Annotated in this window: 414 protein-coding genes, 1 other RNA gene, 6 pseudogenes and 3 riboswitches (2 of these 424 running past the window's edge); of the genes and pseudogenes, 236 read left to right on the forward strand and 185 right to left on the reverse strand. The window is 71.7% G+C overall.

Features of this window, described 5'->3' with window-relative positions; translation table 11 throughout:
• Positions 1–105, reverse strand: the 5' end (the start) of a protein-coding gene (locus tag ACWG52_RS25645; RefSeq protein ID WP_453126038.1) for a hypothetical protein. Its footprint begins 225 nt before the window's first position; the window shows 105 of its 330 coding nt (coding positions 1–105); it begins with the start codon at positions 103–105; its stop codon lies beyond the left edge, outside the window.
• Positions 106–116: 11 nt separating this feature from the next.
• The gene (locus tag ACWG52_RS25650; protein ID WP_453126039.1) at positions 117–389 is read right to left on the reverse strand and encodes a DUF6284 family protein; all 273 of its coding nucleotides are present in this window, start codon (positions 387–389) and stop codon (positions 117–119) included.
• 441 nt (positions 390–830) lie between these two features.
• Between ACWG52_RS25650 and ACWG52_RS25655 the strand changes: the two genes are divergently transcribed.
• The 4 genes from ACWG52_RS25655 to ACWG52_RS25670 all read left to right on the forward strand — a co-directional run bounded on the left by ACWG52_RS25655 (position 831) and on the right by ACWG52_RS25670 (position 4,797).
• Positions 831–1,697, forward strand: coding sequence for a GntR family transcriptional regulator (locus ACWG52_RS25655; protein WP_453126041.1), 867 nt, complete (start codon positions 831–833; stop codon positions 1,695–1,697).
• Positions 1,687–2,379: an HAD family hydrolase gene (locus tag ACWG52_RS25660; RefSeq protein WP_453126043.1), complete on the forward strand. Its 693-nt coding sequence runs from the start codon at positions 1,687–1,689 to the stop codon at positions 2,377–2,379. Before ACWG52_RS25655 ends, ACWG52_RS25660 begins: the two co-directional genes overlap by 11 nt.
• 70 nt (positions 2,380–2,449) lie before the next feature.
• A complete protein-coding gene (locus tag ACWG52_RS25665) occupies positions 2,450–3,235 on the forward strand; it encodes a hypothetical protein (protein ID WP_453126045.1) in 786 nt (261 codons plus the stop codon).
• A 119-nt stretch (positions 3,236–3,354) separates the two neighbouring features.
• Positions 3,355–4,797, forward strand: a complete 1,443-nt coding sequence (locus tag ACWG52_RS25670; protein ID WP_453126047.1) for a restriction endonuclease — start codon at positions 3,355–3,357, stop codon at positions 4,795–4,797.
• A gap of 243 nt (positions 4,798–5,040) precedes the next feature.
• Here ACWG52_RS25670 and ACWG52_RS25675 read toward each other — a convergent pair whose 3' ends face one another.
• Together ACWG52_RS25675 and ACWG52_RS25680 are read right to left on the reverse strand one after the other, a co-directional pair.
• On the reverse strand, positions 5,041–6,648 hold the full coding sequence (locus tag ACWG52_RS25675; RefSeq protein WP_453126049.1) for an ApeA N-terminal domain 1-containing protein: 1,608 nt from the start codon (positions 6,646–6,648) through the stop codon (positions 5,041–5,043).
• A gap of 204 nt (positions 6,649–6,852) precedes the next feature.
• The gene (locus ACWG52_RS25680) at positions 6,853–7,410 is read right to left on the reverse strand and encodes an HIRAN domain-containing protein (protein WP_453126051.1); all 558 of its coding nucleotides are present in this window, start codon (positions 7,408–7,410) and stop codon (positions 6,853–6,855) included.
• A gap of 614 nt (positions 7,411–8,024) precedes the next feature.
• Between ACWG52_RS25680 and ACWG52_RS25685 the strand changes: the two genes are divergently transcribed.
• Positions 8,025–8,321, forward strand: a complete 297-nt coding sequence (locus ACWG52_RS25685) for a hypothetical protein (RefSeq protein ID WP_453126052.1) — start codon at positions 8,025–8,027, stop codon at positions 8,319–8,321.
• A 221-nt stretch (positions 8,322–8,542) separates the two neighbouring features.
• Here ACWG52_RS25685 and ACWG52_RS25690 read toward each other — a convergent pair whose 3' ends face one another.
• Both ACWG52_RS25690 and ACWG52_RS25695 read right to left on the reverse strand, forming a co-directional pair.
• Complete coding sequence (locus tag ACWG52_RS25690; protein ID WP_453126054.1) at positions 8,543–10,660, reverse strand: tetratricopeptide repeat protein; 2,118 nt, start codon at positions 10,658–10,660, stop codon at positions 8,543–8,545.
• Positions 10,657–11,010, reverse strand: a complete 354-nt coding sequence (locus ACWG52_RS25695; RefSeq protein WP_389816644.1) for a hypothetical protein — start codon at positions 11,008–11,010, stop codon at positions 10,657–10,659. The genes ACWG52_RS25690 and ACWG52_RS25695 overlap by 4 nt, the downstream gene beginning before the upstream one ends.
• 284 nt (positions 11,011–11,294) lie before the next feature.
• Here ACWG52_RS25695 and ACWG52_RS25700 point away from each other — a divergent pair, with 284 nt between their 5' ends.
• The 5 genes from ACWG52_RS25700 to ACWG52_RS25720 all read left to right on the forward strand — a co-directional run bounded on the left by ACWG52_RS25700 (position 11,295) and on the right by ACWG52_RS25720 (position 14,469).
• On the forward strand, positions 11,295–11,564 hold the full coding sequence (locus ACWG52_RS25700) for a hypothetical protein (protein WP_389816642.1): 270 nt from the start codon (positions 11,295–11,297) through the stop codon (positions 11,562–11,564).
• Positions 11,557–12,168, forward strand: a complete 612-nt coding sequence (locus ACWG52_RS25705; RefSeq protein ID WP_389816639.1) for a DUF6879 family protein — start codon at positions 11,557–11,559, stop codon at positions 12,166–12,168. The genes ACWG52_RS25700 and ACWG52_RS25705 overlap by 8 nt, the downstream gene beginning before the upstream one ends.
• A gap of 345 nt (positions 12,169–12,513) precedes the next feature.
• On the forward strand, positions 12,514–12,993 hold the full coding sequence (locus ACWG52_RS25710) for a diadenosine tetraphosphate hydrolase (protein ID WP_453126056.1): 480 nt from the start codon (positions 12,514–12,516) through the stop codon (positions 12,991–12,993).
• A 60-nt stretch (positions 12,994–13,053) separates the two neighbouring features.
• Positions 13,054–13,530, forward strand: coding sequence for a hypothetical protein (locus ACWG52_RS25715; RefSeq protein ID WP_453126058.1), 477 nt, complete (start codon positions 13,054–13,056; stop codon positions 13,528–13,530).
• Positions 13,531–13,851: 321 nt separating this feature from the next.
• Positions 13,852–14,469, forward strand: a complete 618-nt coding sequence (locus ACWG52_RS25720) for a DUF4352 domain-containing protein (protein ID WP_389816631.1) — start codon at positions 13,852–13,854, stop codon at positions 14,467–14,469.
• A gap of 42 nt (positions 14,470–14,511) precedes the next feature.
• Here ACWG52_RS25720 and ACWG52_RS25725 read toward each other — a convergent pair whose 3' ends face one another.
• Positions 14,512–14,586: a 50S ribosomal protein bL37 gene (locus tag ACWG52_RS25725; protein ID WP_100661309.1), complete on the reverse strand. Its 75-nt coding sequence runs from the start codon at positions 14,584–14,586 to the stop codon at positions 14,512–14,514.
• A gap of 126 nt (positions 14,587–14,712) precedes the next feature.
• Here ACWG52_RS25725 and ACWG52_RS25730 point away from each other — a divergent pair, with 126 nt between their 5' ends.
• Together ACWG52_RS25730 and ACWG52_RS25735 are read left to right on the forward strand one after the other, a co-directional pair.
• Complete coding sequence (locus tag ACWG52_RS25730; RefSeq protein WP_389816628.1) at positions 14,713–15,351, forward strand: TRADD-N-associated membrane domain-containing protein; 639 nt, start codon at positions 14,713–14,715, stop codon at positions 15,349–15,351.
• A 15-nt stretch (positions 15,352–15,366) separates the two neighbouring features.
• A complete protein-coding gene (locus tag ACWG52_RS25735) occupies positions 15,367–15,591 on the forward strand; it encodes a DUF2277 domain-containing protein (RefSeq protein WP_390140160.1) in 225 nt (74 codons plus the stop codon).
• A 12-nt stretch (positions 15,592–15,603) separates the two neighbouring features.
• On the opposite strand, the gene ACWG52_RS25740 is transcribed toward ACWG52_RS25735, so the two are convergent.
• The 4 genes from ACWG52_RS25740 to ACWG52_RS25755 form a co-directional block, all read right to left on the reverse strand.
• Complete coding sequence (locus ACWG52_RS25740; protein WP_389816623.1) at positions 15,604–16,110, reverse strand: hypothetical protein; 507 nt, start codon at positions 16,108–16,110, stop codon at positions 15,604–15,606.
• Between the two features lie 174 nt (positions 16,111–16,284).
• Positions 16,285–16,920, reverse strand: coding sequence for a DedA family protein (locus ACWG52_RS25745; protein ID WP_030757731.1), 636 nt, complete (start codon positions 16,918–16,920; stop codon positions 16,285–16,287).
• A gap of 285 nt (positions 16,921–17,205) precedes the next feature.
• Positions 17,206–18,867, reverse strand: coding sequence for an alkaline phosphatase D family protein (locus ACWG52_RS25750; RefSeq protein WP_389816620.1), 1,662 nt, complete (start codon positions 18,865–18,867; stop codon positions 17,206–17,208).
• 94 nt (positions 18,868–18,961) lie between these two features.
• Positions 18,962–19,606, reverse strand: coding sequence for an HNH endonuclease family protein (locus ACWG52_RS25755; RefSeq protein ID WP_389816762.1), 645 nt, complete (start codon positions 19,604–19,606; stop codon positions 18,962–18,964).
• Between the two features lie 731 nt (positions 19,607–20,337).
• Here ACWG52_RS25755 and ACWG52_RS25760 point away from each other — a divergent pair.
• Positions 20,338–20,865 (forward strand): DinB family protein, encoded by a 528-nt coding sequence (locus ACWG52_RS25760; RefSeq protein ID WP_389816759.1) that lies wholly within the window; start codon positions 20,338–20,340, stop codon positions 20,863–20,865.
• A gap of 1,381 nt (positions 20,866–22,246) precedes the next feature.
• On the opposite strand, the gene ACWG52_RS25765 is transcribed toward ACWG52_RS25760, so the two are convergent.
• Together ACWG52_RS25765 and ACWG52_RS25770 are read right to left on the reverse strand one after the other, a co-directional pair.
• Positions 22,247–22,930 (reverse strand): HAD-IA family hydrolase, encoded by a 684-nt coding sequence (locus ACWG52_RS25765; RefSeq protein ID WP_161292714.1) that lies wholly within the window; start codon positions 22,928–22,930, stop codon positions 22,247–22,249.
• A 134-nt stretch (positions 22,931–23,064) separates the two neighbouring features.
• Positions 23,065–23,913: a peptidoglycan-binding domain-containing protein gene (locus ACWG52_RS25770; protein ID WP_453126062.1), complete on the reverse strand. Its 849-nt coding sequence runs from the start codon at positions 23,911–23,913 to the stop codon at positions 23,065–23,067.
• Positions 23,914–24,135: 222 nt separating this feature from the next.
• Here ACWG52_RS25770 and ACWG52_RS25775 point away from each other — a divergent pair, with 222 nt between their 5' ends.
• Positions 24,136–26,205, forward strand: a complete 2,070-nt coding sequence (locus ACWG52_RS25775) for a DHA2 family efflux MFS transporter permease subunit (RefSeq protein ID WP_453126064.1) — start codon at positions 24,136–24,138, stop codon at positions 26,203–26,205.
• Positions 26,206–26,212: 7 nt separating this feature from the next.
• Here the strand turns inward: ACWG52_RS25775 and ACWG52_RS25780 are convergent, their stop codons facing one another.
• Entirely contained in the window at positions 26,213–26,725 is a 513-nt protein-coding gene (locus ACWG52_RS25780) for a GNAT family N-acetyltransferase (RefSeq protein ID WP_389816609.1), read from the reverse strand.
• A gap of 108 nt (positions 26,726–26,833) precedes the next feature.
• Here ACWG52_RS25780 and ACWG52_RS25785 point away from each other — a divergent pair, with 108 nt between their 5' ends.
• Entirely contained in the window at positions 26,834–27,229 is a 396-nt protein-coding gene (locus ACWG52_RS25785; RefSeq protein WP_390166941.1) for a nuclear transport factor 2 family protein, read from the forward strand.
• Between the two features lie 96 nt (positions 27,230–27,325).
• On the opposite strand, the gene ACWG52_RS25790 is transcribed toward ACWG52_RS25785, so the two are convergent.
• Complete coding sequence (locus tag ACWG52_RS25790) at positions 27,326–27,658, reverse strand: antibiotic biosynthesis monooxygenase family protein (protein ID WP_030715302.1); 333 nt, start codon at positions 27,656–27,658, stop codon at positions 27,326–27,328.
• Between the two features lie 156 nt (positions 27,659–27,814).
• Entirely contained in the window at positions 27,815–28,018 is a 204-nt protein-coding gene (locus ACWG52_RS25795) for an antitoxin (protein ID WP_030757755.1), read from the reverse strand.
• Between the two features lie 277 nt (positions 28,019–28,295).
• On the opposite strand from ACWG52_RS25795, the gene ACWG52_RS25800 reads away from it, so the two are divergent.
• The gene (locus ACWG52_RS25800) at positions 28,296–30,329 is read left to right on the forward strand and encodes a bifunctional glycosyltransferase 87/phosphatase PAP2 family protein (RefSeq protein ID WP_453126066.1); all 2,034 of its coding nucleotides are present in this window, start codon (positions 28,296–28,298) and stop codon (positions 30,327–30,329) included.
• 183 nt (positions 30,330–30,512) lie between these two features.
• Positions 30,513–31,580: a hypothetical protein gene (locus ACWG52_RS25805; RefSeq protein WP_453126068.1), complete on the forward strand. Its 1,068-nt coding sequence runs from the start codon at positions 30,513–30,515 to the stop codon at positions 31,578–31,580.
• On the opposite strand, the gene ACWG52_RS25810 is transcribed toward ACWG52_RS25805, so the two are convergent.
• Entirely contained in the window at positions 31,543–32,811 is a 1,269-nt protein-coding gene (locus ACWG52_RS25810) for a cytochrome P450 (protein ID WP_389816596.1), read from the reverse strand. The two genes, ACWG52_RS25805 and ACWG52_RS25810, sit on opposite strands and share 38 nt — an antisense overlap.
• A 242-nt stretch (positions 32,812–33,053) precedes the next feature.
• On the opposite strand from ACWG52_RS25810, the gene ACWG52_RS25815 reads away from it, so the two are divergent.
• Positions 33,054–34,223, forward strand: coding sequence for a steroid 3-ketoacyl-CoA thiolase (locus tag ACWG52_RS25815; RefSeq protein ID WP_030390693.1), 1,170 nt, complete (start codon positions 33,054–33,056; stop codon positions 34,221–34,223).
• A 138-nt stretch (positions 34,224–34,361) separates the two neighbouring features.
• On the opposite strand, the gene ACWG52_RS25820 is transcribed toward ACWG52_RS25815, so the two are convergent.
• The 7 genes and pseudogenes from ACWG52_RS25820 to ACWG52_RS25850 all read right to left on the reverse strand — a co-directional run bounded on the left by ACWG52_RS25820 (position 34,362) and on the right by ACWG52_RS25850 (position 42,409).
• Positions 34,362–34,766, reverse strand: coding sequence for an aggregation-promoting factor C-terminal-like domain-containing protein (locus ACWG52_RS25820; RefSeq protein WP_453126071.1), 405 nt, complete (start codon positions 34,764–34,766; stop codon positions 34,362–34,364).
• A gap of 309 nt (positions 34,767–35,075) precedes the next feature.
• The gene (locus ACWG52_RS25825; RefSeq protein WP_389816589.1) at positions 35,076–35,975 is read right to left on the reverse strand and encodes an ECF transporter S component; all 900 of its coding nucleotides are present in this window, start codon (positions 35,973–35,975) and stop codon (positions 35,076–35,078) included.
• An 8-nt stretch (positions 35,976–35,983) separates the two neighbouring features.
• Positions 35,984–37,770, reverse strand: a pseudogene (locus ACWG52_RS25830) (ABC transporter ATP-binding protein); the annotation flags it as partial.
• On the reverse strand, positions 37,767–39,068 hold the full coding sequence (locus tag ACWG52_RS25835) for an energy-coupling factor transporter transmembrane component T (protein WP_389816583.1): 1,302 nt from the start codon (positions 39,066–39,068) through the stop codon (positions 37,767–37,769). The pseudogene ACWG52_RS25830 and the gene ACWG52_RS25835, both read right to left, overlap by 4 nt.
• Positions 39,065–39,730 (reverse strand): SCO2322 family protein, encoded by a 666-nt coding sequence (locus ACWG52_RS25840; RefSeq protein ID WP_389816580.1) that lies wholly within the window; start codon positions 39,728–39,730, stop codon positions 39,065–39,067. Before ACWG52_RS25840 ends, ACWG52_RS25835 begins: the two co-directional genes overlap by 4 nt.
• Positions 39,730–40,983: a prenyltransferase/squalene oxidase repeat-containing protein gene (locus tag ACWG52_RS25845; protein WP_389816578.1), complete on the reverse strand. Its 1,254-nt coding sequence runs from the start codon at positions 40,981–40,983 to the stop codon at positions 39,730–39,732. The genes ACWG52_RS25840 and ACWG52_RS25845 overlap by 1 nt, the downstream gene beginning before the upstream one ends.
• Positions 40,984–41,123: 140 nt before the next feature.
• Positions 41,124–41,193: riboswitch (cobalamin riboswitch) on the reverse strand.
• Positions 41,194–41,287: 94 nt separating this feature from the next.
• The gene (locus ACWG52_RS25850; protein ID WP_389816575.1) at positions 41,288–42,409 is read right to left on the reverse strand and encodes an MBL fold metallo-hydrolase; all 1,122 of its coding nucleotides are present in this window, start codon (positions 42,407–42,409) and stop codon (positions 41,288–41,290) included.
• 198 nt (positions 42,410–42,607) lie between these two features.
• Between ACWG52_RS25850 and ACWG52_RS25855 the strand changes: the two genes are divergently transcribed.
• Positions 42,608–44,071: an aldehyde dehydrogenase gene (locus tag ACWG52_RS25855; protein WP_375945304.1), complete on the forward strand. Its 1,464-nt coding sequence runs from the start codon at positions 42,608–42,610 to the stop codon at positions 44,069–44,071.
• Positions 44,071–44,304 carry a ferredoxin gene (locus ACWG52_RS25860; RefSeq protein ID WP_389816571.1) on the forward strand — a complete coding sequence of 78 codons (234 nt, stop codon included), beginning with the start codon at positions 44,071–44,073 and terminating at the stop codon, positions 44,302–44,304. Before ACWG52_RS25855 ends, ACWG52_RS25860 begins: the two co-directional genes overlap by 1 nt.
• 163 nt (positions 44,305–44,467) lie before the next feature.
• On the opposite strand, the gene ACWG52_RS25865 is transcribed toward ACWG52_RS25860, so the two are convergent.
• Entirely contained in the window at positions 44,468–45,091 is a 624-nt protein-coding gene (locus ACWG52_RS25865) for a TetR family transcriptional regulator (protein WP_389816569.1), read from the reverse strand.
• Positions 45,092–45,309: 218 nt separating this feature from the next.
• On the opposite strand from ACWG52_RS25865, the gene ACWG52_RS25870 reads away from it, so the two are divergent.
• From ACWG52_RS25870 to ACWG52_RS25880, 3 genes are all read left to right on the forward strand, one after another.
• The gene (locus ACWG52_RS25870) at positions 45,310–46,629 is read left to right on the forward strand and encodes a glycosyltransferase family 4 protein (RefSeq protein WP_389816566.1); all 1,320 of its coding nucleotides are present in this window, start codon (positions 45,310–45,312) and stop codon (positions 46,627–46,629) included.
• Between the two features lie 65 nt (positions 46,630–46,694).
• Positions 46,695–47,429, forward strand: a complete 735-nt coding sequence (locus ACWG52_RS25875; protein WP_030757795.1) for a class I SAM-dependent methyltransferase — start codon at positions 46,695–46,697, stop codon at positions 47,427–47,429.
• Complete coding sequence (locus ACWG52_RS25880; protein ID WP_033227192.1) at positions 47,426–48,508, forward strand: prenyltransferase/squalene oxidase repeat-containing protein; 1,083 nt, start codon at positions 47,426–47,428, stop codon at positions 48,506–48,508. Before ACWG52_RS25875 ends, ACWG52_RS25880 begins: the two co-directional genes overlap by 4 nt.
• Positions 48,509–48,521: 13 nt before the next feature.
• Here ACWG52_RS25880 and ACWG52_RS25885 read toward each other — a convergent pair whose 3' ends face one another.
• Positions 48,522–48,824, reverse strand: a complete 303-nt coding sequence (locus tag ACWG52_RS25885; RefSeq protein WP_033227191.1) for a hypothetical protein — start codon at positions 48,822–48,824, stop codon at positions 48,522–48,524.
• Positions 48,825–49,002: 178 nt separating this feature from the next.
• Here ACWG52_RS25885 and ACWG52_RS25890 point away from each other — a divergent pair, with 178 nt between their 5' ends.
• Complete coding sequence (locus ACWG52_RS25890; protein WP_389816756.1) at positions 49,003–49,572, forward strand: hypothetical protein; 570 nt, start codon at positions 49,003–49,005, stop codon at positions 49,570–49,572.
• A 487-nt stretch (positions 49,573–50,059) separates the two neighbouring features.
• Positions 50,060–50,446 (forward strand): hypothetical protein, encoded by a 387-nt coding sequence (locus tag ACWG52_RS25895; protein WP_389818099.1) that lies wholly within the window; start codon positions 50,060–50,062, stop codon positions 50,444–50,446.
• Between the two features lie 16 nt (positions 50,447–50,462).
• Here ACWG52_RS25895 and ACWG52_RS25900 read toward each other — a convergent pair whose 3' ends face one another.
• The 6 genes from ACWG52_RS25900 to ACWG52_RS25925 all read right to left on the reverse strand — a co-directional run bounded on the left by ACWG52_RS25900 (position 50,463) and on the right by ACWG52_RS25925 (position 57,076).
• Positions 50,463–51,473 (reverse strand): LLM class F420-dependent oxidoreductase, encoded by a 1,011-nt coding sequence (locus ACWG52_RS25900; RefSeq protein ID WP_389818102.1) that lies wholly within the window; start codon positions 51,471–51,473, stop codon positions 50,463–50,465.
• Between the two features lie 100 nt (positions 51,474–51,573).
• Complete coding sequence (locus ACWG52_RS25905) at positions 51,574–52,398, reverse strand: hypothetical protein (RefSeq protein WP_390166933.1); 825 nt, start codon at positions 52,396–52,398, stop codon at positions 51,574–51,576.
• Positions 52,399–52,551: 153 nt separating this feature from the next.
• Complete coding sequence (locus ACWG52_RS25910) at positions 52,552–53,556, reverse strand: N-acetylmuramoyl-L-alanine amidase (protein ID WP_389818107.1); 1,005 nt, start codon at positions 53,554–53,556, stop codon at positions 52,552–52,554.
• A gap of 107 nt (positions 53,557–53,663) precedes the next feature.
• Positions 53,664–54,281, reverse strand: a complete 618-nt coding sequence (locus ACWG52_RS25915; protein WP_389818110.1) for a hypothetical protein — start codon at positions 54,279–54,281, stop codon at positions 53,664–53,666.
• Between the two features lie 212 nt (positions 54,282–54,493).
• A complete protein-coding gene (locus ACWG52_RS25920; protein WP_389818113.1) occupies positions 54,494–55,138 on the reverse strand; it encodes a class I SAM-dependent methyltransferase in 645 nt (214 codons plus the stop codon).
• A gap of 96 nt (positions 55,139–55,234) precedes the next feature.
• The gene (locus tag ACWG52_RS25925; protein ID WP_453126078.1) at positions 55,235–57,076 is read right to left on the reverse strand and encodes a protein kinase domain-containing protein; all 1,842 of its coding nucleotides are present in this window, start codon (positions 57,074–57,076) and stop codon (positions 55,235–55,237) included.
• A 194-nt stretch (positions 57,077–57,270) separates the two neighbouring features.
• On the opposite strand from ACWG52_RS25925, the gene ACWG52_RS25930 reads away from it, so the two are divergent.
• From ACWG52_RS25930 to ACWG52_RS25940, 3 genes are read left to right on the forward strand one after another with little or no spacing between them, the layout of a single operon-like run.
• Positions 57,271–58,119, forward strand: a complete 849-nt coding sequence (locus ACWG52_RS25930; protein ID WP_390166931.1) for a helix-turn-helix domain-containing protein — start codon at positions 57,271–57,273, stop codon at positions 58,117–58,119.
• Positions 58,079–58,345 (forward strand): DUF397 domain-containing protein, encoded by a 267-nt coding sequence (locus ACWG52_RS25935; RefSeq protein ID WP_389818122.1) that lies wholly within the window; start codon positions 58,079–58,081, stop codon positions 58,343–58,345. Before ACWG52_RS25930 ends, ACWG52_RS25935 begins: the two co-directional genes overlap by 41 nt.
• Positions 58,346–58,379: 34 nt before the next feature.
• Positions 58,380–60,008, forward strand: a complete 1,629-nt coding sequence (locus tag ACWG52_RS25940; protein ID WP_389818125.1) for a serine/threonine-protein kinase — start codon at positions 58,380–58,382, stop codon at positions 60,006–60,008.
• Positions 60,009–60,015: 7 nt separating this feature from the next.
• Here ACWG52_RS25940 and ACWG52_RS25945 read toward each other — a convergent pair whose 3' ends face one another.
• The 5 genes from ACWG52_RS25945 to ACWG52_RS25965 form a co-directional block, all read right to left on the reverse strand.
• The gene (locus ACWG52_RS25945; protein WP_389818128.1) at positions 60,016–60,690 is read right to left on the reverse strand and encodes a DNA alkylation repair protein; all 675 of its coding nucleotides are present in this window, start codon (positions 60,688–60,690) and stop codon (positions 60,016–60,018) included.
• A gap of 102 nt (positions 60,691–60,792) precedes the next feature.
• Positions 60,793–61,146 carry a hypothetical protein gene (locus tag ACWG52_RS25950; protein WP_453126081.1) on the reverse strand — a complete coding sequence of 118 codons (354 nt, stop codon included), beginning with the start codon at positions 61,144–61,146 and terminating at the stop codon, positions 60,793–60,795.
• Positions 61,147–61,268: 122 nt separating this feature from the next.
• Positions 61,269–62,138 carry a hypothetical protein gene (locus ACWG52_RS25955; RefSeq protein ID WP_390140176.1) on the reverse strand — a complete coding sequence of 290 codons (870 nt, stop codon included), beginning with the start codon at positions 62,136–62,138 and terminating at the stop codon, positions 61,269–61,271.
• 118 nt (positions 62,139–62,256) lie between these two features.
• The gene (locus tag ACWG52_RS25960) at positions 62,257–62,634 is read right to left on the reverse strand and encodes a peptidase inhibitor family I36 protein (protein WP_389818136.1); all 378 of its coding nucleotides are present in this window, start codon (positions 62,632–62,634) and stop codon (positions 62,257–62,259) included.
• Between the two features lie 206 nt (positions 62,635–62,840).
• Positions 62,841–63,464 carry a histidine phosphatase family protein gene (locus ACWG52_RS25965; protein ID WP_389818139.1) on the reverse strand — a complete coding sequence of 208 codons (624 nt, stop codon included), beginning with the start codon at positions 63,462–63,464 and terminating at the stop codon, positions 62,841–62,843.
• A gap of 132 nt (positions 63,465–63,596) precedes the next feature.
• Between ACWG52_RS25965 and ACWG52_RS25970 the strand changes: the two genes are divergently transcribed.
• From ACWG52_RS25970 to ACWG52_RS25980, 3 genes are all read left to right on the forward strand, one after another.
• Positions 63,597–65,729 (forward strand): acyl-CoA dehydrogenase, encoded by a 2,133-nt coding sequence (locus tag ACWG52_RS25970; protein ID WP_389818142.1) that lies wholly within the window; start codon positions 63,597–63,599, stop codon positions 65,727–65,729.
• A 171-nt stretch (positions 65,730–65,900) separates the two neighbouring features.
• Positions 65,901–67,091: a lipid-transfer protein gene (locus ACWG52_RS25975; protein ID WP_389818145.1), complete on the forward strand. Its 1,191-nt coding sequence runs from the start codon at positions 65,901–65,903 to the stop codon at positions 67,089–67,091.
• A 44-nt stretch (positions 67,092–67,135) separates the two neighbouring features.
• A complete protein-coding gene (locus tag ACWG52_RS25980) occupies positions 67,136–67,651 on the forward strand; it encodes a YcxB family protein (protein ID WP_390140180.1) in 516 nt (171 codons plus the stop codon).
• A 126-nt stretch (positions 67,652–67,777) separates the two neighbouring features.
• Here ACWG52_RS25980 and ACWG52_RS25985 read toward each other — a convergent pair whose 3' ends face one another.
• From ACWG52_RS25985 to ACWG52_RS26000, 4 genes are all read right to left on the reverse strand, one after another.
• Positions 67,778–68,209, reverse strand: a complete 432-nt coding sequence (locus ACWG52_RS25985; RefSeq protein WP_389818150.1) for a hypothetical protein — start codon at positions 68,207–68,209, stop codon at positions 67,778–67,780.
• Between the two features lie 129 nt (positions 68,210–68,338).
• Positions 68,339–68,608 carry a hypothetical protein gene (locus ACWG52_RS25990; RefSeq protein ID WP_033227011.1) on the reverse strand — a complete coding sequence of 90 codons (270 nt, stop codon included), beginning with the start codon at positions 68,606–68,608 and terminating at the stop codon, positions 68,339–68,341.
• Complete coding sequence (locus tag ACWG52_RS25995; RefSeq protein ID WP_389818153.1) at positions 68,595–69,155, reverse strand: RNA polymerase sigma factor; 561 nt, start codon at positions 69,153–69,155, stop codon at positions 68,595–68,597. The genes ACWG52_RS25990 and ACWG52_RS25995 overlap by 14 nt, the downstream gene beginning before the upstream one ends.
• 179 nt (positions 69,156–69,334) lie before the next feature.
• A complete protein-coding gene (locus ACWG52_RS26000; RefSeq protein ID WP_078909768.1) occupies positions 69,335–69,688 on the reverse strand; it encodes a response regulator transcription factor in 354 nt (117 codons plus the stop codon).
• A 286-nt stretch (positions 69,689–69,974) separates the two neighbouring features.
• Between ACWG52_RS26000 and ACWG52_RS26005 the strand changes: the two genes are divergently transcribed.
• The 3 genes from ACWG52_RS26005 (at position 69,975) to ACWG52_RS26015 (ending at position 72,965) form a co-directional block, all read left to right on the forward strand.
• Entirely contained in the window at positions 69,975–70,829 is an 855-nt protein-coding gene (locus ACWG52_RS26005; protein ID WP_389818156.1) for a MaoC/PaaZ C-terminal domain-containing protein, read from the forward strand.
• Between the two features lie 84 nt (positions 70,830–70,913).
• Positions 70,914–71,990 carry a Zn-dependent alcohol dehydrogenase gene (locus ACWG52_RS26010; protein WP_389818159.1) on the forward strand — a complete coding sequence of 359 codons (1,077 nt, stop codon included), beginning with the start codon at positions 70,914–70,916 and terminating at the stop codon, positions 71,988–71,990.
• A gap of 33 nt (positions 71,991–72,023) precedes the next feature.
• The gene (locus ACWG52_RS26015) at positions 72,024–72,965 is read left to right on the forward strand and encodes a 3-oxoacyl-ACP reductase (RefSeq protein ID WP_389818160.1); all 942 of its coding nucleotides are present in this window, start codon (positions 72,024–72,026) and stop codon (positions 72,963–72,965) included.
• Between the two features lie 91 nt (positions 72,966–73,056).
• On the opposite strand, the gene ACWG52_RS26020 is transcribed toward ACWG52_RS26015, so the two are convergent.
• Positions 73,057–74,133, reverse strand: a complete 1,077-nt coding sequence (locus ACWG52_RS26020; RefSeq protein ID WP_389818163.1) for a hypothetical protein — start codon at positions 74,131–74,133, stop codon at positions 73,057–73,059.
• Between the two features lie 292 nt (positions 74,134–74,425).
• On the opposite strand from ACWG52_RS26020, the gene ACWG52_RS26025 reads away from it, so the two are divergent.
• The 3 genes from ACWG52_RS26025 to ACWG52_RS26035 are packed head-to-tail and all read left to right on the forward strand — an operon-like array spanning position 74,426 to position 77,360.
• Positions 74,426–75,286, forward strand: a complete 861-nt coding sequence (locus ACWG52_RS26025) for a Nif3-like dinuclear metal center hexameric protein (protein ID WP_375944166.1) — start codon at positions 74,426–74,428, stop codon at positions 75,284–75,286.
• The gene (locus tag ACWG52_RS26030) at positions 75,283–76,026 is read left to right on the forward strand and encodes a zinc ribbon domain-containing protein (protein ID WP_375944191.1); all 744 of its coding nucleotides are present in this window, start codon (positions 75,283–75,285) and stop codon (positions 76,024–76,026) included. The genes ACWG52_RS26025 and ACWG52_RS26030 overlap by 4 nt, the downstream gene beginning before the upstream one ends.
• Positions 76,026–77,360 (forward strand): bifunctional RNase H/acid phosphatase, encoded by a 1,335-nt coding sequence (locus tag ACWG52_RS26035; protein WP_390166922.1) that lies wholly within the window; start codon positions 76,026–76,028, stop codon positions 77,358–77,360. The genes ACWG52_RS26030 and ACWG52_RS26035 overlap by 1 nt, the downstream gene beginning before the upstream one ends.
• A 455-nt stretch (positions 77,361–77,815) precedes the next feature.
• On the opposite strand, the gene rnpB is transcribed toward ACWG52_RS26035, so the two are convergent.
• An RNA gene (gene rnpB / locus ACWG52_RS26040) (RNase P RNA component class A) lies at positions 77,816–78,217 on the reverse strand.
• Between the two features lie 88 nt (positions 78,218–78,305).
• Between rnpB and ACWG52_RS26045 the strand changes: the two genes are divergently transcribed.
• Both ACWG52_RS26045 and ACWG52_RS26050 read left to right on the forward strand, forming a co-directional pair.
• The gene (locus ACWG52_RS26045) at positions 78,306–79,040 is read left to right on the forward strand and encodes a MerR family transcriptional regulator (protein WP_389812530.1); all 735 of its coding nucleotides are present in this window, start codon (positions 78,306–78,308) and stop codon (positions 79,038–79,040) included.
• Positions 79,037–79,873 carry a hypothetical protein gene (locus ACWG52_RS26050; RefSeq protein WP_390168719.1) on the forward strand — a complete coding sequence of 279 codons (837 nt, stop codon included), beginning with the start codon at positions 79,037–79,039 and terminating at the stop codon, positions 79,871–79,873. Before ACWG52_RS26045 ends, ACWG52_RS26050 begins: the two co-directional genes overlap by 4 nt.
• A 6-nt stretch (positions 79,874–79,879) precedes the next feature.
• Here ACWG52_RS26050 and ACWG52_RS26055 read toward each other — a convergent pair whose 3' ends face one another.
• Positions 79,880–81,322 carry an RNB domain-containing ribonuclease gene (locus ACWG52_RS26055; RefSeq protein WP_389812525.1) on the reverse strand — a complete coding sequence of 481 codons (1,443 nt, stop codon included), beginning with the start codon at positions 81,320–81,322 and terminating at the stop codon, positions 79,880–79,882.
• A 112-nt stretch (positions 81,323–81,434) separates the two neighbouring features.
• Between ACWG52_RS26055 and yaaA the strand changes: the two genes are divergently transcribed.
• Positions 81,435–82,238, forward strand: coding sequence for a peroxide stress protein YaaA (gene yaaA, locus ACWG52_RS26060; RefSeq protein WP_389812522.1), 804 nt, complete (start codon positions 81,435–81,437; stop codon positions 82,236–82,238).
• Positions 82,239–82,305: 67 nt separating this feature from the next.
• Here yaaA and ACWG52_RS26065 read toward each other — a convergent pair whose 3' ends face one another.
• Both ACWG52_RS26065 and ACWG52_RS26070 read right to left on the reverse strand, forming a co-directional pair.
• On the reverse strand, positions 82,306–83,055 hold the full coding sequence (locus tag ACWG52_RS26065) for a bifunctional DNA primase/polymerase (RefSeq protein ID WP_389812520.1): 750 nt from the start codon (positions 83,053–83,055) through the stop codon (positions 82,306–82,308).
• Between the two features lie 170 nt (positions 83,056–83,225).
• Complete coding sequence (locus ACWG52_RS26070; protein WP_389812518.1) at positions 83,226–83,837, reverse strand: TetR/AcrR family transcriptional regulator; 612 nt, start codon at positions 83,835–83,837, stop codon at positions 83,226–83,228.
• Between the two features lie 81 nt (positions 83,838–83,918).
• On the opposite strand from ACWG52_RS26070, the gene ddaH reads away from it, so the two are divergent.
• Positions 83,919–84,791 (forward strand): dimethylargininase, encoded by an 873-nt coding sequence (gene ddaH, locus ACWG52_RS26075; RefSeq protein WP_371592743.1) that lies wholly within the window; start codon positions 83,919–83,921, stop codon positions 84,789–84,791.
• Positions 84,792–84,839: 48 nt separating this feature from the next.
• Here the strand turns inward: ddaH and ACWG52_RS26080 are convergent, their stop codons facing one another.
• Both ACWG52_RS26080 and ACWG52_RS26085 read right to left on the reverse strand, forming a co-directional pair.
• The gene (locus ACWG52_RS26080) at positions 84,840–85,844 is read right to left on the reverse strand and encodes a small ribosomal subunit Rsm22 family protein (protein WP_389812514.1); all 1,005 of its coding nucleotides are present in this window, start codon (positions 85,842–85,844) and stop codon (positions 84,840–84,842) included.
• Between the two features lie 65 nt (positions 85,845–85,909).
• A complete protein-coding gene (locus tag ACWG52_RS26085; protein WP_389812512.1) occupies positions 85,910–87,229 on the reverse strand; it encodes a Bcr/CflA family multidrug efflux MFS transporter in 1,320 nt (439 codons plus the stop codon).
• Positions 87,230–87,338: 109 nt separating this feature from the next.
• On the opposite strand from ACWG52_RS26085, the gene ACWG52_RS26090 reads away from it, so the two are divergent.
• From ACWG52_RS26090 to ACWG52_RS26100, 3 genes are all read left to right on the forward strand, one after another.
• Positions 87,339–88,100, forward strand: a complete 762-nt coding sequence (locus tag ACWG52_RS26090) for an SDR family oxidoreductase (protein ID WP_389812510.1) — start codon at positions 87,339–87,341, stop codon at positions 88,098–88,100.
• Positions 88,101–88,218: 118 nt separating this feature from the next.
• Entirely contained in the window at positions 88,219–89,082 is an 864-nt protein-coding gene (locus tag ACWG52_RS26095; protein ID WP_389812508.1) for a PhzF family phenazine biosynthesis protein, read from the forward strand.
• 10 nt (positions 89,083–89,092) lie between these two features.
• The gene (locus ACWG52_RS26100) at positions 89,093–89,656 is read left to right on the forward strand and encodes a GNAT family N-acetyltransferase (RefSeq protein WP_389812505.1); all 564 of its coding nucleotides are present in this window, start codon (positions 89,093–89,095) and stop codon (positions 89,654–89,656) included.
• A gap of 57 nt (positions 89,657–89,713) precedes the next feature.
• Here the strand turns inward: ACWG52_RS26100 and efeU are convergent, their stop codons facing one another.
• From efeU to ACWG52_RS26130, 6 genes are all read right to left on the reverse strand, one after another.
• Complete coding sequence (efeU, locus tag ACWG52_RS26105) at positions 89,714–90,568, reverse strand: iron uptake transporter permease EfeU (protein WP_389812503.1); 855 nt, start codon at positions 90,566–90,568, stop codon at positions 89,714–89,716.
• A gap of 25 nt (positions 90,569–90,593) precedes the next feature.
• The gene (gene efeB / locus ACWG52_RS26110) at positions 90,594–91,898 is read right to left on the reverse strand and encodes an iron uptake transporter deferrochelatase/peroxidase subunit (RefSeq protein ID WP_390139991.1); all 1,305 of its coding nucleotides are present in this window, start codon (positions 91,896–91,898) and stop codon (positions 90,594–90,596) included.
• Positions 91,899–91,929: 31 nt separating this feature from the next.
• Positions 91,930–93,084: an iron uptake system protein EfeO gene (gene efeO, locus ACWG52_RS26115; protein ID WP_389812499.1), complete on the reverse strand. Its 1,155-nt coding sequence runs from the start codon at positions 93,082–93,084 to the stop codon at positions 91,930–91,932.
• A 189-nt stretch (positions 93,085–93,273) separates the two neighbouring features.
• Positions 93,274–94,101: a heme ABC transporter ATP-binding protein gene (locus ACWG52_RS26120; protein WP_389812568.1), complete on the reverse strand. Its 828-nt coding sequence runs from the start codon at positions 94,099–94,101 to the stop codon at positions 93,274–93,276.
• 80 nt (positions 94,102–94,181) lie between these two features.
• Entirely contained in the window at positions 94,182–95,432 is a 1,251-nt protein-coding gene (locus tag ACWG52_RS26125) for a FecCD family ABC transporter permease (protein ID WP_390168729.1), read from the reverse strand.
• Between the two features lie 172 nt (positions 95,433–95,604).
• Positions 95,605–96,618 (reverse strand): heme/hemin ABC transporter substrate-binding protein, encoded by a 1,014-nt coding sequence (locus ACWG52_RS26130; protein WP_389812493.1) that lies wholly within the window; start codon positions 96,616–96,618, stop codon positions 95,605–95,607.
• Between the two features lie 115 nt (positions 96,619–96,733).
• Between ACWG52_RS26130 and ACWG52_RS26135 the strand changes: the two genes are divergently transcribed.
• The 4 genes from ACWG52_RS26135 to ACWG52_RS26150 all read left to right on the forward strand — a co-directional run bounded on the left by ACWG52_RS26135 (position 96,734) and on the right by ACWG52_RS26150 (position 101,313).
• Positions 96,734–98,146 (forward strand): HtaA domain-containing protein, encoded by a 1,413-nt coding sequence (locus ACWG52_RS26135; protein ID WP_389812491.1) that lies wholly within the window; start codon positions 96,734–96,736, stop codon positions 98,144–98,146.
• A 49-nt stretch (positions 98,147–98,195) separates the two neighbouring features.
• Positions 98,196–99,635 carry an HtaA domain-containing protein gene (locus ACWG52_RS26140; protein WP_390168735.1) on the forward strand — a complete coding sequence of 480 codons (1,440 nt, stop codon included), beginning with the start codon at positions 98,196–98,198 and terminating at the stop codon, positions 99,633–99,635.
• A 19-nt stretch (positions 99,636–99,654) separates the two neighbouring features.
• Positions 99,655–100,314, forward strand: a complete 660-nt coding sequence (locus tag ACWG52_RS26145) for a PhzF family phenazine biosynthesis protein (protein WP_390139983.1) — start codon at positions 99,655–99,657, stop codon at positions 100,312–100,314.
• Positions 100,315–100,665: 351 nt separating this feature from the next.
• Positions 100,666–101,313, forward strand: coding sequence for a biliverdin-producing heme oxygenase (locus ACWG52_RS26150; RefSeq protein ID WP_453126097.1), 648 nt, complete (start codon positions 100,666–100,668; stop codon positions 101,311–101,313).
• Positions 101,314–101,407: 94 nt separating this feature from the next.
• On the opposite strand, the gene map is transcribed toward ACWG52_RS26150, so the two are convergent.
• Positions 101,408–102,265 (reverse strand): type I methionyl aminopeptidase, encoded by an 858-nt coding sequence (gene map / locus ACWG52_RS26155; RefSeq protein WP_030733083.1) that lies wholly within the window; start codon positions 102,263–102,265, stop codon positions 101,408–101,410.
• Positions 102,266–102,334: 69 nt separating this feature from the next.
• Between map and ACWG52_RS26160 the strand changes: the two genes are divergently transcribed.
• Complete coding sequence (locus ACWG52_RS26160) at positions 102,335–102,583, forward strand: hypothetical protein (protein ID WP_030733080.1); 249 nt, start codon at positions 102,335–102,337, stop codon at positions 102,581–102,583.
• Positions 102,584–102,586: 3 nt separating this feature from the next.
• Here ACWG52_RS26160 and ACWG52_RS26165 read toward each other — a convergent pair whose 3' ends face one another.
• On the reverse strand, positions 102,587–103,192 hold the full coding sequence (locus ACWG52_RS26165) for a hypothetical protein (RefSeq protein ID WP_453126100.1): 606 nt from the start codon (positions 103,190–103,192) through the stop codon (positions 102,587–102,589).
• Positions 103,193–103,286: 94 nt separating this feature from the next.
• On the opposite strand from ACWG52_RS26165, the gene npdG reads away from it, so the two are divergent.
• The gene (gene npdG, locus ACWG52_RS26170; protein ID WP_389812474.1) at positions 103,287–103,991 is read left to right on the forward strand and encodes an NADPH-dependent F420 reductase; all 705 of its coding nucleotides are present in this window, start codon (positions 103,287–103,289) and stop codon (positions 103,989–103,991) included.
• A gap of 355 nt (positions 103,992–104,346) precedes the next feature.
• Positions 104,347–104,538 carry a hypothetical protein gene (locus tag ACWG52_RS26175; RefSeq protein WP_030733071.1) on the forward strand — a complete coding sequence of 64 codons (192 nt, stop codon included), beginning with the start codon at positions 104,347–104,349 and terminating at the stop codon, positions 104,536–104,538.
• Between the two features lie 203 nt (positions 104,539–104,741).
• On the opposite strand, the gene ACWG52_RS26180 is transcribed toward ACWG52_RS26175, so the two are convergent.
• Positions 104,742–105,542, reverse strand: coding sequence for a site-2 protease family protein (locus tag ACWG52_RS26180; protein WP_352164312.1), 801 nt, complete (start codon positions 105,540–105,542; stop codon positions 104,742–104,744).
• 72 nt (positions 105,543–105,614) lie between these two features.
• Between ACWG52_RS26180 and ACWG52_RS26185 the strand changes: the two genes are divergently transcribed.
• Positions 105,615–108,974, forward strand: coding sequence for an AfsR/SARP family transcriptional regulator (locus tag ACWG52_RS26185; protein WP_390168740.1), 3,360 nt, complete (start codon positions 105,615–105,617; stop codon positions 108,972–108,974).
• Between the two features lie 56 nt (positions 108,975–109,030).
• Here the strand turns inward: ACWG52_RS26185 and ACWG52_RS26190 are convergent, their stop codons facing one another.
• The 3 genes from ACWG52_RS26190 to panB all read right to left on the reverse strand — a co-directional run bounded on the left by ACWG52_RS26190 (position 109,031) and on the right by panB (position 111,893).
• Positions 109,031–109,882 (reverse strand): ABC transporter permease, encoded by an 852-nt coding sequence (locus ACWG52_RS26190; protein WP_389812467.1) that lies wholly within the window; start codon positions 109,880–109,882, stop codon positions 109,031–109,033.
• Positions 109,879–110,904: an ATP-binding cassette domain-containing protein gene (locus ACWG52_RS26195; protein ID WP_389812465.1), complete on the reverse strand. Its 1,026-nt coding sequence runs from the start codon at positions 110,902–110,904 to the stop codon at positions 109,879–109,881. The genes ACWG52_RS26190 and ACWG52_RS26195 overlap by 4 nt, the downstream gene beginning before the upstream one ends.
• A gap of 119 nt (positions 110,905–111,023) precedes the next feature.
• A complete protein-coding gene (gene panB / locus ACWG52_RS26200) occupies positions 111,024–111,893 on the reverse strand; it encodes a 3-methyl-2-oxobutanoate hydroxymethyltransferase (RefSeq protein WP_030730758.1) in 870 nt (289 codons plus the stop codon).
• 288 nt (positions 111,894–112,181) lie between these two features.
• On the opposite strand from panB, the gene ACWG52_RS26205 reads away from it, so the two are divergent.
• Entirely contained in the window at positions 112,182–113,210 is a 1,029-nt protein-coding gene (locus ACWG52_RS26205) for an endonuclease/exonuclease/phosphatase family protein (RefSeq protein ID WP_389812462.1), read from the forward strand.
• 90 nt (positions 113,211–113,300) lie between these two features.
• Here the strand turns inward: ACWG52_RS26205 and ACWG52_RS26210 are convergent, their stop codons facing one another.
• The 4 genes from ACWG52_RS26210 to ACWG52_RS26225 all read right to left on the reverse strand — a co-directional run bounded on the left by ACWG52_RS26210 (position 113,301) and on the right by ACWG52_RS26225 (position 118,592).
• Positions 113,301–115,055, reverse strand: a complete 1,755-nt coding sequence (locus ACWG52_RS26210; RefSeq protein ID WP_453126104.1) for an NAD+ synthase — start codon at positions 115,053–115,055, stop codon at positions 113,301–113,303.
• Between the two features lie 70 nt (positions 115,056–115,125).
• Positions 115,126–116,316, reverse strand: coding sequence for a DUF4352 domain-containing protein (locus ACWG52_RS26215; RefSeq protein ID WP_389812456.1), 1,191 nt, complete (start codon positions 116,314–116,316; stop codon positions 115,126–115,128).
• Positions 116,317–116,441: 125 nt separating this feature from the next.
• A complete protein-coding gene (locus ACWG52_RS26220; RefSeq protein ID WP_390139975.1) occupies positions 116,442–118,052 on the reverse strand; it encodes a multicopper oxidase family protein in 1,611 nt (536 codons plus the stop codon).
• Between the two features lie 93 nt (positions 118,053–118,145).
• Positions 118,146–118,592 carry a hypothetical protein gene (locus ACWG52_RS26225; protein ID WP_389812450.1) on the reverse strand — a complete coding sequence of 149 codons (447 nt, stop codon included), beginning with the start codon at positions 118,590–118,592 and terminating at the stop codon, positions 118,146–118,148.
• A 72-nt stretch (positions 118,593–118,664) separates the two neighbouring features.
• On the opposite strand from ACWG52_RS26225, the gene ACWG52_RS26230 reads away from it, so the two are divergent.
• Positions 118,665–119,366 carry a DUF998 domain-containing protein gene (locus ACWG52_RS26230; protein ID WP_051763920.1) on the forward strand — a complete coding sequence of 234 codons (702 nt, stop codon included), beginning with the start codon at positions 118,665–118,667 and terminating at the stop codon, positions 119,364–119,366.
• Positions 119,367–119,452: 86 nt separating this feature from the next.
• Complete coding sequence (locus ACWG52_RS26235; RefSeq protein WP_389812565.1) at positions 119,453–120,292, forward strand: alpha/beta fold hydrolase; 840 nt, start codon at positions 119,453–119,455, stop codon at positions 120,290–120,292.
• Here the strand turns inward: ACWG52_RS26235 and ACWG52_RS26240 are convergent.
• From ACWG52_RS26240 to ACWG52_RS26255, 4 genes are all read right to left on the reverse strand, one after another.
• Positions 120,277–120,696 carry a CBS domain-containing protein gene (locus tag ACWG52_RS26240; protein ID WP_389812447.1) on the reverse strand — a complete coding sequence of 140 codons (420 nt, stop codon included), beginning with the start codon at positions 120,694–120,696 and terminating at the stop codon, positions 120,277–120,279. The genes ACWG52_RS26235 and ACWG52_RS26240 overlap by 16 nt on opposite strands.
• Positions 120,697–120,822: 126 nt before the next feature.
• On the reverse strand, positions 120,823–121,533 hold the full coding sequence (locus ACWG52_RS26245) for a DUF305 domain-containing protein (RefSeq protein ID WP_389812444.1): 711 nt from the start codon (positions 121,531–121,533) through the stop codon (positions 120,823–120,825).
• Positions 121,530–122,231 carry a DUF3105 domain-containing protein gene (locus tag ACWG52_RS26250; RefSeq protein WP_389812441.1) on the reverse strand — a complete coding sequence of 234 codons (702 nt, stop codon included), beginning with the start codon at positions 122,229–122,231 and terminating at the stop codon, positions 121,530–121,532. Before ACWG52_RS26250 ends, ACWG52_RS26245 begins: the two co-directional genes overlap by 4 nt.
• 57 nt (positions 122,232–122,288) lie before the next feature.
• The gene (locus tag ACWG52_RS26255) at positions 122,289–122,684 is read right to left on the reverse strand and encodes a hypothetical protein (protein ID WP_389812438.1); all 396 of its coding nucleotides are present in this window, start codon (positions 122,682–122,684) and stop codon (positions 122,289–122,291) included.
• Positions 122,685–122,856: 172 nt separating this feature from the next.
• Here ACWG52_RS26255 and ACWG52_RS26260 point away from each other — a divergent pair, with 172 nt between their 5' ends.
• Positions 122,857–124,218, forward strand: coding sequence for a glutamine synthetase family protein (locus ACWG52_RS26260; RefSeq protein ID WP_030772013.1), 1,362 nt, complete (start codon positions 122,857–122,859; stop codon positions 124,216–124,218).
• A gap of 108 nt (positions 124,219–124,326) precedes the next feature.
• Positions 124,327–124,797 (forward strand): hypothetical protein, encoded by a 471-nt coding sequence (locus ACWG52_RS26265; RefSeq protein WP_389812434.1) that lies wholly within the window; start codon positions 124,327–124,329, stop codon positions 124,795–124,797.
• Positions 124,798–124,817: 20 nt separating this feature from the next.
• On the opposite strand, the gene ACWG52_RS26270 is transcribed toward ACWG52_RS26265, so the two are convergent.
• Positions 124,818–125,084 carry an HIT family protein gene (locus tag ACWG52_RS26270; RefSeq protein ID WP_453126109.1) on the reverse strand — a complete coding sequence of 89 codons (267 nt, stop codon included), beginning with the start codon at positions 125,082–125,084 and terminating at the stop codon, positions 124,818–124,820.
• Positions 125,085–125,117: 33 nt separating this feature from the next.
• Here ACWG52_RS26270 and ACWG52_RS26275 point away from each other — a divergent pair, with 33 nt between their 5' ends.
• The 3 genes from ACWG52_RS26275 to ACWG52_RS26285 are packed head-to-tail and all read left to right on the forward strand — an operon-like array spanning position 125,118 to position 126,887.
• Entirely contained in the window at positions 125,118–125,525 is a 408-nt protein-coding gene (locus ACWG52_RS26275; protein ID WP_453126111.1) for a hypothetical protein, read from the forward strand.
• A 34-nt stretch (positions 125,526–125,559) separates the two neighbouring features.
• Positions 125,560–126,534, forward strand: a complete 975-nt coding sequence (locus tag ACWG52_RS26280; protein WP_453126113.1) for a MerR family transcriptional regulator — start codon at positions 125,560–125,562, stop codon at positions 126,532–126,534.
• Positions 126,531–126,887, forward strand: a complete 357-nt coding sequence (locus ACWG52_RS26285; protein ID WP_390139933.1) for a hypothetical protein — start codon at positions 126,531–126,533, stop codon at positions 126,885–126,887. Before ACWG52_RS26280 ends, ACWG52_RS26285 begins: the two co-directional genes overlap by 4 nt.
• An 18-nt stretch (positions 126,888–126,905) precedes the next feature.
• Here the strand turns inward: ACWG52_RS26285 and ACWG52_RS26290 are convergent, their stop codons facing one another.
• On the reverse strand, positions 126,906–128,969 hold the full coding sequence (locus tag ACWG52_RS26290; protein ID WP_389812424.1) for a PIG-L family deacetylase: 2,064 nt from the start codon (positions 128,967–128,969) through the stop codon (positions 126,906–126,908).
• Between the two features lie 143 nt (positions 128,970–129,112).
• Positions 129,113–131,785 (reverse strand): PIG-L family deacetylase, encoded by a 2,673-nt coding sequence (locus tag ACWG52_RS26295; RefSeq protein ID WP_453126114.1) that lies wholly within the window; start codon positions 131,783–131,785, stop codon positions 129,113–129,115.
• A gap of 222 nt (positions 131,786–132,007) precedes the next feature.
• On the opposite strand from ACWG52_RS26295, the gene ACWG52_RS26300 reads away from it, so the two are divergent.
• From ACWG52_RS26300 to ACWG52_RS26320, 5 genes are all read left to right on the forward strand, one after another.
• Entirely contained in the window at positions 132,008–134,995 is a 2,988-nt protein-coding gene (locus ACWG52_RS26300; protein WP_453126115.1) for a bifunctional [glutamine synthetase] adenylyltransferase/[glutamine synthetase]-adenylyl-L-tyrosine phosphorylase, read from the forward strand.
• Positions 134,996–135,076: 81 nt separating this feature from the next.
• Complete coding sequence (locus tag ACWG52_RS26305; protein ID WP_390139928.1) at positions 135,077–135,577, forward strand: hypothetical protein; 501 nt, start codon at positions 135,077–135,079, stop codon at positions 135,575–135,577.
• Between the two features lie 29 nt (positions 135,578–135,606).
• Complete coding sequence (locus ACWG52_RS26310) at positions 135,607–136,914, forward strand: hypothetical protein (protein WP_389812412.1); 1,308 nt, start codon at positions 135,607–135,609, stop codon at positions 136,912–136,914.
• A gap of 29 nt (positions 136,915–136,943) precedes the next feature.
• Positions 136,944–137,441 (forward strand): hypothetical protein, encoded by a 498-nt coding sequence (locus ACWG52_RS26315; protein WP_389812409.1) that lies wholly within the window; start codon positions 136,944–136,946, stop codon positions 137,439–137,441.
• A gap of 53 nt (positions 137,442–137,494) precedes the next feature.
• Positions 137,495–137,908, forward strand: coding sequence for a hypothetical protein (locus ACWG52_RS26320; protein WP_453126119.1), 414 nt, complete (start codon positions 137,495–137,497; stop codon positions 137,906–137,908).
• Between the two features lie 70 nt (positions 137,909–137,978).
• On the opposite strand, the gene ACWG52_RS26325 is transcribed toward ACWG52_RS26320, so the two are convergent.
• The 8 genes from ACWG52_RS26325 to ACWG52_RS26360 all read right to left on the reverse strand — a co-directional run bounded on the left by ACWG52_RS26325 (position 137,979) and on the right by ACWG52_RS26360 (position 144,770).
• Entirely contained in the window at positions 137,979–138,746 is a 768-nt protein-coding gene (locus ACWG52_RS26325; RefSeq protein ID WP_453126120.1) for a CAP domain-containing protein, read from the reverse strand.
• A gap of 471 nt (positions 138,747–139,217) precedes the next feature.
• Positions 139,218–139,514 carry a hypothetical protein gene (locus ACWG52_RS26330; RefSeq protein ID WP_390168751.1) on the reverse strand — a complete coding sequence of 99 codons (297 nt, stop codon included), beginning with the start codon at positions 139,512–139,514 and terminating at the stop codon, positions 139,218–139,220.
• 82 nt (positions 139,515–139,596) lie between these two features.
• Positions 139,597–139,869 carry a hypothetical protein gene (locus ACWG52_RS26335; RefSeq protein WP_375934854.1) on the reverse strand — a complete coding sequence of 91 codons (273 nt, stop codon included), beginning with the start codon at positions 139,867–139,869 and terminating at the stop codon, positions 139,597–139,599.
• 60 nt (positions 139,870–139,929) lie between these two features.
• Entirely contained in the window at positions 139,930–140,451 is a 522-nt protein-coding gene (locus tag ACWG52_RS26340) for a CAP domain-containing protein (RefSeq protein WP_390139922.1), read from the reverse strand.
• 207 nt (positions 140,452–140,658) lie between these two features.
• The gene (locus tag ACWG52_RS26345; RefSeq protein ID WP_389812398.1) at positions 140,659–141,573 is read right to left on the reverse strand and encodes a LysR substrate-binding domain-containing protein; all 915 of its coding nucleotides are present in this window, start codon (positions 141,571–141,573) and stop codon (positions 140,659–140,661) included.
• A gap of 252 nt (positions 141,574–141,825) precedes the next feature.
• Positions 141,826–143,163, reverse strand: coding sequence for a hypothetical protein (locus ACWG52_RS26350; RefSeq protein WP_389812396.1), 1,338 nt, complete (start codon positions 143,161–143,163; stop codon positions 141,826–141,828).
• 73 nt (positions 143,164–143,236) lie between these two features.
• Positions 143,237–144,082, reverse strand: coding sequence for a helix-turn-helix domain-containing protein (locus ACWG52_RS26355; protein WP_453126123.1), 846 nt, complete (start codon positions 144,080–144,082; stop codon positions 143,237–143,239).
• A 205-nt stretch (positions 144,083–144,287) separates the two neighbouring features.
• Positions 144,288–144,770 carry an ATP-binding protein gene (locus tag ACWG52_RS26360; RefSeq protein ID WP_389812391.1) on the reverse strand — a complete coding sequence of 161 codons (483 nt, stop codon included), beginning with the start codon at positions 144,768–144,770 and terminating at the stop codon, positions 144,288–144,290.
• A 91-nt stretch (positions 144,771–144,861) separates the two neighbouring features.
• On the opposite strand from ACWG52_RS26360, the gene ACWG52_RS26365 reads away from it, so the two are divergent.
• The 6 genes from ACWG52_RS26365 to ACWG52_RS26390 all read left to right on the forward strand — a co-directional run bounded on the left by ACWG52_RS26365 (position 144,862) and on the right by ACWG52_RS26390 (position 149,081).
• Positions 144,862–145,710, forward strand: coding sequence for a helix-turn-helix domain-containing protein (locus ACWG52_RS26365; RefSeq protein WP_389812389.1), 849 nt, complete (start codon positions 144,862–144,864; stop codon positions 145,708–145,710).
• Positions 145,707–145,964, forward strand: coding sequence for a DUF397 domain-containing protein (locus ACWG52_RS26370; protein ID WP_389812387.1), 258 nt, complete (start codon positions 145,707–145,709; stop codon positions 145,962–145,964). Before ACWG52_RS26365 ends, ACWG52_RS26370 begins: the two co-directional genes overlap by 4 nt.
• Positions 145,961–147,157: a hypothetical protein gene (locus tag ACWG52_RS26375; protein WP_453126125.1), complete on the forward strand. Its 1,197-nt coding sequence runs from the start codon at positions 145,961–145,963 to the stop codon at positions 147,155–147,157. Before ACWG52_RS26370 ends, ACWG52_RS26375 begins: the two co-directional genes overlap by 4 nt.
• Before the next feature lie 42 nt (positions 147,158–147,199).
• Positions 147,200–148,054, forward strand: a complete 855-nt coding sequence (locus ACWG52_RS26380) for an SMI1/KNR4 family protein (RefSeq protein ID WP_389812381.1) — start codon at positions 147,200–147,202, stop codon at positions 148,052–148,054.
• Positions 148,055–148,063: 9 nt separating this feature from the next.
• Positions 148,064–148,561: a GNAT family N-acetyltransferase gene (locus ACWG52_RS26385; RefSeq protein ID WP_386018432.1), complete on the forward strand. Its 498-nt coding sequence runs from the start codon at positions 148,064–148,066 to the stop codon at positions 148,559–148,561.
• Between the two features lie 88 nt (positions 148,562–148,649).
• On the forward strand, positions 148,650–149,081 hold the full coding sequence (locus ACWG52_RS26390) for a GNAT family N-acetyltransferase (RefSeq protein ID WP_033226029.1): 432 nt from the start codon (positions 148,650–148,652) through the stop codon (positions 149,079–149,081).
• Between the two features lie 19 nt (positions 149,082–149,100).
• On the opposite strand, the gene ACWG52_RS26395 is transcribed toward ACWG52_RS26390, so the two are convergent.
• From ACWG52_RS26395 to ACWG52_RS26410, 4 genes are all read right to left on the reverse strand, one after another.
• Complete coding sequence (locus ACWG52_RS26395; RefSeq protein WP_078909682.1) at positions 149,101–149,991, reverse strand: phosphatase PAP2 family protein; 891 nt, start codon at positions 149,989–149,991, stop codon at positions 149,101–149,103.
• Between the two features lie 94 nt (positions 149,992–150,085).
• Entirely contained in the window at positions 150,086–151,096 is a 1,011-nt protein-coding gene (locus tag ACWG52_RS26400) for a DUF389 domain-containing protein (protein WP_326747931.1), read from the reverse strand.
• A gap of 108 nt (positions 151,097–151,204) precedes the next feature.
• The gene (locus ACWG52_RS26405) at positions 151,205–152,239 is read right to left on the reverse strand and encodes a LacI family DNA-binding transcriptional regulator (protein WP_453126128.1); all 1,035 of its coding nucleotides are present in this window, start codon (positions 152,237–152,239) and stop codon (positions 151,205–151,207) included.
• A gap of 26 nt (positions 152,240–152,265) precedes the next feature.
• Positions 152,266–153,951, reverse strand: a complete 1,686-nt coding sequence (locus tag ACWG52_RS26410) for a glycoside hydrolase family 13 protein (RefSeq protein WP_453126129.1) — start codon at positions 153,949–153,951, stop codon at positions 152,266–152,268.
• Positions 153,952–154,173: 222 nt separating this feature from the next.
• Between ACWG52_RS26410 and ACWG52_RS26415 the strand changes: the two genes are divergently transcribed.
• The 7 genes from ACWG52_RS26415 (at position 154,174) to pulA (ending at position 167,879) form a co-directional block, all read left to right on the forward strand.
• A complete protein-coding gene (locus tag ACWG52_RS26415) occupies positions 154,174–155,448 on the forward strand; it encodes an extracellular solute-binding protein (RefSeq protein ID WP_389812372.1) in 1,275 nt (424 codons plus the stop codon).
• A 7-nt stretch (positions 155,449–155,455) separates the two neighbouring features.
• Positions 155,456–156,517, forward strand: coding sequence for a carbohydrate ABC transporter permease (locus tag ACWG52_RS26420; protein ID WP_389812370.1), 1,062 nt, complete (start codon positions 155,456–155,458; stop codon positions 156,515–156,517).
• A 2-nt stretch (positions 156,518–156,519) separates the two neighbouring features.
• The gene (locus ACWG52_RS26425; RefSeq protein ID WP_389812367.1) at positions 156,520–157,371 is read left to right on the forward strand and encodes a sugar ABC transporter permease; all 852 of its coding nucleotides are present in this window, start codon (positions 156,520–156,522) and stop codon (positions 157,369–157,371) included.
• A gap of 51 nt (positions 157,372–157,422) precedes the next feature.
• Positions 157,423–159,012, forward strand: a complete 1,590-nt coding sequence (locus tag ACWG52_RS26430) for a glycoside hydrolase family 13 protein (RefSeq protein WP_389812364.1) — start codon at positions 157,423–157,425, stop codon at positions 159,010–159,012.
• Positions 159,000–160,010 (forward strand): LacI family DNA-binding transcriptional regulator, encoded by a 1,011-nt coding sequence (locus ACWG52_RS26435; RefSeq protein ID WP_266390899.1) that lies wholly within the window; start codon positions 159,000–159,002, stop codon positions 160,008–160,010. The genes ACWG52_RS26430 and ACWG52_RS26435 overlap by 13 nt, the downstream gene beginning before the upstream one ends.
• A gap of 689 nt (positions 160,011–160,699) precedes the next feature.
• The gene (locus ACWG52_RS26440; protein ID WP_453126134.1) at positions 160,700–162,427 is read left to right on the forward strand and encodes a carbohydrate-binding module family 20 domain-containing protein; all 1,728 of its coding nucleotides are present in this window, start codon (positions 160,700–160,702) and stop codon (positions 162,425–162,427) included.
• A 94-nt stretch (positions 162,428–162,521) separates the two neighbouring features.
• A complete protein-coding gene (gene pulA / locus ACWG52_RS26445) occupies positions 162,522–167,879 on the forward strand; it encodes a pullulanase-type alpha-1,6-glucosidase (RefSeq protein WP_453126136.1) in 5,358 nt (1,785 codons plus the stop codon).
• Here pulA and ACWG52_RS26450 read toward each other — a convergent pair.
• The 8 genes from ACWG52_RS26450 to ACWG52_RS26485 form a co-directional block, all read right to left on the reverse strand.
• Positions 167,866–168,402 (reverse strand): GNAT family N-acetyltransferase, encoded by a 537-nt coding sequence (locus ACWG52_RS26450; RefSeq protein WP_037865019.1) that lies wholly within the window; start codon positions 168,400–168,402, stop codon positions 167,866–167,868. The genes pulA and ACWG52_RS26450 overlap by 14 nt on opposite strands.
• Positions 168,403–168,497: 95 nt before the next feature.
• Positions 168,498–169,217: a TetR/AcrR family transcriptional regulator gene (locus tag ACWG52_RS26455; RefSeq protein WP_389812354.1), complete on the reverse strand. Its 720-nt coding sequence runs from the start codon at positions 169,215–169,217 to the stop codon at positions 168,498–168,500.
• A 23-nt stretch (positions 169,218–169,240) separates the two neighbouring features.
• Positions 169,241–170,287: a PDR/VanB family oxidoreductase gene (locus tag ACWG52_RS26460; RefSeq protein WP_390139909.1), complete on the reverse strand. Its 1,047-nt coding sequence runs from the start codon at positions 170,285–170,287 to the stop codon at positions 169,241–169,243.
• Positions 170,284–171,180, reverse strand: coding sequence for a metal-dependent hydrolase (locus ACWG52_RS26465; protein ID WP_386131804.1), 897 nt, complete (start codon positions 171,178–171,180; stop codon positions 170,284–170,286). Before ACWG52_RS26465 ends, ACWG52_RS26460 begins: the two co-directional genes overlap by 4 nt.
• A 137-nt stretch (positions 171,181–171,317) precedes the next feature.
• Positions 171,318–172,754 carry a hypothetical protein gene (locus ACWG52_RS26470; protein ID WP_453126139.1) on the reverse strand — a complete coding sequence of 479 codons (1,437 nt, stop codon included), beginning with the start codon at positions 172,752–172,754 and terminating at the stop codon, positions 171,318–171,320.
• Positions 172,755–172,933: 179 nt separating this feature from the next.
• On the reverse strand, positions 172,934–174,844 hold the full coding sequence (locus ACWG52_RS26475) for a hypothetical protein (RefSeq protein WP_389812346.1): 1,911 nt from the start codon (positions 174,842–174,844) through the stop codon (positions 172,934–172,936).
• 120 nt (positions 174,845–174,964) lie between these two features.
• On the reverse strand, positions 174,965–175,759 hold the full coding sequence (locus ACWG52_RS26480) for a tyrosine-protein phosphatase (RefSeq protein WP_389812343.1): 795 nt from the start codon (positions 175,757–175,759) through the stop codon (positions 174,965–174,967).
• Positions 175,760–175,784: 25 nt separating this feature from the next.
• Positions 175,785–176,372 (reverse strand): rhomboid-like protein, encoded by a 588-nt coding sequence (locus ACWG52_RS26485; RefSeq protein WP_389812340.1) that lies wholly within the window; start codon positions 176,370–176,372, stop codon positions 175,785–175,787.
• Between the two features lie 153 nt (positions 176,373–176,525).
• Here ACWG52_RS26485 and ACWG52_RS26490 point away from each other — a divergent pair, with 153 nt between their 5' ends.
• Entirely contained in the window at positions 176,526–177,188 is a 663-nt protein-coding gene (locus ACWG52_RS26490; protein WP_390168766.1) for a hypothetical protein, read from the forward strand.
• 63 nt (positions 177,189–177,251) lie between these two features.
• Positions 177,252–178,694 carry a PepSY-associated TM helix domain-containing protein gene (locus ACWG52_RS26495; protein WP_389812334.1) on the forward strand — a complete coding sequence of 481 codons (1,443 nt, stop codon included), beginning with the start codon at positions 177,252–177,254 and terminating at the stop codon, positions 178,692–178,694.
• 105 nt (positions 178,695–178,799) lie between these two features.
• Here the strand turns inward: ACWG52_RS26495 and ACWG52_RS26500 are convergent, their stop codons facing one another.
• From ACWG52_RS26500 to ACWG52_RS26510, 3 genes are all read right to left on the reverse strand, one after another.
• Entirely contained in the window at positions 178,800–179,396 is a 597-nt protein-coding gene (locus ACWG52_RS26500) for a winged helix-turn-helix domain-containing protein (RefSeq protein WP_389812332.1), read from the reverse strand.
• A gap of 345 nt (positions 179,397–179,741) precedes the next feature.
• On the reverse strand, positions 179,742–180,071 hold the full coding sequence (locus ACWG52_RS26505) for a hypothetical protein (RefSeq protein WP_375941306.1): 330 nt from the start codon (positions 180,069–180,071) through the stop codon (positions 179,742–179,744).
• 99 nt (positions 180,072–180,170) lie between these two features.
• Entirely contained in the window at positions 180,171–184,436 is a 4,266-nt protein-coding gene (locus ACWG52_RS26510) for a ricin-type beta-trefoil lectin domain protein (protein ID WP_390139899.1), read from the reverse strand.
• A 239-nt stretch (positions 184,437–184,675) separates the two neighbouring features.
• On the opposite strand from ACWG52_RS26510, the gene ACWG52_RS26515 reads away from it, so the two are divergent.
• From ACWG52_RS26515 to ACWG52_RS26535, 5 genes and pseudogenes are all read left to right on the forward strand, one after another.
• Positions 184,676–191,710, forward strand: coding sequence for a polymorphic toxin-type HINT domain-containing protein (locus tag ACWG52_RS26515; protein ID WP_453126144.1), 7,035 nt, complete (start codon positions 184,676–184,678; stop codon positions 191,708–191,710).
• A gap of 11 nt (positions 191,711–191,721) precedes the next feature.
• Entirely contained in the window at positions 191,722–192,297 is a 576-nt protein-coding gene (locus tag ACWG52_RS26520; protein ID WP_389812320.1) for a hypothetical protein, read from the forward strand.
• Between the two features lie 185 nt (positions 192,298–192,482).
• Positions 192,483–192,641: a hypothetical protein gene (locus ACWG52_RS26525; RefSeq protein ID WP_389812317.1), complete on the forward strand. Its 159-nt coding sequence runs from the start codon at positions 192,483–192,485 to the stop codon at positions 192,639–192,641.
• 65 nt (positions 192,642–192,706) lie between these two features.
• Positions 192,707–193,087 (forward strand): annotated as a pseudogene (locus tag ACWG52_RS26530) (Scr1 family TA system antitoxin-like transcriptional regulator); the annotation flags it as partial.
• 108 nt (positions 193,088–193,195) lie between these two features.
• Positions 193,196–193,347: pseudogene (locus tag ACWG52_RS26535) on the forward strand (DUF397 domain-containing protein); the annotation flags it as partial.
• A gap of 105 nt (positions 193,348–193,452) precedes the next feature.
• On the opposite strand, the gene glnII reads toward ACWG52_RS26535, so the two are convergent.
• On the reverse strand, positions 193,453–194,472 hold the full coding sequence (gene glnII / locus ACWG52_RS26540; protein WP_389812315.1) for a glutamine synthetase: 1,020 nt from the start codon (positions 194,470–194,472) through the stop codon (positions 193,453–193,455).
• A 195-nt stretch (positions 194,473–194,667) separates the two neighbouring features.
• On the opposite strand from glnII, the gene ACWG52_RS26545 reads away from it, so the two are divergent.
• A complete protein-coding gene (locus ACWG52_RS26545) occupies positions 194,668–195,651 on the forward strand; it encodes a Gfo/Idh/MocA family protein (protein WP_389812313.1) in 984 nt (327 codons plus the stop codon).
• Here ACWG52_RS26545 and ACWG52_RS26550 read toward each other — a convergent pair.
• A complete protein-coding gene (locus tag ACWG52_RS26550) occupies positions 195,644–196,099 on the reverse strand; it encodes a hypothetical protein (protein WP_389812310.1) in 456 nt (151 codons plus the stop codon). The genes ACWG52_RS26545 and ACWG52_RS26550 overlap by 8 nt on opposite strands.
• Positions 196,100–196,393: 294 nt before the next feature.
• Between ACWG52_RS26550 and ACWG52_RS26555 the strand changes: the two genes are divergently transcribed.
• Positions 196,394–197,599, forward strand: coding sequence for an enoyl-[acyl-carrier-protein] reductase FabV (locus tag ACWG52_RS26555; RefSeq protein ID WP_390139889.1), 1,206 nt, complete (start codon positions 196,394–196,396; stop codon positions 197,597–197,599).
• A gap of 11 nt (positions 197,600–197,610) precedes the next feature.
• Here ACWG52_RS26555 and pdxR read toward each other — a convergent pair whose 3' ends face one another.
• Both pdxR and ACWG52_RS26565 read right to left on the reverse strand, forming a co-directional pair.
• Positions 197,611–199,011 (reverse strand): MocR-like pyridoxine biosynthesis transcription factor PdxR, encoded by a 1,401-nt coding sequence (pdxR, locus tag ACWG52_RS26560; protein ID WP_390139887.1) that lies wholly within the window; start codon positions 199,009–199,011, stop codon positions 197,611–197,613.
• On the reverse strand, positions 199,008–199,436 hold the full coding sequence (locus ACWG52_RS26565; RefSeq protein ID WP_389812559.1) for a MarR family transcriptional regulator: 429 nt from the start codon (positions 199,434–199,436) through the stop codon (positions 199,008–199,010). Before ACWG52_RS26565 ends, pdxR begins: the two co-directional genes overlap by 4 nt.
• Before the next feature lie 219 nt (positions 199,437–199,655).
• Between ACWG52_RS26565 and ACWG52_RS26570 the strand changes: the two genes are divergently transcribed.
• Complete coding sequence (locus tag ACWG52_RS26570; protein WP_389812303.1) at positions 199,656–200,504, forward strand: alpha/beta fold hydrolase; 849 nt, start codon at positions 199,656–199,658, stop codon at positions 200,502–200,504.
• Positions 200,505–200,561: 57 nt separating this feature from the next.
• Here the strand turns inward: ACWG52_RS26570 and ACWG52_RS26575 are convergent, their stop codons facing one another.
• Positions 200,562–200,933: an ArsC/Spx/MgsR family protein gene (locus tag ACWG52_RS26575; protein WP_030730995.1), complete on the reverse strand. Its 372-nt coding sequence runs from the start codon at positions 200,931–200,933 to the stop codon at positions 200,562–200,564.
• Between the two features lie 106 nt (positions 200,934–201,039).
• Between ACWG52_RS26575 and ACWG52_RS26580 the strand changes: the two genes are divergently transcribed.
• On the forward strand, positions 201,040–201,291 hold the full coding sequence (locus ACWG52_RS26580) for a hypothetical protein (protein WP_030012991.1): 252 nt from the start codon (positions 201,040–201,042) through the stop codon (positions 201,289–201,291).
• Between the two features lie 137 nt (positions 201,292–201,428).
• Here the strand turns inward: ACWG52_RS26580 and ACWG52_RS26585 are convergent, their stop codons facing one another.
• Positions 201,429–202,520, reverse strand: coding sequence for a PP2C family protein-serine/threonine phosphatase (locus ACWG52_RS26585; RefSeq protein ID WP_453126149.1), 1,092 nt, complete (start codon positions 202,518–202,520; stop codon positions 201,429–201,431).
• 89 nt (positions 202,521–202,609) lie between these two features.
• On the opposite strand from ACWG52_RS26585, the gene ACWG52_RS26590 reads away from it, so the two are divergent.
• The 3 genes from ACWG52_RS26590 to ACWG52_RS26600 all read left to right on the forward strand — a co-directional run bounded on the left by ACWG52_RS26590 (position 202,610) and on the right by ACWG52_RS26600 (position 205,896).
• Positions 202,610–203,365: a VIT1/CCC1 transporter family protein gene (locus tag ACWG52_RS26590; RefSeq protein WP_390139883.1), complete on the forward strand. Its 756-nt coding sequence runs from the start codon at positions 202,610–202,612 to the stop codon at positions 203,363–203,365.
• A 215-nt stretch (positions 203,366–203,580) separates the two neighbouring features.
• On the forward strand, positions 203,581–204,468 hold the full coding sequence (locus ACWG52_RS26595) for a TIGR01777 family oxidoreductase (RefSeq protein ID WP_389812293.1): 888 nt from the start codon (positions 203,581–203,583) through the stop codon (positions 204,466–204,468).
• Between the two features lie 156 nt (positions 204,469–204,624).
• Positions 204,625–205,896 (forward strand): NAD(P)/FAD-dependent oxidoreductase, encoded by a 1,272-nt coding sequence (locus ACWG52_RS26600; RefSeq protein WP_453126152.1) that lies wholly within the window; start codon positions 204,625–204,627, stop codon positions 205,894–205,896.
• Positions 205,897–205,984: 88 nt separating this feature from the next.
• Here the strand turns inward: ACWG52_RS26600 and ACWG52_RS26605 are convergent, their stop codons facing one another.
• The gene (locus ACWG52_RS26605) at positions 205,985–207,424 is read right to left on the reverse strand and encodes a regulator (RefSeq protein WP_389812288.1); all 1,440 of its coding nucleotides are present in this window, start codon (positions 207,422–207,424) and stop codon (positions 205,985–205,987) included.
• Positions 207,425–207,597: 173 nt separating this feature from the next.
• Between ACWG52_RS26605 and ACWG52_RS26610 the strand changes: the two genes are divergently transcribed.
• From ACWG52_RS26610 to ACWG52_RS26630, 5 genes are all read left to right on the forward strand, one after another.
• The gene (locus ACWG52_RS26610; protein ID WP_453126154.1) at positions 207,598–207,930 is read left to right on the forward strand and encodes a hypothetical protein; all 333 of its coding nucleotides are present in this window, start codon (positions 207,598–207,600) and stop codon (positions 207,928–207,930) included.
• A gap of 76 nt (positions 207,931–208,006) precedes the next feature.
• Positions 208,007–208,807, forward strand: coding sequence for a lipoyl(octanoyl) transferase LipB (lipB, locus tag ACWG52_RS26615; protein ID WP_389812282.1), 801 nt, complete (start codon positions 208,007–208,009; stop codon positions 208,805–208,807).
• A 108-nt stretch (positions 208,808–208,915) separates the two neighbouring features.
• A complete protein-coding gene (gene lipA / locus ACWG52_RS26620) occupies positions 208,916–209,869 on the forward strand; it encodes a lipoyl synthase (RefSeq protein ID WP_453126156.1) in 954 nt (317 codons plus the stop codon).
• Positions 209,870–210,316: 447 nt separating this feature from the next.
• A complete protein-coding gene (locus ACWG52_RS26625; RefSeq protein WP_030010916.1) occupies positions 210,317–210,514 on the forward strand; it encodes an SCO2195 family GlnR-regulated protein in 198 nt (65 codons plus the stop codon).
• 9 nt (positions 210,515–210,523) lie between these two features.
• Positions 210,524–211,222, forward strand: coding sequence for a DUF4191 domain-containing protein (locus tag ACWG52_RS26630; protein WP_389812280.1), 699 nt, complete (start codon positions 210,524–210,526; stop codon positions 211,220–211,222).
• A gap of 94 nt (positions 211,223–211,316) precedes the next feature.
• Here the strand turns inward: ACWG52_RS26630 and ACWG52_RS26635 are convergent, their stop codons facing one another.
• Complete coding sequence (locus tag ACWG52_RS26635) at positions 211,317–211,784, reverse strand: RDD family protein (protein ID WP_389812278.1); 468 nt, start codon at positions 211,782–211,784, stop codon at positions 211,317–211,319.
• 185 nt (positions 211,785–211,969) lie between these two features.
• Between ACWG52_RS26635 and glnA the strand changes: the two genes are divergently transcribed.
• Together glnA and ACWG52_RS26645 are read left to right on the forward strand one after the other, a co-directional pair.
• Positions 211,970–213,379 carry a type I glutamate--ammonia ligase gene (gene glnA / locus ACWG52_RS26640; RefSeq protein WP_365280185.1) on the forward strand — a complete coding sequence of 470 codons (1,410 nt, stop codon included), beginning with the start codon at positions 211,970–211,972 and terminating at the stop codon, positions 213,377–213,379.
• 141 nt (positions 213,380–213,520) lie between these two features.
• Positions 213,521–214,096, forward strand: coding sequence for a hypothetical protein (locus ACWG52_RS26645; RefSeq protein WP_389812275.1), 576 nt, complete (start codon positions 213,521–213,523; stop codon positions 214,094–214,096).
• A gap of 68 nt (positions 214,097–214,164) precedes the next feature.
• On the opposite strand, the gene ACWG52_RS26650 is transcribed toward ACWG52_RS26645, so the two are convergent.
• Positions 214,165–214,821: a TetR/AcrR family transcriptional regulator gene (locus ACWG52_RS26650; RefSeq protein WP_389812273.1), complete on the reverse strand. Its 657-nt coding sequence runs from the start codon at positions 214,819–214,821 to the stop codon at positions 214,165–214,167.
• An 86-nt stretch (positions 214,822–214,907) separates the two neighbouring features.
• Between ACWG52_RS26650 and ACWG52_RS26655 the strand changes: the two genes are divergently transcribed.
• Positions 214,908–215,678 (forward strand): SDR family NAD(P)-dependent oxidoreductase, encoded by a 771-nt coding sequence (locus ACWG52_RS26655; RefSeq protein ID WP_389812271.1) that lies wholly within the window; start codon positions 214,908–214,910, stop codon positions 215,676–215,678.
• Here the strand turns inward: ACWG52_RS26655 and ACWG52_RS26660 are convergent, their stop codons facing one another.
• From ACWG52_RS26660 to ACWG52_RS26695, 8 genes are all read right to left on the reverse strand, one after another.
• On the reverse strand, positions 215,679–216,197 hold the full coding sequence (locus tag ACWG52_RS26660; protein WP_389812268.1) for a DUF4240 domain-containing protein: 519 nt from the start codon (positions 216,195–216,197) through the stop codon (positions 215,679–215,681).
• Positions 216,198–216,311: 114 nt separating this feature from the next.
• Positions 216,312–219,008, reverse strand: a complete 2,697-nt coding sequence (gene aceE / locus ACWG52_RS26665) for a pyruvate dehydrogenase (acetyl-transferring), homodimeric type (RefSeq protein WP_453126161.1) — start codon at positions 219,006–219,008, stop codon at positions 216,312–216,314.
• A gap of 230 nt (positions 219,009–219,238) precedes the next feature.
• A complete protein-coding gene (locus ACWG52_RS26670) occupies positions 219,239–219,862 on the reverse strand; it encodes a GntR family transcriptional regulator (protein ID WP_030010631.1) in 624 nt (207 codons plus the stop codon).
• Positions 219,863–219,979: 117 nt separating this feature from the next.
• Positions 219,980–223,771 (reverse strand): caspase family protein, encoded by a 3,792-nt coding sequence (locus ACWG52_RS26675; protein ID WP_453126163.1) that lies wholly within the window; start codon positions 223,769–223,771, stop codon positions 219,980–219,982.
• Positions 223,755–225,170: an esterase/lipase family protein gene (locus tag ACWG52_RS26680; protein WP_389812260.1), complete on the reverse strand. Its 1,416-nt coding sequence runs from the start codon at positions 225,168–225,170 to the stop codon at positions 223,755–223,757. Before ACWG52_RS26680 ends, ACWG52_RS26675 begins: the two co-directional genes overlap by 17 nt.
• 88 nt (positions 225,171–225,258) lie before the next feature.
• Entirely contained in the window at positions 225,259–227,040 is a 1,782-nt protein-coding gene (gene sucB / locus ACWG52_RS26685; protein WP_390139873.1) for a 2-oxoglutarate dehydrogenase, E2 component, dihydrolipoamide succinyltransferase, read from the reverse strand.
• Positions 227,041–227,094: 54 nt separating this feature from the next.
• Positions 227,095–228,483, reverse strand: a complete 1,389-nt coding sequence (gene lpdA, locus ACWG52_RS26690; protein WP_030731050.1) for a dihydrolipoyl dehydrogenase — start codon at positions 228,481–228,483, stop codon at positions 227,095–227,097.
• Positions 228,484–228,814: 331 nt separating this feature from the next.
• Positions 228,815–230,353 (reverse strand): leucyl aminopeptidase, encoded by a 1,539-nt coding sequence (locus tag ACWG52_RS26695; RefSeq protein WP_375943957.1) that lies wholly within the window; start codon positions 230,351–230,353, stop codon positions 228,815–228,817.
• Positions 230,354–230,699: 346 nt separating this feature from the next.
• Between ACWG52_RS26695 and ACWG52_RS26700 the strand changes: the two genes are divergently transcribed.
• From ACWG52_RS26700 to ACWG52_RS26720, 5 genes are all read left to right on the forward strand, one after another.
• The gene (locus tag ACWG52_RS26700) at positions 230,700–232,736 is read left to right on the forward strand and encodes a hypothetical protein (protein ID WP_389812251.1); all 2,037 of its coding nucleotides are present in this window, start codon (positions 230,700–230,702) and stop codon (positions 232,734–232,736) included.
• A gap of 94 nt (positions 232,737–232,830) precedes the next feature.
• Complete coding sequence (gene pelF, locus ACWG52_RS26705) at positions 232,831–234,357, forward strand: GT4 family glycosyltransferase PelF (RefSeq protein ID WP_389812248.1); 1,527 nt, start codon at positions 232,831–232,833, stop codon at positions 234,355–234,357.
• Entirely contained in the window at positions 234,354–235,907 is a 1,554-nt protein-coding gene (locus ACWG52_RS26710) for a hypothetical protein (RefSeq protein ID WP_389812246.1), read from the forward strand. The genes pelF and ACWG52_RS26710 overlap by 4 nt, the downstream gene beginning before the upstream one ends.
• Positions 235,904–236,599, forward strand: a complete 696-nt coding sequence (locus ACWG52_RS26715; RefSeq protein WP_453126167.1) for a spherulation-specific family 4 protein — start codon at positions 235,904–235,906, stop codon at positions 236,597–236,599. The genes ACWG52_RS26710 and ACWG52_RS26715 overlap by 4 nt, the downstream gene beginning before the upstream one ends.
• The gene (locus ACWG52_RS26720; protein ID WP_389812240.1) at positions 236,596–237,408 is read left to right on the forward strand and encodes an endo alpha-1,4 polygalactosaminidase; all 813 of its coding nucleotides are present in this window, start codon (positions 236,596–236,598) and stop codon (positions 237,406–237,408) included. Before ACWG52_RS26715 ends, ACWG52_RS26720 begins: the two co-directional genes overlap by 4 nt.
• Before the next feature lie 319 nt (positions 237,409–237,727).
• Here ACWG52_RS26720 and ACWG52_RS26725 read toward each other — a convergent pair whose 3' ends face one another.
• From ACWG52_RS26725 to ACWG52_RS26745, 5 genes are all read right to left on the reverse strand, one after another.
• On the reverse strand, positions 237,728–238,951 hold the full coding sequence (locus ACWG52_RS26725; protein WP_390139869.1) for a sensor histidine kinase: 1,224 nt from the start codon (positions 238,949–238,951) through the stop codon (positions 237,728–237,730).
• Positions 238,952–238,985: 34 nt separating this feature from the next.
• Complete coding sequence (locus tag ACWG52_RS26730; RefSeq protein WP_033221916.1) at positions 238,986–239,630, reverse strand: hypothetical protein; 645 nt, start codon at positions 239,628–239,630, stop codon at positions 238,986–238,988.
• Positions 239,631–239,683: 53 nt separating this feature from the next.
• Entirely contained in the window at positions 239,684–241,549 is a 1,866-nt protein-coding gene (locus ACWG52_RS26735; protein WP_389812236.1) for a phosphatidylglycerol lysyltransferase domain-containing protein, read from the reverse strand.
• A gap of 83 nt (positions 241,550–241,632) precedes the next feature.
• Complete coding sequence (gene cobT, locus ACWG52_RS26740) at positions 241,633–242,697, reverse strand: nicotinate-nucleotide--dimethylbenzimidazole phosphoribosyltransferase (RefSeq protein WP_389812234.1); 1,065 nt, start codon at positions 242,695–242,697, stop codon at positions 241,633–241,635.
• Between the two features lie 161 nt (positions 242,698–242,858).
• Positions 242,859–244,064 (reverse strand): bifunctional adenosylcobinamide kinase/adenosylcobinamide-phosphate guanylyltransferase, encoded by a 1,206-nt coding sequence (locus ACWG52_RS26745; protein ID WP_389812231.1) that lies wholly within the window; start codon positions 244,062–244,064, stop codon positions 242,859–242,861.
• Between the two features lie 93 nt (positions 244,065–244,157).
• On the opposite strand from ACWG52_RS26745, the gene ACWG52_RS26750 reads away from it, so the two are divergent.
• The gene (locus tag ACWG52_RS26750; protein ID WP_030731088.1) at positions 244,158–244,370 is read left to right on the forward strand and encodes a hypothetical protein; all 213 of its coding nucleotides are present in this window, start codon (positions 244,158–244,160) and stop codon (positions 244,368–244,370) included.
• Positions 244,371–244,480: 110 nt separating this feature from the next.
• On the opposite strand, the gene ACWG52_RS26755 is transcribed toward ACWG52_RS26750, so the two are convergent.
• Positions 244,481–245,224, reverse strand: a complete 744-nt coding sequence (locus ACWG52_RS26755; RefSeq protein ID WP_371589802.1) for a class I SAM-dependent methyltransferase — start codon at positions 245,222–245,224, stop codon at positions 244,481–244,483.
• A 65-nt stretch (positions 245,225–245,289) separates the two neighbouring features.
• Positions 245,290–245,898 (reverse strand): DUF3043 domain-containing protein, encoded by a 609-nt coding sequence (locus ACWG52_RS26760; protein ID WP_106971430.1) that lies wholly within the window; start codon positions 245,896–245,898, stop codon positions 245,290–245,292.
• A 263-nt stretch (positions 245,899–246,161) separates the two neighbouring features.
• Between ACWG52_RS26760 and ACWG52_RS26765 the strand changes: the two genes are divergently transcribed.
• A complete protein-coding gene (locus tag ACWG52_RS26765; RefSeq protein WP_389812226.1) occupies positions 246,162–246,956 on the forward strand; it encodes a PspA/IM30 family protein in 795 nt (264 codons plus the stop codon).
• 13 nt (positions 246,957–246,969) lie between these two features.
• Positions 246,970–247,248: a PspA-associated protein PspAA gene (pspAA, locus tag ACWG52_RS26770; RefSeq protein ID WP_033221909.1), complete on the forward strand. Its 279-nt coding sequence runs from the start codon at positions 246,970–246,972 to the stop codon at positions 247,246–247,248.
• 77 nt (positions 247,249–247,325) lie between these two features.
• Here the strand turns inward: pspAA and ACWG52_RS26775 are convergent, their stop codons facing one another.
• Positions 247,326–248,099 (reverse strand): hypothetical protein, encoded by a 774-nt coding sequence (locus tag ACWG52_RS26775; protein ID WP_389812222.1) that lies wholly within the window; start codon positions 248,097–248,099, stop codon positions 247,326–247,328.
• A 70-nt stretch (positions 248,100–248,169) separates the two neighbouring features.
• Between ACWG52_RS26775 and ACWG52_RS26780 the strand changes: the two genes are divergently transcribed.
• The 3 genes from ACWG52_RS26780 to ACWG52_RS26790 all read left to right on the forward strand — a co-directional run bounded on the left by ACWG52_RS26780 (position 248,170) and on the right by ACWG52_RS26790 (position 253,028).
• Positions 248,170–248,991: an adenosylcobinamide-GDP ribazoletransferase gene (locus ACWG52_RS26780; protein WP_389812219.1), complete on the forward strand. Its 822-nt coding sequence runs from the start codon at positions 248,170–248,172 to the stop codon at positions 248,989–248,991.
• Between the two features lie 34 nt (positions 248,992–249,025).
• Entirely contained in the window at positions 249,026–249,751 is a 726-nt protein-coding gene (locus tag ACWG52_RS26785) for a response regulator (protein ID WP_389812216.1), read from the forward strand.
• A gap of 136 nt (positions 249,752–249,887) precedes the next feature.
• Complete coding sequence (locus tag ACWG52_RS26790; RefSeq protein WP_453126172.1) at positions 249,888–253,028, forward strand: efflux RND transporter permease subunit; 3,141 nt, start codon at positions 249,888–249,890, stop codon at positions 253,026–253,028.
• 79 nt (positions 253,029–253,107) lie between these two features.
• On the opposite strand, the gene nadA is transcribed toward ACWG52_RS26790, so the two are convergent.
• A complete protein-coding gene (nadA, locus tag ACWG52_RS26795; RefSeq protein ID WP_030731114.1) occupies positions 253,108–254,295 on the reverse strand; it encodes a quinolinate synthase NadA in 1,188 nt (395 codons plus the stop codon).
• Positions 254,296–254,587: 292 nt separating this feature from the next.
• Here nadA and erpA point away from each other — a divergent pair, with 292 nt between their 5' ends.
• Positions 254,588–254,944 (forward strand): iron-sulfur cluster insertion protein ErpA, encoded by a 357-nt coding sequence (gene erpA / locus ACWG52_RS26800; protein WP_030010511.1) that lies wholly within the window; start codon positions 254,588–254,590, stop codon positions 254,942–254,944.
• A gap of 96 nt (positions 254,945–255,040) precedes the next feature.
• Here erpA and ACWG52_RS26805 read toward each other — a convergent pair whose 3' ends face one another.
• A complete protein-coding gene (locus ACWG52_RS26805; protein ID WP_389812208.1) occupies positions 255,041–256,498 on the reverse strand; it encodes a hypothetical protein in 1,458 nt (485 codons plus the stop codon).
• Positions 256,499–256,569: 71 nt separating this feature from the next.
• Positions 256,570–256,809 (reverse strand): hypothetical protein, encoded by a 240-nt coding sequence (locus tag ACWG52_RS26810; RefSeq protein ID WP_033221891.1) that lies wholly within the window; start codon positions 256,807–256,809, stop codon positions 256,570–256,572.
• Between the two features lie 131 nt (positions 256,810–256,940).
• Between ACWG52_RS26810 and ACWG52_RS26815 the strand changes: the two genes are divergently transcribed.
• Positions 256,941–257,915, forward strand: a complete 975-nt coding sequence (locus tag ACWG52_RS26815) for a carbohydrate kinase family protein (RefSeq protein WP_030731124.1) — start codon at positions 256,941–256,943, stop codon at positions 257,913–257,915.
• Between the two features lie 190 nt (positions 257,916–258,105).
• Here the strand turns inward: ACWG52_RS26815 and ACWG52_RS26820 are convergent, their stop codons facing one another.
• Positions 258,106–259,485 carry a cysteine desulfurase/sulfurtransferase TusA family protein gene (locus tag ACWG52_RS26820; protein ID WP_389812204.1) on the reverse strand — a complete coding sequence of 460 codons (1,380 nt, stop codon included), beginning with the start codon at positions 259,483–259,485 and terminating at the stop codon, positions 258,106–258,108.
• Positions 259,486–259,768: 283 nt separating this feature from the next.
• Between ACWG52_RS26820 and ctaC the strand changes: the two genes are divergently transcribed.
• The 4 genes from ctaC (at position 259,769) to ACWG52_RS26840 (ending at position 264,238) form a co-directional block, all read left to right on the forward strand.
• On the forward strand, positions 259,769–260,743 hold the full coding sequence (gene ctaC, locus ACWG52_RS26825) for an aa3-type cytochrome oxidase subunit II (RefSeq protein ID WP_033221885.1): 975 nt from the start codon (positions 259,769–259,771) through the stop codon (positions 260,741–260,743).
• Positions 260,740–262,470 carry an aa3-type cytochrome oxidase subunit I gene (gene ctaD, locus ACWG52_RS26830; protein WP_389812202.1) on the forward strand — a complete coding sequence of 577 codons (1,731 nt, stop codon included), beginning with the start codon at positions 260,740–260,742 and terminating at the stop codon, positions 262,468–262,470. The genes ctaC and ctaD overlap by 4 nt, the downstream gene beginning before the upstream one ends.
• Entirely contained in the window at positions 262,467–262,865 is a 399-nt protein-coding gene (locus tag ACWG52_RS26835; RefSeq protein WP_033221882.1) for a cytochrome c oxidase subunit 4, read from the forward strand. Before ctaD ends, ACWG52_RS26835 begins: the two co-directional genes overlap by 4 nt.
• Before the next feature lie 125 nt (positions 262,866–262,990).
• Positions 262,991–264,238: a L,D-transpeptidase gene (locus ACWG52_RS26840; protein ID WP_375944398.1), complete on the forward strand. Its 1,248-nt coding sequence runs from the start codon at positions 262,991–262,993 to the stop codon at positions 264,236–264,238.
• A gap of 108 nt (positions 264,239–264,346) precedes the next feature.
• On the opposite strand, the gene ACWG52_RS26845 is transcribed toward ACWG52_RS26840, so the two are convergent.
• The gene (locus ACWG52_RS26845) at positions 264,347–264,748 is read right to left on the reverse strand and encodes a DNA-binding transcriptional response regulator (protein WP_389812199.1); all 402 of its coding nucleotides are present in this window, start codon (positions 264,746–264,748) and stop codon (positions 264,347–264,349) included.
• 199 nt (positions 264,749–264,947) lie between these two features.
• Between ACWG52_RS26845 and ctaE the strand changes: the two genes are divergently transcribed.
• The 6 genes from ctaE (at position 264,948) to ACWG52_RS26875 (ending at position 272,200) form a co-directional block, all read left to right on the forward strand.
• On the forward strand, positions 264,948–265,568 hold the full coding sequence (gene ctaE, locus ACWG52_RS26850) for an aa3-type cytochrome oxidase subunit III (protein WP_150257120.1): 621 nt from the start codon (positions 264,948–264,950) through the stop codon (positions 265,566–265,568).
• A 77-nt stretch (positions 265,569–265,645) separates the two neighbouring features.
• Positions 265,646–266,455 carry a cytochrome bc1 complex diheme cytochrome c subunit gene (gene qcrC / locus ACWG52_RS26855; RefSeq protein ID WP_266597481.1) on the forward strand — a complete coding sequence of 270 codons (810 nt, stop codon included), beginning with the start codon at positions 265,646–265,648 and terminating at the stop codon, positions 266,453–266,455.
• Positions 266,452–267,510 carry a cytochrome bc1 complex Rieske iron-sulfur subunit gene (gene qcrA / locus ACWG52_RS26860; protein WP_375944393.1) on the forward strand — a complete coding sequence of 353 codons (1,059 nt, stop codon included), beginning with the start codon at positions 266,452–266,454 and terminating at the stop codon, positions 267,508–267,510. Before qcrC ends, qcrA begins: the two co-directional genes overlap by 4 nt.
• Positions 267,507–269,132 carry a cytochrome bc1 complex cytochrome b subunit gene (gene qcrB, locus ACWG52_RS26865; RefSeq protein ID WP_033221866.1) on the forward strand — a complete coding sequence of 542 codons (1,626 nt, stop codon included), beginning with the start codon at positions 267,507–267,509 and terminating at the stop codon, positions 269,130–269,132. The genes qcrA and qcrB overlap by 4 nt, the downstream gene beginning before the upstream one ends.
• A 178-nt stretch (positions 269,133–269,310) precedes the next feature.
• Complete coding sequence (trpD, locus tag ACWG52_RS26870; protein ID WP_389812194.1) at positions 269,311–270,375, forward strand: anthranilate phosphoribosyltransferase; 1,065 nt, start codon at positions 269,311–269,313, stop codon at positions 270,373–270,375.
• 91 nt (positions 270,376–270,466) lie between these two features.
• Positions 270,467–270,583: riboswitch (SAM riboswitch) on the forward strand.
• A 222-nt stretch (positions 270,584–270,805) separates the two neighbouring features.
• The gene (locus ACWG52_RS26875) at positions 270,806–272,200 is read left to right on the forward strand and encodes an aminotransferase class V-fold PLP-dependent enzyme (RefSeq protein ID WP_389812191.1); all 1,395 of its coding nucleotides are present in this window, start codon (positions 270,806–270,808) and stop codon (positions 272,198–272,200) included.
• 486 nt (positions 272,201–272,686) lie between these two features.
• On the opposite strand, the gene ACWG52_RS26880 is transcribed toward ACWG52_RS26875, so the two are convergent.
• Positions 272,687–272,968 (reverse strand): Lrp/AsnC family transcriptional regulator, encoded by a 282-nt coding sequence (locus ACWG52_RS26880; protein ID WP_030013053.1) that lies wholly within the window; start codon positions 272,966–272,968, stop codon positions 272,687–272,689.
• Entirely contained in the window at positions 272,965–273,687 is a 723-nt protein-coding gene (locus tag ACWG52_RS26885; RefSeq protein ID WP_037864911.1) for a rhomboid family intramembrane serine protease, read from the reverse strand. The genes ACWG52_RS26880 and ACWG52_RS26885 overlap by 4 nt, the downstream gene beginning before the upstream one ends.
• A gap of 136 nt (positions 273,688–273,823) precedes the next feature.
• Here ACWG52_RS26885 and ACWG52_RS26890 point away from each other — a divergent pair, with 136 nt between their 5' ends.
• The 7 genes from ACWG52_RS26890 to ACWG52_RS26920 all read left to right on the forward strand — a co-directional run bounded on the left by ACWG52_RS26890 (position 273,824) and on the right by ACWG52_RS26920 (position 282,198).
• Complete coding sequence (locus ACWG52_RS26890) at positions 273,824–274,063, forward strand: hypothetical protein (RefSeq protein WP_008738811.1); 240 nt, start codon at positions 273,824–273,826, stop codon at positions 274,061–274,063.
• 40 nt (positions 274,064–274,103) lie between these two features.
• Positions 274,104–275,468 (forward strand): NYN domain-containing protein, encoded by a 1,365-nt coding sequence (locus tag ACWG52_RS26895; protein ID WP_375943813.1) that lies wholly within the window; start codon positions 274,104–274,106, stop codon positions 275,466–275,468.
• A 253-nt stretch (positions 275,469–275,721) separates the two neighbouring features.
• On the forward strand, positions 275,722–276,750 hold the full coding sequence (locus ACWG52_RS26900) for a C40 family peptidase (protein WP_389812185.1): 1,029 nt from the start codon (positions 275,722–275,724) through the stop codon (positions 276,748–276,750).
• A 245-nt stretch (positions 276,751–276,995) separates the two neighbouring features.
• Complete coding sequence (locus ACWG52_RS26905; RefSeq protein WP_389812183.1) at positions 276,996–278,051, forward strand: C40 family peptidase; 1,056 nt, start codon at positions 276,996–276,998, stop codon at positions 278,049–278,051.
• A gap of 25 nt (positions 278,052–278,076) precedes the next feature.
• Positions 278,077–279,192, forward strand: a complete 1,116-nt coding sequence (locus ACWG52_RS26910) for a hypothetical protein (RefSeq protein WP_389812180.1) — start codon at positions 278,077–278,079, stop codon at positions 279,190–279,192.
• Positions 279,193–279,215: 23 nt separating this feature from the next.
• Entirely contained in the window at positions 279,216–280,358 is a 1,143-nt protein-coding gene (locus ACWG52_RS26915; protein WP_328963659.1) for a glycosyltransferase family 4 protein, read from the forward strand.
• Positions 280,359–280,581: 223 nt separating this feature from the next.
• Complete coding sequence (locus tag ACWG52_RS26920; RefSeq protein WP_389812175.1) at positions 280,582–282,198, forward strand: GMC oxidoreductase; 1,617 nt, start codon at positions 280,582–280,584, stop codon at positions 282,196–282,198.
• 57 nt (positions 282,199–282,255) lie between these two features.
• Here ACWG52_RS26920 and ACWG52_RS26925 read toward each other — a convergent pair whose 3' ends face one another.
• Positions 282,256–284,052, reverse strand: a complete 1,797-nt coding sequence (locus ACWG52_RS26925; RefSeq protein ID WP_390141302.1) for an AMP-dependent synthetase/ligase — start codon at positions 284,050–284,052, stop codon at positions 282,256–282,258.
• 256 nt (positions 284,053–284,308) lie between these two features.
• Here ACWG52_RS26925 and ACWG52_RS26930 point away from each other — a divergent pair, with 256 nt between their 5' ends.
• The 6 genes from ACWG52_RS26930 (at position 284,309) to ACWG52_RS26955 (ending at position 289,423) form a co-directional block, all read left to right on the forward strand.
• Positions 284,309–285,160 carry a metallophosphoesterase family protein gene (locus ACWG52_RS26930; RefSeq protein WP_389812549.1) on the forward strand — a complete coding sequence of 284 codons (852 nt, stop codon included), beginning with the start codon at positions 284,309–284,311 and terminating at the stop codon, positions 285,158–285,160.
• Between the two features lie 174 nt (positions 285,161–285,334).
• Positions 285,335–285,775, forward strand: a complete 441-nt coding sequence (locus ACWG52_RS26935) for an SRPBCC family protein (protein ID WP_375943797.1) — start codon at positions 285,335–285,337, stop codon at positions 285,773–285,775.
• A gap of 109 nt (positions 285,776–285,884) precedes the next feature.
• A complete protein-coding gene (locus tag ACWG52_RS26940; protein WP_390169233.1) occupies positions 285,885–287,039 on the forward strand; it encodes an ArsA family ATPase in 1,155 nt (384 codons plus the stop codon).
• A gap of 77 nt (positions 287,040–287,116) precedes the next feature.
• Positions 287,117–287,581 (forward strand): DUF5304 domain-containing protein, encoded by a 465-nt coding sequence (locus ACWG52_RS26945; protein WP_389812163.1) that lies wholly within the window; start codon positions 287,117–287,119, stop codon positions 287,579–287,581.
• Between the two features lie 61 nt (positions 287,582–287,642).
• Positions 287,643–288,584: an ROK family glucokinase gene (locus tag ACWG52_RS26950; RefSeq protein ID WP_375943793.1), complete on the forward strand. Its 942-nt coding sequence runs from the start codon at positions 287,643–287,645 to the stop codon at positions 288,582–288,584.
• A 77-nt stretch (positions 288,585–288,661) separates the two neighbouring features.
• Entirely contained in the window at positions 288,662–289,423 is a 762-nt protein-coding gene (locus ACWG52_RS26955; protein WP_390141296.1) for an endonuclease/exonuclease/phosphatase family protein, read from the forward strand.
• Between the two features lie 84 nt (positions 289,424–289,507).
• Here ACWG52_RS26955 and ACWG52_RS26960 read toward each other — a convergent pair whose 3' ends face one another.
• Both ACWG52_RS26960 and ACWG52_RS26965 read right to left on the reverse strand, forming a co-directional pair.
• Complete coding sequence (locus tag ACWG52_RS26960; RefSeq protein WP_453126185.1) at positions 289,508–290,113, reverse strand: hypothetical protein; 606 nt, start codon at positions 290,111–290,113, stop codon at positions 289,508–289,510.
• Positions 290,106–290,885: an alpha/beta hydrolase gene (locus ACWG52_RS26965; RefSeq protein WP_389812156.1), complete on the reverse strand. Its 780-nt coding sequence runs from the start codon at positions 290,883–290,885 to the stop codon at positions 290,106–290,108. Before ACWG52_RS26965 ends, ACWG52_RS26960 begins: the two co-directional genes overlap by 8 nt.
• A 170-nt stretch (positions 290,886–291,055) precedes the next feature.
• Between ACWG52_RS26965 and ACWG52_RS26970 the strand changes: the two genes are divergently transcribed.
• From ACWG52_RS26970 to ACWG52_RS26995, 6 genes are all read left to right on the forward strand, one after another.
• Positions 291,056–291,796, forward strand: a complete 741-nt coding sequence (locus tag ACWG52_RS26970; protein WP_389812547.1) for a lysophospholipid acyltransferase family protein — start codon at positions 291,056–291,058, stop codon at positions 291,794–291,796.
• A 38-nt stretch (positions 291,797–291,834) separates the two neighbouring features.
• Entirely contained in the window at positions 291,835–293,052 is a 1,218-nt protein-coding gene (macS, locus tag ACWG52_RS26975; RefSeq protein ID WP_389812153.1) for a MacS family sensor histidine kinase, read from the forward strand.
• Positions 293,049–293,756 carry a response regulator gene (locus ACWG52_RS26980; protein ID WP_389812150.1) on the forward strand — a complete coding sequence of 236 codons (708 nt, stop codon included), beginning with the start codon at positions 293,049–293,051 and terminating at the stop codon, positions 293,754–293,756. The genes macS and ACWG52_RS26980 overlap by 4 nt, the downstream gene beginning before the upstream one ends.
• 166 nt (positions 293,757–293,922) lie before the next feature.
• Positions 293,923–294,951, forward strand: coding sequence for a 6-phosphofructokinase (locus tag ACWG52_RS26985; protein WP_389812544.1), 1,029 nt, complete (start codon positions 293,923–293,925; stop codon positions 294,949–294,951).
• Between the two features lie 66 nt (positions 294,952–295,017).
• A complete protein-coding gene (locus ACWG52_RS26990) occupies positions 295,018–296,013 on the forward strand; it encodes a 2-hydroxyacid dehydrogenase (protein ID WP_389812147.1) in 996 nt (331 codons plus the stop codon).
• A 241-nt stretch (positions 296,014–296,254) separates the two neighbouring features.
• Positions 296,255–296,548, forward strand: a complete 294-nt coding sequence (locus ACWG52_RS26995) for a hypothetical protein (RefSeq protein WP_390141290.1) — start codon at positions 296,255–296,257, stop codon at positions 296,546–296,548.
• A gap of 48 nt (positions 296,549–296,596) precedes the next feature.
• Here ACWG52_RS26995 and ACWG52_RS27000 read toward each other — a convergent pair whose 3' ends face one another.
• Positions 296,597–298,498, reverse strand: a complete 1,902-nt coding sequence (locus ACWG52_RS27000; protein WP_389812141.1) for an anthranilate synthase family protein — start codon at positions 298,496–298,498, stop codon at positions 296,597–296,599.
• 340 nt (positions 298,499–298,838) lie between these two features.
• Here ACWG52_RS27000 and ACWG52_RS27005 point away from each other — a divergent pair, with 340 nt between their 5' ends.
• On the forward strand, positions 298,839–300,194 hold the full coding sequence (locus ACWG52_RS27005; RefSeq protein WP_389812138.1) for a class II 3-deoxy-7-phosphoheptulonate synthase: 1,356 nt from the start codon (positions 298,839–298,841) through the stop codon (positions 300,192–300,194).
• Between the two features lie 174 nt (positions 300,195–300,368).
• Positions 300,369–300,626: a (2Fe-2S)-binding protein gene (locus ACWG52_RS27010; protein WP_389812135.1), complete on the forward strand. Its 258-nt coding sequence runs from the start codon at positions 300,369–300,371 to the stop codon at positions 300,624–300,626.
• A gap of 5 nt (positions 300,627–300,631) precedes the next feature.
• Here ACWG52_RS27010 and bfr read toward each other — a convergent pair whose 3' ends face one another.
• Positions 300,632–301,108, reverse strand: coding sequence for a bacterioferritin (gene bfr, locus ACWG52_RS27015; protein ID WP_030010525.1), 477 nt, complete (start codon positions 301,106–301,108; stop codon positions 300,632–300,634).
• Between the two features lie 173 nt (positions 301,109–301,281).
• On the opposite strand from bfr, the gene ACWG52_RS27020 reads away from it, so the two are divergent.
• A complete protein-coding gene (locus ACWG52_RS27020; protein ID WP_161292339.1) occupies positions 301,282–301,914 on the forward strand; it encodes a sulfite oxidase-like oxidoreductase in 633 nt (210 codons plus the stop codon).
• Between the two features lie 37 nt (positions 301,915–301,951).
• Here the strand turns inward: ACWG52_RS27020 and ACWG52_RS27025 are convergent, their stop codons facing one another.
• The 6 genes from ACWG52_RS27025 to thiO all read right to left on the reverse strand — a co-directional run bounded on the left by ACWG52_RS27025 (position 301,952) and on the right by thiO (position 307,895).
• Complete coding sequence (locus tag ACWG52_RS27025) at positions 301,952–302,494, reverse strand: DUF4396 domain-containing protein (RefSeq protein ID WP_389812130.1); 543 nt, start codon at positions 302,492–302,494, stop codon at positions 301,952–301,954.
• A 94-nt stretch (positions 302,495–302,588) separates the two neighbouring features.
• Positions 302,589–303,446 (reverse strand): deoxyribonuclease IV, encoded by an 858-nt coding sequence (locus ACWG52_RS27030; RefSeq protein ID WP_030731237.1) that lies wholly within the window; start codon positions 303,444–303,446, stop codon positions 302,589–302,591.
• Between the two features lie 9 nt (positions 303,447–303,455).
• Positions 303,456–305,378: a Stk1 family PASTA domain-containing Ser/Thr kinase gene (gene pknB / locus ACWG52_RS27035; RefSeq protein WP_389812125.1), complete on the reverse strand. Its 1,923-nt coding sequence runs from the start codon at positions 305,376–305,378 to the stop codon at positions 303,456–303,458.
• Positions 305,379–305,716: 338 nt separating this feature from the next.
• A complete protein-coding gene (locus tag ACWG52_RS27040) occupies positions 305,717–306,511 on the reverse strand; it encodes a thiazole synthase (RefSeq protein WP_389812122.1) in 795 nt (264 codons plus the stop codon).
• 5 nt (positions 306,512–306,516) lie between these two features.
• Positions 306,517–306,717 carry a sulfur carrier protein ThiS gene (gene thiS / locus ACWG52_RS27045; RefSeq protein ID WP_033221807.1) on the reverse strand — a complete coding sequence of 67 codons (201 nt, stop codon included), beginning with the start codon at positions 306,715–306,717 and terminating at the stop codon, positions 306,517–306,519.
• Positions 306,714–307,895: a glycine oxidase ThiO gene (gene thiO, locus ACWG52_RS27050; protein ID WP_389812117.1), complete on the reverse strand. Its 1,182-nt coding sequence runs from the start codon at positions 307,893–307,895 to the stop codon at positions 306,714–306,716. Before thiO ends, thiS begins: the two co-directional genes overlap by 4 nt.
• Positions 307,893–308,004, reverse strand: a riboswitch (TPP riboswitch). It overlaps the preceding gene by 3 nt.
• A gap of 81 nt (positions 308,005–308,085) precedes the next feature.
• On the opposite strand from thiO, the gene ACWG52_RS27055 reads away from it, so the two are divergent.
• From ACWG52_RS27055 to ACWG52_RS27075, 5 genes are all read left to right on the forward strand, one after another.
• Positions 308,086–309,306 (forward strand): NAD(P)/FAD-dependent oxidoreductase, encoded by a 1,221-nt coding sequence (locus ACWG52_RS27055; RefSeq protein ID WP_389812114.1) that lies wholly within the window; start codon positions 308,086–308,088, stop codon positions 309,304–309,306.
• 227 nt (positions 309,307–309,533) lie between these two features.
• Positions 309,534–309,899 (forward strand): Rv2175c family DNA-binding protein, encoded by a 366-nt coding sequence (locus ACWG52_RS27060; RefSeq protein WP_375943279.1) that lies wholly within the window; start codon positions 309,534–309,536, stop codon positions 309,897–309,899.
• 91 nt (positions 309,900–309,990) lie between these two features.
• Positions 309,991–310,626 carry a thiamine phosphate synthase gene (gene thiE, locus ACWG52_RS27065; protein ID WP_033221797.1) on the forward strand — a complete coding sequence of 212 codons (636 nt, stop codon included), beginning with the start codon at positions 309,991–309,993 and terminating at the stop codon, positions 310,624–310,626.
• A gap of 142 nt (positions 310,627–310,768) precedes the next feature.
• The gene (gene metF / locus ACWG52_RS27070; RefSeq protein ID WP_389812111.1) at positions 310,769–311,683 is read left to right on the forward strand and encodes a methylenetetrahydrofolate reductase [NAD(P)H]; all 915 of its coding nucleotides are present in this window, start codon (positions 310,769–310,771) and stop codon (positions 311,681–311,683) included.
• 49 nt (positions 311,684–311,732) lie between these two features.
• Complete coding sequence (locus tag ACWG52_RS27075; RefSeq protein WP_389812109.1) at positions 311,733–312,614, forward strand: hypothetical protein; 882 nt, start codon at positions 311,733–311,735, stop codon at positions 312,612–312,614.
• A 16-nt stretch (positions 312,615–312,630) separates the two neighbouring features.
• On the opposite strand, the gene ACWG52_RS27080 is transcribed toward ACWG52_RS27075, so the two are convergent.
• The 5 genes from ACWG52_RS27080 to ACWG52_RS27100 all read right to left on the reverse strand — a co-directional run bounded on the left by ACWG52_RS27080 (position 312,631) and on the right by ACWG52_RS27100 (position 316,817).
• Positions 312,631–314,049: a phytoene desaturase family protein gene (locus tag ACWG52_RS27080; RefSeq protein ID WP_453126191.1), complete on the reverse strand. Its 1,419-nt coding sequence runs from the start codon at positions 314,047–314,049 to the stop codon at positions 312,631–312,633.
• 37 nt (positions 314,050–314,086) lie between these two features.
• Entirely contained in the window at positions 314,087–314,713 is a 627-nt protein-coding gene (locus ACWG52_RS27085; RefSeq protein ID WP_266390660.1) for a DUF4126 domain-containing protein, read from the reverse strand.
• A gap of 82 nt (positions 314,714–314,795) precedes the next feature.
• On the reverse strand, positions 314,796–315,197 hold the full coding sequence (locus ACWG52_RS27090; RefSeq protein ID WP_301371672.1) for a DUF3040 domain-containing protein: 402 nt from the start codon (positions 315,195–315,197) through the stop codon (positions 314,796–314,798).
• A 293-nt stretch (positions 315,198–315,490) separates the two neighbouring features.
• Complete coding sequence (locus ACWG52_RS27095; protein ID WP_033221785.1) at positions 315,491–316,249, reverse strand: class I SAM-dependent methyltransferase; 759 nt, start codon at positions 316,247–316,249, stop codon at positions 315,491–315,493.
• A gap of 73 nt (positions 316,250–316,322) precedes the next feature.
• Entirely contained in the window at positions 316,323–316,817 is a 495-nt protein-coding gene (locus tag ACWG52_RS27100; RefSeq protein WP_389812101.1) for an SAV_6107 family HEPN domain-containing protein, read from the reverse strand.
• Between the two features lie 180 nt (positions 316,818–316,997).
• On the opposite strand from ACWG52_RS27100, the gene ACWG52_RS27105 reads away from it, so the two are divergent.
• From ACWG52_RS27105 to ACWG52_RS27115, 3 genes are read left to right on the forward strand one after another with little or no spacing between them, the layout of a single operon-like run.
• Positions 316,998–317,912 (forward strand): ATP-binding cassette domain-containing protein, encoded by a 915-nt coding sequence (locus ACWG52_RS27105; RefSeq protein ID WP_453126193.1) that lies wholly within the window; start codon positions 316,998–317,000, stop codon positions 317,910–317,912.
• Positions 317,884–319,980: a YhgE/Pip family protein gene (locus ACWG52_RS27110; protein WP_389812096.1), complete on the forward strand. Its 2,097-nt coding sequence runs from the start codon at positions 317,884–317,886 to the stop codon at positions 319,978–319,980. Before ACWG52_RS27105 ends, ACWG52_RS27110 begins: the two co-directional genes overlap by 29 nt.
• A 29-nt stretch (positions 319,981–320,009) precedes the next feature.
• Complete coding sequence (locus ACWG52_RS27115) at positions 320,010–320,642, forward strand: TetR/AcrR family transcriptional regulator (RefSeq protein ID WP_389812093.1); 633 nt, start codon at positions 320,010–320,012, stop codon at positions 320,640–320,642.
• A gap of 464 nt (positions 320,643–321,106) precedes the next feature.
• Here the strand turns inward: ACWG52_RS27115 and ACWG52_RS27120 are convergent, their stop codons facing one another.
• The 4 genes from ACWG52_RS27120 to ACWG52_RS27135 all read right to left on the reverse strand — a co-directional run bounded on the left by ACWG52_RS27120 (position 321,107) and on the right by ACWG52_RS27135 (position 326,666).
• Positions 321,107–323,533, reverse strand: a complete 2,427-nt coding sequence (locus ACWG52_RS27120) for a transglutaminase family protein (protein ID WP_390141280.1) — start codon at positions 323,531–323,533, stop codon at positions 321,107–321,109.
• The gene (locus ACWG52_RS27125) at positions 323,530–324,906 is read right to left on the reverse strand and encodes a DUF58 domain-containing protein (protein WP_389812087.1); all 1,377 of its coding nucleotides are present in this window, start codon (positions 324,904–324,906) and stop codon (positions 323,530–323,532) included. The genes ACWG52_RS27120 and ACWG52_RS27125 overlap by 4 nt, the downstream gene beginning before the upstream one ends.
• Positions 324,906–325,916, reverse strand: a complete 1,011-nt coding sequence (locus tag ACWG52_RS27130) for an AAA family ATPase (protein ID WP_161292362.1) — start codon at positions 325,914–325,916, stop codon at positions 324,906–324,908. The genes ACWG52_RS27125 and ACWG52_RS27130 overlap by 1 nt, the downstream gene beginning before the upstream one ends.
• Before the next feature lie 135 nt (positions 325,917–326,051).
• Positions 326,052–326,666 carry a beta-class carbonic anhydrase gene (locus tag ACWG52_RS27135; RefSeq protein WP_389812084.1) on the reverse strand — a complete coding sequence of 205 codons (615 nt, stop codon included), beginning with the start codon at positions 326,664–326,666 and terminating at the stop codon, positions 326,052–326,054.
• A 363-nt stretch (positions 326,667–327,029) separates the two neighbouring features.
• Between ACWG52_RS27135 and rsmH the strand changes: the two genes are divergently transcribed.
• The 16 genes from rsmH to ACWG52_RS27215 all read left to right on the forward strand — a co-directional run bounded on the left by rsmH (position 327,030) and on the right by ACWG52_RS27215 (position 345,179).
• Entirely contained in the window at positions 327,030–327,959 is a 930-nt protein-coding gene (gene rsmH / locus ACWG52_RS27140; protein WP_389812541.1) for a 16S rRNA (cytosine(1402)-N(4))-methyltransferase RsmH, read from the forward strand.
• A 23-nt stretch (positions 327,960–327,982) separates the two neighbouring features.
• Positions 327,983–328,495, forward strand: a complete 513-nt coding sequence (locus tag ACWG52_RS27145) for a hypothetical protein (protein WP_389812538.1) — start codon at positions 327,983–327,985, stop codon at positions 328,493–328,495.
• Between the two features lie 93 nt (positions 328,496–328,588).
• Positions 328,589–330,610 carry a peptidoglycan D,D-transpeptidase FtsI family protein gene (locus ACWG52_RS27150; RefSeq protein WP_453126198.1) on the forward strand — a complete coding sequence of 674 codons (2,022 nt, stop codon included), beginning with the start codon at positions 328,589–328,591 and terminating at the stop codon, positions 330,608–330,610.
• A gap of 45 nt (positions 330,611–330,655) precedes the next feature.
• A complete protein-coding gene (locus ACWG52_RS27155) occupies positions 330,656–332,380 on the forward strand; it encodes a UDP-N-acetylmuramoyl-L-alanyl-D-glutamate--2,6-diaminopimelate ligase (RefSeq protein ID WP_389812079.1) in 1,725 nt (574 codons plus the stop codon).
• Positions 332,377–333,807 carry a UDP-N-acetylmuramoyl-tripeptide--D-alanyl-D-alanine ligase gene (locus tag ACWG52_RS27160; RefSeq protein ID WP_033221769.1) on the forward strand — a complete coding sequence of 477 codons (1,431 nt, stop codon included), beginning with the start codon at positions 332,377–332,379 and terminating at the stop codon, positions 333,805–333,807. Before ACWG52_RS27155 ends, ACWG52_RS27160 begins: the two co-directional genes overlap by 4 nt.
• On the forward strand, positions 333,804–334,874 hold the full coding sequence (gene mraY / locus ACWG52_RS27165; protein WP_030724430.1) for a phospho-N-acetylmuramoyl-pentapeptide-transferase: 1,071 nt from the start codon (positions 333,804–333,806) through the stop codon (positions 334,872–334,874). The genes ACWG52_RS27160 and mraY overlap by 4 nt, the downstream gene beginning before the upstream one ends.
• On the forward strand, positions 334,856–336,373 hold the full coding sequence (murD, locus tag ACWG52_RS27170; protein ID WP_390141274.1) for a UDP-N-acetylmuramoyl-L-alanine--D-glutamate ligase: 1,518 nt from the start codon (positions 334,856–334,858) through the stop codon (positions 336,371–336,373). The genes mraY and murD overlap by 19 nt, the downstream gene beginning before the upstream one ends.
• Before the next feature lie 70 nt (positions 336,374–336,443).
• Positions 336,444–337,805, forward strand: a complete 1,362-nt coding sequence (ftsW, locus tag ACWG52_RS27175) for a putative lipid II flippase FtsW (RefSeq protein ID WP_375942718.1) — start codon at positions 336,444–336,446, stop codon at positions 337,803–337,805.
• Between the two features lie 6 nt (positions 337,806–337,811).
• A complete protein-coding gene (gene murG / locus ACWG52_RS27180; protein WP_375942720.1) occupies positions 337,812–338,906 on the forward strand; it encodes an undecaprenyldiphospho-muramoylpentapeptide beta-N-acetylglucosaminyltransferase in 1,095 nt (364 codons plus the stop codon).
• A gap of 31 nt (positions 338,907–338,937) precedes the next feature.
• Positions 338,938–339,813, forward strand: coding sequence for a cell division protein FtsQ/DivIB (locus tag ACWG52_RS27185; RefSeq protein ID WP_389812070.1), 876 nt, complete (start codon positions 338,938–338,940; stop codon positions 339,811–339,813).
• Positions 339,814–340,092: 279 nt separating this feature from the next.
• Positions 340,093–341,298: a cell division protein FtsZ gene (gene ftsZ, locus ACWG52_RS27190; protein ID WP_033221761.1), complete on the forward strand. Its 1,206-nt coding sequence runs from the start codon at positions 340,093–340,095 to the stop codon at positions 341,296–341,298.
• A 17-nt stretch (positions 341,299–341,315) separates the two neighbouring features.
• Positions 341,316–342,026, forward strand: a complete 711-nt coding sequence (pgeF, locus tag ACWG52_RS27195; RefSeq protein ID WP_033221759.1) for a peptidoglycan editing factor PgeF — start codon at positions 341,316–341,318, stop codon at positions 342,024–342,026.
• Between the two features lie 3 nt (positions 342,027–342,029).
• Positions 342,030–342,749: a YggS family pyridoxal phosphate-dependent enzyme gene (locus ACWG52_RS27200; protein ID WP_389812067.1), complete on the forward strand. Its 720-nt coding sequence runs from the start codon at positions 342,030–342,032 to the stop codon at positions 342,747–342,749.
• 149 nt (positions 342,750–342,898) lie between these two features.
• Positions 342,899–343,516, forward strand: a complete 618-nt coding sequence (locus tag ACWG52_RS27205; protein ID WP_266357885.1) for a cell division protein SepF — start codon at positions 342,899–342,901, stop codon at positions 343,514–343,516.
• A 60-nt stretch (positions 343,517–343,576) separates the two neighbouring features.
• Positions 343,577–343,873: a YggT family protein gene (locus ACWG52_RS27210; RefSeq protein WP_030012625.1), complete on the forward strand. Its 297-nt coding sequence runs from the start codon at positions 343,577–343,579 to the stop codon at positions 343,871–343,873.
• Between the two features lie 82 nt (positions 343,874–343,955).
• Positions 343,956–345,179, forward strand: a complete 1,224-nt coding sequence (locus ACWG52_RS27215) for a DivIVA domain-containing protein (protein ID WP_033221756.1) — start codon at positions 343,956–343,958, stop codon at positions 345,177–345,179.
• 666 nt (positions 345,180–345,845) lie between these two features.
• Here the strand turns inward: ACWG52_RS27215 and ileS are convergent.
• On the reverse strand, positions 345,846–348,992 hold the full coding sequence (ileS, locus tag ACWG52_RS27220) for an isoleucine--tRNA ligase (protein ID WP_389812004.1): 3,147 nt from the start codon (positions 348,990–348,992) through the stop codon (positions 345,846–345,848).
• 607 nt (positions 348,993–349,599) lie between these two features.
• Here ileS and ACWG52_RS27225 point away from each other — a divergent pair.
• From ACWG52_RS27225 to ACWG52_RS27245, 5 genes are all read left to right on the forward strand, one after another.
• Positions 349,600–350,346 carry a TraR/DksA family transcriptional regulator gene (locus ACWG52_RS27225; RefSeq protein WP_390141631.1) on the forward strand — a complete coding sequence of 249 codons (747 nt, stop codon included), beginning with the start codon at positions 349,600–349,602 and terminating at the stop codon, positions 350,344–350,346.
• A gap of 203 nt (positions 350,347–350,549) precedes the next feature.
• On the forward strand, positions 350,550–351,092 hold the full coding sequence (gene lspA, locus ACWG52_RS27230) for a signal peptidase II (RefSeq protein WP_258309950.1): 543 nt from the start codon (positions 350,550–350,552) through the stop codon (positions 351,090–351,092).
• Positions 351,093–351,144: 52 nt separating this feature from the next.
• Complete coding sequence (locus ACWG52_RS27235; RefSeq protein WP_033221721.1) at positions 351,145–352,086, forward strand: RluA family pseudouridine synthase; 942 nt, start codon at positions 351,145–351,147, stop codon at positions 352,084–352,086.
• Complete coding sequence (locus tag ACWG52_RS27240; protein WP_453126205.1) at positions 352,083–352,562, forward strand: GNAT family N-acetyltransferase; 480 nt, start codon at positions 352,083–352,085, stop codon at positions 352,560–352,562. The genes ACWG52_RS27235 and ACWG52_RS27240 overlap by 4 nt, the downstream gene beginning before the upstream one ends.
• 165 nt (positions 352,563–352,727) lie before the next feature.
• Positions 352,728–354,320 carry a Na+/H+ antiporter gene (locus tag ACWG52_RS27245; protein ID WP_389812013.1) on the forward strand — a complete coding sequence of 531 codons (1,593 nt, stop codon included), beginning with the start codon at positions 352,728–352,730 and terminating at the stop codon, positions 354,318–354,320.
• Between the two features lie 42 nt (positions 354,321–354,362).
• Here ACWG52_RS27245 and ACWG52_RS27250 read toward each other — a convergent pair whose 3' ends face one another.
• Positions 354,363–354,872: an SRPBCC family protein gene (locus tag ACWG52_RS27250; RefSeq protein ID WP_389812016.1), complete on the reverse strand. Its 510-nt coding sequence runs from the start codon at positions 354,870–354,872 to the stop codon at positions 354,363–354,365.
• Between the two features lie 66 nt (positions 354,873–354,938).
• Here ACWG52_RS27250 and ACWG52_RS27255 point away from each other — a divergent pair, with 66 nt between their 5' ends.
• Positions 354,939–355,517 carry a TetR/AcrR family transcriptional regulator gene (locus ACWG52_RS27255; RefSeq protein ID WP_453126207.1) on the forward strand — a complete coding sequence of 193 codons (579 nt, stop codon included), beginning with the start codon at positions 354,939–354,941 and terminating at the stop codon, positions 355,515–355,517.
• On the opposite strand, the gene ACWG52_RS27260 is transcribed toward ACWG52_RS27255, so the two are convergent.
• A complete protein-coding gene (locus ACWG52_RS27260; RefSeq protein ID WP_389812533.1) occupies positions 355,514–356,557 on the reverse strand; it encodes a mechanosensitive ion channel family protein in 1,044 nt (347 codons plus the stop codon). The genes ACWG52_RS27255 and ACWG52_RS27260 overlap by 4 nt on opposite strands.
• A gap of 71 nt (positions 356,558–356,628) precedes the next feature.
• On the opposite strand from ACWG52_RS27260, the gene ACWG52_RS27265 reads away from it, so the two are divergent.
• Positions 356,629–357,198, forward strand: coding sequence for a dienelactone hydrolase family protein (locus tag ACWG52_RS27265; RefSeq protein WP_389812022.1), 570 nt, complete (start codon positions 356,629–356,631; stop codon positions 357,196–357,198).
• 74 nt (positions 357,199–357,272) lie between these two features.
• Here the strand turns inward: ACWG52_RS27265 and ACWG52_RS27270 are convergent, their stop codons facing one another.
• The 5 genes from ACWG52_RS27270 to ACWG52_RS27290 form a co-directional block, all read right to left on the reverse strand.
• Positions 357,273–358,229 carry a zinc metalloprotease gene (locus ACWG52_RS27270; protein ID WP_389812536.1) on the reverse strand — a complete coding sequence of 319 codons (957 nt, stop codon included), beginning with the start codon at positions 358,227–358,229 and terminating at the stop codon, positions 357,273–357,275.
• Positions 358,230–358,461: 232 nt separating this feature from the next.
• The gene (locus ACWG52_RS27275; RefSeq protein WP_390141635.1) at positions 358,462–360,150 is read right to left on the reverse strand and encodes an alkaline phosphatase D family protein; all 1,689 of its coding nucleotides are present in this window, start codon (positions 360,148–360,150) and stop codon (positions 358,462–358,464) included.
• A gap of 103 nt (positions 360,151–360,253) precedes the next feature.
• Positions 360,254–361,048 carry a DsbA family protein gene (locus ACWG52_RS27280; RefSeq protein WP_389812027.1) on the reverse strand — a complete coding sequence of 265 codons (795 nt, stop codon included), beginning with the start codon at positions 361,046–361,048 and terminating at the stop codon, positions 360,254–360,256.
• Positions 361,049–361,096: 48 nt separating this feature from the next.
• Positions 361,097–361,783, reverse strand: coding sequence for a hypothetical protein (locus tag ACWG52_RS27285; RefSeq protein ID WP_389812029.1), 687 nt, complete (start codon positions 361,781–361,783; stop codon positions 361,097–361,099).
• Between the two features lie 38 nt (positions 361,784–361,821).
• Positions 361,822–363,147 carry a DUF2252 domain-containing protein gene (locus ACWG52_RS27290; protein ID WP_389812032.1) on the reverse strand — a complete coding sequence of 442 codons (1,326 nt, stop codon included), beginning with the start codon at positions 363,145–363,147 and terminating at the stop codon, positions 361,822–361,824.
• 174 nt (positions 363,148–363,321) lie between these two features.
• Between ACWG52_RS27290 and dnaE the strand changes: the two genes are divergently transcribed.
• Entirely contained in the window at positions 363,322–366,864 is a 3,543-nt protein-coding gene (gene dnaE / locus ACWG52_RS27295; RefSeq protein ID WP_389812034.1) for a DNA polymerase III subunit alpha, read from the forward strand.
• A 72-nt stretch (positions 366,865–366,936) separates the two neighbouring features.
• Here dnaE and ACWG52_RS27300 read toward each other — a convergent pair whose 3' ends face one another.
• Positions 366,937–367,098, reverse strand: a complete 162-nt coding sequence (locus ACWG52_RS27300; protein WP_389812036.1) for a hypothetical protein — start codon at positions 367,096–367,098, stop codon at positions 366,937–366,939.
• Between the two features lie 220 nt (positions 367,099–367,318).
• On the opposite strand from ACWG52_RS27300, the gene ACWG52_RS27305 reads away from it, so the two are divergent.
• From ACWG52_RS27305 to ACWG52_RS27315, 3 genes are read left to right on the forward strand one after another with little or no spacing between them, the layout of a single operon-like run.
• Positions 367,319–368,614: an NYN domain-containing protein gene (locus tag ACWG52_RS27305; protein WP_389812038.1), complete on the forward strand. Its 1,296-nt coding sequence runs from the start codon at positions 367,319–367,321 to the stop codon at positions 368,612–368,614.
• A gap of 28 nt (positions 368,615–368,642) precedes the next feature.
• Positions 368,643–369,680, forward strand: a complete 1,038-nt coding sequence (locus ACWG52_RS27310) for an ABC transporter ATP-binding protein (RefSeq protein WP_389812041.1) — start codon at positions 368,643–368,645, stop codon at positions 369,678–369,680.
• Positions 369,677–370,549: an ABC transporter permease gene (locus ACWG52_RS27315; protein WP_386132183.1), complete on the forward strand. Its 873-nt coding sequence runs from the start codon at positions 369,677–369,679 to the stop codon at positions 370,547–370,549. Before ACWG52_RS27310 ends, ACWG52_RS27315 begins: the two co-directional genes overlap by 4 nt.
• 857 nt (positions 370,550–371,406) lie before the next feature.
• On the opposite strand, the gene ybaK is transcribed toward ACWG52_RS27315, so the two are convergent.
• The 3 genes from ybaK to ACWG52_RS27330 form a co-directional block, all read right to left on the reverse strand.
• Positions 371,407–371,904 (reverse strand): Cys-tRNA(Pro) deacylase, encoded by a 498-nt coding sequence (gene ybaK, locus ACWG52_RS27320; protein ID WP_389812048.1) that lies wholly within the window; start codon positions 371,902–371,904, stop codon positions 371,407–371,409.
• A 10-nt stretch (positions 371,905–371,914) separates the two neighbouring features.
• Complete coding sequence (locus ACWG52_RS27325; RefSeq protein WP_389812051.1) at positions 371,915–372,652, reverse strand: LON peptidase substrate-binding domain-containing protein; 738 nt, start codon at positions 372,650–372,652, stop codon at positions 371,915–371,917.
• A 96-nt stretch (positions 372,653–372,748) separates the two neighbouring features.
• Positions 372,749–374,344, reverse strand: a complete 1,596-nt coding sequence (locus tag ACWG52_RS27330) for an oxidoreductase (RefSeq protein WP_389812053.1) — start codon at positions 374,342–374,344, stop codon at positions 372,749–372,751.
• Between the two features lie 125 nt (positions 374,345–374,469).
• Here ACWG52_RS27330 and hisD point away from each other — a divergent pair, with 125 nt between their 5' ends.
• Genes hisD through hisF form a run of 8 tightly spaced genes read left to right on the forward strand, consistent with a single transcriptional unit; the run spans position 374,470 to position 380,171 of the window.
• Complete coding sequence (gene hisD / locus ACWG52_RS27335) at positions 374,470–375,792, forward strand: histidinol dehydrogenase (protein ID WP_030724511.1); 1,323 nt, start codon at positions 374,470–374,472, stop codon at positions 375,790–375,792.
• Positions 375,789–376,898 carry a histidinol-phosphate transaminase gene (locus ACWG52_RS27340; protein WP_389812056.1) on the forward strand — a complete coding sequence of 370 codons (1,110 nt, stop codon included), beginning with the start codon at positions 375,789–375,791 and terminating at the stop codon, positions 376,896–376,898. The genes hisD and ACWG52_RS27340 overlap by 4 nt, the downstream gene beginning before the upstream one ends.
• Positions 376,895–377,488 (forward strand): imidazoleglycerol-phosphate dehydratase HisB, encoded by a 594-nt coding sequence (hisB, locus tag ACWG52_RS27345; protein ID WP_030009963.1) that lies wholly within the window; start codon positions 376,895–376,897, stop codon positions 377,486–377,488. The genes ACWG52_RS27340 and hisB overlap by 4 nt, the downstream gene beginning before the upstream one ends.
• A 2-nt stretch (positions 377,489–377,490) precedes the next feature.
• Positions 377,491–377,658 (forward strand): hypothetical protein, encoded by a 168-nt coding sequence (locus ACWG52_RS27350; protein ID WP_030009964.1) that lies wholly within the window; start codon positions 377,491–377,493, stop codon positions 377,656–377,658.
• The gene (gene hisH / locus ACWG52_RS27355; RefSeq protein WP_389812060.1) at positions 377,655–378,305 is read left to right on the forward strand and encodes an imidazole glycerol phosphate synthase subunit HisH; all 651 of its coding nucleotides are present in this window, start codon (positions 377,655–377,657) and stop codon (positions 378,303–378,305) included. The genes ACWG52_RS27350 and hisH overlap by 4 nt, the downstream gene beginning before the upstream one ends.
• On the forward strand, positions 378,305–379,036 hold the full coding sequence (gene priA / locus ACWG52_RS27360; protein WP_375945146.1) for a bifunctional 1-(5-phosphoribosyl)-5-((5-phosphoribosylamino)methylideneamino)imidazole-4-carboxamide isomerase/phosphoribosylanthranilate isomerase PriA: 732 nt from the start codon (positions 378,305–378,307) through the stop codon (positions 379,034–379,036). The genes hisH and priA overlap by 1 nt, the downstream gene beginning before the upstream one ends.
• Positions 379,033–379,419 (forward strand): RidA family protein, encoded by a 387-nt coding sequence (locus ACWG52_RS27365; RefSeq protein ID WP_389812063.1) that lies wholly within the window; start codon positions 379,033–379,035, stop codon positions 379,417–379,419. Before priA ends, ACWG52_RS27365 begins: the two co-directional genes overlap by 4 nt.
• Positions 379,416–380,171, forward strand: a complete 756-nt coding sequence (hisF, locus tag ACWG52_RS27370) for an imidazole glycerol phosphate synthase subunit HisF (RefSeq protein WP_161293725.1) — start codon at positions 379,416–379,418, stop codon at positions 380,169–380,171. The genes ACWG52_RS27365 and hisF overlap by 4 nt, the downstream gene beginning before the upstream one ends.
• Before the next feature lie 485 nt (positions 380,172–380,656).
• Here hisF and ACWG52_RS27375 read toward each other — a convergent pair whose 3' ends face one another.
• The gene (locus ACWG52_RS27375; RefSeq protein ID WP_389808582.1) at positions 380,657–381,289 is read right to left on the reverse strand and encodes a TIGR03085 family metal-binding protein; all 633 of its coding nucleotides are present in this window, start codon (positions 381,287–381,289) and stop codon (positions 380,657–380,659) included.
• Positions 381,290–381,380: 91 nt separating this feature from the next.
• Between ACWG52_RS27375 and hisI the strand changes: the two genes are divergently transcribed.
• The 11 genes from hisI to lgt all read left to right on the forward strand — a co-directional run bounded on the left by hisI (position 381,381) and on the right by lgt (position 390,576).
• Positions 381,381–381,749 (forward strand): phosphoribosyl-AMP cyclohydrolase, encoded by a 369-nt coding sequence (gene hisI / locus ACWG52_RS27380; RefSeq protein ID WP_030724538.1) that lies wholly within the window; start codon positions 381,381–381,383, stop codon positions 381,747–381,749.
• Between the two features lie 15 nt (positions 381,750–381,764).
• Positions 381,765–383,255 (forward strand): anthranilate synthase component I, encoded by a 1,491-nt coding sequence (locus ACWG52_RS27385; RefSeq protein WP_389808588.1) that lies wholly within the window; start codon positions 381,765–381,767, stop codon positions 383,253–383,255.
• Positions 383,256–383,269: 14 nt separating this feature from the next.
• A complete protein-coding gene (locus tag ACWG52_RS27390; RefSeq protein WP_389808591.1) occupies positions 383,270–383,944 on the forward strand; it encodes a TIGR02234 family membrane protein in 675 nt (224 codons plus the stop codon).
• 111 nt (positions 383,945–384,055) lie between these two features.
• Positions 384,056–384,307: an HGxxPAAW family protein gene (locus ACWG52_RS27395; protein WP_030773215.1), complete on the forward strand. Its 252-nt coding sequence runs from the start codon at positions 384,056–384,058 to the stop codon at positions 384,305–384,307.
• Between the two features lie 84 nt (positions 384,308–384,391).
• Positions 384,392–384,892 carry a DUF2752 domain-containing protein gene (locus ACWG52_RS27400; protein ID WP_453126216.1) on the forward strand — a complete coding sequence of 167 codons (501 nt, stop codon included), beginning with the start codon at positions 384,392–384,394 and terminating at the stop codon, positions 384,890–384,892.
• Positions 384,893–385,063: 171 nt separating this feature from the next.
• Positions 385,064–385,873 carry an indole-3-glycerol phosphate synthase TrpC gene (trpC, locus tag ACWG52_RS27405; protein ID WP_030012837.1) on the forward strand — a complete coding sequence of 270 codons (810 nt, stop codon included), beginning with the start codon at positions 385,064–385,066 and terminating at the stop codon, positions 385,871–385,873.
• Positions 385,874–385,882: 9 nt separating this feature from the next.
• Positions 385,883–386,092, forward strand: coding sequence for a tryptophan biosynthesis modulator TrpM (gene trpM, locus ACWG52_RS27410; protein ID WP_375945047.1), 210 nt, complete (start codon positions 385,883–385,885; stop codon positions 386,090–386,092).
• A 203-nt stretch (positions 386,093–386,295) separates the two neighbouring features.
• Positions 386,296–387,537 (forward strand): tryptophan synthase subunit beta, encoded by a 1,242-nt coding sequence (gene trpB / locus ACWG52_RS27415; RefSeq protein WP_389808599.1) that lies wholly within the window; start codon positions 386,296–386,298, stop codon positions 387,535–387,537.
• Positions 387,534–388,349: a tryptophan synthase subunit alpha gene (gene trpA / locus ACWG52_RS27420; protein ID WP_033222025.1), complete on the forward strand. Its 816-nt coding sequence runs from the start codon at positions 387,534–387,536 to the stop codon at positions 388,347–388,349. Before trpB ends, trpA begins: the two co-directional genes overlap by 4 nt.
• Before the next feature lie 108 nt (positions 388,350–388,457).
• Positions 388,458–389,480, forward strand: coding sequence for a DsbA family protein (locus ACWG52_RS27425; RefSeq protein ID WP_389808603.1), 1,023 nt, complete (start codon positions 388,458–388,460; stop codon positions 389,478–389,480).
• Between the two features lie 88 nt (positions 389,481–389,568).
• The gene (gene lgt / locus ACWG52_RS27430) at positions 389,569–390,576 is read left to right on the forward strand and encodes a prolipoprotein diacylglyceryl transferase (protein WP_389809089.1); all 1,008 of its coding nucleotides are present in this window, start codon (positions 389,569–389,571) and stop codon (positions 390,574–390,576) included.
• 249 nt (positions 390,577–390,825) lie between these two features.
• On the opposite strand, the gene ACWG52_RS27435 is transcribed toward lgt, so the two are convergent.
• The 7 genes from ACWG52_RS27435 to ACWG52_RS27465 all read right to left on the reverse strand — a co-directional run bounded on the left by ACWG52_RS27435 (position 390,826) and on the right by ACWG52_RS27465 (position 399,641).
• Entirely contained in the window at positions 390,826–391,641 is an 816-nt protein-coding gene (locus ACWG52_RS27435) for an HpcH/HpaI aldolase/citrate lyase family protein (protein WP_453126219.1), read from the reverse strand.
• Complete coding sequence (locus ACWG52_RS27440; protein ID WP_389809092.1) at positions 391,638–392,813, reverse strand: CaiB/BaiF CoA transferase family protein; 1,176 nt, start codon at positions 392,811–392,813, stop codon at positions 391,638–391,640. Before ACWG52_RS27440 ends, ACWG52_RS27435 begins: the two co-directional genes overlap by 4 nt.
• Before the next feature lie 203 nt (positions 392,814–393,016).
• Positions 393,017–393,928 (reverse strand): ribokinase, encoded by a 912-nt coding sequence (rbsK, locus tag ACWG52_RS27445; protein WP_389808609.1) that lies wholly within the window; start codon positions 393,926–393,928, stop codon positions 393,017–393,019.
• Positions 393,925–395,292, reverse strand: coding sequence for an ADP-ribosylglycohydrolase family protein (locus ACWG52_RS27450; RefSeq protein WP_453129080.1), 1,368 nt, complete (start codon positions 395,290–395,292; stop codon positions 393,925–393,927). The genes rbsK and ACWG52_RS27450 overlap by 4 nt, the downstream gene beginning before the upstream one ends.
• Before the next feature lie 443 nt (positions 395,293–395,735).
• A complete protein-coding gene (locus tag ACWG52_RS27455) occupies positions 395,736–396,881 on the reverse strand; it encodes an ADP-ribosylglycohydrolase family protein (protein WP_390168000.1) in 1,146 nt (381 codons plus the stop codon).
• A 7-nt stretch (positions 396,882–396,888) separates the two neighbouring features.
• A complete protein-coding gene (locus ACWG52_RS27460; protein ID WP_453126220.1) occupies positions 396,889–398,319 on the reverse strand; it encodes an ADP-ribosylglycohydrolase family protein in 1,431 nt (476 codons plus the stop codon).
• Between the two features lie 335 nt (positions 398,320–398,654).
• Positions 398,655–399,641 carry an ADP-ribosylglycohydrolase family protein gene (locus tag ACWG52_RS27465; protein ID WP_033222196.1) on the reverse strand — a complete coding sequence of 329 codons (987 nt, stop codon included), beginning with the start codon at positions 399,639–399,641 and terminating at the stop codon, positions 398,655–398,657.
• A gap of 259 nt (positions 399,642–399,900) precedes the next feature.
• Here ACWG52_RS27465 and ACWG52_RS27470 point away from each other — a divergent pair, with 259 nt between their 5' ends.
• The 6 genes from ACWG52_RS27470 to ACWG52_RS27495 all read left to right on the forward strand — a co-directional run bounded on the left by ACWG52_RS27470 (position 399,901) and on the right by ACWG52_RS27495 (position 409,631).
• Positions 399,901–400,632, forward strand: a complete 732-nt coding sequence (locus ACWG52_RS27470; protein ID WP_390139668.1) for a VIT1/CCC1 transporter family protein — start codon at positions 399,901–399,903, stop codon at positions 400,630–400,632.
• Positions 400,633–401,005: 373 nt separating this feature from the next.
• A complete protein-coding gene (gene gltB, locus ACWG52_RS27475) occupies positions 401,006–405,544 on the forward strand; it encodes a glutamate synthase large subunit (protein WP_389809098.1) in 4,539 nt (1,512 codons plus the stop codon).
• Positions 405,537–406,997 carry a glutamate synthase subunit beta gene (locus tag ACWG52_RS27480; RefSeq protein ID WP_328790855.1) on the forward strand — a complete coding sequence of 487 codons (1,461 nt, stop codon included), beginning with the start codon at positions 405,537–405,539 and terminating at the stop codon, positions 406,995–406,997. The genes gltB and ACWG52_RS27480 overlap by 8 nt, the downstream gene beginning before the upstream one ends.
• A gap of 219 nt (positions 406,998–407,216) precedes the next feature.
• The gene (locus ACWG52_RS27485) at positions 407,217–408,053 is read left to right on the forward strand and encodes a helix-turn-helix domain-containing protein (RefSeq protein WP_453126222.1); all 837 of its coding nucleotides are present in this window, start codon (positions 407,217–407,219) and stop codon (positions 408,051–408,053) included.
• Entirely contained in the window at positions 408,038–408,238 is a 201-nt protein-coding gene (locus ACWG52_RS27490; protein ID WP_389808624.1) for a DUF397 domain-containing protein, read from the forward strand. The genes ACWG52_RS27485 and ACWG52_RS27490 overlap by 16 nt, the downstream gene beginning before the upstream one ends.
• 382 nt (positions 408,239–408,620) lie before the next feature.
• Complete coding sequence (locus ACWG52_RS27495) at positions 408,621–409,631, forward strand: quinone oxidoreductase family protein (RefSeq protein WP_389808626.1); 1,011 nt, start codon at positions 408,621–408,623, stop codon at positions 409,629–409,631.
• 181 nt (positions 409,632–409,812) lie between these two features.
• On the opposite strand, the gene ACWG52_RS27500 is transcribed toward ACWG52_RS27495, so the two are convergent.
• Positions 409,813–410,229 (reverse strand): hypothetical protein, encoded by a 417-nt coding sequence (locus ACWG52_RS27500; protein ID WP_389808629.1) that lies wholly within the window; start codon positions 410,227–410,229, stop codon positions 409,813–409,815.
• A 207-nt stretch (positions 410,230–410,436) separates the two neighbouring features.
• On the opposite strand from ACWG52_RS27500, the gene ACWG52_RS27505 reads away from it, so the two are divergent.
• The 5 genes and pseudogenes from ACWG52_RS27505 (at position 410,437) to ACWG52_RS27525 (ending at position 414,315) form a co-directional block, all read left to right on the forward strand.
• On the forward strand, positions 410,437–410,856 hold the full coding sequence (locus ACWG52_RS27505) for a GntR family transcriptional regulator (protein WP_389808632.1): 420 nt from the start codon (positions 410,437–410,439) through the stop codon (positions 410,854–410,856).
• A pseudogene (locus ACWG52_RS27510) lies at positions 410,853–410,990 on the forward strand (ATP-binding cassette domain-containing protein); the annotation flags it as partial. The gene ACWG52_RS27505 and the pseudogene ACWG52_RS27510, both read left to right, overlap by 4 nt.
• Positions 410,991–411,127: 137 nt before the next feature.
• Entirely contained in the window at positions 411,128–411,745 is a 618-nt protein-coding gene (locus ACWG52_RS27515) for an ATP-binding cassette domain-containing protein (RefSeq protein ID WP_453129081.1), read from the forward strand.
• The gene (locus tag ACWG52_RS27520; RefSeq protein ID WP_453126223.1) at positions 411,742–412,776 is read left to right on the forward strand and encodes an ABC transporter permease; all 1,035 of its coding nucleotides are present in this window, start codon (positions 411,742–411,744) and stop codon (positions 412,774–412,776) included. The genes ACWG52_RS27515 and ACWG52_RS27520 overlap by 4 nt, the downstream gene beginning before the upstream one ends.
• A gap of 243 nt (positions 412,777–413,019) precedes the next feature.
• A complete protein-coding gene (locus tag ACWG52_RS27525) occupies positions 413,020–414,315 on the forward strand; it encodes a DUF1906 domain-containing protein (RefSeq protein WP_389808637.1) in 1,296 nt (431 codons plus the stop codon).
• Positions 414,316–414,333: 18 nt separating this feature from the next.
• Here the strand turns inward: ACWG52_RS27525 and ACWG52_RS27530 are convergent, their stop codons facing one another.
• From ACWG52_RS27530 to ACWG52_RS27540, 3 genes are all read right to left on the reverse strand, one after another.
• Complete coding sequence (locus ACWG52_RS27530) at positions 414,334–414,849, reverse strand: pyridoxamine 5'-phosphate oxidase family protein (protein WP_389808639.1); 516 nt, start codon at positions 414,847–414,849, stop codon at positions 414,334–414,336.
• Positions 414,850–414,884: 35 nt separating this feature from the next.
• Complete coding sequence (locus tag ACWG52_RS27535) at positions 414,885–415,613, reverse strand: VWA domain-containing protein (protein WP_389808642.1); 729 nt, start codon at positions 415,611–415,613, stop codon at positions 414,885–414,887.
• A gap of 65 nt (positions 415,614–415,678) precedes the next feature.
• Positions 415,679–416,284 (reverse strand): PadR family transcriptional regulator, encoded by a 606-nt coding sequence (locus tag ACWG52_RS27540; RefSeq protein WP_389808645.1) that lies wholly within the window; start codon positions 416,282–416,284, stop codon positions 415,679–415,681.
• A gap of 113 nt (positions 416,285–416,397) precedes the next feature.
• Here ACWG52_RS27540 and ACWG52_RS27545 point away from each other — a divergent pair, with 113 nt between their 5' ends.
• The 5 genes from ACWG52_RS27545 (at position 416,398) to ACWG52_RS27565 (ending at position 420,599) form a co-directional block, all read left to right on the forward strand.
• A complete protein-coding gene (locus ACWG52_RS27545) occupies positions 416,398–417,528 on the forward strand; it encodes an LLM class flavin-dependent oxidoreductase (RefSeq protein WP_389808648.1) in 1,131 nt (376 codons plus the stop codon).
• 3 nt (positions 417,529–417,531) lie between these two features.
• A complete protein-coding gene (locus ACWG52_RS27550; RefSeq protein ID WP_389808650.1) occupies positions 417,532–418,263 on the forward strand; it encodes an SDR family NAD(P)-dependent oxidoreductase in 732 nt (243 codons plus the stop codon).
• On the forward strand, positions 418,260–419,198 hold the full coding sequence (locus ACWG52_RS27555) for an alpha/beta hydrolase (protein WP_389808653.1): 939 nt from the start codon (positions 418,260–418,262) through the stop codon (positions 419,196–419,198). The genes ACWG52_RS27550 and ACWG52_RS27555 overlap by 4 nt, the downstream gene beginning before the upstream one ends.
• A 7-nt stretch (positions 419,199–419,205) precedes the next feature.
• Positions 419,206–419,754: a hypothetical protein gene (locus tag ACWG52_RS27560; RefSeq protein ID WP_390139648.1), complete on the forward strand. Its 549-nt coding sequence runs from the start codon at positions 419,206–419,208 to the stop codon at positions 419,752–419,754.
• A 119-nt stretch (positions 419,755–419,873) separates the two neighbouring features.
• Complete coding sequence (locus ACWG52_RS27565) at positions 419,874–420,599, forward strand: class I SAM-dependent methyltransferase (RefSeq protein ID WP_389808658.1); 726 nt, start codon at positions 419,874–419,876, stop codon at positions 420,597–420,599.
• Here the strand turns inward: ACWG52_RS27565 and ACWG52_RS27570 are convergent.
• Genes ACWG52_RS27570 through ACWG52_RS27580 form a run of 3 tightly spaced genes read right to left on the reverse strand, consistent with a single transcriptional unit; the run spans position 420,580 to position 423,577 of the window.
• Complete coding sequence (locus ACWG52_RS27570; RefSeq protein WP_453126227.1) at positions 420,580–421,575, reverse strand: acyl-CoA dehydrogenase family protein; 996 nt, start codon at positions 421,573–421,575, stop codon at positions 420,580–420,582. The genes ACWG52_RS27565 and ACWG52_RS27570 overlap by 20 nt on opposite strands.
• Entirely contained in the window at positions 421,575–422,720 is a 1,146-nt protein-coding gene (locus tag ACWG52_RS27575) for an acyl-CoA dehydrogenase family protein (protein ID WP_453126229.1), read from the reverse strand. Before ACWG52_RS27575 ends, ACWG52_RS27570 begins: the two co-directional genes overlap by 1 nt.
• Positions 422,720–423,577 (reverse strand): enoyl-CoA hydratase, encoded by an 858-nt coding sequence (locus ACWG52_RS27580; RefSeq protein ID WP_389808666.1) that lies wholly within the window; start codon positions 423,575–423,577, stop codon positions 422,720–422,722. The genes ACWG52_RS27575 and ACWG52_RS27580 overlap by 1 nt, the downstream gene beginning before the upstream one ends.
• Before the next feature lie 62 nt (positions 423,578–423,639).
• Here ACWG52_RS27580 and ACWG52_RS27585 point away from each other — a divergent pair, with 62 nt between their 5' ends.
• From ACWG52_RS27585 to ACWG52_RS27600, 4 genes are read left to right on the forward strand one after another with little or no spacing between them, the layout of a single operon-like run.
• Positions 423,640–424,788 carry an acyl-CoA dehydrogenase family protein gene (locus ACWG52_RS27585; protein ID WP_453126231.1) on the forward strand — a complete coding sequence of 383 codons (1,149 nt, stop codon included), beginning with the start codon at positions 423,640–423,642 and terminating at the stop codon, positions 424,786–424,788.
• Positions 424,785–425,567: an SDR family oxidoreductase gene (locus tag ACWG52_RS27590; protein WP_389808672.1), complete on the forward strand. Its 783-nt coding sequence runs from the start codon at positions 424,785–424,787 to the stop codon at positions 425,565–425,567. Before ACWG52_RS27585 ends, ACWG52_RS27590 begins: the two co-directional genes overlap by 4 nt.
• A gap of 15 nt (positions 425,568–425,582) precedes the next feature.
• Entirely contained in the window at positions 425,583–426,212 is a 630-nt protein-coding gene (locus ACWG52_RS27595; protein WP_161293438.1) for a TetR/AcrR family transcriptional regulator, read from the forward strand.
• 26 nt (positions 426,213–426,238) lie between these two features.
• Complete coding sequence (locus ACWG52_RS27600) at positions 426,239–427,396, forward strand: acetyl-CoA C-acetyltransferase (RefSeq protein WP_161293436.1); 1,158 nt, start codon at positions 426,239–426,241, stop codon at positions 427,394–427,396.
• A gap of 66 nt (positions 427,397–427,462) precedes the next feature.
• Here ACWG52_RS27600 and ACWG52_RS27605 read toward each other — a convergent pair whose 3' ends face one another.
• Positions 427,463–428,104 (reverse strand): SIMPL domain-containing protein, encoded by a 642-nt coding sequence (locus ACWG52_RS27605; RefSeq protein WP_389808676.1) that lies wholly within the window; start codon positions 428,102–428,104, stop codon positions 427,463–427,465.
• Between the two features lie 415 nt (positions 428,105–428,519).
• Here ACWG52_RS27605 and ACWG52_RS27610 point away from each other — a divergent pair, with 415 nt between their 5' ends.
• Together ACWG52_RS27610 and ACWG52_RS27615 are read left to right on the forward strand one after the other, a co-directional pair.
• Positions 428,520–428,723 (forward strand): cold-shock protein, encoded by a 204-nt coding sequence (locus tag ACWG52_RS27610; protein WP_030010141.1) that lies wholly within the window; start codon positions 428,520–428,522, stop codon positions 428,721–428,723.
• A 101-nt stretch (positions 428,724–428,824) separates the two neighbouring features.
• Positions 428,825–430,510 (forward strand): DEAD/DEAH box helicase, encoded by a 1,686-nt coding sequence (locus ACWG52_RS27615; RefSeq protein WP_389808679.1) that lies wholly within the window; start codon positions 428,825–428,827, stop codon positions 430,508–430,510.
• Positions 430,511–430,593: 83 nt separating this feature from the next.
• On the opposite strand, the gene ACWG52_RS27620 is transcribed toward ACWG52_RS27615, so the two are convergent.
• The 5 genes from ACWG52_RS27620 to ACWG52_RS27640 are packed head-to-tail and all read right to left on the reverse strand — an operon-like array spanning position 430,594 to position 435,023.
• Positions 430,594–431,529 carry a tyrosine-protein phosphatase gene (locus ACWG52_RS27620; protein ID WP_390167990.1) on the reverse strand — a complete coding sequence of 312 codons (936 nt, stop codon included), beginning with the start codon at positions 431,527–431,529 and terminating at the stop codon, positions 430,594–430,596.
• Between the two features lie 30 nt (positions 431,530–431,559).
• Entirely contained in the window at positions 431,560–432,642 is a 1,083-nt protein-coding gene (locus ACWG52_RS27625; RefSeq protein WP_389809103.1) for an NAD(P)H-dependent flavin oxidoreductase, read from the reverse strand.
• A 22-nt stretch (positions 432,643–432,664) separates the two neighbouring features.
• The gene (locus ACWG52_RS27630; RefSeq protein ID WP_389808685.1) at positions 432,665–433,420 is read right to left on the reverse strand and encodes a CoA-transferase subunit beta; all 756 of its coding nucleotides are present in this window, start codon (positions 433,418–433,420) and stop codon (positions 432,665–432,667) included.
• Entirely contained in the window at positions 433,417–434,253 is an 837-nt protein-coding gene (locus ACWG52_RS27635; protein WP_389809105.1) for a CoA transferase subunit A, read from the reverse strand. Before ACWG52_RS27635 ends, ACWG52_RS27630 begins: the two co-directional genes overlap by 4 nt.
• A 20-nt stretch (positions 434,254–434,273) precedes the next feature.
• Positions 434,274–435,023: an enoyl-CoA hydratase family protein gene (locus ACWG52_RS27640; protein WP_389808688.1), complete on the reverse strand. Its 750-nt coding sequence runs from the start codon at positions 435,021–435,023 to the stop codon at positions 434,274–434,276.
• A 56-nt stretch (positions 435,024–435,079) separates the two neighbouring features.
• Here ACWG52_RS27640 and ACWG52_RS27645 point away from each other — a divergent pair, with 56 nt between their 5' ends.
• The 4 genes and pseudogenes from ACWG52_RS27645 to ACWG52_RS27660 all read left to right on the forward strand — a co-directional run.
• On the forward strand, positions 435,080–435,844 hold the full coding sequence (locus ACWG52_RS27645) for an SDR family oxidoreductase (RefSeq protein ID WP_389808690.1): 765 nt from the start codon (positions 435,080–435,082) through the stop codon (positions 435,842–435,844).
• Position 435,845: 1 nt separating this feature from the next.
• Positions 435,846–436,757, forward strand: a complete 912-nt coding sequence (locus tag ACWG52_RS27650) for an SDR family oxidoreductase (protein WP_389808693.1) — start codon at positions 435,846–435,848, stop codon at positions 436,755–436,757.
• Positions 436,758–436,836: 79 nt separating this feature from the next.
• A complete protein-coding gene (locus tag ACWG52_RS27655; protein WP_389808695.1) occupies positions 436,837–437,283 on the forward strand; it encodes a VOC family protein in 447 nt (148 codons plus the stop codon).
• A 243-nt stretch (positions 437,284–437,526) separates the two neighbouring features.
• Positions 437,527–437,577: pseudogene (locus ACWG52_RS27660) on the forward strand (hypothetical protein); the annotation flags it as partial.
• Positions 437,578–438,150: 573 nt separating this feature from the next.
• On the opposite strand, the gene ACWG52_RS27665 reads toward ACWG52_RS27660, so the two are convergent.
• Both ACWG52_RS27665 and ACWG52_RS27670 read right to left on the reverse strand, forming a co-directional pair.
• Positions 438,151–438,837 carry an HAD family acid phosphatase gene (locus ACWG52_RS27665; RefSeq protein WP_266440946.1) on the reverse strand — a complete coding sequence of 229 codons (687 nt, stop codon included), beginning with the start codon at positions 438,835–438,837 and terminating at the stop codon, positions 438,151–438,153.
• 111 nt (positions 438,838–438,948) lie between these two features.
• Positions 438,949–439,875: a hypothetical protein gene (locus ACWG52_RS27670; RefSeq protein ID WP_389808699.1), complete on the reverse strand. Its 927-nt coding sequence runs from the start codon at positions 439,873–439,875 to the stop codon at positions 438,949–438,951.
• 176 nt (positions 439,876–440,051) lie between these two features.
• Here ACWG52_RS27670 and ACWG52_RS27675 point away from each other — a divergent pair, with 176 nt between their 5' ends.
• Positions 440,052–440,804, forward strand: a complete 753-nt coding sequence (locus tag ACWG52_RS27675) for a S1 family peptidase (protein ID WP_375941545.1) — start codon at positions 440,052–440,054, stop codon at positions 440,802–440,804.
• Between the two features lie 607 nt (positions 440,805–441,411).
• Here the strand turns inward: ACWG52_RS27675 and ACWG52_RS27680 are convergent.
• Together ACWG52_RS27680 and ACWG52_RS27685 are read right to left on the reverse strand one after the other, a co-directional pair.
• A complete protein-coding gene (locus tag ACWG52_RS27680; protein WP_389808701.1) occupies positions 441,412–441,750 on the reverse strand; it encodes a winged helix-turn-helix domain-containing protein in 339 nt (112 codons plus the stop codon).
• Complete coding sequence (locus ACWG52_RS27685) at positions 441,747–442,166, reverse strand: hypothetical protein (RefSeq protein WP_390167988.1); 420 nt, start codon at positions 442,164–442,166, stop codon at positions 441,747–441,749. The genes ACWG52_RS27680 and ACWG52_RS27685 overlap by 4 nt, the downstream gene beginning before the upstream one ends.
• A gap of 146 nt (positions 442,167–442,312) precedes the next feature.
• Between ACWG52_RS27685 and ACWG52_RS27690 the strand changes: the two genes are divergently transcribed.
• The 5 genes from ACWG52_RS27690 (at position 442,313) to ACWG52_RS27710 (ending at position 449,925) form a co-directional block, all read left to right on the forward strand.
• Positions 442,313–442,669, forward strand: coding sequence for a chorismate mutase (locus ACWG52_RS27690; RefSeq protein WP_030011627.1), 357 nt, complete (start codon positions 442,313–442,315; stop codon positions 442,667–442,669).
• A gap of 41 nt (positions 442,670–442,710) precedes the next feature.
• Positions 442,711–445,251 (forward strand): aminopeptidase N, encoded by a 2,541-nt coding sequence (gene pepN, locus ACWG52_RS27695; RefSeq protein ID WP_453126239.1) that lies wholly within the window; start codon positions 442,711–442,713, stop codon positions 445,249–445,251.
• Positions 445,252–445,807: 556 nt separating this feature from the next.
• Positions 445,808–447,214 carry a pyridoxal phosphate-dependent decarboxylase family protein gene (locus tag ACWG52_RS27700; protein WP_453126241.1) on the forward strand — a complete coding sequence of 469 codons (1,407 nt, stop codon included), beginning with the start codon at positions 445,808–445,810 and terminating at the stop codon, positions 447,212–447,214.
• Complete coding sequence (locus ACWG52_RS27705) at positions 447,211–448,620, forward strand: lysine N(6)-hydroxylase/L-ornithine N(5)-oxygenase family protein (RefSeq protein ID WP_389808710.1); 1,410 nt, start codon at positions 447,211–447,213, stop codon at positions 448,618–448,620. Before ACWG52_RS27700 ends, ACWG52_RS27705 begins: the two co-directional genes overlap by 4 nt.
• A gap of 141 nt (positions 448,621–448,761) precedes the next feature.
• Positions 448,762–449,925, forward strand: coding sequence for an ALF repeat-containing protein (locus tag ACWG52_RS27710; protein WP_453126243.1), 1,164 nt, complete (start codon positions 448,762–448,764; stop codon positions 449,923–449,925).
• 93 nt (positions 449,926–450,018) lie between these two features.
• On the opposite strand, the gene ACWG52_RS27715 is transcribed toward ACWG52_RS27710, so the two are convergent.
• Positions 450,019–451,827, reverse strand: coding sequence for a bifunctional metallophosphatase/5'-nucleotidase (locus ACWG52_RS27715; protein WP_390168016.1), 1,809 nt, complete (start codon positions 451,825–451,827; stop codon positions 450,019–450,021).
• A gap of 128 nt (positions 451,828–451,955) precedes the next feature.
• On the opposite strand from ACWG52_RS27715, the gene ACWG52_RS27720 reads away from it, so the two are divergent.
• Positions 451,956–452,657, forward strand: coding sequence for an SIMPL domain-containing protein (locus tag ACWG52_RS27720; RefSeq protein ID WP_389808716.1), 702 nt, complete (start codon positions 451,956–451,958; stop codon positions 452,655–452,657).
• Positions 452,658–452,802: 145 nt separating this feature from the next.
• A complete protein-coding gene (pyk, locus tag ACWG52_RS27725; RefSeq protein WP_389808718.1) occupies positions 452,803–454,230 on the forward strand; it encodes a pyruvate kinase in 1,428 nt (475 codons plus the stop codon).
• 62 nt (positions 454,231–454,292) lie between these two features.
• On the opposite strand, the pseudogene ACWG52_RS27730 reads toward pyk, so the two are convergent.
• Positions 454,293–454,385, reverse strand: a pseudogene (locus tag ACWG52_RS27730) (EF-hand domain-containing protein); the annotation flags it as partial.
• Between the two features lie 96 nt (positions 454,386–454,481).
• On the opposite strand from ACWG52_RS27730, the gene ACWG52_RS27735 reads away from it, so the two are divergent.
• The 3 genes in view from ACWG52_RS27735 to ACWG52_RS27745 are tightly spaced (at most 44 nt apart) and all read left to right on the forward strand, a layout consistent with a single transcriptional unit that may run on beyond the window.
• Positions 454,482–454,937, forward strand: coding sequence for a MarR family transcriptional regulator (locus tag ACWG52_RS27735; protein WP_453126245.1), 456 nt, complete (start codon positions 454,482–454,484; stop codon positions 454,935–454,937).
• A gap of 44 nt (positions 454,938–454,981) precedes the next feature.
• A complete protein-coding gene (locus ACWG52_RS27740; protein ID WP_453126246.1) occupies positions 454,982–455,500 on the forward strand; it encodes a hypothetical protein in 519 nt (172 codons plus the stop codon).
• A 40-nt stretch (positions 455,501–455,540) separates the two neighbouring features.
• Positions 455,541–455,833: the 5' portion of a MarR family winged helix-turn-helix transcriptional regulator gene (locus ACWG52_RS27745; RefSeq protein WP_389808725.1), read on the forward strand. It continues 220 nt past the right edge of the window; the window shows 293 of its 513 coding nt (coding positions 1–293); it begins with the start codon at positions 455,541–455,543; its stop codon lies off the right edge, out of view.

Here is a 455,833-nt window from a genome sequence, read left to right on the forward strand (position 1 = left end):
GGGGGAGATCGTGGAGATCGACACGCACGGCGCCGGCAGGTGCCGGAACTCGTCGGCGAAGATCCGCAACGCCATCAGCGGAGCGCCCATGGCAGACAGGGCCATCGTCGGAGTCTTCATGCGGCGCCGCCCGCCATGCCGGTGGCGGCCGCGGCCTGGTTGGTCAGGTCCCGCCGGGCGGCGAGGACCCGGTTGCGGGCCCGGCGGATCCGGCGCTCATCCAGCACGGACGGCGTCCGGTCCAGCACGGTGATCTGCGCGTCGAGCAACTCGACGCGCGCCTGGATGAGGGGCATCTCGCGCTCGATCGCGTCCAGCTCCGCGTCCGACGGCTCCAAACCGTCGGACCACGGGGTAACGAGGTCCTGAAGTGCAGCGATGGACTTCATGGGTCTTGCTCCTTCTACACAGGAACGGGACTCAGCAGCCCTCGGCGCGGGAACGCCGGGGGCTGCACTGCGTTGGGGTGAAGCAGGAAGATCTCCGGCTCCCCTCGACCCCGCCCGTACGAGACGGGCGGAGGAGGCAACCGGCCGCTGCTTGAAATCGCTGCGGAGGGTTGATCACGTGCAATTTGGTGTCTCGTTTCGGGAGCGCGCTCCCGTTTGTAGGCAGAGACTCGCCGTCCGGCTGACAAGGGTTTCCGGCACCCTCGGCCCGAAGGCCTCAGCGCCCCTGACCAGCACCGATGAAGGCACAGGCCACCCGTCCAGCCTGACCAACTTGGCTAGCCCGGTGGGCACAGGAACAACGTAGCCAGCCTGGCTAGTCACGTCAAGAGATGGCTAGCCAGGCTGCCCAAATAGTCAGGTTGGCCGTAACATCGAGCCATGACCTTCGCGCTTGAGCCCCTGGACCCGGACGACGATCGGCCGCCGTACGAACAGGTCGCGCGCAGCCTCGGTGCCGCGATCCGAACGAGGAAGCTGGCCCCTGGTGAGCGACTGCCGTCGCACAAGATGTTGACGGACCATTTCGGCTTCGCCCGCGCAACGATTCAGCGGGCCCTGCGGGACCTGGAGGACGAAGGCCTGGTCGTCTCCCGGAAGGGCAGTGGCGTGTTCGTCCGGAACCGCACTGAGCGGCCGGCCGGACTACGGCCGTACGTCGAGCAGGCCTTCGCCAGTCGCAACGTCACGATCGACTTCGCAGGCTTCTCCAGCGAGACGCTGCACGGAGCGCTGCAAGAGCCTCTCGACAAGATCCGCGTGGGGCGCCTGACCCCGTCGAGCATCCAGATCCGCATCCTGGTCCCCGACATGGCGGTACCTCAGGCAGCTCCCGTGCGCCGGGAGGACAGCGCCGATGACCCTCGGCTGCGCGCCCGCATGCACGACATCATGGTTGGCTACACGCGGAGCATCTCCGACGCCATAAGCGAGCTCAGCCACCTCGGACTCGTCCAGGAGAGCAGCGTGGACGTCCGCGTCCACAGCGGGACGCAGTTCTTCAAGCTGTACGTGATCAACAACGAGGACGCATTCTTCGGCTACTACCCGATCCGCCCGAACAAGGTGGTGGCTCAGGGCGAAGCCATCGAGATCTACGACCTCGTCGGCAAGGACACGATCCTCTTCCACCACTCGGTCAACGAGGGCGACTCCTCTAGTGGAGCGCAGCAGGTGGAGCAGGCTCGGATGTGGTTCGACAGCGTGTGGGAGACGATCGCGAGGGACGCCAATGCCGATGCAAGCTGACGCACTCAGTGCCGTGCTCGGCACGTCAAAGGCGATCCTCTTCGACTTCGACGGCCCGATCTGTGACGTGTTCCGAGGCCTGCCAGCGCCTGGCATCGCCGAGGAGCTGGCAGACCTGCTCTCCACGCTGGCACCAGCCCTAGCGGCTGCCGCACGAAGCACAGATGACCCGATGGAGGTTCATCGCCTCTCGGAACAGGGTGGCGGTTCAGTCCTCGCGGCCGTGGAAGGTGCCCTCACAGCGGCGGAGGTCAGGGCTGTGAAAGTAGCTGGGAGCCCCACCGTGGGGTCTGTTCAGGCCCTCCACGCAGCACGCGACGCCGGTCAGCATGTCGCCATCGTGAGTAACAACTCGACCGAGTGCGTGCGCGAGTACCTGGCTCTGCACGGGATCGTGGGCGTTGTAGACGAGATCATCGGTCGCCCCACCCTGCGACCTGACCTAATGAAGCCATCGCCGCACCTGCTGCGCACCGCCGCGTCGGCTTTCGGAGTGGCACCCGGCACCGCCGTGCTCGTGGGCGATTCGGTCACAGACATCGAAGCAGCACATGCGGCCGGCGCGAGGAGCGTCGGGTACGCGAACAAGGAAACCAAGCTGGTGTCACTGAAAGACGCCGGCGCGGACGTGGTGGTGCTAGGAATGCAGGAGGTCGCCAACGCCCTCAGCTCTCCTGCCTGACGCACATTCCCAACGCCGCGTTTTCGCGCGGTAACTCCTCCTACTTCTGGTGCAAGGCAGGATCAAGGTCGTGATGGATTTCCTCAAAGAGCACGCAACGATCCTGCTCGCCGTCTTTACGGGAGTGGTCGCCTTCGCTGGCACATGGCTCGGCGCTAAGGTCCAGGCGGGTGGCGGCGTTGCACAGGCCAAGGCCGCCAAGGAGGCCGCCGAGACAGCCGCCACGGCAACCCTCCAGGCTGTCCGGGAACAGACTGATCGGGCAGCTGCTGCTGCCCATGCCGCCGCCCTGCGAGACCAGAGGACCAGGGCAATAGCCGACCTGCTCCGCACCACGCGGGAGTTCACCCGAACTCTGGACCAGCTGTATAGGGAGCCAGGCACCGACGCTATTGACCGTGCCTACAACGACTTCTTCCACGCTCAGGGAGCCGTCGAGCTTGTTGCCCCTGCAGCCCTCACCGCCGCTTCAACCCATGTCGTGCAGACTGCACAACAACTCGCCGGTCTTGCCCGGAATCGAGCCGAAGCTGAGCGGGCCAGGGAGCACCTGGCGAACATGAACCCCTTGATGCCGGAATACGTGGGAGTCGGCCGGGCTCGGGAAGCGCTAGCTGCCTACCGCGCGGCGTGCCTAGCCCAAGCGGACGACATGGACATGGTGACTCTCTTCGGCGAAGCGGATTCAGCTGTCTCACAGCTCCCCGGGTTGACCTCGGACGAGCAATCAGCGTTGATCATCGACTGCATGCGTCCAGCACTGGGTCCGCTGCTCGATCGACACAGACGGGAACACAGTGAGGCTATGACCGCGTTCATCAACCAGGCCCGCGCCGTCTTGGGCGTAAACGACTAGGTTCTGCCTCTGCTGTCAGCGTTGGGGCACGTCACCCGCACCACTTGTGCACCACATCAGGCGGACACCTGCGGTGAACGACGGTCACAGACACCCTGTCAAGCAACCCGTCGATCACCATGAACGAGCAGGTCAAGGGGCGTGATCAGTGCGGCAGAGCGGGGATTCCCAAGCTTATGGCGCGAAGCTTCCGTCGCCTGTCAGCGCTGGCCGCTACTGTCGATGAAGATCGTCAGGCTGGTTGTGATGTGGGGGTATACGTGGGTGGTCAGTTGCATGTTGGTCAGGTGTATCGCTACGCGACCGGCAAGGATCCGAAGCCAGCGGTGCTGGACGGGTATCCCAACTTCCACCACGTGACTCACTCTCCGGAGCTCGCGCGAGCGTTGCTGGAAGCCGGGATCAACGGCATGGCGAAGGTTGCGGCGCCGGACGGCGCGCGACGGCCGGTGATTCTCATCCGATCGAGTCCTTGGAAGGCAGGTACCGAGCAGACTCCTTGGCATGACGTGTTCGACATGGACAACGGGCACGTGCGCTACTTCGGCGACCACAAGGCCACCACCACTGTCGCTCCTGGGACGACCAACGGCAATGCGGCCCTGCTTGATGCCTTCACCGGCCATCAAGGGCACACGCCGGAGGAGCGGGCAACCGCCATCCCGCTGCTGCTGTTCCGTGCGGTTTCACGCAGCGGCAAGGTCAAGGGGCATGTCGAGTTCTGCGGGCTGGGCATCATCGAGCGGGCTGAGCGACTGGTGCAGTGGGGCGGCATCGATCACAAGACGTTCACGAACTACGTCTACGACATCGCCCTCATCGACCTCACGGACGAGGACGACAAGGTCTCTTGGGCATGGATCGACTCCCGTAGGGATAAGGCCGTGACCGATGCAGCGACGCTCGAACTCGCTCCGAGGGCTTGGCGTGAGTGGGTCAAACACGGAAACTCGGCCCTGCCCAGGATCCGCCGGCGGGTTGCCCGGGCCAAGGTGACCAAGGTGCCCGAGCAGCGACCCAGGCCGGAGACCATCGAGGCCAAGGACCTGGAGCTGATCTATAGGTACTTCGACGGCCGCAAGCATGACTTCGAGGCCATAGCCTCCGCGGTCGCGGCACGCGTTCTGCGAGGGGCCGGGAACAGCTATGTCGAGGGGTGGCTGACCCGTAGGTCCGGTGACGGCGGAGCGGACTTCGTGGGCCGGCTCGACATCGGCAGCGGACTGGCTGGCACCAGCCTGGTCGTCCTCGGGCAAGCCAAGTGCGTCAAGCCCGACAGCCTGGTCGCTGCCGAGCAGATTGCTCGCGTCGTCGCCCGGCTCAGGCGCGGCTGGATCGGCGTGTACGTCACGACCGGCGCCTATTCTGTGCCCGCACAGACGGAGATGGTCGAGGACCAGTACCCGATCGTCCTGGTCAATGGACTCGACCTGGCTCGGGAGCTCAGAGGCATGGCCCGAGACGATCACGGCGGAGACCTCGAAGCCTGCATCGAGCACATACTGACCGGCCGAGAAACCGCGGTTACGAACCGGCGCCCTGAAGAGATCCTCCTGGAGTAGCCCTGATCCGGGTTCGGAGTCGTATGCATGACGGCGAGCTGTCTGACGGTAACCTTGCACGCCAACACCATCGGACGCGAGCGGATCAGCGCTGACCTTGGGAGTGTCTCCTGTGTCGGGGAGGACTCTGTTCCCGTGGTCATGTGCCCGGTTGGGTGAGCTGTAGGAGCTGCGGTCGTGCGCCTTGATGAGCCGTTCGTTCGCCAGTCGCGTCAGCACCTGCCGCAGGGCGGACCGGCCGACCTAGTTCGAATCGCCAGAGCCCGCTTTAAGTAGATTGACGACTGCGGCTTGCCCCGGAATCTCAGGCAGCAAATTGAAGCATTCGTCTACGATCTGCTTACGTTGCCAGGTGCCCGGATGCCCACTCTTTATCTTGTGTATTTGGTCGGGAGTGAAGCCTAGATGATAGAGGAAGGCGCACTCCAGAAGGTGAAGGAGGATCTCTGACCCGCATTCGAGCGCCCTCGTATCGCGCGAAAATTCCTTGGATGAATCTAGACCGTGGCTCGCAACGTTACGCAGTCGGGCCGTGCGACGTGCCCACGAAGGCTGATCGATCACCTCTTTCATGGCGGCTGGAGCTATATTAGCGAGCCTTTCCATTCGCTGATCCAGAGTCGCTTCCGTCGGACGCTTCAGGTCAGATAGAATCCGCTTCCTAACCTTCTTTTCAAGGTCAGTCTTCTGCAGCTCTTCTTTCACCCTCTCGATGAGTTGCTCATCTGGGGCATACGCTTTTGCGGGGGGATTTAGGATCCTATCCAGCGCCTCTACAGCTGACGCGGCCGTTGAGAACCGCGCGACCGGCCAGATGAAGCGCCCGTCGAGTAGGAGCGCCCATTGTTCGATGGCGTAAGCCCAGCCAGCCGAAACATCGAACACCGCAGGCGCTTGGGACTCCCAATCGAATAGCTCATACGGCAGCAGGAGGTCCCCCCAACGCTTGCGCGTCATGCTTTCGGGCGCCCGGAGACGCGCCGTGACCCAGTGTGGACGTGCGGACACCTCACCGTTAATTTCCCATGTCGAGTCAGTGAAATGCAGGCTTTCAATTCCGCATCGCTCACCTCGAATCATGGTCATGAGGACCTGTAGGCCACGCAGCTGAGTTTCGAAGAAATCCGCAAGCGGTATGGGATTTTCAAACAGGAAATGAAATTCAGTCTTCCTCGATATGGAAGCCTCGGCGCCGTTCGCGCTCCACTCGGTTGCGTCCCTGATTGTCGCGCACCCGCCGGTAACCCAGGAAACCTTCTCCTGGAGCCTCGGAATTGTCACAGTTTCCACGAATCCATCTGTACTCCGCTTCGTGATGATACCCGGAGAGAGAATCCAGTCATCTTGTCCCTGGATTCGAACCCTTGCCTCAGTTAGTCGCAGTTCGCCTTCGTCGAGCAGAAGGCCTTCAAGAGCCAGACGGGGGCGTAGTTCAATGTCCGCCTGAGTTCCCATACCCCAGCGCCATTTAGCAGTCCGCACATCGACAAGGGTTACAGGTTTCCCGAAAACCATGCCATGGACTATTGGATGCAGTGTGGCTGCGTCCGAGAAGAAGTCCTCTTCCCCACCCAGGGCGCGGTGAAGTCGAATCAAACTGCTCCCAGTCGGGAGGATCGAATAGGTGCCTGGGGTTCCGTCGCCAGGTTCACCTCCAGGGAGCCACCAGTCCGATACAACCGATTCGTGTTTTGCGTCTCTTGCCACGGTGCCCCCGCAGTTCTGATCGTGCCCGGTGGCCGATAGATTAGGGCCGAACCGACTAGTAGCGCTGCGGGTTCCCAGGTACTGATCGGAACCCGATGCCTTGCGGCATCCACTTGGCTGGCCGCTGTCCGTCGAGCAGCCCATGGCGGCGGCCAGCGCTGCCTCGTTATGCCCATATCTGAGGGGCAGCCTGCGAGCAGTGTCGGCTGGACGGCGCCCTCGGAGTGCTGCCCTGTTCGGGTGCCGGTTCCCGCGGCCGCGCCCACGTGGACGGATCGGCCGCCAGCTCGCCTTGCCCCATACCGTGTCGAACGATCTGCCGGTGAGACCGATACGCGCGGACAGGCCCTAGTGGAGGTAGGCGGGCTTAGGGAGATCAGCCGGCCGGGGAGACATGAGGTGGGCCACTACCTCCGGAGCAGCGGCCAAGACGGCAACAGCATCGCAATCCTTTCCCGGCCCCGTCCCGCGCAAGCTCACCGCTGTGAGGCGTGTGCCGTCGGCGATTACCTTGGACCAGTGACGAGCCTTCTGCCTGTTCACGTAGCCGATGGGTTCCTTGCCGTAGTTGGGATACACGGCCACGACGAACGGGTCATGGGGATTGTCCGGCTCGCGTACCAGCCGCAACGGGCGCCCCGGGCTCAGATCGGCCCGGTGCGCTGCCCCCGGGTAGTAGTTGACCCCTCGCACATTGGTCAAGTAGAGCCCAGCACGTTGAAGCCGTCGATCAGTCGGGCCAACCAGCAGCCCGGTCTCGTCTTCACAGAGCCGCAGACCACCTGCGTATTCGACGAGGTGCAGCCGATGAGGGCAGCCGGGCGCCGGCACGAATCGGTCTTCGGGCCCGTCCGACGGAACGTACATGGCTTCCCCCTTCAGTGCAGAGTCGCTCCACCCTTCCATGGCCGCGCGTTCCCTGTTGGGCGTTCGGTCTGGCGTGACGGCAATACCTGACGGCAACGTAGCCAAACGATCGCTGCCCTTGACCGACGTGAGACACGGCCGCCGCTCCGCGTATCGGTGACTCGCGTGCCCCACAGCGTGGTCCTAGACGAGCTTACAAAGCAGATGTCGGCGGTTCGAAACCGTCCGCGCCCACCGGTCAAAAGGCCCCCAACCGATCACGGTTGGGGGCCTTTGGCATTCGCATCCGACATCAACACCGTCGAAGGGGGAACGGTGGAGGACGTTTTCGACGTGACCGGCAGACCGCCGAAGGGATGGATGCACGCCCTCTTTCACGGTGGCCGTACGGAGAGGACGTGGGCCGCTGCGTTCCTGGTCCTCCCGCGCCGGACCTGGTCACGGTGTCGCCCGGGGAGGGAGACGTCCACGTCTACCGCCTGCGGACCGTCGGGTCGTGGTCCGCTCCAAACGACCCCATCGCCGTCTACGACCCCGAGGGGCCTCCCGTACCGCCGCTCCTGCTGACCGACCAGGAGCAGGAATGGCTTCGGGAAGGGCAGAGGCGGAGGGGGCTCGGGCCGATCAGGCTCGTCGCACTGGTCCACGGACGCATGGAGCGCGACCCCGATGCCGCCACCATCGAGGCGATGCTTGCCGGGCTGCGGAAGAGGGAGCACCTGCTTCTCCAGCGACTGACCGACCCCGACGAGGGCGACTCGTACATCCACGTCCTGCTCGATCAGGACGACACCTACGAGGTGGAACACCGAGCGGACACGGCCGCCGGGCGCGATCGGACACGGTCGGCTTCCCTGGCGGCGGTCCGTGATGCCGTCCTCCGCTGGGCAACCGATCGGCCGAGCCGGCGAACCGCACTCGAAGGACCTGAGCCCGGGGACGGCAGGTAAACAGCAGCCTCGCCCCGCGTGCCCTGGACGACGTGCGTGCAGACGCTCGCGGCTACGGCGATCTGCGAGTGCCGAGCAGGAACGAAACGCCGGCGACGGTCAGCAAAGCTGCGGCCCGCTGCCGCGCGTCGCACAGCCGGACCATCGGTCTCCCCCGCTCCTCGGCCGAACGCACCCTGCGATGACGTATGCCCACATACCGGTCGGACTCCGGTGGGATGTCATTGTCCTGACCTGAACGCCCCTAGAAGTTGGCGACTGGCAACGGTGAATGGATGGTCAACTCCCAAGCTTCGTTCCCGCTTTGCCGTGACCTCTCGCATGATCTCGATTCCTGCATTCACGTCGCCCCTGGCAGCCAGGATGCGGGAGAGCAGCTGCTGGGCCGACAGCAAGTTCGGATAGTCAGACCCGAAACGTCGCTGGTATGCCTCGACGACCAGGCGTATCTCCTGTTCGGCTTCGTCGAACCGGCCCAGGCCGAAAAGCGCCCAGGCGTGGTTGTGGCAGGCGCCCAAGGTCACTGTGTGATCGAGCCCCAGGTGTTGGATGCACTCCGAAGGAAGAGCCAACAGGGCGCCGTCTTCCTCCGCACGGATCTCAGGCGCGGACAGCAGGACCAGCAGGCTTGAGCGAGAGCGCAATGTGAGTGGGTGCGCAGAACCCAATGCCCTCTGTCTGCCGGCAACCGTCGACCGGAGGAGCGAGACGGCCTCCTCTCGCCTCCCCAAGTTTCCGAGGACGAGTTGAAGGCCGTGGCAGGTGTCCAACGTGTCAGGATCGTCGGCCCCGAACAGTCGCTCTTGCGCCTCGCGGATACGACTGAGCAGTAGTTCAGCCTCGTTGTACCTGCCTAGTCGAAAGAGTGCCCGGCCTGCCCTGGAGCGGGCGGCCAGTACGAGACGGTGGTCCTTACCGAGGCGCCGCTCGCCGAGGTCTGCAGCGGTCTGGGCTGTTTCCCAGGCAGACAGGTAGTCGCCCGTACGGTGCAAAGCGGTGCACAGTCTGACGGCTACAACCAGCGCGGTGGTCACTGTCGGCAGATCGCTGCCGCGTCGCAGCAGGACAAGCGTGTGAGGCACCAGCAGCCGATTCATCGGATCGTACGGGCCCGCATCCACAACGGTTGGCACGGTCGCCTCGAGCAGGCGGACTGCCGTGCCATCGAGGCCAGGCACCATCTCGGGCGGCGTCGCAGCCGCGACACTGTTGAGCAGCACCCCATGGCTCTGTGTGCAGCGCACACCGACGTCGACCAGTTCGGTCAGAGACTGGTCGAGTAGCGCTCTCAGCGCAATTTCGCAGCGAGCGCGGGGAAGGGCGCTGCTGACCTCCTCGCGGTTGAGCAGTGACAAGGGCAGTGGCTCGGGGGCGAAGCGCGACAGCAGCCTCAGCAGGGCCGCTGCTTCAGGCAGGCCGCGGCTCTCGAATGAGTCGAGTGTCAGTTGCCAGGTCAATCGGACCAGGTGCCGGGGATCCTCCAGCGACAAGGCATCGGCTCCCTGGTCGATGAGATCAAATCCTTCGTCTTCCTCGAGACGGCGCCTATAGGTTTCCATCGTCCAGGGATCGAGCACTTGCTGAGAAAGGAATCCGCCTGCCAGCGTGAGGGCAAGCGGCAGCCGACCCAGCCGTTCCGCGATCTGGTTTGCTTCGTCATGCGTACCGCTGTGCGGAGCGAGGTCACGCAACACCCGCGCTGCGTCCTCACGCGGCAGTACGTCGATGTGCTGCAGTTCCGCGCCCGGCCACCAGCGGGTGGCCGACCGGCGAGTGGTCACCACGACTGTTCCGCGTGGGCTTGTGCGCAGCCAGCTGCCGTCACGGAAGATCTCGGGCTCGTCGGCGTTGTCGAGGACCAGCAGCCAGGGATCGGTGGAGCGGTCGAGGTACTGCCAGACAAGATCGGCGGCGGGACGGAGCCCGTTCCGAGCAGCTAGGAGTTCGCCGTTTTCGGCACCGCGGTCTGCGGCGACGGCGAGCATGCCTGCACGCAGACTCGACCGGTCGGAGGCGCTGACCCACAGGCCCACTCTGCCGCATTCGTTGGTGGCCAACTGGAAGAAGGTGTAGGCGACAGCGGTCTTGCCGCAGCCACCCATGCCATAGAGCACGTAGAGTTCCCCGCTGCGCCCCGCCCGCAACCGTTCCAACACCTCATAGCGGTCGCGTAGAACGACCGGCGGTCGACCGACTGCCGGACGGCGAACAGAGTCGGGGCCGCCGCGCGCAGCCGCCTCTTCGCCGTAGTGGTGGTGGTGCTCGCTGATGTGCTGGTCGCCTGATGCCTGGTAGACGCGGCCGGAGTCCTCGGCGTGGCCGTCCATCGCGCCTGTCATCGCTCAGCGTTGTACTGGTCTCGTCCGGCCTGATAGATCCGAGCGTGGCCGGAAGCGCTGGCGTGCTGGGTGACAGCGGGCGTGGGTGGAGCCGCCGACCCAAGATCTTCGAGGAGGTTGCGCAGTTCCACCGCCGCACCTGGATGGACGGCCAGCAGGCGCCGGAGTCGTCCCTGCCACTCCCTGTGGAGTTCGTCGAGTGTTTCCTGGTCGTCGGCCTCGCCTGCCGTCAGGGCATCGGCACGGGTGGCTTCGAGTTCGGCGGTGACAGCCTCGGCTCGGTGTGGCTGCATTCGACGCCACAACTGAGCAATCCCCTCGCGCGTACGTTCCCAGGCATCGGTCGTCATCAATGTGACCAGTGTGACTCCAGCGCTCTGCGCCAGTAAGGCAGTCTCCGGATCCACAACTCTCCCCACCTAAGCGATCGGATTATCGAACTTTGTATCGAACCGTCCGCGTCTGCCCGCATTTGCTAATGTGCGCTCCATGCCCCTCGCGGTTGCACTCTCGTCGGACGGGGCAAGTGGGTGCCACTCCTGCAATCTGCACCATGTCCTGTTAGGGCATGGCTGGGCCGCTGCGTACGGCGCTACAGTACCCAAATGCTGGACCAGTCGAGGGGGCGATGGTGATGAGCAGGCCGTGGGAAGCCGACCCGACCACGACGTTCAAGAGACGCCTCGGGAAATCGCCGCAGGAGTTGGGAAACACAACCGATACCCCTGACTGCCCGGACATCTGGGAACTCGAAGACGGAGACGTCGCCGTGATCGGCCGCGACCTCACAGAGTCCTTGGGCAAGAAGCTGCCGGCTGGGGTTTCCGTCGGACCCGACGAACGGCTCGTCGTCATCCCGAGGAACATGTTGATCGCAGCGAAGCAGGATATCCCGAATGTTTGACTCGTTCCCACATGGGGTCTCCGAACGCATGGATCGCCCCGCGTACCATGCGGACTTCCGCCGGATTTATGAGAGCGGGATTTCGTACCTGAACAAGCTTGAGCGAGGGCAAGAGTTCAAGGAGCGCGGATTCTCCAGCTGGGAGGCTTTCGCTGTCGGAGACTGGGAGCGTTCGCTTTCTCTGATCGAGGAAAAGCGCGGCATCTACGCGCAGCAATTCCAGAAGGCGGATCGCCTGGGCATTCTGGAGCGTCGCCTTCGTGTGGTGGAGTTCCCGGTGACGCCGTACGTGCAATGGGAGCTCTTCGTCCTGCGCCTGCGCGTCGAACTAGGTGACAACATCAGGGTTCTCGATGCTCGGAAGATCTCAGAGATCGAGGAGAATCATCGTGTTCCCGAGGTGGTGATCCTCGGAGATGTTGCAATGTATGAGGTGCTCTATGATGACGATGGAAACGCGATGGGATCCAATCGCTTCGCTGATAGAGCGCTGATCCAGGAGACCACGAACGGCTTCAATGCGCTGTACGAGCGTGCGGATGACTTCGAAGAGTTCTTCAACAGGGAGATCAGAACTCTGGATCCACCCTCTGTCGATTACTGAGCAAGACGCTGGAGTGCCTCTCGGCTGACCGTGTGCCCATTCAGGCCCCAGCCGCACCGAAGGTGGCGTGCTGCTGACGCGTCGGTGAGTTCGCCGGCGCGTCAGCAGCGAGCCTGCCCGGCGCGGCTTCGGTGCCACCGCCTCACGGCTGCCGGTTCCACGGCAGCACCGGTCGAAGTCTGGAAAGAACAGCAGGTGGTCGAGGCTGCAGACGCTGCTCTTGAGCCTTGGTGGGTCAGTGGGATGTCAGGGCTCTCTTGAGTGCCGAGCTTGGACGGCAAGCTGTCGCATGCACAAGGGCGTGCCGTGGTGGGGTTCGTGATCACTGGCGGATAGGTTCTGGCCATGACTGGTGACTGGCGGAAGGACCGGATCGGAACCGCGCTGCGGGGGCAGAACCCCACGGTGCTCAGGCGCTTGGACGCCGGGTTCGCGGCGATCGGCGATGTGCAGTTCCTGCCGGGCTACTCGGTGTTGCTGGCGGACGACCCGGCCGTGGAGAGGCTGTCGGACCTGCCCCGGGACAGGCGGATGGCGTTCCTGTCCGACATGGAGCAACTCGGAGAAGCGGTCGAACGGGCCTGCCGCCGGCTGGACGGGGCCTTCCGCCGCGTGAACCTGGAGATCCTCGGCAACACCGACGGCTTCCTGCACGCGCATGTATGGCCGCGCTTCTCATGGGAACCGTCCGACCTGGTGCGCAAGCCCGTGTGGCTCTATCCCCGCACCCATTGGAGCGACGAGCAGCACGCGCTCGGCCCACAGCACGACCGACTGCGCGAGGCGATCGGAAGCGAGTTGGACCTGTTGCGCTCGAACCCCTGACGGGAACGGCCAGGAAACGGCCGACGCCTCACCGCACGTTCGCACTGAAGGAAGCCCGCTGTGTCCGCAGGAATCGCTCTGCACTTCGATCGCGTGTCCACCAAGGGCTCGCACAACGACCTCAGGCTGCGCATCGGCTCGTACCGGCAGAAATGCGACTCCTACTACATCGGCCTGGACGAAGAACCCACCGCGCGGGGCGGACTCGGGGCCAGGCTCGCCCGCCTGTTGGAACAGTGGAGTTCTCAGATCGCGGCGCTCAGGAAGGTCGGCGGCGTCGCCTACCTGCCTTTCGACTTCTCCGACCAGTGCACGGCCTGGTTGCGGGTCTCGTCGGAAGACGGGCAGGCCGCGGAGGTCCAGGCCGGTTGGAGCCGGATCGAGGGCTGGGGCATCGCCCCCTCCGACCACCTCGCCGCAGCGGCCCGGGTTCAGGACTTCGAACCGATTCCCAGGGCCCATGTCCACTGCTCACTGGACGACTTGGCGGCCCAGATCGACGCCAACCGTTCCGCACTCGCCGCGACCGGTCCCTAAGGGCTGTCCCGTAATCCCCGGCGGGCGCGCGGCGCCAGCTACGGCACCTCGCCGCGTTGTCGGGATCGCCCAAATACGCCCAGTATGAGGACGACCCTCCGCCTTGCGATGCACCGCATCTGACGCCGCGCGCTGACCCACCGGGGATTACGGGACAGCCCTTAGCGCGACCGCTTCGCCCCGGCCGAGGGGCTTTCGCCGCCGGCGCACCACCCTCGGCGGTGTGCCGGCCGCACGAGGCCGGTTTCGGGCTCGGAATGCCGGGAGAGCTCGGCGGCGGGACAATCGGGATCCGCCGCAAGGTTGAGCCCGGAGGTCGCCATGAGCCCTCAGTCGCCACCGCAGTGGGGGCCTGCCCCGGAGCGTCCGCCGGATCGGCGCGGGTGGTTCGCCCGGCATCGACTGCTCACCGTGCTGATGGCCGTCACCGCCGGGCTCGTGGTCCTGGGGATCGCCGGATCCTTCGCGGGCAAGGAGCCGGTCGCACCGCCGCCGCCCGCCCCGACCGGAGCCGAGGCCGTCACCGATGCCGCGCGTCCGCCCGGGGTGGGGACGCCGGTACGGGACGGGAAGTTCGAGTTCACCGTCACCAGGCTGCAGCCCGGGGTGCGCAACATCGGGGGTGCGTACGGTCAGGACGCGCAAGGGCATTTCTTCCTCGTCCACATGACCGTGAAGAACATCGGTGACAGGGCCCAGACCTTCGACGGCTCCGACCAGGAGCTCATCGACCGCAACGGCAACAAGTACAGCGCGGACACCGCCGCGGCGATCCATCTCGACGGCAGCGAGTCGTTCCTCGAACAGATCAACCCCGGCAACGTCGTCGACGGGATCGTCGTCTTCGACATCCCGAAGGACGCGCATCCCGCGCGCATCGAGTTGCACGACTCGATGTTCAGCGGCGGCACCACCGTCGATCTGACCCGCCGGAGTTGACGGGCGAAGACCCCCGGCCGGTGAGGTCGGGGGTCTTTCGGTTCAGGCGTTGGGGCGCTTGCCGTGGTTCGCCTTCTTCTTCTTGCGGGCCCGACGCTTGTTGCCTCGCTTGGCCATGGTCGTGATCTCCCTCGTCGGCGACAGGTGCATGCCTCGGTCATTCTAGGTTCGGGGTGGTTCATCCGCATTTGGGGAGATGGAGGCTCCCTTGGCCTCCGCTTCGGGGCGTGGGATCGTCGGGGGATGGGCGAGCTCGCGTGGGGTGGGTTGGTCGTGGCCGTGGTCGCCGGCGTGCTGGCGCTGATGGAGCGGTCCCGGGGGCTGGGGTTCGAGCGGAAGCGGGACGAGGAACGCACGCGACTGCTGGCGAGCCTCGCCGAGCCGGAGCAACGGCCCACCGCCCTGCCCGGCGGGGGAAAATTCCAGGACGTCGGGGGGATGCAGCACCCCGCGGCCGAGAGCGGCGAGCGGCGGGACGACTTCACACCGATCCTCGTCGAGTACTACGCCTACGGGCTGACCCAGGCGCGCAGCAGCTTCGCGACCAGCCAGCGGTTCGCCGCGGTCGGGGCGGCGATCCTGCTCTTCGGGGTCGGTCTGGCCGTCTGGAAGGCCGAGGGCGGCGGGGAACTCTACCTGGGGATCGTCACGAGCTCGGCGGGGCTGGTCATCACCCTGATCGGGCAGCTCTTCCACCGACGGGCCGACATCGCGCTCCGGCACATGGCCGACCAGACCGCCTCGCTGCGCGACGACCGGCGGGCAGCCGAGACGACCCAGCAGGCCATCGAGCTGCTGGACACCGTCGAGGACCCGGGGCTGAGGGCCCGCCTCCAAGCCGGTTTGATCATGAAACTTTCCGGGGCCGAGCTGCCCCGGTAGCGGGATAGTAGGGGTATGTGCCGTTCCATTAAGACTCTGCGCCCGCCCGCCATCCCCGAGAAGGCGACCGAGGAAGAGATCCGCGCCGCCGCCCTGCAGTACGTACGGAAGGTGTCCGGATTCCGGGTGCCCGCCGCACACAACCGTGAGGTGTTCGACGCGGCGGTGGACGCCGTCACCGAAGCCACCGCGGCGCTCCTCGACGGGGTGCACGTACGGGGCCAGGCCTCCCCGGCATGACCCGGGCCGAGCCTACGAGGCCGCGGCGCGGCGGCGCATCACCCACACCCCGGCGCCCAGCGCGCCCACGGTGAGGGCGCTGCCGAGGGCGATCTGCCCCGGGCTCATCGAACCGATGCTGCCGCCCGTCCCACCACGCGCCGCACCCGTGGTGACCTGCAGCGACAGGGTGACGCGCTCGCCGCCGGGGCCACCGCACTCGAAGACGACGCGGTGCGCGCCCGGGGTGGCGTTGTTGTAGACGGTGGCGTTGCCGATGAGGCTCGCGGCCGTCTGGTTGCCCGGGGTCAGCCGGGCCTCGCCGAAGGCGGTCGAGGTGACGCGGGCGACCTGCGTCCCACATCCGGCGACATTGAGCGCGACCCGGCCGCCCGGGGCGACGGCGGTGGGGGAGACGGTGGCGGACGGGATGGCGTACGCGACCGTGGCGGGGGCGGCGGCGGCGATGAGGGTCACGGCCGCGACGGTCATCAGGCGGCGTGCTGCTGTGGGCGGTGCGGCGGGCGGTTTGGCGGGCATGGAGAGGACTCCTCGGCTCGTCGAAACGGCGCGGCCGGGCCACGGATGTGACGCGCATTCGGTTGCGCACCGTCCTGAGGACGCTAGGAGCCCAACCCGGGCGCGGCGATCGGGGCCGGGTGAACGGGTGAGTCACTGCTCCGCCCGGGGGAGGGGCCGGGGAGCGGAGTCCGCCTACGCGGCCGTCGCCGCGGCCGGCGGCGGACGGCGGACCAGGAAGGCCGCCAGGGCGCCCGCGGCGAAGAGGGCGACCACCGAGAGGGCGGTACCGAGCCACTGGGTGCCCAGCCACTGCGTACCGAAGTACCCGAGGGCCACGCTGTAACCGGCCCAGGCCATACCCGCCAGTACCGACCAGGGCAGGAACTCCGCCACCTTGCGCTGGGTCTTGCCCGCACCCAAGGACACCACCGAGCGCCCCGCCGGGGCGAAGCGGGCGATGACCACCAAGGCGCCACCACCGCGGGCCAGGGCGGTGCCGAGCCGCTCATGGGCCCGGGTCAGCCGGCGGGAACGAGCGATGGCCCGGTCCAGCCGCGCTCCACCGCGCCGGCCCAGCCGGAACGCCGCCATGTCCCCCAAGACCGACGCGGTCGTCGCGATCACGAGCAGGAGCAGGATGTCCGGCACCTGCTCGGGCACCGGCACCGGCACCGGACCCGCCGCCCCGGCGGCCGCCGCGGCCGCCGCCGCGGTGATCACGAGGACCCCGCTCGGGAGCACCGGGAGGAAGACGTCGAGCACGATGGACAGCGCCACGAGGGCGTAGATCCATGGGCTCGCGGTCAGCGATCCCAGCGTCTCAAACAAAACGGGACTCCCCAGTCCGGTTGACGTGCTGCAACACGAAACGACATGAAGCGACACGAAGCGCCGCGACGTCGCGGGGGAGCGGCAGGAGCGGCTTGACAGCCAGACAGCGTACGCCCGGTGCCCACATCCCGGATGCCCGGGGCGCCCACCCGGTGGGCGCGCCCATGCGCCCGCCGGGACGGACACCGGCCGAGGCCGCCCGCCCGGGATGCCTTCCCGAGCCCCTTCCCCGGGTACGGCCCCGGAACGAAACCACCGCGCCGCCGGAGCCCGCCGCATCCCCTACTCGGCCGGCGCCGTCAGCTCCCGGTCCAACACCGTCACCAGCACGGCCCCCTCCCGCTTCTTGCGCGCCTGATCCAGCCGCAGCCGAGCCGTCCGCCCCGACAGAGCCAGCGTCATCAGCTGGTTCCCGAACCAGGGCCCACCCGTACGCCGCCAGTTCAGCGGCGGCCGCCCCGTACGCCCGTGCAGGGAGAAACCGCGCCCCAGCCACCGCCCCGTCCGCGACCAACCCAGCCGGAAACCCCACTTCACCGCGGTATGGATGGAATTGTGAACCGGCGAGCACGTCAGCTGGAACACCCGCGCCGTACTCGGTATTCGAGGCTCGGCCACATACGCGTGATGCACGTCCCCGGACAGCACGCACACCGTCGACGGCGCCCGAGGCCCCGTCCCGACCTCCTCGATCAGATCCGTCAACGCCGCGAACGAGGCCGGGAACGCCGCCCAGTGCTCCAGATCGCTGCGCCGGCGCAGATCCTCCCCGATCCGCGCCCACCGCGGCCCCCGCTCGCCGCGGCACAACGCGGCGTTCCACGTCTCGGCGTCATGGATCAGCGGCGGCATCAGCCAGGGCAGCGAGGACCCGATCAGCAGATGGTCGTAACCACCGTGCCCGGCCAAGGCGTTCTCCCGCAGCCACTCCTGCTCCACCGGATCGAGCATCGCCCGCCCGTCCTCGGCCAGCACCCGCGCGGCCCGCGTGTCCACCATCAGCAGCCGGGTCCTACCGAAGTCACGCCGGTAGCTCCAGCGCACCGTCCCCGGATCGGCATCCGCCGCGGACGCGAAGGCCTGCAGCACGTCCGTACCGTCAGGGGTCCCTCGTACCGCCTCGTACACCGCGTCGGCCGCCAGCTCGGCGGGGGAGAGATTGCCCAGGTGCTGGTACACCCAGTACGACATCAGTCCACCGAGGACACGCTCGCGCCACCACGGCGTCGCCCGCATCTCCGCCAGCCACGCCGCGCTCGTGTTCCAGTCGTCGATGACGTCGTGGTCGTCGAATATGTGCAGGCTGGGCACGGTCGACAGCAGCCAGCGGATCTCCGGGTCGAGCCAGGACTCGTAATAGAGCCGCGTGTACTCCTCGTAATCCGCGACCTGGGCGCCCGGCGGCTCCCGCAGATCCCGCCGGGCCGCGAGCCACGCCCGGGTCTCCCTCGACAGCGCGTCCGCGTACACCTGGTCTCCGAGCAGCAGCAGGACATCCGGGCGCACCGCCTCCGGGTCCGCGGCCAGCCGCGCCGCGAGGGTGTCGAGCGCGTCCGCGCCGTGCGGCCCGTGTCGGCCCGCGGGCGGCGCGGCCTGCCGGCAGGAGCCGAAGGTCACGCGCAGCCCGGGCCCGGGCCGGCCGGGTCCCGACACGGCCGGAGCGGTGATCGTGCTCGGCGGGAAGCCGCTCTTCGGCAGCGGCCACACCGGCCGGTCGTCGAGCAGCACCTCATAGGCCGTGGTCGCGCCCGGGGTCAGGCCGGTCACCGGCACCAGCGCATAGTGGTGACCGGCTATCTGAAAGGTGCGCGCACTACCGCCCGCCCCGTCCGCGCACCGCACCTCGGCCGTGCACGGGCGGTCCGCCTCGACCCATATCGTGGCCGACCGCCCCGTGTCCCAGTCGACGTGGCGCAGCAGCGGCCCCAGACGCAGTCCGGCCATGCAACTCCCCCTCCTCCGTAGCCCCATCGATCACGGTACGACGGGTGGGGGGAGCCACGCCTCCCCCTGGCGGGGGAAAGATCGGCCGGCTTGGTCAGCAGCCGTTCAGGATGGTGACCAGGGCCGTCTTCTCGCCGGAGTCCATGCTCAGGCCGTAGTACTGCTTCACGTTGACCCACATCCGTGCGTACGTACAACGGTAGGCCGTCCGCGAGGGCAGCCACTTGCCGGGGTCGAGGTCGCCCTTGGCCTGGTTGACGTTGTCGGTGACCGCGATGAGCTGCGGGCGGGTGAGGTCGTTGGCGAACTGCTGGCGCTTGCTCGTGGTCCAGGAATTGGCACCGGAACGCCAGGCCTCGGCGAGCGGGACGACGTGGTCGATGTCGAGGTCGGAGGCCGCGGTCCAGGTGGCGCCGTCGTACTCGGAGTACCAGCTTCCGCTCACGGCGGCGCAGGCGGAGTCCTGGACGACATTGACACCGTCCCGCTTGAGGACGGTCTCACGGGTGTTGCAGCTGCCGGAGACGGTGCTCCAGTGCGGGAAGAGGTCGCGGCTGTAGCCGCTGGTGGACCCCTCGGTCTTCGGGGTGACCGTCGCGAGGTAGGCGCGGGCGGCCGAGGCGCTGATGGGGGCGGGCGGCGCGGCCTGGGCGGCGGGGGCGTTGAGCAGGCCGGTCAGCGAGGCGAGGGCGGCTGCTGATGCGAGCACGCCAATTCGACGCGCGTAGATGCTGGGTATGAGTGCCATGAGGGGCTCCCTGGGTGCGGGGGGTGTGGCCGTGCGGCCCCGGCGGGGCGTGGCCATCGTGGCGGCGCCGGGTATCGCGGGGATGGGCGCCAGGTGACAGCCTGGCGACATGAGCACGTCACATCAAGTCACTCAACGCCCCTGATTTAATCGGAAGTTGACATTCCGCAATCGCGGGAGGGGTCGAAGGGGACCCCGGAGGCGGTTCAGGAGGGATCCAGGAGCGGTCGGGGAGGTTCCCGGCGCGACGCGACGGGGGCGGCCCGGGTCCAGGCAGGCCAGGACGGGCAAGGGTGGGCCGGGGGCAGGTCGGGCCAGGTCAGGGCAGGTCAGGGCAGGTCGGAGCGGCTCTGGGCAGGCCGGAGCGGGTCTGGGCAGGCCGGAGCGGGTCTGGGCGGGTCGGGATCGGGCAGGTGCAGGTGCAGGTGCAGGTGCAGGACCGGGGCCCGGTGCGGCTCACGCCGCGTTCTCGCTGTACGAGGCGATCGCGGGCTGAGCTGACGGTCGTGGCCGGGGCGGGTGAGGCGGATATTTCCTTGCGGGCGGAGAACGTACAGGTCAGGCTCATGCGCGTGACCGACACCGCATCCTCCGCCCGCCCTTCAGTCCGCCCCTCCATCAGCCCCTTCATCGAGCCCGCGCCTCGGGCGGAGCCGGCGCCCGCGCCGGCGCCGGTGACGACGGCTGTGTCCGCCGAGGACCGGCAGTTCGGCTGGTCCAACATGTTCGTCCACCCCGACGAGGACACCCGGACCGACGGCGGATTCCAGGGCGAGCGCGCCGTACTCGCCGGCTACCTGCGCGACCAGCGCCTGACGCTGGAACTCAAGTGCGCGGGCCTCGACGCGGATGCCCTGGCGCGCCGCTCGGTGGAACCGTCCAACCTGTCGCTACTGGGTCTCGTACGCCACCTCGCAGGCGTCGAGCAGTACTGGTTCCGGCAGGTCATGGCAGGCCAGGAGATACGTCGGCACTACCGCTCGGAGGAGGACCGTGCGGGGGATTTCACCGGCGCGGTGGCGGACCCGGCCGTGGTCGCGGACGCGTGGGCCACCTGGCGCGCCGAGGTCTCCTTCGCTGAACAACTCGTGGCGGAGGCACCCGACCTGGACGTCACAGGTAGGGGCGGACATGACGACGGGCCCATGGAACTCCGCGAGGTCCTGGTCCACATGATCGAGGAGTACGCCCGCCACAACGGCCACGCGGACTTCCTGCGCGAACGCATCGACGGGCGAGTGGGGCAGTAGAGGCGGGACGGGACCTGGGGCAACGACCTGCGGGCAGCGGAAGCGGGGCGGGCGGACCGGCGGACGGAGTCGGGTGGTGGGGCGGGGGCTTCGGGGGGCGGGTTCCACTCGGGCGGCATCAGGGTGGGGTATGGGGGTTTCCCGTCAGTCCCATCGTCCCTCCGGGTCGGGCCGGTCCCTCAAGGGCGCTCCTTCGTCGCGTCGCTTCGCGATGGCCTGCGGCCACCCTTGACCGACCGTCCCGCCCCGGAGAAACGAAAGACTGCCGAGAAGCCCCCAAAAGAACGAGCCGGTCGAAGCTTTCAGGGACGGGGAGATCACAGCCCCTCAGGGAGATCCGGGTGGGCACGGCCCCGAGGCGAGGCCCACAGGAAGCCGGCCGGGTTCGGGGGAAGCGCGCCCGATCGCTACACGCTCCCCACCTCTCAGCGTCTCCAGCCCGTCCTGGGCCGGACATAGGCCGCCCACTGCCACGCCCCGACCCTCGACCTGCGTCCGACGACCGCCTGGGGTGGGAGATAAGCCGCCCACGACATCGGTTCGTTCCTCGATATGCGTCCGACGACCGGCTGTGGCGGGCACAGGCCGCCTCAGATCGCCACGCGCCTCTCCATCACCGCGACCACCGGCCGTCAGGGGCTGACGAGGCGAGCTGGGAGGAGTGGACGGCCGACAGCGCGGCTGATCCGTCGTGGATCCAGGTCAGCGCGACGGCGACACCACAAACCCATGCCCGAACAGGGGCAATTGAGGCAAACTGTCGGCCCTTTCGGCCGCTCACCTCCACTGACCCCAATCCACCACGACATGGCCGCGTTCCCGTGCCTTTTCACCCCCGACAGCCTCCGGACGCCTCCCACGAGAAGCGCTTACGGGTTATGGGCGGCCTGTGCCCGGCGACAAACAGCCGTCGGACGCGGTGAGGGGGAAGGTGCGGGGTGGTGGGCGGCCTATGTCCAGCCCAAGGCGGTCGTCGGACGCTGAGACGTCAGGAGCGCGTAGCGATCGGGCGCGCCCGTCACCCCCGGTGGGCCTTCGGCGGGCGCCGTCTCGGGGCCGTGCCCACGGGGATCGGGTCGGGCATCTCCGACCACCGCGCCCCTCGTGCCTTGGACCGGCTCGTTCTTTTGGGGGCTTCTCGGCAGTCTTTCGTTTCTCCGGGGCGGGACGGTCGGTCAAGGGTGGCCGCAGGCCATCACGCAGTGACGCGACGAAGGAGCGCCCTTGAGGGACCGGCCCGACCCGGAGGGACGATGGGACTGACGGGAAACCCCCATACCCCACCCTGATGCCGGTCGAGTGGGCCCCGCTCTTCGGAGCCGCCGCCCAGCGTCACGGTGCTGTCCGGTCGGCTCCCGGGCCTTTCGGCTTCCGTTCGGGGTCAGGCTTCCGGGTGGAGCGTGATGGTGATCGAGCCGTCCGGGGTGGTCGTGACCTGGAGTGCCGTCAGGTCCGGGACGTGGGCGGTCGGGGCGTGGGCGGCTGCGCGGGGGCCTACGCCGATCACGCGCATGCCCGCCGCCCGGCCCGCGGTGATGCCTGCGGCCGAGTCCTCGAAGACGATGCAGTCGGCAGGGTCCACGCCCAGTGCGGCGGCGCCCATGAGGAAGCCCTCGGGGTCGGGCTTGCTGGCCTGGACGGACTCGGCCGTGACGCGTATCTCGGGCATGGGTAGGGCGGCGGCCGTCATCCGGGCCGTGGCGAGGGCGGTGTCCGCGGAGGTGACCAGGGCGTGCGGCAGGCCGTCGAGCGCCGCCATGAACTCCGGGGCGCCCGCGACCGGGACCACGCCGTCGGTGTCGGCCGTCTCGCGGGCCAGCATCACCGCGTTCTCGGCGTGGTTGAGCTCCATGGGGCGGTCCGGCAGCAGTACCGCCATGGTGGCGTAGCCCTGGCGACCGTGGACGATCTTCATGGCCGCCTGTGGGTCCAGCCCGTGGGAGACCGCCCATTCGCGCCAGCAGCGTTCGACCACCGCGTCGGAGTTGACGATCGTGCCGTCCATGTCCAGGAGCAGGGCCTTGGCGGTGAGGGCGACGGGTGCGGTGGTGGTGCTGGCCGGCATCGGCGGGGCTCCAGACGGGGCGGGAAAGAGAACAAGTGGTTCCGTCCACCGGTCAGGGAATGAGGACGGAACCACTTTGTTCCCTCACGATACAAAACAAAGGGCGGTCCGCGCCACCGACGGACATGTGACGCTCATCCCTCCAGAGCCTTGCGGGTCACCGGCCCGTAGAAGCCCCACTCCTGATCGTCGATGCCCTTGTCGTACTGGAACTCCGACACAGCTTCTTCCACCCGCCAGTCGAAGCGGCCGTTGATCCGGCCCCGGTACAGGCCCTGCGCCGCCAGCAGCCGCTGGAGCTTCTCCACCTCCGCACCCGAGTCCCCGCGGCGCAGGGTCGGTGCCTGCGCGGGCGGCGGGGCGGTGGAACGGCTCGCGCTCGGCGACGGGCTGGGGGACGGGGGCGCCGAGGTACGGGACGCGGACGGCGACGGGGACGGGGACGCCGACTTCGAGGCGCTCGGCGACGGGGAGGCCGAGCGGGACGGGCTGCCCTTGGTCGGGGACGGGCTCGCGGAGGGCGCGGCCGGGGCGGCGCTCGTCACGGGCGTCGAGGCCTTCGCCTCCAGCAGCGTGTTGTCGCTCTTGGGGGAACTCGGGAGCGCCCACACCGCCACGGCCGTCCCGCTGAGGGCGACCGCCGCCGCGGCGCCGATCAGCAGCGCGAGCGGCTTTCGGGCGGCCGGGCCGGTCCGCTTCTCCGGGCCCCCGCCCCCGCCCCCACCCCCTCCCGTTTCGCTGTCGTACGTGTGGCCCGCTGCCGGGATCGTCCGGAGCTGGACCGTCTCGTCCCGGTTGCGTGCGTAGGCGGGCCCGGCGGGCTCCGCGGGCCACGGCCCGGCCTGCGGAGGCACGGGTATCCCGTACGCCGGTGTGTCGTCCCGCGCCGGTACGGGCGCCGGATGCGGGTCCGGGGTCACCACGCCGGACACCTGCTGCGGGGACACCGGGGCGTCCGGCTCGCCGGGGTCGGGCAACGTCACGTACGGGCGGATGCGCAAAGGGTTGAAACCCACACCCGGCACGCACCCGCAGCCTGCGCCGGCGGCGCCGCATTCTGGACAGTGCTGACGGCTCACTGGACTCCCTCCCTGGCTATTGCCTGCGATTATGCAGACCCGCAGGAGCCCTCCCAACCGTCCGAGAGGCCATAACCGGACACACCGCTCAGGATGGAGATGTTGATCCGGCCTGAGGAGGTATCGATGGCTCAGGATGTGACCGCGAAGGGCCCGGGCCCCGTTCCCGACCCGGACAAGACCGGCCCCGCCACCGAGCACGCCTCCCGCGAGGTACTCGTCTCCATCGGAGCACTGCTGCTGGGCCTGCTGATCGCCGCGCTCGACCAGACCATCGTCTCCACCGCCCTGCCGACCATCGTCAGCGACCTCGGTGGCATGGCGCACCTGTCCTGGGTCGTCACCGCCTACATGCTCGCCTCCACCGCCGCCACCCCCCTGTGGGGCAAGCTCGGCGACCAGTACGGACGCAAGAAGCTCTTCCAGTACGCCATCGTCCTCTTCCTCATCGGGTCGGCACTGTGCGGGATCGCCCAGGACATGCCCCAGCTCATCGGCTTCCGCGCCTTGCAGGGCCTGGGCGGCGGAGGGCTGATCGTGCTGTCGATGGCGATCGTCGGAGACATCGTCCCGCCGCGCGAACGAGGCAAGTACCAGGGCCTCTTCGGTGGTGTCTTCGGTGCGACCAGCGTCCTCGGCCCGCTCCTGGGCGGCCTGTTCGTGGACAACCTGTCGTGGCGCTGGGTCTTCTACATCAATCTCCCCATCGGTCTCGTCGCGCTCGTCGTCATCGCCGCCGTCCTGCACATCCCGGCGCGCTCCTCGAAGCACACCATCGACTACCTCGGCACCTTCCTCATCGCTTGCGTCGCCACCTGTCTCGTGCTCATCGCCTCCCTCGGCGGTACCTGGGGCTGGGGCTCGGCCCGGATCATCGGCATCGCCGTCCTCGGTGCCTTCCTGCTCGCCTGCTTCCTCGTCGTGGAGCGCAGGGCCGCCGAACCCGTCCTGCCGCTCGGTCTGTTCCGTATCCGCACCTTCACCCTCTGTTCGGCGATCAGCTTCGTCGTCGGCTTCGCGATGTTCGGCGCGATGGTCTACCTGCCGACCTTCCTCCAGGTCGTCCAAGGCGTCTCACCGACCATGTCGGGCGTCCACATGCTGCCGATGGTGATCGGCATGCTGCTCACCTCCACCGTCTCCGGGCAGATCGTCAGTCGGACCGGGCGCTGGAAGGTCTTCCCGATCGCGGGCACGGCGGTGACCGCGCTCGGTCTGCTCCTCCTGCACCAGTTGCACCGCACCAGCTCCACCTGGGAGATGAGCGTCTACTTCTTCGTCTTCGGTGCCGGACTCGGTCTGGTCATGCAGGTGCTCGTCCTGGTGGTGCAGAACGCGGTCAGCTACGCCGACCTCGGTGTCGCCACCTCCGGTGCCACCTTCTTCCGCTCCATCGGCGCCTCCTTCGGCGTCGCCATCTTCGGCACGGTCTTCACCTATCAGCTCGACGACAAGCTGGCCGCCTCCCTCGCGGGCGCCACGCTGCCGGCCGGTGCGAGCGTCGCGCAGCTGGAGGCGGACCCGCGGGCCATCGCCGCGCTTCCCGCCGATCTGCAACCCCGGGTGCTCGACGCCTACGCCACCGCGATCACCGACGTGTTCCTCTACGCGGTGCCGATCGTGCTGATCGCCTTCGTGATCGCCTGGTTCCTGAAGGAGGACAAGCTCCGCGGCTCGGTCACGGCCCCCGACGTGACGGAGACCTTGGCCTCCAACCCCGTCCAACGCTCCTCCCACGACGAGGTCGCCCGTGCGCTGTCGGTCCTCGGTACCCGTGAGGGCCGCCGGCACGTCTACGAGAAGATCACCGAGAAGGCGGGCTACGACCTGCTGCCCGCCTCCAGCTGGCTGCTGCTGCGGATCAAGAGGTACGGCTCCGTGGAGCCCGCGATGCTCGCCGAGCGCACCAATGTGCCGTTGAAGGTCGTCACGGACGCCGCGCGCCAGATCGAGGAGCGCGGGCTCGCCGTCCGGGACGGGCTGCCGTTGGTCCTGACGGACCAGGGGCGTGTGAGCGCCGCGAAGCTGGCGCAGGCCCGGGAGGAGTCGCTCGCCGAGCTGCTCGGCGATTGGTGGGGCCCGGACCGTCCGACCGACCTGGTGAAGTTGGTGAAGCAGATCAACGCGGAGTTGTGCGGGTCCGATGCCGAGGAGCCCTACGACACCTTGCCGCGGCGGGACCACGCCGCTCCCTAGCCGTCCGCTAGGCCAGGTGCTTCTCGAACCAGTGCTCCGCGTACGGGCCGGAGTTGTAGGCCGGTATTTCCGCATACCCGTGGCGCGCGTACAACGTCCGGGCCTCGACGAGGTCGGACCGGGTGTCCAGGCGGACCCGCTCGGCGCCGAGCGCTCGGGCCTGCGTTTCCAGGGCCTGCAGCAGAGCCGCCCCGCCGCCGGTGCCGCGGGCGCGCCGGTCCACGTACACCTTGGTGAGCTCGGCGGTCAGGGGGTCGAGCAGCCGGATGCCGCCGCACGCCAGGGGCTCGCCGTCGAGTCTGCCGACGACGAACTGCCCCGTCGGCGGGACGAGCCCGTCGTCCGGGAAGTCCAGCAGCCCTTGGTCGATCTCGGTCTCGGTGACCTGCCGTTTCCAGTACCGGCCGGCGACCTCGGCGTAGTACGCGCGGCGCAGGGCGGTGGCGTCCCGGGTGGTGAACGATTCGGGGGTCACGGTCCACGACAGGGTGGGGGTGAGGTGTTCGCTGTGAGTGGTCATGGCGTCATTGTGGAGTGGGCGGGGGATCTCCCGCGTGGAATATCCACAAGGCCGGGCCGATGATAGGAAAAAGGACATTCCCTGCGTACCCCGGAGGGTGGGAACGCCATGTCAGAGCATCCCGACTGTGCCCTGGTCCGCCGCGGCTACGAGGCCTTCGGCAAGGGCGACATGGAGACGATGAGCACGTTGCTGACGGCCGACGTCATCCACCACGTGCCGGGCAGCAACCCGTTGTCCGGGCACCACAAGGGGCGGGAGAACGTCCTGGACCTCTTCCGTCGCCTCGGCACGGAGACGGACGGCACCTTCCAGGTGGATCTGGAATCGGTGTTGGCGGACGGGCGCGGGCACGTGATGAGTTTCCACACGGTGCGCGCCGACCGCGGTGACCGCGGCATCGAGATCCGCCAGGGGCTCTTCTTCACGATCATCGGCAACAAGATCACCGATATCGACCAGTGCACCGCGGACATCGACGAGGAAGACACCTTCTGGAGCTGAGCCGCCCCCTCGTGAGGTCGGGGCCGGCGCGCCACGGGCCCGGTTCGGGGCCCGGTCCGACACCCGGGCCGGGCCCCGACCCGGGCCCGAATCGCGTCAGGCCTGCTTCGGCGCCGCCTGCTGCACGACCTCGAACGACCACACCGTGGACGCGGAAGCCGCCGGCTTCGGCCGCTCGCCGCCACCCTCACCGCCGCCCTGGTGGGCGGCCTTCATCGGGCCCTCCATCCACGCCTGGAAGTCCTCCTCCGAACGCCAGCGCGTGTAGACGAGGTACTGGTCCGTGCCCTCCACGGGGCGCAGCAGCTCGAACCATTCGAAGCCGTCCGAGCTCTCCACCGCCCCGGCCCGGGAGGCGAAGCGCTTCTCCAGGATCTCCCGCTGCTCGGCGGGAACCGTCAGTGCGTTGATCTTTACGACGCTGGGCACAGGACACCTCTCATGGAACGCGGGCCGGGCGGTATGCCCGGCCTCGACGACATGCGTGCAGTTTCCTACATCAGCCCGCACATCCGCCCGGGGGACCGCACCGTGGTGCGGTCCCCCGGGCGTGGTCCTTGCGCCCCACCGGTCCGGAAGCCCGATTCAGGGCTGCGGCGGACGGGTCTGCCCAGGCGCGGGCGGCTCCTTGCCGATCTGCTCGTTGAGCTTCTGCTGCGCCGTGTCGACCTGGCTCTGGTACTTGTTACCGGTCTTCGCGTCGAAGGCGTCCCCGGCCTTCTCGACGCCTTGGCGGGCCTGGTCAGGGTGTCCCTTGATGAGGTCCTTGAGCTTGTCAAGCATGGACATGAGCCGTCCTCTCCACGGAATGCCTGTCCACCTCAGCTTCGCCATGAAGTCCGGTGTCCGCACCCGGAGAGCCCGTCGGGTCCCCGTCGGGTCCCCGGCTCGCCCCGGATGCCCGGGGCGAGGAACGGGCCGCGCGGGTCGGCGGGCCCGTCCTTCCGCGCGATGCCCGTGAGGGCCGTCCGACGCGTCCCGTGGGGGATATCGTCGTGCGGGTAATGGAGCGCGGCAGCCAGGCGAAGTCAGGGTTGCGGTCAACATGGCGGGAGGCCGGCGAGGCGTGGCTAACGCGGCAGAGCACAGCGGTGCGAACGGACATGCCGGAGTCATAGGCGATCACGGCAGGCTCGGGGCGGCCCGGCTCCTCCTGTGGGCGCTGGCCGGTGCTCTCGCCGTCAGACAGGCCGTCGTCGTGCTGCGGATGCCACCGGGCGAGTGGCTGAGCGGCTTCCACCTCCCCGGCGGCCTGCCCGGATCGGTCTACGACACCGGCCAGTTCTCCGGCACCCCCTTCGCCGGGCTCGTCCTCAAGCCGCTGGTCGGCCTCGCCGCCCCGTCGCTGGAGGTCGCCTGGACCTGCGTGACGCTGCTGTGCGTCGCCGTCATCGGTCTCGTCGCCGCCCGCGGCCTGCCCGACCCGGTGCCGCGGCGCACCGCGCTCCTCGCAGCGCCCGTGCTCACGGCGCTGATGATGGTCTCGCTGCCCGTCCGCGAGGCCGCCTCGCCCGGCGGGACCGCCGTCCTGCCCGTGCTGCTGGTGCTGCTCGCCGTGTTCCGTGTCCCGGGAGAGCGGCCCGCCGGCTTCCTCGTCGGCCTCGCCGCCGCGCTCCAGCCCGCACTGCTGCTGTTCGCCCCGCTGCTGTGGCTGACCGGACGCCGCCCCACCGCGCGCACCGCCGCCGTGACCTTCGCCGGAGCCACCGCGCTGTCCTGGGCGGCCATGCCGCGCGACTCGTGGACGTACTGGGTCGAGCACCTGGCCGGTACCGGCATCGGCGGCGCCCCCGCCGGCCTCGCCAACCAGTCCGTGCACGGCGCGCTGCTGCGCCTCGGCCTGACCGGACCCGCCGAGATCCTGCTCTACGGCGCCCTCGCGGCCGCCATCGTCTGGATCGGCCTGCGCCGCGCGGTCCGCTACGCCCGCGACGGCCAGCTGCTGCTCGCCGTCGCCGTCACCGGCTGCGTGGCCGTCGCCGTGTCCCCGACCGGCTGGCGCCACCAGCTGCTCTGGGTGCTCCTCGCCGTCGCCGGCAAGGTGGGCGAGCGGGCCGCCGACCGGCGCGTGTGGCCGGTGGCCGTGGTCCTCGCCATGACCCTGCCGAGCACGATGCTGCTGCCGAACCTGGCCGCGCTGGCCCCCGTACGCGACAACGTGCCGCTGCTCACCGCCGTGGCCGCGGCCTGCGCGGTACCGTTCCTGCACCGCTCGTCGGCGTACTGGCGCGAGCCCGTACCCACCGACCACGGGCAGCCCGCGGTGGCCCGCTGGGCGCGGGTTCCGCTGCTGCCGTTCTGGCGGCGCGTGCTGTCCCGCCCGAACCTGCTGCTGGAACTCCTGCTGATACGGGTCGGCTACTCGCTCTACTCGCACATCCGGGCCGCCGCGCCCACCAGCCGCAGCCTCGCCGAGGGCAACGGCGGCCAGATCCACGGCATCGAGAAGGCGCTCGGCATCGACATCGAGCACGCCGTGAACCACGCCGTGGTGAACACGCCCTGGCTGGAGGCGTTCTTCAACTTCTACTACACCTCCTTCCACTTCGTCGTCCCGCTGACGATCCTGGCGGTCCTGTACTGGCGGCGCCCCGGCGACTACCGCTGGGCCCGGGCCTCCCTGGGCCTGGCCACCGTCCTGGCGCTCGTCGGTTTCTGGCTCTACCCGCTCGCGCCGCCGCGCCTGATGCCGGGCCTCGACTTCATCGACACCGTGCACGGGCCGCAGGACCTGGCGAACCCCTCGTACGGGGCCATGACCGCGATCTCCAACCAGTACGCGGCGATGCCCTCGCTGCACTTCGGCTGGTCGCTGTGGTGCGGGATCGTGATCGTGGTGCTGGCGCCCAAGGGCTGGCAGAAGCTGCTCGGGGCGCTGCACCCGCTGATCACGGTGTGCGCGATCGTGGCCACCGCCAACCACTGGGTGCTGGACGCCGTGGGCGGGGCCGTGGTCGTGTCCGCCGGCTTCGGGCTCGTGTACGTGTTGTCCGGGCCGCGGGGGCTGCAGGTGAACCTGCCCGAGCAGCGGCAGGGCGCGGGGGCGGAGTCGAGCGAGGGGGAGATGAAGCTGCGGGCCGGGGCGCGGGCCTCCTCGTAGCGGCGCGCCGCGGCCGGTCAAGGGCCCGGTGCCGGTCCCGGTGCCGGGCCCGGTTCCTTCCGCCGGGCGCGCCGGCCGGGGCGGTGCCAGCATCGGGTCATGACTGCGAAGCCGATGCGGCCGACGGGAGGCGCGTACGGGGGCGGACCCGACGGGCGTGCCCGGACGCGGGCGGGCTGACACGTGGGCGACTGGTACCAGCGTCAGATCGTCGAGCCGGGCAAGCAGCCGCTGCTCTGCCTGCTGCTGGGCTTCCTCGGCGCGTTCCTCTTCATCCGGATCAGCGTGCGGTTGATCCGGGCGCAGGTCTCCTGGTGGCCGAAGAACGTCACGCCGGGCGGACTGCACATCCACCACGTGGTGTTCGGCGTGGTCCTGATGATCGTGGGTGGGTTGGGGCTGGCCTCCCCGACCGGGAACAAGCCTCCGTGGGCCGAGATCGACGCGGCGGTCTTCGGCATCGGGACGGCGCTGGTGCTCGACGAGTTCGCGCTGATCCTGCACCTGAAGGACGTGTACTGGTCCGAGGAGGGCCGGCTCTCCGTGGACGCGGTGGTGGTCGGGGCGGCGGCGTGCGGGCTGCTGTTGCTGGGGGCGTCGCCCTTCGGCGTCGACGACGCCTCGGAGGGCGGAGCGAGGGCCTCCGCCTGGACGTACATGGTGGTGGTCGCCGTGAACGCGGGCTTCGTGCTGGTGACGCTGGCCAAGGGGAAGATGTTCACCGGGCTGCTGGGGATCCTCGTACCGGTCTTCGCGCTGGTGGGGGCGGTGCGGCTGGCCCGGCCGGGGTCACCGTGGGCGCGGGCGCGGTATCCGCCGGCGGGCGGAAGGAACGGCGGGCGCGGGTACGGGAGGAGAGGGAGGGGTGGCAGCGGCGGGTGCGGGTGCGGGTGTACGACGCGGTTGCGGGGCGGCCGTCCCAGCCGTAGCCCTGGCCGGGCCGTAGCCCTGGCCGGGCGGTGGCGGTGGCGGTGTCGTTGGCCTTGGCCGGGCCGGGGCGGGGCGGGGAGGCCGAAGGGGCGCCGGGGCATACGCTGCCCCGGCGCCCCTTCGGCTGGATCGCCGCTGCTTGTGAGGATCACTCCGTTCGGGCCGGGCCGCCACTCGAACGGGTGCGGCGCCGTTGCCGGGGGCGCCGCCCCCTACCCCCGCGCCTCAAACGACGGCGGGGCTGAGAGAGCGCCTCAAGCGCCGGCGGGGCTGAAGGGGTGTCTCAGGCGCCGGTGGGGTTGGGGTGGGGGGAGTGGGTGACGCGGAGTTCCTTGATGCCGTTGAGCCAGGCCGCGCGGAGGCGGCGTGGGGGAGCGTCCGTGAGGTGGAGGTTCGGGAGGGCGTCGGCCAGGGCGTTGAAGATCAGGTCGATCTCCATCACGGCGAGGGACTTGCCGAGGCAGAAGTGCGGCCCGCCGCCGCCGAAGCCCAGGTGGGGGTTGGGGTCGCGGGTGATGTCGAAGACGTCCGGGTCGGTGAAGACCTCGGGGTCGTGGTTGGCGGAGGAGTAGAACATCCCCACCCGGTCGCCCGCCTTGATCTTCTGGCCGCCCAGCTCGGTGTCCTGGGTGGCGGTGCGCTGGAAGGACACCACCGGGGTGGCCCAGCGCACGATCTCCTCGGCGGCGGTCGACGGCCGCGTCGCCTTGTACAGCTCCCACTGCTCGGGGTGGGTGAGGAAGGCGTGCATGCCGTGGCTGATGGCGTTGCGCGTGGTCTCGTTGCCCGCGACCGCCAGCAGCAGGACGAAGAAGCCGAACTCGTCGGAGCCTAGGTTGCCCTGGCCCTCGGCGGCCACCAGCTGCGTGACGATGTCCTTGGCCGGACACTCCTTGCGCTGCGCGGAGAGGTTCATCGCGTAACCGATGAGCTCCATGGCCGCGTTGGAGCCGACCTCCTCGGTGATCGCGTACTCCGGGTCGTCGTAGGCGATCATCTTGTTCGACCAGTCGAAGATCTTCGCGCGGTCCTTCTGCGGTACGCCGATCAGCTCGGCGATGGCCTGCAGCGGGAGCTCGCACGCCACCTGCGTCACGAAGTCGAAGCTGCCGTCGGCGGCCGTGGCCGCGGCCTCCTCGACGATCTTCCGGGCGCGGTCGCGCAGGGCTTCCTCCAGGCCGCGGATGGCCCGCGGGGTGAAGCCGCGCTGCACGATCTGGCGTACGCGCGTGTGTTCCGGCGGATCCATGTTCAGCATGATCAGGCGCTGGGCATCTATCGCATCACGCTGGATGTGCTCGTTGAATCGGATGATCGCGGTGTTGGTCGTCGAGGAGAACAGTTCCGGGTGCGTGGAGACGTACTTGACGTCCGCGTGCCGGGTCACTGCCCAGTAGCCCTCGTCGTCGAAGCCGGTGACGCCCCGCCGCTGCGGGCACCACCACACGGGTGCGGTCTGCCGCAGCTGCGCGAACTCCGGGAAGGGGACGCGGCTTTGGAGCAGGTCTGGGTCGGTGGCGTCGAAGCCTTCGGGCAGTGCGGGGCAGGACATCGGGCAACTCCAAAGTCTGACGGACCATCAGAAGTTGGCTTGAAGGTAATAACGAGTTCTAGAAGTGACAAGGGTCGCGGCGCCAACTGTTGCGTGTGGAATCCGTGCAGGGCGCGTGCAAGACCCTTGCGTGCCGGGGCCTCAGGTCATAAGACTGCGGGGAGAACTAGAACGCGTACTAGTTCGGGGCGGGGCGCCGGGACGGCCCGCCGTGCTGACGCAGTGCAGGAGAGGACGAGCTCATGGCCGCGGAACCCGTCATTGTCGAAGCCGTACGCACCCCCATCGGTAAGCGCGGGGGCGCTCTCGCCAACCTCCATCCCGCCTACCTGCTCGGTGAGACCTACCGCGAGCTGCTGGCCCGTACCGGAATCCAGCCCGACTGCGTGGAACAGATCGTCGGCGGCACCGTGACGCACGCCGGCGAGCAGTCGATGAATCCGGCCCGCAACGCCTGGCTCGCCATGGGGCTCCCGTACGAGACCGCCGCGACGACGGTGGACTGTCAGTGCGGCAGCTCGCAGCAGGCCAACCACATGGTCGCCAACATGATCTCCGGCGGGGTCATGGACATCGGCATCGCCTGCGGCGTCGAGGCCATGAGCCGTGTGCCGCTCGGGTCCGGATCCAAGCACGGCCCCGGGAAGCCCTTCCCGGACGAGTGGAACGTCGACCTCCCCAACCAGTTCGAGGCCGCCGAGCGGATCGCCCGCCACCGGGGCCTGTCCCGCGAGGACGTCGACCGGCTCGGACTCCTCTCCCAGGAGCGGGCCGCGGCCGCCTGGGCCGAGGAGCGGTTCAAGCGCGAGACCTTCGCCGTGCAGGTGCCGACCACCGAGGAGGAGCAGGCCGCCGGGCAGGGCATGTGGCGCCTGGTCGACCGGGACGAGGGCCTGCGCGACACCAGCATGGAGGCGCTGGCCCGGCTCAAGCCGGTCATGCCCACCGCCGTGCACACCGCCGGGAACTCCTCGCAGATATCCGACGGCGCCGCCGCGGTGATGTGGGCCTCGCGCAAGATGGCCCGCGCCCTCAAGCTCAAGCCGCGCGCCCGGATCGTCGCCCAGACCCTCGTCGGCGCCGACCCCCACTACCACCTGGACGGGCCCATCGACGCGACGCGGGCCGTGCTCGGCAAGGCGGGGATGTCACTGCGGGACATCGACCTCGTCGAGATCAACGAGGCCTTCGCCTCCGTGGTCCTGTCCTGGGCGCAGGTCTTCGACCAGGACCTGGAGAAGGTCAACGTCAACGGCGGAGGGATCGCGCTCGGCCACCCCGTCGGCGCCACCGGCGCCCGGCTGATCACCACGGCGCTGCACGAGCTGGAGCGCCGTGACAAGGAGTTCGCGCTGATCACCATGTGCGCGGGAGGCGCGCTGGCGACCGGCACGATCATCCAGCGCCTGTGAGGCGCCCCTGAGTCCCGTGGGATGGGATGCAGAAGGCCCCGGCGGCCGGACCTGGGGAGGCCGGCCACCGGGGCCTTCGTACGTCTGCGTGCTGCGTGCTGCGTGCTGCGTGCCGCGTGCCGCGTGGTGCCTGCCGGCTCAGTACCAGTGGTTGGCGGACCAGAAGTTCCAGGCGCCGACGGGGCTGCCGTAGCGGTCGTTCATGTAGTCCAGGCCCCACTTGATCTGGGTGGCGGGGTTGGTCTTCCAGTCCGCGCCGGCGGAGGCCATCTTCGAGGCCGGGAGGGCCTGGGCCAGGCCGTACGCGCCGGAGGACGGGTTCGTCGCGGTGTGGTTCCAGCCGCTCTCGTGCGAGATGATCTTGTCGAAGGCGGCGAACTGGGCCGGGTCCTTGATCATCTGCTGCGCGATCGCCTTGGCGCTCGTCGGGGCCGCCTGGGCGGGAACCGTGGCGAGCATGGAACCGGCGACACCGAGGGCGACGACGGTGCCCGCGAGGGCCTTCTTGGAAGCGGCGATGCGGCGGATGACGGTGTTGGGCACGGAGGAAACCTTCCGACGGGGACAAGGGCGGTCGCACGCATGTCGAAGACACGCGTGAGCCACTCACGCAAAGGAGAGGGGTTCGTCGGCGGCGGTGAAGTACCTGAAGTACCCCTGCCGCCTTGCGACTCATCCAGTTCTACAGACGCCCCGACGGCCTGGCAAAGGTCGCTCCTACTAGCGCTCCTCGCAGCAAGGGGCCGGCCGTGGGCCCCGCACCCCGGCGGCGGGCCGGGCCGGAGGCCTACTAGCCGCCCTCGTATGTGACCTGGGCCCTATGGGGCGTGTCACCGGGGGAGGGCCCGAATGTCACCCTCCGCTCCCGTTCGTACCCCTTTCGAGGGCCGGTTCGGGCTCCGCTCCCGTCCCTGGAGCGAAGGCGACGGGGGCGTCGAAGGCGGCTTTACGGGTCGCCCGGCGCAGCGCCTTCAGCAAGGTCGCCCCGAGCGTGAGGGTCAGTACGACCGTCAGCACGGCCCGGCCCAGGTCCCAGCCCATCGAGGTCGCCAGGCAGTACGCGGCGAACCGCGCCAGGTTCGCGGTCACCGGCTCCCCCGGATGGAAGGAGATGCCCTGCCCCATGCCCTGCAGCAGCACCCAGCCCTGCAGATTCATGATCGTGCCGTACGCGAACGCGCCCACGCAGCCGTACGCCGCCAGCATCAGCAGCTCCGCCCGGCCCCGGATCCGCTCCGCGCCCGGCAGCAGCCCGGCCCCCAGCGCGAACCAGCCCATCGCCAGCATCTGGAACGGCATCCACGGCCCGACCCCGCCCGTCAGCAGGGCGGAGGCGAACATCGTCACCGAGCCCAGGACGAAGCCGAAGCCGGGACCGAGCACGCGCCCGCTCAGCACCAGCAGGAAGAACATCGGCTCCAGCCCGGCCGTACCCGCGCCCAGCGGTCTCAGCGCCGCCCCCACGGCGGCGAGGACACCGAGCATCGCCACCGCCTTCGCGTCCATGCCGTTGTCGGCGATGGTCGCGACGACCACCGCCACCAGCAGCGGAAGCAGCGCGGCGAAGAGCCAGGGGGCGTCCTGCGAGTGGGCGAGGCCCGACTGGCGGTCGGCGAGCAGCGGCCAGCCGAAGGCGGCGATGCCGATGAGGGTGACGAGGACCAGGGCGACGGCGGCGCGGGGACCGATACGGACAGGGCGCGTGGGGCGGGTGGAGCGGGTGCGGCGTACGGGGTGCGTGGGTCTGTTCACCGGGCCGCCTCCGCCGCGTCGAGCGCCTCGGCGACCTGGCGCACCGTGAGCCAGGGGGCCGGGGCCAGGACCTTCGCGACCTGCGGGGCGAAGGCGGGAGAGGAGACGACGACCTCGGCGGTCGGACCGTCCGCGACGACCTCCCCACCCGCCAGGATCACCACGCGGTGGGCCAGCTCGGCCGCCAGCTCCACGTCATGGGTGGCCAGGACGATGGCGTGGCCCTCGGCGGCCAGCCCGCGCAGGATCTCGATCAGGCGGACCTTGGCGGCGTAGTCCAGGCCGCGGGTGGGTTCGTCGAGGAGCAGCAGGGCGGGACGGCCGGTGAGGACCAGCGCCAGGGCGAGGGCCAGGCGCTGGCCCTCGGAGAGATCGCGCGGGTGGATGTCGTCGGGGACGTCCGGAAGCAACGCGGACACGAGGTCCCGGCAGGTGCCGGGGCGGGCGCCGGCGTCGGAGTCGGCGGCGGCGCACTCGGCGGCGACGGTGTCGGCGTAGAGGAGGTCGCGGGGTTCCTGCGGGACGAGGCCGACGCGCCGCACCATCTCGGGCGGTGCCGTGCGGTGGGGGATGCGCCCGCCGACGGTCACCTCGCCGGTGGTGGGGGCGACCGTACCGACGAGCGTGGACAGGAGGGTGGACTTGCCGGCGCCGTTGCGGCCCATGAGGGCGATGGTCTCGCCGGGGGCCACGGTGAGGGTGATGCCGTGCAGGGCCTGGACGCGGCCGCGGCGGACGCCGAGGTCGCGGACCGCGGCCGGGGCCGAGCCGGTGCCCGTGCCGGTGGCTGTGGCGAGGGCGGTGGCCGGGCCGGCTTGCCGCGGCGGAGCAGGCGCGCGAGCAGCCCGGGGGCTCCGGCGACGGGGGCTCCGCCCCCGGACCCCCGCGCCTCAAACGCCGGCGGGGCTGGAAGATCGGGGCTCCGCCCCGCGCCCCGCGCCTCAAACGCCGGCGAGGCTGGAAGATCGGAGCCCTGGGAAGTGGCGAGCCGGGCCAGCAGCGGCGCGGCGCGGCGGCGGGCGTCGCGGATCGACAGGGGGAGCGGGGACCAGCCCGCGAGGCGGCCCAGGGAGACCACCGGCGGGTGGACCGGGGAGACGGCCATGATCTCCGCCGGGGTGCCGATGACCGGAGCCGCGCCCGGCGAGGGCAGGAGCAGGACCTGGTCGGCGTACTGGACGACCCGCTCCAGCCGGTGCTCCGCCATCAGCACGGTCGTGCCCAGGTCGTGCACCAGGCGCTGGAGGACCGCGAGGACCTCCTCCGCAGCCGCCGGATCCAGCGCGGACGTCGGCTCGTCGAGCACCAGCACCTTGGGGTGCGGGGTGAGGACCGAGCCGATCGCGACCCGCTGCTGCTGGCCGCCCGACAGCGTCGCGATCGGCCGGTCGCGCAACTCGTTCAGGCCCAGCAGGTCCAGGGTCTCCTCCACCCGACGGCGCATCACCGCAGGTGGCAGGCCCAGGGACTCCATGCCGTAGGCGAGCTCGTCCTCCACCGTGTCCGTCACGAAGTGCGCGAGCGGGTCCTGGCCGACCGTGCCGACCACGTCCGCGAGCTCCCGCGGCTTGTGGGTGCGGGTGTCCCGGCCGGCGACCGTGACCCGGCCCCGCAGGGTGCCGCCCGTGAAGTGCGGGACCAATCCGGAGACCGCCCCCAGCAGGGTGGACTTGCCGACGCCCGACGGACCGACCAACAGCGTCAGCTCCCCCTCGGGGATCACCAGGTCGACGCCCTGCAGACAGGGGCCGGACGCGTCCTCGTAGGTGACCGACACCTGCTCGAAGCGGATCACTGCGACGCCTCCTCGGGCGGTACGGGTGCCACGAAGGCGGGCAGCAGGCCGATCAGGATCGCGGCCGCCGGCCACAGCGGGAGCGTGGGAGCCGTCAGCGGGACCACGCCCGGGTGCAACGCGGCGGGGTCGACGGAAGCGGCGTGGATCAGCAGCGCCGCGACGGCCGCGCCCGATCCGGAGACCAGCCAGGCCCGCGCACCCCAGCGGTCGGGCCGGTAGCGGGTCCGCACCGACCGGCGGCCGCCGAGGCGCAGGCCCGCGACGGCCAGGGCCGCGCCGGCGCCGAGCACGGGGAGCCCGTAGGCACCACCCTGCGCGGCGAGCAGGCCGTACGTGCCGGCGCACATGCCGAGCAGGCCGCCGAGGGTGAGGACGTTGGTGGTGTGCCGGACCGCCGGCGGGACCTCGGCCGTGCGGCCGTAGCCGCGGGCGTCCATCGACGCGGCGATCGCGACGGAGCGTTCCAGAGCGCCCTCCAGGACCGGCAGGCCGATCTGCAGGATCGCCTTCACCCCGCCGGTGGGGCGGCCGCGCAGGCGGCGGGCGGTCCGCAGCCGGACGACGTCGGCGACCATGTTCGGCGCGAAGGTCATGGCGACGACGACGGCGACCCCGGCCTCGTACAGGGCGGCCGGGAGGGACTTCAGCAGCCGCGCCGGATTCGCGAGGGCGTTCGCCGCGCCGACGCACACCAGGAGGGCGGCCAGCTTCAGGCCGTCGTAGAAGGCGAAGACGAGCTGCTCGGCGGTGACGCGGCCGCCGAACCGGATGCCCTGGGCCCAGTCCGGGAGCGGGACCTCCGGAAGGGTGAACAGGAGGTGCGAGCCGGGGATGGGGGAGCCGAGGAGCATGGAGAAGAGCAGGCGCAGGCCGATGACGAACAGGCCGAGCTTGAGGAAGGCGCCGTAGGAACGGGCCCAAGGGGCGTCGGTGCGGCGGGCCGCGACCACATATCCGGCGACGCCGATGATCAGCCCGAGCAGCAGCGGATTGGTGGTGCGGGAGGCGGCGGTGGCCAGCCCCAGGGCCCACAACCACCAGGCCCCCGCGTGCAGGGCGGTGGCGCGCACGGCCTGCGGGGGCCGCCACCTTTCGTACGTCGACCGGCGCGGGGCGTCCTGCGCCCCGGCCGGCCTCCGCCGGGCCGGGGGCACGCCGTCGGGTGCGGGTCCGGTGGGGGCGTGCCCCGTGGGGGAGTGCCCGGTGTGCCCGGTGTGCCCGGTGTGCCCGGTGTGCCGGCTCGGCCGGCGGGCCGCGGGCGCGCCGGCCGCCGGCCCGGTGTCGTGGTCCGTCATCGGGTGCGGCGGCGGGACTGCCAGATGCCGGCCGCGGCCAGCACGGCCACCGCGGCGATCCCCGCGAGCAGGCCCGCGGACGGGCCCCCGTCGGAATCCTGCGCGGCGGACGGCGCCGGGGTCGGGGCGGCGGACTGCGCCGCGCCGTCCGCGACCTGATCGCCGCACCCCTGCTTCGGATAGCCGGAGATCGCGCACAGCAGCGCCGCGCTGTTGTAGCGCAGCGGCTTGGCGACCGAGGCCAGCGCCTCGGCCGTCGTCGCCCCGGAGGCCACCTGCGCGCAGGCCGTGCGCGGGGCGGCATCGGGCGGGGTCTCGCCCGTCGGGGCGTCCTGCGGGACGCCGAAGTCGATGACGAGCGCCACCCGCTTGTTGCCCTCCGTCGGGGCGGTCGACCCGCAGACGGCCTCGAAGTCGGCCGCCGCACGGGGCTGGGCCGCCTGCGCCGCCGCGTCCTTGCTCACCGAGAAGCGGAAACCCTGGACGGAGCCGTCCGCGGGGCGTGCCAGCGACGGCCCCTGGGTGGCGTACGACCAGCCGCCGCCCGCCGAGCCGTCCCAGAACGACCAGTAGCGGTAGCCGGCCGCCAGCGCCGGGGTGGCGGCCAGCAGGGCCAAGGTGATCCCGAGAGCGAGGGCCACGGCGGGCAGGCGGCGGCGCATCAGGACCCGTTCTTCTTCCGGCGGCCGCTCAGCAGGATGCCGATGCCGATACCGGCCGCGGCGCCCGCGCCGACGATCCACCACACGTTCTGGCCGCCGGAGGACTTCTCCTTCTTGCCGTCCACCTCGGTCGCCTCGGTGTCCGCGCCCTGCGGGGCCGGGCCGGTCGCGTTCAGTGCGGCGACGAGGTCGGTGCCGCCGAAGGACTTCGGGTCGGCGCCGGTCGCGTGCGTGGCGAGGACGAGGGTGCCCAGGGCGGCCGGGCTGCCCTTGGCCCACTCGGCGGAGTTGGTCTCCAGCCACTTCAGCGCGCCCGCCGCCGACTCCTTGTGTCCGGCGGCGGCCAGGGCCAGTACCGCGTCGACGGTGTTGCCGGTGTCGGGAACGGGCTGGTCCGAGCCCGGGGTGACGGCCATGAGGTGGCCGTCCTTCTTCAGGGCCTCGGCCAGGTAGCCGGCCGCGCCCTGGGCGGCGGCCACCGGGTCGGCGGCGTTCGCGGCCGGGCAGGCCAGCGGGGCGGCCGGGGTGTTCTCGGCGGACGGGACGACGGCCGCGCCCTTGCCCAGGCCCGCCAGGGCCGCGGCGGCCGTGGCGTCGGCGTTGGCGACGAGCTTGCCGTCGGCCGGCTGGTACGCGAAGGCGCCCCGGTCGGCGGCCGGCTCGGCGGAGCAGCCCAGCTGGAACGGCAGCAGGCCGTCAAAGGCCGACTTGCCCGCCTTCGACCTGACCTCGGCCGGCTTCTCGCCCGCCACGGACAGGGCGCTGATCACCACGGCGGTGGAGTTGGCGTCGCTGGGGGAGCCGGGCACGTAGCTCCAGCCGCCGTCCTCGTTCTGGACGGACTTCAGCCAGTCCACGCTCTTGCGCACGGCCGCGTCGTGGCCGCCGAGCGCCTTCAGCGCCTGCACGGCCGCCGAGGTGGCGTTCGTGTCGTACATCGTGTTCGCGTCGCAGTCGACGGCGACGTTCGCGCGGAAGGAGGCGAAGCCGCCGGTCGAGCACTGCTGGCCGAGCAGCCAGGTCACGGCCTCCCGGGCGGGCTCGACGCCGACCGTGTGCTGGCCGAGCAGCGCGAAGGACTGCCGCCACACGCCGTCGTAGGTGGGGTCGGTCTTGCCGTACAGGCCGGAGGGGATGACCGGCGGCGCGGAGGGGGAGGCGGGCGGCGCGGTGTCGGCGAGGGCTGCGGGGGCGGCGCCCACGCAGAGCACGGCGGAGGCGGCGAGCGCGGCTGCGCTACGGCGGACGTTCATCAGGGGGCGGGTGCCTCTCGTACGGGGGAACCGGCAGCAGGCACGCACAGGCACCGGGCTCCGGCTCCGTTTACCTCGACGGTGCCGGCCGCCGGGGGCTCCGGCGGCACGAGCCGCGCACCTCGGGTACGGGGCATTCCGGCTCCCCGCCCGGGCGGTGCCGGGTGTGGGTCACGGTTGCGGGTCAGCGCCGGAGTTTCACCGGCTTCCCCCCGTACAGAGGTGTGGACGACAGGCTCACTCTACCGGCCCGTAACCGGCGGGCTCGGGGGCGCAGGGGCCGGGCGCCCCTTACCGGGCTCGGTCACAGGGCCCGGTAGGTGACCGGGTCCGTGCCCGGCACCGCCTCGGCGCGGCCCTGCTTGACCAGTCGCCGCACATGGGCCTCCGCTTCGGAGACGGCGATGTTGCGGGAACCGTAGGGGATCTGCGCCCAGGGCCGGTTCCATTCCATCCGCTCGGCCAGCCCCCACGGGGTCAGCGGCTCGGCCAGCAGCGTCCAGAGGCCGGTGAGCCGCTCCTCGTGGTGGTCGAGGAGTTCCCGTACGCGGGCGGGAGCGTCGGTGAAGGCGTGCTGGTGGGCCGGGAGCACCTCGGCGGGTCCGAGGCGGCCGATGCGTTCGAGGGAGTCGAGGTAGTCGCCGAGGGGGTCGGTGACGCGGGTGTCCTCCGGCGCCTCGTACAGGCCGATGTGGGGGGAGATCCCGGGCAGCAGGTGGTCACCGGAGAAGAGGCGGCCGTTGCCGGGGAGGTGGGCCGGGTGCTCCTCCTCCAGGTGCAGGCAGACGTGGCCGGGGGTGTGGCCGGGGGTCCAGATGGCGCGCAGCCGGCGGCCGGCGAGGGGGAGCAGCTCGGCGGGGACGATCTCCCGGTCGGGGACGGCGGCGCGCAGGCCGGGCAGGGTGCGCATGCGGCCGCTCGCGCGGGCGGCGCGCAGGGGGGCGATGTGCTCCTCGGGGGCTCCGGCGGCGGCGAGTTTGGCGCTCATGTAGTCGAACCAGACGCCGGGTTCGGAGGAGCGGGTGCGTACGACGACCTCGGTGTCGGCGGCGTGCATGGCGATCCAGGCGCCGGAGGCCTCGCGGACCTGGCCGGAGAGGCCGTGGTGGTCGGGGTGGTGGTGGGTGATGACCACGCCGTGGATGTCGGTGACGGCGGTGCCGAGCGCGGCGAGGCCGGCGACGAGGGTGTCCCAGGAGGCGGGGTCGTCCCAGCCGGTGTCGACGAGGACCGGGCCGCGGTCGGTGTCGAGGACGTGGACGAGGGTGTGCCCGAGGGGGTTGTCGGGGATGGGGACCTTGACGGCCCACACACCGCCGCCGTGATCGGTGACGTGCGGCGTCTCCCCGGTGGCCCCTGCCGTGCCGGCTTGCGTGGCCCCTGCCGTGCCGTCCTGTGCGGCCTGTGACGTGTCGTCCTCCGTCATGCGCCCTCGCCCTCCCCCTGTTGCCGCCCTCGGATGAGAACGTGTTCCAGTAGTAGCCCAAGTCGACCACTTTCCGGGCTCGCTGACCAGTCGTTCGATCATCTGCGTGGCGGCGGCGGAGGTTCCGTCCTGGCCGTGGACTCCTCTAACTAGAACTGGTATCAGTTCTGCAACGTCAAGCCGCAGGAGGCCTCAGCCATGACCGAGCTCGTGGAACACGGAAAGCTGTTCATCGGCGGGGAGTGGACGGATCCGCTGGGCACCGACACGATCCGGATCGTCTCCCCCCACACCGAGCAGGTCATCGGCTCCGTCCCGCACGCCTCGAAGGCGGACGTCGACCGCGCCGTCGCCGTCGCCCGCAAGGCGTTCGACGAGGGGCCTTGGCCGCGGATGACCCTGGACGAGCGGATAGCCGTCGTCTCCCGCATCAAGGACGCCATCGCCGTCCGGCACGAGGAGATCGCCCGCTCGATCAGCTCCCAGAACGGCTCCCCGTACTCCTGGAGCGTCCTCGCCCAGGCACTCGGCCCGATGATGGTCTACGACGCCGCGATCACGGTCGCCCGCGCCTACCCGTACGAGGAGCACCGCCAGGGCGTGCTCGGCCCGATCCTGGTGCGCCGGGAGCCGGTGGGCGTGGTCGCCGCCGTCATCCCGTGGAACGTCCCGCAGTTCGTGGCGGCGGCCAAGCTCGCCCCCGCCCTGCTGACCGGATCGACCGTCATCCTCAAGCCCTCGCCCGAGGCACCGCTCGACTCCTACATCCTCGCCGACATCGCGCGCGAGGCCGGACTCCCCGAGGGCGTGCTGTCGATCCTGCCCGCGGACCGCGAGGTCAGTGAGTACCTCGTCGGGCACCCCGGCATCGACAAGGTCTCCTTCACCGGCTCGGTCGCGGCCGGCAAGCGCGTGATGGAGGTCGCCGCGCGCAACCTCACCCGCGTCACCCTCGAACTCGGCGGCAAGTCCGCGGCCGTGGTCCTCCCGGACGCCGACGTGGCGACCGCCGTCGCCGGGATCGTGCCGGCGGCCTGGATGAACAACGGTCAGGCGTGCGTGGCCCAGACCCGCATCCTCGCCCCCCGCAGCCGGTACGAGGAGGTCGCCGAGGCCCTCGCGGAGGCGGCCGGCGCACTCGTCGTCGGCGACCCCCTCGACCCGGCGACCCAGCTCGGCCCGCTCGTGGCCGAGCGGCAGCGGCAGCGCTCGCTGGACTACATCCGGATCGGCCAGGAGGAAGGCGCGAAGGTCCTGGCGGGCGGCGGCCGCCCGGCGGACCTGGAACAGGGCTGGTACGTGGAGCCCACCCTCTTCGGTGACGTCGACAACTCCATGCGGATCGCACGCGAGGAGATCTTCGGCCCGGTCGTCTGCCTGATCCCCTACGGCGACGAGGCCGAAGCGGTACGCGTCGCCAACGACTCGGACTTCGGCCTCAGCGGCAGCGTTTGGACCGCCGACGTCGAGCGCGGCATCGACTTCGCCCGCCGCATCCGCACCGGCACCTTCAACGTGAACACCTTCAGCCTGGACATGCTGGGCCCCTTCGGTGGCTACAAGAACAGCGGCCTGGGCCGGGAGTTCGGCCCGGAGGGCCTGAGCGAGTACCTGGAGCACAAGATGATCCACCTCCCGGCCGGTTACGAAGGGGGTGCCTGATGGGTGACCGCTGGCAGGTCGAGGTGGACAGAGGCGTCTGCATCGGCTCGGGCATGTGCGTGAACCACGCCCCGGACGGCTTCGTCCTGGACTCGGCACGCCAGTCCCACCCGCGCGCACCCCAGTCGGACGCGAACGAACCCACCCTCACGGCGGCGGAGGGCTGCCCCGTGGAAGCCATCCTCATCACCCTCGCGTCGACGGGCGAACCGGTCTTCCCGCCGGAGGAGTAGGGGAGCAGGGGCAGAGGCGGCCGGTCGGCCGGGCGGGCGGGGTCGGTGAGGCGGCCTGCCGGCCGGGCGGCGCCTGATGCGGGGCGGGGGCTTCGGGGAGTCCGACCCCGCCCGACCCCCGACCCCGATCGCCCTCGACCCCGCCCCCCGGGCAGCGGCGGCTTCAGGACTTTTCCGGGGCCGTCAGGTCGATCAGGCGGCACACCGTTTCGATGTCGATCTTGACCTGGGCGATCGAGGCACGGCCGGAAAGCCACGTGATCAGAGCCGAGTGCCAGGTGTGCTCGATGACCCGGACCGCCGAGAGCTGCTCCGCCGTCGGGGGGTGCTCCAGACCCATCGCGTCCAGGATGATCGCCGTGGTCAGCCGGGACACCGTGTCCACCTCGGGGCTCACGCTCCGGTCCGCGAACGTCAGTGCCCGCACCATCGCGTCGGCCAGCTGCGGCTCCCGCTGGAGGGCGCGGAAGGCCCGCATCAAGGTCTCCGCGACCCGTGCCGCCGGGTCGTCCCCGGCCGGCGGGCGTTTGCGCAGCGTGGTGTGCATGTGCTGGAGCTGGTCCTGCATGGTGGCGACCAGCAGATGCACCTTGGAGGGGAAGTAGCGGTAGAGCGTGCCCAGGGCCACGCCCGCCGCCTCCGCGACCTCGCGCATCTGCACGGCGTCGAAACCGCCCCGGCTGGCCAGCTGGGCGCTGGCGTGCAGGATCCGGCGGCGGCGTGCCTCCTGGCGTTCCGTCAGGGGAGGCGACGCCGGTGTGGTGACGGCCTTCACTTCCGCTGTCATGTGTCCCGTTCCGTATCGTTGCGCGGGCTGAATCCGGGCTGGTCCGCGGCCAGCATCGCAGGCGCCGGAGCCGTGGCGCGAATCACCTGCTCCGCCTCTTACGGTGTGGTTTCCGGCCGGTAGATTCAATGGTCTTCGACGGATCAAGTCTGAAACTTGTTCTACATTATCCGAGCGGTTACGCTCCGGCGAAAGTTGCAGTGAGAAGGGGGCCGAGAGTGACCGCAGAGGCCATGGTGACGAGCCCTTTCGCGGGCTCCGCCGCCGACGGCGACCGCCCGCTGCGCATCGCACTCCTCACCTATAAGGGGAACCCGTTCTGCGGCGGCCAGGGCGTCTACGTCCGCCACCTCTCGCGTGAACTCGTCCAACTGGGTCACTCCGTAGAAGTCATCGGCGCGCAGCCCTACCCGGTCCTCGACACGGGCGCCTCGCTCACCGAGCTCCCGAGCCTGGACCTGTACCGCAGCCCGGACCCCTTCCGTACGCCGAAGCGTGACGAGTACCGGGACTGGATCGACGCCGTCGAGGTCGCCACCATGTGGACCGGCGGCTTTCCCGAGCCGCTGACGTTCTCGCTGCGCGCCCGCCGCCATCTGGCCGCGCGCGCGGGTGACTTCGACGTCATCCACGACAACCAGACCCTCGGCTACGGTCTCCTCGCCGACCTCGGCGCCCCGCTGGTCACCACGATCCACCACCCCATCACCGTCGACCGCAAGCTCGACCTCGACGCCGCGCAGGGCCGCATGAAGCGGGCCTCCGTGCGCCGCTGGTACGGCTTCACCCGCATGCAGGGCCGGGTGGCCCGCCGGCTGCCGTCCGTGCTCACCGTCTCCGGGTCCTCCAAGCAGGAGATCGCCCAGTACCTGGGCGTCCAGGACGGGCGCATCCACGTCGTGCACATCGGCGCCGACACCGACCTGTGGTCGCCGGACCCGTCCGTGGCCGAGGTGCCGGGCCGCATCGTCACCACCTCCAGCGCGGACGTACCGCTCAAGGGGCTCGTGTACCTCGTCGAGGCGCTCGCGAAGCTGCGTACCGAGCAGCCCGAGGCGCACCTCGTGGTCGTCGGCAAGCGCGCCGAGCAGGGCCCGGTCGCCCGCGCCATCGAGACGTACGGGCTCCAGGACGCCGTCCGCTTCGTCAAGGGCATCACCGACGCCGAGCTCGTCGACCTCTACCGCAGTGCCCAGATCGCCTGCGTGCCCTCCCTCTACGAAGGCTTCTCGCTCCCGGCGGCCGAGGCCATGGCCACCGGCACCCCGCTCGTCGCCACCACCGGGGGTGCGATCCCCGAGGTCGCCGGACCCGACGGCGAGACCTGCCTCGCGGTGCCCCCGGGCGACGCGGGCGCGCTGGCCGCCGCGCTGGGCCGGGTGCTGGGCGACCCCCAGCTGCGGGCCCGCCTCGGCGCCGCCGGGCGCGAACGGGTCCTGACCCGGTTCACGTGGGCCGCGGCCGCCAAGGGCACCGTCGCGCACTACCGCGCCGCGATCGAGCAGGCCGCCGCCGGCCGTACCCGCCGGGCGCGCTGACCTTCCGCCACCCCCGCTTCCTCCCCATCCCCCGAACACCCCCGCGACCGCGAAGGCAGGACCCCGTGCTGACCGTCGATTTCTCCCGGTTCCCGCTCGCCGCAGGCGACCGCGTACTCGACCTGGGCTGCGGCGCAGGCCGGCACGCCTTCGAGTGCTACCGGAGAGGCGCCCAGGTGGTCGCCGTCGACCGCAACGGCGAGGAGATCCGCGAGGTCGCCAAGTGGTTCGCCGCGATGAAGGAGGCCGGTGAGGCCCCCGCCGGGGCCACCGCCACGGCCATGGAGGGCGACGCGCTGGCGCTGCCCTTCCCCGACGACTCCTTCGACGTCGTCATCATCTCCGAGGTGATGGAGCACATCCACGACGACAAGGGCGTGCTCGCCGAGATGGTGCGCGTCCTCAAGCCCGGCGGGCGCATCGCCATCACCGTGCCGCGCTACGGCCCCGAGAAGATCTGCTGGGCGCTCTCCGACGCCTACCACGAGGTCGAGGGCGGCCACATCCGCATCTACAAAGCGGACGAGCTGCTCGGCAAGATGAAGGCCGCGGGCCTCAAGCCGTACGGCACGCACCACGCGCACGGGCTGCACTCCCCGTACTGGTGGCTCAAGTGCGCCTTCGGCGTCGACAACGACAAGGCGCTGCCCGTGAAGGCGTACCACAAGCTCCTGGTGTGGGACATCATGAAGAAGCCGATGGCGACGCGGCTCGCCGAGCAGGCCCTGAACCCGCTCATCGGCAAGAGCTTCGTGGCCTACGCGACCAAGCCCCACCTCCCCGTCGGCGCGACCCAGTGAGCTCGCCGGGGCGCACCGAACACCTGGTCCTGGACGGCGTACTGACGGCCGAGGAGGCCGCCCGTACCGTGGCGGGCATCCTCGCCGCGCAGCGCGCCGACGGCGCCATACCGTGGTTCCGCGGGCACCACCTCGACCCGTGGGACCACACCGAGGCCGCGATGGCGCTCGACGCGGCCGGTGAGCACGAGGCAGCGGAGCGGGCGTACACCTGGCTGGCCCGGCACCAGAACCAGGACGGTTCCTGGTACGCGGCCTACGCCGACCGGCCCGACGGTGTGGACACCGAGGAGCCGCAGGACGCGAGTCGCGAGAGCAACTTCACCGCGTACATAGCCGTCGGCGTGTGGCACCACTACCTGTCCACCGGCGACGACGCCTTCCTCGACCGGATGTGGCCGGCCGTGTACGCGGCCGTGGAGTGCGTCCTGACGCTCCAGCAGCCCGGCGGCGAGATCGGCTGGAAGCGGGAGGCGGACGGCACGGCCGTCACCGACGCGCTCCTCACCGGCTCCTCCTCCATCCACCAGGCGCTGCGCTGCGCGCTGGCCATCGCCGAGCACCGTGAGGAGCCGCAGCCCGACTGGGAGCTCGCGGCGGGCGCGCTGCGGCACGCCATCCGGCGTCACCCGGAGCGGTTCCTCGACAAGAACCACTACTCGATGGACTGGTACTACCCGGTCCTCGGCGGGGCCTTGACCGGTTCGGAGGCCAGGGCGCGCATCGAGGAGCGGTGGGACGAGTTCGTGGTCCCGGACCTGGGCGTGCGCTGCGTGCTGCCCAATCCGTGGGTGACGGGCGGCGAGTCCTGCGAGCTGGCGCTCGCGCTGTGGGCGACGGGGGAGTCGGACCGGGCGCTGGAGATCCTGCGCTCGATCACCCACCTGCGCGCGGACAACGGCATGTACTGGACGGGGTACGTGTTCCAGGACGAGGCCGTCTGGCCGGTGGAGCAGACCACCTGGACGGCCGGGTCGCTGCTGCTCGCCGTCGCGGCGCTCGGCGGGGACGAGGCCACGACCGAGGTGTTCGGCGGGGCCTCGCTCCCGGCCGGGCTGGAGCCCGACTGCTGCGGGTGAGCCGGGCTCCGGTTCAGCGGCGGTAGAGCCAGCCGGCGACGGCGTGGCCGACGAGCAGGTAGGCGACGGCGGCGATGCCGTAGCCGATGACGACCTGGACCCATTCGCGGCTGAAGGTGAACAGGTCGTAGGACCAGGCCGCCAGCCAGGACGCGATGTCGTGGACGAAGTCGACCAGGGCGTTGCCCTGGTTGGCCTCCAACAGGTACAGCAGGATCCAGAGCCCGATGACGAAGGCGAGCACGTCCGCCACCAGTGCGACGGCGCGGCCTGCCTGACTGCTTCCCCGGGTGCGTACTCGTGTGTGAGTGCTCATACGGCCCGTGTTGCCGCCTTGGCGTGTCGTAAACCCGAACGGGTTCCCCCGGTGGCGGGGCGCCGGGACCGGGGTGAGGCTGCGGAGGACGCCTCAGTCCCCGGAGGAAACCGTGTCCGTACCCACGACCGTCCGATTCCGTCGCGCCGTCACCGCCGTGGTGCTGTCCACCGCGCTGATGGTCGGAGCCACCGCATGCGGCAGTGGCGGCAACGGCCCGCGCGAGGAGCTGTCCGCCGCGTCGATGGGGGAGCTGGCCGCCCTCGCGGCGGCGGAGCCCGTCGCCGCCGAGGCCGACGAACTGGCCGCCGTGACGCCGTCGCCCAGTACGTCCGCGGAGAAGCAGAAGTTCGCCAAGACGCGGTTCGTCGCCAACGCGAGCCTCGCGGCCGGGGCGACGTACCAGTGGATCGTCAAGCCGTACCGGGCGGGCAAGTTCAAGAAGGGCGCCAAGGGGCGTACGTTCGCGCTGATCAAGGCGGGTCTCGCGGGTGCGTTCGCGTACAACCGGCTGAAGGCGGCGACCGAGAACGCCAAGGGCGACCCGCTGCTGGCGAAGGCGGTGGCTCCGCTGGCGGCGGGCATCGAGTCCCTGAAGGGGCTCGGCAGCAAGCTGCGCAAGGGGCAGGCGGGTGACGGTGACATCGATGCGTTCGACAGTGTCATCAACAGTGTGAAGGAAGCCGGTCAGAGTGCGGGGGCGACGGTGACGGACAAGGTCCCGAGCGCGTCCCAGCTCGGCGGCTGATCCCGCTTCCGGGGCTGCCGATCCCGCTTCCGGGTGCGGCCCGGTGGCCCTTGCCCTGGCCGGGCGATCATTCCGGGTGCGGTCCGGTGGTCGCGCCTCAAGCGCCGGCGGGGCTGGGGGTGGCTTCGGGTGGGGCGGGGCCCCTCCGGGGCTCTCCTCGGCTCGCGCGGCGCGGCGATGGTCGTGCTGCGAAGCCGGGTTGCGCGCTCGTCCTGCGGGGAGCCCCCGGAGTGTCCCCGCCCCACGGCCCGGTGCGAGAGGGGGCCGGGGGTGTGGGGACGGTGGGGGGTGTCCCCGCAGGACGAGCGCGCAACCCGGGCCGTACGGCCGAGACCTACCTGCGCCGCGCGAGCCGGGGAGACACCCCCCGGCGGCCCCGCACCCCACCTTCCGCCCCCGCCCAGGCGGCCCATCCCCAGCCCCGCCGGCGTTTGAGGTGCGGCCACCGGGCCGCACCCGGACCGCACCAGGGAGGGACAATGGGGCCGTGATCGAGATCGTGGTGGTCGTTCTGGGCGCCGTGGGAGCCGGGTGGCTGCTGCGGCGCAAGCATCGTGCGCGGACCGCCGCCGGGCCGGTGCCCGGGATTCCGTGCATGGTCCGGATCCCGGCCGGTGAGGGTCGTTGGCGGCCGGGCCGGGTGTACGGGGAGCAGGGCGTGGCCCGGTGGGTTCCGCAGCGGGGGGAGCCGGTGGCGCTGCCCGGTGGGCGGGCCACAGGGATCCGGGTGCCGTCGGTGAAGGAGGGGATCTCCATCAACCCCGGCTCGCGGATCGTCACCTGCTCCTACGACGGCGGCGGGAGCGCGGAGATCGCCGTCATGCCGCTGGACGTGCGGGAACTGCTGGAGTTCGTGCCGCAGGCCGAGTCCTGAGGTCCGGCTTGCCGTCTCAGGTGTTGAGTTCGGCGAGGACGCGCAGGGTGTGGGGGTCCGGGGCCGTCAGGAGGAGGTCGGTCACGGGGCCCTTGCGCCAGAGGTCGAGGCGTTCGGCGATCCGTTCCCTGGGGCCGATGAGGGAGATCTCGTCGGCGAAGGCGTCCGGTACGGCCAGGACCGCTTCTTCCTTGCGGCCCGCGAGGAACAGTTCCTGGATGCGGCGGGCCTCTTCCTCGTAGCCCATGCGGGCCATCAGGTCGGCGTGGAAGTTGCGGGCCGCGTGGCCCATGCCGCCGATGTAGAAGCCGAGCATCGCCTTGACCGGGAGCAGTCCCTCGGCGACGTCGTCGCAGACCTTGGCGCGGGCCATCGGCGCGATCATGAAGCCTTCGGGGAGGTCGGTGAGGGAGGCCTGGTAGACGTCGGTGCGGGTGGGGGACCAGTACAGGGGGAGCCAGCCGTCCGCGATGCGGGTGGTCTGGGCGATGTTCTTCGGGCCTTCCGCGCCGAGGAGGATCGGTAGGTCCGCCCGGAGCGGGTGGGTGATCGGCTTGAGCGGTTTGCCGATGCCGGTGCCGTCCTCGCCGCGGTACGGGTGGGTGTGGAAGCGGCCGTCGAGGGCGACCGGGCCTTCGCGGCGCAGCACCTGCCGGACGATGTCCACGTACTCGCGGGTGGCGGTGAGGGGTGAGGCGGGGAAGGGGCGTCCGTACCAGCCTTCGACGACCTGTGGTCCGGAGAGGCCGAGGCCGAGCGTCATGCGGCCGCCGGAGAGGTGGTCCAGGGTGAGGGCGTGCATGGCGGTGGCGGTCGGGGTGCGGGCGGCCATCTGCGCGATGGCGGTGCCGAGGCGGATCCGGGAGGTGTGCGCGGCGATCCAGGTGAGGGGGGTGAAGGCGTCCGAGCCCCAGGCTTCGGCGGTCCAGACCGAGTGGTAGCCGAGGTTCTCGGCCTCGGTGGCGAGGTCGAGGTGGTCGGGGTGGGGGCCGCGGCCCCAGTAGCCGAGTGCGAGTCCGAGGCGCATGTACGGTCCCTCCAGAATCTGACGAGGCGTCAGGTGACTGTAGGGCAACGGCCCCCCACCCGGAAGGGCGGGGGGCCGTCGGCCTGGGTCCGGGTGGCGGTCAGCCGCGCTGGATGCCCGAGGTGTCGTTCAGGACGCCGCGGCGGCCGTCCTGGGTCTGGGCGATCAGGGTGGCGGTGCCACGCTGCTCGACGGCCAGGTACCAGGTGCCCGGGGCGAGTTCGGCGATCGGGGTCGGCGAGCCGTCCTCCGCGTACAGGGGGCGGGCGACCGGCACCGCGAACCAGAACGGGGTGAAGTCCGCCGCCGGGGTCGGCGCCGGGGCCGGGGTGTGCTGCGCGTCCTGCGGGCCGGGACCCGGGTTCGGGGTCCCGCCGTACGGCGGGACCGGCTGCGGGGTGGCGCCGTACGGGGTCTGCTGCGCACCCGGGTAGCCGTAGCCGGCGCCCGGCTGGGGCTGGCCCGGCTGGCCGCCGTACGGCGGGACCGCGGCGGGGCGCGGTTCCGGGACGAGCTGGCCGGCCAGCGCCGGGATCTTCGCGCCGGCCAGGGCGACACCGGCCAGGGCGAGCGTGGCGATGAAGGCGAGGATGGCGCCGGCGCCCAGGTCGAGCACGTCAGGGCACGCGATGAGGCCCCACAGTGCCGACCAGGCGGCGGAGACGGCGAGGACCGTGCCCCACGCCGTGAGCGGCAGGCCGAGCACCTTGCGCTCCGGCTGGAAGCGGGCCCCGATGAGCAGACCGGCGGCGATGAAGCCGATCAGGAAGACGGTCGGGAGCGTCAGGTGGTTGGAATCGAGGTCCCACGCACTCGGCCGGTCGACACCGGTCGCGGAGTAGTAGTCGAGGAACGAGGCGATGAACAGCAGCGCCGCTGCTCCGATCACCACGCCGTCGCCTCGAGTGAGGGAGCGGATGTTCACGTCTCAGGTGTCCTTCTCGGTCTCGGTCGTCGTCTCGTGGTGCCACGGTCGCAGAGCGTGTCTGCAGCAGGGCGGGCGGCACCATGGTACGGAGGTTTCCGACGGCCGAGATGATCGGGTCGGCGGGTGGTCCCGCCGGACTCCCGGGAGGACCTACCCGCCGAGGAAGCCGACGATGCCGTCCGCGATGCCCTGGGCCGCCTTCTGCCGCCACTCCGGACTCGTCAGTTGCGCCGCGTCCTTGGCGTCACGCATGTTGCCGCATTCGATGAACACCTTGGGCTGGGTTGACAGGTTCAGTCCGCCCAGATCGTCGCGCACCACCAATCCGGTTCCGCCGCCGAGGTAGTTGGCGGGGGCGGAGCCGGTGGTGCGGGCGAAGTTCCCGGCGATCCGCTCCCCGAGCTGCCGGGACGGTTCGACGATCTTCGCGGTGTCGGCGGCGCCGCTCTTGACCTTGGCCGGGAGGATGATGTGGAAGCCGCGGTTGCCCGCCGAGACCCCGTCGGCGTGGACGGACACGACGGCGTCGGCCTTCGCCTCGTTGCCGATGCGGGCACGCTCGGTGATGCAGGGACCCCACGGGCGGTCGGCCTGGTGGGTGAGGACCACCTTGGCGCCCTGGGCCTCCAGGGCGGTCCGCAGACGCAGGGAGACGTCGAGGGTGAAGTCCGCCTCCTTGTAGCCGGCGTTGGTGGTGGTGCCGGTGGTGTCGCATTCCTTGCGGTTCGTACCGATGTCGACCTGCTGGTCGATCTCCTCGGTGTGCTCGAAGTTCCCGACGTTGTGGCCGGGGTCGACGACCACGGTCCTGCCGGCGAGCGGGCCCTTGGCGGGTGCGGGTGCCGGGGCGGCCGCGGGGCTGCTCGTACTCGCGCTGGGGCTCGTGGTCGCGCTCTCGCCGGCGGTGGAGCCCGGCTTCGCGTCCCGCTGGCCCGGCGAGAGGGTCGAGTGCGAGGCGGGCAGCGGCGCCGAGTGGGACGGCCCGTCGGACCCGGACCCGGCGGCGAACGCCTGGGTCAGCACCCAGCCCGCCAGAGCGGCCGGTGCCAGCGCGGCGACCCCGACGACGAGCGTGGAGCGTCGGGTGAACCAGGGCCGGTGCGGGTCGATGGACGAGCCGGACTCGGGGGGCGGGGGGCTGTTGTCGTTGCGCACGCCGCGATGCTAGACCCGCCTGCCGGCCTCCGTCCGGACCGTAGGCCATCCGAAGGCGTGGTGCGATTGTCTGCCTGGCGTTCATCGGGTCGGATGACCGGTCGCCCTCAGTTCGAGGTCTGGCTCTCGCGCCTGCGCGCCGAGCGCGCCCACTGCCACGCCGTGTGCCCCACGAGAGCCAGGGCGACGAGGACGGCGAGCACGCGGATCGTGCCCCAGGTCACGTCACCGAAGGCCGCGTTGCCCGCTTCCACTTTCAGGCGTTCGGATGTCTCGACAAAGGCGATCAGCGGAACAAGGAGACGGAAGGGAAGCCCACCGATCCCGGGGATCCGCGCCAGATTCCCGAAGAGACCCAGAGGGACGCCGAAAAGAAAAGCGGCCAATCCCCAGGCGAGCATTCCCGGCGAGACGCCTTCCGCTTCCAAGCCGTCGGCCGACATTCCGATCGGGGCGACGGGACTCAGCCACTTGAGCGTGTAGTAGACGACCACGCCGATGGCCAGTGCCGAAGAGGCCACCACAGCGGACTCGATCTTCGATCGCCGGGTGTACCCGACGAGGAAGGCCAGGCACGCCCACGACCACCCCCCGGCGAAGATCAGGCCCGTGATGTGGAAGACCGGGGTGTCGAACTTGCCCGAGATCGCGCCGAGCACGCCGATCAGCGCACCGGCGACAAGGGCTAAGAGTATGGAAATGGCGCGAGCGCGCGATGAATTCACGTCGGTCTTCCCTGTCTGCGAGCCGCCGGTGGACTGGTCGACAATCCCCCCGGGTTCCGTACCGGCGATCGCGCGGGAACCAGGGCGCCGAGATATCGGCGCTGGCAGCCTAAGGTCGCGCGCACGGTCGCGGGAAGCGGAAATCGAGCAATCCGGACCGGAACGGGCGCGACGAGCGACCGGGAGGACCCTCCCGTTCGCCGAACCGGACGTCAGACGCCGGCGCCCGTACGCCGCAGCACGCGCAGCGAGTCGGTGACGGAGACCTCCTCGAAGGCGCCGGAGGCCAGCGCCCGCAGATAGATGCGGTACGGCGCCTGGCCGCCGTCGGCCGGATCCGGGAAGACATCGTGGATCACGAGCGTGCCGCCCACCGCGACGTGCGGCGCCCACCCCTCGTAGTCGCCGGTCGCGTGCTCGTCGGTGTGACCACCGTCGATGAAGACGAAGCCGAGCTTGCCGCCCCAGGTGGCCGCGACCTGCGGGGACCGGCCGACGATCGCGATCACGTGGTCCTCCAGCCCGGCCTTGTGCAGGGTCCGGCGGAAGGTCGGCAGGGTGTCCATCAGCCCGACCTCCGGGTCCACGACCGTCGGGTCGTGGTACTCCCAGCCCGGCTGCTGCTCCTCGCTGCCCCGGTGGTGGTCGACGGTGATCGCCGCCACGCCGGCCTCACGGGCGGCGTCGGCGAGCAGGATGGTGGAGCGGCCGCAGTACGTGCCGACCTCCAGCAGCGGCAGCCCGAGCGCGCCGGCCGTGGTGGCCGCCTCGTACAGGGCGAGACCCTCCCGCACGGGCATGAACCCCTTGGCGGCCTCGAAGGCGGCGAGGGTCTCCGGCTTGGGCTGGGCGGCCATGCTGTTCCTCCTGCTGAGCGGGGTGTGGCGGCCCATGCTGCCTTACCCGCCGGTAGGGCGCTACGGCCGGGGCACGCTCGTACGCCGCCCCTCCGGTCAGCGGCCGAACAGCCGGGACAGACCACCCGCCCCGCCGGCCCCCTCCGCACGCCGCTGCTCCCGTACGGCACGCCGGAAGTCCGCCCGGGTGTCGGAGACCTCCTGGGCCAGGTCCTGCATGCCGGGGAGGAAGGGGAGACGGTGCAGCAACGCGTTCATGTGCGCCAGCGCGGCCGCCGGATCGCCCGCCTCGCCGATCGTGCGGAGCACGCGGTGGGCCACCTTCGGATCGCCGCGCTCGGCGAGTTCGGCGAGGTTCGGGAAGAGTCGCCAGTACAGGAGCGCGGCGCCGGCGATGTCACCGACCAGCCAGGCGTCGTGGGCCAGCCTGCGCCGCACGTCCAGCAGGACGGGACTGTCGGCGGTCAGGGCCCATTCCAGGTCGGGCAGCAGCGGCCCCAGCCAGGCCCGCTCGCTCAGCGCGCGCTCCCGGCCGCGCGCGTCCCACTGGCCGTCACGGGCGTGTGCGCCCCGGTGCATGGCCGACGCGAGGTGGTAGCGGGCGGTCAGCGTGACCAGGGCGTGCGTGCCGAACACCCGCGTCGCCTGCTCGACGAGCTCGCGCAGCTCACGCTCGTGCCGGCGACCGTCCCCGGACCCGAAGGCCGCCGCCTCACCGACCCAGGCGGCGCGCCCGGTGATCGTGTCCGGGTGCTCCAGTCCCAGGACCCGCACCATGCGCGGCAGCAGGCGCTCCAGATCGATCGTCCTGGACGGCCCGGCGACCCGCATCACGCGGTGGTAGGCGGCCCGCACCGTCAGCGGGTCCTGCGCGCCGAGTTCCTCGGTCAGGTCGTCGGTCAGCATGCGCAGCCGCTCCACGACGTCGGCCGGTTCGTCCTCCACCAGCTGCGTCAGCCTGCGCTCCAGCATCGCGCGGACCGGATCGGCGGCCGCGGTGTGCACGGTGGGGGCGTACGACGGCGGGGGCGGGAAGGAGACCGCCGGTGGAGCGGGTTCGGGCGCGGGCGAGGTTACGGGCTCGGGGGTCTCGCTCCGGGCGATCTCCGCCAGCCGCCGGGACACCTCGGCCGCGTCCGCCGGCCGGTCCGCCGGATCCTTCGCGAGCAGCTCCAGCACGAGGGAGTCCAGCGCGGCGGGCAGCTCCGCGCGCAGCGAACTCGGCGCGGGTGGCGCGGTCGTGAGGTGCTGGGCGAGCAGCTCGTGCATCTCGCGGGCGGCGAAGGGGCGGGTGCCGGTCAGCAGTTCCATCAGGACGCAGCCCAGGGCGTACAGGTCGGCCCGCCCGTCGACGGGCACGCCGTTCGCCCCTCCGGTCCACCGCTCGGGGGCCATGTACGGGAAGGAGCCGATGACCATGCCGGTGGCCGTCAGCCCCGTCGTGGTGGTGGCGCCGCCGCTGCCGCTCCCGGCCTTGGCGATACCGAAGTCGAGCACCTTCGTCAGCCCGCCGTCGGTGACCATCACATTGGCGGGCTTCACGTCCCGGTGGACGATCCCGGCGGCGTGGGCCGCCCCCAGCGCGTCCGCGATGCGCCCGGCCCACTCCAGGGCGTCCGCGAGCGGCGGTACGCCGGCTTCCAGCACGTCGGCCAGGCTGTGGCCCCGGAGCAGCTCCATGACGAGGTAGACGGCGTCGCGCCCCTCGCGCTCAGTGCGGCCGAAGTCGTGGATGGTGGCGATGTTGGGGTGCGCGAGGTTCCCGGCGAGGCTGGCCTCCCGCTCGAAGCGGCGGGTGTCCTCCGGCGTCTGCGGATATCCGATCTTGACCGCGACCTGTCGGCCCACCCGGCTGTCCTCGGCCCGCCACACCTCGCCGAAGCCTCCTCGACCGAGCAACTCGGCCAGCGCGTACCGGTCTTCGATCACTTCCCGCACGTGCCAGGCCCCCGTCACACAAGATCAGTTCGGCAGAGCATTATCCCCGCCCGTGGGGTGGACCGGCAGCCGATCGCTTCTGACCGACCGTGACCGAGTGCGTGATTCACCCCACCGGAAAGCACCCGGCTGACTACGCTCGGCTACAGGGCGAAACGAACGCCGAACAGCGTGAACTTGGGGGTGACCACCTCATGGTCAAGATTCGCGAGCTCGATCCCAGCGCCTCGCCGCTGGACTACTACGGGTACGAACTGCGGCGGCTGCGGGAGCAGGCGGGCCTGAAGCAGGCGCAGTTGGGCGAGATCATCTTCTGTACGGGCTCCCTGATCGGCCAGATCGAGACGACGAAGCGGGTCCCGACCCGGGACTTCTCGGAGCGGGTGGACGCGGCGCTGGGCACGGGCGGGGTGTTCTCGCGACTGGTGGGCCTGGTGTTGCGGAGTGTGCTGCCGACCTGGTTCCAGCCGTATGCGGAGATGGAGGCCCGTGCCACCTATCTCTCCACCTATCAAGCGCAGTTGGTGGATGGACTGCTACAGACGGAGGCGTACGCGCGGGCGGTGTTGGGGGTATGGAGCGAGAGCGACCTCGACGCAAAGGTGGCCGCCCGAATGGAGCGCCAGCGGGTCCTTGACCGCGAGATTCCGCCGCTGATGTGGGTGGTGATGAGCGAGGCCGTGCTGCACCAGGAGATCGGCGGTCGAGAGATTATGCGGAATCAACTCGCCCACTTGCTGGAGTTGCAGAGGAGGGAGTGGGTCCAGGTGCAGATCCTGCCTTTTGAGGCGGGTGCCCATGCTGGGCAGCCAGGCTCGTTCAGCCTCATGCGGTTCGACGGTGACCCCGACATCGTCTACACCGAGGACTTCGTGCAGGGCCATATGACGGCCAATCCTCAGGCTCTCAGGGAAGGTTCGCTCCGTTACGATCACTTGCAGGCAGCCGCGCTCTCCGTGGAGGCATCGGCGGCCCGGATCGCCCGAGTAATGGAGGAACGCTATGGAGATCATCCAGAACCTGACGGGCGCACGATGGCGTAAGTCCTCGTACAGCTCCGACACCGGCGGCCAGTGCGTCGAGTGCGCGCCGCTCGGTGACACCGGCTGGCTCAAGGCCTCGTACAGCGGGGACACCGGCGGCGACTGCGTCGAGATCGCCGCGCAGCCGTGCCGTGTCGCCGTCCGGGACTCCAAGAACCCCGAAGGGCCCGTATTCACCGTCCACCCGGCCGCGTTCGAGGTCTTCGTGAGGTCGGTCTCGGTATGATCCGCTCCCTGACGACGGGGAGGGAGTCGGGGGGATGGAGCGCGTAGGACCGGCCGGTCCGACGCACGTAGGGCCGTTCAAGGTGGCCGGCGTGCTCGGGCAGGGTGGCATGGGGCGGGTACTGCTGTGCGCGGGGCCCGACGGGCGGCTCGTCGCCGTCAAGCAGGTGCTCGCGCACTTCGCCGACGACGAGGGCTTCCGGGCCCGTTTCCGGCGTGAGGTCACGGCCTCGCGGAAGGTCTCCGGTGCCTACACGGCTGCTGTGATGGACGCCGATGCGGACGCGCCGACGCCTTGGCTGGCCTCGGTGTTCGTGGCCGGGCCCTCGCTGGGCGCCGTGGTCAAGGCGGACGGGGTGCTGCCCGAGGACGTCGTCCACCGGATCGCGGCGGGGCTGGCCTCGGCCTTGGCGGAGATCCACCGGGCGGGACTGATCCACCGGGACCTCAAGCCCGACAACGTGCTCCTCACCGAGGACGGCGTGCGCGTCATCGACCTCGGTATCGCTCGGGCCACCGAGGCCGAGGCGGAGGGGGACACCGGGCTGACGCGTACCGGGTGGGTGATCGGTTCGCCGTCGTTCATGTCGCCCGAGCAGGCCGAGAGCAAGGCGCTGACGCCGGCGAGCGACGTGTTCTCGCTGGGCTCGTTGCTGGTCATGGCGTTCACCGGCAGCAGCCCCTTCGCCGGGGCCTCGACCCTGCGGACGCTCTACGACGTGGTGCACTCCACCCCCGACCTGAGCGCGGTACCGGTCGCCCTGCGGGGGATCGTGGAACGCTGCCTGGCCAAGGATCCGGCCGCCCGGCCCACGCCGGCGCAGCTGCTCGAACTCCTCGGGCCGGTCGCACCGGCCGGTCGGCAGTGGCCGCCCGCCGTGGACCGGATGCTGGCCGAGCAACGGGCCGCCATCGAAGGTCTGTTGTCGGGTGGGACGGCGGACGTGGCGGTGCCGCCGGAGCCGGAGCCGGATTTCGCTCCCGAGCCCGAGTCCGCGGGCGAGCCCGACGAGGGAGTTGAGCCTGCGGTCGAGGTAGAAGAGTCCGCCCCGCATCCCGTTCCTCCCCGGCCGGCGAGCCCGCCGACCGAGCCGTCGCCCACGCCACCCCGCGGGCGGTCGCGGACCGTGGCGCTGGTGGCCGCCGGGGTGCTGCTGGCGACGGGGGTCGGTGTGGGGGCGTACGCCCTGGACCGGAAGACGGAAGGTGTCGGTTCCGGTCCCGCCGCCTACACCGATGCACCGGCCTGTCCGGAGGCGACCCGGCACATCCCGCTGACCGGGCGGGATCCCCAGAAGGACTTCCACAGCGCGAAGGGCATCGAGGCGAAGACGATGTGCTCGTGGTACGAACCCACCACCGACAAGTGGATCGCGATGGTCCGGTGGGAGGTCAAGCGGGGCGGTGACGATGCCGCCAACGCGAAGCTCCAGCAGGGCGAGTTCGCCACGGAGGCCGCAGCCGGGAAACGGGTGAACAACGTCGGGCTCGGCGACGGGGCGTACTGGAGGACCGTCGACACCGAGTGGACCTGTGAGCTCGCCGTCCGCCACGGCAATCTGATCGTCAAGGTCGGCCTCGCCCAGACCGGTGCCTGCGAGCAGAAGGCCAAGGAGGTCGCCAAGGCCGCGCTGGCGGCCGCCCCCGCCAAGAAATCCCGGTGAGCCCCTCCTACCGCTTCTCCTCCTGCCGTCGCACCATCTCGGCGATCCAGGCGGGCGCGAACGGGGACGTGCAGTTCGGGGGAGTCGGGTAGTCCTTGAGGACCTCCAGGCGCTCGCCGATGTCGATGGCGCGGGCGCGGTACTCGGGGTGCTCGATGCCGATCTGGGCCAGGCAGTGGTTCATCGCCCACTGCAGCCGTTCCGGGGCGTCCTTCATGTCCGCCTCGACGGCATCGAGGAGTCCCGGGAGGTCGAGGCCGGCGGGCTTCTTCGCGACCCGGTCGGTGGTCAGCGCCCACCCGGCACTCGCGATCACCGGGTCGGGATCCGCGAACCAGGCCAGTCGCAGTTCCTCGACGTGCGGGCTCTTCTTCACGACGTAGTTCACCAGCCAGTCGTGCACCTTGGGGGTGCGGGCCTCGCGCAGCATGGTGTCCAGCTCGTCGCGCTCGAATGCCTTCGGGCGGCAGATCAGCAGCGCCAGCAGCCTGGCCGCGGTGTCCTCGGTCCTCCACAGGTCGCGCGCGAGGTCCTGCTGCGTCTTGAGGCGCTTGGCGACCGCGCGGAGCTTGGTGAGGTTCACGCCGTGATCGTCACCGTGCCGCTCGTTGACCTCCCGCATCCGCGGGTCCTCCAGCGCCGCCAGCTCGGCCATGACCTCCTCGACCGTCGTCCCGGTCATCGCGGCCTCCTGCCCGTCGTGGATGGGTTCCGGCCAGCCTATGGCCCCGCGCACCGGACGTGCCGGTTCGCGGGGCCACGGCCGGCGGTTCGGTGACCCGCCTCAGCGGAATTCGTGGGTGACCTGGATCTCGCCGACGATGTGGGCGTTGAAGTCGTCCAGCTCCTCGGCCGGGACCCAGAGCTCCAGGATGGTGCGCCCGCCCGCCTGCTGGACGGGGTAGCGGCTCAGGAACTCCGTGTCGCCCTCGAAGCGGGTGACGAAGCCGACGCCGCTGTGCTTCACGTTCCAGTCCCGGGCGATCCTGATCGCGTAGTCCTCGTTGAGGACCGGGTAGAAGATCGGCTGCTCGGGCAGTCGGGGCGGCCACGCACGCCAGTTCAGCTCCCGCACCAGTGCCAGTTCCTCGGGGCCGGTCGGGCGCCACAGGGTCGTCGTGGTCCGGGGGCCGGTCATGTGCGTCGCTCTCTGTACGGGTCCGCCGGTACGGCGGGTCGGGGGACCGGACGATACCGGCACCGCGAACCGGGCGGCCACGCGATTTCCGCGCCGCCGGTCACGAGCTCCTGCTCCTACTCCTACTGTGCGGCCGCGGCTTTCGCGGCGGCCATGGTCTTCTGTTTGGCGGCCAGCGGCTCCGCCAGGACGCTCTTGTTGGTTTCGATCGCGAACCTCTGGTATTCGCCCTCGGCGTCGGACCAGATGCCGACCAGGTTCACCTTCTGCTTGCACAGGACGTCGGCGAGTGCCACTTCCTTCTCGTGGGTGCCGGCGGTCGCGGAGCTGAATTCCTTGTCGTTGATCGCGGCGAGCGGATCGGGGTAGGTGTGACCGGATTCCTTCATGCAGGCCGACCACGCCTCGGTCGCTTTCACCACAGCGGGAGCCTTCTGGGACTTCAGGTAGCTTTCCATGTTGAGCTTCTGGGGAAGGGCCAGGGCTCCCTGCAGATCTGCCTCGTGGAGTTCCCGCTGCGCCTGCCCCGCGCACCCGCCTTCCGGTACCGGGACGCCGTTGTGCGTGGTTGCTTCGCCCGTGACGAGCGGCATGATCGCCGATGGGTAGTCTTCGGCCGTTTTCGCCATGTCTGGCACGTGGTATCCGTGTTGCTTCGCGAGTTCCGCGTCGGCCAGGCCGTAGCGTCGCTCGTTCGTTTCGATATCGGCGTTCTCCCGCGCCCTGGGGGTGTACGGGGCGCCCAATCCGCCCAGGCATCGCCGCATGAGGGAATCGCGGGCGCGGGCGAGTTCGCCCGCGTCGGTCGTCGTCAGCAGGTAATCGTCCAGCGGCAGCCTGAGCGCCTTGCTGTCGGCGAGCCGGTGCGCCGAGGTCGGGCCCGGGGTCGCGGCGGGGGCAGCGGGGGCGGCGGGGTCGGCCGTGCACGCCGACAGGAGCGGGAGCAGGAGTACCGCCATGCCGGCGCACGCGCGGGAGGAAAGGGTGGTCACGTTCACTGGATTCCTCTACGGATTCCTCTACGGATGCCTCTATGGGCGGCAGGAAAGGGTGCTCCGCGGCCACGGAAGGTGGTTGCGGAACACCCTTTCCCGGTCCAGGTGGCGATGCTCAGCAGATCATGTCCCGGACGGAGGCGTTGTTGTTGTACGTGTTCACGAGGTTCCGGGACGTGTGTGCATGAACGGTGTCGTACGGGCCGGCATAGTTCGAGTTGTAGTAGACCCGGTAACAGTAGTTCGAGGCGTTCTGGGTCGACGCGGCATTGTTCTTCACCAGCTCGCCCTCACCATTGGCCCAGGTGGTGAATATCTCCCCGGCGAGATTGGGTACGTCGCCGTCCGTGAACCAGCGGGCTCCGCCCTGGTTGGAGTTGTAGTAGAGGCAGAAAAAGCCGGTCTGGCAGGCGTACGCGTTGGCCGGGGTGGCCATTCCGATCGTGACGCCGGCCGCGGCGGCCAAGAGTGCCAGGGTCCGCTTCATGCGCATGATTCATCCCCCTACGTCGTGGTGCTCTCGCCGACGCCGAAACGGGCGCGACGAAGGGGAGTCGATTCCCGAGAACGGCACGCTCGGACCCGGGCCGGCCGTGTCGGTGCCGACTATAGTGAACGGTCCATTGGTACTCAACAGCCTGCATATAAGCCCGAGTTGAGGTGATTGGGTTTGGCGGACCCTGCTACCGGGGGGTGCGCTCAGATGTGCAATTCGGGCGGAAAGCCGGTCCATCGCAGCTCATTCGGCAGATGCCGCATGTCGTTGGAGAACAGGACGGAGGCGGGCCGGTCGGGCGCGTACCGGATGACCGTCAGGGCGGCATTGGAATGATTCAAGCCGAGCCAGCGCCATTTCGGCGCGAACATGGCGTCCCGAACGAGCCAGGCGACCAGGAAGTTGTGCGTGACGACCAGCTCGTGCCGATCCTCGTCGCCGTCCACCGGCCCGGTGAACCGGTCCATCGCCCGGCGGGCCAGCCCGGGCCCTTGCTCCCGCTCCTCGGCGGAGGCGCCTGCGAGGAAGTTCAGGAACAAGTCCGCCGATCCCGCCGGGAGTTCCTCGCGGCTCGGCAGGTACGGGACGTAGTCGCCGGCCTCTTCCGAGCGGTGCAGGGGGACGCCCGTGAGCTGGTCGCCGATCAGGCGTGCCGTCTGCTCCGCCCGGGGCAGCGGGCCGTGGTGGACGGCCGTGAGCGGGACGCCTTGGAGGCGTCGGCCCAGCAGGACGGCCTGCCGGCGGCCGTTCTCGGTGAGCCCGCTCTCGTCCGGCAGCGCCTCGCCGTGGCGGACGAGGTAGAGGTATCGGGTGGCCGTGCCGGACATGCCTGACTCCTTCGAACCGGTGATCGATCTTGTGCATCGATGGACGTCGACCCTTCCGGCGCCGGTTCCCGCCTCCGACTCACCCATCATCTGACCTTCCGTCAGATTGGAACGTGTTCTAGTCTGCCGCGCATGGGCATCGGAATCACGCAGGAGCAGCGGGAGTTGGCCGAGGCGGTGCGCGGCTGGGTCGCGCGGGCCGTGCCTCCCGAAGAGGTCCGCAAGCTGCTCGACACCCCGCCGCAGACCGGGGCGCGGCCCGCCCACTGGGACGCGCTGACCGCACAGGGGCTCCTCGACCCGCACCTGGACGGCGGCACCCTCCTCGACCTGGCCGTCGTCGTCGAAGAGGCCGCCCGGGCCGCGCTGCCCGGGGCGTACCTGCCGAGCGCGCTGGCCTCCGTCCTGCTGGAGCGTGCCGGCGCCGCGCCCCTCGAAGGCCGGGTCGGGGCGGTCGCGCTCGGGCCCGGGACCGTGACCGCCGTCGCCGTCGAGGGCGGCGGGTACCTGCTCGACGGACTCGCCCCGCCCGTGCTCGGCGCCGGCGAGGCCGACCTGGTGCTGCTCGCCGCCGAGGCCGCGCACGGCACCCGCTGGTTCGCCGTGGACGCCGCCGCGCTGGACATCCGTACGCACGAGAGCGCCGACCCCACCCGCCCCACCGCCGAGGTGCGGGCGCGCGGGGTCACCACCGCCCCGGACCGGCTGCTGGACCTGGACGCGGCCCTGGTCCGCGACCTGGCCTGCACGCTCTTCGCCGCCGACGCCTGCGGCACGGCAGCCTGGGCCCTGCACACGGCCGCCGCCTACGCGAAGGTGCGCGAACAGTTCGGCCGGCCCATCGGGCAGTTCCAGGGCGTCAAGCACCTGTGCGCCGACATGCTCGTCCGGCTGGAACAGGCCCGGGCGCTGGCCTGGGACGCCGCGCAGGCCATGGACGAGCCCGCCGAGGTGCGCTCGATGGTGGCCGCGCTCGCCGCCGGGACCGCCCTGGACGCCGCCTACACCTGCGCCAAGGACTGCGTCCAGATCCTCGGCGGGATCGGCTTCACCTGGGAGCACGACGCCCACGTCTACCTGCGGCGGGCTCTCGTGGCCCGCCAGCTGCTCGGGCCCGGCGACGGGCACCGGGTCCGGGCCGTGCGCTGCGCGGCGGGCGGTGCGCGGCGCGAGCTGCGCCTGGAACTCCCGGTGGAAGCCGAGACGTACCGCGCGAAGGCCCGGACCGCCATCGCGGACGCGCGCGGACTCGATCCGGCCACCGCGCGCCGGATCCTGGCCCCCACCGGCTACGCGGCCCCCTACCTGCCGCCCCCGTACGGGCTCGGCGCGGGCCCCGTCGAGCAGCTCGTCGTCCAGCAGGAGCTGGCCGCGGCCGGGGTCAAGGTCGCCGACCTCGGGATCGCCACCTGGGTGGTGCCCTCGCTGCTCGCCTACGGGACACAGGCGCAGCGGGAGGCCTACCTCCTGCCGACCCTGCGCGGCGACGTCACCTGGTGCCAGCTCTTCTCGGAGCCGGGCGCGGGCTCCGACCTGGCCTCGCTGCGGACCCGGGCGGAGCGGCGGGAGGACGGCTCCTGGCGGGTCAACGGCCAGAAGGTGTGGACGAGTTCCGCGCACAGCGCCGACTTCGGGATCCTGCTGGCCCGTACCGACCCGGCCGCGCCCAAGCACAAGGGTCTCGGCTACTTCGTCGTCGACATGAAGAACACCCCCGGCATCGACATCCGGCCGCTGAAGGAGATCACCGGCGAGGCCCTCTTCAACGAGGTGTACTTCGACGACGTGGACCTCCCGGCGGACGCCCTGGTGGGCGCGGCCGACGGCGGCTGGAAGGTGGCCCGCAACACCCTCGGCAACGAACGCGTCCACATGGCCGACCAGATGACCTTCGACACCGGTCTGGAGGCCCTGATCGCGCGCGCCGACGACCTCGACGGCACCTACCGGGCGCGGATCGGCGCACTCGCCGCCGAGGCGCACGCCCTGGCCTGCATCGGGCTGCGCACCACGCTCCAGCAGGTGTCGGGGCTGGAGCCGGGCGCGGGCGCCTCCGTACGCAAGCTCGTCCAGACCCCGCACCAGCAACGGACCGCCGAGCTCGCGCTCGAACTGCTGGGACCGGCGGGCGCGGTGCGGGAGGGGGCGGGGGAGCGGGCGGTGCACGGGATGCTCATGTCCCGCTGCCTGACCATCGCCGGGGGCACCACGCAGGTCCAGCTCAACGTCGTCGCCGAGCGGATCCTCGGCCTACCCAGGGACTAGGGGGTGTCTTGTCGATCAGGGCGGGCTCGCGGCGCCCGGCACCGTGCCTCGCCGCGTTGTCCTCGGTCGGCGACGCTCCGCGTCGCCTCCCTCGTCCGCCTTGCGATCCACGGCACCGGCCACCGCTCCCTGATCCACCCTGATCGACAAGACACCCCCTAGGAGTCGGACATGAAGTCGTACATCGTGGGCGTCGGCATGACGAAGTTCGAGAAGCCGGAGTCACGGGACTGGCAGTACTGGGACATGGTGCGGGAGGCCGGATCGGCGGCGCTCGCGGACGCGGGCGTGGACTACGGGCTGGTCGAACAGGTCCCGGTGGGCTACTGCTTCCAGGCCTCCACCGCCGGCCAGCGGGCCGCGTACGAACTGGGGCTCTCCGGGGTGCCGGTCTACAACGTCAACAACAACTGCGCGACGGGCTCGACCGCCCTGATGATGGCGCGGCAGTTCGTGCAGGGCGGCATCAGCGACTGCGTGCTGGCGCTGGGCTTCGAGAAGATGAAGCGCGGCGCGCTGGGCGGGGGCGCCGACGGCGGTGACTTCACGACCTCACCGGTGGCCCGGCACTACGGGATCATGGCCGCGGGCCACGGCTTCGAGATGTCCCCGCCCACGGCGCAGATCTTCGGCAACGCGGCGCGCGAGCACATGGAGCGGTACGGGACCACGGCCGCGCAGCTCGCGGCGGTCGGCGCGAAGAACCACCGGCACTCGGCGAACAACCCGAACGCGCAGTTCCAGGACGTGTACTCGGTCGAGGAGATCCTGGCGGCGAAGGAGATCCACGCGCCGCTGACGAAGCTCCAGTGCTCGCCGACCTCGGACGGCGCCGCGGCGGCGCTGGTGGTGTCCGAGCGGTTCGTGGTGCGACACGGGCTGCACCACAAGGCCGTGGAGATCGTCGGCCAGGCGATGACGACGGACACCGAGGCCTCCTTCGCCTCGGGCTCCTGCATCGACGTGGTCGGCAAACCGATGACGGCGGCCGCGGCCCGGCAGGCGTACGAGGCCTCGGGGCTCGGCATCGAGGACGTGGACGTGGTGGAGCTGCACGACTGCTTCTCGATCAACGAGCTGCTGACCTACGAGGCGCTCGGCATGTGCGGGGACGGCTCGGCCGGGAAACTGGTGGAGTCGGGCGCGACCACCTACGGCGGGCGGTGGGTGGTGAACCCCTCCGGCGGGCTGATCTCCAAGGGCCATCCGCTGGGGGCGACCGGGCTGGCGCAGGCGGCGGAGCTGGTCTGGCAGCTACGGGGCGAGGCCGGGCCGCGGCAGGTCGCGGGGGCGCGGGTGGGGCTGGCGCACAACATCGGGTTGGGCGGCGCGGCGGTGGTGACGATGCTGCGGCGGGGCTGAAACGCGCTTTCGGCCGTGGGGGCGGAGCGTTAGGCTCCGCCCCCGTGAGCGAGATACGTGAGGTGTCCTTCAGCGCCACCGGCAGCGTGACCAGGGACGAGTACGACGAGGCCGCCAAGGCGGCGGGGCTGTTCCGGCGGGGCCGGATGGTGGGCGCCCTCGGTACGGTCCTGCTCGCCTCGGCGGGCCTGTCGCTGTCCTCGGACGGTCTCACCCTGCACCCCGTCCCCCTCGGGATCGCGGCGGCGTACGGCCTCCTCGCGCTGCTGGTGCTGCCGCGGTGGGCGGTGGCCCGGGGCTTCCGCAACGGCAGGGCCGCCGAGGAGAAGCGGGTCGTGGTGGACGGTACGGGCATCGAGGTGTTCCGGGGCGAGGAGTCGCAGCGGATCGTCTGGGACGAGATGCGCTACTACCACGAGACGCCCCGGCTGCACGTGTTCGTGGGCCGATCGCGCCGCCGGACGTGCCTCGTGGTGCTGCCCAAGCGGCTGTTCACCGCCCCGGGCGAGAGCGAACTCCTCGCCGCCTTCGGACACGAGCAGGCCGGCGACGGCTCCTAGGCAGTCTCTCCAGGATCCTGCCGCCCCGGCCCCGGCCCCGCCCCGGCCCCGCCCCCGCCCCGGCCCCGCCCCCGCCCCGGCCCCGCCCCCGCCCCGGCTCTCGGCCCCGGCCCGCCCCACGCCCGGTCAGAGCTTCTCGATGTCCTTGTGCTTCACCTCGGCCGAGTCGGAGTGGTAGGCGGCCAGGCGCACCTTGAGCGGGTGGCCGACCGGCGCCTTGACGATCCTGTCGGGGTACTCGCCCAGGCCGCCGCCGCTGCAGGAGGGCTCGCTGGTCAGGCTGCTCCAGCCGGTGGGGCTGTGCGGGTCGTTCCAGTCCAGCCAGGCGCAGTCGCGATCGTTGCCGGTGACGTGCACCGAGATGATCCTGACCGCGTTCACCGCGCCGTCGACGCGCTCGTAGGCCACCGACCCGGTGCTGTGGTGGAAGCCGTTGCCGGCGTCCAGGGGGACCACCAGGAGCGGCCCGGCCGGCGTGTCGGCGGTGGCCGGGACCGCTCCCGCGGCGAGGGTCGCGACCACGAGCGCGGCGGCGGTGGACAGGGCGGATACGCGCATGATTCCGTCTCCCCGGAAGTAGGTTGAGGGAGCCTCATCCTGCTCCGGTACGCGCTTGAGCGCTGCGGCGGATTCCGCCGAAATCGGTGGCCGGGACGGAATGCTCGCGCCCCTGTCCGCAGGCCCGGATCAGCGGGCCGCCACCTTCAGTTCGCAGCGGTCGTCCGTGCACTCCCGTTGCAGGCGGCCCCGGGAGAGCGTCTGGGCCAGCCCGATCGCCCAGCACATCGGGCAGCCGCGCAGCGCCAGCAGACCGACCGGGGCGAGGGCCAGGGTGATCGGGCCGTAGAGCGGGAGGAGGGCGACGGAGCCGGCCAGGGCGCCGAGGCCGATCGCGCCGCGGACCAGGTGTCGGGGCAGGGTGGAGCTCGCGAAGTCGGGGCCGTCAGTGATCGGCATCGTCGCCTCCAGGAGTCGGGTAAAGGGTGTGCCGAAGGGCCGCGCGGGCCCGATGCAGCCGTGATTTCATCGCGGCGGGGCTGAGCCCGAGCGCGTGCGCGGCCATGCGGCCGCTGTAGCCCTGGATGTCCCGCATGATCAGCACCCGCCGCTGGTCGACGGGGAGGGCGGCGATCGCCCGCGCCACCCGGGCGGCCTCCAGGCGTTCCAACACCTCGTCCTCGGCCGACATCACCGCTTCGCCGGTGTCCGGCAGCGGAGTGCGCTCGCGCGGCAGCAGCCGGGCCCGGCGCAGGCACTCGTTGCGGACGATGCGGAACATCCACGAGGCCAGGGCGCCGGACGCGCGCAGCATGCCGATCCGCCGGTAGAGGATGATCAGCGCCTCCTGGGCCGCGTCCTCGGCGTCCTCGGGGGAGGCGCACAGCGAGTACGCGAACTTCCGCACGTTCGGGTGCGATCCGGAGACCAGCGCGGTGACCGCGTCGAGGTCCCCGCGCTGCGCTGCGACGATCAGCGGCTCGGCCGGCCAGGTCGACTCAGCCACGGGAACGGCTCCGTCGGCGTGCCACGAGGACGGTGCAGGTGCAGAGCAGGAGCAGGACGACGGCGCCCACGGCGACAAGAGTGATCACGACAACCTCCAGGTCAGGTGCCGATCTCGGCGTCGGCACATGCATAAGAGGCATGGGCACCGCGAAAGGATTCGCAGGAATCCGATCGAGTTCATCCCAGGGCCGGGTCCACCACCGTCTCGCCCGTCGAGGCGCGCCGGACGCAGTCTGCCAGGTCCCCGATCGGGCCGTCCCGCAGCACCAGCCCCACCGCGCCGGCGGCGAGGGCGGCCTCCGCGAGGCCGGGGTGCGCCGAGCCCGTCAGGACCAGCACCCGGCACTCCGGATCGTCGGCCAGCAGGGCGGTGACGGCCGCGAGCTCCTCCACCAGGGCCACCGCGGGCCGGGCCATGGGGTCCCGGACCACCTCGATGTCCGGCTGGAGGCCGAGCTGGAGCGCCAGGGCCGGATTCGGCGGCTCCAGCAGGACGCGCAGGGCGCGGACCTCACGGTGGTCAACAGGCATTTCTTCCACGCGGGCAGGGTATTGCCCCGCCCCCGGTCGGGCGCGCAACACGCCCCGCACGCAGTGAATCTGACGTCAAGTCAAGACTCTTCCCAAGTGTGGGGGTGTGCGTTATACATTCCCTCACCGGCCGGGCCTAGAACGCGTTCTAGAACCGGCCCCCGCATGCGACCTCGGTGCGGCCGACGGTGCGGACGGCCGCACCGAGGTCTTCCACGGCTCTTCCACAGCTTCGCCCCGGCTCTTCCACGGCCCCGGTTCTCCAACGACAGGGAGCAGCATCCCCATGCCGATCGATGCCGCCAAGGCCCTCGCCGCCGACCCCCGCCTGGGGGACATCGGCTGGGACCACAAGGACATCCAGCTCTACCACCTCGGCCTCGGCGCGGGCCGGCCGGCCACCGACCCGGACGAGCTGCGCTACACCCTCGAATCCAAGCTCCACGTCCTGCCCAGCTTCGCGACCGTCGCCGGCGCCGGGATGGCGATGATGGGCGGCCTCGCCGCCCCCGGGATCGACATCAACCTCGCCCACGTGCTGCACGGCGGCCAGTCGATCGAGCTGCACCGGCCCATCCCGGTCAAGGGCCGGGCCACCTCGACCGCCAGGGTCGCGGCCCTCTACGACAAGGGCAAGGCCGCTGTCGTCGTCCTGCGCACCGAGGTCGCCGACGCCGACGGGCCCCTGTGGACGAGCGACGCGCAGATCTTCGTCCGGGGCGAGGGCGGGTTCGGCGGCGAGCGCGGTCCCTCCGTGCGGGAGGAACTGCCCGAGCGCGCCCCGGACCGCGTCGAGGAGCGGCACATCCGTGAGGACCAGGCGCTCCTCTACCGCCTCTCCGGCGACTGGAACCCGCTGCACGCCGATCCCGAGTTCGCCAAGACGGCCGGCTTCGACCAGCCGATCCTGCACGGCCTGTGCTCGTACGGGATGACCCTCAAGGCCGTCGTCGACACGGCCCTGGGTGGGGACGTCTCCCGGGTCCGCGCCTACCGCACGCGCTTCGCCGGGATCGTCTTCCCGGGCGAGACGCTGCGCATCCGGATGTGGCGGGAGCCCGGCCGGGTCCTGGTGTCGGTGACCGCCGTCGAACGGGACGACGCGCCGGTCCTCGCCGACACCGTCGTCGAGCACGCGTAGCCACGAGCACGCGTAGCCACGAGCACGCGCAACCGCGAGTACGAGAACCAGACCGTACGAGTACGAGACCCAAGGAGCCGCACCGTGCGCGCAGCACTGCAGAGCGAGATCGGCCAGGACAAGCTCGAAGTCGTCGACGACATGGAGGCCGTGGGCCTCGGCCCGGGCAAGGTGAAGATCCGGATCAAGGCCACCGGACTGTGCCACTCGGACCTCTCCGCGATGAGCGGCGTCCTGCCGCAGCCCGCCCCCTTCATCCCCGGCCACGAGGGCTCCGGGGTGATCTCCGACGTCGGTGACGGGGTCACCACCCTCAAGCAGGGCGACCGGGTCCTCGTCTGCTGGCTGCCGCCGTGCGGCCACTGTCCGTCCTGCAAGCGCGGCCAAGGCCACCTGTGCCTGGCGAGCCTGGTCAACGCGGGCACCCCCAACTTCCGTCGCGCGGGTGGTGACATCTTCGGCTTCGCCGCGACCGGCACCTTCGCCGAGGAGCTCGTGGTCGACGCCGCGTGCGCCGTCCCGATCCCCGACGACGTGCCCTTCGACATCGCCGCGCTGATCGGCTGCGGGGTCACCACCGGCCTCGGCGCGGCCATCAACACCGCCAAGGTGGAGGCCGGATCCTCGGTCGCCGTCATCGGGTGCGGGGGCGTCGGCATCTCCGTCATCCAGGGCGCCAAGGTCCAGGGCGCGGCCCAGATCATCGCCGTCGACCCGGTGGAGTCGCGGCGCGAGGCGGCCCTGCGGTTCGGGGCCACCGAGGCCGTGGCCCCCGAGGCCTTCGACGACGCCAAGAACCGGATCACCGGCGGCGAGGGCTTCGACTACGTCTTCGAGGTCGTCGGCAAGTCCACCACCGCGCAGACCGCCTACAAGATGACCCGCCGCGGCGGCAGCGTGGTGATCGTCGGCGCCGGCGCGATGGACGACAACTACCAGATCGACATGTTCTCGCTCTTCTTCGACGAGAAGAAGATCCTGCCGTCGATGTACGGCGGCGGAGACGTGCTCCGCTCCTACGAGCGCACCATCGCCCTGTGGCGGGCCGGCCGGGTGGACCTGGCGAGCCTCATCACGCACCGGGTGCAGCTCGCCGAGATCAACGACGCGCTCGACCAGATGCGTACGGGCGTGGCCCTGCGCACCTGCATCGAACTCTGACCCGCTCCGAGACCTGCGAGAGGAACGCTACGGATGTCACTCCCACTTGAGGGGCTCTCCGCCATCGTGACGGGCGCGGGCCGCGGGCTCGGCCGGGCCGAGGCGATCGAGCTCGCCCGGCTCGGCGCGAGCGTGGTCGTCAACGACTTCGGCCAGAGCGGCCGGGACGGCTCCGGGGAGGCCTCGGCCGCCCCGGCGGAGGAGGTCGCCGCGGAGATCCGCGCCGCGGGCGGTCGGGCCGTGGCGCACCTGGGTGACGTGGCCGACTTCGAACAGGCCCGGGAGCTGATCGAGCTGGCGGTGTCCCGCTTCGGGAAGCTGGACATCCTGGTCAACAACGCGGGCATCCTGCGCGACCGGATGGTCTTCTCGATGTCGGAGGAGGAGTGGGACTCGGTGATCCGGGTCCACCTCAAGGGCCACTTCAACACCACCCACTTCGCCTCCGTGCACTGGCGCGAGCGGTCGAAGGCGGCCGGCGGCCCGGTCTACGGCCGGATCGTCAACACCTCCTCCGAAGCCTTCCTCGGCGGCTCGGCCGGTCAGCCGAACTACGCGGCGGCCAAGGGCGGCATCGTCGGCCTGACCACCTCCACCGCCCTGGCGCTCGCCAAGTACGGGGTGACGGCCAACGCCATCTGCCCGCGGGCCCGTACCCGGATGACCGAGGACGTCTTCGCCGGCTTCGCCGTCCCGGAGGAGGGCAAGCTGGACGCCCTCGCCCCCGAGCACGTCTCACCGCTCGTCGGCTACCTGGCCTCGCCCGCCTCCGCCCAGGCCAACGGCCAACTGTTCGTCGTGCACGGCGGGATCGTGGCCGTCATGGAGCGCCCGAGGGTGGCCGCCAAGTTCGACACGGCCAAGGAGTCCTTCTCCTACGAGGAGCTCGACGAACTCCTGACCCCGCACTACGCGTCCCGCCCGGCGAACGAGACCTTCGCCGCGACGGAGGTCCTGGGCCTCAAGCACGCCTGAGCCCGCCCACGGCGACCGCCCCTTGCCCCCTGCCTCCTGCCCCTAGGGCCTGTCTTTCGGATCATGCCGGGCCCGATCCGAAAGACAGGCCCTAGCGCCCCGCCAGCGGTGCCTGCTGGAGCGGGACCGGGCGGGGGGCGGTCGGCGTGGGCGGTTCCAGGACCACCGGCGGGGGAGGCGAGGCCGGCAGGTCCAGGCCGACCATCCCGCAGGACACCTCGGGGGTCGCGTACGGGAGGTGCAGGCGGCCCTGCGCGCTCCACAGGCCGCTCCCGCCGAGCCAGCCCGTCGGGGCGGCGAGCCGGAAGACCTGCCGGTCGGCGGGCCGCCACAGCCCGATGTCGCCCTCGGGCAGCCGCAGCGCCACCCCGCAGGTCTCCGGCATCAGGGACTGGCCGGGCTGGACCGCGAACGGCCGGGCCTCACCCGTTCGGGCCAGGCACTCCGGGAAGCGGACGGGCAGGGAGCTGCCGAGCACGCCCCAGCCCAGGCGTGCGGTGCCCGGGGCGTCGGAGCGGATCAGCAGCAGGCCGCTGTCCGGGTCGGCCAGCAGCAGCCGGTCGTCGCTGTCCTCGGTGATCTGCAGCAGCGGGGACACCCCGGCGCTCGCCAGGTCCACGGCGACGGCCTTGGTGATGCCCTCCAGCTCGCGGTCCAGGGCCAGCAGCCGGCCCGCCCGGTCCAGCCAGACGCCGCCCGAGCACCGTCCCGGGATCCGGGCGACGGGCCGCGGCCCCGACGGGTCCCCGGTCACCTGCCAGACCGTGGTCACGGTGTCCTCCGCGGCCAGGGCGAAGGCACCGGTACCGGCCGGGCACGGCGGGAGCAGGCGCACCCGTACGCCCTCGCGCACCTCCACCCCGCCCAGCTGGAGCTCGCCGGTGCTCGGCCCGGTCTCGGCTCCCGTCGGGTACAACAGTGCGAAGGCGTGCCGCTCCGCCACCCGCCGGTGGATCAGCACCCGCCCGTCGGCCAGCGGCAGCACCTCGCTGTCCGCCTCCTCGGGCTGCGCGAGCGGCAGCGGTACCGCGTACGCCTCGGGCCCGGCGAGGGTCCAACGCTCCGCGTAGAGGGCGTCGCCCTCCCCGGCCAGCCGGGCGGCGTACGACCCGTCCGCGGCGATGGTGAACGCGGTCGTGGTCGTCATTTCGATGGCACAGACAGTCATCCGTGGTCACCTCCGGGGGGGAAGCTAGTTTTCGGGCATCACGGCGAACAACACCACCAACACCGCTTCACACATACGGGTGTCCGGTCGGCGATTCGCGCGTGGCGGACGAGGCGTTTGTGCTCGTCGGCATCGGGGCGGGGCCCGCGGCCGGTCCGGGACGAGGACCGCGGCAGGCACGGGGCGGGACGGTGGACAGAAATGTTCCGGTATGTCCGGCCCGTGGGGTGGGGGCCTCGTCCGGCAGGGCTGTCCTGACCGGGACGGTCGCCCCGGACGGTAGCCTTGGCCCGTGCCCCGTCTCTCTGAAGTCATCGCCGCGCTGGACGCTCTCTGGCCCCCCTCGCGGGCCGAGCAGTGGGATGCCGTCGGAACCGTCTGCGGCGACCCGGACGCCGAGGTCACCCGGGTCCTGTTCGCCGTGGACCCCGTTCAGGAGATCGCCGACGAGGCGGTGAAGCTGGGTGCCGATCTGATCATCACCCACCACCCCCTCTACCTGCGCGGCACCACCACCGTGGAGGCCGGCACCTTCAAGGGCCGCGTCGTGCACACGCTGATCAAGAACGACATCGCGCTGCACGTCGCCCACACCAACGCCGACACCGCCGACCCGGGTGTCTCCGACGCCCTCGCCGGCGCCCTCGACCTGCGGATCACCGGCCCGCTCGTGCCCGACCCGACCGATCCGGAAGGCCGCCGCGGCCTCGGCCGGATCTGCGAACTGGACCACCCCGAGACCCTGCGCGAGTTCGCGGCCCGCGCCGCGGCCTGGCTGCCTCCGACCGCCCAAGGCATCCGCGTGGCCGGCGACCCGGACATGCCGGTCCGCCGCATCGCCGTCAGCGGCGGCTCCGGCGACAGCCTCTTCGAGCAGGTCCGCGCCGCCGGTGTGGACGTCTTCCTGACCGCCGACCTGCGTCACCACCCGGTGTCCGAGGCCCGCGAGACGAGCCGCCCGCTCGCCCTCGTCGACGCCGCGCACTGGGCCACCGAGTGGCCCTGGTGCGAGCAGGCGGCCGCGCAGCTCGACGCCATCTCCGAGCGCCACGGCTGGGGTCTGCGGACCCACGTCTCGCACACGGTCACCGACCCTTGGACGGCCCACGCGCCGTCCGTCACACCCCCTTCTATCTCTGGAGCCCCCAACTGAACGCCGAGCCCGCCGACCAGATCCGACTTCTCGACGTCCAGGCCCTGGACGTCCGGCTGTCTCAGCTCGCCCACAAGCGCAAGTCGCTGCCCGAGCACGCCGAGCTCGACTCGCTCACCAAGGACCTGGCGCAGCAGCGCGACCTGCTCGTCGCCGCCCAGACCCAGGCGAGCGACACCGCGCGCGAGCAGACCAAGGCGGAGCAGGACGTGGACCAGGTGCGCCAGCGCGCCGTCCGCGACCAGCAGCGGCTCGACTCGGGCGTGGGCATCTCGGCCCGGGACCTGGCGAACCTGCAGAGCGAGGTCGTCTCCCTCGCCAAGCGCCAGGGTGACCTGGAGGACGTGGTCCTGGAGGTCATGGAGCGTCTGGAGGGTGCGCAGGAGCGCGTCACCGAGCTGACCGAGCGCGTCACGGCCCTGGAGGCCAAGGCCGCCGACGCCACCGCGCGCCGTGACGCGGCGACCGCCGAGATCGACACCGAGGTCGCGAAGGTCACCAAGGACCGCGAGGTCATCGTCGCGTCCATGCCGACCGACCTGATGGCGCTGTACGAGAAGATCCGCGTCAAGCAGGGCGGGGTCGGCGCCGCGCGCCTCTACCAGCGCCGCTGCGAGGGCTGCCGGCTGGAGCTCGACATGGCCGAGGTCAACGAGATCAAGGCCGCGGCCCGCGACCAGGTCGTCCGTCACGAGAACTGCGGCCGCATCCTGGTCCGCACGGCCGACTCGGGCATCTGATGCCGCGCTTCGTCGTGGAGGCGGACGGCGGGTCCCGGGGCAACCCGGGGCCGGCCGGCTACGGCGCGGTGGTGCTCGACCCGGCGACGGGCGAGACGCTGGCCGAGCGCGCGGAGTACATCGGTGTCGCGACGAACAACGTGGCCGAGTACAAGGGCCTGATCGCCGGGCTCGCGGCGGCCCGTGAGCTCGCCTCCGACGCGCAGGTCCTGGTCCGGATGGACTCGAAGCTGGTCGTCGAGCAGATGTCGGGCCGCTGGAAGATCAAGCACCCGGACATGAAGCCGCTCGCCGCCGAGGCCGCGCGGATCCTGCCGCGCGCCCAGGTGACGTACGAGTGGATCCCGCGCGAGCAGAACAAGCACGCGGACCGGCTCGCGAACGAGGCGATGGACGCGGGCAAGCGCGGCCGGCAGTGGGAGCCGTCGGCGTCCACGGCCGCCCTCGACCACGGTGCGGCGCGCGCCCTGGCCACCCCGCCGGCTCCGGTGGGTCCGCCCGGGGACGCGGCGAAGGGCGCCGCGGCCGTGCGCGCGGCCCTGGTCACCGCCTCCGCCTCCGCCCCTGCCGCCGCGGCCAAGGCCACGGCGGCCCAGGAGCTCGCGGACACGCTGTTCGCCGACGCCGAGGCCCTGACGGAGGCGATCGAGCCCTGCCTCGACGCCGACGCGCCGGCCGTCGCCGGCAGCCACGGCTGGGGCCCGGACATGGGGGCGCCGGCCACCTTCGTGCTGCTGCGGCACGGCGAGACCGCCCTCACCCCGCAGAAGCGCTTCTCCGGCAGCGGCGGCAGCGACCCCGAACTGTCCCCGGCGGGCCTGCGGCAGGCTGCCGCGGTCGCCGAGGCGCTGGCCGCCCGCGGCACCATCCAAACGATCATCAGCTCCCCGCTGCGCCGCTGCCGGGAGACCGCGCAGGCGGTCGCGGACCGGCTCGGCCTCACGGTGACGGTCGAAGAGGGCCTGCGTGAGGTGGACTTCGGGGCGTGGGAGGGTCTGACCTTCGCCGAGGTGCAGCAGCGCTTCCCGGACGACCTCCAGGCGTGGCTGGACTCCCCGAAGGCGGCCCCGACGGGCGGCGGCGAGAGCTTCCTGTCCGCCACCCGCCGGATCTCGGCGACCCGCGACCGCCTGCTGTCCGCGCACGCGGGCCGTACGGTCCTGCTGGTCACGCACGTGACCCCGGTCAAGATCCTGGTCCGCCTGGCCCTGGGCGCCCCGCCGGAAGCGCTGTTCCGCATGGAACTCTCGGCGGCCTCCCTGTCGGCGGTGGCCTACTACGCGGACGGCAACGCCTCGGTCCGCCTCCTGAACGACACGTCCCACCTGCGGTAGCCCTGGCGGGGTCCGATCCCGGTGCGGTGCCCTTGGCGGGGGGCCGGGCGGGGTCGGATCACGGTGTGGGCGGGTGCGCGGGGCCGGGCAGGGGTGTCTCCTCGGCTCGCGCGATGCGGGCGTGTCTCGGCTGTGGGCGGTGGTTGCGCGCTCGTCCTGCGGGGACACCCCTGCCCGTCCCCGCTCCCCACGCGTCGGGGCGGCTTCGGGGGGCACTGTCGAAGTCCTGCCGTGGGGCGGGGACACGGCGGAGTGTCCCCGCAGGACGAGCGCGCACCCCCGCGAACAGCCGAGATATGCCGAACCGCGCGAGCCGAGGAGACACTCCGGCGGGGCACCGACCCACACCACCCAGCCCCGCCGGCGTTTGAGGCGCGGGGTCCGGGGCCGAGCCCCGGCGGGGCCCGGGGCAGCGCCCCCGCAACGGCGCCGCACCCGAACGGGAGTGGAAGCGGCAGACGAGCCGGCCTGTACGCCGGGTTCTGTCGCCCGGTGACCTCGCGGTCGCCGGGGAGACGGCCATCCATCTAGGACCGGTGTTGCCACCGGCCTCGTGCGGTCTACCCGCGAACTCGGGCGAGCAGCCCTCGATCGTTCGCGCAGACCCGTCCGGGGACGGATCCTCTTGACCTTGCTCCGGGTGGGGTTTACCTAGCCGCCTGAGTCACCTCAGGCGCTGGTGGTCTCTTACACCACCGTTTCACCCTTACCGAGGGCCGAAGCCCCTGGCGGTCTGTTTTCTGTGGCACTGTCCCGCGGGTCACCCCGGGTGGCCGTTAGCCACCACCCTGCCCTGTGGAGCCCGGACGTTCCTCGGCGGGATCCTGAGACCCCGACGCGGCCGCCCGGCCGACTCGTCTGCCGTGGTGACCATGTTACCCGCGGCGACGGCCGGGTCCGACCTTGCTTGACCTTGACGCAGCGGCAGGGTTTCTACTGGGGGGCATGCGGATCGGAGAGATCGCCGCGGTCGTCGGGGTCACCACCCGGGCGATCCGGCACTACCACCATGTCGGGCTCCTCCCGGAACCGGAGCGGCGCCCCAACGGCTACCGGGCCTACAGCCTCCGTGACGCCGTCCTGCTGGCCCGCGTACGCCGGCTCACCGAGCTCGGGCTCGGCCTCGACGAGGTGCGGGACGTCCTCGCCGACGACGCCGGGCGCGAACTGGCCGAGGTCCTCACGGAACTCGACGCCGACCTCGCCCGGCAGGAGGCCGAGATCCAGGAGCGGCGGCGCCGGCTCGCCGTGCTGCTCGCCGCCGGGCCGGGGGAGGCCGAGCCGCTCTCGCCCGGGCTCGCCGCCCTGTTGGCGAAGGCGCCCCGCACGGACTCGCCGGCCGCCGCCAAGGACCGCGAACACCTGACCCTCCTCGACGCGACGGGCGCGGGCGGCCAGGAGATCTACGCCGCGATGGGCCCGCTGGCCGCCGATCCCGCCGTGCTCGCGCTGTACGTGCGACTCGACGAGCTCGCCGACGCGCCCGTGGACGACCCGCGGATCCCGCCCCTGGCGGCGGAGCTGGTGGCGGCCGTCCCCGACGAGGTGTTCGCCGCGATCCCCACCGACGGGGTGGTCGTGACCGGGTTCCAGGAGGCGCTGCTCGCCGAGTACGCGCCCGCGCAGGCCGAAGTCGTCCGCCTCGTCATGGAGGCGTTCATGGAGAGGGGGCGGGGATGACCCGCATACGGGCGGCACGGATCGCCGTCACCGCCGTCGTCCCGGCGGAGCTGGGGCTCGTGGTGTGTCTGGCGGCCGGGGTGCGCCTGCCGGGATGGGCGCTCGCCGTCACCGAGGCGCTCCTCGTCGGGGTGCTGCTGCTGGAGGCCTGGGTGCTGTACGGCCTCTACGCCGCCGAGCGGGCCCGCGGCGCGGACCGCCGGGCCGCCCGCCGCGCCGCGGTCCGGGCCGTGGTCCCGACGCAGGTGCGGCGGCTGGTGCTGCACGAGCTGCGCGCCGCCGCCTCGCTGGGGCGGTGGGCCGTCCGCGGCAAGCACGGGGTGCGCCCCGGGGACCTCGCCGCCGCGTACACCGGACCGCAGACGGCCATGATGTACGGGATGCTCTTCGTGTCGGTGATCGAGACCATCGGCCTGGCCCTGCTCATCCCCTGGCCGACGGTCCACCGGGTGGTGCTGGTGCTGGACGTGTACGGCATCCTGCTCGTCCTCGCGCTGCACGCCGCGTGCGTGACCCGGCCGCATGTGGTCCGCCCCGACGGGTCGCTGAGGATTCGCTACGGTGCCCTGTTCGACCTGGCCGTCCCGTCGGACGCGGTGGCCTCCGTACGGGTGGACCGACGCTACCCCGAGGGCCGGCTGGTGACGCTGTCCGAGGACGGGGTGCTCGACCTCATCGTCGGCAGCCAGACCACCGTGACCCTGGAACTGAACCGGCCGCTGCGCTTCACCCGGCCGCTCGGCGCGACGGGCGAGGCCCGGACCGTCCGCTTCCACGCCGACGACCCGCGCGCGCTGGTCACCGCCCTGCGTCGGCAGCCCGCCGGAGCCTAGGCGCCCCTATACGGGCGCGAAGAGGAGCTTCGAGGTGCCCGGGTCGGCCTGCGTCAACCGGACCCGGATCCGGTCGCCCAGGGGCAGGTCGAGCGTGGTGGACCGGACGCGGCCGACCACCGCCGGGTCCTCCAGGTGGACCGTGCCCACCAGCGGCTCCCGGTCCTTGACCTCGATGACCGTGGCTTCGAACGTCTCCCCGACGCGGTCCTTGAGCACGGCCGCCTCGACCAGGTCCACGGACTCCCGTTCGACCGTGTTCGCCAGCCGGCCGCCTTCCGCCATCTCGTCCGGGAGCGCGGGAAGGGCCTCCAACACCCACGGCGGCGGTTCCGTCCCGGCCACCGCCGCCAGGCACAACTCCCCGGTGTAGCGGTCCACGAGTCGGCGCAGCGGCGCGGTGCAGTGCGTGTACGGGGCCGCCACCGCGGAATGGATCGCCGGATCGGGGCTCTCGCCGCCGGTGAAGGCCGTGTAGCCCGCGCCGCGCAGCAGGGCCGTGCACTCCTGGAGGAAGGCGGCGTGGGCGGGGCGGTGCGGGTCGAGGGAGCGCACGAGTTCGGCGTACGGCACGTGGTGCGGCCAGTCGATCCGGAGGGCCTTCGCCGTCCGCCGGAGCTTGCCGACCGCGCCGTCGGGGGCGCTGGGGAGCGTACGCAGGATGCCGGTGCCGGTGGCCAGCATCAGATCGGCCGCGGCCATGCCGGCCATCAGGGAGATCTGCGCGTTCCAGCCGTCGGCGGGCAGCGGGGCGCGGTAGGCGAGGGAGTAGGTGCCGTCGCGCTCGACGATCTCCTGCTCGGGCACGTTGAGGGAGATGCCGCCGCGTGCCTGTTCCAGGGCCTCGCGGAGCCGGCCGATGTCCTTCAGGAGGGCGAGCGGCTCCTCCGCCGTACCGGTGTCGATGGCCTTCTGGACGCCGTCGTAGTCGAGCCTGGCCCGGCTGCGGATCAGCGCGCGCCGGACGTCGACGGTCTCGACCCGGCCCTCGGGGTCCAGGTCGAAGGACCACACCAGAGCCGGGCGGAGCTGATCGGGCAGCAGGCTGGCCGCGCCCTCCGAGAGGACGGCCGGGTGCAGCGGGACCTTCCCGTCGGGGAAGTACAGGGTGGTCACGCGGCGGTGGGCCTCGGCGTCGAGGGCGCCGCCCGGGGTGACGAAGGCGGCGACGTCGGCGATCGCGTACCGGACCCGGTAACCGCCGCCGGGACGCTTCGCCAGGTGCATGGCCTGGTCGAGGTCGACCGAGTCCGGCGGGTCGATCGTGAAGAAGGGGATGTCCGTACTGTCCAGCTCCGGGAGCCGGGGGTGCGCCGCAGCCTGCTCGGCCTCGGCGAGGACCTCGGGCGGAAACGCCTCGGGCACCTCCAGCTTCGTCCGCAGTTCACGCAGCGCGGCCCGCAGAGCAGCCCCGTCTGCGCCGGTCATGTGCATCTGACGGCGTGGCATGCGTCGAGCGTAGGGGCGGGGGGCTCGGACGGCGCGGCGAGCGGGGGCGGCGGACGTCTACCCTGGCTCGGGGGCCGCACCCCCTGCGACGTCGTACCGAAGGAGAACCACCGTGCTCGTGCTGCTGCCGCCGTCCGAAGGAAAGGCCGCCGGCGGCTCCGGCGCACCCCTGAAGCCGGAGGCGCTGTCCCTGCCCGGTCTCGCTCCGGCCCGTGCGGCGGTGCTGGAGGAGCTGGTCGAGCTGTGCGCGGCGGACGAGCTGAAGGCGCGCGAGGTGCTGGGCCTGAGCGAGGGCCTGCGCGGCGAGGTCGCCAAGAACGCGGAGCTGCGTACGGCGGGGGCCCGGCCTGCGGGCGAGATCTACACGGGCGTGCTCTACGACGCGCTCGGCCTGGCCGATCTGCCGGCCGCGGCGCGGGCGTCGGCCGAGGACGCGCTGCTGGTGTTCTCGGGGCTGTGGGGCGCGGTGCGGATCACCGACCGGATCCCGTCGTACCGCTGCTCGATGGGCGTGAAGCTGCCCGCGCTGGGCGCGCTGGGGGCGTACTGGCGGGGGCCGATGGCGGAGGTCATGCCGGAGGCGGCCGGGGACGGGCTGGTGCTGGACCTGCGGTCGGCGGCGTACGGGGCCGCGTGGAAGCCGAAGGGTGAGGTGGCGGGGCGGACCGCGACCGTCCGGGTGCTGCACTCGCAGATGGTGGACGGGGTGGAGAAGCGGTCCGTGGTGAGCCACTTCAACAAGGCGACGAAGGGCCGGTTGGTACGGGACCTGCTGACGGCGGGGGCCGCGCCGGCTTCGCCCGCCGAACTGGTCACGGCCCTGCGGGATCTGGGCTACGCCGTCGAGGCCGAGGCCCCTGCGAAGCCGGCGAAGGCCTGGTCCCTCGACGTGGTCGTGACCCAGATCCACCACTGACGCGCCGTACCGGGGGCTCCGCCCCCGCGCCCCCGCGCCTCGAACGCCGGCGAGGCTGGATTCTGTCCTAGTGGCCCAGGGGCCAGGCGACCGCGGCCGGGGTCAGGTTCGTGGTACCCGCGTAGGCGGCGCAGGCGTCCGTCAAGGTTTCCAGGAGGGTGAGCGGGTCCGGGAGGGTGTGCTCCATGCCGCGGATCCAGGTCACCGCCTGGTCACCGGGCAGGGTCGCCGGCGGGACCAGGACGTAGCTGCCGCGGCAGTGCCAGCGCAGGCCCGGGTGCTCGTCCATCGTCTCGGGGTGGCAGTCCAGTTCGCACGGCCACCACTCGTCCTCGTCCTCGGGGGTGCCGCGGGTGGCGGTGAAGAAGAGCATCCGGGCCTGTTCGCCGGTGCCGCCCGATTCGGCGACGGGGCCGACCTCGATCCCGGCCTCCAGCAGTCGGGCCAGGGCGGCGGTGCCGGCCTCCAGCGGGACGTCGAGGACGTCGTGGACCATGCCGGTCGCGGTGATGAAGTTGGCCTGGGGCTGGTTGCGCGCCCAGCGTTCGACCTGGGCGCGGTCGGTGGTCGACTGGGTCTGCCAGGCGAAGGAGACGGGGTGCCGTGCGGGCGTCGGACAGCCGATCCGGTCGCACGAACATCGGTAACCGGCGGGATGGGCGGCGGGGGCGAGCGGCAGGCCCGCGGCGGCGACGGCCAGGAGGAGCGCCTCGCGCTCCGCTCCGGGGTCCTCGGCGGTGGGTTTCTGCCGCCGGCGCAGCCACTGGGAAATCCTGCTCTGCTCGCCGCGTTTGACGCGGCCGGACTCAGACCCCATCTATCCCCTCACCTCACCGTATCCCCGGCGGACCAACCCATCGTCCCACCATCCTGAGCCCCGGGTGACCGCTCTTGACGAGCGGGGGGTTGAAGATACGCGACCGGATACCCCTACATAACCATAGAATTCGGCCATATCTTCTCGGCCGATCTTCGATTCCCTGCCCGCTATCGGGCGGTGACGTTGGCCACCCCGCCCAGCACCCGGTCCACGAGCGCGTCGGTGTAGGCGTGCGTCAGGGGCGCGGTGCGCATCAGCCAACGGTAGGTGAGCGGCCCCACGAGCATCTCCACCGTCAGCCGCAGGTCCGTGTCCGGCGCGAGCAGGCCGGCCTCCACGGCGGTGCGCAGCCGGGCCTCGTACAGGGCGAGCTGGGGTTCGAGCAGCTGCTCGGTGAAGCGGGCGCCGAGCTCGGGATCGGTGGCGCCGGCCGCCGTCAGGGCGCGCGAGGGGGCGTCGTACTTCTCGTCGTTGAACTGGTCGACCGTCGTCCGCAGGACGTACTTCAGGTCGGCCGCGAGATCCCCGGTGTCGGGGAAACCGGCCCACTCCGCCTCCGTCTCCGCGTCGCCGAAGAGGGTCAGTGAGGCGTCGAGGAGGACGGCGGCCTTCGAGGGCCACCAGCGGTAGATGGTCTGCTTGCCGACGCCCGCGCGGGCGGCGATGGCCTCGATGGTCAACTTGTTGTAGCCGACCTCTCCGACGAGGGCGAGCGAGGCGTCGAGGATGGCGCGCCGGGAACGGTCGCTGCGGCGGGTGGCGTCAGGGGTCTTGGGCATGGCCCGAAATTACCAAAGCGAGACGTCTCGTCTTTTTCCAGGTTTGCGTAAACCACCCAATCAGTTCACTGTGCTGTCCAGGTGGAGGAGAGACGATTCTCTCCAGCACTCGTCCCGAGTCGTGAAAGTCGTGAGGAGCCTTCTTTGCGCAGAGACGCCACACCCCGGCGCTACCTGATGTGCCCACCCGCACACTTCAAGGTCACGTACTCCATCAATCCGTGGATGGATCCCACGAAACCGGTGGACCTGCCCCTCGCACTGGCCCAGTGGGAAGACCTGAGGGACCGTTACCGCTCCCTCGGTCACATCGTCGAAACCCTCGAACCCGACCCCGCCCTGCCCGACATGGTCTTCGCGGCGAACGGGGCCCTCGTCGTCGACGGCCGGGTCCTCGGGGCCCGGTTCGCCTACCCGGAACGGACCGCCGAGGCCGAGCGGCACCTCGACTGGTTCCGCGGCAACGGCTACACGGACATCCACGAGCCCTCCCACGTCAACGAGGGCGAGGGGGACTTCGCGGTCACCGAGCACTACATCCTGGCCGGCCGGGGCTTCCGCTCCAGCCCGCTCTCGCACGACGAGGCCCAGGAGTTCTTCGGCCGCCCGGTCATCGGCCTCGACCTGGTGGACCCGCGCTACTACCACCTGGACACGGCGCTCAGCGTCCTCGACGGCGACGAGATCATGTACTACCCGGAGGCCTTCTCGCCCGGCAGCCGGGGAGTGCTCAGGCGGCTCTTCCCGGACGCCCTGATCGCCGACGGCCGCGACGCGGCCGCCCTCGGCCTGAACGCGGTCTCCGACGGCCTGCACGTCCTGCTCCCACAGGCGGCGACCGGCCTGCTGGAGCCGCTGCGGGACCGGGGGTTCGAGCCGGTCCCGATGGATCTGGGCGAGCTGCTCAAGGGCGGCGGCAGCGTGAAGTGCTGCACCCAGGAGCTGCGCCCGTAGGACCGGCCAAGGCCGCGACCACGGCCGTGGTCGCGGCTACGGCTACGGCTACGGCTGCGGTGCCGGGGGCCAGGCCTGGCCCCAGTCGGCGTCCCGGGCGGCCTTGTAGAGGTCGCCGTGGCGCTTGGTCACGTTGACCCGGGTCAGGCCGCTCCCCTCGGGTCCGCACAGTTCCAGCAGGACGAGCCCCTTCCGGATCTGCGGTCTCCGCGTGATCCGGGAGGCGGCCGGCTCCGTCGGGAAGCGGGTGGCGGCGACGTAGCTGAACTTCTCGTCCTCGTAGGGCAGCGAGCCGCCCTTGACCTGGCGGTGCAGGGAGGATCGGCTCACCCGCGCCGAGAAGTGGCACCAGTCCTTGCCGACCTCGATCGGACAGGTCCCGTCGTGCGGGCACGGTGCGGCGATCCGCAGCCCGGCCTCGATCAGCTGGTCACGGGCCTCGCGGATGCGCAGGTAGCCCTCCGGCGTACCCGGCTCGATCAGCACCACGGCCTGGCCGGCCCGTGCCGCCTCGGCGACGACCGCCGCGCGCGCCGGTGCGGTCAGTTCGCCGAGTACGTAGGACACCGTCACCAGGTCCGCCTCGGGCAGGGTCAGCCCGGAGCCGATGACCGCCCGGCGCCAGGCCGCGGCGCGGAGCACCTCCGAGGTGGACGCCGCCGCCAGTTCCCGGCCGAGGGCCAGGGCCGGCTCCGCCCAGTCCAGCACGGTGGTCTGCCGCGGGCCGTCCCAGGTGGCGTCCACCGCCCAGGTCGCGGCGCCCGTGCCGCCGCCCACGTCCACGTGGGAGCCCGGCGCCCAGTCGGGCGCGGCCTCGGCCAGCCCGTCGAGGGCGCCCCGGACGGCCTCGAAGGTGGCGGGCATCCGGTACGCCGCGTACGCCGCCACGTCGGAGCGGTCGCGCAGGACGGGCGCGTCGGTCGGGGTCTGTCCCCGGTAGTTGGCGATGAGCCGCTCGACGGCGGCCGTGGCCTGCTTCGGGGGGAGCCCGTCGAGCAGTCCGCCGAGCGTGCGGCGGAGGGTTTCGGCGGAGGTGGGGGCGGAGGCGTTCACCTGCTGAGTTTACGGCGGGCCGGGGCCGGGGCCGGCAGGGAGGGCCCCGGCTCCGGCCCCTCGGCTCAGTCCTTCGCCGGGGCGGGCGCGGGGTGTGCGTCCCGCTGCTGCCAGGGGCGGCACAGGGCCAGGAAGCAGCTCACCGAAAGCATCGCGCACACCAGCTGCACCAAGGCCATCGGGACCGCGGTGTCCTCGCCCGCGATGCCCACCAGCGGGGAGGCGATCGCGCCGACCAGGAAGGAGGTGGTGCCGAGCAGCGCGGAGGCCGATCCGGCCGCGTGCGGGGTCCGCATCAGCGCCTGCGCGTTGGTGTTCGGCAGCACGATGCCCATCGCCGACATGAGGACGAACAGCGCGGTGGCGATGGGGGTCAGCCCGATCTCGCCGAAGACGCCCGTCGCCATCAGCAGCAGGGACACCGCGGAAACCAGGACGACCGCGAGGCCGACGGCCAGCACCTTGTCCAGGCGCACCCGGCCGACCAGCAGCTTGCCGTTGATCTGCCCGACGAGGATCAGGCCGACGGAGTTCAGGCCGAAGAGCAGGGAGAAGGTCTGGGGCGAGGCGCCGTAGATCTCCTGCACCACGAAGGGGGAGGCGGAGATGTAGGAGAAGAGGACGGCGAAGGCGAAGCCGCCGGTCAGGGTGTAGCCGGCGAAGACCCGGTCGCCGAGCAGCCCGCGCATGGTCCGCAGCGCGGAGCCGACGCCGCCGGTGTGTCGCCGCTCGGGCGGCAGGGTCTCGCCGAGGCCGCGCCAGACCATCAGGGTGAGGACCGTGCCGACGCCGGTGAGGACGACGAAGACGCCCCGCCAGTCGGCGAAGCGCAGCACCTGGCCGCCTATGAGCGGCGCGACGATCGGGGCGGCCCCGGATATGAGCATCAGGGTGGAGAAGAAGCGGGCCATCTCGTCGCCGTCGTACAGGTCGCGCACGACGGCGCGCGCGATGACGACTCCGGCGGCCCCGGCCAGCCCTTGGAGCAGCCGGAAGGCGATCAGCAGCTCGGCGGTCGGGGCGAGGGCGCAGATCGCGGTGGCCAGGACGTAGACGACCATGCCGACGAGCAGCGGCCGGCGGCGTCCCCACTTGTCGCTCATCGGGCCGATGACGAGCTGGCCGAGGGCCATACCGGCGAGGCAGGCGGTGAGGGTCAGCTGGATCGTCGCGGCGGGGCTGTTCAAGGCGTCGGTGACCTGCGGCAGGGCCGGCAGGTACATGTCCATGGACAGCGGGGGGAGGGCGGTGAGCCCGCCGAGTATGAAGGTGACGAGCAGGCTCGTGCGGCGTGCGCGCGTCAGGGACGCGGTGGCGGCGGGGGCGGAGGGCGATTCGGGCGACGAGTCGTGCGAGGGTGCCGTCGCGGGGCCTCTCTCCGACATGCGGAACTCCAGTCTTCTCATCTGCTTTTATGCACCCCTGACCGACCCATGTTCTCAGCAATCGGAACGTCCCGGGACCGGAGCGTGCTGTGACGTACCCTGCGGCCCCATGGACGAACCTACGAAGAAGATCGCCGTGGTGACCGGCGCCGGCTCCGGGATCGGCCGCTCCGTGGCCCTGACCCTGGCTGCCGCGGGCTGGTCCGTGGCCGTGGCCGGCCGCCGGGCCGAACCGTTGGAGGAGACCGCCGCCGCGGCCGGGCCCGACGCCGACGTGCTGTGCGTGCCGGCCGACGTCAGCGACCCGGACGACGTGAATCGGCTGTTCGAGTCGGTGCGCGCCCGCTACGGGCGCCTCGACCTGCTCTTCAACAACGCCGGCACCTTCGGACCGGGCGGGGTCCCGCTGGAGGACCTCACCTACGAGGCCTGGCGTTCGGTCGTCGACGTCAACCTCACCGGTTCCTTCCTGTGCGCGCAGGCCGCCTTCCGACAGATGAAGGCGCAGGACCCGCAGGGCGGCCGCATCGTCAACAACGGCTCCATCTCGGCGCACGTGCCGCGCCCCCACTCCGTCGCCTACACCGCGACCAAGCACGCGATGACCGGCCTGACCAAGTCCCTGTCGCTGGACGGGCGGCCGTACCGGATCGCCTGCGGCCAGATCGACATCGGCAACGCGGCGACCGAGATGACCGAGCGGATGCAGACCGGGATCCTCCAGGCCAACGGGCAGCTGGCCGTCGAGCCGGTCATGGACGCCGCCGACGTGGCCCGCACGGTGCTGCACATGGCGGAACTCCCGCTGGAGGCGAACGTGCAGTTCGCGACGGTGATGGCGACCTCGATGCCGTACATCGGCCGCGGCTGAGCCACCGCTGAGCCACCGCCGAGCCGCGCGCGTCCCGCCGGATCGACGCCCGAGCCGCGCCGGAGCCGTCGTGGGAATGGCGTTGCCAGGCCGTGGGGGCGCGGTCGATCATGACCGGATGACCGATACCGAGGTACTGCGCTACACCGCCTTCTCCCATGACCCGGACGGCGGCAACCCGGCCGGGGTCGTGCTCGACGCCACCGGTCTGGACGACCGCGCCATGCTGGAGATCGCCGCCGAGCTGGGCTACAGCGAGTCGGCCTTCCTGACCGCCCCGCCCGAGGGGTTCGGCGGTGAGGAGGGCCGGTCCTTCACCGTGCGCTACTTCAGCCCGAAGGCGGAGGTCCCCTTCTGCGGGCACGCGACCGTGGCCACGGCCGTCGCGCTCGGGGAGCGGATCGGGCCGGGGGAGCTGCTCTTCGCCACCCGGGCGGGGACCGTACCGGTGTCCGTCACCACCGAGGGCGAGCGGCTGCGGGCCACGCTAACCAGCGTCGAGCCGCACACCGAGGAGATCGCCGCCGAGGACCTCGCGGAAGCACTGGCCGCGCTGGACTGGCCCGAGGCCGACCTGGACCCGGCCATCCCGCCCGCGATCGCCTACGCCGGGGCACGGCACCTGGTGATCGGCGCCCGCACCCGGGGCCGGCTCGCGGACCTGGCCTACGACTTCGCCCGGCTGGAGGCCCTGATGCGGCGCCTGGACCTCACCACGGTCCAGCTGGTGCACCGGGCCGGCCCCGCGGAGTTCCACGTACGCGACCCCTTCCCGGTCGGCGGGGTGGTCGAGGACCCCGCCACGGGAGCCGCCGCGGCCGCCCTCGGTGCGTACGCCCGCGAGCGCGGCCTGGTCCCGGCGGACGCCGTGCTCACCCTCCACCAGGGAACGGACATGGGCCGTCCCGGCGTGCTCACCGTGGAACTGCGCGAGGGCGACCCGCGCGTCCGGGTCAGCGGCACGGGAGTACGGATTCCGTGAGCGACCGTCGATGAGGGTGCTCCGGTTCGCGGAGGCGGACCTGCCCGCGGACCTCGCACGGGAGGTCGCCGCGCTGGAGGAGAGGGCGTGGCCCGGCTCCACGCCCGGTCACGACCCGGCGCTCCACCCGAGGACGATGCTGCTCGTGGACGCGGTCGGCACGGTGACCGCCGCGCTGTCGCTGCTGTACAAGCCGATTTCGCTCGCGGACCGCACGTACCGGGCCGCCGGACTCAGCTCCGTGGTCGCCCTGCCGGAGCTGCGCGGCCGCGGTCTCGGTGGCCGGCTGGTGGCGCGGGCCCGCGCCGAGCTGGCGGCGGACCCGGCCGTGGACCTGGCGCTGTTCAGCTGCGACCGGCCCCTGGCGGCCTTCTACGAGGCGGCCGGCTTCGAAGTGCTGCCCGGCACGGTCCTGGTGGGCGGGACCCCCGAGGATCCCCTGGCCACCGACGATCCCGGCTTCGACAAGGTGGTGCTCGCGGCCTTCTTCTCCGAGGACCCGGACCGGGACCGCGCCGCCTTCACGGGCGTCCGTGTCCCGCTCCACCCCGGAGACACCGACAGGCTGTGGTGACGGGCCCGAGGGCCCCGCACCACAGCCTGTCGGCTGTGCTCTCCCGGAGACGTCCGCTCAGTTGGCGGGCGTCGAGCCCGAGTCCGCGGGCCGCAGCTTCGGCGCGGCCGGCCGGCTGCGGTCGAGGAGGAACAGCGTCAGCACGGGGACCAGGTACAGCAGCCACACCGTGAGCTGGAGGACCGTGGGATCGGGCTGGAAGTTGAAGACGCCCTTGAGCAGGGTCCCGTACCAGCTGTCCGGCGGGATCGTCTCGCTGATGTCGAAGGCCTTGTCGCCCAGGCCGCCCAGGAAGCGGGCCTCCTGGAGGTCGTGTACCCCGTACGCGAGCACGCCCGCGGCCACGATCACCAGCATGGCGCCGGTCCACCGGAAGAACTTCGCCAGATTGATCTTCAGCGTGCCCCGGTAGAAGAGGTAGCCCAGCGCGATCGCCGTGGCGATGCCCAGCAGCACACCGATCAGCGGCGCCGAGGAACCCTCGCCGCTGGCCCGTACCGACGCCCACACGAACAGCGCCGTCTCCAGGCCCTCCCGGCCGACGGCCAGGAACGCGGTGGCGACCAGCGCGCCGGTGCCCATCGCCAGCGCCGTGTCGAGCTTGCCGTGCAGGTCGGCCTTCAGATGCCGCGCGGTGCGCTTCATCCAGAAGACCATCCACGTCACCAGACCCACCGAGATGATCGACAGGGTGCCGCCGAGCAGCTCCTGCGCCTCGAAGGTCAGCTCCTGGGTGCCGAATTCGAGCATCGCGCCGAAGGCGAGGGAGATCCCGCAGGCGATCGCGATGCCCAGCCACACGGGACGCAGGGCGTCCCGGCGGTCGGTCTTCACCAGGTAGGCGACGAGGATGCAGACGACCAGACTGGCCTCCAGCCCCTCGCGCAGGCCGATCAGATAGTTGCCGAACACGGCGGTGGTTCCTCTCCGGCGGGGACTACGCGAACAGCGTCCGGCCCCACCAGTCGTCCTTGTCGCGGACGCCCGGCGGGACGGCGAAGACGGCCGAACCCACGTGCTGGATGTATTCGTTGAGGACGTCGGACTTGGCCAGGTTGCGCTGGATCGGGATGAAGCCCTTGCGTATGTCGCGCTGGTAGGCGAGGAAGAACAGGCCCGCGTCCAGGCGGCCCAAGCCGTCCGTGCCGTCCGTGAAGGAGTAGCCGCGGCGCAGGATCGTCGCACCGTTGTTGGTGTCCGGGTGCGCGAGGCGCACGTGCGCCTCCGGCTTCATCGCCTTCAGGAACGGCTCGTCGCGCTCCTTGGACTTGCCGACCGGGGCACCCTCGCCCTTGTCGCGGCCGAAGATGTCCTCCTGCTCCTGGAGCGGGGTGCGGTCCCAGGTCTCGATGTTCATCCGGATCCGGCGCGCCACCAGGTACGAGCCGCCGGTCAGCCAGTCGCTGCCGTCACCCGCGCCGACCCACACGTGCTTGTCCAGGGCGGCCTTGTCGTTGCCGGAGATGTTCCGGGTGCCGTCCTTGAAGCCCATCATGTTGCGCGGGGTCTGCTCGTCGGGGGTGGTCGACGAGGTCTTGCCGAAGCCGAGCTGCGACCAGCGCATCGCGGTGCGGCCGAAGCCGATGCGGGCCAGCTGGCGGATCGCGTGCACGGCGACCTGCGGGTCGTCGGCGCAGGCCTGGACACAGAGGTCGCCGCCGGAGCGCGCCGGGTCCAGGTTGTCGCCGGGGAACAGCTCCAGGTCCACCAGCGCCTCGGGACGCTTGCCCTCCAGCCCGAACCGGTCCTTGGCGAACAGGCCCGGCCCGAAGCCGATGGTCAGGGTGAGTCGGGAGGCCTTCAGGCCCAGCGCCTCGCCGGTGTCGTCCGGCGGGGCCTCCGGGAGGCCGCCGAAGCCGCCCTCACCGACCGGCAGACCGGCCGTCATCAGCCGGGCCGCCACCGTCCACTCCTTGAGGAGCTTGATCAGTTCCTCGCGGTCCTTCGTCTTCACGTCGAAGGCCGCGAAGTGCAGGCGGTCCTGCACGGCGCTCGCGATACCGGCCTGGTGCTCACCGTGGAAGGGCACGGAGGCCCCGGCGGCCGCCGCCGACACCATGTCCGGGCCGCCGCCGAAGGCCGTCATCGCACCGCCGGCCGCGGCGGCGCCGAGCGCGAACCCGGCCCCGCCCCAGCCCAGCACCGCACGCCGCGAAGGCGCCGCGGTGGAGGTCGCCGCCGTACCGTCGCCGTCCTGCTGAGACTGCTCGGGCTGCTGAGCAGCCGAGTCCGACTCGGTCATCGTCTCTCCCGCCTGCTTCCGTCTCCGCCGGCTACTTGGTGACCGCTGCGGCGAGCTTGGAGAGCGGCTCGGCGAGCGCGTTCACGCCGTCCGAGAGCTCCTTGCGCTCCGGCTCGCCGACCTTCTCGTACGAGGTGAACTCGTAGGTGGCCTTGTCGGCGCGGTACTTGTCCAGCAGGGTGTTCAGGGCCGCGAACTGGGTGTCGAGCTGCTTGACCAGCTCCGGGTCGTTCTTCGCGGCGATCGGCTTGAGGAGTTCGTACGCCTTCTCCGCGCCCTCGACGTTGGCCTTGAAGTCGACCAGGTCGGTGTGCGAGTAGCGCTCCTCCTCACCGGTGACCTTGCCGGTGGCGACCTCGTCGAGGAGCTCCTTGGCACCGTTGGCGATCGAGGTCGGGGTGATCTCGGCCTGGCCGACCTTCTTCTGCCAGTCGGTGAGGTCCGCGATCAGGGTGTCGGCGAGCTGCTTCTCGCGGTCGCCGATCTTGTTGTCGACCCACAGGGCCTTCTCCAGGCGGTGCCAGCCGGTCCAGTCCTTCTCCAGGTCCTGGCCGGCCTCCAGGCCGTCCTCGCGGACGTCGACCTTCGGGTCGATGTCGCCGAAGGACTCGGCGACCGGCTCGGTGCGCTCCCAGCCGATGCGCGAGCCGGCGTAGAGCTTCTTCGCGCCCTCGACGTCGCCGGCCTTGACCGCGTCCGCGAAGGCCTGCGCCTTGGGGAGGGTCTCCTCGGCCTGCTGCACCACGTACGCGCGGTAGGCGGCGACCGCGGCGTCCGCCTCGGGGCTGCGCTTCTCCTCGCCGCCGCCCTTGCCGGTGGCCTTGACCTTCTGCTTGATGCCGTCGCCCTTCATACCGGGCTTGCAGACGATCTCGTAGTCGCCCGCCTTGATCTCGGCGGTGATGGAGGCCTTGGTGCCGGGGCCGATGTTCTCGCGCTCGGTCACGATGCGGGCGTCCGGGAAGAGGACGTAGACCTCGGTGACCTTGGAGCCCTTGTTCTCGACGTCGATCTGCACCTTGCCGGACGGGAACTCCGTCTTCGACACCTCGCAGGCGCTGTCGGACGCCGCCACCTTGATCGCGTCGTTGCCGCCCGCGTCGCTCTTCTGGGAGCAGCCGGTGACGGCGGTCAGTGCGGCCGCCACGGAGGCGGCGGCGATGACGGTGAGGCGAGCGGGGCGCATACGAAGGCTCCTGGCGTCGGACGAAGGGGCCGTCCCGAGGAGGGAGAGGCCGATGAGGCGGACCTAACTTAACCGAGGCTTACCTCACCCATACCCCCTCGTACCGTGATTCAGCTCACGGGTTTCGGCCACGGACACGGCCCTGTCACGGGCCCTCCACGACAGCCCCATGGCATGGTCAAGCGAAGGTCAAGCCCGGACGGGGACGACCAGCGGGGCCCCGGTGCGCGGGTGCGGGAGCACCTCCACCGGCTGCCGGTAGACCCGGCTCAGCAGCTCGCCCTCGAACACCTCGGCCGGCGGTCCGTCGGCGGCGATCCGCCCGTCGTGCAGGACGGCGGCCCGGTCCGCGTAGGCGGCGGCGAGCCCCAGGTCGTGCAGGACGACGACGACCGCGTCCCCGGCCGCGGCCCGCTCCCGGCAGATGCGCAGCACGAGCTCCTGGTGGCGCAGGTCGAGGGCGGCCGTCGGTTCGTCGAGCAGCAGCAGCGGGGCTCGCTGGGCCAGTACGCGGGCCAGCGCGACCCGGGCCCGCTCACCGCCGGAGAGCGCGGAGAAAGGCCGCGCGGCGAAGTCCGTGACCTCGGTGGCGGCCATGGCGACGGCCACCGCCTCCTCGTCGGCCTCGGCGAGGGGGGTGCCGGCCCAGGGCGCGCGACCCATCCGTACGACGTCCTCCACCGGGAAGGGGAAGGACAGCGCGGCCGACTGGGGGAGTACGGAGCGACGCAACGCGAGCTCCGGGGCGCTCCAGTCGCCCACCGGGCGGCCGTCGATCCGGATCACCCCGGAGGCGGCGGGCAGATCGGCGGCGAGCGCGCCCAGCAGCGTGGACTTGCCCGCGCCGTTGGGGCCGACCAGGGCCAGCACCTCACCGGCCCGGGCGGTCAGGTCGATCCCGGCCAGGACCTCGCGCTGCCCGAGCCGCAGGTGCAGGTCCACGGCCTCGGCGACGGCGTCGCCCGGGGCGGGGCGGGCCGGGACGGTCCGGCGACCACGGGTGAGCAGCCCGGTCAGCCCGCGGGGTGTCCTGCCGGTCGGGCTGTCGGTCGTTCTGCCGGTCGGGCTGCTCGGCGGGTTGCTCGTGGGCTTGCTGGTCACGCCCAGCCTCCTTGCTTGCGGCGGGTGCGGCGCAGCAGCCAGAAGAAGAAGGGGCTGCCGAGCAGGGCGGTCAGTACACCGAGCGGCAGCTCGGCGGGCTGGGCGAGGGTCCGGGCGGCCAGGTCGCCCGCGACCAGGACGACGGCGCCGGCCAGGGCGCTGCCGGGGACCAGGAAGCGGTGACCGGGGCCGTTGGCCATGCGCAGCAGGTGCGGGACGAGCAGGCCGATGAAGGTGATGACACCGGCCACGGCGACGGCGGCGGCGGTGAGCAGCGCGACGACCAGGATGAGGGAGAGGCGCAGCCGTTCGACGTCGATGCCGAGGTGGCGGGCCGGGCGTTCGCCGAGGGAGAGGAGGTCGAGGCGGCGGGAGTAGAAGGGGGCGACGAGCAGGCCGGCGACGGCGCACGGCAGGACGGCGAGGACCTTGGGCCAGGTGGCCTGGGCGAGGGAGCCGAGCTGCCAGAAGGTGATCTGGTTGACCTGGCCGCTGTCCGCGAAGAAGACGAACAGGCCGATGAGGGCGCCGGCGAAGGCGTTGACGGCGATGCCGGTGAGGATGAGGGTGACGACCTCCGTCCGTCCACCGTTGCGGGAGAGGAGGTAGACCGAGCTGACGGTGATCAGGCCCGCGACGAACGCGCAGACGGTGATGGTCCAGTTGCCGAAGAAGCTGAGGCCGAGGCCGATGGCGGCGACCGCGCCGACGGCGGCGCCGGCCGAGATGCCGATGACGCCGGGCTCGGCGAGGGGGTTGCCGAAGACGCCCTGCATGAGCGCGCCCGCGCAGCCGAGGCCGGCGCCGACCAGCAGGGCGAGCACGACGCGGGGGAGGCGGACGTTCCACAGCACGCTCTCGCCGACCCGGTCGAGGGGGGCGCCGCCGAGACCGAGGTGGTGCTGGACGGAGGCGAGGACGTTGCCGAGGGGGATGTCGTAGGCGCCGGTTCCCGCGGAGACGAGGGCGAGGAGGGCGAGGACGGCGACGAGGGCGGTGCTGAGCAGGGCGGCGCGGCGGGTGCCGGTGCCGGTGCCGCGGGTTCGGGTGCCGGGGGCGGTGCGCGGGTGCGGCTCGGGCTCGGCGGCGGTGCCGGGGGTGGGGGCGGCGGCCGGCGCGGTGGTGCCGGGGGCGGTTCCGCCGGGGCCGGGTGCGCGCCGGGGCGTCTCCTCGGACGCCGAACGTGACGAGGGGTCGGAACGTCGGGCGGCAGTGTGTTCGGCGCCCTGCGGGGATCGCCCCGACACGCCCCCGGCCCCGTCGGAACCGCGCGGGGAGTGCGGCGGGCCACTGCCGGTTCCGTCCGTGCTCCTTGTGGGTTCCGTCGGTACGCCCCCGGCTCCGTCGGATTGGTGCGGTGCCTGCTCGCCGGAGTCCATGTCGGGAGCGGTCCTTGCTTCCGGGTCGTGGAGGGCCACCTCAGGCGCCCTTCCCGTAGAGCTGGGTGATCAGGGAGGAGAGGACCTGGTCGGTGCGGGGGCCGTAGTTGAGGAGGACGCCGTCGTCGATCGTGACCACGCGGCGGTCCATGCCGGCCGGGGTCTGGGCGACGCCCGGGATCTTGACCAGGCCGTCGATGCCGCCGACCGATTCGAGGCCCTTGGACATGACCAGGATCGCGTCGGGGGCGGCGGCCGCCAGGGCCTCGCTGGTGATCGGGGTGAAGTCCTTGCCGAGGCCGGACTCCTTGCCGGTGTCGACCGCGCCGGCCGCTTCGAGGAGCGAGGCCGCTCCGGAGTCCGAGCCGCCCAACAGGTAGACGGAGGCGGTGCCGCGGAGGTAGAGGAAGGCGACCCGGGGCTGCTCGGCCGTGGCGGCGGGAACGTTTCGGCGGGCGGCGGCGATCCGGTCCGCGGTGCGCTGGTTCAGCTGCGTGCCGGTCTCCTTGACGCCGAGGGCGGCGGCCACGGCGTCGATCCGCTTCGGTACCCCGTCCAGCCCCTTGGCGGGGGCGATGACCAGCAGGGGTACGCCGGCGTCGCGGATCTGTTGGATCGCCTCTCCCGGGCCGCTGGTGGTCTCCGCGATGACGAGGGTGGGGCGCAGGGACAGGACGCTCTCCGCGGAGACGTCGTGTCCACGTGTCACCACCGGCAGCTGGGCGGCCTGTTCGAAGGTGGCCGTGATGTCCCGGGCGACGACCTGCTTGCCGAGGCCCAGCGTGTGGACGATCTCGTTGAGGCTGCCGCTGAGGGGGACGACCCGGTCCGCGGACGTGATCGTGACCTGGGTGCCGTCGACCGAGGGCACGGTGACCGGCAGGGCGGGCCGGGGCGTCGGGAGCGGTTCCACCCGGTCCGGGACCGCGGCTGCGCTGGGGGCGGATGAGCCCGGGTTGGTGGCCGTACCTCCGCAGGCCGTCAGCGCGAGTGCCAGTGCTGCCACGGCAACTGCGAGACGGGGAAAGCGGGTTGACGCGGCGGGCGTAGGCACGAAGGCACCGTCCTGATCGTCCGACTGAGGTTCTGGAGACCGGGGGGTGTTCATCCGGCCGTGCCTAGCTTAGGTTAGCCTAACCTTGCTCGCTAGACCTTAGGAGGGGGCATTCATGCCCACGAGACCCGTCCGTACGTTCGCCGTCGCCCTGTTGGCGGCCCTGCTGGGTGCGCTGCTCCCGGCGACCGCCGCTCAGGCCGGCACCGTACAGGGGGGTCGACTCGACTGGGGCATCAAATCGTCTTTCCAGAGTTATGTCACGGGTCCGGTGGCAAAAGGTGGTTTCAAGCTGAAGAGTGGCGCGGCCACCGTCGGTGGCAGTCTCTTCCGCTTCCATTCCGCGGCCGGATCCTACGACCCCGACTCCGGCGCCTTCGAGGCCTCCTACTCGGGCGGGGTGACCTTCCAGGGCCACCAGAAGCCCGACGGTGTCTACGAACTGGACATGACGATCAGTCGCCCGACCGTCAAGATCTCCGGCGGCAAGGGCACCCTGTACGTCGACGTCTCCAGCAAGGCCAAGGACAGCGGCGCGGTCACCGACCAGTCGCAGGTCGCCTTCGCCTCGCTCGGCGTCGGCGGCATCAACATGAAGGGCGGCGCGAGCCCGCTGTCCCTCACGAACCTCCCGGCCACCCTCACCGCGGAGGGCGCCAAGGCCTTCGCCGGCTACTACGGCGCCGGCACCCGGCTCGACCCCGTCTCGCTCTCCGCCGACGTCAAGAGCGCCCCGGCCGCCGAGCCCGCGCCGTCGGCCACGACCGCGCAGCCGAGCACCACCGCGCAGACCTCGCAGGCGCCGGGATCCTTCGCCGACGCCGCCGTCGACTGGGGGGTGCGCCGCACCTTCCGTGAGTACGTCACCGGTTCGATCGGCCAGGGCAAGTGGACCCTCGCCGAGGGCGCCCAGGACGGCGGCGCACTCTTCCGCTTCCCGCAGGGCAAGGGCTCGTTCGACGGCGCGAAGGGCACTCTTGACGCGGCCTTCGCCGGTACGGTCCAGTTCACCGGCGCCCACCTGGACCTCACCCTCGGCAAGATGAGCGTGAAGGTGGAGAACGGCAAGGGCGTCCTGTCCGCGGACGTCACCACCGGCGGTCGGACGAAGAACGCCGTCCCGCTCGTGGAGTTCGACGCCAAGGCTCTGAAGACCGAGGGCAAGCTGGCCACCCTGACCGAAGCCCCGGCCACCCTCACCGAGGGCGGCTCCCAAGCCTTCAACTCCATGTACAAGGCCGGCACCGAGATGGACCCCGTCTCGCTCGCCGTCGCCCTGGACGCCACCGCCCAACTGCCCGCCCTGCCCGACCTGGGCTCGACGGCCTCGCCCGCCCCCGCGTCCGCGTCGCCGTCCGCCGAGCCCGCCCCCGCCGTCGCCGCGAAGGCCACGGAGTCCTCGAACACCGGGCTCTTCGTCGCCCTCGCCGTGGCCGTCCTGCTCCTGGCCGGCGGTGGCACCTTCCTGGTGGTGCGGGGGCGTCGTACGGCGGCCGCCTCGCCGGCGCCGACCGACGCGCCCCAGTAGGAAACCTCCTCCTCTCCCCTTCCCCCTGTTCCTTCAGGAGTACCCAGCCATGTCGTCCATCCGACGCCCGATCTCCCTCGCGGCCGCGGTCCTGACCGCCGCGGCGCTCGGCGCCACCGCCTTCGCCCTGCCCGCCACCGCCGCGGGCGGCCCGCCCACCGAACCGATGAAGATCACCGGCGGCACCCTCGACTGGGGCGTGCTCGCGAGCTACCGCGCCTACGTGACCGGCATGGCCAAGGGCAGCATCACCGTCGCGGACGGGGCCGAGCAGAACGAGGACGGCACCCTGCGCTTCGTCGAGCCGACCGGCGCGTACGAGCCGGCCAACGGGCACGTGGTGAAGGCGGCCTTCAGGGGCAGCGTCACCTTCTCCTCGCCCGCCCCGCCGACCGGCCACGGCTTCGAGGTCAAGCTCTCGGACATCCGTATCGACACCGGCACCAAGAAGCTCACCGCGGACGTCACCAAGGGCGGCACGACCACCCAGGACGTGCCCATGGCCACCGTGGCCTTCACCGGCCAGTCGATGACCAACCTGGCGACCACGCTCACCCAGGAGGCCGCGGACGCGCTCGGTTCGGCGGGCTACAAGGACAAGCCGGGCGACCCGCTCAACGCCAAGCTGGAGTTCGAGAAGCCGGCGCCCGAGCCGACCCCGTCCACCACCACCAAGAACCCGACTCCTCCGGCCGACGACACGCAGAAGGTGCTCAGCGGCAAGCTGACGTGGGGCGTGAAGGAGTCCTTCCGCAAGTACGTGCTGAGCGCGGGCTCGATCACCCCGGCCGGCGGCGCCGCCAAGAACGGCGACACCTTCGACTTCGCCTTCGGCAAGGGCGACCTGGACGTCAAGAAGCAGAAGCTGAACGCCTCCTTCCAGGGCAGTCTCCGCTTCCAGTACGCGGCCCACGGCATCGACATGACCTTCGGCAACCCGCGCGTCGAGGCGACCGGCAAGACCGGCACCCTCTACGTGGACGTCAAGAACGGCTCCGGCGCCAAGACCGGCCTTCGCTTCGCCACGCTCGACCTGTCGAAGACCGACTACAAGACCAAGAACGGCCTCCTGGCCCTGAACGCGGTTCCGGCGGCCTTCACCGCCGAGGGCGCGGCCGCCTTCGCCGGCGACACCGTGGGCTCCATGTACACGGCGGGCGACCCGATGGACCCGCTCAGCTTCGCCGTGGCGGTGGACAAGGACGCCGTCCTCCCGCCCACGACGGGTGGTACCACGGGCGGCACGACGGGCAGCACGACGGGCGGGTCGAACGGCGGCACCACGGGCGGTACGACCGGCAGCACCATCGGCGGCACCGGCGGTACGGGCGGCACCGTCGGCGGCGGCTCCTCCTCCGTCGGCGGCAACCTCGCCAACACCGGCGCCGAGATCCCGGCCGGGGCCCTGCTCACCACCTCCGGCGTGGTGATGGTGGCCGGCGCGGGCGCGGTGTACCTCGCGCGCAGGCGGCGTACGACCCAGGTCTGAGCCGTGCTTGAATTCCCGCGTGAACGATCTCGACGTGTTGAAGGTCTTCTGCGCGGGTGACGGCCGCTTCGGCAACCTGCTCGGTGTCGTACGCGACGGCCGGACCTGCCCCGACGATGCGTCGCGGCAGGCCCTGGCCGCCGAACTCGGCTACAGCGAGACGGTGTTCGTCGACGACCCCGAGCGCGGGGTCGTCGACATCCGCACCCCCGGCACGCGGATGTCCTTCGCGGGACACCCGCTGGTCGGGGTCGCGTGGTTGCTGGACATCGAGGAGCTCCAGCCGCCCGTCGGATCCATATGGTCGCGTGACGACGGGGAGTTCACCTGGATCACGGCCCGGCCCGAGTGGGTCGAGGGCAAGCGCACCGAGCAGTACGCATCCGTCGCCGAGGTCGAGGCGCTGCCCACCCCGCCGCCCGGCGAGGGCTGGTTGTACGCCTGGGCCTGGGAGGACGAGGCCGCGGGCCGCGTGCGCGCCCGGGGCTTTCCGCGCCGCCCCGACGGGGTCATCGCCGAGGACGAGGCCACCGGCTCGGCGGCGATCCTGCTGACGGCCCAGCTGAACCGGGCCCTGAACATCACCCAGGGCGCCGGCTCCCAGATCCTCACCGCCCCCGGCCCGGACGGCACCGTGGAGATCGGCGGCCGCGTCCGCTTCGCCCCGACCCGGGACTAGGTGTCCCGCACAGGGGAATGGGCACGCGGGCGCTGATCCGGGCCCAGGTCGCCGCGGTGCAATGGCGTCATGACGAAGACTCCCGTGAGCGGCCGCCCCGACGAACGGCAGCAGTGGCTGCCGGTGGCGGTGCTCTTCACGGTGCCGGCGCCGGCGGCCGTGTGGTGCGGCCGGGCGACCTCCTACCTGCCCGGCTTCCCCCCGGGATTCGCCTTCCTCTACGCCGTCCCCCGGGCCCCGGATTTTTACCGACAAGACGTCGGGAACTCATTGACTTAGGCAAGCCTAAGTAGGAGGATCGGGCGTGGCGGCATTGTCGTCACGCCTGTTTCCTCTTCCTGGAGGTCCGCCTTGGACGCCTTCTCTACGGTCATCCGCGTCGCCTCGCACGAGCAGCACACCGAGGCCGAGACGTCGACCTTCATGAGCGATCTGCTGGGTGGACGACTCGGGGTGGACGCCTACACGCGCTACACCGAGCAGCTGTGGTTCGTGTACCGGGCCCTGGAGGACGCGGCCGAATCCCTCAAGGACGACCCGGTGGCCGGCCCGTTCATCCAGCCCGAGCTGATGCGCGTCGCCGAGATCGAGCGCGACCTCGCCCACCTCGTGGGCCCGGACTGGCGCGAGAGCGTGACGGCCCTGCCCGCGACGCGCGCGTACGCCGACCGGGTGGCCCGGTGCGCCGCCGAGTGGCCGGGCGGGTACGTCGCCCACCACTACACCCGCTACCTCGGCGACCTGTCCGGCGGCCAGATCATCCGCGACAAGGCCGAGCGCACGTGGGGCTTCGAGCGCAAGGGCGACGGCGTCCGCTTCTACGTCTTCTCGGACATCTCCAACCCGGCCGCCTTCAAGCGGACCTACCGCGAGCTGCTGGACGCCATCGCCGCGGACGACCTGGCGAAGCAGCGCATCATCGACGAGTGCAAGCGTGCCTTCGACTTCAACGGCGCGGTCTTCCGCGAGTTGGGCGAGCAGTTCCCGCTCAGCGCGTAACCCCTGCGGGGAAGTCGGCGGAAGCCACGGAAACAGGGCCGGGCCCGGTGCACAGGTGCACCGGGCCCGGCCGCGTACCGGCGAAGGGGACGCTCTACGGGAGGGTGAGGATCTCCGCGCCCGAGTCCGTCACCACCAGCGTGTGCTCGAACTGCGCCGTGCGCTTGCGGTCCTTGGTGACGACCGTCCAGCCGTCCTCCCACATGTCGTACTCGTGGGTGCCCAGCGTCAGCATCGGCTCGATGGTGAAGGTCATGCCGGGCTCGATGACGGTGGTGGCGTGCGGGCTGTCGTAGTGCGGGACGATCAGACCGGAGTGGAAGGACGAGTTGATGCCGTGGCCGGTGAAGTCCCGGACCACGCCGTAGCCGAAGCGCTTCGCGTACGACTCGATGACCCGGCCGATGATGTTGATCTGGCGACCCGGCTTGACGGCCTTGATGGCCCGGTTCAGCGCCTCCCGGGTGCGCTCCACCAGCAGCCGCGACTCCTCGTCCACCTCCCCGCACAGGTAGGTCGCGTTGTTGTCGCCGTGCACGCCGCCGATGTACGCGGTCACGTCGAGGTTCACGATGTCGCCGTCGCGCAGGACGGTGGAATCGGGGATGCCGTGGCAGATGACCTCGTTCACGGAGGAACACAGCGACTTGGGGAAGCCCCGGTAACCGAGCGTCGAGGGGTAGGCGCCGTGGTCGCACATGTACGCGTGGGCGACCCGGTCGAGCTCGTCGGTGGTCACCCCCGGCGCGATCAGCTTCGCGGCCTCCTCCATCGCCTGGGCGGCGATCCGACCGGCGACGCGCATGGCCTCGATGGTCTCGGCCGTCTGCACCTCCGGTCCGGTGTACGGAGTGGGCGCGGGCTTGCCGACGTACTCGGGCCGGCGGATGTTGCCGGGAACGGAACGGACGGGAGAGAGCTCGCCTGGTACGAGCAGCGACTGGCCAGACATGCGAGCGAGTGTATCCAGCGGTGATGGGGCAGCATGGCGAGAGAGAGGTATGAGAGGAGCCCGACGACGATGGCCCTGTTCAAGAAGCGTCAGGTGGGCAAACCGGGCGAATGGTACTACTGCCTGGTCCACAAGAAGGTCGAGGAAGGTCCCGACTGTCCGGCCAAGGACCGGTTCGGGCCGTACGCGACCCCCGAGGAGGCGAACCACGCCATGGAGACGGCGCAGGAACGCAACCTCGAATGGCAGAACGACCCCAAGTGGAACGACAAGACCCGCGAGGACGAAGAGGGCACCACCGGAACGGGCGGGGCGTAGGCCCTACCAGCGGCTGGGCGGCGGCGCGGTCAGGTGGTCGGCCAGCCGCGCCAGCCGGTCCCGGAAGCGGCGAGGTCCGCGCTGAGCGGGCGTGCCGTTCTCCCCGGCCGCCGCGCTGACCAGGTGCTGCACGGTGTCCAGATCCATCCCGCCGTCGGGTTCCGGTACCGAGAGGGCGTCGTGGGCGAGCGTGCCCAGGTCCGGGTCGCCGCCGTCCAGGGACAGTACGGTCGCGCCCGCGCGCCGCGCGTCGTGGACGCGCTCCAGCAGACCCTCGCCCGGGGCCCCGGGCGCCACCACCAGCAGGGTGTGCCCGCGCCGGGCCGCCGCCAGCCGGCTCAGCCCCACCGACAGGTGCGGCGGCTCCCCGGGCCGCACGTGGTGGCGTACGAGCGTGGGCGCCAGCGCCGGCAGACCCGACCAGGCGGACTCGTCCACCAGGTGCGCCGCCAGATGCCAGGGCTCGTAGCCCTCGGTCCCCACCATCAGCAGCCGGCCGGCGGCCGGTTCGACGGACCGGCGCAGCGACCCGGCGAAGCGGCGCGCGGCGCCCGGCCACTGCGTACCGGCGAGCACCTCGCGCAGCAGCGCGACCCTCACGGCGTCCATATCGGCATCCTGCACCATGCGGGGGGCATGGGGAGGGGTTCCTTCCCCTTCGTCACCCTTCGACTGTGGGCTACCCGGCAGTACTCTCGCCCCCATGACTTCCTCAGACAACACGCAGAAGCCGCCGGTCAAGGACCCGTGGGAGCTGCCGGACGTGTCCGGCCTCGTCGTCGGCGTCCTCGGCGGCACCGGTGACCAGGGCCGGGGCCTGGCCTACCGGCTCGCCCGGGCCGGCCAGAAGGTGATCATCGGCTCCCGTGCCGCCGACCGCGCGCGGACCGCGGCCGAGGAACTGGGCCTGGGCGTGGAAGGCGCCGACAACGCCGAGTGCGCGCGCCGCAGCGACATCGTGATCATCGCGGTGCCGTGGGAGGGCCACGCCAAGACCCTCGAAGCGCTGCGCGAGGACCTCGCGGGCAAGCTCGTGGTGGACTGCGTCAACCCGCTCGGCTTCGACAAGCAGGGCGCGTACGCCCTCCGGGTCGAGGAGGGCAGCGCCGCCCAGCAGGCCGCCGCCCTGCTGCCGGACTCCCGCGTCACCGCCGCCTTCCACCACCTCTCGGCCGTCCTGCTCCAGGACGAGTCGATCGACGAGATCGACACCGACGTGATGGTCCTCGGCGAGGTCCGCGCCGACACGGACATCGTCCAGGCCCTGGCCGCGCGTATCCCCGGCATGCGCGGCGTCTTCGCGGGCCGCCTGCGCAACGCCCACCAGGTCGAGTCCCTGGTGGCCAACCTCATCTCCACCAACCGCCGCTACAAGGCCCACGCGGGCCTGCGCGTCACGGACGTCTGACCGGTCCGTCCGGTCCCGCCCCTTCCGTGCCGGGACCGGACCGCCGGGAAGGCGGATCAGCCCCGCCGGCCGCCCCGCGCCTCGACGGCCCCCAGGTGGGAGATCTCCTGCAAACGTGCTCCCCCCACTCGCCCGGTGTCGTCCGTCGCGGGCCGAGCGGGCCGGGCTGTTCGTTCCGTGACGCGCGCAATACGGCGCGTATCCGCCGAACCGTAACGCCATGGGGTACAGAAGGTCAGGTAAAGCCGAAAACGAACCCGATCCGATCGCCGACGCCCCTTACGGCAGCACTGCGGGGCGTAGGGGACACTGGAGGGGCTCGGCCCCGTTCAGTGCTTTTCGAGGAGCTCCCCCCATGCCCCGCCTTGCCGTCTTCGCCCTTGTCGTCTGCGTCTGTGCGGTGGTCGCGGCCGTCGTCGCCTTCGTCGAGGGCAGCTTCCTCGGGATCGTCTGGGTGCTGCTGGCCGGCCTCACGTCCAACATGGCCTGGTACTACCTGCGCAAGGCGAAGGCCGAGAAGGCCTCCGCCGCGCGCCAGGTCGGCTAGGTCGAACAAGCGAAGCAATCAGCGAAGTTCGGTCAGGCGATCGGGCCCAAGACAGGACCGGCCCGGCGGCCGGGTGCGTGAAGGCGGAGGAGTCCGGCGCCTGCGCGGTGCCCTTGAGGGAGAAGGCGCGGATCGTGCCGTCCGCCCGGGACCGTACCCTGCGCCCGGCCCGGGGTGAGCGGGTCGTGGCCGGCACCCGCCCGTCAGTCCTGCGGGACGGCGCAGAAGCCGTCGCTCTCCCGCCAGAAGGTGTAGAGGTCGCGGCCGCAGTACGTCTCCAGGTCCGAGACGCCGAGCGCGGACATCAGGCCGTCCACCGCGCCGAAGAAGAAGGCGTTGACCCCCGGGATCCACAGCAGCGCGAACACGGCCAGCAGACCGAACGGCGCCAGCGGCTCCACCTCGCGGCGCACCCGGTACGACAGCCAGGGCTCGATCACCCCGTAGCCGTCCAGGCCCGGCACCGGCAGGGAGTTCAGGATCGCCGCCGTGACCTGCAGCATCGCGAGGAAGGCGAGCGCGTAGCGGAAGGCCAGGGGCACCCCGTCGAGGGCGCCCAGCCAGAACGGGGCCGTGCACACCACGGCGAAGGCCACGTTGGTCAGCGGGCCCGCGGCCGAGATGAGGCTGTGCTTCCAGCGGCCCCGGATGCTGCTCCGCTCGATGAACACCGCGCCGCCGGGCAGGCCGATGCCGCCCAGGATCACGAAGATCACCGGCAGCACGATGCTGAGCAGCGTGTGGGTGTACTTCAGCGGGTTCAGCGTCAGGTAGCCCTTCGCGCCCACCGTGAGGTCGCCGCCGTGCAGCGCGGTGCGGGCGTGCGCGTACTCGTGCAGGCACAGGGAGACGATCCACGCCGACGTCACGAAGAGGAACACGGCCAGCCCCGGGCTGGCGGCGTACCCGGTCCACACGGCCCAGCCCGTGACGGCCATGATCGCGACGATGCCGAGGAATACCGAACTGATCCGCCGCTCACCGCGGCTGCCCTGATGACCCATGCGGGCAACCTATCCCGCGGGCCCGACGGAAAACGGTGCGGGTCCCGGGCCGGGTGCGGGGACAATGGGTCGGTGCGTTACGCAATCCTCGGAACCGCCCAGGCCATCCACGACGACGGGACCCCCGTGGCCGTCGGCGGAGCACGCCTCAGGGCGCTCCTGACCGCGCTCGCGCTGCGGCCGGGGCGGGTGGTGCCCGCCCGGCTGCTCGTCGCCGAGGTGTGGGACGGCGACCCGCCCGCCGACGCGGTGGCCGCTCTGCAGGCGCTGGTCGCCCGGCTGCGGCGGGCCCTCGGTCACGCGGCCGTGCGTTCCGCGGAGGGCGGCTACCAGCTGGCCGCCGAGCGGGAGGACATCGACCTCTACCGCTTCGAGCGGCTGGCCCGGGCCGGGGACGCCGCGCCGGACCCGGCCGGGGCGGCGGCCCTGTACGAGGAGGCCCTCGCCCTGTGGCGCGGACCGGCCCTCGCCGACCTGCCGGACCCGGCCGCGGAGGCCGCGCGCTGGGAGGCGGTACGGATGGACGCGCGCCGGGGGCGGCTCGCGGCGGCCCTGGCCCTGGGCGAGGCGGAACGTTCCTTGCCGGAGCTGACCGCGCTGTGCGCCCAGCACCCCCTGGACGAGTCGTTGCACACCCTGCGCATCCGGGCCCTGCGCGACGCGGGCCGCCCGGCGGAGGCGCTGGCCGAGTACGACAGCCTGCGCCGGGAGCTGTCCGACCGGCTGGGCACCGACCCGGGTCCGGAGCTGCGGTCCCTGCACGCCGAACTGCTGACCTCGGACGCGCGGCCGCCGACCGCTGCCGCCACGGCCGGCGCGGCAGCTGCCGCGCCCGCCGCGGGCGCGCCCCCGGCCGCCCCCGCCCCGGCCCCCGTGTCCGCCCCCGTGTCCGCGGGAAACCTGCGGGCGCGCCTGACCACCTTCGTCGGCCGTGAGGACGACATCCGCGTCATCGGGGACGACCTCGCCAGGGCCCGCCTCGTCACGCTCCTCGGGCCCGGCGGCGCCGGTAAGACGCGGCTGTCCCAGGAGGCCGCCGAGGCCCAGGACGAGGGCGCCTGGCCCGACGGGGTCTGGCTGGTCGAGCTCGCTCCCCTCGACGGACCCGGTGACCCGGAGGCCGTCGCCGAAGCCGCCCTCGCCGCGCTCGGGGCCCGCGAGACCAAGCTGCGCGGCGCCGCCGCCGAGGAACTGCGCGCTCTCACCGAGCGCGCCGGCGACGACCCCCTCGACCGGCTCGCCGAGCACTGCGCACGCCGTCGGCTCCTGCTGCTGCTCGACAACTGCGAGCACGTCATCGGCGCCGCCGCAGCCCTCGCCGAACGCCTCCTCACGCACTGCCCCGACGTCCGGATCCTGGCCACCAGCCGCGAACCCCTCGGCGTCCCGGGGGAGTCCCTGCGCCCGGTGGAACCCCTGCCCGACCCGATCGCGCTCCAGCTGCTCGGCGACCGCGGGGCCGCCGCCCGCGCCGGGTTCACCCTCGACGAGGACCCGACCGCCGCCGTCGAGATCTGCCGCCGCCTCGACGGGTTGCCGCTCGCGATCGAGCTGGCCGCCGCCCGGTTGCGGCTGCTCACGCCGCGCCAGATCGCCGACCGTCTCGACGACCGCTTCCGGCTCCTGACCGGTGGGGCCCGTACCGTCCTGCCCCGCCAGCAGACCCTGCGCGCCGTCGTCGACTGGTCCTGGGAGTTGCTCGACGAGGCCGAACGCACCGTCCTGCGGCGCCTGTCCGTCTTCGCGGGCGGCTGCGACCTCGCCGCCGCCGAGGCCGTCTGCGCCGACCCGGCCGACCCCGACCCCTACGACGCCGCCGACGTCCTCGGCTCCCTCGTCGACAAGTCCCTCGTCGTGGCCACCCCCGGATCCGACGGCCGCGGCATGCGCTACCGCCTGCTGGAGACCGTCGGCGAATACGCCGCCGAACGCCTCGCCGAGACGGCCGGTGACCGGGAGGCCACCGAGCACCGCCACCTCGTCCACTACCGGGAGCTCGCCCGCACCACCGAGCCGGTGCTGCGCGGCCACGGCCAGCGGGCGGCCGCCGACCGGCTCGCCACCGAGTACGAGAACCTGCGTACCGCCCTGCGCCGGGCCGTCGCCGCCCGCGAGGCCGACGAGGTCCTGTGCCTGGTCCACTCGCTCGGCTGGTACTGGCACATGCACGACCTGCGCTCCGAGGCCCGGCACTGGGCCGAGGCCGCCGCCACCCTCGGACCCAACCCCTTCGAGCCGCCCTTCGTCGTCGCCGAGCCCGTCCACGAACGGCTCGTCGACACGCCGCCGCCCTACTCCGGCGAAACACGCACCGAGGGCTGGCGCGCCCTCAACCTGGTGCTGCTGGCCTCCCGCGACCAGACCAACGAGACCTGGAACACCCCCTCGGTCCGTGCCCTGATCGACGGGGTCCTCGCCACCTACCGGCCCGGACTGCCGCAGACCTGCCGAACCCCCGCCTCCCTGTGGATCTACGCCGTCATGATCGCCGGTGACCCGGGACTGCTCCAGCGGGTCGTCGACGCGACCGTCGAGACCGCCCGCGAGCTCGGCTACCGCTGGGAGCTGGCCTCCGCGCTCCAGCTGCGCGCCAACATCCTCGCGAACCGGGCCGACTGGGCCGGGGACGCCTCGCGCGACGCCGACGAGAGCCTGGCCCTGTTCCGTGAACTCGGCGACGCCTGGGGCTGCGCCGAAGCCCTGGCCGCCCGTGCCGAGGCCCGGGAGAAGCGCGGCGAGTACGCGCCGGCCGCCCGCGACTACCTGGAGGCCATCGCCTACGCCGAACGCCTGGGAGCCATGGCCCAGGTGACGGTGCTGCGCGTACGGATGGCCGGGACGCTGACCGAGGCCGGCCGGATGGAGGAGGCCGAGCGGATCCTCACCGAGATCAGCGCGACCACGCAGCGGTACGGCAACGAGGCCATGCCCGCCGCCCGGATGTTCCTCGCGGGCATCCTCGGCCGCACGGGACGGATCACCGAGGCGCGCGCCCAGTTGCAGGTCCTGCGGGAAGAGTTCGCCTTCGGGGCGTTCGCCATCTTCGACGGTTTCCTGCTCGCCACGATGGCCTGGCTCGACAACCGGCAGGGGCTGTACGAGGACGCCCTCGACCGGCTGCGCCAGGGCATGGCGACGGCCATGGACCCGATGGCACGGATGGTGGCCCCGCAGATGCCCGCGGTCTACCTGCTGACGGCGGCCCTCTCGCTGGTCTCGCTCGGCGGCTCGCGCCGGGAGTACGACGCCGCCCGGCTGTTGGGCGCCTACCGGGCGCACCTGCCGCACGCGCACTTCGCGGTCACGACGGAGCGCGAGGACCACGCCCACGCGCAGGAGCTGGCCCGGGGGGCGCTGGGCGACGTCGCCTACGAGAAGGCGTACGCCGAAGGCGGCGGCCTCTCCATGGAGGAGGCCACCGCCCTCATCTGACCCGGCCCCCGGCCGGTGCCCGTCCGGGACGCGATCCGAACGGATCGGTCCGCGGGTCAGGTCTTCTGGCGGAACTTCCGTACCGCGAGCGGCATGGTGACCGCGGTGATGGCCAGCGACCAGATCAGCGTCATCCACACCGAGTCGCCGACGGGAGCGTCGTTGATCAGGGCGCGGGCCGCGTCCGCCAGGTTCGACAGCGGGTTGTAGTCCGTGAAGGACTGCAGCCAGCCCGGCATCGTGGTCGGCGGGGCGAAGATCGAGCTGCCGAACTGCAGCGGCATCAGGACCATCATCGCCATGCCCTGGACGGCCTGCGGGGTCTTCAGGGAGAGGCCGAGCAGGACGAAGATCCACATCAGCGAGGCGCCGAAGACGGCCGACAGCCCGATGGCGAGGAACAGGCCCAGCACCGGACCCTTGATGGACAGGCCGAGCAGGAAGCCCACGGCGAGCAGGATGGCGATGGCCACCATCATCCGGCCGAGCTCGACGACGATCTTGGCGATGAGCACCGACGACCGGGCGATGGGCATGGACCGGAACCGGTCCATCACGCCCTTCTTGAAGTCGTCGTTGACCCCGGTGCCGACACCCATGGCGATGTTCATGCCCATCATGGCCATGAGGCCCGGGACCACGTAGTTGACGTAGTCCGCCTGGTTCCCCTTGCCGGAGATCGCGCCGCCGAAGACGAACACGAACAGCAGCGTGAAGATGATCGGCATGAACACGACGTCGAACATCGACTCGGGATCCTGCTTGATCTGCAGGGCGTTGCGGCGCACCAAGGCGCCGATGTGCCGCAGGTTGCCCCGCAGGCCGATCCGGCCCTCGCCGTGCGGGGCGGCCACCGAGGCCCGACCGGGCGCGGTGGGAGCGGGCTTCGTCGTGGTTACGGTGCTCATGCCGCGACCTCCTCGGTCTTGTCGGTGGGAACGCCCGCAGGTGTCGTCGCCTCGGCGGAGAGGGGCTTCTGGCCGGTGATGGCCAGGAACACCTCGTCGAGGCTGGGCAGGTAGGTGCCGAGGTCGGCGATCGCGTACCCGCGGGCGGCCAGCAGGCCGACGACGGCCGTCAGCTGCTCGTCGCTCAGGATCGGGACCAGCAGCACGCCCTCGTCCGGCACGGCCTGGCTGCCGGCCACGCCGTCCAGTCCGGCCTCGGCCAGCGCCCGGGCCATGCCCGGCAGGTCCGAGGCGGCCACGGGGCGGATCTTCAGGGTGCGGCCGCCGACGCGCGCCTTCAGCTCGTCGACCTTGCCGTTGGCGATGACCTTGCCGCGGTCGATGACCGTCAGCTCGCTCGCGAGCTGCTCGGCCTCCTCCATGTACTGGGTGGTGAGCAGCACGGTGGCGCCCTCGGCGACCAGGCGCTGGACCTCGTCCCACACCTCGTTGCGGGTGCGGGGGTCGAGACCGGTGGTCGGCTCGTCCAGGTACAGCACGGCCGGGTTGCCGATCAGGGAGGCGGCGAGGTCGAGCCGGCGGCGCATACCGCCGGAGTAGTTCATGACGGCCTTCTTGGCCGCCTCGGTCAGGGAGAACCGCTCCAGCATCTCGTCCGCGCGGCGGCGGGAGTCCTTGCGGGAGAGGTCCAGCAGCCGCCCGATCATGTAGAGGTTCTCCCAGCCGGAGAGCTTCTCGTCGACCGAGGCGTACTGGCCGGTGAGGCCGATGGTGCGGCGCAGCTGCCGGGGCTGGCGGACCACGTCGAAGCCGGCGACGGTCGCCGTCCCGGAGTCCGGGATGATCAGGGTGGAGAGGCAGCGGACGAGGGTGGTCTTGCCCGCGCCGTTGGGGCCGAGGACCCCGAGGACCGTGCCCTCCCGTACGTCCAGGTCGACACCGTCGAGGGCCTTGGTCTCGCCGTAGTGCTTGACCAGCCCCCGTACCTCCACGGCGTTGGGCTTGTTGTCGTTTCGCGTCATGCCCTCATGGGACCAGCCGCCACTGACAAAGCACCGACAGCCGACCGACAAACGTACGACAGACATACGACAGCCCGCCGACACGCGGTCGGCGGGCTGTCGGTCCGTCGCTCACCGCATCAGTGGAAGGCGTGCTCCGCCTGCGGGAACGTTCCGCCGACCACGTCCTCGGCGAAGGCCCTCGCCGCGCCGGTCATGGTCTCGCGCAGCTGCGCGTACTGCTTGACGAACTTCGGCATCTTCCCGCCGGTCAGGCCCATCATGTCGGTCCACACCAGCACCTGCGCGTCGCACTCCGCGCCCGCTCCGATGCCGACCGTCGGGATGTGCAGGGACCGGGTGACCTCGGCGGCCAGCTCGGCCGGGACGAGCTCCAGCACCACCGCGAACGCGCCGGCGTCCTGTGCCGCCTTCGCGTCGCGCAGCAGCTGGTGCGCGGCCTCGTCACCGCGGCCCTGGACCCGGTAGCCCATGGCGTTGACGGACTGCGGGGTCAGGCCCAGATGGGACATGACGGGGATGCCGGACTGCACGATCAGCTCGGTCTGGGCCAGCGAGCGCTCGCCGCCCTCCAGCTTCACCGCTCCGACCCCGGCCTCCTTGACGAGACGGGTGGCGCTGCGCAGCGCCTGCACGGCGCCTTCCTGGTACGAGCCGAACGGCATGTCGCCGATGACCAGCGCACGGCTCGTGCCGCGTACGACGGCCGCCGACAGCATGGTCATCTGGTCCATCGTCACCGGGACGGTGGAGTCGTAGCCGAGGTGGCAATTGCCCATGGAGTCACCGACGAGGATGACCGGGATACCGGCCTCGTCGAAGACGGACGCGGTCATCGCGTCGTAGGCCGTGAGCATCGGCCACTTCTCGCCGCGTTCCTTGGCGAGGGTCAGGTCGCGGACGGTGATGCGCCGGGTGCCCGTGCCTCCGTACAGGGTGGGGGAGGCGGCGGCTGCGGGTTCGCGGGCAGGCGAAACGGCATGCGTCATTGCAACTGCTCCTTGTGTCATCTCGAGGCGCCCTTACGACGTCCCCGGACTCACCCCCCATGGTGGCATCCACGCGGGCAAAGGCGGAAGTGGTCCGTGCTGCGAGCCTGACCACGGGATCCAATGTGCGCGTTTCGTGACAAGCGGAACCCCCTGCGTACGGCCGTTCGTCCTCCCGGACACACGACCGTGACCGAAGGTCGTGACGTACGGCACGGAAGGCTCCGCTTCATCGCCTAGGGTCAAGGGGCGGGGACGGAGCGCGAGCACGGCAGTGAGGGCAGTGGGATGGCACAGGCGTACATGACGGAGTCGGGGAACGGTGGCTCGGAGCCCGAGCCCTCCGGAACCCGCCTTCGGCGCCGGCTGACCGTACTGCGCAAGGACCCGGGGATCTGGCGGCGTGGCTGGGTCCTCGCCGGGATCGCCGCGCTGCTCTCGCTCATCATGATCTTCCACGCGGACCTGCCCAACGACGTGGGCAACCTCGGAAGCCTCACGGAGACCTTCCTGCCCTGGCTGGGCCTGGCCGTCCCGCTCCTGATCGTCGGGGCCGTCTACCGGAAGTCCGCGACCGCGCTCCTCGCGATACTGCTGACGGCCGCGGTCTGGGCGAACCTCTTCGGCGGCCTGGTCACCGACAAGTCCGGCTCCGGCGGCAACCTGGTCGTGGCCACCCACAACGTCGACGCCGACAACCCCGACCCGCACGGCACCGCCGAGTCGGTGGCCCGGTCCGGGGCCGACGTCCTGGCCCTGACCGAGCTCAAGGGCAGCGCCGTCCCCGTCTACGAGAAGGCCCTCGCGGCCACGTACAAGTACCACTCCGTCGAGGGCACCGTCGGCCTCTGGAGCAAGTACCCGCTCACCGCGAGCGCGCCCGTCGACATCCGGATGGGCTGGACCCGGGCCATGCGCGCCACGGTCACCACCCCGCAGGGTCCGGTCTCCGCCTTCGTCGCCCACCTGCCCTCCGTCCGGGTCAAGCTCAACGCCGGTTTCACCGCCAACCAGCGCGACGACAGCGCCGACGCGCTGGGCGCCGCGCTCGCCGCCGAACCGCTGAAGAAGGTCATCCTGCTCGGCGACCTCAACGGAACCATGAACGACCGCGCCCTGTCCGAGGTCACCTCGCAGATGCGCTCGACCCAGGGCGCGGCGGGCGACGGCTTCGGCTTCAGCTGGCCGGCGCAGTTCCCGATGGCCCGGATCGACCAGATCATGGTCCGCGGGATCACGCCGGAGGCCTCCTGGACCCTGCCCCGCACCGGCAGCGACCACCTTCCGGTCGCCGCCCGGGTCACCGTGAAGCACTGACGGACAGAGGATCACCCGGATACGGGTGGGCCCCGGCCGCTCCCCGAGGGGAGCGGCCGGGGCCTCGCCGTGTCGGTGGTCCCGGATCCGCTACGCCCGCTCGCGCCAGCCGTTCGTGATCGGCAGCCGGCGGTCCTTGCCGAAGCCCTTCGCGGAGATCTTCGTGCCCGGCGGGTACTGGCGCCGCTTGTACTCCGCCGTGTCCACCATCCGCAGGGTCCTGGCCACCAGCTCCGCGTCGAAGCCGGCCGCCACGATCGCGTCCATGCCTTGGTCGCGGTCCACGTACATGGTCAGGACCGCGTCGAGCACCGGATAGTCCGGCAGCGAGTCGGTGTCCACCTGACCCGGGCGCAGCTCGGCGCTCGGCGGCTTCACGATCGAGTTCTCCGGGATCGGCGGGGTCTCGCCGCGCTCGGCGGCGGCCCGGTTGCGGTACTCCGCGAGCCGGAAGACGTCCGACTTGTAGACGTCCTTGATCGGGCCGTACGCGCCCACCGAGTCGCCGTACAGGGTGGAGTAGCCGACGGCCAGCTCCGACTTGTTGCCCGGGGCCAGCACGATGTGGCCTTCCTGATTGGACAGGGCCATCAGCAGGGTGCCGCGCAGGCGGGACTGGAGGTTCTCCTCGGCCAGGCCGGTCAGGCCCAGCGAGCCCATGTAGGCGTCGAACATCGGCTCGATGGAGACGGTCCGGAAGTTCAGCCCGGTGCGCTCGGCCAGGTCGGCCGCGTCGCTCCGGGAGTGGTCCGAGGAGTACTTCGAGGGCATCGAGACGCCGTACACGTTCTGCGCGCCGATCGCGTCGCAGGCGATGGCGGCGACGAGCGCGGAGTCGATGCCGCCGGAGAGCCCGATCAGGACGGAGCGGAAGCCGTTCTTCCTGACGTAGGCGCGCAGTCCCACGACCAGGGCGTCGTAGATCTCCTCGTCGTCGTCGAGGCGCTCGGCGTACCCGCCGGTGACCACCGGCTCGTACGGCTCCACGGGCTCCTCGGAGAGGATCACGCGCTCGATGCGCAGTCCGTCGTCCACCACGCCCTCGGGCGCGTCGGCGCGGGCGGCCGGCAGGTCGAGGTCGACCAGGACACAGCCCTCGGAGAACTGCGGGGCGCGGGCGATGACCTGCCCGTCGGCGTCGACGACGATCGAGTCGCCGTCGAAGACCAGCTCGTCCTGGCCGCCGATCATCGCCAGGTAGGCGAGGGTGCAGCCGGCCTCCTGGGCCCGCTTCTGCACCAGTTCGAGGCGCAGGTCGTCCTTGTTGCGCTCGTACGGGGACGCGTTCACGGAGATCAGCAGTCCGGCTCCGGCGGAGCGGGTGGCCGGGACCCGGCCGCCCTCCTGCCACAGGTCCTCGCAGATGGCCAGGGCCACGTCGACGCCGCCCACCCGGATCACCGGTTGCGTGTCGCCCGGCACGAAGTACCGGAACTCGTCGAACACGCCGTAGTTGGGGAGGTGGTGCTTGGCGAAGCGCAGGACGACCTGCCCGCGGTGCAGCACGGCGGCCGCGTTCTCGGGGGACCCGGCCGGACGGCCCAGGCGGGGTACGGCCCGCTCGGTGCGGTCGAGGTAGCCGACGAGGACCGGCAGCTCGCCGAGGCCCTCGGCCGCCAGCCGCTCCGCGAGGTCGCGCAGCGCGGTACGGGAGGCCTCCACGAAGGAGCCGCGCAGGGCGAGGTCCTCGACGGGGTACCCGGTCAGCATCATCTCCGGAAAGGCCACCAGGTGGGCGCCCTGCTCGGCGGAGTGCCGGGTCCAGTGGACGACCGAGTCGGCGTTGGCGTCGATGTCGCCGACGTGCGAGTCGATCTGATTCAGAGCGAGTCGAAGTTGAGGCACGGGCCCAGTGTAATCGTCTTTCTGACGCGATGTCCTGGGCCCCGCCTGTTTCCCGCGTGGTGACGCCCCGTCAGCCGATCGGGCCCGCGAACTTCACGCTCTCGCGCAGCATCCCGGGCCGGATGTCCGCGGTGACGCTCTTGGTGCCCTCGGGGACCTCGAAGGCCTCGACCCCGCTGGCGGTTTCGCCCGGCAGGAGGGAGCCCCTGATCGACTTCGGCATGTTGCCGTCGAAGACGCTCTCGGCGGGCATGCCCTGGTCGTCGCGGACGTTGGGACTGGAGAGGAGCACATCGAACGGTGCGTTCGAGTTGTTGGTGATGGTGATGGTGAGTTCGACCGCGTTCTTCACCCGGTCGCGGGCGAACGCGTCCTTCGGCTTGTACTTCGTCGGAACGGAAAGGCTCACCGTGACGCCGTTCGGGTAGGTGAACTTCTCGCCGAACGGCAGCGCGCTGGTCACGCCGGGGACCTGGGTGGGCGCCGCGGACCTGGACGGGTCACCGCCGGGGAGGCGCTCGCCCGCCCTGAGGTCCTCCTCGACCTGCCGGTCGATGCGGCTGTCGGCCTTGTCGACGACCAGGACGGTGAGGAAGAGGCCGCCGGCCGAGGCGAGCAGACCGAGCACGGAGAGAACGACGCCGACGACGGCCATCGACTTGTTCGGAGCGCCCTTGTTGGCGCGGACGACACCCCCGATGCCGAGGCCCAGACCGACGGCGGCGAGCAGGGTGCCGGCCCAGAAGAAGAACGGGATGACGCCGAGGGCGATGCCCAGGCCGCCGGTGACGACCGCGGCGACGGCCAGGCCGTTGCCGGTCGGGGCGGCCTGCGGGTACCCGGGGTACGTGCCTCCGGGGTAGCCGGGGGTGGGCGCGCCCCACTGGCTCTCGGGAGCGGCGGGAGCGCCGGGGAAGCCGGGTGCGCCGAATCCCTCACCGAAGCCGGCGGCCGCGGGCGGCGTGGGCTGGGCGAAGGCCGACGAGGGCGGGGCGAAGGCCGACGGGGGCGGGGCGAAGGCCGACGGGGCGGGCGCCGGCTGCGGGGTGGCCGCCGGGGCCTCGGAGGCCGGGGCTGCCGCGGGGGCCTCGGGCGTCGCAGGGGCGGCCGGGGTCTTCTCCAGCGAGAGCGGCTGCGCGGGCGCCGATGCGGAGTCCGTCCCGGGCGCCTCGGATATCTCCGGTGTTTCGGGAATCGGGGTGCCCGCCGGCTCGGTCGGCGGACCGACGGGAGTGCTGGGCGGGTTCGGCGGGGTGCTCATACCTGCGGGATCGTCCTCTTGTCGCGACAGTCGTGATCTCCGCAAGAGTGCCATGCCCGCGCCCGGGGCCCACCCCGATTACCGCCCGCCCGGCCCCGTGTCAGGGCCGGGCGGGCGGCCGTGCCCTACAGCTGGTAGCCGAGCACCGTCATCATCCCGGACTCCGAGTGGTAGACGTTGTGGCAGTGCGTCATCCACAACCCGGGGTTGTCCGCGTCGAAGTCCACCGTCAGCCTGCGGCCCGGCAGGAGGATCGCGGTGTCCTTGCGCGCCCCGCCCCCCTGCTCGCCCAGCGCGAAGGTGTGCCCGTGCAGGTGCAGCGGGTGCCACATGGGCGTGGCGTTGGCGAACACCAGCCGGACCCGTTCGCCCGCCTTCACCGGATGCCGCTGGTCGGGGGTGTACGGCTTGCCGTCGAAGGCCCAGTTGTACGAGGTCATGCTGCCGGTGAGGCGGATCTGCACCGTACGGTCCGGGTCGCGCGGGGCCAGCGCGACCGGTTCGGCGGCCTTCAGCGCGTCCGCCGTCAGCGGTGGCGCGTCCAGTTCGGCCGGCCGGGTCGCGGCCGTGGGCGCCGTCCCCGATCCGGTGCGCAACACCGCGAGCGCCGAGCCCTCCTTGCCCTCGGCCAGCGCGGTGAGCGGGAACACCCCGTCCTTGGCGGTGACCAGGACGTCGTACCGCTCGCCCATGCCCAGCAGCAGCGAGCCCGTCCTCGTCTGCTCCACCGGGTAGCCGTCGGTGTGGGTGACCGTCAGTTCGTGGTCGCCGAGGGCGATACGGAAAGCGGTGTCCCCACCCGCGTTGATGATGCGCAGCCGGATCCGGTCGCCGGGCTTCGCGGTGAGGACCGAAGGGTCGTCCGCCACCCGCCCGTTGATCAGGTAGTGCGCGTAGACGACGTCGCCCGCGTCCCCGCCGAGGTAGTCGCTGTGGCCGCCCATGGCGACGTACGAGCGCTTCTTCGGGCCACCGGAGGACGGGGAGGGGGAGGTGCTCCGGCCGTGGGCCGCGTGGGCCCCGCCGCTGCCGTTCATGCCCTTGCGGAGCTCGGCGAGGACGGCGTCGGGGGTGGCGCCGTCCACCCCGTCGATCCAGTCGTCCAGGACCACCACCCACTCCTTGTCGTAGGAGAGGGGTTCCTTGGGGTCCTCGATGATGAGCGCGCCGTACAGGCCGCGGTCCTGCTGGACCCCCGTGTGCGGGTGGAACCAGTAGGTGCCCGGGGTCGGGACGGCGAACTTGTACGGGAAGGAACCGCCCGGGGCGATGTCCCGTTGGGTCAGTCCCGGGACCCCGTCCATGTCGTTGCGCAGGGCGAGGCCGTGCCAGTGCATGGAGGTGGCCTCGGGCAGGTTGTTGGCCAGGGTGAGGGCGAGCGTGCCGCCCGCGGTGGCCCGGACCTCCTGACCCGGCAGCTTGTCCCCGTACGCCCAGGAGCGGACGGTGATGCCGGCGCCGAGGTCGAGCGGGGTGGCGGTGGCGGTCACCTTGACCTCGGTGAGGGGGCCGGTGGCCTTGCGGGCGGCCTCGGCGGCCCGCACCTCGGGCCCGGCCGGGTCGACGTACCCCTCGGGCACGTCGGCGGCGGAGCCGCCGTGGTTCATCGAGCCGTGGCCGCCGGCCCCGGATCCGCCGGAGGGCCCGGTCGATCCGGAGCAGGCGGCGAGCAGCCCGGAGCCGAGGACGGCCGCGGACGCTCCGAGCACGGTGCGACGGGTGGGAAGAGAGCGCATGGGAGCACCTCATGGGTGTGGTGTTACGGGTACATGGGCACGGAGGGGCGCCGCCCCGGGCATGCACGGGCATGCGGGGGCGGCGGCACCGGCCTATACCCGCAGGACCGCCAGCCGAGTGAGGAGCTCGCGGGGCGAGGGCGGGTCCGGACCTCCGCCGGACCGGCCCGGTATGCGAGCCGCGCCCCCGAGCGGCACGGCGCGTCGGGATCCGGTCCGGCCGGTGCCGATGAGCAGCACGACGAGCCCCGCGAGCACGGCGAGGCAGACCGACATGGGGTCCATCTCGGTCGCGGGCATCTCGTACCCCCACGCGGGGACCGCGGGGGAGGGCACGCCGGCGGCGGTGTGGCGCGCGCCACCGTGCGCGGCCGGGGCCGGCGGCTCCGCCGAGGCAACGGAGTGGGCCGAGGACACGTCTTGCATGGCGTGGGACTCAGTCGGATGGCCCAGGGTGTGCATGGTGACGATGCCCAGCAACAGCGCGGCGAGCAGCAGCAACCGGGCTCCCGGGGCGGCTCGCTGAGCACTGCGCGTCATGACCGGAACCCTACCGGGGGTGGGTATCCGATCGGAGCACCGACCCCGAGTCTGCTTAGGATTAGTCACACTATGTCCACACATGGACTGTCGCCGCGGACCGCCTGGCCGGTCGCCACGCTGATCGGTCTCGCCGCGGCGGCCTACACCGCGTGGGTGCTCGAAGTCGTCCTCTCCACGGGACTCAACCCCATCGAGACGTACGTCAGCGAGCTCGCCGCCCAGGACCAGCCGCTCGGCGGCCTCTTCCGGGCCACCGACTTCACCGCCGGGCTGCTCGCCTTCTCCGGAGGGCTCCTGGCCCTGATCCGGCTGCTGAAGTACGCGGAGTCCCGCCGCTCCTGGGCGGTCATCGGCTGGGCCGGGGTCGCCCTCTTCGGCGCGGCCACCGCCGCCGACGCCTGGCTGCCGCTGAGCTGCACCCCCACCGTGGACCCCGAATGCGCCGCCCGGGAGACCGCCGGACTGGTCCCGGCCACCCATCAGGCCCACGCCGTCAGCAGCAGCCTCGCCATGACCGGGGCCCTCGTCGGCCTGGTGGCCCTCACGGTCGCCGCCCGCCGCTACGGCTGGTTCGCCCCGCTCGCCCGCTACGGCCCCGCCCTCGTCGCCCTCGAACTGCTCGCCACCGTCTGGACGCTGTCCGCGATAGCCCTGTTCACCGCCGGGCGCGGGACCTGGGCCCTCGGCGCCGGTCAGCGGCTCCAGGTGCTCCTCGTCGCCCTCTGGCTGGGCCTGCTCGCCTATTCCGTCCACAAGGAAGGCCGTACGTGAGTGTCACCGGCCGCTTCGTCCGCGTCGCCGTCCCCACCGATGCCGGCGATGCCGTCGAGGCGGGTGACGGGGCCCGCGGGGTCGCGTTGCACGTCGTCGTCGAAGGCAGCGGACCCGTGTGCGTCCTGAGCGCCGGGCTCGCCATGGCCTGGTTCGACTGGGACCCCGTCGTCGCACCGCTCGTCGCCGCGGGCCGCACCGTCGTCCGCTTCGACCGCCCCGGACACGGTCTCAGCGGCCCCGCCACCGAGCCGCCCACCACCGCCGGGGAGGCCCACCGGATCGCCGGCCTGCTCGACGCGCTGGGGCTCGACGCCCGCGCCGCCGGCCCCGTCACCGTCGTCGGCCACTCCCTCGCCGGGTTCCACACCGAGGCCTTCGCCCGCCTGTACCCCGAGCGCACCGCCGCACTGGTCCTCCTCGACGCCAGCGTCGAGGAGGACCCGCGTACGCTCCTGCCCGCCGCACTGCGCACCGGCGCCGCCCGCGCCCTCGGCCGGGCCGTGACCGCCGCCGGACTACCGGCCGCGCTGGGCCCCACGGCCCGGCGCGCCACCGTACGGGCCTCCCGCACCGGTGGCTCCGACCCGGCCCCGCGCGACCTCGTACGCCGCTGCTACCGCACCGGCCGGGTCTGGCGCGGCGGCCTCCTGGAGAACTCCCGCTACCTGGACATGGCCGCCGAGCTGGCGGCCCTGCGCGGGACGCACCCGCTGACCGCCCCCACCACCGTCCTCGCCGGCCACGACGGCTCGGCCGGGCGTTCGGCCCTGCGCTGGCTGTCCCGGCAGGCGGACCTCGCCGACCTGCTCGGCGCCCGCTTCGAGGTCGCCGAACCCGCCGGACACCTGGTCATGCTGGACCGCCCGGGCCAGGTGGCGCGGACGGTCCTGGAAACGGCCGGGCAGGGTCAGACCCGCGCGTAGACCTTCTCCACGAAGGTCGCCATCTGGTCGTCGGTGAGGTGCTGCGCGAGGTCGGCCTCGCTGATCATGCCCACCAGCTTCTTGTTCCGGATCACCGGCAGCCGGCGGATCTGGTGGCTCTGCATCTCGTCCAGCACATCGCCGACGTCCGCGCCCGCGTCGATCCAGCGCGGGGTGCCCTGGGCCATGTCACCGCAGGTGATCCTGGCCGGGTCGTGGCCCTTGGCCACACAGTTCACCACGATGTCGCGGTCGGTGATGATGCCGCACAGCCGCTCCTCGGCGTCACTGATGGGCAGGGCGCCCACATTGAGCCGGGCCATCAGCTGGGCGGCCCGGTCGAGGGTCTCGGTGGCGGGAATCCACTGGGCCCCGGGGTGCATGATGTCTGCGGCGGTGGTCATCGCTGAACCTCCTGAGCACGCCGTCCGACACCGGGCGCGGACGCGTCCGGTGCGGCGTCCCCACCGGCGGAGCACACGCCCGTACGGGTGAGAGGGCGCCTCTCACCACGGTACGGGCGTGTCCCGTCACCCGCGCGGCGCGGCTCCGCGCTGCCGCAGCATGTCCTCCATCAAGGTCAGCTCCGAACGCTGCGCGTCGACCATGCCCTGCGCCAGCGCCCGCTCGACCGGGGTCTCGCACTGCTGCGCACACCCCTCGGCCATCGCGACACCACCCTTGTGGTGGTCGGTCATCAGCTGGAGGAAGAACACCTCCGCGTCCCGACCGGAGGCGGCGCCCAGCCGGTCCAGCTCCTCCTTGGTGGCCATGCCCGGCATCAGCGCACCGGGCTTCGCGGCGTCGTGCCCCGCGTGGCCGCCGTGCCCGCCCGCGGCCCCCATCCAGGACATCGGCGGCTCGTCGGCCACCACCTTCGGCAGCCCCCACAGGTCCAGCCAGCCGAGCAGCATGCCCCGCTGGTTGGCCTGGGTGTTGGCGATGTCGTACGCGAGGGTGCGCACCGCCTCGTCCTGGGTGCGGTCGCGGACGATGAAGGACATCTCCACCGCCTGCTGGTGGTGCACCGCCATGTCCCGGGCGAAGCCCGCGTCCGGGGACCGCAACCCCGGGGTGCGGGGCGCCGCCGTACCGGCCGCCGCACCGGGATCGGCGGAGCCGCCGCCGTTCGCGGCGGCCACCGTGGCGGCCGCCGCGAACAGCAGGGCCAGCAGGACGGCCGTGCCCGCGACCCAGTACGTACGGGGGACGGGGCGGTCGGCGCCGGCCGGGCGGCTCACTTGCCGGCCAGCCCGCTCGTGCAGGCCGCTCCCGGCTCCGGGGTCTGCTCGCCCTGCACGTACTTCGTGAAGAACTTCGACACCCGCGGGTCGTCCGCGCTGTCCACGGTCAGCTGCTTGCCCCACGCGCTGAGCATGATCGCGCCGGTCTGCTCCTTGACCGGGCTCATCAGCGTGTACGGCATCTTGCCGACGGTCGCGGCGAGCTTGTCGACGTCGGCCTTCGGAGCCTTCTCGTTGTACGTCACCCAGACCGCGCCGTGCTCCAGCGAGTGCACGGCGTTCACCTCCGGCACGGGGCTCTTGTAGACGTCACCGTTGCAGTTCATCCAGCGGGGGTGGTGGTCACCACCGACCGGCGGGTTCATCTCGTACTTCACCGGGGTCTCGACGTGATTGCGGCCGAGCTTCTTCACGTCCCAGAGCTGCTCGCCCTCGACCGGCTGCTTGCGGATCTCCTCGGCCTCCTCGCGGAGCTTCGCCGCGGCCGCCTCCTTGCGCTGCTCGGCCTGCTTCTGGTCGATCAGCACCCAGGCGCCGAAGCCGACGAGGCCGACGACGACGGCCGACGCGGCCGTGATCGCGATCGCCTTGTTGCGCCGCTCCCGGATCTGCTCGGCGCGACGCATCTCGGCTATGCGCGCCTGACGTGAGTTCGGGTCGGTGTGCTGGTTGGTCCTGCCGGACTTGCTGGCCATGTGCCCTGGTTCCTTCTGCTGAGGGGGGTGGATGAACACGAAACCGAACCGGACCGCTCAGGTCCGCAGCACCTGGAGGGCATACAGGTCAGGGGCGCGCGGCGGAGCCCCGTACAGCGGGATCCGCGACGCCCCGGAGACGATCGCGGCGGGCGCCGGCGCACCCATGGAACCCGTCACGGCGGGCGGCGGCACCGGCAGCACACCCGGGGTGACGCGCGTGAGCGGCGAGCAGCCGGGCAGGTCGTACGGAGACACGCAGACGGCGTGCGCCGCCGCCCCCGCCCCCGCCTCCACCCGTACCTGCGCACCCGGATCCGGGGCGTGCGACTCGCCCGAGCGCGCGCACAGCAGCAGCACGCCGGACAGCACCCCGAAGACGGTCAGCAGGACGGCACGCCGAAGCCCGGGACGTCCCCGACGCCCCGGCTGCGTGTGCTGCCGGCCCCCCATGGGCGCAGATGGTAATGCTCATGACCGGCCCCAGGTCAGTGCGGGGGTGCCGCGACCTTTCCCGGGTGCGTAATGTGGCGGAAACCACGACTGGTGATACTGGGCGCGCCCGACTGTGCCCCGACGGTCGAGGCGGTGGTGCACAGGCCGTCTGAACTGCGAGGATGAAGGCATGGACAAGCAGCAGGAATTCGTCCTCCGGACGCTTGAGGAGCGCGACATCCGCTTCGTGCGCCTGTGGTTCACCGACGTACTGGGCTTCCTCAAGTCCGTCGCGGTCGCGCCGGCGGAGCTGGAGCAGGCCTTCGACGAGGGCATCGGGTTCGACGGCTCCGCGATCGAGGGCTTCGCCCGGGTCTACGAGTCCGACATGATCGCCAAGCCGGACCCGAGCACGTTCCAGATACTGCCGTGGCGCGCGGAGGCCCCCGGGACCGCCCGGATGTTCTGCGACATCCTGATGCCGGACGGCTCGCCGTCCTTCGCGGACCCGCGCTACGTCCTCAAGCGCATCCTGGCCAAGACCTCCGACCTGGGCTTCACCTTCTACACCCACCCGGAGATCGAGTTCTTCCTGCTGAAGGACAAGCCGCTGGACGGCACCCGCCCGGTGCCGGCCGACAACTCCGGCTACTTCGACCACACCCCGCAGAACGTGGGCATGGACTTCCGCCGCCAGGCGATCACCATGCTCGAATCGATGGGCATCTCGGTGGAGTTCAGCCACCACGAGGGCGCCCCCGGCCAGCAGGAGATCGACCTCCGCTACGCCGACGCGCTCTCCACGGCCGACAACATCATGACGTTCCGCCTGGTGATGAAGCAGGTCGCGCTGGAGCAGGGCGTCCAGGCCACCTTCATGCCGAAGCCGTTCTCGGAATACCCCGGCTCGGGCATGCACACCCACCTCTCCCTCTTCGAGGGCGACCGCAACGCCTTCTACGAGTCGGGCGCCGAGTACCAGCTCTCCAAGGTCGGCCGCTCCTTCATCGCGGGCCTGCTGCGCCACGCGGCGGAGACGGCGGCGGTCACCAACCAGTGGGTCAACTCCTACAAGCGCATCTGGGGCGGCTCGTCCCGCAGCGCGGGCGCGGGCGGCGAGGCCCCGTCGTACATCTGCTGGGGCCACAACAACCGCTCGGCCCTGATCCGCGTCCCGATGTACAAGCCGGGCAAGACGGGCTCCTCGCGCGTCGAGGTCCGCTCGATCGACTCGGGCGCCAACCCGTACCTCACGTACGCGGTCCTGCTCGCGGCCGGCCTGAAGGGCATCGAGGAGGGCTACGAACTCCCGGCGGGCGCCGACGACGACGTCTGGGCCCTCTCCGACGCCGAACGCCGCGCGATGGGCATCGAACCCCTCCCGCAGAACCTCGGCGAGGCCATCTCCCTGATGGAACGCAGCGAACTGGTCGCCGAGACCCTCGGCGAGCACGTCTTCGACTTCTTCCTCCGCAACAAGAAGCAGGAGTGGGAGGAATACCGCTCGGAGGTCACCGCCTTCGAGCTCCGCAAGAACCTCCCGGTGCTGTAAGGGCAGTTCAGATCAGACGGCCTTCCGGGGTCGGCACCACACTCAGGGCCGGCGGCACTCAGCCGCCGGCCCTGAGCCATGGCGCCACCGGTGTCATAATCGGACGTTGTGTGGACAACGCTTGCGCCGCTCATCGGCGTCCTGCTCGGCGGGCTCATGTCGATGCTGGCCCAGCGCTCGGCAGGACGCGCCTTGGAACGCGGCGAGGCACGCCGCAGTGTTCGTGAACTTGCCGAGGCGCGCCGCAACGAGCGTCTCACCCACCTCATCGAGTTTCTGTCTGCGGTGCAGGAAGCTGAACGAGTCGCGGTGGATCGGCATCACCACAACCTGGCTGACGAGCAGTGGCAGGCCCGGGCAGGGCAGGTCCTCGACAGGGTGTGGGTGATGCAGAAGACGATCCACGTGCTGTGCACGTCTGAGGTCAGCGAAGCGGCACATGGCCTCGCGTGTGCAGTGCAGGAGGTCATCAGGAAGGGCCCCGAAGACCCGGGAGAGCCACAGGACGAGAAGGTCTGGGCGCACATCCGTCCGAGCCGACAGGCGTTCCTTGATCTCGTGCGCGACCAGCTGAGTTGAAATCCCGGGGAGGGATTCCGCTACTGCCGTGAGGGCCCGGGTCGAGCAGCACCAGAAGCCAGGGCATCGGCGAGCCGCGCTCCCGGATCGCCCGTGACGTGGTGTGCGGAGCGTCCGGACGGCCAGGTCGAGATCCCGTCGCCCACCCACCGCGGAACGACGTGGAAACGCAGATGGGGGACGGACTGCTCCGATCCCGGGCCGCCGGCGCTGAGGATGTTCACGCCCGAGGCGTTCAAGGCCGGGCGGGTGGCCGCGGCCACCCGCTGGACCAGTGCCGTCACCACGGAAAGGACCTAATCCGGCGGCGGGCCGACCGGGTGGAGTGGACGGGCTGGGAGAACACGGAGGACGTCCGGCTCCCCGTTCCCGCCGATGTCCACTTCGACGCGGCCGCGTACGACGCCGAACTGGAGCGGGCCGTGGCGGATCTCAGCTGGGAGGAGCCCGTGGACAGCGTCGCCCGGCTGATGAGACTGGAGCTCGCCCCGTCCGGCTGCTTCCAGCGCTGGGGCTGGGGCGTGAACACCGTCTATCCGCTGCGGAGTCAGGGGTCCGCACGCATCGAGGTGCATTTCAGCCCTCTTGAGGCGCCGTACGCGATCGGGAGCACCTTCGTCCACGAGGTCCTGGTGTCGCACGACGTGTCCGCCGAGGAACAGGTCCGGCGGTTCGTCGACATGGTCGCGGCCGACGACCCCCGCAAGACGGCCAGGCCGCTGTGTTGAGTCTCCCGTGGGGGGAGACAGCAGGCTGGGGGCCATGGACAGCGTGACTCTGTATTCGATCGGGGAGTTGGCCCGGAGGACCGGTCTGACCGTGAAGACCGTCCGGTTCTACTCGGACAAGGGCATCGTCCCGCCCACCGGGCGGAGCCCGGCGGGATACCGGCTCTACGGGGCGGACGCGCTCGCCCGCCTGGACCTGGCCCGCACGCTGCGCGATCTCGGGATCGGCCTGGAGACCGTACACAAGGTGCTGGACCGGGAAGCGTCCGTACCGGAGGTCGCGGCGGCACACGCCGACGCCCTGGACGTACAGATCCGCACCCTCCGCCTGCGCCGGGCCGTGCTCCGCGCGGTCGCCGGACGCGGCCCCACCCCCATGGAGATGGACCTCTTGCACCGACTCGCCACGCTCTCCCACGCCGAACAGCGCCGACTGATCGGCGATTTCGTCGCAGAGGTTCTTGAAGAACCCCACACCAACGCCGAGTTCGCGGCACTGATGCGATCCGTCGTGCCCGAGCTCCCCGACGAACCCACGCCCGAACAGGTCGAGGCCTGGGTGGAACTCGCCGGGCTCTGCCAGGACGAGGACTTCCGGGCCGCGATCCGCCGCACCGCCGAGGAACAAGCGGTGGAGCCCGACCCGCGGGACGTCGCCGCGCTGCAGGGCGCGCTCGACCGGGCGATGCGGGAGCGGATCGACGAGGCCGTGTCCGCCGGCCTCCTGCCGGACTCGGCCGGGGGAGCGTCGCTCGCCGGCTCGCTCGGCAGCCTCTACGCCCACGCGTTCGAGCGCGCCGACGAAGGCGAAGGCGGTTTGCGCCGCTGGCTCCTCGCCCGCCTGCGGACGACCGCCGATCCCCACGTCGAGCGATACTGGCGGCTCCTGGGCACCGTCAACGGGTGGCCCGCGGCACCGGAGCTCGCCCCCGTGCACTCCTGGTTCACCACTGTCCTCGCCCCCGGCGGCGGTGACGGTCATGACGATCGCGAAGGTGGGATGCGATGAGAACGCGCGTGGTGCGGTTCGGCCTGTACGCGGACGAGCAGGGGCTGGCGTGGGTCAAGGGGCTCGTCGCCGACGCCGTGGGCGCGCGGAGTGCCCGGATCACCGGGGAGAGTGTCCTGCGGACCCTTCCCGGGAGCGGGATGCCGACCGCCGAGATGTACGACTTCCTCGCCGAGCAGTGGGACATCGAGCACCCCGGCGAAAGCGGTGGCGCACGGGAACCGGTCGAGCTGCGCGTCCGGTTGAGGTGTTCCCTGCGGACCTGGCGAGCGATCCGTACGACGGTGATCGCGACCTTGTGTCCGGAGGGGACGGGCCCGCACGCCTGCCGTGTCCCCTGGATGGCCGGCTGACACCGTGCGCGCCCGCCGTCAGTGCACCGCCCGGTGCCAGGTCGGGCGTTTGGGGGTGGCCGGGGTCGTGGTCGTGTGGAGTTCGCCGTCCAGGCCCAGCACCGCCGTCGTGACGGTGCCCGAGGGTTCCAGCACGGCCGACGGGGCCCCCGCGAAGAGCATGCGGGACTGCTCCCACGCCGGTGGGCCGCCGAGGCCCGTGGTGCTGACGGTGCCGCTGTCCGCGCGCCCCACCACGAGGCGGCCCGCGGCGCACACCGCGCCGTAGCCGGCGCGGCCGCCCGCCTCCGTGACGCTGGAGACCTGGGGCCGGACCGAGGGACCCGCCGTGACCAGGGCGGTACGCACGACCCCCGAGTCCGGGCGGCGGAAGAAGAGGCGCACGCCCGCACCGTCCGGGGCCGCCGTGAGGGGGACCGTGGTGGCGGGCAGGCCCGTCGGGGCGGGGCCGAGGAGCGGGGTGTCCGGGGTGCGCTGGGTCCAGGCCAGGACGGAGGCGGTGGTGGTCACGTACACGTGCCGCCGCCCCGCCGCGTCGAGCGCCGTCACCGGGTCGCTCTGCAGGTCCTCGCCGCCGAGCCGCTCCCACGGGGAGAATCCGCCGTCCGGCTGTTGGGTGGTCGCGCGCAGGGTGCGGCGCGAGTCGCGGAGGTAGACGGTCAGGCCGCCGCGGGCGTCCACGGCCACCGCCGGGGCGCTGATCGCCGAGGTGCCCTCGTCGTCGCTGCGTTCCGGAGTGCCGAGCGACTGCCACGGGCCGAACGGGCCGTCGGGCGCGGACTGGACGGCGTACACGACCTCGCGCCGGTAGTCCGTGGGCGCGGAGCCGAAGGTGGTGCGGGTGGCGAGGACGGCGACGCGGCCGCCGGGGAGGCGGGTGGCGGTGGCGCCCGGGTCGATGCCCGTGCCCGGGAGGAACATCGGGCCCGCCCAGTCGCCGCCGGTGTTGCGCGTCCAGTACGCCCCCTGGCCGTCCAGTGTGGCGAAGGCCCACAGCCGGCCGGGCGTTCCCTCCGTCAGCCAGGAGGTGGTCTCGGCGCGGGTGTAGCGCAGTGACTGGGCCCAGTTGCGCCCGGTCGGGTTGCCCGCGACCTTGCGGTCGCCGCAGCCCGAGGGGCTGCCGCAGTAGTCCTGGCGGTCCTGCCAGGCGTAGGTCCTCAGGAAGCCGGTCTTGGTCTCGGCGGTCTGCGGGTCCAGCGCGTGCGGGAGGGTGCTGTTGTGGTAGCCGAGGTAGCTCTGGACCGTGAAGTGCGGGCGCCTGTGGACCTGGGCGGCGTAGGCGGCGGTGGCGGCCTGCACGAAGCGGGCGCCGTACATGTGGTCCTGGTGGTCGGTGTACCGGCCGGTCCCGTTCTCGCCGTAGCGGTTCGGCGTCGGGTCCTGCATCCGTATCGTCGTCGGCCGGTACTGCTCCAGGACCCCGGCTATCGACCGGACGAGCTGGTCCTTCGTGTACGTGAACGGCTGCTTGACCGGGGTGCCGGAGGTGAGCTGGGCCTCCAGCGCGGGTATCCGGCCGTTCCACAGGCCGCGCAGGCTCTCGGGGGTGTCCCCGCCGGTGCTGCGGGCCTCGCGCAGCATCAACCACACCAGGTTGACCTGCGGCTTGGCTATGAGGACGTCGACCTCGGCCCGGCCGCCGCCGGCGGTGGCCAGGACCGTACGCTTCCACGCGCTCGTGCGGTCCCCGGTGGCCATCTGCGCGTAAGCGGAGCGGATGCCGTTCTGCCGGGCCTCCGCGTAGTGGGCGCGGTCGGCGGGCTGTTCGGGGTCGTCGGCGGCGCCGCCGTGGGCCTCGTTGCGGCCGTCGGACTCGCCGGAGGTGAGGTAGGCGGTGGTGACCTGGGTGCCGGACAGCAGGGACCGGCTGAGGTCCGGGTTCATGAAGAACAGGTCGTCGTCGGGGTGGGCGACGATCTGGACGACCGAACCGGAGGTGACGCTCGCGGGCCGGACCGCGGCCGGGTTCTTCTCCTGGGTGGCTTCGGCGGTGGTCTGTTGGCCGGCCACGGAGAGCACACCGGTGGCGCCGGCTGTCAGCACGGTGAGCAGGGCCGCGAAGCGGCGACGGGTCACGGGCATCGGGTCACGCCTCGGGTTCGGTCTCGCTCTGACGGGGGAAGGTGTGGAACAGTCAGAGAGAGGTGAAATCAGCGGACTTGGTTCACCGAATCCGCAGATGGCCGGTGCTTTTCCGGTACCAGATGTGGACTTTGTCCGTCCGCCTACCGTGTCGCGGCAGCCGGTCCCGACGCGTGCGGTGCGGGTGACGTGGGTGACGTGGGTGGGGCCGGTGATGCGGGCGACGCCGGAGACGGAGACGACGCGGGCGGCGGCGGGGGCGACACGGGTGACGGGAGCGACGGGGGCGCGTTGCGCGGGCCCACCGGCTGCCACGGCGCCAGGTGCGCGCCCGGCGCGTCGGCCGAGGAGGTCACGTACAGCCGTGCGTCGAGCCCCACCACCGCCAGACCGACCAGGCCCTGGCCGGTCATCGTGGAGGAGGGAGCGCCGACGAACAGCAGCGGGGACCGCTCCCACGGCCGACCCGACCCGGCCTCCGAGCCCAATTGCCCACCCGCCGTGCGACCCGCCAGGAGGTGCCCGCTCGCGGTCACCGCGCCGAAGCCCTGGAGGCCGCCGAGGTCGGTCATCTGGCTCACCTTCAGCCCGCCCTCACCCGTGATCAGGGCGGTACGGACATTGCCCGAGCCGGGCTTGCGGAACCACAGCCGTACGCCGCCCTCGCGTCCGTCCGCGGTCAGCGGGAGCGTGGTGTCCGGCAGCCCGGTGGGCGTGACCTGGCCCAGCGGGGCGCCCGGCGTCGGCTGCGTCCAGCCCACCACCGACTTGGAGGTGGCGGCGAAGACCATGCGCCGCCCGGCGCCGTCGGTGGCGGTGGCCGGGGAGCCGTGCAGGTCGGTGCCGCCGTACTTCTCCCAGGGCCCCCAACTGCCGTTCGGCTGTTGCACCCGTCCGCGCAGGCCGGCCGCGCCGTCGCGGACGTACGCCGCCAACTGCCCGGTGCCGTCGACCGATACGGCCGGGGCGCTGATGTCGGAGGTCCAGTTCTCGTCCGCGGTCTCGGGGGTGCCGAGCGACTGCCACTCGGTGAACTCCTCGGATCCCGGCTGCTTCTGGACGGCGTGGACGACCTCGCGCCGGTAGTCGGTGGGCTTGGCGCCGAAGGAGGTGCGGGTGCCGAAGACGGCCGTCCGGCCGTCCGCCAGGGTCACGGTGCTCACGCCCGGGTCCATGCCGGTGCCGGGGAGCAGGTCCGGGCCCTTCCAGCGGCCGGCGGGACCGGCCCGGTGCCAGACGGCCACCTGGCCGTCGAGCACCTTGAAGGCCCACAGTCCCTGCTGCGCGTCGGAGGTCAGCCAGTCGGTGCTGGTGCCGCGGGCGTAGTTGATGGAGTCCGACCACCGGTTGCCGCCCGGCTGGTCGGAGATCTTGAGGTCGCCGCAGCCGGCGGGGCTGTTGCAGTGGTTCTGCCGGTCGAGCCAGGCGTAGGTGCCCAGGATGTCCAGCTTCTCCTTGGCCTCGTCCGGGTCCAGGGCGCTCGGCAGCGAGCCGTTGATGTAGCCCGCGTAGTTCTGCACCGTGAAGTGCGGGCGGTCGGTGACGTCCTTGGCGTAGGCGGCGGTGGCCAACTGCACGAACCGTGCGCCGTAGAAGTGGTCCTGGTGGTCGGCGTACCGCTTGGTGTCGGGATACCGGCCGGGGGTCGGGTCCTGGGAGCGGACGGTGGTCGGCCGGTACTGCTCCAGGATGCCGACGAGGGTCTGGACGACCTGGTCCTTGGAGTACGAGAACGGCTGCGTGACCGGGGTGCCGGACGCGAGCATGGAGTCCAGGCGGGGGATCTTGCCGTCCCACAGGCCGTGCAGGCTGTTGGGGGCGTTGTCGTAAACGGTGCCGGCCTCGCGGAGCTGCAACCAGACCAGGTTGACCTGGGGCTTGGCGACGAGCACGTCGACCTCGGCGTGGCCGCCGCCCTTGGTCGGGACGACGGTGCGGGTCCAGGGGCTGCCGCGGTCGCCGGTGGCCATCTTGGCGTAGGCGGCGCGTATGCCGTTCTGGCGGGCCTCGGCGTAGGCGGGCTTGTCGGGCTTGGTGGTGGCCGCCTTGGCGGAGCCGGCGTTGATGCCGTCGGCCTCGCCGGAGGTCAGGTAGACCGAGGTGACCGGGCTGCCGGCGGATATGGAGTACCGCAGGTCCGGGTTCATGAAGTACAGGTCGTCGTCGGGGTGCGCGATGACCTGGAGCACCCGGCCCGGGTCGGGCGGTTCGGGGGCGGCGGGGGTTTCGGCCGCCTTGTCGGGGGCGGTGGAGGTGCCGAGGCGGTCGAGGAGTTCGTTGCCCCGCAGGAGGATCAGGCTGCCGACCGTGGTGACCACGCAGAACGCGACGACCTTGAGGAGGCCGCCCCGGCGACGACGACGGCGACGGGTGCCGTCCCGGGCGCCGTCCTTGCCGCGGGCCCGGCGGCGCGCCTGCCGACGGCTGCCGGACGGCTCGGCGTCGACCTCGGGAGCGGCGACCTCGGGAGCGGCGGCCTCGGCTTCGGGGGCTTCGGCTGCGGGAGCTGCGTCGACCTCGGCCGACTCGGCGCGCGGCTCGGCCTGGTGGGTCTGCTCGGGCGGGTGGGTCTGCTCGGGAGAGTGCGGGTACACGTCCTGCCGGGGCGGGTGCGCGTAGGCGTGCTGCTCCTGCGGGTGTCCCTGGTACGGCTGTTGCCGCGCGTCCCGCGCCGGACAGGGCCGCTGCCGACCCTGCCGCGCCGCCCGGTCCGGCTGCGCTCCTTGCTCCGACGGCCCGGCCTGCTGCTCCCACCCGGATCCGTTCGACGCACCCTGTGGGTCCCGGGCCCCGGGGCCCTGCCAGGAGTCGGACACGAAGCTCCTCCCGACCGGCCGACGGGGACTACCCCCATGACACGTTCACTAAACCGATGATCAGACAGATCCTGGCATCGTATGCGCCTCGGATCGAACATTTGATCCTGACACGCCTAAATCTGCGTCCCGGCCGGGCCGGAACTCCACCGACAGGTCCCAGGGCCTAGGCTCAGGAGAGACTGGCAAGCAGTGGCAGCGACAACCGCGGGAGGCGGCGGGATGACGGTCCCGGGACGCAGGAGCAGCACCTTCATCCGACTGCTCCGCAGCGGTTTCACCGACCCCTCCACCGCCGCCCGGCTGCTCGACGCCGACGCGCTGGCGGCCGTACGTACCGATCCCGTGCTGCTCGACGCCCTCGGCGCGACCGCCGACCCCGACCTCGCCCTCCTCGGACTGGTCCGGCTCGCCGAGGCCCAGCCGGACGGCGAACTGCCCGGGCTCCTCGACACCCTCGTCAGCGCCAAGCCGCTGCGCGACCGCCTCCTCGGCGTGCTGGGCGCCTCCGAGGCCCTCGGCGACCACCTCGCACGCCACCCCCGCGACTGGCTCGGCCTCATCACCTACGAGGCCGCCGACCTGCACCCCGGACTCGCCGAGTTCGAGCAGGGCCTCGCCGACGCCCACGACCCCGTCGGCCTGCGCGTCGCCTACCGCCGCTGCCTGATCTCCATCGCCGCCCGCGACGTCTGCGGCACCATCGACGTCGCCCAGACCGCCGCCGAGCTCGCCGACCTGGCCACCGCCACCCTCCGCGCGGCCCTGCGGATCGCCTCCGCGGCCGCCCCCGAGGATGCCGCCCTGTGCCGGCTCGCCGTGATCGCGATGGGCAAGTGCGGCGGCAACGAGCTGAACTACGTCTCCGACGTCGACGTCATCTTCGTCGGCGACGCGGCCCCCGGCGCCGAGGAGGCCAAGGCCCTCCAGGCCGCCACCCGCCTCGCCTCCCACCTCATGCGGATCTGCTCGGAGACCACCGTCGAGGGCACCATCTGGCCCGTCGACGCCAACCTCCGCCCCGAGGGCCGCAACGGCCCCCTCGTCCGCACCCTCGCCTCCCACCTGGCCTACTACCAGCGGTGGGCCAAGACCTGGGAGTTCCAGGCCCTCCTCAAGGCCCGCGCCGTCGCCGGCGACGAGGCCCTGGGCGCCGAGTACATCGCGGCCATAAGCCCGCTGGTCTGGCAGGCCGCCGAACGCGAGAACTTCGTCCCCGACGTCCAGAAGATGCGCCGCCGCGTCGTCGACAACATCCCCGCCGCCCAGGTCGACCGCGAGCTCAAACTCGGCCCCGGCGGCCTGCGTGACGTCGAGTTCGCCGTCCAGCTCCTCCAACTCGTCCACGGCCGCAGCGACGCCACCCTGCACTCCGGCACCACCCTCGACGCCCTCCACGCCCTCGCCGCCGGCGGCTACGTCGGCCGCGCCGACGCCGCCCAACTGCACGACGCGTACCGCTTCCTGCGCGCCATGGAGCACCGCATCCAGCTCTACCGGCTGCGCCGCACCCACCTCGTCCCCGAGGACGAGAACGACCTGCGGCGCCTCGGCCGCTCCATGGGCCTGCGCACCGAACCCGTCGCCGAGCTCAACAAGGCCTGGCGCCGGCACGCCTCCGTGGTCCGCCGCCTGCACGAGAAGCTCTTCTACCGGCCGCTGCTCGACGCCGTCGCCCAGCTCACCCCCGGCGAGACCCGGCTCTCCCCCCGCGCCGCCGGCCAGCGCCTGGAGGCCCTCGGCTACGCCGACCCGGCCTCGGCCCTGCGCCACCTCGAAGCCCTCGCCTCCGGCGTCACCCGCAAGGCCGCCATCCAGCGCACCCTGCTCCCGGTCATGCTCGGCTGGTTCGCCGACTCCGCCGACCCGGACGCCGGCCTGCTGAACTTCCGCAAGGTCTCCGACGCCCTCGGCAAGACCCCCTGGTACCTGCGCCTGCTGCGCGACGAGGGCGCCGCCGCCGAGAACCTCGCCCGCGTCCTGTCCGCCGGGCGCCTCGCCCCCGACCTGCTGATGCGCGCCCCCGAGGCCGTGGCCCTGCTCGGGGATCCCGAAGGCCTGCAGCCCCGTACGCACGAGGCCCTGGAGCAGGAGGTCCTGGCCGCCGTCGGGCGCGCCGAGAACCCCGAGGCCGCCGTCGCCGCCGCCCGCGGCGTGCGCCGCCGCGAGCTCTTCCGCACCACCGCGGCCGACATCATCGGCTCCTACGGTACGGAGGACAACCCGGCCGAGGAGGATCACGGAGCCCTCGTCGACCGGGTCGGCGGAGCCGTCTCCGACCTCACCGCCGCCACCGTCGCCGGGGCCCTGCGCGCCGCCGTCCACAGCCACTACGGCGACACCCTGCCCACCCGCTTCGCCGTCATCGGCGTCGGCCGCTTCGGCGGCCACGAACTGGGCTACGGCTCCGACGCCGACGTGCTGTTCGTCCACGAACCCCGCGAGGGCGTCGACGAGCAGGAGGCCGCGAAGGCCGCCCAGACCGTCATCGCCGAGATGCGCAGGCTGCTCCAACTGCCCACCACCGACCCGCCGCTGCTCATCGACGCCGACCTGCGCCCCGAAGGCCGCTCCGGCCCGCTGGTGCGCACGCTCGCCTCCTACGCCGCGTACTACCGGCGCTGGTCCCTGACCTGGGAGAGCCAGGCCCTGCTGCGCGCCGAACCGGTGGCGGGCGACGCCGACATCGGCGCCCGGTTCATCGAGCTGATCGACCCGCTGCGCTACCCGATGGAGGGCCTCGGCGAGGACGCCGTGCGCGAGATCCGCCGGCTCAAGGCCCGCATGGAGTCGGAGCGGCTGCCGCGCGGCGCCGACCCGACTTTGCACACCAAGCTCGGCCGCGGCGGCCTCAGCGACGTCGAGTGGACCGTCCAGCTGATCCAGATGCGGCACGCCTGGGTCGAACCGGGCCTGCGCACCACCCGTACCCGCGAGGCCCTGGCGGCCGCGCACGCCGCCGGGCTGATCCCGACCGAGGAGGCGCAGATCCTGGACGAGGCCTGGGTCCTGGCGACCCGGGTCCGCAACGCCGTGATGCTGGTGCGCGGGCGGGCCGGGGACACCTTCCCGACCGAGGCCCGGGAGCTGGCGGCCGTGGCCCGCTACCTCGGATACGCCGAAGGCACGGCCGGGGAAATGCTGGACGACTACCGCCGGATCACCCGCCGTGCCCGGGCGGTGGTGGACGAGCTGTTCTACGGGGCGTAGCCGTTCCCGACCGCCCCTCAACTCTGGCCGAACGTTTTGCAGTTTGCATATGATCACCCTCAACTACGGGGAGGCGTGACCATGTCAGATGATCTCGGCCAGGTGGACATGCGGTTGAACAGCGGCCCGCCGCTGGGTCCTTACGCTCCGGGGGTCACCGCGCCGCCGCCGGGCCCGTACGCCCCGGGCGTCACGCCGCCGTCGGTGGTTCCGTACGCCCCGGGCGTCACCCCGCCGTCGTCGGGGCTGTTCCTTCCGAACGGCGCCAAGGACTTCGCCTCGTCGCCCGCGGAGAAGAGTGCGGCGGCGAACACGATCGAGAACGAGTTGGAGCACGCCACCAAGACCGCCACGGAGCACGCGGACGACGCCACCGGCACCGCGCAGAAGGGCTTCGAAGGCTGGGAGACGGCCGCCGGCCTGAAGAAGGTGGCGGACACCTGGGACCAGCAGGTGAAGTCCCTGATGAGCCGGTTGTCCGGGGAGAAGACCGCACTGCGCGAAGCCTCGGGCTCCATCAAACGCACCGACGTCGGCCTGGGCAACCGGTTCGCGTCGGGTTCGCTGCTGAACCGGGTGTAGGGGTTCCGGTGCCGACCTACTACGAAGTCATGACCACGGACCTGGGCCTGCTGACGACGGCCGCCGCCAAGTGGGACTCGATGGCGGGCGAGCTGAAGAAGGTCGAGACCCGCTACGGGGACACCGTCCAGAAGATCACCATGGGGGACAACTGGGTCGGTGTCAGCGCCCGGGCGGCGCGGACGAAGTTCACGGCGACCCGCTACGAGTACTCCGCCGCGCAGAACCAGGCCAAGGCGGTCGCGAGCCTGCTGCGGGGCGCCCACGAACAGCTCGTCGACCTCAGGCAGAAGCTGGAGAGTGCCCGCGACGACGCGATCGCCGCCGGCATGACCGTGTCGGAGCAAGGGCGCGTCGCCTTCGACCACGCCAGGCTGACACCTGCCGAGCGCAGCGCCTACCACCACGACCCCGACGGCCAGGAGGCCATCCGCACCGCGGTCGAGAAGTGGCAGAAGCACATCGACGACCGGGTGAAGGCCGCCTCCGAAGCCGACCAGCACATCAAGGACGCCCTCGTGGCGGCCGTGTACGACAGCAACAAGGACGCCCTGGGCCAGGGCACCGGGGCCGACGAGACCCTCACCGGCTTCAACAACTACGCCGAGGGCGACCTGGCCAAGGCCAAGAAGCTCGACGAGAGCACGGTCAGGACGAAGACCGACGGATTCGACGCCGGCGTGAGCACCACCGGCCCGGGCCAGTACGGCAAGGAGGCCTCGGTCAAGGCCTACGTCGACTTCTTCCACGGCACTTCGAAGGGGGAGGGGAGCCTCGGGCCGATGCAGCTCTCCGGGATCGCCGACATCTACGGCGGAGCCCGGGCCACCGCGAACTTCGGCGTCACCGACAAGGGGCTGGTCGGCAAGGCCGAGGCGTCCGCGGGAGTCCGGGCGCTGGCCGAGGGCCGGGCCGGAGGCGAGTACCACAGCGCCTACGGGAGGGCCGAGGGCTTCGTCGGTGGTGAGGCCGGGGTCAGCGTGAAGGCGACCAAGGAGGAGCTGACCGTCGGCGCGAAGGCGTTCGCCGGGGCCAAGGGCAGCCTCACCGGAGGCGTCGAGTCCGGCGGCATCGGCGTCGGCCTCACGGCCGAAGGCTGGGCGGGTCCCGGTGCCGAGGCCTGGTGGGGCTACAAGAAGGACGAGGAGACCGGGGTGTACAAGCTCGGCGGCAAGGCCGGCGCCTCACCCCTCCTCGGCGGCTCCATAGGCCTGGAGATCACCGTGGATCCTGAGAAGGTGGCCAAGACAGCCGGTGACGTGGCCGACGCGGTGGGCGATACGGCGCACGCGGTCGGCGACGCCGCGGGCGACTTCAAGGATTGGTTGCTCGACTGATGTCCGACTCCATGGAAGGAGGGCCCCCGATGCCCACGACACTGCCGGTACCGATCGAGTTCCGGCTGCCCGAGGGCTGGCTCCCGGCCCGCCCGGAGGCGTTCGACCCGGGGGTGGCCTTCGCCGCGGTGCATCCGCGGCCGGACGCCGGGTTCACCGCCAACATCACCGTCGACGGCGGGTTCCCGAAGGACGGGGTGACCCTGGCCGAGATCGCCGACGCGTCGGTGGAGCAGCTGCGCACGTTCGCCGAGTCGGTGGAGCTGGTCCACCGCCGCGAGGTCGGCTCCGAGGACGCGCCCGCCCTGACCCAGCGGCTGGGCTTCTCGGCCGTGGCCGACGGCGCCCGCCACGAGCTGGTCCAGTCCCAGGTGTACCTGTCCCTCGTGGACACCGAGGACCCCCACAAGCGGGCGATGATCCGCCTGGCCCTGACGGCCACCACGGCCCAGCACGACGAAGTCCTGCAAGAGTTCCAGGACTTCGTCCGCTCGGTACGCCCGACGGACGACGGGGCGGAGGGCTGACGGTGGGGCGTTTCTGGGACGGGCGTACGGGCACCAGGTACCCGGCCCGGGGTATGACTCCGGGGGCCGCCGAGGAGCTTCGGGAGGCGTTGCTCGCGCTGGGCGGTCCGGATGCGCTGTTCGCCGTCCGGGAGGGCGCCGCGGGAGAACGTGCCGACCTGGTCGTGGAGTGCGGCGTCAGCGAGATGCGCCTGACCCTCAAGACCAGCATGCGGCTGGTTCCCGCGAAGCACGAGGTGCGCGTGCTCGAAGAGCGGTGGGAGCCCGCGTTGGAGCACTCCGGCCAGCAGTACGGCCGGGGGCCGGCGAAGGCGGTCTACAAGCAGTGGGAGTTCCAGCGGGGCGCCGACGGCCGCCGCCGCAAGGTGGAGACGTTCCGCTTCGACACGGGGCTGGTCAAGAACCCCCTGCAGAACACGGTCCTCAGGGCGGGCTGGACCTGGCGCGGAGTGCTGTTCAGGCTCTGACCGCGACGGACGAGGCGGACCGCGGACCCTGTGGGGGTCCGCGGTCCGCCGTGTCGGTCCGGCGCCGGTGTCAGCGGGCCGTGCCGAAGTCCTGCGTCCAGTAGTTGCCGGGCTGCGCCAGGCCGATACCGATCTCCTTGAAGGAGCAGTTCAGGATGTTCTCCCGGTGGCCCTGGCTGTTCATCCAGCCCTCCATGACCTTCTCGGGAGTGCTGTAGCCGTAGGCGACGTTCTCGCCGTACGTGCTCCACGTGTATCCGGCGCGGGTGATCCGCGCGCCCGGGTCCGAGCCGTCGGAGCCGGTGTGGGACATGTTGCTGTGGGAGGCCATGTCGGCGCTGTGGTCCTGCGCGGCCTTCGTCAGCTTCGCGTTCAGGGAGACGGCCGAGCATCCGGCGGCGGCGCGCTCCTTGTTGACGAGCGCGAGGACCTGCGCGACGGAGCCGGTGGCCGGCGGGGCGGCGGTCTTCGACGGCTGGGGCGCCTGCGGCTTCTTCGTCTCGACCGGCGGCTTCGCGGGCTTGGGCTGCGCGGGCCGGGTGGTCTCGACGACGGGCTGCGTGGGCGCGGCGGGGCTGCTGGGGGAGGCCTCGGAGGGGCTGCTGCTCGGCGTCTCGCTCGGGAGCGGCGCGTCCACGGGTGCCAGGGTGGTCGGCGTGGCCGACGGCGTCTGCTGCCACTGCCACGGCCGCTGCTGCTGGTGGCTCACGGTCCGGGTCCGGCCGTCGTCCTGACCGTCGAAGCAGGCCATGGCGGCGGTGGGAACACCCACGATGGCGAGCGCGCCGACACCGATGGCTATTTTCTTGTAGGACGTCTTCTTCCGATGCTTCTGCATGCCTGACCTCATTCAGTGATCGCGAAGCTTTCGGCGCCGGAATCGCGGGGCACCGAAGAGGCCGCCATTCTTAGAAACCTGTGAATGGCCTGGCAAGTTTCCGCTGATCACGAGCTCGCGGCGGTCGGCACGCGGCTTGAAAGAGGGCAGTGATCGTGCATCATCACGATTTGGTCACTCCCGCAACCGTCTGATGAATGATCAGAAACGGCTGTGACCTGGCCGGTCGGTGACACACCCCTCGGCGGCGCATATTCCGTTTCCGGCGGAGAGGGGAATGTCGATTCCAAAAGGGACAAATATCGAAATGTCGGCGGGTTAACGCTCCGTCAAGAAAGCCCGGCCCCGATGTGGGTGCCGTGACGCATGTCACTGTTTCGCGCGCGGCTGCGCCCGTCCCCCTCAGGTCGCCTGCGTCGTGGGCCGACGGCGACGTACGGAGGGGGGCGGGCGCGGGATCGTGCGATCGCTCTACCGCGGTTCCAGGGCCGCCGCCCGGCAGGCGCCGTTCGCGGCGCCACCGGGCACTCCGGCCGCGGTCAGGCCGCTCGCGCACCCTTGGAGGTCACCGGACACGCCGAGCCGACAGGACGCCGAGACGGCGTCGGTGACCTCGGCGCCCGCCTGCGCGGCCATGTTCGTACAGGCGGGGATGTCGGCGTGGGCGGCGGGCGCGACGAGGGCCGCACCGGAAAGGGAGAGGAACAGGCCGGCGAGCACACCGGCGAGACGGGGCGACGTGCGCACGGGGGACGCGACGGGGAACACGGCACACACCTGCTCTCGGAATACAGGAGGTGGATACGGGGAGTGGGTGCGGGAGGTCGGACGGGAGGTCGGGGGCCGATTCCTACTCGGGGGCCACCCGGCAGGCGCTCACCGCGGTCCCGTTGGTGACACCTCCCGCCGTCAGGCCGGACACGCACTGCTCGTGGTCGCCGGTCAGACCGACGTAGCACGCCATGCGGACGGAGTCCGGCGCCTCACCGCCCTGCAACTCGCGCTCGACCTGGTTGATGCAGGCCGTGACGTCCGCGTGGGCGGCGGGAGCCGCGAAGGCGGCGCCGCCGAGGGCGAGGGCCAGGCCGGTCAGGACGCCGGCGATACGGGTCGACATGTGCATGGGGACGTACCTGCTCTCCGAATCGGTTCGGTGCCGGCTCGGCCGGCGAGGGTCGTGCGGCTACCTCGACTGGACGGCGAAGAGCTCGACGGCGTACTCGCCGCTCGTGCCGATCCCGGTCTGCTTGTACGTGCAGTTCAAGATGGCGGCCCGGTGGCCCCTGGTGCTGGCCATCCAGCCGTCGACGTGGGACTTCGAGGATTGGTGACCCGGTCCGGAGACGTTCTCCGAGGACGGGCCTGCGGGCGAGTAGCCGGCCTTCTCCATGCGCGCCAGGTCGCTGGACCCGTCCGAGCCGGTGTGCGCGGTCAACCCGTTCGCCGCCATGTCGTCGGCGTGGGCCCGGGCGGCCGCCGCGAGCCGCGGGTCCACGGTCAGCGGCTCACAACCCGCCTTCTCCCGTTCGGCGTTGACCAGCGCGAGGATTTCGTCCGGCGAGGACTGCTGCACGCTACGGGTGACGGAGGCCGATGCCGACGCCGCCGGGACGGCGAGCGCGGTGGCGGCGCCACCCAGCGCGAGCAGCGGGACGGTGCAGGCGACCGCGCACGCGCGACGGATCCGGCTGTTCTTGGTACGCATCAGAGTCTTCCCCTCGTCGGGGGTCGGTGGGGAGCCGCCCACGACACCCGGCCCTGGGGGCGGCCGCCCCGAGGGCGGCCACGGGGCGTCTCGCGCGGCCTGCGCAGGCGACGTGCGCGACCCACGGGCTCCTGCGGGGGCACGGGCCTGCTTCCACCGTACGACCGCAGACACCTCCCCACGACCGGGGGCGGCCGGGTGCGCGACCTACGACGTCGTCGGTGGCGTGAAGAGTGCCCCGACGGTTTCGGTGGCCAGGTCACGCAGCCAGGCGTGGGCGCGGTCGTCGTCGTAGCGCTGGTGCCACAGCAGGTACAGGGGTACGTCGGGCAGCGGGAGCGGCGGCGACAGCGAGACCAGGCCGAGTCGGTCGCGGGCGGTACGGGTGACGGCGTCGGGGAGGGTGACGACCAGGTCGGTGTCGAGGGCGAGTTGCAGGGCGAAGGCGGCAGTGGGCCCGGCGGCGACGACGCGTCGTTCGAGGCCGTGTGCCGTCAGGGCGTCGTCGATCGGATCGCTCAGGCTTCCGCGCCGCGAGACGGTGACGTGTTCGGCGGCCGCGTAGCGTTCGAGGCTCAGTGGACCTTCGGTGAGTGGGTGGCCCGGTCGGACGGCGACGATCAGCCGGTCCCTGCCGACGAGGTGGTGGCGGATGTCGGGGAGCGTCGGAGCAGCGGCACTCGATTCGAGGTCGACCTCACCCCGGCGCAGTTCGGCGTCGTCCGTCCCGGACTCGGCGGACAGGCGCAGCCGGACGCCGGGCGCCCGGCGGTGGACGGCGCCGATCAGGGTGGTGCCGCACGCGGCGGTCAGGGCGTCGTGCCAGCGCACGGTGAACACCCGCTCCAGGGCCGCCAGGTCGAGTTCCCGCTGCGCGGACAGGAGGTGGTGGGCCTGCTGCACGAGGGCGTGGACCTCGGCGCGCATGGCCGACGCGCGGGTGGTGGGGACCATGCTGCGGCCGGTACGGACCAGGATCTGGTCACCGGTGGCCTTGCGGATCCGACCCAGGGAGCGGCTCATCGCCGGTGAGGTGACGTGGAGGCGCGCTGCCGCGCCGGAGACGCTGCCCTCTTCCAACAGGGCGTCCAGGGCGGTGAGCAGGTTCAGATCCAGTTGCATGACAGTAACTCTACAAGTGGCAAGCATGCACTTGCTGTCAATGCTCGGGCGCACAGCCCCACGACCGCTGCGCCCTGGTCAGCGGCGCCACGCAACCGCAGACAGGGCCTCACGCACCGTCCTGCCCGTACGAGTCCGCCGGCGGATCCGCCGCTGCCGAGGGGTCCAGCACCACGAGTTGGCTTCAGCGCTTCTTCGGATCCCACGACAGAACCTGAGCCTGAACCCTGACGCGTCGCCATCGGATCGTGCCTACCGCACGGGCGACGGGCCCACCCGGGCCAGGTCGAGCAGCCGGTGCATCGTCGCGGGCGGCAGGGCCGGATTCGCCGCCGCGTACCAGGCCGAGCCGGGGAGGGTGAGCCTCCGTACGAGCTCTCCGGTAGGCAACCGCGGGTGCTTTACCGCCGAGCCACCGACGTCCGGGTCGTCGATCAGCTTCATCACGAGGTCCGGGCCTGCGTCGGGATCGTCGAGGGCCGCGTGGCGCAGCCGCGGGTTGGGGTGATCGGCGTAGCGGGCGAGGCCGGGCATCGCGAAGTTCGGGTGGGAGCGCAGGAAGCTCCACGTCAGGCCGTGCCAGTAGGCGTACATCTCCACCACGAGTTCGTGCGGGGCCTGGGCGCAGCTCTGGCAGAGGGTGAGCTTGACGAAGAAGTCCTCGTCCCGGGCCAGCAGGTCCACCACATCGGCGGGGAGGTCCCGTTGCATGGCGATGCTCCGGCGCAGCAGGACATGCCCGGAGGCTGCGGCCCGACGCGCGACGGCCGGCTCATGGCCGTGCTCGACGATCCAGGTGGGCGGCATGTGGTAGCCGTGCGGCACCACGTAGGCGATGGCCGATCGCTGCTCCTCGGTGAGGTCCTCGCGCATCGACAGCGCGAGGACGACCGCGTCGTCGGGGTCCTCGGCGAGCCGCAGCGCCAGTGCGGTCGGGACGTCCGGATCCAGGGCCGCGTCCCGGCGTACGGAGCGGTCGTCGCTGCTCACCCGCTCTTCGGGGGTGGGCAGCGGCGGCTTCGGCTCCGGGAGGATCTCCGCCCCGTCGGACAGGATCGCGGCCACGGCTTCCCGTACCTGCGGCGCGGGGTCGGCGAGCAGGGCCTCGCGCACGGTGGCCGAGAGGTGCGTCCAGAGCTCGGGGGTGAGCACTTTGCCACGCACCCGGGCGTCCTCGTCCTCGGCGAGGCGTGCGCGTACGTGCAGGGGGAGTTCCCATTGCGTGGCCATCGCCCGCACGCGCGCCTCGCTGTCACCGGCCAGGACCTCAGGCACCCCGTCGGGCACGCGCCGACCGAAGTCACCGGCCATGACGGCGTACTGGAACCTGATCCGAGGCGACGGATCCCGGGCGAGCCCGGCGAGCGCGTCCACGTCGACCCTGCCGTGTTCGATCAACGAGAGCCGGTGCTTGATCAGGGGGGAGGCGACCACGGCGGCCGTCATCTCCCGGTCCAGGGGGCGCGATGTGAGCCAGTAGGTGAGATCGTCCTGGTCGTCAGCGGCCAGCAGCCTCTCGAACACCGGCATCGTCAGCGCGGGATTCCATTTCAGCCCGCCGACCCAAGCCTCGGCGATCTTGTCGGTCACTCGGTCATCCGGAAACAGGTCCCCACCCAGTTCGATCATCCGCCCATTGTCACCGGAGGCGTCGTCATGCGCTTCAGGCCGCAGGGGCCGCCGCCGCACAGGAGGTGCAGCGGCCCGGGACGGGGGAGCGGAAGGCGCGGTCGCAGTCCTCGCACGAGCGGAGCGGATGGACCACCCGGTCGGGGACCACGGGGTACGCCGCCCAGGCGTCCGGGATCCGGGGCGGAAGCTGTTCCCGCAGGCGGTGGGCGAGCAGGGCCGCAGGGGAGTGGATCGTGGCCGACGGCAGCGCACGCGTCAGGGCGGCGATGACGGCGCCCGGCGCGAGCCCGCGCTCCAGCCAGCGCGCGGCGGCCGGCGCCAGCCGCACCGTGTCGCGCTCGGACAGCACCAACCGGGGATCGCGCAGCCGCAGCCGGGCCAACAGCTCCCGGGCCTGGATCTCGACCTCCGGCACTTCCACCTCCGGGACCTCCTCCGGCACGGGTGCGGGGGCGGGGGCAGGCTCCGGGTCCGGGTCCGGGTCGGGCCGGGGGGTCGAGGCGGGTTCGCGCCGCTCGCGGTGGGTCTCCGTCGACCGCGCGGGCGGGTTGTTGTACGAGACCGTGCAGGTCACGACATGCCCGGACGGGAGTCGCTCCTTGAGGCGCGCCAGGTAGCCGTGCGTCTCCAGCTCGCGCAGGGCGGCGGCGATCCGGACCTCGCCCTCCGGGAAGCGCTCGGCCAAGGCCTTGATGGTGACCTCGCTGCCGGTCGGGAGGGACTGGATGTGCGTGGCCAGGCCGATCGCCGTCATGCTCAGCTCGCGGTGCTGGGCGAGGTGGTTGCCGATCTTGACGTAGCCGCGGTGATGGTCGTGGTTGATGTGTCGGATGCCCGACGAGGCGCGCGAGGGCGCGCTAAGCTGCTGGTCAGCCATGGGGGAAGGTGCTTTCTTCCGTTGTGGTCAGGCCCTCGCTCGGGATGCCAGTCCCGTACGAGGGCCGTACGCGTTTTATGGGGTTGTCGGGAGCCAGGGTGCCGGGCGAATTCGCATATGCGCCAGCTGGGTTGGGGTGATTCACCCGACCGAGTGAGAGGGGAGGGGGAGGTGTGGAGAGGTTATTTCCCCCGGTTATCTGTCATTAGGCGTCGTGCGGCACCGGAGATCGCCCCACCGGGTCGTGGAAACCTCGATCCGGTGAAATCGGACTCGCCAAATCCATTTCGGCCCATACGGTTTTCAGGGGCGCGGGACCGTGATCCGTCCCCCATCGCGTGGCGAGCGCGGCGACCAGGACCAACCCCCGTCCCGACTCGGCTCCGAGCGCCGGGGCCTCGGCCGCCGCCGGCGGTCCGAACTCCCGCCGGGTGTCCGACACTTCGATACGGAGCGTAGGCCCGGGCGTTACGCGCAACGCCAGCCGGAAGTCCCGCCCCGGCACCTTCCCGTGGGTCACGGCATTCGCGGCGAGTTCGGCGACGACCTGCGCCGCGTCCTCGAACGGAAGCCTATGTTCAGCAAGTTGGGCGACCGCGAGCGCGCGGGCGGCGCGTGCGCCGCGCGGGGTGGAAGGGAGCGTGGCGACGAGGCAGATTTCCTGATTCACGTGACTCAGCGTGGCCATCCGTGCGTAACCTGAACAGAGTTGAGGGCGCTGTGTACGACGGCTGTCCAAAGTCGTCCCGCCGTGTCCTCCCGGTCCCGCGGAGGTGGAAGTGAGCACGGACGGCACGGACGAGTCGAGCTGGGAACTCGACCCTGAGGACGAATCCGGGGCGGTCATCGCCACGGTGGGACGCCAGCTGAAAATGTGGCGGGAGGCCGCCGGACTCGACCGGGCGAAGTTCGGTGAACGGATGGGGTACGGAGCGAACCTGATCTACAAGATCGAGCGCGGCGCCCGCATTCCGCGTCCGGAGTTCTTGGACAAGGCGGACGAGGTTCTTGGGGCGGGTGGGAAAATCGCCGCGATGAAGACCGATATCCAGCAGGCCCGGTATCCGAAGAAGGTCCGTGATCTGGCCAAGCTGGAATCCGAGGCGGTTGAGCTGGGTGCCTACGGGAACCACAACCTGCACGGGCTGCTTCAGACCGAGGAGTACACGCGCGCGTTGTACGAGATGCGGAGGCCTGCCTACTCGGCGGACGAGGTGGACCGGTACGTAGCAGCCCGAATGGCTCGTCAGGAGATCTTCCAGCGGCAGCCGTCACCAGCACTCACCTTCGTGTTGGAGCAGGTCACGCTGGAGCGGACGATCGGTGGGCGGGACGTACTCCGCAGGCAGTTGAAGCACCTGCTCGCCGTCAGCCGACTGCGCAACGTCGAGATCCAGGTGATGCCGACGGATTCAGAGGACCACGCGGGCATGGGAGGCCACCTACAGGTGGTGAAGATGCGGGACGGTTCGGCGGTCGGGTACGTCGAGGCGCAGTTGCCGAGTCGCCTGATCACCGACGCCAGTGACATCCAACTCCTCGAACTCCGTTATGGGATCATCCGTTCACAGGCTCTCAGCCCACGGCAGTCGAGAGCCTTCATCGAGAAAGTGCTGGGAGAGACATGAGCATCAAGCCCTCGGTCAGCGACCTTTCCGCACCGGACTGGGTGAAGAGCAGCTACAGCGCCAGCGACAGCAACGAGTGTGTCGAGGTCGCCTGGACCAAGAGCAGCTACAGCACCAACGACGGGCCGGAGTGCGTCGAGGTCGCCCACACCCCCGGCACCGTCCTCGTCCGGGACTCCAAGCGCCCCGAGGACGCCCGGCTCATGCTCACCCCCCGCGCCTGGACCGGCTTCGTGGCCTTCGCCGCCGCGTGAGGAGACTCGACGCCGCGACCGAGGCCGTTCTCCGATCCCGGTGGCCCGAGCCGTGGTGCTGGGAACTCGTCGTCCGAGCCGTCTGCGACGACATGCACGACACCTGGGACGCCGATCACGCGCTGCTCCAGGCCGGTCCCGCCGTTTCCGCGCATGCCGATCCGATCGCCGCCTCCCTCAAGACCCGGCTCGGCGTCTTCGCCCGCGCCTCCGCCCGCGAGATCCAGACGCTCACGCTCGCCCTCGCCGGGATGGGCGACCCCCGGGCGCTGCCCGGCCTGCGGAGCCTCGCGCAGGGCGGACCGCTCCCGTACGGGCTGCGCCGCCCCCGCATCCTGGCCGCGCTGCCCGCCTCGGAACTACTTCCCCTGGTCCTGCCCGATCTGCGGCGGGAGCCGGCGGACTACCACGGGAGTACCGCCGCGCTCGAACTCCTCGCCGGCTGGGGGCCGGACGCCGCACCCGCCCTGCCCGAGGTGGTCCGGCACCTGGACACCCCCTACGCCTACGACGCCCTGCGCGTCCTCGGCGGGATCGGCGCCCCGGCCGTCGCCGCCGCCGACCGGCTGGCCGCGTTCGCCACCGGCCGTGACCCGCACTCCGGTCGTCACCACCCGCGGCGGGCCGCCTGGGCGCACTGGAGGGTCACCGGCGATCCGACGCTCGCCCTCGACGTGTGCGGGGTGGCCGTACGGTCCGGCACGGCCGCCCACGGCCTGCCCTTCCTCGCCGATCTCGGCCCACTGGCCGCCGCCCACACGGACACCGTGCGCGCTCTGATGAAGTCGCCCGGCGCGTGGACCCGGGTCGCCGCGGCGCACGCGTACTGGCGGATCACCGCAGACGCGGAGCCCGCCGTACCGGTCCTGCTGGCGGAGGTCGACCCGGACTGGGCCGGGCGTCCGGCCATGCCGGTGCGGGAGGCCGTCCACCGGCTCGGGGAGATCGGCGCCCCGGCCGCCACCGCCGTGCCCCGGCTGGTCCGGATCCTGGCGCAGGAGGAACGCCTCAGCCACCCGTACGAGCGGGAGCGGATCCTGGTGGACGCGGCCTACGTCCGTACCCTCACCGAAGCCCTGGAACGGATCGCTCCGGGCACGGCCGGCTCCGTACCGGCGCCGCTGTCGAAGGAGCTCGTACCGGTGTCCGCCCCATCGGCCGGGCCGGGGTTCCTGCGGAGATGGCTGCGCTGACCACCCGCACGCCCCCTTGTCGGCATGGGGCAAGGTGGGGACATGCTTGTTGATCACCAAGAGTGCGATGTGGTCGTCACGGCCGTGGCCCCGTTCGGATGCGCCGTGGACGCGGACGGGCACGACGGTTTCATCGACCAGGCCAAGCACCCCTCCTGGTGGGCGGACGTGCCGCGCGCCGAGGTCGGCGACCGGATGCGCGCCGTGGTGCTCGACCCCACCAGGACGCCGGCCCGGTTCAGTGCCCTGCCGGTCGACGTACGGATCGCCCGGAGCCTGCGCCACACCGAACCGCTGCAGCGCCTGTGCCCGGCGCCCCCGCCCGGCGAAGTCCGCGACGTGGAGTGGGCCGTCGTGGAGGAGGCGCTGGGCACCGCCCTCCCGGCCGACTACAAGCGGCTCGTCGACACCCACGGGGGCGGGGTCTTCGCCGGAACGATCTGGCTGCTGGAACCGGACTGCCCGGAGAAGATGTACGACCTCCTCGCCCAGACCGCGGAGCGCGAGGAGATCCTCGCCCGTTTCTGGGAGGCGGGCGAGGCCAAGCCGGCGGAGATCCTGGACGGCGACACCCGACTGGTGCCCTGGGGGTACGCGGAGGGTTCGGGACACGTCCTGTACTGGGTGGTCCGGCCCGAGGTCGAGCCGGAGGAGTGGACGGTCATCCTCCACGAGGGCCGCGGCCCCTACTGGGAGGCCCATGAGGCCTCGTGCAGCCAGTTCCTCCTCGACGTGGTGGCCGGCACGACGACCTCGTTCTACTTCGGCGACGACGACCACGACCATGGCGACCACGACGACGACATCGATGCGGAGGACAGGTTCCGCTTCATCCCCGGCTCCCGGTTCCACGGCGGAACCGGCGGAACCGGCGTGCCGCCCGCGGACCGCGGATAGGGTGCTCGGATGTTCACAGTTCGGCGCGCCGGCCCGTACGACGGGGACGTCCTCGGCGAGATCCACGCCGCGGCCTGGGAGGCGGCGTACGCGCCCTTCTTCGATCCCGAGTTCGCCGCGGACGGTGTCCGGAGCAGGCGGACGCGGTGGCACGAGAGGGTCGGGCAGGCGGACACCCCGATCCTGCTGGCCGAACACGAGGGGCGCCCGCTCGCGCTGACCACCTTCCGGGCATCCGAGACCCGACCCGGCCTCGCCGAGATCCTCTCCTTCTACACCCACCCCGATGGCTGGGGCAGCGGCATCGCGGCCGCGCTGATGACCGAGACCCTGCGCCACCTGCGCGACGACGGGTTCGCGCGCACCCACCTGTGGACCCTGCGCGACACCCCGCGCTCCCGCCGCTTCTACACCAAGTGCGGCTTCACCGAGAGCGGCACCGTACGCCCCTTCGACTTCGGCGACGGCAAGCCGCTCACCCAGGTGGAATACGAGCGGACCTGCTGAGCCCCCGGACTTCCCGCGCGGCAACCGGGTCCGACCGGCAGCTGAAATGCGCCGGCAAGGAACGAGCGGCCGCTGGTTGAATGCCGGGATGAGCGATGACCTTCCCGGCGGGTACGAGATCTCCACCGACGCCGCCCGACTCGACGTCGGGCTCGTCCACCGGTGGCTGTCCGAGGACGCCTACTGGGCGCTCGGGCGCAGTCGGCAGAAGCAGGAGGACGCCATCGCGGGCTCCGTGAACTTCGGCCTCTACGACCAGGCCTCCGGAGCCCAGCTCGCGTACGCCCGCGTCGTCACCGACCGGGCCACCTTCGCCTGGCTCTGCGATGTCTACGTCGACCCGGGGGCCCGCGGCAAGGGGCTCGGCGGGGCCCTCGTCGACGCGGTGTGCGCGCACCTGGAGCCGTACGGGCTGCGCCGGGTGCTGCTCGCGACCGCCGACGCGCACGCCGTCTACGCACGGGCCGGCTTCGAGCCCCTCAGCACGCCCGGCAAGTGGATGGCCCTGGGACAGCAGTAGCCGGCGGCTCGGCCACCGCCTAGCGGCGGGCGAGGACGCGGTTCAGCAGGTCCGACGCGGGGTGCGGGCCCGTGTGCTCGGGGTGGCGGGGCAGGTGGTGGGCGAAGGAGCCGTACCAGGACCGCGAGACCGTGTAGCCGAAGGCCAGGCAGATCATGCCGCCCACGGCGTCGAGCCAGAAGTGGTTGGCGGTGGCCACGATGACGATGAGCGTCGCGGTCGGGTAGAGCAGGCCCAGGATCCGGGCCCAGGGGGCGGAGGCGACCGCGAAGATCGTCAGGCCGCACCAGAGCGACCACCCTATGTGCATGGACGGCATCGCCGCGTACTGGTTCGACATCTGCTTGAGGTTGCCCGAGGCCATGGAACCCCAGGTGTGGTGGACCAGCACGGTGTCGATGAAGTTCTGCCCGTTCATCAGCCGCGGCGGCGCGAGCGGGTAGCAGTAGTAGCCGACCAGGGCCACGCCGGTGGTGGCGAAGAGAACCATGCGCGTGGCGGCGTACCGCCCCGGATGGAAACGGTAGATCCAGACCAGGACGCCGATCGTCACGACGAAGTGGAGCGTGGCGTAGTAGTAGTTCATGCCCACGATCAGCCACGTCACGGAGTTGATCGTGTGGTTGACCGACTGCTCCACGGCGATGCCGAGGGTCCGCTCGACGCTCCAGATCCAGTCGGCGTTGGCGAGGGCCGCCGCCTTCTGCTCGGGCACCGCGTTGCGGATCAGCGAGTACGTCCAGTAGCTGATCGCGATGAGCAGGATCTCGAACCAGATCCGAGGCCGGCGCGGGGCTCGCAACCGGGAAAGAAGGGTGCGTTCGGACCCCGGACGGGTCTCGGTCTCGACCACGGTGGGTGATGAGACGTCCGTCCGGGTTTCCAGTGTCTTCACGCTCGATTCACCCATGGGGAGAGAGTCTGCCAGATGCGTTACCGCCTCCGATCATCCCTCGGTACGGTCTTCCACGCAGCCGCTCAGACCTGGGTACTACACGGCCGCTTCAGCCCCCCACTTTCCCGGCGGTGATCTGCTGCCCGCGGGTGGCGTCGACCACGACGGGGACGCCGTCGGGGAGCTGCCCTTCGAGGTCGTGGAGCAGGTCGTCGATCGGCGGGAGGCCGCCGGGACTGCGCACATGGATGTAGAAGGTCCTGGACTGCGCGTCGACGCCGGTGACCGCCGCGCCCGGGGTCTTCGAGAGCCAGCTCTCCGCCGCGGTCCACGTCCGCGCGGTCCACGCGTTCAGCAGGACCGTGGTCGCCGTGTTGGCGCCGAGCGGGAGCGCGACCGCGGTGAACAGCAGCCCGAGCATGACGTAGGCGCGGCGTGGGGCCCCGGCCCGCTCGGGGCGTCCCGCGGCCCGGGTGTAGCCGAGCACGGCGAAGACCACCATGCCCGCGAAGACCATGGCGAGGAGGTTGGACACGAACAGCACCAGCGCGCCCAGCGCGAGCCACCACGACGTCTGGCCGGCGCACACGCCCGTCACCACGAGCGGCGGTACCAAGGAGATCGCGATGGCGACCCCCGGCATGACCGCGGCGACGTCCTTGCGGGACAGGGCCACGGCGCCGGCGAAGCCCGTGGCCAGAGCGGCGACCAGGTCGAGGAGGCCGGGGGAGGTCCGGCCGGCGATCTGACTGTCCGACAGCAGATCGTACGAGGTGGGCACCACCAGAGAGGCGAGCGCGCCGATCAGGAGCACCAGCAGGCCGCCGAGCGCCACGAAGGCGAGGGCCGTGGAGCGGCGGCGCTGCACGGCACCGAGGGCGATCCCCATGATCGGCGTCGAGAGCGGGGCGATGATCATCGCTCCGATGACGGTGGCGGTGGAGTCCGTCAGGATCCCGCAGGCGGCGATCACGGAGGACAGCGTGAGCATGGTCCAGAAGGCCGACTGCTTCGCCCGGCTGTCCCCCGACGACAGATCGAGATCCTCCTGGAGGTCCTCCAGCGAGCGTCGCTTGTGGTCGGGCAGGATCCTGTCGCGAATGCGGCCGGGCATGGGCATCTGCCCAGTATCGGGACCGGGATCGCTCCCCTCCCGCAGGGACACGTGCGACTGCCCGCTGCCCGCTGCCCGCTGTCGCGGGCCGGCGCCGACGGCGGCGCCGACCGCCTACTGCTCCCGGCGGCGCTGGCCCGGGCCCGAGGCCGTCGAGCCGCGCACCACCAGTTCGGGCAGGAACACGAACTCGCTGTGCGGGGCCGGCGTGCCGCCGATCTCCTCCAGCAGGGTCCGGACCGCGGCCTGACCCATCGCCTGCACGGGCTGGCGGATGGTGGTCAGCGGCGGATCGGTGAACGCTATGAGCGGCGAGTCGTCGAAGCCGACCACCGACACGTCCTGCGGCACCTTCAGCCCCTGCTGTCGGGCCGCCCGGATCGCGCCGAGCGCCATCATGTCGCTCGCGCACACCACCGCCGTGCAGCCCCGCGAGATCAGCGCGGCCGCGGCGGCCTGACCGCCCTCCAGCGAGTAGAGGGAGTGCTGGATCAGCTCCTCGATCTCGGCCTCGCCGAGGCCGAGCCGCTCCTTCATCCCGAGCCGGAAGCCCTCGATCTTGCGCAGGACCGGCACGAAACGCTTCGGTCCGACCGCCAGCCCGATACGGGTGTGCCCGAGCGCGGCGAGATGGGTGACGGCGAGCTGCATCGCGGCCCGGTCGTCGGGGGAGACGAAGGGGGCCTGGACCTTCTCGGAGAACCCGTTGATGAGGACGTACGGAACGCCCTGCCCGCGGAGTTGGTCGTAGCGGCCCATGTCGGCCGTGGTGTCGGCGTGCAGACCGGAGACGAAGATGATCCCGGAGACCCCGCGGTCGACCAGCATCTCGGTCAGCTCGTCCTCGGTGGACCCGCCGGGCGTCTGCGTGGCCAGCACCGGCGTGTACCCCTGCCAGGTCAGGGCCTGGCCGATGACCTGGGCGAGCGCCGGGAAGATCGGGTTGTCCAGTTCGGGAGTTATCAGACCGACGAGGCCCGCACTGCGCTGGCGCAGCTTCACGGGCCGCTCGTAGCCGAGGACGTCGAGGGCGGCCAGCACGGATTCGCGGGTGCCTGCGGCCACACCGGGCTTGCCGTTGAGCACGCGGCTGACTGTGGCTTCGCTGACCCCCGCCTGGGCTGCGATGTCGGCTAGCCGTGCGGTCACGGGATTGGACTGTACCGGTCGGACGTTCACGATGACCACCACGTGCACGAATCCGGTGGAAGCCGGACGGTACGGCCGTCCGTCTCCACCGGGGCGCTGGAGAGTACGGGGCGACCGGGCGCGGGAAGCTCGACCGGGACGGAGCCACTGTTGAGGGTGCAGGCGAAACCGGGACGGGTGAAGAGGAGCACGCCTGCGGGGGCGGACTGCCAACGCATCCCGCAGGGATACGACCCGTCGGGCTCGTCCTCGGCCGGAGCCGCGGCGCCGGCTTCCCGGCCGGTTCCCGCTTCCGGTGCGCCCAGGCCCGGCATCGCCCGGCGCAGTTCCAGCGCGGCCCGGTAGAGCTCCAGCGTGGAGTGCGGGTCACCGGTCTGCGCGGCGACGCTGAGGTCGCCCCAGCCGGCGGGCTGCGGGAGCCAACTGCCGGCCGGCCCGAAGCCGTACGGGGGCTCCGCGCCGGACCAGGGGAGCGGCACCCGGCATCCGTCGCGCAGCCCGTCCTGTCCGGCGGTGCGCGCGAAGGCGGGGTCCCGGCGCACCTCGTCCGGGAGGTCCACGACCTCCGGGAGGCCGAGCTCCTCGCCCTGGTAGACGTACGCCGACCCGGGCAGGGCCAGCATCAGCAGGGCGGCGGCCCGGGCCCGGGCCAGGCCGCGGGCCCCGCCGCCGTACCGGGTCACATGGCGTACGACGTCGTGGTTGGACAGCACCCAGGTGGTGGGGGCGCCGACGGCGGTGGTGGCGGCCAGGGACTCGTCGATGACGGTGCGCATCGCGGCGGGGTCCCACGGACAGTTCAGGAAGCGGAAGTTGAAGGCCTGGTGCAGTTCGTCGGGGCGTACGTACAGGGCGAGGCGTTCCGAGGTGGGCGCCCAGGCCTCGGCGACCCCGATGCGTCCGCCCGCGTACGAGTCGAGGAGGCGGCGCCAGGAGCGGTGGATCTCGTGGACGCCGTCCTGGTCGAAGAAGGGGAGCGGCTCGATGCCGATGAGGGTGGCCTGGGCGCCGCGGCCGATGTCCGGCAGGCCGGGGGCCTTGACCATGCCGTGGGCGACGTCGACGCGGAAGCCGTCGATGCCGAGGTCGAGCCAGAAGCGCAGGACGGAGGCGAATTCGGCGGCGACCTCGGGGTGGTCCCAGTCGAGGTCCGGCTGCTCGGGGGCGAAGAGGTGCAGGTACCAGTCGCCGTCCGGCACCCGGGTCCAGGCCGGACCGCCGAAGATCGACTCCCAGTCGTTGGGCGGGTGCTCGCCGCGAGCGCCCCGCCCCGGGCGGAAGTGGTAGCGCGCGCGGGCTCCCGGATCCCCGGCGAGGGCGGCCCGGAACCACGGGTGCTGCTCGGAGGTGTGGTTCGGGACCACGTCGACGATGACCCGCAGCCCCAGCGCGTGCGCGGCCCGGACCAGCTCGTCGGCGTCGGAGAGGTCGCCGAAGAGGGGGTCGACGGCCCGGTAGTCGGCGACGTCGTAGCCGCCGTCCGCCTGCGGGGAGACGTAGAAGGGGGTGAGCCACACGGCGTCGACCCCGAGGCGGGCGAGGTGGGGGAGGCGGGAGCGGACCCCGCGGAGGTCGCCGATGCCGTCTCCGTCGCTGTCGGCGAAGGAGCGTACGTACACCTGATAGATGACGGCATCGCGCCACCAGCCACCGCTCGCGGTCGCGTTGCTGGAAGATCTTGCAAGCTGGACGGCCGTCGAGTCTTGGGTCATATCGGGGTCAACGCGGGTACATGCCCCCTGGTTGCGGGCCCGGGCAGTCGAAGGTGACTCGAACTAACAGCAAGCTGCGGCAACCGTCCGGACACACGGATGTAACGATCGCCTCCGCTTGCAGAAAGTTTGCGCAAGGTCTTTCGGTCCTCTTTCAGTCTTGTTACGTTCCTGGCAACTCGGGACCGCGAGGGCGCGGCCGGGATCATCGAAGGAGTTCATATGCGGCGTGGCATAGCGGCCACCGCGCTGGTCGCGACCCTGGCGCTCGCGGCGACGGCTTGCGGTGGGGACGACAAGGACGCGGCCGACGGCACCAAGGCGGGCGGCGAGCTTTCCGGCACGGTCACGTGGTGGGACACCTCGAACGACGCCGAGAAGGCCAGCTTCCAGAAGATCGCCGAAGCGTTCACGGCGAAGCACCCGAAGGTGACCGTCAAGTACGTCAACGTCCCGTACGGCGACGCGCAGAACAAGGTCAAGAACGCCTTCAGCAGCGGCTCCGACGCGCCTGACGTCATCCGTGCCGACGTCGGCTGGGTCGCGGACTTCGCCTCGCTCGGCTACCTCGACGAGGTCCCGGCCGAGACGGCGAAGAAGATCGACGCCGAGTTCCTCCCGCAGGCCGCGGCCAGCGGCAAGTTCGAGGGCAAGACCTACGCCGTCCCGCAGGTCATCGACAGCCTCGGCCTCTTCTACAACAAGAAGATGCTCGCCGACGCCGGCGTCCAGCCCCCCAAGACGCTGGAAGAGGTGAAGACCGCCGCCGCCGCCATCAAGGGCAAGACCGGCAAGGCCGGCCTCTACCTCCGCGGCGACGACTCGTACTGGTTCCTCCCCCTCATCTACGGCGAGGGCGGCGACCTGGTCGACGCGAAGAACAAGACGGTCACCGTCGACAACGAGGCGGGCGTCAAGGCCTTCAAGACCGCCCGCGACCTGGTCGCCTCCGGCGCGGCGATCACCAACGCCACCGACGGCTACGCCAACATGCAGACGGCCTTCAAGACCGGCGAGGCCGCCATGATGATCAACGGTCCGTGGGCCGTCGCCGACACCTACGCCGGCGACCAGTTCAAGGACAAGGCCAACCTCGGCGTCGCCACGGTCCCGGCCGGCTCGGCCAAGACCGGTGCCCCGCAGGGCGGCCACGACCTCGCGGTCTACGCCGGTTCCAAGAACACCGCCGCCGCGCACGCCTTCGTCGAGTACATGACCTCGCAGGAGGTCCAGGTGCAGTCGACCAAGGACCTCAGCCTGCTCCCGACCCGTACGGCCGCCTACGAGCAGCCGGACGTCAAGGGCAACGAGATGGTCCAGTTCTTCAAGCCGGCCGTGGACAAGGCCGTCGAGCGCGCCTGGATCCCGGAGAACGGCTCCCTCTTCGAGCCGCTGAAGGTCGAATACACCAAGGCGATCACCGGGGCGTCGAGCCCGGAGGACGCGGCCAAGGCGGCCGGCGTCGAGTTCCGCAAGATCCTCAAGGGCTGGAAGTAACGAAACCATGGCTGCTCACACCAGCCAGTCGGTGGCGAAGGCCGCGGGCGACGACGTCGAGAACGACGACGCCGCCCGCGGCCGGAGCCGCAGGACTGACAGCGACAGCGGTAACCGCGGGGCGAACCGCGGTGGAAAAGGCGCGTCCGGCCTCCGGCGCGCCGTCGGCACGCACTGGTACGCCTGGGCCATGGTCGCCCCGGTGGTGCTCGTCCTCGGCGTGATCATCGGCTGGCCGCTGGTTCGAGGCGTCTACCTGTCGCTGACCGACGCCACCGAGCGCAACGTCTCGCGCACCATCGGCGCCCGACACATCGAGGCCACGTACCAGTTCGTCGGACTCGACAACTACGTGGACGTGCTCAGCGACCCGGTCTTCCTGCAGCGGCTGGTGTGGACGGTGGTGTGGACCGTCGCCTGCGTGTCCATCACCTTCACCCTCGGTCTGGCCCTGGCGAACATGCTCAACCGGGAGTTCCGGGGCCGCGCCGCCTACCGGATGGCGCTCATCCTGCCCTGGGCCGTTCCCGGCTTCGTCTCCGTCTTCGCCTGGCGGTTCCTCTTCAACCGCGACAACGGCATCCTCAACAAGATCCTCGACGGCGGTGGCATCGCCGCGATCCCGTGGCTCGACGACCCGACCTGGGCCAAGTTCTCGGTCGTCGCCGTCAACGTCTGGCTCGGCGTCCCCTTCATGATGGTCGCCCTCCTCGGCGGCCTGCAGTCGATCCCCGGCGAGCTCTACGAAGCCGCCGAGATGGACGGCGCCACCGCCTGGCAGCGCTTCCGGCACATCACCCTGCCCGGACTGCGCACGGTGAGCATGACGGTGATCCTGCTCTCCACCATCTGGACCTTCAACATGTTCCCGGTGATCTTCCTGCTCACCCGCGGCGGACCCGGCGACTCCACCGAGATCCTGGTGACCCAGGCCTTCCGCGAGGCGTTCGTGTCGAGCCCGCGCGACTTCGCCGGATCGGCCACGTGGGGCGTCCTGATCCTCGCCCTGCTCATGATCTTCGCGCTGGTCTACCGGCGCTCGCTGCGCAAGCAGGGAGAGGTGTGGTGACCATGTCCACTGCGAACACCGCTCGTCCCCGGGGCAGCCGTTCCCCCCTCGCCTCCGTCGGCCTGCACGCCACCCTCGTCGTGGCGTCCGTGATCGCCGTCTTCCCGGTGCTGTGGATCGTCCTGACCTCGCTCAAGCCGGCCAAGCACGCGGTCACCACCGACTTCGTCAAGGAACCGACGCTCAGCAACTACACGAACCTGCTGGAGCAGAGTCACTTCCTCAGCTGGTTCGCGAACTCCGTCCTGGTCGCCGGCGTCACCACCGTCCTCGGTGTCTTCATCGCCGCCACCACCGGATACGCGGTCAGCCGCTTCAAGTTCCCCGGCATGAGGCCGCTCATGTGGACCCTGCTCATCACGCAGATGTTCCCGATGGCGATCCTCATCGTGCCGCTCTACAACCTGATGGGCGACCTCGGCCTGCTCAACCAGCCGCTCGGTCTGATCATCACGTACCTCACCATCGCCGTGCCGTTCTGCGCCTGGATGATGAAGGGCTTCTTCGACACCATCCCGGTGGAGATCGACGAATCCGGCCGCGTCGACGGGCTCAACCCCTTCGGCACCTTCTGGCGCCTCATCCTGCCGCTCGCCAAGCCCGGCCTCGCCGTCACCGGGTTCTACGCCTTCATCACCGCCTGGGGCGAGGTCGCGTACGCCTCCGCCTTCATGGTCGGCGAGGAGAACCTCACCCTGGCCGGCGGACTCCAGACCTTCGTCACGCAGTACACCTCCAACTGGGGAGCCATGAGCGCCGCCTCGGTCCTCATCGCCATCCCCGCGGCGATCTTCTTCGTCTTCGCCCAGCGTCACCTCGTCGCCGGGATGACGGCAGGCGCAACCAAGGGCTGACCACCCGAGCCTGCCCCCTCTCACCCCCGGCCCGATCTCTCCAAGGACACCATGACCCAGCACCTCGCCGACGCGCTCCCCACCTCCACCGGCACGCAGCCCGGCTGGTGGAGAGAAGCGGTGATCTACCAGGTCTATCCGCGCAGCTTCGCCGACTCCAACGGGGACGGCATGGGGGACCTCGAAGGCATCCGCAGCCGCCTGCCCTACCTCAAGGAGCTGGGCGTCGACGCCGTCTGGCTCAGCCCCTTCTACGCCTCCCCGCAGGCCGACGCCGGCTACGACGTCGCCGACTACCGGGCCATCGACCCCATGTTCGGCACCCTGCACGACGCCGACGCCGTGATCCGCGAAGCCCACGAACTGGGCCTGCGCATCATCGTGGACCTCGTCCCGAACCACTGTTCCGACCAGCACGAATGGTTCAAGCAGGCGCTCCGGGAAGGCCCCGGCACCCCGCTGCGCGAGCGCTTCCACTTCCGCCCCGGACAGGGCGCGGACGGCTCCGAGCCCCCGAACGACTGGGAGTCGATCTTCGGCGGTCCGGCCTGGACCCGGGTCGCGGACGGCGAGTGGTACCTCCACCTCTTCGCCCCCGAGCAGCCCGACTTCAACTGGGAGCACCCCGCCGTCCAGGACGAGTTCCGCTCCATCCTGCGGTTCTGGCTCGACCTCGGCGCCGACGGCTTCCGCATCGACGTCGCCCACGGCCTGGTCAAGGCCCCCGGCCTGCCCGACCTCGGCCGCGACGAACAGCTCAAGCTGCTCGGCAACCAGGTCCTGCCCTTCTTCGACCAGGACGGCGTCCACGAGATCTACCGCTCCTGGCGCCTGGTCCTCGACGAGTACGCGGGTGACCGCATCGGCGTCGCCGAGGCCTGGACCCCCAGCGCCGACCGCACCGCCCTGTACCTGCGCCCCGACGAGCTGCACCAGGCCTTCAACTTCCACTACCTGAACACCGGCTGGGACGCCGAGGCCCTGCGCGCCACCATCGACGAGTCCCTCGACTCGATGCGGCCCGTCGGCGCCCCCACCACCTGGGTGCTGTCCAACCACGACGTGGTCCGCCACCGCACCCGCTTCGGCACCCTGGAGAAGGCGCGCGCCGCCGCCCTGCTGATGCTGGCCCTGCCCGGGTCGGCGTACGTCTACCAGGGCGAGGAGCTCGGCCTCCCGGAAGTCGTGGACCTCCCGGACGAGGTGCGCCAGGACCCCTCCTTCTTCAAGGCGAACGGCCAGGACGGGCTCCGCGACGGCTGCCGCGTACCGATCCCGTGGAGCGGCGACCAGGCCCCGTACGGCTTCGGGACCGGCGGCAGCTGGCTTCCGCAGCCCGCCGAATGGGCCGGGCTCAGCGTGGAGGCGCAGACCGGCGACCCGGAGTCCACGCTGGAGCTGTACCGCTCCGCGCTGCGGGTTCGGCGCGCGCACCCGGCGCTGGGCGCGGGCGACGGCGTCGAGTGGCTGCCCGCCCCGGCCGGCGTGCTGGCCTTCCGGCGCGGAGACTTCGTCTGCACCGTGAACACCACGGACGAGCCGGTACGGCTGCCCGCGCCGGGCACCGTGCTGCTGGCGAGCGGCGACCTCGCCGACCCCGACGTCCTCCCCGCGGACACCACGGTGTGGTGGCAGGGGTGACTTCCCCTCTGAGGCTGACGGACATCGCCGCGCAGGCCGCGGTCAGCGAGGCGACCGTCAGTCGCGTGCTCAACGGCAAACCGGGCGTGGCGGCCGGCACCCGGCACAAGGTGCTGGCCGCGCTCGACCTGCTGGGCTACGAGCGACCCGTACGGCTCAAACGACGCAGCAACGGGCTGGTCGGGCTGCTGATCCCGGAACTCACCAACCCGATCTTCCCGGCGTTCGCGCAGGTGATAGAGCAGGCGCTGGCCGGGCACGGCTACACGCCGGTCCTGTGCACGCAGACCCCGGGCGGGGCCACCGAGGACGAACTCGTGGAACAGCTGGAGGAACGCGGGGTCACCGGGATCGTCTTCCTGTCGGGCCTGCACGCCGACGCCCACGCGGACCCCGCGCGCTACCAGCGACTGGCGGCGCGCGGGGTGCCGTTCGTTCTGATCAACGGCTTCAACGAGCAGGTGAACGCCCCGTTCATCTCCCCGGACGACCGGGCGGCGGCGGACATGGCCGTACGGCACCTCCAGGACCTGGGGCACCACAGGATCGGCCTCGCGATCGGACCGACGCGGTACGTGCCGTCGGCCCGCAAGGAGCAGGGCTTCCTGACCGCCCTGCCGACGGCGGAGGCGGACGGGCTGATCCAGCGCACCCTCTTCACGGTGGAGGGCGGACACGCGGCGGGCATGGCCCTGCTGGACCGCGGCTGCACGGGCATCGTGTGCGGCAGCGACCCGATGGCGCTCGGCGTCATCCGGGCGGCGCGCGAACGCGGGCTGCGGGTACCGCAGGACGTGTCGGTGGTGGGCTTCGACGACTCCCCGCTGATCGCCTTCACGGACCCGCCGCTGACCACGGTCCGCCAGCCGGTCCGCGCGATGGCGACGGCGGCGGTAGGGGCCCTGCTGGAGGCGGTGTCGGGCACCCCGGTCCAGCGCACGGAGTACGTCTTCCAACCGGAACTGGTGGTGCGGGGCTCGACGGCGCAGGTGCCGTAGCCCTTTCGGGGCGGGGGTGGGCCAGGGCCCACCCCCGCCTTCTTCGGCCACTCGACGGCGCCGTCGAGTGGCCGAAGAAGGCGGGGATTCGCCCCGGTCGCCGGGAGCCCGGTCCGCGGTTCGGGAACGACGCGATCAGCCGCCCACCACCCGCGCCTTCATCCTCGCCGTGTCCGGTGGCTGTTTGCGGTCGGGTACAGGCCGCCCACGACCCATGGGCGCTTCTCACGGGAGGCGTTCGGAGGCTGTCGGGGTGAGAAGGCGTGGGAGCGCGGCCATGTCGTGGTGGATGCGGGTCAGTGGAGGTAAGCGTCCGAAAAGGCTGACGGTTTGCCCCAATCACCCTTTTTGGTGGCAGGTTTGTGCTGTCGCCCTCACGCTGACCTGGATCCACGACGGATGAGCCGAGCTGTCGGCCGTCCGCCCCTCCTGGCGCATCTCACCAGCTCCTGACCGCCGGTGGTCGCGGTCATGGAGAAGTGCACGGCGATCTGAGGCGGCCTGTGCCCGCCCCCGTAGCCGCCGCTCGCCGAGGCTCCCGCCGCGTCTGCCGAAGCCCCGCCCCCGGTCAAGTCCCGTAGGACACACGCGAGAAACAATTCTGCAATTTCTTGCGCAAGGTATTGCAGGGCTGTGGGTGGGCCCATACGGTCGCCTGCAATCCCCACCTCTCCGCCAGGAGGCCCCACATGCCCCGAACCGCAAGGAACGGCAGAACCCCACAGGCAGTCCGCGCCGTTGTCGCGGGTGCGCTCGCCGCCGCCACCCTCACCGCCGTCGGGCCGCCGGCCGCCGCCGTGCCTCCCGGCGAGAAGGACGTCACCGCCGTCCTGTTCGAGTGGCGCTTCGACTCCGTCGCCAAGGCCTGCACCGATGCGCTGGGACCCGCCGGGTACGGGTACGTGCAGGTGTCGCCGCCGCAGGAGCACGCGCAGGGCGGGCAGTGGTGGACCTCGTACCAGCCCGTCAGCTACAAGATCGCCGGGCGGCTCGGTGACCGGGCCGCCTTCAAGGCCATGGTCGACACCTGCCATGCCGCCGGGGTGAAGGTCGTCGTCGACTCCGTCATCAACCACATGGCCGGTCCGGCTGACGCCGGGGCCACCTTCACCGGGACCGGGGGAACTTCGTACACGAAGTACGGCTACCCGGGGCTCTATTCGGGTGCCGACATGGACGACTGCCGGGCCTCGATATCGAACTACCAGGACCGGGGCAACGTCCAGAACTGCGAGCTCGTCCAGCTCGCCGACCTGGACACCGGTGAGGACTACGTGCGCGGGCGCATCGCCGGTTACCTCAACGACCTGCTGTCGCTCGGCGTGGACGGCCTGCGGATCGACGCCGCCAAGCACATGCCCGCCGCCGACCTCGCCGACATCAAGTCCCGGCTGAGCAAGCCGGGCGTGTACTGGAAGCAGGAAGCGATATACGGGGCCGGGGAGGCCGTCTCGCCGAGCGAGTACCTCGGGAACGGGGACGTGCAGGAGTTCCGGTACGCCCGGGACCTCAAGCGGGTCTTCCAGAGCGAGAACCTCGCCTACCTGAAGAACTTCGGTGAGGCCTGGGGCTACATGCCCAGCGGGCAGGCCGGGGTCTTCGTCGACAACCACGACACCGAGCGCGGCGGTGACACCCTCACCTACAAGGACGGGTCCGCCTACACGCTGGCCAGTGTGTTCGCGCTGGCCTGGCCCTACGGGTCCCCGGACGTGCACTCCGGCTACGAGTGGAGCGACAAGGACGCCGGTCCACCCAACGGGGGCACGGTGAACGCCTGTTACTCCGACGGCTGGAAGTGCCAGCACGCCTGGCGGGAGATCTCCTCCATGGTCGGCTTCCGCAACGCGGCCCGCGGTCAGGGCGTCACGAACTGGTGGGACAACGGCGGCGACCGGATCGCCTTCGGGCGCGGCACCAAGGCGTACGTGGCCATCAACCACGAGGGTTCCGCCCTGACCCGGACCTTCCAGACCTCGCTGCCGGGCGGTGACTACTGCGACGTGCAGAGCGGGCGGACCGTCACCGTCGGCTCGGGCGGGCAGTTCACCGCCACGGTCGCCGCCGGGACCGCGGTGGCCCTGCACGTCGGGGCCCGTGCCTGCTCCGCCACCCCGGCGGGCCCCGCCGGGGCCTCCTTCGGTGTCAACGCCACCACTGTGCCCGGACAGAACATCTACGTCACCGGTGACCGCGCCGAGCTCGGCGGCTGGAACACCGGCGGCGCGCTGAAGCTCGACCCGGCCGCGTACCCCGTCTGGAAGCTCGACGTGACGCTCCCGGCCGGGACCGCGTTCGCGTACAAGTACCTGCGCAAGGACGCCGCCGGGAACGTCACCTGGGAGAGCGGCGCCGACCGCACCGCCACCGTCCCCGCGAGCGGCAAGGTCACGCTGACCGACACCTGGCGCGGCTGAGCCGCCGCTCCACCGACCAGGGCCGTCCGGCACCATCCTCCCTGCCACGCCGGGCGGCCCTCATCCATGCGACACGTACACAAGGAGACCTGCCTTGATACGCCCTGCCGCAGGAGTGCTCGCCGCCGCCCTGGCCGTGACCTTCCTGCCCGCCCTCCCCGCCTCGGCCGTACCGGCCAGGCCTCCCGCGCCGCCCTCGGACGCGAAACTGGCCGCCGAACCGGCCCGGCACGACCTGACCCGGGAGCAGTTCTACTTCGTGCTCCCGGACCGGTTCGCGAACGGCGACCCCCGCAACGACCGGGGCGGCCTGACCGGGTCGCGCCTGGAGACCGGCCTGGACCCCACGGACAAGGGCTTCTACCAGGGCGGTGACCTCAAGGGACTCACCGACCGCCTCGACTACATCAAGGGGCTCGGCACCACGGCCATCTGGCTGGCGCCGATCTTCAAGAACCAGCCGGTGCAGGGCAAGGGGGCCGATGTCTCCGCCGGCTACCACGGCTACTGGATCACCGACTTCACGCAGGTCGACCCGCACTTCGGGACCAACGCCGACCTGGAGCGGCTGATCGACAAGGCGCACGGGAAGGGGATGAAGGTCTTCTTCGACGTCATCACCAACCACACCGCCGATGTCGTGGACTACCGGGAGGCGTCGTACTCGTACCTGTCGAAGGGGGCGTTCCCCTACCTGACCAAGGACGGGGTGCCGTTCGAGGACAAGGACTACGCGGACGGCGCCGGGAAGGCGAAGTTCCCGAAGGTGGACGGGGAGTCCTTCCCGAGGACCCCCTTCGTGCCGGACGCGAAGAAGAACCTCAAGGTGCCGGGCTGGCTCAACGACCCGACGATGTACCACAACCGCGGTGACTCCACCTTCGCCGGCGAGTCCTCCGACCAGGGTGACTTCTTCGGTCTCGACGACCTGTGGACCGAGCGTCCCGAGGTCGTCAGCGGGATGGAGAAGATCTACGAGAAGTGGGTGCGGGACTTCCGGATCGACGGCTTCCGGATCGATACGGTCAAGCACGTCAACACCGAGTTCTGGACGCAGTGGGCGACCGCCCTCGACACCTACGCGGCGAAGCGCGGCCGCGACGACTTCTTCATGTTCGGCGAGGTCTACTCCGCCGACACCGCCGTCACCTCCCCGTACGTGACGCGTGGGAAGCTCGACGCCACCCTCGACTTCCCGCTCCAGGACGCGATCCGGGCGTACGCCTCCCAGGGCGCGCCGGCCGGCCGGCTGGCCTCCGTCCTCGGCGACGACTACCGGTACACCTCCGGCAAGGCCAACGCCTACGAACAGGTGACCTTCCTCGGCAACCACGACATGGGCCGCTTCGCCACCTTCCTGAAGCAGGACCGGCCGGCGGCCGCGGAGCAGGAGCTGCTGGAGCGCTACCGGTTGGCGAACGAGCTGATGTTCTTCGCCCGGGGCAATCCGGTGATCTACTCCGGTGACGAGCAGGGCTTCACCGGCGCCGGCGGCGACAAGGACGCCCGGCAGCCGCTGTTCGCCACGCAGGTCGCCGACTACCTGGACGACGACCAGCTCGGAACGGTGCGCACACACGCGAGCGATGCTTACGATCCGGGACACCCGCTCTATCAGCAGATCAGTGCTCTCTCGAAGCTGACGAAGGCGCACCCGGCCCTGCGGGACGGCGTTCAGAGTGAACGTTTCTCCGACGGCTCGGTCTATGCCTTCGCCCGCACCGACACCAAGACCCGCACCGAGTACCTCGTCGCCGCCAACAACGGCGCCGACTCCCGCACCGTCGAGATCGACGCCCCGGCGGGCGCCCAGTACCGCACCCTGTACGGCGGCACCGCGCTGATCCGCGCCTCGGCGGCCGGCAAGCTGACCGTCCCGGTCCCCGCCCTCGGCTCCGTCGTCCTCCAGGCCGTGACGCCCGCCGCCGAGCCGACCGTCAAGCCCACCCTGACCCTCAAGGCCCCCGCCCCCGGCGCCACCGGCACCGTCGAGCTCTCCGCCGACGCCGGCGGTGGCGGCCTGAACCGCGTCGTCTTCGCCGCCCAGACCGGCAACGACAAGTGGCAGGTCCTCGGCACCGCCGACCACGCCCCCTACAAGGTCACCCAGCACCTCGACGCCACGACCCCGGCCGGAACAGCCCTGCGCTACAAGGCCGTCGTCGTCGATTCCGCCGGCCGCACCGCGAGCGCCCTCGCCGGATCGGTCACCGGCCAGGCCCCGCCCGTCGAGGCGCCCACCGCCACCCAGCGCGACTACGCGGTCGTCCACTACAACCGCCCCGACGGCGACTACACCGACTGGCGGCTGTACGCCTGGGGCGACATCGCCGACGGCGAGGCCACTGAGTGGCCGGCCGGCCACGCCTTCACCGGCCGCGACGCCTACGGCGCCTTCGCCCACGTCAAACTCAAGCCCGGTGCCTCCTCCGTCGGTTACCTCGTCATCGACAAGGACGGCAACAAGGACGTCGCCGCCGACCGCACCATCGACGTGACGAAGACCGGCGAGATCTGGCTGGAGCAGGGCAAGGAGCCCGCCCGCACCGACCGCCCCGCCTACCCGCCGCAGGACCAGGGCAAGGCCGTCCTGCACCACCAGCGCCCCGACGGCGCCTACGACGGCTGGGGCCTGCACGTGTGGACCGGGGCCGCGAACCCGACCGACTGGTCCAAGCCGCTCCTCCCGACCCGCATCGACTCCTACGGCGCGGTCTACGAGGTCCCCCTCGCGGCCGGCGCCACCAGCCTCAGCTACATCCTCCACAAGGGCGACGAGAAGGACCTCCCCACCGATCAGTCCCTGGACCTGAAGGCCACCGGCCACGAGGTGTGGATGCTGGGCGGCCAGGAGAAGTACCTCCTGCCCCAGCCCGCAGGCTCCTCCGCCGCCCTCGACCTCACCAAGTCCCAGGCCGTCTGGATCGACCGCGACACCCTCGCCTGGAACGCCCCCGCCACCGCCGCCTCCGTACAGCTCCTCGCCTCCCGCGAAGGCGCCGTCAAGGCCGAGAACGGCACCCTGACCGGCCGCGCCCAGTGGCTGCGGCTGGGAGCACGGACCGAGCTGACCGCCGCCCAGAAGCAGAAGTTCCCGCACCTGGCCTCGTACGGCGCGTACACCGTCGACCCGCGCGACCGCGACCGGGTCCGCGAGGCCCTGCGCGGCCAGCTCGTCGCGAGCGCCCGCGCCGCGAACGGCGCCGTCCTCGCCGCCACCGGCGTCCAGCTCGCCGGCGTCCTCGACGACCTGTACGCGACCACCGCCTCCCTCGGCCCCGTCTTCAAGGACGGCCGCCCCACCCTCTCCGTCTGGGCCCCCACCGCCCAGCAGGTCTCCCTCGAACTCGACGGCCGCACGCTCGCCATGCGCCGCGACGACACCACGGGCGTCTGGTCGGTGCGCGGCGAACGCTCCTGGACCGGCAAGCCCTACCGCTTCGACGTCACCGTCTGGGCCCCGAGCACCCGCCAGGTGGTCCGCAACCTCGTCACCGACCCCTACTCCACCGCCCTCACCGCGGACTCCGTCCACAGCCTGGTGGTGGACCTGGCCGACCCGAAGCTGGCCCCGCCCGGCTGGAAGACCCTGCGCAAGCCCGCGCCCGTCCCCTTCACCTCCGCGCAGATCCAGGAGCTCCACATCCGCGACTTCTCCGTCGCGGACCGCACCACCACCCACCCCGGCCAGTACCTGGCCTTCACCGACACCTCCTCGGCGGGCATGCGGCACCTGCGCGACCTGGCCGCCGCCGGAACCTCCTACGTCCACCTCCTGCCGGCCTTCGACATCGGCACCATCCCGGAGAAGGCCGCCGACCGCACCGAGCCGGCCTGCGAGCTCACGGTGTACGCCCCGGACTCGCAGGAACAGCAGGCCTGTGTGGCCGCCGCGGCGGCGAAGGACGCCTACAACTGGGGCTACGACCCGCTGCACTACACCGTCCCCGAGGGCAGCTACGCGAGCGACCCGAACGGCACGGCCCGCACCGTCGAGTTCCGCAGGATGGTCCAGTCCCTGAACGGGTCCGGGCTGCGCACGGTGATGGACGTCGTCTACAACCACACCGTCGCCGCGGGGCAGTCGGACAAGTCCGTCCTGGACCGCATCGTCCCCGGCTACTACCAGCGCCTGCTGGCGGACGGCTCCGTCGCCACCTCCACCTGCTGCGCCAACACCGCCCCCGAGAACGCCATGATGGGGCGCCTGGTCGTCGACTCGATCGTCACCTGGGCGAAGGAGTACAAGGTCGACGGCTTCCGCTTCGACCTGATGGGCCACCACCCGAAGGCCAACATCCTGGCCGTCCGCTCGGCCCTCGACGCCCTGACCGTCGCCAAGGACGGCGTCGACGGCAAGAAGATCGTGCTCTACGGAGAGGGCTGGAACTTCGGCGAGATCGCCGACGACGCCCGCTTCGTGCAGGCCACGCAGAAGAACATGGCCGGCACCGGCATCGCCACCTTCTCCGACCGGGCCCGTGACGCCGTCCGCGGCGGCGGCCCCTTCGACGAGGACCCGCGCGTCCAGGGCTTCGCGTCGGGCCTGTTCACGGCCCCCAACGCCTCGCCCGCCAACGGCACCGCCGAGCAGCAGAAGGCCCGCCTCCTGCACGCCCAGGACCTGATCAAGGTCGGGCTCTCCGGCAACCTCGCCTCGTACGCCTTCACCGACACCACCGGCCGCCGCGTCAAGGGCGCCGAGGTGGACTACAACGGCGCCCCGGCCGGCTACGCGGCCGCCCCCGGCGACGCCCTCGCCTACGCCGACGCCCACGACAACGAATCCCTCGCCGACGCCCTGACCTACAAGCTCCCGACCGGCACCGCCCCCCGCGACCAGGCCCGCATGCAGGTCCTGGCCATGGCGACGGCCGCCCTCTCGCAGGGCCCGGCCCTCTCCCAGGCGGGCACCGACCTGCTCCGCTCCAAGTCCCTGGACCGCAACTCCTACGACAGCGGCGACTGGTTCAACGCCATCCACTGGGACTGCCGGGACGGCAACGGCTTCGGCCGCGGCCTGCCCCCGGCCGCCGACAACGCCTCGAAGTGGCTCTACGCGAAGCCGCTGCTCACGGGACCGGCGCCCAGCTGCACGGACATCGGCGCGACCTCGGCCGCCTACCGCGACCTGCTGCGCATCCGCACCACCGAGCCGGACTTCGCCCTCACCACGACCGAGGCCGTCCAGTCCCGGCTGGCCTTCCCCCTCTCGGGCAAGGACGAGACCCCGGGCGTGATCACCATGACCCTGGGCGACCTGGTGGTCGTCTTCAACGCGGCCCCCACCGGCGCGGCACAGCGCGTGTCCGCCCTCGCCGGCACCGCCTACCGGCTGCACCCGGTCCAGGCCGCCGGCTCCGACGCCGCCGTCAAGCGGTCCACGTACGACGCGAAGACAGGAGAGTTCACCGTCCCCGCCCGGACCGTCGCGGTCTTCACACGGCGGTGAGCCGGTCCAGCCGCTTCTCCAGCAGGATCACCCCGTAGGTCCTGCCGTCCTTCCCCTGCTTGTCAGGGAGCTCCCCGACCACCCGGTAGCCCGCACCCCGGTAGTACGCGAGCAGCCGGGGGTTGGTGGAGACGCAGTCCAGCCGCGCCCGTTCCCGACCGGTCCGGGCGGTCCGGCGCTCGGCGTGTTCGAGCAGCCGCCGCCCGGCCCCCGCGGGGGCCACCTCGCGCGCCACCATCAGCCGGTGCACGTAGCCGGCCACGGGCGGCTGGACTCCCCAGGCCTCCTCGTCGGACCACCACAACTCGTAGGCCCCGCACACGCGCCCGTCGGCGTCACCGGCGAGCCACACCTCGCCCTCGCGCATCTTCGACCGGAAGTGCTCGGCGTCCTTGTCGCCGGGCTTCCACTGATCGATCCCGTGCTTGCGCATCCACCGGGCAGCCTGGTCGTACAGCTGCACCAGCGTGCCGGCGTCCTTCTCCACGGCCGGCCGGAACAGGATCTCGTCGTCAATGATCACGCGGGCATTATCGATGATCATGGGCGGCCGCCACACCCCGAACTCGACGGGAATCAGCCATCGGGGCCGGGACCTGGCCGGTACCCGTCCGGTCCCTACGGGGTTTCCTGCGGGGCCCCGCCCGGCACCAGCCCGCCGAGCCGCCCGACCAGCTCCCCGAAGGGCCCGTCGGCGGGTTCGTCGGCCAGGATCCGTACGAGGATCCCCGCCATCTCCGCGTCGTACGCGGCGCTCACGGCGGCCAGCGCGGCGAAGTCGTGCACCAGCTGCAGTTCCAGTTCGTTCCGCGGGATCCGACGCCCGTCCAGCCAGATCAGCGCGGTGGACTCGGCGAGCGACACCCAGGACCGCACCACGAGCTCCATGCGCGCGGGCGTACGGTCCAGCCCGATGCCCAGGTGCGTGAGGATCTGCTCGTACGCCGCCTGCCGGACCTCGTCGATCATCGCGTTCGTCCGGCTGCTGCCGACGGCCGGACCGCCCCGCATCAGCGCCGAGAAGCCCGGCCCGTGGTCGTCGACGAAATCGAAGAACCGCCCCATCACCCGCAGCAGGCGTGCCCCGAGCGGCCCCTCCTTGGGCTCGACGAACCGCAGCGCCAGCTCGTCGGCGGCCCGCCGCAGCGCGGCCTCGTACAGGCTCAGCTTGCCCGGAAAGTAGTGGTAGACGAGCGGCCGGGATATCCCGGCCGCCGCCGCGATCTCGTCGATCGACACATCGTCGGGCGAGCGGTTGCTGAACAGCTCCAGGGCAACCCCGATCAGCTGCTGCCGCCGCTCCTCGACACCCATCCTGCGTCGCACCCCGGTTGTCATGCGGACACCCTACTGGGGAGCGTTCACAGGTCCAGGACCAGTCGGTCCCCCTTCGCGCGCGAGACGCACAGCAGCATCGAGTCCTCGCGCTCCTGGTCCGTGAGCAGCTCGTCGCGGTGGTCCACCCCGCCCGCGAGCACCCGGTGTTGGCAGGTCCCGCAGAAACCTTGCTCGCAGGAGTACGGGGTGTCCGGCAGCTTCCGGCGCACCGCGGCCAGCGTGCTCTCGTCCGCCGCCACCTCGACGACCCGCCCCGAGCGGCGCAGTTCCACCGTGAAGGCCCGCCCCGGACCGGCCTCGCCCTCGGGGGCGAACCGCTCCAGGTGCACCGCCGCCGGATCCGCGGCCGCCGCCGTGACGGCCCGCATGAGCGGCTCCGGACCGCAGCAGTAGACCGCCGTGCCCGGTCCGGCCGCGGACACCGCGGCCAGGTCGGGCAGGCCCGTCTCGTCCTCGGGGAGGACGGACACCCGGTCGCCGTAGGGCGCGAGATCGGCCAGGAAGGGCATCGAGGCGCGCGTGCGGCCCCCGTAGAGGAGGGTCCAGTCGGCGCCCGCCGCCGAGGCGGCCCGCAGCATCGGGAGGATCGGGGTGATGCCGATGCCGCCCGCGACGAAGACGTACGAGGCCGCCGGGACCAGCTCGAAGCGGTTGCGCGGCGGGCGCAGCTCCAACTCGGCGCCCTCGACCAGGTGCGCGTGCGCCTCGCGGGAGCCGCCCCGGCCGTCCTCGATCAGCCGGATCGCGATCGTGTACCGGCCGGCGTCCGCCGGGTCGCCGCACAACGAGTACTGGCGGACCAGGCCCGAGGGCAGGGTGACGTCCACGTGCGCGCCCGGGGTCCACGCCGGGAGTTCCGGTGACTCCAGGGTCAGCCGCAGCACACCGTGCGCGGGCTCCGTCCGGGAGACGATCAGCGCACGCAGGGCCCGGCGCGGGGAGTGGCCCGAGACCGGGGTCTCCAGGGCGGGCAGCGGCCAGAGCGGGGACCGGTCGATGCGGTGCCGCAGGGCGCGCCGGGTCATCCAGGCCGCGCCCACGGCGGCCGTGACGGCGAGGGCGCGCCTCATGCCCGCACCCCGCCGTTCGCGCCGGGGGAGGCGGCGAGATAGGCCACCGCCTGGGCCGTCGAGCCCTCCTGGGAGGGGTGGTAGGTGCGGGAGAGGTACTTCGGGACGGACTTGAGCATCGCTCCCGTCGACGGGAGCACCCCCTGCTGCCCGGCCACGAAGAACTTCCCGAAGGAGGCCTTGCCGTCCACCAGGTGCGGGTCGTTCTCCATGAAGAAGCGCACCCCGCGCTGCCACAGGAACACCAGGGCCGAGAAGGCGGTCGCCCAGGTGCGGGCCCGGCGTCGGTAGGTGCCGTCGACGTGCATGAAGAGGTCGAAGGCCACCGAGCGGTGCTCGACCTCCTCCGCCCCGTGCCAGCGCAGCAGGTCCAGCATGGTCGGGTCGGCGCCCCGCCGGTCCAGCGCGTCGGCGTTCAGCACCCAGTCGCCCAGGAACGCCGTGTAGTGCTCGATCGCCGCGATCATCGCGACGCGTTCCATCAGCCACCAGTGGCGGGCCCGGCCCGGCGGCAGGGTCCGGTCGCCGAGGAGCTTCTCGAACAGCCAGTCCACCTGCGCGGTGTAGGGCGTCGGGTCGAGTCCCAGTCGCTTCAGGTGGGGGAGCACGTCGTCGTGGGCGGTGGCGTGCATGGCCTCCTGGCCGATGAAGCCGACGACGTCCGCCCGCAGTCGCTCGTCCTCGATGTACGGGAGCACCTGCTTGTAGACGTGCACGAACCAGCGCTCTCCTGCGGGGAGCAGGAGGTGCAGCACATTGATCATGTGTCCGGCGAAGGGGTCGCCGGGCAGCCAGTGGAGCGGGGTGTCCTCCCAGCCGAAGGACACGTTCCGAGGCCTCAGGTCCACGTGTTCCGACGCCACGGGGGCGGGCGCGAGCGGCGTATTAGACATGGCGTCAATGTACTGATGGGTAGGGGGGAGGAGAAGCCCCTTGCGCGGACTTCTCCGACACGGACACTGCCCGGGCGCTCGCGCACCCGGGCAGTGTCCGTGTTCGTGCCGGTGTTCCGTCGGCCGTCGGATATCGGCTACCGCTTGATGTGGCCGGTGGAGAGCGCCCACTCGCGGTTGAGGGTGCCCAGCGGGATCTTCCGCTCGAAGAGGGGCGTACCGAACAGCGACAGCTGGAGCTGGAGGTTCCCGCTCAGGTCGAAGCCGCCGTACAGCGCCCAGGCGCCCTCCAGGGAGGTCTTGCCGTCGCTGGACGCGGCCGCTTTGATGTCGCCCTCACCGCGCACGTACGGGGCGAAGTCCGCGGTGACGCCGACGGCTCCGTAGAGACCGACGGACGCCTCGGCGCCGATCGCGCCCTTGACCTTCCCAGCGGCGGTGACGCTCGCCTTGACCGGCGTGCTCTTCACGTTCGAGGCGCTCACCGGGGTCCACCCCTTGCCCGAGGCGTAGCTGCCGCCGACCTTGAAGTCGCCCTTGACGTCCTGCTGGACCTCGACGGTCACACGGCCGTCGGCCTCCACCTGGATGTAGCAGGTCAGGTCGAGGTTGACGACGACCGGCACCGGGCCGACCTGGATGACGGGCGAGCTGTGGAGCTTGGCGAACGGGATCCGCTTGGGCGCTCCGGTGCTCGCGGCGGCGCGGCCCTGGAGCTTCCACTGCGAGGACCAGTCGCCGCTCATGCCGAGGAAGGCGCCGCGCGGGCCGGGGGCCCCACCGGCGCTGCCGTCGTACGCGAACTCGACCTGCGGGGCGAGCTGGACGAACCCGGACACCGAGGCGCCGGCCGAGGCGGGCGCGTCCGGGGCGGTGTCCACGGCGGCGTTCACGTCGAGCCGCAGGTTGCCGAGCGGCAGCTTCGCGCCCTCGGGGCCGAAGGTCAGGCCCGGACCCTTGGCCCAGGAGAAGGTGACGCCCTTCGTCAGGGGTACGACGGTGACCGCCGCCGGGTCCACGGGGACCTTGCCGTCGGCCTTGTCCTCGCCCAGGACGGCGGCCAGCGTGGTGGCGGCCGTCTTGACCTCGGTGCCCTGGTCGGTCTTGCCGACGACCTCGGTGACCTTGGCGAGCAGACCCGCGGGGGCGCCGGGGGCCGGTGCGCTGGCGATGACGTCGCCGACCGCGACGGGCTTGTCGGCCTCCGGGGACTTCCCGGTCTCCGGGGACTTCCCGGTCCCGGACGACGTGCCGGGGGCGGGCGAACGGCCCGGCGTCTGCGCGCCCTTGGCGATGACGGCCCGGCCGGTGGCCTGGTCGTAGGAGGCGACCTTCAGGGCGGACTTCTCGGTCCTGCCCTTCCCGTCGGCCCGGGCCACGGCCGCGGGGGTGGACGTCCCCTGCGGGGCCGCGGCCACGTCGAGCTGCTGCGAGGTGCCGTCGGACGAGGGGGTGACGGCGGCGGGGGCGGCCGGTTCGGCGGCGCCGGTGTGGGAGGTCGAGCCGCAGCCGGTGGCGGTGAGGGCGAGAGCGGTCAAGCCGGGTATGAGGAGGCGTCGGGCGAGCGTGCGCACGTGGGGAGACCTTCGGGTGGGGGAGGGGTGTTGAGGGTTACCGCGTGGTAACCGGAATCCGATCATGCCATGTGTCGCCCGCGACCGTCATGTCCGGATCCCGCCAACTACCCGACAGTTTCTGACTGTTGAAGCTTCACTCACCCGTGAGGGATGCGAAGGCCAAGGCGTCCACGCTCCTAGCGCAGCACGCCCGCCTTCGTCCCGTCCGTCAACTTGCCCGACAGGTCCACCTGCGCGCCCGCGGGCGCCTTCACCGCCAGCCGGTTGCCGTTCGCCGAGCCGTTCACCCCGCCGCCCGACACCGACAGCGAGGCGAACTGCGCGCTGCCCGCCGCCAGTACGTACCACTGGCCCGCCCGCGACTTCCACAGCACGCCCGCCAGCACCCGCGGTTCCCGGGGACCGCACGCCGCCGACCCCTCCGACCGGGCCGCCTGCGCCGCCGTCGCGGCACCCGGGGCCAGGAACTGTGCCTGCACCCGGTCCGCCGCACCCTGCCAGGTCTCGGCCCGCGTGCAGAGCCAGGCCGCCGTCCCGTCACCCTCCGGCAGGGGCTGCTTCGCGTACGTCCACGCGTTGACCGTGCGGACCCCGTGCGAGCGGACCGCCGGCAGCAGGCACGCGATCCTCGACCAGTCCCCGAGCTCCGCCGCCTCCGTCACATCGCGCTCGGCACCCGGCGCGCCCGACGTCAGCCGGGCCGGCGTCAGTTCACCGAGGTCGGTGATCAGCCGGGTGGCGCCGTCGCCCGTCAGGGCCAGCGCGTTCCAGCTCGTACAGGTGCCCGCCGGCGCGGGGCCCGCCACCGGCGGGGTCACCCCGTCCGGGGTCGGCTTCAGCGTCACCACCGGGGCGGTGGGCTTGAGCAGGTCCCGCAGGGCCGCGCCCGTCACCCAGGGGGCGGTGAGGTAACGGACGTTGCCGTCGACCCGGCTGAGCACCAGCGCGGTCGCGGTGTCCGCCGAGGCGCCGTCGGTCCGGGCGAAGTCGAGGGCGGCGCCCGCGGTCCCGGTCCGCGGTTCGGCGTAGCGGACCACCCGTAGGCCGTCGTACATCAGGACCACGACGGCCTGGTCCACGGCCCCCGCGAACAGCAGCTGCGCCGGTCCCATCGGCGGCCCGGCGGGCGTGCCCGGCGTGGCCGAGGTGACCACCGACGGACCGGGCCGGGCCCACACGGCGAGCGCCCGGCGCAGCAGCTCCGTGTCGCCGGCCCGGTCGCCGCGGGCGGGCCAGGTGGAGAAGTCCGTACGGGAGGACGCGCGCCAGAGGGTGGGCGCGGCCCGGACCAGCTTCCCGGGATCCAGGGCCTGCTCGGCCACCGCGTTGCGCGAGTACAGCGGGGCGGCGGCTCCGTCCGAGCCCCAGCCGCCACCCGGCAGCGCGAGCAGCGCCCCGCACACGGCGAGCGCCGCCCCGGCGGCCAGCGCGGCCCGCCCCAGACGGCGCCGCCGCAGCAGATCGGTGGGCCGGGCCTGGAGCACGCACGGGTCGAACTCGGGGGAGGCGAACAGCGCGTCGTTCGCCGGATCCCCGGACTCCCGGGCCGCGGCGGCCGGATCCGGAACCCCGGCCTCGTCGAGCACCCGGAGCACCTCCGGCTCCGAAAGCCGCTCCAGCGCCCGCAGCACACAGGCGGCCCGGCCCGGCCCGTCGAGGGTGGCCAACCACTGGTCGAGAGCCAGCTCCTCGGCCCCGCCCGAGCGGGGGAACAGTCGCAGCCCCCACACCTGGGGCAGCAGCGGCGGGAGCTGCGCCCGCCTCGGCAGCGCCCGGAACGTCAGCGGAATTCCCGCCTCCAGCGCGGCGCGCAGCACGCGCAGCCGGACGTACGCGTACCCGGAGTCGTCCGGCCCGCCCCGCTGCCCCGGGACCCCGCCCTGCACGGCGGCCGCGGCCGCGGCCGCATCCCGCCGCCCGCGCGGCAGTGCCCGCTGGACCAGCGAGTGGGCGGTGAGCACCCGCCGGTTGCGGCCGAGGGAGGGCGGCAGCACCAGATAGGCCAGCCGCACCAGCCGGGGGTAGTGCTCGACGATGGCGGCCTCGGCCTGCTCGACGTCCGGCGGCACGGGAGACACGGGAGGCATGGAGCGGGTGGCGGTATCCGGCGCAGTCACGTTCAGCAGAACGAGCGAATCGTCGGATGGTCACCGATCCGGGCCCCGGCCGGGGGCCGCACGGGGCTGCGGGGTGTGCGGGGTGCGGGGTCAGACCACCAGACGGGCGCGCAGCGCCTCGACCGTCTCGTCGGCGACGCCCAGACCCTCACGCACGTACTTCTCCATCGAGCCGTACCGCGTCTCGACCTCGTCCAGTGCCGCCCGCAGGTAGGAGGGGAAGACGCCGATCAGCGCGAGCGCGATGTCCGGGTCGCCGCCGGCCGCCGTGAAGCCCTCGATCATCGGGGCGAAGGCCTGCTTGACCGCCGGATTGACGGACAGGTACTCGGCCATCAGCGTCTCGTCGTCCGCGCCCAGCAGCGCCAGGACGATCGTCGCGCCCCAGCCGGTCCGGTCCTTGCCCGCCGTGCAGTGGAACAGCAGCGGACCCGCGTCGGGGTCGGCCGCCTCGGTCAGCAGCATCCGGTACGCGGCCTGCGCGGAGCCGGAGTGCACGAAGGACCGGTAGGTGTCGGCGAAGAGGGCCTGCGCCCGCCCGCCGCCCAGATGCTCCTCGGCCACGGCCGGGTCGGACAGCAGGTCCTTGAGCTGCACCGCGGCGGGCATCCTGGCGGAGTTCAGCTTGTCGGCGAGGACGTCGCCGATCAGGACCCGGGCCCCGGCGGGTATCCGGTCGGGGTGGTCGGCGCGCTCGGCGTCGGTGCGGAAGTCGATGACGGTACGCAGGCCCAGCGCGGCCACCACCGGGTCGGCGTCGAGGTCGAGCCGGTCGAGCTGGCCGGAGCGCAGGAGCAGGCCCGGGCGGACGGTACGGCCGCCGGAGAGCGGGGTGCCGCCGAGGTCGCGGAGGTTGGCGACGGTGGTGGACGGGGTGGCGGTCATCGTGGCAGCTCCTGCGTGGTGTGGTTCATGCAATTTTCTGATGTTTCGTCCCGGAAAGGCAATCGAGAGCCAGGGAGACCCCGACCCCCACCCCGAGCGCGGCCAGGTGCCCGGCGTCCGTGAAGGTCCGCCCGCGCCGGACCACCGGCGCGGCCGCGAGGGCCAGCAGCCCCACCCGGGCGGCCGTACGGACCGCTCCGCGCGGCAAGGCCGAGGTCAGCGCGCCGAGCACGGCGTTGAACCCGTAGCTCGTGCCCACGTCCACCGCGCGCCGGGTCCGCTGATCGGCCGTGCCGCGCAGGGCGCCGTACACGAGGAGGGTCGCCGCGGCGTGCCCGAACAGGAACACCGCGGCCGTCCACCAGGCCCCGTGCGCGTACTCCGCGTAGCCGAGGACCGCGACGAGCAGCAGCGCGTAGGGCAGGGGCATGGGCTCCTCGACGACGAGAGCGCTGCTCAGCAGCGTGTCCCAGCGTCCGGCGGCGAGGTTGTCGACATTCGTCGAGCAGTCCCGCAGCAGTCGCTCCCGCTCGACCTCCCCGGTGCGCTCCAGGGCGTAGGCCCCGAGCTGCACCCCGCCGGCGTACACCGCTCCCCACGGAATTGGATTCATCTACTCATGATCGGATAAGCCCCTGGCGGGAACCGAGGCACCCCGTGCGAACATGTCCCGGCCATGTTCGAATCATTCGCGCCGATGCGCGCCACGCGAGCCGCAATCTTCGCGGCGATGTGCGTCGCCCTGGGCGCGATGGGGCATTCGTTCATGTCCGGAACCGATATCCCCTTCTTCGCCCTTATGGGTGCTTTCGGGGTGACCGGTGGGTTCGCCTGGTTCGCCGCCGGACGGCGGCGGGGCCCCGTGGGCATCACCGCCGCGGTGCTCTCCGTGCAGGGAGTGCTCCACCTGGTCTTCTCGGGGAGTGCGGCGGCGAAGCCGTTCGCCGCTCCCGCCCCGATGCACGGCCACCACCCCGTGCCCGCCGCGGACGCCGGCGCGATGGCCGCCGAAGCCCCCGGCTCGGCCGACATGGCCCACATGGCGGGCACCACCGGGACGGCGGGCGCCACGGGTATGGCCGACATGGCCGACATGGCCGGTCACGGTGGCGCCGGAATGATCGCCGCCCACGTGCTCGCCGCACTGCTCTGCGCCGCCTGGCTCGCACGCGGCGAGGCCGCCGTCTTCCGGCTGGCCAGGGTCCTGGCCACCGCCGCGCTCCACGCGGCCCGACCGCTCGCCCGCGCGCTCGCCCTGGTCCGGGCACGGGTGGCCGCCCTACCGGCTCGGCCCGTCCTCCCCACCCCGTACGAACGGCCGCGCCGCCTGCGCGGAGCCGTGCACGCGCATGCCGTGGTGCGCCGCGGGCCGCCCGGACGCGTCCCGCTCCCGCGTTTCACGGCCCCCGGCCGGCCCGCCCACGCCTGACCTGGCGTAGCGGCGAGACCTGGGGCCCGACTCCCCATGTCTTCGCCAACACCTAGGATCCCCATGTCTCTTGACGAGGCTCAAGACGTCCGCACCCCGGACGCCGAACCGGCCGCTACGGCCAAGAACCGCGGCAGCGGCTGGGCCGCCGTACGCCCCCTGCTCCTGCGCATGCACTTCTACGCGGGCCTGCTCGTCGCCCCGCTGATCTTCCTCGCCGCCGCCACCGGGCTGCTCTACGCCGTCTCCTGGCAGGCCGAGAGCATCATCTACTCCGACGAACTGACCGTCGCCCGCGTCGGCGAGAGCGCCCTGCCGCTCAGCGCCCAGGTCGACGCGGCCATGGACGCCGCCCCCAAGGGCGAGGTGGTGTCCGTGTGGCCCGCCCCCGACACCGAGGCCACCACCCGGGTGATCATGGAGAGCCCGGGCCTTCCCGAGGGCGAGACCCTCACCGTCTTCGTCGACCCGTATACGGCCGAGGTGCGCGGACAGCTCGCCACCGTCGGCGACGCGCTGCCCCTGCGGGCCTGGCTCAGCGAGTTCCACTCCAGCCTCCAGCTCGGAGAGTTCGGCCGGAACTACAGCGAGCTCGCCGCGAGCTGGATGTGGGTGGTCGCCCTCGGCGGACTCGCCCTGTGGATCGGCCGCCGCCGCAAGCGCAAGGCGCAGCTCGTCCTCCCGGAGCGGGGGGCCACCGGCCACCGCCGCACCCTGTCCTGGCACGGGGCCGTCGGCCTGTGGGCCGTCGCCGGACTCGTCGTCCTCTCCGCCACCGGCCTGACCTGGTCGAAGTACGCCGGCGAGAACATCGGGGAGCTCCAGGACAGCCTCGGCGGAGCCACCCCCGCCGTCTCCGCCCAGCTCGGCGCCGGGGCGGACACCGGCTCCGACGAGCACGCCGGGCACACCATGCCCGACGGCACGCAGATGGCCCCGCCGCCCGCACACACCACCGACGTCGGCATCGACAAGGCCGTGGACGCCGCCCGGGCCGTCGGCGTCACCGAGGCGCTCCGCGTGACCCTGCCCGCCAAGGGCAAGGGCTACGTCATCAAGGAGCAGGACAAGCTGGTGCCGGTGCACCTGGACTCGGTCGCCGTCGACCCCGCCGACGCCCGCGTCATGGACGAACTGCGCTTCGCCGACTACCCGGTCCTCGCCCAGATGACCCGCTTCGGCATCGACCTGCACATGGGCACGACCTTCGGGCTCGTCAACCAGATCGCGCTCGCCGCGCTCGCCGTCGCCGTCATGTTCCTCATCTTCTGGGGCTACCGCATGTGGTGGCTCCGCCGGCCCACGAAGGACCGCACGCTGTCCGCCGGCCGCGCGCCCTCGCGCGGCGCCTGGCGCAAGCTCCCGGTGACGGTGCTGCTGCCGGTGGCCGCGGTGACCGCGCTCATCGGCTGGTTCGTCCCGCTGCTCGGGATCAGCCTGGTCGTCTTCCTCGCGGTCGACGTCCTGCTGGGCTTCGTCGCGAGCCGCAGGGCCGAGGCCGCGTAGGAGCCGCGCGACGGCTCGTTCGCCGACCGACGGTGGGCCCGTACTCCCCAGGGGAGTACGGGCCCACCGTCGTCAGGTCGTCAGGTCGTCAGGTCGACCGGTGGCTCAGGGGGCGTACTTGTAGCCGACCCGGCGCACCGTCTGGATCGTGGCGCGGTGGGAGGCGCCCAGCTTGCGGCGCAGCCGGGCGATGTGGACGTCAACGGTCCGGCCGTCGCCGACGTGCCCGTAGCCCCAGACGGTGGTGACCAGCTGGTCCCGGCTGTGCACCCGGTGCGGGTGCTGCACCAGGTGGGCCAGCAGCTCGAACTCCAGGTACGTCAGGTCGAGCACCCGGCCGTCGACCTCGGCGGTGCGCTGCGCCGAGTCGATCCGGACCCGGCCGTCCCCCGGACCGGCCGGGGCGGAGGTGGCGGGGGGCGACGCGACGGCGGCGGCCACCGCCTGCGGGGCGAAGGCGACCGGGGGCTGGTGGTCGGCCGGGACGAGCACCAGGTAGCCGATCATCGGCGGCTGACCCGGCAGCGTCGGCAGGGTGTGCTGGGGCGCGGGCAGCCAGGTGGCACCCGGCGGCAGGAGGTCCACCACTCGGGCCACTTCGTCCCGGTCGACGGAACGGAGCCGGTGGCGCGGACTGGGGGGATAGGTCAGGGGAGAGGTCGCAGCGGTGGCGGCGGAGGAGAGGGAGCGGGTGTTCGCCATGAGTGGTCAGCTCTTTCACGCGGAGAGGTCGGCAGGAGACGTGCGTACGTCGTCGATGTCGATACCGCGCAGACCGAAGGCCTCGGGGAAGGTCGGACAGGTGATCCCGGGGCTTTAGAGGGCCGGCGCGTTCTTCGCGCGGCAACACTCCCGGTCGTAATCGTGATCCTGACGGGACGGCCAGAAAGGCTCGAGGTCGCTGCGACCGTTCGAGGTGTGCGAGTGGCTGGCCATGGCGCCATTCAAGCAGATGTCATGTCTCCAGGGCAGATCCCGTCTCACAGCGTGGATCGAAATCTCACATGCCGAGCCCACGTCCCTGTCAATCCCGGACAAAGCCGACCCTCAGTCGAGGTGCAGCGGCTGCCACCCCGGCCCGACGTCCCAGCCCTTCTCCTGACGGGCCCAGCGCGCCATGACCTCCACCACCTCGGCCGCCGTGGGCAGATACGCCTGGAAGTGCCGCTCCGCGGACCCGTCCCGGTGCTCCAACTGGTAGTCGGCGCCCGCGTCACGCCAGACCTGTATGTAGACGTCCGGGTCCTCGACGATCCGCTCGACGACGAGGAAGTGGTCGCCGTCCGCGCCGATGCGCTCCACCAGTTCGGACAACATGCCGAGCGCGGGGCGTTCGTAGGACTCGCCGCGCTCCGTCTGGATCTTGATCGCCAACATGGCCACACCGTCCCACACACCACTGACAACGCCCGCCGGGCCACAGGGGCTCGGCGGGCGTCGGTGACCCGTCCCATACGAGGGATCAGGGATCAGGGATCAGGCGATGCTGGACAGCCAGCGCTGCGCGGTGGTGGCGTTGCAGTCGTGGATCTGGAGCTGGTTGCCGTTGTCGATGCGCCCGCCCGGAACGTCCAGGCACCGGCCGCTGGTGGGGTTGTAGAACCCGCTGGTGGCGGTCGGCAGCCACTGCTGGTTCCACGCGCCGGGCGCGCAGGTGAACAGGATGGCCTTGGTGCCGTTGACCATGCCGCCGCCCTGGATGTCGACGCACTTACCGGCGATCCGGAGTTCGCCGGCCGCGGTCACGTCGAACTTCTGGGCCACGCCGCCGTTGGCGTCGTTGCAGTCCCAGAGGTGGATGCGGTTGCCGTCCTGGTTGCCGCCGTTGTCGTTGTCGGCGCACTTGGCGCTGTTGAGCGCGGAAACCAGCTTGGTGCCGGCCGCGGTGGGGACCCTGGAGTACGGGTAGAACGCGAGGTTGCTGACCCGGCCGTCGAAGTAGCTGTTCGGAGCACCCTGGTAGCGGTAGTTGCCCACGGTCAGTGCGCCGGTGGCGTTCCAGGCGTTGGCCTTGGCGTGGTAGCCGGTGCCGGCGAGGGTGCCGTTGACGTAGAGGCCGATGAAGCCGGTCGTGGCGTCATAGGTGGCGGTCAGCTGGGTCCAGGTGCCGAGCTGCACCTTGGCCGCTTCGTTCATGGTGATGGTCTGGTCGTAACTCCAGTTGTCGTCGTCCTTCTGGGACATCGCGAAGCGCCAGGTGCCGCCGTCGTTCTTGTCCGGCCACAGGATGAACCCGCTCGACCGGCTGCCTGCCTGGCTGAGGGCCACTCCGCCGAGCGCGTCGGCCTTGGTCCACGTCGACACGGTGAAGCTGCGCGTGGTGTCGATGGCCGGTCCCGCTCCGAGGGCCGTGCCGGCGGTGCCGTTGAGGTCCAGAACCTTGCCGGGTGTGCCGGCGACGGTGTCGTCGGCCCAGGTGGCGCCGGTCGCGCTGAGGGTGAGCGGGCTGCCGCCGCGCACATCGGCGGCGGTGGTTCCGGTGGTCTCGTCGAGCTTCCAGTGGGCGGTGGAGATGCGGGCGTCGCCCATGACGTTGCGGGTGGTGAAGGTGGTGACCTTGCTGCCGGTGGTGACGCCGTTCCAGGTCAGCAGGCTCTGGTTGGCGGTCAGGGCCCACAGGTCCGGGACGCCGTCGCCGCTCGTGTCGCCGGAGGAGCCGACGACCGGGTAGCCGGCGGCGGTGACGCCGGTGCCGATCTGGGTGCGCTTGGTGTGGTCGCCGAGAGCGCCGGGGTTGCCGCGTTCGTTGGCGTACTGGTAGATCGCACCGGTGGTGTTGTCCCGGGCCCACAGGTCCGGCAGGCCGTCACCGGTGGCGTCGCCCGGGGCGATCAGGGTGAGGTTGTCCCACCCGGAGTTGCTCAGCACGAGGACGATCGGGTCGGCCAGCGTGCCGGTGGCCCCGGTGCCCTGGAAGAGCAGCAGACGGCTGCCGGTGCCGTCGGTCTCGATGGTCAGCAGGTCGTTGAACGGGGTGACGCCGTCCTCGGGCCGGGCGTCGCCGACCGCCAGGATCTGCTTGACCCGGCTCCAGTTGGTGGCGTACTCGCTGCCGCAGGCCTCGCCGGTCGTCACGACGGTGCAGGTGAACAACGGCGGGCGCTTGACCGTCAGCGCCTTGGCGGCGTTGTAGTACAGGCCTCCGTTGGCCGCGAGGCCGCCCTGGGTGAGGGAGTTGCGGTACAGCTTGAGCTGCCCGTCCCGCCAGGCCCACAGGTCGTCGATGCGGATGCCGTTGCCGCCGCGGTGGCTGGTCAGGGTGCCGTCGCCCCAGCCCTTGCCGCCCGGGCTGTTGGCCACGTTGGAGGCGATGACCCCGCCGGCGGACGGGTCCACGGCGGTCGGATAGACCACCAGGTCGCCGGTGGCGGTGGGGGCGATGAAGTCGACGCGCTCGTCGCCGGTGATGTCGCCGAGCGTGGTCTTGGCGTTCGGGTTGTCCGGGACGTAGAAGGTGTACGTCTGCACCTGGGAGCGGTTGCCCGCCTTGTCGACGGCCTGCACGCGCAGGACGTTCGTACCCCAGGTGGTCGGCGTCAGGTTGATCGAGGCGCTGCCGTCCGCGGCGGCGCTGACCGTGTTGGCACCGCCGACCGGGATGGTCGAGTTGAACGCCCACTCGTAGGAGACGACGCCGCTGTGGGCGTCGGTCGACTTCAGGTTGAAGCCGCCCTGCTGGCCGATCGACTTGGTGGAGCCGGGCAGCGTGCCCGACGGCGGGTACTCGTTCGAGGTGACGACCGGGACGGACGGCGGCTGGGTGTCGATGCTGAACTTGCAGTTCGACGTGGCCCAGGCGGAGGACATGTCGCCGTCGCCGCCCTGGACCTTCCAGTAGTAGGTGTGGCCGTCGGAGAGGTTGCCCGGCCACGCCCACAGCCAGTGGGTGCCGTTCGCCAGGCCGGTCCAGCCGCTGTCGTAGACGAGGGCGTCACCGTTGGCGTCGTGGACGTAGAAGTGCGCGTCGTTGGGCTGGTTGTCCGGGTCGCCGATCCAGGCGCCGATGCCCATGCCCGGGTAGCCGGTCGCGCCGATCCAGCCGCAGTGGCCGGGGCCGGACGGGTTCTGCGGGGCGGGGGTCGTCACCAGGTCCCACGGGGTGAACGGGGCCCGGTTGTACTCGATGTAGAAGAACGGCAGCTTGCTCTTGTCGCGCGTGAAGCGCTTGAAGGAGTTGTTGCCACTGGTCTTCGACTCGTTCGAGGCGAAGAGCGCGTAGGTGACGTTGCCGCGCCAGGCGTTGCCCGCCAGGTGGTCGCGCACGTCCCACTCACCACGGGTGGTGGAGCCGGAGCAGCCCGGGCCGCCGGCGCTGTTCATCGAGGTCGTCCGCAGGACCTCCCAGTCGCGGGGCTGGGTGCGCCAGGTGATGTTCGACAGCAGCGGCTCGGTGGAGTGCAGGTCCACGTTGTAGCTGTTGGAGCAGGTGGCGTCCGCCGCGTAGGACTGAGTGGCGTTGAAGGAGGCCTTCTTGATGCTCTTGTCGCCCAGGTCGCCGGTGTCGAGCTGGACGTAGTAGCGCTCGATGCCGGTGCGGGACTGCCAGCGCTGGTAGCCGACACCCGGGTCGTACTGGTCGCCGTAGTCGTCGTAGTTGACGGTGTCGGGGTACGCCTCCTGGACCCACGCCCAGTGCTGGGTACCGCGGCTGGTCGGCTGCCAGGCGGGGTCGATGTAGACGGGGTACGCCGTGGACGCGTCCTTCAGGAACGACTGGTCCGGGGTCAGGGCCACGGAGTCCTGGCCGAGTTCGGTCCGCAGCTCGGAGACCTTGGCGTGCGAGCCGGGACCGTCGCTGTCGGAGGCCGGCTTGGCCTTGGCCGCGTCCGCGTCGGCCTGCTGCGGCGCGGTGGAGCGGGCCAGCCGGGAGAACTTGGGGGTGCCGGCCGCGGGCGTGGCCGGGACGGCCGCCTCGGCGCCGGAGTCCCACATGGTGGGGGCCGGGGCGTGGAAGACCGTACGGCCGGAAGCGTCGGCGGCCTTGAGGTTGCCGCCGCCGTCGGCGCTGACGTTCACGCCGTCGCCCTTGAGCCCCATGGTGAGCTTCGTGAGCTTGGGGTGCCGGGCCGCCTCGGCCGACTTCACCACCAGGATCTGCGAGATGCCGCCGGATGCGTCGGCGGTGACCTTCAGGTCGGTGCCCGGAGCGACCTCCGGGTACGTGGCGGCGGCGCCGTCGAGCACCGGCTTCGGCAGCGACTCCGGCCAGGTCAGCTCAAGCTTCTTGCCGTCCTGGTCGAGCGTGGCCAGCGGCGCGTTGCCGCCGCCGGACAGCGTCAGACCGCTCGTGGTGGCCTTGGGGCGCAGCCGGCCGTCGGACGACGCGGAGAGCGTGGCGTCCAGGTCGACCCAGGTGCCGCCCTTCCTGGTACGGACCGGGGCCACGCTGCGGGTGAGCCCGAGGGTCCCGTCCGGATTGGCGACGACGGTGTCGGTCTCGTTCGTCGCGGCCGCGACGGGCACCGGCTTGCCGGTGCGCTTGGCCTCGGCGAGCGCGGCGTCCTCGGCCTTCTCCTTCGCGGTGAGCGGCCGCTGAGGCGGCGTCGTCGGCGTCGTCGGCGTCTGCGACGTCGACCGGCCGGCGTTGGGCGTGCCCGAAGCGCTCGGCGCCGGCGCGGCCTTGCTGCCCTGCGTTGCCTTGCTGCCGGACGCGTTCGAGCTGCCGGACGCGCTCGGGCTGCCGGACGCGCTCGGGCTCGGTGCGGCGTACGCGGGCAGCGCGCCGACCATGCCTACGGACAAGGCAAGGCTGACGAGACCCGCGAGCGCGGCCGGACGGCCCCTGCCCCGCGTTCTCTCTGTGCCCCCCATGTGGACCCCCAATTGGTGCTGTGGCTCGATGACTTGTGGCGCTGCACGATCGAAAGTGAGAGCGATCACTCTGCGCCATGGCGGATCATACGGTGACCTAAAGCTGACCTAAAATGCGCCCACAAAGATCGTAAAGATCTTCATGTTGACAATTCATTGGGGGGCGTGCCGTGTTGGCACCGTCTGAATTGCGCGCGTGGGGGAGACGTACCGTCCTCGCGCGCCGCACCACCGTGGGCATAGGCGTCGCGCTCGCACTGATCCTGGGCTCCGGCCCGGCTCAGGCAGCCGACTGGAAGCCCAAGGACACCCGGCGCTGGGCGCCGGAGAAGCTGAAGAAGACCGACTCGGTCACCGGAAAGAACGCCGCCAAGTCGGCTGCAGCGGCGGCCGCCTCCAAGGAGCGCGGCGACGGCACCGGGACCTTCAAGCCCCGCGACGTGGTCTGGCCGGCGGCTGGTCAGGCCAAGGTGGACCTGAACGCGGCACCGCCCGCGCCGCCGTTGGGCGCCCGCTTCCTGACCGGTGCCCGGTCGGCCGTTCCCGCCGCACCGGTGGCCGAGCCCAGCCGCGCCGGCTCGGCACCCGTGTGGGTCGAGGCCGCCGACCGCGCGCGCTCCGGCAACGCAGGCCCGCGCACCGGCAAGGCCGCGGTCACCCTGGCCGACAAGAAGGCCGCCGAGAAGGCCGGAGTCCAGGGCCTGCTGCTCGCGGTCAAGTCCGCCGAGGGCACCGAGAAGGGCGCCCCGGTCAAGGTCTCGGTCGACGTCTCGCACATCGCCGGCGCCTTCGGCGGCGACTGGCTCTCCCGCGCCCGGCTCGTCGAGCTGCCCGAGTGCGCGCTCATCACGCCCGACCGCCCCGAGTGCCAGAAGCAGACCCCGGTGGCCACCGTCAAGGACGGCGACCGGCCCGGCCTGCTGAGCGCCGAGGTCTCCCTCAAGGCCGACGGCCCGGCCGCGGACGCCACCCGCCTCAACGCCGCCGCGGGCGGAGCGACCGTACTCGCCGCCTCCGCCGCGCCCGGCGGCAGCGCCGGCACCTACGGCGCCACCAGCCTCGCCCCCTCCGGCTCCTGGAGCCAGGGCGGCAGCACCGGCGGCTTCTCCTGGACGTACCCGATCGACGTCCCGGACGGCCTGGGCGGCACCAAGCCCAGCATCAGCCTCTCGTACAGCTCGCAGTCGGTCGACGGCCGCACCGCGGCGACGAACAACCAGGCGTCGTGGATCGGCGAGGGCTGGGACTACACCCCCGGCTTCGTCGAGCGCACCTTCAAGCCCTGCTCCAAGGACGGCCAGAAGGACTCCGGCGAGCAGTGCCTCGCGGGCCACAACGCCACCATCTCGCTGAACGGCAAGTCCTCCACCCTGGTCCGCGACGACACCTCCGGCACCTGGCGGCTGGAGAACGACGACGCCTCCAAGGTCGAGAAGCTCACCGGCGCCACCAACGGCGACAACAACGGTGAGTACTGGAAGGTCACCACGGCCGACGGCACCCAGTACTACTTCGGCGTCGGCCGCAAGCCGGGCAGCTCGACCGCCCCGGCCACCAAATCGGCCTGGACCACCCCCGTGTACGGCAACAACGCCGGCGAGGAGTGCAACAAGCCGACCTTCGACGCCTCCTGGTGCATGCAGGCCTACCGCTGGAACCTCGACTTCGTCGTGGACCCGCGCGGCGGCATGATCACCCACTGGTACGACACCGCGACCAACTACTACAAGCGCGGCGTCTCCGAGGCCACCCCGACGGGCACCCTCACCTCGTACACCCGTGGCGGCAACCTGGCCAAGACCACGTACGGCTCGAAGCTGACGGACGCGGACACGGTCAAGCCGACCGCGCAGGTCCTCTTCACCACCGCCGAGCGCTGCCTGCCCGACGCGAACTTCGACTGCGCGTCGGCCAAGCTGACCAAGGCGAACGCCGCGAAGTGGCCGGACGTCCCGTTCGACCAGAACTGCGCCTCGACCGGCACCTGCGAGAACTACTCGGCGACGTTCTGGACCACCAAGCGCCTGACGAAGATCACCACCCAGGTGCTCAACGCCGCCGGCAGCGGCTACGACGACGTCGACTCGTACGCGTTCACCCACGAGTTCCCGAATCCGCAGGACCAGACCGCGCCCGCCCTGTGGCTGGCGTCGATCCAGCGCTCGGGCCACGACGGCGCGACGAAGCTCACCACCCCGGCGATCACCTTCACCGGCCGGCTGATGAACAACCGCGTCGACTCCAGCGGTGACAACAAGCCCGCCATGAACCGGCGCCGCATCGTCTCCGTCACCGCCGAGACCGGCCAGGTCACGGACGTCGGCTACGCCGACCCCGACTGCACCCCCGGCACGGGCCTGCCGACCTCCCAGGACGGCAACACCACCCGCTGCTACCCGGTCTACTGGAACCCGGACCCGAAGAGCCCGAACGACCCGACGCTGGACTGGTTCCACAAGTACGTGGTCAACCGGGTCACCGAGATCGACCCGTTCGGCGGCTCCCGTCCGCAGGAGACCCGCTACGAGTACGTCGGCGGCGCCGCCTGGCACCGCGACGACGAGGAGACCACCGAGGACAAGCAGCGGACCTGGAACCAGTTCCGCGGCTACGAGCAGGTCGTCACCCGCGCGGGCACGGCCCCGGACGTGGTCTCGAAGTCGGCGGCGTTCTACCTGCGCGGCATGGACGGCGACACCAAGGCCGACGGCAGCAAGCGCTCCGCCACCTTCACGGGCATCGCCGGCAACACCGTCAAGGACAGCAACCCGCTGGCCGGCAGCGTCCGCGAGACCCAGACCTTCGCCTCCGACGGAGGCGAACTGGTCTCCGTATCGCAGTCCGAGCCCTGGCTCTCGCCGGTCACGGCGACCCACAGCCGCGGCACGAAGCTGCCCGCACTGACCGCGCAGATGCTGCGCAACGGCTCCGCCAAGGACAAGGCGCTGCGCGCCGACAAGACCTGGCAGAGCACGTCGAAGACGGCGACGTTCGACAACACGTACGGCATGCCGGTGTCGGTCCTGGACCGCGCCGACGGCCTGCCGGACATCTGCACCACCACCTCCTACGCCCGCAACACGGGCGCCTGGATGATCGACCGCGTCTCGGAGACCGTCCAGGTCCAGGGCGACTGCGCCACCACGGCGTCGGAGTCCAACACCCTGGGCCGCAGCCGCACGTACTACGACGCCCAGCCCCACGGCACCCTGACGGGCGCGGGCCAGGTCACGAGCACGGAGGAACTGGACCGCTTCGAGGGCGGCCAGCCGAAGTTCTCGCTGAACTCGACCGTCACGTACGACGCCTACGGCCGCGTGACGACCGCGACGGACGCGGCGGGTGCGAAGACGACGACGGAGTACATCCCGTCGACGCTGTTCGCCCCGACGAGCATCAAGGTCACCAACGCCAAGGGCTGGTCGACGACGTCCACGTACCACCCGCTCCGGGAAACCCCGGTGAAGGTGGAGGACCACAACGGCCAGACGAGCGAGCAGGCAATTGACGCCCTGGGCCGCGTCACGGCGATGTGGAAGCCGGGCCGTGCCCGCAGCGATGCGGCGAACGTCGTGGTCGAGTACGACCTGACCAACTCCGGTACCAGCTCGGTCACGACCAAGACCCTCCGTGCGGACGAGTCCTACGCCACCAGCATCGAGATCCTCGACGCCTTCGGCCAGACCGTCCAGACGCAGAGCGTCACCGCCAACGGCGGGACCGGGCGCATCATCAGCGACGCCATCTACGACAGCTACGGCCGGCCAGTCAGGACCAACGCGCCGTACTTCAACAACACCTCCACCGAGCCGGTCAAGACCCGGTTCGTCGCCAACGACAACACGGTCCCCAGCCAGAGCACCGTCGTCTACGACGGCCTCGGCCGGGCCGTGACAGAGATCTTCTCCTCGAAGGCCGTGGAGCAGTGGCGCGGTACCATTTCCTACCCGGGCGTGGACCGCACCGACTTCACCCCGCCCAAGGGCGCCATCGCCACGAGCACCCACACCGACGCACGTGGTCGCACGGTGGAGAAGCGGCAGTACAAGGCGGGCAGTACCACCGGCGAGTACGACGCGACACGCTATGCGTACGACACCGAGGGTCAGCTGACCCAGGTCACCGATCCGGCCGGTAACGCCTGGAAGTACGGCTTCGACCTGCACGGGCGCCAGACCCGGTCCGAGGACCCGGACAAGGGTGCGACCACCACCACCTACGACGCCGCCGACCGTCCGGTTTCCGAGACCGACGCCCGTGGTGTCACCACGTTCACCAGCTACGACATCCTGGGCCGCCCGACCTCCCGCAACCTCGGCGCGGTCGACGGCACGAAGATCGCCACGTTCGACTACGACACTCTGGTCCCCGGCCTGCCGACGGCCTCGACCAGCTGGGTCGACGGCAAGCCGTGGCGCCAGGAGGTAACCGCCTACGACGACGCGTACCGGCCCATCGGCAGCAAGCTGACCGTACCCGCGGGCGAAGGCGCGCTGAGTGCCTCGTACACCACGTCGGCGTACTTCGACCCGATCACGGGTGAAGCCGACTTCACCGAGCAGCCGGCCGCAGGCGGCCTGCCCAAGGAGCGGCTGTACGTCGGCCGCAACGTGAACGGTCTGCCGGTCTCGCTCGGCACCAGCTCCAGCACCTACGTCAACTTCACCGACTACGACGAGCTGGGCGAGGTCCAGCGGACCACGCTGGGCGCCGTTCCCAAGCAGGTCGTCCTGACCCAGGTCGTCGACCCGGCCACCGGCCGCCTGCTGCGCACCACGCTCGACAAGGAGGACGCGGCCGGCTCGGTCGACATCACCGACTACACCTACACCCCGGCCGGTGACATCACCTCCGTCTCCAGCCAGCAGGGCGGCGTGCGTGACACGCAGTGCTTCACGTACGACCACCTGCGCCGGATGACCCGTGCGTGGACCGACACCGGTACCACCACGACCCAGCCCGGCCCGTCCGTCCCCGGCATCGGCGGCTGCACCAACACGGCGCCGCAGCCCGGCAAGGTCGGTGGCCCGGCCCCGTACCACCAGTCGTTCACGTACGACGTCACCGGCAACCGGACGTCGGTCACCGACCACGACCCGGCCGGCGACGCCGCCAAGTCCACGACGAACACCAACACCTTCCCGGCCCCGGGCCAGCCGCGCCCGCACGCCCCGACCTCCACCAAGAAGCAGACCGGCACCGGCCCGGTCGTCACCACCAACTCCACGTACGACGAGACCGGCAACACGCTGACGCGTCCGGACGCCGCGGGCAACACCCAGACGTTCACGTGGACCCCGGACGGGAACCTGGCCTCGGCGAAGACGAGCACGGGTACGTCCACGTACGTCTACGACGCCGAGGGCAACCGCCTGGCCCGCAAGGACCCGGGCAAGACCACCCTCTACCTGGGCTCCACCGAGCTCACTCTGAACACCGCGACCAACCAGGTCACGGGTACCCGCTACTACGAGACTCCGGGTGGCGCGACCGTCGTCCGGACGTCCAACGGCACGCTGTCCTACGTCGGCGTCGACCACCATGGCACCGGCACCACGGCGATCGACGCCACGACCCTCCAGGTCCAGCGCCAGGCCACCAAGCCGTTCGGTGAGGACCGCGGCGCGGAGCCGGCGTCCTGGCCGGGCGAGCGCGGGTTCGTGGGCGGCACCGAGGACAAAGCCACCGGCTTGACCCACCTCGGGGCACGCGAGTACGACCCACGCACGGGCACGTTCCTGTCGGTCGACCCGGTCGTCGACCCGACCGACCCGCAGCAGCTCCAGGGCTACCTGTACGCCAACAACAGCCCGATGACCTTCTCGGACCCGGACGGCCTCTTCTGGGGGGCGATCAAGAAGGCCGCCAAGAAGGTCGGCGGGGCCATCAACAAGTACGGTCACACCGCGCTCGACGTGGCCGGCATGATCCCGGTCATCGGTGAGGCGGCCGACCTGGTCAACGGCGTCTGGTACGCCGCCCAGGGCGACTGGAAGAACGCGGCGATGTCCTTCGCCTCGATGATTCCGGTCGCGGGCGCGGCCATCGCCGGTACGCGCCTCGCGGCGAAGACCATCAAGTACGCCACCAAGTACACGAGCAGGGTCAGCAAGGCGTCCCCGGTCCGCAAGGTGGCTGGGTGGACGTCCCGTTCGGGGCCGAGGGCCGGCGCCGGCAAGGCGGGCGGCGGCAAGTCCGGCTGGTCGTCGTCCGGCAGCTCGAAGAAGCTGTGGTCGGGCAAGGGTTCCGGCGGCAAGCCGGCCAATTCGGGCAGTCGCCGAGCGGCGTCGAGCCCGGGGTGCAAGACCGGTAACAGCTTCGTTCCCGGCACGCAGGTCCAGCTCGCGGACGGCACGCAGAAGCCGATCGAGAAGCTGGAGAACGGCGAGAAGGTCCTCGCGGCCGACCCGGAATCCGGTCGTGTCGAGGCTAGGGAAGTCACCGCCGTCATCACCGGCGAGGGCGACAAGAACCTGGTCGAGATCACGGTCGCCACGGCGGATGGCAAGACCGAGTCCGTCACGGCTACGGATGGGCACCCCTTCTGGCTGCCCGAGCGGCAGGAATGGGTCGACGCGACCGAACTGCAGCCCGGACAGTGGCTGCAGACCTCAGCCGGGACCAAGGTCCAGATCACTGCGGTCAACCGCAGCACCCAGAAGCAGCGTGTCTACAACCTCACGGTTGACGAACTCCACACGTACTACGTGCTGGCGGGCGCTGCCGCAGTTCTGGTCCACAACTGCAACGAAGCGATCGCCGCGCAGCTCAAGGCGCGTGTCGACACCCTGCACAAGGGTCTCGCCGCTGGCGCCCAGGGCAGGCGGTCCACCGCGATCATCCGTGCTGTCGACTCCGACGGCGTCGCGCACGATGTCGTGGGGTGGAGCGGTGACGCGGCACGAGGTCTGGATCGAAAGATCAGGGACAATCTCAGCGGTAACGAAGTGATGGCCGACAAGTTCGACGGCGATGCCGAGATGACTGCAATGGCCTTCATTCGAAAGAACAACTGGACTCCCGTCGCAGGTGCCGCGAACCGGCCTGTGTGCCCGTGGTGCCAGAATTCACTGTTCGAACCGTTCAGTGCCACAGTGGGCGCAGCCCGGCTGGTCGGTCCTTTCTCGCTCACTGCTATCGGCCGCATCCGGTCTGCCCAGATCGGTGGCAGACTGACCGGTCGGAGCCAATTCGTCTGGGACTGACAGGGGTAGCAATGTTCGATGATGCACACGCGAAGAGTTCGATCGAGGCGATCGACCCCTTCCAGCGGGGCCGGGTTGCGACTGCCTGCCTGGTCCGCGTGACTGGCCTGTTGGCCGACGAACGGGTGCAGTCCGAGTACTCTGAGGTCGCTGACCTGGTGGTACGGATCAAGGACCTGGCAGTCGTCCGCTCCGGAGGGACGCAGACGGCTGCTACGCCGGAACTTGAACACGGACTGCGCGAATTCCTCGGACCGCGCGACGAACCGTACGAGGAACTGCCTGGCGTCGGAGCCTGGGTCATGGACATCGCTTCCATGGCTGATTGCGTGCTCGACGTCTGGTCCGACCCTTCGGTCAGTTCTGAGAAGTGCTTCGAAGCAATGGCTGGCGGCTACTCGATCACGGGATACCTGGAGGACGATTCGGATGCCACCGATGTCCCCGATCTGGCCGATGGTGAATTCCGGAAGCAGATGGGCGATGTTGAGGCTGTTCGAGACGGCGCTGCATGGGACAACGTGATGCGGGAGTCACTGGAACTCGCCCAGGCGTACGTCCAGTGGTTCCGCCACGTACCCGTATGACGTGTGGCCGGCTTGTAGGCCGCACCTGAACACCGGATGAAGGAGGAGGCCGGCTGCGCGAGCAGCCGGCCTCCTGTCGTTGAGTGCCATGTGACTCAAGCCGGCCAGCCGGGTCACGGTGGGTGGCCGGAGCGTCCTACGCTGGTCTTCCGGTACGGGCTGCACGGACGAGGGCGGATCAGCCGATGAACGACCTGTCACCACGCGAAGAACGCCCCGCGCCCCCGGTGGAGGCGGACGGGACGGCCCACCTCTTCCGGGCCCTGGGCAAACTGATCAAGACGCTGCGCGAGCTGATGGGGATCACCCAGAAGGAGCTTCGCGCAGCGGATGCACGTGAGTGAGGACCTGATCGGGGCCGTCGAGGGGGGCGTGCGGCTCCCGCAGCCGGACTTCCTGCAGCGGGCCGATGCGGTGCTGGAGGCCAGGGGCTGCTGCTCGCCTCCGTCGAGGACGTCCGCGAGGCCCTGAAGAAGGCCAGGACCCGGCACCCCGATTGGTTCCGCCGATTCGCCGACGCCGAGGCGGACTCCCAGGCCCTCCATCACCACGAGGTTCAGGCGCCCTGCCCGGCCTGCTCCAGACCGAGGCCCACGCCCGGGCCGTCCTCCGTTACTGCCGTCCGCTGCTGGACGAGGAGACCATCGAGAGGCGTGTCTCGGACCGACTGTCCCGCTAGGTGATCCTGGATCGTGGGCCGGTCCCGACCTTCAGCTTCGTCCCGGAGGAGGCCGTGTTGCACCGCCGCATGGGCGGCACCGCAGCGCATCGTGGGCAACTGCGTCACATCCTGGCCGCCGGGAGCCGCCGTACGGTCCATCTCCAGGTGATGCCGATGGACTGCGACAAACCCCAGCCATGGAGGGCTCGTTCACCCTGCTCCCTCCCAAGGGGCGTCAAGAGCAGCTATAGCGGCGGCGAGGGCGGCAACTGCGTCGAGGTGGCCGCGTGCCCCGGTGCGGTCCACGTCCGGGACTTCAAAGTTCCGGACGGCCCCGGTCGGCGCTGTCGCCGGAGGCCTGGTCCGTCTTTCTGGGGCACGCGGTGTGACCTGAGCCGTGGGCGCCGCCGTGAACGTCCTGCGCGACACCACGCGGGCCGCCCGACGGCACCGACGTGCCCTCGGGCGGCGGGGCGGCCCGTCTCTTGCGGGGCCTAGACCAGGCCTTCCTTCTCCAGGCCCGTGCAGCAGGTGTCCGTGATGAGGCGGGTCACCACGTACGGGTCCACGTTCGCGTTCGGGCGGCGGTCCTCGATGTAGCCCTTGCCGTCCTTCTCCACCTGCCACGGGATGCGGACCGAGGCGCCGCGGTCGGAGACGCCGTAGCTGAACTCGTTCCACGGGGCGGTCTCGTGCAGGCCCGTCAGGCGCTCGTCGATGCCGGCGCCGTAGTTCTTGACGTGGTCCAGCGGCTTCGAGCCCTCGCCGAGCGCCTCGCACGCGGTGATGATGGCGCGGTAGTCCTCGCGCATCGCCTTCGTGGAGAAGTTGGTGTGCGCGCCGGCGCCGTTCCAGTCGCCCTTCACCGGCTTCGGGTTCAGCGTCGCGGAGACGTTGAAGTCCTCGGCGGTGCGGTAGAGCAGCCAGCGCGCGATCCACAGCTGGTCCGAGACCTCCAGCGGGCCGACCGGGCCGACCTGGAACTCCCACTGGCCGGGCATGACCTCGGCGTTGATGCCGGAGATGCTCAGGCCCGCCGCGAGGCAGTGGTCCAGGTGCTTCTCGACGATGTCGCGACCGAAGATCTCGTCCGAGCCGACACCGCAGTAGTAGCCGCCCTGCGCGGCCGGGAAACCGTTCACCGGGAAGCCGAGCGGACGGGTGCCGTCGAAGAAGGTGTACTCCTGCTCGATGCCGAAGATCGGCTCCTGGCCGGCGAACTTCTCGGCGATCGGACGCAGCAGCGCGCGGGTGTTCGACTCGTGCGGGGTCATGTCGATGTTCAGGACCTCGCACAGGACGAGGACGTTGTCGCCGCCGCGGATCGGGTCCGGGCAGGAGAAGACCGGGTTGAGCACGCGGTCGGACGCGTGGCCCTCGGCCTGGTTCGTGCTCGATCCGTCGAAGCCCCAGATCGGCAGCGCGTCGCCGTCCGCGAGGATCTTCGTCTTGGAGCGAAGCTTCGCCGTCGGCTCGGTGCCGTCGATCCAGATGTACTCAGCCTTGTAGCTCACGGGCCCCATCCTCAGACTCTGCGGGTGCTGCTGGTCGCTGCTTCATCGCTGCGGTGATGACCGCAGCGTGCCCGCCCGCGATTTCCCTTCCGTTGCCCATGTGTGAACCCCGTGTTACCGAGGTTTGCACCGCAGGTCGGCCGGGTTGTGCGGGTTGGTGACGGCGCGCCCGTCCGGGTGGGGCAGACTGACCACGTGAGCATTTCGTCGGATATGAACTCCACCGAGGGCCGCTTCCAGGGCGCCGCCGAACGCGTCGCCGCCGGAGCCACCGATCAGGCCCCAGCAGGCCGCCGCCCCAAGGTCGGACTGCTGGGCACCGGCCCCTGGGCGCACCGCACCCACGCCCCCGCCCTCGCCGCGCACGCCGGCTCCGACTTCGTCGGGGTGTGGGGCCGCCGGCCCGAAGCCGCGGCCGAGCTGGCGCACGAGTACGGCGTGAAGGTGTACGAAGACCCCGACGAGCTGTTCGCCGAGTGTGACGCCGTGGCCTTCGCCCTGCCGCCCGACGTACAGGCCGCCATGGCCGTCCGCGCCGCCGCCGCGGGATGCCACCTGCTCCTCGACAAGCCCGTCGCCACCACCGTGGAGGACGCCCGCGCCGTCGCCGAAGCCGCCGCGCGCCACGGGGTCGCCTCCGTCGTCTTCCTCACCCTGCGCTTCGCCGAGCCCACCGCGAGCTGGGTCGAGGAACAGGCCGCGCGCTCCGGCTGGTTCACGGCCGCCGCCCACTGGCTCGGCGCCGTCTTCCCGCCCGACGGAACACCCAGCGCCTACGCCGACTCGCCCTGGCGCAAGGCCAAGGGCGGTCTGTGGGACGTCGGCCCGCACGCCCTCTCCGTCCTGATCCCGGTCCTCGGCGAGGTCACCGCCGTCAGCGCCACCCCAGGCCCCTCCGACGTGGTCCAGCTCGCGCTGCGCCACACCTCCGGCGCGGCCAGCACCGCCGTACTCAGCCTGGGCGCGCCGCGCGCGGCCGCCGGGGTGGGACTCGAACTGCGCGGCACCGAAGGCGTGCACGAACTGCCCGGCTGGAGCGACGTACCGGGCGCCTACGGGCGCGCCCTGGACGCGCTGCTCACCGCGGCCCGGACGGGCGTGCCGGATCCGCGCGGGGCGGAGTTCGGCGCCCGGCTGACGGAGATCCTGGCCGAGGCGGAGGCGCAGCTCCCTACTTGATCACCGCGTTCGCCACGATGATGGCCAGGCCGATCGTGGCGTCCGCCATGCCGATCGCCAGGGCGGCCACGATCAGCGGCCACTCGTTCCACAACGCCACCCCCAGCAACCGCCACCGCTGCACGGCGGAGTCCCGCAGGTGGGCGGCCATGTGGTGCGAGTAGCCGTGCGCGAGCCCGGCGGTCGCGGCCGTCACGAGCACCCAGCTGGCGTCGTAGTACGGGGTGAACGCCTCCCCCTTCTGGTGCAGCGCGGCCAACAGAGCACTGGCCAGAACCGTTCCGTACACCCCACCGAACATCCAGTCGGCCCCCCGCCGCGAGCCCTCGCCGGGGAGGCGGAGCGGCGGTGGCGGGGCCGGGGCCGGGGCCGGCGTCGGGATCGGTGTCGGGGTCGGTGTCGGCGGGGTGGGGGCCGGTCGGCCGTACGGCTGCTGCTCCTCGTTCACGACGGGTCCTTTGATGCGATACGTCCTCTTTATTACTCCGGCCACCCTAGGGGGTGGGAGATGGGGGCGAGATGAAGAGGGGCGGGCGGATCGGTGGGGGCGGGGCCGCCCGAGCGGCCCCGCCCCGCCCCGCCTTCTCCCAAGGACACCCACAACAATGGGCGGGCGCTTCTGGTGAAGATCGATATCGTGCGGTCGGGGCGGGCTCGCCGAGGATGTGGGTAGGGCCCCTCCCCGAGCGGGATCCGGGCCGGCGAACGTTGTTGACGATCCCCGCACCCGAAGGACCCACGAGTGAGCCTCCGCGAGATCAAGCCCGGCAACCGCGGCTACCTGTACGTCAACAGCCACCCGGTGGGCTGCGAGGCGGTGGTCGACCGGATGTGGGAGCAGGCCCCCGAGTCTGTCGGTGACCGGCCCGGTCCCGTCGCCCTCGTCATCGGTTCCAGCGCCGGCTACGGGCTGGCCGCCACGCTGGTCGGCCTGCGCGGCCACCGGATGCGCGGACTCGGTATCGCCTTCGAGGCCGCCGAGACCGAGCGGCGTACCGCCGGCGCGGGCTGGTACCGCACCGCGCGGACCGCCGAACTCGCCGCCGAGGCCGGCGCCGACTTCGGCTTCCTCAACGGCGACGCCTTCTCCGACGGAGTCAAGGACGAGGCCGCGAGCCGGCTCGCCGCCCGCTTCGGCAAGGTCGACCTGCTCATCTACAGCATCGCGGCCCCGCGTCGCACGGACCCGCTGACCGGCGAGGTCCACCACTCCGTCATCAAGCCGCTCGGCACCGACTACCGCGCGAAGACGCTCGTGTTCGAGGACGGCGTCCCGCAGGTCGGCGCGCTGCACCTGGAAGCCGCGGACGAGGCCGAGCGCGATGCGACCGTGCAGGTCATGGGCGGCGCCGACTGGCAGAGGTGGATCGACGTCCTGGAGACCAGGGGCCTGCTCGCCGAGGGGTTCCGGACCGTCGCGCTGTCGTACGTCGGCTCCGACATCACCGCCCCCATCTACCGGGCCGGAACCATCGGCGCCGCCAAGCAGCACCTGGAAGACACCGCCCGCGCCGTCAACACCCAGCTGGGGGGCACGGGTCACGCCCACACCGTCGTCGCGGGTGCGGCCGTCACCCAGGCCTCCACCGCGATTCCGAGCATCGCGCTCTACACCAGCATCCTGCACCGCGTCACCGGTGACGGTTGGCAGAGCACCGTCGATCAGGCGGCGACCCTGTGGGAGCAGCTCGCGGGTGACGCCGAGCTCGTCCTCGACGACGAGGACCGCATCCGGTTGGACGGTTGGGAGATGGACCCGCGGGTCCAGGCCGCCGTCCGCGCCACGTGGGACGAGGTCGGCGCCGACACGATCGCCGCCGAGGCGGACACCGGCTGGTTCCGTGACCAGGTCGGCCGGCTCTACGGCTGGGACGTTCCCGGCGTCGACTACGGCGTCGCGGCCGATACCTCCGTCGCCTGGCCCGCGGCCCCGGTGTCCGCCGGCTGATCGGGCGGGCCCTACCGGCCCACCACGCCCGCCAGGACGTCGAGCGCCCGGGTGAACGCCGAGTCCGGGGGCGCCGCGTAGCCGACCACCAGGCCCTCGCGGGGTGGGCTCGGGTCGGCCGGGTGCCGGTACGTCGACAGGCCGTCCAGGGCCAGGCCCGCGGCGCGGGCCGCCGCGAGGGCGGGGGACTCCCGGCCCGGGGGGAGTTCCAGTACGGCGTGCAGCCCGGCCGAGATGCCGGTCACCCGGACCTCCGGGGCGCGTGCCGCCAGTACGGTGGCCAGCTGGTCGCGGCGGTCCCGGTAGCGCAGGCGCATGCGGCGTACGTGGCGGTCGTAGGCCCCGCACTCGATGAAGTCGGCCAGGGCCAGCTGGTCCAGCGCGCTCGCCCAGGACTCCCGCAGGCCCTTCGCGGCCAGGACCTGGTCGCGCAGCCGGTCCGGGAGGACCAGCCAGCCCAGGCGCAGCGCCGGGGAGAGGCTCTTGCTCAGCGAGCCCGCGTACACCACGTGTTCGGGGGCCAGCCCCTGCAGCGCTCCGACCGGCTTGCGGTCGTAGCGGAACTCCCCGTCGTAGTCGTCCTCCACGATCACGGCGTCGGTGCCGCGGGCCCATTCCACGGCGGCGGCGCGCCGTGCGGGCAGCAGCCGGCCGCCCGTCGGGAACTGGTGCGCCGGTGTGAGCAGCAACGTGGGGATTCCGGAGGGGAGTTCCGTCGTCCGGGCGCCGTCCTCGTCGACCTGGAGGAGGTGCGGGTGGACCCCGGCGGTCCGGAGGATGCCGTGGTGGAAGGGCAGCCCGTACGCCTCGACGGCCCAGTCGGGGGGCCGGACGGACGTCAGGAGCCGTAGTCCGTTGGCGAAGCCGGAGCAGATCACGATGTTCTCGGGGCCGCAGCGCACGCCCCGCGCCCGGGAGAGATAGCCGGCCAGGGCTCGGCGTAGTTCGGGGCGGCCTTGCGGATCGCCGGGCCCGAAGGCCTCGGTGGGTGCCCCGGCCAGGGCTCGGCGGGCGCTCGTGGCCCAGGCGGCCCGGGGGAAGGAGGCGGGGTCGGGCTTGCCCTGGAGCAGGTCGTAGCGGGGTCGGTCAGGGGCGGGTCCGACCGCGGCGGTCGGAGCGTCGGGGGTCGCCACCCCTTCGGCGACGCGGGTGCCGGAACCTTGCCGGGCGGTGAACCAGCCCTCGGCGACCAGCTCGGCGTAGGCGTCGGCGACGGCGTTGCGGGCCAGCCCCAGGTCGGCGGCGAGCGTCCGGTACGGCGGCAGCAGGGTTCCGCCGGCCAGTCGGCCGCTGCGCACGGCGCCGCGCAGGGCTTGGGCGAGGGCGGTGCGTCGGGCGCCCTCGGTGGGGAGTTCGAGGTGCAGGTCGGCGCCGCCGGGTCCCGGGTCGGGGGTGGCCGCGGGCGTGGTCATGGGCGTGGCTCCGGTGCGAAGACGGCGTGGGTGGCCGTCAGGAAGCGGCGTACGGTCTCCCGTTCGGCGGGGTCGAAGCCGTCGAGGACCTGGAGCACGCCGTCGATCAGGGGACCGAAGAACTCCCGGCCCAGGTGGATCGCGGCCGGCTCCACGCGCAGCAGGATCCGGCGCCGGTCGTGGTCGTCGCGGACGCGTGCCACGTGGCCGAGTCGTTCGAGGCGGTCGATGACGGCGGTGGTGCCGGCGGAGTTGAGGCCGAGGCGGGTGCCGAGCAGGCCCGCGGTGGCCGGTTCGTCCGCGCGGGCCGCGTCCAGCAGGCAGATCAGGGCGCGCACGTCGGTGGGGTGCATGCCGTTGCGGGCGGCGAAGTCGCTCTGGCGCAGGCCGAATTCGACGGTCACCGCGCGGAGCAGGTGCACCAGTCGAAGGTTGTCGGGTTCCTCGTCGACGGGGGCCTGGTTCGTGGGTGCCCCGTGCGCGGGTTGCCGGTGGTCCGGGTTCCGGTTCTCGTCCACATCTCCCCCTGGCGGAATCTCTCGCTGAGCGAGATTATCGCCTGGCGAGAGAATACGGCGACAGTCGTTCCGTCGGACGGTCGGACGGTCGGAGGGGGAGAAGTGGTTAGGGCATCGCAGCGGGGCATGCGCCGGGCGTCTTCCTTCCGCGCCGCCTACGACGCGGCTCTCGGCCGGTGGCCCGGCCCCGTCGACTCCGTCGACCTGCCCACCCCGTACGGGGTCACCCGCGTCAACCGCTGCGGCCCGGCCGGCGCGCCACCGCTGGTGCTGCTGCCCGGCGGCGGAGCCACCTCCACCGTGTGGGGGGCCTGCGTCGCGGCCGGGGCGGCTCGCGCCCACCGGGTGCACGCCGTGGACCTCGTGGGCGACCCGGGGCTCAGCGTGCCGGCGGCCGACCGGGCGATCCGGTCCGTCGGGGACCTGGTCGGCTGGCTCGACGCGGTCCTCGACGGGCTGGGCCCGCACGGGCCGGTGACCCTCGCCGGGCACTCGTACGGGGCCTGGATCGCCGCCCACCACGCCGCCCTGCGCCCGGACCGGCTCGGCCGTCTGGTGCTGCTCGACCCGACCCAGGTCTTCACGGGGCTCCGCCCGGGCTACGTACTGCGCGCCTTGCCCGTGCTGACGCGGCCCACCCCGGAGCGGATCCGCTCCTTCCTCGCCTGGGAGACCCGCGGAGCCGCGCTCGATCCGGCCTGGCTGCGGCTGCAGGAGGAGAGCGCCGGGTTTCCCGCCGTCCGGCCGGTCACCGGGCCGCGACCGGACCTGGCCGGGCTCGCACACCCCTCGGGCGGGGGCCCGCGGGTCGACGTCCTCTTCGCCGGACTCGCCCGCTGTCACGACTCCGGCCGCGCCGCCCGGGCCGCGCGCGAGGTGCTGCCTGGCGCGGCCGTCGACGTACTGCCCGGTGTCGCGCACCACGCGCTGCCGCTGACGGCGGCCGAGGAGATCGTCCGGCGGCTCGCCCGCTGAGCACGGCCGCGATCTCGCGCGGCAACGCGATATCGGGCTGTCGCGGGGAGGGGCCTCCTAGCCCTTGCGGGACAGGGCCTCGCGGACGGCCTCCTCGGAGCGACCGACCACGGCCGTGCCGTCCTCGGCGGTGATGATCGGGCGCTGGATGAGCTTCGGGTGGGCGGCGAGGTGGGCGATCCAGAGCCCGCGCGCCGCGTCCGTCTCCTCGCGCGGCAGGTCCTTGACGCCGGTCTCCTTGGCGAGCGGGTCCGAGGTGCGCGTGATGTCCCACGGTTCCAGCCCGAGGCGGCCGAGCACCTCGCGGATCTCGTCCTCGGAGGGCACGTCCTCCAGGTAGCGACGCACCGTGTAATCGGCGCCCTCCGCGTCCAGCAGGGTCAGGGCGCTGCGGCACTTGGAACAGGCGGGATTGATCCAGATCTCCATGGCGGCAACCCTAACCGGGCGCGTCCGACCAGGGGCTTCTGTCAGTGGTCGCCGGTAAAATCGAGGGAGAACGACAGGAAGCCAACTACCGTTTGGGAGGCTGTAGATGGCCACTGCCACCACCGTCCAGCACGTCAAGAAGAAGCCGCTGCCGGCGGGGCTGCCCCGCGAGTGGTACGAGAGCCACAACCGCCGTCTGAAGGCGATGCGGTTGGCGATATCCCTGCTCGACTCGGGGACGTACGACGCTCGGCGCGCCACCAACCGGAAGATCCGGACGATGGCCGTCCGGACGGGGATCCACCGGCCGTCGAATGTCACCTGCAAGATGGTGCGGGCGTTCATCATGGAGTCGTAGGCGCGCCGGTCGCCGGTCGCCGGTCGCCGACCGTCGGTCGTCGACCGCACCGCACGACAGGGCCCCGACCGGCCGAGCGCCGGCCGGTCGGGGTCGGACCCTTGGACGACGCGCGGGCGCCGTCCGGGCACGGCGGGCTACGTCACCGGTTCCCGGCCGTCCAGGGACAGCAGCAGCAGGGCCACGTCGTCGTTCGGGCCGCCGTTCGTGAAGGCCAGCAGGTCCCGCCACACCGCCCCGAGCAGGCCCGCCGGGTCCCGCGCCAGTACGGGCACCCGGGCGGCCAGAGGGTAGAAGTGCCCCGTCGCGTCGCGGGCCTCCGTCACGCCGTCGGTGTGCAGCAGCAGCTGGTCCCCGGTGCGCACCACCAGTTCCTTCACCTTCGGCGGGGCCGGGCCGGCGAGCCCCAGCCCCAAGGGCGGCCCCGGCTCGACGATCACCTCCTCCACCGTCGATCCGCGGACCCGCAGGGCTGACGGATGCCCGCACGAGACGATCCGTACGACGTCCAGGCCGGGCGGGAACTCCAGCAGCACGGCCGTGGCGAACAGCTCCGGATGCTCGACCGAGGCGGCCGCCGCGTCCGCCACCAGCCGGCGGTCCAGCCGGGCCGCGACCGCCCCGAGCCCGGCGTCGTCGATCACGGCCTCGCGGAATGCGCCGAGCAGCGCCCCGACCGTGGCGACCGCCGCCAGCCCGTGCCCCTGTACGTCCCCGACCAGGGCCCGTACCCCGTACGGCCCGGCCCGTACGTCGTACAGGTCGCCGCCGACCAGCGTGCCGCGCTGCGCCGCCCGGTACAGGCCCGAGCAGCGCACCGGGCCCACCCGTTCCGGTACCGGTGGGAGGACCGCGAGCTGGGCGGCCTCCGCCACCGTCCGCACGCTGACCAGCTGCGCGTCCCGGCGTTGGCGGACCCAGGCGATCACCACGCTGAGCACGCCGACGGCGGCCACCGTGGCCAGGTCCGTGCCCCGGGCGTTGGCGACACCGAGCGAGTGGACGCCCAGCAGCAGCAGGACGATGCCGGCGAAGACCGCGGTCCCGGCCGCCCCGTACGCGAAGGCGGCCACCGGGGGGAGACCGGCCAGGAAGAACCCGAGCTCCGCGCCCGGGGTGACCGCCTGGGCCAGGACCAGCACGACCAGGGCCACGGCGGGCGCGATCCGGGCCCAGCGCGGCGGCGGCTCGCCGCGCAGCCATCCCGGCTCCTGACGTCGGCGTCTCACCCCTCCACCCTGGTACGGGGGCCGGCCCCGCGCACCCCGGACCGGCCCGCCGGGTGGCCCCGCGGGCCCCCGGCCGCGACAGTGGGGGCGTGACGGCAGGCGAAGGCGCGGGCAAGCGGCCCGGCAAGGCGCACATCGAGGCGCACGGCGAGGGCGACGGATCGCAGAGCGCGGAGATCAGCACACGGCTCAACTGGTTGCGCGCGGGTGTGCTCGGCGCGAACGACGGGATCATCTCCACCGCGGGCCTGGTGGTCGGTATGGCGGGGGCCACCACCTCGCGCTCGGCGATCCTGGCGGCGGGTGTCGCCGGGTTGCTGGCGGGCTCGCTGTCGATGGCGGCGGGGGAGTACGTCTCCGTCAGCTCGCAGCGGGACTCCGAGAAGGCCGCACTGGACCTGGAGCGCCGGGAACTGGCCGAGGAGCCGGAGGCGGAACTCGACGAACTCACCGATCTGCTCGCCGAGCGGGGGCTCAGCCGGGACGTGGCCCGGGAGGCCGCCGAGCAGCTGACGGAGCGGGACGCGTTGCGGGCCCACGCCCGGGTGGAGCTCGGGATCAACCCCGACGAGCTGGCGAACCCGTGGCACGCGGCCTTCGCCAGTCTCGTCGCGTTCACGGTGGGGGCGCTGCTGCCGCTGCTGGCGATCATCCTGCCGGGGCCGTCGCAGCGGGTGCCGGTGACGGTGGTGGCCGTGCTGGCCGCGCTGACGCTCTGCGGGGTGATCAGCGCGCGGCTGGGCGGGGCGCCGGTGCCGAGGGCGGTCGCCCGCAACGTCCTGGGTGGCGCCCTCGCCATGGCGGTCACCTACGCGGTGGGCACCTGGCTCGGCACGACCACCTGACCGGGGCTCCGCCCCGGACCTCGCGCCTCAAACGCCGGCGGGGCTGAAAGATCGCCTCAATCGCCGGCGGGGCTGAAGTTCAGCCCCGCCGGCGTTTGAGGCGCGGGCGCGGAGCGCCGTGCAGTGACGCCCGTCAGCGCACGCCCGTCCGACGAAGGACGACGACGCGCCCCGAACCGGCCGAGCACAGCGCAGCGACCCGGCAGGATGGGTCCATGCGGATTGCTGTGACCGGGGCGACCGGACTCATCGGAAGCGCACTCGTGCGGTCCCTGCGGGCGGACGGGCACGAGGTGGTGCGGTTCGTGCGGAGGGAGCCCGTCGGGGCGGACGAGGCGCGGTGGGATCCGGCGCGCGGGTACGTGGACCCGGCCGGTCTGGCCGGCTGCGGGGCCGTCGTGCACCTGGCCGGGGCCGGGGTCGGGGACCACCGGTGGACGGCCGCGTACAAGAGGGAGATCCGTGACAGCCGGGTGCTCGGCACTGCCGCGCTCGCGCACGCCCTCGCCGCCCTCGACGCGCCGCCCGCAGTCCTGGTCAGCGGTTCGGCCGTCGGCTACTACGGGGACACCGGCGACCGGGCCGTCGACGAGGACGCCCCCGCCGGGCAGGGGTTCCTGCCCTCGGTCTGCGTGGAGTGGGAGGCGGCCACCGCCCCCGCCCAGGAGGCCGGGATCCGGACCGCGTTCGCCCGTACCGGGCTGGTCGTCGCCCGTGACGGCGGGGCCTGGGGGCGGATGTTCCCCCTCTTCCGCGCCGGGGTCGGCGGCCGGCTCGGCAACGGTCGCCAGTACTGGTCGTACATCTCCCTCCGCGACGAGGTGGCGGCCCTGCGGCACATCATCGACACCCCGGGCCTGTCCGGCCCGGTCAACCTGACCGCCCCGGAGCCGCTGACCAACCGCCAGGTCACCGCGGCCATGGCCCGGGTGCTGCACCGGCCCGCGGTGCTGCCCGTACCGGCCGTGGCCCTGCGCGTCGCGCTGGGGGAGTTCGCCGAGGACGTGCTGGGCAGTCAACGGGCCCGGCCCGCGCGGCTGCTGGGGTCCGGCTTCGTCTTCCGTGACCCCGGCATCGAGCAGGCGATCCGCGCCGCGCTCTGAGATCCGCGTGCGACCACCGTGCGACCGTTTGTGACCCGTATGCGACCGCTGTGCGACCGAAGTTGACCGCAATACCCCGCCGAACTCGGGTTCCCCTTTAACCGGTTGGGGGAAGGAGGATCCCCACACAGCCGCGCCGACCTCGGGGAGGGGCACGTGCTCAGCAGCGCACACCATGCCGCACACCATGCGGACGTCGTCATCGTAGGAGCCGGAGTCTCAGGACTCGCGGCAGCGCAGCACCTGATCGCCGCCGGAGTCACGGTCACCGTCCTGGAAGCCGCGGACGACCCCGGCGGGCGGATGGCCACCGAGTCCGTCGACGGGTTCCGGCTCGACCGGATCGGCCAACTGCTCAACACCGCGTACCCGGAACTCGAACGCACCCCGGGCCTGCGGGCCCTGACCCTGCGCCCCTTCACACCGGGCGTCCTCGTCCACACCGACGGGAAACAGCTGCGGGTCGGGGTCCTCACCCCGGCCCGGGCCCTGGCCAGCCGCTCCCTCGACCAGGCCCGGATCAGCGCCGCCCTCGGCCGGTTCGCCACCCTGCCCGAGGAGAAGCTCCTCGCCCGTCCCGAACGCACCGCCCACGCCGCCCTGCGCTCCCGCGGGCTGCCGACACGCACCCTGAACGGGGCGCTCCGCCCCCTGCTCGCCACCCTGCTGCGCGACCCGGAGCTCACCACCTCCAGCCGGGTCGCCGACCTCGCACTGCGCACCTTCGCCCGCGGCCGGCTCGCCGTACCCGAGGGCGGCGCGGCGGCCCTGCCCGAGTTCCTCGCCGCCGCCCTGCCCCCCGGCACGGTACGCACCGGGGTCCGGGTCCGGTCGGTGGCCACCAACCTGGTCACCACCGAGGAACACGGCGACTTCCGCTGCCGTTCCGTCCTCCTGGCCACCGGGGCCCGCGCCGCCGCCGAGCTCCTGCCCGGCCTACGCGTGCCCGCCTTCCACGAGGTCACCGTCCTCCACCACGCCACCACCGCACCCCTGCCCCGGGACGGCACGCTGCTCCTGGACGGGGACCCCAACTGGCCCGTCTCCCACACGGCCGTCATGAGCGCGGTCGACCCGACCCGGGCCCCGGCCGGCCGGAGCCTGGTCACCACCACCGTGCTCGGCCCGCCCCCACCGGCGCGCACGGTCGCCGCACGACTGGCCCGGCTCTACGACACCCCCACCCGTGAGTGGGAACTCCTGGCCGTCCACCACACCCCGGAGGCGGTCCCCGCGATGCCCCCGCCGCACGACATGAGCCGTCCCGTACGGGTACTGGCCGGGCTGTACGTGTGCGGCGACCACCGCGACACCAACACCGTCCAAGGAGCCCTGCACTCGGCCCGCCGCGCCGCCGGCGCCGTCCTGCGCGACTTCGGAATCCCGCTCCCGGTCGCCCCGGAGCCCGCACTCCCGGTGGCGGCCTGAGAACACCTGACGACGCCGGCGGGGCCCATGCTCCCGCCTCGCCGGCGTGCCGGGCACGCGACCCGGACCCTCCGGCCGGCCCGCGGGGTCACGACAAGGCCGCCACCCGGTCCCGGTAGGTCCGCACCGCCGAGGCGTCCCGGTACGGCTCCAGCCGCCGCTCGAAGTCCCGTACGTACTCCACCGCCCGCACCGAGCGCATCTCCATCGCCTGCTGCGCCGCCTCCGCGCCCAGCGCGCACGCCTGGTCCAGCTCGCCCAGCCCCAGCCGGGCCGTGGCCAGCACCACCCGGCAGAACAGCCGGGACCGGGCGTACCCGGGCCCCCGCAGCTGCAGGGACCGCTCCGCGTGCTGCGCCGAGGCCCGGTACTGCTGGAGATCCCGGTGGCAGTGCCCGAACTCGTCCGCCAACTGCGCCTCGTCGAAGAACCGCGCCCAGTGCGGTACGTCGTCCCCCGGCCGGGCCGCGCCCAGCGCGCGTTCCGCCCGCACCAGGGAGGCGGTCGAGGCCCGCACCTCGCCGAGGACCGCGTGTCCGCGCGCCTCCGCCGAATGGAGCAGTGCCTGCACCACGGGCGGCGGGCCGGAGCCGACGCCCTGCTGGGCCACCCGGGCCAGTTGCACGGCTTCCCGACCGTGGCCGAGGTAGACCGCCTGCCGACTCATGGTGACCAGCACGTACGAGCCGTACGGGCGGTCCCCGGCCGCCTGCGCCAGCCGTAGCGCCTGCACGAAGTAGCGCTGGGCCAGCCCGTGCGCGGCGATGTCGTACGAGGTCCAGCCCGCGAGCCGGGTCAGATCGGCGGCGGCCGAGAACAACCGCCGCCCGGTGGTCTCCCCGTAGGTCCCGCGGAGCATCGGCTCGGCCTCGTGCTCCAGGTAGCGCACCAGGGCCTGCCGGGCGTGCCCGCCGCCGTACGCCTGGTCCAGGGTCCGGAACAGCTCGCCCACCGATCTGAGCGCCGCGATGTCCCCGCTGGTCACGCGCTGCCCGGGGCCGCGGTCGATCTGCCGCTGCCGGGGCACCGAGGCCCGTCCCTGCAGCGGGACGCGGGCCGAGGCGGGTTCCGCGCCCCGGCCGACCCGCTCGTCGGCCCGCCCGATCAGCCAGTCCCGGCTGGGCACGACCAGCCCGGCCGGGGTGAAGGCGATCTTCCGGAGCTCGGCGTGCGAGCCGGAGTCCTTGCGCCACAGGCCGCTCGCGATGTCCACGGCCTCCTCCGGGGTGGCCGCGAACTCCAGCCCGGCGTACACGGGCGCGCAGGCGTCCAGGCCCAGGTCCTGGGCCGAGAGGCGGCGTCCGAGGCGGCGGGTGAAGACCTCGGCGATCAGCGCGGGCGTGGTGCCGCGGGGCTGCTGGCCGCGCAGCCACCGGGTCACGGAGGTCTTGTCGTACCGCAGATCGAGACCGTGCTCCAGACCGAGCTGGTCGACGCGGCGGGCGAGACCGGCATTGGAGAATCCGGCTTCCGCGATCAGCGCCGCGAGCTGCCGGTTGGGGACGCGCTGGGCAGGTCGTTCCGTCATCGGCTCCACGGTTTCCTGACGTGACGGACCGGGGTCCCGGCCCTGTGAACGGCGTGAATGTAGCGGCGAACTTCGCCGATGCCGCCCTCTCTGCCCCACATTCATCCGATCGTGTGCAGAATGCGTAGGGCCCTTTACGGACCGGCCCCCTCCGCCCGCGTACGCTGCGGGCCATGACCCCTCGGCCCCACAGGGCGCACCTCCCCGAGGAGCGAACCGAATCCACCGCCCCGCTGCCCCCGCCCGAACTGACCGAGGCGGAGTGCCGGCGCTGCGGCACCTACATCGCGGGGCTGGACGGCCGGTACGCGTGCGGGGTGTGCGGCTGGGTCAACGACCACTCGGAGGGCCACCGGCGGCTGCCGCGCGCGGACGAGGACCCGGACCGGCCGCCCAAGGGGCGGCGCCGGCCGAAGCAGCTACCGGGACCCCCGCCGGAGAAGGGGTCGGAGCCCGGTCCGGGGCCCGGATCGGGGCCCGGATCGGGGTCCGGTCCGGGGCCCTGAAGGGGTTCGGGAGGGTCGCCGTACCCTTGCTCAGTGAGGTACGTGCACACAGCAGGTTCAACGAGGAGGCGCTGCGGTGGCTGAGCTTGGGTTTGTCCATCTGGGCTTCGGGCCGGAATCCGTCGAGTACACCCAGGCCTGGGAAGAACAGCGCCGGGTGCACGCGGCCCGCTTCGCGGACGAGATCGAGGACACCTGCCTGCTCGTGGAGCACCCGCCGGTCTACACGGCGGGCCGGCGCACCGACCCCAGTGAGCGCCCGCTCGACGGCACCCCCGTCGTCGACGTGGACCGCGGCGGCAAGATCACCTGGCACGGCCCGGGTCAGCTGGTCGGCTACCCGATCATGAAGCTGCCCCGCCCCGTGGACGTGGTCGCCCACGTCCGCCGCCTCGAAGAGGCCCTGATCCGTACCGCCGCCGAGTTCGGCCTGGAGACCACCCGTGTCGAGGGCCGCTCCGGGGTGTGGGTCCTGGGCGATCCCGTCGAGGAGCGTCCGAAGATCGGCGGGCTGTCGCTGGAGTTCGACCCCCGGCTGCACGACGAGGAGTTCGACGCGCGGCTGAACGGCCCCGAGTACGCCCCGTCCAACGCCGGCCAGCGCCGCGAGGACCGCAAGCTCGCCGCCATCGGCATCCGGGTCGCCAAGGGCGTCACCATGCACGGCTTCGCGATCAACGTGAATCCGGACAGCACCTGGTTCGACCGGATCATCCCGTGCGGGATCCGGGACGCCGGTGTGACCTCGCTCTCGTACGAACTGGGGCGGGAGATCACCATCGCCGAGGTACTTCCGGTGGCCGAACGGCACCTGAAGGATGTGCTGGAGCACGCGGAGCTGCGGCCCCGCGAAATCGAGCCGGCCGTGGGTTCCTAGCCCTCGGGAATGAGACCGGCCGCCCGCAGGTTGGCCGACGTAAGAGCGTATGAAATTACGGGCGTACCCTGGTGGGCGCCGAACAATCGAAGTCACAGGGAGCCGGTCGTGTCCGCAGTCGCACCCGACGGACGCAAGATGCTGCGCCTGGAGGTCCGTAACGCCCAGACCCCCATCGAGCGCAAGCCCGAGTGGATCAAGACCCGGGCGAAGATGGGTCCCGAGTACACCAAGATGCAGGCCCTGGTGAAGGGCGAAGGACTGCACACGGTGTGCCAGGAAGCCGGTTGTCCGAACATCTACGAATGCTGGGAGGACCGCGAGGCCACCTTCCTCATCGGTGGTGACCAGTGCACCCGGCGCTGTGACTTCTGCCAGATCGACACGGGCAAGCCCGAGGCGCTGGACCGTGACGAGCCGCGGCGCGTCGGCGAGTCCGTGGTCACGATGGACCTGAACTACGCCACCATCACGGGCGTCGCGCGCGACGACCTGGCCGACGGTGGTGCCTGGCTGTACGCGGAGACCGTGCGCCAGATCCACCAGCAGACGGCGGGCCGCGAGACCGGCCACACCAAGGTCGAGCTGCTGGCCCCCGACTTCAACGCGGTCCCGGAGCTGCTGGAGGAGGTCTTCGCCTCCCGCCCCGAGGTCTTCGCGCACAACGTCGAGACCGTGCCCCGCATCTTCAAGCGGATCCGCCCCGGCTTCCGCTACGAGCGCTCGCTCGACGTGATCCGGCAGGCCCGCGCCTACGGCCTGGTCACCAAGTCGAACCTGATCCTCGGCATGGGCGAGGAGCGCGAGGAGGTCTCGCAGGCTCTCAAGGAGCTGCACGAGGCCGGCTGCGAGCTCATCACCATCACCCAGTACCTGCGGCCCTCGCCGCGGCACCACCCCGTCGAGCGCTGGGTGAAGCCCGCCGAGTTCGTGGAGCTGGCGAAGGAGGCCGAGGAGATCGGCTTCTCCGGTGTGATGTCCGGCCCGCTGGTCCGGTCGTCGTACAGGGCGGGTCGCCTCTACCAGCAGGCGATGGAGAAGCGCAGCGGAGTCGTAGCGTAGGTTGCGGGTCCGCCCGAGGTACGAGGGCGGGCACGCGGCCGGAGCGGTGGCGAGGCGCAGCTCGACCGAAAGAACGAGAAGCGCAGCGGAGTCGTAGCGTAGGTTGCGGGTCCGCCCGAGGTACGAGGGCGGGCACGCGGCCGGAGCGGTGGCGAGGCGCAGCTCGACCGAAAGAACGAGAAGTGCAGCGCGTCGGTCTGACTCGTCCGAGCGCCGAGCGTGTGAAGTCGCGCACAAAGCGTTACTAGTGGGTAACACCGCATCGACGCGGCCCCTAGGCTCTTTCCTGAGGAAGAGTCCGGTGGGCCGCGTCAGTGTTTGCAACGTGTACATCACATTTGACCGACCGGTCACGCCCTGGTAACACCAGTCAGTGACGCTTGGTCCACGCACCGCACACACCGCTCGCATCACGCCGACGCGAGCATCGTGAAAGGGATCGACATCATGCAGGCCGCGCCCGTACGCGCCATTGCCATCCCGACGCTCTCCGACGCCTTCCGGGGCATCGAGTCCCTGCTGATGAGCGGGGCCCGCCGCAACGCCTGGACGGCGGTCCTGGAGGACCGCAAGAGGGCCAAGGATCGGGTCGAAACCGAACACGTACTTGAGGCCGCGGCTACCCGAACCCCGCAGGCCACGTAAACTCGCTGTATGGCGAGGAAGTCAAACGCAGAGACTGCTGCGAACCCCGGGCGACTGAAGCAGATCGCCCTGACGTACAAGATGACGCGCAAGGCGGACCCGAAGGTCGGTCTGATCGTCGCAGGCGTGGGCATCGTCACCTTCGGTGTCTTCCTCGCGATCGGCTTCTTGGTAGGGCACGAGTACTACCTGGGCATCCTGGGATTCCTTGTGGCGTTCCTCGCGATGGCGATCGTCTTCGGGCGACGGGCCGAGCGGGCTGCCTTCGGGCAGATGGAAGGCCAGCCGGGAGCGGCTGCGGCCGTGCTGGACAACGTGGGACGGGGCTGGACCACCACCCCCGCCGTCGCGATGACCCGGCAGCAGGACATCGTCCACCGTGCCGTCGGCAAGGCCGGCGTCGTGCTGATCGCCGAGGGCAACCCGAACCGGGTGAAGCCGCTGCTCGCGAACGAGAAGAAGAAGCTGGCCCGGATCATGCCGGACGTGCCGGTGCACGACTTCATCGTGGGCACGGGCGAGGGCGAGGTGCCGCTCAAGAAGGTGCGCACCACGCTGCTGAAGCTGCCGCGCGTACTGGCCGGCCCGCAGATCACCGAGATCAACGACAAGCTGCGCGCCATGGGTGACCTCATGAGCAACATGCCGCTGCCGAAGGGCCCCATGCCGAAGGGCATGAAGATGCCGCGCGGCGGAAAGATGCGCTGACCAGCTCACCTGATTTTCGTATACGACACAGGGGTGGCCCCCCGAGCCCGAGGCTCGGGGGGCACCCCTGTGTCGTACCGCGTGCGTGGAGGTTCTAGATGCGGACCTGGACGGCGCGGGCGAGCCGGTCGTGCAGGCCGCGGCCGTCGCGGTCCCAGATGAGCGCGGGGATGACCAGGGCCAGCAGCAGCGTGCGCAGCACCACGCGGACGATGCCGAGGCGGCCGCCGGACTCCGACACCACCCGGAGGCCCACGATCCGCTTGCCGGGGGTGAAGCCCACGGTGCCCACCGTCAGGATGGTGAGGGCCACGAAGAGCGCGAGGGTCCAGTTGCCCGCCGCGGTCAGGTCGCCGCCCGTGATCAGCCCGTAGGCAATCAGCTGGCAGCCGATCCAGTCGATCGCGACGGCGCCGAGCCGACGCCCGAAACGTGCCACCGAGCCGGGCCCCTGCTGGGGCAGGCCGAGCCGCTGACCCGGATAGCCGAAGTCGACACCCATCTCCTCGGCGGCCGCGCGGGGGCCGGAGAGCCAGGATCCGATTGCCTGTCTGTTGTCCACCCGAACACGGTACCCGTGGCGCCGCACGGCCCTCCGGCCGGACCCTGGTTAACTTGTGCGAAACAAATGGGTCATGCTTGGGAAATCCCGTCTGCTTATGGTCGGGTCAGCGTGCGGCACCGCACTGACGCACCACGAGCTATAAAGCCCGTCCCTGCCCCGGGGTCGGGAGTAGGAGGAGTTGGATGTTCAAGAACGCCGACGAAGTGAAGCAGTACATCGAGGAGAACGACGTCAAGTTCGTCGACGTCCGCTTCTGTGACCTGCCTGGTGTGATGCAGCACTTCACCATCCCGGCGCGAGCGTTCGACCCGGCGGAGGAGCTCGCCTTCGACGGATCCTCGATCCGCGGCTTCCAGGCGATCCACGAGTCCGACATGGCGCTGCGTGCCGACATCACCACCGCGCGTCTGGACCCGTTCCGCAAGGACAAGACGCTCAACATCAACTTCTTCATCCACGACCCGATCACGGGTGAGGCCTACAGCCGCGACCCGCGCAACATCGCGAAGAAGGCCGAGGCGTACCTCGCCTCCACCGGCATCGCCGACACCGCGTTCTTCGGCCCCGAGGCCGAGTTCTACGTGTTCGACAGCGTGCGCTTCGCGACCTCCGCGAACGAGGGCTTCTACCACATCGACTCCGAGGCCGGCGCCTGGAACACGGGCTCCGAGGAGAACAACCGTGGTTACAAGGTCCGCTACAAGGGTGGTTACTTCCCCGTAGCCCCGGTCGACCACTTCGCCGACCTGCGCGCCGAGATCTCCCTCGAACTGGACGCCCAGGGCCTCCAGGTCGAGCGTCAGCACCACGAGGTCGGCACCGGCGGCCAGGCCGAGATCAACTACAAGTTCAACACGCTGCTGGCCGCGGCCGACGACCTGATGCTCTTCAAGTACATCGTGAAGAACGTCGCCTGGCGCAACGGCAAGACCGCGACCTTCATGCCGAAGCCGATCTTCGGTGACAACGGCTCGGGCATGCACGTGCACCAGTCGCTGTGGGCGAACGGTGACCCGCTGTTCTACGACGAGGCCGGCTACGCGGGCCTCTCGGACACCGCCCGCTACTACATCGGCGGCATCCTCAAGCACGCCCCGTCGCTGCTGGCCTTCACCAACCCGACGGTGAACTCCTACCACCGCCTGGTGCCGGGCTTCGAGGCGCCGGTCAACATGGTGTACTCGCAGCGCAACCGCTCCGCCGCCATGCGCATCCCGATCACGGGCTCGAACCCGAAGGCCAAGCGCGTCGAGTTCCGCGCCCCGGACCCGTCCTCGAACCCGTACCTCGCCTTCTCGGCACTGCTGCTCGCGGGCCTCGACGGCATCAAGAACAAGATCGAGCCGATGGAGCCGATCGACAAGGACCTCTACGAGCTCTCGCCCGACGAGCACGCGAGCGTCCCGCAGGTCCCGACCAGCCTTGAGGACGTCCTCAAGGCGCTGGAGGCGGACCACGAGTACCTCCTGGCCGGCGGTGTCTTCACCCCCGACCTGATCGAGACCTGGATCGACTACAAGCGCACGCACGAGATCGCCCCGATCGCGCAGCGTCCGCACCCGCACGAGTTCGAGCTCTACTTCGACCTCTAAAAACGCCTGATGGGAGGCCCCCCGCCGCACTTTTCGGAGAGCGGCGGGGGGCCTTTCCGCTTTGACAGGGCCGCACGGGCGAGTGAGGGTGGAAATGACCTAAAAGCCCAATAAGCGAGACACGTGCGGAGGTGCATGAGAATGCGCCGTAAGATCGTTGCGGCAGCCATGGCGGGCGCCGCGGGAATCGCGATAGGTCTGCTGCCCGTCGCCAGCGCGTCGGCCTCGGTCGTCGCCGGAAATGGTGGTGGCGGCGGCAACGGCGGCTACGACTGCTGGCGCTACCCCTCGAACCGCTCCGACGCCCGGTGGAACGTCTGCTGCGACCGCGACTGGCGCAACCGTCCGAGCTGGTGCTGGGACCAGGGAGGCGTCGGCGGATACAACGACAACTGGCGCGACGACGGCTACTGGCGCGACAACAACCGGCACTCGAACTGGTCGAACTGGAACGACTCCGGTCGCGGTGGCAACGGTGACTGGGGCTACCACGACGACTGGGGCAACGGTCGTGGCGGCAACGGTGGTGACTGGGGCAACGGTCGTGGCGGTAACGGCGGCGACGGTGGCGGCAACTGGGGCGGCGGGGGCGGCGACGGCGGCGGCAACTGGGGCGGCGGCGGCGGTAACGGCGGCGACGGTGGCGGCGGCAACTGGGGCGGCGGCGGAGGAGGGGGCGGCGGTGGCGGTGGCGGCGGCTGGGGTGGTGGTGGCTGAGCCCCTCCCGTATCCGTAGGACCGCGAGCCCGACCCATGGGAGCGGATGCGATGCCCCTGCTCCTCCTCTAGCGGAGGAGCAGGGGCATCGCCCCTGTCAGGTCCCGCAGACAGCGGACCGCGAGCTCCGCGGGTGAGCCGGGCCCCGACACCGGCGCGTCCGTCGTCGACCACAGCTCCAGCGCGACGCGGATCGCATCCGTCGCCGCCGCCGCGAGCAGACGTACCTCCAGCGGGTCGGCCCCCGGGCCCACCAGTCGGGAGATCACCGGGACCAGATGCTCCTCGGAGTCCTGGTTCACGCGGTACCAGACCCCGCGCAGGGCCGGGTCGTCCACCGCCGCGCGCAGTAGGCCGCGCGTCACCTCCAGGCCCTCCTCGACCGCCTGCTGCCCGCTCAGCGAGCGGGTGACCGCGCGTTCCAGGGCCTCGTCCAGCGGCGTGCCGGGGTCCTCCTCGGCGAGCAGCGCGCGCCAGGCGTCACCTCCGCCCGCCAGCAGCGGGGCCACCGCCTCCTGCTTGTTGCGGAAGTAGCGGTAGAAGGTGCGCAGCGCCACCCCCGCCCGGTGGGCGATGTCCTCGGCGGTGGTGCCGTCGGGGCCGTGTTCGGCGAACAGATCGCAAGCCGCGCGGGCGATGTCGAGCTGGGTGGCGGCCTTGCGGCGCTCGGTCAGCGACTGGGCTCCGGGGCCGGCCTGGGGAGAGTACGGACGAGGGGATCTCACGGGTGAAGCGTACCCCTCGCCAACCTCGGCGATTACATTCTTTGTCGTCATGGCAAAACGTGCCACTACTTGGGTACGCTCGCGCCATGAACCGCTACGAAGGACGACGCGTCCTCATCACCGGCGGTGGCTCCGGCATCGGCCAGGCCACCGTCCACCGCATCCTCGCCGAGGGCGGCCGGGTCCACACCGTGGACGTCCAGGAGGCAGGCCTGAAGGCCACCGCCGACCGGGCGGCCGCCGAAGGTCACGCGGACCGGCTCACCACCGCGCTCCTCGACATATCCGACGAGAACGCCGTCAAGGAGGGCGTGGCCGCCGCGGTCGACGCCCTCGGCGGGCTCGACGTACTCGTCAACGCCGCCGGCATCCTGCGCTCCGAGCACACCCACCGGACCACCCTCGACCTCTGGAACCAGGTCATCGGGGTCAACCTCACCGGCACGTTCCTGATGATCCGCGAGTCCCTCCCGGCACTGCTCGCGGGCGACCGGCCGGCCGTCGTGAACTTCAGCTCCACCTCGGCGTCCTTCGCCCACCCCTACATGTCCGCCTACGCGGCCAGCAAGGGCGGCATCCAGTCCATGACGCACGCGCTGGCCGCCGAGTACAGCAAGCAGGGCCTGCGCTTCGTCAGCGTCGCACCCGGCTCCATCGAGAGCGGGATGACCACCGGCACCGGCCCCGGCCTGCCGGAGGACACCGACTGGTCCCTCTTCACCAAGCTGGCCCCGGCCCTCGGCCAGGGCTTCGCCGGCCCGCAGACCGTCGCCGGCGTCGTCGCCATGCTCGGCTCCGAGGACGGGGCGTTCATCACCGGTACGGAGATCCGCATCGACGGTGGCACGCACTACTGATCAGCCGCGGAACCGGTCCCACAGCCGGGGGAAGCGCTCCGCGAGCACGGCTTCGTTCTCGAAGTCCAGCGGGGCGCCCTCCGGCTCGGCCGCCTGCAGCGGGACGCCCAGATCCGGCGCCACCGCCCCGGTCAGCTGCTCGTAGGCCTCGTCGGCCGCGTACCCGAGCTCCTCGCCGTCCCCGTCGATCTCCTCGTCGAAGGCGCCCAGCAGCTCCGCCAGCTGGTCCGGATCGTGCACTGCGCCCTCGAACACCTCCCGCCCCTGGCCGATCAGCCAGCAGCGGAAGTAGTCGAAGGCGTCGTCGCTCGCCCCGTCGAGCAGCACCCAGGCCGCACCCCACAGGTCCCAGGTGTACGCCCGGTTGTACCGGGACTCGAAGTGCCGGGCGAAGTCGAGGACGGAGTCCGGGTCGAGAGTGGCGAGCCGCTCCACGAGCAGCTCGGCGTGTTCCTCGGGGTCGCCGTCGGCGGCCTCGCGGGTACGGTCGACGATCTCCCAGAACTCCGTCTCGTCCATCACCGCTCCAGCATCACGGGTGCGCCCCCGCGCCGCCACCGCTCGTACGGCGAAAGGCCGGTGTCCGACCCCCGCGGGGGTCGGACACCGGCCTTTCGGCTGTCGCTCGGAGCCTCAGAGGCCGTAGCGCTCCCGGGCCTCCTTGACGGCGGACGCCGGCACCTCGCCGCGGCGGGCGAGCTGGGCCAGCGCGGCCACCACGATCGACTGGGCGTCGACACCGAAGTGGCGGCGGGCACCCTCACGGGTGTCGGACAGACCGAAGCCGTCCGTACCGAGCGAGGTGTAGTCCTGCTCCACCCACTGGCTGATCTGGTCCGGGACCTGACGCATCCAGTCGGAGACGGCGAGCACCGGGCTGGTGACGCCCTCCAGCGCGCGGGTGACGTACGGGGTGCGGACCTCGCCGCGCAGCAGCGCCTCGTCGCACTCCAGCGCGTCGCGCCGCAGCTCGCCCCAGGAGGTGGCGGACCAGACGTCGGCGGCCACGTTCCACTCGGCGGCGAGGAGCTTCTGCGCCTCCAGGATCCAGTGGATCGCCGTACCGGAAGCCATCAGCTGGATCTTCGCGGCATCGGCGGCCGGGGCCGCCTCCGCCAGGTCCGCCGCCGTGTTGAAGCGGTACAGGCCCTTGAGGATGCCCTCCTCGACGCCCTCCGGCATCGCCGGCTGCACCTTCGGCTCGTTGTAGACCGTGAGGTAGTAGAAGACGTTCGAGTCCTCGCCGGGCGTCGGCTCGCCGTACATGCGACGCAGACCGTCCTTGACGATCACCGCGATCTCGTACGCGAAGGCCGGGTCGTAGTTCAGCGACGCCGGGTTCGTGGACGCGATCAGGTGCGAGTGGCCGTCCGCGTGCTGCAGGCCCTCACCGGTCAGGGTCGTACGACCGGCGGTGGCGCCGACGATGAAGCCCTTGCCGAGCTGGTCGGCGAGCTGCCACATCTGGTCGGCGGTGCGCTGCCAGCCGAACATCGAGTAGAAGATGTAGAACGGGATCATCGGCTCGCCGTGCGTCGCGTACGACGTGCAGGCGGCGATGAAGTCGGCCATGGCGCCGGCCTCGGTGATCCCCTCGTTGAGGATCTGCCCGTCCTTGGCTTCCTTGTAGTACATGAGCTGGTCGCGGTCGACCGGCTCGTACGTCTGGCCCAGCGGCGAGTAGATGCCGGCCGACGGGAAGAGGGACTCCATACCGAAGGTACGGGCCTCGTCGGGGACGATCGGCACCCAGCGCTTGCCGGTCTCCTTGTCCCGCATCAGGTCCTTGACGAGGCGGACGAAGGCCATGGTGGTGGCCATCTCCTGCTTGCCGGAGCCCTTGAGCAGCGGGGCGAAGGAGCGGTCCGCCGGGGCGGGCAGGGCCACGTGCTTGACCTTGCGGGCCGGGGCGGGGCCGCCGAGGGCCGCGCGGCGCTCGTTCAGGTACTGGACCTCGGGGCTGTTCGCGCCCGGGTGACCGTACGGGACCTGGCCGTCGGCGAAGGCGCTGTCCGGGATCGGCAGGCCAAGGAGGTCACGCATGTCCTTGAACTCGTCGATCGTCAGCTTCTTCATCTGGTGGTTCGCGTTCTTCGACTCGAACCCGGCACCCAGCGTGTAGCCCTTGACGGTCTGCGCCAGGATGACCGTCGGCGCGCCCTTGTTCTCCAGGGCGGCCTTGTACGCGGCGTAGACCTTGCGGGGCTCGTGGCCGCCGCGGGAGCTGTGGAAGCACTCGGCGATCTTCGCGTCGGGGAGCACACCGGCCAGCTGCACGAGCTCGGCGTTGGCGCCGAAGAAGTGCTGGCGGATGTAGGCCACGTCGCGGGTCGCGTACGTCTGGAACTGCGCGTCCGGTACCTCGCGCAGGCGGCGTACGAGGGCGCCCGTGGTGTCGAGCTGGAACAGCTCGTCCCAGGCGGAGCCCCACAGCGACTTGATGACGTTCCAGCCGGCGCCGCGGAACTGGGCCTCCAGCTCCTGGACCACGCGGAAGTTGGCGCGGACCGGACCGTCGAGGCGCTGCAGGTTGCAGTTGATGACGAAGGTCAGGTTGTCGAGCTGCTCGCGGGAGGCGAGGGCCAGGGCGGCGGTCGACTCGGGCTCGTCCATCTCGCCGTCGCCCAGGAAGGCCCAGACGTGCGAGTTCGCGGTGTCCTTGATGCTCCGGTTCTGCAGGTAGCGGTTGAACCGCGCCTGGTAGATCGCGGAGAGCGGGCCGAGGCCCATGGACACCGTCGGGAACTCCCACAGCCACGGCAGGCGCCGCGGGTGCGGGTAGGACGGCAGGCCGTTGCCGCCGGACTCCTGGCGGAAGTTGTCGAGCTGCTGCTCGGAGATCCGGCCGTCGAGGAAGGCGCGGGCGTAGATGCCGGGGGATGCGTGGCCCTGGATGTAGAGCTGGTCGCCCGATCCGTCGGCCTCCTTCCCGCGGAAGAAGTGCTGGAAGCCGGTCTCGTAGAGCCACGCGGCGGAGGCGAAGGTGGCGATGTGGCCACCGACGCCGTACTTGGAGCCGCGGGTCACCATGGCGGCCGCGTTCCAGCGGTTCCATGCGGTGATCTTGGCTTCCATCTCCTCGTCACCGGGGAACTCGGGCTCCGCGGCGGTCGGGATGGTGTTGACGTAGTCCGTCTCCAGCAGCTTCGGCAGGGCGAGGCCGGCGGCCTCGGCGTGCTGCAGCGTGCGGCGGAGCAGGTATTCGGCGCGGCGCGTACCGGCGGCCTGTGCGACGGCGTCGAGGGAGGCCGCCCATTCGGCGGTCTCCTCGGTGTCGCGATCCGGGAGCTGGTCGAGCTCGCTCGGAAGCTTTCCTACGGGGTCGGACATTGCTGTGCGCCGCCTTCCGGACAAAGGAGAGGTGGTGAAAAAATCCCTGACGGGCAGGACAGGGTCGGTGGACCTGGTTGAGGTCCGCGACGACTGTAAATCGCTGATCGATGATCGATCAAATAAAAGTGACAATGAAACGTCCATCCGGCGAAAGTCGGCACCGCGTGCCAGAGAAAAAGGCACGCGGTGCCGGGCAAACGCGGACAAACGGGCCCGCCCTCAGTCGATCAAGCGCGCGGAGCGCACCCCAGGACATGCCGCTTCACGAGCAGACCGATGTCCGGATCCTGGCTGCGGAACGCCTCGACGAGAGCCTCGTGCTCCTCCGCGTACGACTTCTGGACGGTCCCCAGCCAGCGGATGGACAGCGCCGTGAACACCTCGATGCCCAGGCTCTCCCAGGTGTGCAGCAGCACGCTGTTCCCGGCGGCCCGCACCATCTCCCGGTGGAACCCGACGGTGTGCCGCACCTGCGCGGTCCCGTCCTCGGTCCGGTCGGCCTCCCACAGCGCCGCGACGTGCGGCTCCAGCGCCGAGCAGTCGCTCGCCAGCCGCGGCGCGGCCAGCTCGGCCGCGATCTGCTCCAGACCGGCCCGGACCGGGTAGATCTCCTCCAGGTCGGCCGCGGAGAGGTTCCGTACGCGCACGCCCTTGTTCGGCGCCGACTCGATCAGCCGCAGCGTCTCCAGCTCGCGCAGGGCCTCCCGTACGGGGGTCTGGCTGACCTCCAGCTCCACGGCGATCCGCCGCTCGACGATCCGCTCGCCGGGCTTCCAGCGCCCGCTGACGATCCCCTCCACGATGTGCTCGCGGATCTGCTCGCGCAGCGAGTGCACGACGGGTGGGGTGATCATCGGGGCTTCATCTCCTGGTGGGTGTGCAGGGTCATGCGGGGCCTGATGCGTAGACAATACGGTGGCAGCGGCCCAGCGCAGCGCGTTAGCGCCAGGGACCGCAGGTGAGGCTGATTACAGAGGCTGTGGGGAGGCCGAGGCCCGGATGCTCGCGATGAGGGCGGCGAGGGCCGCGTGGTGGTGGGGGTGGTGCTTGAAGGCGCACGCGATGTCGTCGATGAAGCGGTTCCGCTCGTCGAGCCGGGAGTGGTGCCATTCGCCCGCGTCGACGTCGTTCCCCTCCAGAACGAAGGCCAGCCTCCCGTGCGCCTGGCCGGTGAACGCCTCGCGGTAAACGGAGAACTCGATGAACGCGATGGCGAGGAGGAGGTCCGGAGAGTTCGGCTCCCCGGGGGAGTTCAGCAGCCGTTCGAGCCGGGCGCGCAACGCGGCCCGGTCCTCGATGTACTGGTAAGCGGCCGGAATTCCGTCGGCGCGTGCCAGGGTGGCCACTGCGAAGTGCTCCACCTGACGGGGCGTCGCGAGCGTGGAGCCGAGCAGCTCGAGGGCGCGGTCGTCGAGGATGAACTCGGAATGCTCGGTCAGGTACTGCCGGGACTCCGGCCAGGTGGGGATCTTTCGCCAGACAGTGAGGAATTCGGTGCTGAGATGTGCGCGGAACGCCGCGTCGGGGCCGTCGGCCGCGGCCTCGCGGGCGACCGCGAGGCGTAGTTCCGCGACCTTGTCGATCAGGGCGAGGTCCTCCAGGGCGGCCGTGACCGTGGCCGTCTGCAGGAGGTCGCCGTGGGTGTCCCAGAAGCGGCGGGCCTCGGCCCAGGTGGGCAGCGCGACCCAGTCAATGGCGAGCTCGAACGACGCGTCAGGTATCTCCAGCCAGTCGGGCGGCTCGCCCCCGGTGACCGTGCGCCACAAGCCGTCGACCTGCTCGGCGGCCGCGTTGCCGGTACGCCGGTGGTTGCGCAGCGACTGCCGTGCAAGAAGGGGGGTGCTGTCCTCGGAGCCGCAACGCTGCGCCGGATCCGTGAGCCCGATGAGCGTACGGAGCTCGTGGTCGGTGCCGCCCGTACGCGCGAGGAGCAGCCTGGCGTGGTCACAGGCGAGTTTGCGGGCCGCTTCCGGGTGCTCGGAGAGTGCCCGTTCCGAGGAGGTGTACAGGGCGGAGGCCTGCTCGGTGGAGGCCAGTTCCGAGAACCGTTCGTGTGCGGTCGCCAGCTGCGCCAGGTACGCGGCCGGGTTGTCCGTGGTGAGCCCCCGGTAGGTTCCGACGGCTTCGGAGAGAGTGCCCAGGGCCGCCTGTACGTCCTGGTTCTCCTTCTGGAGGAACGCGAGATCCAGGAGGGACCAGGCCAGCTCCGGAAGGTAGGCCACGGGGTTGTTCCTCGCCATCAGCCGGTAGTTGGCGACGGCGGCCGCCATGGCCCGGAACGCGCCCTGCCGGTCCCCCCGCCTGCCATGAATGGCCCGGAGGTTGTACAGGCACAGAGCGAGGCCGGGGCGATGGGCGGTGGGGTCGTCCCGGCTGAGGGCCCGGAACTCTTCGGCGGCGCGGGTGACGGTCTTGAGCGCACGCTCCGCGTCGCTCTCGCATTCGATGTGGGCCAGGACGTTGAGTGACTGGGCGTAGTCGGGACGGCGCTCGCGGGGGTTCTCCCCGGCGAGCGTCCCGAAGAGTTCGCTGCCTTCGCGCCCGAGCAGCGCCGCGTCCTCCCAGCGGAGCCGGTGCGTCAGCCCGAACGCGACGTCCATGAGCGTTTCCGCCAGATCCGGGCGGAACGCCTCCGGTGCGAGCGCGGACAGCTCACGGACCAGGCCGATGCCGCTCTCGCCGGCCAGGGCGCAGTGCTCGGACAGGGATCTCAGCAGATAGGGGTTGGCGTCCTCGAGGACGGAAGCGTCGGCGCTCTGGGACCGGAGGAGGTCGACCAGGGTGCGGGCGACGAGGAACGCCGGCTCCGCATGTCGCGTTGCGGAGACCTGTCGCAGGTGGGCCACCAGTTCCTGGTGGTAGAGGCGGAAGACGGCTTGGACCCCGTCTCCCTCCTCGATGACGCAGCGCCCGTGGGCATTCAGCAGCCAGTTCACGTCCGAGGCTTCGTAGACGGTGCCGTCCGGTCCCAGAGCGGAGGCGACGGCCTCCCAAACGCCCCGCGCCGGCAGGCCGCTCCCCGTGCTCCACGCCAGTGCGGTGAGGAGGGCTTCCGCCGCGTGCGGCAGGAGCCTGCCGTCGCGCATCCGCTGCGGGCCGGTTTCCAGTTCCTGATCGAACGCGGCCCCGATGGAGTCGGGGATGACCCGGTTCCAGTCTTCCTTGCCCGATGCGGAGAACATGCAGGACACCGCATCCGTAGCCAGGTCGGCGAGGAGGAAACCCCCGCCGCCCTCGTCGGTACGCCCCGCGATGAGCCGCGCTGCCTCCTGGGCCTCCCCGTCCGGCAGGCCCGAGGCCTTCAGCCTCCGGGAGCTGTAGCACTCGATGTCACCCGCGGTGTCGGCCTCCTTGTCCAGGTCGATGACCCGTGCGCGGGCGCCGAGCATGCGGCTCAGGACGTGCCCGAAAGGCTCCCCGCGCTGGGCCTGCGGACTGAACGCCCGGTCCCGGGACCCGAGCAGGACGCACGCCACCCGGCTCAGCGGAGCCAGCAGCTCCGTGGCCATGCGATCCGCCTGACCGGGGGCAGCCTCGTCGAGGCCGTCCAGGATCAGAGTGACGGGCCGCCCGGGGGGTGGCCATTTCGCCTCCACCGACGCGATCAGGGAAGCGGGTGTCGCCGGGACCGGCAGTACCAGGGCCCGGGCCAGCGCCTCCATGAGGTGCTGCACCGTGAGCCCCCGCATGTGGAGTGCGGCGTCCACTGCGTCCACACCCGGATCCGGGTCGTCGGGTGCCGGCGGGGCATGGGCAAGGACGTCCGCCCGGTGCTCGGGGTCGGAGAGGGTCCAGATCCTGCCCAGGACGGCCGACTTCCCGGCCCCCGCCCCTCCCGTCACCAGGAGCAACCCCGGCCGGCAGGTGTCCAGCCACGCCGAGATCTCCTCCAGCACGCGGCGGCGACCGCTGAAGAACCATCCCTTGTCGAGCCGGTCGGCGCCGCGCGCAGCGCGGACCAGATGCTCCACCAGTTCCGGATCAGAGGTGGTGACGGGCCGGGGGTCGGTGAACATCGGCAGGGGGGAGAGGTCTCCCAGATTCACGGGCACCGAGATCTGTCCGGCGTCCTGCGGCCACAGCCTCCGTACCTCGGTCATCAGCGTGACTCCGGTGATCCCGGGGGCGTGGCGACTCCCGTCCGGGGAGCGCTGCGCCGTGGCCGGCCCTTCGCGCAGCACCTGGGTGGCGGTCCTGAGCAGGATGCCGTCGGCGTCGGCTTGCTGGTCTGCCTGGCAGCCCGCGACCATGCCGAGCCAGGCCAAGCGGCCCGGTGGCCGGGTGCGCTCCGTGAGCCAGTGCATCCCCTCTTCGAAGAGGTTCGGCAGCCCCGCCCCCGCGTGGCAACTGTCGACCATGATCAGCACCTGGTCCGCTTGGCTCGCCCCCACGGCGTCCACCAGCAGGTCGGTTGCGTAGGTCTGCTCCAGACTCCGCTTGTCGAGGGTGTCGCTCACGATCAGGCGCAGCTTGTGGTTCCTCAGCACACCGTGGCCGAACCACAAGACGACGGCCGGACCGTGGCGGCCCTTCGCGGCCCAGTCGTCGCTCCAGGCTTTCAGTGCCCGCTTGACACCGTCCCGGGTGGGATCTTCCACCACGGTCGGGGTGTATCCGTAGGTGGCGAGCACCCCGCACAGCTCCCGCATCTGGTCGCACGCCCCCGCCAGGTCCCGGAACCCCTCGCTCTGGTAGTTCTGCACGACGACGCCGAGGACCGTCCCCCGGAGCCGTTTGCCCCGCTCACCCACCGTTCCCACACACGAGCGTCAGCGCCGTCACCGCCGCCGCCGAGTTCTTCCCCTCCTGCACCACGACCCGGTAGCCACCCGGTTCGGGCGCGGGGAAGGTGGTGGAGTAGCGGCCTTCGCCCCGGTTGGCCAGGGAGCGCGAGGACGGCGTGCCATCGCCGTCACGGCTGAGCTCCGCAGTGATCCTCAGCTCGTCGTGGCGCTCGACTTCCGGGGGGACCGAGACCGAGACTTCGAACGGCTCCCCGGGCTCCAACAGGGAGGGCGCCAGCACACCGAGCGGTACGAAGTCGTCGTCGGCCAAGTGGAACTCCGGCGGCCGGCCCAGAAGCTGCCACAGGACGTCCTGTACGCCCGGGTTGTCCTGGAGGGAGCCGTGGTGCTCGCACGGAGTGTGTTTCTCCTCCAGGTCGTAGCCCCCGTTCGCTACGCTCCCGGGACGGGCCGCGAGGCGGGGGACCGTGCCGTCGCCGCCCTCGTCCTTGCCCTTGATCTCCACCAGCGGGACCAGCCGGTCACCCTCGTACGTGGCGGTGGTCGCGGTCGGCTGGCGCACGCCCACGACCGCCTGCAGGCTCGTGCGGTCGGAGCGCCCCGCCGCGGCCTTGCGCAGCGCGGCGTGGAACTCGCCCGCGTCCATCAGCAGCGTCGGGTCGCAGCCCGGGAGACCCGGCAGGTCACGCGGGTTCGCGAGTCCGCCCGGTACCGTCACGCACTTGTAGTCGGGGGCCAGCTGGTGCAGGGAGGGCAGGCTGCGGGCGAAGGCACTGAGGTCCACGCTCAGGGGGCCCCACCCCTTGGTCATGCCGTTGACCAGGGAGTCGAGGGCGTTCATGGAGCCCCGGTGCGGGGTGCCCAGGGTGATCAGGTGCCGGGTGATTTCGTGACCCCCGAGGCACTCCACGTACCAGCGGGCCACCAGCCCGCCCATGGAGTGGCAGACGAAGATCACGCGGGCGTCACGGCGCTCGGGGGCGGACTTCCGCCACTGCCCCAGCTCCCGGTCGACACAGGTTTTCAGGAGTTCGGCGTTGTAGCGGCAGGAGAGGCGCCAGTCGTACGGGAACGGCAGCAGGTTGCCGGGGGTCCCTTCCCGGGCGGGGTCCAGGGTGAAGGTCTTCTGCAGGGAGGCCAGGAGGCCGCCGTAGCCGGCCACGGGGCGCCAGAGCCCGGCCAGTGCGTGGAAGCCCGGAATCAGCTCCGTGGCGACGACCCCGTCGCCGGGATGGTCGTCCCCGAGGTCCCGGGGCAGCTGCAGCTCCTTCACGGAGCCGCCGAAGGTGCGGGCGGCCTGCCACAGCGCGTTGCCCGAGAGGTTCCACAGGTGTTTGCCACCGGCGTCGGCTAGGGCGCTGCCCGTGATGCCCGGCAGTACCACGACCACGTCGGTCACTGGTGTACGTGCCATGTCTTCAGGCTAGGACGACGACGGCACCCCCGCCCGGGGAAGATCCCGGACGGGGGTGCCGCGTGCGATGGAGCCTTGGGGCGGAGCCTTACAGGCCGAGCTCGACCTCGAACTCGCCGGCCTCCAGGATCGCCTTGACGGCCGAGAGGTACCGGGCCGCGTCCGCGCCGTCCACCAGGCGGTGGTCGTAGGACAGGGTCAGGTACGTCATGTCGCGGGCGCCGATGACGGTGCCCTCGGCGGTCTCCAGGACCACCGGACGCTTCACCGTGGCACCGATGCCCAGGATGGCGACCTGGTTCGGGGGCACGATGACCGTGTCGAACAGCGCACCGCGCGAGCCGGTGTTGCTGATGGTGAAGGTCGCGCCCGACAGCTCGTCCGGCGTGATCTTGTTGCCACGGACCTTGGCGGCCAGGTCGGCGGTCGCCTTGGAGATGCCCGCCAGGTTGAGGTCACCGGCACCCTTGATGACCGGGGTCATCAGGCCCTTCTCGGAGTCCACGGCGATGCCGATGTTCTCCGAGTCGAAGTAGGTGATGGTGCCCTCGTCCTCGTTGATCCGGGCGTTCACGACCGCGTGGGCCTTCAGCGCCTGGGCAGCGGCCTTGACGAAGAACGGCATCGGCGAGAGCTTGACGCCCTCACGGGCCAGGAACGCGCCCTTGGCCTTCTCGCGCAGCTTCATGATCTTGGTGATGTCCACCTCGACCACGGAGCTGAGCTGAGCCTGCGAGTGCAGGGCCTTCATCATGTTGTCGCCGATGACCTTGCGCATGCGCGTCATCTTGACCGTCTGACCGCGCAGCTCGGACACCGCGGCGGCCGGAGCCTTCGCGGCCGGAGCGGCGGCGGCCGGCGCCGGGGCGGCGGCAGCGGCCTTGGCGGCCTCTGCGGCGGCCAGGACGTCCTGCTTGCGGATACGGCCACCGACACCGGTGCCCGAGACCGTGGACAGGTTGACGCCGGACTCCGAGGCGAGCTTGCGCACCAGCGGGGTCACGTACGCGGCCTCGTCACCGGCGGACGCCGGAGCGGCGGCCGGAGCCGGGGCGACGGGGGCGACCGGAGCCGGAGCGGCCACCGGGGCGGCGGCCTGGACCGGAGCCGGGGCGGCGACCGGAGCGGCCGGGGCGACCGGAGCCGGAGCGGCGACCGGGGCAGCCGGAGCCGGGGCAGCCGGAGCCGGAGCGGCCTCGGGGGCCGGGGCGGCAGCCGGAGCCGGGGCGGCCGGAGCGGCACCCGCGGCGCCGATGACGGCCAGGACGGTGCCGACCTCGGCGGTCTCGTCCTCGTTGATCCGGATCTCCAGCAGCGTGCCGGAGACCGGCGCGGGGATCTCGGTGTCGACCTTGTCCGTGGAGACCTCGAGCAGCGGCTCGTCGGCCTCGACGGACTCGCCGACCTGCTTCAGCCAGCGGGTGACGGTGCCCTCGGTGACGGACTCGCCCAGGGCGGGGAGCACGACATCGGTACCGGCCGCGGCCGGAGCGGCGGCGGGGGCCTCGGCGGGCGCCTCGGCGGCGGGAGCCGGGGCCGCGGGGGCCTCGGCGACCGGAGCCGGAGCGGCAGCGGGGGCCTCGGCGGCGGCCGGCTCGGCGGCCGGAGCCGCGGCAGCGGCCGGAGCGCCGGAGCCGTCGTCGATGACGGCCAGCTCGGCGCCGACCTCGACGGTCTCGTCCTCGGCGACCTTGATGGACGCCAGGATGCCCGACACGGGGGAGGGGATCTCGGTGTCGACCTTGTCGGTCGAGACCTCGAGCAGCGGCTCGTCGGCCTCGACGCGCTCGCCCTCGGCCTTCAGCCAGCGGGTGACAGTGCCCTCGGTGACGCTCTCACCGAGCGCCGGAAGGGTTACGGAAACCGACATGGTTTCAGTTGCTCCTAACGAAAGTGCGGAAGTGGTCGTCGCGCCCGTGACGAATTAGTCGTGGGAGTGAAGCGGCTTGCCGGCCAGGGCCAGGTGGGCCTCGCCCATCGCTTCGTTCTGGGTCGGGTGCGCGTGGATGAGCTGCGCGACCTCGGCCGGCAGAGCTTCCCAGTTGTAGATCAGCTGGGCCTCGCCGACCTGCTCGCCCATCCGGTCACCGACCATGTGGACGCCGACCACGGCACCGTCCTTGACCTGGACGAGCTTGATCTCGCCCGCGGTCTTGAGGATCTTGCTCTTGCCGTTGCCCGCCAGGTTGTACTTCAGGGCCACGACCTTGTCCGCGCCGTAGATCTCCTTGGCCTTGGCCTCGGTGATGCCGACGGAAGCGACCTCGGGGTGGCAGTAGGTGACGCGCGGGACACCGTCGTAGTCGATCGGGACGGCCTTGAGACCGGCCAGACGCTCTGCGACCAGGATGCCCTCGGCGAAGCCGACGTGCGCGAGCTGGAGGGTGGGGACGAGGTCACCGACGGCCGAGATGGTCGGCACGTTGGTCTGCATGTACTCGTCGACCAGGACGTAGCCGCGGTCCATCGCGACGCCCTGCTCCTCGTAGCCCAGACCCTGCGAGACGGGGCCGCGACCCACCGCGACCAGCAGCACCTCGGCCTCGAAGGTCTTGCCGTCGACCAGCGTCACGCGGACGCCGTTCTCCGTGTACTCGGCCTTGTCGAAGAAGGTGCCCAGGTTGAACTTGATGCCGCGCTTGCGGAACGCGCGCTCCAGCAGCTTCGAGCTGTTCTCGTCCTCGACCGGCACGAGGTGCTTGAGGCCCTCGATGACGGTGATGTCGGAGCCGAAGGACTTCCACGCCGAGGCGAACTCGACGCCGATGACGCCGCCGCCCAGGACGATCGCCGACTCGGGGACGCGGTCCAGGACCAGCGCGTGGTCCGAGGAGATGATGCGGTTGCCGTCGATGTTCAGGCCCGGCAGGGACTTCGGCACGGAGCCGGTCGCCAGCAGGATGTGGCGGCCCTGGATGCGCCGGCCGTTCACGTCGACGGAAGTCGGGGAGGAGAGGCGACCCTCTCCCTCGATGTAGGTCACCTTGCGGGAGGCGACCAGGCCCTGCAGACCCTTGTACAGGCCCGAGATGACCTCGTCCTTGTACTTGTGGACACCCGCGATGTCGATTCCCTCGAAGGAGGTCTTGACACCGAACTGGGCGGCTTCACGCGCCTGGTCCGCGATCTCGCCCGCGTGCAGCAGAGCCTTCGTGGGGATGCAGCCGTTGTGCAGGCAGGTGCCGCCGAGCTTGTTCTTCTCGATCAGGGCAACGTCCAGACCCAGCTGGGATGCGCGCAGCGCCGCGGCGTAACCGCCACTGCCACCGCCGAGGATCACTAGGTCGAAAACGGTGCTGGCGTCGTTCGCCACGTCACGTCCTCCATGCATGTGCGCCGGGCACCGGTCCTCAGTGACCGGGCGGCGGCTGGTATACGGCCGCTTGTTTCTTCGGCCCTGTGGTGGGGGCCCTGTCCTGCCGAGAACCCATCTTCGCATTTGTCGGGGGAACACGGGACGCCGGGCCCACGATGTGATCGGGCGATCAGCCCGGACCGGAGGTTACCTGTGCGTAGGTACCTACCGAGATACCTACCGATTCCTTCAGGTTTCGTCGTGAGACGGACGCGGACGGCGCGACGACGCAACGCACCCCGGGCCCTGACCCGGCCCGGGGTGCGTCACATCACATCGAACGAGGTCGTCAGCCGAGGTCGCCCGTGGCCGTACGCTCGGCCAGCCGCACCAGGGTGCGGACGGCGGAGCCGGTGCCGCCCTTGGGGGTGTAGCCGTGCGGCGCGCCCTCGTGGAAGGCCGGGCCGGCGATGTCGAGGTGGGCCCAGGTGATGCCCTCGCCGACGAACTCCTGCAGGAACAGACCGGCCACCAGGCCGCCACCCATGCGGACACCCATGTTCGCGATGTCGGCGGTGGGGGAGTCCATGGTCTTGCGCAGCTCGGCGGGGAGCGGCATCGGCCAGGAGGACTCGCCGACCTCCTCGGCGATCTCGTGGATCGACGTACGGAAGGCGTCGTCGTTCGACATGATGCCGAAGGTGCGGTCGCCGAGGGCGAGCACCATGGCGCCGGTCAGGGTGGCGACGTCGACGATCGCGTCCGGGTTGTCCTCGGAGGCCTTGGTCAGCGCGTCACCGAGGACCAGCCGGCCCTCGGCGTCCGTGTTGAGGACCTCGACGGTCTTGCCGCTGTACATGCGCAGCACGTCACCGGGCTTGGTGGCGGAGCCCGACGGCATGTTCTCGGCGAGCGCGAGCCAGCCGGTGACGTTGACCCGCAGGCCCAGCTTCGCGGCCGCGACCACGGAGGCGAAGACGGCGGCGGCGCCGGCCATGTCGCACTTCATCGTCTCGTTGTGGCCGGCCGGCTTCAGGGAGATGCCGCCCGAGTCGTAGGTGATGCCCTTGCCGACGAAGGCCAGGGTCTTCTCCGCCTTCGGGTGCGTGTACGTGAGCTTCACCAGGCGCGGCAGGTTCTCGGAACCCTTGCCGACGCCCATGATGCCGCCGTAGCCACCCTTGAGCAGGGCCTTCTCGTCCAGCACCTGGACCTTGATGCCGTTCTCCTTCGCGGCCGCGGAGGCGACCGCGGCGAAGGCCTCGGGGGTCAGGTCGTTCGGCGGGGTGTTCACCAGGTCACGGGCCACGTTGACCTCGGCCGCCACGACCGCGGCGCGCTCGATCGCGGCCTTGTGCTCCTTGTCGCGGGGCTTGGCGCCCAGCAGGGCCACCTCGGCCAGCGGGGCCTTCGGGGCCGCGCCCTTGGCCTCCTTGCGGACCTTGTTCTCGCCGCCCTGGTAGGCGGTGAACGCGTACGCGCCCAGCAGCGCGCCCTCGGCGACGGCGGTGACGGCCGAGGCGTCCTCCAGCGGGAGGGCGAAGGCGGCCTTCTTGTTGCCGTGCAGCGCGCGGGCGGCGGCGCCGGCGGCGCGGCGCAGCACCTCCTCGTCGAACGACTCGTCCTTCTCGGGGACGGAGCCGAGCCCCACCGCCAGCACGACCGGGACCTTGAGGCCCGCCGGGGCCGGCAGCTTGGTGATCTCGCCTTCGGCGCCCGAGGCGCCCAGCGCGTCGAGGACGCCGGCGAGCTTACCGTCGTACGCCTTGTCCACGGCCTCGGCGCCCGCGGCGACGATCGGTCCCTTGGGGCCCTTCGCCACGCCGACCACGAGGGCGTCGGCGCGGAGCGTCGCCGCGCCGGCAGTGCTGAGAGTCAGAGCAGTCACGGTGGTGAAGTCTCGCTTCCGTTTGTGTGTGTGGGCCGAGTGGGTGGACGGCCATCCGTAGCGATCGTATTCGGGCCCGACAGCCGCCAGAAATGAGCCTACGCGTACGCGCTCGTCCGTACGTCACTCGAAGGTTTGGCAAGTTGTTCGATCAAGCGGCCATCAGGTTCACCCATCTGTGGACTCTGCTCCAGGTTTGCCTCGTAGACCTGACGAGGTCCGAAAGACTCGGTCCACTCTCGCAAGGGGACGCGGGGTTCCTTTGCATGATTTCCACAGAGCCTCCCAGGTCCGGCTGTCCGCCAAGGGCCGAGTCAAGGGATGCCTGCGGGGGGAAAGGCCGAAAATGGTCAACAAGAACCGGATGAACAGGGTCGCCGCGATGATGGCGGTAGCTGCCCTGGTCTCCGTGGCAGTACCCGCCGCGACCGCCCAGGCGGCCGCGACACCGCGCATCGACCTGAAGGTGCTGGTCGTCGACGACGGCGGCAGCTCGGTCGAGGCGATCACCGCGGAACTCCGCGACACGGGGGTGCCTTACACCCGCATCCAGCTGGGCAGCAGCGGCCGCCCGGTCATCAACGCGGGCTTCCTCAGCGAACCCGCCGACAGTGCGACCGGCCGTCCGCGCGCCAAGTACCAGGGTGTCGTCCTGCCGAACGAGAACCCGTTCGGCGAAGGTTCGGCCGAGATGGCCGCACTCACCACCTACGAGACCACCTACGGCATCCGCCAGGTGGACGCCTACACCTGGGCCCACCCGGGCGTCGGGCTGGAGTACACCGACAACGGCGGCTACAGCGGACAGCTCGACGGCACCCAGGCCGCCGTCACCACCGCCGGCAAGGCGGGCCCCTTCGCCTACCTCGGCGGCCAGGTCACCTTCGAGGACAACTCGGCCCTGGTCCCCGAGAGCTACGGCTTCATGGGCAAGCCGCGCCCCGGCTACACCAGCTACGTCGACGCGCCCGTCGGCTCCGGCCGGGCCTCGCTCGTCGGCGAGTACACGCACGACGGCCGCAGCGAACTGGTCGTCACCTTCGGCTACAACCAGTACCAGCAGCAGTTCCGGCTGCTCGCCCGCGGCATCGTCGACTGGCTGACCCAGGGGGTGCACCTCGGCCAGAGCCGCAACTACTTCGCGGTCCACGTCGACGACGTCTTCGCCCCCGACGCCCGCTGGAACAAAGACCTGAACTGTACGCCGGGCGACTACGCCTGCGCGGGCGGCGAGGGCAAGGAGAGCACCATCCGGATGAGCGCCGCCGACGCCGTGTACGCGGCGCAGTGGCAGACGTCCAAGAACTTCAAGCTCGACATGCTCTTCAACGGCGGCGCCGGGGAGGAGTGGAAGGCCGAGAACGGCGGCGTCGACGCGCTGACCGCCCAGCTCGTCGCCGACCGCGCCAAGTACCGCTGGATGAACCACACCTACACCCACCCGTTCCTCGGCTGCGTCCAGAACACCACTGTCACCCCGTGGACCTGTACGAAGAACTCCGCCGGCGCGATCCAGTACATGAGCCGCGCCGAGATCTCCGCCCAGATCCGTGACAACAACAACTGGGCCGCCACCAAGGGCATCACCACGGACAAGACCGAACTGGTCACCGGTGAGCACTCCGGCCTCAAGACCGCACCGCAGCAGCCCGTCGACAACCCCAACCTGGCGGGCGCCCTCGCCGACAACGGGGTGAAGTGGGCGGGCAGTGACAACTCCCGCGAACCCGCGCAGCGCGCGGTCGGCGCCGCCCTCACGGTCCCGCGGCACCCGATGAACGTGTACTACAACACGGGCACCAACGCCGAGATGGCCGACGAGTACAACTGGATCTACACCAGCCGCGCCCAGGGCGGAAGCGGCGTCTGCGAGGACAACCCGGCGACCTCCACCTGCCTGCCGGCCCCGCTGAACGTCAACACCGGCTACCTCGACAGCATCGTCCCGGCCGAGGCCCGCACCGCCCTGCGCCACGTCCTGGCCAACGACCCGCGGCCGCACTACGTCCACCAGTCCAACCTCGCCGAGGACCGGACCCTCTACCCGGTCCTCAACCAGGTCCTCGACACCTACCGCGCCCTGTACGCCCCCAGCGCGCCGATCGTCAACCAGTCGATGAAGGACACCGGCGTCGAGTTCCAGCGCCGCGCCGCCTGGGACAAGGCCCTCGCGGACGGCAAGGTCACCGCCTACCGCATCGGCAAGGACGTCACCATCAAGGCCCCCTCCGGGGTCGTCGCCCCGGTGACCGCGCCCACCGGCACCAAGAAGCAGCTGCTGCTCGGCACCGCCGACTTCGGCACCGCGTACGCCGGTACCCGCTCCGCCTGGGCCGGTCCTGAGCTGCTCCAGAGCGCCGTCACGCTCAAGCTGCCCAGCTGACCTTCCCGCAAGCCACCACGAGTACCACCTAGCGCCGGCGCTCCGCGAAACCCACGGGCGCCGGCCCCTTTTCCGTCCTGGGGGGACACACCGCATGAGTCATGGGCGTCACGTCACCATGCTCACCGAAGGCACCTATCCGCACGTCCACGGGGGAGTCAGCACCTGGTGCGACCAACTGGTGCGGGGGATGCCCGAGGTGGATTTCAACGTCATAGCCCTGACCGGCTCCGGACGAGAGCCGGTCACCTGGGAACTGCCCCGCAACGTCTACCGGCACACCGCCTTCCCGCTGTGGGGGCCGCTCCCGTCCCGCACCCGCCGGTCCGCCCTGCGCGGCAGGGCCCACCGCCGCTTCACCGAGGTCTACGAGAGCTTCCTGCTCTCCCTGCTCGACCCCGAGCCCGATCCCGCCCGGCACAGCTTCTCCGAAGCCCTGCGCGAACTGGCCGTCCTGGCCCGGGCCGGAAAGCTCGCGCCGGCCCTGCGCTCCGAGTCCGTCCTGCGGCTGCTGATGACCGTATGGACCCGGCCCGGACTCGTCACCGCCGAGGCCGCGCCCACCATCCACGACGCGCTCACCGCCACCGACCTGCTGGAACACGCACTGCGCCCGCTCGGTGTCCGGATCCCGCCCGACAGCGTCGCCCACGCCGTCAGCAGCGGCCTCGCCACCCTCCCGGCCCTCGCCGCCAAATACCTCGACGGGGTCCCCTTCCTGCTCACCGAGCACGGCATCTACCTGCGCGAGCGCTACCTCGGCTACCGCAGCGCCGCCCAACGCTGGCCCGTCAAGGCCCTCATGCTCGGCTTCTACCGCGAGCTCAACACCGAGGGCTACCGGCAGGCCGACCTGATCACACCGTGCAACCAGTACAACCGCCGCTGGGAGGAACGCGGAGGCGCCGAATCCGACCGCATCCGCACCGTCTACAACGGCGTCGACCCGCACGCCTTCCCCGAGGCCGGCCCCGAACCCGACGTGCCCACCCTCAGCTGGTGCGGCCGCATCGACCCGATCAAGGACCTCGAAACCCTCATCCGGGCCTACGCCTTCATGCGCGAGGAACTGCCCGCCCTGCGGCTACGCCTCTTCGGCCCCGTGCCGGCCGGCTGCGAGGAGTACAAGCTCCGCCTGGAGAAGCTCGCCGCCGAACTCGGCGTCACCGACGGGATCACCTACGAGGGCCGCATCGACCAGGTCGCACAGGCCTACGCGGCCGGCAGCGTCGTCATGCTCTCCTCCATCAGCGAGGGCTTCCCCTTCAGCATCATCGAAGCCATGTCCTGCGGCCGCACCACCGTCTCCACCGACGTCGGCGGAGTCCGCGAGGCCGTCGGCGACACCGGCCTCGTCGTCCCGCCGCGCGAACCCGAGACCATGGCCCGCGCCACCCTCGCCCTGCTCCGCGACGACCGACGCCGGGCCGAACTCGGCCGGATGTCGCGCAAACGGGTCGTGGAGAAGTTCACCCTCCACCAGTCCGTGGACGGCTTCCGGCACATCTACCGCGAACTCGCCGGCCAGCCCGTCCTGCCCGTCCACGCGGGCGACGAATGGACCCAGCGGCTCGCCGACCCCTGGTACCGCGAACTCGCCGCCGACGGGAGCCTGTGGTGAGCGGATCCCTCTGGCTGAAGCCACCGGGCCCCGGAGCCGGCGCCGACACCCTCCCGGCCGTCCCCCGGCCACGCCGCGGCGCCGACGTCACCGCGGCCGACGCCGCCGTCGACCCGATCGACGAACTCGCCGAACGCCTCGACGTGTTCATCGCCTCGGCCGTCCACCCCGACGAGATCGCCGCCATCCTCGAATCCGACGGCATGACGGACGAGTACATCCGGCTCACCTACGGCCGGCACGACTCCTTCGGACTCGCCGAGGAGCTCTACGCCCGGGTGCCCCGCTCCTTCCCGGAGCCGGGCGCCGCCCCCGACCCCTGGAAGGTGTCCCTCACCGCCTGCCTGCTGCGCGGGGTGATCTTCGCCCTGCCCGGCCTGGCCTACCTGCTCGGCGCGCCCCTGCTCGAAGGCCCGCAGGACCGCCTCGGCCTGCCCGCCGGAACCCTGACCCTGCTCGCCGGGGCGCTCATCGGCTGGGTCTGGGACCAGACCCTGTCCCACCGCGCCTACTCCTGGCTCGGCCTCGGCGACCGGCGCGCCGCCGGGCGGACCCTGCTCGTCGGCGCCCCCGTCGGCGCCCTCCTCGGCACCGCCGCCGCCCTGTCGGTGCCCGGCGGGCCCCCGTTCTCCTACGCCTTCGCCGCCGGACAGGCCTTCTACGTCGGGGCCGCCACCGTCCTGCTGGTCCTCGGCCGGGAACGGGTCCTGCTCTGCGCCCTCGCCCCGATGGCCGTCGGAGCGGTGCTCGCGCTCTTCGTCGACCTGCCCGTACCGGTCCGGGTGACCCTGCTCGTGACGTCCCTGCTGGCCGCCTGCACCCTGGCCCTCCGGGAACTCCCGCTGGCCGCCGGGCTACGGGCCGCCGCGCGCCGGATCCGCACCTCCGCGGCCCGCCGCCCCGGCCAGGGCCCCGTGCGCTGGCAGATGCTGCGCGGTGCCGAGGAGGACTTCGTATCCCGCGGACCCCGGATCGGGGACTCGGTCCCCTACGGGGTCTTCGGCCTCGGCACCGGACTGCTCGTGCTGTACGCCGCCCTCGGCGAGGTCCTCGCCGGAGGCCCCGCCGAAGCGGTCGCCGCCCCCTCGGCGGTGGCCCTCACCCTCAGCATGGGCCCGGCCGAATGGCTGCTCCACCGGTTCCGCAGCGGGAGCCTCTCCGGGCTCCAAGGGGCCCGCTCGCCCCGGGCCTTCCGGCGCCGGATGCTCACCACCCTGACCCGGTGCCTCGCCGTCTACCTGACCGTCCTGCTGGCCCTGGGGCTGGTCGGCACCCTGCTCTGGCCCGACGCCCCCGTCCTCACCGGGGTCCGGATCGCGACCCTGCTGCTGCTCGGGGCCGTCATGTGGACCGGGCTGCTCCTGCAGTCCTTCGGCGCCGTCCGACCCGCGGCCGTCGTCTGCTCCTCGGCCGCCGTCGCCCAGAGCCTGGCCCTGCTGACCGGGCTGGGCCAACCCCGCGCCGTCCAACTGGTCGTGGCCGGCGCGGCCGCCGCCGTCCTGGCCGCCCTGGTCTGCCTGCTCCTCGGCCGAGCGACCGCCCACCGATGACGCACCGTCCGTCCGAGAAGAAGGACCCCATGCTGCTGGTGCCCCTCTACGAGCATCCCGCCGACCGGCCGGAAGCCTGGGAGCGTCTCATCCGCTCCGCCAGCCGGCTGCACTCGGTGGTCCTCAACCCCGACAGCGGACCGGGCGCCGCCCGCGACGAACGCTTCGCCACCGTCGCCGAGCGGCTGCGCGAGGTCGGCGTACCCGTCCTCGGATACGCCGACACCGACTACGGGCGGCGCCCGCACGCCGAGGTGGTGCAGGACCTGTTGCGCCACCGCGACTGGTACGCCACCGACGGGGCCTTCCTCGACCAGGCCTCCGCCGACCCGGAACTGCTTGCGCACTACGGGCGGCTCGCGGTCGCCGCCCGAGCCGCGGGCGCCCAGACCCTCGTCCTCAACCACGGGGTCCACCCGCACCCGGGCTACGCCGAACTCGCCGACCTGCTCGTCACCTTCGAAGGCCCCTGGGACGCCTACCGGGACGCGGCCGCCGTACCGCCCTGGACCGCCGACCATCCGGCCCAGCGGTTCTGCCACCTCGTGTACGGGGTCCCGCCGGGCGCGCTCGCCGCCCGGCTCGCCGAGGAACTCGCCGCCGAACGCGGAGCCGGGGTGCACTGCGCCGTCCCCGGCAGCGGCGCGCACCCCTGGGGGACCCTGCCGTACGCGCTGGAGGCGACGGGATGAGGAAGCTCGCACTCCTGCTGGCCGTGCCCCTGCTGCTGCTCGCCGCCTGTACGAGCCCGCCGCCCGAACCGGACCGGGAGGAACTGTCGCCCGACCCGGCGCCGGGGGAGCGGTGGCAACCGAAGCCGGGGGTCGGCTGGCAGTGGCAGCTCACCGGGAAGCTCGACACCTCGGTGAAGGCGGCCGTCTACGACGTCGACGGATTCACCACCACGAAGGAGCAGCTCGCCACCTTGAAGAAGGCCGGCCGCAAGACCGTCTGCTACCTCTCCACCGGCGCCTGGGAGGACTTCCGCCCGGACGCCGCCGCCTTCCCGAAGGCACTGCTCGGCGAGGGCAACGGCTGGGACGGCGAACGCTGGCTGGACATCCGGGCCCTGGCGCAACTCGAACCGCTGATGGCCAAGCGGTTCGACATGTGCAAGGCGAAGGGCTTCGACGCGGTGGAGCCCGACAACATGGACGGCTACGCCAACCGGTCCGGCTTCCCGCTGACCGCGGACGACCAGCTGAAGTACAACCGCCTGATCGCCCGGATGGTGCACGACCGGGGCATGTCGGTGGGACTGAAGAACGACCTGGACCAGATCCCCGAGCTGGTCGGGGACTTCGACTTCGCGGTGAACGAGCAGTGCATGGAGTACGAGGAGTGCGACCGGTACGCGCCGTTCATCGACGCGGGCAAGGCGGTCTTCCACGTGGAGTACGAGGGCCGCCTGAACCGCTGGTGCCCGAAGGCCCGGGCGGCGAAGTTCAGCTCGATGCAGAAACGGTACGACTTGGATGCTTGGCGGCAGGTCTGCCAATAGCCTGGCCGGCATTCTCAGCCTGACCTAGGCCACCTCCAGCCCCGCCTGCGGCGCAACCCGGCCGGGGCCACATCCAGCTCGACGGTCAGCCGCAGGCGGCCGGGGCCATCTTCAGCCTCGCCGGCGTTTGAGGCGCGGGGTCTGGGGCGGAGCCCCAGGGAACCCGGCTCCGCCGGGCACCGGGCTCCGCCCGGACCCTCCCCCAGCTACCGCTGGGAGGTGCCCCCTGCTCAAACGCCGGCGAGGCTGGTTTTGCCGGACCGAGGCTGGATGTGCTGGACCGAGGCTGGGACGGCCGGACCGGGGCCGGAAAGGGCTGCTACCCCAGGGGGAGGATGGCGTGGACGCGGTAGCCGCCGCCGAAGCGGGGGCCCGCGAAGCAGGTGCCGCCCAGGGCGCCGGTGCGTTCGCGCATGCCGAGGAGACCGTGGCCCCCGCCCGGGTCGCCGGGCTCCGGCGCCGGGTCCGCCGATTCACCGCCGTCGTCCAGGACCGTCACCTCCACCGACGGCCCCACCCGCACCACGCTGACCTCCGCCTTCGCCCCCGGCCCCGCGTGCTTGCGTACGTTCGTCAGCGCCTCCTGGATCACCCGGTACGCCGCCAGGTCCACCGCCGCCGGCAGCGGCCCCGCCGCCACGTCCTCCAGCTGGACGATGACCTCCACCGGCAGCCCGGCGTGCCGGAAGGTGTCCACCAGTTCGTCCAGGACGCCGAGCCCCGGCGCGGGCTCCGTCGGGGCCTCCGGGTCGCCGGACTGCCGTAGGAGCCCCACCGTGGCCCGCAGTTCGTTCAGCGCCGACCGGCTGGCGTCCCGTACGTGCGCCAGCGCCTCCTTGGCCTGGTCCGGGCGCCTGTCCATGACGTGGGCCGCCACTCCCGCCTGCACGTTGACCAGTGCGATGTGATGGGCGACCACGTCGTGCAGGTCCCGGGCGATCCGCAGCCGCTCCTCGGCGACCCGCCGCCTGGCCTCCTCGTCGCGGGTCCGCTCGGCGCGCTCGGCCCGTTCCCGGATGGCGTCGACGAAGGCCCGCCGGCTGCGTACGGCGTCGCCGGCGGCCGCGGCCATCCCGGTCCAGGCGAAGATCCCGATGTTCTCCTGCGCGTACCAGGGCAGCGGCCCGGCCAGCATGGCCACGCCCGTCAGCCCCGCCATGGTGAGCACCCCGATCCGCCAGGTCGTCGGTCGGTCGGTGCGGGAGGCCACCGTGTACAGGGCGATCACGGCGCACATCGCGACGGGGGCCCGTGGTTCCCCCGTGGTCAGCTCCAGCAGGGACAGCCCGCAGGTCACGGCGAGCACGGCGCGCGGCTGCCGGCGCCGGAAGACCAGGGCGGCCGCGCCGAGCAGCATCAGCAGCAGCGAGAACGGTTCGGGGGTGCGCGTCCCGAAGGTGGGCCCGTGCGGCCCGTGCGGATCGGCGAAGGAGCCGAGGACCATGGCGACGAACGCCCCGAACGCCAGCACGGCATCGGTGGCGAGCGGATGGGTCCGCATCCACTGCCGGGTGGGGGCGAACGGCCCGAGGTCTGTCGTCACCCGGATACCGTACGGCCTCACCGGCCGGCGTCCCCTACGGCGGTGGGTGGGGTCCCAGCGGCACGTGCGCCCGTACCGGCCCCCAGCGGGCCCGCACCACGCACACCGCCATGACGGCGGTGATGGCCGCCAGGTGTTCCTTGCCCGCCAGGTTGTCCTTGACCAGCACCTCGCCGATCATCGCCAGGATCACCAGGGCTCCGGTCAGGTACGCCCGGTAGCGCCAGCAGAGGTAGATGGCGAGCCCGACCACCGCCGCCGAGGGCCCGGTGTCGTTGACGATCCGGTCGGACACCGGCAGGCCGAGGGGATGCTCCGGCCCGAGCGCGAGCCCGATCCGCGCGTACGTGGTCCCGGCGAGGGTGGCGACGTAGCCGATCAGCAGGGTGCGCCACCAGCCGATGCAGATCTCGGCGATGCCGAAGACGAGCAGGATCTGTGCGAGCGCCCCCCACACCGGCAGGTCCAGGGCGGGGACGAACAGGGACAGCGGGGTGCGCAGGAGGGCCAGTCCGAGCGGGTCGGCGGCTTTGACCGATCCGAGGTTCTGGACCGGCTGGAACCCCCAGGAGGTGTTCTGCACGATCTGGAAGACCGAGGTCAGGCAGACCGCGCCGATGGTCATCGGGATCGCCCGCCACCTGTCGCGCACGAGCGCGTCCCGGACGGTCCAGAACATGGGTCCCCACTCACGGCGGGCGAACTGCCGGAGTGGGGACGTGTTCCACGCTGTCAACGGCGGGTCTCCAGGTGTCTGCGGTGCAGCCACTTCGGAAGGCCGGGGGCCTCCAGGAAGCCCTCGGCCCGGCCGGCCGCGACACCGATCCGCAGCAGGTCCGAACTCTTCTCGAAGAGCATGAACCGCGGTTCCCAGATCGGCCGGTATTTGGCGTTGGCCCGGTAGAGGGACTCGATCTGCCACCAGCGGGAGAAGAAGCTGAGCAGCGAGCGCCACATCCGCAGCACCGGACCGGCGCCGAGGCGGGACCCGCGCTCGAAGACGGACCGGAACATCGCGAAGTTGAGGGAGACCTGGGTGACCCCGATCTCCTTGGAGCGTTCGAGGAGTTCGATGACCATGAACTCCATCAGGCCGTTCTCGGAGTCCCGGTCCCGGCGCATCAGGTCCAGCGACAGACCCTTGGGTCCCCACGGTACGAAGGACAGCACGGCCCGCAGTTCGCCGTTGCCGTCGGTGCACTCCAGCATCACGCACTGGCCGTCCGCGGGATCACCCAGTCGGCCCAGTGCCATGGAGAAGCCGCGCTCGGTGGCGCCGTCGCGCCAGTCGTCGGCGCGGCGCACCAGCTCGGCCATCTCGTCGGCCGGGATGTCGTCGTGCCGGCGGATGCGCACGGTGTACCCGGCCCGCTTGACGCGGTTGAAGGCCTGCCGGACGGTCCGCATGGCGCGGCCCTCCAGGGTGAACTCGGCGGTCTCGACGATCGCCTCGTCACCGAGTTCGAGGGCGTCCAGGCCGTGCCGGGCGTAGATCTGTCCGGCTTCCTCGCTCGCCCCCATCACGGCCGGTACCCAGCCGTGCTCGCGGGCCTCGGCCAGCCACGGGTCGATGGCGCCCGGCCAGGCCTCGGGGTCGCCGATCGGGTCGCCGGAGGCCAGCGAGACCCCGCCGACGACACGGTAGGTGACGGCGGCCTTGCCGGTGGGGGACCAGATGACGGACTTCTCGCGGCGCAGCGCGAAGTAGCCGAGCGAGTCGCGATCGCCCTGCCGGGCCAGCAGCGCCCGCAGTCGCTCCTCGTCCTCCTCGCTGATCGGGTCGACGGCGCGGCGCGAGCGGAAGGCGGCGAACAGCACGGCGAGCAGCAACAGCATCGACATGACGTTGATGACGACGTCCACCCAGCCGGGCGTGGTGATCGCCTCGGAGGCCCGCTCACCGGGCGTGAGGGTGATCAGCCGCATCACGCCGTACCACCAGCGCTCCGGGAAGGAGGCCTCGGCGCTCAGCGGGGAGGTGTTGGTGGCGCCGACGAGCAGCGCCGCGATCAGGGAGGTGAGGAGCAGGCCGACGGCGGCGACGGCGCTGGCGAGCGTCGGGTTGGACCGGTCGCCCTTGGCGTAGAACTCGCGTCGGCCCAGCAGCAGGGCGCCGGTGAAGGCGGCGGTCAGGACCAGGGAGACCCAGTTCTGCGCGTGTTCGCGGATCTCCTCGTGCGTGGAGAGCGCGTTGGCGAGGAGCAGGGCCAGGAGGCCGCTGAGGACGAGGTTGAGGATCCAGGAGGCCCGCTTGCGGCGGCCGAGGGTGACGGCGAGCAGCAGGGTGAACAGCCCGGAGGCGAACCCCGCGGTGAGCATGTACGGGGTGTAGAAGTCCTCGACGTTGTGGCGTCTGAGGTCCTGCCCGAGCGAAACCCACACCGCGCTGAGGAAGTTGATGAAGGTGACGGCGCGCAGGTACCACACCGCGAAGGCGGCGCCGTGCCGTGAACGGGCGCTTCCGCGGCCGGTCTCCCGGCCGCTGCCCGCCGCCCTGCCGGCGGGGTCGCCGCCGGTCTCTTTCCTGCCGGCTGACGGACCGTTCGCCGGTACGGCGCTGCGGTCGGTCTCTGCGCTGGTCAAACGGACCTCTCCCATAAAAAGCGATCATATGGGGCATAGCTGTCCGTCGTTGTGCGGTCGGGGACCACGGCCTGGTCAGGGCCGCGGGCCCCGGCGGCTCATTCCGTCGGCTCCTCCGCCGCCCGCTCCGGGAGTTCCGCCGCGAGTGCGGCGGCCGCCTGGACGAGGGGGAGAGCCAGCAATGCCCCGGTACCTTCACCTACTGTGACGCCGTGATCGAGGACGGGGTTGAGCGCCATTCGGTCAAGTGCCTTCGCCTGGCCCGGCTCGCCGCTGGCCTGTCCGGCCAGCCACCAGTCAGGAGCCCGGAACGCGGCCCGCTGGGCGACCAGCCCGCACGCGGCCGAAACGACACCGTCAAGGATGACGGGGGTACGGCGCACCGCGCACTGGAGGAGGAATCCGGTGATGGCGGCCACGTCCGCGCCGCCGACCGCGGCGAGCAGCGCCACTTGGTCGCCGAGGACCGGGCGGGCCCGGCGCAGCGCGTCACGGATCGCGGCGCACTTGCGCATCCAGGCCAGGTCGTCGATGGGCAGGCCGCCGCGGCCGGTGACCACCGAGGCGTCGGTTCCGCACAGCGCGGCGACGAGGGTCGCGGCGACCGTGGTGCCGCCGACGCTGAGGTCACCGAGGACGACCAGGTCCGTACCGGAGTCGGCCTCCTCGTCGGCGATCCGCATCCCGAGCCGCAGCGCGGCCTCGGCCTCCTCGACGGTGAGCGCGTCCTCCACGTCGATCCGGCCGCTGCCCCGTCGGACCCGGTGCCCGACCACGTCCGCGGGGAGCAGCTCGGGGTCGCAGTCGAGCCCGGCGTCGACGATCCGTATGGTGGCGCCGAGCCGGCCGGCCAGGACGGCGACGGGGCTGGCGCCGTCCAGGACGGCCCGCACCAGTTCGTGGCCGGTGGACGCGGCCCGGGCGGAGACGCCCGCGGCGGCGATCCCGTGGTCGGCGGCGAACAGCACCACGCGCGGGCGTTCGATCGGTGTGACCGGAACCCGACCCTGCGCGGCGGCGAGCCACTCGGCGAGTTCGTCGAGCCGGCCCAGCGCGCCGGGCGGGACGGCGAGGCGCTCACGGCGTTCCTCGGCGTCACGCCGGACGCCCCCGTCGGGGCGCTCGATCAGATCGGAGAAGTCGTCGAGATTCAGCGTGCTCATCTGCCAGAGAGTACAGCCGGTAAGGCCCTCCCTCAGGCCTTGGGCGCCCGGTTCCGGCCCGGCCCTGGAACGGCGGAACACCCGCCGGCGAACCGGCCGTCGGACCCGCCGGAGATCTCCCGTCGGCGCGCCGCGCCGACTCCTTCCCCGCGGCTCCCGCACTACTCCTTGAGTACGGTCACCAGGCCCGCGACGACGAGGAGCACGTGCTCGCACTCGCCCGCGACGGCCGCGTTCAGCCGACCCAGCTCGTCCCGGAAGCGACGGCCCGAGGAGGTCGCCGGGACGACCCCCGAGCCGACCTCGTTGCTGACCAGCACCACCGGACGGCGGGTCGCGCGGACGGCCGCCACCAGTTCGGCGGTCCGCTCGGCGAGTTGCTGCCGCCCGCCCTTGGCCCACACCTCGTCGTCCCACGCCCCGGCCCGGTCCATCGCGTCCGTCAGCCACAACGCCAGGCAGTCGATCAGCAGCGCCGGGCCGTCGGCGGCCAACAGCGGTACCAGCTCGCACGTCTCCACCGTCCGCCAGCTCGCCGGCCGGCGCTCCCGGTGCAGTCCGACCCGCTGGGCCCATTCCGCGTCGCCGTCCCGGGTGCCGCCGGTGGCCACGTAGACCACCTCGGGGAAGGACTCCAGCCGCCGCTCCGCCTCCACGGACTTGCCGGAGCGGGCCCCGCCCAGCACCAGCGTCCGGCGCGGCAGGTCCGGCACCACCGCGTACTCCCCGACGATCACGGTCGTCCCGTCCGGTACCGCCCGGGCCCCGGCGGCCGCACAGCGGCGCTCCAGCTCCCGGCCCGGCGGGGTGTCGTGGTCCAGGTGGACGGCGATCACGTCCGTGCCCGGGCCGACGGCGCCGCTCGCCCTCAGCCGCGCCAACGCCTCGGGCCGGCCCAGCACGTCCATGAGGACCATGTCGAACGGGCGCTGCCCGGCCCGGTCGGCGACCCCGGCCGGGGCCCCGCCCGGCGGCAGGTACAGCAGCCGGACGCCGTCCGGGCCGGTCACCTCGTACCCGGTGCCCGGCGCGTCCATCGGCACCGCCCGCACCCGGTGACCGGAGATCACCGCGAGCTCCCGCCCGTCCGGCACCCGCCCGGCGGCCGGCAGGCCGGGCGGCAGCTCGACCGCGGGCCCGTCGTGCGGGTGGGTCAGCAGCACCTGCCGTACCCCGGCCAGGGAATGCCCGGCCCGGGCGCCCGCCAGCACCGCCCCGGGGGTCAGGTCCAGCAGCAGCGCCCCGTCGACGAGCACCGCCGTGGCGGCGCGGGAGCGCGTGCCGACGGACACGGCGCAGGCCGCACAGGGGCAGCCGGGGCGGGGCAGCCCCTCGGGTGTTCCGGTGCCGAGCAGAGTGAGTTCCACAGGATGATCCTCCCGCGTCGCCGAGACTGCTGCGCGCCCGGTTACTCTGCGGGCACACTCAGGACAGGAAGCGTGCGAGCAACGGAGGCGGACATGGCGTGGACGTGGCGGTTCGAGACGGCCGACGGCACCGAGACGAGCCCGTCGGTGGTACCCGAGGAGTTCACCACGCAGGGGGACGCGGAGTCCTGGGTCGGTGAGTACTGGAAGGACCTGCTGGAAGGCGGCGTCGAGCAGGTGAAGCTGTCCGACGACAGCGGGACCGAGCTCTACACGATGAGCCTGCGGGCCGCACTGGACGCGTAGCCCTGCCGGAGTCACGGTGGAGGAAGGGGCGGGCCGGGGAGAACCCGGCCCGCCCCTTCTCACACATGTCCCCTGCGGACCCGCACCGGCCGGCGGTCCGGTCGGCAAGGTCAGCCCCGGACCCCGCACAGGTGCAGCAGCGCGGCCACACCCCGGTAGGGGTCGATCCGCCCGGCGCGGTCCTCGGCGGCCAGCAGCCGCTCCAGCTCCTCGTCGGGCGGGAGGACCTCGCCCGCCTCGGTGCCGTCGGTGAAGACACGGACGCCGTACCAGGACTGCAGCGGCGCACCGATCCCCGACAGGGTGGCCGTCAGTCCGGCCAGCCGGTCGGCGCGGACGTCCAGGCCGAGCCGGTTCGTGTAGTCGGTGGAGTCGAACGCGGCCAGCGCGCCCTTCCAGTCACCGTCCAGGCCCGGCCGCATGGCGAGCGCGTCGCCGTTGCGCACCAGCAGGGACAGCAGTCCGCCCGGGGCCAGCATCCGGGCCAGCCCGGCCAGCATCGCGTCCGGTTCGGGCACGTACATCAGCACCCCGTGGCACAGCACCACGTCGAAGCTGCCCGGCAGGAAATGGGCGCCGGTCTCGCGCCCGTCCCCTTCCAGGAGGGTGACCCGGTCACGGATCCCTTCGGGCTCCGCGGCCAGCGCCTCACGGGCGACGGCCAGCATCCCGGCGTCCTGCTCCAGGCCCGTCACCTTGTGCCCGGCGCGAGCCAGCCGCAGCGCCTGCGTGCCCTGGCCCATGCCGACGTCGAGCACGCGCAGCCGCTGCCCGACCGGGAAACGTTGCGCGATCTGCTCGTCGACCTGTCGGCCCACGAGCTCCTGCCGGACCGCGTTACGCAGTCCGCCCAGGCCTTCCAGCCAGAGCCGGGCGCCTTCCGCGAAGCCTTCCCCCGAGGCGCCGGGCGTGGCTCGGCTCAGGGCCGTTCCCCACGCTTGACCTGGGGCTTCGGGAGACGGAGCCGGCGCATCTGGAGGGTGCGCATGAGGCCGTAGGCGATGGCGCCGCGGCGGGGCTCGTCCGGGAAGCGCGTGACCAGGGCCTTGCGGAGGCGGAAGACCAGGCCGACGGAGTCGAGGAGGATCAGGACGATCACACCGAGCCACAGCATCAGCGCGATGTTCTGGATCGCCGGCTGCCGCACCATGCTCAGCACCAGGATGACGACCGCCAGGGGCAGGAACATCTCGGCGACCGAGTAGCGGGAGTCCACGTAGTCGCGGACGAACCGGCGCACGGGACCCTTGTCACGGGTCGGCAGGTAACGCTCGTCGCCGTTGGCCAGCGCTTCGCGCTGCTTGGCCATCTCGGTACGACGGCGCTCACGGGCTCGCTTGGCATCCTCCTTGCGATTGCCGGTCGAGGCCACCACGGCCTTGCGCTGCGACTGGGCCACAGCACGCTTCGGCGTAGGGCGGCCCTTCGGGGCCTGCGGGTCACGGGGCTGCGAGAGGTCGGCGCTCACCTTGTCGGTGGCGGCGGCCTTCTCTTCCTTGGAGGAGCGGCTACCAAACACAAAACCCAAGCCTACGTGGTTGCGGGCATGGGCCCCACCCCGCTGGGGAACGATCCGGCAACGGCGGGCGTCCTTCCCCTTGCACGGTCCGTGCGGTGGGCCCGCCCTCCTGGGATCACCTACTCCTTACGCCTGATGGGGCGGGGGCGTAGTCGTCCTGGAGGAGGAGCGCATCCGTACTCGAACAGTGCGGTAATGGAGACAGGGCCCGTACTGTGGGTTCTGTCGGTGACCTGGAGCACAGTCCGTCTAGAAGGGGGCGCGCGAAGCCCATGAGCGGTGTCATGAAGCGTATGGGGATGATCTTCCGCGCGAAGGCGAACAAGGCCCTTGACCGGGCCGAGGACCCGCGCGAAACCCTCGACTACTCGTACCAGAAGCAGCTGGAGCTGCTGCAGAAGGTGCGCCGCGGAGTCGCCGACGTGGCGACCTCCCGCAAGCGCCTGGAGCTGCAGCTCAACCAGCTCCAGGGGCAGTCCGCCAAGCTGGAGGACCAGGGCCGCAAGGCCCTCGCCCTGGGCCGCGAGGACCTGGCCCGTGAGGCCCTGTCCCGGCGCGCCTCGCTCCAGCAGCAGGTCAGCGACCTGGAGGTGCAGCACCAGACCCTCCAGGGCGAGGAGGAGAAGCTGACGCTGGCCGCCCAGCGGCTGCAGGCCAAGGTGGACGCCTTCCGCACGAAGAAGGAGACCATCAAGGCCACCTACACGGCGGCCCAGGCCCAGACCCGGATCGCGGAGTCCTTCTCCGGCATCTCCGAGGAGATGAGCGACGTCGGCCTGGCCATCCAGCGCGCCGAGGACAAGACCGCGCAGCTGCAGGCCCGCGCCGGCGCGATCGACGAGCTGCTGGCCTCCGGCGCGCTCGACGACCAGAGCGGCCTCGGCTCCAAGGACGACATCCAGGCCGAGCTCGACCGTCTCTCGGGCGGTACGGACGTGGAGCTGGAGCTCCAGCGCATGAAGGCCGAGCTGGCGGGCGGCCCGGCCGACCGGCAGCAGGCCATCGAGGGCGGCGCCCAGGGCAACGGGCAGCAGCCGCAGGCTCCGCACCGGTTCGACAAGCAGTAGGACGGGGCCCGTCATGATTGTCCGCATCATGGGGGAAGGCCAGGTGGAAGTGGCCGACAGCCACTTCCCCGAGCTCAACAAGCTGGACGACGAACTGCTCGCGGAGATGGAGGGCGGTGACGAGGACGGCTTCCGGCGGACGCTGGGCGCGCTGCTCGACGCCGTGCGGCGCCTCGGCACGCCGCTCCCGGACGACGCGCTGGAACCGTCCGAGCTGATCCTCCCCGCGGCGGACGCCGGGCTGGACGAGGTCAGGGAGATGCTCAGCGACGACGGCCTGATCCCGGGCTGAGCCCCGGACCGGGTCACCGACAGCACGGCGGCGGGTCCCTCCCCTCCGAGAGGGGGCCGGACCCGCCGCCGTCGTCGTCAGGGCGGGGGCGGTTTCTCCAGGGACACGCGGTGATCGGGGTCCGGGGTCCCGCCGATGAAGTTCTCGAACGCGCGCCGCGGCCGCGCCCAGCGCCGGTCGTGGTGGTAGGCCCGTAGCTCGGTCTTGGCCCGGGCCCGCGGCCGGTTCGCGTAGAACCGCTTCGCGTACGGGGATCCGGGCCGGGCCAGCCGGATCGCACCGACCAGCGCCACCAGGGGGACGACCAGGCCGAAGAGCGCGGTGCGCGCCTTGCCCTTCCACAGGGCGATCAGGGCCAGGCAGAAGTTGGTGGCCCCGTTCATGACGACCAGGCCCCGGCTCTGGCGCTCCTCGGTCGACAGGTCGTTCACCCCGAAGGGTACGAATCCGCCGATGACCAGGGCCACGACGGCGGCCGTGATGACCACGAGCTCCACGCTCTTGCGGCCCTGCTCGCTCCAGTACACGTCGTCCAGGTGCAGGATCAGCGCGAACTCGTCCAGGACCAGGCCCGCGCCGAGCCCGAAGATCACGGCGGACACGCACGCGCCGAAGCCGTAGCGGCCGGTGCCGACCGCGCCGAAGCCGCCGATGACGACGAGGATCACGCCCGGCACCACGTGGTGGACGTGCAGACCGCCCGGGGTGACGTTCTTGAAGGGGCCCCGGCCCGCCCGGATCATCCGGGTGATCACACGGGTGACCAGGAACGACATCACGAACGCGAGCAACGCGAGCAGGAGCGGCAGCTTCCCCGGTTCGACGATGTTCCGATACCACCAGTGACCCATCCCACTGACTCCCTGTTTGGCATGTAATGGGTAATTTACCGCCCGCGACGAGCGGGTACCGTTCCCGCCGATGACAGATTCGTTCGACGGCCCGCCCCAGACGCCGCCCGCGGAACGCGCCTCGTTCCTCGACGGCGTCCGTTTCGCGTTCGGCACCCTCACCGTGCTGCCCGCCCGCATCACCCGCTGGGACCGCCCCGCCGCCCGCACCGGAATGGCCTGCGCCCCGCTCGCCGGACTGGTCGTCGGCGTGCTCGCGGCCCTGCCCGGAGTGCTCCTGCTGCTGCTCGGCGCCGGCCCGCTGCTCGCCGCGACCCTCACCGTCGCCGGACCGGCCGCGCTGACCCGGGCCCTGCACCTGGACGGCCTCGCCGACACGGCCGACGGCCTCGGAAGCGCCAAACCGGCCGACGAGGCCCTGCGGATCATGAAACAGTCCGACATCGGCCCCTTCGGCGTCGTGACCCTGGTGATCGTGCTGCTCCTCCAGGTGGCCGCCCTGTCCGAGATCTACGCCGACAGCTGGATCCGGGGCGCCCTCGCCGCCGTCGTCGCCGCCGTGGCGGCCCGCCTCGCCATGACCCTGGCCTGCCGCGAAGGCGTCCCGGCGGCCCGCCCCGGGGGACTGGGCGCCGCCGTCGCCGGCGTGGTCCCGCGGCGCGCAGCCGCCCTGATCGCCGCGCTCACCGTCGCCGCGGCCGCGGCCGCCGCCCTGCCCATGGGCCTGCCCGCCGCCGGCCGGACCGCGGCCGCGGTCCTCGCCGCCCTGCTCGCCGCTCAGCTGCTGCTCCGCCGCTGCGTACGCCGCTTCGACGGGGTCACCGGCGACGTCTTCGGCGCCCTGGCCGAGGTCGCGGCGACCACCGCCCTGATCGTCCTCGCCCTCGGCTGAGCGGGTGGCCGGCGCCCCCGCGTACCCTCACCCCGTGGACCACACTGCGACGGACCTGCCCTCCGCCGCGCCCGTCAGGGTGCTGCTCGTCGACGACCAGGCACTGCTGCGCAGCGCCTTCAAGGTGCTCGTCGACTCCGAACCGGACATGGAAGTCGTCGGGGAGGCTTCCGACGGGGCCCAGGCCGTCGAACTCGCCCGCCGTACACGCCCCGACGTCGTCCTCATGGACATCCGGATGCCCGGCACCGACGGGCTCGCCGCCACCCGCATGATCAGCGCGGACCCGGAACTCGCCGACGTGCGCGTGGTGATGCTGACGACCTTCGAGGTCGACGAGTACGTGGTCTCGGCCCTGCGGGCCGGCGCCTCCGGCTTCCTCGGCAAGGGCGCCGAGCCGGACGAACTGCTCAACGCCATCCGTGTCGCCGCGGCCGGCGAGGCCCTGCTCTCCCCGGCCGCCACCAAAGGGCTCATCGCCACCTTCCTCGCCCAGGGCGGCGGTACCGACCCCGCCGCCGCGGCCTCGGCCGGGTCGCACGCCCAGCGGCTCGCCGCACTGACCGTCCGGGAGCGCGAGGTCCTCGTACACGTGGCGGCGGGACTGTCGAACGACGGGATCGCCGGGCGGCTGGAGGTCAGCCCGCTGACCGTCAAGACCCACGTGAACCGGGCGATGGCCAAGCTCGGCGCCCGCGACCGGGCCCAATTGGTGGTTATTGCCTACGAATCAGGACTGGTCCGCCCACGCGCGGAGTAGCGCGGCCCCGTACGACGTACTCCAGACGCGGTATGCCGCACATAAGGACGGCACCTGCGAGCGACGAAACGCGCGACCGCTGTGCGACAGGGTAGGAGTGCCCTCGCGTTCGTCACTGCAGAGAGATCTCATACCCATGTCCTGGCTGTCCCGCTTCAGCCTGGCCCAAAGGGCCCTGGTCGGCCTCGTGTCGATCGTGGCGCTCCTCTTCGGCGCCATAGCCATCCCGCAGCTCAAGCAGCAGCTGCTGCCCTCCATCGAATTGCCGATGGTGTCCGTGCTCGCGCCGTACCAGGGCGCCTCGCCCGACGTGGTCGAGAAGCAGGTCGTCGAACCGATCGAGGCCATGCTCAAGGGTGTCGACGGCCTCACCGGCATCACCTCCACCGCCAGCGAGGGCAACGCCCTCATCATGGCCACCTTCGACTACGGCGACAGCGGCACCAAGCAGCTCGTCGCCGACGTCCAGCAGGCCGTCAACCGGGCCCGCGTCCGGCTGCCCGCCGAGGTCGACCCGCAGGTCGTGGCCGGTTCCACCGACGACATCCCGACCGTCATCCTGGCCGTCACCTCCGACAAGGACCAGCAGGCGCTCGCCGACCAGCTGGAACGTTCCGTCGTGCCCGTCCTCTCGGACATCGAGGGCGTCGGCCAGGTCACCGTCGACGGGGTCCAGGACCTCCAGGTCACCGTCACCCCCGACAACGCCAAGCTCGCGGCCGCCGGCCTCGACGGCGCCTCCCTCGCCCAGGGCCTCCAGGCGGGCGGCGCGGCCGTCCCCGCCGGTTCCTTCGACGAGGCGGGCAAGAACCGCACCGTGCGCGTCGGCGGCGGCTACACCTCCCTCGCCCAGCTCGAAGAGCTGCGCCTGAGCCCCGGCCCGGGCAAGCCGGCCGTCCGCCTCGCCGACGTCGCCACCGTCAAGCAGGAGCCGGCCAAGGCCGTCTCCATCACCCGCACCAACGGCAAGCCCAGCCTCGCCCTCGTCCTCACCATGGACAAGGACGGCAGCGCCGTCGCCATCTCCGACGCGGTCAAGGACAAGCTCCCCGAGCTGCGCACCGCGCTCGGCGCCGGCGCCGACCTGACCGTCGTCAGCGACCAGGGCCCGGCCGTCGCCAAGTCCATCTCCAGCCTCACCACCGAGGGCATGCTCGGCCTGCTCTTCGCGGTGATCGTGATCCTGGTCTTCCTGGCCTCGCTGCGCTCGACGCTGGTCACGGCGGTCTCGATCCCGCTGTCCGTCGTCCTCGCGCTCATCGTGCTGTGGACCCAGGACCTCTCGCTCAACATGCTGACCCTGGGCGCGCTCACCATCGCCATCGGCCGTGTCGTCGACGACTCGATCGTGGTCCTGGAGAACATCAAGCGCCACCTCGGCTACGGCGAGGAGCGCGAGGCCGCGATCATCACCGCGGTCAAGGAGGTCGCCGGCGCGGTCACCTCCTCCACCCTCACCACCGTCGCCGTCTTCCTGCCGATCGGCCTCACCGGCGGCATGATCGGCGAGCTCTTCGGGTCCTTCTCGCTCACCGTCACCGCGGCCCTGCTGGCGTCGCTGCTCGTCTCGCTGACGGTCGTACCGGTGCTCTCGTACTGGTTCCTGAGCGCACCCAAGGGCGTCGAGCCCGGCAACGCCGAGAGCGCGGCCAAGGCCCGCCGCGAGGCCGAGGAGAAGGAGGCGCGCAGCCGCCTCCAGCTCTTCTACGTCCGTGTCCTGGGCTTCGCCACCCGCCGCCGGCTCACCAGTGTGGCCATCGCGGTGGTCGTCCTCTTCGGCACCTTCGGGATGACCCCGCTGCTGAAGACCAACTTCTTCGACCAGGGCGAGCAGGAAGTCCTGACGGTCAAGCAGGAGCTCGCCCCCGGCACCTCGCTGGCCGCCTCCGACGAGGCGAGCCGCAAGATCGAGCAGGTGCTGTCCTCGGTCGACGGCGTCAAGAGCTACCAGGTCACCGTCGGCTCCTCCGGCTTCCTCGCGGCCTTCGGCGGCGGTACGGGCTCCAACCAGGCCTCCTACCAGGTCAGCCTGAAGGACTCCGGCAAGGCGGACGCCGTCAAGAAGGGCATCGAGAGCAAGCTGGCCGCCCTCGACGGCATCGGCGAGACCCGCATCGTCGCCGGTGACGGCTTCGGCAGCCAGAACCTCAGCGTGGTCGTCAAGGCCGGTGACGGCAAGGTCCTCGCCGAGGCCGCCGAGCAGGTCCGCGCCGAGGTCGCCAAGCTCAAGGACGTCGCCGACGTGCAGAGCGACCTGTCCCAGTCCGTGCCCCGCATCTCCGTGACCGCCACCCCCAAGGCGGCCGAGGCCGGCCTGAACCAGGCCGCGCTCGGCGCGATCGTCGCGCAGGCCGTCCGGGGCAACCCGGCGGGCAAGGCCGTCCTCGACGACACCGAGCGGGACATCGTCATCAGGTCCGCGCAGCCGGCCACCACCCTGGCCGAACTGCAGGCGCTCCCGGTCGGCCCCCTCAAGCTCGGCGACATCGCCGAGGTCAAGGAGGTCCCCGGCCCGGTCGCGATGACCCGGATCGACGGCGCCCGCGCCGCCACCGTCACCGCCCGGCCGCTCGGCGACAACACCGGCGCGGTCAGCGCCGAGCTGCAGACCAAGCTCAAGGCCCTGGACCTGCCCGAGGGTGCCACCGCCTCCATCGGCGGCGTCTCCGAGGACCAGGACGAGGCCTTCGGCTCGCTGGGCCTGGCCATGCTCGCGGCCATCGCGATCGTGTTCATGCTGCTCGTGGCGACCTTCCGGTCGCTGATCCAGCCGCTGATCCTGCTGGTCTCCGTCCCGTTCGCGGCGACCGGCGCACTCGGCCTGCTCATCGCCACCGGCACCCCGATGGGCGTTCCGGCGATGATCGGCATGCTGATGCTCATCGGCATCGTGGTGACCAACGCGATCGTCCTGATCGACCTGGTCAACCAGTACCGCGCCCAGGGCCTGGGCGTCGTCGAGGCGGTCATCGAGGGCGGCCGGCACCGGCTGCGCCCGATCCTGATGACGGCCCTGGCGACGATCTTCGCGCTGCTCCCGATGGCGCTGGGCGTCACCGGCGAGGGCGGGTTCATCTCGCAGCCGCTCGCGGTCGTGGTGATCGGCGGTCTGGTCAGCTCCACCCTGCTGACGCTGCTGCTGGTGCCGACCCTCTACACGATGGTCGAGCTCCGCAAGGAGCGTCGTCGTGCCAAGCGCTCGGCGAAGCGCGAGGCCCGCCTGACGGTGGTCCCGACCCCCGCCGCCTCGGAGGACGAGGTCCCGGCCAAGGCCTGACACCCGTCGCACGACAGCCGAAGGGCCGCCCCTCGACACGAGGGGCGGCCCTTCGGGCGTGTGCGGGGGAGCGCGGCGGCTACGGGAGCGCCAGCATCCGCTCCAGCGCGAGCTTCGCGAAGCTCTCCGTCTCCTTGTCGACCTGGATCTGGTTGACGAGGTTGCCCTCGGCCAGGGACTCCAGGGTCCACACCAGGTGCGGGAGGTCGATGCGGTTCATCGTGGAGCAGAAGCAGACCGTCTTGTCGAGGAAGACGACTTCCTTGTCCTCGGCGGCGAATCGGTTCGCCAGGCGGCGGACCAGGTTCAGCTCGGTGCCGATGGCCCACTTGGAACCGGCCGGGGCCGCTTCCAGCGCCTTGATGATGTACTCCGTCGAGCCGACGTAGTCCGCGGCCGCCACGACCTCGTGCTTGCACTCGGGGTGGACCAGGACGTTCACGCCGGGGATCCGGGCGCGGACGTCGTTGACCGAGTCGACCGAGAACCGGCCGTGCACCGAGCAGTGCCCGCGCCACAGGATCATCTTGGCGTTCCGCAGCTGCTCGACGGTGAGGCCGCCGTTCGGCTTGTGCGGGTTGTAGAGCACGCAGTCGTCCAGGGACATGCCCATGTCGCGGACGGCGGTGTTGCGCCCCAGGTGCTGGTCCGGGAGGAAGAGGATCTTCTCGCCCTGCTCGAACGCCCACTCCAGGGCCTTCTTCGCGTTGGACGAGGTACAGATCGTGCCGCCGTGCTTGCCGGTGAAGGCCTTGATGTCGGCGGAGGAGTTCATGTACGAGACGGGCACCGTGGTGTCGGCGATGCCGGCCTCGGTCAGCACGTCCCAGCACTCCGCGACCTGCTCGGCGGTGGCCATGTCGGCCATCGAGCAGCCGGCGGCCAGGTCCGGCAGGACGACCTTCTGGTCGTCCGAGGTCAGGATGTCCGCGGACTCGGCCATGAAGTGCACGCCGCAGAAGACGATGTACTCGGCCTCCGGCTTGGCGGCCGCGTCCTTGGCCAGTTTGAAGGAGTCGCCGGTGACGTCCGCGAACTCGATGACCTCGTCACGCTGGTAGTGGTGGCCCAGGATGAAGACCTTGTCCCCGAGCTTCTCCTTGGCCGCGCGGGCACGCTCCACGAGGTTCGGGTCCGACGGCGAAGGCAGGTCGCCGGGGCACTCCACCCCGCGCTCGCTCTTGGGGTCGGCCTCACGGCCGAGCAGCAGCAGGGCAAGGGGCGTCGGCTGGACGTCCAAGGGCTGGGCGGTGGTCACGACACGCACCCTTTCTGTTCTGCGACAAGGATTTCTGGATCATCGCTTCGACTTCTCGTCTACTTGACGTTATCTATCATAACCGCTTCACGTCAGTTTGACGATGCCGATAGTGTCAATGTGACGCATCAGCCCACGATTCGCCGGGCCCACCCCCTCGCGCGGTGTGCGAGCATGGAATATCTGAAACAAGCGTCGGGTCCCGGAATGAATCCGCGGTCCCGCTCGTTGCCACCGACGGCAAGAGTCCGACGTTTCCTCGCCTCCGGCGGGGAGCCGCCCACTTCGGGAGTGAATGCAGATGTCCGTACAGGACGACAAGACCACTGTGAGCGACGGCATCCTCCTGTCCGACGCCGCCGCCGAGAAGGTCAGGACCCTGCTGGAGCAGGAAGGCCGCGATGACTTGGCGCTCCGCGTCGCCGTCCAGCCCGGTGGCTGCTCCGGCCTGCGCTACCAGCTCTTCTTCGACGAGCGCTCCCTCGACGGGGACGTCGTGAAGGACTTCGACGGTGTGAAGGTCGTCACGGACCGGATGAGCTCCCCGTACCTCCACGGTGCCTCGATCGACTTCGTCGACACCATCGAGAAGCAGGGCTTCACGATCGACAACCCGAACGCCACGGGCTCCTGCGCCTGCGGCGACTCGTTCAGCTAAGCCTGGACACGCGCGTGACGAGGGCCCGCCCCCGGTCGAATCCGACCGGGGGCGGGCCCTCGTCACATACCCGTGCCGCTCCTGCGGAGCCCGCGACTACTGCCGGGGGAGCGGCTTGCCGGTGGTCGCGTCGATCACCTTGCGGTCACCCAGCGGCTGCTGCAGCGTCACCGACGAGGACATCTCCTCCGCCAGCATGATGCAGGCCTGACCCGGCTTCTTCGGCGTGTCCGTGATCTTCACCATCACCGACTCCGCCTGCTCCCGCGCCTCCACGGCGTACGTGCTGCACACGCTGCCCCAGAAGTTCACGGTCAGCTTCCGATCGGCCTCCGCGTACGAGAACCCGGGCACGGTACGACCGTCCTTCGGGCCGGGAGTGCTCTCCTGGGCCGCCGCGGGCTGGGCCACCGTGTGGCCCGGCGCGCCGCCCTGGCCCGCCACCTCGAAGAGCCACGCCGGCACCAGACCCTGCGCCCCGTTCACCGTGCCCGGAACCAGCCCGAGCACCGCCCCCTTCACCGTCTCCGTCCGCGGCGGCTTCATCGGCCGCGGCTCCGGATTGCACGGCACCGTGTCCGTGGCCGCCACCGGGGTGTCCGCCGCAAGCGGGACCGCGCTCGCGCATCCGCTCGGCTCGGGGTTCCCGCCGCCGCCCGACCTCGCGTTCAGCCGGGCCAGCGCCTCCACCGCCCCGACCACCGGCTGCTCGGCCGCCCGTACGGGAGCCTTCAGCTCCCCGTTGGCCCCCACCACCGAGCCGTCGGAGCCCACGCTGACCTTCGTGGACCAGCCCTGCGTGGGCAGCCCGCCGACCACCGGGTCGGCGGCCACCACCCGTACCGAACCCTGGTTCATCCGGGCGTCCTGCGCGGCGCCTTCCAGCCCCGCGGCGGCCAGTACCGGGGCCGCGGCCGCCTTGGCGGCCTCCTCCGACACCGGCTTGCCCGTCTCGGCCCCACCGCCCGCGCTCCCGCCGCCGACATCGCGGGGGAGGGTGGCCGGGCCGCAGGTGTCCTTGCCGCGCACACAGTCGTCCCCGGCGCCGCTCCCGCTGCCGTTGCCCGGCGCCTGGAAGCGGGCGAAGTTCCACGTCCCCGGCGCCGTACGGGACACCGTGAGCCGGGGCCCGGAACCGTCGGCGGCCTCCCCGGCCAGCCACACGTCGCCGCTCAGCCGCGGCTCGCCCGGCAGACCCAGAGCCGCCGCCAGGCGGGCCACCTCCGCCGAGGTGACCTCGCCGGACAGGGCGTAGGTCGGGGCGTTCGCCGGAGCCTCCGGAAGCTTCACGTCGGTCCGGTAGACCACCCCCTCGCCGGACGGGTCGGGCTCCCCGGGCGCGATGCCCGGCCCCGAGGGATCTCCCGCGTCACGGGGCGCGGACGCCGCACTTCCGGCCTTGCGGTGGCCCGACCCACCGTCGCCGTAGGCGGTCGACGCCCAGTACGCGGTACCGCCGCCCGCGAGCAGGACGGCCGCCGCGATCGAACCGACGGCCCAGGCGGGCCGCCGCCGTGTGCCGCGTGATGTGTCGTCGGGTTCTTCGCTGGTCACCGCATCGCTCCTTCACCGGTCCGTCGTACCTGATGCGGGTGTGACGGACCGGGAGCGCAACCGGTTCCCTCCTACTGATCCCCGTACACGGACGTGGCGGCGATCAGCCGCGCCGAGGCCGGCGGGACGCTGATCCCGTGGATCTGAGAAGGGGCCACGCGGACCGGCCGCGGCTCCGCCGGGACCGTCCAGTGCGGGGCCATCCGGGCGCAGTCACCGAGCAGACGGGCGAAACCGGGCTGCCGTGGGGCTTCCGTGCCACGCTTGTCGGCGCTGTACTCGCAGTAGCCGAAACCGTCGGTATAGGTCATGGAGGCACCGTAGGCTTCCGAACTCGCGCGAAGAAAGACCTACTAAGGGGTAGTTTCCGGGGTACTGCCAGGGGCCGCTTACCGGGTAGTTTTGACTGTCCCTCGCCGTCCTCAGCAGGAGCGTCCACGCCGTGCGCATCGCAGTCACCGGCTCCATCGCCACCGACCACCTCATGACCTTCCCCGGCCGTTTCGCCGACCAGCTGGTCGCGGACCAGCTGCACACGGTCTCCCTCTCCTTCCTCGTCGACAACCTCGACGTCCGCCGGGGAGGGGTCGGCCCGAACATCTGCTTCGGTATGGGGCAGCTCGGCAGCCGCCCGATCCTCGTCGGAGCCGCCGGCTCCGACTTCGACGAGTACCGCGCCTGGCTGGACCGGCACGGCGTCGACACCGAGTCCGTCCGGATCTCCGAGGTCCTGCACACCGCGCGCTTCGTGTGCACCACGGACTCCGACCACAACCAGATCGGCTCCTTCTACACGGGCGCGATGAGCGAGGCCCGCCTGATCGAGCTGAAGGCCGTCGCCGACCGGGTGGGCGGGCTCGACCTCGTCCTCATCGGCGCCGACGACCCCGAGGCGATGCTGCGCCACACGGAGGAGTGCCGCACGCGCGGGATCCCCTTCGCCGCGGACTTCTCGCAGCAGATCGCCCGGATGGACGGCGACAACATCCGCACCCTGATGGAGGGCGCGACCTTCCTCTTCTCCAACGAGTACGAGAAGGGCCTCATCGAGTCGAAGTCCGGCTGGACCGACGCGGAGATCCTCTCGAAGGTCGGCACCCGCGTGACCACCCTCGGCTCCAACGGCGTCCGGATCGAGCGCGTCGGTGAGGACCCGATCGTGGTCGGCTGCCCGGAGGAGACCGCGAAGGTCGACCCGACGGGTGTCGGCGACGCGTTCCGCGCCGGGTTCCTGACGGGGCTCGGCTGGGGCGTCGGCCTGGAGCGCGCGGCGCAGCTGGGCTGCATGCTCGCGACGCTGGTCATCGAGACCCTGGGCACCCAGGAGTACGCGCTGGCCCGCGCCCACTTCATGGAGCGCTTCACGAAGGCCTACGGCGAGGAAGCCGCGGCGGAGGTCCGCGCCCACCTCTCCTGACGGCCGCAGCCCTACCCCGGCGGCGGGGGCCCAGCCCCCGCCGCCGCCATCTCAGCCTCGGCCGGCCATCTTGAGCCTCGCCGGCGTTTGAGGCGCGGATGTGCCTGGCCGAGGCCCAAAGGGGGCGAGGCTGGGTTCGGCCGGCCGAGGCGGAGGCGTGCCCGGCGCAGCCGGATGGGTGCGGGCCCGGTCAGGTGGCGCGGCGGACCGTGTAGGCGGAGCCGGTTTCGCGGGGGGTCTCGCCCAGGTACGTGTGGCCCCGCATCGCGCACCACGCCGGGATGTCCAGCCGAGCCACCTCGTCGTCGGAGACGACCGTGACCGTCCCGCCCACCGGGACCGTCACGATGGCCCGTGCCAGCTCGATCACCGGCTGCGGGCACCGCAGCCCCAGCGCGTCGAGCTCCAGCGAGTCCGCCACCGGCGCCACCGCCGGGGGCTCCGACACGCCGAGCCGTTCCCGTACGTCCGCCACCGCGCGCGGCAGTACCTCCAGGAACGCGTTGACCTCCTCCGCCGGGGTCCCCGGCGGCAGGGACACCCGTACGTTCCCCTCCGACAGCACGCCCATCGCCCGCAGCACGTGACTGGGGGTCAGTGTGGAGCTCGTGCACGAGGAGCCCGAGGAGACCGAGAAACCGGCTCGGTCCAGCTCGTGCAGCAGCGTCTCCCCGTCGACGTACAGACAGGAGAAGGTGACCAGGTGCGGCAGCCGCCGCTCGGGATCGCCCACCACCTCCACGTCCGGGACCAGCCGCACCACCCGCCGCCGGATGCGGTCCACCAGGACCCGCAGCCGGGCCGCCTCCGCCTCCGCCTCGGCCCGTACGGCCCGCAGCGAAGCCGCCGCGGCCACGATCGCCGGCAGGTTCGTGAAACCGGGGGAGCGCCCCGACTCCCGCTCGTCCGCGGGGCCTTGGGGGGAGAAGCGCACCCCCTTGCGGACCGCCAGCAGGCCGACCCCGGGCGGGCCGCCCCACTTGTGCGCGCTCGCCGCCAGGACGGACCAGGCGCCCTCCACCGGACCCCAGCCCAGCGACTGGGCCGCGTCCACCAGCAGCGGCACCCCGGCCGCCCCGCAGACCTCGGCCACCTCAGCCACCGGCTGGACCGTGCCCACCTCGTGGTTGGCCGACTGGAGGCAGGCGAGGGCGGTCTGCGGGGTGAGTGCGTCCGCGTAGGCGGCGGGCGTCACCGCGCCCCACCGGTCCACCGGGACCTCGGTCACCGTCCCGCCGCGCGCCCCGTGCACCTCGGCCGCGTGCAATACCGAACTGTGTTCGACCGCCGATACGACCAGATGACTTCCGACGCGCCGGCGCCCCGCGAGGACTCCCGCCACCCCCGTGTGAACCGCGTGCGTCCCCGAAGGAGTGAACACGAGCTCGTCGGCCCGGCATCCCACCGCCTCCGCGGCGGCCTCCCGCGCCGCGTCCAGCAACAGCCGGGCGCGCCTGCCCTCCCGGTACAGCCGGGCCGGATCGGCCCAGCCCTCGTCCAGGGCGGCCTGCAACGCCTGGCGGGCCACGGGGTGCAGGGGAGCGGCGGACGCGCTGTCGAAGTACGGCATCCGGCCACGCTAGCGCCGGCCCCCGAGCGTTCGAGGTCAGGGGGCGTCAGAAGCGCCCCGGAGCCCGCCATTCAGGGCCATTCGCACCGTCCCCCGGACGGCGGATCCATCCCTTCGGGGGCAGTAGCGGCGCGTTGGGCACCCTCCCCGCGCGACCCCAAATAGCGTCCAGTAGGGTTTGGTCCGCATAAACATCCAAACCCCTGCCTGCGTCAGGGCCGGCGACCGACCCGAACACGGCCGCGGCCGGCCGCGCGGGCCGAGACTCTCGGGAAGGCGCTACGTGAGTCCCTACGGCTCCGACCGCTCGCCGCGGCGCCCGATGCGGCGGAAGCTGCTGCAGGCGCTGACTGCGGGCGTGGTCCTGGCGACCGCCACTGGTTGCTCGTATACATGGAAAGACTTCCCCCGCCTCGGAATGCCGACTCCGGTAACCGAGGAGGCGCCGCGCATCCTCTCCCTGTGGCAGGGATCCTGGGCGGCCGCGCTGGTCACGGGCATCCTCGTGTGGGGCCTGATCATCTGGAGCGTCATCTTCCACCGGCGCAGCCGGACGAAGATCGAGGTGCCCGCGCAGACCCGGTACAACATGCCCATCGAGGCGCTGTACACCGTGGTCCCGCTGATCATCGTCTCGGTGCTCTTCTACTTCACCGCTCGTGACGAGTCGAAGCTGCTGGCCCTCACCCCGAAGCCGCCGCACACGATCAACGTGATCGGCTTCCAGTGGAGCTGGGGCTTCAACTACGTCGAGAACGTCGACGGCGACGCGGCCACCCCCAAGGCGGGCGCGGTCCCGAAGGAGCTCGCCTCCATTCCGGACCGCTTCACCAAGGACTTCCCGGCGGGCGCCGAGGGCGTCTACCAGAAGGGTGTCCCGGGCGACCGGAACCCCCAGACGGGCAACCCGGGTCCGACCCTGGTCCTCCCCAAGGGTGAGAAGGTCCGCTTCATCCTGTCGTCGAACGACGTGATCCACTCCTTCTGGGTGGTCCCGTTCCTGTTCAAGCAGGACGTCATTCCGGGCCACACCAACGTCTTCGAGGTCACCCCGTCCGAATACGGCACCTTCATGGGCAAGTGCGCCGAACTCTGCGGCGTGGACCACTCCCGGATGCTCTTCAACGTCAAGGTCGTCTCCCCTGAGGACTACCGGGCGTACCTGAAGGATCTGGCGGAGAAGGGTCAGACCGGCTACCTCCCGGCCGGTATCCAGCAGAGCGACCCGGCGCGGAATGCGGAAGTGAACAAACTGTGAGCATCCTCAACGAATCCCAGGGTGCCGCCGCCGACTCGTATGAGAACGAGCTGCCGGTACGGCGCAAGCAGCCGGGCAACGTGGTCGTGAAGTGGATGACCACGACCGACCACAAGACCATCGGCACGATGTACCTGGTCACGTCGTTCGTGTTCTTCATCATCGGCGGTCTGCTGGCGCTCTTCATGCGCGCCGAGCTGGCTCGTCCGGGCACGCAGATCATGTCGAACGAGCAGTTCAACCAGGCGTTCACCATGCATGGCACGATCATGCTGCTGATGTTCGCCACCCCGCTCTTCGCGGGCTTCGCCAACTGGATCATGCCGCTGCAGATCGGCGCGCCCGACGTGGCGTTCCCGCGGCTGAACATGTTCGCGTACTGGCTGTACCTCTTCGGCTCGACCATCGCGGTGGCCGGCTTCGTCACGCCGAACGGCGCCGCCGACTTCGGTTGGTTCGCCTACTCCCCGCTGTCGGACGCGGTCCGTTCGCCGGGCATCGGCGCCGACTTGTGGATCATGGGTCTGGCCTTCTCCGGCTTCGGCACGATCCTCGGCTCGGTCAACTTCATCACCACGATCATCTGCATGCGCGCTCCCGGCATGACGATGTTCCGCATGCCGATCTTCACCTGGAACGTGCTGCTGACCGGTGTCCTGGTCCTGCTCGCCTTCCCGGTGCTGGCCGCCGCGCTCTTCGCGCTGGAGGCCGACCGCAAGTTCGGTTCGCACGTGTTCGATGCCGCGAACGGCGGCGCCTTGCTGTGGCAACACCTCTTCTGGTTCTTCGGGCACCCAGAGGTGTACATCATCGCGCTGCCATTCTTCGGAATCGTCTCCGAGATCATCCCGGTCTTCAGCCGTAAGCCGATGTTCGGTTACATCGGTCTGATCGCCGCGACGATCGCGATCGCCGGTCTTTCCGTGACCGTGTGGGCCCACCACATGTACGTCACCGGCGGTGTGCTGCTTCCGTTCTTCTCCTTCATGACCTTCCTGATCGCGGTACCGACCGGTGTGAAGTTCTTCAACTGGATCGGCACCATGTGGAAGGGCTCGTTGTCCTTCGAGACCCCGATGCTCTGGACGATCGGCTTCCTGGTCACCTTCACCTTCGGTGGTCTGACCGGCGTCATCCTGGCCTCGCCCCCGATGGACTTCCACGTCTCCGACTCGTACTTCGTCGTCGCGCACTTCCACTACGTCGTCTTCGGCACCGTGGTGTTCGCGATGTTCGCCGGCTTCCACTTCTGGTGGCCGAAGTTCACGGGCAAGATGCTGGACGAGCGCCTCGGCAAGATGACGTTCTGGACGCTGTTCATCGGCTTCCACGGCACCTTCCTGGTGCAGCACTGGCTCGGTGCCGAGGGCATGCCGCGTCGTTACGCGGACTACCTCGCCGCCGACGGCTTCACCGCGCTGAACACGATCTCGACGATCAGCTCGTTCGTGCTCGGCCTGTCGATGCTGCCGTTCATGTACAACGTCTGGAAGACCGCCAAGTACGGCAAGAAGATCGAGGTCGACGACCCGTGGGGTTACGGCCGTTCGCTGGAGTGGGCGACGTCCTGCCCGCCGCCGCGGCACAACTTCCTCACCCTGCCGCGGATCCGTTCCGAGTCCCCGGCGTTCGACCTGCACCACCCTGAGATCGCGGCCCTCGACCACCTTGAGGACCACAGCGTCGCCGCCAAGGCCGTCACCGGTGGCAAGGAGGCCGACAAGTGAAGATCCAGGGCAAGATGTTCCTCTGGCTCTCCTTCTTCATCCTGATCATGGCCGTCGTGTACGGCGTGTGGTCGAAGGAGCCCGTCGGAACCACCGCGCTCTTCCTGGCCTTCGGCCTGAGCGTCATGATCGGCTACTACCTGGCCTTCACGGCCAAGCGTGTCGACGAGATGGCCCAGGACAACCTGGAGGCCGACGTCGCCGACGAGGCGGGCGAGCTGGGGTTCTTCTCCCCGCACAGCTGGCAGCCGCTCTCGCTGGGCATCGGCGGTGCGCTCGCGTTCCTGGGCGTCGTCTTCGGCTGGTGGCTCATGTACTTCTCGGCCCCGATCATCATGATCGGCCTGTGGGGCTGGGTGTACGAGTACTACCGCGGTGAGAACCAGAACCAGTAGCAGCACCGTCGCGGCCGCGCCGCGCAGCACTTGGGGCCCGGGCTCCTCCTTCGGGAGGAGCCCGGGCCCCTCGTTTGCAGTCACCCCGCGCGCCGTAATTGTCATATCTTCATAGCGTTGGATCCATGAAGCACTCACCGCGTCTTTGGACGGTACTCAGCTGCTCCCTGCTGGTCGCGTCCCTCGGGGCCGGCGCCACCGCATGCGGGTCCGGCGACAAGAACCCGCTGTCAGCCCGCCCGTACGACGCGGGTGAGCAGGTCGCCTTCAACCAGCGGGCCGGCAGCCGCCCCGTGGACCCCGACCGGCCCCTGGAGATCACCGCCAAGAGCGGTGGCGGCCGGATCACCGATGTGTTGGCCGTGGACACCCACGGCCGCCGCCTGGCGGGCGAACTGAGCGCCAAGGGGGACCGCTGGCACAGCACCACCCCGATGGCCTCAGGCGTCCGCTACACGGTCACCGTGAGCACCGAGGACGAGCGGGGCGCCCCCGGGCAGCGCACGCTCACCTTCGACACCACCCCGTCCAAGGGGATCCTGAAGGTCGAATTCGGCCCGGACGAGGGCAAGTACGGCGTCGGACAGCCCATCACCGCCGAACTCAGCGAGCCCGTCAAGGACAAGGCCGCCCGCGCCATCGTGGAACGGGGCCTCGTCGTCGACGCCCCGCCCGGAGTCGAGGGAGCCTGGCACTGGGTGGACGACAAGAACCTCCACTACCGGCCCAAGGACTACTGGCCCGCCCACTCCGCCGTCTCCGTACGGAGCAACCTGGAGGGCGTCCGGATCACCGACGAGCTCCACGGAGCCGTCGCCAAGCCGCTGAAGCTGGAGATCGGGGACCGGGTCGAGGTCACCACCGACGCCTCCTCGCACTACCTCACGTTCAAGCGCAACGGAGAAGTGATCAACACCATTCCGGTGACCACCGGAAAGCCCGGCTTCTCCACCCGCAACGGCATCAAGGTGGTGCTGGGCAAGCAGTACTTCGTACAGATGCGCGGCGACACCGTCGGCATCGGCGGCAGCGAGTACTACAACCTGCCCGTCTACTACGCCACCCGCGTCACCTGGAGTGGTGAATACGTCCACGCCGCGCCGTGGTCCGTCGGCTCCCAGGGCTACGAGAACGTCAGCCACGGCTGCACGGGCATGAGCACCGGCAACGCCGCCTGGTTCTACGAGAACATCACCGAGGGCGACATCGTCAAGGTGATCAACAGCATCGGCGACGACATGGACGTCTTCGGCAACGGCTTCGGCGACTGGAACATGGACTGGAAGGACTGGCGCCAGGGCAGCGCCCTGCTCAAGGGCACCGAGGAAGGCCGTAGTCCGGTCGACCAGGCCCGCCTGCGCCCCACCGTCTAGGTGGTCTGCGGCCCGGCCTCTCCCCCCGGACGCCGTCCGGGGGGAGAATCCCGGCCACTGTTCACCCGAAAGGCCCTCTGCGGGGCACGTGGGGCCCCGTAGGACGGATCAGGCGTCCAGGGACAGACGGGGCCTCAGAAGGCCCGCCAGGGTCTCCGCGAACTGCACCGGGTCCACCGGAAGGGTCACGGCCGCGTCCGCGCGGCTCCACGTGGCCAGCCAGGCGTCCTGCGGCCGCCCCATCAGCAGCAGCACCGGCGGACACCGGAAGATCTCGTCCTTGATCTGCCGGCACACACCCATGCCCCCGGCCGGAACCGCCTCGCCGTCCAGCACGCACACGTCGATACCGCCGGCGTCCAGCGCCGACAGGACCGCCGGCAGTGTCGCGCACTCCAGGAACTCCACCGGCGGCAGGTCCGCGGCGGGCCTGCGTCCCGCCGCCAGCCGCACCTGCTCCCGGGTGCCCGCGTCGTCGCTGTAGACCAGAACCCGCGCAGTCGCCCGCATTTCGTTCCTCCACGTGGCCGTGAATCACGTTGATGTTGCGCGGGATGCTACTCCTCCCGGTGCGTCGTCAACATCGGTTCGAACATGTCGCAGGTGACCGCGCGCAGGGCTCATCTGATGGGCCGTTCGGGCCTTGCACACGCCCCTGACACTCCGAACGGCACCCCCCGGGGTGAGGGCGGGATAAGCGACCGACATAATGTCGGTCGTGGCGACAGCAACGACAGTAGATACCGGGCACGCGCACCCGACGGTCAACCGGCCGAACCTCGTCAGCGTCGGAACCATCATCTGGTTGAGTTCCGAGCTGATGTTCTTCGCGGCCCTCTTCGCGATGTACTTCACCCTGCGATCCGTGATGGGTCCCGAGTTCTGGACAGAACAGGCCGACGCCCTGAATCTGCCCTTCTCGGCGACGAACACCACGATCCTGGTGCTCTCCTCGCTCACCTGCCAGCTCGGCGTATTCGCCGCCGAGCGCGGTGACGTGAAGAAGCTCAGGACGTGGTTCATCATCACGTTCGTCATGGGTGCGATCTTCATTGGCGGCCAGGTGTTCGAGTACACCGAGCTGGTCAAGCATGAGGGCCTGTCCCTCTCGTCCAACCCGTACGGCTCGGTGTTCTACCTGACCACCGGCTTCCACGGGCTGCACGTGACGGGCGGTCTCATCGCCTTCCTGCTGGTCCTCGGCCGGACGTACGCGGCCAAGAGGTTCACCCACGAACAGGCCACGTCGGCCATCGTCGTGTCCTACTACTGGCACTTCGTCGACGTCGTCTGGATCGGCCTCTTCGCGACGATCTACCTGATCAAGTAGCGAACACGTCACCGGGCGAAGACCCGGCACTCCATCCAGACACACCGACGCAGAAGATCCTGACACCGGGGTAATCCGTGAAAAAGCTCTCCGCACGACGACGCCATCCGCTGGCGGCGGTCGTCGTTCTACTCCTCGCGCTGGCGGCCACTGGGGGGCTGTACGCCGCCTTCGCCCCCGCGGGCAAGGCGCAGGCCGATGAAACCGCCCAGTCCCTCGCCATCGAGGAGGGCAAGAAGCTCTACGCCGTGGGTTGCGCAAGCTGCCACGGAACCGGCGGTCAGGGTTCCTCTGACGGCCCGAGCCTGGTCGGCGTCGGCTCCGCGGCCGTCGACTTCCAGGTGAGCACGGGCCGCATGCCCGCCCAGCAGCCCGGCGCCCAGGTGCCGAAGAAGCCCGTCATCTACGACCAGGCGCAGATCGACCAGCTGGCCGCGTACATCGCGTCGCTCGGCGCCGGTCCGATCACGCCGACCGCGAAGCAGTACGACCCGGCGGGCGCCGACATCGCCAATGGTGGTGAGCTCTTCCGCAACAACTGCGCGCAGTGCCACAACTTCACCGGCGAAGGCGGCGCGCTGACGAACGGCAAGTACGCCCCGAACCTTGAGGACGTCTCGCCGAAGCACATCTACGAGGCCATGCAGACCGGCCCGCAGAACATGCCCTCCTTCCCCGACAGCACCATGCCGGAGAAGCAGAAGAAGGACATCATCGCGTACCTCCAGAACGTCAACGGCGAGAAGTCGACCAGCCCCGGCGGCCTGAAGCTCGGTGGCCTCGGCCCCGTCTCCGAGGGTCTGTTCGGCTGGATCTTCGCCCTGGGTGCGCTGATCGCTGTCGCCGTCTGGGTCGCGGCCCACACCGCTAAGGCCAAGAAGTCATGAGTAGCCAAGAGATTCCCGAAGAGAAGCACCTGCCGAGCGAGCAGGGCGACGCCCACCACGGTGGCGTAGCGGTCGCGGACGACCCGTTCGCCGACCCGGGCCTGCCGGTCCACAAGCCCCGTATCCAGGACATCGACGAGCGGGCGGCCAAGCGCTCCGAGCGCACCGTCGCGATGCTCTTCACGGTGTCGATGCTGGCGACGATCGGCTTCATCGCGTCCTACGTGATCTTCCCGGTCGACAAGATCGTCTACATCTTCCCCATCGGGAAGGTCAGCGCGCTCAACTTCTCCCTGGGCCTGACCCTGGGCGTGGCCCTCTTCTGCATCGGCGCGGGCGCGGTCCACTGGGCCCGCACCCTGATGTCCGACGTCGAGGTCGCCGCCGAGCGCCACGAGATCGCCGCTCCGCCGGAGGTCAAGGCGCAGGTCCTGCAGGACTTCGCCGACGGCGCCAACGAGTCCGGCATCGGCCGGCGGCCCCTGATCCGCAACACGATGCTGGGCGCGCTGGCCATGGTGCCGCTCGCCGGCGTCATGCTGCTGCGCGACCTGGGCCCGCTGCCCGAGGAGAAGCTGCGCAAGACCGTTTGGGCCAAGGGCAAGCTGCTCATCAACGACAACACGAACGAGCCGCTGCGTCCCGAGGACGTGCTCGTCGGGTCGCTGACCTTCGCCAGGCCGGAAGGCCTGGAGGAGGAGCAGCACGACTTCCAGGTCCAGATCGCCAAGGCCGCCCTGATGATCGTCCGTATCCAGCCGGACGACATCAAGGACAAGAAGGAACTGGAGTGGTCCCACGACGGGATCGTGGCCTACTCCAAGATCTGCACCCACGTCGGCTGCCCGATCAGCCTGTACGAGCAGCAGACGCACCACGTGCTCTGCCCGTGCCACCAGTCCACCTTCGACCTCTCCGACGGCGCCCGTGTCATCTTCGGCCCGGCCGGTCACGCGCTTCCGCAGCTGCGGATCGGCGTGAATGACGAAGGCTTCCTCGAAGCGCTCGGCGACTTCGAAGAGCCCGTCGGTCCTGCATTCTGGGAGCGCGGATGAGCACCAGCGACAACAACCAGCGCAAAGCGCCGGCCGGCGAGCGCGTAGCGGACTGGGCGGACGGCCGCCTGGGCATCTACGGCCTGGCCAAGGCCAACATGCGCAAGATCTTCCCGGACCACTGGTCCTTCATGCTGGGTGAGATCTGCCTCTACAGCTTCATCATCATCATCCTCACGGGTGTGTACCTGACGCTGTTCTTCCACCCGAGCATGAACGAGGTCGTGTACCACGGCTCGTACGTGCCGATGCAGGGCGTCATGATGTCCGAGGCCTTCGCCTCGACGCTGGACATCAGCTTCGACGTCCGCGGTGGCCTGCTGATCCGTCAGATCCACCACTGGGCGGCGCTGATCTTCGTCGCGGCGATGATCGTGCACATGATGCGCGTCTTCTTCACCGGCGCGTTCCGCAAGCCCCGTGAGGTCAACTGGATCTTCGGCTTCCTGCTGCTGGTCCTCGGCATGTTCACCGGCTTCACCGGTTACTCGCTGCCGGACGACCTGCTCTCGGGTACCGGTGTCCGCTTCATGCAGGGCGCCATCCTGTCCGTCCCGGTCGTCGGCACCTACCTGTCGATGTTCCTGTTCGGCGGGGAGTTCCCGGGCGGCGACTTCGTCGCACGGTTCTACTCGGTGCACATCCTGCTGCTGCCCGGGATCATGATGGGCCTGCTCGTGGCCCACCTGATCCTGGTCTTCTACCACAAGCACACCCAGTTCGCGGGCCCCGGCAAGACGAACAACAACGTCGTCGGCATGCCGCTGCTGCCGGTCTACATGGCCAAGGCCGGAGGCTTCTTCTTCCTGGTCTTCGGTGTCATCTCGGCCGTCGCCGCCATCGCCACGATCAACCCGATCTGGGCGCTCGGCCCGTACCGCCCGGACCACGTGTCCACCGGTGCGCAGCCCGACTGGTACATGGGTATGCCGGAAGGCCTGATCCGAGCCATGCCCGGCTGGGAGATCAACCTGTGGGGCCACACGCTCGTCCTGGGCGTGTTCATCCCGCTGCTGCTCTTCCCGCTGGTCCTCGGCGCGATCGCCGTCTGGCCCTTCATCGAGTCCTGGGTCACCGGGGACAAGCGCGAGCACCACATCCTGGACCGCCCGCGCAACGTCCCGACCCGCACCGCCTTCGGTGTCGCCTGGATCGCGGAGTACATCGTGCTCCTCATCGGCGGCGGCAACGACATGTTCGCCCAGTACTTCCACCTGTCGATCAACTCGATCACGTGGTTCGTCCGGATCGGCTTCTTCGTCGTCCCGGTGCTGGCGTTCATCGTCACCAAGCGGATCTGCCTCGGCCTCCAGCGCCGGGACCACGACAAGGTGCTGCACGGTCGCGAGACCGGCATCATCAAGCGTCTGCCGCACGGTGAGTTCGTCGAGGTCCACGAGCCGCTCCCGGCGGGCCAGCTGCACAAGCTCACGGCGCACGAGCAGTACAAGCCGATCGAGATCGGCCCGACGGTCGACGAGAACGGTGTCGAGCGCAAGGTGAAGGCCACCGAGAAGCTGCGCGCGAAGCTCAGCCAGGGCTTCTACGGTGAGAACAACCAGATTCCGAAGCCCACGGTGGAGGAATACAAGGAGATCCAGTCCGGCCACGGCCACCACTGATCCCCGAATGAACGCATGAGGGATTGATTTCGGTCAGTCCTGGTGTCGCCACGGCGAGAGCCCCGTCCAGTGTCTGGACGGGGCTCTTTGCCGTAACCGGGGCTGGATAGGCTGAACCCTGACGGATCAGACGTGGCGCCAGAGCATGAGGACGGCCCACCGACAGCAGGAGCGGACCATGAACGTTGCGACCCCGGCAGGCGGCGACAGCGTGGCGGCCCGTGGCTGGCCGGGCGTTCTCGACGCTCTGCTGACCGGCCAGGACCTGACCGCCGAGGACACCGCCTGGGCCATGGACCGGATCATGCGCGGAGAAGCCACCGACGCCCAGATCGCCGGCTTCATGGTCGCGCTGCGGGCCAAGGGGGAGACCGTCGAGGAGATCAACGGCCTCGTACGGGCGATGTACGCGCACGCCAACCTGATCGAGGTACCCGGCCGCACGGTCGACATCGTCGGCACCGGTGGCGACGGGGCCAAAACGGTGAACATCTCCACGATGTCGGCGATCGTGGTCGCCGGTACCGGCGCCAAGGTCGTCAAGCACGGAAACCGGGCCGCGTCCTCCGCGAGCGGCTCCTCCGACGTCCTGGAGAAGCTCGGCGTCAACCTCGACCTCGGCACGGCGCGCGTCGCGGAGGTCGCCGAGGAAGCGGGCATCACCTTCTGCTTCGCGGTCAAGTTCCACCCGGCCCTGCGCCACGTCGCGGCGGCCCGCAAGGAACTCGGCATCCGCACCACCTTCAACGTCCTCGGCCCGCTGACCAACCCGGCCCGGGTACGCGCCCAGGCCTCGGGCGTGGCCGACCCCCGGATGGCCCCCATCGTCGCGGGCGTGCTCGCCTCACGGGGCTCCTCCGCGCTGGTCTTCCGCGGCGACGACGGCCTGGACGAACTGAGCACCACCTCGACCTCACGCGTCTGGTGGGTCCGCGACGGCAAGGTCTCCGAGCAGGCCTTCGACCCCCGTGACGTGGGCATCCCCCTGGTCGGCGTCTCCGCCCTGGCCGGCGGGGACCCCTCGTACAACGCGGACGTGGCCCGCCGCCTGCTGGCCGGCGAGACCGGCCCGGTCCGCGACGCCGTACTGCTCAACTCGGCGGCCGCCCTGGTCGCCCTCGACCCCGGCCCCGGCAGCCTGGAGGAGCAGCTCACGGCCGGTATCGCCCGAGCGGCCCAGTCCATCGACTCGGGCGCGGCGCGGGCCGCCCTGGAGCGCTGGGTCACCGCCAGCAACGCGTAGCCGCACGAGAACGGCGCGAAAGCGACGACCCCGGTCCGCCATTCGGACCGGGGTCTTGCCTTCGGGCGATCTTGTGGCAGGATGCTGACCAGGTCACGAGTGACAGCGTTTAGGCCCCGGCTTGCTGTCCGGCAACCCTCCTTCCGTGGCGGGGTGCCCCGGGTGATGACCAGGTCGTAGGCAGCAAGGCCTACGGCAAGCGCGGATCCCTCGACACCAGGGGTCCTGGTCTTCTCGAGGAGCTTTTTCCGTGAGCAAGCGAATGCGATAGGGCGACTCCGCCCCTACTTCACCCTCGGATCAGGGTCACTTCCGTGTACCCCCGCCCCGCGCGGACCGAGGACCTTCCCGTACCCCGGACGGCCGCAGCGCCGTACCCGCGTACGGGCACACCGAAGCCATTCAGCCCTGCCTGCCGGGAGATACCGCCATGTCCGCATCCCTGAACACCGCCGTCGCCACCGCCACCGTCGACCCCGCCTGTGCCGAGCCGCTCGCCGTCCTCGGCCGGGACGTCACCGTCCCCCTCGTCACCGGCGGCGAGGTCACCTACGCGGCCCTCGACTACGCGGCCAGCGCCCCCGCCCTGCAGCGCGTCTGGGACGACGTCGCCGCGTACGCCCCCTACTACGGCAGCGTGCACCGCGGCGCCGGATACCTCTCGCAGCTCTCCACCGACCTCTTCGAGCAGAGCCGCGTCACCGTCGCCGAGTTCCTCGACTGCCGCCCCACCGACCAGGTCGTCTTCACCCGCTCCACGACCGACTCGCTGAACCTGCTCGCCGCCGTACTCCCCGCCGACTGCCAGGTGTTCGTCTTCGAGACCGAGCACCACGCCTCCCTGCTGCCCTGGGTCGACGCACGGGTCACCTACCTCAACGCCCCGCGCACCCCGGCCGAAGCCGTCGCCACCCTGGAGCGGGCCCTCGCCGACCGCGACCCCTACGGCCCCGCCCTGGTCTGCGTCACCGGCGCCTCCAACGTCACCGGCGAGCTGTGGCCCGTCAAGGAACTCGCCGCCGCCGCGCACGCCCACGGCGCCCGCATCGTCCTGGACGCCGCCCAACTGGCCCCGCACCACCCCGTCTCCGTGCAGGAACTGGACGTCGACTGGGTCGCCTTCTCCGGACACAAGCTCTACGCGCCCTTCGGCTCGGGCGTCCTCGCGGGCCGCGCCGACTGGCTCCAGGACGCCCAGCCCTACCTCGCCGGCGGCGGCGCCTCCCGCAAGGTGGCCCGGCGCGAGGACGGCGGCGTGGACGTCGAGTGGCACACCACGGCCGCCCGCCACGAGGCCGGTTCCCCGAACGTCATCGGCGTCTACTCCATCGCCTCGGCCTGCAAGGCCCTGACCGAGGCCGGCTTCGAGAACCTCGTCGCCCGCGAGCAGCAGCTCATCACGAAGGTCCGGTCGGGCCTGGCGGAGGTTCCCGAGGTCCGGATCCTCTCCCTCTTCGGGGACGACGCCCCGCGCGTCGGCGTCATCTCCTTCGTCGTGGACGGCTGGAACAGCTCCCACTTCGCCGCCGCGCTGTCCGCCGAGTACGGGATCGGCGTCCGCGACGGCCTGTTCTGCGCCCACCCGCTGGTACGGACCCTGCTCGGCAGCGAGCCGCAGGCCCAGGGCGAATGCGGAGCCCCCGAGGCGGCGCCGGGGGAGCGCTCCCTGAACGCGATCCGCGTCAGCTTCGGCGCCGGCACCCCGGACGAGCACGTCGACCGCTTCGTCGACGCGGTGAAGGAACTGGTCACCTCCGGAGCCAAGTGGCAGTACCGCACGGAGGAAGGCCGCTGCGTTCCCCTGCGGGGCGGCGCGGTGGTGTGAGGCTCGGGTCGGCCTGCCGGATGCCCTGCGGGCGGCTCGGTGGTGTTCAGCCGGGCTCGGGCTGCGCCCGGGGCGGCGCCTCAATCGCCGGCGGGGCTGGGGGGTGTGGGTGGTGCGGGGCCCCGCAGGAGGGTCTCCTCGGCTCGGCGCGTGCGGGGGGTCTCGGCAAGGCGGCCGTGGTGACGCCTCGTCCTGCGGGGACCCTCCTGCGTGTCCCCGCCCCACGCCGGGGCTTCGACGGTACGGCCGGAGGGGTGGGGGGACGGGGTGGGGTGTCCCCGCAGGACGAGCGCGCAACCCCGCCCGACAGCCGAGACATGCCCGTAAGGCGCGAGCCGAGGAGACACCCCACCCCGGCCCCCCACCCCGACACCTACCGAGACACGGGCCCGCACATCAAGCCTCGCCGGCGTTTGAGGCGCGGCGCCGGGCGCAGCCCGAGTCCAGCTGAACACCGCAGGGTCCCGGCAGACCGCGCCGGAGGCGTTACGCGTCCAGGCCGATCGCGAACGCCGCTTCCAGGTCGTGCTGGGAGTACGTGCGGAAGGCCACGTGCGTGTCCGTCGCCTCGACGCCCGGGATCTTGCTGATGCGGCCGGGGATGATGTCCGCCAGGTTCTCGTGGCGGGCCACGCGGACCAGCGCGATCAGGTCGTACGTCCCCGTGACGGAGTAGACCTCGCTGACGTTCTCGAGGGCGGCGATGGACTCGGCGATCTCGGGGATCCGGTCCACGCTGGTCTTGATGAGCACGATCGCGGTGATCACGGCTGGCTGTCTCCCTCGGTGGCCGTCGCTGGTCGTCTCACTCTAGTCGTACCCCGATATCGGGCCCACGCGTAGAGGAAGCCGAGCGAGAAGCCCACCAGATGGGCCAGATAGGCGACCCCCGGCCCGCTGCCGGCCCGCTGTGCCGCCACCCATTGGAGGGCGAACCAGAACAGCAGCACGATCCACGCCGGGAACCGCAACGGCAGGAAGAAGAGGAACGGGAACAGGCTCGTCACCCTCGCCCGCGGGAGCAGGAAGAGGAACGCGCCCAGGACGGCCGAGATGGCGCCGGAGGCGCCGACCAGCGTTTGCGGGGAGCCCGCGTTGGCCGCCGCGTACGCCGCCATCGCCAGGTAGCCCGTGCAGAGGTAGAAGCCGAGGAACGCCGGGCGGCCCATCCGTTCCTCCGCCATCGCACCGAAGACGTGGAGGAACAGCATGTTCCCCAGCAGGTGCAGCCAGCTGCCGTGGACGAACAGGGCCGTCAGCGGGGTCAGCCAGGCCCGGGGGGTGCCCGTGAACAGTTCGTCCGGGACCACGCCCCAGCGTCGGAAGTAGGCCGTCCCGGCGGACAGCAGCTCATCCCCCGTCCCGTAGGCCGGGTTGAGCCCCGAGGCGGGGCCGAGAACGAACACCACGGCGCAGCCCGCGATCAGCGCATGGGTGACCACCGGTCCCCGGGCGGCCTCGCGAACGGCCCGCCACTTTACGATCATGTGACAGAGCATGACGTAAGGGGACCCACCTGAAGCGGTGGCAGGCCGTAGGGTTACGAGCTGCGGTCCGCAGGACGACGCATACGGCGGCGCGGACGGCTTTAATTGAATCAGCTACGAAGGAGAGAGCGGCCTGATGACGGTTCCCCTGCCGACCGACACCACCCGGTGGCGCTGCACCCTGTGCGGCAACCTCACGCGCTTCGATGTGACCCGTTCGTCGAAGGTCGTGGAGTACGTCCACCTGGACCTCGCCGGGGAGCCCAAGGTCGAGGAACGCGAGGTGGTCAATGAGACCATCGAGTCGGTCCGCTGTCGCTGGTGCAACGCGGTGGACCAGATCGAACTCGTGGACAGGCCGGGCGCGGACTCCTGACGGAGACGCACCCACAGGAAGATCACGGTAGGGGTGACGGATTGTGGAGCCAGCAAGCGGCGCTGAGCCGGCCGACGCGGCCGGCGACGCCGCCGAGGCGCTCGACCACCCGCTGCCGGAAGGCGTGCGGCGTCGGGTCGTCGCGCTCGTCTCGGACGCCTTCGGCGGACTGACGGTCGCGGACCTCCCGGCGCAGCTGCGCCAGTACGCCCGTTTCACCCCGACCCGGCGCGCCAAGTTCGCGGGCAACGCCATGGCCGCGGCGGTCGAGACCGACGCCGTGTTCCGTAGCAGGGTCGCCGAGAAGCTGCGCGAGGCGCAGGCCGATCTGGCCGCCGCGCTGGAGGCCGGCGCGCCCCCGGCCGCCGCGGATCCGCTGGACGTGGCGGCCGCCGCGTTCGTCCTGCGGCCGGCCGGTTGGGTCAAGCTGGTGGCCGCCGCGGGCGAGGAGGCGCAGCGCGCCGACGCCGAGCGGGTGGGCGAGGAGACCCGGCGCGAGCTGGAGCGGCTGCGCGAGGAGCTGGCCCACGCGCGGGAGCTGCAGCGCACGGGCGGGGAGCAGGTCCGGGTCGAACTGGACGCGGCCCGCAAGGAAGCGGAATCGCTTCAGCGCAAGCTGCGCAGTGCTCTCAGTGACGTCAAGCGGGGTGATGCGGCCCTGCGCAAGGTGAATGCGGAGATCGACGGGATCCGCGGTGACGCGGCTGCCCGGGTGGCCGCCGCCGAGAGCGAGTCCCGGCGGCTCAAGTCCCGTCTCGCGGAGGTGGAGACGGCGCTGGAGACCTCGCGCCGGGCCACCCGTGAGGGGCGCAGCATCGAGGACATGCGGCTGCGACTGCTGCTGGACACGGTGCTGGACGCGGCGCAGGGGTTGCGCCGCGAGCTGGCGCTGCCGCCGGTGAACACCCGGCCGGCCGACACCGTGGACGCGGTGGAGCCGGGCCGGATGACGCCGAAGGACATCGCGGCCCGGGCCCTGTCGGAGACCGATCCGGCGTTGCTGGACCAGTTGTTGGCGTTGCCCCAGGCCCATCTGGTGGTCGACGGGTACAACGTGACCAAGACGGGCTATCCGACGATGCCGCTGGAGAAGCAGCGGCTGCGACTGCTGGGCGGGCTGTCGATGCTGGCCGCGCAGACGGGCGCGGAGATGACCTGTGTCTTCGACGGGGCGGAGCTGGCGGCCCCGGTGCTGCTCGCGCCGCCGCGCGGGGTGCGGGTGCTGTTCTCCAAGGCCGGGGTGACGGCGGACGAGCTGATCCGCCAGTTGGTGCGTGCGGAGCCGCCCGGCCGGCCGGTGGTCGTGGTCTCCACGGACCGGGAGGTCGCCGACGGGGTGGCCAAGGCGGGCGCACGGCCCGTGACGTCCGCTTTGTTGCTGAAGCGGCTTTCGCGCGTTTCGTAACTCCTCGCCCTGATGCCCGAATTGATGGGACTCGTGGGGGACGCACCGTCAAGTGCCCTGCACAGAGCGTGCGCTGTAGGTAAAGAACCTGGTGGGGGACCGAATTTTTTCCCGGCAGGATTTGAACTGATCACAGATGGGTCACTAGGGTCTGGTCAAACCTTCGTGCGGTAGATCACTCATTCGGGGTGGCAGCGAAGGCGCTGCCGAGTTGCGTTCTTCGGCGGCTCCCAGGAAGAAGGAGCTCGCCTTCGTGGCGTCCCACCGTCGACCCAAGCAGCCGAACCGCGCTCGTGTGACCGTGCTCACCTCGGTCGCGGCCGCAGCCGTCGCCCTCACCGCCCAGAGCGCCTCCGCCGCGCCGGCGAAGCCGAGCAAGGACGAGGTCAAGGCCCAGGTCGACGCGCTCTACGAAGAGGCGGAGCAGGCCACCGAGAAGTTCAACGGCGCCAAGGAGCGCCAGGACAAGCTCGAGAAGGAGATAGGCCAGCTCCAGGACCAGGTCGCGCGCGGCCAGGGCGACGTCAACGAGCTGCGCAGCACGCTCGGTTCGATGGCCAGCGCCCAGTACCGCAGCGGCGGCATCGATCCCTCCCTCGCCCTCCTCCTCTCCGAGGACCCCGACAGCTACCTCGACAAGGCCTCCTCCCTGGAGCACCTGAGCGGCAAGCAGGTCGAGGCGGTCCAGCGGATCCAGGAGAAGCAGCGCACCCTCGCGCAGCAGCGCCAGGAGGCCGCCGGCAAGCTCGCCGACCTCGACGCCACCCGCAAGGAGCTCGGCGAGAAGAAGAAGGTCTCCGCCGAGAAGCTCGCCGCCGCCCAGGCCCTCCTCAACACCCTTACGGCGCAGGAGCGTGCCGCGCTCAAGGACGAGGACACGCGTGCCAGCCGCGCCGACAGCCAGCGCGTCGACCTCGGCGACGTCAAGGCCTCCGGTCGTGCGGGAGCCGCCCTCGCGGCCGCGAAGACCAAGGTCGGCAGCGCGTACATCTCGGGGCACGAGGGCCCCAACTCCTTCGACTGCTCCGGGCTGACGCAGTGGGCGTACGCGCAGGCCGACGTCAGCATCAGCCGCGTGACCTACACCCAGGTGAACGACGGCACGCGCATCAGCCGCAGCCAGCTGCAGCCCGGTGACCTGGTCTTCTTCTACGGGGACCTGCATCACGTCGGGCTCTACGCCGGCAACAACATGACGCTGCACGCCTCGAACCCGCGCGGTGGCGTCAAGTACGAGTCGATGGACAACATGCCGTTCCAGTTCGGCGTCCGCGTCGGCTGATCCGCTCCGCCCCGCAGTACGGGACGCGCCCGACACCGCCCATCCGGGCGAATTCCCGGGCCCACGTCTGACCGCACGCCCCGCCGGTGACCTGCGTCTCCTGCGGGGCGTCGGCATGTGCGCCCGCCGACGGTCGTTGGCCGGTGTGTGGTCACGCCGCTACTGTCTGCCAGCGCGGAACCCGGCACACGGCCGTCCACGGGGGGCGGACCCGGGCCCCGCGCAGCGGAAGGGAGCGGTTTCACGTGGCGTCCCATCGCCGGGCCGGGCTCGGCAGCCTCGACCGGAACACGAAGATCACCGTCCTCACCGCCGCCGCGGCCACGGCCGCGGTCGCCATGACGGGCGTACCCGCGAGCGCGGCACCCGGCCTCCCGCACGAACCCGGCGGCGGGGCGAGAACGGGCATCAGCGCCCAGGTCGACCGCCTCTTCGAGGAGGCCGAGCAGGCCACCGAACGCTTCAACGAGGCGGGCGAGAGGGCCGACCGGCTCCGCGTCGAGGTCAACCGGGCCCAGGACGCGGTGGCCCGCGGCCAGGAGCGCATCAACACCATGCGGGGCGTCCTGGGCACCTACGCCGGGGCCCAGTACCGCGGCGGCGGCATCGACCCCGCCGTCGGGCTGATGCTGGCCGAGGACCCCGACGCCTACCTGGAACGGGCGGCCGCCCTCGACCGGCTGACCGGACGCCAGGCCCGCCAGCTGGAGGAGCTCCGCGAGGAGCAGCGCGAACTCGGCCAGGAGCGCCGGGAGGCCGCCGGCAAACTCGCCGAACTCGACGCCCTGCGCTCCGACGTGGCCCGGCACAAGCGCTCCGTCACCGCGAAGCTCGCGGCCGCCCGCCGGCTGCTCAACGCCATGCCCTCCGGGGAGCGGGCCGACTACGAACGCGCCTCGCGCTCCGGGGGCCGCCCCGAGGGGCTGCCCGAGCTGTCCTCCCTCGGCCCGTCCTCCGGGCGCGCCGCGACCGCCGTCATGGCGGCCCGCGCCGCGGTCGGCCGGCCGTACGTGTGGGGCTCCACCGGTCCCTCCGGCTTCGACTGCTCCGGGCTGATGGTCTGGTCGTACCGGCAGGCCGGGGTCTCGCTGCCGCGCACCTCCCAGGCCCAGCGGCACGCCGGCCGGCAGGTGCCGCTCTCGCAGGCCCGCCCCGGCGACCTGGTGACCTACCGCTCGGACGCCAGCCACGTCGGCATGTACGTCGGCAACGGCCAGGTGGTGCACGCCCCGTACCCCGGGGCCCGGGTCCGCTACGACCCGGTCGGGATGATGCCCGTCTCCTCGGTGACCCGGCCCTGAGCGCACCCGTGCGTACGATCGTCGGATGTTCCCCGTCCGCCGGTCCCTCGTACGCGTGCTGCCGCTCCTGCTGAGCGCGCTGCTCGCCGGGTGCGGCGCGCCCGCCCCGCGGGACGGCGCCGAGCGGGACATCCGGGACGCCGTCGCCGACTGGTCACGGACACCGCCCGCGGCGCTCGCCGGGATCCCGCTGGAGGGCTGGGCGTACGAGGTCTCCGCGGTCCGGCGCGACGGCGCCGCCGCCACCGCACGGGCCGAGCTGCGCTACCGGCTGAGCGGCTACGACGCGGCCGCGGCCGGCTCGGCGCGCGAGGTGCGCCTGACCCGGGACGGAGGCCGCTGGCAGGTCACCGGGGACCGGGCCGCGCCGGGCGCGCTGCCGCAGCTGTGGGACCAGGGCCCGGTGGCGGTGGTCCGTGGCGCCCATTCGCTGGTGCTGGGGGTCGGCCAGGAGGCGGGGACGCTGTCCGCGATCGCGGCGGAGGCCGACCGGGCGGTGCCCGCGGCGAGCGCCGCCTGGCCGGGGCCCTGGGCGGGCCGGGCCGTGGTGCTGGTGCCCGGCTCCCTGGAGCGGATGGCGGAGCTGCTGGGCCGCCCGGCGGCCGAGTACCGGGGCATGGCGGCCGTCACCACGGGCCGGGTGGGCGCGGCCCCCGCCCCCGCCGACCGGGTCGTCGTGAACCCGCAGGGGTGGGCGCAGCTCAGCCCGTCGGGTCGCGGGGTCATCCTGACCCACGAGGTCACCCATGTGGCCACCCGGGCGGCGACCACCGCCACGACCCCGCTGTGGCTCTCCGAGGGCTTCGCGGACCGGGCGGCCTACCGCGGCACCCAGGTCACCCCGGAGCAGGCCGCGCCGGCCCTGGCCCGGGCCGTACGGCGGGGCGAGGTGCCGGGCGCGTTGCCCGGGGCGGAGGACTTCGCCTTCGGCGGCGATCCGGAGGCGCTGGCCCGGGCGTACGAGGGCGCCTGGCTGGCCTGCCGGCTGATCGCGGGGAGGTGGGGCGAGGCGGCGCTGGTGGACCTGTACGGGAGGGCCGGGCGCGAGCCGTGGCCGGTGGCGGTGCGCGGGGCCCTCGCGGTGGACCCGGACGCGTTGACGAAGGACTGGCAGGAGGCCCTGCGGGCGGAGTTCCGCTGAGGGCGTCCGGTACGTTGGCAGCGATGCACAAGACGCTGATCGTGACCAACGACTTCCCGCCGCGACCGGGCGGCATCCAGGCCTTCCTGCACAACATGGCGCTACGGCTGGATCCCGACCGGATCGTCGTCTACGCCTCCACCTGGAAGCACAGCGCGGAGGGCCGCGAGGCCACCGCGGCCTTCGACGCGGAGCAGCCGTTCCAGGTGATCCGCGACCGTACGACGATGCTGCTGCCGACCCCGCGCGTGACGCGCAGGGCGGTCGGTCTGCTGCGCGAACACGGCTGCGAGTCCGTGTGGTTCGGGGCGGCGGCCCCGCTCGGGCTGATGGGCCCCGCGCTGCGGCGGGCGGGTGCGCGGCGGATCGTGGCGACCACCCACGGGCACGAGGCGGGCTGGGCCCAGCTGCCGGCCGCGCGGCAGCTGCTGCGCCGGATCGGCGAGGGCACCGACACGCTGACCTACCTGGGGGAGTACACGCGCTCGCGGATCGCCTCGGCGGTGACGGACCGCGCGGCGGCCCGGATGGTGCAACTCCCGCCGGGGGTGGACGAGAAGACCTTCCACCCGGGATCGGGCGGGGCCGAGGTCCGGGCCCGGCTCGGGCTGACGGACCGGCCGGTGGTGGTCTGTGTCTCCCGGCTGGTGCCGCGCAAGGGGCAGGACACGCTGATCGAGTCGATGCCGCGGATCCTGGCGGCGGTGCCGGACGCGGTGCTGCTGATCGTGGGCGGCGGGCCGTACGAGGCGGACCTGCGGGAGCTGGCCGTCTCCACCGGCGTCTCGGACTCGGTGGTCTTCACCGGAGCCGTCCCGTGGTCGGAACTCGCGGCGCACTACGGCGCGGGTGACGTCTTCGCCATGCCGTGCCGGACCCGGCGGGGCGGGCTGGACGTGGAGGGGCTCGGCATCGTCTACCTGGAGGCCTCGGCCACGGGGCTGCCGGTGATCGCGGGCGACTCCGGCGGGGCGCCGGACGCGGTGCTCGACGGAGAGACGGGCTGGGTCGTGCGGGGCGGGTCCCCCGAGGAGGCGGCCGACCGGATCGTCACCCTGCTGCGGGATCCGGAGCTCCGTCGCCGGATGGGCGAGCGGGGCCGGGAGTGGGTCGAGGAGAAGTGGCGCTGGGACCTCCTGGCGGAACGGCTGCGCGAGCTGCTGTAGCCGGTGCCGGTGCGGCGCCGCTGCCGGGGGCCCTGCCCCCGGACCCCCGCGCCTCGAACGCCGGCAATGTACAGCCCCTCCGGCGTTTGAGGAGCGGGGTTCGGGGCGGAGCCCCGACGGCGGAGCCGCCGGCGACGGGCCGCGCAGCCACGTCTGACTGTCTCTCAGATGCCTGTCAAGACGGCGTCTGGCCGGAAGGCTGGATTCCGCCCATGATGCGGCCATGACATCGAACCTGACGCGCCGTCAACTATTGGGAATCGGCGCCCTCTCGACCGCCGCCGCACTCGGCTTCACCCGGATCTCGGCGGCCTCCGCCGCGGCCGTGGAGCCCGCCGCCGCCCGGTACGCCCCCGCCATCGTCGTCGGCTCCGGTTACGGATCCGCCGTCGCCGCCCTGCGGCTCGGCCAGGCCGGCGTGCGTACCGTCGTGCTGGAGATGGGCCGACTCTGGGACACCCCCGGGCCCGACGGCAAGATCTTCCCGTCCACCTCCGCCCCCGACCAGCGCTCCATGTGGTTCCGCAACCGCACGGAGGCCCCGCTCGCCCAGTTCCTCTGGCTCGACGTGGTCAACCGCGACATCAACCCCTACCCGGGCGTCCTCGACCGCGTGAACTACGGCGACATGTCCGTGTACGTCGGCCGGGGGGTCGGCGGCGGATCGCTCGTCAACGGCGGCATGGCCCCCACGCCCCGGCGCTCGTACTTCACCGAGGTGCTGCCCCAGGTCGACGCCGACGAGATGTACGGCACGTACTACCCCCGCGCCCGCGCCATGCTCGGGGTGAACGACATCGACCCGGCCTGGTTCGAATCCACCGAGTGGTACCGCTTCGCCCGGATCTCCCGCAAGCACGCCCAGAACACCGGCCTGAAGACCGTCTTCGTCCCCAACGTCTACGACTTCGCGTACATGCAGCGCGAGGCGGCCGGCACCGCCGCCCGCTCGGCCCTCGCCGGCGAGGTCATCTACGGCAACAACCACGGCAAGAAGAGCGTCGACAAGACCTACCTCGCCGCCGCCATCGGCACCGGCAACGTCACCATCGAGACCATGCAGCGTGTCGTCGGCGTAAGGCCCGACCCCGCCGGGGGATACGTCCTGACGGTCCGGACCAGCGACGTCACCGGACGGGTCACCCAGGTCCGTGAACTCGGCTGCGCACAGCTCTTCCTCGGGGCCGGGAGCCTCGGAACCACCGAGATCCTGCTGCGGGCCCGCGAGAAGGGAACGCTGCCGGCGCTCAGTGACAAGGTCGGGCTCGGCTGGGGGCCCAACGGCAACGTCATGACCGCCCGCGCCAACCACCTGTGGGACACGGTCGGCTGCAACCAGGCCACCATGCCCGCGATGGGCATCGACGACTGGGACAACGCCTCGAACCCGGTCTTCGCCGAGATCGCCCCGCTCCCCATGGGCATCGAGCACTGGATCTCGATGTACCTGGCCATCACCAAGAACCGGGAGCGGGGGCACTTCACGTACGACGCCGCCACCGACTCGGCCCGGCTCAACTGGCGGCGGGACCAGAACACGCCCTCGGTGAACGCGGCGAAGAACCTCTTCGACCGCATCAACCGGCGGAACTTCACCATCTACCGGTACGACCTCTTCGGCGACAACAAGCCCTTCGCCGACAACTTCACCTACCACCCGCTCGGCGGCTGCGTCCTCGGGGACGCCACCGACGCGTACGGGCGGGCCAAGGGCTACCAGGGGCTGTACGTGGTCGACGGCTCCCTGATCCCCGGGTCGCTCGGCGTGAACCCCTTCGTGACCATCACCGCCCTCGCGGAGCGGAACATGGCCAGGATCCTCGCCGAGGACCCCCGCTGACAGCGGCCTCCGGCCGCGGCCCGACCAGCCCCCCACCAGCCCCCGACCGGCCTCGGACTAGCCGCGGTACAGCGCCTCGATCTCGTCCGCGTAGTCCTTCGCCACCACGTTGCGCTTCAGCTTCAGCGACGGCGTGATGTGGCCCGACTCCTCCGTGAACTGGGAGGGCAGAATGCGGAATTTCCGCACCGATTCCGCCTTGGAGACCGCCGCGTTGCCGTCATCGATCGCCTTCTGGACGGCGGCGACGAGGTCCGCGTCCTCGCGCAGCTCCGCCGCCGTGACCCCGGCCGGCTTGCCGTTCTCCGCCGCCCAGCGGCCGAGGAACTCCTCGTCGATGGTGACCAGCGCGGCCACGAACGGCCTCGCGTCGCCGACCACCATGCACTCGGCGACCAGCGCGTGCGCCCGGATCCGGTCCTCGATCACCGCGGGGGCCACGTTCTTGCCGCCCGCCGTGACGATGAGTTCCTTCTTGCGGCCGGTGATCGTCAGGTAGCCGTCCTCGTCGAGGGTGCCGACGTCGCCGGTGTGGAACCAGCCGTCGGTCAGCGCCTCGGCGGTCGCCGCCTCGTTGTTCCAGTACCCCGTGAAGATCTGCTCGCCGTGCAGCAGCACCTCACCGTCGTCCGCGATGCGCACCACGGAGCCCGGCATGGGCTGGCCGACCGTACCGATCTTCTGCTTGTCCCACGGGTTGAAGGTGGTCGCGGCACAGGACTCGGTCAGGCCGTAGCCCTCCAGGACCGTGAAGCCGATACCGCGGAAGAAGTGGCCGAGCCGCTCGCCCAGCGGCGCGCCGCCGGAGATCGCGTACTCGCCGCGCCCGCCGAGGACCGCGTGCAGCTTGCTGTAGACCAGCTTCGAGAAGATCTTGTGCTTGAGCTTCAGCCCGAACGACGGGCCACGCGGGGTGTCCATTGCACGGCTGTAGGCGATGGCCGTGTCGGCCGCCGCGTCGAAGATCTTCCCCTTGCCGTCGGCCTGCGCCTTGGCGCGCGCCGAGTTGTAGACCTTCTCGAAGACCCGGGGGACGCCGAGGATCAGCGTGGGGCGGAAGGACTGCAGCTCGTCGGTCAGGTTCTTGATGTCCGGTACGCAGCCCAGGCGGATCGGCGCCAGCACGGCCGCCACCTCCACCAGACGCCCGAAGACGTGCGCGGCCGGCAGGAACAGCAGCACCGAGCACTCGCCGGTCTTGAACAGCGGGCTCAGGCGCTCCACCGCGTTGCCGCACTCCGCGAAGAAGTTGCGGTGGCTCAGCACACAGCCCTTGGGGCGGCCGGTGGTGCCCGAGGTGTAGACGATCGTGGCCGGGTCGTCGGCGTTCGCGAAGCTGCTGCGCTCCTCGACCTCGGCGTCGGAGATCTCCGCACCGGCGGCCTTCAACGTCTCCAGCGCGCCCTGCTCGATCTCCCAGACCTCGCGCAGCTCCGGCAGCCGGTCGCGCAGCGAGGCCACGGCCGCGCTGTGCGCCGGGCTCTCCACGATGACGGCGACGGCGCCGGAGTCACCGAGGATCCACTGGACCTGCTCGGCGGAGCTGGTCTCGTACACGGGGACGGTGACGCCGCCCGCGCTCCAGATCGCGAAGTCGAACAGCACCCACTCGTAGCGGGTGCGGGAAATGAGGGCGACCCGGTCGCCGGGCCGGATGCCGGCCGCGATGAGGCCCTTGGCCGCGGCACGGACCTCGGCGAGGAACTCCGTCGCGGTCACGTCCTGCCACCGGCCGTCGACCTTGCGGCTCATGACGGCGGTGTCTGGATGCTGAGCGGCGTTGCGGCGGATGAGATCCGTCAGGTTCCCGTCCGACGGGACCTCGTACAGGGCCGGAAGGCTGAACTCGCGCAAGACTGCTGCTCCTCTGGGCGCCATCGCCACCATGTGGACCGACCGGACGTTACCCACCGGTAGTGGGTTCCCGATAGGGGGAACCGGCCAGATGTTCCGTGCGTCACATTCTGCACTTACCCTGCCTCACCACTTACGTGCAGACAGTAGTCGACCCCCTCCGCGACTCGGAAGTAACCGCAGGTCCGGCCACCCTTCTCACCCCCTCTACCCGCCGCCACCGGGCGGCCCTAGGGTTGGCCGCATGGCTGGCAGCATGCGGGGACAGCAGTTCGGCACGAGCGGATCGAGCCGGGGACCAGGCCCTGGGCCCGGACGCGACGCGGGCCCGAGGACGGGCCGCACCCGGGTCCATGTCGTCAGTGACGTGCACGGCAACACCGAGGCCCTCGCCCGCGCGGGCGACGGGGCCGACGCCCTCATCTGCCTCGGTGACCTCGTGCTCTTCCTCGACTACGCCGACCACTCGCGCGGCATCTTCCCCGACCTGTTCGGCGTCGAGAACGCCGATCACATCGTCGAGCTGCGCACCGCGCGCCGCTTCGAGGAAGCCCACGCCTTCGGCCGGCAGCTCTGGGCCGGCCTGGACCGGGACACCCTCATCGAAGGCGCCGTACGCCGCCAGTACGCCCAGATGTTCGCCGCCTTCCCCACCCCCACGTACGCCACCTACGGCAACGTCGACGTCCCGGGCCTGTGGCCCGAGTACGCCGACCGCGACGGCATCACCGTGCTCGACGGCCAGCGGGTCGAGATCGGCGGCCGCGTCTTCGGCTTCGTCGGCGGCGGACTGCCCTCCCCGATGCGCACCCCCTACGAGGTCGACGTGGAGGAGTACGCCGCCAAGGTCGAGGCCCTCGGCGAGGTGGACGTCCTCTGCTCGCACATCCCGCCGGAGGTGCCCGAGCTCTGCTACGACACGGTCGCCCGCCGGTTCGAACGCGGCAGCGAGGCCCTGCTCGCCGCGATCCACCGCACCCGCCCCCGCTACGCCCTCTTCGGACACGTCCACCAGCCGCTCGCCCGACGGATGCGCATCGGGAACACCGAGTGCGTGAACGTGGGCCACTTCGCGTCCACCGGCCTGCCCTGGGTCCTCGAATGGTGAAGATCCAGCCGCTTCCCGGCCGCCTCCCGCAGGGTGCGGGGGCCGGGCGGGAGCCACTGGAGTGGCGACGTCCGCACGCGCGGTAGCCTTCACGCGGCGGCCCCAGGCCGCACACATCCTCGAACCACCCCAGCTGCCGCTGGGAGGTACCCCCAGCCCGGAGGAGCGACCGCGATGGCGGAACACACCAGCTCAAGCATCACGATCGAGGCTCCGCCCGCCGACGTGATGGCCGTGATCGCCGACTTCGCCCGTTACCCCGAGTGGACCGGCGAGGTGAAGGAGGCCGAGGTACTGGCCACCGACGCCCAAGGGCGCGCCGAGAAGGTCCGCCTGCTGCTCGACGCGGGCGCGATCAAGGACGACCACACCCTCGCCTACACCTGGAAGGGCACCGACGAGGTCAGCTGGACCCTGGACAAGTCCCAGATGCTCCGCCAGCTGGACGGCTCCTACCGCCTGGCCGCCGTCGACGGCGGCAAGCGCACCGAGGTCACCTACCAGCTGACCGTCGACGTCAAGATCCCCATGCTCGGCATGATCAAGCGCAAGGCCGAGAAGGTCATCATCGACCGGGCACTCGCGGGCCTGAAGAAGCGCGTCGAAACCGTCTGACCCCGCGACCCGCGCACCGGACGGGCCGAGGAACGCGCCGCGCGCCCTCCGGGCCCACCGCCCACGGGCGCGCGGCCCACGGACCACCACCGACCCGGAGCACCCGCACATGCACACCTTGCTGATCACCGGCCCCGGCGGGGCCGGGCGGACCACCGTGGCGGCGGCCACCGCCCTCGCCGCGGCCCGCCACGGGCTGCGGGTGCTGCTGCTCTCCGGCGACATCGGCGACCCGCTCACCGCCCTGGTCGGCGGCCCGGCCGCCCCCGGGCTGCGGGTGGCCCGGGTCGACTCCGGCGAGGAGTTCCGCGAAGAACTCGTCGCCCTCCAACAGCGCGGATCCGCCCTCCTCGGCATGGTCGGAGCCCGGCCGCTGGGCGCCGAGGAGATCACCGAACTCCCCGGCGCCGAGCAGTTCGCCCTGCTCCGCGCCCTGCGGCGGGCCGCCGCCGCGCCCGACACCGACCTCGTCGTCGTCGACATGCCACCGCTCCACCAGACCGTGGCCACCCTCGCCCTCCCCGCCCAGCTGCGCCGCTACCTCGCCCGGCTGCTGCCCGCCGAACGGCAGGCCGCCCGCGCCCTGCGGCCCGTACTGGCCCAGCTGGCCGGCGTCCCCATGCCCGCGCAGTGGCTCTACGAGACCGCCGCCCGCTGGGACGAGGAGCTGGCCACCGTCCAGGCCGTCGTCGAGGCCGACAGCACCGAGCTGCGGCTGGTCGCCGAGCCCGGCCCGGCCGCCACCGACGCGCTGCGCATCGGCAGGCTCGGACTCGCCCTCCAGCAGCTGCCCGTCTCCGCCGTCGTCGCCAACCGCATGGTCCCCCAGGACTGCGCCGACCCCTGGCTCGCCGGGCTCGCCGCCCAGCAGGAGAAGTACGCCGCCGAGTGGGCCGCCGAACTCCCCGTGGTGCCCCTCGCCCACCTCGGCCGCGACCCCCGCGGCCCGCAGGACCTGGAGCGGCTCGCCACCGACGCCCTCGTCCCCGAGCCGCCCGCACCCCGCCGCGCCTGGGCCGTCGAGGACCGGCGGGACACGGACGGCGTGCTCGTCTGGGTGGTACCGCTGCCCGGCGCGCACAAGAGCGACCTCGACCTCGTCCGCCGCGGCGACGAACTGCTGCTCACCGCCGGCCCCCACCGCAGGATCGTTCCGCTCCCCGGGGCGCTGCGCCGCTGCACCGTCTCCGGCGCCGCCCTCGCCGACGGGGAGCTCCGCGTCCGCTTCACCCCCGACCCCGGACTGTGGCCCCGCACGCGATGAACCGCGTACCCCCGTTCGGGTACCGTCGAAGGTAGTCCGTACCGCACGCCCAGCAGCAGCGCAGGAGAGAGTCCGCCATGAGCGAGGCCACCGACCGTCCCACCGAAGACGACGCCTGGGCCGGCGCCTGTGCCGAGGACCTCGCCGCCGAGCAGGAACGCCGGCGTGGACAGGAACAGGCCTCGGCCGGCGGCACCGGCACCGCCGCCGAAGAGCTCTTCAAGCTTTTCGAAGCCGTCGCCGACAAGGTGTCCGGGCTGAACAACCCGCTGTTCGGCGTGGCCGCACAAGGGGCGGTGCGCCAGATCGTCGACCAGGCCAAGACCGCCGCCAAGCCCGTCATCGAGCGCAACCCGGAAGTCTTCGACCACCTCGCGGCCGCCGGCTCCGAACTGCTCGCCGCCTACCGCTCGGCCGTCGAGGGCCACGAGCGCCGCTGGACGCGGGGCGAGACCCCGGCTCCCCGGCAGGCGTCCCACGACCGCGACCCGCGTGACGAAGGGCCCGACGAGGGCCCCTCCGAGCGGATCGATCTCGACTGATCCTCCGGAAGCCTCGGGTACGGTTGGCCGTGGCGGGGTTTGACCGGAAACCGAGGGACTAATGGGACTCACCATCGGCGTCGACATCGGCGGCACGAAGATCGCGGCCGGCGTGGTCGACGAAGAGGGCACGATCCTTGAGACGTACAAGGTGCCCACCCCGCCGACCGCGGACGGAGTGACGGAGGCCATCTGCGCCGCCGTTTCCGAGGTCAGCAGCAACCACACCATCGAGGCCGTCGGCATCGGCGCCGCCGGATACGTGGACGACAAGCGCGCGACCGTACTCTTCGCGCCCAACATCAACTGGCGGCACGAGCCGCTCAAGGACAAGGTCGAGCAGCGCATCGGCCTGCCCGTCGTCGTCGAGAACGACGCGAACTGCGCGGCCTGGGGCGAATACCGCTTCGGCGCCGGCCAGGGCCACGACGACGTCATCTGCATCACGCTCGGCACCGGCCTGGGCGGCGGCATCATCATCGGCAACAAGCTGCGCCGCGGACGCTTCGGCGTCGCCGCCGAGTTCGGGCACATCCGGGTCGTCCCGGACGGCCTGCTGTGCGGCTGCGGCAGCCAGGGCTGCTGGGAGCAGTACGCCTCCGGGCGCGCGCTCGTCCGATACGCGAAGCAGCGCGCCAACGCCACCCCCGAGAACGCGGTGATCCTGCTCTCCCTCGGCGACGGCACCCCCGAGGGCATCGAGGGCAAGCACATCAGCGAGGCCGCCCGGCAGGGCGACCTGGTGGCCGTCGACGCCTTCCGCGAACTGGCCCGCTGGGCCGGCGCCGGACTGGCCGACCTGGCCTCGCTGTTCGACCCGTCCGCCTTCATCGTCGGCGGCGGCGTCTCGGACGAGGGCGACCTCGTCCTCGACCCGATCCGCAAGTCCTTCAAGCGTTGGCTGGTCGGCGGCGCCTGGCGCCCGCACGCCCAGGTCCTCGCCGCGCAGCTCGGCGGCAAGGCCGGACTCGTCGGCGCGGCCGACCTGGCCCGCCAGGGCTGATCTTTCCCCTGCTTTCCACGCGTACCGCCCGTCGCGCCCCTTGGGGGAGCGGCGGGCGGCTGCGTATCTTGCGGTACATGGACCAGTTGCCGCCCTCGCTGCCGAAGTCCCGTACGGAGCCCGACGGTTCTGCCGTGATCCGGGTACTGAGCTACAACATCCGCTCCCTGCGCGACGACGAGGAGGCGCTGGCCCGGGTCATCCGGGCGTGCGAGCCCGACCTCGTCCTCGTCCAGGAGGCCCCCCGGTTCTTCCGGTGGCGCAAACACGCGGCCCGGCTGGCCGCCAAGTGCGACCTGGTCGTGCTGGGCGGGGGCGCGACGGCGGCCGGGCCGTTGCTGCTGTGCTCGCTCCGGGTCTTCGTGGAGCGCGCGGAGGACGTGCTGCTGCCGCGCACCCCCGGACTGCACCGCAGGGGCTTCGCCACGGCGGTGGTCCGGATCGGGGGCGTGCGGGTGGGGCTGGCCTCCCTGCACCTGTCGCTCCAGGCGGCGGAGCGCCGGGCCCACGCGGAACTGCTGCTGGAACGGCTGGCCGGCATGGACGTGCCGTACGCGATCGCCGCGGGCGACCTGAACGAGGGCCCGGACGGGCCGGCGTACGGGAGGCTGGCCACCGAGCTCCAGGACTGCCGGGCGGTGGCCCCGTGGGGCGGCGGACCGACCTTCCCGGCGGTGGCGCCGGACCGCCGGATCGACGCCGTGTTCGCCTCGAAGGGGGTGGAGGTGCTGGCCTGCGGTGTCCCCGCGGGGCTGCCGGGCCTCTCGCTCACGGACCTGCGGTCGGCGACGGACCACCTGCCGGTGCTGGCGGCCCTGCGTTTGGCGGCCACGCCGTAGGCCGGTGGTCCCGGGCGCGGCGCCGCTGCCGGGGGCGCTGCCCCCGGACCCCCGCGCCTCGAACGCCGGCGAGGCCGAGATCGGTCAGACGACCGCGCCGCGGCCCGGGTCGTCGTCGTCCTCGTCGTCGTGCTGCATGCGTGCGACCAGGGTCGCGAAGCCGCCCAGGAAGCCGCCGATGCCCAGCGTCGTCAGCCACCAGGTCATCTCCCACTGCAGGAGCACCGCGAGCAGCAGCAGCACCGGGCCGCCGACGACCGCCAGCCACGCGAACTTCGACGTCGTGTCCGCCGGCGGGAGCTCCGGCTCCGGGGGGACGAAGTGGCCCTCCTCCGCCGGAGTCAGGTCGTCGTCCTTCGGCTCCGCAGGCGAGTGGTCCCGGGGACCCGCCATGCCCACGCCCGGGGCGAAGACCACGGAGCTGCCCAGCGCCGCCGGAGGACCCGTTTCCGCGTCCGGCTTCGGGTCCGGCTTCGGATCGGCCTTCGGATCGGCCTTCGGGTCCGGTCCGGACTCCGGCGGCAACGGCTTGACGTCCTCCTCCGGCAGGAGGAGGTTCTCGATCGGTCTGAACGGCCGGGCCCCCGGCGGGTCCGGCGGCTCCTGCCCGTACCCGGCGACGATCGCCGCCCACGCCGCTTCCTCGTCCAGCGGCGGAACCCCGCCCGACTGCTCCTCGTGCTCAGCCACCGGCCTCCGCCCCCTCCCTGCCCACGCTCTCCGCCAGTCGGCCGATGAACGCATAGCTGTCCGCGAAGATCCGCTCCGCGTCATGGTCCAACGTCGCCACGTGGTAACTCTGTTCCAGCAGGGTCTCGGTGACATCCGTGGAGGAGACCCGGGCCAGCACCCGCGCCGAGTCCACGGGCGGTACGACATGGTCCTGAGGGCTGTGCAGCAGCAGCAACGGCTGCGTCACCTGCGGCAGCTCGGTGTCCACGAGCCGCAGGAACTTCTTCAGCGAGTGCGCGGCGTGGGTGGGGACCCGGTCGTAGCCGACCTCCTCCGAGCCCGGCTTCGCGATGTCGCTGGCGATGCCCGGCGTCGACCGGATCAGGTGCTTGGTCACCGGCAGGGTCACGGCCAGCGGGTCGTGCACCTTGTTGGCCGGGTTGACGAGCACGAGGCCACTGATCGCGTCCCCGTGCTTGGCCGCCAGCCGCAGGGACAGCGCCCCGCCCATCGACAGCCCGAAGACGAACACCTGCTCGCACCGGTCCAGCAGTTCCCGCAGGGCGCGGTCCACCTCCGCGTACCAGTCCTGCCAGCCCGTGAGCTGCATGTCCTGCCAGCGCGTCCCGTGCCCGGGGAGCAGCGGCAGCGACACCGTGAGGCCCCGCCCGGCGAGGTACTCGGCCCAGGGGCGCAGGGACTGCGGGGAGCCGGTGAAGCCGTGGCAGAGGAGGACGCCGACCTCTCCGCCCTCGTGGCGGAACGGCTCGGCTCCAGGGAGGACGGGCACCAGAGTCTCCTTGATCACGATGTACGTCGGGTGGGTGCGTTGCTCTGTGTGACTTCACCGTACGCGACCGGGGTGGCACCGGCCAGGGTCGTCGGGCCCCTGCCGGTGTAGGCACGGGATATGGTCTGTTCGACAGACACAGGAAGGCTTTCGAGTTGATCTACGGCGCAATGAAGTTCTCCATCGGCGGTTCACTGAAGCTCGCATTCAGGCCGTGGGTGGAGGGCCTCGAGAACATTCCCGCGGAGGGGCCGGCGATCCTCGCGAGCAACCACCTGTCCTTCTCCGACTCCTTCTTCCTGCCGGCGGTGCTGGACCGGAAGGTCACCTTCATCGCGAAGGCCGAGTACTTCACCTCCCCGGGGGTCAAGGGCAAGCTGACGGCCGCCTTCTTCAAGGGCGTCGGCCAGCTCCCTGTGGACCGCTCCGGCGCCCGCGGGGCCGGCGAGGCCGCGATCCAGAGCGGCATCAAGGTCATCGAGGCCGGAGAGCTGTTCGGTATCTACCCCGAGGGCACGCGTTCACCCGACGGACGGCTCTACCGCGGCAAGCCCGGCGGTCTGGCCCGCGTGGCCCTGGCCACCGGGGCGCCCGTGATCCCCGTGGCGATGATCGACACCGAGAAGATCCAGCCGCCCGGCAAGGTGGTCCCCAAGCTGATGCGTCCGGGGATCCGGATCGGCAAGCCGCTGGACTTCAGCCGCTACCACGGCATGGACAACGACCGCTTCATCCTCCGCTCGGTGACCGACGAGGTCATGTACGAGATCATGAAGCTCTCCGGTCAGGAGTACGTCGACATCTACGCGACGGCGGCCAAGCGCCAGATCGCCGATGCCGAGAAGGCCGAGAAGGCCGAGAAGGCTGCCAAGACGGACAAGGCCGAGAAGGCCGACGACACGTCGCAGTAGCTGCGCGCGGGCGGTACCGCCCGCGAGGGGTGGGGGAGATGGCAAAACGCGAACGCGTCGTACGCATGTCGGTCGAGCAGCCGCTGTGGCGTGCCCTGACCGCGTACCGAGTGCTGACCATGGTGTACGCGGCGCTGCTGTTCGCGGCCGCGTACAAGGAGTTCCCGCGCCCGGGGGTCGCGGTCGGCTACCTCGCGTTCCTCGCCGTCTGGACCCTCGCCACCTCCCGCAAGGTGGCGAACGCCGCGAGCTGCACCAAGGGCTTCCTCGTCGCCGACCTCACCGTCGCGATCGTGGGCATCGTGCTGACCCCGGTCGCCGACACCCAGGCGCGGATCCACGCGGGCGGCAGCACCCTGCCCACCATCTGGACGGCGGGCGCGGTCCTCGCCTTCGCCATCAAGGGCGGCTGGCGCTGGGCCTGCTTCGCCTCCACCTTCGTGGCGGCCGCCAACCTCGCCATCCACACCGGCCGGCCCACCGAGGACACCCTGCACAACGTCCTGCTCGTCTGGGTCGCCTCCGTGGCCATCGGCTACGTGGTCGAGGTCGCCCGGGCCAGTGAGAACACCCTCGCCCGCGCCCTGGAGATCGAGGCCGCCACCCGCGAGCGGGAGCGCCTCGCCCGCGACATCCACGACGGGGTCCTCCAGGTCCTCGCCATGGTCCAGCGGCGCGGCAGCGAGCTGGGCGGCGAGGCGGAGGAGCTCGGCCGGATGGCGGGGGAGCAGGAGGTGGCGCTGCGCACGCTGGTCTCCAGCGGGCTGGTGCGGCCCTCCCGGGTCTCCAGCGACGAGTCGCGCGGCGCGCTGGTGGACACGTACGAGGTGGACGAGCCGGGCGCCGACGACGGCGAGCTGGACCTGCGCACGCTCCTCGCCCCGCACGCCGGGTCCCGCGTGAGCTTCGCCGAGCCCGGCACCCCGGTGCCGCTGCCGGTGCCCGCCGCGAAGGAACTGGCCGCGGCGGTCGGCGCCGCCCTGGACAACGTGCGCAAGCACGCCGGGGAAGGGGCGCGGGCCTGGATCCTCGTCGAGGACTGGGGCGACGAGGTGATCGTGACCGTTCGCGACGACGGCCCGGGCATCCCGGCGGGCCGGCTCGACCAGGCGGCGGGCGAGGGCCGGATGGGGGTGGCCCTGTCCATCCGCGGCAGGCTGCGTGATCTCGGCGGCAGCGCCGATCTGGTGTCCGTTCCCGGGCAGGGCACCGAAGTGGAACTGAAGGTACCCAGGGGGAGGACGGACAAGAGATGAGCGAGCGCACCGACGTGAACGACCCGAACAGGCCGAACGAGCTGCACGACATAAGGGTGATGGTCGTCGACGACCATCCGATGTGGCGGGACGCGGTCGCCCGGGACCTGGCCGCGGCCGGCTTCGACGTCGTCGCCACCGCCGGCGACGGCCCCGAGGCGGTCCGCCGGGCCCACGCCGTCACGCCCGACGTGCTGGTCCTCGACCTCAACCTGCCGGGCATGCCGGGCGTACAGGTCTGCAAGGAACTGGTCGGCGCCAACCCGGCCCTGCGGGTCCTGGTCCTGTCGGCCAGCGGTGAGCACGTGGACGTCCTGGAAGCGGTGAAGTCCGGCGCGACCGGCTACCTGCTGAAGTCCGCCGGTGCCCAGGAGCTGATCGACGCCGTCCGCCGCACCGCCGCCGGCGACCCGGTCTTCACCCCGGGCCTGGCCGGGCTGGTGCTCGGCGAGTACCGGCGCCTGGCCACCGACCCGCTGCCGGCCACCTCCGACGAGCCCAAGGCCCCGCAACTGACCGACCGCGAGACCGAGGTGCTGCGGCTCGTGGCCAAGGGGCTGTCGTACAAGCAGATCGCCGAACGGCTCGTCATCTCCCACCGCACCGTGCAGAACCACGTCCAGAACACCCTGGGCAAGCTGCAGTTGCACAACCGGGTGGAACTCGTCCGGTACGCCATAGAACGCGGACTCGACGACGCGTAGTACCCGCACGAGGGACGTCCGCACCGCCCGTCGATCGTACTTACGAACCCGTACGAGTGAACGGGTGTACACAACGCCTCACGATTCCACCGGAATTGCCCTCTCCAGGCCCCTTGCTGTGACCTGCGTCACCACTAGCGTGACCGTCATGGCGATTGGAGAATCCATGAAGGTCGGAGTGCTGACCGGCGGCGGCGACTGCCCCGGACTCAACGCGGTGATCAGGGCCGTCGTCCGCAAGGGCGACCAGGAGTACGGCTGCGGGTTCGTCGGGTTCAAGGACGGCTGGCGGGGCGCCATCGAGGGCCGGACCGTCCCCCTCGACATCCCCGCCGTCCGCGGCATCCTGCCCCGCGGTGGCACCATCCTCGGCTCCTCGCGCACCAATCCGTTCAAGACGGAGAACGGCGTGCGGGACATCAAGGACAACCTCGCGAAGTACGAGGTGGACGCGCTCATCGCGATCGGCGGCGAGGACACCCTCGGGGTCGCCGCCCGGCTGTACGAGGAATACGGCATCCCCTGCGTCGGCGTACCCAAGACCATCGACAACGACCTGTCCGCCACCGACTACACCTTCGGCTTCGACACCGCCGTCGGCATCGCGACCGAGGCCATCGACCGGCTCCACACCACGGCCGAGTCCCACATGCGGGTCCTGGTCGTCGAGGTCATGGGCCGGCACGCCGGCTGGATCGCCCTGCACTCGGGACTCGCGGGCGGCGCCAACGTCATCCTCATCCCGGAGCAGCGCTTCGACGTCGACGAGGTCTGCGCCTGGGTGACCTCCCGGTTCCGGGCCAGCTACGCGCCGATCGTGGTGGTCGCGGAGGGCGCCATGCCCAAGGACGGGGAGATGGTCCTGAAGGACGGCACCCTGGACTCCTTCGGCCATGTCCGGCTGTCGGGCGTGGGCGAATGGCTGGCCAAGGAGATCGAGGCGCGGACCGGCAAGGAGGCCCGGACGACGGTGCTCGGCCACATCCAGCGCGGTGGCACGCCGAGCGCCTTCGACCGGTGGCTCGCGACCCGGTTCGGGCTGCACGCCATCGAGGCCGTGCGCGACAGGGACTTCGGGAAGATGGTCGCGCTCAAGGGGACCGACATCGTCCGGGTGCCGATCACGGAGGCGACCTCGAAGCTGAAGACCGTGGATCCCGCGCTCTACCAGGAGGCCGGGGTCTTCTTCGGCTGAGCGGCGACCCGCCACCATGGGCCGTATGGTGACAAACGGCCCATGGTTCGAGGTGCGGGAGCAAGCGTGGAGATCCTGGCATTCGGTGTGACCGCCGACGAGAAGCCGCTACTGGAGCAGGCCTTCGCGGGGCAGCACGAGATCCGCTGCCTGGACGTCTTCCTGGACGAGGACACCGCGCCGATCGCCGCCGGGTACGCGATCGTCTCCTCCAGCGTGAACGCCGACCTGAGCGGCCGGGTGCTACGGGTCCTCGCGGCGGGCGGGACGAAGCTGATCGCCCAGCGGTCCACCGGCTTCAACAACATCGACCTGGACGAGGCGCAGCGCCTCGGAATGTCGATCAGCCGGGTCTCCGCCTACTCGCCCCACTCGGTGGCCGAGTTCGCCTGGACCCTCGCCATGGCCGTGAACCGGCGGATCGTCCGGGCCTCCATCCGGACCCGGGACTTCGACTTCCGGCTGAACGGGCTGATGGGCCGGGACTTCCACGGCCGCACGGTCGGCGTGCTCGGCACCGGCAAGATCGGCGAGGCGTTCACCCGGATCGCGCACGGCTTCGGCATGCGCCTGCTGGGCTGGGACGTGGTGCGGAACCCGGCCTGCCTGGACCTCGGCATGACCTACGTGGACAAGGACGAGCTGCTCGCCTCCTCGGACCTGATCAGCCTGCACGTACCCCTGCTGGAGTCCACCCGCCGCATCCTCGACGCGGACGCGCTGCGCCGGATGCGCGACGACGCGATCCTGATCAACTCCAGCCGGGGCGGACTGATCGACACCGATGCGCTGGTCGACGAGCTCCGGGCCGGCCGCTTCACGGGCGTCGGCCTGGACGTGTACGAGGCGGAGGCCGGCGTCTTCTTCCTGGACAAGTCCCTGGAGACCGTCGAGGACGACACCCTGGCCCGGCTGGTCACCTTCCCCAACGTCCTGGTGACCTCCCACCAGGCCTACTACACGACGGACGCGGTCGGCGAGATCATCGCCACCACCGTCGCCAATGTGGCGGACCACCTGGCCGGCCGCCGCTCCGAGAACACCCTCGTCCCGCCCGCCTAGGGGGTGTCTTGTCGATCAGGGCGGGCTCGCGGCGCCCGGCACCGCGCCTCGCCGCGTTGTCCTCGGTCGGCGACGCTCCGCGTCGCCTCCCTCGTCCGCCTTGCGATCCACGGCACCGGACCCCGCTCCCTGATCCACCCTGATCGACAAGACACCCCCTGGGCGCCCCACCCCGGGAGTTCACCCGGACTTCGGCACCCGGCCATACCGGCGGGCCCGGACGGGCCTTAGATTCGGCCACGTGGACGTCCCTACCGTGTTCCGCTGGATCCTGCCGGTTTTCGCCGCCATCCAGCTCGTGTACGCCCTCCGGGCCCTGAGACCCGCCCTCCGCGCCGAGCCGGGCCGGCGGATCGACCCGTGGCTCACCGTCGCCGATCACGCGGTCGGCGCCGCCGTGTCGGTGGCGCTGGCGACCGGCGACCTCACCGCCCTCCTGTGCGGGCTGACCCTGCTGGGACCGATCCTGACCTGGCAGCTGGTGCGCCACATCCGGGCCGGCGGGGCCCCGGGCGTCGAGAGCCGGACGGGCTGACCGCCCAGGGGGCGTCCGGCCCGTCCGGCCCGGCCGGCGCGCGACCCCTCAGGCCGGGGACACCGCCCGGACCTCCGCCAGCAGCTCGCGCAGCAGCTCCGCGCCCCGCAGGGTGAGGACCGACTCCGGATGGAACTGCACCCCCACGAAGCCCCCGGCCCGGGACCGCAGGGCGTGCACCTCGCCCGTCGCCGGATCGCGGGCCACCTCCATCCCCCGGTTCGCCAGCCGGCCGGCCAGGACGTCGTCGCAGTGCGCGGTGTAGGTGTTGTAGAAGCCGACCACCTCCTCGGCCCCGAACAGATCGATCCGGGTCTGCGCCCCCTGCGCCGGTTCCGCCTTGCGGATCAGCGGGAGGCCCAGCTCGGCCGCCAGCAGCTCATGGCCCAGGCAGACGCCGACCAGGCCGTGCCGGTGCCCGGCCAGCAGGTCGGCCGCCAGCGCGCGCAGCATCCGCATCTTGGGGTCCGCGGCGTCGGCCGGATCGCCCGGACCGGGGCCCAGGACCACCGGGCCCTCCCAGGCCAGGGCCGCGGCCCGCAGCCCCGGATCGTCGTAGCGGCGTACGGTCACCTCCAGCCCGGCCACCCTCAGCACGTGCGCCAGCATCGCCGTGAAGGTGTCCTCGCCGTCCACCACCAGCGCGTGCCCGGTCGGGACCGCGGGCCGCTCCTGCATCCGGAGCCAGAACGGCGCCAGGTCCCGGCGGCGAGCCGCGAGGGCCGCCCGCACCCGCGGATCGTCCCCCGGCCGGTCCCCCTCGACGGACGCCGGGCGCGGCGCGGCCGGCCGCACCCCGAGCGCCGCCAGCACCCCCGCCGCCTTGGCATGGGTCTCCGCCACCTCGCCCGCCGGATCCGAGTGCCGGACCAGCGTCGCCCCCACCGGCACCCGCACCGCGCCGTCCGCCGCGATGTCGGCGGTGCGGATCAGGATGGGGGAGTCGAGGGTCTGCGCCCCCGTGGCGTCCTGGCCGAGCAGGGCCAGCGCGCCCGCGTAGTAGCCGCGCCCGCCCGCCTCGTACCGCTCGATGACGCGGCAGGCGTTCTGCACGGGAGACCCGGTGACCGTCGCCGCGAACATGGTCTCGCGCAGCACCTCCCGCACGTCCAGCGAGGACCGGCCGCGCAGCTCGTACTCGGTGTGCGCGAGGTGGGACATCTCCTTCAGCCGCGGCCCGACGACGACCCCGCCCATGTCGCCGACGGTGCACATCATCTTCAGTTCCTCGTCGACCACCATCGACAGCTCCTCGGTCTCCTTGCGGTCGCCGAGGAAGGCGAGGAGGGAGTCGACCGTCGGCCCCCCGGCCGGATACCGGTACGTGCCGCTGATCGGGTTCATCACGACCGTCCGGCCGGACATCCGTACGTGCACCTCGGGGCTCGCCCCGACGAGGGTCCGCTGCCCGGTGTGGACCACGTACGTCCAGTACGCGCCCCGCTCGCCCTCCAGCAGCCGCCGGAACAGTGCGAGGGCGTCGGCCCGGCCGAAACCGTCGATGCGGCCCTCGTAGGTGCGCCGGATGACGAAATTCGCGCCCTCGCCGCGGCCGATCTCGTCCTCGACGACCCGCCGGACGGTGGCCGCGTACTCCTCGTCGGGAACGTCGAAACGGCCGCCGTCGACCCGTACCGGGTGGCTCGGCAGTGTGGCCAGCGCCTCGGCGAGCGGGATCTCGTACGCCTCCTCGGCGACCAGCACGCTCAGCGGCGTGCCGTCGTCGCGGACGTCGAAGCCGCGCTCCCGGATCTGCCGGAAGGGGACGAGGGCGAGCGAGGGCAGCTCGCCGACGGGCAGGTCGGCGAGCCGTTCCACCTCGGCGACCTGCCCGATCAGCACTTCGACGGTGTCGTGGTCGCGGCCGGGCGTCCGCCGGCGCAGCAGGGCGAACGGCGGGCAGGAGGGGTCGAGCAGTCGGCTCAAGTGGTCGGGTCGGCTGGGGTTCATGGGGCGGAGCGTCCTTCCGGTGGGAGGAGCGGCCCCTGGGATCCGACAGCGTGGTCGAAAACGGGGAAGGCCGCCCCTCGGGGCGGCCTTCGCGTCGTGCGTGTCGTCAGGTACGCGCGAGAAGTGGGCCGCCGGGAGCGGGCCACCACCAGTTCTGGTTCGAGTGCGCGTACATGCTGGGCACCTTAGCCCAGACCGCCCCCGTGGGGCAGGATCTGTCTCGCGACGTGAGCTGAACCATGGATTCCGTTCCGTCGGACGCCCGCGACCTTTGAGCTGGTTCGTCTCACGTTGTGGGCGGGGGGCCGAACGCGGCGTGTGACGCCGTAATGTGTACGAGGTGACCGTGAACGCTGAAACCCAAGCCCTCGCCGCCAAGGCGACCTGGCGAGACCTTCCCGCGGCGCAGCAGCCTTCGTACCCCGATGCCGAGGCTCTGCGCGCTGTCGTCGCGGACCTCGAGTCGTATCCGCCCCTCGTTTTCGCGGGTGAGTGCGACCAGCTGCGCGCCCGTCTGGGAGCCGTCGCCAAGGGCGAGGCGTTCCTGCTCCAGGGCGGCGACTGCGCCGAGGCCTTCGACGGTGTCTCCGCCGACCACATCCGCGCCAAGCTGAAGACGCTGCTCCAGATGAGCGCCGTCCTGACGTACGCGGCGTCCGTGCCCGTCGTCAAGGTCGGCCGCATCGCCGGCCAGTACTCCAAGCCGCGCTCCAAGGACACCGAGACCCGCGACGGCGTCACCCTGCCGACCTACCGCGGCGACTCCGTCAACGGCTTCGCCTTCACCGAAGAGGCCCGGATCCCGGACCCCGAGCGGCTGAAGCGCATGTACAACGCCTCCGCCTCGACGCTCAACCTGGTGCGCGCCTTCACCACCGGTGGTTACGCCGACCTGCGCCAGGTGCACGCCTGGAACCAGGACTTCGTGAAGTCCTCCCCGTCCGGGCAGCGCTACGAGCAGCTCGCGCGGGAGATCGACAACGCGCTGAACTTCATGAAGGCCTGTGGCACCGACCCGGCGGAGTTCAAGGCCGTCGAGTTCTACGCCTCCCACGAGGCGCTGCTGCTCGACTACGAGGGCGCGCTGACCCGCACCGACTCGCGCACCGGCAAGCTGTACGACACCTCCGGCCACATGGTCTGGATCGGTGAGCGCACCCGCCAGCTGGACCACGCGCACATCGAGTTCTGCTCGCAGATCGCCAACCCGATCGGCATCAAGCTCGGCCCCACCACCACGGTGGACGAGGCGCTGACGTACATCGACCGCCTGGACCCCGAGCGCGAGCCGGGCCGGCTGACCTTCGTCGTCCGCATGGGCGCCGACAAGGTCCGCGACAAGCTCCCCGAGCTGGTCGAGAAGGTCACGGCCTCCGGCGCGATCGTCGCCTGGGTCACCGACCCGATGCACGGCAACACCTTCGAGGCGGCCTCCGGCCACAAGACGCGCCGTTTCGACGACGTGCTCGACGAGGTCAAGGGCTTCTTCGAGGTCCACAAGGCGCTGGGCACCCACCCGGGCGGCATCCACGTCGAGCTCACCGGTGACGACGTCACCGAGTGCGTGGGCGGCGGCGACGAGATCTTCGTCGACGACCTGCACCAGCGCTACGAGACGGCCTGCGACCCGCGGCTCAACCGCAGCCAGTCCCTGGACCTGGCGTTCCTGGTCGCCGAGATGTACCGCGACCAGTAAGGATCAATCAGTACCTTCGTACGACGATGGGGCGCGGATCGATGTGATCCGCGCCCCATCGTCGTACAGGGGGCTTTTAGGCCACCCTAACTTTGGGTACGGTTAGGTAAGCCTCACCGAAATGGGGATGGCTCGCTGAACCGCAGAACCATTCCGCCCAGGGAGGTGAACCGCGTGTACGTCTGCTCTTGCTTCGGTGTCACCGACAAGCAGGTCAAGGAGCACGCGGCCGCCGGGGCCTGCACCCCGCGCCAGATCGCCTCGGCCACCAAGGCCGGCACCGACTGCGGATCGTGCGTGCGCACCATCCAGGGCATCCTCGGCCGTGGGGCGTGCCCCCGCCGGGAGCTGCTGGAGAAGGGCCGGACGGCTGACGTGCTCGCCGCGGAGCCGGGTACGGCCCGTTCGGCGGAGCTGGCGGAAGCGGCCTAGAGCGGCTAGCTCGGCTGCTCGATCAGCTGCGCGATGTAGAGCGGCTCGCCCAAGGACTCGATGAGCTCCAGCTGGGTGTCGAGGTAGTCGATGTGGTGCTCCTCGTCCTCCAGGATCTCCTCGAAGAGTCGGGCCGAGGTGATGTCACCCTTGCCGCGCATGACCTCGATACCCCGCTTGAGCCGGTCGATGGCCTCGACCTCGACCTGGCGGTCCGCCTGGAACATCTCCGTGAGCGTCTGCCCGACGCGCACGTGGAAGAGGCGCTGGTAGTTCGGCAGACCGTCGAGCATCAGAATGCGCTCGGTGATCTTGTCCGCGTGCTTCATCTCGTCGATGGACTCTTCACGCGTGTACTTGGCGAGCTTGGTCCAGCCCTTGTTGTCCTGGATGCGGTAGTGCAGCCAGTACTGGTTGATGGCCGTCAGCTCGCCGGTCAGCTGCTCGTTCAGAAACTCAAGGACCTCGGGGTCGCCCTGCATCGCAGAGGCTCCTTCCAGGCAATGTCAGCTATGTGACGGGGCAGTTGCGCGCATCCTTGCACCGCCACCGGTGACCGTCCAGTAAGTGCCTCCTTAGTGGGAGTTGCTCCGACTTGCCCGAATCGGCCCAGACCTGGTCATGACCACCCTGCCCAGTCTGTCACCATGGAGTCATGGGTCAGCCGGAAAGCCGGGAATCTCCGGGAGCAGAGCAGCTGGAGCTTCCACCGGGGCAGCGGCTGCAGAGGGGCTGGCCGGTCACCCATTACGGGCCCGTCCCCAAGTTCAAGCCGGACCGCTGGGAGTTCCGCGTCTTCGGCGCGACGGCCGACGGGGACAAGCACTGCTGGAACCACGAGGAGTTCACGGCCCTGCCGTTCGACTCCGTCGTGGCCGATCTGCACTGCGTCACGAAGTTCAGCATGCAGGGCGCCGAATGGGGCGGTGTGCTCGCCCGCGAGGTCCTCGCCCTGGCGCCCCCCGCACCCCAGGTCACGCACGTGATGGTGTGGGCCGAGTACGGCTTCAGCTCCAACCTGCGGCTGGCCGACTTCGCCTCCGACCGCACCGTCTTCGCCACCCACCAGGGCGGTGAACTGCTCACCGCCGAGCACGGGTTCCCGGTACGGCTGGTGGTCCCGCACCTGTACGCCTGGAAGGGCCCCAAGTGGGTCCGCGGCATCGAGTACATGACCGCCGACCGCCGCGGCTTCTGGGAGGAGCGCGGCTACCACAACATCGGCGACCCGTGGCGCGAGCAGCGCTACTCGTACCAGGAGGAGCCCGGGGAGGGCCCCGAACTGTAGGGGGCGGAGCGGCGCCCCCGCGCCCGGCGGCGCTCGCTCAGTGGTGGTACCGGTGCACGACCGCGTGACCCTTGCCGCGGCCGATCATCCACTTGTTGACCGGGGTCGTGATCACGAAGGCGGCCGCCAGCGCGATCGCCAGGACGATCCAGAACAGCGGCTCCGACAGGTGCGCGTCCATCGCGCCGGGCCACAGGGCGATCACCCCGTTGTCGATCAGCTCCATGACGGCGATCGAAAGAGTGTCCGCGGCCAGCGCCACCCGGATGGCCGTACGGAGGTCGACGCCGGCGGTGAGGACCCCGCGCAGGGTGAGGGCGTAGCCGAAGAAGAACGCGAGGACGATCGCCAGGATCATCGTCTGCACGTTCCCCCAGCCGAGCGCGGTGCCGATGATCATGCCGAGCACCTCGCCGATGGCGCATCCGGTGAGGCAGTGCAGGGTCGCCCGGGCGGCCATGCCCCAACTGACGGAGCCGCCGGCGCCGTGCGCGTGCTCGTGGTGGCTCCCGTGGGCCTGGTGGTTCCCGTGGCCTTCGTGACCCTCGTGTCCTGCGTGGCTCTCGTGCATGTGCTCCATGACAACAACCCCCTCGTGGGAACGCCGGGTAGCGGTCCCGTCGACATGTCGGAACCGTATACCCCCCTGGGGTATTCCCTCAAGGGTCGGTGGATCACTGCGGGCCGCGCAGCTCCTTCAGCAGCGCCACGTCCGCCGCATGCCCTTCCTTGCCACCGGGCGTCTCGATGATCAGCGGTACGCCGTCCATCGCGGGGTGCGAGATCAGCTCGGCGAAGGCCTCCCGGCCGATGTGACCCTGGCCGATGTTGGCGTGCCGGTCCTTGTGGGCGCCGACACCCTCCTTGGAGTCGTTCGCGTGGACCAGCTTCAACCGACCCTCGCCCACCGTGTCCACGAGCAGGTCCAACATCACCTTCGACCCGCCCGGCTCCGCCAGATCGTGGCCGGCCGCGAAGATGTGGCAGGTGTCCAGGCAGATCCCCAGCTTCGGGTGATGGTCGAGCGCCTCGAAGTACGGGCCGAAGTCCTCGGCGAGCGAGCACAGCGAGAAGCCCTGCCCGGCCGTGGACTCCAGCAGCAGGAACGGGTCGTCGTCATGCGTCAGCTCGTCCAGCAGCGGCAGCATGTGCTCCCTGACCTGCGCGTACGCCACCTCGCGCGGCCGGCCCCCGGTCGCCGACCCGGTGTGCACGACCACCCCGAGCGCGCCGATCTCCCGGCCGCGGCGCAGCGAGTGGCGCAGCGACTCCACCGACTTCTCCACGGTCGCCTCGGTGTGCGAGCCGAAGTTGATCAAGTACGGGGCGTGCACGTACGCCGGGATCGACTCGGCCGCGCACTCCGCCCGGAACCGTTCGTCCTGCGCCGGATTGCCGACCGGAGTGGCCCAGCCGCGCGGATTGGCGACGAAGACCTGGACGGCCTCCGCCCCCATCTCCCGGGCGTAGGTCAGGCCGACCGAGGCGAGCCCCCCGGCAACGGGGACGTGCCCGCCCACTGGATTGCGCATCACTACGGCTTACAGCCCCTTGGTCCTGATCGTGATCGTGCTGCCCTCGGGGGCGTTCTGCCCGGCCGGCACCGACTGGGTGTCGATCGTGTTGCTGAAGGAGATCAGCGGCCGGTCCACCTTCACCTTGAAGCCCGCCGCCTCCAGCGCCTTGCGGGCGGCGTCCAGGTCCTGACCGGTCACGTTCGGGACCGGAACCTGCCGAGGACCCTTGGACACGGTCAGCGTGACCGTGTCCCCGGCCGCGGCCTGCGTGCCGGCGCCGATCGACTGGTTGGCGACCGTACCGGCTGCGAAGGGGGCGTTGACCTGCTCGGGAGCCGTCGCGACCTTGAGGCCCTGGGCCTCCAGGGCCGCCGTCGCCTGGTCGACGGGCAGCCCGGTCACGCTCGGGACCGGCACCGGGCGGCCCTTGCTGACGACGAGCGAGACCGCCGTGTCGGGCGCCCGCTTCTCCCCGCCCGTCGGATTCGTGCTGATCACCGAACCCTGGGCGATGTCCTGGCTGAAGGCCTGCGTCACCATGCCGGGCGCCAGCCCGGACTGCGTCAGCTCGGCCTTCGCCTCCTCCAGCGGCCGGCCCTTCAGGTTGGGCACGGCCACGACCTCGGGGCCACGGGAGAGGGTGATGGTCACCGCGCCGTTGCCGCGGATCCGCCGACCGCCCGGGGGATCGGTGTTCATCACCGTCCCACGGTCGAAGGCGTCGCTGAACTTCCGGTCCACGCCCTTCACCCCGAGCCCGGCCGAGGACAGCTGGGCGCGGGCCTGCGCCTCGGTCTTGCCGAGCAGGTTGGGGACCTTCGTGAACTGCCCGGAGTTGATGTACCAGACGCCGACCCCGAGCCCGAGCGCGAGCAGCACGCCCGCGACGACGAGCAGCATCCCACGCGGGGGCCGCCGCCGCGCGGCGCCCCCGGTGGGGCGGTGCGAGGGCGGGGCGGGCGGGGCCGACGGCATCTCCAGGCGGGAGGTGTGCTGCACGGGCTGCTGCGCGACCACCGGGCGCGGGATCACACCCGTACGGTCCTCGGCGGACGAACGCTCCTCGGCGTGCGCCTGCGGCGGCACGGCGTCCAGCTCGGCGTCGCTGAGCTGCGCGCGCGCCTCACGGGCGAGGCCGAGCAGGGCGGCCGCGTCGTAGGGACGCAGATCGGGATTGCGGGCGGCGGCCTGCGCGACCAGCTCGTCGAGCCCGACGGCGAGCCCCGGGACCGCGGCCGACGGGGGCGGGACGTCCTCGTGCAGGTGCTGGTAGAGCACCTGCGCGGCGGTTCCGCCGAGGTGGGGCTTGGAGCCGGTGAGCATCTCGTAGAGGACGACACCGCAGGCGTAGACGTCCACGCGGGTGTCGGTGACGCCGTTCTCGATCTGCTCGGGGGCCAGGTAGGAGACCGTCCCGAGGACGGAGCCCGTGGTGTTGGTCACCGAGTCGACCGACCGGACCAGCCCGAAGTCGGCCACCTTCACCCGGCCGTCGTCCCCGATCAGCACGTTCTCGGGCTTCATGTCGCGGTGGACGAAGCCGGCCCGGTGGGCGGCGCCGAGGGCGGCGAGCACCGGTTCGAGGATGTCGAGGGCGGCCCGGGGCTGGAGCGCGCCGCGCTCGCGGAGCACGTCGCGCAGGGTGCAGCCGGAGACGTACTCCATGGCCAGGTACACGTACGGCCCGTCCGTGCCCTGGTCGAAGACGGCGACCACGTTCGGGTGCGCGAGCCGGGCCACGGACTTCGCCTCGCGGATGAACCGGTCGACGAAGGCGGCGTCGGCGGCGAGCGCCGGGTGCATCACCTTCAGGGCGAGGATCCGGTCGAGGCGGGTGTCGACGGCCCGGTAGACCGTGGCCATGCCGCCGGCCGCGATGCGGGCGTCGATGCGGTAGCGGCCGTCGAGCACGCGCCCGACGAGGGGGTCATCCAGGGTCGTATCCACCCGGCGATTCTACGAGCCGCCGCGCGGGCGCCGGGCGGGGGCGGCAGCCTTGCAGCGCAGCTGTGACGTGGGCGGGGTGGTGGGGCGGGGCCTTCACCCCCGCGGCGCGGAGCCCCGGGCCGGTGGCTGCCCACCCGCCCCCTCGGCGACGGGGGAGCGGGGAGCGGGGAGCGCAAGGCTGGGCGGTATCAGCGGGCGAGGTCCACGCGGTCCGCATCGGGGATGTGTATGGGGGTTTCCCGTCGGTCCCGAAGCCGCCGCCGCACCTCTCCGACCCGGCCCCACCGGCTTCCGCCTTACAGGCCTCCGCCCCGCCGGTTTCCGTCCCGCCCGTCCTCTCAGAACGCCGGGCGCTCGGGATCCAGGTGGGCGCGGCCCTGTGTGGGGGAGGAGGCTTCCGCGAAGCGGCGTTGGGGGATGCGGCCCGCGCGGAAGGCGAGGCGGCCCGCCGAGACGGCGTCCCGCATGGCCGACGCCATGAGGACCGGTTCCTGTGCGCGGGTCACCGCCGAGGCCAGCATCACCGCCGCGCAGCCCAGTTCCATCGCCAGGGCCGCGTCGGACGCCGTGCCCGCGCCCGCGTCCAGGATGACCGGGACCGACGCGCGTTCCGTGATCAGCTCGAAGTTGTGCGGGTTGCGGATGCCCATGCCGGATCCGATGGGGGACCCGAGCGGCATGATCGCCGCGCAGCCCACGTCCTCCAGCTTCCGTGCGAGCACCGGGTCGTCGTTGGTGTACGGGAGCACCGTGAAGCCCTCGTCGACCAGGATCTCGGCGGCGTCCAGCAGCTCGACGCCGTCGGGCAGGAGGGTCCGTTCGTCCGCGACCACCTCCAGCTTGATCCAGTCCGTGCCGAGCGCCTCCCGGGCCAGCCGGGCCGTGAGGACGGCCTCGCCCGCCGTGAAGCAGCCCGCCGTGTTGGGGAGGACCGAGATGCCGAGCTTGGTCAGCACGGACAGGACGGATCCCTGGACCGTGGGGTCCAGCCGCCGCATCGCGACCGTGGTGAGTTCGGTGCCGGAGGCGACGAGGGCGCGTTCCAGGACGTCCAGGCTCGGGGCCCCGCCCGTGCCCATGATCAGGCGGGAGGTGAAGGCCCGGCCGCCGAGGGTGAAGAGGTCGTCCGCCATGTCGGTCAGCCCCCCTGTACCGCGGTGAGGATCTCGACCCGGTCGCCTTCGCCGACGACGGTGGCGGGCCACTGCCCGCGCGGGACCACGGTCTCGTTGAGCGCGGCGGCGACGCCGGAGGGGGCGGTGGTCAGGGTGGCGACCACCGTGTCGAGGGTGGCGCCGGTCGCGACCTCGCGCGGTTCGCCGTTGACGGAGATGGTCATGCGTACGACTCCTGACGTTCGGCGGAGAACCGGCGGGGGGTGAAGGGGCGCGCGATCTCCGGCAGTTCGCCGGTGGCCAGCAGCTCGGCGAGGACCTCGCCGGTGAGCGGGGTCAGCAGCACCCCGTTGCGGTAGTGCCCGGTGGCCAGGTGCAGGCCCGGCAGGTCGGTCGGGCCGAGCAGCGGGGCGTTGTCGGGGGATCCGGGGCGCAGTCCCGCCCGGGTCTCGGTGAGCGGGAGTTCGGTGATGCCGGGGACCAGTTCGTGGGCGTCGCGCAGGAGTTCGTAGACCCCGCCCGCGGTGACGGTGGTGTCCCAGCCGAGTTCCTCGCTGGTGGCGCCGACGACGAGTTCGCCGTTCTCGCGCGGCACCAGGTAGACGTGGCTGCCGCGGACGACGGCCCGTACGGTCCGCGACAGGAACGGCGCGTAGGCGGCCGGCACCGTGAGCCGCAGGACCTGGCCCTTGACCGGCCGTACGGGGGCCACGACCTCGGGCGGTACGCCGGCCAGCCGGCCGGTGAACGAGCCCGCGGCGAGGACCACCTGGTCGGCGAGCAGCTCCGTACCGTCGTCGAGGAGGGCTCCGGTCGCCCGGTCGGTGGTGGTGAGCAGCCGCTGCGCGGCCGTGCGGTGGATGGTCACGCCGATGCGTTCGCAGGCGGCCAGCAGGGCGGCCGCGAGTCGGCGGGGGTCGACCTGGTGGTCGCCGTCGACGCGCAGCCCGCCGCGTACGCCCGGGGCGAGCATGGGCTCCAGGCGGCGGCACTCGCGGCCGGTGAGCCACTCGGACTCCAGGCCGCAGCGACGCTGCAGGGCGTGCAGTTCGCGCAGGTGGAGGCGGTCGTCGGCGTCGAGGGCGACGGCGAGGGTGCCGCAGGCGCGGTAGCCGATGTCCAGGCCGCCGCTCGCCTCGGCGAGTTCGGCGGCGAACTGCGGATAGCGTGCGGCGGAGGCCAGGCCGAGGCCGAGCAGGGCTTCCTCGCCGTAGTGGAGTTCGGTGACGGGGGCGAGCATGCCGGCCGCGACCTGGGCGGCGCCGCCGCCGGGTGCGGGGTCGACCAGTACGGTGCGCAGTCCGCGCGCGGCGGCCCGCCAGGCGGTGACCAGGCCGATGATTCCGCCCCCGATGACGAGGACGTCGGATCCCGTGGCGGAACCCTTCCGAGATGAGTGCATGGGCGTCCAGCCCCTCCCTTCGCCGGCATGACCCGGATCAGGTTCGTACGGTCGGAGGCCGGCCAGCCTCCCTCTCAGCCCGGTGCGCCGGACTCCCGCGATAGGTACGGTGGCCAGACTAACCCGGCCGTGGATGGCGGGTAAGGCGGCACCTATTCCTGACGGAGCGTCAGATGATTAGGGTGGCGGCGTGAGCGAGCAGACGGAACAGAATCAGCGCGGCGTCGTGATCGTCGGCGCCGGAATGGCCGGGGTGCAGACCGCCGTGGCCCTGCGCGAACAGGGCTTCACCGGCCCCGTGACCCTGCTGGGAGCCGAACCCCACCAGCCCTACGACCGCCCCCCGCTGTCCAAGGCGGTACTCCTCGGCAAGGCCGAGGACTCCGCCTTCGACGTGGACTTCGAAGGCCTCGACATCGACCTCAGGCTCGGCGTCGAGGTGACCGGACTGCGCGCCGCCGTCCACGAGCTGGACACCGAGGCGGGACCGGTCCCGTACGGGACGCTCGTCCTGGCGACCGGCGCGCAGCCGCTGACCATCCCCGGCACCGAGGGCGTCCCGGGCGTGCACCTGCTGCGCACGCTGGACGACGCCGCCCGGCTGCGCCCGGTGCTGGCCGCCTCTCCTCGGGCCGTGGTCGTCGGCGCGGGTTGGATCGGCGCCGAGTTCGCCACCGCCGCCCGGGAGGCGGGCTGCGAGGTCACCGTGGTCGAGGCGGCGGACCGGGTCCTGGCGGGGGCGCTGCCCGCCGAGGTCACCGAGCCGATGGCGCGCTGGTACCAGGAGGCGGGCGCGGAGCTGATCACCGGGGCGAAGGTGGCCGGGATCGAGGAGGGCCGGGTGCTGCTGGAGGACGGCCGGGCCCTGCCCGCCGGCGCGGTGGTGGTGGGCATCGGCGCCCGCCCCGCCACCGGATGGCTGGACGGGACCGGTGTGGAGCGCGGCCCGGACGGATCGGTCACCGCGGACGCGTACCTGCGGACCTCGCTGCCCGGGGTGTACGCGGTCGGCGACTGCGCCTCCTTCCCCTCGGGGCGGTACGGGACGCGGCTGCTCGTGCACCACTGGGACAACGCCCTGCAGGGGCCCCGGGCGGTCGCGGCGAACATCCTGGCCGGGGAGCCGGCCCAGGTCTACGACCCGGTGCCCTACTTCTGGTCGGAGCAGTTCGGCCGCTTCGTCCAGTACGCCGGTCACCACGGCGGGGCCGACACCCTGCTCCTGCGCGGGGACCCGACCGGTCCCACCTGGTCGGCGTGCTGGCTGCGCGACGGCGCGCTGGTCGCCGTCCTGGCGGTGGGCCGTCCGCGTGATCTGGCGCAGGGCCGCAAGCTCATCGAGACGGCGGCGCCCGTCGACCCCGCCAAGGTCTCCGACCCAGGGACCCCGCTGAAGTCGGCCACGACCTGACGGCCCGGGGCGGGTGCGGATGCCGCTGCGCGGAGCCCGTCCCCGCCCCGCCCTTTCTCCGTTCCCCGGGCTCTGCCCGGACCCGGTCCTCACACGCCGGACGGGTCGAAGACCCAGCCTCACCGCGTTCGAGGCGCGGGGTCCGGGGCGGAGTCACGGTACGGGCCGCGACCCGGACGGGGTCGCTCAGGTACCGGCGGCGGAGCCGAGATGGCAGGCTTGTGCCTGTGACCGAGATTGACGCAAAGATCGATGCCCTTGTCCCCTCATGGCTGTACCTCCCCGACATCGCGGAGATGCTGAACGTCGAGGTGACCCGGGTCCGCCAGATGGTCAAGGAAGGGCAGCTCATCGCTGTCCGCCGGGGCGAGAACCGCTCCCTGCAGGTGCCGGCCCCCTTCATCGACGGTGACAAGGTCGTCAAGGGCCTCGTCGGTCTGCTGACCGTGCTGCGCGACGACCGCTTCACCGAGGAGGAGATCCTGGAATGGCTCTTCACCGCGGATCCGACCCTGCCCGGCACCCCCGTGCAGGCGCTGAGCGAGAATCGCGGCACGGAGGTGAAGCGCCGCGCTCAGGCGCTCGCCCTCTGACCTGATCGCCTTCGCTCCACAGCGGTGTACGGACCGGGCCCGCGGCCGCGGCCCCGGTCCGTACACCGCGTCCACCACGGGGGGTACACCCATGCAGCTGTCCGACGCCCGGCTCTACCTCTGCACGGACGCCCGCAAGCGCCAGGGTGACCTCCCCGAGTTCCTCGACGCCGTGCTCTCCTCGGGCGTGGACATCGTCCAGCTCCGCGACAAGGGCATGGAGGCGGGGGAGGAGCTCGAACACCTCCAAGTCTTCGCCGAGGCGGCCCGCCGCCACGGCAAGCTCCTCGCCGTGAACGACCGCGCCGACGTCGCCCACGCCATCGGCTCCGACGTCCTGCACCTCGGCCAGGGCGACATCCCCGTCCCCGCGGCCCGCGCCATCCTCGACCGGCGGGTCCTGATCGGCCGGTCCTGCCACGCCGAGGACGAGGTCGACGCGGCCGTCGCCGAAGCCGGCGTGGACTACTTCTGCACCGGCCCCTGCTGGCCCACCCCCACCAAGCCCGGCCGCCACGCCCCGGGCCTGGACCTCGTCCGGTACGCGGCCTCCCTGGAGACGGACCGCCCCTGGTTCGCCATCGGCGGCATCGACGGCTCGAACCTGGACGAGGTGCTGGACGCCGGCGCCACCCGCATCGTGGTCGTCCGCGCCCTCACCGAGGCCACCGACCCCGGCGCGGCCGCCGCCGAGCTCGCCAAGCGGGTCCGGGCCCGCCTCGGCTGAGCCCGGTCCGCCCGGACGACGGGCGGTCGCGGTCCCTCGTACGGACGCCTTCCGGCCAGAGCCGGCCCCGCAGGTGTCCAAAAACGTGTCCAAAAGGCGGACAAGGCTTCGGTGTCCGCCGGGCCACGTCTAACCTGCCCACATGGCCTCTGGTACCGCTTCCACCTGGTCGGACCGCGCACACACGGTCCGCGACCTCCTCGCGTCCGGGCGCTCGTACTCCTTCGAGTTCTGGGCCCCGAAGACGGAGAAGGGCGAACGCAACCTTTGGAACGCCCTGCGCCGGGTCGAGGCGGTATCTCCCAGTTTCGTGTCCGTGACCTACGGAGCCGGCGGCTCCACCCGCGGTGGCACCGTCAAGGCCACTCAGGAGATCGCCGCGGACACCACCCTCACGCCCGTCGCGCACCTGACCGCCGTGGACCACTCCGTCGCCGAGCTGCGCCATGTCATCGGCCAGTTCGCCGACGCCGGGATCCGCAACATGCTCGCCCTGCGCGGTGACCCGCCGGGCGACCCGATGGCCGAGTGGGTGTCCCACCCCGAGGGCGTGCACTACGCCGCAGACCTGGTGCGGCTGCTCAAGGAGTCCGGGGACTTCTGCGTCGGTGTCGCGGCCTTCCCCGAGATGCACCCCCGATCGACGGACTGGGATACGGACATCCGGCACTTCGTGGACAAGTGCCGCGCCGGTGCCGACTATGCGATCACCCAGATGTTCTTCGATCCCGAGAATTATCTGCGGCTGCGCGACAGCGTCGAGAAGGCGGGCTGCGACACCCCGATCATCCCCGAGGTCATGCCTGTTGTGGGCATCAAGCAACTCGACCGACTGCCCCAACTGAGCACCGCGGTCTTCCCCGCGGACGTGAAAGAGCGCATGCTCGCCGTCAAGGACGACCCGGCCGCTGTACGCTCCATTGGCATCGAGTTCGCCACGGAGTTCTGCGCGCGGCTGCTGTCCGAGGGTGTCCCGGGGCTGCACTTCATCACGCTCAACAATTCCACGGCGACTCTCGAAATCTACGAGAACCTGGGCCTGCACCAGCGGGCCTGAGCGGCCGTCCCCGTTCCCGCGCCGGCGGCCGTACCGAGAGGGGCCACGCATGGGAATGACGGTCCTCTACATCGCGTTCGGATTCGTCGCGCTGTGGCTGCTTGCCGAGGTCCTGATGCAGTACAAGGCCCGGCTCCGCTGGCGCCTGCTCGCCTTCGCCGGCTTCCTCGGCGTGGTCGCCGGCGTGATCCTGCCGTCGGTGCCGGTGATCGGCGCCGGCGCGTTGGCGTTCGCCGTGGGCCAGACCCTGGTGACGCTGTCCTTCCGCAAGGGCTTCGTCGCCGGTTGGGCCCTGCGCCGCGGCGGTGAGCCCGTACGCCAACAGCAGACGCGCCGCCGCCGGGCCTCCGGCGTCCCGTCGGAGCCGGCCCTCCAGGTCACCGCGCTGCAGTACGAGGACAGCGACGCATCCGGATCCGAGGACCGGGACGGGGCCGCCGAGGAGCGCTCGTTCGGCCAAGCGCCCCCGCCCGTCTACAGCACGGAGCCGGTTCCCGAGGACACCGGGTCCTACGGGATACAGAGTTTCGCGCCTCCGGTCGACCGGACCGCGGCCTTCGCCTCGCCCTTCACCACGGCCGAGCAGGACGCCCACCAGTACGCGGCGTACTACGACCAGCAGAACCAGGGCGGCTACGACTACTCGGGCGGCTACCCGACGGGCGACCAGCAGCAGGTCTACGCCGCTTACTCGGACCCGTACATCGGCACCGGCGGAGGTGTCGTACCGCCCCAGCCGTACGACTACACCCCGTACGCCGACTACGGGCAGCAGCAGTACTCCACGGACACCCCGCCCGGCGGGGTCTGGGTCCCGCAGCAGCGGTCCACCGACGGGGCCGGCCAGTCCTACCCGATGGAGGACCAGGGCGAGCAGCCGCAGCAGTACCCGTACCCCCAGCAGGGCGGGTACGAGCAGTACCGCTACTGACGACCCCCGCCGCCGGTCACTGGGAGCCGCGGAACTCCGCGCCCTCCACGATCAGTCCGGCCACCAGGGCCCCGGTCATCCCGGCGTGCGCCAGCCCGCCGCCGGGATGGGCCCACCCGCCCGCCAGGTACAGCCCGGGCAGGGCCGTGGTGTTGGCCGGCTGCAGCAGTCGGCCCCCGGCCCCCGCGAGGGCGGGCGGGGGCACCGCGCCGCCCGGCGCACCGGTCGCCGCCTCGATGTCGGCCGCGGTACGCACCTCGTGCCACAACAGCCGCTCCCGCAGGCCCTGTACGGCCTTCTCCGCGAGGTTCAGCAGCTCGGTGGGCTCCGAGGTGCCGGGGCCGGGTACGGCGCTCACGGTGACCGCCTCGTGCTCCTCGTCGGGCCGGGTGGAAGGGTCGTCCGGGCGCAGGACGGTGACCTGGGTCCCGGGAGCGTGGACGACGGTCCGGTGCACGGCCGTGGTGGGGCGTGCGCCGCGCAGCGCGAGCAGCAACGTGATCCGCCCCGGTACGCCGTCGCCACGGGCGGGAACCGCGTCCGACGGCCACGGCGGCGTACCGGCCGGCAGCTGCCGGGGGTCGATCCCGCACACCACGGTGTCGGCGGCCTCCTCACGGCCGTCGGCCAGCCGCACACCGGCCGCCCGGCCGTCCGCGACCAGGACCTCCCGGACCTCCGCCCCGAAGTCGAAGGCGACCTTGCGCTCCAGGCAGCGCTCGTACACGGCGGTGGCCAGGGCCCGCATCCCGCCGCGCACGTACCAGCTGCCGAAGGTCTGCTCCATGTACGGGAGCACGGTCGCCGAGGCGGGCGCGGTGGCGGGGTCGATCCCGTACCCGCGCACCACGCCGGTCAGCAGCTCCGCGAGGGCGCCGCCCAGCTCCCGGTCGGCCACTTCGGCGAGGGTCGGCGGGCGGCGGCGCAGCAGACCGCTCCGGCGCAGGGCCGGGTACGGGTCCTCGCCCAGGTGCCGGCGGGCGGCGGGCCGCAGCGGCTCCTCCAGCAGCGGGCGCCGGGTGGCGTCCCAGGCGTCGCGGGCACGGCCCAGGACGGCGTTCCAGCGCGCGCCCGCGCCCGGGCCGACGGCGGATTCCAGGGCGGTGGCGACACCGCCGTGGGAGGCGCCGGGGAGGGTGACGTCGATGTCGTGGTGGGGGAGGACGTGCCGGACGGCCGGGTTCACCTGGACCATGTCGACGCAGGTCTCCAGCGGGCGCTTGCCGGTCTTCACGAAGAGGTCGCGGTAGACGGCCGGCAGGTGCAGCAGCCCGGGCCCGGTGTCGAAGGTGAAGCCCTCGCGCTCGTACCGGCCCACGGCACCGCCGTAGGTCGTCCCGCGTTCGTACACCGTCACCTGGTGCCCCGCCACGGCCAGCCGGGCCGCCGTCGCCATCGCGCCCATCCCGGCGCCGATCACCGCAATTCGTGCCATGCGGCCGAGCCTATCGACCCAGGTGGTGGCCCTGTGGTCAGCGGGGTGGGGCTCCGGTGGTCTCGCGGACCTCGGCGGCCAGCCGCTTCTCCTCGCGGCGCTGCGCGCGGCGCCGCAGGAAGCGGCGGATCCGACTCCAGAGGAAGATCACTATCGCCAGTCCGGCGGCCAGCAGCACGGCCGCGATGATGGCGGCGGCCTCGGGATTGAACATCGCGAACGTCACGAGCCCGGCCACGCCGAGGTCCTCGGCGATGCTCATCCCCACGTTGGTGAAGGGCTCGGGCGAGGTGTTGATCGCCATCCGGGTGCCGGCCTTGACGAAATGGCTGGCCAGCGCGGTGGAGCCGCCGACCGCGGCGGCGGTGATCTCGGGGAGCGAACCGGTCTGCCCGGCCAGCAGCGCACCGATCACCGCACCGGACACGGGGCGGATCACCGTGTGGACGGTGTCCCATATCGAGTCCATGTACGGGACCTTGTCGGCGATCGCCTCGCACAGGAACAGCACCGCCGCGACGATCAGCACGTCCGTGCGTTGCAGGGAGGCGGGGACGTCGTCGGTCAGGCCGGTGCGGCCGAAGATGCCGAGCAGGAGGACCACGGCGTAAGCGTTGATCCCACTGGCCCAGCCGCTGGTGAAGACCAGAGGGAGCACACTCATCGGATCATCATGCCGTACGGGAACGCAGAAAAGTGAGGGGACGGCCGCACGGCGGCCATCCCCTCACCCACGTTGTCGGGGGCTAGTGCCCCTGCTCGTCACGGCGGCGCTGCCACCGTTCCTCGATCCGGGTCATCATCGACCGACGCTGCCGGTTCCGGCCACGGGCCGGACCGCCGGTACTTCCGGAGACGGGCTGCTCGCCAGGCTTGGGTGCCTTGCGCCAACCGGTGACCACGAGGACCGTACATCCCAGCATGACGAGGAAACCCACCACGCTGATCCAGAGCACGTTCGGAATGATCACACCGGTCATGAGGAGCGCGATACCCACCACAATGCCTGCGACTGCCTGGTAGACCCGTCGCCGGGTGTACGTACGCAGTCCGCTTCCCTCAAGCGCTGTCGCGAACTTGGGATCTTCGGCGTACAGCGCTCGCTCCATCTGCTCGAGCATTCGCTGCTCGTGCTCCGAGAGCGGCACGGGAGTCCTCCTCATCCGTCGGTCGCGGGGGTGGCGACCAGGGGTCCCCTTCAGGATAGGCGGGGAATCGCCCCCGTGACACCCGCCCTCTGCGCCGCGTTCCAAAAGGACACGACCCAGAAATGACGCAGCCGATGAAAGCGCTGCGTGAAAACCGTACCGCCGTGGGGGCTGTCACTGAGGCCCTTATTCCCCAATGGTCCGTCCACCATGCCGGTCCTGCACCTGATCATACGGGGCCGACCGGCGGATCGGGGGGTGTGTGGCCGACTCCGCCCGCGGAAGGTCGCAGTTCAGGCCCGCTTCTCGCCCAGGACGTGCAGCTGGGTGGCGACCGCGTGGAAGGCGGGCAGCTCGGCGGCGGCCTCCTCCAGACGCAGCAGCGCCTCCACGGCGCCGGGCTCGGTGTCCACCAGGACCCCGGGCACGAGGTCGGCGAAGATCCGCACGCCGTGCACCGCGCCGACCGCGAGGCCGGCCCCGCCGACCAGCTCGGAGAGCTGCTCGGCGGTGAAGCGGCGCGGTACCGGGTCGCCGGAGCCCCAGCGGCCGGCCGGATCGGTCAGGGCGGTACGGGCCTCCGTGAAGTGCCCGGCCAGCGCACGGGCCAGCACGGCCCCGCCGAGGCCGGCGGCCAGCAGGCTGAGCGTGCCGTCGACGCGCAGCGCGGCCACCGTGTTCGCCACGCCCTCGGCGGGGTCGTCCACGTACTCCAGCACGCCGTGGCAGAGCACCACGTCGTAGGCGTCCCGCTCGACGACGTCCAACAGGCCCTGGGCGTCACCCTGGACACCGCGTACGAGGTCGGCGACACCGGCCTCGGCCACCCGGCGCTCCAGCCCGAACAGCGCGTTCGGGCTGGGGTCGACCACGGTGACCCGGTGGCCCAGGCGGGCCACCGGCACGGCGAACTTACCGGTACCGCCACCGGTGTCGAGCACGTCCAGCACATCCCGCCCGGTCGCCTTCACCCGGCGGTCGAGTGCCTCCTTGAGGACCTCCCACACCACGGCGGTGCGGAGGGAGGCACGGGGGCGGGAAGTGTCCGACACGGCTGATGGCTCCTCGGCGCGGTAAAGGGTGAGCGGTCCTGGCCCACCCTATTGCCTTCCGCCGCCGGGCAGCTCATCCCGCGTCCGGATGCTCCGGGCGTGGTTGCGGCAGGGTCTCTCCCAGGGGCTGGGGCGGCGTCCGGACGGTGAGCATCCGTTCCACCAGGCGAAGGAACATCGACGCCGCCCGCACCAGATCGTCCGCGTCCCGAGGGCTCGCCGCGTCCGCTATCCCCGCCTCGGCCCTGGCCCGGCGCGCGGCGCCGGAGGCGAAGAGCGCACTCCACTCGGTCAGCTCCGGGGCCATCTCCGGCAGCACCTCCCACGCGCTGCGGATCCGGGGCCGCCGCCGCGGGTTCACCGGTTCGGGACGGGCGCGCGCGGCGAGCACGGCTGCGGCGGTGCGCAGCGCGGCGAGGTGGGCGGTCGCGTACCGCTCGTTGGGGCGGGTCAGCCGGGCGGCCTCGGCCAGGCCGCTGTGGGCCTTGGCGAGCAGGTCGAGGGCGGCCGGAGGAGCCGTCGACTTCCGAAGGACGGGGTGGACAGGGGACGGGGACGGTGTGGCCATGACGAACCTCCTGTCGATCTGTCGATGCGTTACCACCATCGTGACGGGCACCACTGACAATTGCGCTGACCTGGGCTTTTACGGTCACGAACCGGGCAACTGCCCCCTCCTGCGCACCTGGTGCGAAGAGGGATGCTAGTTTTTGAACTGACCGGTCAGTTCAAAAAGAAGGGGGACGGCGTGGACAGCCCGCACGGCGCGGCCGTCAAGGCCGAGGACTTCGGACTCAAGGGCCCGCGCGGCTGGGCCTTCCGGGGAGTCGGCATCGACGCGGCGCCCGGCTCGCTCATCGCGGTCGAAGGCCCCTCCGGCAGTGGCCGGACCTGCCTGCTCCTCGCCCTCACCGGACGGATGAAGCCCACCCGGGGCCACGCCGAGGTCGGCGGCCACCACCTGCCGAAGCGGATGACGGCGGTCCGCCGGATCGCCGCACTCGGCCCGGTCTCGGGGGTCAACGAGCTCGACCAGGCCCTCACCGTGGCGGAACAGCTGCGCGAGGGCGCCCTGCTCCAGCGCCACTACGGCGCTCCGGTCCGCGCCATGCTCCGGCCCCGGGCCGAGCGCCGCGCCGCCGCCGAGGCACGGATCGCCGACGCCCTGGAGGCCGCCGGACTGGACCTCGCCGCGCTGCCCAAGGGCGAGCGGACCTCCGTACGGGACCTGGAACGCCTGGAGGCCGTAAGGCTGTCCGTCGCCATCGCGCTGCTGGGCTCCCCGGCCCTGCTCGCCCTCGACGACCTCGACCTCAAGCTGTCGGACACCGAACGCGTGGAGGCCTGGGACCTGCTCCGCTCGGTTGCCGCCCGCGGGATCACCGTCCTCGCGGTGTGCAGCGAGGCACCCGCCGACGCGATCGTCCTGCGGACCTCCCCCGAGGAGCCGGACGCACCGGAAGCACCGGAGGCGTCGGCCGCGTCGGACACGCCCGCGGCCGCGGAGAGCGACGCGGACGCGGAGGCCGACGAGGGATCCGGGACCGACGCGAAGACCGACACGAAGACCGACGCGAAGACCGACGCGAAGACCGACGCGAAGACCGAGAACGACGACACGAAGGGGGCGGACGATGCGCTCGCCGAAGCTGGCCGCGCTTGAGCTGAAGCGGTTCGGGCGGGGGAAGCTGCCCCGGGCCGCTCTCGTCGCGCTGCTCCTGCTGCCACTGCTCTACGGCGCCCTGTACCTGTGGTCCTTCTGGGACCCGTACAGCCGCCTCGACAAGGTGCCCGTCGCCATCGTCAACGCCGACAAGGGCGCGACCGTCGGCGGCGAGAGCTTCGACGCCGGCGCCGAGATCGCCAAGAAGCTGCACGCCAGCAAGAAGTCCTTCGAGTGGCACGACACCAGCGCGAAGGAGGCGGCCGAGGGCCTGGAGGACGGTACCTACTACCTGACCCTGACCATGCCCGCCGACTTCAGCGAGAAGATCGCCTCCAGCTCCGGCGACGACCCCACCACCGGGGCCCTCCAGGTCCGCACGAACGACGCCAACAACTACATCGTCGGCTCGATCTCGCGCTCCGTCTTCGCCGAGGTCCGCTCCGCGGCGTCCACCAACGCCTCCCGCAAGTTCCTCGACAAGATCTTCGTCAACTTCTCCGACCTGCACGACAAGACCGCCGAGGCGGCCGACGGCGCCGACAAGCTCAAGGACGGCGCGGGCCAGGCCCAGGAAGGCGCCAAGGAACTCGCCGAGGGCCTCGACACGGCGCAGGAGAAGTCCGGCGAACTCAACACCGGCCTGCGGAAGCTGAACACGGCGGCCGGCAAGCTGGAGACCGGCTCCAAGGACGTCGCGGACGGTACCCAGGCGCTGGCCGACAAGGTCAACGGGGCCGCGGACAAGGCCCGCCCCTTCGTCAAGGATCCCAAGAACCTGGCGGACACCGCCGAGCTGGTCGCCGACACCGCGAAGGTCGTCCGCAACCACCTCGACAAGTTCTCCGAGAAGGCCCCGGCCGCCGCCGCTGCCGCCAAGAAGGCGGCCACCGTAGCCGACACCTACTACACCAAGCACTGCGTGACCCTCGGCGCCGAACCGCACCTGGCCTCCTGCCCCGACCTGAAGACGGTCAGGGACAGCACGGCCGAGGCCGCCGAGCTCAGCGGCGACGTCAGCACCCTGGCCAAGAACGCCAATGGTGACGTCGCCAAGCTCCGCACCCAGCTCACCGACCTGGAGAACCAGGCCCGCAAGCTCGTCGACAAGGCCCCGCTGCTCGCGGCCGACCTCGACGCGGCCGTCGCCAAGGTCAACGCCCTCAACGACGGTGCCCACAAGGTCTCCGCCGGCATGGCCCAGCTCCACACCGGTCTCGGCACCGCCACCACCGGCTCCGGCGCCCTCGCCGACGGCGTCGGCAAGCTCGGCGACGGCGCCCACCGGCTCGACGGCGGCATGTACAAGCTCGTCGACGGCACCGGTGAACTCGCCGGTGGCCTGCACGACGGCGCCGGCAAGATCCCCGACTACGACCAGCAGCAGCGCGACGAGCGCACCCAGGTCATGGCCGACCCGGTCCAGCTCGCCAACCAGTCCCTGCACAAGGCGCCCAACTACGGCACCGGCTTCGCCCCCTACTTCATCCCGCTCTCCCTCTGGGTCGGTGCGATGGTCGCCTACATGCTGATCGCCCCGATGAACCGGCGGGCCCTGGCCGCCGGCGCCTCGCCCTGGCGGGTCGCGCTCGCCGGCTGGCTTCCCGTGGCGGGCCTCGGCGCGGCGCAGGTGGCCCTGCTGATGTCCGTACTGCACTGGGCGCCCGGCCTCGGCCTGAAGATGGCCCACCCGGCCCTCACCATCGGCTTCCTGATGCTGGTCACCGCCTGCTTCGCGGCGATCGTCCAGTGGCTCAACGCCAAGTTCGGCGCCGCCGGCCGCATCCTGGTGCTGGCCGTCCTGATGCTCCAGCTGACCTCGGCGGGCGGCACCTACCCCGTCCAGACCAGCCCGGACTTCTTCAACTGGATCCACCCGTACCTGCCGATGTCGTACATCGTCGAGAGCCTGCGCCGCCTCATCACCGGCGGCGACCTCGCCCCGGTCTGGCAGGGCGGCGCGGTCCTGCTGGCCTTCACCGCCGGCGCCCTGGCCCTCACCGCGCTCGCCGCCCGCGGCAAGCAGGTGTGGACCATGGACCGACTGCACCCGGAACTGAGCCTGTAGGGACGTGTTGACCTGTGACAATCAGCGCCATGGAAAGCAGCAGCACCGGTACGGGCACCGGCGGGGGCCGTCGTGCGATCACGCGGCAGAAGCTCTACGAAGCGGCCGTCACCCTGATCGCCGAGAAGGGCTTCTCCGCGACCACGGTCGATGAGATCGCCGAGCGGGCAGGCGTCGCGAAGGGCACCGTCTACTACAACTTCGCGAGCAAGAACGAGCTCTTCGAGGAGCTGCTGCGGCACGGCGTCGGCCTGCTGACGGTCTCCCTGCGGACGGCCGCCGAGGAGACGGAGGCCCGCGGCGGCAGCCGGGTCGAGGCGCTCGACGCGATGATCCGGGCGGGACTCGTCTTCATCGACCGGTACCCGGCCTTCACCCAGCTGTACGTCGCCGAACTGTGGCGCACCAACCGCGCGTGGCAGTCCACGCTCATGGTGGTCCGGCAGGAGGCGGTGGCCGTCGTGGAGAACGTGCTGCGCGAGGGCGTCGAACGCGGCGAGTTGAGCGCCGAGATCGATGTGCCGCTCACGGCGGCCGCGATGGTCGGGATGGTGCTGGTGGCCGCCCTGGACTGGCAGTCCTTCCAGAGCGAGCGGTCCCTGGACGACGTGCACTCGGCGCTGTCGCTGCTGCTGCGGGGCCGGGTCAGCGGCAACCGCTGAACACCGGCGCGCCACCACCCCCCAGTCGGCGGTGCCGCGGGGGCGCGCCGGCCCGTAGAACTGGTGGGGCCGGCCGCGACGGCTGAGTATCCGTACCTAGGCGCGGAAATGAGTACGTGCGCGGATGGGCTCCCACCTGCGCGGACGCCAGACTGGGAGCAACGGACAGGAGACCCGGTCCGCACCGCGGACACGGGGCCGCGGAGCGGACCGGGTGCCTCCTTCCGTGACCGGGACGGGGGACACGGCTCGGTGTCGCAGGACGGGAGAAGGCGGCGGGGCTCGGGGGGATCGAGCCTCACCGCCTTCTCGCGTCCGCGGGTTCGATGGGTCGTGCGGTGGCCCGCGCCGCCGTTGCCGGGGCTCCGCCCCGGACCCCGCACCTCAAACGCCGGCGGGGCTGAAAGATCGCCTCAAACGCCGGCGGGGCTGAATGAGACGCCGGCGTTCGAGGCGAAGGTGCCTCAGCCCCGGCCCCGCAGGGGGAGTCGCGGGAGTCGGAGGCGGGCTGTCGTGAGGCGGGTGGACACCGCCGCGGCGATCGCGGATCGGCGGGCCGAGATGGCCCAGGAGACCCGGGCCGCCGAGCGCGGCAGCAGCAGGGCGCGCAGCCGGGGCAGCCGGTCCGCGGACGTCAGCAGGCCCGTGCGGGCCAGCAGGACGTCGTCCGCCAGCTCCGGGTACGAGACCTCCGCGCCCGGGGGCGCGTACAGGGCCCGTTCCACCGCACCGGCGACCCGGTGCACGGCCGCCGCCGGCTCCTCGTCCAGGCGGCCCAGCTCCACGATCCGGCTCGCCGCCCGGCGGGGGGACAGCGCCTCGTCCGGGAGCACGCCCGCGTCCCAGGCGGTGTCGCCCAGTTCCCGCCAGGCCGTCAGCACGTCCCCGGTCGCCAGCCGCCGGGCCCGCAGCCGGGTCCGCCACAGCATCGGGAGCAGGGGCAGGCCCAGTACCGTCACCGCGAGCGCCGCCCAGCCGAGGACCGACGTCACCGACGGCCCACCGCCGCCGCCCGTGTTCTGCGCGGGCGCGGCCGCGCCGCACTCGCCGAGCTTCTTCAGGTTCGGCGGGCACTCGGGGGTCGCCGAGGGCCCCGTCGAGGGCTGCGCCACGCTCTGCGAGGGCAGCGGCGCCGGTGCGGACGGCTGGGTGGCCGGGGTCTGTGCCCGCGAGTACTCCGGGATGTTGATGCCGGAGCGGGGCGTCGGCTCGAAGCGGGTCCAGCCCACGCCCTCGAAGTACAGCTCGGGCCAGGCGTGCGCGTCGCGCATCGACACGTTCACATTGCCGTCCGACTGCTTCTCGCCGGGCGTGAAGCCCACCGCGACCCGGGCCGGGATGCCGAGGGAGCGGGACATCGCCGCCATCGAGAAGGCGAAGTGGACGCAGAAGCCCTCCTTGTCGGCGAGGAACCGGGCGACCGCCTGCGGGCCCGTGCCCGAGGCCGTCCTCGTGTTGTAGCGGAACCCGCCGTTCACGGCGAAGTAGTCCTGCAGCTTCACGGCCCGCGTGTAGTCGTCCTTCGCGCCCTGCGTCACCTGGCGGGCCGTATCGGCGACCACGGGCGGCAGGTTGTCCGGGAGCTTCGTGTACTCCTCCTGGACCGCCGGGTCGGGCTTCGGGGCGTTCTGCAGCTGCTGGGCCGTCGGCTTCAGGAGCAGGCTGCGCACCGTGTACTCGGCGCCCTGGACGTTCTGGAACTTGTCCCGGCCCAGCTGGTCGCCGACGAGGGTCCGGCCGGCCGGCTCGAACCGCCACTTGCCGCCGATGTCCACCGACGTCGCCGGGTACGGCATGGGGAGGTAGCGCTGGGTGTAGTAGTCCGCCGCGGAGATGCTGGTGGTGACCTCGACGGCGGAACGGCTCACCGGGGCGCGGAGCCCCGGGGGTTCCGGCAGCTTCTCCGGCACGTCGACCAGGGCCCGCCCGGAGGCCTCCCACTTGACGCCGTTGAACTCGTCCAGGGCCAGGATCCGCAGGTACTGATCGGCCTGCTGCGGGCTGTTGGTCCGGTACTTCAGGACCACACGGTTGTCCTGCGCGTTGAGGTTGCTCTGCAGGGACACCAGCGGGTTGACCGCCGAGATCGTCCCGCCCACGCCGCCGCCGCCGCTGTCCTCGGCGTCCTGCGTGCCGCCCAGCAGCCCGCCGCCGAGCGAGGGCAGCACGGCCGGCACCGCAAGCGCCAGGCCCAGGGTCACCGCGCCGATCCGCCGCCCGAACTTCACGGGAGCCGTCGCCTGCCCGCCCGCCCCGTTGGCGAGGCCGGAGTCGGCGGCGCCCCGGCGCGGGGCCGCGCCGAAGACCCGGCCCCACTGGGCGAGCCGGTCGCGGCCCTCGGACAGCAGCAGCATCAGGTAGCCGCAGCCCGCGAGCAGGAAGGCGAACCAGGAGGCGCCCCCGCCCCCCGCCAGGCCCGAGGCCACCGAGTACAGCGCCAGCAGCGGCAGCCCGGCCGCGGCGGCCGTGCGCAGGGTCACCGCCAGCGTGTCCACGAGCAGCCCGATCAGCAGCACGCCGGACACCAGCAGCAGTTTGATGCCGTCCGTCAACGGAGCCGGGATGGCGAACTCGCCCACGTCCCGGACGCCCTGACCGAACAGCGCGCCGAAGTCCGTCACCAGGTACGCCAGCGGCCCGTCCCCGTGGGACTCGCCCTTGCCGGCGTAGAGGAACGCCAGCAGCAGCAGCGACGTCAGCACCTGCGCGGCCACGGTCAGCGTCCGGGCCAGCGGTACCCGCCGGGCCCCGGCGCCCACCGCGCTCTGCACGGCCAGCAGCAGCACCGCCTGGAGCAGCCAGGCCTGCGAGTCCACCAGGGCGTTCAGCGACCACGAGGTGAGCAGTGTCGCCAGTGCCGCGAACAGCGTCAGTTTCGCCCGCCCGCTCATTCCCGACCTCCGGAGGTTCCCGTACCGACGCGCGCGGTCCCGGCCTGGCGCCACAGTTCACCGAAGGCCACCCCGGGCGGGGCGGCCAGTGCCGTCCAGCCCGCGTCGCGCAGCCTGTGCAGCCGCTCCTCCAGCGGGGGCACCGCATGCCCCGGGGCGGGCTGCCCGCCCCAGGTCGCGGAGTCCAGTACGAAGGCCACCGCACCGGAGGCGCGTTGGCGCATCCGGGCGGCCAGTTCTGTCTGTACGTCGTCCAGGTCGCCGAAGAAGGCGATGAGGAGCCCGTCACCGCCGGCTCCGCCGAAGCCGCCGCTGCCACCGGCGCGCACCGCGTCGTAGGCGCGGGAGAGCCCGGCGCCGTCGGAGTGCCCGACGACCGCGAGGGTGTCCATCATCAGCCCGGCGGCCTCCGCGGACTCCTGCCCGCCGGAGGAGAATCCACCACTGCCCTCACCGGGCACCGAGCTGCCGGTGTCGGTGAGCAGGCGGGCGGAGAAGCCCTGTTCCAGGACGTGCACCAGGCTGGAGGCGGCCGCCGAGACGGCCCACTCGAAGGCGGAGTCGGGGCCGGCGCCGTCGAAGGCCAGGCGCCGGGTGTCCAGCAGGACGGTGGCCCGGCTGCGCTGCGGCTGCTCCTCGCGGCGGACCATCAGCTCGCCGTAGCGGGCGGTGGAGCGCCAGTGCACGCGGCGCAGGTCGTCGCCGCGCCGGTAGCCGCGGGGGATGACGTCGTCGTCGCCTGCCAGGGCGAGGGAGCGGCGGCTGCCGTCGCCGTAGCCGTTGGACTCGCCGGTCAGGCGGACCGGCGGCAGGGGTTCGGTGCGCGGGATGACGGTGAGGGTGTCGTAGGTGCTGAAGGAGCGGGTCAGCTCGACCAGCCCGAAGGGATCGGACAGGCGCAGCTGGAGCGGGCCGAGCGGATAGCGGCCGCGCAGGTCGGAGCGGACCCGGTAGGACACCTCGCGGCGGCCGCCGGGTTCGACCCGGTCCAGTACGAAGCGCGGGCGCGGGCCCAGTACGTAGGGCACCCGGTCCTGGAGCATCAGCAGGCCGGTGGGCAGTCGGGAGACGTTGTCCATGCGCAACTGCACGCGGGCCTCGCTGCCCGCGGGGACCCGGCCCGGGCTGAGCCGGCGGCTGCCGGAGACCCGGAAGCGGGTGCGGTGGAGGGCGTAGACGCAGATCAGGGGCAGGAGGGCGAGCAGCAGGCCGACGCGCAGCAGTTCGCCCTGTCCCAGCACGTACGCGCAGGCCGCGGCGGCTGTGCCCGCGGCCAGGAACGAGCGGCCCCGGGTGGTCAGTCCGGACAGCGACGCGCGCAGGCCGCCGCCGTCCCCCGGGCCACCGGCGCCGCGCGGGGCACCGGCGCTCATCAGAAGCTCCGGATGCCCGCGCCGGGCGGCATCTCGCCGCGGGCGTGCGCGGCCGGGACGGGGGTGCGCTGCAGGATCTCGCCGACGACCTGCTCGGCGGAGCGGCGGTTCAGCTGGGCCTGCGCGGTGGGCAGCAGCCGGTGCGCGAGGACCGGGGCGGCCAGGGCCTGGACGTCGTCCGGCAGGACGTAGTCCCGGCCGGCGAGCGCGGCGGCGGCCTTCACGGCGCGCAGCAGGTGCAGGGTGGCGCGGGGCGAGGCGCCGAGCCGCAGGTCGGGGTGGGTGCGGGTGGCGGAGACCAGGTCGACGACGTAGCGCTTGACGGGCTCGGCCACGTACACCTCGCGGACCGCCTCTATGAGCTTGACGATCTCGTGGGAGTGCGCGACGGAGGTGAGGTCGTCGAGCGGGGAGACCCCGCCGTGCACGTCGAGCATCTGGAGCTCGGCCTCGGGGCTGGGGTAGCCGACGGAGACGCGGGCCATGAAGCGGTCGCGCTGGGCCTCGGGCAGCGGGTACGTGCCCTCCATCTCCACCGGGTTCTGGGTGGCGACGACCATGAACGGGCTGGGCAGCGTGTAGGTCGTGCCGTCGATGGTGACCTGGCGCTCCTCCATCGACTCCAGCAGCGCGGACTGCGTCTTCGGCGAGGCGCGGTTGATCTCGTCACCGATGACGATCTGCGCGAAGATCGCGCCCGGCTTGAACTCGAACTCGCGGCGCTGCTGGTCGTAGATGCTGACACCGGTGATGTCGGAGGGCAGCAGGTCCGGTGTGAACTGGATGCGCTGGACCGAGCAGTCGATGGACTTGGCGAGCGTCTTGGCGAGCATCGTCTTGCCGACGCCGGGCACGTCCTCGATCAGCAGGTGACCCTCGGCGAGCAGCACGGTCAGCGCGAGGCGGACGACCTCGGGCTTGCCCTCGATCACGCTCTCGACCGACCGGCGCACCCGCTCCACCGTGCTGGTCAGATCCGCGAGGCTCGCTCGGTCGTCGTACGTCGTCACCTGGTTCTCCTCGGCCTTTCCCAGGGCCGACGCCGTTGGCGCATGAACCGGCCCACCCCGAAACACGGACACCGGCCCGGGGGATCCCGGGTGGTGCCACCCCGCATTCTTGACGGCGTTAAGGCCTTGTGTCACTCAAGAGCTGGGATCGATCTCCCGCAGGAGCCCGGTGTGCACATCGAAGACGAAGCCTCGCACATCGTCCTTGTGCGGCAGGAAGGGGTTCGTGCGAACCCGCTGCATGGATTGGCGGACGTCCTGGTCGACGTCCCGGAAGGCCTCGACGGCCCAGGCGGGACGCTGGCCGACCTCGTCCTCCAGCTCGTGCCGGAAGTCCTCGGTCAGGTTCTCCAGACCGCAGCCGGTGTGGTGGATGAGTATCACCGTGCGGGTGCCCAGGGCCCGCTGGCTGATGGTGAGCGAGCGGATCGTGTCGTCGGTGACCACACCGCCCGCGTTGCGGATCGTGTGACAGTCGCCGAGTTCCAGGCCGAGGGCCTTGTGCAGGTCGAGACGGGCGTCCATACAGGCCACCACGGCGACCTGGAGGACGGGGCGGGCGTCCATGCCGGGGTCGGAGAACTTCGCGGCGTAGCGCTGGTTCGCCTCGACCAGCCGGTCGGTGACGGATCCGCCGACGGATGCCTCGGACGCGGACTCTGCAGGCAGGGATGCGGAAGTCGTCATGGGTACGACGTTAGTGGTCACGGCGGGTCGAGGCCTCGCGTGAGAGCGGACAAAGAACGTCAACGAGGATTGTTGTGAGCTAACCCACAGGGGTGGGGGAGGGGCGGCCATCCGGGTGATTCGCGGCATTTGCCGGTTCGGTCCGAGAGTCGCGCACGGCGCGCGAGGCGGTTCGTTGACCGCGGCGACCGTTGCACTAAAGTGACGCGAACCGGCCGGAGCCCGGCCCTGACCGGCCGCCCGGCCCCCGATGAACACTCCGCGTGCGCGGCGCGTACGTACGGCCCGGCCCTCTCCCGCTCACCGGCCGGCCGGCGCCACCTTCCCCGGCGCCGGTCGCGGATGCGGGAACCAGGTGGTACGTACGCCTGCCGCGCCGTTATCTGAGAGGGCGCTTTGACTAGCGAGTCCCGACATGTCCCGGTGATGCTCCAGCGGTGCCTGGACCTGTTGGCCCCGGCGCTGGAGAGGCCCGGGGCCGTCGTCGTCGACTGCACCCTCGGCCTCGGCGGCCACAGCGAGGCCCTGCTGACCCGGTTCCCCGAGGCCCACCTGATCGGCCTCGACCGCGACAAGGAGGCCCTGCGGCTGTCCGGCGAGCGGCTCGCGCCCTTCGGTGACCGGGCCACCCTCGTCCACGCGATCTACGCCGACCTCGCCGAGGTCCTGGACGGGCTGGGCATCCCGGCGGTCCAGGGCATCCTCTTCGACCTGGGCGTCTCCTCCATGCAGCTGGACGAGGCCGACCGCGGGTTCGCGTACGCGCAGGACGCGCCGCTGGACATGCGCATGGACCAGACGACGGGCATCAGCGCCGCCGAGGTCCTCAACACCTACGCGCCGGGTGAGCTGGTGCGGATCCTGCGCCAGTACGGCGAGGAGAAGCAGGCCAAGCGGATCGTGTCCGCGATCGTCCGGGAGCGGGAGAAGGAGCCCTTCACCAACAGCGCCCGGCTGGTCGAACTGATCCGGGACTCCCTCCCGCAGGCCGCCAAGCGGACCGGCGGCAACCCGGCGAAGCGGACCTTCCAGGCGCTGCGGATCGAGGTCAACGGAGAACTCTCCGGGCTGGAGCGGGCCATTCCGGCGGCGGTGGACAAGATCGCCGTCGGCGGCCGGATCGCGGTGCTCTCGTACCACTCGCTGGAGGACCGCCTGGTCAAGCAGGTCTTCGCGGCCGGCGCGACCTCCACGGCCCCGCCCGGACTGCCGGTGGTGCCGGAGAAGTACCAGCCGAAGCTGAAACTGCTCACGCGCGGCGCCGAGCTGCCCACCGAGGAGGAGATCGCCGAGAACCGGCGAGCCGCCCCGGCCAGATTCCGCGGCGTCGAACGCATCCGGGAGGCGCGACTGTGACCAACGCCGGGAAGGTCGCCACGCTGACCCGCGGGCAGGCGGCCCGCCTCGGCCGGGCGCTCGGCGGCCGCCCGGCCCGCCCGCGCCCCGGCGGGCAGGCGGCGCGGATGCCGTTCGTCCTGCTGGTCGTGGCCCTGCTCGCCGGCGGCCTGATCAGCCTGCTGCTGCTGAACTCGGCGCTGAACGAGGGCTCCTTCCAGCTCAGCAAGCTGAGGAAGGAGACCACCACCCTCACCGACGAGGAGCAGGCGCTGCAGCGCGACGTGGACGCCTACTCCGCTCCCGACGCGCTCCAGCGCCGGGCGCACGAACTGGGCCTGGTCCCCGGCGGCAGCCCGGTCTTCATCGGCCAGGACGGCAAGATCGCCGGCAGCCCGGCGGTCGCCGAGGCCCCGCCGACCCCGACGCCGACCGCCCCGGCCACACCCCCGGCGTCGGCCCCGGCCGCCTCCGGGGCCGCGGCCCAACCGGCCCCGTCCGCCGCGCCCTCCGCGGCCGGTGGTTCCCCGCAGCCCAGCCAGACCCCCGGAAGGTGACGCCGTGATCCACCCTTCCCACCCGGCCTCGCCGGCGTTCGAGGCACGGGGTCCGGGGCGTAGCCCCAGGATCCCCGCCCCGGCGGTGGCCGCGTGAGCCCGCAGGAGCCGCCCCGGCGGCGGGTGCCCGGACCGGCCAGGCCGTCCCGGCCGGGCGACCGGGCCCGGGCCACCGCCCGCCCCGCCTCGCGCCCGGCGACCCGGCGCCCCACGGGCCCCCGCACCCCGCACACGATCCGGCTCGGCAGCCCACGACCCCGGCTGCGCCTGGTCGGCGTCGGCCTGACCCTCGTCATGCTGGCCTTCGTGGTCCGCCTGCTCCAGGTACAGGCCGTCGACGCCTCGGCGTTCTCCGCCGAGGCCTCCAAGAACCGCTACACCAACGTCAAGCTGGCCGCCGAGCGCGGTGAGATCACCGACCGCCGGGGCGTGGCCCTGGCCACCAGCGTCGACGCGTACGACATCACCGCCGACCCGAAGATGTTCACCCCGCAGGACAGCAAGGCCCCCGACGCCCCGCAGCAGGCCGCCGCGCTCCTCGCGCCCATCCTCGGCAAGGACGTCAAGGAACTCACCCAGCGGCTGAGCACCAAGAACTCCCGGTACGTCGTCCTCGCCCAGCGCCAGACCCCCCAGGTCTGGAACCAGATCAAGGACCTCAAGCGGGTCTTCGCGGACAAGGCGGCGGCAGACAAGCGGAGCAACGGCCCCGGAGCCAACGTCCTCGCCGGCGTGTTCAAGGAGACCAGCAGCAAGCGCGTGTACCCGAACGGCGACCTCGCCGCCGGGATACTGGGTTACGTCAACGCCGAGGGCAGGGGCGCCGGCGGCCTGGAGTCCTCCCTCGACAAGAAGCTCTCCGGCAAGGACGGCGAGATCACCTACGCCCAGTCCGGCGGCCGCCAGGTCCCCACGGCCGACTCCAACGAGAAGCCGGCCGTCCCCGGCGACGACATCGAGCTCACCATCGACCGGGACATCCAGTGGGCGGCGCAGAGCGCCATCGCCGAGCAGGTCCAGAAGTCCGAGGCCGACCGCGGCTACGTCATCGTCCAGGACACCCGCACCGGCGAGGTCCTGGCCATGGCCAACGCGCCCGGCTTCGACCCCAACGACCTGACCCGCGCCCGCTCCGCCGCCATGGGCAACGCCGCCCTCCAGGACGTGTACGAGCCCGGATCCACCGCCAAGGTCATCTCCATGGCCGCCGTGCTGGAGGAGAAGAAGGCCACTCCTCAGACCCGGGTCGAGGTCCCCAACCGGCTGCACCGCGGCGACCGCCTGTTCAAGGACGACATCGACCACCCGACCTGGTACCTGACCCTCAACGGGGTCCTCGCCAAGTCCTCCAACATCGGCACGATCCTGGCCACCGGCCAGCTCGGACCCACCCAGCCCGAGGCCAACGAGGTCCTGCACTCCTACCTGACCAAGTTCGGCATCGGCCGGCCCACCGGCCTGAACTACCCGGGCGAGTCCCGCGGCATCCTCGCCGCCCCCAAGGACTGGTCCACCTCCCAGCAGTACACGATCCCCTTCGGCCAGGGCCTCTCCCTGAACGCCATGCAGGCGGCCTCCGTGTACTCGACCATCGCCAACGGCGGGGTCCGCATCGAACCGACGCTCATCCGCGGCACCAAGGGCCCCGACGGCCGCTTCACCCCGGCCCCGGCCCCCGAACAGAGCCGCGTGGTCAGCGCGGAGACCGCCAAGACCCTCGCCGAGATGCTCGAATCCGTGGTCGACGACCAGGAGGGCACCGGCACCAAGGCACGGATCCCCGGCTACCGGGTCGGCGGCAAGACCGGCACCTCCAACCGGGTGGATCCGGCCACCGGCCGCTACAAGGGCTACACCGCCTCCTTCGCCGGATTCGCCCCCGCGGACAACCCCCGCATCACCGTCTACTGCGCCATCCAGAACCCCACGAAGGGCAGCTACTTCGGCGGCCAGATCTGCGGCCCCATCTACAAGAAGGTCATGGAGTTCGCACTCAAGACCCTCCAGGTGGCCCCCACGGGAACCGCGCCCGCCGGGCTCCCCGTCACCTACGACGCCGCTCCTCAGCCCGCCGCCCAGCCCGCCCCGCAGCCCAGTCCGCAGCCCGGTCAGTGAACCCACAGCCAGGCCGGCCCGCCAGAAAAGCGTGAGGCACCATCAGTGACAACCATCACCCCGAAACCCGGGAACCAGACGACCGCCGAAGCCGAGACCGGGGCCTCACTTCGCGAGCGGCCCGCCACGCCCGGTACGCTCACCGCCGTGCCCCACGCTGATCAGCCCAGAACGACCCAGAAAGCCCCGGCAACGCCGCCGGGAGCGCCCCGGCCCGCGTCCGCCAGCCCGAGCCCGCTGGGCGAGCTGGCCACCCTGCTGGGCATCCCGGCGCCCGGCGCGGCGCAGATCACCGGCATCACCCACGACTCCCGTGCGGTGCGCCCCGGTGACCTGTACGCGGCCCTGCAGGGAGCCAGGACGCACGGCGCCGACTTCGCCGCCCAGGCGGCCGGCCTCGGTGCCGCCGCCGTGCTCACCGACCCCGCGGGGGCGGAACGCGCCGCGGCGACCGGCCTGCCGGTCCTGACCGTCGAGGACCCGCGCGGCCGGATGGGAGAGCTGGCCGCCGCGATCTACGGGCGCCCCGGTGAGGACCTGCTCCAGATCGGCATCACCGGCACCTCCGGCAAGACCACCACGGCGTACCTCGTCGAAGGCGGCCTGCGCGCGGCGGGCCGCAGCACCGGACTGGTCGGCACCGTCGAGATGCGCATCGGCGACGAGCGCATCAAGTCCGAGCGGACCACCCCCGAAGCCACCGACCTCCAGGCCCTCTTCGCGGTCATGCGCGAACGCGGGGTCGAGGCCGTGGCCATGGAGGTCTCCAGCCACGCACTGGTCCTCGGCCGGGTCGACGGCTGCGTCTTCGACGTCGCCGTCTTCAACAACCTGAGCCCGGAACACATGGAGTTCCACTCCGACATGGAGGACTACTTCCAGGCCAAGGCCGGGCTCTTCACCGCCCGCCGGGCCCGCCTGGGCGTGGTCAACCTCGACGACGAGTACGGCCGCCGGCTGGCCAAGGAGGCGACGATCCCGGTCGTCACCTTCTCCGCCGCGGGCGACCCGGCCGCCGACTGGCGCGCCGAGGACGTGGTCTTCGGCGCGGCGACCTCCACCCTGACCCTGCTGGGCCCCGAAGGACAGCGCGTACGGGCCACCGCGCCGCTGCCCGGCCCGTTCAACGTCGCCAACACCGTCGCCGCGATCGTCACCCTCGCCGCCGCCGGCCTCGACCCGCAGACCGCCGCCGACGGCGTCGCCGCGGTCCCCGGGGTCCCCGGCCGGCTGGAGCGGGTGGACGCGGGACAGCCGTTCCTCGCCGTCGTGGACTACGCGCACAAGACGGACGCCGTGGAATCGGTGCTGCGCGCACTGCGCGAGGTCACCGAGGGCAAGCTGCACATCGTGCTCGGCTGCGGCGGCGACCGCGACACCACCAAGCGCGGCCCGATGGGGGCCGCGGCCGCCCGGTTCGCCGACGTGGCCGTCCTGACCTCCGACAACCCGCGCTCCGAGGACCCGCTCGCGATCCTCGCCGCGATGTTCGACGGCGCCGTCTCCGTACCGCCCGCCGAGCGGGGCACCGTCCTGATCGACGCCGACCGGGCCGCGGCCATCGCGGCCGCCGTCGCCCGCGCCCGGCCCGGTGACACCGTGCTGGTGGCCGGCAAGGGACACGAGCAGGGCCAGGACACCGCCGGTGTCGTACGCCCCTTCGACGACCGCACGGTGCTCCGCGCCGCGATCGAGCACCAGGCCGTGCTCGACCGGAACGCCGCGCCCGACGAAACGACCCAGGTCCGACAGGCCGAGGTGAACCAGTGATCGCCCTTTCCCTCGCCGAGATCGCCGACATCACCGGCGGGCGGCCCCACGACATACCGGATCCGTCCGTCCAGGTCACCGGCCCCGTGGTCTACGACTCCCGTGAGGTCCGGCCGGGCAGCCTGTTCGCCGCCTTCGTCGGCGAGCGGGTCGACGGCCACGACTACGCGGAACGCGCCGTCGCCGCCGGGGCCGTGGGCGTCCTCGCGACCCGGCCCGTCGGCGTACCGGCCATCGTGGTCCCCGACGTCGTGGCCGCCCTCGGCGCACTCGCCCGCGCCGTGGTCACCCGGCTGGGCACCGACGTCGTGGCCCTCACCGGATCCGCCGGCAAGACCTCCACCAAGGACCTGATCGCGCAGGTGCTGCAGCACCACGCGCCGACCGTGTGGACCCCCGGCAACCTCAACAACGAGATCGGCCTGCCGATCACGACGCTGCGCGTCACCGAGGACACCCAGCACCTGGTCCTGGAGATGGGCGCCCGCGGCATCGGCCACATCCGCTACCTCACCGGACTGACGCCCCCACGGATCGGTCTGGTCCTCAACGTCGGCACCGCCCACATCGGCGAGTTCGGCGGCCGCGAGCAGATCGCTCAGGCCAAGGGGGAGCTGGTCGAGGCCCTGCCGGCCGAGGCGGAGGGCGGCGTCGCCGTCCTCAACGCCGATGACCTGCTGGTTCGTGAGATGGCCGGGCGGACGAAGGCCCGTACGGTCCTCTTCGGCGAGGCCGAGGACGCCGAAATCCGGGCCACCGAAGTTCGCATGACGGACAGGGGGCAGGCTTCCTTCACACTGCACACACCGACCGGGTGCAGTGACGTGACCTTGCGGCTGTACGGTGAGCACCACGTGTCGAACGCGCTCGCCGCGGCCGCCGTCGCCCATGTACTGGGCATGTCCGCACAGGAGATCGCCACGGCGCTCTCCGGGGCGGGCACGCTGTCCCGGTGGCGGATGGAGGTCACCGAGCGGGCGGACGGTGTGACGATCGTCAACGACGCCTACAACGCGAACCCCGAGTCCATGCGGGCCGCACTCCGCGCGCTCGCCGCGATGGGCGGTGCCGGCAGGGCGAACGGGGGACGCACGTGGGCGGTGCTCGGCCCGATGGCCGAGCTCGGAGACGACGCTCTCGCCGAGCACGACGCGGTCGGACGACTTGTCGTCCGGCTCAACGTGAGCAAGCTCGTCGCAGTCGGGGGCAGGGAAGCCTCCTGGCTGCAACTGGGCGCATATAACGAGGGTTCGTGGGGTGAGGAGTCGGTGCTCGTGTCCGACGCGCAGGCGGCGGTCGACCTGTTGCGCAGTGAACTGCGCCCAGGTGACGTCGTGCTGGTGAAGGCTTCCAGGTCGGCCGGTCTGGAGCGGGTGGCCCAGGGCCTTCTCGACAGCACTGTCGAGGGCGAGGTCGCCGACCGATGAGGCAGATTCTGTTCGCCGGTGTCATCGGCATGTTCCTCACCGTCATCGGTACCCCGCTGCTGATCAAGCTGCTCGCCCGCAAGGGCTACGGCCAGTTCATCCGCGACGACGGCCCCCGCGGCCACGCCGGGAAGAAGGGCACGCCCACCATGGGCGGTATCTCCTTCATCCTGGCGACGCTCATCGCGTACGCCCTGACGAAGGTCCTCACCGGTGAGGAGCCGAGCTTCTCGGGCCTGCTCGTCCTGTTCCTGATGGCCGGCATGGGCCTCGTCGGGTACCTGGACGACTACATCAAGATCGTCAAGCGGCGTTCGCTGGGCCTGCGGGCCAAGGCGAAGATGTCCGGCCAGCTGATCGTCGGTATCGCCTTCGCGGTGCTGGCCCTGCAGTTCAAGGACTCCCGCGGGCTGACCCCGGCCTCCACCAAGCTGTCGTTCGTCACGGACTTCGGCTGGTCGATAGGTCCGGTGCTGTTCGTGGTCTGGGCGCTGTTCATGATCCTGGCGATGTCCAACGGCGTGAACCTCACCGACGGTCTCGACGGTCTCGCGACCGGCGCCGCGGTGATGGTCTTCGGCGCCTACACCTTCATCGGTGTCTGGCAGTTCCAGGAGTCCTGCGCCAGGGCCGGTGACCTCACCAACCCGAACGCCTGCTTCGAGGTGCGCGACCCGCTCGACCTCGCGGTCGTCGCCTCCGCCCTCATGGGCGCCTGCTTCGGCTTCCTGTGGTGGAACACCTCGCCCGCCAAGATCTTCATGGGTGACACCGGCTCGCTCGCCCTCGGCGGCGCGCTCGCGGGCCTCGCCATCTGCTCCCGCACGGAGTTCCTGATGGCGCTCCTCGGCGGCCTGTTCGTGCTCATCACGATGTCGGTCGTCATCCAGGTCGGTTCCTTCAAGATGACCGGCAAGCGCGTCTTCCGGATGGCGCCGCTGCAGCACCACTTCGAGCTCAAGGGCTGGTCCGAGGTACTCGTCGTGGTCCGCTTCTGGATCATCCAGGGCATGTGCGTGATCGTTGGTCTCGGTCTCTTCTACGCGGGATGGGCAGCCGACAAGTGACGTCCTGGCAGGACAAGAACATCACCGTCGCCGGTCTGGGCGTGAGCGGCATCAGTGCCGCCCGCGCCCTGGCCGGCCTCGGCGCAGTGGTGACCGTCGTCGACAACGGCGACGGCGACGCGCACCGCGCCCGGGCCGCCGAACTCCAGGCGCAGGGCATCACCGTCCGCCTCGGCCGCCTGGCGGACGGCGGACACGCGGGCGAGGTACTGCCCGAGGGCACCGAACTCGTCGTCACCTCGCCGGGCTGGAAGCCCGACAGCCCGCTGTTCCAGGCCGCCGCGGCGGCCGGGGTGGACGTGGTCGGGGACGTCGAGATCGCCTGGCTGCTGCGCGAGATCGGCCAGGAGCTGCGCGCCGCGCGCTCCGGCGACACGGACGCGGCGAAGCCCCGTAAGGCCCCGGCGGCCTGGCTCGCCGTCACCGGCACCAACGGCAAGACCACCACCACCCAGATGCTGGCGTCGATCCTGAAGGCCGCGGGGCTGCGCACCGCCGCCGTCGGCAACATCGGCACCCCGATCATCGACGTGGTGCTCGGCGAGCAGGAGTACGACGTGCTCGCCGTCGAACTCTCCAGCTACCAGCTGCACTGGGCGCCCTCGCTGCGCGTCCACTCGGCGGCCGTGCTCAACCTGGCCCCGGACCACCTCGACTGGCACGGCTCGATGGAGGCGTACGCCGCCGACAAGGGACGGATCTACGAGGGCAACACGATCGCCTGCGTCTACAACGTCGCCGACCCGGCCACCGAGAACCTGGTCATGGAGGCCGACGTCGAAGAGGGCTGCCGGGCGATCGGCTTCACCCTCGGCGCCCCCGGCCCCTCCATGCTCGGCGTCGTCGACGGCATCCTCGTCGACCGGGCCTTCGTGGAGAACCGGCAGAAGAACGCCCAGGAGCTCGCCGAGGTCTCCGACGTCAACCCGCCGGCCCCGCACAACATCGCCAACGCGCTCGCCGCCGCGGCCCTGGCCCGCGCCTTCGGCGTGGAGCCGCGCGCCGTGCGCGACGGGCTGCGCGACTTCCGCCCGGACGCCCACCGCGTCGCGTACGTGGACGAGGTCGACTCGGTCACCTACATCGACGACTCCAAGGCCACCAACACGCACGCGGCCGAGGCCTCGCTCGCGGCCTTCGAGCCGGTCGTCTGGATCGCCGGCGGCCTCGCCAAGGGCGCGACCTTCGACGAGCTCGTGCGGAACGCCGCGAAGCGGCTGCGGGGCGCCGTGCTGATCGGCGCCGACCGGGCGCTCATCGCCGAGGCGCTGGCGCGACACGCCCCCGAGGTCCCGGTCGTCGACCTCGACCGGACCGACACTGGGGCGATGCTCGCAGCGGTCCGGGAAGCCGCCGCGCTCGCCGAGCCCGGCGACACGGTCCTGCTGGCACCTGCCTGTGCCTCGATGGACATGTTCGCGAACTACAACAAGCGTGGGGACGCATTCGCCGACGCGGTGCGCGAACTGGCCGCCGAGAACGCTGCGGACACGGCCTAGGCCGGGGGCTCCGGGACAGGTTCCCTCCGGCCGGCAGCTCGCCTCGTACGAGTGGAGGGGAATATCACAGATGCCGGCCAAGCAGATGCTGCCGGGGCGGCGGCCGTCCGCCGTGAAGGCGCAGGGCCGCAAACGCCCTGCGGTGAGTTCGAAGCGGCCCGCCGGGCGCGGGCCGCTGGCCCGGTTCCGGCGTACGCAGCAGCAGTTGCAGAAGGCCTGGGACCGCCCACTCACCGCCTATTACCTGATTTTCGGTAGTTCCCTGCTCATCACCGTGCTCGGCCTGGTGATGGTGTACTCGGCCTCGATGATCAAGGCCCTCCAGCTCGGCCTCGGCGACGCCTACTTCTTCAAGAAGCAGTTCCTGGCCGCCGTCATCGGCGGCGTCCTCCTGCTGATCGCCTCCCGCATGCCGGTCAAACTGCACCGCGCGCTCTCGTACCCGGTGCTCGCCGGCACGCTCTTCCTGATGGTCCTGGTCCAGGTCCCGGGGATAGGCGTCTCGATCAACGGCAACCAGAATTGGATCTCCCTCGGCGGTCCGTTCATGTTGCAGCCCAGTGAGTTCGGCAAGCTGGCCCTGATCCTGTGGGGCGCCGACCTGCTCGCGCGCAAGGGCGACAAGGGGCTGCTGAGCCAGTGGAAGCACCTGCTGGTGCCGCTGGTCCCGGTGGCCTTCCTGCTGCTCGGGCTGATCATGCTGGGCGGGGACATGGGCACCGCGATGATCCTCGGGGCCATCCTGTTCGGTCTGCTCTGGCTGGCCGGCGCCCCGACCCGGATGTTCGTCGGGGTGCTCGTCTTCGCGGGTGCGATCGTCGCACTGCTCATCAAGACGAGCCCGCACCGGATGGACCGGCTGGAGTGCCTCGGTGCGACAGAACCGGGCAAGAACGACCTTTGCTGGCAGGCCGTTCACGGGATCTACGCCCTCGCATCGGGCGGATGGTTCGGTTCGGGCCTGGGGGCAAGTGTGGAAAAATGGGGGCAACTCCCCGAAGCCCACACCGACTTCATCTTCGCCATCACCGGGGAGGAACTGGGTCTGGCGGGGACGCTGTCGGTTCTCGCCCTGTTCGCGGCTCTAGGCTATGCGGGTATCCGCGTGGCCGGACGCACGGAGGACTCCTTCGTACGGTTTGCCGCGGGAGGCGTGACCACCTGGATCACGGCCCAGGCCGTGATCAACATCGGTGCGGTGCTCGGCCTGCTGCCGATCGCCGGAGTCCCGCTCCCGCTGTTCTCCTACGGAGGGTCGGCCCTGCTGCCGACCATGTTCGCGGTCGGACTGCTCATCGCCTTCGCGCGTGAGGAGCCGGCGGCGCGCGCGGCCCTCGCGATGCGACAGCCGAAGACCGGCTGGTGGCGGACCGGGGTGAGATGGAAGTCGATGAGACGGCGCGTCAAGAAGCGTCCGTCCGGAGAGCGGTGAATTTCGGTGCATGTCGTACTCGCCGGTGGGGGGACCGCCGGCCACATCGAGCCGGCGCTCGCCCTCGCGGACGCCCTGCGCAGGCAGGACCCTTCAGTGGGCATCACCGCCCTCGGCACGGAGCGCGGACTGGAAACCCGCCTGGTGCCGGAACGCGGCTACGAGCTGGGCCTGATCCCCGCCGTACCGCTGCCCCGTAAGCCGACCCCGGAACTGATCACCGTCCCCGGACGCCTGCGCGGCACCATCAAGGCCGCGGAGGAGATCCTGCTGCGCACCAAGGCCGACTGCGTCGTCGGCTTCGGCGGCTACGTGGCCCTGCCCGGCTACCTCGCGGCCAAGCGCCTCGGGGTGCCGATCATCGTCCACGAGGCCAACGCCCGGCCCGGACTGGCCAACAAGATCGGCTCCCGCTACGCGCACGCCGTCGCGGTCTCCACCCCCGACAGCAAGCTGCGCGGAGCCCGCTACGTGGGCATCCCGCTGCGCCGCTCCATCTCCACCCTCGACCGTGCCGCGGTCCGCCCGGAGGCGCGCGCCGCCTTCGGCCTGGACCCCAACCTGCCCACGCTGCTGGTCTCCGGCGGCTCGCAGGGCGCCCGCCGCCTCAACGAGACCATCCAGCAGGTCGCGCCGACCCTCCAGCGCTCCGGGATCCAGATCCTGCACGCCGTCGGGCCGAAGAACGAACTGCCGCGTGTCGACAACATGCCCGGGATGCCGCCGTATGTGCCGGTACCGTACGTGGACCGGATGGATCTGGCGTACGCCGCCGCCGACATGATGCTGTGCCGCGCGGGAGCGATGACCGTCGCCGAACTCTCCGCCGTCGGGCTCCCCGCCGCCTACGTCCCGTTGCCGATCGGCAACGGTGAACAGCGGCTCAACGCCCAGCCGGTGGTCAAGGCCGGCGGCGGCCTGCTCGTGGACGACGCGGAACTGACGCCCGACTGGGTGCTCGGCCAGATCCTCCCGGTGCTGTCCGACCCGCACCGCCTGTACGAGATGTCCCGCGCCGCCGGTGAGTTCGGCCGCCGGGACGCCGACGAGCTCCTGGTCGGCATGGTGTACGAGGCGATCGCGGCCCACACGTCCCGCTGAGGCGGGTAGCGCAGACGCAGGAGGCACAGGAGTGGCCGGAGGGACGACCGCGCGGCGCGGAACACCGTTTTCTGATCGGTCCGGCCCGGCTGCCCGCAAGGGCACCGGTGCTCCCAAGCCTCCGAAGGAGCCCAAGGGCTCCAAGCCCCCCGAGCCCCCGAAGTCGGCCCGGAAACCCGGCCCCAGGGGTCCTGGCGTACGCCTGCGCCGGGGCCCCGTGCTGGCCCTGGCGGCCGCCGCGGTGGTCCTCCTGGCCGCGGGCGGCACCTGGGTGCTCTACGGGTCCTCCTGGCTCCGCGTGGAGAAGGTCGCCGCCACCGGCATGGACGTCCTCACCGCCGAACAGGTCCTCGGCGCGGCGGCCGTCCCGGTCGGCGCCCCCCTGGTGAGCGTCGACACGGACGAGATCGAGAGCCGGGTCCGCGGCCGGCTGCCCCGCATCGATTCGGTCGATGTGGTGCGGGCCTGGCCGCACGGGATCGGTCTGAAAGTGACGGAACGCAAACCCGTCCTGCTCATCAAAAAGGACGCCAACTTCGTGGAAGTGGACGCATCGGGTGTGCGATTCGACACGGTTCCGAAAGCACCCGCGGGCGTTCCGGTCCTCGAATTGAACGCCGGTCGATCGCCGAGCGCCCGGCGCTTCGACGAGGAACGGCTGCTGCACGAGGCCGTGCTCGTCGCGAGCGCCCTCCCGGAGTCGATCGCCAAGCAAACGGTGCAGGTCAAGGTGGGTTCCTACGATTCGGTCGTGCTGGAGCTCACCGGGGGTCGGTCCGTGACGTGGGGGAGCGGTGAACAGAGCGACGCGAAGGGACGTACTTTGAACGCTTTGTTGAAAGCCGCTCCCAAGGCCGCGCACTTCGACGTGAGCGTCCCCACCGCCCCTGCTGCGTCCGGGAGTTGACGTCCGGTCCAACAGCGGCGCACCCTGGTTGGCCAGCGATACGGGTGATCACATAGGGTGAAAAGAAAAACGGGAGGTTCGGCGTGTTCGTTGAACACGCGCTACTTGTCGACTTAGTGTCCTGTTCGGAAGAGTCCGAGGAACAGGCACACCCCTAACCCTAAACTTCAGGGTGAGGGTTCGGGTCGGCGCGTTCGGACCGTCCCTATTTCGGCATCAGTCGTCGCAACGCAGGCCCGCGAGGCGGCGACACGTAACTCGAGGCGAGAGGCCTTCGACGTGGCAGCACCGCAGAACTACCTCGCAGTCATCAAGGTCATCGGTGTCGGCGGCGGTGGTGTCAATGCCATCAACCGAATGATCGAGGTCGGTCTCAAGGGCGTCGAGTTCATCGCCATCAACACGGACGCCCAGGCGCTGTTGATGAGCGACGCCGACGTCAAGCTCGACGTCGGCCGTGAACTCACCCGTGGCCTCGGCGCCGGCGCCAACCCGGCCGTCGGTCGCAAGGCGGCAGAGGACCACCGCGAGGAGATCGAGGAGGTCCTCAAGGGGGCCGACATGGTCTTCGTCACCGCTGGCGAGGGTGGCGGCACCGGAACGGGCGGCGCACCTGTCGTCGCCAACATCGCGCGCTCGCTGGGCGCCCTGACGATCGGTGTGGTCACCCGACCGTTCACCTTCGAGGGCCGGCGCCGCGCGAACCAGGCGGAGGACGGCATCGCCGAGCTCCGCGAAGAGGTCGACACCCTCATCGTCATCCCCAACGACCGACTGCTGTCCATCTCGGACCGCCAGGTCAGCGTGCTCGACGCCTTCAAGTCGGCCGACCAGGTCCTGCTCTCGGGCGTCCAGGGCATCACCGACCTCATCACCACCCCGGGTCTGATCAACCTCGACTTCGCCGACGTCAAGTCCGTGATGTCCGAGGCCGGCTCGGCCCTGATGGGTATCGGCTCGGCCCGCGGCGACGACCGCGCGGTGGCCGCCGCCGAGATGGCGATCTCCTCGCCGCTCCTGGAGGCGTCCATCGACGGCGCCCGTGGCGTGCTGCTCTCCATCTCCGGTGGCTCGGACCTCGGTCTCTTCGAGATCAACGAGGCCGCGCAGCTGGTCAGCGAGGCCGCGCACCCCGAGGCGAACATCATCTTCGGCGCCGTCATCGACGACGCGCTCGGCGACGAGGTACGGGTCACCGTCATCGCCGCCGGGTTCGACGGCGGACAGCCCCCGGCCCGCCGGGACAACGTCATCGGCGCCGCGTCCACCAAGCGCGAGGAGCCGGCCCCGGCTCCGGTCCGCGCCGCCGAGCCGGCCCGCCCGGCCTTCGGCGGACTCGGCTCGGTCACCCCGCGCGAGGAGCCCCCGGCTCCCGTCGAGGTGGCCCCGGTCGAGGTCCAGGCCCCCGCGCCGCAGGTCCCCACGGCCCGGCCGTACCAGGACAGCCCGGCCGAGGAACTGGATGTCCCGGACTTCTTGAAGTGACACCGGAGCAGCATCACGTGGGCGGCGCCCACTTCGCCTTCACCGACAGGTGGGGCGGAGTGAGCGCCGTTCCGTACGAGGAGCTCAATCTCGGCGGCGCGGTCGGAGACGACCCGGCCGCCGTTCTCGCGAACCGGGCCCTGGCGGCGAAGTCGCTGGGACTGGCGCCGGACCGGGTGGTCTGGATGAACCAGGTGCACGGCCGGGACGTGGCGGTGGTGGACGGGCCCTGGGGCCCGGACGCGGAGATCCCCGCGGTGGACGCGGTGGTGACCGCCCGTCGGGGACTCGCCCTCGCGGTACTGACCGCGGACTGCACGCCGGTCCTGCTGGCGGACCCCGTCGCCGGGGTCGCGGCGGCCGCCCACGCGGGACGGCCGGGACTGGTCGCCGGGGTGGTGCCCGCCGCCGTCGAGGCGATGGTCGCCCTCGGGGCCGACCCCGGGCGGATCGTCGCCCGTACGGGACCCGCGGTCTGCGGACACTGCTACGAGGTGCCCGCCGAGATGCGGGACGCGGTGGCCGAAGCGGTGCCGGCCGCCCGGGCCGAGACCAGCTGGGGGACACCGGCGGTCGACGTGGTCGCCGGGGTGCACGCCCAGCTCGCGGAAGCGGGGGTGGTGAACGGCGGCCGTTCCCCGGTCTGCACACTGGAGTCGCGGGACCACTTCTCGTACCGCCGCGACCGGGTGACCGGCCGGCTTGCCGGATATGTCTGGTTGGACTGAGGAATGACAGAGCGTAAGTCGGAGCTCGCCGAGAACCTGGCGCGGGTGGAGGAACGTATCTCGTCCGCGTGCGCGGCGGCGGGGCGCGGGCGGGAAGAGGTGACGCTCATCGTGGTCACCAAGACCTACCCCGCGAGCGACGTACGACTGCTGGCGGACCTGGGCGTCCGTCATGTTGCGGAGAATCGTGACCAGGATGCGGCCCCCAAGGCCGCGGCCTGCGCGGATCTGCCCCTCAGCTGGCACTTCGTCGGTCAGTTGCAGACGAACAAAGTCCGTTCCGTGGCGGGATACGCGCACGTGGTGCAGTCGGTCGACCGACCGAAACTCGTGACCGCCCTCTCGGCGGCCGCGGTGAACGCGGGCCGGGAGCTCGGGTGCCTCGTGCAGATCGCCCTCGACGCGGAGTCGGGGGAGCGCGGCGCCCGCGGCGGCGCGGCGCCCGAGCAGCTCGCGGAGTTGGCGGACCTCGTGGCGAAGGCTCCGGGACTGCGGATCGACGGCCTGATGACGGTCGCTCCGCTGGCCGGCCCCTACGCGGGACGCGAACAGGCCGCTTTCGAGCGGCTGGTGGAATTGTCATCCCGCATGCGCGTGAACCATCCGGCTGCCACGATGGTGTCGGCCGGGATGAGCGCAGACCTGGAACAGGCCGTGGCGGCCGGTGCGACACATGTACGCGTCGGCACTGCGGTACTCGGCGCGAGACCCCGGCTCGGGTAACGTCGCGAAGAAAGTCGGACCACAGCAGAAAATATGGTCATTCCCGCTGATGGGCGGGCAGACCTAGTGGATCGCGGGCAGTTGGTGACATTCGTGACACGGCGGCACCTGCGACAGGGCGATCCACCACAGAGCGGAGGACTCGGAGAATGGCCGGCGCGATGCGCAAGATGGCGGTCTACCTCGGCCTCGTGGAGGACGACCGGTACGACAACCCGGGGTACGACCCCGACGACGAGTTCGAGCCCGAGCCGGAGATGGAACGGGCTCGGGAACGGGATCGCCGACAGCAGCCCGTGCATCAATCGCCCGTACCGGACGAACCGGTACGAGCCGCACAGCCTCCGGCGCAGCGCGAACCTATCCCAATTCCAGCGGAAAACGGACGTCCTGCGCGAATCGCCCCCGTGGCATCCATCACACCTGATCGCACCAACCTGGAGAAGAACGCCCCCGTGATCATGCCCAAGGTCGTCTCCGAGCGGGAGCCGTACCGCATCACGACGCTGCACCCCCGGACCTACAACGAGGCCCGTACCATCGGGGAACACTTCCGTGAGGGCACTCCGGTGATCATGAATCTCACGGAGATGGACGACACGGACGCGAAGCGTCTCGTGGACTTCGCCGCCGGACTCGTCTTCGGTCTGCACGGCAGCATTGAACGCGTGACACAGAAGGTGTTCCTGCTGTCGCCTGCTAACGTCGATGTCACGGCGGAGGACAAGGCCCGCATCGCGGAGGGCGGGTTCTTCAACCAAAGCTAGACCGATCCGTCAGACACGGGGCCGGGAACACAGCAGGAGCAGGGGAGAGGGAAGCGCGGGATGGGTGTCGCACTGCAAGTGATCTACTTCGCCTTGGGGTGCTTCCTCGTCGTGCTGATCTTCCGCCTGGTCATGGACTACGTGTTCCAGTTCGCGCGTTCCTGGACACCCGGCAAGGCGATGGTGGTCGTACTGGAGGCCACCTACAGCGTCACCGATCCACCACTCAAGCTTCTTCGGCGGGTCATTCCGCCGTTGCGTCTCGGGGGCGTGGCACTCGACCTGTCCTTCTTCGTTCTGATGATCATCGTTTACATCCTCATCAGTTTCGTGCGCACCGCTGCGAGCGGCTTGTGAACGATGTGCTTCCCCGCGGGCGCGGGGACAGTCCCGATACGGTCTTGCCGACTGCCGACGACTACGTAGAGGTGAAGAAGACATGCCGCTGACTCCCGAGGACGTGCGGAACAAGCAGTTCACGACCGTCCGCCTCCGAGAAGGCTATGACGAGGACGAGGTCGATGCCTTCCTCGACGAGGTCGAGTCCGAACTGACGCGCCTGCTGCGCGAGAACGAGGACCTGCGCGCCAAGCTGGCAGCCGCCACGCGTGCCGCCGCGCAGAACCAGCAGCAGCAGGGCATGCGCAAGCCGGAACCCCAGGACCAGCGAGGCCCCGGCGCCCCCGTGCCCGCGGCCATATCCGGCCCGCCGCAGCAGCAGCAGCCGCAGATGGGCCCGCCGCAGCTTCCGGGCGGCCAGCCCCAGCTGCCCCCGGGCCCCGGCGGCCAGGGCCAGCAGGGCCCCGGCCCGATGGGCGGCCCCATGGGCGGCCCCATGCAGCAGCACCCCATGGGTGGACCGCAGGGCATGCAGCAGCAGCCCATGGGCGGCCCCCAGGGCATGCAGCAGCAGTCGATGGGCGGCCAGAACCCGCTCGGCCAGCAGATGCAGCCCATGGGCCAGCAGATGCAGCCGATGGGGCAGCAGATGCAGCCCATGGGTCAGCCGATGCACCAGCAGCAGCCGCAGCTTCCGCAGCAGGGCCCCGGTGGCGACAGCGCCGCCCGCGTCCTGTCCCTGGCGCAGCAGACCGCCGACCAGGCGATCGCGGAGGCCCGCTCCGAGGCCAACAAGATCGTCGGCGAGGCCCGGTCGCGCGCCGAGGGCCTGGAGCGGGACGCCCGCGCCAAGGCCGACGCGCTGGAGCGGGACGCGCAGGAGAAGCACCGCGTCGCGATGGGCTCCCTGGAGTCCGCCCGCGCCACGCTGGAGCGCAAGGTCGAGGACCTGCGGGGCTTCGAGCGTGAGTACCGCACGCGTCTGAAGTCCTACCTCGAGTCGCAGCTGCGCCAGCTGGAGACCCAGGCAGACGACTCCCTGGCTCCGCCGCGGAACCCGGCCGGTCCCGCGCTGCCGCCGTCGCCGTCCCCGTCGATGGCTCCGGCCGGTGCGATGGGCCACTCCATGGGCGGTCCCTCGATGGGTGGCCCGTCCCCCATGGGCGGTCCCTCCCCGATGGGTGCCCCGTCCTACGGCGGCAACCAGCAGCAGATGTCCCCGGCGATGACCCAGCCGATGGCTCCGGTGCGGCCGGCCGCGCCGCAGCCGATGCAGGCGCCGTCGCCGATGCGGGGCTTCCTGATCGACGAGGACGACAACTAGGCGCCGCCGCCGTTCTGCGGTCGGCAGCCGCGCTCTACGGGCCGGGCCCGGTTCCCCTTCGGGGGCACCGGGCCCGGCCCGTTTCCCGTCCCTGGCCGGGCGGTGCGGGATCGTCTTCCGGGTGCGGTTCGGTGGTCGCGCCTCAAGCGCCGGCGGGGCTGGGGGTGGCTTCGGGTGGGGCGGTGCCCCTGCGGGGGCTCTCCTCGGCTCGCGCGATGCGGCGATGGTCATGATGCGAAGCCCGGGTTGCGCGCTCGTCCTGCGGGGAGCCCCCGCAGTGTCACCGCCCCACGGCCCGGTGCGAGGGGGGCCGGGGGTGTGGGGACGGTGGGGGGTGTCCCCGCAGGACGAGCGCGCAACCCGGGCCGTACGGCCGTGACGTGGCCGCCTCGCGCGAGCCGAGGAGACACCCCCCACCTTCCGCCCCCCGCCCAGGCGGCCCATCCCCAGCCCCGCCGGCGTTTGAGGCGCGGCCACCGGCCCGCACCCGGAAACGCACCCGCACCCGGACGATCCCCCACCGCCCGGCCAGGGCAGCGGCGGCCACACCCAGCCCCGCCGGCGTTTGAGGCGCGGGTCTGGGCGGAGCCCAGGAGGCGGCGGGGCAGACGGAAGCGGCCCGTCCCCCCCCCCCACCCGGGAGGGGACGGGCCGCTCGGGGCCGGGTTACGCCTTGCGGAGGCGGAAGGTCAGGCCCAGGGGCTCGTCCGTGAACGGGGCACCGTAGGCGGCATCGGCGTCGCCGGACGCGAAGTCCGTGGCCAGGACCTCGTCCGCGATCAGGCCCGCGTGGTCCGTCAGGGCCGTGACGACCTCGGGGTCCGCGGAGGACCAGCGCAGCGCGATGCGGTCCGCCACGTCGAGGCCGGAGTTCTTCCGGGCCTCCTGGATCAGGCGGATCGCGTCACGGGCCAGGCCCGCCAGCCGCAGCTCCGGGGTGATCTCCAGGTCCAGGGCGACCGTCGCGCCCGAGTCGGACGCCACCGACCAGCCCTCGCGCGGGGTCTCCGTGATGATGACCTCCTCCGGGGAGAGGGAGACGGACTCCCCGTTCACCTCGACCTCGGCGGAGCCGGACCGCAGGGCCAGCGACAGCGCCGCCGCGTCGGCCGCGGCCACCGCCTTCGCGACGTCCTGGACGCCCTTGCCGAAGCGCTTGCCCAGCGCCCGGAAGTTCGCCTTGGCCGTCGTGTCCACCAGGGACCCGCCGACCTCCGACAGGGAGGCCAGGGAGGAGACGTTCAGTTCCTCCGTGATCTGGGACTGCAGCTCCGGGGAGAGCGCGTCGAAGCCCACCGCGCCGACCAGGGCCCGGGAGAGCGGCTGACGGGTCTTGACGCCCGACTCGGCCCGGGTCGCCCGGCCCAGCTCCACCAGGCGGCGGACCAGCTGCATCTGCTGGGAGAGCGTCGGGTCGATCGCCGAGGTGTCCGCCGTCGGCCACGTCGACAGGTGGACCGACTCCGGGGCGTCCGGGGTGACCGGGACGACCATGTCCTGCCAGACCCGCTCCGTGATGAAGGGGGTCAGCGGGGCGAGGAGCCGGGTGACCGTCTCCACCACGTCGTGGAGGGTGCGCAGCGCGGCCGCGTCGCCCTGCCAGAAGCGGCGCCGCGAGCGGCGGACGTACCAGTTGGACAGGTCGTCCACGAAGGCGGAGAGGAGCTTGCCCGCGCGCTGGGTGTCGTACGACTCCATCGCCTCGGTGACCTCGGCGACGAGCGTGTGGAGCTCCGAGAGCAGCCACCGGTCGAGGACCGTGCGGTCGGCCGGGGCCGGGTCGGAGGCGGAGGGCGCCCAGTTCGACGTACGGGCGTACAGGGCCTGGAAGGCCACCGTGTTCCAGTACGTGAGGAGGGTCTTGCGCACGACCTCCTGGATCGTGCCGTGGCCCACGCGGCGCGCCGCCCACGGGGAGCCGCCGGCCGCCATGAACCAGCGCACCGCGTCCGCGCCGTGCTGGTCCATGAGCGGGATCGGCTGCAGGATGTTGCCCAGGTGCTTGGACATCTTGCGGCCGTCCTCGGCGAGGATGTGGCCCAGGCAGACCACGTTCTCGTACGAGGACTTGTCGAAGACCAGCGTGCCGACGGCCATCAGCGTGTAGAACCAGCCGCGGGTCTGGTCGATCGCCTCCGAGATGAACTGCGCCGGGTAGCGCTTCTCGAAGATCTCCTTGTTCTTGTACGGGTAGCCCCACTGCGCGAACGGCATCGAGCCCGAGTCGTACCAGGCGTCGATGACCTCCGGCACGCGGACCGCTTCGAGGGAGCAGCCCTCCGCGGTGCAGGTGAAGGTGACGTCGTCGATGTACGGGCGGTGCGGGTCCAGGTTCGAGTGGTCCTGGCCCGACAGCTCGGACAGCTCGGCGCGGGATCCGACGCAGGTGAGGTGGTTCTCCTCACAGCGCCAGATCGGCAGCGGGGTGCCCCAGTACCGGTTGCGGGACAGCGCCCAGTCGATGTTGTTGTTCAGCCAGTCGCCGAAGCGGCCCTGCTTGACCGAGTCGGGGAACCAGTTCGTCTTCTCGTTCTCCCGCAGCATCGCGTCCTTGACGGCGGTGGTGCGGATGTACCAGGAAGGCTGCGCGTAGTAGAGCAGGGCCGTGTGGCAGCGCCAGCAGTGCGGGTAGCTGTGCTCGTAGGCGATGTGCTTGAAGAGCCGGCCGCGGGCGTCGAGGTCGGCGGTCAGCTTCTCGTCGGCCTTCTTGAAGAAGACGCCGCCGACCAGCGGGACGTCCTCCTCGAAGGTGCCGTCGGGGCGGACCGGGTTCACGACGGGCAGGCCGTACGCGCGGCAGACCGCGAGGTCGTCGGCGCCGAAGGCGGGGGACTGGTGGACCAGACCGGTGCCGTCCTCGGTCGTGACGTACTCGGCGTTCACGACGTAGTGGGCGGGCTCGGGGAACTCGACGAGGTCGAAGGGGCGCTCGTACGTCCAGCGCTCCATCTCCTTGCCCGTGAAGGTCCGGCCGGTGGCCTCCCAGCCTTCGCCCAGGGACTTCTCCAGGAGCGGCTGGGCGACGACCAGCTTCTCCTCGCCGTTGGTGGCGACGACGTACGTGACCTCGGGGTGGGCCGCGACCGCGGTGTTGGACACCAGGGTCCACGGGGTGGTCGTCCAGACCAGCAGGGCCGCCTCGCCCGCGAGCGGGCCGGAGGTCAGGGGGAAGCGGACGTAGACGGAGGGGTCGACGACCGTCTCGTAGCCCTGGGCCAGCTCGTGGTCGGAGAGGCCGGTGCCGCAGCGGGGGCACCAGGGGGCGACGCGGTGGTCCTGGGTGAGCAGACCCTTGTTGAAGATCTCCTTCAGCGACCACCACACGGACTCCACGTACTCGGGGTCCATGGTCCGGTAGGCGTCGTCCAGGTCGACCCAGTAGCCCATGCGGGTCGTCAGCTCGGTGAACGCGTCGGTGTGGCGGGTCACGGACTCGCGGCACTTGGCGTTGAACTCGGCGATGCCGTACGCCTCGATGTCCTGCTTGCCGTTGAAGCCCAGCTCCTTCTCGACGGCGAGCTCGACGGGCAGGCCGTGGCAGTCCCAGCCGGCCTTGCGGGCCACGTGGTAGCCGCGCATGGTGCGGAACCGGGGGAAGACGTCCTTGAAGACGCGGGCCTCGATGTGGTGTGCGCCGGGCATGCCGTTCGCGGTGGGCGGGCCCTCGTAGAAGACCCACTCGGGGCGGCCCTCGGACTGCTCCAGGGTCTTGGCGAAGGTCTTGCTCTCGCGCCAGAAGTCGAGGACGGCGTGCTCAAGGGCAGGCAGGTCGACCTGGGCGGGTACCGGGCGGTACTGCGGCGGTGTGGTCATGAGGCTGAACTCTTCCTCCGGCGGGATGTCATTCCGTCCGGAGGGACGAGAGCACTGCTGCTCCCGCGGTACCACCCTCCTTGGCCGCCGGACGGATCCGGTGGCCCCCTCATTGGGGTGCGAAGCCGGTTCTACTCGCCGTACGGGGATACGGGGATCCCGTGCGGGCTTTCTTCCGGCGGCTCAGGGGTGATCCTTCACATCGCGCTCGCCCCCGGGCTCTCACCGTCCCCGGGTCGCTCCTGGCTGCGTACGACGCTACTCGTCCCCGTCCATGCCTTTCGCTGGGCCCAGTGTACGGGCCCGGGGGCCGCGGGGCAGACCGGTTTACGGGGGCCCGTGCGGGGGCCGCCGGCCCGGCGTGGCGGGGCCGCGGGGAGGGTTCGCGTGCGACCCCCGCGTGCCCCCGGCGTGACCCGAATGGGCCTGTCGTGCCGGTGACGACTCGGGTGGGGCGGGAGTGGCGGATTACCGGGGCTCCTGATGGGCACAACGGATGCAGGTTGACCTCGATGGATGCGTGCCCCGTTGCCGCGGGGCCGGTGTCGATTTATCGTTCCGGCACGATTCGCGAGCAAAGATCACAGTATGTGAAGGGGCCGCGGCCATGGTGGCGAAGAAGACCGCCGGGAGTACTGCCAAGAAGGCTGTCGGGAAGGCCGCCGGGAAGGCGGCGGTCTCCGAGGACGCGGCCCCCGCCAAGAAGGCGACCGCTGCACGGAAGACCGCCACCGGAGCACGCGCTCCGGACGGGAAGGCGACCGCCGTCAAGAAGACGACCGCCGTCGAGAAGCGGACGGCCGCGGCCAAGAAGGCCGCAGCCGAGGGGGCGGCACCTGCCGCGAAGAAGACGGGAGTCCGGAAAGTGGTTGCCAAGAAGAGCGCGGGTACGGCGAGGAAGACGGCCGCGGCCGCCACCAGTGGGCTCCCCAAGGCGCGGGCGACGGGCCTGGCCCCCGGTGAGCTCGCCGTACGGCCCGGGGAGGACCCGTGGACCCCCAAGGAGGTCGACGACGCCCGAGCGGAGCTCCTGTCGGAGGTACTGCGCCTACGGGCCGAGCTCGACGCCTCCGAAGCGGCGATCACCGGCCTGATGCGGGACTCCGGGGACGGCGCGGGAGACGACCAGGCCGACACGGGCACCAAGAACATCACCCGGGAGTCCGAGCTGGCGCTCGCGGCGAACGCCACCTCGATGCTGGAGCAGACCGAGCGGGCCCTGGAACGGCTGGAGGCGGGCACGTACGGGCTCTGCGAGAACTGCGGGCAGCCCATCGGCAAGGCCAGGATGCAGGCCTTCCCCCGGGCCACGCTCTGCGTCGACTGCAAGCAGAAGCAGGAACGGCGGCACTAGCGGGTGTCCTGCCGATCAGGGCGGGCTCGCGGCGGCCGGCACCGCTCCCTGATCCGCTCCGATCGACAGGACACCCCCTGGCGGATCGGGGAGGTGGGGCAGGCGGTCCGCGGGGACCCTGACGTACCCTCGTGTTCCGTCAGGGTCCAGGAGGAGCCTGGTTCGAGCTAGTTCGAGGGACTCACGTGGCAGAGGCGGAGCGCATCATCGGTACGCCGGAGGTCGGGGACGACACCCAGCCGGAGTCCGCCGGGCCCAAGGGGCGCCGTCGGATCACGGCTCTGCTCGTCGTGGCGGTGCTCGCCTACCTGCTCGACCTCGGCAGCAAGATGCTGGTCGTGGCGAAGCTGGAGCACCAGCCGCCGATCGAGATCATCGGTGACCTGCTGAAGTTCGAGGCCGTCCGCAACCCGGGCGCCGCCTTCGGCTTCGGCGAGGCCTTCACCATCATCTTCACCTGCATCGCGGCCTCGGTGATCGTGGTGATCGTACGGCTGGCCCGCAAGCTCTACAGCCTGCCGTGGGCGATCGCCCTGGGCCTGCTGCTGGGCGGTGCGCTGGGCAACCTGACCGACCGGATCTTCCGTTCGCCGGGTGTGTTCCGCGGCGCGGTCGTCGACTTCATCGCGCCCGCCCATTTCGCCGTCTTCAACCTCGCGGACTCGGCGATCGTGTGCGGCGGCATCCTGATCGTCCTGCTGTCCTTCAAGGGCCTGGACCCGGACGGGACCGTCCACAAGGACTGATCGCGGACCGATCGCGGGACGGTCGGACCGCCCCGTCCTGCATACTCGACGGGTGAGTACGATTCCCGAGATCCGCACCCTGCCCGTTCCCGATGGCCTCGAAGGCGAGCGTGTCGACGCCGCCATCGCCCGTATGTTCGGTTTCTCCCGGACGAAGGCGGCCGAAATCGCGGCTGCGGGAAAGGTGACGGTCGACGGCAGCGTCGTCGGGAAGTCCGAGCGCGTGCACGGTGGCGCCTGGCTGGAGGTCGAGATGCCCGCGCCGCCGCGGCCGGTCGAGCTCGTCGCCGAGCCCGTCCCCGGCATGGAGATCATCCATGACGACGACGACATCGTCGTCATCATGAAGCCGGTGGGTGTCGCCGCCCACCCGAGCCCCGGCTGGACCGGCACCACCGTCATCGGTGGCCTCGCCGCGGCCGGCTACCGCATCTCCACCTCCGGCGCCTCCGAACGCCAGGGCATCGTGCACCGCCTCGACGTCGGCACGTCCGGCCTGATGGCCGTCGCCAAGTCGGAGCGCGCGTACACCTCACTGAAGAACCAGTTCCGCGAGCGCGTCGTGGACAAGCGCTACCACGCGCTGGTCCAGGGCCACCCGGACCCGATGAGCGGCACGATCGACGCGCCGATCGGCCGCCACCCCAGCGCGGACTACAAGTGGGCCGTGATCCAGGACGGCAAGGCGTCCGTCACCCACTACGACCTGATCGAGGCCTTCCGCGCCGCCTCGCTGCTGGACATCAAGCTGGAGACCGGGCGGACGCACCAGATCCGCGTGCACATGTCCGCGCACCGGCACCCCTGCGTCGGCGACCTGACCTACGGCGCCGACCCCACCGTCGCCAAGCGGCTCGGCCTCACCCGCCAGTGGCTGCACGCGGTGCGCCTCGGCTTCGAGCACCCGGCGGACGGGCAGTGGGTCGAGTTCGAGAGCGGCTACCCGGCGGACCTGCAGCACGCGCTGGACGTGATCCGGGCGGAGAGCGAGTGACCTCGCCGGTCGAGCGCACGGTCGAGGTACGGGTCGCCGTCTCGGAGGAGGACCTGAAGTCCTGCTTCGCGGTGCGGTCCGAGGTCTTCGTCGTCGAGCAGTCGGTGCCGGAGTCGATCGAGTACGACGCGTACGACGCGGACGCTGTGCACGTCCTGGCCGTGGACGCGGACGGCGCGCCGCTGGGCACGGGCCGGCTGCTGCACGGGCCGGTGGCCCTCGGCAAGACGGGCGACCTGACGGTCGGCTCGCTGGGCCGGCTGGCCGTGGCCAAGTCCGCGCGCGGGCTGGGCGTGGGGGTGGCGCTGGTGCGCGCGATCGAGGCGGAGGCGGCCCGCAGGGGGCTGGCCGCGGTCGATCTGGGCGCGCAGACGCACGCGCTGGGCTTCTACGAGCGGCTCGGCTACGTGGCCTACGGCCCGGAATTCCAGGACGCGGGCATCCCCCACCGAGCGATGCGGCGTCCAATGCCGTAGCCGAGGCGACTCTGCGTGCCGCCGCTGCCGGGGCTGGATCTTCCAGCCTCGCCGGCGATTGAGGCGCGGGCGCGGAGCGCCGTAGGGGTTCGGGCGGAGCCCGACACGGAGCCGCGGCCCCCGTCACCGCACCGGCCAAGCGCAGCGGACTGGCAGGGTGGGGGAGTGGATCAGCTTGCTCTGCTGTTCGTGCTCCTGCTCGGAGCGGTGGTCACGGTGCCGCTCGGGGACCGGCTCAAACTGCCCGCGCCCGTCCTGATGACCATCGGCGGGGTGATCCTCGCCCTGGTGCCGGCCGTGCCGAACGTCGAGATCCCGCCCGAGTTCATCCTGCCGCTGGTGCTGCCTCCCCTGTTGTACGCCTCCGTGCAGCGCACGTCCTGGCGGCAGTTCGCCGCCAATGTCCGGCCCATCCTGCTGCTGGCCGTGGCTCTGGTGTTCGTCACCACCGGCGCGGTGGCGGCCGTCGCCAACGCCGTCGTGCCGGGGCTGCCGATCGCCGCCGCCCTCGCCCTCGGCGCGCTCGTCGCCCCGCCGGACCCGGTGGCCGCCACCGCCGTCGCGGGATCGCTCGGGCTGCCCCGCCGGATGGTGTCGATCCTGGAGGGCGAGGGGCTCTTCAACGACGTGACGGCGATCGTGCTCTACCACGTGGCCGTCGCCGCCGTCGTGAGCGGCAGTTTCTCCTGGCCCCAGGCGCTCGGGGAGTTCGTGCTCTCGGCCGTGGTGGCCGTGGCCGTCGGGCTCGCGCTCGGCTGGATCTGCAACCGGCTCATGGGGCGGCTCGGTGACGCCACCCTGCAGATCGGGTTGACCCTGCTGGTGCCGTTCGTCTCGTACGTGGTGGCCGAGGAGCTGCAGGGTTCGGGGGTGCTGGCCGTGCTGACGACGGCCCTGTTCCTGGCCGAGTACGCGAGCGACGCCGACGACGTGCTGGGGCGCCTCGCCGGGCACACGTTCTGGGAAGTCGTCGACATGCTGGTCACCGGCGTGGCCTTCGGGCTGATCGGGCTGGAGCTGCACAACGTGTTCGGCACGGCCGAGGACCGGGTGTGGGAGATGGCCGGGTGGGCGGCGATCGTGGTCGCGGTGGTGGTCGGCGTACGGCTGGTGTGGCTGCTGCCGGCGGGCTGGCTCGCCCAGCGGCTGCACCAGCGCCGCGACTACGACGAGGAGATCCCGCTGAGCTGGCGGGAGAGCGTGGTGATGTGGTGGGCCGGGATGCGGGGGGTGGCCTCGGTGGCGCTGGCCCTGGCCATTCCCCTGAAGACGGACGCCGGTGAGCCCTTTCCCGGGCGGGACCAGATCATCTTCATCGCCTTCGCGGTGATCATGACGACCTTGGTGTGCCAGGGGCTGACCCTGCCGTGGCTCGTACGGCGGCTGGGGGTGGAGGCCGACACGGACGCCGAGCGGGACGCGGAACGGCTGCTGGCGATCCGCGCGGCCAAGGCCGCGAAGCGGCGGCTGAAGGAGATCGAGGAGGTGGAGGACCTGCCGGAGGACCTCGTCGAGCAGTTGTACCGGCGCGCGTACGACGTGGGGGCCAGGATCAGCCCCGACATGGTGGACGAGGAACGGCGCGAGGCGTACGCGAAGCGGGTGGAGCGGCTGCACGACGTCCAGCGGATCCAGCGGGAGATGATGTCGGCCGCCCGCCACGAGATCCTGGCCGCCCGCAGCGAACCGGGCTCCGACCCGGAGATCGTGGACCGGGTGCTGCGGCACCTGGACGTCCGGAGCCTGCGGGCCCCTTGAGCGGGGGGCCGCCCGGTGGGTGGAGCCGCGCCTCGCCCGGGGTCAGGCGGGGCTGGACCGGCGGGAGAGGCGTTCCAGGCCGCGCAGGAGGCGGACGTAGGGGGACCAGCGGGCCGGGTGGGCGACGGTACCCGTGCATGCCAGTTCGGCGCGGTCCAGGCAGTCCTCCAGGACGGCGTCGTGTCCCGAACGGAAGGCCAGCGGCCAGGTGAGGCGGGCCAGGCCGCTGATCCGCATCGCGAGGGTGTGCCGCAGCACCGTCCGCTCCGCGTCGACGGGCAGCACGGCGAACTCGTGGAAGCCGTGGAAGCCGCGCGGCCCGGTGAAGGCGAAGCGGACCCAGGTCCCCGGCACGTACGCGGCGACCGTGTACCGCACCGGCCCGTGTCCGCCCACCGCGCCGACCGCCAAGGGGCGGTCGAACTCCATCGGCTCCCACAGGCGGCCCGGCCAGAGCCGGTCCTCGTCCCCGGCCGCCAGCGTGTCGATCAGCGCGCCGACCTCGCTCTCCTTCGCCGCGATCACGCGTTCGTGCAAGTTGTAGACGCCCATGGAAGGCCCTCCCCTTCATGTTATTAGAGAGAGGTCTCTAATAATCTGGAGGGTACTCTCTGATTCATGGCGAGACCACCCCGCTTCGACATCGACCAGATCCTCGACGCCGCCGTCCGGCTGGCCGCCTCCGCCGGGCCGGTCGGCGTGACCATGACCGCCGTCGCCCAGGCGATCGGCGCGCCCAGCGGCTCCATCTACCACCGCTTCGCCGGACGCTCCGCCCTGCTCGCCGAGGTGTGGCTGCGCAGCGTCGAGCGGTTCCAGGAGGGTTACCTCGCCTGCCTGCACGGCGACACCGACCCCGGCCGGGCAGCCCGCGCGGCCGCCCGGCACGTCGTGGGGTGGAGCCGCGCCCACCCCGAGGAGGCCGCCCTCCTGCTCTACGGCCCGTGGGAGTTCGGCCGCGCCGACTGGTCCGAGGAGCACACCGGCCGGGCGGATTCCGGCAACGGGCGGGTGTACGCCGCCATCGGAGACCTCGCCGCCGCTCTCGGTGCGACGGAGCCCAAGGACCGGGACCGGGTCGTCCTGGCCCTGATCGACCTTCCGCTCTCGGTCGTCCGCCGACACCTGCGCGCCGGCGACCCGCTGCCGCCGCACGCCGAGGACCTCGCCGACGAGTGCGCGGCCGCGCTCCTCTAGCCGGCCTCCGGGGCCGCCGCCGGGCCCGTGGTGATGCGGGGGAGGGCATAGGGGTGCTCGGCCACCAGCCAGGTGATCATGTGCTCGCGGACCGCGCAGCGCAGGGTCCACAGGTCGTCGGCGTCCTTCGCCGTGATCGCGGCGCGGATCTGGACCGTGTGCGGTGTGGTGTCCGTCACGGCCAGGGAGCCGCTGCGGCCGTCCCACTCCGGGAGCTCCGCCAGGATGTGCTGGAGCCGCTCCCGCATCAGGTCGACCGGCGCGCCGTGGTCCAGGTGCCAGAAGACGGTGCCGGTCATCTGCGCGCCGCCGCGCGACCAGTTCTCGTAGGGCTTGCTCGTGAAGTAGGACACCGGCATCGTGATGCGGCGCTCGTCCCAGGTGCGGACCGTCAGGAAGGTCAGGGTGATCTCCTCGACCCGGCCCCACTCCTTGTCCACCACCACCGTGTCCCCGATGCGGACGGTGTCGCCGAAGGCGATCTGCAGGCCGGCGAAGAGGTTGCTCAGCGAGGCCTGGGCGGCGATGCCCGCCACGATGCCGAGGACGCCCGCCGAGGCCAGGAGCGAGGCGCCGAGCGCGCGCATAGGCGGGAAGGTCAGCAGCATCGCCGCCGCGGCGACCACGACCACCACCGCCGTGACCACCCGATGGATCAGCGTGACCTGGGTGCGGACCCGGCGCACCCGGGCCTCGTCCTCGGTCACCGCCGCGTAGCGCGCGTACGTGGAGTCGACGGCGGCCGTCGCGATGCGTACCGCGAGCCAGGCCGCGGAGGCGATCAGGACCAGGGTCAGGAACCGGCCGACGCCGAAGGCGTGGTCGGGCAGGATCCCCGCCCGCCGGTAGGTGGCCCGGAGCAGCGAGGTGCACAGGACGACCTGGAAGGGCAGCCGGCAGTGGCGCAGCAGGCCCCACAGGGGGGTCTCGGTGTGCCGGGCGTCGGCCCGGCGCAGCAGCAGGTCCAGCAGCCAACCCGCGATCAGGGTGGCGACCAGGGCGCCGCCGATGACCGTGACGGGGCGTAGGACGTTCTCCATCTCCATGGGTACGAACGTAGCGGGAAGCGGGCCGCGAGCCCCCGGTCCGCGGCGGCCGGCACGATGGAGGCATGAACATCATGCTTTTCCATTCGACGTACGGGCTGCGGCCCGCGGTGCACGCGGCGGCCGACCGGCTGCGCGCGGCCGGGCACCAGGTCCAGGTGCCGGATCTCTTCGAGGGACGCACTTTCGGGACCGTCGAGGAGGGCATGGCCCACCGGGACGAGATCGGCCGTGACGAACTGCTGAAGCGCGCGGTGCTGGCCTCCGCCCCCTACTCGGACCAGGGGCTGGTCTACGCGGGCTTCTCCTTCGGCGGTTCCGTCGCCCAGCACCTGGCGATGGCCGACGAGAAGGCGCGCGGGCTGCTGCTCCTGCACGGGACGGCGGACCTGGAGGACGACGCCTCGGTCGACGAGTTGCCCGTGCAGCTGCACATCGCGGACCCGGACCCGTTCGAGCCGCACGACTGGCTGACGGCCTGGTACCTGCGGATGCAGCGGGCGGGGGCCGACGTGGAGGTCCACAGCTACCCCGGTGCCGGGCACCTGTTCACCGACCCGGAGTCGGACGACTACGACGCGGAGGCCGCCGAGCAGCTCTGGAAGGTCGCCGTCGGCTTCCTCGACACTCTGTAGGCGCGCCTGCAGGCGCGAGAACGACGAGGGCCCGGCCCGGCGGGATGCCGGACCGGGCCTTCGTCGTCGGTGGGTCAGCCCGCGCGGTAGGCGGTCCAGCTGCTCGACATGCGAGCCACCTGGCCGGCGGTGAACTGGTACATGCAGGAGTCGTACGTGTAGTCCATGAAGTTGCGGATCGGGTCGACGCCCGGCTTGCTCGCGCAGCTGTCGCGCCCGGTCGGGCACTCGTACGCGGCACTCTTCTCGGCCGGGGTGTCGGAGACGTAGTCGCCGTTGCCGTTACAGCCGCCCTGGAAGGTGTGGTACAGCCCCAGCCAGTGGCCGACCTCGTGGGTGGCGGTGTCACCCTCGTTGTAGTTGGCCGAGGAGCCGCCCGGCAGCGAGCTGTCGAGCACGACCACGCCGTCCATCTTCGGGCTGGAGGCGTAGGAGGTCGGGAAGGTGGCCCAACCGAGCAGGCCGCCGGAGAGCTTGGCGGTGTAGAAGTTGAGCGCGCCGGGGCCGCCCTTGCGCAGGGTGTTCTTCATGTCCTTCTCGGCCTGGGAGCCGGAAGCCAGGTTGTACCAGGAGGCGTTGTCCGTGTAGTCGGTGGCCGCCAGGGTGAACTGGAAGTTCGTGTTGACGTTGCCGGTGCCCTGGCCGCCGTAGGCCGCGTTGAGGACCGCGAGCTGCTTGCTCACGTCGGTGGCCGTCAGCTTGCCGGTGGTGCCGGAGTGCACGACGTGGAAGTACACCGGGATGTTCACGACGGCCTCGGCGGCCGCGAGGCTGCGCTGCGGCTGGTTCTTGAGGGCCTTGTCGAGCTTCGACTTGAGGTCGGCGTCCATGGACTGCGCCTGCGCGTCGGTGATCGCGTTGGGCTCGTCCGCGTGCTCGTCGTGGGCGCGGGCGACGCGGGCGTTCGCGGCGCCGGAGGAGGCGGGCTGGTCGGCGCAGACCTCGGCGGGGGACTTGGCGGCGGCCGCGAGCGTGGTGGGGGCGGCGAGCGGCGTGAACGCCAAGGTTCCGGCCAGGACCGCCGTGCCCATCAGGCGGCGGCGGAGAAGGGGGGATATGCGGGCAACTGCGCGCACGTGTGCTCCTCGCGTGGGGGGTTGTGGGGGGTGGTGGCCTGAAGGATCTTCTTCAGCTGGCGCGAAGCTTATGTGTGCATGACATATTCAGGTCAAGTGCCTTACGTAAAAGATTTGTTGCTTCTGATGCACATGGGGCGCCTGGTATGTACCAGGCGCCCCATGTGGCCGGAAAATCGACGGTCGATCAGCGGACGGGCTGATGCACCCGCTCCACCTTCTGGGTCCCGTTCAACGTCCGGTACGACCGGCTCCACGCGGAGGTGGCGCCCTGCTGCCGCTTGTCGGACACCACGTAGTAGTCCATCTGCGAGCGCTCCGCCGTCACGTCCAGCACCCCGTAGCCGTGCGCGTCCATGTCCAGCCACTTCACGTGCCAGTTGGCGGCCTTGATCGCGGACTCCGCCACCAGCGAGAGGGTGTCCGGCAGGACGTGCAGCATGTCGTCGAGGTTGTCGGAGGTCACCGAGGTGACCACGAACTCGGTCGCCGCCGTCCCCGAACCCGGGTACGTGGCCATGTTCATCGGGACCTCGTTCGCCCACGCCATGTGGATGTCACCGGTCAGGAACACGGTGTTCTTGACGCCCCGGTCCTTCAGATGACCCAGCAGCTCCTTGCGGTCGTCCGTGTACCCGTCCCACTGGTCCACATTGATCGCGAGGCCGCCCTCGGGCAGACCGAGCAGCTTGGCCAGCGGCTTCAACAGATGCGCGGGCAGCGAGCCGAAGGCCACCGGCGAGATCATCACCGAGGTGCCGACCAGCTTCCAGGTCGCCTCGGAGCCAGCGAGGCCCGACTTGAGCCAGTCCAACTGGGCGCGCCCGGTGAGGGTGCGCTCCGGGTCGTCCACCGAGCCGCTGCCGACCTTGGTCTGCTGCGAACGGAAGGAGCGCAGGTCCAGCAGGTGCAGGTCGGCGAGGGTACCGAAGCGCAGCCGCCGGTAGACGGTGCCCGCGATGGAGGCGCGTACGGGCATCCACTCGAAGTACGCCTGCTTGGCGGCGGCCGCGCGGGCCGCCCACTCGCCCTCGGCGCCCGGCGTGTGGTTCTCGGCGCCTCCGGCCCAGGCGTCGTTGGCGAACTCGTGGTCGTCCCATATGGCGATGACCGGGTGCGCGTGGTGCAGGGCCTGCAGGTCGGCGTCCGTCTTGTACTTGCCGTGGCGGGTGCGGTAGTCGGCGAGCGAGACGATCTCGTGCTTCGGTTCGTGCGGGCGGACGACGTACTTCGCCTCCGGATATCCCCCGGACTGGTACTCGTAGATGTAGTCGCCCAGGTGCAGGATCGCGTGCAGGTCCGTGCGGGCCGCCAGGTGGCGGTAGGCGGAGAAGTAGCCGGACTCCCAGTTGGCGCAGGAGACCACGCCGAAGCGGACCCCGTCGGTCGTCGCCTCGTGGGCCGGGGTGGTCAGGGTGCGCCCGACGGGGGACACGGTGGCGCCGGCCGTGAAGCGGTACCAGTACGGCGTCTTCGGCTGGAGCCCGCGCACGTCCACCTTGACCGTGTGGTCGGTGGCGGCGCTCGCCGTGACGGTGCCGGAGCCGACGATCCGGGAGAAGCCCTTGTCGGCCGCAACTTCCCAGCCCACCTGGGTGGCCGGGCCGAGCCCGGAGCCGGGTACGGCCTCGGGGGTCGGGGTGACGCGGGTCCACAGCAGGACTCCGTCGGGCAGCGGGTCGCCCGAGGCGACGCCGTGGAGGAAGGCGGGCGCGGTGCCCGCCGCGTGGGCGGCCGAGGCGCCCAACGTGGTGAGGGGGGCCAGCGCGGCGGTGGCCGCCGCGGCCAGAACGACCGTGCGGCGGCGGGGAGTTGCCGCGGACTGGGAGGAGTTGAGATGACTGGTCACGGGCGATGATATTACCGACGGGTACATCGGCTGGCCCAGGTGCGGGAATGCAAAGGGCGGGCGAACTCTGGGAGTTCGCCCGCCCTTTGCCGCGGACCGTCCGGAAGGCGATCTCCGGATCGCCCCGCGATCAGCCCTGCAGCGCCTTGTCGATCGCCGCCGTGAACTGCTCAGCCGTCTGCGGAGTGTCGATCTTCTTGCCGTCCATCTTCAGGGTCGGCGTGCCCTTCACCCCGGACTTGTCGAAGGACTTCGACATCTCCAGCGCCCACCGGTCGTACGTACCGTCCTCGACGGCCTTCTTGAACTCGGCGTTGCCCTTGAGCGCGGGCACCGTGTCCGCGACCTTCAGCAGGAAGTCGTCCTTCGCGAAGCTGTCGACGGTCTCCTCGGGGTGCTGCTCCTTGGAGTACAGCGCCCCCTTGTACTCCAGGAAGGCCTCCGGGCTGACGTTCAGCGCCGCGCCCAGCGCGCTCAGCGCGTTCTTCGAGCCCTCGCCCTTGACGGCGTTGTCGATGAAGGTGGCGCCGATGTACTGGAGCTTGTACTTGCCCGCGTCCACGTCCTTCTTGATCTGCTCGCCGGACGCCTGCTCGAAGGCGGCGCAGGCCGGGCAGCGCGAGTCCTCGTACAGCTCCAGGGTCTTCTTCGCGTCGGGCTTGCCGATGACGACCGTGGTGCCGTCCTCGCCCGTGGTGTTCTTCGGCTTGACCAGCTCGGCCGTCGCGGCCTTCTCCCAGTGGGTGGGCTGGTTGGCCTGCATGACCCCGTAGCCGATGGCGCCGATGACGCCGAGGGCGAGGACCACGCCGCCCGCCACGATCACCTGGCGGCGCACCTTGTCCTTCTTGGCCTGGGCCTCGCGCTCGGCGCGCAGCCGCTCGCGGGCCGCTGCCTTGTTCGCCTGGCTGTTGCGTGAACTCATCATGATCTCCGTAGGGTGTGACGTGTGGAAGGGACTGCCGTACGTGCGTCAGGCGCGGGCGAGCGCGCCGAGCACGGGGGGTCCCCGCCGTCCCACGGAATGTGCCGGGAAGCGGGTACGGGCCCCGGCGGCCGAGCGGACCGACCGCGGCAGTGCCCGCGCCGGCCCGGAGGTCACCGCGCCCGAGGCGGCGGCCAGCCGCAGCGGCCGGAACGCGAAGGCGGCCAGCGCCCGCAGCGACCGGCCCAGCGCCCGCTCGCCGTGGCGCAGCCAGGCGGCGGCCAGCAGCCCGACCGAGACATGGGCGCCGAGCAGCAGCCAGGGCGTGTACGGCCCGGGCGAGGACAGCAGCGCGGCCGCGTCGACCGGCCCGGTCACCTCGGTCAGCGGTCCGCCCACCGGCGTGCCGCCGCACAGGGCGTCCAGGCCCATGGCGCGCAGCGGGCCCGCGACGGGGCCGCCCGCCGGGCCGTAGCAGAGGTGCTGCCCCGTGGTGAAGACGGTGTCGGCGGCCAGCTCCAGCGGTACGAGCAGCCCGGCGATGGGGCCGAAGCCCCGTTCACGGCCGGCCAGCGCGTAGGCGATCGCGAACACACTCGCGAAGGCCCCGGCCACCAGCGTGGGCGGCAGCGGGACCTGGGACATCAGGACGTGCGAGCCGGACGACAGCAGTACCACGAGCGCGCTGAACAGCGCGGCCCGCAGCCCCCTGAGTCCCGTCCCGGAAATGTCCATCCTCGCGAGTGTGCCATGCGTTCCTGTGGAACAGGCGTTCAGGGAGTGAGACGCCCGTTACGGAAGAGGTCCACGAAGATCTGGTGGTCGGCGCGCGCCCGGGCCCCGTACGCGTGGGCGAAGTCCACGAGCAGCTCCGCGAAACCCTCCTCGTCGGCCGCGATCGCCGCGTCGATGGCCCGCTCGGTCGAGAACGGCACCAGGGACTGACCGCTCTCCGCCTCGTCGGCCGACGCGTGCATGGTCGCGGTCGCCCGGCCGAGGTCGGCGACCACGGCCGCGATCTCCTCCGGGTCGTCCAGGTCCGACCAGTCCAGGTCCACCGCGTACGGGGAGACCTCCGCCACCAGCTGACCCGCGCCGTCCAGCTCGGTCCAGCCCAGCCACGGATCGGCGTGCGCCTGCAGGGCCCGCTGCGAGATCACCGTGCGGTGCCCCTCGTGCAGGAAGTACTCCCGCACCGCCCGGTCCGTGATGTGCCGGGAGACCGCCGGGGTCTGCGCCTGCTTGAGGTAGATCACGACGTCGTTCTCCAAGGCGTCGCTGTGCCCCTCCAGCAGGATGTTGTAGGAGGGCAGGCCCGCCGAGCCGATACCGACGCCCCGGCGGCCGACCACGTCCTTGACCCGGTAGGAGTCGGGGCGCACCAGGGACTCGTCGGGAAGCGTCTCCAGGTACCCGTCGAAGGCGGCCAGCACCTTGTAGCGGGTCGCGGCGTCCAGCTCGATCGAACCGCCGCCGGAGCTGAAGCGCCGCTCGTAGTCCCGTATCTCCGTCATCGAGTCCAGCAGGGAGAAACGCGTGCGGGAGCGGGCCGAGCGCAGCGCGTCCAGCAGCGGGCCCTCGGCGGTGTCCAGGGTGAAGGAGGGCACCTCGTCATTCTTGGCGCCGGTGGCCAGCTGGTGGATCCGCTCCCGGTAGGCGCCGGCGTAGATCCGCACCAGCTCGCCTATCTGGTCGTCGCTGAGTGCCTTGGTGTAGCCGATCAGCGCGACGGAGGCGGCGAAGCGCTTCAGGTCCCAGGTGAAGGGGCCGACATAGGCCTCGTCGAAGTCGTTGACGTTGAAGATCAGCCGGCCGTTGGAGTCCATGTACGTGCCGAAGTTCTCGGCGTGCAGGTCGCCGTGGATCCACACCCGACCCGTCCGCTCGTCCAGGTAGGGGCCGCCGTGCCGGTCCCGCTCCAGGTCGGAGTAGAAGAGGCAGGCCGTACCCCGGTAGAAGGCGAAGGCCGAGGCCGCCATCTTGCGGAATTTGACCTGGAAGGCAGCGGGGTCGGCGGCGAGCAGCTCACCGAACGCGGTGTCGAACACGTCGAGGATCTGCTCGGCGCGCTGCTCGTCGGTCGTCTCGGGGACCGCCATGGCGGGTTCCTCCTGGTGCACGGGCTGTTTCAGGTTCCGATCGACCGGACGTCGGATCGGGCCCTCCTGGTTCTGCAACGCCCGACCGTACCGGTCAGTGCCCGTGATCTGTCAGCCGGCCGACGTAGGATTCGAAGCTGCCCCCTCACCCCCCGCCGCCGGAGGACCCGCGCCGTGACAAAGCCGCCGTTCACGCACCTGCACGTCCACACCCAGTACTCGCTGCTGGACGGTGCCGCGCGGCTGAAGGACATGTTCAACGCGTGCAACGAGATGGGCATGACGCACATCGCCATGTCCGACCACGGCAACCTGCACGGCGCCTACGACTTCTTCCACACCGCGCAGAAGGCCGGCATCACGCCGATCATCGGCATCGAGGCGTACGTCGCCCCCGAGTCCCGGCGCAACAAGCGGCGCATCCAGTGGGGCCAGCCGCACCAGAAGCGCGACGACGTCTCCGGTTCCGGTGGTTACACCCACAAGACCATCTGGGCGTCGAACTCCACCGGCCTGCACAACCTCTTCCGGCTGTCCTCCGACGCCTACGCCGAGGGCTGGCTCACGAAGTGGCCGCGCATGGACAAGGAGACCATCTCCAAGTGGTCCGAGGGCCTGATCGCCTCCACCGGCTGCCCGTCCGGCGAGGTCCAGACCAGGCTGCGCCTCGGCCAGTTCGACGAGGCCGTGCAGGCCGCCTCCGACTACAAGGACATCTTCGGCGAGGGACGCTACTTCCTGGAGCTGATGGACCACGGCATCGAGATCGAGCGCCGGGTCCGCGACGGGCTGCTGGAGATCGGCAAGAAGCTCGGCATCCCGCCGCTGGTGACGAACGACTCGCACTACACGTACGCGAGCGAGGCCACCGCCCACGACGCGCTGCTCTGCATCCAGACCGGCAAGAACCTCTCGGACCCGGACCGCTTCCGCTTCGACGGCACCGGCTACTACCTGAAGTCGACCGACGAGATGTACGCGATCGACTCCTCGGACGCCTGGCAGGAGGGCTGCGCCAACACCCGGCTGGTCGCCGACCAGATCGACACCGAGGGCATGTTCAAGTTCCGGAACCTGATGCCGAAGTTCGACATCCCGGACGGCCACACCGAGGTCAGCTGGTTCCGCGAGGAGACCATGCGCGGCATGCACCGCCGCTACCCCGGAGGCATTCCGGAGGACCGGATGCAGCAGGCCGAGTACGAGATGGACACGATCATCTCGATGGGCTTCCCCGGCTACTTCCTCGTCGTCGCCGACTTCATCATGTGGGCCAAGAACCAGGGCATCGCGGTGGGCCCGGGCCGAGGCTCCGCGGCCGGTTCGATCGTCGCCTACGCCATGGGCATCACCGACCTCGACCCGCTCACCCACGGCCTGATCTTCGAGCGCTTCCTGAACCCCGAGCGCGTCTCCATGCCCGATGTCGACATCGACTTCGACGAGCGTCGGCGCGTCGAGGTGATCCGGTACGTGACCGAGAAGTACGGCGCCGACAAGGTCGCCATGATCGGCACGTACGGCACCATCAAGGCCAAGAACGCGATCAAGGACTCGGCCCGCGTCCTGGGCTACCCGTACGCGATGGGCGACCGCCTCACCAAGGCCATGCCCGCCGACGTCCTGGGCAAGGGCATCCCGCTCTCCGGCATCCTCGACCCGACGCACCCCCGCTACGGCGAGGCCGGCGAGATCCGCGGGATGTACGAGAACGAGCCCGACGTGAAGAAGGTCATCGACACCGCCCGCGGTGTGGAGGGCCTGGTCCGCCAGATGGGCGTGCACGCCGCCGGCGTGATCATGTCCAGCGAGACCATCACCGACCACGTACCCGTCTGGGTGCGGCACACCGACGGCGTCACCATCACCCAGTGGGACTACCCGAGCTGCGAGTCGCTCGGCCTGCTGAAGATGGACTTCCTGGGCCTGCGCAACCTCACGATCATGGACGACGCCGTCAAGATGGTGAAGGCCAACAAGGGGATCGACATCGATCTCCTCGGCCTCCCGCTCGACGACCCCAAGACCTTCGAACTGCTCGGCCGCGGTGACACCCTCGGCGTCTTCCAGTTCGACGGCGGGCCCATGCGCTCCCTGCTGCGCCTGATGAAGCCCGACAACTTCGAGGACATCTCCGCCGTCTCGGCCCTGTACCGGCCGGGCCCGATGGGCATGAACTCGCACACGAACTACGCCCTGCGCAAGAACAAGCAGCAGGAGATCACCCCGATCCACCCCGAGCTGGAGGGGCCGCTCGAAGAGGTCCTCGCGGTCACCTACGGCCTGATCGTCTACCAGGAGCAGGTCCAGAAGGCCGCCCAGATCATCGCCGGGTACTCGCTCGGCGAGGCCGACATCCTGCGCCGCGTGATGGGCAAGAAGAAGCCCGAGGAGCTGGCGAAGAACTTCGTCATCTTCGAGGAGGGCGCCCGGGGCAAGGGCTTCAGCGACGCGGCGATCAAGGCCCTCTGGGACGTCCTGGTCCCCTTCGCCGGCTACGCCTTCAACAAGGCCCACTCGGCCGCGTACGGCCTGGTCTCCTACTGGACCGCCTACCTCAAGGCGAACTTCCCGGCCGAGTACATGGCCGGCCTGCTCACCTCGGTCAAGGACGACAAGGACAAGTCCGCGATCTACCTGAACGAGTGCCGCCGGATGGGCATCAAGGTCCTGCCCCCGAACGTGAACGAGTCCGAGCCGAACTTCGCCGCCCAGGGCGACGACGTGATCCTCTTCGGCCTCACCGCGGTGCGCAACGTCGGCACCAACGTCGTCGAGTCGATCATCCGGACGCGGAAGGCCAAGGGGAAGTTCTCCTCCTTCCCCGACTTCCTGGACAAGGTCGAGGCCGTCGTCTGCAACAAGCGCACCGTCGAGTCGCTGATCAAGGCCGGCGCCTACGACGAGATGGGCCACACCCGCAAGGGCCTGGTCGCCCACCACGAGTCGATGATCGACAACGTGGTCGCGGTCAAGCGCAAGGAGGCCGAGGGACAGTTCGACCTCTTCGGCGGGATGGGTGACGAGAACGCGAGCGACGAGCCCGGCTTCGGTCTCGACGTGGAGTTCTCCGACGTCGAGTGGGAGAAGTCCTATCTGCTCGCCCAGGAGCGCGAGATGCTCGGCCTCTACGTCTCCGACCACCCGCTCTTCGGCCTGGAGCACGTGCTCTCCGACAAGACGGACGCCGGTATCTCCCAGCTGACCGGCGGCGAGCACTCCGACGGCGCCGTCGTCACCATCGGCGGCATCATCTCGGGCCTCCAGCGCAAGATGACCAAGCAGGGCAACGCCTGGGCCATCGCCACCGTCGAGGACCTGGCCGGCTCCATCGAATGCATGTTCTTCCCGGCGACCTACCAGCTCGTCTCCACCCAGCTGGTCGAGGACACCGTGGTCTTCGTCAAGGGCCGCCTCGACAAGCGCGAGGACGTCCCCCGCCTGGTCGCCATGGAGATGATGGTCCCCGACCTCTCCTCGGCCGGCACCAACGCCCCGGTGGTCCTCACCATCCCCACCGTCAAGGTCACGCCGCCGATGGTGACCCGTCTGGGCGAGATCCTTCGCCACCACAAGGGCAACACCGAGGTGCGGATCAAGCTCCAGGGGCCGCGGACCACCACCGTGCTCCGCCTCGACAAGCACCGCGTCCAGCCCGACCCGGCGCTCTTCGGCGACCTCAAGGTGCTGCTCGGACCGTCCTGCCTGGCCGGATAGCACCCCCGGAACGCACGCGGAAGGGCCCGCCCGGTACTCCGGGCGGGCCCTTCCGCGTGCGCGTCACGGCCGTCAGTTGTGGCCGAACTTCTTCTCCTTGCGCTTGTGCGCCATGTCCATCGGGCTCGGGGCCGAGGAAGGCATCGACTCGGTCTCCTGCGAGCCCTTGGTCGGATCCTGCCCCGACCGGGGCTGCTGCTTGGCGGGCTGCTTCTGGTTCTTGTTCTTGGCCATGGTGGAGCCTCCGTGAGGGTCTAGGGGCCAGGACCGCCTTCACACTCACACAACGCCAGAAACGGCGCATTTTGGATCATTACTGCGCGTAGTCGACGGCTCCGGCCCCGTCGACCGTGAGATCCGCCACGCCGATGATCGAGTTCCGGCCTTCAACACCCTTGGGGTCGGGCAGACTCGGGGAACCGCCGCAAAGCACAGAGGACCCCCAGGGAAGAGGGTGGAACGCGTGGACCGCTGCGTCGTCCTGGTGGACGCCGGCTACCTGCTGGGTGCCGCCGCCAGCCTTCTCGCCGGGGAGCCCTCCCGCTCCCGGATCACCATCGACCATGCCGCCCTCATCCAAGGCCTGCGCGAACGGGCCGAGGCCGACACCGAGCAGCCCCTGCTGCGCATCTACTGGTTCGACGGAGCGCCCGACCGGGTGCCCCAGCCCGAACACCGGCGGCTGCGCGTCATGCCCCGCGTCACCGTCCGCCTCGGCGCCCTGACCCGCAGCGACGGCCGCTGGGCACAGAAGGGCGTCGACGCGGCCATGCACGCCGAGCTCACCGAGCTCGCCCGCAACCGCGCCTGCTCCGACGTCGTACTCGTCACCGGCGACGGAGACCTGCTGCCCGGCCTGATGTCCGCCAAGGAACACGGGGTCGCCGTCCACCTGTGGGCCGTCCAGGCCGCCGACGGGGACTACAACCAGTCCGAGGACCTCGTCGCCGAGGCCGACGAACGCCGGGTCCTGGACCGGGCCTGGATCACCCGGGCCGTCCGCGCCAAGGACCTCACCGGACTGTGCTCCCCACCGCCCGCCCCCCGCCCCGACATCGCCGCCATCCTCTCGGCCCCGCTGCCCGAGGCCGCGCTCGCCGAGGCCGCCCGCAACGGCGCCGCCACCACCGGACCCGAGGACGGCGACGGAGTCCCCGTACCGGCGCCCACCGCCCCCGGAGGCAAGCCGGTCCCCACGCCCAAGGACCTGGCCGGCGCTCTGCGCGCCACCGGCCAGCAGACCGCGGCGAGCGGCGCCCACGCCCCCGCCAGTGCCCTGCGCTGGTCCTCCGACAAGGGATGGATCGACCGGGCCGGCCCGCTGGGCGAACCCGCCGAGACCGCCTCGCTGCCCACCCTCGCCCAACTCACCAGCGCCGAACAGCGCTGGGCCGACCGCGAGGAGGACATCACCACCGTCGGCGGCGACCCGTTCGAGGTGGGACAGGTGTTCGCCCGACGCTGGATGGAACGGCTCCCGGAGACCGTGCACCTGCAGAAGCTGGCCACCATGTACCCCCGGATCCCGCACCGGATCGACGGCGAACTCCTGCGCTACGCCGCCCGGTTCGGGCTGCTCGCGCACAAGGACGACCAGATCGACGAGCACGACCGGTACGCCATCCGGGCCGGGTTCTGGCGGGAGATCGACGTCCGTGCCGCCGCCGAACACGTGGCCGCCGTACCCACCTCCGGGCCCGGATCCACCCCCGGCGAGCTCACCACCCCGCTGACCCCGACGGCCGAGTAGGGCCGGGAACCCCGTAGGCTGCTCCCTCGTGAGTACGGGCACAGCACAGGCGGGGAACAGCACGGCGGCGGCCGCGGGAGCGGCGCCGGACGTCATCTGCGCGGTGCGTGACCTCGTCAAGACGTATCCCGCGGTACGCGGCCGGCGCGGGGCTCCCGCCCTGCCCGAGACCCGCGCCAACGACGGGATCTCCCTCGACGTCCGGCGCGGCGAGATCTTCGGCCTGCTCGGCCCCAACGGCGCCGGCAAGTCCACCCTGGTCCGCCAGCTCACCGGCCTGATGCGGCCCGACTCCGGCTCCGTGACCCTGCTCGGCCACGACCTCGTAGGCCACCCCGAACGGGCCTCCCGGCTGCTCGCCTACCTGGGCCAGGAGTCCACCGCCCTGGACGAGCTCACGGTGGCGCTCGCCGTCGAGACCACCGGGCGGCTGCGCGGGCTCGATGTCCGAGCCGCCCGAGCCGCGCGCGACGCCGTACTGGAGGAACTCGGGCTGGCCCCGATCGCCGGCCGGCCCCTGAAGAAACTCTCCGGCGGCCAGCGCCGCCTCGCCTGCTTCGCCACCGCGCTGGTGGGGGAGCGGCCCGTACTGGTCCTCGACGAGCCCACCACCGGCATGGACCCGGTCGCCCGGCGCGCCGTGTGGTCCGCCGTCGACCGCAGGCGCGCGCAGCACGGCGCCACGGTCCTGCTCGTCACCCACAACGTCATCGAGGCCGAGACCGTCCTGGACCGGGTCGCCGTCATCGACCAGGGAAAGGTCATCGCCTGCGACACTCCGTCCGGCCTGAAGGCCACCGTCTCGGGCGAGGTCCGGCTGGAGCTGGTGTGGCGCGAGAGCGCTCCGCTGGAGGTCCCGGAGGTCGCCCGACTGCGCGACCGAGCCGCCCGGTCCGGGCGCCGCTGGGTGCTCCGGCTGGCACCGGACGAGGCGAGGGCGGCGGTGGCCTCGGTCACCGGGAGCCCGGCCTTCGCCGCGCTCGACGACTTCACCCTGGCCACCCCCAGCCTGGAAGACGTGTACCTCGCCCTCGGCGGCAAGACGAAAGGGCTGGTGAAGTCGTGAGCGACCGTTCGACGGGGGCGGTCCGGGCCGTGCTCGCGCCCGACACCGTGCCGGCACCCCCGGCGGGCGCCGCGCCGGCGGGCGCCGCCGAAGGCCGCGCACAGGCACCGCAGCCCGCGCCGCTGGCGCCCCGCGCGCGATTCTTCCCCTCCCTGGCGGCCGTCTACCGGGCCCAGCTGTCCCGGGCCCGGGTGGCCCGGATCCCGCTGCTGTTCGTCGCCACCTTCCAGTCCGTCGGCATCATGATCCTGATGCGGGGCGTCGTCGACGGGGGATCCGAGGCCCGCGCCGTCGTCGCCGGCTCCTCGGTCCTCGTCGTCGCCTTCGTCGCCCTGAACCTGCTCGCCCAGTACTTCGGGCAGCTGCGGGCCGGCGGCGGGCTCGACCACTACGCCACCCTGCCCGTGCCGCCCGCGTCGGTGGTCTTGGGCGCGGCCGCCGCGTACGCCTCCTTCACCTTGCCGGGGACCCTGGTCACCGCCGTCTTCGGATGCCTGCTGTTCGGGCTGCCGATGAGCGGGCTGTGGATCCTGGCCGCGGTCGTACCGCTGGCCGGAGCCGCGCTGGCCGGGCTCGGCGCGGCGCTGGGACTGCTGGCCCCCCGCCAGGAGCTGGCCACCCTCGCGGGGCAGCTCGGCATGTCAGCGGCGCTGCTCCTCGGGGTGCTGCCGCCGGAGCGGATGCCGGCCGTGATCGTGTGGGCCCGGGACCTGCTGCCGTCCACGTACGGCGTCGAGGCCTTCGCCCGTACCTTCGCCCCGGATCCGGACTGGGCCGCCGTCGCCTTCGACCTGGGCGTGTGCGGGGCCGTCGGGGTGCTCTCGCTGACCGTCGCGACCTGGGCGTACCGCCGGGCGGCCGTCCGCTGACACGGTCCGCCGGCGCCGCTCCCGGGTACACCTGGCACGATGTGGGGGTGACCGAAGCCGTGACCCCGCAGTCCCCCCTCGACCCGCCGCCGCTCCAGCCCGAGAAGCCGGGAGCCGCCGCTCGGGCGATCACCCCGGAGGACATCCGGGACGGGGCCGTCGTCGCCCTGCTCCTCGGAGTGGCCGGACTGCTCCTCGGCCTGCTGTGGGTGTGGCTGGCCCCCCGGGTGCAGTACGTCTCCAACGGTGAGGCGGTGTTCCTGCGCAGCCCCGAGAGCGAAGCGCGGATCGCCTCCGACGGCACCTTCTTCCTGCTGGCCCTCGGGCTGGGCGTGCTCAGCGCCGTCGGCACCTTCCTGTGGCGACGGTCCGGCGGCGTGCCGCTGGTGATCGGGCTCGCGGTCGGGTCCGTCTTCGGGGCGCTCGTGGGGTGGCGGTTCGGGCTGTGGCTGGGGCCGTCGTCGGACCTGGTCGCCGCCGCGAAGAAGGCGGGCGAGGGGGTCCCCTTCGACGCGCCGCTGGAGTTGCTCGCGCACGGGGCGCTGCTGGCGTGGCCGATGACCGCCGTGCTGCTGCACCTCGGGATGACCGCGCTGTGGACCCCGCGGGATCCGGATCCCGAGCCCGTGTTCGCCTGGTCGGGTCCTACCAGGCGCCGACGTCCGCCGACCCGGCCCCCTCGGCCCCGGAGCCCCCACGCGCCTGATCCCCTCGGGGGTGCCGGTACGCCGCTGCGCGGAGCCTGCCCCGCCCCGCCCTTTCTCCGTTTCCCGGGGCTCCGCCCCGGACCCCGCGCCTCGAACGCCGGCGGGGCTGGAAGTAGCGCCCCGGACCCCGCGCCTCAAACGCCGGCGGGGCTAATTCTGGCGGGCGATGGGGGCCACGGTGGCTGCGGTGAGGGTGGTCAGGTCCGACGGGGAGAGTTCGATCTCCAGGCCGCGGCGGCCCGCCGAGCAGCAGATCGTGGCGTGCGCCGCGGCCGAGCTGTCGATGACCGTACGGAGGCGCTTGCGCTGGCCGAGCGGGGAGATGCCGCCGCGGACGTAGCCCGTGGTGCGCTCCGCCAGGGCCGGGTCGGCCATCGCCGCCCGCTTGCCGCCGACCGCCGTCGCCAGGGCCTTGAGGTCCAGCGATCCCGAGACCGGGACCACCGCCACCGTCAGGACGCCGTCCACGTCGGCGACCAGCGTCTTGAACACCTGGGCGGGCGAGACACCGAGCGCCTGCGCCGCCTCCTCCCCGTACGAGGGATGGGCCGGGTCGTGCTCGTACGCGTGCGTGGTGAACGCGACGCCCGCCGCCGTCAGGGCGACGATCGCCGGGGTACCTGCCGCCTGCTTGGACTTCTTCGCCATCGGTGTGCGCTCAGTTCGGGCTCGTCGGGGCACGGGTCAGGTCCACCGCCGGCAAGGACGGCAGGTGACGGATCACCGCTGTTTCCGCGCGCAGCAGCTTCAGCTCCTCCGCCAGCCGCGTCGCGATGTCCGGGGCCTGGAGCAGCCGCTGCTTCGCCGGGATGTCCAGCACCGCCGCCGCTGCCACCAGGTAGGAGACCACCGAGGGCTCGTCGGGCAGCTCCGCGCCCGTCAGGGACCGCTCACGGGCCCCGGCCAGCCGCTTCTGGTAGTTGCGGAAGGCCCGCAGCACCCCCTCGGCCAGCACGCCCGCGCCGTCGCCCGCGTCCTCCGGGAGCTCTTCCAGCTCCGCGGTCAGGAACGGGCCCGAGGAGTCGACCGAGATCAGGCGGACCCGGGTCGTACCGGTCGCCAGGACCTCGAAGCTGCCGTCCTCCCGCTCCCGGACGGTCGCCGCGTCGGCGATGCAGCCCACCCGGTGGAAGGCCTGGATCGGGTCGGGGCCGAAGCCCGCCGCCGGGCCGCGCTCGGGCAGGGCCGTCTGGTCCGGCAGGCCGGGCGCGGTCGGTGCGACCTCCCGGCCGTCGCGGATCGCGACGACCGCGAAGCGGCGCGGCTCGTCCTCGCCCGTCTTCAGCAGCTCGCGCATCATGGCGCGATAACGCTCCTCGAAGATGTTCAACGGGAGGACGAGTCCCGGGAACAGCACCGAGTTCAGCGGGAAGAGTGGCAGGCGAACGGTGGTCACCTGGCACAGGGTAATCGCCCGGGCCCCGGAGGGTGTCCGGCGTTTGAGGGGCGGACGGCGGCACGTGCGCGATCCACCGGACGACCCCCGCCGCCGTCACCCCCGCCGCAGCAGCCGCGAGGCCCCCGCCGCCACCGTCGTGGCCAGGATCCAGCCCATGACGACCAGGCCCGCCGCCCCCCACTGCCAGCCGCCCTCCAGCTTCCACTGCCCCTGCTGACCGAGGTCGATCACCGGAAGCAGCAGGTCCAGCGCGTACAGCGCGGCGCTCCATTGCGGGTGCTCGTCCGCCTTGATCGCGGGCGGATCCAGCTGGGAGAACGTGAACGCCCCGGCCGCCCACAACACCAACATCCACAGCGCGGCCCGGCCCGGCCGGTAGCCGTAGACCACCGTCCAGTCCTGGAGGTACCCCCAGGCCTTCGGGGCGGCCGGCAGCGTGGCCCGGCGCCGCCGCTGCTTGGCCAGCAGCACCTCGCGGGCCTCCTGGTCCTCGCCGCTGGCCCGCAGGACGGCGGCCAGCCGCTCGTACGGCTCCGGCGAGTACTCCGGAGTGGCCGCCGCCACCCACTCCAGGCGGCGGGAGAGCGGGAAATGACCCCGGGGCGCGAGGTTCTCGTAGACGAACCCCTCGATGGACAGCCCGCCCGGGCCGGGCCAGCTCGTGGAGGTGTCGACCAGCTTGACCACCTTGGCCCCGGACACCACCACCCGGCCTTGCTCCGGCCGCTCGCCGACGAACCGGAACTCGGGGGTCTGGATCCGGCGCAGGGAGATCTCCTGCTCGTCGGTGAGCGTGAACCGGGCGCCGTAGAAGTCGATGGCGTCCCCGAACCGCCCGTCGTCCAGCCGCAGCCCGCCCAGGCACTCGAAGTACCGGGCCCGCCGGCCCCGTACCGGCGTCGGCCCCAGTCCGTACGGGGGAGTGGAGGTGCCCCCGTACGCCGCGTAGTCCAGCGCGATGGAGGTCAGGTACAGGGTCCGCTCGACCGTCAGCTGCGGGGCGTTCAGCGCGAACCGCCCGGACGGGTTGCGCAGGCGGGCGCCGCGCAGGTTCATCGACACGCCGACCTTCGCCCCTCGCATGCTCACCTCCCCGTACGCCTCCAGCAGCTCGCCCTGCAGGTCCTGCGCGACGGACAGCCCGTCGGCGGCGATCGCCCGGCCCTTGTTGTCCCGCTGCACCACGGCCTGGCTGACCAGCAGGTCGGTTCCGATCTGCGCGTCGGTCAGCCGGATCCCGCGCGCCACCCGGCAACGCGGCAGGTGCAGATCGCCCTCGGTGTGCAGCCGGGCGGCCTCCAGCCGGGGTATCGCGCAGTTGACCATCCGCAGCGTGCCGAAACGGGCCTCGGACAGCTGGACCTCGCTGTCGAAGCGACAGGACTGGAGCTCCACGTACGGGGCCACCGTGCCACCGGACAGTTCCAGCCGCCCGCTGATCCGCACTCCGCGCAGCTTGAGCGAGGCCACCCGGCCCGGCACCGGCGGCGGCCCGTGCAGCAGCAGCCGGGCGACCACCCGGGCCCGGACGCTGCGCTCGGGCCCCCAGACGTGCTCGGAGTGCGGATCGTCCCGATCGGCGGCGCGCGTGCTGAGATCGCAGACGCTGCCCGTGCGGTACGCGTCCCACATCCGGCGTTCGGAAGCGGTGAGATCCGCCGGTTCCTCGTCCGTGCGCGCCTCGGTCACGGCGGCCCCCCTCCGCTGTCCTCTACATGTAGGGGAACGCTATCGGGCGCCTGTGACATCCGGGACCTGTATCAGCCAGTGATACGGGCGGACGGTGGCGTGAAGCGGTCTGAGAGAATTGTGAGGTGATCTCTCGTATCGACCTGCGCGGTGACGCCCTCCCCGAGGGTGGCGCCCTGCGCGATCTGCTGCCCCGTGCCGAGTTCGACGTAGAAGCTGCCCTGGAGAAGGTGCGGCCCATCTGCGAGGACGTCCATCATCGTGGCACGGCGGCGCTGATCGAGTACGCGCAGAAGTTCGACGGGGTCGAGCTCTCGCAGGTCCGGGTGCCCACGGAGGCGATCAAGGCCGCCCTGGAGCAGCTGGACCCGGCCGTCCGCGCCGCCCTGGAGGAGTCGATCCGGCGCGCCCGGATCGTGCACCGCAACCAGCGCCGCACCGAGCACACCACCCAGGTGGTCCCCGGCGGCACCGTGACCGAGAAGTGGGTTCCGGTGGAGCGCGTGGGGCTGTACGCCCCGGGCGGCCGCTCGGTGTACCCGTCCTCCGTCGTCATGAACGTCGTACCGGCCCAGGAGGCGGGCGTCGAGTCGATCGCGCTCGCGTCCCCGCCGCAGAAGGAATTCGGCGGTCTGCCGCACCCGACGATCCTCGCCGCCTGCGCCCTCCTCGGCGTGGACGAGGTGTACGCGGCCGGCGGCGCCGTGGCCGTCGCGATGTTCGCGTACGGCACGGAGGACTGCCTGCCGGTCAACATGGTGACCGGCCCCGGCAACATCTGGGTCGCCGCCGCCAAGCGCTACTTCACCGGGAAGATCGGCATCGACACCGAGGCCGGCCCGACCGAGATCGCCGTCCTCGCCGACTCCACCGCCGACCCGGTGCACGTCGCCGCCGACCTGATCAGCCAGGCCGAGCACGACCCGCTGGCCGCCGCCGTGCTCGTCACGGACTCCGCGGAGCTCGCGGACGCCGTCGAGAAGGAGCTGGAGCCGCAGGTCGCCGCTACCAAGCACGTCGAGGACCGGATCAAGCCCGCCCTCGCCGGCAAGCAGTCCGCGATCGTGCTGGTCGACAGCCTGGAGGACGGCCTCAAGGTCGTCGACGCGTACGGCGCCGAGCACCTGGAGATCCAGACCGCCGACGCCGCCGCCTGGGCCGCCCGCGTACGCAACGCCGGCGCGATCTTCGTCGGCCCGTGGGCCCCGGTCTCCCTCGGCGACTACTGCGCCGGGTCCAACCACGTGCTGCCCACCGGCGGCTGCGCCTGCCACTCCTCCGGCCTGTCCGTGCAGTCCTTCCTGCGCGGCATCCACATCGTCGACTACACGCGGGACGCCCTCGCCGAGGTCACCCACCACGTGGTGACGCTGGCCGAGGCCGAGGACCTGCCCGCCCACGGCGCCGCCCTGAAGGCGCGCTTCGGATGGAAGGTGCCCACCCAGTGAGCTTCGGCATCGACGACCTGCCCATCCGGGACGAGCTGCGCGGCAAGAGCCCCTACGGCGCCCCGCAGCTCGACGTACCCGTCCAGCTGAACACCAACGAGAACCCGTACGAGCTGCCCGCCGAACTCGTCGCGCGCATCGCCGAGCGCGTCGCCGAGGCGGCCCGCACCCTCAACCGCTACCCCGACCGGGACGCGGTCGAGCTGCGCACCCAGCTGGCCGCCTACCTCACCCGTACCGGCAAGCACCCCGTCGCGCGCGAGAACGTATGGGCCGCCAACGGCTCCAACGAGGTCATCCAGCAGCTGCTGCAGACCTTCGGCGGACCCGGCCGCACCGCGCTCGGCTTCGAGCCCTCCTACTCGATGCACGCGCTGATCTCCCGCGGCACCGGCACCGGCTGGATCTCCGGCCCGCGCCGCGAGGACTTCCGCCTCGACGTGGACGCGGCGGAGCGGGCGATCACCGAGCACGCCCCCGACGTCGTCTTCATCACCTCGCCCAACAACCCCACGGGCACCGCGGTCGAGGCCGAGACGGTCCTCGCCCTCTACGAGGCCGCGCAGGCGGCCAAGCCGTCCCTGGTGATCGTCGACGAGGCGTACGTGGAGTTCAGCCACCGGGACTCGCTGCTGCCCCTCATCGAGGGCCGCCCGAACCTGGTGGTCTCCCGGACCATGTCCAAGGCCTTCGGCGCCGCCGGTCTGCGCCTGGGCTACCTGGCGGCGCACCCCGCCGTCGTCGACGCCGTCCAGCTGGTGCGCCTGCCGTACCACCTCTCGGCCGTCACCCAGGCCACCGCACTGGCCGCCCTGGAACACACCGACACCCTGCTCGGCTACGTCGAGCAGCTCAAGGCCGAGCGCGACCGCCTGGTCGTGGAACTGCGGGCCCTCGGCTTCGAGGTCACCGATTCCGACGCGAACTTCATCCAGTTCGGGAAGTTCGAGGACTCGCACACCGCCTGGCAGAAGATCCTCGACCAGGGCGTCCTGGTCCGGGACAACGGCGTACCGGGATGGCTGCGGGTCACCGCCGGCACCCCGACGGAGAACGACGCGTTCCTGGAAGCGGTTCGCGCACTGAAGAAGGAGCAGCACGCATGAGCCGCATCGGACGGGTCGAACGGACCACCAAGGAGACCTCGGTCGTCGTCGAGATAAACCTCGACGGCACCGGCCAGGTCGACGTCTCGACGGGCGTGGGCTTCTACGACCACATGCTCGACCAGCTCGGCCGCCACGGCCTCTTCGACCTCACCGTCAAGACCGAGGGCGACCTGCACATCGACAGCCACCACACCATCGAGGACAGCGCCCTCGCGCTCGGCGCCGCCTTCAAGCAGGCCCTCGGCGACAAGGTCGGCATCTACCGCTTCGGCAACTGCACCGTGCCGCTCGACGAGTCCCTCGCCCAGGTGACCGTCGACCTGTCCGGCCGCCCCTACCTCGTGCACACCGAGCCCGAGAACATGGCGCCGATGATCGGCACGTACGACACGACGATGACTCGGCACATCTTCGAGTCCTTCGTCGCGCAGGCCCAGATCGCCCTGCACATCCACGTCCCCTACGGCCGCAACGCCCACCACATCGTGGAGTGCCAGTTCAAGGCCCTGGCCCGGGCCCTGCGCTACGCCGCCGAGTTCGACCCGCGCGCGGCCGGCATCCTGCCCTCCACGAAGGGCGCCCTCTAGCCGTGAACGGCCTGAACACCATCCTGATCGTCCTCGGCCTGTTCCTGGCCGGGGGCGTCTACTCCTTCCAGAAGCAGAAGATGCCCAAATCGGTCATCATTCTGCTCGCTCTGGCCTCCGCGATGTGTCTGGCCGCCGGAGTCCTGCGAATCCAGGGAATTTGGGAATGAGCGCAGTCCGCCCCACCAAGAACGTCGTCGTCTTCGACTACGGCTTCGGAAACGTCCGCTCCGCCGAGCGGGCCCTCGCCCGCGTCGGCGCCGACGTCGAGATCACCCGCGACTACGACAAGGCCATGGACGCCGACGGACTCCTCGTCCCCGGCGTCGGCGCCTTCTCCGCCTGCATGCAGGGCCTGAAAGACGCCCGCGGCGACTGGATCATCGGCCGCCGGCTCTCCGGCGGCCGCCCGGTCATGGGCATCTGCGTCGGCATGCAGATCCTCTTCGAACGCGGCATCGAGCACGGCGTCGAGACCGAGGGCCTGGACGAATGGCCCGGCACGGTCGGCCCCCTCAAGGCCCCGATCGTCCCCCACATGGGCTGGAACACCGTCGAGGCCCCGGCCGACAGCCAGGCCTTCAATGGCCTGGACGCCGACGCCCGGTTCTACTTCGTGCACTCCTACGCGGCGCGCGACTGGAGCCTCGAAGTCACCAACCCGGCGATCCGCGCCCCCAGGGTCACCTGGGCCACCCACGGCGAGCGCTTCGTGGCGGCGGTGGAGAACCGGGCCCTGTGGGCCACGCAGTTCCACCCCGAGAAGTCCGGCGACGCCGGCGCCCAGCTCCTCACCAACTGGATCGAGACCCTGTGATGACCGCACCCACGCTCGAACTCCTGCCCGCGGTCGACGTCCGCGACGGCCAGGCCGTCCGCCTCGTGCACGGGGTGTCCGGCAGCGAGACCTCCTACGGCTCCCCGCTGGAAGCGGCCCTGGCCTGGCAGCGCTCCGGCGCCGAATGGCTGCACCTGGTCGACCTGGACGCCGCCTTCGGCACCGGCGACAACCGCGCCCTGGTCGCCGAGATCACCCGCGCCATGGACATCAAGGTCGAGCTGTCCGGCGGCATCCGCGACGACGCCTCGCTCGCCGCGGCCCTCGCCACCGGCTGCACCCGCGTCAACCTGGGCACCGCCGCCCTGGAGACCCCCGAGTGGGCCGCCAAGGCCATCGCCGACCACGGCGACAGGATCGCCATCGGCCTCGACGTCCGCGGCACCACCCTCAAGGGCCGCGGCTGGACCAGCGAGGGCGGCGACCTCTACGAGACCCTCGCCCGCCTCGACTCCGAGGGCTGCGCCCGGTACGTCGTCACCGACATCGGCAAGGACGGCACGCTCACCGGCCCCAACCTGGAGCTGCTGAAGAACGTCTGCGCCGCCACCGACCGGCCCGTCGTCGCCTCCGGCGGCATCTCCTCGCTCGACGACCTGCGGGCCCTGTCCGCGCTGGTCCCGCAGGGCGTCGAGGGCGCGATCGTCGGCAAGGCCCTGTACGCCAAGGCCTTCACCCTGGAAGAAGCCCTGAAGGTGGTCTCCGCATGAGTTCCGACGCCGTACGCCGCATCTCCTCCGGCGGCCCCTACGAGGACGTCATCGGCTACTCGCGCGCCGTCGCCCTCTCCAACGGTCTCGTCCTGGTCTCCGGCTGCACCGCGGCCGACGCGGGCGGCCCGTACGACCAGACCGTCGCCGCCTTCGGCGTCGCCTTCAAGGCCCTCGCCCAGGCCGGCCTCGGCCCCGAGGACGTCGTGCGCACCCGCATGTACCTGACGCACGCCCGGGACGTCGACGAGGTGGGCCGCGCCCACAAGGAACTCTTCGACGCGGTCCGCCCGGCCGCGACCATGCTCATCGTCTCCGGCTTCGTCGACCCCAGCATGGTCGTCGAGGTGGAGGTAGAGGCGTACAAGGCGGTGGCGGAATGACCCTCGCCGTACGCGTGATCCCCTGCCTGGACGTGGACAACGGCCGGGTCGTCAAGGGCGTCAACTTCCAGAACCTGCGCGACGCGGGCGACCCGGTGGAGATGGCCAAGCTGTACGACGCCGAGGGCGCCGACGAGCTGACCTTCCTCGACATCACCGCGTCCTCCGGGAACCGCGAGACCACGTACGACGTGGTGCGGCGCACCGCCGAGCAGGTCTTCATCCCGCTCACGGTGGGCGGCGGCGTCCGCACGGCCGACGACGTCGACAAGCTGCTGCGCGCGGGAGCGGACAAGGTGGGCGTGAACACGGCCGCCATCGTCCGCCCCGAGCTGATCCAGGAGATCGCGGAACGCTTCGGCCGGCAGGTCCTCGTCCTGTCCGTGGACGCGCGCCGCACGGCCGCCGGAACCTTCGAGGTCACCACGCACGGCGGCCGCCAGGGCACCGGCATCGACGCGGTCGAGTGGGCGCACCGGGCCGCGGAGTTGGGCGCGGGCGAGATCCTGCTCAACTCGATGGACGCGGACGGCACCAAGGACGGCTACGACGTCGAGATGATCGCGGCGGTCCGCAAGCACGTCACGGTCCCGGTGATCGCCTCGGGCGGCGCGGGCCGCCTGGCCGATTTCGCCCCGGCGATCGAGGCGGGCGCGGACGCCGTGCTGGCGGCCTCGGTCTTCCACTTCGGCGACCTGCGCATCTCGGAGGTCAAATCGGCCCTCCGCGAAGCGGGCCACCCCGTGCGCTGATCCCGTCTCCTGGGCTCCGCCCAGACCCGCGCCCTTGCCCTGGCCGGGCGGTGCGGGTGCGTCTCCGGGTGCGGGCCGGTGGCCGCGCCTCAAACGCCGGCGGGGCTGGGTTTGGCCGCTCGGGCGGGGGCGGAAGGTGGGGGTGCGGGGCCGCCGGGGGGTGTCTCCTCGGCTCGCGCGAGGCGGCCACGTCACGGCCGTACGGCCCGGGTTGCGCGCTCGTCCTGCGGGGACACCCCCCACCGTCCCCACACCCCCGGCCCCCCTCGCACCGGGCCGTGGGGCGGTGACACTGCGGGGGCTCCCCGCAGGACGAGCGCGCAACCCGGGCTTCGCATCATGACCATCGCCGCGTCGCGCGAGCCGAGGAGAGCCCCCGCAGGGGCACCGCCCCACCCGAAGCCACCCCCAGCCCCGCCGGCGCTTGAGGCGCGACCACCGAACCGCACCCGGAAAACAAGGGCACGGCCCGGCCAGGGCAGCGGTCAGATGCCGAGGGCCGCCACCGTCAGCTTGGCCACGGCCTCCTTCTCGCCGTCCAGCGTCACCGACGCAGACGCCTGACGGCCGAAGCAGAACAGCGTCAGCTCACCCGGCTCGCCGGTCACGGTGACCACCGGCGCACCCTTGTGCGCCACCGCCGTCCGCCCGTCGGGACGCCTCAGCACCAGGCCCACCGGCGACCGGCGCCCCGTCAGCCGTGCCAGCTTCTCCAGCCGGGACCACAGCGCGTCGGAGAACACCGGGTCCAGGTCCCGCGGGGACCAGTCCGGCTGTGCCCGTCGGACGTCCTCCGCGTGGACGTAGAACTCGACCGCGTTCGCCGCCTCGTCGATCTGCTTGAGCGAGTACACGGACATCCTCGGCGGGCCGGTCCTGATCAACTGGATCAGTTCCTCGTACGGCTTGGCCGTGTACTCCTCCATCGCCTTGTCCAGGCGGGCCTTCAGTACGTTCAGCAGCAGACCGCCCGCCGCGTCGGGCCGCCGTTCGCGCACCACCACGTGCGCGGCCAGGTCGCGGCAGGTCCAGCCGGCGCACAGCGTGGGGGCCTCCGGACCGGCCGCCTCCAACAGGTCCGCCAGGAGCAGGCGTTCACGCTTCGCATGGGTAGACATGCGGGCCAGCCTACGGCGGGAACCCGCCGAACACCCGCTCATCAGTCGGACGGGGATCATCACCCCCGCCCCGGCCCGGCACAATGGCCACATGAGTACGTCCCCCCGCCCCGGCAATCTCGACCCCGCCATCGCCGAGCGCCTCAAGCGTTCCGCGGACGGGCTGATCCCGGCCATCGCCCAGCAGTACGACACCGGTGAGGTGCTCATGCTCGGCTGGATGGACGACGAGGCCCTGCACCGCACCCTGACCACCGGCCGCTGCACCTACTGGTCCCGCAGCCGCCAGGAGTACTGGGTGAAGGGGGACACGTCCGGCCACTTCCAGCACGTGAAATCCGTCGCGCTCGACTGCGATGCCGACACCGTGCTCGTCCGGGTCGACCAGGTCGGAGCGGCCTGCCACACCGGGGCACGCACCTGTTTCGACGAAGATGTCCTCCTCCGCGCAGCCGACTAGGTAGGGTCCCCCGAAATGGATCTTGAGACGTTCCGCAAGCTCGCGGCCGACCGCCGCGTCATCCCCGTGAGCCGCAAGCTGCTGGCCGACGGGGACACCCCCGTCGGTCTCTACCGCAAGCTGGCAGCCGAACGCCCCGGCACCTTCCTCCTGGAGTCCGCCGAGAACGGCCGCTCCTGGTCCCGGTACTCCTTCGTCGGGGTCCGCAGTGACGCCACCTTGACCTCGCGGGACGGGCGCGCGCACTGGATCGGCACCCCGCCCGTCGGCCTCCCCACCGACGGAGACCCCCTCGACGCCCTGCGCGCCACCGTCGAGGCCCTGCACACCCCCCGTGACCTCGCCGCCGGGATGCCCCCCTTCACCGGTGGCATGGTCGGCTATCTCGGCTACGACATCGTGCGCCGCCTGGAGCGCATCGGCGAGCACACCGCCGACGACCTGGAGCTGCCCGAGCTGACCATGCTGCTCACCTCCGACCTGGCGGTCATGGACCACTGGGACGGCACCGTCCAGCTCATCGCGAACGCCATCAACCACAACGACCTCGACACCGGCGTGGACGAGGCGTACGCGGACGCGGTGGCCCGGCTGGACGCGATGGAGGCGGACCTCGCGCGCCCCGCCCCGTACACGCCCACGCCGCTGCCCGCCTCCGAGCTGCCCGAGTTCTCCGCGCTGTGGGGCGGCGAGAAGTATCAGGACGCGGTCGAGGACATCAAGGAGCGCATCCGGGCCGGCGAGGCCTTCCAGGTGGTGCCCTCGCAGCGGTTCGAGACGCCCTGCCGGGCCTCCGCGCTGGACGTCTACCGTGTGCTGCGCGCCACGAACCCGTCCCCGTACATGTACCTCTTCCGCTTCGAGAACGGCTTCGACGTGGTCGGCTCCAGCCCGGAGGCGCTGGTCAAGGTGGAGGACGGGCGGGCCATGGTCCACCCCATCGCCGGGACCCGCCACCGCGGCGCGACCCCGCAGGAGGACAACGACCTCGCCGACGAGCTGATGGCCGACCCCAAGGAGCGGGCCGAGCACCTGATGCTCGTCGACCTGGGCCGCAACGATCTCGGCCGGGTCTGCGAGCCGGGATCGGTGGAGGTCGTCGACTTCATGTCGATCGAGCGCTACTCCCACGTCATGCACATCGTCTCCACGGTGACCGGGCGCGTGGCGCAGGGGAAGACCGCTTTCGACGTGCTCACCGCCTGCTTCCCGGCGGGCACGCTCTCCGGGGCGCCCAAGCCGCGGGCCATGCAGATCATCGAGGAGCTGGAGCCCTCCCGCCGCGGCCTCTACGGCGGCTGCGTGGGCTACCTGGACTTCGCCGGGGACTCCGACACGGCCATCGCCATCCGCACCGCGCTGCTCCGCGACGGCACGGCGTACGTGCAGGCCGGGGCCGGTGTCGTCGCCGACTCGGTGCCGGAGCTGGAGGACAACGAGTGTCGCAACAAGGCGGCCGCCGTGCTGCGCGCGGTGGGAGCGGCGAACCGCCTCCACGGCTCTTGAGGGCGTAAGGGATAGTGGGGTACGTGAGTGCCGTACCCCCACCCCGAACCGAAGCCGACGCCGAGCCCGAGGCGACCGACGGTCGAAGCGGCCGCCGCAGCGTGGCCGTCGCCCTGCTGCTCGGCGCCCTCGGCGCCACCGTCGTCCTGCTCGCCTCCGGCCGGACCTGGGCCCGGGGCACCGCCGCCATCGGCGGCGACTCCCTCCAGCTGACCGCCGACGGGCGGGCCGTCACCGGCCTGCCCGCGGCGCTGGCCATCGTGGGTCTGGCCGCGCTGGTCGCCGTCTTCGCCGTACGCGGCAGGAGCCGGCTGCTGGTGTCGGGGCTGCTCGCGCTCAGCGGTCTGGGGGCGGCGCTGTCCGCGCTCCTCGGCAGCGACGGCCGTCGGGTCCTGGACGCGCAGGCCGCCCGGACGACCGCCGACAGTGCCGCGCACGTGGCCGGGCTGACGCAGACGACCTGGCCCTACGTCACGGCCGCCGGCGCGTTCCTGATCCTGGCGGCCGGACTGCTGGCCCTGCGCTTCGGTCGGACCTGGCCCGCGATGGGAGGCCGCTACGAGCGTGACGGCAGCCCGCGCGCCCGGACTGTCGCGGCGGTTGATCCGGATCGGCCGGAGGATCTGTGGAAGGCTCTGGACCGCGGCGAGGACCCGACCGGAGACCCGGGCGCCGACCGGTCCCACTGACCCGACCCCCCTGGACGGCGAGGCCGCCCGGTGCGGGACAATGGTCGCCGAGCGTCCGACACGGACCGTACGTTCGACACAGCAGCGCGACAGAGCAACGAGGAGCAACTCATGGCGGGCACTAGCCACGGACACACCCCGGCCGCCTGGACCGGTGTCATCATCGCCTTCATCGGTTTCTGCATCTCCGGCGCCTTCATGGTGCTCGCGAACCCGCTCGGCTTCTGGGCCGGCCTCGTCGTCGTCGCGCTCGGCGGTGTCGTCGGTCTCGGGATGAAGGCCGCGGGCATGGGCGCGCCGAAGGCCGCCCACAAGGACCTCGCCGAGGTCATCGCCGCTTCCAAGGTTCCCGCCAAGGTCTGAGCGCGCGAGCGGCGCGGTTCGTAGCGACGCGGTTCGAAGCAACGCGACCGAAAGGCGCGGCCCCGCCGGGCTGCGCCTTTTGTCATGAGCGGAGAGAATCAGCAGGTGGACGCCTTCCGTACCTCCGATGCCCCGCCGTCGCCGGCGCCCGTACCCGCGGAGCCGGGGCGGCCCGTCGTACGGCCGTCCCGGGCCCGGCGGCTCGCCGTCCCGGCGTTCTACGTGGTCGGGGTCACCGCCGCCTTCGCGTACGTGGGGGCGGTGGATCCCAACGAGCCCGGCCACTACCCGGTGTGTCCGCTGTTCCGGCTGACGGGCGTCCTGTGCCCGGGTTGCGGCGGCCTGCGCAGCGCGCACGCCTTCGCGCACGGCGACCTGGTCACCGCGCTCGGGGCGAACGCGTTCGCGGTCGTGGGCTACTTCGTCTTCGCGGGGTTCATGGCCCTGTGGCTGGTCCGTGCCTTCCGCGGCGGGCCGACCCCGAGGATCGTCCTGCGGCCCAAGGCCTGGTGGGCGCTCGGGGCCCTGGCGTTGGTCTTCGCCGTTGTCCGAAATCTCTCTTTCGGCTCCGCACTGGCGCCCTGAGCCTGTGGGCAGGCCCTATGAAGCACGGATTCCGAATGTCCAGTTACTGGGACGTCGTCAACCGCGTGCGGAGGGCAACGCCTCCTGCGGATACCATTTGAAGGTCGACCTTGCTGTTGTACCTGTCCGCAAGGCGGCCGACCGTCATCGACCCGGAAGGGGGCCGCTCGCGTGAGTGTGCTCGACGAGATCATCGAAGGGGTCCGCGAAGACCTTGCCGAACGGCAGGCCCGCGTGAGCCTCGACGAGCTCAAGGAGCGTGCCGCCAAGGCGCCCCAGGCCAAGGACGGCGTCGCTGCCCTGCGCGGCGACAGCGTCAAGGTGATCTGCGAGGTCAAGCGGTCCAGCCCCTCCAAGGGTGCGCTGGCCGCCATCGCCGATCCGGCCGGGCTCGCCGCCGACTACGAGGCCGGCGGGGCGGCGGTCATCTCCGTCCTCACCGAGCAGCGCCGATTCGGCGGCTCGCTGGCCGACCTGGAGGCCGTCCGCGCCCGCGTGGACATCCCGATCCTGCGCAAGGACTTCATCGTCACGGCGTACCAGCTCTGGGAGGCCCGCGCCTACGGCGCCGACCTCGTCCTGCTGATCGTCGCGGCCCTGGAGCAGGAGGCCCTCGTCTCCCTCATCGAGCGGGCCGAGTCCATCGGTCTCACCCCGCTCGTCGAGGTCCACGACGAGGAGGAAGTGGAGCGCGCGGTCGCCGCCGGTGCCAAGATCATCGGCGTCAACGCCCGCAACCTCAAGGACCTCAAGGTCGACCGCTCCACCTTCGAGCGCGTCGTCGGCGAGATCCCGGACCACATCGTCAAGATCGCCGAGTCCGGCATCCGTGGCCCGCACGACCTGATCGCCTACGCCAACGAGGGCGCCGACGCCGTCCTCGTCGGGGAGTCCCTGGTGACCGGACGCGACCCGAAGGCGGCCGTGGCCGACCTCGTCGCCGCCGGCGCCCACCCCGCCCTGCGCCACGGGCGGAGCTGACCCGTACCCATGACCCACGACCGCTCCTCCGTCCGCAACCGACCGGGCTCCCGCCCGGTCGGCGTGCCGACGGCGCACGCGCCCCTGGCGCGCGGCTGCCGCCCCCGCGGCTGCCGCGCCCCGGCCCGGCGTGTGCACGGGCGGCGGGTCCGGTACGTGATCGGCTCCGAGCCCGGTCAGGTCAACGGCATGCGATGGCGCCGCGGAGGCGCGCCGTGACGAGGACCGCCGCGGTCCGGTACGAGACGTACCGTCCCGCACGCAGTTCTCGTACGGCCTGACGTCCCGAGCCGCCGGCTCCGGACGCGGGCCGCTCCGCATCGTCCGCACGACATTCCCCAGCGGGGTGTGCGCGGGACGGGCGGGCGGCGCAATACGGTGAATCCACCCCGCCGCATCTCGCACCCGTAGGAGCACTGGACATGTCCAGCGAGTTCTTCATCCCGGACCCGGAGGGTCACGTTCCCAACGCCGAGGGCTACTTCGGCGACTTCGGCGGCAAGTTCATCCCGGAGGCGCTCGTCGCCGCCGTGGACGAGGTCGCCGTCGAGTACGAGAAGGCCAAGGGCGACCCGGCCTTCGCGGCCGAGCTGAACGACCTCATGGTCAACTACACCGGCCGGCCGAGCGCCCTCACCGAGGTGCCCCGCTTCGCCGAGCACGCCGGTGGCGCCCGGGTCTTCCTCAAGCGCGAGGACCTGAACCACACCGGCTCGCACAAGATCAACAACGTGCTGGGTCAGGCGCTGCTCACCAAGCGCATGGGCAAGACCCGCGTCATCGCCGAGACCGGCGCCGGCCAGCACGGCGTGGCCACCGCCACCGCCTGCGCGCTCTTCGGCCTCGAATGCGTCATCTACATGGGCGAGATCGACACCGAGCGCCAGGCCCTCAACGTGGCCCGCATGCGCATGCTGGGCGCCGAGGTCATCGCGGTGAAGTCCGGCTCCCGGACGCTCAAGGACGCCATCAACGAGGCGTTCCGCGACTGGGTCGCCAATGTGGACCGGACCCACTACCTCTTCGGTACGGTCGCCGGGCCGCACCCCTTCCCCGCCATGGTCCGCGACTTCCACCGGGTCATCGGCGTCGAGGCCCGCCGTCAGATCCTGGAGCGTGCCGGCCGGCTGCCCGACGCCGTCGCGGCCTGCGTCGGCGGCGGCTCCAACGCCATCGGCCTCTTCCACGCCTTCATCCCGGACACCGACGTCCGCCTGGTCGGCTTCGAGCCCGCCGGGCACGGCGTCGAGACCGGCGAGCACGCGGCCACGCTGACCGCCGGCGAGCCGGGCATCCTGCACGGCTCCCGCTCCTACGTCCTCCAGGACGAGGAGGGCCAGATCACCGAGCCGTACTCCATCTCGGCCGGCCTGGACTACCCCGGCATCGGCCCGGAGCACTCCTACCTCAAGGACTCCGGCCGCGGCGAGTACCGCGCGGTCACCGACGACGCGGCGATGCAGGCCCTGCGGCTGCTCTCGCGCACCGAGGGGATCATCCCGGCGATCGAGTCGGCGCACGCCCTCGCGGGCGCCCTCGACCTGGGCAAGGAGCTGGGCAAGGACGGCCTGCTGGTCGTCAACCTGTCCGGTCGCGGCGACAAGGACATGGACACGGCGGCCCGCTACTTCGGGCTGTACGACGGCGAGGGGGAGAACAAGTGAGCACCGGCAACCTCCAGCTGCTGAGCGACACCCTCGCCAAGGCGAAGTCCGAGGACCGCGCGGCCCTCGTCGCCTACCTGCCGGCGGGCTTCCCGACGGTCGACGGTGCCATCGAGGCGGTCAAGGCCGTCATCGAGGGCGGCGCGGACGTCGTCGAGATCGGCCTCCCGCACAGCGACCCGGTGCTGGACGGCGCGATCATCCAGACCGCCGACGACATCGCCCTGCGCGGTGGCGTCAAGATCGCCGACGTGATCCGCACGGTCCGCGAGGCGCACGAGGCCACCGGGGCCCCGGTCCTGGTGATGACCTACTGGAACCCCATCGACCGCTACGGCGTCGAGCGGTTCACGGCCGAGCTGGCGGCGGCCGGCGGCGCCGGCTGCATCCTGCCCGACCTGCCGGTGCAGGAGTCCGCGCTGTGGCGCGAGCACGCGGACAAGCACGGTCTGGCGACCGTCTTCGTCGTGGCTCCCAGCAGCAAGGACGCGCGCCTGGCCACCATCACGGCGGCCGGCTCCGGTTTCGTCTACGCAGCCTCCCTGATGGGAGTCACCGGCACCCGCGAGTCCGTCGGCGACCAGGCCGCCGATCTGGTGCGCCGCACCCGCGCCGCCGGCGACCTGCCGGTCTGCGTCGGCCTCGGCGTCTCCAACGCCGTCCAGGCCAAGGAGGTCGCGGGCTTCGCCGACGGCGTCATCGTCGGCTCGGCGTTCGTGAAGCTGCTCCTGGACGCGCCGGACCTGCCGGCCGGACTGGACGCGGTGCGCGCGCTCGCGGGCGAACTCGCCGAAGGCGTACGCCGGAGCTGACGCGCGTTCGAGCACGGGCACGGATGTCTGATCGGGTTCTGTAGCCCGATCGGGTGGAAGTGTGGGCAGGGAGGCACGCGAGTGCCTCCCTGCTTCGTTTGGCGGAACGTGAGCGAGAAGAACGACGGTGCGAACCGCGATGCGACGAAACGATCGGCCCGGGAACGACTCCTCGTGGAGCGCGAGCGGCAGAAGACCCGGGACAAGCGCCGACGGACCCTGATCGTGGCGTCGGCGGTCGTCGGCGTCCTCGGCCTGGCGACCGTCGTGGGCGTGATCGCGGCCAACACCGGCAAGAGCGGCTCCGCCAAGGCGGGCCCGGTGGTCGCCCCCTCCGGGGCCACCGGCAAGGACGCCCTCGCCATCCGATCGGGTCAGCCGGAGGCGAAGTCCACCCTCACCGTGTGGGAGGACTTCCGCTGCCCCTCCTGCAAGTTCTTCGAGGACAACTACCGCGACGTCATCCACGACCTGGAGGCCAAGGGGCTGCTCAAGGTCGACTACCACCTGGTCACCCTCATCGACCGGAGGATGGGCGGCAGCGGCTCGCTGAAGGCGGCCAACGCGGCCGCCTGCGCGCAGGACGCCGGCAAGTTCACCGCGTACCACGACCTCCTCTTCCAGAACCAGCCGCAGGAGATCGACGACGCCTTCGGCAAGAACGCGAAGCTGCTGGAGCTGGCGGGCAAGGTCGACGGGCTGGACACCCCCGAGTTCCGCTCGTGCGTCGAGGACGGCACGCACAACAGCTGGGTGGCCAAGTCGGACGGCGCCTTCACCGCCGGACAGTTCCGCGGCACCCCCACCGTGCTGCTGAACGGCAAGGACATCCTCTCCGACCAGGCGAACCAGGTGACCCCGCAGAAGCTGAAGGAGCAGGTGGAAGCCGCGGCCAAGGTCTCGGGCGGCGCGGATGCCGGAGCCGAGGGCGGGAAGGCCTCACCGTCGACGAGCTCGACCCCCGGATCCGGGACCAAGGCCGGGGCGAAGGCCTCGCCGTCGGCCTCGCGCACCGGGACGGGCGGGTCCGGCGGATCGTCCGGATCGTCCGGCGGGTCCTCGAACCGGTCCACCGGCGGGGCCTCCGGCGGCTCCGCCACCTCCTCCTCCAACGGATCCTCGGAGGACTGACCGAAGCCCGTTCCATGTCTGGATTTGGTTTCGTCCTGCCGGGCGGGTTGCGGTACGCACCGCCCGGCAAGGTAGCGTCATGTCTGCCATGGACCTTGCTTACATCCCCAGTCCGTCGACCGGCGTGATCCATCTCGGACCGATCCCGCTCCGCGGCTACGCGTTCTGCATCATCATCGGCGTCTTCGTCGCCGTCTGGCTCGGCAACAGGCGATGGATCGCGCGCGGCGGAAAGCCGGGCACGGTCGCGGACATCGCCGTGTGGGCCGTGCCCTTCGGCCTGGTCGGTGGTCGCCTGTACCACGTGATCACCGACTACCAGCTCTACTTCGGCGAGGGCCGCAACTGGGTCGACGCCTTCAAGATCTGGGAGGGCGGACTCGGCATCTGGGGCGCCATCGCGCTCGGCGCGGTGGGTGCCTGGATCGGCTGTCGCCTGCGCGGGATCCCGCTGCCGGCCTGGGCGGACGCCCTGGCACCCGGCATCGCGCTCGCCCAGGCCTGCGGCCGCTGGGGCAACTGGTTCAACCAGGAGCTGTACGGCCGGGCCACCGACCTGCCGTGGGCGGTGCAGATCACGGCGGGCCCCAACCGGGACGCCGGGACCTACCACCCGACCTTCCTGTACGAGTCGCTGTGGTGCGTCGGCGTGGCGCTGCTGGTCATCTGGGCCGACCGCCGCTTCAAGCTCGGCCACGGACGGGCCTTCGCCCTGTACGTCGCCGCGTACTGCGTCGGCCGCGGCTGGATCGAGTACATGCGCGTCGACGAGGCGCACCACATCCTGGGCGTCCGGCTGAACGTCTGGACCTCGATCGTCGTCTTCGTCCTGGCGGTCGTCTACCTGGTGCTGTCGGCGAAGCTGCGGCCGGGCCGCGAGACGGTCGTCGAACCGGACCGCGAGGGCTCCGCCGGCAAGGACGGTGCCGACGCGGCTCCGGCCGACGCCGACACCACCGCCGAGGCCAAGCCCTCGGACGCCGCCGACGCGGCGAAGCCCGAGCCGGCCGAGGCCAAGACGCCGGTCCTCACGAAGAAGGACGCGCCCGCCGAGGCCGAGGCCGAGGCCGGGGCCCCGGAAGCGGGCAAGCGCTGACCTGACCGGTCCGTGAAGGGGGTGCCGCGCACAGCGCGGCACCCCCTTCACGTTCCCCGCCGCCACTCCAGCCCCGCCGGCGTTCGAGGCGCGGGGTCCCGGGCGGAGCCCTGGGACACGGCGCCGCGCGCGGACCCGTAGGGTCGTCGGGCAGGTTTCGGGCGGAGCCCGCAGGCGGTGTCGCGACCGGTCACGGCGCGGGCCCGGGGCGGAGCCCCCCGGCGGGGTCCGAGGCGGCGGACGGCCCGGTCAGCGGGCGGCCTCGCGCGCGGCGAGCGCGAGGGTGCGGTGCGCCGCCGCCACGACCGCCGGGTCCACGAACCGGCCGTCGGGCAGGGCCAGCGCGCCCGGGGTGGCCCGGGCCGCGCTCAGCACCTCCACGGCGGCGTCGACCTCCTCGGGCTGCGGGAGGTAGGCCCGCTCGATCACCGGGAGCTGGCGCGGGTGGATCGCCGCCCGGCCGAGGAACCCCAGGGAACGGCCCCGGGCGCACGAGACGGCCAGCGACTCCAGGTCCCGGATGTCGGGGAACACCGACTGCGCCGGGGGCGTCAGACCCGCGGCCCGGGCCGCGACCACCACCCGCGAGCGGCACCAGTCGAGGCCCGTCTCCGCGCTGACGGCCAGATCGGCCCGCAGGTCCGCCTCACCGAGGGAGAGCCCGCGCAGGGCGGGGTGCGCGCGGGCGATCTCGTAGGCGCGCTCCACCCCCACCGCCGATTCGAGCAGGGCGTGCAGGCTCACCCCGCCGGTGCGGTCGGCGACGGCCGAGATCTGCGCCGGGGCGCTGATCTTGGGCAGCCGCAGCCCCGCGAGCCCGTGCAGCCCCCCGAGGGCGGTGAGGTCGGCGCCGCCCCAGGGGGAGCCCAGGGCGTTGACGCGGACGTGGACGGGCAGTGGGGGCCGCTCGGTGAGCAGTTCGGCGGTCGCCGCGCGGGCGTACTCCTTCCGCGAGGCCGGTACCGCGTCCTCCAGGTCGACGATGACGGCGTCCGCCCCGCAGGCGAGGGCCTTGGCGACCACCTCCGGACGGTCGCCGGGCGCGTACAGCCAGGTCAGGATCACAGGGCTCCCTCGGTCCGCAGTGCGGTGATCTCGGCTCCGGTCAGCCCGAGCTCGGTCAGGACCTCCTCGGTGTCCGCGCCGTGCGGGCGGCCCGCCCAGCGGATCCCGCCCGGGGTCTCGGAGAGCCGGAAGAGGACGTTCTGCATACGGAGCGGTCCCAGCTCGGGGTCCTCGACCTCGGTGACCGTGTCGAGGGCCGCGAACTGCGGGTCGGCCATCACGTCCCGTACGTCGTAGACCTGGGCCACGGCCGCCTCGGCGTCCTCGAACGCCGCGACCACCTCTTCGGCCTTGTGCCGGGCGATCCAGCCGCCGACGGCCTCGTCCAGTACGCTCGCGTGCCGGGCCCGGCCGGCGCCGGTCGCGAACCAGGGCTCGGCGATCAGCTCGGGCCGGCCGACCAGCCGTACGACCCGCTCGGCGATGGACTGCGCGGAGGCCGAGACCGCCAGCCAGCGCCCGTCGGCACTGCGGTAGGTGTTGCGGGGGGCGTTGTTCGTGGAGCGGTTGCCGGTGCGGGGCTGGACGTAGCCGAGCTGGTCGTACCAGAGCGGGTGCGGGCCGAGCACGGTGAGGATCGGCTCGACGATCGCCAGGTCCACCACCTGGCCGTGCCCGGTGCGGTCCCGCCCGGCGAGGGCGGTCATCACGGCGTACGCGCAGGTCAGCGCGGCGATCGAGTCGGCCAGCCCGAACGGCGGCAGGGTCGGTGGCCCGTCCGGCTCCCCGGTGATCGCGGCGAAACCGCTCATCGCCTCGGCGAGCGTGCCGAAGCCGGGGCGGTGGGCGTACGGGCCGTGCTGGCCGAAGGCCGTGACGCGGGCCAGGATCAGGCGCGGGTTGGCCGTGGACAGCTCGGGCCAGCCCAGCCCCCACTTCTCCAGGGTGCCGGGGCGGAAGTTCTCGACGATCACGTCGGCGGTGGCGGCGAGCCGCAGCAGGGTGTCCCGGCCGCCCGGGGTGGACAGGTCGAGGGTCATCGTCCGCTTGTTCCGGCCGAGGAGCTTCCACCACAGGCCGATGCCGTCCTTGGCGGGGCCGTGGCCGCGCGAGGGGTCGGGACGGTCGGGGTGCTCGACCTTGACGACCTCGGCTCCGAAGTCGCCGAGCAGCGTGGCGGTCAGTGGCCCGGCGAACAGGGTGGCCAGGTCGAGCACCCGGAGCCCTGCCAGCGGCCCTTGCCCTGGCCGGGCTTCGGCGGGGTCGGGGGCGGTGGCTTCGGTGGGGCCGGGCGCGCGCCGGGGCGTCTCCTCGGGCGCCGAACGGTGCCCGGGGCCGGGAAGTGCGGCGGTGGTGCGTTCGGCGCCCTGCGGGGATCGCCCCGACACACTCCCGGCCCCGCCGGAGCAGCTCGGGGGCCGACGCCCGTCGGGGGTCACGAGGCGGTTCCGGGCCGCGCCGCGGCGAAGGCGTCGGTCTCGGCGCGCGTCGGCATCGAGTCCTGGGCGCCGGGTCGCTGCACGGAGAGCGCGGCCGCCGCGGAGGCCCGGTGCAGGGCGGCGGGCATCGGCAGGCCTTCGCCCAGGGCCACCGCGAGGGCCCCGACGAAGGTGTCCCCGGCGGCGGTCGTGTCCATGGCCCGCACCCGGGGCGCGGGCACGGTCAGGGGTTCCGTGCCGCGGGCGGCGTACAGCGCCCCGGCCGCGCCGAGGGTGATCACCACCTCGGGCACCTCGGCCAGCAGGGCCTCGGCGGCCTGGAGGGGGTCGGTGAGCCCGGTGAGGGCGGCCGCCTCGTGCTCGTTCGGGACGAGGAGGTCGGTCGCGGCGAGCAGTTCGGCGGGCAGCGGTTGGGCGGGGGCCGGGGTGAGCACCGTACGGACGCCGTGCGCGCGGGCGGTGCGGGCCCCGGCCAGTACGGCGGAGAGGGGCAGTTCGAGCTGCAGGAGGAGGGAACCGGCGGCGGCGATGCGGGCCTCGTCCCCCGCCTCCAGACCGGTGACGGCGGCGTTCGCGCCGGGGATGACGATGATGCTGTTGCCGCCCTCGTCGTCGACGGTGATGTGGGCGGTGCCGCTGGCGCCCTCGACGGTGCGCAGGCCCGCCGTGTCGACCCGGGCCGCGGTGAGCGCGGAGCGCAGCCGCACGCCGAACTCGTCGGCCCCGACCGCGCCGATCATCACCACCTCCCCGCCGGCGCGGGCGGCGGCGACGGCCTGGTTGGCGCCCTTGCCGCCGGGGACCGTGCGGAAGGCCCGGCCGGTGACGGTCTCCCCGAGGCGGGGGGCCTTGGGGACGTAGGCGACGAGGTCCATGTTCGTACTGCCGAGCACGGCGATGGCCGTCATGAGCGTGCTGCCTCCTGTGCGGTGAGGTGGGCGAGGGTGTCGAAGCCGATGCCGTCGAAGCCGGGGACGGTGGTGGCGAGGCGGTTCTTCAGGGGTGCGGTCCAGCGGTGCGGGAGCGCGCCCGGGGATCCGGTGAGCAGTCCGGCGAGGGCGCCGGCGGTGGCACCGTTGGAATCGGTGTCCCAGCCGCCGGACACGGCGCGGCAGACGGAGCGGGTGAAGTCCCCGTCGGCATGGGTGAGGGCGGCGGCGATCAGTGCGGTGTTGGGGACGGCGTGGACCCAGTGGTAGTGCCCGTAGCGCGCGTGCAGCCGGTCGACGACGAGGTCGAAGTCGCTCTCCTGGCCGGCCGCCCGGATCCCGAACCGGACGGCCTCGGCAAGGCGTGAGCGGGGCGGTACGAAGGCCAGCCCGGTCCGCAGCGCGGTGTGGACGTCCGACCGGCCGGTGGCGGCGGTGGCGGTGGCCGCCGCGACGAAGAGGGCGGCGTAGACGCCGTTGCCGGTGTGGGTCAAGGTGGCGTCCCGGTAGGCCTGGGCCGCGGCGGCGGCCGGGTCGCCCGGGTTGGTCCAGCCGTGGACGTCGGCGCGGATGAGGGCGCCGATCCACTCGCGGAAGGGGTTGTGGTGGGTGGCGGTGGCGGGGGGCTCCAGACCGAGGAGGAGATTGCGGTAGGCGACGCGCTCGGCGGTGAAGGTCCGCCCGGCCGGCAGCTCGTCGAGCCAGAGGCGGGCCACGTCGGCGGTGGTGAAGCCCTTGCCGTGCCGCTGGAGCAGGAGCAGCCCGAGGAGGGGGTAGTTGAGGTCGTCGTCCTCGGGCATGCCGTCGATGTTCTCGGCGAGGGAGGTCGGGGCTGAGCGGCGGTTCCAGGGGTGGGCGGCGAGCAGCTCCGGCGGGACGCCGCTTTCGCTGAACCAGTTGTTCAGCGGCCAGTTGCCGGCGCTGCGGGCCAGCGCCCGGATCCCCTCCAGGGGCAGCTTCTCGACGGGCTTCCCGAGCAGGCACCCCACGGCCCGCCCCAGCCATGCGGCTTCCAGCCGGGTCCGCAGGGCGGCCTCCGGCCCGGTTCGTGGGGCGGCCTCGGGCCCGATTCGCGGGGGTGCGTGGGGCCCGGTGTGCGGTGCGGCCTCCGGCCCGGTGTGGGCTGCGGTCTCCGGGTCGGTCCGGGGGTGGGGTTCCGGGGCGGTGGGCGGCGCTCCTGCCGCGCGGGGTGGGATGCGTCCCGGGAGCGGTCCGGTGCTCGTGGCCTGGGCGGTGCCCCGTGGGTCCGGGGCTTCCAGCGGGTTCGGCGAGCCGGTGTGCCCGGGGGTGTTGCCCGGTCCCGGCCCTTGGGGCCGGGAGGCGGGGTCGGCCGTCGCCGGCACGGGCCTCGTCGTGCCGGGCGATCGGGTCGCCGTGGCTTCGCCCGGGTGTGCCGCAGGGACGGGCAGGACGACGGGCCGGCCGTCGGTTCCCGGCACCGGGCCGGTTCCGCAGGCCGCCGTGATGTCCGGCCAGGATCGGGGTTCGTCGACGAGGGAGGGCGGCGGGAGCCGGGCCAGGTCGTCGAGGAGGCGGGCGGCCAGGGCGCGCAGTTCCGGTGGGGCCGGGGTGGGGGAGGACCCGGCGCGGTCGGGGGCGGGCCGGCCGCCCGCCGCGAGCCAGGCGCGGAGGGCGGCGGCCGGGTCCCGGCCGTCCTCCGTGGCCTGGCGCAGCTCGTGCCCGACGAGGTCCTCGGGCTGGGCCCAGGTCAGCCGCACGAGCTCGGGCGCCGGGCCGGGCTCCGGCGGGCGCGCGGGAGCGGCCGGGGCGGGCCCGGCGCAGCCGGTCACCGGTCGGCCGCGATCGCGGTGAAGGCCGACTCGTGGGACCGGCGGCGGGACCGGTCGAGCGCGAAGATCTCCCGGGCCACCGTGGCCAGCGCCTCGGCCGGGGCGTGCAGGTCGAGGCGGCTGGCCTCGGCGACCTGCTTGGCCCAGGCGGCCGGCACCACGGCCTCGCCGCCCAGGGCCCCGGCGATCGCCCCCGCCATGGTGGCGATGGAGTCGCAGTCCCGGCCGTAGTTGACCGCCCCGAGCACGGCCGTCTCGTACCGTCCGTCCGCGACGAGCAGCATGCCCAGCGCGATCGGGAGCTCCTCGATGGCGTGCAGGCGGGACGGGCGGCGGGCGTCGAGGGAAGGGGCGCGGTAGTCGGGGCCGACCGAGTCGTACGGGGCGACCGCCGCCCGTAGCGGGGCCAGCGCCGACTCGAAGTCCCGGTGGCACAAAGCCACTTCGCGGACGGCGGCGATCGCGTCGCGGGTGCCGTCCTTGGCCAGGGACAGGGCCGTGTCCACCACCGAGGCGGCCGTCGCCGCCGGTACGCACGCGGCCGCCACCGCCGCCGCGAACACGCCGGCCGCCTCCCGCCCGTACGAGGACTGGTGCGCGCCGGCGACGTCCAGCGCCTCCGCGTACGCGCCCGCCGGATTGCCCGCGTTGGCGATGCCCACCGGCGCCATGTACATCGCCGCGCCGCAGTTGACGATGTTGCCGCTGCCGGCCTCGCGGGGGTCGACGTGCGCGTAGTGCAGCCGGGTCACGATCCATTTCTCGGCGAGGAAGATCCGCTGGAGCGGGAGGGCCTCGGCCTCCAGTTCGGGGATCCAGCGGGGGTTGGTCATCAGGTCCGGGACCAGGTGCTCGGCGACGGCGTAGGCGTCGAGGTGGTCGCGTACCGCCTCGTAGACCCGTACCAGCGCGTGCGTCATCAGGGTGTCGTCCGTGACGTGCCCGTCGCCCTTGTGGTACGGGGCGATGGGGCGGGCCGTCCGCCAGTCCTCGTGCCAGGGGCCGACGATGCCGTGTACGCGACCGCCGTGCCGTTCCACGATCTGGTCCGGGGTCCAGCCCTCGACCGGGCCACCGAGCGCGTCGCCGACGGCGGCTCCGACGAGAGCGCCGCGGGCCCGGTCCTCCAACGTGAGCGTCATGTCCGAATCATCCCTTGGGTGAGGTGAGTTCCGTGGCCGCGAGGAGCGCGGCGAGTTCCACGAGGTCGGTGCCGGCGAGGCGGGGGAGCGCGCAGCCGGAGAGGGTGCGGCAGGCCTCGCGCCAGGCGGCGGGGATCGAGTCGCCGCCGCCGAGGACACCGGTCAGCGCGCCGGCCAGGGCGGGAGCGGAGTCCGCGACACGGGACAGGCAGGCGGCGGCCGGGACGGCCTCGGTCATCCGGCCGCGCGCGGCGGTGGCGAGGGCGAGGGCCACGGGGACGGTCTCGGCGGCGGCGATCCCGTAGCTGTAGACGTGGTCGACGATCTCGTGTTCGAGGGTGGGGACGATGGAGAAGGCGCCGCCGCCCTTGTGGGTACGGGCGAGGCGGACGGCGTGTCGGGCGTTGCGGCCGATCTCGGTGGCCTCGGGGAGCTGTTCGAGGGCGGCGTCCACGGCGGCGTCGACGTCGGCGGTGGTGAGCGCGGTGGCGACGGCGGCGGCCATGGCGCGGGCGCCGTGCACCCCGTCGCCGTCCTGGGTGTAGCGGGCGTCGAACTCGGCGAGGTCGGCCGCCGCGCGGGCGTCGCCGGGGTGCACGACGGCGAGGACGCAGGCGCGCACGCAGGCGGCGTCGTCGAAGTAGTGCGGGTTGTCGTGGCCGGTGGCGGGCGGGCGCAGGCCGGTGGCGAGATTGCCGAGGCCGGCGCGGACGGAGATCCGGGCGCGCAGGGGGAGGACGGCGGACTCGACCTCGGGGGCGCGTTCCGCCGCCGCGGCGACCTCGGAGGCGAGGGCGTTCCAGGCGAGGTCGATGGCCGCGCGCATCCTTCTCGACCTGCTGAGGTCGCTGAGCAGGACGCCGGCGGCGGTGAGCACGGACTCGGCGACGAAGGCGGCCCATTCGGCGTCGTCGGAGGGGCCGAGGCGCAGCGGTTCGGGGGGCTGGTTGAGGGCGATGGGGACGGGGAGGGTGGTGGTGGCGTTCTGCTCGGCGAAGGTGTCGAGCTCGCGGGTCAGGCGGCGGGTCCACTCGGGCATCCGGCTGGCGCGGTGGCGGGCGGCGGGCCACCCGGCCGCGTCGCCCGCGGCGAGCCCGAGGAGGAGCCCCTCGATGGGGCGGGCCGGTCCCCCTGCCGTGGCCCCTGCGGGGAGCTCGGCGGAACGCTCCCGGGCCCGAACCCTGATCCCGGTCCCGGAGGCCGTCTCGACCGAGGTCGTGCCGAAGGCTCGCGCGAGGGCGGGACCGGCGGTGCCTGCGTCATGCTGCCCGACCCGGACCACGGTCCCGGCGTCCGCCCCGGGAGCGCCGGCTCCGGCCACGGCCACGGCCACGGCCACGGCCACGGTCCCGGTCCCGGGTGTGCCCGGGGCGTGCTGCCCGGTGCGGACCACGATTCGGGATCCCGCCGTGGGAGCGGGCGCGAGGGCGCTTCCCACCTCGCCTCCCTCCACACCCGAGGACCGTGCCGGTGCCGCGCGCGGCGGCGTCCAGGTCGGGGCGACTCCGCCCGGGGCCGCGTGCCCTTGATCCGGCGCAGGCGCCGCCGATCCCGGGGGCAGGCCCCCGTACCGCCGCTCCGCCGGAGCCGACGACAGTGCCGACAGCGCGCGCGGTGCAGCCTCGGCCGGTGGCAGGCCCGCGGGCCCCTGTTCCGCCGGGGCCGCGCCCGCCGGTCCCCGTTCGGCCGGGGTGGCCGGGGCCGGGTTCGGGCCCGTGCCCGGGGCCGCGTTCGCCGGGGGCAGGGCCAGTGTGCGGTCGTCCGGGGGAGGGGTCATCGGACGGCCTCGCATTCCGGGGTGAGGAGGTCCGCGATGTCCAGGACGTGGTAGCCCCGCATCGACGGGAGGCAGCTGCCGCGGACCGGGCCGATGGCCGAGGACCAGTCGGCGGGGATCGCGGCGGCGCCCGACAGCGCGCCGGCCAGGGCGCCCGCCACGGCCGCCGTGGTGTCGGCGTCGCGGCCCATGTTCACGGCGGTGAGGACGGAGGACGGGAAGTCGCCCCGGCAGGCGGCGAAGGCGCCGAAGGCCAGGCCGACCGCCTCGGGGGCCAGGTCGGTCCACGGATAGCCGCCGATGACCACCGCCGAGCGCACCGCCCGTTCGCCGCGCGGGGCGGCGGTGACCGCCCGGCGCAGGGAGCGGGCCGTCCAGGAGTCGGACGGGATGACGGACAGGGCGGCGGAGACCACGGAGGCGGGGGAGCCGCCGGCCATGGCCGCGGCGACGCCCGCCGCGACGGCCTGGCCGCCGTAGATGCCCTCGCCGTCGTGGCTGACCGAGCCGTCGATGGCGACGAGCCGGGCCGCTTCCGCGGGTCGGCCCGCGGCGAAGACGCCGAACGGCGCGGCCCGCATGGCCAGTCCGTCCGACCAGGCGTGCCGGTGCTGGGCCGAGATGGGTGCGGCCAGGCCCCGGCGGAGGTTCTCCAGCGTGCCGCGCTCGGAGAACCCGGCGCCCCGGAACGGGCCTTCGTCGAGGTCGGCGATCCAATGGTGCCAGGCCCGCTCCACGTGGGAGACGGTGAGCGCCGAGCCGTGGCGGGCCAGCAGCAGCCCGGAGAAGATCGCGTACTCGGTGTCGTCCGTGCCCGCCGGGTCCTCCGACACGAACCCCTCGATGCGGCCCCACTTCGCCCGGATCTCCGACGGCTTCATGTTCTCCGCGGGAGCGCCCAGCGCGTCGCCCACCGCGAGTCCGAGAAGAGCGCCCCTGGCCCGTTCGAGGAGGACCTGCGGATTGCATGCAATCAGCTTCATCGGCTCCATGGCGCGCCTCTCCCACATTCGATGGGGCTCATCATGAGCCCTTGGGGGATTTGTGCCATGGCATGTGGTTTGTCGCCTGCCGCGAAACACCCCGCGAACACCCCCGTCACCCGGTCGCCGACCCGCAAAAGCCCAGGTAAGTACGGCCTTCCTTGCTGGCGGGCGGCAGAAATCGTGCGTAGTTTCGAGGTGTTCAGGGGGAGCGGGGCGCGTCTCGGCGCCCGTTCGCATATTTGGGGAGGTTCCACGCATGTCCATCATCGACATCGAAGCACCACTGCACACCGCCCACCGTGACAACCACACCCACCGTGACGTCAACGGTGGATGGCTGCGGCCGGCCGTCTTCGGTGCCATGGACGGGCTCGTCTCCAACCTCGCCCTGATGACCGGTGTGGCCGGCGGCGCCGTCGCCCCGCAGACCGTCGTCATCACCGGGCTGGCGGGTCTCGCGGCCGGTGCCTTCTCGATGGCGGCCGGCGAATACACCTCCGTCGCCTCGCAGCGCGAACTGGTCCTCGCCGAACTGGACGTGGAGCGTCAGCAGCTGCGCAAGCACCCGGTCGACGAGATGGAGGAGCTCGCCGAGCTCTACGTCTCCCGCGGGGTTGAGCCGCCGCTCGCCCGCGAGGTCGCCATGCAGCTGTCGCGCGATCCCGAGCAGGCGCTGGAGATCCACGCCCGCGAGGAGCTCGGGATCGACCCCGACGACCTGCCCTCGCCGCTGGTCGCCGCCATCTCGTCCTTCGGGTCCTTCGCGCTGGGCGCGCTGCTCCCCGTACTGCCGTACCTGCTCGGTGCCACGGCCCTGTGGCCCGCGGTGCTGCTCGCGCTGGCCGGACTCTTCGCGTGCGGCGCGATCGTCTCCCGGGTCACCGCCCGGTCCTGGTGGTACAGCGGCGTACGCCAGCTGGCCCTGGGTGGCGCGGCCGCCGGTGTGACGTACATCCTGGGAACCTGGATCGGTGGAGCCATAGGCTGACCGCGGCTGGAGTGAGACACTATGCAGTACGCAACATAAGTAGTCCGTTACCCGGCGGTTTCGATTCCGTGTCCGCCGGGAATCACACCAGGGCTCCGGGCGACGATGCCCGCCCTGCATCCGGACGTCCGCCTCGCGCAACATCCTTACCGCGCCGCGGAAGTCCGCTCTTTCTGCCTCGTGCAGTGTCCGCATGCTGGAATGACGTATCCGCTTCTCGGGATTGTCGTCATCATGTAATCTGCACGAAATTTCGCAGAGGGCCAACGTCGTCCCTCGGCTATGCACATATGCCACGACGACGACGGGAGAGCCGATGCGTTCCGCATCCACGCACTCCGCGACCGGCCCCAGCACCACCGCCTGGTCGCCCATGGACGGTCGCCCCGCCCAGCAGGGCATGTACGACCCGCGCAACGAGAAGGACGCCTGTGGCGTCGGATTCGTGGCGAACCTCACCGGCGAGGCCACCCACACACTCGTTGAGCAGGCCCTGACCGTATTGCGGAACCTTGAGCACCGCGGCGCGACCGGCTCCGAGCCGGACTCGGGCGACGGCGCCGGAATCCTCAGCCAGGTCCCCGACGCGTTCCTGCGCGAGGTGGCCGGCTTCGAGCTCCCCGAGGCCGGCGGCTACGCCGTCGGTATCGCCTTCCTCCCCGCCGACGGCACCGCACAGGCCGTCGCCGTGGAGCGGATCGAGGCCATCGCCGCCGAGGAGAACCTCACGGTCCTCGGCTGGCGCGAGGTCCCGGTCACCCCGGACCTGCTCGGCAACGGCGCCCGCGCCACCATGCCGGCCTTCTCGCAGCTCTTCGTGTCCAACGGAACGAGCGGCATCGAGCTGGACCGCAAGGCCTTCGTGCTGCGCAAGCGCGCCGAGCGCGAGGCCGGCGTCTACTTCCCGTCGCTCTCCGCCCGCACCATCGTCTACAAGGGCATGCTGACCACCGGCCAGCTGGAGCCCTTCTTCCCGGACCTCTCCGACCGCCGCTTCGCCTCGGCCGTCGCCCTGGTCCACTCGCGCTTCTCCACGAACACGTTCCCGTCGTGGCCGCTCGCCCACCCGTACCGCTTCGTCGCGCACAACGGCGAGATCAACACGGTCAAGGGCAACCGCAACTGGATGAAGGCCCGCGAGTCCCAGCTGGCCACCGCCGCCTTCGGCGAAGGCGCACTGGACCGGATCTTCCCGATCTGCACCCCGGACGCCTCCGACTCGGCCTCCTTCGACGAGGTCCTGGAGCTGCTCCACCTCGGCGGCCGCTCGCTCCCGCACAGCGTGCTGATGATGATCCCGGAGGCGTGGGAGAACCACACCTCCATGGACCCGGCCCGCCGCGCGTTCTACAAGTACCACTCCACCCAGATGGAGCCCTGGGACGGCCCCGCCTGCGTCACCTTCACCGACGGCACCCAGGTCGGCGCGGTCCTCGACCGCAACGGCCTGCGCCCCGGCCGCTACTGGGTCACCGACGACGGCCTCGTCGTCCTCGGCTCCGAGGTCGGCGTCCTCGACATCGACCCGGCCAAGGTCGTCCGCAAGGGCCGCCTGCAGCCCGGCAAGATGTTCCTCGTCGACACCGCCCAGAAGCGGATCATCGAGGACGACGAGATCAAGAACGAGCTGGCCGCCGCCGCGCCCTACGCGGAATGGCTGGAGACCGGCGAGATCGAGCTGTCGGACCTGCCCGAGCGTGAGCACATCGTGCACACCCACGCCTCGGTCACCCGCCGCCAGCAGACCTTCGGCTACACCGAGGAAGAACTGCGCGTCATCCTCGCGCCGATGGCCCGTACCGCCGGCGAGCCGCTCGGCTCCATGGGTACGGACTCCCCGATCGCGGCCCTGTCCGAGCGCCCCCGGCTGCTCTTCGACTACTTCACCCAGCTCTTCGCGCAGGTCACCAACCCGCCGCTGGACGCCATCCGCGAGGAGCTCGTCACCTCGCTGCTGTCCTCGCTCGGCCCCGCGGGCAACCTGCTGGAGTCGAACGCCGCGACCTGCCGCAGCGTCACCCTGCCCTTCCCGGTGATCGACAACGACGAGCTGGCCAAGCTCATCCACATCAACGCCGACGGCGACATGCCCGGCATGAAGGCCGCCACGCTCTCCGGCCTCTACCGGGTCTCCGGCGGCGGCGAAGCCCTGGCCGCCCGCATCGAGGCGATCCGCGCCGAGGCAGACGCGGCCATCGCCAACGGCGCCCGCCTGATCGTCCTCTCGGACCGCCACTCGGACGCCGAGCACGCGCCGATCCCGTCGCTGCTGCTCACCTCCGCCGTGCACCACCACCTCATCGCCACCAAGCAGCGCACCCAGGTGGGTCTGCTGGTCGAGGCCGGTGACGTCCGTGAGGTCCACCACGTCGCCCTCCTCATCGGCTACGGCGCGGCCGCGGTCAACCCGTACCTCGCCATGGAGTCCGTCGAGGACCTGCTGCGCGCCGGTACCTTCCTGTCCGGCCTGGAGCCGGAGCAGGCCATCAAGAACCTGATCTACGCGCTCGGCAAGGGCGTCCTGAAGGTCATGTCCAAGATGGGCATCTCCACTGTCGCCTCCTACCGCGGCGCCCAGGTCTTCGAGGCCGTCGGCCTGAACGACGAGTTCGTCGAGACCTACTTCAACGGCACCGCCACCAAGATCGGCGGCGCCGGCCTGGACGTCATCGCCAAGGAGGTGGCCGCGCGCCACGCCAAGGCGTACCCCGTCTCCGGCATCGCGGCCACGCACCGCGCGCTGGAGATCGGCGGCGAGTACCAGTGGCGCCGCGAGGGCGAGCCGCACCTGTTCGACCCGGAGACGGTCTTCCGCCTCCAGCACGCCACCCGCAACCGCCGGTACGACATCTTCAAGCAGTACACGGCCCGGGTGAACGAGCAGTCCGAGCGCCTGATGACGCTCCGCGGCCTGTTCGGCTTCAAGTCGGACCGCGAAGCCATCTCCATCGACGAGGTCGAGTCGGTCGCCGACATCGTCAAGCGCTTCTCCACCGGCGCCATGTCGTACGGCTCCATCTCCAAGGAGGCGCACGAGACCCTCGCCATCGCCATGAACCAGTTGGGCGCCAAGTCCAACACCGGTGAGGGCGGCGAGGACCCGGACCGCCTGTACGACCCGGCGCGCCGCTCCTCCATCAAGCAGGTCGCCTCCGGCCGCTTCGGTGTCACGAGCGAGTACCTGGTCAACGCGGACGACATCCAGATCAAGATGGCGCAGGGTGCCAAGCCCGGCGAGGGCGGCCAGCTGCCCGGCCACAAGGTCTACCCGTGGGTCGCCAAGACCCGGCACTCCACCCCGGGTGTCGGCCTGATCTCCCCGCCGCCGCACCACGACATCTACTCCATCGAGGACCTGGCTCAGCTGATCCACGACCTCAAGAACGCCAACCCGGTCGCCCGCATCCACGTGAAGCTGGTCTCCGAGGTCGGCGTGGGCACGGTCGCGGCCGGAGTCTCCAAGGCCCACGCGGACGTCGTCCTCATCTCCGGCCACGACGGCGGAACGGGCGCCTCCCCGCTCACCTCGCTCAAGCACGCGGGCGGCCCCTGGGAGCTCGGCCTCGCCGAGACCCAGCAGACCCTGCTGCTCAACGGGCTGCGCGACCGGATCGTCGTCCAGACCGACGGCCAGCTCAAGACCGGCCGCGACGTGGTCATCGCCGCGCTGCTCGGCGCCGAGGAGTTCGGTTTCGCGACCGCGCCGCTCGTCGTCTCCGGCTGCGTCATGATGCGCGTCTGCCACCTGGACACCTGCCCGGTCGGCATCGCCACCCAGAACCCGGTCCTGCGCGACCGCTTCTCCGGCAAGCCCGAGTTCGTCGTCAACTTCTTCGAGTACATCGCGGAGGAGGTGCGCGAGCTCCTCGCCGAGCTGGGCTTCCGCACGATCGAGGAGGCCGTCGGCCACGCCGAACTCCTCGACACCACCGCGGCCGTCACGCACTGGAAGGCGCAGGGTCTCGACCTGGAGCCGCTCTTCTACGTGCCGGAACTGCCCGAGGGCGCGGTCCGCCACGCCCTGATCGAGCAGGACCACGGTCTGGAGAAGGCCCTCGACAACGAGCTGATCGAGCTCGCGGCCGACGCGCTGAACGCCGAGAGCGCCGAGGCGGCCCAGCCGGTCCGCGCCCAGGTCTCGATCCGCAACATCAACCGGACCGTCGGCACCATGCTCGGCCACCACGTCACCAAGAAGTTCGGTGGCGCGGGCCTGCCCGACAACACCATCGACCTGACCTTCACCGGCAGCGCCGGCCAGTCCTTCGGCGCCTTCGTGCCGAAGGGCATCACCCTCCGCCTGGAGGGCGACGCCAACGACTACGTCGGCAAGGGCCTCTCCGGTGGCCGCATCGTGGTCCGCCCGGACCGCGGCGCCGACCACCTCGCCGAGTACTCCACCATCGCCGGCAACACCATCGGCTACGGAGCCACCGGCGGCGAGATGTTCCTGCGCGGCCGCACCGGCGAGCGCTTCTGCGTCCGTAACTCCGGTGCGCTGGTCGTCTCGGAGGGCGTGGGCGACCACGGCTGCGAGTACATGACCGGTGGCCGGGCGGTCGTCCTGGGCGAGACGGGCCGCAACTTCGCGGCCGGTATGTCGGGCGGCGTCGCGTACGTCATCGACCTCGACCCGCACAACGTCAACGTCGGCAACGCGGGCGCCGTCGAGGCCCTGTCCGACACCGACAAGCAGTGGCTGCACGATGTGGTGCGCCGCCACGAGGAGGAGACCGGCTCGACCGTTGCCGCGAAGCTCCTGGCTGACTGGTCCGTCGCGGTGGACCGCTTCAGCAAGATCATCCCCACCACGTACAAGGCAGTGCTCGCCGCCAAGGACGCCGCTGAGCTCGCCGGACTCTCGGAATCCGAGACCACGGAGAAGATGATGGAGGCGGCGACCCATGGCTGACCCGAAGGGCTTCCTCACCACCCCGCGCGAGACCGCCTGCACCCGTCCCGTCGCCGATCGACTCAAGGACTGGAACGAGGTCTACGTCCCGGGCTCGCTGCTGCCGATCATCAGCAAGCAGGCCGGGCGCTGCATGGACTGCGGCATCCCGTTCTGTCACAACGGCTGCCCGCTCGGGAACCTGATCCCGGAGTGGAACGACTTCTCGTACCGCGAGGACTGGACCGCCGCGTCGGAGCGCCTGCACGCGACGAACAACTTCCCGGAGTTCACGGGCCGTCTGTGCCCGGCCCCGTGCGAGTCGGCGTGCGTGCTCGGCATCAACCAGCCCGCCGTCACCATCAAGAACGTCGAAGTCTCGATCATCGACAAGGCGTGGGACAACGGCGACGTCACCCCGCAGGCGCCGGAGCGGCTGTCCGGCAAGACCGCCGCCGTCATCGGCTCGGGCCCGGCGGGCCTCGCAGCCGCCCAGCAGCTGACCCGGGCCGGCCACACCGTGGTCGTGTACGAGCGCGCGGACCGCATCGGCGGCCTGCTGCGCTACGGCATCCCCGAGTTCAAGATGGAGAAGGTGCACATCAACCGCCGCATCGAGCAGATGCGCGCGGAGGGCACCAAGTTCCGTACCGGCATCGAGGTCGGCCGCGACATCACCGCCACCGACCTGCGCAAGCGGTTCGACGCGGTGGTCATCGCGGCGGGCGCGACCGTCTCCCGCGACCTGCCGGTCCCGGGCCGCGAGCTGAACGGCATCCACTTCGCGATGGAGTACCTGCCGCTCGCCAACAAGGTCCAGGAGGGCGACTTCATGGCGCCCCCCATCACGGCCGAGGGCAAGCACGTGATCGTCATCGGCGGCGGCGACACCGGCGCGGACTGCGTGGGCACCGCCCACCGCCAGGGCGCGGCCTCGGTCACGCAGCTGGAGATCATGCCCAAGCCGGGCGAGGACCGCAACGCCAATCAGCCGTGGCCGACCTTCCCGATGCTCTACAAGGTCACCTCGGCCCACGAGGAGGGCGGCGAGCGGGTCTACTCCGTCTCCACCACCCACTTCGAGGGCGACGAGGACGGCAACGTCCAGGCCCTCCACCTGGTCGAGGTCGCCTTCGAGGACGGCAAGCTCGTCCAGAAGCCCGGTACCGAGCGCGTCCTCCCCGCGCAGCTGGTCACCCTGGCGATGGGCTTCACGGGCACGGACCAGGCGAACGGTCTCACCCAGCAGTTCGGCCTGGAGATGGACGCCCGCGGCAACATCGACCGCGACGCCTCCTACGCGACCAACGTCGACGGCGTCTTCGTCGCCGGCGACGCGGGCCGCGGCCAGTCGCTCATCGTCTGGGCCATCGCGGAAGGCCGCTCGGCCGCCCGCGGCGTGGACCGCTTCCTGACCGGCAGCAGCGCCCTCCCGTACCCGGTCAAGCCGACGGACCGCTCGCTGACGGTGTAGCCACCGCAGCACCCCCGCCCCCGCGAAGGGGCGGGACCCCTCATACGGTCCGCACAATGACGTGTGGAACTCCGACACAGCGCCCGCCACGTCCCCGACCAGGGGTGGCGGGCGCTGTGGCGTTGGGTAGTCGTATCAATGCGTTCCGTTGAATCGTGGGGGCGGCGCGGACTACGCTTTTCGCGGAGCGAGGGCACTGCGGAAGCGGGGAGTTGGCTCATGGCCAAGCCGAATGACGAAGGTGGGGCGCAGACGCCGGAGGAGTTCGCCCGCGAGGAACTGCGGGGGAAGCGCGAGGCGGCGGGGCTGACCCAGGAAGGGCTGGGCGAGCGCATCTTCGCCACGGGGGCGTATGTCGGGATGATGGAGAGCGGGCGGCGTCGCTTGCGGCCGGAGATCGCCAAGCTCATCGACCGGGAGCTGAACACGGGGGACTACTTCTTCCGCCTGGCCAGGGCGTTCAAGTCCAAGCACAGCGAATACTTCGCCGCCGCGGCCGAGTTGGAAGGACTGGCGACGGCCACCTACGAGTACGCCTGCACCTTGGTTCCCGGGCTGCTCCAGACGGAGGACTACGCCCGGGCCGTGATCCGGGCCGCCAAGCCGACTGCGCTCGCCGAGCGTGTTGAAGCCTTGGTCGCGGCACGCGTCGAACGCGCACGACTTCTCGTCGATCCGGAAACCCCTGAGATGTGGGTGGTCCTGCATGAGTCGGTGCTGCGCGCGGCGGTCGGTGGTCCTGCTGTGATGGCGGCTCAGCTGCGTCACATCGCTTCGTACGTTCGCGCCCACCGGATCACCGTGCAGGTCGTGCCGTTCGCAGCCGGTGCCCATGGCACGCTGGGCTCTATGGTGCGCATCATGCAGTTCACCGATGCGCCCGATGTGGCGTACACGGAAGGCCCCTACTCGGGGCAACTGCTCGACTATCCGGCCCTGGTTCAGCGCTACTGGAGGTCATACGATCTTGCCAGGGCCGCGGAGCTGTCGCCGGAGGTGTCCCTGACCCTGATCGAGTCGGTGGCGGAGGAGTACGCGACATGCGCGCAGACGTGAAGGGCCTGTCCTGGCGCAAGTCCTCGTACAGCAACGGAGACGGAGGCGACTGCGTCGAGGTGTCCGACGACCTCCCCGGCCTCGTCCCCGTCCGTGACACCAAGCTCGCGGGCACCGGTCCGGTCCTGGTCTTCCCGGCCGCCGCCTGGGCTCCGTTCATCCGGTCTGTGCAGGGCCGAGCCTGATCTCGTAGCGCACCAGTTGGCGTCCGGCCGGCATGAGCATCACGTCTGCCTGGATGGGGCGGCCCCTGGCAGGACCGGATCACCCGCCCCGAGACGCAGTCGCTCACGTTCCTCTTCGCGCGGGATCTGCGCCGTCACGTCCTCCACGACCCGCACGCCGACGTGCCTCAGGGTGCGGTTGAAGCGTTCGACCTTGCGGTTGGTCCAGGGCCGGTAGAGCCCGGTTCGATACCCGGGTGCGAAGCAGGCGTCTCAGCTCTCGGCGGGGGCGGCGGGCCGGGCTGCTCGCCGGGAATCGGATCGCGATCAAGGAGGTTGGTGGGGATGAGCCATTGATCGCCACCAACGGGGTTGGTGGGGGATGAGCCGTTATTGGAGGGCCATGCGAGCGATTCAGGTGTACGAAGTGGGCGGTCCCGAGGTGCTGCAGGAGGCCGAGGTGGACCAGCCGCGGCCGGGTCCCGGCGAGGCGGTCGTGGAGGTCGCCGCATCCGGGGTCAACTTCCTCGACGTCTACCACCGCGAAGGCCGGTACAGCCTCCCGCTGCCCTTCACCCCGGGCACCGAGGGCGCCGGCACGGTCGTCGAGGTCGGACCCGGCGTCACGGACGTCGCGGTCGGGGACCGGGTCGGTTGGGTGGAGATTCCCGGCTCGTATGCCGAGCGGGCCGTCGTGGACTCCTCCCGGCTGGTGCCGCTGCCCGACGACATCGACTTCGAGACAGCCGCCGCCGTGCTCCTCCAAGGCATGACCGCGCACTATCTCGTCAAGGACGCCTACCCGGTTCAGGGGGGCGACACGGTGCTCGTGCATGCGGCGGCCGGCGGCATGGGGCTGCTTTTGACGCAGCTCATCACCCATCTCGGCGGCAGGGTGATCGGCACGACGTCGACCACGGCGAAGGCCGAGCCGGCGAAGCGTGCCGGGGCCGCCGAGGTGATCCTTTCCTCCGAGGTCGACGATCTCGCAGCCGAGGTGAGGCGGCTCAACGGCGGTCAGGGACTGCCTGTTGTCTTCGACGGCGTCGGCGCGCACACCTTCGATGCGAGCCTCGCCTGCCTGCGAACCCGTGGCCATCTCGTGCTCTTCGGCGCGGCAAGTGGTGCCGTGCCGCCGTTCGATCCGATGCGGCTCGCCCACGGCGGTTCGCTGACCCTGATCCGGCCCAGCCTCGGGGACTTCATCGCCGATCGGTCCGAACTGCTCCGACGGGCCGCCGATGTGTTCGAGTGGGTGCGTTCCAAGGCGCTTGAGGTCACCGTGACGGGCCGCTACGCATTGTCCGAGGCCGCCCAGGCCCACAGCGATCTGGAGGCTCGGCGTACCACCGGCAAGCTGCTCCTCGTACCCGATGCGGCCGCTGTCGGACGCCGCGAGGAGACGCAGAGCTGATCGCGGGTGACGGGGTCGGGGATCTCGGGGACTGAGACCTAGGGCGGCCGGGCGGTCGGATGCGGCAGCGACCTGCTGGTCCACTCACCGCCGCTCACCATGCCTCCCGCACCTGAAGCCGGCTCCGTCGACTGCGCGCCATACGACGGAGCCGGCTTCAAGTCGCTGTGGCGTCTTCGGGTTATTCGGGCTGGGTGACCGTGGCGCCCCAGCGGGTGGTCGGGGTCGAGGCCGTCACCCACGCGACGAATCCGCCGTGGATGCCCGTGCCGAGGGGGACCGTGACGACCGTCGGGTCCGTGCCGGGGCAGTCGACGGTGAAGGGCGCCGGGTCGCGGTCGGGGTGTTCCTGGAGTCGGAACGAGACCTCGATGCTCCCGCCGTCGGCGCAACCGAACGTGATGAACGTGTCCAGGCGCTCGGAGAGACCGCCCGAGACGAAGCCGCTGGAGCCGGCCTGGTCGGCGATCCAGATCAGGCCGTCGGGGCCCGGGTAGCCGATGATCTCGCCCGTCGGCGCCGCCTGGGCCGGGCTCGCCGCCAGGGCCAGTGCGAGAGCCGGGGCCAAAGCCGCCAGGGCGGTGGTGCGCTTCTTCATGTCGTCCCCCATGTGGTCGTGATCGTCCGTTCGTCGGACACGTCGCGACGCTACCCAGCGGTACTGACATCTGCCTGAGCACGCGTACTCAGTCCGCTCCGTCGTCAATCCGGGCCGCTCGCAGCCGTGTTGGCGGCCAGTCGCTTGACAGTGATCGGATACGCATAGTCCTATAGTGCTAGGAAGCTAGATGAATAGAGGAGGACAGTGATCGAGTTTCACCTCGATGCCCGCTCCGGCGTGGCCCCGTACATGCAGCTCGTCCACCAGGTGCGTCAGGCCCTGCGGCTCGGGCTGCTGTCCGAGGGGGATCGACTGCCGACGGTCAAGGACGTCGCCGCCGGTGTGGCGATCAATCCGAACACCGTGCTCAAGGCCTACCGGGAGCTCGAATACGAGGGCCTCGTCGCGAAGAAGCCCGGGGTCGGCACGTTCATCTCCGGCACGCTCGGCGACGAATCGATCGCCGAGCACGAGCCGCTGCGCCGGGAGCTGCAGCTGTGGCTCGACAAGGCGCGGGCCGCCGGGCTGGGCGAGGAGAGCATCGAGGCCCTGTTCCTGAGCACCTTCCGCGCCCCCACCGGCACGAACACCGGCACGGACCCGCACACCGAAGAGGAGAAATGACCGCCATATGGGAAGCCCGCGCGCTGGGCAAGCGGTACGGCCGCAAAGAGGCGCTGAGCGACTGCACCCTGAGTGTGCCGTCCGGGCGGGTCGTCGGCCTGGTCGGGCCCAACGGGGCAGGAAAGTCCACCCTGTTGCAACTGGCCTGCGGGCTCATCGCCCCCACCTCGGGCAGCATCGAGGTGCTCGGCGGCCGGCCCGCCTCCGGACCGGGCAACTGGCCAAGGTCGGCTTCGTCGCCCAGGACACCCCCACCTACGCGGGTCTGTCCATCGCCGACCACCTGCGCCTCGGCGCCCGACTCAACCCGGGCTGGGACGCGCAGCTGGCCGAGGAGCGGATCCGGCAGCTGGACCTGGACCCCGCCCAGAAGGCGGGCAAGCTCTCCGGCGGCCAGCGCGCCCAGGTGGCCCTGACCCTCGCCGTCGCCGAACGGCCCGAGCTGCTCATCCTCGACGAGCCCGTCGCCGCCCTGGACCCGCTGGCCCGATGGGAGTTCCTGCAGAGCCTGATGGAGGTCGTGGCCGAACACGGAACCACCGTCGTGCTCTCCTCACACCTGGTCTCCGACCTGGAACGGGTCTGCGACCACCTGATCTCGCTGGTCGCCTCCCGGGTCCAGCTCTCCGGCGACGTCGACGACCTGCTCGCCACCCACTTCCGGCTCACCACCGCCCGCCGCGAGGCGGCCACCCTGCCCCACGGCATGGAGGTCGTCCTGGAGACTCACACCGAGCGGCAGAGCACCTTCATCGTGCGCTCCGACCAGGCGGTCCAGGACCCCTCCTGGGTCCTGGAGCCGCTCAACCTGGAGGACCTCGTCCTCACCTACATGAGCCAGGCCACGGCCGGGTCCGGCCGCCGACCCACCCGGGAGGACCAGCGATGATCTGGCTGACCTGGCGCCAATACCGCGTCCAGACCCTCGCCGCGCTCGCCGTCCTGGCCGCGCTCGCGATGTTCCTCGTGGTCACCGGCCTCCAGATGCGTGACCTCTACGACAGCACCGTCGCCGGCTGCCAGGGCGACTGCGAAAGGGCCCGGAACGCGCTGGTCGTCGAGTACCGGACCCTGACCTACTACGTCACGAGCCTGCTGCTCGCCGTCCCCGGCATCATCGGGCTCTTCTGGGGCGCCCCGCTGATCGCCCGTGAACTGGAGACCGGCACCCACCGGCTCATCTGGAACCAGAGCATCACCCGAGGTCACTGGCTCCTGGTCAAGCTCGTGGGCGTCGGCCTGGCCGCCGTCGCCGTCACCGGGCTGCTCAGCCTCCTGGTGACCTGGTGGGCGAGCCCCATCGACCGGGTCAACGTGGACCGGTTCACCGCCCTCATGTTCAGCGGACGGGCGATCGTCCCCCTCGGCTACGCGGCGTTCGCCTTCACCCTCGGCGCCTGCGCCGGACTCCTGATCCGGCGCACCGTGCCCGCGATGGCCGCGACCCTCGTCGTCTTCCTCGCGGTCCAGATCCTCGTCCCCTTCGCGATCCGCCCGTACTACATGACGCCGGAGCGCCCCGATGTCGCGCTCAACTCCCTCGTCATGGCGCCGATCGGCAGCGACGGATCGTCCGGCGCCCCGGCGGAGGGCTGGAACGGGAACCACGTCCAGCTGATGGGCTCCGGCGACGACGCCTATCTGCGGGTCGGGGTCCTGAGGCCCGGCGTCTGGGTCGTGTCCGACCCCGGTGCGGTGCTCGACCCCGCCGGCAACGAGGTCCGAGGGGCCAAGGGCTGCGCCGACCCGAAGGCGGACCCCTTCGGCTGCTTCGCCACCTCGGACCTCCACATCGAGGTCGAGTACCAGCCCGCCGACCGCTGCTGGACCTTCCCGTGGATCGAGACGGGGATCTTCCTCGCGCTCTCCGGGTTGCTGGCCGGGTTCTGCTCCTGGTGGCTGCGCCGCCGGGCCGTCTGACCGGGTCGCCGAGCGGGAGAAAAGGGGGCGGCCGACGCCAACGCAACTGGCTTCGGCCGCCCCCTCGACCCTACTCGCCCGCGGCAGCGGGCCCGTCGCTCCCGGCGACGGGCCCGGGCCCGCATCACTCGTGCAGGTGACCCACCCCTACCGGCCGGACCGGGCCGAGCTGGGCCGGACGGGCCAACTGGGCTCACCGTGCACGAAGTTCATGGCGGCCGCGGTCTGGTACCCATCTGGATCATGGCTCCCGTCCGAACCCTGCTGAGCGGCCTGCTCGGCGCCGCCCTGCTGCTGCCCGTCCAGCACTCCGCCGCCGACGCCGGCCACGACGACATCGGCCGGACCGTCGACTACCGCGGCCTGCGCGTCACCCTCCCCGCCCACTGGCGGGTCGTCGACCTCGACGAGAACCCCGACGCCTGCGTGCGCCTCGACCTGCCCACCCTGTACCTCGGCCCCGCCGGTACCCAGGCCGAATGCACCGGCCGGGCCGTCGCCGGCCGCGCCGACACCCTGCACCTCGAACCCCTCGACGGAGCCCCCGCGCGCGCCGACATCCCGACCGTCACGGTGCGCTCCGCCGGCACCCCGCGCGAGGTCCCGCCCCGGTCCGACAGCAACGAGCTGCGCTACGCCCTGCGCCGCTCCGGGGTCATGGCCACCGTCTCCTACGGGGCCACGCCCGACGCCGTACGCCGCGTACTGGCCCGGGCGCGCGCCGTGGCGCCCCCGCCCGCTCCGACCCCCGTCGTCGCCGTGCCCACCACCGACGGCCCGAAGCCCCGTACCGCCCAGGAACCCTTCAAGGGCGAGGGCTTCGACACCTGCACCGCCCCCACCCAGAAGGCCATGGACACCTGGCGGGCCGATTCCCCCTTCGGCGCGATCGGCGTCTACATCGGCGGGCCGGCCCGGGCCTGCGCCCAACCACGGCTCACGGCCCGCTGGGTGCGGCGTCAGGCCGCCGCCGGCTGGCACCTGATGCCGATCTGGGTGGGCCCGCAGCCCTGGTACAACGCCGGCACCGGACTGTCCACCGACCCGTCCGAGGCCGACGTGCAGGGCCGGGAGGCCGCCGAGGGCGCGGTGGACGCGGCCCGGTCGCTGGGCCTGGCCGAGGGCACGGTGCTCTACAACGACGTGGAGAACTACACGGACCGTGCCACCTGGGACGCCCCGGTCGTCGCCTATCTGACCGCCTGGACGGTGCGCCTGCACGCGCTGGGCTACCGCTCCGCCGCCTACGTCTCCGTGAGCTCCGGGGTCAAGGCGCTCAGCGCCCACCACCACCAGGCCCCCCACGCCATGCCCGACGTGCTCTGGGCCGCCCGCTGGAACCTCTCGGCCACCGTCGGCGACGCGGACATGGGCCTGCCGAAGCGCACCACCAAGTGGGCCGGCCCCCGCCGGGCCCACCAGTTCCGCGGCGACCACAAGGCCACCTACGGCCGGGTCACCCTCACCATCGACCGCAACTGGGTGGACGTGAACCCCGCCACGCTCGGCCCGGTCGGCGGCCGCCCCCCGCTCAGCTGACCGAGGTCCCTTTCCGGGTCAGGCGTCCGGCTCCGGGTCCTCGCGCGGGGGCTCGTCGTCGTCGCCGCGGCGCAGGGTGTGGAGGCCGTGCTGCGGGGTCCAGGTGCGGATCACCAGGTCGTCGCCCTGTACGTGGACGTGGACGACCTCCGTCAGATCGGCCTGGAAGAGGTGGAACGGGTGCGGGGTCTCGGTCTCCTCCGCGTACCGGTGCAGTTCGGGCGGGTCCACCAGTTCCACCGCGCGCCCGGAGATCCGTACGTCCCCGTGCGGCATCTCCTCGCCCGCGCCCGGATTGGTGTGCAGGGCGAAGCGCGGGTCGTGCTGGAGGTCCCTGGCCTTCATCGAGCCGAACATCATGCCGAGCCACAGCTCCCCGCCCCGGATGTCGACATTCAGTCCGGATGCGCGGGGGGAGCCGTCCTTGCGCAGGGTGGCCAGGACGTGGTGCGGGTACTGCGCGAAACGGGCCTGGACGGCCGCGGCGAACTCCGGTTCCGCCTTCTCGAAGACGGCCCAGCTGGTATGCGTCATACGTCCATCAAAGCGCGGGCACCGGCGGTCACCGGTCAGGCGCGCACGATGCCCGCACTGCGCGCCGCCGCCAGCCAGGCCGGGAAATCCCCGACCAGGCGGTCGTACAGTTCGTCGTCCGGCACCGTGCGGGGGTCCTGCCCCGCGTGGAAGTAGCCCGCGTTGTCCACGGCCCGCTGCGCCGGCACCGGCAGCTCGTCCAGTCGGCGCAGGAAGTCGAACTGCGTGCTGCGCGTGTTGCCGAAGCCGACGAACTGCCAGAAGAGCGGCAGCCGGGCCGCCTTGCACAGGTACCGTTCCGCCGCGAGCTTGTTGATCGGGCCGCCGTCGGTCTGGAAGACGACCAGGGCCGGGGCCGTCGCCCCCGAGTCCAGGTAGTGGTCGATGACCGCGTCCATCGCCGCGTGGTAGGACGTCTTGCCCATGTGGCCCAGCCGGGAGGCGATCTCGGTGACCCGGCCCTCGTGCCCGGCCAGGGAGATCTCCTCCACCGCGTCGACCTCGGTGGAGAAGAAGACCACCGGGACGCGGGCGTCGTCGTCCAGGTGCGCGGACAGCCCGATCACCCGGTCGGCGAGGGCCTGCACGCTGCCGTCCGCGTAGTACGGCTTCATCGAGCCGGAGTAGTCCAGGACCAGGTAGACCGCGGCCCGTCCGCCCTCCATGCCGTACTTGCGCAGGGAGACCCCGGCGCTCTTGTAGAGGCTCACGAGCGCCGGAGCCGTCTCCTCGACCTTGCGGAGGTTGATCGCACTGCCCGTCATGGGGCGAGCGTACGGCAGCGCGCCGGTCCCGTCGGGCGAGAGCCGCTGTTCTGCTTCCGGCGGTCCTACGGGCGGCCGGCGCCCGGCTCGCGTGCGTCCCGCCCGGCGGCCAGCGCGTCGATGTCGTCGAGCATGGCGGCCGCGAGGTCGCGCTCGGAGGCGTAGTACCGCTCGGCCCACTTGAGGGTGAGCGTCGGGTACGCCCAGGCGCTCTCGTCCTTCGCGCCCTCCACGTCGGCCACCGCGCGACGACGCATCTTCTCCGCGAACTCCTGGTGCCGGCCCAGGACTTCGCGCATCTGCTCCGGCTCCAGCAGGTGGCCCAGCCACAGGCGCAGCATCGGCCCGTGCTTGAGGACGGGCGGGTCGACGGGGGCCTCGCGGGCCCACTCCCGTACGGCCGTCATGCCCTCGTCCGTGATCCGGTAGACCCGCTTGTCGCGCGTCCCGGTGTCCTGGGAGACCATCCGCGAGGAGGCGTAGCCCGCCTTCTCCAGGCGCTTGAGCTCGCTGTAGATCTGGCTGAACGACGGGCTCCAGTAGAAGAACCGCAGCGACCAGTCCGACCACTTCTTCAGGTCGTAACCGGAGAGCTCCTCTCCGAAGGAGAGGAGGCCGAGCACCGCCCAGCTGGTCGCGGGGAGCGCGCGCTTGTTCGTCTCGTCTGACACGCAGCGCAGTCTACGACCGGTCCCGACGGCACCCTTCCCCCTGCGATATATGACTGCTAGAAGTATTCCTATTAGAAATGGCGACCGGTACGACCGGATGGAGGGACCTCACCGTGAAGTTCTCGATGATCTTCGAGGCGCAGCTCGTCGACCCCACCCCCGAACGCGAACGCCAGGTCATCCACGACTGCGTCGAACAGGCCGTCCACGCCGAGGAGATGGGCTTCGACCGGATCTGGGCCGTCGAGCACCACTCCCTGACCAGGTACGCGCACATGAGCGCCTCCGAGATCTTCCTGACCTGGGTGGCCGCCCGCACGAGCCGGATCCGGATCGGGCACGGCGTCGTCACCATGCCCTTCGGCTACCAGCACCCGGTGCGGGTCGCCGAACGCGCCGCCATGCTCGACGTGCTCTCCGGCGGCCGCGTCGACATCGGCGCCGGGCGCGGTGCCACCCGCCAGGAGATGTCCATGTACGGGGTCCGGCCCGAGGACACCTACCCGCAGATGGAGGAGGCGCTGCGGATCTTCTCCTCCGCATGGAAGGAGGAGACCTTCGAATGGCACGGCTCCATCGACATCGGCCCCGGCGCGATCCTGCCCCGCCCGGTCCAGGACCCGCACCCGCCGCTGTTCATGGCCTGCTCCAAGCACGACACCCTCAAGCTGGCCGCCGAGCTCGGCATCGGCGCCCTGGTGATGGGCTTCGCCGGCGCCGACGACGTACGCGCCATGCGCAAGGTCTACGACGAGGCCATCGCCACGCGCAGCGGCGAGCGCCTCGTCTCGACCGAGGTCAACGACCACCTCTCCGCCCTCTGCCCGACCATCGTCCTCGACGACGCCGAGCGGGCCCTGCGCCTGGGCACCCGCGGGCAACGCTTCTTCGCCGAGTCCATCGCCCACTGGTACGGCAACGGCCCCGAGCCGACCGGGTACGCGGACGACGAGAGCGCCGACTCCCATGTCGCGGCCCTGGCCAGGGGCCGGGAGGAGCTCGTCGCCAAGCTGCACGAGGCGAACATCCCGGCCCGCCCGGTCGACACCGGCACCTACAACGCCGAGCACGCGTACGGCAGCGCCGAGACCGCCATCGCCTACGTCGAGCAGCTCCGTCGGATCGGCGTCGACGAGGTGATGTGCCTGATCCAGATGGGCACCGTCCCCCAGGAGGCGTGCATGGAGACCATCCGCCAGTGGGGCGAGAAGGTCATCCCGCACTTCCGCGCCCTGGAGGGCTGAGCCATGGGGAAGAGCCTCGACGACAAGGTCGTCGTGATCACCGGCGCCGGGCGCGGCCAGGGCGCCACCGAGGCCCGGCTGTGCGCGGCGGCGGGGGCCCGGGTCGTCGTCACCGACGTCCGGGAGCACGAGGGCCGGGCGGTGGCCGCCGAACTCGGCGACCGAGGACTGTACGTCCGCCACGACGTGGCCGACCCGGAGAGCTGGGCCACGGTGGTGAAGGAGACGGTCCGCACCTTCGGTACGGTCTCGGCCCTGGTCAACAACGCGGCCCTGTGGCGCACCGCCCACGTGGAACAGCAGCGGCTGGAGGACTTCGAGGCGCTCCTGCGGGTCAACCTGCTCGGCCCCTTCCTCGGCATCCAGGCGGTCGCGCCGGTGCTGCGCGCGGCCGGCGGCGGCTCGATCGTCAACATCTCCTCCACCGCCGGACTGGTCGGGATACCCGGCCACGCCGCCTACGGATCCACCAAGTTCGCGCTGCGCGGGCTGACCCGGTCGGCGGCGCTCGACCTCGCCCGGGACCGGATCCGGGTCAACTCGGTGCACCCGGGAGCCATCGACACCCCGATGGTGGCCGGGGCGGTGGCCGGCCGGGACTGGTCGCACGTACCGCTGGGGCGCATGGGCCGCCCGGAGGAGGTCGGCGAGCTGGTCCTCTTCCTCTGCTCGGACGCGTCCTCGTACGTGACGGGGAGCGAGTTCACCGTGGACGGGGGGATGACGACGGCATGAGCGACCTCCACACCCCCGACCACCACACCCCCGACCCCCTCTCGCCCGAGGCCAGGCGGCTGTGCGACGCGATGGCCGCCGGCTTCCCCGCACCGGGCGACGTCCACGCCCTGCGGGCGGCCGCCGCGTCCGGGTCCGGCCGCGCGGGCCCGGCCGTGGCCTCGGTGTCCGACACGGACGCGGGCGGGGTCCCGGTCCGGATCTACGATCCCGCGCCCGGCCCGGCCGACCGGCCCCTGGTCGTGTACCTGCACGGCGGCGGCTGGGTCATGTGCGGTCTCGACTCCCACGACGCGACCTGTCGCTCCCTGGCCGTGGCCGCGGGCGCAGTGGTCGTCTCGGTGGACTACCGGCTCGCCCCGGAACACCCCTGGCCGGCGGCGCCGGACGACGCGCTGACCGTCCTGCTCTGGGCCCGGGACCGGGCCCGCGCCCTCGGCTGCGACCCCGACCGGGTGGTCCTCGCGGGGGACTCCAGCGGCGGCAACCTCGCCGCCGTGACCGCCCTGCGCGCCCCCGAACTCGTCGCGGGCCAGGTGCTGTTCTATCCGCCGCTGGACGCCTGGATGGAATCCGCCTCCGTGGAGACGTACGCGGAGGGCTACTTCCACACCGCCGCCCACATGGCCTGGTACTGGGACCAGTACGGCGGCGACCCCGAGCACCCGCACGTCTCGCCGCTGCGCGCCCCCGACCTGTCGGGCCTGCCGCCCGCACTGATCGTCCTCGCCGACTGCGACGTGCTGCGCGACGAGGGCCTCGGCTACGCCCGCCGGCTGGCGGCGGCCGGCGTCGACTGCGCGCTCCAGCTCCACCCGGGGGTCTTCCACGGCTTCCTGGGCCTGCCGCTGCCGGCGGGCGCCGCCGCGCTGCGGGCGGCCGGGGCCTGGGTGGCGGGGGCGGGAAGGGCGGGGCGGCCGGACTCCCGGGCATGATGTGTCCATGGCTGAACTGATACGGAGACTGCCGGGCGCGGTTCTGCGCAACTGCCTTCTCCTGGCAGCGGAGTTCGGTGCGATCTGGCTGCTGGAAGGTCCCGAGGGCGCCTGGATCCCGGTCCTGCTGGCCGTCTTCGTCCTCGGCGCGGCCGTACCGCACGGCACCGGCGCGGAGTTCGTCGCCCGCACCTCCGTCGCCGTCCTCGCGGTCGGCATCGCGGTGGCCGGCGGGGTCACCTGGGACCGGCACACCCTCCACGACCGCGGCCGGGAGGAACAGGCGGTCGTCGCCGAGCGGACCGTGGAGGAGGACGGCTCGGCCTCCACCCCGTCGCTGCGGCTGCGCACGGCGGCCGGCCGGGACCTGCCCGGCCCGGTGGCCACGGACCTCCCGGTCGGCGCCCGACTGACCGTGACGGTGGACCCCGACGGCCCGGCCTGGGCCGTGGGCGGGCGCCCGGACCGGCCGCTCTGGCCGGTGGTCGGCACCGGGGCCCTGATCCTGCTCCAGACCGTCCTCGTCGGCCGGCTCTCCCTGCGCCCCCGGACCTGACCTCCATCCCCGGACCTGACCTCCATCCCCGGACCTGACCTCCACCCCGGTCCTCGTCCTTCGCGCGGCGCAACCACCGCGATCTTGTTGCCGATCGAGTGATCGAAAACAATGGACGCATGACCACACGTGCCCGTTCCTTCGACGCGGCGGCCGCTTCCTACGCCGCCCACCGCCCCAGCTACCCCCCGGCCCTCTTCGACGCCGTCGAGTCCCTCACCGGGCGGCCGCTCGCCGGGGCCCGGGTGGCCGACGTAGGAGCCGGGACCGGGATCGCCACCACGCTCCTGCACGAGCGCGGGGCCGAGGTCGTCGCCGTGGAGCCCGGGGACGGGATGGCCGCCCAGTTCCGCCGCGCCCACCCCGGGATCCCGATCGTGCGCGGCGACGGCGACCGGCTGCCGCTGGCCACCGACTCCGTCGACCTGATCACCTACGCCCAGGCCTGGCACTGGACCGACCCGGCCCGCTCCGTGCCCGAGGCCCGGCGGGCGCTGCGGCCCGGCGGAGCGCTCGCGCTCTGGTGGAACGACGCGGACGCCACGGTGCCGTGGATCGCCGAACAGGAGGAGCGGCTCCGGGTCTTCTTCGGGGTCGAGGAAGAGACCCACCGCACGCTGCCGGAGGGGCTCGGCGCGTTCGCCACCCGCTCGGTGACGTGGACCCGGCGCATCACGCTGGACGACCACCTCGCCAACCTCGCCAGCCACTCCGCCTTCCTGGTCCTGGGCGAGGACCGCACCCGTGAGTACTTCGCGGGGGAGCGGGAACTGCTGAGCCCGCTCTTCCCGGACGGCACCGTCGAGGAGCAGTACGTCGTGAGCCTCAACGTCGCCGTGGTGTGAGGGACCGCAGCACCTCCGCCCGGCAGGCCGACGGCGTCCCCCAGGCGTCGCGCAAGGGGCGGGCCTTGCGCAGCCACAGCGACAGGTCCAGCTCCTCGGTGTAGCCCACCGCACCGTGGAGCTGGAGCGCCGTCATCGCCGCCCGGTACGACGCCTCGCCGGCCGCCAGCTTCGCCGCCGCCACCTCGCCCGGCCCCGGCGACAGCGCCGCCGCCCACACCAGCGGGCGCGCGAACTCCAGGTCGAGCAGGGTGTCCGCCAGCCGGTGCTTGACCGCCTGGAAGCTCCCGATCGGCGTCCCGAACTGCGTGCGCTGCTTCGCGTACTCCACCGTCCTGGCCAGCAGCGACTCGCCGACGCCCAGGCACTGGGCGGCCGTCAGCAGCCGGGCCAGGCGTCCGGCCACCTCGGCCGCCCTGGCCACCGCCGGGCCCGCCGCCAGCAGCTCACCGCCGCCGGCCGGCGGCAGGGACAGCCGGCGCGCGGGGTCCGTCGACCCGAGGATCTCCCCGGGGCCGGCCGCCAGCCGCAGTTCGCCGGCCTCCGACACGGTGAAGCAGTACGTCGCCGCGTCCGCGTCCAGGGCGTACGGGCTCCCGCCCGGCAGGGTCAGCGTGGCCGACGCCTCGCCCCGCGCCAGCCCCGGCAGGAACCGCTCGGCGAGCCCCTCGTCCGCCAGCTCCGTCAGCAGCACCGCCGCCGCGGCGCTCTCCACCACCGGCCCCGGCACCCCGGCCCGGCCCAACTCCACGAAGCCGAGCGACAGTTCCAGCGGGAGCGGGCCCACCCCCTCGTAGGCCTCGGGCACGGCCAGCGCGAGGAGACCCGTTTCCGCGAGCCGGGCCCACAGCGCCCGCCCGGGCCCGGCGTCGCGGTCCGCCCAGGCCCGTACCGCCGCCGGGACCCGCGCCGAGCCGAGCAGGGAGCGCACCGTACGGGCGAAGTCCGACTGCTCGTCGGTCAGCAGGAAGCGCATCAGCGGCGGCCCTTCGGGAGGCCGAGCAGCCGCTCGGCGATGATGTCGCGCTGGATCTCGTTCGTCCCGGCGTAGATCGGCCCCGCCAGGGAGAACACCCACGGCTCGGCCCACTCGCCCTCCGCCAGCTCCGCGTCCGCGCCCAGCAGGTCCAGGGCCGTCTCGTGCAGGGCGATGTCGTACTGCGACCAGAACACCTTGTTCAGGCTGGACTCGGCGCCGATCGTCTCGCCCGCCGCGAAGCGGGAGGCGTTCGCCCAGGTGAACAGCTCGTACGCGCGCGCCCCCACCACCGCGTCCGCCACCCGGTCCCGCAGCGCGCCGTCGGACGGGTCGCCCTGCGCGTGCCACAGCCCGACCAGCCGGTCCGCCGCCGCCAGGAACCGGCCGGGGGAGCGCAGGGTCAGCCCGCGCTCGTTGCCGGTCGTCGACATGGCGATCCGCCAGCCCTGCCCCGGCTCTCCGATCACGTCCCGGTCCGGTACGAAGACCTCGTCCAGGAACAGCTCCGCGAAGGCCGGCTTGCCGTCGAGCCGGCCGATGGGCCGCACCGTCACTCCCGGCGCCCGCAGGTCGAACATCAGGTACGTCAGGCCCTGGTGCGGCTTGGGGGTGTCCGGGTCGCTGCGGAAGATTCCGAAGGCGCGGTCCGCGAAGGCCGCCCGCGAGGACCAGGTCTTCTGCCCGGACAGCAGCCAGCCGCCCTCGGTGCGGACCGCCAGCGACGTCAGCGAGGCCAGGTCGGAGCCCGACTCGGGCTCCGACCAGGCCTGCGCCCAGATCACCTCGCCGCTCGCCATCGACGGCAGCACCCGCGCGCGCTGCTCCGCGCTCGCGTGGTCGAAGAGGGTGGGGGCGAGGAGGTTGATGCCGTTCTGGGAGACCCGGCCGGGGGCGCCCGCCGCCCAGTACTCCTCCTCGAAGACCAGCCACCTGACGAGGTCCACGCCCCGGCCCCCGTACTCCTCGGGCCACGACACCACCGACCAGCGGTCCGCGTGCAGCCGCGCCTCCCACTCCCGGTGCGCCGCGAAGCCCTCGGCGCTCTCCAGGGAGGGCAGCGGCCGGGCCGGGACGTGGGCGCGCAGCCAGTCCCGTGCCTCGGCCCGGAAGGCCTCCACGTCCGCCGTGTGCGTGAGTTCCATCAGGTGTTCGCCTCCTTCAGGGCGGCGATGTCGACGCCGCCGAGCGAGTCCGCCGCGGTCTCCGCGTTGTGCGCGTGGGCCAGGTGGTGCAGGCCGAACACCGAGTCCATGCCGGTGTGCAGGCCTTGGAGGTCCTCGGCCTGGTTGACGGCCCGCTTGGTCAGCGCCAGTCCGAAGGCGGGCATCCCGGCGATCCGCAGCGCCAGCCGCTCGGTCTCGGCCGCCAACTCCGAGTCCGGCACGACCCGGTTGACCATGCCGAGCTCGTAGGCGCGCCGGGCCGCCATCCGGTCGCCGGTGTAGAGGAACTCCTTCGCGATCCGCGGCGGCATCGCCCACGGGTGTGCGAAGTACTCGACGCCGGGGATGCCCATCCGTACGACCGGGTCCGCGAAGAAGGCGTCCTCGCTCGCCACGATCAGGTCGCAGACCCAGGCCAGCATCAGCCCGCCCGCCACACAGGCCCCCCGCACCGAGGCGATCACCGGCTTCGGCAGCTCCCGCCAGCGCCGGCACATCCCCAGGTACACCTCCGACTCGCGCGCGAAGCGGGACTCGGCGCCGGGCCGCCCGGTGTGGTCCCACCACAGGCCGGCCCGTCGCTCGAAGGGCAGGTGGGCGTCGCGTCCGGGGGTGCCGATGTCGTGGCCCGCGGAGAAGTGCTCGCCGGCCCCGGCGAGGACGACCACCTTCACCTCCGGGTCCTCGGCGGCCCGGTAGAAGGCGTCGTCCAGCGCGTACGTCATCGCACTGTTCTGGGCGTTGCGGTAGCGGGGGCGGTTCATGGTCACGTACGCGACCGGACCGCGGCGCTCGTGGAGCACGGGTGGGTCGTCGGGCGTGCGGTCGTCGGGCATGGGGCGTCCATCCTTCACGAGCAAGCTTCCCTAACAAGTGTTTGGTAGGTTAACGTACGGCCATGAGCAGCGTCGAGGAGTTCCGCATCGAGGTCCGGGGGTGGCTACGGGCCCACCTCACCGGCGAGTTCGCCGCCCTCAAGGGCCGCGGCGGACCCGGCCGCGAACACGAGGCCTTCGCCGAACGCCTCGCCTGGGAACGCCATATGGCCGCCCACGGCTGGACCTGCCTGGGCTGGCCCGTCGAGCACGGCGGCCGCGGCGCGTCCACCGCCGAACAGATCGCCTTCCACGAGGAGTACGCCCTCGCCGACGCACCCGCCCGCGTCGGCCACATCGGCGAACAGCTCCTCGGCCCCACCCTCATCGCCCACGGCGCCGAGGAACACAAGCGCCGCTTCCTCCCGCCGATCCGAGCCGTGGAGGAGCTGTGGTGCCAGGGCTACAGCGAACCCGGCGCCGGCTCCGACCTCGCCGCCGTCCGCACCCGCGCCACCCTCCGCGACGGACAGTGGATCGTCGACGGCCAGAAGACCTGGACCTCACTCGCCCACGCCGCCCGGTGGTGCTTCGTCCTCGCCCGCACCGAACCGGGCTCCCGCCGCCACCAGGGCCTGTCCTACCTCCTGGTCCCCATGGACCGGCCCGAGGTCGAGGTCCGGCCGATCACACAGCTCACCGGCACCTCCGAGTTCAACGAGGTCTTCTTCGACGGCGCCCGCACCGACGCCGCCCACATCGTCGGCGCCCCCGGCGACGGCTGGCGCATCGCCATGGCCACCCTCGGCTACGAGCGCGGCGTCTCCACCCTCGGCCAACAGGTCGGCTTCCGCCGCGAACTCGACGCCCTCACCGCCCTCGCCCGCGCCAACGGCGCCCTCGCCGACCCGCTGATCCGCGACCGCCTCGTCCAGGCCTGGATCGGCCTGGAGACCATGCGCGCCACCGCCCTCGCGCCGGACACCGCCCCGTCCACCGCCAAGCTCCACTGGTCCCGCTGGCACCGTGACCTCGGCGAACTCGCCATGGACGTCTGCGCCGCCCCCTCGCTGCTGGCCACCGGCGCGCACGGGGACCCGTACGACCTCGACGACTGGCAGCGGCTCTTCCTCTTCTCCCGCGCCGACACCATCTACGCGGGCTCGGACGAGATCCAGCGCACCCTCATCGCCGAGCGGATCCTCGGCCTTCCCAAGGAGGTACGGGCGTGAACACCCCCGACTACGTCCCCGGACACGGACTGCTGAAGGACCGCACCGCCGTCGTCACCGCCGCCGCCGGGGCCGGGATCGGCGGGGCCACCGCCCGCCGCCTCCTGGAGGAGGGCGCCCGCATCGTCATCGGCGACGCCCACGCCCGCCGCCTGAAGGAGACCGAGGAGGCGCTCGCCGCCGAGTTCGGCGCCGACCGCGTCACCTCCCTGCCCTGCGACGTCACCGACGAGGACCAGGTCCAAGCCCTCTTCGCGCTCGCCGAACACACCCACGGCCGCCTCGACATCGTCGTCAACAACGCCGGCCTCGGCGGCACCGCCGCCCTCGTCGACATGACCGACACCCAGTGGTCCCGCGTACTCGACGTCACCCTGAACGGCACCTTCCGCTGCACCCGCGCCGCCCTGCGCGCGTTCAAGGCGTCCGGAGCCGGCGGCGTCGTCGTCAACAACGCCTCCGTCATCGGCTGGCGCGCCCAGACCGGCCAGGCCCACTACGCCGCCGCCAAGGCCGGGGTGATGGCACTGACCCGCTGCGCGGCCCTGGAGGCCGCCGAGTTCGGCGTACGCGTCAACGCGGTCGCCCCGAGCCTGGCCATGCACCCGCACCTGGTGAAGGTCACCAGCGAGGAACTGCTGGCCGAACTGACCGCCCGCGAGGCCTTCGGCCGCTACGCCGAACCCTGGGAGGTCGCCAACGTCATCGTCTTCCTGGCCAGCGCCTACTCGTCGTACATGACCGGCGAGACGGTGTCGGTCAGCAGCCAGCACGCGTAGCCCGAGAATGGACGCGTGCCAACGAACAAGCCGACATCCCAGAAGAAGCCACAGGTGACGGCCTCCCCCGAACGGCGTCGGGAACTCCTCGACACCGCCGCCGAGGTCTTCGCCGCGCAGGGCTACAACGCCACCACCGTCCGCAAGATCGCCGACGCCGCCGGCATGCTCGCCGGCAGCCTCTACTACCACTTCGATTCCAAGGAATCGATGCTCGACGAGATCCTCTCGGCCTTCCTGACCGAACTGTGGGACGGGTACGACACCGTCCTCGCCGCGGGTCTGGGCCCCAGGGAGACCATCGAGGCCCTCGTCACCGAGTCCTTCCGGGAGATCGACCGGCACCGCGCCGCCGTCGCCATCTACCAGAAGGAGTCCCGCACCCTCTCCGCACAGCCCCGCTTCCACTACCTGTCCGACTCGCAGCAGAAGTTCGAGAAGGCCTGGCTGGGGACGCTGGAACGAGGGGTCGAGGCCCAGGTCTTCCGCGCCGACCTCGACATCCGCCTCACCTACCGCTTCGTGCGCGACACGGTGTGGGTGGCGGCCTCCTGGTACCGGCCGGGCGGACAGCACAGCCCCGAGGAGATCGCCCGCCAGTACCTGTCGATGGTGCTGGACGGGATCGCACTGCGCCCCACCTGACAGCCCCGACCGTCCGAGGAGTCCCGATGCCCGAGGCCTACATAGTCGAAGCGGTACGCACCCCCGTGGGGCGGCGGAACGGCGGCCTGGCCGCCGTCCACCCGGCCGACCTGGGCGCACACGTCCTGAAGGCACTGATCGAGCGGTCCGGGGCGGACCCGGCCGCCGTGGAGGACGTGGTGTTCGGCTGCCTCGACACGGTGGGGCCGCAGGCCGGTGACATCGCCCGGACCGCCTGGCTGGCGGCCGGCCTGCCCGAGGAGGTGCCCGGGGTCACCGTCGACCGCCAGTGCGGCTCCTCGCAGCAGGCCGTGCACTTCGCGGCGCAGGGCGTCCTGTCCGGCACCCAGGACCTGGTGGTCGCGGGCGGCACCCAGAACATGTCGATGATTCCCATCGCCTTCGCCTCCCGGCAGGCGGCGGAACCGCTCGGCCTCACCGAGGGCCCGTACGCGGGCTCGGCGGGCTGGCGGGCCCGGTACGGGGACGCCCCGGTGAACCAGTTCCACGGCGCGCAGCTCATCGCGAAGAAGTGGGGCATCAGCCGGCAGGACATGGAGGAGTTCGCGCTGCGCTCCCACCGGCGGGCGATCCGCGCCATCGACGAGGGCCGGTTCGCGCGCGAGACGGTGGCGTACGGGGACGTGGGCGTGGACGAGGGCCCGCGCCGGGACACGACCCTGGAGAAGATGGCCACCCTCAAGCCGGTGGTCGAGGGCGGCACCATCACGGCGGCCGTCTCCTCCCAGGTCTCGGACGGCGCGGCCGCGATGCTGATCGCCTCCGAGCGGGCGGTACGGGAACACGGCCTGCGCCCGCGCGCCCGCATCCACCACCTCTCGGTACGGGGCGAGGACCCCATCCGCATGCTGTCCGCGCCGATCCCGGCGACGGCGTACGCGCTGAAGAAGACCGGCATGTCCTTGGCCGACATCGACCTGGTGGAGATCAACGAGGCGTTCGCCCCGGTGGTGCTGGCCTGGCTGAAGGAGACCGGCGCCGATCCGGAGCGGGTCAACGTCAACGGCGGCGCGATCGCCCTGGGCCACCCGCTGGGCGCCACCGGGGTGAAGCTGATGACCACCCTCCTGCACGAACTGGAACGCACCGGAGGCCGCTACGGCCTCCAGACCATGTGCGAGGGCGGCGGCCAGGCCAACGTCACGATCATCGAGCGGCTGTAGCGGCTGTAGCGGCTGTAGCGGCTGTAGCGGCTGTAGCGGCTCCGGCGGCTCCGGCGGCGGGACCGTCTATTCGGGGAGCAGGGAGAAGCCCAGGAGCACGGCCGCCTCCACGCGCACCGAGCCCGGGGTGAGGGCGCCGTCGTCCTCGGGGTCCCCACCCGTGCGGCGGCCGTGGCTGTGGCCGCCCACCGACTCCGGGTCGACGTCCTCGATGTGGATGACCGGCCCCAGCCGCAGCCCGCACGCCTGCGCGTACACCTCGGCCTTGCGCCGGGCGGCCGCCACCGCCCGGCGCCGGGCCTCGTCGCGCATCGCGGGCTTGTCGTCCACCTCGAACCGCACGGCGTCGACGCGGTTCGCGCCGGCCGTGACCGCGTCCTCGATCAGCAGCTCCAGCCCGGACAGCTCCTCCGTCCGTACCGTGTACGTGGCCACGCAGGCGTAGCCGTGGAAGGTCCGGTCGGCGCCGTAGCCCCGGTACTGCGAGGTGAGCTGCAGCCGGGAGCCGGACACGTCGGAGTCCGGTACGCCGTGCTCGCGCAGGACGGCCCGCAGCCGGGTCACGGCCGTGCCCGCCTCGGCGAAGGCCGCCTTCGGGGTCGGGGCGAGAAGATCGACCGCCAGGTCCACGTGGGCGAGTCGGGGTTCGGCGGACACGCTGCCCGCGCCGAGCACACTGAGCCCCCAGGGCTCCTTGATCGCTGCCATTCCATGATCAAAGCAGCTGGCGCGGACGGCCGCCAGGGGCTTCCGCGGCCCCGGCCGGCTCGCCGGACCGACCCGAAGGGGTGAATCTTTTCGCCGAGGGCGGATCGGGCCGGCCGCCCGGGGGATCGTGCCGCGCGTGATCCGGAGGGCCCACGGCCCAAGGGGGGCAGGGCCTCCGGCCCGCCGACCACGCACATCGCACCCGGCCGGCCCACCGCGGCCCGTCCGTCGGAGGGCGCAGGTCACACCCTTCGCTCCGGGACTCCCCGCAGCGAGGTGTGCTAGCTTAGAGCTCGTTGCAGTTGTGGTACCCATGAACTTTATGTGCGCCTGACGGGAATGCTCCGCAGGCGCTTTTATTGTTTTGCCGGAATCTCCGGATGGGGCCCTTTGCCGCCTATTCAGGAGATTTAAAATGGCACTTGGCACCGTGAAGTGGTTCAACTCGGAAAAGGGCTTCGGCTTCATCGAGCAGGACGGTGGCGGCCCGGACGTCTTCGCCCACTACTCGAACATCGCCACCCAGGGCTTCCGTGAGCTCCAGGAGGGCCAGCGCGTGTCCTTCGACGTCACCCAGGGCCAGAAGGGCCCCCAGGCGGAGAACATCATCCCCGCCTAAGTTCTTCAGCATGCCGGGGTCCGCACCGCGAGGTGCGGGCCCCGGCTTGTCTGCTGTTTCGACCTTTGTTTTACCTGCCGGTTTCAGGAGGGCTTTCTCGCATGACCAGCTCCAGCTCCGCACGACCCAGCCGCCGCCCCACCCGGGGTCGAGGTGCGGCCCAGGGGCGTCCGAAGTCTGGCGCGGGACGGCAGAAGTCCGCGCCCGTCGCCCGGCCCCAGGAATTCACCATGCCCGAGCCGATCGCCCCGGCGCTGCCGCCGGTCGAGTCGTTCGGCGACATGGACATGCCCGAGGCGCTGCTGAAGACCCTCGCCGCCCAGGGCGTCACCGAGCCGTTCCCGATCCAGGCCGCGACCCTGCCGAACTCCCTCGCCGGCCGTGACCTGCTCGGCCGCGGCCGCACCGGCTCCGGCAAGACGCTGGCCTTCGGCCTGGCGCTGCTGGCCCGTACCGCCGGCCGCCGCGCGCAGCCGAAGGCGCCGCTCGCGCTGGTCCTCGTACCGACCCGTGAGCTCGCGCAGCAGGTCACCGACGCCCTGGCCCCGTACGCCACGGCCGTCAACCTGCGTATCGCCACCGTCGTCGGCGGCATGTCGATCAACCGGCAGTCCGGCGCCCTGCGCCGCGGCGCCGAGGTGCTCGTCGCCACGCCCGGCCGGCTGAAGGACCTCATCGACCGCGGTGACGCCGACCTCTCGCAGGTCTCGATCACCGTCCTCGACGAGGCCGACCAGATGACCGACATGGGCTTCATGCCGCAGGTCACGGCGCTCCTCAAGCAGGTCGAGGCCGGCGGCCAGCGGATGCTGTTCTCCGCGACGCTGGACAAGAACATCGACAAGCTCGTCAAGATGTTCCTGACCGACCCGGTCGGCCACTCCGTCGACCCGTCGGCCGGCGCGGTCACCACCATGGAGCACCACGTCCTGTACGTCATGGACGAGACCGACAAGAAGGCCGTGGCGACGCGTATAGCCGCTCGCGACGGCCGGGTGATCATGTTCGTCGACACCAAGCGCGGGGTCGACCGCATGGTCAAGAAGCTCCTCGCCGACGGCGTGCGCGCCTCCGGCCTGCACGGCGGCCGCTCCCAGCCGCAGCGCAACCGCACGCTCGACTGGTTCAAGACGGGCGAGGTCACCGCGCTGGTCGCCACGAACGTCGCGGCGCGCGGCATCCACATCGACGACCTCGACCTCGTCGTCAACGTGGACCCGCCCACCGACCACAAGGACTACCTGCACCGTGGCGGCCGTACCGCTCGTGCCGGTGAGTCCGGCAGCGTGGTCACCCTGGTGCTCCCCGACCAGAAGCGGGACATGACCCGGCTGATGTCGGACGCCGGGATCTCCCCGCGCACCGCGCAGATCAAGTCCTCCGACGAGGAGCTGGCCCGACTGACCGGCGCCAAGGAGCCCTCGGGCATCCCGGTGGTGTTGGAGGTTCCGCAGCCGACCGCGCCCAAGCAGCGCTCCGGCTCCGGTTCGGGCTCCGGCGCGCGCCGCCGCTCGGGCGGCGGGCCGCGCACGGGTTCCGCGACGGGCGGCGCTCCGGCGGCCGGCGGTCGCGGCCGTCGTAGCGGTGGAGGTGCCTCCTCCGGGCAGGCCCCGGCGGCTTCCGGTTCGGGCCAGGCCCGGCGCGGCGGCCAGGGCGGCGGCGCGGCGGCCGGTGGCTCCGGCGAGCGCGGCCGACGCGGCACCGGTGGCAGTGGTGGCGGCGCCGCCGCGGCCTCCGCGCGCAGCCGGGTCGGCTCCGGCGGCCAGGGCCGGCGCCGGGCGGTCTGACCCACCCCGGACACGCACACGACGACGCCGGGCGGCGCGGGAAGCACCGCCCGGCGTCGTGCTGTCCGCTACCGGACCGCCCGCTACCGGACCATCCGGTCCTGCAGCTTCGCGAGCGTCCGCAGGTCCAGGCCGAGGCCCTGCGTCAGATAGCCGTAGAAGCCGCCGTAGTCGGCCTCCATCTGCGCCGTCGCCGAGTCCAGGTAGTCCTGGCGGACCTCCTGGAGCGGGATCAGCAGGTCCGGGTTCTGCATCCGGCCCGACTGCTCGAGGCCCGCCCGCACCTGGGCGTCGTAGGCGGCGCGGAAGGTGTTCGACGCCAGGTAGTCGCGCTCCGCGGTGTCCTCGGGGACGGCGAGGGCGCGCAGCAGGACGTAACTCATCCAGCCGGTCCGGTCCTTGCCGGACGTGCAGTGGTACAGGACCGGGCCCTGCCGGCCGTCGGCGATCTCCCGCAGGGTCGCCGCGAACTGCGCCCGGTTCTCGGGGCTGCTCACGAAGGTGCGGTAGATGTCGCGCATGTAGGCCTCGGCGCGGCCGCCACCGAGCATCTGCTCCTGGACGACGGGATCGCCGCTGCCGATCGCGCCGACGAGGGTTCCGTAGAGGCCGAGGTCGCTGACGGGGCGCGAGGTGGGGGAGAGGCCGGCGGGCAGCCGGTCGGCGCCGTCGTACTGGAGCTCCATCGGAATGCGGAAATCGACGACCTTCTTGAGGCCGAGACCGGCGACGGTGGTGACGTCGGCTGCGGTCAGCTTGCTCAGCGCGTCGGAGCGGTAGACCAGTCCCTGGCGGACCTGACCGCCGGTCCAGGTGCGGTAGCCGCCGACGTCCCGGAGGTTGACGGCGCCCTGGAGGGGAATCTGGCGAATCGTTTCAGCTCGTGTCTGGTACTGGTGGTGCCGGGCGCTGACCCCGGCTCCGGGTGCCGCCGCCGCGTACGCGGAGGCGGGCAGGATTCCGACGGCGAGAGCGGCGGCGGCCGCCGCGGTCGCCAGGCGGATACGGGCACGGCTCATAGGGGCGACTCCTGTGACGGAGAAGGGGGATCACCCTGGTGGTGGCAGGGTGCGGAGCGAGTGCAGTGCTTCGAGTGCTTCGATTGCCTGTTGTGCTTCGGCCATGACGCGGGAGACGAGCTCCGCGCAGGACGGAAGATCGTCGATCACCCCCGCGACCTGGCCCGATGCCATGACGCCGAGGTCCGTACGGCCCTCGACCATGGACGCCTTGAGGAGCATGGGGGTGTTCGCGGCGAGCAGGACCTGGCTCCAGGAGAGGTCCTTGCCGTGTTTCATCGCGAGCCCGTCGCGGACCATCTGCGACCAGCTCAGGCCGGACAGCTTCCGGAAGCCGGCCGCGTGTCGCACCGCCCGGACCAGCGCCCGGGTACGGCCCGCCCGTTCCAGCGAGTCGACCAGCTCCGTACGGAGCATGCGGTGCGGCAGCCCGTCGACGGCCGTGGTGACGGTGACGTCCTTGACCGTGGCCTTCAGATACTCGGCCTTCACGGCGTCCGGGACGGTCGAGTCCGAGGTCAGCAGGAAGCGGGTGCCCATGGCGATGCCCGCGGCCCCGTACGACAGGGCCGCGACCAGGCCGCGCCCGTCGCTGAAGCCCCCCGCGGCGATCACCGGGATGTCCACGGCGTCCACGACCTGCGGCAGCAGCACCGTCGTGGCCACGTCCCCCGTGTGACCCCCGCCCTCGCCGCCCTGCACGATCACCGCGTCGGCCCCCCAGGCGGCCACCTTCTCGGCGTGCCGCCTGGCCCCGATCGACGGGATGACGACCACACCCGCGTCCTTGAGCCGCCCGATCAGCTCCTTGGAGGGCGCGAGCGCGAACGAGGCGACCCGCACCCCCTCGTCGATGATCAGCTGCGCCCGCTCGGCCGCGTCCCCGGCGTCCGCCCGCAGATTGACCCCGAACGGAGTCCCCTCGGGCGTACGGGCCTTCACCTCGCGGACCGCCGCACGCAGCTGCTCCAGCGTCATCGTGGCCGAGGCCAGGATGCCCAACGCCCCCGCGCCGGCCGCGCCCGAGACCAGCCGGGGCCCGGCGACCCAGCCCATGCCCGTCTGCACGACGGGGTGCTCGACCCCGACCAGCTCGGTGAAGGCCGTCCGTATCGTCATCGTCCGCCCCATCGCCTCAGACCCGCACTTCCCGGTCGCGCAACCCCTTGGGGTCGATCACCTCACGGATCAGCCGCAGCTCCTCGGCGGTCGGCTCGCGGGTGAACGGGACCTCGCCCGTGACCGCCGGCTCGAAGCCGGTCGCCGCCAGGACGTCCTCGACGGTGACGCCCGGATGCACGGAAGCCAGCCGCATCGCATGACCGGGCCCGGCGAAGTCGAACACCCCGAGATCGCTGACCACCCGGGGCAGGCGGTGGAAGCGGGTCACCCCGGCCGCCTCCGCCCGGTCGTAGCCGACCCCGCTGACCATGTCGACGCGCTCGACGAACACCCGCTTCGAATGCTTGGGCACCCAGTAACTCACCGGGTTGTTGAGGGTGTTGACGGGTGCGCCGCGCACCCCGAGGAGCTGGCGCGAGGGCCGCTCCCAGTCGCCGATGCAGGAGATGTTCTGGTTGCCGAACCGGTCGATCTGGCTCGCGCCCATCATCACGTGCCGCCGGCCGCCGGTGACCATCGTCAGATGGCGCCGGTACGGGAGCCAGCCCTCGGCCGTACCGTCCAGCCCGACGAGCATCGCCTCGCCGTCGGTCAGCAGCAGGTCGGGGGAGAAGGTCCGCTTGGCGAGCCGGGCCCCGAAGGAGGGGATCAGGCCCATCGGACTGGCCAGCACCTCGCCGTTGTCGCGCCAGGCCTCGGCGCAGGCGATCACGCAGTACTCGGCGCGGGAGACGGTGCGGGGGGCGGTGGTGGTGTCGGTGGTCGTCACTGCTGCTCCTCGTGCCAGGTCCGGACGGCCAGTTGGTAGTCGTGCTCGCTCGACCCGGACAGGAAACGGGCCGAGAACTCGTCCCAGGGGGTGGCCGCGTACAGCTTCTGGAAGGCCTCGTCGCGGTCGTGGTCGGGGACGCAGGAGGTGAAGTGCGCGCCGTTCGGGGTCTCCACGACCCCGGTCACGGAGTGCCGGCTGACGAGCAGGGACTGCGGGGGACCGGACTTGGCGAGCTCGGCGGTCTCGACGAGCTGCTCGCAGGAGACGTAGGCGGCGTCGGCGGCCTCGCAGAACAGGTCGTCGAAGTACGGGTCCGGGCCCAGGTACTGGGCGTTGCCGAGGCGGTCGGCGCGGTTGAGGTGGACCAGGGCGGCGTCCATGCGCAGGGCCGGGACGGCGACGAGCTCCTCGCCGTCGTCGTAGGGGGAGGTGACCGTACGCAGCTCCGGGTTGACCCGCATCACGTCGGAGCCGAGGCCGGCCCGGACCGGGAGGAAGGGGAGCCGGTTGGCGGCGGCGTGCAGGCCCCACATGAACATGGCCTCGTCGAGCTCGGTGAGGGTGAAGGCGGCGCGCTCGCGGGCGGCCCGGAAGTGGGGCTCCAGCGGGATCGAGTCGAGGGTGGCGAAGGGGGCCACCAGCCTGCGGATGCGGCCGGCGGCGGCCAACAGGCCGACGTCGGGGCCGCCGTAGGAGATCACGGTCAGATCGGTGATCTCGGAGCGGAGCAGCGCTCGCACCAGGGCCATGGGCTTGCGCCGGGACCCCCAGCCGCCGATCCCGAGGGTCATTCCGCTGCGCAGCTGCCCGACCACCTCTTCGGGGGTCATGACCTTGTCCGTCCTGCCGCTCACGCGCTCTCTCCCTTCCCGAAGGTGTCGCGGACCCGGTCGGCCACCCCGCTGAGGTTGGCCTCGAAGGTGAAGCCCTGCTCGAAGCGGTAGCTGCGGCGCACGTCCACGGGGTCGATCCCGTTGATGGCCGCCTTCGCCAGCCGGATCAGGTAGCCGTCCTTCTTCGCCATCTCGGCGGCCAGCTCCAGGGCGGCCGCGCGCAGCTCCGCGCGCGGCACCACCCGCCAGACCGAGCCGTGGGCGTGCAGCTCGGCGGCGGTCGCGGTGCGCGAGGTGTAGTACAGCGTGCGCATCAGGTGTTGCGGGACCAGCCGGGCCAGGTGGGTGGCGGCGCCGAGCGCGCCCCGGTCCAGCTCGGGCAGCCCGAAGGTGGCGTCCTCGGAGGCGACGATCGCGTCGGCGTTCCCGACGAGCCCGATGCCGCCGCCCAGGCAGAACCCGTTCACGGCCGCCACGACCGGCACCTCGCACTCGTAGACGGCGGCGAAGGCCTCGTAGCAGCCCCGGTTGGCGCCGACGAGCGCGGTGTGTCCGGTGTCGCGCTGCATCTCCTTGATGTCGACGCCGGCGTTGAAGCCGCGGCCCTCGGCGGCGAGCACGACGCACCGGATCTCGGGGTCGCGGCCGGCCGCCCGCAGGGCGTCGGCGAGGTCGTACCAGCCCTGCACCGGAAGCGCGTTGACGGGCGGGAAGTCGACTGTGACGAGTGCGATGCCCTTCTCGGGGCTTGAGGTGGAGACACCCATGAGCGGATCAGCTACCTTTCCACCAAACATTTGTTAGGTGAGGAAGGTAGCAGCCTATGGAGCTCGACGGGAGGGTTGTCGTCGTCACCGGAGGAACCCGGGGCGTCGGCGCCGGAATCGCCCGGTCGTTCCTCGCGGCCGGCGCGGACGTGGTCGTCTGCGCCCGGCGGCCCCCGGAGGAGACGGTGTCGGCGGACGGCCGGAAGGCCACCTTCACCCCGGTCGACCTACGCGACCCGGCCGCCGTCCAGGACTTCTTCGGCGCGGTCGCGAACCGGTACGGGCGACTCGACTGCCTGGTCAACAACGCGGGCGGCACCCCGTACCGGCTGCTGGGCGAGGGCGAGGCACAGCGTCACGCGCGGGTCGTCGAACTCAACCTGCTCGCCCCGCTGACCGCCTCCCTCGCCGCCCACCCCTGGCTGCGCGCGGCCCGGGGCTCGGTGGTCATGATCGGCAGCGTCAGTGGAACCCGCCCCTCACCCGGGACGGCCGCGTACGGCGCCGCCAAGGCGGGGCTGGAGAACCTGGCCCGGTCCATGGCCGTCGAATGGGCCCCCGACGTACGGGTCAACTCGGTGGTCCTCGGCATGGTGCGGACGGAACTGTCCCACCTGCACTACGGCGACGAGGCCGGCATCGCGGCGGTCGGCGCCACCGTCCCGCTGGGGCGCCTGGCCGAACCCTCGGACGTGGGGGAGGCGGCGGTGTTCCTGGCCTCGGACCGGGCGGCGTACGTGAGCGGGGCGAGCCTGCTCGTGCACGGGGGCGGGGAGCGCCCGGCGTTCTTGGATGCGGCAACTGTCAACAAGGAGAACTGACATGGCGGGACTGTGCGAGGGCCGGGTCGTGATCGTGACGGGCGCGGGGCGGGGGCTGGGGCGTGCCCATGCCCTGGCCTTCGCGGCGGAGGGGGCGAAGGTCGTCGTGAACGACCTCGGGGTCGGGCTCGACGGGCTGCCGGGGCCGGACAGCCCGGCCGCCCAGGTGGTCGCCGAGATCGAGAAGCTGGGCGGGCAGGCCCTCGCGCACGGCGGTGACATCGCCACCCCGAAGGGCGCGGCCTCGCTGGTCGAGGCGGCCGTGGACGGCTTCGGCCGCCTCGACACCCTCGTCAACAACGCGGGCTTCCTGCGGGACCGGATGCTCATCAACCTCGACGAGGACGACTGGGACGCCGTCATGCGGGTCCACCTCAAGGGCCACTTCCTGCCGCTGCGGTCGGCGGCCGCGTGGTGGCGGGCGGAGGCGAAGGCGGGCCGGCCGGTCGCGGCCCGGGCGGTCAACACCTCCTCCGGGGCCGGCCTGCTGGGCTCCGTCGGGCAGGGCAACTACAGCGCGGCCAAGGCCGGGATCCTCGGCCTCACGCTGGTCGCGGCGCAGGAGATGGGCCCGTACGGGGTCCAGGTCAACGCGATCGCCCCGGCGGCCCGGACCCGGATGACGGAGCGGACCTTCGCCGAGACCATGGCCGCCCCCGGGGCGGGCGGCTTCGACGCGATGGCCCCCGAGAACGTCTCCCCACTGGTGGTGTGGCTGGGCGCGGATTCCTCGGCGGGGGTCACGGGCCGGGTCTTCGAGGTGGAGGGCGGCCGGATCACCGTGATGGAGGGCTGGCGGCCGGGCCCCACGGCGGACCGGGGCGGGCGCTGGACCCCGGCGGAGGCGGGCGAGGCCACCTCGGAACTCCTCGCGGCGGCCCAGGCGCCGCTGCCCGTGTACGGCGCGCGGTAGCCGCCCCGGTCCGGCCCCGGAAGCAGGGCCGGAAGCTAAGGTTCCTGGTCCGGGACAAGAGCCGAAGGGACCCGCATCGATGATGGCCGGCACGCCGCCCCCGCAGAAGATCACCACGTTCCTGATGTTCGAAGGGCGGGCGGAGGAGGCGATGACCTTCTACCTCTCGCTGTTCGACGACGCGGAGGTGGTCGCCATCAGTCGCTACGGCCCCGACGAGACCGGACCCGGAGCCGGGCCCGAGGGCACCGTGCGGCACGCGATCTTCTCGCTGGCCGGGCAGCAGTTCATGTGCATCGACAGCCCGGCCCGGCACGCGTTCGGCTTCACGCCCTCGATGTCGCTGTACGTCCAGTGCGAGGACGACGCCGAGATCGAACGCCTCTACGGGGCCCTCGCCGAGGGGGGCACCGAGCTGATGCCCCTGGGCGCGTACGGGTTCAGCGCCCGGTTCGGCTGGGTGGACGACCGCTTCGGCGTGTCCTGGCAACTGAACGTCGCGGACCCGCCCAGCGCGGGCGGGTGACTCGGGCGGCGGGAAGGGGGCGGGATCAGGTCCGGGCGGGCTGTCGCTCGGCGGCGGCCCCGGCACGGACGGTCTTTCCCGCTCAGCGGGAACACGGCCTCCCGCCCGCGCCCACCCCCCCCCCGCCTACCGGCTGCGGCACCACACACCACCGCAGCCGGGAGGACCCCGGTGACCGGGGCGATCGGTCCCGTCGAGCCGGCCGGGGACCGGCCCACCGCGCAGGTGGAGCTCGACGGGACCGTGCACACCGTCCCTTGGCCCGCCGGCACCCCGCTGCTCGACGCCATGCTCGCCGCCGGACTCCTGGCCCCGTATTCCTGCCGGCAGGGTGCCTGCAGCGCCTGCTGCGGACCTCGCCGAGGGCTACATCCTGGCCTGCCAGGCACTACGGCTCGGCGACGACCGCATGCGCATCACCCAGGAGGGCTGAGAACGGCCCGGCACGGAAGCGGGCCCGGCCCCCTGGCGAGGGGTCGGGCCCGAGTCTTCATCGGTGCGATGTCCTATGACTACCCGCTACATCCACTCGCTGAACCGCAACCAGCCCATCATGTTGTCCATTTCTTGTTCCGAGACCGCCGGCCGCCGGTCCTGAGGCCGCGTGGCCGCCGCCCGGGCCGGCCCGGCCGGCGCGTCCCGGGCCGTACGGCTCGCGCCACACGGCCCGCGCGCAGGCCAGTACGGCCGGTCCCAGCCGGGCCGGTTCGCGTTCCCCACGACAGGAGGACATCCAGGCGGGTCACCGGGGCCGGCCGCGAGGTGACCGTGACGGCCCGGGGCGGGGTGGTGCCGGCCTCGACCGAGGATCGCGGTGTCGGGGCGGCGGGCTCGCACCGTCCGCCGCCCCGAGGGCGCCGCCCTCGGTCAGGAGAGCTTGCCGTTGTAGTCCGGCAGCTTGACGGTGCGCTCCGCGTGACCGCCGACGAGGTCGGTCGGGCTGTTGCCGATGTTGGCGATGATCGTGTAGCCGCGCGCCTCGATCTCCGCCCGCTTGCCCGTCTTGTAGGCACTGACCTCGTCGAACAGGTCGGGCAGGTCACGGACGTAGAGCCCCGAGACCGGGTAGCCCACGGCCTTGAGGTTGTGCTCGGTGAGGGACTGGATGATGCCGGGGCGGGCGGTGACGAAGAAGATCGCGACACCGCGCGCGTGCGCGTACTGGGTCAGCGCGCGGACCTTGCTGATCGCGGGGGTCGGGAAGGTCCAGAACCAGTGGAAGTCCGTCTCCAGCGAGGTGTTGTCGATGTCCAGGACGAGGGCGGGCTTCTCCCCGGCGGGCGAGGCGGCGATGCGCGCCTCGATGGCGGGCCGGGCCGCGTCGATCACGGCGGCGACGTCCCGCTGCCAGGTGGCGTAGTCGATGCCGAGGATCGCGGCGTTGCCGCCGGGCGCCGAGGCGGCCGGGGCGGCGGACGGCGCGGACACGGGCGCCGGCGCCGGGACGGGCGCGGCCTGGGCGGCGGTGGCCGGAACCAGCGTCAGGACGGCGGCGGCCGCGGCCACGCCGACGGCGGCGGTACGGGGCATACGGGTGCGGCGGGTGCTGCGCATGGGGGGCGCTCCTCGGTCACGGGATTGGCATGTACGTGACCAGAGTTGGCGAGAACCGACCCCCTGTCTACTGGCCGGTAGGAAACTTTTCGTAGCCGCGTGATGAATGATCTACGTGGTGCGGTCGAGGACGGTCGCACACAGCCCGCACCGGGCCCGCAGCCGCCCGCACACCGGCGCCCGCAGTCGCTGCGCGCACACCGGACACGGGAGGCTCACCCGCAACCCGGCGTCACTCCCGTCCTGTTCGAAGCGGTACGCCGAGCCGTCGGCGGCCCTCACCTCCGCCCCGGCTCCCGCCTCCGCCCCCGCTCCCGCGCGCCGCGCCTTCGCGTACCGCCGCCGCGCCAGTGGTCCGGCGGCCGTCAGCGGGGCCCGGCGGTGGTCGCGCTCGGCCAGGGCGCGCCCGCGCACGTAGGCCTCGTACGCCTGGGGGCTGGTGAACCAGGGGGCCGGATCCTCGCCGAACAGGGCGGCGCGCTTGGCCAGGACGTAGCCGAACTCCTCCGGCGTGAGATAGCCGAACCTCTGGTGGGTCAGCGCGTCCTCGCGGTAGGCGTCCAGGAGCAGCCAACCCGCCCCCAGGTACGCGGCGGCGGTGTCGGTGAGGATCTCGTTCTCGACGGTCCCGGGGAAGCGCAGGTCCAGTCGGTGCAGCAGGACGTGGGTCACCTCGTGCGCGAGGGCGGCCGCCAGGTCCCGGCGGTGGGTGCGGAAACGGTCGTTGACCTCGACGAAGTATTCCGGACCCGCGGCGAGCTCCACGGTGGCGGCCTGCTCCATCTCCCGGAAGGAGACCACCATGCGCGCGTCGGGCAGCCGTAATGCCCGCACCGTGGCGGCGGCCACCCGCTGCGCGCCCAGGTGGAGGTCGTCGCCGGCGTCGAAGGCGGCGTCCGCGGAGGCGAAGCTTGTGTCGTAGGCGCGGATCCCGTCGGCCGACAGTCGACGGAAGAGCGCGGTGATCGAGGCGTGCACGGTCGCCAGATGCGGAAATCCGTGCTCGATGGGCCCGCTCCGCCCCCGGTTCTGCGTCATCGAGCCCTCCTTACCGCAATCCCTGCCGCTGGGGCGGGAGTTGGCCGAAATTGCCTTCTTGATGTCCGCCGTACGCCTGTTGTGTCATGGACCCGTCATTCACCCGATGACGCGCACGCACAGCCCAACCCCCCACGAAAGGCAGTGTGTTGACTGTGACCACCCTTGTGCAGTTGATGAAGCGCACCCTCGCCGTCGGCGCCGTCGCCCTCGCCGCCGTCAGCCTCCAGCCCGGCACCGCCACCGCCGGCCCGGCACCCGTCGTCGGCGGCACCCGCGCCGCGCAGGGCGAGTTCCCCTTCATGGTGCGCCTCTCCATGGGCTGCGGGGGCGCCCTCTACACCCAGCAGATCGTCCTCACCGCCGCCCACTGTGTGAGCGGCTCCGGCAACAACACCTCCATCACCGCCACCGCCGGAGTCGTCGACCTCAACAGCTCCAGCGCCATCAAGGTCAAGTCCACCAAGGTCCTCCAGGCCCCCGGCTACAACGGCAAGGGCAAGGACTGGGCCCTCATCAAGCTCGCCAAGCCCATCAACCTGCCCACCCTCAAGATCGCCGACACCAAGGCCTACGACAACGGCACCTTCACCGTCGCCGGCTGGGGAGCCGCCCGCGAAGGCGGCGGCCAGCAGCGCTACCTCCTGAAGGCCAACGTCCCCTTCGTCTCCGACGCAAGCTGCCAGAGCTCCTACGGCAGCGACCTCGTCCCGAGCGAGGAGATCTGCGCCGGCCTGCCCCAGGGCGGCGTCGACACCTGCCAGGGCGACTCCGGCGGCCCCATGTTCCGCCGCGACAACAACAACGCCTGGATCCAGGTCGGCATAGTCAGCTGGGGCGAAGGCTGCGCGCGGCCGAACTACCCCGGCGTCTACACCGAGGTCTCCACCTTCGCCGCCGCGATCAAGAGCGCCGCGGCCGGCATGTAGCTCCCCCCCGCACGTCCCCCTCGCCCTTCCGACCGGTCACGCACCGGCCGGAAGGGCGAGCCCCTTCGCCGTGCGGTGGCGACCCGACCCGCACCCCGGTCCCACGGGGGACGACCGGTGGCGGCAGCGGGCGAACGTGGGGCCGTGCTGGTTGAAGCGGTCCGCGCGGCAGCCGTCGGCGACTCCCGCGTCCCACCCGCCATCACCGCCCGCCTGCTACGGAGACCGGCCCCGCGCGCGACGGGGGCCGCCCCAGCCCCCGACCAAGCCTCGCGGGTGTACGCGCCGCGGTCCGGCTCAGCCCCCGACCAAGCCTCGCGGGTGTACGCGCCGCGGTCCGGCTCAGCCCCCGACCAAGCCTCGCGGGTGTACGCGCCGCGGTCCGGCTCAGCCCCCGATCAAGCCTCGCCGGCGTTTGAGGCGCGAGGTCCGGGGCGGAGCCCCGGGAGGCCCCGGCGCAGCCGGCCCGCGCCCCCGCCCCCGCCGTACGGGTCACCCTGCGCACCGTCCCGGCGGGCCTGGAGGTCCGCATCGCCGACGCCTGCGGCCCCCCGAAGGCGGCCGCCCTCGTCACGGCCGCCCTGCCGCTCCGACCCGGTCCTCCGGCCTAACCCAGCGCGATGGCCCGCAGCGCCGCCAGATGCCGCTGGTAGACCGCCCGGCCCTCGGTGGTCAGCGAGAGCCAGGTGCGCGGACGCCGCCCGACCCGGCCCTTGCGGACCTCCACCCAGCCGGCCTCCTCCAGCGCCGCGACCTGCTTGGACAGCACCGAGTCCGAGACCTCGACCAGGTCCCGTACGAAACCGAACTCGGCCTTGTCCAGCGGAGCCAACGCCGCCACCACCGACAGTCGTACGGGCGCGTTGAGCAGCGGCGCGAGATCGTGCCGCGGATGCCCGCCCCGCTTCGCCTCCGCCCCGGCGTCCGCGGTCGGCTCGTCCGTCATGTCGTCCTCCGCGTCTCGGTCCAGGCACCGATGGCCAGGGGCAGCGCACACGCCACCGCGGCCACCGCCGCGAACGGCACGCCGTGGCCGAACACCGCGGTGCCGAGCGTGACCGTCAGGGCGAACAGCGTCGCCCAGGACGCCACCAGTAGGACGTGCTTCTTCCCGGCCCCCCGCCGCATCACGCTCTGCCGCGCCGCGTACACGCTCAGCCCGGCCACGAGCAGCCCGTTGGTCAGCGTGAACACCACCGCCGAGACCGGCCCGCGCCACAGCACCGCGATCGGCACGAGCACCAGCTGCCCGGCCGCGAACACCCAGAGGTAGCGCGCGTACCAGCCAGTGTGCCGCCGCGCCGCCCGCTCCACACCGGCCGCCCGGCCGAGAGCCCCGACCGCCTTCGCCGTCTCCTCCATGGTTCCCCCTCGCTCGCACGCGGATGACCTTCCCCGGTCGATTTCCACTATGGCGAGTACTTTCCAATCCAGCAAGTAAAAAGGCGGTGTCTCACAGGCCGACTGCCGGAGGAACCGGCGGCCGCCGCCACGTATTCTCGGGAACCATGAACATCAGCGACCTCGACAACGGCACCGGCACGGGCGCGGCCGACGACGCCGCGGGCATCGACGAGAGCGTCACCGCCGAACTCGCCCGCCTCCGCGACAGCATCGACAACATCGACGCCGCCGTCGTCCACATGCTCGCCGAACGCTTCAAGTGCACCCAGCAGGTCGGCCACCTCAAGGCCAGGCACCAACTGCCCCCCGCCGACCCGGGCCGCGAAGCCAGCCAGATCGCCCGCCTGCGCCAGCTCGCCGAGAACGCCAAACTCGACCCCGCCTTCGCCGAGAAGCTCCTCAACTTCATCATCGCCGAGGTCATCCGCCACCACGAGACGATCGCCGCGGGCGAAGAGTAAAGGACCGGGGTCCGGCCGCCCACTGCGGCAGCATGGGCCCCATGTCCTCACTGACGCGCAACGAAGCGCAGCTCCGAGCCCAGCTCCTCGACGTCCAGCACTACGCCGTCACCCTCGACCTCACCGGTGACGACGACGAGACCTTCGACTCCACCACCGTCGTCCGGTTCACGGCCCGCACCGCCGCAGACACCTTCATCGAGCTGAAGCCCGTCGAACTGCGCTCCGCCACCCTCGACGGCACCCCCCTCGACCCGGCAACCCTCGCCGACGACCGCCTCCCCCTCACCGGCCTCACCGAAGGCCCCCACGAACTGCACCTCGACACCCGGATGCGCTACTCCCGCACCGGCGAGGGCCTGCACCGCTTCACCGACCCCGCCGACGGACAGACGTACGTCTACAGCCAGATGTTCCTCGACGACGTCCAGCGGGTCTTCCCGGCCTTCGACCAGCCCGACCTCAAGGCCGTCTTCGAATTCACCGTCACCGCCCCCGCCCACTGGACCGTCCTCGCCAACGGCATCACCACCCGCACCGCCGACGCCCCCGACGGCAGCGGCGCCGGCATCTGGAAGTCCGCCCCCACCCCCCTCATCTCCACCTACCTCGCCGCCGTCGCCGCCGGCCCCTGGCACAGCATCCGCACCGAACACGCCGGACTGCCCTTCGGCATCCACTGCCGCCAGTCCCTCGCACCCCACATGGGCGTCGACGCCGAGGAGATCCTCTCCGTCACCAAGGCCTGCTTCGACCGGTACCAGGAGAAGTTCACCGAGCCCTACCCCTTCGACTCCTACGACCAGGCCTTCGTACCCGAGTTCAACGCCGGCGCCATGGAGAACCCCGGACTCGTCACCTTCCGCGACGAGTTCATCTTCCGCTCCGCCGTCACCGACACCGAACGCCAGTCCCGCGCCATGGTCATCGCCCACGAGATGGCCCACATGTGGTTCGGCGACCTCGTCACCCTCGCCTGGTTCGACGACATCTGGCTCAACGAATCCTTCGCCGAATACATGGGCTACCAGACCCTCACCGAAGCCACCCGCTTCACCGACACCTGGACCGACTTCGGCGTCACCCGCAAGCCCTGGGGCTACGACGCCGACCAACGCCCCTCCACCCACCCCGTCGCCCCCACCCCCGACGACGTCCCCGACACCGCCTCCGCCCTCCTCAACTTCGACGGCATCTCCTACGCCAAGGGCGCCTCCGCCCTACGCCAACTCGTCGCCTGGCTCGGCGAGAAGGACTTCCTGGCCGGCATCAACACCCACTTCGCCCGCCACAAGTTCGCCAACGCCTCCCTCGCCGACTTCATCGACTCCCTCGCCGCCCACACCGACCGCGACGTCCGCGCCTGGGCCGACATCTGGCTGCGCACCACCGGCATCGACACCCTCACCCCGCGCGTCGAGGAATCCGAAGGCCGCCCCGACACCGCCGCCGGCTGGACCCTCGCCGTCGACCGCCGCGGCAGCCGCCCCCACCACATCGCCGTCGGCATCTACGACCGCGACCCCGTCGACGGCCGCTTCCTCGAACTGCGCGAGCTCCTCGACCTCGACATCCCCTCCGACGAGATCATCTCGGTCACCGGAGCCCGCCCCGCCCTCCTCGTCCTCAACGACGTCGACCTCTCCTACGCCAAGATCCGGCTCGACGACACCTCCCTCGAAACGGCCCTGCGCGGCCTCTCCGGCATCCCCGACGCCCTCACCCGCGCCGTCGTCTGGAACGCCCTGCGCGACATGGTCCGCGACGGCGAACTCGACCCCCACGACTACCTGAACACCGCCGCCGCACACCTGCCCGAGGAGGACGACCTGGCCATCGTCCAAGGCGTCCTCGGCTTCGCCCGCACCCAGGTCGCCGTCCGCCACCTCGCCCCCGAACAACAGTCCGGCGCGCTCAACACCCTCACCACCATCGCCCGCGACCTGCTGCGGCGCACCGAGGACGGCTCCGAACCCGGCATGCGGCTGACCGCCGTACGCACCCTCGTCGACAGCGCCACCCAGCCCGACACCATCGCCGCCTGGCTCACCGACGACACCGTCCCCGGCGGCCCCGCCCTCGACCCCGAACTGCGCTGGCGCATCCTCGGCCGCCTCGCCGTCCTCGGCGCCGTCGGCGAGAGCGAGATCGACGCCGCCCTCGCCGCCGACACCAGCGCCACCGGCCAGGAAGGCGCCGCCCGCTGCCGCGCCGCCCTCCCCACCCCCGAGGCCAAGGCGGCCGCCTGGGACCGCCTCTTCCACGACGACAGCCTGTCCAACTACCTCTTCAGCGCCACCGCCCAGGGCTTCTGGCAGCCCGAACAGGCCGAACTGCTCACGCCGTACGTCACCCGCTACTACCCGGAGGCCGTCGCCCTCGGCGCCCGCCGCGGCCCGGCCATCGGCGAAGCCGCCGGCCGCTGGGCGTTCCCCGCGTACGCCATCGACGAGTCCAACCTCCAGGCCGGCCACACCTGCCTCCAGAACCCGGACATCCTCCCCCTCCTGCGCCGCAAACTGGTCGACCAACTCGACGACCTGGCCCGCGCCCTGAAGGTCCGCTCCGGCCCGAAGGCCTGACGGGTAGCAGGAAGGTACAGACGGGGCCAAGGCGGCACGGTCGGATGGGGGAGCCAGGGCGGGGACGGGGACGGGGCGGGGTGTTGTCCGGGACGTAGAACGTGATTTGTTGGCGCAAGAACGGCCCGTAACGCGGCACCACCGCCAGGGCGCCATAAATCATGCAGTCCCGGACGACACCCCGCCCCGGCCCCGGCCCCCACCGCGCCCCCGCCCCGGCACCCCGCCCCCGTACGGGGCCCGCCCCGTACCGGCAAGCCGCCCCGGCACACTCGCCCCGGCAACGCCCCCGCCGAGCCGCCCGCAGGGTCCCCGCCGAGCTGCCCGCAGGGTCCCGGCCGAGCCGCCCGCAGGGCACCCGGGCGCCCGCAGGGCCCCGGTCGACCGACCGACTCCGGACAAACCCCGGCGGTTACCCCATTCGGGTCTGATCGTTGTACCGGTCGGGGCGGTGCCCGCCGCGCAACGGCCCGCACCGCACCGCACCGCCCCGCAACGGCCCGGCCGAACCCGCCGAGCCCGGCCGAACCGGCCGCCCGGCCCCGGAGGGACCCCGATGACCGCGCCGCCCGGCAACCGCGCACCCGCGACACCCCCGCTCGCCGGAGGCCCCCACGGCGCCGCCGCCCTGCGCCCCCTCCTCGACACCGTCCTCGACGCCCTCACCACCGGCGCCGAGGAACGCCGCGGCCCCCTCCCCGCCGGCGGCCCCACCGCCGTCACCGCCCGCGTCCACGCCGCCCTCGGCGACGCCGGCGTACTCCCCGCCCACGGCACCGGCGCGCACGAAGCCCTCCGCACCCTCGTACACACCCTCGCCGCAGGCGCCGCCGACCCCGCCGACCCGCTCTGCGCCGCCCACCTGCACTGCCCCCCGCTCGCCGTCGCGGCCGCCGCCGACCTCGCCGCGAGCGCCCTGAACCCCTCCCTCGACTCCTGGGACCAGGCCCCCGCCGCCTCCGCCGTCGAAGCCCTCCTCACCCGCACCCTCGCCGCCGAGTTCTACGCCACCCCCCACGCCGACGCCCTCGTCACCACCGGCGGTACCGAGGCCAACCAACTCGGCGTACTCCTCGCCCGCGAACGCCACGGCCCCGCCCTCACCGTCCTCCACGGGGCCAACGCCCACCACTCCGTCCCCCGCGCCGCATGGCTCCTCGGCCTGCCCCCGGCCACCGAGATCCCCACCCCCGCCGGCGTCCTCGACCCCGCCCGCCTCGCCGAGGCCCTCGCCGCCACCCCCGGCCCCACCCTCGTCACCGCCACCGCCGGCACCACCGACGCGGGCCTCATCGACCCGATCCACCGCATCGCCGACCTCTGCGACCGCTACGGCGCCGACCTCCACATCGACGCCGCGTACGGCGGCCTCCTCGCCCTCAGCCCCCGCCACCGCGACAAGGTCGCCGGACTCGACCGCGCCCACTCCCTCACCGTCGACCTGCACAAACTCGGCTGGCAGCCCGTCGCCGCAGGCCTCCTCGCCGTCCCCGACACCACCCTCCTCGCCCCCCTCGCCCACCAGGCCGACTACCTCAACGCCACCGACGACACCGAAGCCGGCCTGCCCGACCTCCTCGGCCGCTCCCTGCGCACCACCCGCCGCCCCGACGCCCTCAAGATCGCCATCACCCTCCGGGCCCTGGGCCGCGACGGCCTCGCCGCACTCGTCGACCGCACCATCGACACCGCACACCACCTCGCCCGACTCCTCGACGCCCACCCTGGCTTCGAACTCCACGCACCCCCCACCCTCACCACCGTCCTCTTCCGGCCCACCCACGCCGACGACGACCACCTCGCCACCCTGCGACGCACCCTCCTGCACCAAGGCCGCGCCGTCCTCGGCCGCACCCACGCCGACGGCCGCCTCTGGCTCAAAGCCACCCTGCTCAACCCGCACACCACAGCGGGGGACCTGGACCAGCTCATCTCCCTCCTGGAAGGCAGCACCCACCGATGACCGCCCAGCTCGACGCCCCCTACGACCTCGTCGGAATCGGGATCGGCCCCTTCAACCTGTCCCTCGCCGCCCTCGCCGACGGGCTGCCCCGACAAGGCGCCGGCGAACTCGCCACCGCCTTCTACGACCAGCGCCGCGACTTCCGCTGGCACCCCGGACTCCTCATCGAAGGCGCCACCCTCCAGGTCCCCTTCCTCGCCGACCTCGTCACCCTCGCCGACCCCGCCAGCCCCTGGAGCTTCCTCAGCTACCTCAAGCACAAGGAACGTCTCTTCCCCTTCTACTTCGCCGAGCAGTTCCACATCCACCGCGCGGAATACGACGCCTACTGCCGCTGGGTCGCCGGCCGCGTCCCCGGACTCCACTTCGGCCACCAGGTCGACGCCGTCCGCTGGAACCACGAACGCGACCTCTTCGAGGTCGACTTCACCCAACTCGACGCCACCGGCGAAGCCGAAGCCCTCGGCCGCACCTACACCCACAACCTCGCCCTCGGGATCGGCACCGCCCCCTACGTCCCCGAACCCCTGCGCCCCCTCGCCGACGCCCCCACCGTCCCCGTCATCCACTCCGCCGACTACCTCGACAACCGCCGACGCATCCTCGGCGCCGAACACGTCACCGTCATCGGATCGGGCCAGTCCGGCGCCGAAGTCTTCCTCGACCTCCTGCGCGCCCGCCCCGTCGGCCGCGAACGCCTCACCTGGCTCGCCCGCACCCCCTCCTTCGCCCCCATGGAGTACTCCAAGCTCGGCCTCGAACACTTCACCCCCGACTACACCCGCTACTTCCACTCCCTCCCCGAACCCGTACGCGACCAGCTCGTCCCCGCCCAATGGCAACTCCACAAGGGCATCGACGCCGACACCATCGCCGCCATCCACGCGGAGCTCTACCGCCGCACCCTCCACGGAGGCTGGCCCGACGCCGTCCTCACCCCCGGAGTCAGCGTCCGCACCGCCGGCCGCGTCGCCACCACCAAGGTCGAACTCCACCTCGAACACACCGAGCAGGGCACCCGCTCCCGCCTCACCACCGACGCCGTCGTCCTCGCCACCGGCTACCAGGAACGCCCCCTCGGCAACCTCCTCGCAGGCCTCGACCCCTACCTGCGCAAGGACTCCTCCGGCCGCCCCCGCATCGACGACCGCTACCGGATGATCCTCGACCCCACCGTCACCGGCAGCATCTTCGTCCAGAACGGCGAACGCCACACCCACGGCGTCGGCGCCCCCGACCTCGGCCTCGCCGCCTGGCGCAGCGCCGCCATCCTCAACACCCTCACCGGCAAGGAGCCCTACCCCCAGCCGGATCGCACCGCCTTCACCACCTTCGGCCTCGACCAGCGCGAACCCACCCGCCCCCGCCCCGCCGGCGAACTCCTCCCGCTCGTCGAACACCCCTGAGAGGCCCCGCAGTTCGGTGATCGAGACCCCCGCCCCCACCGTCCCGCGGCCGCGACGAGGGGCAGGAGCGTGACTCGTACAACTATCCGCGCGGGTCGAACGTCTCTTCCGTCGAAGAAACGTTTCCAGGGGGTTTTGTCTGTGAAGTTTTCCCGGATCGCCGCAGCGGTGACCACCGCTGCCCTTGCTCCGGCCGTCCTCATCGCGTCACCGGCGTTCGCCGCCGGCCCCGACGCCCCGGCCAACGCCAACCACCCGGCACCGACCACGCCGGACCAGCCGGTGCCGGACCGGACCACGTCGGACCGGACCGTGCCCGACCAGGCCGAAGAGGACCGCAAGACCATCCTCGCGATCATCGCCCACCCGATGGCCAGCGAGTTCATGCAAGAAGCCGGCCGCAAGGCCATCGCCGACGGCCCCAAGGCCATGCGCAAGTTCATCGAAGTCGACCAGCACAACATCCGCATGGACGATTACCGCATCGAGATCCTGCGCCTCCTCCCGGGCGCCGGCCCCGGCCTGAAGGAGGGCATCAACAAGGTCCTCAGCAACGGCGACACCATCGAAAAGCTCCGCCACTTCTGGGACGTGACCCAGCACGAGCTGCGCGACGACGACAACAAGGTCGAGATCTCCCGGATCATCGGCACCGGCGGCACCGGCGTGAAGGAAGCCGGTAAGAAGGCACTCAAGGGCACCCCCGCCGACCGCGCGGAGTTCCTGAAGACCGGCCGCCACCTCGCCCAGGCCGAGGACGACCGGGTCGAGCTGGCCCGCATCGACGAGGGCTGGGACGGCCCGATCCTGACCGAGGCCATCGACAAGCTCCTGAACGGACCGTCGACCCCGGCCGAGCTGCGCCACTTCCTGGAAGTGACCCAGTACGAGCTCCGCGACCAGGACAACCGCGTCACCATCGCGAAGATCATCGACGGTGGTGGTCCGGAACTCGTCAAGGCCGGCCGCGCCGCCCTCGCCGGCACCCCCGCCGACCGGACCGAGTTCCTCAAGACGGGCCGGCACGAAGCCCACGCCAAGGACCAGGCCGCCAAGAACAACGAAAAGCCGACCCCCGGCAAGGACGGCAAGGACGGCAACGGCACCGGAACGGGCTCCGGCACCAACGGCACCACCACCGGCAACACCGCCGTCACCGCCCAGGGCCACAACGGCTCCCCCCTCGCCACCACCGGCGCGGGCGACCACACCACCATGATCGCCGGCGGTGCGGGCACCGCGCTCGCCGCCGGCGCCGGACTGCTCCTCGCCGCCCGCATGCGCCGCGCAGGCGCCGCACGCTGACCGGACCCGCACCACCAGGGGTGGCCGGCCGCGGCACACCGCGACCGGCCACCCCGCCGGGCCGATCCGACGAGACACCCCTCAGAGCGTGTCCTAGAACACCGCGACCCCGGCCCGCGTCAGACGCCAGTCCACCGACGCGAACTGCGCGACGTCGATCGTCCCCTTCGCCTTCACCCACTGGATGATCGTGTTACGGATCTCGTCCGAGTTCGCCCACAGCTGCTTGGCCTGCGGAACGTGCGGGAAGTTCCCACCACCCGACGCCCGGTAGTTGTTCACCGCCAACACGAACTGCGCCGCCGGATCCACCGGCTTCCCCTGGAACGACAACCCCGTGATCCGCGACCCGGCCGGCTGCGCGATGTCGATGTCGTACGTCAGCCCGTACACCGCGTCGTAGTTGTAGTCCGGGATGCTCTCCGCGTTCGTCAGCTTCGCCGGATCCACCACGTCTCCCGGCGCCGTCCGCACGAAGTACCGCGCCGAGTACTCCAGGTAGTCCTTCACCTGCGCACCCGTCAGCAGCCGCGCCTCCATCGTGTTCTCGAACGGATACAGACCCGCCGCATCCCTGATCGTCACCTGACCCGCCGGGATCGACGCCGTACGCGAGAAGCACGACGCCTGCGACAGCACCGGCAGCGCCGCCCACTCCGAACCGGCCAGCGCCCCCTTCACCGTCTCCGCCTGCACATGGTTGATCAGATCGATGATCGCGACGTCCTTGAACGCCCCCTCCGCCGACGACATCGCCTGCGTCGACGTACCGATCACCTGGTTCACGTACGCCACGACCTTGCGGTGCTCGTCCGACAGCAGCCGCGTGATCTTCTTGTCCTCCGCGACCGTGTTCGAGTTCAGCACCTTCGCCGCGACCTTCGTCACCGACCAGCGGCCCTTCTCCCACGTCAGCTCGAAGTCGAACAGCGTCAGCCGCTGACCCCACTTCAGAGGCTCCGACAGCACCACGTCCTTGCCGGTCGCCTTGTTCTTCACCCGGTACTCCGGGATCTCCGTGTGCGCGTGCCCCACCAGGATCGCGTCGATCCCCGGCACCTGCTCCGCCACCAGCCCCGCCGCGTTCTCGATGTACGGCAACTGGTCCCCGTACGAGGACGTACCGCTCGAACCGGAATGCGCCGACACGATCACCACGTCCGCGCCCATCGACCGCAGCTTCGGCACGTACTTCGCCGCCTGCTCCTCCAGCCCCGGGAACGTCATCTTCCCCTGCACGTTCGCCTTGTCCCAGATCGCGATACCCGGGTTCGTCAGCCCCAGCACCGCCACCTTCACATCACGCCCGCACGGAGTCCGCAGCTTGTGCATGCTGTACGGCGCGAACGCCGGCCGCAGCGACTTCGCATCCAGCGCGTTCGCCCCCAGCAGCGGGAAATCGCACTGCTCCTCGAACTTCCGCAGCACCGGTATGCCGTAATTGAACTCGTGGTTCCCCAGCGCCGCCGCGTCATAACCGATCGCGTTCATCGCCTGCGCCATCGGGTGCACCGGACCACGCCGCGCGGTGATCGGATCCACCTTCGCGTAGTAGTACGAAAGCTGCGTGCCCTGGATCGTGTCACCCGCGTCGATCAGCAGCGTGTTACGCCGCCCCTTCTCCGCCCGCACCTGCTCCACCAACGTCGAGATCTTCGCCAGACCGACGTCGTTGTGCGCCTTGTCGTCGAACTCCTTGTCCGTGAAGTAGTCCCAGTTGAAGACATTCCCGTGCAAGTCGGTCGTACCCATCACCGTGAACGCGTACGTCCGCGGCCCCGCACCGGACCCCTTCACATCCTGCACAGCCGCCACGGCCGGGGAGCTCGTGGCCCCCGCCAACGCAACAGCGGCACCCGTCGCGGCCGAAGTGCCCAGAAAAGTCCTACGGTCGAACGCCATGCCATCTCCCTTTTGAGGCCTGAACAACGCGCGTAGATTCTGACCCAGCAGTAACAAGCCGCAACACCCCCGACAGGTTTCGATCCGGTGACCACACCCGAACGAGCGACAGTGCGACAGTGGAAACCATGACCCAGGACGCATCGCACCAGCCCTACGGAACCCCCGAAGTCCCCCGCGTAGCAGTCCGCGGCGAAGCCCGCATCGAAGTCGACCCCGAGATCGCCCGCATCGGAATCACCGTCAGCGCCCGCGGCACCGACCGCCGCACCGCACTCGAAGACCTCACCCGCCGCAACAACGCCGCCCTCGACCTCATCAAGAGCTACGGCGACCCCGTCGAAAAACTCGAAACCGGCGCCTTCTCCATCACCCCCGAACTCACCCGCCACGGCCGCGCCGAACGCGTCCGCGCCTACCACGGCCGCGTCCACATCACCGCCGAACTCAGCGACTTCACCACCCTCGGCGAACTCACCACCCGCCTCGCCGACCTCGAACTCACCGAGGTCGACGGCCCCTGGTGGGCCCTGCGCCCCACCTCACCCGCCCACGGCCGAGCCCGCCGCCAAGCCGTCCTCGAAGCCGTCCAACGCGCCCGCGAATACGCCGAAGCCCTCGGCGCGAACCTCGCCGCCCTCGTCGAACTCGCCGACCTCGGCGCCGAGAACGCCGCCCCCTTCACCCCCACCCCCGGCGCCGGCATGCGCACCATGGCCTTCAGCGCCACCGAGGACGCCGGCCCCCCGCCCCTCGACCTCGAACCCCAGCGCCAGACCGTCTACGCACAGGTGAACGCCCGCTTCACCATGACCCCTCCACAACTCTGAAGAACCCATAAATGCCGCCCCGGGGGTGCTCATCAGAGCACCCCCATGCACATTCAACAGTTGTCAACAAGCTTTTGCTCAAAGGTTGTTGAGTGGACACCCGGAACCGATTTCCTACCCGCAGGTAGGGGAATACGCTCGACCCATGCGCCGAGCGAAAATCGTATGTACCCTGGGCCCCGCCACCGACTCATACGACCAGATCAAAGCCCTGGTCGAAGCCGGAATGGACATCGCCCGCCTCAACCTCAGCCACGGCACCACCGCCGAACACGAGGAGCGCTACCAGCGCGTACGCAAGGCCTCCGACGAGACCGGCCGCAGCGTCGGCATCCTCGCCGACCTTCAAGGCCCGAAGATCCGCCTCGGCCGCTTCCGCGAAGGACCCGTACTCCTTGAACGCGGCGACGAGTTCACCATCACCGTCGAGGACCACGAAGGCGACCGCCACACCTGCGGCACCACCTACAAAGGCCTCGCCACCGACGTCACCACCGGCGAACTCATCCTCGTCGACGACGGCCGCGTCACCCTCGAAGTCACCGAGGTCGACGGCCCCCGCGTCCACACCCGCGTCATCGAAGGCGGCATGGTCTCCGACCACAAAGGCCTCAACCTCCCCGGCGTAGCCGTCTCCGTCCCCGCCCTCTCCGAAAAAGACATCGAAGACCTCCGCTGGGCCCTGCGCACCGGCGCCGACGTCATCGCCCTCTCCTTCGTCCGCAGCGGCCGCGACATCCAGGACGTCCACCGCATCATGGACGAAGAAGGCCGACGCCTCCCCGTCATCGCCAAGGTCGAAAAGCCTCAAGCCGTCGAAAACATCGACGACATCGTCGCCGCCTTCGACGGCATCATGGTCGCCCGCGGCGACCTCGGCGTCGAAATGCCCCTCGAACAAGTCCCCATCGTCCAAAAGCGCGCCATCAAACTCGCCAAGCGCAACGCCAAACCCGTCATCGTCGCCACCCAAATGCTCGACTCGATGATCGACAACTCCCGCCCCACCCGCGCCGAAGCCAGCGACGTCGCCAACGCCATCATCGACGGCACCGACGCCGTCATGCTCTCCGGCGAAACCAGCGTCGGCAAATACCCCATCGAAACCGTCCGCACCATGTCCCGCATCGTCGAAGCCGCCGAAGAAGACATCCTCGCCAAGGGCCTCCCCCCACTCACCGACCGCAACAAACCCCGCACCCAAGGCGGAGCCGTCGCCCGAGCCGCCGCCGAAATGGGCGACTTCCTCGACGCCAAATTCCTCGTCGCCTTCACCCAGAGCGGCGACACCGTCCGCCGACTCTCCCGCTACCGCTCACCCATCCCCCTCCTCGCCTTCACCCCCGACCAGGCCACCCGCTCCCAGCTCAACCTCACCTGGGGCGTCGAAACCTTCCTCGGCCCCCACGTCGACTCCACCGACGCCATGGTCGCCCAGGTCGAAGAAGAACTCCTGCGCATCGGCCGCTGCGTACCCGGCGACATCGTCGTCATCACCGCCGGCTCACCCCCCGGCGTCACCGGATCCACCAACCTCGTCCGCATCCACCACATCGGCGACGCGGTCCGCTGACCCACGCGACGCACCGCGTCGGGCCACACCACCCGCCCGACGCGGTCACCCCCCACCCGCACCTACCAGCCGAACCGCCGATGAACCACCGCCGCGAACTCCTCGAACGACAACACCGCATCCCCATTCGCATCCGCCGCGTCGAACAACGTCGAGCGCATCGAACAACTTTCGGGCCTCTCACTCATCACACATCCCCTCGTCGAACCAACGCTTGACCTCAACCTGACCTGAGGTCATACGGTCGCCACATGACGATCAAGGAATACACACAGCAGCAGCTCGCCGCCCAGCCCATCGGCTACTGGACCCGCGAAGCCGCACACCTGGTCATCGGCGGCCTCCGCACCGCCCTCGCCGAAGAACACCTCACCCAACCCCACTGGTGGGCCCTCAACCACATAGCCCGCGCACAAGGCCACTGGACCCGCGAGGACCTCACCGCCAAGCTGGCCCCCTACGACGACCAGGACACCGACTTCGACGCCCTCTTCGACGACCTCACCACCCGCGGCTGGATCACCGAGACCGACGACCACCTCACCCTCACCGAAGCCGGCGAAGCAGGCCGCACCCGCGCCCACGACCGCAACGCCAAGGTCCACGAACGCATGCGCCAAGGCATCGACGACGCCACCTACGCCGCCACCATCGACACCCTCCGCCGCCTCGTCGCCAACCTCGGAGGCAACGGCGACCTCCCGTAACGCCATACTGACCCCTCACCACGCACACACGGGGGACGGACCGAATGACCACGCGGCAGGCACACCACGACTGCACGCCACGCCCGGGCACCTGCCGCCTCCCCGAACCATGGATGTGCGACGTGTTCTACGTCGACGGCAGCCTCCGCGACATCACCGTCGCCGACACCGACGACACCCACTGGCAGCAGGTCCTACACCACCTCCGCGGCACCGCCGACCAACTCACCTGGTACGACGGCCCCGAAGGACAGGACCTCGACCCGAACGACACCGGCGACCCGTTCGCCACCATCGAGGACGGCTACACGGCAACCCTCGGCGTCCGATACGGGCACACCCGCTTCTCGGCCCATCTGCCGGTCGACGGGATCGAATTCTCCCTCTGGCCCGACGACATCGAGGACGGCGCCCACGTCGCCGACGTACTGCGCTTCCTGACCGAACTGGGCACGGCCTGCGACCGCCCCGCCGTCCTCACCGCCGAGACCGTCACCGGCCACCACCAACTACCGCCCCTGATCACCTACGACCCCTCCACCGGAACCACCACTCACCCCTGAACCCTGGCCGCACTGACACTCAAGGTGTCATGATGACATCATGGGTGTCGATGAGCGTGCGAAGAACGAGCCCCCACCGGGGCCCCTGCTGTACGAAGTGATCCGCAACCTCTGGCCACTGCACCGCACCATCGTGCGCGCCGTGGAACGGGAGCTGACGGGCACCGGCATGACCGCCGGCCAACACGCGGTGATGGACGAACTGCACAGGGCCGGCCCCCGAACCGTCCCCCAACTCGCCCGCCTCCTCGGCCTGGACCGACAGCCCGTCCAACGCCTCGTGAACGACGCGACAACCCTCGGGCTCACCGAGACCACACCCAACCCGGAACA

This window comes from Streptomyces sp. CLCI03 (genome assembly GCF_053615355.1).

Coding starts and splice junctions, on each gene's coding strand:
- ACWG52_RS25650 (WP_453126039.1), bottom strand. CDS start 389: ATGAAGTCCATCGCTGCACTTCAGGACCTCGTTACCCCGTGGTCCGAC.
- ACWG52_RS25655 (WP_453126041.1), top strand. CDS start 831: ATGACCTTCGCGCTTGAGCCCCTGGACCCGGACGACGATCGGCCGCCG.
- ACWG52_RS25660 (WP_453126043.1), top strand. CDS start 1,687: ATGCAAGCTGACGCACTCAGTGCCGTGCTCGGCACGTCAAAGGCGATC.
- ACWG52_RS25670 (WP_453126047.1), top strand. CDS start 3,355: ATGAACGAGCAGGTCAAGGGGCGTGATCAGTGCGGCAGAGCGGGGATT.
- ACWG52_RS25675 (WP_453126049.1), bottom strand. CDS start 6,648: ATGGGCTGCTCGACGGACAGCGGCCAGCCAAGTGGATGCCGCAAGGCA.
- ACWG52_RS25680 (WP_453126051.1), bottom strand. CDS start 7,410: ATGGAAGGGTGGAGCGACTCTGCACTGAAGGGGGAAGCCATGTACGTT.
- ACWG52_RS25685 (WP_453126052.1), top strand. CDS start 8,025: ATGGAGCGCGACCCCGATGCCGCCACCATCGAGGCGATGCTTGCCGGG.
- ACWG52_RS25690 (WP_453126054.1), bottom strand. CDS start 10,660: ATGACAGGCGCGATGGACGGCCACGCCGAGGACTCCGGCCGCGTCTAC.
- ACWG52_RS25695 (WP_389816644.1), bottom strand. CDS start 11,010: ATGACGACCGATGCCTGGGAACGTACGCGCGAGGGGATTGCTCAGTTG.
- ACWG52_RS25700 (WP_389816642.1), top strand. CDS start 11,295: ATGAGCAGGCCGTGGGAAGCCGACCCGACCACGACGTTCAAGAGACGC.
- ACWG52_RS25705 (WP_389816639.1), top strand. CDS start 11,557: ATGTTTGACTCGTTCCCACATGGGGTCTCCGAACGCATGGATCGCCCC.
- ACWG52_RS25710 (WP_453126056.1), top strand. CDS start 12,514: ATGACTGGTGACTGGCGGAAGGACCGGATCGGAACCGCGCTGCGGGGG.
- ACWG52_RS25720 (WP_389816631.1), top strand. CDS start 13,852: ATGAGCCCTCAGTCGCCACCGCAGTGGGGGCCTGCCCCGGAGCGTCCG.
- ACWG52_RS25730 (WP_389816628.1), top strand. CDS start 14,713: ATGGGCGAGCTCGCGTGGGGTGGGTTGGTCGTGGCCGTGGTCGCCGGC.
- ACWG52_RS25735 (WP_390140160.1), top strand. CDS start 15,367: ATGTGCCGTTCCATTAAGACTCTGCGCCCGCCCGCCATCCCCGAGAAG.
- ACWG52_RS25740 (WP_389816623.1), bottom strand. CDS start 16,110: ATGCCCGCCAAACCGCCCGCCGCACCGCCCACAGCAGCACGCCGCCTG.
- ACWG52_RS25750 (WP_389816620.1), bottom strand. CDS start 18,867: ATGGCCGGACTGCGTCTGGGGCCGCTGCTGCGCCACGTCGACTGGGAC.
- ACWG52_RS25760 (WP_389816759.1), top strand. CDS start 20,338: ATGTTCGTCCACCCCGACGAGGACACCCGGACCGACGGCGGATTCCAG.
- ACWG52_RS25765 (WP_161292714.1), bottom strand. CDS start 22,930: ATGCCGGCCAGCACCACCACCGCACCCGTCGCCCTCACCGCCAAGGCC.
- ACWG52_RS25775 (WP_453126064.1), top strand. CDS start 24,136: ATGGCTCAGGATGTGACCGCGAAGGGCCCGGGCCCCGTTCCCGACCCG.
- ACWG52_RS25780 (WP_389816609.1), bottom strand. CDS start 26,725: ATGACCACTCACAGCGAACACCTCACCCCCACCCTGTCGTGGACCGTG.
- ACWG52_RS25785 (WP_390166941.1), top strand. CDS start 26,834: ATGTCAGAGCATCCCGACTGTGCCCTGGTCCGCCGCGGCTACGAGGCC.
- ACWG52_RS25795 (WP_030757755.1), bottom strand. CDS start 28,018: ATGTCCATGCTTGACAAGCTCAAGGACCTCATCAAGGGACACCCTGAC.
- ACWG52_RS25810 (WP_389816596.1), bottom strand. CDS start 32,811: ATGTCCTGCCCCGCACTGCCCGAAGGCTTCGACGCCACCGACCCAGAC.
- ACWG52_RS25815 (WP_030390693.1), top strand. CDS start 33,054: ATGGCCGCGGAACCCGTCATTGTCGAAGCCGTACGCACCCCCATCGGT.
- ACWG52_RS25835 (WP_389816583.1), bottom strand. CDS start 39,068: ATGACGGACCACGACACCGGGCCGGCGGCCGGCGCGCCCGCGGCCCGC.
- ACWG52_RS25840 (WP_389816580.1), bottom strand. CDS start 39,730: ATGCGCCGCCGCCTGCCCGCCGTGGCCCTCGCTCTCGGGATCACCTTG.
- ACWG52_RS25845 (WP_389816578.1), bottom strand. CDS start 40,983: ATGAACGTCCGCCGTAGCGCAGCCGCGCTCGCCGCCTCCGCCGTGCTC.
- ACWG52_RS25850 (WP_389816575.1), bottom strand. CDS start 42,409: ATGACGGAGGACGACACGTCACAGGCCGCACAGGACGGCACGGCAGGG.
- ACWG52_RS25855 (WP_375945304.1), top strand. CDS start 42,608: ATGACCGAGCTCGTGGAACACGGAAAGCTGTTCATCGGCGGGGAGTGG.
- ACWG52_RS25860 (WP_389816571.1), top strand. CDS start 44,071: ATGGGTGACCGCTGGCAGGTCGAGGTGGACAGAGGCGTCTGCATCGGC.
- ACWG52_RS25865 (WP_389816569.1), bottom strand. CDS start 45,091: ATGACAGCGGAAGTGAAGGCCGTCACCACACCGGCGTCGCCTCCCCTG.
- ACWG52_RS25885 (WP_033227191.1), bottom strand. CDS start 48,824: ATGAGCACTCACACACGAGTACGCACCCGGGGAAGCAGTCAGGCAGGC.
- ACWG52_RS25890 (WP_389816756.1), top strand. CDS start 49,003: ATGGTCGGAGCCACCGCATGCGGCAGTGGCGGCAACGGCCCGCGCGAG.
- ACWG52_RS25900 (WP_389818102.1), bottom strand. CDS start 51,473: ATGCGCCTCGGACTCGCACTCGGCTACTGGGGCCGCGGCCCCCACCCC.
- ACWG52_RS25920 (WP_389818113.1), bottom strand. CDS start 55,138: ATGGCCGCCCAGCCCAAGCCGGAGACCCTCGCCGCCTTCGAGGCCGCC.
- ACWG52_RS25930 (WP_390166931.1), top strand. CDS start 57,271: ATGGTCAAGATTCGCGAGCTCGATCCCAGCGCCTCGCCGCTGGACTAC.
- ACWG52_RS25935 (WP_389818122.1), top strand. CDS start 58,079: ATGGAGATCATCCAGAACCTGACGGGCGCACGATGGCGTAAGTCCTCG.
- ACWG52_RS25940 (WP_389818125.1), top strand. CDS start 58,380: ATGGAGCGCGTAGGACCGGCCGGTCCGACGCACGTAGGGCCGTTCAAG.
- ACWG52_RS25945 (WP_389818128.1), bottom strand. CDS start 60,690: ATGACCGGGACGACGGTCGAGGAGGTCATGGCCGAGCTGGCGGCGCTG.
- ACWG52_RS25950 (WP_453126081.1), bottom strand. CDS start 61,146: ATGACCGGCCCCCGGACCACGACGACCCTGTGGCGCCCGACCGGCCCC.
- ACWG52_RS25960 (WP_389818136.1), bottom strand. CDS start 62,634: ATGCGCATGAAGCGGACCCTGGCACTCTTGGCCGCCGCGGCCGGCGTC.
- ACWG52_RS25965 (WP_389818139.1), bottom strand. CDS start 63,464: ATGTCCGGCACGGCCACCCGATACCTCTACCTCGTCCGCCACGGCGAG.
- ACWG52_RS25970 (WP_389818142.1), top strand. CDS start 63,597: ATGGGCATCGGAATCACGCAGGAGCAGCGGGAGTTGGCCGAGGCGGTG.
- ACWG52_RS25975 (WP_389818145.1), top strand. CDS start 65,901: ATGAAGTCGTACATCGTGGGCGTCGGCATGACGAAGTTCGAGAAGCCG.
- ACWG52_RS25985 (WP_389818150.1), bottom strand. CDS start 68,209: ATGCGCGTATCCGCCCTGTCCACCGCCGCCGCGCTCGTGGTCGCGACC.
- ACWG52_RS25990 (WP_033227011.1), bottom strand. CDS start 68,608: ATGCCGATCACTGACGGCCCCGACTTCGCGAGCTCCACCCTGCCCCGA.
- ACWG52_RS26000 (WP_078909768.1), bottom strand. CDS start 69,688: ATGCCTGTTGACCACCGTGAGGTCCGCGCCCTGCGCGTCCTGCTGGAG.
- ACWG52_RS26005 (WP_389818156.1), top strand. CDS start 69,975: ATGCCGATCGATGCCGCCAAGGCCCTCGCCGCCGACCCCCGCCTGGGG.
- ACWG52_RS26015 (WP_389818160.1), top strand. CDS start 72,024: ATGTCACTCCCACTTGAGGGGCTCTCCGCCATCGTGACGGGCGCGGGC.
- ACWG52_RS26020 (WP_389818163.1), bottom strand. CDS start 74,133: ATGACTGTCTGTGCCATCGAAATGACGACCACGACCGCGTTCACCATC.
- ACWG52_RS26035 (WP_390166922.1), top strand. CDS start 76,026: ATGCCGCGCTTCGTCGTGGAGGCGGACGGCGGGTCCCGGGGCAACCCG.
- ACWG52_RS26045 (WP_389812530.1), top strand. CDS start 78,306: ATGCGGATCGGAGAGATCGCCGCGGTCGTCGGGGTCACCACCCGGGCG.
- ACWG52_RS26050 (WP_390168719.1), top strand. CDS start 79,037: ATGACCCGCATACGGGCGGCACGGATCGCCGTCACCGCCGTCGTCCCG.
- ACWG52_RS26055 (WP_389812525.1), bottom strand. CDS start 81,322: ATGCCACGCCGTCAGATGCACATGACCGGCGCAGACGGGGCTGCTCTG.
- ACWG52_RS26065 (WP_389812520.1), bottom strand. CDS start 83,055: ATGGGGTCTGAGTCCGGCCGCGTCAAACGCGGCGAGCAGAGCAGGATT.
- ACWG52_RS26070 (WP_389812518.1), bottom strand. CDS start 83,837: ATGCCCAAGACCCCTGACGCCACCCGCCGCAGCGACCGTTCCCGGCGC.
- ACWG52_RS26085 (WP_389812512.1), bottom strand. CDS start 87,229: ATGTCGGAGAGAGGCCCCGCGACGGCACCCTCGCACGACTCGTCGCCC.
- ACWG52_RS26090 (WP_389812510.1), top strand. CDS start 87,339: ATGGACGAACCTACGAAGAAGATCGCCGTGGTGACCGGCGCCGGCTCC.
- ACWG52_RS26095 (WP_389812508.1), top strand. CDS start 88,219: ATGACCGATACCGAGGTACTGCGCTACACCGCCTTCTCCCATGACCCG.
- ACWG52_RS26100 (WP_389812505.1), top strand. CDS start 89,093: ATGAGGGTGCTCCGGTTCGCGGAGGCGGACCTGCCCGCGGACCTCGCA.
- efeB (WP_390139991.1), bottom strand. CDS start 91,898: ATGACCGAGTCGGACTCGGCTGCTCAGCAGCCCGAGCAGTCTCAGCAG.
- efeO (WP_389812499.1), bottom strand. CDS start 93,084: ATGCGCCCCGCTCGCCTCACCGTCATCGCCGCCGCCTCCGTGGCGGCC.
- ACWG52_RS26135 (WP_389812491.1), top strand. CDS start 96,734: ATGCCCACGAGACCCGTCCGTACGTTCGCCGTCGCCCTGTTGGCGGCC.
- ACWG52_RS26140 (WP_390168735.1), top strand. CDS start 98,196: ATGTCGTCCATCCGACGCCCGATCTCCCTCGCGGCCGCGGTCCTGACC.
- map (WP_030733083.1), bottom strand. CDS start 102,265: ATGTCTGGCCAGTCGCTGCTCGTACCAGGCGAGCTCTCTCCCGTCCGT.
- ACWG52_RS26160 (WP_030733080.1), top strand. CDS start 102,335: ATGGCCCTGTTCAAGAAGCGTCAGGTGGGCAAACCGGGCGAATGGTAC.
- ACWG52_RS26165 (WP_453126100.1), bottom strand. CDS start 103,192: ATGGACGCCGTGAGGGTCGCGCTGCTGCGCGAGGTGCTCGCCGGTACG.
- npdG (WP_389812474.1), top strand. CDS start 103,287: ATGACTTCCTCAGACAACACGCAGAAGCCGCCGGTCAAGGACCCGTGG.
- ACWG52_RS26175 (WP_030733071.1), top strand. CDS start 104,347: ATGCCCCGCCTTGCCGTCTTCGCCCTTGTCGTCTGCGTCTGTGCGGTG.
- ACWG52_RS26180 (WP_352164312.1), bottom strand. CDS start 105,542: ATGGGTCATCAGGGCAGCCGCGGTGAGCGGCGGATCAGTTCGGTATTC.
- ACWG52_RS26190 (WP_389812467.1), bottom strand. CDS start 109,882: ATGAGCACCGTAACCACGACGAAGCCCGCTCCCACCGCGCCCGGTCGG.
- ACWG52_RS26195 (WP_389812465.1), bottom strand. CDS start 110,904: ATGACGCGAAACGACAACAAGCCCAACGCCGTGGAGGTACGGGGGCTG.
- panB (WP_030730758.1), bottom strand. CDS start 111,893: ATGACGCATGCCGTTTCGCCTGCCCGCGAACCCGCAGCCGCCGCCTCC.
- ACWG52_RS26205 (WP_389812462.1), top strand. CDS start 112,182: ATGGCACAGGCGTACATGACGGAGTCGGGGAACGGTGGCTCGGAGCCC.
- ACWG52_RS26215 (WP_389812456.1), bottom strand. CDS start 116,316: ATGAGCACCCCGCCGAACCCGCCCAGCACTCCCGTCGGTCCGCCGACC.
- ACWG52_RS26220 (WP_390139975.1), bottom strand. CDS start 118,052: ATGCGCTCTCTTCCCACCCGTCGCACCGTGCTCGGAGCGTCCGCGGCC.
- ACWG52_RS26225 (WP_389812450.1), bottom strand. CDS start 118,592: ATGACGCGCAGTGCTCAGCGAGCCGCCCCGGGAGCCCGGTTGCTGCTG.
- ACWG52_RS26230 (WP_051763920.1), top strand. CDS start 118,665: ATGTCCACACATGGACTGTCGCCGCGGACCGCCTGGCCGGTCGCCACG.
- ACWG52_RS26240 (WP_389812447.1), bottom strand. CDS start 120,696: ATGACCACCGCCGCAGACATCATGCACCCCGGGGCCCAGTGGATTCCC.
- ACWG52_RS26250 (WP_389812441.1), bottom strand. CDS start 122,231: ATGGCCAGCAAGTCCGGCAGGACCAACCAGCACACCGACCCGAACTCA.
- ACWG52_RS26255 (WP_389812438.1), bottom strand. CDS start 122,684: ATGGGGGGCCGGCAGCACACGCAGCCGGGGCGTCGGGGACGTCCCGGG.
- ACWG52_RS26260 (WP_030772013.1), top strand. CDS start 122,857: ATGGACAAGCAGCAGGAATTCGTCCTCCGGACGCTTGAGGAGCGCGAC.
- ACWG52_RS26280 (WP_453126113.1), top strand. CDS start 125,560: ATGGACAGCGTGACTCTGTATTCGATCGGGGAGTTGGCCCGGAGGACC.
- ACWG52_RS26285 (WP_390139933.1), top strand. CDS start 126,531: ATGAGAACGCGCGTGGTGCGGTTCGGCCTGTACGCGGACGAGCAGGGG.
- ACWG52_RS26290 (WP_389812424.1), bottom strand. CDS start 128,969: ATGCCCGTGACCCGTCGCCGCTTCGCGGCCCTGCTCACCGTGCTGACA.
- ACWG52_RS26300 (WP_453126115.1), top strand. CDS start 132,008: ATGACGGTCCCGGGACGCAGGAGCAGCACCTTCATCCGACTGCTCCGC.
- ACWG52_RS26305 (WP_390139928.1), top strand. CDS start 135,077: ATGTCAGATGATCTCGGCCAGGTGGACATGCGGTTGAACAGCGGCCCG.
- ACWG52_RS26310 (WP_389812412.1), top strand. CDS start 135,607: ATGACCACGGACCTGGGCCTGCTGACGACGGCCGCCGCCAAGTGGGAC.
- ACWG52_RS26315 (WP_389812409.1), top strand. CDS start 136,944: ATGCCCACGACACTGCCGGTACCGATCGAGTTCCGGCTGCCCGAGGGC.
- ACWG52_RS26320 (WP_453126119.1), top strand. CDS start 137,495: ATGACTCCGGGGGCCGCCGAGGAGCTTCGGGAGGCGTTGCTCGCGCTG.
- ACWG52_RS26325 (WP_453126120.1), bottom strand. CDS start 138,746: ATGCAGAAGCATCGGAAGAAGACGTCCTACAAGAAAATAGCCATCGGT.
- ACWG52_RS26335 (WP_375934854.1), bottom strand. CDS start 139,869: ATGCACATGTCGACCCGTATCGCCGGCGTCCTGACCGGCCTGGCCCTC.
- ACWG52_RS26340 (WP_390139922.1), bottom strand. CDS start 140,451: ATGCGTACCAAGAACAGCCGGATCCGTCGCGCGTGCGCGGTCGCCTGC.
- ACWG52_RS26345 (WP_389812398.1), bottom strand. CDS start 141,573: ATGCAACTGGATCTGAACCTGCTCACCGCCCTGGACGCCCTGTTGGAA.
- ACWG52_RS26355 (WP_453126123.1), bottom strand. CDS start 144,082: ATGGCTGACCAGCAGCTTAGCGCGCCCTCGCGCGCCTCGTCGGGCATC.
- ACWG52_RS26360 (WP_389812391.1), bottom strand. CDS start 144,770: ATGGCCACGCTGAGTCACGTGAATCAGGAAATCTGCCTCGTCGCCACG.
- ACWG52_RS26370 (WP_389812387.1), top strand. CDS start 145,707: ATGAGCATCAAGCCCTCGGTCAGCGACCTTTCCGCACCGGACTGGGTG.
- ACWG52_RS26380 (WP_389812381.1), top strand. CDS start 147,200: ATGCTTGTTGATCACCAAGAGTGCGATGTGGTCGTCACGGCCGTGGCC.
- ACWG52_RS26385 (WP_386018432.1), top strand. CDS start 148,064: ATGTTCACAGTTCGGCGCGCCGGCCCGTACGACGGGGACGTCCTCGGC.
- ACWG52_RS26390 (WP_033226029.1), top strand. CDS start 148,650: ATGAGCGATGACCTTCCCGGCGGGTACGAGATCTCCACCGACGCCGCC.
- ACWG52_RS26395 (WP_078909682.1), bottom strand. CDS start 149,991: ATGGGTGAATCGAGCGTGAAGACACTGGAAACCCGGACGGACGTCTCA.
- ACWG52_RS26400 (WP_326747931.1), bottom strand. CDS start 151,096: ATGCCCATGCCCGGCCGCATTCGCGACAGGATCCTGCCCGACCACAAG.
- ACWG52_RS26410 (WP_453126129.1), bottom strand. CDS start 153,951: ATGACCCAAGACTCGACGGCCGTCCAGCTTGCAAGATCTTCCAGCAAC.
- ACWG52_RS26415 (WP_389812372.1), top strand. CDS start 154,174: ATGCGGCGTGGCATAGCGGCCACCGCGCTGGTCGCGACCCTGGCGCTC.
- ACWG52_RS26420 (WP_389812370.1), top strand. CDS start 155,456: ATGGCTGCTCACACCAGCCAGTCGGTGGCGAAGGCCGCGGGCGACGAC.
- ACWG52_RS26425 (WP_389812367.1), top strand. CDS start 156,520: ATGTCCACTGCGAACACCGCTCGTCCCCGGGGCAGCCGTTCCCCCCTC.
- ACWG52_RS26430 (WP_389812364.1), top strand. CDS start 157,423: ATGACCCAGCACCTCGCCGACGCGCTCCCCACCTCCACCGGCACGCAG.
- ACWG52_RS26440 (WP_453126134.1), top strand. CDS start 160,700: ATGCCCCGAACCGCAAGGAACGGCAGAACCCCACAGGCAGTCCGCGCC.
- ACWG52_RS26455 (WP_389812354.1), bottom strand. CDS start 169,217: ATGACAACCGGGGTGCGACGCAGGATGGGTGTCGAGGAGCGGCGGCAG.
- ACWG52_RS26460 (WP_390139909.1), bottom strand. CDS start 170,287: ATGAGGCGCGCCCTCGCCGTCACGGCCGCCGTGGGCGCGGCCTGGATG.
- ACWG52_RS26465 (WP_386131804.1), bottom strand. CDS start 171,180: ATGTCTAATACGCCGCTCGCGCCCGCCCCCGTGGCGTCGGAACACGTG.
- ACWG52_RS26475 (WP_389812346.1), bottom strand. CDS start 174,844: ATGCCTCCCGTGTCTCCCGTGCCGCCGGACGTCGAGCAGGCCGAGGCC.
- ACWG52_RS26480 (WP_389812343.1), bottom strand. CDS start 175,759: ATGACCGCCACCCCGTCCACCACCGTCGCCAACCTCCGCGACCTCGGC.
- ACWG52_RS26485 (WP_389812340.1), bottom strand. CDS start 176,372: ATGAATCCAATTCCGTGGGGAGCGGTGTACGCCGGCGGGGTGCAGCTC.
- ACWG52_RS26490 (WP_390168766.1), top strand. CDS start 176,526: ATGTCCGGAACCGATATCCCCTTCTTCGCCCTTATGGGTGCTTTCGGG.
- ACWG52_RS26495 (WP_389812334.1), top strand. CDS start 177,252: ATGTCTCTTGACGAGGCTCAAGACGTCCGCACCCCGGACGCCGAACCG.
- ACWG52_RS26500 (WP_389812332.1), bottom strand. CDS start 179,396: ATGGCGAACACCCGCTCCCTCTCCTCCGCCGCCACCGCTGCGACCTCT.
- ACWG52_RS26505 (WP_375941306.1), bottom strand. CDS start 180,071: ATGTTGGCGATCAAGATCCAGACGGAGCGCGGCGAGTCCTACGAACGC.
- ACWG52_RS26520 (WP_389812320.1), top strand. CDS start 191,722: ATGTTCGATGATGCACACGCGAAGAGTTCGATCGAGGCGATCGACCCC.
- ACWG52_RS26525 (WP_389812317.1), top strand. CDS start 192,483: ATGAACGACCTGTCACCACGCGAAGAACGCCCCGCGCCCCCGGTGGAG.
- pdxR (WP_390139887.1), bottom strand. CDS start 199,011: ATGACCACGCCCGCGGCCACCCCCGACCCGGGACCCGGCGGCGCCGAC.
- ACWG52_RS26570 (WP_389812303.1), top strand. CDS start 199,656: ATGCGCCGGGCGTCTTCCTTCCGCGCCGCCTACGACGCGGCTCTCGGC.
- ACWG52_RS26575 (WP_030730995.1), bottom strand. CDS start 200,933: ATGGAGATCTGGATCAATCCCGCCTGTTCCAAGTGCCGCAGCGCCCTG.
- ACWG52_RS26580 (WP_030012991.1), top strand. CDS start 201,040: ATGGCCACTGCCACCACCGTCCAGCACGTCAAGAAGAAGCCGCTGCCG.
- ACWG52_RS26595 (WP_389812293.1), top strand. CDS start 203,581: ATGCGGATTGCTGTGACCGGGGCGACCGGACTCATCGGAAGCGCACTC.
- ACWG52_RS26605 (WP_389812288.1), bottom strand. CDS start 207,424: ATGACGGAACGACCTGCCCAGCGCGTCCCCAACCGGCAGCTCGCGGCG.
- ACWG52_RS26610 (WP_453126154.1), top strand. CDS start 207,598: ATGACCCCTCGGCCCCACAGGGCGCACCTCCCCGAGGAGCGAACCGAA.
- ACWG52_RS26625 (WP_030010916.1), top strand. CDS start 210,317: ATGCAGGCCGCGCCCGTACGCGCCATTGCCATCCCGACGCTCTCCGAC.
- ACWG52_RS26630 (WP_389812280.1), top strand. CDS start 210,524: ATGGCGAGGAAGTCAAACGCAGAGACTGCTGCGAACCCCGGGCGACTG.
- glnA (WP_365280185.1), top strand. CDS start 211,970: ATGTTCAAGAACGCCGACGAAGTGAAGCAGTACATCGAGGAGAACGAC.
- ACWG52_RS26645 (WP_389812275.1), top strand. CDS start 213,521: ATGCGCCGTAAGATCGTTGCGGCAGCCATGGCGGGCGCCGCGGGAATC.
- ACWG52_RS26655 (WP_389812271.1), top strand. CDS start 214,908: ATGAACCGCTACGAAGGACGACGCGTCCTCATCACCGGCGGTGGCTCC.
- ACWG52_RS26660 (WP_389812268.1), bottom strand. CDS start 216,197: ATGGACGAGACGGAGTTCTGGGAGATCGTCGACCGTACCCGCGAGGCC.
- aceE (WP_453126161.1), bottom strand. CDS start 219,008: ATGTCCGACCCCGTAGGAAAGCTTCCGAGCGAGCTCGACCAGCTCCCG.
- ACWG52_RS26680 (WP_389812260.1), bottom strand. CDS start 225,170: ATGGCACGTACACCAGTGACCGACGTGGTCGTGGTACTGCCGGGCATC.
- sucB (WP_390139873.1), bottom strand. CDS start 227,040: ATGTCGGTTTCCGTAACCCTTCCGGCGCTCGGTGAGAGCGTCACCGAG.
- ACWG52_RS26700 (WP_389812251.1), top strand. CDS start 230,700: ATGGTCAACAAGAACCGGATGAACAGGGTCGCCGCGATGATGGCGGTA.
- pelF (WP_389812248.1), top strand. CDS start 232,831: ATGAGTCATGGGCGTCACGTCACCATGCTCACCGAAGGCACCTATCCG.
- ACWG52_RS26715 (WP_453126167.1), top strand. CDS start 235,904: ATGACGCACCGTCCGTCCGAGAAGAAGGACCCCATGCTGCTGGTGCCC.
- ACWG52_RS26720 (WP_389812240.1), top strand. CDS start 236,596: ATGAGGAAGCTCGCACTCCTGCTGGCCGTGCCCCTGCTGCTGCTCGCC.
- ACWG52_RS26730 (WP_033221916.1), bottom strand. CDS start 239,630: ATGTTCTGGACCGTCCGGGACGCGCTCGTGCGCGACAGGTGGCGGGCG.
- ACWG52_RS26735 (WP_389812236.1), bottom strand. CDS start 241,549: ATGGGAGAGGTCCGTTTGACCAGCGCAGAGACCGACCGCAGCGCCGTA.
- cobT (WP_389812234.1), bottom strand. CDS start 242,697: ATGAGCACGCTGAATCTCGACGACTTCTCCGATCTGATCGAGCGCCCC.
- ACWG52_RS26750 (WP_030731088.1), top strand. CDS start 244,158: ATGGCGTGGACGTGGCGGTTCGAGACGGCCGACGGCACCGAGACGAGC.
- ACWG52_RS26765 (WP_389812226.1), top strand. CDS start 246,162: ATGAGCGGTGTCATGAAGCGTATGGGGATGATCTTCCGCGCGAAGGCG.
- pspAA (WP_033221909.1), top strand. CDS start 246,970: ATGATTGTCCGCATCATGGGGGAAGGCCAGGTGGAAGTGGCCGACAGC.
- ACWG52_RS26775 (WP_389812222.1), bottom strand. CDS start 248,099: ATGGGTCACTGGTGGTATCGGAACATCGTCGAACCGGGGAAGCTGCCG.
- ACWG52_RS26780 (WP_389812219.1), top strand. CDS start 248,170: ATGACAGATTCGTTCGACGGCCCGCCCCAGACGCCGCCCGCGGAACGC.
- ACWG52_RS26790 (WP_453126172.1), top strand. CDS start 249,888: ATGTCCTGGCTGTCCCGCTTCAGCCTGGCCCAAAGGGCCCTGGTCGGC.
- erpA (WP_030010511.1), top strand. CDS start 254,588: ATGTCCGTACAGGACGACAAGACCACTGTGAGCGACGGCATCCTCCTG.
- ACWG52_RS26810 (WP_033221891.1), bottom strand. CDS start 256,809: ATGACCTATACCGACGGTTTCGGCTACTGCGAGTACAGCGCCGACAAG.
- ACWG52_RS26820 (WP_389812204.1), bottom strand. CDS start 259,485: ATGCCGTACTTCGACAGCGCGTCCGCCGCTCCCCTGCACCCCGTGGCC.
- ACWG52_RS26840 (WP_375944398.1), top strand. CDS start 262,991: ATGAAGCACTCACCGCGTCTTTGGACGGTACTCAGCTGCTCCCTGCTG.
- ACWG52_RS26845 (WP_389812199.1), bottom strand. CDS start 264,748: ATGCGGGCGACTGCGCGGGTTCTGGTCTACAGCGACGACGCGGGCACC.
- ctaE (WP_150257120.1), top strand. CDS start 264,948: ATGTCGGTCGTGGCGACAGCAACGACAGTAGATACCGGGCACGCGCAC.
- qcrA (WP_375944393.1), top strand. CDS start 266,452: ATGAGTAGCCAAGAGATTCCCGAAGAGAAGCACCTGCCGAGCGAGCAG.
- qcrB (WP_033221866.1), top strand. CDS start 267,507: ATGAGCACCAGCGACAACAACCAGCGCAAAGCGCCGGCCGGCGAGCGC.
- trpD (WP_389812194.1), top strand. CDS start 269,311: ATGAACGTTGCGACCCCGGCAGGCGGCGACAGCGTGGCGGCCCGTGGC.
- ACWG52_RS26875 (WP_389812191.1), top strand. CDS start 270,806: ATGTCCGCATCCCTGAACACCGCCGTCGCCACCGCCACCGTCGACCCC.
- ACWG52_RS26885 (WP_037864911.1), bottom strand. CDS start 273,687: ATGATCGTAAAGTGGCGGGCCGTTCGCGAGGCCGCCCGGGGACCGGTG.
- ACWG52_RS26890 (WP_008738811.1), top strand. CDS start 273,824: ATGACGGTTCCCCTGCCGACCGACACCACCCGGTGGCGCTGCACCCTG.
- ACWG52_RS26910 (WP_389812180.1), top strand. CDS start 278,077: ATGTTCCCCGTCCGCCGGTCCCTCGTACGCGTGCTGCCGCTCCTGCTG.
- ACWG52_RS26915 (WP_328963659.1), top strand. CDS start 279,216: ATGCACAAGACGCTGATCGTGACCAACGACTTCCCGCCGCGACCGGGC.
- ACWG52_RS26920 (WP_389812175.1), top strand. CDS start 280,582: ATGACATCGAACCTGACGCGCCGTCAACTATTGGGAATCGGCGCCCTC.
- ACWG52_RS26930 (WP_389812549.1), top strand. CDS start 284,309: ATGCGGGGACAGCAGTTCGGCACGAGCGGATCGAGCCGGGGACCAGGC.
- ACWG52_RS26935 (WP_375943797.1), top strand. CDS start 285,335: ATGGCGGAACACACCAGCTCAAGCATCACGATCGAGGCTCCGCCCGCC.
- ACWG52_RS26940 (WP_390169233.1), top strand. CDS start 285,885: ATGCACACCTTGCTGATCACCGGCCCCGGCGGGGCCGGGCGGACCACC.
- ACWG52_RS26945 (WP_389812163.1), top strand. CDS start 287,117: ATGAGCGAGGCCACCGACCGTCCCACCGAAGACGACGCCTGGGCCGGC.
- ACWG52_RS26950 (WP_375943793.1), top strand. CDS start 287,643: ATGGGACTCACCATCGGCGTCGACATCGGCGGCACGAAGATCGCGGCC.
- ACWG52_RS26955 (WP_390141296.1), top strand. CDS start 288,662: ATGGACCAGTTGCCGCCCTCGCTGCCGAAGTCCCGTACGGAGCCCGAC.
- ACWG52_RS26970 (WP_389812547.1), top strand. CDS start 291,056: ATGAAGTTCTCCATCGGCGGTTCACTGAAGCTCGCATTCAGGCCGTGG.
- macS (WP_389812153.1), top strand. CDS start 291,835: ATGGCAAAACGCGAACGCGTCGTACGCATGTCGGTCGAGCAGCCGCTG.
- ACWG52_RS26980 (WP_389812150.1), top strand. CDS start 293,049: ATGAGCGAGCGCACCGACGTGAACGACCCGAACAGGCCGAACGAGCTG.
- ACWG52_RS26985 (WP_389812544.1), top strand. CDS start 293,923: ATGAAGGTCGGAGTGCTGACCGGCGGCGGCGACTGCCCCGGACTCAAC.
- ACWG52_RS27000 (WP_389812141.1), bottom strand. CDS start 298,498: ATGAACCCCAGCCGACCCGACCACTTGAGCCGACTGCTCGACCCCTCC.
- bfr (WP_030010525.1), bottom strand. CDS start 301,108: ATGCAGGGCGACCCCGAGGTCCTTGAGTTTCTGAACGAGCAGCTGACC.
- ACWG52_RS27020 (WP_161292339.1), top strand. CDS start 301,282: ATGGGTCAGCCGGAAAGCCGGGAATCTCCGGGAGCAGAGCAGCTGGAG.
- ACWG52_RS27025 (WP_389812130.1), bottom strand. CDS start 302,494: ATGGAGCACATGCACGAGAGCCACGCAGGACACGAGGGTCACGAAGGC.
- ACWG52_RS27030 (WP_030731237.1), bottom strand. CDS start 303,446: ATGCGCAATCCAGTGGGCGGGCACGTCCCCGTTGCCGGGGGGCTCGCC.
- ACWG52_RS27040 (WP_389812122.1), bottom strand. CDS start 306,511: ATGGCGGACGACCTCTTCACCCTCGGCGGCCGGGCCTTCACCTCCCGC.
- thiS (WP_033221807.1), bottom strand. CDS start 306,717: ATGACCATCTCCGTCAACGGCGAACCGCGCGAGGTCGCGACCGGCGCC.
- thiO (WP_389812117.1), bottom strand. CDS start 307,895: ATGCACTCATCTCGGAAGGGTTCCGCCACGGGATCCGACGTCCTCGTC.
- thiE (WP_033221797.1), top strand. CDS start 309,991: ATGCAGCTGTCCGACGCCCGGCTCTACCTCTGCACGGACGCCCGCAAG.
- metF (WP_389812111.1), top strand. CDS start 310,769: ATGGCCTCTGGTACCGCTTCCACCTGGTCGGACCGCGCACACACGGTC.
- ACWG52_RS27075 (WP_389812109.1), top strand. CDS start 311,733: ATGGGAATGACGGTCCTCTACATCGCGTTCGGATTCGTCGCGCTGTGG.
- ACWG52_RS27080 (WP_453126191.1), bottom strand. CDS start 314,049: ATGGCACGAATTGCGGTGATCGGCGCCGGGATGGGCGCGATGGCGACG.
- ACWG52_RS27085 (WP_266390660.1), bottom strand. CDS start 314,713: ATGAGTGTGCTCCCTCTGGTCTTCACCAGCGGCTGGGCCAGTGGGATC.
- ACWG52_RS27100 (WP_389812101.1), bottom strand. CDS start 316,817: ATGGCCACACCGTCCCCGTCCCCTGTCCACCCCGTCCTTCGGAAGTCG.
- ACWG52_RS27110 (WP_389812096.1), top strand. CDS start 317,884: ATGCGCTCGCCGAAGCTGGCCGCGCTTGAGCTGAAGCGGTTCGGGCGG.
- ACWG52_RS27115 (WP_389812093.1), top strand. CDS start 320,010: ATGGAAAGCAGCAGCACCGGTACGGGCACCGGCGGGGGCCGTCGTGCG.
- ACWG52_RS27120 (WP_390141280.1), bottom strand. CDS start 323,533: ATGAGCGGGCGGGCGAAACTGACGCTGTTCGCGGCACTGGCGACACTG.
- ACWG52_RS27125 (WP_389812087.1), bottom strand. CDS start 324,906: ATGAGCGCCGGTGCCCCGCGCGGCGCCGGTGGCCCGGGGGACGGCGGC.
- rsmH (WP_389812541.1), top strand. CDS start 327,030: ATGCTCCAGCGGTGCCTGGACCTGTTGGCCCCGGCGCTGGAGAGGCCC.
- mraY (WP_030724430.1), top strand. CDS start 333,804: ATGAGGCAGATTCTGTTCGCCGGTGTCATCGGCATGTTCCTCACCGTC.
- murD (WP_390141274.1), top strand. CDS start 334,856: ATGGGCAGCCGACAAGTGACGTCCTGGCAGGACAAGAACATCACCGTC.
- ftsW (WP_375942718.1), top strand. CDS start 336,444: ATGCCGGCCAAGCAGATGCTGCCGGGGCGGCGGCCGTCCGCCGTGAAG.
- ACWG52_RS27200 (WP_389812067.1), top strand. CDS start 342,030: ATGACAGAGCGTAAGTCGGAGCTCGCCGAGAACCTGGCGCGGGTGGAG.
- ACWG52_RS27205 (WP_266357885.1), top strand. CDS start 342,899: ATGGCCGGCGCGATGCGCAAGATGGCGGTCTACCTCGGCCTCGTGGAG.
- ACWG52_RS27210 (WP_030012625.1), top strand. CDS start 343,577: ATGGGTGTCGCACTGCAAGTGATCTACTTCGCCTTGGGGTGCTTCCTC.
- ACWG52_RS27215 (WP_033221756.1), top strand. CDS start 343,956: ATGCCGCTGACTCCCGAGGACGTGCGGAACAAGCAGTTCACGACCGTC.
- ileS (WP_389812004.1), bottom strand. CDS start 348,992: ATGACCACACCGCCGCAGTACCGCCCGGTACCCGCCCAGGTCGACCTG.
- ACWG52_RS27225 (WP_390141631.1), top strand. CDS start 349,600: ATGGTGGCGAAGAAGACCGCCGGGAGTACTGCCAAGAAGGCTGTCGGG.
- ACWG52_RS27250 (WP_389812016.1), bottom strand. CDS start 354,872: ATGGGCGTCTACAACTTGCACGAACGCGTGATCGCGGCGAAGGAGAGC.
- ACWG52_RS27255 (WP_453126207.1), top strand. CDS start 354,939: ATGGCGAGACCACCCCGCTTCGACATCGACCAGATCCTCGACGCCGCC.
- ACWG52_RS27260 (WP_389812533.1), bottom strand. CDS start 356,557: ATGGAGAACGTCCTACGCCCCGTCACGGTCATCGGCGGCGCCCTGGTC.
- ACWG52_RS27265 (WP_389812022.1), top strand. CDS start 356,629: ATGAACATCATGCTTTTCCATTCGACGTACGGGCTGCGGCCCGCGGTG.
- ACWG52_RS27270 (WP_389812536.1), bottom strand. CDS start 358,229: ATGGGCACGGCGGTCCTGGCCGGAACCTTGGCGTTCACGCCGCTCGCC.
- ACWG52_RS27275 (WP_390141635.1), bottom strand. CDS start 360,150: ATGTACCCGTCGGTAATATCATCGCCCGTGACCAGTCATCTCAACTCC.
- ACWG52_RS27280 (WP_389812027.1), bottom strand. CDS start 361,048: ATGAGTTCACGCAACAGCCAGGCGAACAAGGCAGCGGCCCGCGAGCGG.
- ACWG52_RS27285 (WP_389812029.1), bottom strand. CDS start 361,783: ATGGACATTTCCGGGACGGGACTCAGGGGGCTGCGGGCCGCGCTGTTC.
- ACWG52_RS27290 (WP_389812032.1), bottom strand. CDS start 363,147: ATGGCGGTCCCCGAGACGACCGACGAGCAGCGCGCCGAGCAGATCCTC.
- ACWG52_RS27300 (WP_389812036.1), bottom strand. CDS start 367,098: ATGGCCAAGAACAAGAACCAGAAGCAGCCCGCCAAGCAGCAGCCCCGG.
- ybaK (WP_389812048.1), bottom strand. CDS start 371,904: ATGGCGAAGAAGTCCAAGCAGGCGGCAGGTACCCCGGCGATCGTCGCC.
- hisB (WP_030009963.1), top strand. CDS start 376,895: ATGAGCCGCATCGGACGGGTCGAACGGACCACCAAGGAGACCTCGGTC.
- hisH (WP_389812060.1), top strand. CDS start 377,655: ATGAGCGCAGTCCGCCCCACCAAGAACGTCGTCGTCTTCGACTACGGC.
- priA (WP_375945146.1), top strand. CDS start 378,305: ATGACCGCACCCACGCTCGAACTCCTGCCCGCGGTCGACGTCCGCGAC.
- ACWG52_RS27365 (WP_389812063.1), top strand. CDS start 379,033: ATGAGTTCCGACGCCGTACGCCGCATCTCCTCCGGCGGCCCCTACGAG.
- hisF (WP_161293725.1), top strand. CDS start 379,416: ATGACCCTCGCCGTACGCGTGATCCCCTGCCTGGACGTGGACAACGGC.
- ACWG52_RS27375 (WP_389808582.1), bottom strand. CDS start 381,289: ATGTCTACCCATGCGAAGCGTGAACGCCTGCTCCTGGCGGACCTGTTG.
- hisI (WP_030724538.1), top strand. CDS start 381,381: ATGAGTACGTCCCCCCGCCCCGGCAATCTCGACCCCGCCATCGCCGAG.
- ACWG52_RS27385 (WP_389808588.1), top strand. CDS start 381,765: ATGGATCTTGAGACGTTCCGCAAGCTCGCGGCCGACCGCCGCGTCATC.
- ACWG52_RS27395 (WP_030773215.1), top strand. CDS start 384,056: ATGGCGGGCACTAGCCACGGACACACCCCGGCCGCCTGGACCGGTGTC.
- ACWG52_RS27400 (WP_453126216.1), top strand. CDS start 384,392: ATGAGCGGAGAGAATCAGCAGGTGGACGCCTTCCGTACCTCCGATGCC.
- trpM (WP_375945047.1), top strand. CDS start 385,883: ATGACCCACGACCGCTCCTCCGTCCGCAACCGACCGGGCTCCCGCCCG.
- trpB (WP_389808599.1), top strand. CDS start 386,296: ATGTCCAGCGAGTTCTTCATCCCGGACCCGGAGGGTCACGTTCCCAAC.
- lgt (WP_389809089.1), top strand. CDS start 389,569: ATGGACCTTGCTTACATCCCCAGTCCGTCGACCGGCGTGATCCATCTC.
- rbsK (WP_389808609.1), bottom strand. CDS start 393,928: ATGACGGCCATCGCCGTGCTCGGCAGTACGAACATGGACCTCGTCGCC.
- ACWG52_RS27455 (WP_390168000.1), bottom strand. CDS start 396,881: ATGACGCTCACGTTGGAGGACCGGGCCCGCGGCGCTCTCGTCGGAGCC.
- ACWG52_RS27465 (WP_033222196.1), bottom strand. CDS start 399,641: ATGAAGCTGATTGCATGCAATCCGCAGGTCCTCCTCGAACGGGCCAGG.
- ACWG52_RS27470 (WP_390139668.1), top strand. CDS start 399,901: ATGTCCATCATCGACATCGAAGCACCACTGCACACCGCCCACCGTGAC.
- gltB (WP_389809098.1), top strand. CDS start 401,006: ATGGACGGTCGCCCCGCCCAGCAGGGCATGTACGACCCGCGCAACGAG.
- ACWG52_RS27480 (WP_328790855.1), top strand. CDS start 405,537: ATGGCTGACCCGAAGGGCTTCCTCACCACCCCGCGCGAGACCGCCTGC.
- ACWG52_RS27485 (WP_453126222.1), top strand. CDS start 407,217: ATGGCCAAGCCGAATGACGAAGGTGGGGCGCAGACGCCGGAGGAGTTC.
- ACWG52_RS27490 (WP_389808624.1), top strand. CDS start 408,038: ATGCGCGCAGACGTGAAGGGCCTGTCCTGGCGCAAGTCCTCGTACAGC.
- ACWG52_RS27495 (WP_389808626.1), top strand. CDS start 408,621: ATGCGAGCGATTCAGGTGTACGAAGTGGGCGGTCCCGAGGTGCTGCAG.
- ACWG52_RS27500 (WP_389808629.1), bottom strand. CDS start 410,229: ATGAAGAAGCGCACCACCGCCCTGGCGGCTTTGGCCCCGGCTCTCGCA.
- ACWG52_RS27520 (WP_453126223.1), top strand. CDS start 411,742: ATGATCTGGCTGACCTGGCGCCAATACCGCGTCCAGACCCTCGCCGCG.
- ACWG52_RS27525 (WP_389808637.1), top strand. CDS start 413,020: ATGGCTCCCGTCCGAACCCTGCTGAGCGGCCTGCTCGGCGCCGCCCTG.
- ACWG52_RS27530 (WP_389808639.1), bottom strand. CDS start 414,849: ATGACGCATACCAGCTGGGCCGTCTTCGAGAAGGCGGAACCGGAGTTC.
- ACWG52_RS27535 (WP_389808642.1), bottom strand. CDS start 415,613: ATGACGGGCAGTGCGATCAACCTCCGCAAGGTCGAGGAGACGGCTCCG.
- ACWG52_RS27550 (WP_389808650.1), top strand. CDS start 417,532: ATGGGGAAGAGCCTCGACGACAAGGTCGTCGTGATCACCGGCGCCGGG.
- ACWG52_RS27555 (WP_389808653.1), top strand. CDS start 418,260: ATGAGCGACCTCCACACCCCCGACCACCACACCCCCGACCCCCTCTCG.
- ACWG52_RS27560 (WP_390139648.1), top strand. CDS start 419,206: ATGGCTGAACTGATACGGAGACTGCCGGGCGCGGTTCTGCGCAACTGC.
- ACWG52_RS27565 (WP_389808658.1), top strand. CDS start 419,874: ATGACCACACGTGCCCGTTCCTTCGACGCGGCGGCCGCTTCCTACGCC.
- ACWG52_RS27570 (WP_453126227.1), bottom strand. CDS start 421,575: ATGCGCTTCCTGCTGACCGACGAGCAGTCGGACTTCGCCCGTACGGTG.
- ACWG52_RS27575 (WP_453126229.1), bottom strand. CDS start 422,720: ATGGAACTCACGCACACGGCGGACGTGGAGGCCTTCCGGGCCGAGGCA.
- ACWG52_RS27580 (WP_389808666.1), bottom strand. CDS start 423,577: ATGCCCGACGACCGCACGCCCGACGACCCACCCGTGCTCCACGAGCGC.
- ACWG52_RS27585 (WP_453126231.1), top strand. CDS start 423,640: ATGAGCAGCGTCGAGGAGTTCCGCATCGAGGTCCGGGGGTGGCTACGG.
- ACWG52_RS27600 (WP_161293436.1), top strand. CDS start 426,239: ATGCCCGAGGCCTACATAGTCGAAGCGGTACGCACCCCCGTGGGGCGG.
- ACWG52_RS27605 (WP_389808676.1), bottom strand. CDS start 428,104: ATGGCAGCGATCAAGGAGCCCTGGGGGCTCAGTGTGCTCGGCGCGGGC.
- ACWG52_RS27610 (WP_030010141.1), top strand. CDS start 428,520: ATGGCACTTGGCACCGTGAAGTGGTTCAACTCGGAAAAGGGCTTCGGC.
- ACWG52_RS27615 (WP_389808679.1), top strand. CDS start 428,825: ATGACCAGCTCCAGCTCCGCACGACCCAGCCGCCGCCCCACCCGGGGT.
- ACWG52_RS27620 (WP_390167990.1), bottom strand. CDS start 431,529: ATGAGCCGTGCCCGTATCCGCCTGGCGACCGCGGCGGCCGCCGCCGCT.
- ACWG52_RS27635 (WP_389809105.1), bottom strand. CDS start 434,253: ATGACCCCCGAAGAGGTGGTCGGGCAGCTGCGCAGCGGAATGACCCTC.
- ACWG52_RS27640 (WP_389808688.1), bottom strand. CDS start 435,023: ATGGGTGTCTCCACCTCAAGCCCCGAGAAGGGCATCGCACTCGTCACA.
- ACWG52_RS27645 (WP_389808690.1), top strand. CDS start 435,080: ATGGAGCTCGACGGGAGGGTTGTCGTCGTCACCGGAGGAACCCGGGGC.
- ACWG52_RS27650 (WP_389808693.1), top strand. CDS start 435,846: ATGGCGGGACTGTGCGAGGGCCGGGTCGTGATCGTGACGGGCGCGGGG.
- ACWG52_RS27655 (WP_389808695.1), top strand. CDS start 436,837: ATGATGGCCGGCACGCCGCCCCCGCAGAAGATCACCACGTTCCTGATG.
- ACWG52_RS27665 (WP_266440946.1), bottom strand. CDS start 438,837: ATGCGCAGCACCCGCCGCACCCGTATGCCCCGTACCGCCGCCGTCGGC.
- ACWG52_RS27670 (WP_389808699.1), bottom strand. CDS start 439,875: ATGACGCAGAACCGGGGGCGGAGCGGGCCCATCGAGCACGGATTTCCG.
- ACWG52_RS27675 (WP_375941545.1), top strand. CDS start 440,052: ATGAAGCGCACCCTCGCCGTCGGCGCCGTCGCCCTCGCCGCCGTCAGC.
- ACWG52_RS27680 (WP_389808701.1), bottom strand. CDS start 441,750: ATGACGGACGAGCCGACCGCGGACGCCGGGGCGGAGGCGAAGCGGGGC.
- ACWG52_RS27685 (WP_390167988.1), bottom strand. CDS start 442,166: ATGGAGGAGACGGCGAAGGCGGTCGGGGCTCTCGGCCGGGCGGCCGGT.
- ACWG52_RS27690 (WP_030011627.1), top strand. CDS start 442,313: ATGAACATCAGCGACCTCGACAACGGCACCGGCACGGGCGCGGCCGAC.
- pepN (WP_453126239.1), top strand. CDS start 442,711: ATGTCCTCACTGACGCGCAACGAAGCGCAGCTCCGAGCCCAGCTCCTC.
- ACWG52_RS27700 (WP_453126241.1), top strand. CDS start 445,808: ATGACCGCGCCGCCCGGCAACCGCGCACCCGCGACACCCCCGCTCGCC.
- ACWG52_RS27705 (WP_389808710.1), top strand. CDS start 447,211: ATGACCGCCCAGCTCGACGCCCCCTACGACCTCGTCGGAATCGGGATC.
- ACWG52_RS27715 (WP_390168016.1), bottom strand. CDS start 451,827: ATGGCGTTCGACCGTAGGACTTTTCTGGGCACTTCGGCCGCGACGGGT.
- ACWG52_RS27720 (WP_389808716.1), top strand. CDS start 451,956: ATGACCCAGGACGCATCGCACCAGCCCTACGGAACCCCCGAAGTCCCC.
- pyk (WP_389808718.1), top strand. CDS start 452,803: ATGCGCCGAGCGAAAATCGTATGTACCCTGGGCCCCGCCACCGACTCA.
- ACWG52_RS27735 (WP_453126245.1), top strand. CDS start 454,482: ATGACGATCAAGGAATACACACAGCAGCAGCTCGCCGCCCAGCCCATC.
- ACWG52_RS27740 (WP_453126246.1), top strand. CDS start 454,982: ATGACCACGCGGCAGGCACACCACGACTGCACGCCACGCCCGGGCACC.